This window comes from Paraburkholderia adhaesiva (assembly GCF_021390575.1).
Taxonomy (GTDB): domain Bacteria; phylum Pseudomonadota; class Gammaproteobacteria; order Burkholderiales; family Burkholderiaceae; genus Paraburkholderia; species Paraburkholderia adhaesiva.
In genome coordinates, this window is record NZ_JAJEJQ010000002.1 from 1,087,582 (window position 1) to 1,545,623 (window position 458,042).

Sequence of the window (458,042 nt, forward strand, 5' to 3'; positions counted from 1 at the left end):
GCATGCCATATCGAAGGCTGCATCCCGGATGATACGGAGCGGGCGTTGGACCGTGTGAGCGCAACCTGGGATCGTGGCGACGTGAAGCGTGGCATCGCCACGGAACGCACCGAGTCCGGCCCAAGGGGACAAGGACATAACTCTGCAAAGAGCGGGAATGAATTTATTCAGACCAACGGCTCGCAACGGCTTGAGCAGGAACTGAATCAAATTTTACATAAGATAAATTATCAACCGGAAATTTTGCTTTCTCTGGCAATATTTGCCTCGCATGGTTGATCTGACTATTTGATTGCAAATCTTGCCCAAATTACGCTTTCCTCTATAGTTTGCATCCTGCGCTATTAACTGCCGATTTATTGCCCTGGAGGCAGTCATGCGATATCCGACCCGGCGGTACGGAAATCCGGAAGAATTTCGCTATTACATCTCGGGATTAGAGATAAATGAGATCGCACGTCTTTTCCGGCGTAGTGAGCGCTGTATTCGGGACTGGCTGAATTACCGCACGAAAATGCCATGGTGGCCGTCCGAGTTAATGCGCCTGCAGCGCATCGAGTCTGATCTGCGTCTACGGCAGATGTTCGGGCGCAGGCCGCCGCGGCAGTCCGATAACCTCCAGGTGATCCGCCTCGAGGATCTGCCTGGACACGTCCGTCACCCGCGATTTGTCGAGGATTTCGAGGCGACCGGCGCTGCGAACGACCCGGTTTTCAACGCGTCAGACGACGTACTCGCGCTGGAGACGGCATGCCAGGCGGCGGTTGCCGACGGCGTCGACCTATCTGCCGATTTCATGTCGCAGGTCAACCGAAAAACAAGCACGGCGCCGCAGTTCCCGTCTCACAGCGCCGTCCAGCCCACTGCCACACCTTTCGCGGGCCGGGGCCATCAAGACGCCCGCTCCGGTGTGCTCCTCGCGTTCCGGCGGCGCGTCGGTCCGCAGATGGAGATGCCACCGCCCTAGGCGTCATGGCCGGCTAGAAAAGGCCGGCAGGCTCCCGCGCGCGGTCCCAGCTGTAGACGATCAGCTCAGTGCGTGCGACGCGACGTGCGGGCCCACCAACGACGTATTCAACCGGAGCGACCTCACACTGGAAGTCCCTGAATACCTCGCGCAGCGCCGGATGGTTATTCGCGCTCACGATCGCCTTGCCCTGCAGTTCCATCATAGCCGCGGCGAGCACAGCGTATTCCTCGATCCCGAACACAGCGCCGTATCCCGCCGTCTCAAGGTATGGCGGATCGGCATAGAACAGCGTGTGAGGTCGGTCGTAACGCTGCATACATTCATGCCAGTCGAGGCGCTCGACGTAGGTGGCGGCGAGCCTCAGGTGGGCAGCGGAAAGAGTCTCCTCGATGCGCAGGAGATTGAGACCGGGTGGAGTTGTCGTGCTCGTGCCAAACGTCTGCCCGGTCGGTTTTGCACCGAAGCAGTTTTGCTGGAGGTAGAAAAAGCGTGCAGCGCGCTGGATATCGGTCAGCGTTTCGGGCCGTGTGTCCTGCAGCCACCGGAAGACCTCACGGCTCGACAGCGCCCACTTGAACTGCCGCACGAACTCCTCGAGGTGGTGCTTGACCACCCGGTACAGGTTGACGAGTTCGCCGTTGATGTCGTTGATCACCTCGACGTCCGCCGGCGGCCGCAGGAAAAACAGGGCAGCGCCGCCGGCGAACAGTTCGACGTAGCATTCGTGAGCAGGAAATCGGCTCAGCAGGATCTCGGCGAGACGCCGCTTTCCCCCCATCCATGGAATGATCGGATCAGCCACGGCACGGTCCTCCAGATCTTGGTGCCCTGCCCGCCTTGCGCCTGCGTACCGCATACCCGCTGCGCTTCGCGCGTAGTCAGTTCGCAGGCGGCGCAGCGATCAGCGCGTCGTAGCTCCGCTCACACTGTTGTCCGGCGATCCGGGCACGGTCAGCATAGTCCGCCAACTCTCCCGCTGTTTCGTCAGCCCGGCTGAGCACGTCGGCGAGCAGATCGAGGGCGTCGCCGGTTGTCGCGCCTCCGCTGGAAGTTGCGGGATGGCGGGCTGAAGCGACGAGTTCGGCAACCCGGTTGCGCAGCCCGTTAGCAGCAGAAGCGGCAGCGACAGCATCCGCACGCGCCGTGTCACGTTGTTGTTTTGCATCATTCGCAATCACCGTTTGAGCATCAGTGCGACGTTTTTCCTCAGCGCGCGCTACCTCGACCGCATCGGCCCGCGCTTTCTGTGCGATGGCCTGCTCGGCCGCCCGGCCGTCTGCACGGCCTTTCATGTAGCTGCCACCGCACGCGAGCGCGACGGCTATTACTGCGCCGGTCCAGATGGACGCACTCAGATTCATCCTTCTGTCCCCCAATGTGCCTTGAGCGGGTGCTTGAACAGCACAAGCCCAGCAAACGCCAGACCGACGCCGCCTGTTACTGCGAATTCGCCGAGCCACACATTGGCATAGCCCAGCCAGATCAGTCCGGCTAGGTTGACCAGTACGCCGACCATCACGATGCCGAGCGTGATGCGCCATTCGCGCGCCTGCCCGGGGACAATGATCAGCCACCCAACGGCCGCGCCGAGCAAACAATTCAGTAATCCATAGAAAATAATTGCGGCGATCATTGTTGATCCTCCGTGTCACGTTTTTGGTTTTCAGGGCGGCCGGTAACTCGGTCGACGAGCTGGTCGGCCACGCTGTCACCGCGCCGCTGCACGAGCCGGATAATGAGTTCCGCGAGATTCGGGCCGACTGCGCCGGTCAGCACGGCAATCCCGGCCTGCACAAATACACTCTCCCCGCGAAACCAGTGCTCCACAATCGCGGGCGCGATAAACACCGCCATCAAAGATCCGCACAACAAGTGCGCGAGTTTGAGCATGCGCGTCGGCGGCGGTACGAACATTACCCGGACTAGTGCACCGACGGATCCAGCCGCGAATACGATCAGCGAGTCGTAAACATCAACAGACGTCAAGATTCCTCCTCATTACGCAAGTCCGAGTGCCTTTTTCGCGCAGTCCCAGCAGACGACGCGCGCCGCCTGCCCTTCCATTGCCGGACCGTTGATGATGCGTGTCGTGCCCGCGAAATCGCTGCGGTCTGCAGGTGCGTTGCATCCATTCGTCGACCAGAACCACCCGGCCGATCGGGCCGCGAGCGAGTCATTGGTTGCGAGCAGATCAGGGTTCGCGACGAGATCGATACCGAGTGCCTTGCCCGCCGCCGCATAGTTGTCGCGAAAGGTCACTTGTTTGAGGCCGCGCCCGCGATATCGCCAGCCGTCGCCGCTTGCTGCATCTCCGTTTCCGTAGCGGCCGCCATATGCCAAGTTCGCGATTTGCTGCTGTCGGGCAATCGGCACGACGGTCTCGCCCGTCTGCCGTCCGAGTTTCGCGCGCATGATTACCGGTACGCGCGAGAAAATTGCGAGCGCCTCTGGCCGGTAGTTAAAACTCTCGACGAGCTGCGTGAAACCGCCGCTCTCGTGCCGCATCTGTGCGATAAACGCGGCCTGTCGTGCTGGCGTGTTGATGCCGAACTCCGACATCGCGGCAGACACCGGCGTGAACCAGCGGTTGGTGAGCGACGCGGAAAGGCTCGCGGCGCGCTGGAAGGTCAGTTGGTCCATGGGATGGACTCCATGTGGTGGACTGCCAACCCAGCCCGTGTATTGGCACACCGCGTCCCAACCGACGCGATGTGAATCCCGGCGTTCTCTCAGGAGACGGCCGCCGTTTCGCCAATTCCGGCGCCCGCCGGATCAATCGCAGCATCATCGACGTCTTCCGCACCAGAGAACTGCGGTAACGTGCGCAGGTATGCATAGGCCTGCGTGAACGGGTTCTCACCTGATACCTCATAGCTCGCTTCAAAGCCTTCTTCGTCGAAAAAGGGAGCACCCACCTGAAGGCCGTATTTGCGCAGCGAGAACGTCATCCGCGACTGCGTGACGGTGACGCTCTCCACGCGACACCATGCCGGATCGAATACAGCTCCTGCCGACGTTGTGATTTTCAACTTCAAAGCCATCTGCTTCTCCTATGTACCCGTCGGCACATTGTTTTGAACCCACGTGCCCGGTGTTCCGCTCGATACAAGGGTCCAGCCGAGATTAATGTACTGACTCCCCGACGCGCCTTGAACCGTGGGCGCATAGTTCATGAGTTGCTTGTTCTGTGACCACGTGCCGGCTGTCGGTTTGCCGTTCGCAACGTCAACGCCAGGCTTTGCCCCCCCGTACGCAGTTGCCTCTCGCATGCACGCAATGCCCGTCTCCCACACCTGTCCGCACGTATGCACAAGCGGCTGTGCTCCGTTGCGGATGCGCAGGCCTGGATACGACATGGGCGTTACACCGTCCTGCTGGTAGAGATAGACGCGCACGTCCTGGAACGTGCTGTCACGCAGCAGGGTTGTCGAGAGCGGCAATTGCCACTGGAAGTAATTACCCGCGTCTGTCGGGTTCGCGCCTGTCACGTCGACGATCTTCGTGTTCCAGTTGCGCAGCGTGAATTCCTGCGCACCCGAAAAGTCTGCACAGGCGAGGATGTTCGTCATGACCGACGGGTCATACTCGACGGTCAAATCAACGTTCTCGATCGTGACTTTCTCGACGTTGCCGTGATAGCCGAGCGAGACGATCGATGTCGGCCGGATCGTCCCCTGCACTGCGCCGATACGCACCGGCCCGCTCAGCTCATTGCCGGAGCGCACGACGAGCAGCGTGCCCGGCCCCACAGTGGGCTGCGAGGCATCGCGTTCGGCCTGGATCACGCCGATATCCGTATAACCCGCGTTCTGGAGTGCAATAGTTGCGCCGCCGTTCGGAGCCACCGCTGCGCCAGTCGGCGGCTTATCGCCAGTGTGACCAATGCGTCCGCCGCGAAGGTTTGCTTCGTTCACGACCGCTTGATATTGACCCGCATATTCAATGTCGCCAAACGTAGTCGTACCGTTCAGGTTGTAGAGCGCCTCAAGTCCGCCTTGCGTGAGTTTCACGCGCTTCAAATGGCAGCTAGTAGAAGCGGTCACAACACCAATCCAGCAGTTGTTGCCGTCCGCTTCTCCGACCACGCGATCCGCGTAGCCCTGCACGGTGGCGAGACGCGCTGGCGATCCCGTTTGTCCGGGCAGATTGTTCACGAAGTCCTGCCCGCGGATGTAGAAATCGTGACCCGTACCACCGTTGATCTCGATGCCAGAAGGGTGCGTGCCAGACCATGTCTCGCCAGTCACGTTGCGTACGTCGAACAGCCGTGCGATAGAGAAATCCGCCGTCGCACCACCCTGTGTGCCAAGTGAAACTGCACTGCGCCCTGCGCCGTTACCGTCGATCGTGCCGTACGCTGTGATGTGCGAATGCGGGCAGTTCAACGTGATGCCGACAGCAGCCGTTTGCGTATTCAGGAGCACGATCTTTGCTGTAGCTGCAACCTCGATATCGCACGGCGTAAGTGCGCTAAGGTCTGCGATGCCGATCGCAAAGTTGCCATTTGAAATCACTACTTTCCAGCCAGTGGCCGCAGCAGTAGCCAGTGCTGCCGCGTCATCGGTGACCCCATCGCCCACGGGGCCGGCTTGCCAGAAATCAAGCGCACCAGGCTGCTCAAGATACCAGCGGCAACCATCCGATCCGACGATGATCGTTACGCCATTATCGGGGCTCGCGGTATCTGCCCAGTTCCGCCAGAAATATCCGCCGCCACGGGCTTTGCCCGCGTAGTAACTCGCAACACGCACACGCCCGAACGTACTGTCGATCTGCCGCAGTTCGGCGATACTGCCCGATACGTAGTCGACGCGGCCCGCGAGCAGGTCCCCGACAGTCGAGTCCGCGAGGCCGATCTGGTAAGCACCAGTGGACGCAGCGAGGTCGTTCTCAGGCAGCTTTACCGAACGTCCACGCTGGACTGCAGCGGTCACTTCCAGGCCATCGCGATCGCCAGCGAGTGGCAGATCCGAGATCTTCACGAATCCAGGCATGTCAGCCTCTCTACCTCTTGTGCATTAGTTCGCCCGCATATTCGTAACATCGCGGCAGTTGGGAATGGGCATCACTCAACCCTCACTACAAGGGAAAAATTGTCGCTGCCGCTTGAAAAGTGGCCGCACCCCATCCATGTTCCGCCCAGGGTCGGACCGCCCCGCACCGTCGCGCCGGAGATGGTGGTGCCTGCCGGTACGTTGCCGTCAACGATGATCGTGTTGCCAATGCCTCCCAGAGACATCGGCTGAAACCAGCTCTGGCAATAGACCGGCCCCTCATCCTGTCCGTCAACAAGCAGGTGAGGAATCGGGTCGGCCCACGAAAGCGCGTAGGTGTGCCCGTCTGCGCCCTGTACGTAGTTACCCGTGGGCTGTTTCCCATCGATCTCCTCCTGCAGGCTGTTTTCGGTCTGCGCGAGGCTCTGCTGCATCGCCGTGACGGCTGCATCGAGGGCTTGCTGGAGAGCCGTGATCTGCTGGGTCAGATTCTTGACGTTCGTCTGCAGTTCGGCTTCGAAAACGATGGTGCCGAGGTCAGTCTTGTCCACGGTGGCGGCAAGGCCACTACCATCCGGGCGCCAGCCGATGTAGATCTTGTTTGTGCCTTGCTGGACGCCGCCGCCCTGCTCAACAGCGTTGGTGATCCCGTAACCCTCAAGCGTGTCGGGGGTGTCGACGATCACTTCCCATGGGATGCGGTCGGCGGCAGCGAACAACTTCTTTAACGCCTGAAGCAACTGCGTGTTGTCACTCGCGCTGAGAACCAGCGTGGCCGCTTCAATGACGGCCGCGACCTCTTCCTGTATGCCGTTCATCCAGGTTGCCGGCACGTAGGTACCGTCGAGGCCGAGTTCCTCATCGCCGTCCGAAAAATAACCGGTTACCCCCTCCTGTGAGGGGGCCGGCATGACTGCTACGGCGTTTCGGGCTGTAACTCGCTGCATGTCAATGCGTCCATAGTCCGTCGGCGACGAATGGCGTGCCGTCCTCGGCAGTAATGAATGCCGTTTCGTCTTCGGTGATCAGGTAGTCGATGAAATAAAACACGACGTCGGTATGCGCCGGCTTGTAGCGGCGAAAAATGCACACGAGCGCTGCCCGTGCACAGGCAATGGCTTCTGCCGCCTGTTCACTGAGGTCAGTCGGCAGTGTCGAGTCCGTTTCGCGTACGACCCACATGAAGCTCATCTCGCGCGAATTGAGCGGGTCGCCACACCGGCTGATGCCCGCCCGGAAGGGCCGGAACTCGTTGATGGTGATCTGGAATCCGAGCATCGCCGCGAGCTGAATGAAGTACGGCTTGCTCTGGCCACCCTCGTTCGTTAGTCGCAGGATGACAGCCTGTCGTCGTTCGTCGAGGTCGTCTGAGACGGTTGGTGTACAGCAGCAATCGTCGGGAAGGCCCGCGAGCTTCTCCCAGTCGGTGATCGCTTCAACGGTCTTGGTCGGGTCCGTCTCGCGCGCGAGGTCACCGAGGCGATTGTCTACGCGGAGCAGCGTGCGCGCAAAGCCTGTGAGCAGCCCTGTGAGGCGCGTCCCGAGCGCGCGTACCCAAACCAGTCCGCGTGGGAGCAGTTGCTGCAGGGCGCTGCGGTAGCCCTCTTTCGTCATGCCCATGTGACCTTCCCTCGCATCGGGATCTCGTACTGCGCTACCACGACGTTTCCGTCCGGTGTCGTGAGCGTGTAGTCGTTGAGGCCTGCCGCGTTCGAGATTGCTGCGCGAATGTGCGAGATGAGCAGTTCGGCACCAGGCTCGGCGTCTCGATGGTGCAGATCGTCAAGCTCGTCGATTACAGCCGTCCGAATCTCCGGTGTATCGGGCGTAATGCTCATCGCGTAGTCGACGTCGCGCGGTCTGGGGGCGACGACCCACAGCTCGGCTGTGACGGGCCGTACGCTCTCGATGTATGCATAAACAGCCGCTACGGCGGCGGCGTTCGGTATCGGGTCGGGGTCGTCGTCACGCATGAAATAGACAACGACCGTGCCCATACCGTTGCCCACAGGCACGCACCATGCGCGCGTCACACCAGCCACCTCGAGCGCCCAGTCAACATAGTCGTCAGCATCGCCGCCCTGCGGGCGTTTCTGCACGCGGCGCATGAGGCGTGCGCGCAGATCGTCGTCCGTCTCCGTGTCAGAGCCGTTCGCGATGCCGTCCGCATCGACGGTCGCCTGCGAGTCGACGCCGGTAACCGGCGTCGTGAGCGTGAGCTGGGCACCGGCCGCGACGATGCCGGTTGTGCCGGTCACACCGGCGACGACGGGCACGGCGATCTGCCCCGTAGCCGGAATGCTGGCCGACGCGGTTGTCGTGTACTCCACGCCGCTGTACTGCAGGACGGTGCCGAGCGCAATCGCCGAGTCCGCCTGACCGGTAAAGACGACATAGCCGGTCGCTGCGACCGCGGCCTTGCGCGTAACCCCCCACCATGCGGCCCAGCGCTGGAGCCACCAGCCGGTCGCAGACCACGGGAAAAACTGCTTGAAAATGAACTCGAAATAGCCATACAGGCCATTCACGGCACCGGCAAGCACCATTGCCAGGACGTTGAGGTTTGAGCGGCGCACGCGGGCCGTCGTGCCCGGCAGCTCGGCCTCGATGTCCGATTCGGCCTGGCCGATCAACGTCTTCAGGTTGGGACGGTTGAACGGCATCAGTGACGCTCCCAGAAATCCTGGAACTGCAGCCGCGTCACCGCATCGTCCGGGCCGTACAGCGTGACACGCAGCACGCGCACGCCGTCGCGCGGATTGGTTGCCGTGACGTCGATCTGTGAGACCAGCCCGTCATCGAGCATCCACTGCAGCGCCTCGCGCGCGCGCTCCTGATCCTGCGTGAGCACAATGGGCAGTTGCTTCGCGCTTTCGTTGAGCCACAGCCGGCTGCCGATGGCGTCGTTCGCAGTCGAGGAGTACTCATCCGCCCACCACCCGCGTGGATCGCCCGTCTGCCCGGCGGGCGCATCCGGGATGACGTCGTCATCAAGCGCGCGGCCGTCCGTGAACAGCGAGATGAGCGCAGCGCTCACAAGCCCGTCATCGTTACCGAGCAGCCCGTTCTCGACCACGTAGTCGGCAACCTGCTGCGGGTTGTACCAGACCGTACGGACATCACCCATTCGACGCCTCCACGGGGCCGTTCGATGTCCCAAGTCCGCGCTCGATGCCGTCGTGTCCATGGCCGTAAAAACTCAGACCACGGATGCTGACGTCGTCGGCGAAGTCGCTTTCGCCCTTCACCGACATCCCCTCGTCGACGGTGAGGTTCTTGCCGATCGCGACGCCTCCGCCAAAGCTCGTGCCGTCGTCGGCTGTGATTTCGATCTTGCGTACGTTGATACGCAGGGTGCCGTTGGTTTTCAGGTGCATGTACCAGCCCCCTGCTGCCCACAGCGCAGTCTCGCCGGCGCGCATGGCATTGAGCAGATCGGCCGGGATCAGGTCGCGGTTCGTCATGGCCACGACGACGCCGTGATCACGGTCGCCGCCGACGGCCAGATGCAGACCTTCTGCGCCCGATACTGGCATCGCGTGCAGACCGAACGGCTGGAAATGCTCGACGGCGTCGCGCGTTTCCGTGTCCGACATGCTGACCTGCATGAGCACGGGATCGGACTGCTGCTCGAGCACGCCGCGCGCGATCGAGCGCCGGACCTGATCTGCGAGATGACGATCATTCATTGGCTACTCCGTTTGTGGCGCCCGATATTCGCGACATTGCGACGGCGTACCTCCACGCCATCAGCGCCGCGGATCGCCCGGTTCAGTGACGTGCCGGACACGCCGGACAGGAGCGCAAATGCCCGCGGATCGGCGAGTTCGAGCTCAGAGGTCGTGCCCGTCCGCTCATTGAGCAGGTACCGGATCTTTGCGATCAGCAACTGGTCGCTGATATCAAATTCCGGTGCCTGCACCGACACGAGGGTGTTCGGGCGCCAGAGACCGTCTGCATGACTCCAGCCCTGGACCGTGATCGTCACGCGCGTACCGCGGCCAATACGTACATCGCGTTCCCAGTCGATGCGTTGCTGCAGCGAGAAGTCCTGCCCTGCCTGTTTCTCGGACAGGATGATGAGCGGCCGGTAGCGTGTGAGGGCCGAATCGGTCGCGCTCGCATAGCCGCGCACGGCCTTGCCGTACACGTTCATGTTGCCTTTGCCCTGCCCCTTCACGCGGTACTCGCTGAAGCGCTCCTTCAGGCTCTCCCTGTAAGCGATCTTCTTGATGTTCTCGCCGAACACCAGGCGCGTCGCGATCGGCGCGTTGGCTGCACGGGTGAGCAGCAGCCCGCCGTTGCTGTCGCTGGTGAGCAGCACGGCACGCATGCGCGCCGCGCGGTCCATCGCCTGGAAAACCGTCTCTCCTTCCTGAAGATTGAACGAGGGAAAGGTGGCGCCCACGTCGGCGTTCACGGTGACCGTGATGTCATACGGCGCGACGAGGTCACGCACGATGCGCTCGAGCGTGACGCCGCGCCACTGGCCAGTCTTGTAGATCGCCGAGCAGTCGACGAGATCGCAGGTCCTGTCGCGCCCATCGATCTGCATCGAGTGCGAACGATCGTCGGCGTCGGTGTTGACCTCGTCGACCCAGCCCGTGACAACCGGATCACCGTCGAGCAGCAGTTGCACCGCCGAGTCCGGCCGGATCGGCCGTGCAACCGGCTGATCGGCCCACCGGTCCGTCACGCCGACCTTGAACGCACCGGAGATCTGCTCGATGCCGGCCTCTACCGTCACGTCGGTCCATCCGCCGTAGGACGTGCCGCCGATTTTCAGCTCGGCGATGCCTGTATCAGCCATCGGTAAGCACCTCCAGCGCAATGCCGCCGGGCACCTGCAGCGGGTGCACTACGGCGTTACGCGCGCAGATGTCATCCGCGCTGTCTGGCGATCCGTAAAGCCGGTACGACACCACGAGCGCCGGCGCGCTCTGCGGCAGCGTGACGGACCGCACGCGAGCGAGCGTCGAGCCGCGCGCCGTAATGTCGTCCGTTACGGCGGCGCGCACGGTCTTGAGCGCGAAATACCAGTTGTCATCGTCGATCTCCAGCATGTAGTCGGAGATCGCGTCGAAAAACTGCTGCTGGATCTGCTGGCTCTGGTCGTAGCTGTCGAACTCGATCGCGGCGACCGCGGCTGCGGACTCCAGGAACGCCGTGCCGCGCACCAGATCGATCACCGCCTGCTGCGCCTGCGTCTGTTGTTCACGCGTCGGGGTTACTGCCAGCGACGACGGCCATGGCGTGGATGCCGGCTGTCCGGTATACGTCCACAGCGAGGCCATCGTCTGATATGCCTGCGGGCCGGGCGCGGGTGTTTGCGCCCACGTCGGCGACGTGGAGTCGTCGTCGGTCGCCGTCGACGTGGTGCCGTAGGGCGTTGGAAGCGTCGTAGCGACCGACGGGTAGATCTGTGCCTCGATCGCCTGGATGACATCAACGAGCATGCCGGCCAGATCCAGGGGCGCCGTCAACTGCGACCCGATACTCGCAATGAGCGCATTGGCGTCAGCGACCGAGGCCGCGTAAGAGTCGAAATCCTGCAGCAGCGCCTGCGTCATCTGCTGGGCCGTCGTGACCACATACGCGGCTTCACTGATGACTGCGGTGAGGGCGTAGTCAGGCAGACCGCTCACGGCGAATGCACTGGCGAATGCACTGCGGAGCGATGGGTAGGCGCTGGAAACGGCGTCGGAAATCTGCTGCTGCGTGTCGGTCGAGGCATCCGGCTGGATATCCTCGCCGGATTCAACATACGTGAGCTTGAGCGCGATGCGGCCGCGCTCGTCGATGCGGTTGCTGACAGTGCTTTTCGTGATGCTGGCACGCAGTTCACCGCGGTCAGGCAGCACGAGCGTGCCGGGTCCTTTTGTCTCGAGTGCCGCCTCGAACGTCGCGCGCTGTGTGAGCACGTCGTCGCCGATCAGGTAACCGTCTATGGTGTATTCGCGTTCTTTCCGGCCGAGGTCCTCTGGAAAGGGCTTGTCGCGCAGCGGATACGTGTGGACGACCGTCTTGCGCCCGAGCTCGACGGAAATCTCGCGATAGTAGAACGGGCATCCCCGGAAGGATGCCCGGCGGTAAGACGGGTTGGAGGCCATTCGCACACCTGTGTGATGTGCGCATCGTCGGTCCCGTCAGCCCCTAAAAAAAGGGGGGGATTTCAGGCCAGCACGCTATGAAACCGGCGCGTCGGGCTGCTGCAGGATCAGGTCAGAAACCTCGTTGGCCAGCGTCGACGCGAGCCACAGCACGCCGCGCTGTGTGTCGTCGTCGCACTGCACGAAGACCTCCAGCCCCTGATCGTGAACGAGATCGAGCAGCGCGGTGAGTTGGGTCGCGCGCATGGAAACGTAGTCGGTAACGGCCGAGTATCCAGGGTGCACGATCGTTACCGTACCGGGACTGCAGGCAACTGCGGTGTGGAGGATGCGCTCACGCATGGCGTACCTCCGGGCGGTACGGGACAGCTTGAGGGGAACGGCTGGAGTGCCCGGTACGGGCAGAGGGATAGGACATGGCCAACTCCGTCTAAGAGGAACCAGAGTCCCGCGCCCCGCTGTCAATCGGGGTGGGCGGGCGCATGACAGGGTTGACAGACCGGTTAGACGGACCCGGCGAGCCCGAAGGCTCCCCCGCCATGGCCCACCCGTCGTCAATCATACAGGCGTGCGATGGCCGCGGACGCAAAAAAACCGCCGGGAGGCGGTGCGTCCGCCGTCTAAAACACGGGCTGTCAAACCCGGCCGCTACTGTTTCAGCGGCAAGCTGATCATACCCCCATGAAAAGCGAAACTCAACGTAAAAGCGAAACTCGCGGCAAATCGTGTTAGTATTATTTTCATCCAGCCCCTGGCAGTAAGCGCGTCCACCCTATCCGGGGCGTGCCGAACCCGGGGGCAATTTTTTGCGCGTACAGGGGACAGAATGCCGACGGCTATCCTGATTGATGGTGCCTTCTTCATCAAGCGGTTCCGTTCGATCGAGCCGCACAATGCGCACGATGCCCAGCGAGCCGTCGAATGCGCTTTCCGATGGGCATGCGCTCATCTCACTGAGCCGAACGGCCGAAACCGCCGCGAACTCTACCGGATCTTCTTCTACGACTGTCCGCCGCTCATAAAAAAGATGCATAACCCGGTGAGCGGACAGCTCATCGACTTTTCCCGCTCCGACGAGGCAACGTTTCGGACTGCATTGCATGACGGATTGCGCACGCGGCGCAAGGTGGCCCTTCGCCTCGGACATCTGTCGAACCACGTCCAATGGACCATCAAACCTGCCCGGATTTCAGAGCTGCTGCGCGGTCGCCTCGCGTTCGATGCGCTGACACCGGAGGACGTCACGCTTGATATACGTCAGAAAGGCGTAGATATGCGAATCGGGCTCGACGTCTCTTCGCTTGCGTTCAAGCATCAGGTCGACCAGATCGTGCTGTTCGCGGGCGATGCCGATTTTGTTCCCGCAGCCAAGCAGGCGCGGCGCGAAGGAATCGACTTCATCCTGGACCCCATGTGGGCCCGCATCCCGGACAACCTTCAGGAACACATTGATGGCTTGCGCTCGACCTGCCCTCGGCCTGGCGTAAGACCGGCTGCAGCGGAGCACGAGCAGCCTCCGGAACCGGTGGTCGAAGAATAGCCTGGCTACATCGGCTGCATCGTAATGCCGACGTTCCTAAATCGCGGCCGTCCCGTTTCCATCTCTGGCCTTACTCCAAAGCGCCTGCATTTTCTGCAGCGATTGCAGAGCTATTGCGAAACTAGAAGTGTGGTCATCCCAGAAAAAGTCTTCTTCGGTGGGATTCAGCAGCTCGACGGTTCGTTCAAGTTGCTTATACGCGTCAAGATATGCATCGGCGCCATGTGCATCCATCCCCAATCGTTGCAGCTTTTCGTGAAGTCGCTTATACGTCGCATGCATCCGTTCAGCTTGTTCCCACTCGTAGCGATCGACGTTACGATTTACCGGCGGCTTGCGTGACCACATCGCACTTGCTCCCAAGATGACGCCCAGATTGAGGCGATTATATCGCCCCGGATAGCTGAGCCGATTGCGCCTACTGTGGCTGCATCGTGATGCCGACGTTCGTTTTCAGGTTCCCACCGGGACCGCTGCCGGTCACCCAGATTTGGGGCGGCTTGTCGTACGAGAGGTGCCCAGTAATGCTCAATTGCACCTGTTGTGGGGTCGACTTGATTGCGTCGACCATCCCCTTGTTGACGGCCGTCTCGAGCTGCTGCGGCGGCTGCAGAACTTCAGGTGGAGTGGTGCCCGATGCGTCTTTATGTTCGGGAGGCTTGCCCCAGATTTTCTCCCCGGCATACTCGCCGCCCCACTTCCCAACAGCTTCGCCGAGATAGCTTCCAGCCATGCTGCCCAGCATGCCGCCGACCACGGTCCCGAAGCCTGGGATGATCGATCCGATGGCCGCGCCGGCCGCCATGCCGAGCGCCCCACCGACCGCCTTGCCGGCCGTCTGTGCGTATCCGAGTTTCTTTTCCTGGTCGGAAAGTGTCTTGTCGTGATAGATATTCCATGCGTCGACGCCTGCACCGACCAGCTCGGTCGCAGTGCCAACGATGCCGCCTATTTTTGCACCGCGCAGCATCTTGCCGCCGGCAGTGAGCCGCGCCGCTGCCGCGGGCGTCAACTCGCCGCCAGGCGCTTCAGTACCACCCGGTGCAAAGACTGGCGTCTTGCCAAACAGTTTTGCCGTGAGCAACGCCCCACCAGCGATGGCGCCGCCGCCGAGCGCCTTGTCCGGGCTCAGGCCCTGTGCCGATCGGAGCAAATCCGTCGCGCCCTTGAGCAGGGTTGTCGCGCCTGGCAGAATCTGCTCGCCGAATACGGTTTTGAAATCTGTCCATGCTGCGGTGAAATTGGCTTGCTGACCGGCCAGCGTATTCTTCGACATATTTTCGAGGTCGGAGAGTCCCGCCGCCCCCTCGGTGACCGCGACGTTCTTGTCGATCTTGCCTCGCTGCAGGTACATCTGGGCGAGGACGTTTGCGCCGGTGCGCTGACTCGTGAGCGTATTTAGCTCATTGACCATCATCTGATCAGTAATCGCGTCCCCATAAAAGAGCTTTCCCCCCGGACCGACCACGCCAGCCTTCCGGATCATCGGTATCAGATAATCTTTCAGGTACTCATACTTCGATTCGTTGAACGCCTGCATGTTTTTAAGGCCGCCCGGCTTCATTCGCTTGATTGTGCCGATCTTGGTGAACTCCACCATGTGCGGATCGATCGCGCCGATACGCATCAGTTCTTTCACGCTCTGGACGGAAGCCCGGCCCATACCCAAATTTTGCTGAATACTCATCAGCCCTGTCCCGAACCGGCTTCCCCCCATCTCCTGGAGCATCGGCGCGGACTCTCCGTAGAACGCCTTGTTCGATAGCATTCGCGCTGCGACGCCGCCGGTCTTCATGAACTCGAGCATGTCCGTCGGCGTGACAAGTCCCGCTGACCCGGTGAGAACCTTCTGCGCATAGTCGGCCTGCCGCTCCATTTCCTCCGGGGAACTCGTGCCACCGCGCATTTCAATGACCTTGCCAAGCGCCTGGAACGTTTTCTCATCGAAACGATTCCCCTCTTCGCCGAATACGATCCGGTTTGCCGAAAGCATCCGGGAAAAAAGCGGCGTGATCGCCTTGGCTTCCTCATAGTTGCCCATGATTTCGTGCATGTCACGAAGCATGGTCATGTTTTCGGTCATCGACATGCCGAATACATGGGTTCCCCGCGCGAAATCCTCGGCATCCTTGTTGATCTGGTCTCCGAGCTTCAGTGTTCTGAATCGCGCCGCCGCGAGCTGGTAATTGCTAGCCGCGTCGACCATGGCTTTTGAGCCATATACGGCTGCGGCGCCGACAGCCAGCGGCACGCCAAACCGCCCCATGCCGATGCCGAGCGCCCCGACGCCCACGCCGCCCTCGCCTATGTGAACATTTCCCCCGTGCATGGACATACCGTGTGCGGCGCGAGAGGCCAGCGCCGGCGTGCGGGCAAGCTGGGTGTTGAGCTGCGTGGCCTCCTGTGCGAGTGTGCCAAGTCCGCGCCTCGACGACAGCCGGCCGGTTGCCCTTTCGACCGCTGTCACGCTGCGGCCGATCGCGGAAAACGAGCTCGCGACGTCGCGCCCGTCCTTTGCGAACGATTTCAGTTGCCGGTCCAGCTCGCTCAGGCTTTTGCCAGCCGAGCGCTGCAGCTCGCGGCAACGGCGGTCGATCTGTGCGACGCCGCCGCGGAAGGTGCGCTCGAGCTGGGAGAGGTCGCCGAGGATGCGGATCGTGATGTCGGTCATGTTTCGTCCGCCTTGACGATGGTGCACACGTAGAACAGAAACTCAGCGAGCGGCAGCGCGAGGATTTCCGCGTGCGACCACCCGGTATGTTTCGCGATGAGCAATACCTGGTTTAGCTGGGAGAGGTCGCCGAGGATGCGGATCGTGATGTCGGTCATTGTTCGTCCGCCTTGACGATGGTGCGCACGTAGAACAGAAACTCAGCGGGCGGCAGCGCGAGGATTTCCGCGCGCGACCACCCGGTATGTTTCGCGATGAGCAATACCTGGCTTAACTGGGCCCGGTATCGCTCGACTCGACGTTTCCCTCTTCGTCCGCGTTGTCGAGCAGGTCGCGCAACGTGAAGAAATCCCTGCGGGACAGGCGCTTGATGAGGTTGACCGAGATCGGGCCGTCCTGCGTGCCCACGCGCGTAAGCACGACCGCCGCGAGGTATGCATTGAACGTGATCGGCTTGTACGAGCCGCCGACCGGCATCTCGTTTTCAGCCGCCATCATGTCGCCCGTATTCGGCACGCGCATCTCAAAGTCATGGTGGACGGTGTCGCCGATCTTCATGCCGTCCTGGAATCTGCCTGTGATGTTTTCCATTGTCGTCGCTGTTAAGGGTTGAAATGTCCGGTTACTGCTCTTCGCACTTGCCGTAGAACGTCGCCGAGCACTTGCCCTCGCTGATTTCGCTGGCCTTGCCGCAGAACGCCTGGCGGTACACGTAGGTGTTGCCGTTGTCCGCCTCGGCGACGATAGTCGTGTTTTTGAGTGCCTGAATGTCGGCGACGCGCACACCGGTCGGCACGAGAATATCGACGTCGAGCTGCCCCGGGATACCTTTCTCTGTCGAATAGACCGAGCCGTCATCGGCCACAGTGGCTTCACGTTCCACGCCACCGATGTTGATTTTTGCGCTGCCTTCCTTCGTGGCGATGCGCTGGTTTGCCACTGTCATTATCACGCGCCCATTGAGTTGTGACATGTGCGCTCCTCTTAGTTGATGAACTGGATGGCTGCCGCGAAGATGTCAAACTGGTTGACAAGGTCCGGAACCGCCACGCCGTTGACGCGGTTCGGATCGGCGATCGAACGCACGATGTTCAGGTCTTCCTTGAACTGGTCGACGTTCTCGATCACGCCTGCCGTCTCAAGCTCGCGCGCGAGCGCCAGCGTTGTCGCCTTCAGGATGTTTGGCGTGACAATCGCCTGGCCGGCCGCGAAATTCGTACCATCGCTCGCGAGCTTGTAGTCGGGGTACATCGATTCGATGCGGTTGCGCCACGCGTACCGGAAATATGCTGATGTCCATTTGCTCTGTAGCTTGTAGTAGGCCCGGGTGGGCATCCCGAATGAGTTGGTCTGGTACGTCGTCGTAACCTGTTCCAGCGCGGTTTCGCCCGACGACAGGACGATGAGTGTCGAGATGCCCGACTTCAGCAGGTTGTTACGTTCATCCCAGGTGAACCGGTCGTTCTCGTCGGGCGACTCGATATCCTGCAGGACCATGCCGCGGAACGGCCGTGCGGGATCCGACGAGCCGCGGAACGTCGCGGTTGCGGCCGCCGAAGCAGCAATCACACAGGGGCTGCGCATGCGGAACTCTGCCGGGATGATCGTCGTGTGTGGACTGTTCCGGGCGGTGCCGTATGTCGTGAGATCGCCGTAGGTGCCACGCAGACACACAAACTGGTGCGCATCCTCCTGGCGCATCGCTGAGAAACGGTCGGCGAGCTCGGCTTCGAACTGCGCCATGCTCGCAGCATCTGTCCAGGGATGCACAACGACGTAATACGCGCTTTTGAGCGCGGCGATCACGGTTGCGATGTCCGGATTGGCAGTGCCGCCAGTCATCGGCGTAATCGCCAGCGCGATGCCGGCGGGCAGCGTCTCACCCTGGTAGTAATTCAGCCGCACATCGATGTCGTTACCCGCGAAGCCCTTGTGACGGGCCGTGAGCGTCACGGCGGCATCGGCGGCCTGCGCGGTCACCTCGAGGTCGAGATTGGCCTGCAGCGCCGCGGCGATCGCGGTTGCAATGTCGGGAGCCTCGTCGTCGACGGCGACACCGATCGTGTGCCGCTGGCCGCCCACGTAAAGGTAGATCGTGCCGGCGGCGGTCGCGGGTCCGGTGACCGCGATCTTGCCGGTAGCCGTCTCGCTTGCCGGGTTGTCGGGCACGGCGATGATGTACGCCGGCAACGTCTTGTCGGCCGCGAAGAGCGCGACAGCCATCTGGTGCAGTTGCGAGCCGCGCCCGGCCAACTGCGCGACCTGATCGGAGCTCGAGACGAGGATCAGCTTCGCAGGATCCGCCGTGCCGGTGTCGAGCATCTGCCCGGCGAGCAGCCGCACGTACGGCATGCTGGAGAGGCTCTGGTCGGCCCGCGTCGGGTCGATCTCGATGTAGCTGCCCGGCACGCGCACGTCGTCCGGGATCTCGCGAAATGAAATATTGTCGGCCATGATCTGTCCTGTTGGCGCCCGGCGGGCGAAGGGTTACCCGTTGTCGGGGTCGGGCGGCTGTGGTGTGGCCGACGTGACCGCCTTCTTTGAAGCGGCCCGCGCGGCCTGCGGAGCGGCGGCTTTCGCGGCCGGCTGTGTCTGCGCTGGTGGCTCGCTCACGTCGATATCGCCGTCGCGCTCGCGGCGCGTCCAGTAACCGTTGCGCGTGACGGTCTTGCCGGCTTCAGGCAGCCTGCCGGAGCCGTCCGGCAGCCATACCACGCGCCCGGGTTTGGGCTTCACAAGGATCCGGTTCATTGAGTGCTCCCTGGCATGTTGGCCTGCATCTGCAGGTCGGGTTGACCTTTCGAGTAGTCGGGTTTGTCGCCCGCTTCGCGCAGCCAGTCGTCATGCACGACGGACGCACAGAACGGCGGAATGTCGACGTCCGTAAAAAATTTCTGGAACGGATTGATGCCGACCGGATCTACCACGTCCGGCCGGAGCCACTGCGTGGCATCGAACGGCCCCGCCGTGCCGGCCAGCTTCACCCAGCCGTACGGCGCCTCGATCTGCATGCTCTGGTCGGCTGCACCCAGCGTGATGCCGAGACCTTTTACGCCCTCGAGGTACGCGACGAGCTCGTCGAGCATGCGCAGCTCGACCTCCTCCACATCCGCGCCCGTCCGGCCCTCGGGCAGTAGCACCTCTCCGACGACGAGAAACTCGACCGCCTGCATCGGCCAGTCGGCCTTCGGGCGTCCGGCCGACACGATGGTGTAGACGCCCCGCCTTATGTCGTCGAGCGGGCGCTTCGCATAATCGAGCACTTCGCGCGTGACGATCCGGCGCGGGAATGTCTTCGCCAGTCCGTCAGCCAGCGCCTGCAGGTACTGGCCCTGCGCGCTGCGCACTTCGACAGCCATTACGTTCTCCCTCCGAGGGTGAGCCGGCCGACTGCGAGGCGTACGAGCTCATGCGTGCGCGGAATCGCCTTCTGGGCTGCGCGATCGGCGAACGGATTCGCCTTCGTGCCGTGGGCCTTGATGTGCCACTGCAACGCCTTCGCGGTGGCCAGCACGTCGCCTGCACCGGCGTGGCTTGTCGACCGGAACCGGCCGCCGCTCGCATTCAGCCGCTGGCGACGCGCCCACGCAATCAGCGGCTCAAGCGGGGGCATGTAGCCCGCCCGCGTGCCGGTGTGGACGTACTGCGCATACGGCGCTTCGGGCGCGACGGCGTAGCCGAGTGTCGTTTCCCGGCGCGCGCGGATCGAGCGCTGCAGGACGCCCCCGGCGGCGGGCGCTTCGGCTTTCTCGATGCGCACCGTCTCCTGGGCGGCTGCCCAGAGCGCCGAAGCGACTACGCGCCGCGCCACGTGTGGCAGCGCGCGCAGCTCCTGCAACGTGCGCTGCGCATCGACCACGATCTTCAGCGTGCTGCTCATGCGGCCACCCGGTTGATGCGCATGTCCCACTCCGTGCGGAACTTCTCATAGAGCGCGGACATCGTCTGGTTGCGCGGCGACGCGTTCAGGCCATCGCGCATCCTGCCCGGCTTCCAGGCGTCGCGCAGCGAGATCTCGCGCAGTGCTTCAGTGACCGCGCGCAGGAGCAGGAGGTCGCGGTCCTCAGGACGGATCGTCGTGCCCGTGGCGTCGTCACCGATGACGTGACGGGCATCGTACGAATAAGGGAAGGTCACGCCAAAGACAATGAGGTGTTGTGAGGTAGGTCCCGGCGAAAAGCGAAGTAAGCGTTGCGCTGGAACGCCCGTTTCGAGCAGCTCGACCACCATGGGGTGACGCAGCGCGCGCGGCAGGTTCCAGGGCTCATCCCGCGCTGCCTGACGCCCCCAGTCGCTGCCAATGTACAGATAGAGGTCGTCTGGTGCCGGGTAGAGGTTGACGCCAGCCTGCAGCGCGAGCTGTCCATACATGTGGCGTTGCCGATAGCGAGAGAAGTCGAGCGCGGCGATGTTGAGCATCCGCGACAGATTCTCTTCTTTCGTCGATCCGGTTGGGCCGGCCGCCTTCACGGCCGCTGCGATATCCTCGTCGAACGCCGACGTGCGATCCGCGTTGAAGATTGAGATCGCATCGTGCAGCGCCGCTTCGAAGTCGGCGGTGAGGTCGGCGCGGCTCATGCTTCCCGACATGCTCAGGCCGCGGCGCGCTTCAGTTGCTCGGCGGCGACAGCGTCCAGCACGCCCTTGCGGGGCGTCTGCGCAGCGGCTTCGCGCTTTTCGAGTTCGGTCAGCTCGTCGCCGGACAGGCCAGACAGTGCCTTGCGCACGTCGTCCACCGTGCGCGCAAGCAACGCGCCGAGCTTGTCGGCCGTTCCGGTGCCGCTATCCGCCGGCCGTGCAGCAGGCACCGCTGCCGCCTTTGCGTTGGGCACGAGCGAGGCATCGACTTCCCGGGTTTCGTGTGGGGGCACCATCGTCGCACCGATGTGCACGTACTTCGGCGAATCGTTGTAGTACGCGATCGTTTTCAAGGCTTTCTCCGGAGATGTGCTCGGTCAGGCGCTCAGCGATTGCTGAACGAATAGACGAGCACAGAGGTCATGTACTTCTGCAGCGGCTGCGGAATCTTGATGGCGTTGTACTCTTCGCCGTACGCCTGCAGCTTGCCGACCGCGCGACCCGTTGCGGGATCGACCGCCTGGAAAGGCTCGGTCATCGACCACGGCTTAGTGACCACGTAGCCGAGCAGGTTGCGCTGGCCGATGAGAATCCGCTCGTCTCCGAGATCGATGTTTGGCGCATTCGTGCCGTAGGCCGGCACACCCTTGATGGACTGCAGATCGCCCTGCTTGTCGGTGTCCGTGCCCGTCTTCTGCATGAAGGCGTAGAACTGTTCCGCGTTCGTCGCCGTGTCGTTGAGCGTGGGGCTCATGAGACAGTAGTCGGGGGTGACGAAGCGCTGCGAGTTGAGCATCGCCTTGCGCGCGCCGAAGGTCTGCAGGACCTTGTTCAACTGCTTTTCCTGGGTCGATCCGTTCGGCACGTCGAGGTCAACCTTGGCGATGTTTGTCGCACTGGAGTACGACATTGTTCCAGCGGCGCCGGCCGCAGCTGCACCCGTTTGATCTACGAGCTGGACATAGCCGAGATTCACGTTGACAAGGCGGTAATACAGCCCGGCATCCTGGGTGCCGCTGCCGTCATACGGGGAAACATCCTCGCCGCCGATCTTCAACGTGACCGGATTCTGCGGGTTCGACACGGCGTTGCCGGAGAGATCATAGGCCTGATATGGCCGTACGATCGGGAACTTTGCCGTCTTGATGAGCCCGGATGCGTCGGGCTGGACGGCTTCGTCCGTTACGTCGGCCGCGAGATAGGCATCCGACGCACGCTGAAGCTCGTTGGTGATGCGTCGTGCAATGCGCTCGCGCATGATCCGCGAATTCGACCAGATATTGCGAGCCATTGCATCCCAGTCGAGCGGGCCATTCCGCGTGAAATAGACCACTTCGTTGGTGATCAGCAGGCCAAGCTTCATGGGAAGCACATACGCGAGATCCATCTTCTGGTTGATCGACGCGCGCGGAATCGGTGAACCTTCGAATACGACCCCGTCCCCGTACAGCTCGCTCGTGTCTCGCTCTTCATACGGAATCTGCGTCGTCGCCGTCGCGTTGAAGTCGGTCAGCGTCTGAACCAGCTCGAGGATGTTGAGATCCTGCAGCGCCTGACGGATCACTTCGCGCTGGAAGCCAACCGGCAGATTTGTGCGCTGCATGTCAGTCTGGTACGGCAGCGGACCGCCGCTCGACAGTAAGCGGACTTCTGCATCGACCTCTGACGCATGGTTCGCGTCGAATTGCGCCAGCACCTTCGTGATGAACGATGAGGACTGGTCGGAGAAAACGAGGTCACGGTTACCGGTGCGGCGCAACTGGTCGCGATATATATCGGCGAGACGACGCGAGCTGTCGTCGACAACCTGAACGCGCACATTGCCGGTCGGCGTCACAAACCCCATATTCGCAAGCTGCCGTGCGGCAACGAGGCGATTTCCGCTCGCGATCTGTGCCTCGGCGAGCTTGCGCACCTGCTCAGGCTTCATTTCTGCCGTGACGAGATCCTTGATGTTTTCAAACAGCTCGCGACGTAACGCTTCGTCGATTCCGTTCGCGCCATCGATCGTTTCCTGCAGTTGCCGCACATTCGCAGTACGGCGTTCGACAAGCTGACGCATGCCTTCTTCGCGCTGCTCGTGCGTCTCCGAGAGGATTCGGCGCACGTCTTCTTCGGTGAGCGTCGAACCTCCCACGTTCGCTGCAGGCTGACCATCGCGTGCGCCGCCAGTAGGTGTTGGCTGCGCCTCGGCGAGCGTCTTCACGCTGCCTTCGAACCGCTCGATTAGCACCGTAGCCTGTTTTTCATCGGTGACGGGCTTCAGCGACGCTTCGGCGAGCGCGATGAGCTGGTCGGTCGCGATCTCGGAAAGCTTGCGCTCTTGGGCAAACTTGCGCAGGCGCTCGATCAGTTGTTTCCACATGTTCGTGATCTCGGAGAGAAGAATGGATTGGGCGTCGTTCTGCAGTAGCAGCGGGCCGGCATGCTCACTCGCAACGTCTTCGGCCAGCATGATGGGCTCGAGGTTCTTGATGACTGGGCGCACGGTGAGCCCGGCGCCCAGCATGACGGGCCCGTGAGCGTCACCCTTTTCGTTATCGCGCCAGTTTTCGGAATACTCGAGCGAGAGATAGCGAAAGCCGCGCTCGCGAACAGCCTGACGCCCGAACGGCGTCCAGTCGAGTTGCCCGCGCAGACGATCGCCATCGATGGCGAGCTTCAATACTTTTGCTGCAGCGCCATTGCTCGGACAGTGCGCAACGTCGATAAAGATGTCCTGCCCGACGACGCCCGCCTCAAAGTTGGCGATCATGTCCTGCAGCATCTTCGGCGTGATGGTAAATGTGCCGTAGCGAGGGTCCGTGAAGGTACCCGTACGCGTGAGCGTGACCCACGATCCAGAGGTGGTCGACAGTTCCTCGATGGCGCTGAGCACGCGAATCGTTTGGGCTGTTCCTTCGGACAGCTTGATGACGCGCGGCTCCGCCGCGGCGCGATGTGACATTGCGACTCCTCGAAAAAGTGATCCGGCGACGGCGCCAGGCGGGTGCGAGGCGTGAACCCCGCCGCCGGACCGGGGTCATCGCCGTCGAGTTTCGAAGAGCAGCAACACGAAAAAAAGGGGGGGATTTTGGGTAGATCACCCGCTGGAAATAGCCGTTGCGCTCTCGCCTTTCGATGCTCCGCCTTCCACGATGCGTACCACGGGCTTTCCGGTCGGTGCGGTCGGTTGTACCGCGTTCGGTGCCGGCGGCGCGACGCCTTTCGTCGCGGCGCCGTTGGGGGCGTTAGAATCCGCGCTGCTCGGGGCCTGTCGCGACTTGATGTAGGCCGCGTTGAGCCCGACTTGTTCCCAAATGACGTCCTGCGGTACACCGAGCGCCTGCAGCTTGAGGCCACGATCTGCAGCCTGATTCGGCGACTCGGTGCGACGCTCGGCAAAGACGACCTTGAAGTCGAAATTGTCGGGGTTCACGCCCTGCAGGAGTAATTGCAGCCGGAAGCCTTGTTCGTACGCGAAGCTGATCGTGTCCTGCAGCACGTCGACCTCATCGAAATACTGTGTCGTGAGGTCTTCGAGAATGTCGCGGTTCAGACCTTCCGTATAGCCAGCAAGGCCCTTCGGCAAAGGTGAACCTGAAAAAAACGTGTCGAGCAGATGCACCACGTCGCCGATCTGGTCGAGGTTGGCGTCGCCTTGAAGTGCGGTGACCTGCCCTTTCCTGTTGAGGTAGAAATCGGTGGTGATCTCACCGCCCCGGCTCTCGACGTCGGCGCGGTACCGCTTCATGTCTTCGTCGGACGCGCCCTCAAGCACATGCGAGAAGCGTAGCGGCGCGCGCTGGTCGCGACGTATGACAAGATCCTCTTCAGTCATCGCGAGCTTGCGCCATGTCGTGCGTGCGGCGTCGAGATACGGCCTGCCCATGCATCCCATATCGTCGAAATTGTCGGGATCGAAACGCACGAGCAGCAATTGCCAGAGCGCGAACCGGGCACAGATGGTGCCGGTCACCATGTCGATCTGGTGATACGCGTCGTTCACGTCGATGAAACGGCCACTGACGCCTACGTTTGGCGCAATCGTCTCGCTGGGCATCCGCACGCCACCGACGATGTTCATCGTGTCTTTGTCGAAAACCCACTGATACGGCAGATTGCCCTCCATCAACAGTCCGCGCGCATCGCTTTTCAGCTTGTCCATGCGATTGAGCTGTAGGGCACGCTGAAAACGGTCCCACTGGCGCTGCAGGCGTGGCGACGGCACCGCCATTTGCAGGGTCAGGCCACCCTTCACGATGTCGCGCGCGACGCGTGAATGAATCTGCTTTACCCGTCCGTCGGTACGGTCCATCTGTCTCACATCGAGGATTGCCTGCCGGAGGGACGGGTCCGGGTACATCCAACGGTAGAGATAGCGCAGGCGGTTTTCCGGCGTGACGCGTAGCCCCTGCTCCGTTGTATCTGTCGCGGCGGCGCCCAGCTGAGCGTCTGGAAAAACGCCAGACTCCGGCGCAAACGGATTGGTACCGGCCGGCGCTATCAGGGTGCCGCTCGAGCGTTGTGCCGCAGCGGCAGGCACACCAACGTCGCCAGTGTCGCCAACGCCAGTCATGGCGCTCGAGGCGCTACGGCCACGCAGGCGGTTCCAGATGTCTTGTATCGGATTCATTGTGCAATTCTCCCGTAGGAGCCCATGCCCGCGGGCGTGAGCGCTGAGCGCAGCATGTCAGCGCGCGACACTGCCCGCGCGATGATGATCGGCGGGATAGCCTCCGCGCCTCGCGTGGTCAGCGCCCAGACCCCGGCGCACGCCGCGTCGAAAAAGTCATCACCGATCTTGGGGTTTGCCATCTTGTAGCTCTGGTAACTGGCTGTGCGGTTGGCCATCGCCTTGATGTTGCCGAGCTGCCGGGTGAACAGCCGGAAATCGGCAATCGTTGCGGTATCGACGGCGACCGCGCCTGTGCGCCAGTGCGGATTGGCGTCGGCCGCCGCGCGCATGATCTCGCCGTCATCGTCGAAGAACGGTATTGCAGCCTGCTCGTTGTGGAACGCTGCGCGCAGCGCGCCCGCCATCGAGTGCTTCGTCATGCCCTCGAAGCGCAACGGCGCCAAAGGCCATTGCGACCATGTACTCGCGGTACTCTCGCCGTCTCCGATCGTGCGGCGATCGATCTCGGTAAGGCTTTCGCGGTATAGGTCATCATTCACAGACGTGAGCATGCCGACACCGTACGCATCGCCGATTGCATACTCGGGCCGGAAGTAGCGCCACGCACCGACAAGATCGCGACGGACCACGTTGTCGTCCGTGCCCGCCGCCCAGCTGCGCACGAAAGGAAACGTGACGAAGTTGCCAATTTGCTCGCAGACAACGAGCGCCGAGCGTGAAGCGTGCGGATTTTCGCCATGGCCCGAGTGGTCATAGCCGAACGAAATCAGGCCGCGCTTGCGGTATTGCATGCCCGGCAGCGGCTCGGCAATCTCAAGCGAAGCTTTGAGGCCGACCGAGCGCGCGCTACGGATGTAGGTCTCCCAGATGAGGTTTCGCGCGCTGACGTTCTTGCACAGAAACTGCCGTACATACTCGCCTTCGGGCAGTTGAGCCTGCATATCGAGCATGAACTGCTCGTTGAGGATGCCGAGCTCGATGCCCATGTAAACGTCTACCGCTGGCAGCAGATGGTACTGCTTCGAGTCAATCATGCTCTGAATGACGTCGGCGCCCTTGAAAACTCCCGTGATTCGTACCTGGGGTTTGAACGCGACATCGCGCGATACACCGAGGCGGCGCGCTGAGCCAAGCATCGGCATGAAGCGCGAAAGCAGGCGATCGGCGGGCATATCGTCGACCTCTTCGACGGACGCGAATGACAACGCGTCGCCGTCGATCTGGCTCATGATGCCGTAGGCGAGCGCCTTGCTGCCGTTCACGAACTGATAGCGCGTGTCGCTCAACTGCTCGCGGCCGCTCCGGTAGGCGATGTAGGCCTTCAGGATCGGCGATCGGCGTATGGCGTCGAGGTGGTACTGCAGATTCGTTTGCGACTGCTGCTGCCGTGGTGCAACGATTCCCACTTCCTGATGCGGGTTCAGCGCGTTGAAGCGCAACGCGTACATCTCCTTTACAGCGGTCTTTCCGGTGCGGCGACACGACACGTCGATGGTGTTCGGGTGTAGATCCATCTCCAGGCACTTCAGTACCTGCATCGAATCCAGCTCGACGCCGTGAACGTGCTTATGCCAGAGTCCGTGATCGTCGCGATAGCGCATGATCTCGACCTCAGCATTGTTCGATACCTGGATACGCTGGGCAGCTGAGATGCGGGTCATACGTCTTTGGCCTCAACGTCAATGACATCGCCACCATCTTCCCGCATGACGTCCCGATAGACAGGATCCGATTCAACGCGGGCACGCGCGCGCGACATCTTTTCTCGCAGCGATTCGATCGCGCTGAGCTGTCGTTCGCGATATTGCGCGTCGGTAAGCTGTGGCGCGGCATCGGTTTGCAGTTGACCGAGTAGACGCGGCTCATCTTCGGCCGTACGCATCGTCATGCCCATGTCGCTGAGCGAAAGGTTGTTTTTCGATAGCAGATCCGCAAGCGGTTTCAGGAGCGGGTGGGCGCTGATTTCCATGATCCGCTTCATCTCGCCGTCTTCCATGTATTCGGCGAGGTGAAAACCGCCTTCCTTATCGAAGTCAAAGCACGGTCGCGAGATTTTCACGCCGTCGGCGATCACGGTTTGCACCAGTTGCTGCAGGATCGCCATCAAGCTCGCCTGAAAGTCGGCGTACATCGAGCCAAGCACTTCCGGCCGCTTCTGATCGAATGCGGCGTGGTGGAGCATAAATATTTCGGTCTGCTTGACGCAGGCTGGCTGTGCTGAGCAATACGTGCGACTCACCTCGCAACTCGCGCAGAAAGCGTAGCCGTCGGGCTTCGCCGGAAAATATCGTGCCGTCCTCGCGTAGAGACCATGCTTCATCGCATTGAAGCGCGTGCGCCTGGTCTCTTCCGGCGTTGGGTGACCGGCCAGATTTTCGGTCACAGCCGCCTTTCCCTCCGCAGTGCGCGGCCCGGTGGCTCGCGTCCAGGCCTTCAGCAGGCCCCGTTCCCACGGCGCCTGCTGTGCCTCCTCGTCACAGATGGGGCACGGGCAGAAATAGCTGTATGGGTGGTGTTCGAGATCTGGAGCATCGTCGACGCGGTGCGGCGCCGCCTTGAATTCATGGCGACAACGGGCACAGCGAAAGGTGACCTCGCTTAGTTCGGAGGGCGCCTTCGCGGCGCGTGATTTCGCAGGCATGGGAACGGCCAGAGAGTGAACTGGCCCACATCATGCGGCGACCATGTGCCTCAAAAAAAGGGGGGGAAATTCTGCGGGTGTACTACTTCCCGTCCACGACGGACATGCAATCGCGGCAGTAGAGTCCCCTCGACGGCGGCCCGATTGTCGAGTGGTCACGCCGCATCACGTGGCGAAAAAGTCTGGCGGGCTGTCGCGTGACGCTCGATCAGCTGCCGTAGGTAGGTAACGTCCTCTATCGGCCAATGCATTTGTTCGCGCGCGCGGCGCCGGATCTCCGTGGTGCTGCAACCGTGCTCCGCAAGCTCGGCCAGCCACGCGTTACGCTGGAAACGAAGATAGCTGCGGTACGGACGCATCTCCGGAAGCTGCAGCATGCTGCCTTTCGCCTGCACGTACGGCGAGGCATCGACGAGCCGCCACAATGCGAGAAACACCTCCGCGCCGAGCAAGTCGGCCAGCTCGAGCCAAAACGGCGGCAACCGCATCGCAGCGAGTTCGGCGAGGCGCGGATCGCGGGGCTCTGCCCCGAACTTCAAACCCGTGCAGATATCCTGGTACCCGCCCCCCCCTGGCAGGCGCCGGGGCGCTGTCATCCGACCCCCCACCCTATCTCGTAAGGCTGAAACACCCGTGTTCGCAGCCAGATCCAGCTCGAGCTGTGCGCTTTCGGGTATTGAGTTTCGCTTTTCATCGGTCATGACGGACCTCTACGTGCGGCAGGACATGGATCGAGTTTCGCTTTCTTCGAGAAGGCGAAACTGGGAAGGCAAAGGGAACGTGAGGCCGTTGGGTCTCAGAAAGGGGTCTGAGGAGCCTCGAATACTGACAGGCGGACCGAATCCAGGCCGGATGGTCGCGTTTCATAATGCGGGAAATCAGAGTTTGCCTGATATTGTAACAAGTTTGGGTGATGCACAAACGCCTTACGCCATAAAGGTTTCCGGGGAATGCGAGGGCCCGGCAAGAGGCGTTGTATGGCGCTATTGGATGGCGCAACGCGTGGCGAGAGGCGCGATTGGAGGGCTGCGCGCGCTTGCCTGTGATACTAAAATTTAGTATCATCTTTCGCATGAGAGCCAAACACCAGAAGACGCTGCAGCACATTTTTTCCCGCCCGACGCCAGCGGGAGTCAAGTGGAACGACGCCGTGGCACTCATGCTCGAATTGGGAGCGGAACTGGAGGAGCGTGAGGGTTCACGCGTGGCAATTTTCCTTTTCGAACAGGTGAAGGTAATGCACCGCCCGCACCCCTCGCCGGATCTGGACAAAGGTGCAGTCGCGTCGCTGCGAAAGTGGTTTGAAGACAATGGAGTGAAGCCATGATCAATATCATGCAAATCGGTGGTCAGAAGGCCATCGTCGCCTACGACCCTGAGATTGAAATGTTCCGCGGTGAATTTGTCGGTCTGAACGGTGGGGCCGACTTCTATGCGACGGACGTCGCCGGGCTGCATCGGGAAGGCGAGCAGTCGCTGAATGTTTTTCTCGAAGAATGTAGGCGCCGTGGCGTCGAGCCCTACAAGCAATATTCCGGGAAGTTCGTCATGCGCCTGTCGCCAGGCGCGCACCACGCTGCAGCGACCGCAGCAGCGGCGCGTGGTGTCAGCCTTAATCAATGGGCGGCGGAAGTTCTTGAGCAGGCTGCGGTAGCAGACTGAGACCACGGTCGGAGCTCCCTGCGAGATATTTTGATTTCTACTCGCGCCGAAGGCGTGCAAGCAAGTCGCCAGCTGGCGTCCGGATTTTCGCGAGCGGCCCCGACTGGTCAACCACGCCGGTCTTCTTGCGCAGCGCGAGCGAGGTGTAGATCTGCGTGGTCTTCGGGTCTACGTGCCCCAACAACTCGGAGCGCACCAGCAGGTCGACGTCGTCCTCGGCAAGCTCCGTGCCGAACAGATGGCGCAGCGCGTGCGGATGCAACTGCTCTTCGGGAATACCCGTCTTTTGACCATACGCCTGGATCATGCGCCACACGGCCTTTGCCGACAGGCGTCGGCGCTCTCCGCAGTACTCATGTTCCTGCACGACACGGTTGCACGTGCTGACGAAAAGCACGCGATCGCCGTCCGGCAGCTCTCGGTCGACCTCGGCCAGCCCGTCATGCTCAAGGTACAGCCGGATCACGAGTTCGGCTTCCTTCGGCACAGGCACGAGCCGCTCTTTATTGCCTTTGCCTACCGGCCGCACCACCATCCGCGTCTCGCCGCGATATTCGGTTGTGAGGAGGTGCGACTCATTCATCCTGATAACGTCGGACACCCGCAAACCGCAGCCCACCATTAGCGACAGCATCGCAGCGTCACGGACGCCTATGAATGTGTTGAAGTCTGGTGCCCACATCAGTCGCTCGGCGCTCGAGAGCGTGAACGCGCGCGGCACGCGATAGCCGGTCTGCGGGTAGACGAGATCCGCCGACGGGTCGGCGGCTAAAGCCCCCTCTCGGTGCAGCCAGCGATAGAACTCACGGACGGCCGCAATATACGGCCGGCGCGACCGCGCCGTTACTCCCTGCTTATGCAGCCAGAGGCCGCAAAACAGCTCGAGGTCATCTCGCGTGACGCGACGGAAATCGCGCTCGGCAAGGAACGTCTGCAGCCGCGTGAGCGCGGCGCAGTATGCGTCAACGGTACGTTGCGCCCTCCCCTCGACGTGGCGTTTGTAGTCGGCAAAACGCCGGATCTCACTAAGCATGGATTCCCCCTGCACAAATCATGGCACAGCGGCCGTCGCTCACCGGCGGTCGCCATCCGCGCAGCCCTGCATATCCAATCGACGTCTCCGGACAGGCGCGTGGCAGTTCGACAACGGAAACGCCTTACATCTCTAACGACACCGTCTCATGGGCTCTAAGCATCTGAATTTTCGAATGAAATTCCGTAAGGTATCTAACCTAACATGACCTTACGAAAAATCTTACATGTTGCAACCCATTGATTTTAAAGGGTGTGTATTCGGGTGAGAGTAAGAAGTTTATTTTCTTACATGTTAGGTTGAAGTTAGAAAATTGTTAACGTTGAGACATTATCTCAACCCATTGAATTTCATGGATTAATTGATTGATTCAGTTACCGTGTTAGAGATGTAAGGTCTTTCCGGAGGCCAACTTTTTTAGCCGGTGGCGCTCGGCGGATCGTGACGCGATGTTCATTTGCTGGTCGGCGTCGATGCGGAGCGGCGGTTGACGTTTCCAACGCTCAACGCGATTCGACAGCGTTCAGTGCTATTTCACAACGATCCGCGCGACTGCGAGATCTCATCGTCAGAAATGACGATGGCCGTGGTCATCGTCGGAAGTAGCGATGCTGGCCACCATCGGCGTTTCTGACGATGAAAGATCCGGAGGCTCGGAGGCCTCCATCGTCAGGCCTGGCGATGCTGCAGCATCGCTGCTTTTAGCGATGGGGCACCGCGCCCCTTGACAGCATCGTCATTTTTGACGATGCTGGACATGTCCCCGGATTTACTTCAGGAAGAAGGCCATGCGATACCCCGGCGGCAAGGGCGGTGCCGGCGTCTACCAGACGATCATCAACAACATCCCGCCTCACGACACCTACATTGAAACGCACTTGGGCGGCGGCAACATCTTGGAGCGCAAGCGGCCCGCTGCGCGCAGCATCGGTATCGACGTTGATCCGGAGGTTATCAAGGCTTGGCAGCAGCTCGACGTGCCTGGCCTAGAGCTGCGCCACGGCGACGCCGTGGCCTGGCTGGCGTCCCACTCGTTCACCGGCTCCGAGTTCGTCTACGTCGATCCGCCCTACGTGATGGACGCCCGGCGCGGCGGCAAGATCTATCGTCACGAATACGACGACGACGACCATGTGCGTCTGCTCGATGTACTGGCTGACCTACCTTGCGCGGTGATGGTGTCGGGATACAGCTCAACGATCTATGACAGCTCTCCCTTGGCGTTTTGGAGAACCGTGGATTTCAATGCGATGACGCGCGGCGGCATCGCCATCGAACGGCTTTGGATGAACTACCCCGAGCCGGCTCAACTGCATGATCTGCGCTACCTGGGCAGCAACTTCCGTGAGCGCGAGCGCATTAAGCGGAAGAAAGCCAGGTGGCAAGCGAAGCTAGCCAAGCTCGATCCGCTGGAGCGGGCTGCGATCATGGAATGCCTGCTGGATCTTTCATCGTCAGAAACGCCGATGGTGGCCAGCATCGCTACTTCCGACGATGACCGCGGCCATCGTCATTTCTGACGATGAGATATCGCAGTCGCGCGGATCGTTGTGTTCTAGTCGCATTTATTGATGGAATTCACAGCGGCGCAATAGAAAAGGGGCTGCACACGAGTGCAGCCCCTTCGTGGGCAGAGCGCCGCCGCGCGCTACGGTCGCTGGAAGATCCAGCAGTGCAGCACCTCCGGTATCCGCCTATTGCCTGGATCGCGCGTGCGGAGCCCCGAGCGCACGACCTTGGCGTCGACATACTTGCGGCCCTTGCTGAGCCGCAGGTGCTTCTTCAGTTCGACCAACGGTGGCACCTGTTGTCGACGGTCGCCCGCCTCCTGCACGAAATGCGTGAGGTTCACCGCGATAAGGCTCTGGTCTATCGAGTGGTTCAACCGCGGCTCATCAGGGTCGCCGTTGAGATAGTCAAAGATTTCCCAAAATTCCTGTACGAGCGGATGGTCAGCGCTGATGGCCCGCTGCCGTGCGATCGCGAGCTCAACTATCGTCTGGTGCACGGCCTGCAACCGCTCGGCGGATAGCGGCACGACAAGCGCGAGCGCGTCGACGAGCGCCATCAGCTGGGCGTGATTCTTCGCGATGCGCATACTACGGATCTCGGAGTGCTCCTGCAGGTGCGTCTCGTACTCTGGCGCGCGTGCTTCAAACGTTTCCATGATGGTGGCCTCACGCGCCACTGCGCGTAGCAGGAAACCGCTTACGTCTTCAGGGCGCGTGCGCTCAAGCTCCTCCGCGAGGCGCTTCGTCGCGGGCGTTTGCCCGCTTCTGTCGAAGTCGAGGTGAACAATCCGCTGCAACACCGCTTCGCTGGCCGAGACGGTCGCATTCTGGCTGATGACGATGGCGCCGCGGAATGGTGGTTCACGTGTTTCATTGCCTCCGTTCTTTACGCCGATCGCGCGCACGCTGCGGCCGTTGTATGCGGTCTTCAGTTCGTCCCAATCGAACGATCGGGCCTTCGCTGTGTCTTCGCTGCGGTCTGCCTCGATAAGCACCACGGGCATGCCGGATACCTGCGCAAAATTGCGCGCACGCGCGGCAAGCGACGACTTCGACGGGTCAAATCCTTCGTAGTCACGCCGGCCGAACAGCTTCCACAGGAATTCGATGAGCGTGGACTTGCCTGCGCCCGGTTCGCCTACTACCTCGAGGAATGGGAAGCTCTTGTGCTCCGCGCGGATCTGCTCAGCGAACAGCGATCCGAACCAGAAGGCGAGCGCGACGAAACCCTTTGGGCCGAAGCACTGCCAGATTAGCTCGACCCAGTTGTCGTGAAAGGCCTGCAAATCCCGGTTGATCGACAAGGCTACCGACTGGTTCAGCGTTTTGACGCTCAGCTTCCCGACCTCGAAAAAGTCTTCATCGTTGAGCTCGTGGATCTGGCCATCCTTGATCGCAACATCATTGAAAACGTAGCATCTGTGCTCTCGGCTATAGCCCACAAAATCTACCGTCTGCACGGACTTGATTTCACGCATCTGGCGCTCGAGCAACCGGTCTAGCTGCGCACTGCTGCCGGTATAGAAAGCGCCCGGCGCGATCGCCAGCAAGCGCTTTTTGAACTCGGCCGCTGACGCGATCTGCGCACCTGTGAAGGTGTTTTTTACCGCCGCGCCGCCGTGCGGAAACTCGACGCGGAAGTAGTACCAGCTCTCGTCGGTAAGCGCGTTCGCCTGGAAATAGAGCGCTGTCGGCATGCAGTTGCAGATCGGCACAACAGCGCCCGCCTCGTTGAGCGCGTAGTCACGTTTGCCGTCGGCATCCAGTCCTGGTTGTTCGTCGGCGATATCCCGCGCCTTGTCGTACCGGTCCATGTCGAGCTTGAACCAGTACAGGCGGCGCCCGTGGTCGAACGCAAATTCGCGAGCGTTGTGCCGGCGGTAGATCAGTAGCGCCTTTTCCAGCGGAGTATCGGCGATGAGCAGCGAGCCGTGGTAGCGGTACGTATCGAGATCGTCTGCCTCGAGCCGATCGCGCTGATGTAGGTCGTTCCAATCCAGCTTACCCTTGGGGGGCTGCGGAATCTGCGCCGCAACGCTCTCCCAACCGGCTTCGCGTGACCGCCGCACCCATTTCATTGTGTAGCCGCGCCCCGCACGATCGCCGTCGAGCGCCCAAACGAGGCGTCGGCGCCGCCCTTCGCCGCCTTTCAGCAGGTCGACGAGCGCCTGTTCCGGGTAGTTGTTGCACGAGAGCAGCGCGACGGCGGGAACACCGTGCAGATACAGCGCAATCGCGTCGAAGATACCCTCGACAAACCATATTTCTTCAGCCGTGTAGAGATTCAGAGTTGGGGGCTTCCACCACATCCCGCCATAGCTCCCGCCCGGCTTAAAGCGCGCCTTCTGTTTTCCGAACCGCTCCGGGCGATCAATGAGACGCTCCCAATACGTTCCTGGAAGTCCAAACCGTACAGTCGCTGACCCGATGTTCTTCTTGCTGTCGTGGTAGTACTCCTGTGTGTACCAGCCGCGAACGGCCGCTATGTCGAAGCCGCGGGCATGTTGCATATAGGCGTCGGCCGCGGCATTCGGTTGCGTCTCCGCTTGCGGGTAGCGGTCTGACCAGCTTTCGAACAGATCCGGGTAGAGTTCTTTGACATGTACTTCCCAACCGCATTTGTTGGCCCGGCCGCAGCGGACAACCCAAGGCGTTTCGACACGCGTGAACAGTTCTTTTTTGCCGCATTGCGGACAGACACCCTGCTGCAACCAGGCACCCTCGGCTTTCGATTGAAACTGAAAATCGATGAGCAGGCGTTTGACGATATCGGCGTGTAATGTGGGATTCAACATTCGCCTCTGGGTGTTTCGAGGATGCAACGGCGTGCGGCGGACAGTTCATCGGCCACTGCACGCGCAAGATCGGGCGCGGCATTACCGTACTGGTAGCTGCGCAACGCGTTGATCGCCGCGACGGTGAGCCGATCGCCGACTGGTTGCGCGTCGTGGTCGCCCGCAACTAAAGGTGCGGACTTGGTGCTCGAATCTTCGGGCCGTCCATCTATGAGCGTCGCCCCGGCGTGCGGTACTGCCGCACGGGTGCTCAATTTGCGAATCGTCTTTGCAGCGGCGTGAAGCATCCTGTCTTGTATTTCGGGCCCAAACTCGGGCCGACATGCCAATTGCTCGCACGCGTGCGCCGCTTCCTCCAGTGCCGCATGGCGAATTGCCGCCCGCTCGTCTCTCGAGATTGCTTGCTGGGATGTCGCGCGGGCAGCCTGCCACGCGCATGCGTCACGCCAGATTTGCCAATTTGACCGATGTGCAACAGGATATTCGGCATCGTAATAACGAAACGCCGCACGGCTTTCTTCACTGTCGCCATCCCACGCCGCGCGCTCGTCGGGCTGCGCTGAGGCAACTGGGAAGTACTCGTAGAGGATCGCTTCGACCTCGCGCACATCTTCTATCTTCGCTTGCCCGAGCATTGCGTTCGCGATGATGGATGCGGCGGCCTGAATGTGCTCGTCGGGCTGTGCTGCCGGATCACGCGCCTCCAGTTCCTTATCGATGCAGGCGAGGCAGACGTAACCGCCCATCCAGTCGATACGCAGCGGTGTGTGCTTGTGCTCGCCGCAGCGGGCGCAGTTAGTCGCCTGCGTGCTCACATAGGTGTGCTCGCGCGGCGCTACCGCAGCAGGGGCGACGGGAGCAGCGTAGTTCTCGATCGGCGTAAAGGTGTCAGCCATGTTGCTGTACACCATCACGTCCGATCGGCAGCATGCCGAGCGCCACGCCTTCTGAGTCTTGGTCTCAACCCGCCCGTCCGGGAATTCTTCGCGCGAGTACTCGAAGTCGTATCGCTCGGGCGTCGTGGTGCCACATCCTCTTTCGCATACGAACTCCTCGCCTTCCGCGAGCTTTGGCAATGCCAGTTCTTGCGGCCCTTGCGCTACATCGGAATGGAGAGCGGCATGAGCCTGCCAAGCGTCCACGACATCCGGCGCGTGTCCATGCTCAGCTCTGAACTCATCACGCCATTCGTTGAACTTCTCCATCTCGCCGCGATCAGCGCGGACCTGTTCCAGTTTCTTCGCATCCATTGGTTCATTCCTCATTGCTGTTGCGGTCGCGTGCTTGGCGGTTCACTGAGTGGGTTGAAGTTCAAGCTGCTTGCGGACTGCCGCTGCGCGCGCCTGCGAGCAACCCAAGAACTTGCGGATCTCGGTTACAGTCGCGCGCAGCTCGCCAGTTGTTACGGCCGCCGTGACTCGCGTCACGTCGTCGGCTTGTTCAACGACGGGCAACTTAAGTAACGGCGCGGACTCGGCTGTGACTGGGGCGGATATAGGTATGGCTGCCGTGACCGGTAGTGTGTTACTCCCTTGCTGGGCAGGCGTTACCGGGATTTCAGTCACAGTGCGAGTCACAGTCGCAGGACGCAGGGCGAGTAGCCAACTGAAGCACGCAACGGCTTCGAGCACGCCGGCGAACACCACGCCGGTCACAAGGTCGGCACGGGCGGCCGACATGCCGAAGGCGGTCATGGCGCCGGTTACAGGATCAGCGAGCGCTGCGGTGCGCGCAGCCGCCGCGCGGTCTTGCTCTGCCTCGGCACGGTGCGCTTCTCCCCGCTCGGCATCGATCGCTTCCAGCTTTGCGGTGACGGTCGCGCGCTCGATGCGCAACGCCGAGCACGGCTCGACGCAGCGACGTTCGGTTACGCGAACCAGTCGTGCCAATACATCTGCACGGTCACGCTCAATCGCCCCAAGGTCACGTCCGGTTGTTGTCACGACCGGAACGACGGCGGTACGTAGCTCGCCCGCATGCCTCTGCGCCATGATGAAAAACACGGCGTGCCCGTAGCAGGTGGCGGCGAGGCAACCGCTCCAGATAACCATGCCGACAGCGCGCAAGCCCCTGCCCTGCGGCTTGCAGAGTGCGGGCAACAGATGAGCCGCGGTCACCAGCACGATGCCCACAGCGACCCACAGCGCGCGTTCGACGATCCAGCCACCGCGTTGCCAGCCAGCCACCGCCGATAAGAAAACGGCGGTCGTGGAGGCGCTGGCAGCGAGCAGCAATACCGGGGGCGTCGTGATAACTCGATCGCGGCTCATGACCAGTCCGCCGGGAAGTTGTTGTGCTCGCGACCGTCGAGCAGCCGGCCAGCGGCCTTCTTTCCGACGCGCTCGAGCACCGCGCGTGCACCGAACATCGTAAACTGGCGCGGATAGCCGTAAACCTCATGGAGCGCGACAGGGTCAAAGTCGTAGTCGCCATACGCGAAGCGGCCGGGATCGCCAGAACTGTGCATCCTCGCGGGCGCCCATTCTCCCCATTGCTTGAACAGGAATGGCACGTGGGTGCGTGCGCACTGGTCGCGCAACTCTCGCACCCAACGCGCGCCCATTGGCCGGGCGCCGGGCCCACTCTCTCCGCCGACAATGACCCAATCGATACCTGCGTCGCGCTCATCGCAATAGAACGGCGCCGGTGAAAGCCAGTCGGCATTGAGGGAGACTGGGCCGAGCAGCGGCTCCATCGACAGGAAGCGCACGCGCGCAGGCACGGCCAGTAGTTTGGGTATGTCGCGGTCCGCTTCACCCTGGTTGACGACGGTAATGCCAAGCCAGACGTTAGCTGGCCATCCTCTGCGCCGGCACGTCCAGTCATACGGCAGCATCGCTGCAACGTTGCCGATTCGCTTTGTGAGTATCAGCCAGTCGAGATTGGGCGTGGCCGCGACCAGGTCGAACAGATCAGCACGCCAATCGTCCGGGACGTGGTTGTCGAACACATCGGCAAGCGACGCGCAAAACACCCGACGCCGGTGGCCATGCTGCGCATGAAACGCTTCGTGCTGTGCGTTCCAGCGTATTGGCTGACGCCAGTTCACAGATGACGTCCGATGTCGCTCGGCCTTTGCCCCCCACTGAACACGGAGTGTGCGAGCCGGCGTACTGCATTCGGCGTAGCAATGATCGCAGGCCGGCGAGATCTTAGTACAGCCGATCCACGGATTAAACGTGGCATCGCACCATTCGATGCTCGATTGTTCGCTCATGTCCGCACCCCGAAGCCAATCTCGCGCGCGGCTACACGCAAACCGGCGAGAGTCTCGGCGCCCCCGAAACAAGGCGCCGGTTCCGTATCTTCGGGACCAGTTGTGCGCCAGCAGTCGTCGTCGCGGCCGCGCGCTACGCATGACTGGTACCGCGCCACACGCCCATCTCGCTCGAGCGATTCCAGTGTCTCTCCGACGATACAAGGGCCGGCCGACAGTGCCTTCGCCAAGCGACCACGCGGCAGCCCTGGCGTTCTCTCCAACACTGCAACCAGCTCTTCGGCGAGCACCGCACGATCACGCGTGCGCACCGTCACGCCATCACGCAGTTCAATTTTGTAGCGAGGATTTTTTTTCATTGCTTTCACGATTGCCCCTCCGCGCAATTGGCCTCATGCGCCTCGAAGGCTTTGTTCTCTCTTTGACGCGCCTGACACCATGCAACGATGGGCACTGACAAATTCAGCCCGGTGACTGCACCAACGAGAAACGATAGACAGACGTACAGGACTACCATCAACACTCTCCATTCACGGCAATGGTCAGAACGGTGGATCGTCATCCCCAGCGTCGCCGTCGGGCAATTCATGCTGGTGGGAAGAGCAACCGATTGCGGGAAGATCCTGAATGGCGCGGCGCAACTCGTACGTCCCGATGGGCTGCACACGGATCCCACGCGCTACCGTCAGCGCAGCGGCCTTATCGACAAAACTGATCGCGTAGATCGCTCCATTGCCGAAGAGCTTCGTAAAAGCCTGTGTGGCAGGCTGGCTGCCGATCGCATCGAACGCGGGCACATCGACGCGCACGAATGAGGATCCGCCGAGCGTCTGTTCGCTCACACGGCCCGCAATTCGTTGATGTCCGAAGATTTCTACGATCGCCCATTGCTCAGCCCGGCTATTGTTCTGAGCGGTTTCCGCAGCTTCGCCGACCGCAGCGAAATCGGCGTGGTTCATAGACTCGATCTGGCTTCCCGAGAAGCCGCAAACGCTGTTCATGCTGGTACCTCGTTGTCGGTAATAAAGTCGTGTGTGAACGCCATGCGCGTGCCCTGCGCGCCCAAGAACACCCTGCAGCGACCGCCCCATCCATCGAGCCGCATGCGGCGATGGCTCCAGACAGGATCGGTCGGGAAAATCTCCGTTACGAAGATGCGCAGCAAACGCTCATCGTGAGAAAGGTTGGATCTCGCGATGCGATCGCCCAGCGAACGCACTGCCCGATCAGTCAACGTTCGCGCGTGCAACTGGTCGGCATTGACGAGAGACCACGCCTCTTCCCAGGGCACCGGCAAACGGTCGAGAACCCCGTCGAACGGTCCCCAAACAAGCCGCATGGGTACGGCGAGGGTCGCGCCGTTGCGCGCTGCGAAGAGGTACTGATATGCGCGTGCGACGTGGCCGCCGTCGGCGAGCTCATGGAGCACTGCGATCGGGATCTGGGTCATGGCGTTGATGTTCGATAGCGGTGAAGTCTCAGGCGGCGCAGGCGGCGGGGAACATGCCAAACGTACGATTGAGGTATTCCCGCGCGTAGTGCCGCTCGTCGCTTCCATTTGAGCTGTAGCCGTCGGCGCGCGGATTCAAGAACAGGCTTTCGATTTCGCTTGAGTCCGCGATGAACGCGCGCAGGACGTCCTCTGCGGACTGGCCGTATTGGGCGCATAGCGCTACAAATTCGGGGGGCACGTCAAGCTCGATGCGTTCCGTCTTATCCGCGATGAAGGCACCGAGGTCGCCTGGAATCAGCCCTGCAGGCGCCAGGAAGCCGTCCGGATAGGTGTCGTTGCGCCAGCCCACCCGCTCAAGGTTGCCAGCAGTGCTGACGAGCGCACGGTCATGCTCGAAGATGTCGAACTCAAAGGCCCGGCGCAGGGACTGGTCGAAATACGGCTCGAACCGGTACAGCTTCGCGCCCGGCGCCGAGGGCGTCCGGACACGCATCACGGCGCCAACCTTGCCCGGTTGCAGCCAGAGGCTCGGCCGCGAGCCGATCACCGGGAACGTTTCGCGGCGCAGAGTTTCACCGAGGTAGTCGAAGACGAGGTCTGAGTGACCGTCACTGTTGGAGACTTCGATGAGACGTGTGTTATAGAACGTTTCTTTACACATGGTTATCCCTTTCTTGTTCAACGGAGACTGGGGAAAAGTGGTCGTGTTGCGATGAATCCGTGGTAAACACCGCGACCGTACGCAATCACGAGAAACACACCGATGAGAGATTCAGCTGGCGTTGCCGTCCCGATCGACGAGAGCTGATAAGCGACGATTCCACAAAGCCCCAGAAGCGCCCCCCAGCGCCGTCCACCCTGGGGACTGTTAAGAAGCCAGGGTGCGGCGAGAACGCACAAGGCAGAAACAAACTGCATCAATGCAACCACTTCGGCATCTCATCGGTGAATGGCGTCTGCCGAACGCGCGCAGGAGTATCGACAAAGAAGAGCTGGAAGCGCTCGAGCGCGGTGAATGTGGCTTCTAGCGCGTCATCAGCTTTGACGTGAAACTCCAGGACCCGACCGTCCGGGCGGCGAATGTAGATCGTGAACATTTCCATTGCGAGAAACCTCAGGCGTTCGCTGCGTCGTAGACCCGACGCTTGGCAGAAAGGGACAGACGGCGCCGCGGCGCCGCGTCGACCGTGTTCAGCGCAGACTCGACTTCTTCCCGCGTCACGCCGGTGTACACGCCAGTTGATTCGATCGACCGATGGCCGAGTACGCTTTTCACGACACCGCGCGGATCGCGTGCGCTCGAGCTGCGCATGATGTTCATGGCGCGCGTGTGGCGCAGCCAATGAGGGGTTGCGTGTCGCGGCAGGCCTGCTGTGACAAGCCATTCCTTGAAGCGCAGTTGCATGGCGCGCATCGTGAGCGCGCCGCCCTCGCGCGAAATGACGAGCGGCGCATCGGGGTCGAGGGAGTCAGATTCGAGTCCGGCCGCGCGCAACGTGTCCGCATGCGCGCGTAACAGATCCTCGAGCGCTTCGCGCAGTGGGACGGTGACGTAGACGCTGTGATCGTCCGCTATGACGCGGCGCATGCTGCCCTCGCCCACCGTTTTCTTTTTGCGGTGCTCGCGCGGGATGAAGAGGTAGTTGTCGACCAGCGCGCGCATGGTCGCGCCTACGGTCACCGCAAGAAACTCACCACCGCGGCAACCGCTGTGCAGCAGAGCACGGAAGAGAGCGTGATCGCGCCGTGCGATGGGCGTGTTGATACCACCGACAACTTCGAGCAGTTTGTGCTGCTCTTCGAGAAGGAAATAACGCTGCATATCGGGTTCCTCGATATGTTTAGGGTTACTCATTGCGCGCAGTGTTGCGCGCTCTTCTCTCCGAAGAACCGCCGGCATCATGGCCGGTCGCTTTGTGTGAGACGCGTGCTCACAGTCGAGAAAGACAGGTGTCGGAGCCTTTGAAGCCGCCCAGGTAGCGGGCCCCGCGCACCCTACCCCTTCACGAAAGGAGCACGCGAAACTGATTCTTTGCCTTGGCCGCGAGGCGTTACCGCGCTCTCCGGCTCTCTAGCGAAATCCTGACTGCGCTCGCGTTCCTGTTCGGCGCGAACACGGGCGAACGTTTCACCGACGTTCGTGTCGGCGGCGCGACGGTAGCGCCAGGCCGGATCCAGAAATCGGGCTTCAGTGACCACCGCTCCCTCCTTTACGCGCAGCAGCTTCTGCGGCCATGCGCAGCACGGGGCCAAGAGCTGGATGCTCGAGCGCAGCAGGAAATGAAATCGGGTGTCGCGGGTCGATGCACCGCTCGTAGGCCTGCCGCAATGCGTCGCGTTCGGGCACGAGCTCGTCGCGCGGCAGGTTGAGGGAGAGTTGCGCACCGCGGCTCATCACCAAGCAGCTGCGAGGCCGCCCATGTGGTGAAGCCAGTCGCCAATCTGGTGCTTCAGCAAGTAGTAAGCGTTGAAAAGTTCAAGCTCGCCGCACTGCCGAAATTCGCTGATGCACCGGAGAAGGAAAAATCGGTCACCAACGACCCACTGGCGCCGATAAATGCGCAGGCGAAGACGTTCAGTCTCTGCAGCGAGCGATGACCACTGTTCGAGGGAGATCCGGCAATGTTTCGAGCTACCCATCGGGATGAGCTTTACCGGGGCGGCATCGCGCCGCGCGCAACAGATGCCAGCGTTTTGTATTACGAAACCATTACGCGGCTGCTGAATTTGTAACGAGCTGTAGTGCATGACAAACCCCTTCAAACCCTGTTTTGAACGCCAAGGTCGTCCGGCTCTCAGGCTGTACGGGCCTGAGCCGATGGGGTTTGGTCATCGGTGCCGGAACGACAGTCGAAGGATAGTTCGGACCTACCATACGCGTCAAGTTACACCATACGTTCGGTTGCATTATCCGTTGAGAGTGCTCGTCCGTTCGGATACTCTTAACGTCGGGTTTGTTATTAAGGGGTTTGAGATGAAAACCACTGTTCAGTGGCTAGACGAGGTAAAGGATTGCCTCGGAATAGCGTCGGACTATGCCGCGGCGAAGGCACTCCACGTTACCCGCGCGTCGGTAAGTGGATGGCGAACGGGAAGGTGCACATTTGATAATGAAGTTTGTCTGCGAGTTGCAGAGATACTTAATGCCAATCCGTTTGAAGTTTTAGCGACAGTTAATATCGAACGGATTAAGGACGAAGAGAGACGCGATCTCTGGGCAAATGCACTGGAAAGAATTTCCGTGGGTTTTCGGCAGCTGGCGCTTCTCGCTAACGCCCGTCAGGACTGGTTTCTGAGGGTGTAGCGTCAGCTAGAGTTAGCAATTTTTCCGGTTTAACTAGAGATAAATTATCGAAGTTTCAGGTTGTAGCGGCTAAGTTGTAATGTCCGCTTTTAGCCAAGTTCAAATGTCCGCTTTCGGGCCAATCGTAAGCTGACCGGCCGCTGGGAATCCAGCGCTGGAGGCTTTCGATGGCAGCAACGGAACGGATCACGATGACGATGCGGGAGCTGGACAGGTTCAAGGTCATTCAGGACGTGGCTGACGGCAAGTTGAAGCCATGGCGCGCGGCCGAACGACTCGGACTGACGACACGGCAGATTCGGCGGCTGGTTGGGCGATTGAGGGAGCACGGACCCCAAGGTCTCGTGTCGCGCCGGCGCTCGAAGCCCAGCAACAACCGGCTGAACGCCGTAACGGCTGACCGGGCGCTCTCGATCATCCGTGATCGCTATGCCGATTTCGGGCCGACGCTGGCCTGCGAGAAGCTGTGGGAATGCCACTGCATCCGGCTGGCGAAGGAAACGGTGCGCCGACTCATGACGGACGCCGGGCTGTGGGTGCCAAGACGGCAGCGTGCGCCGAAGGTCTACCAGCCACGGGCACGACGGGCATGTCTGGGCGAACTGATCCAGATCGACGGCAGCGAGCACCGATGGTTCGAAGAGCGGGCGCCGCAATGCACGCTGCTGGTCTACGTGGACGATGCGACGAGCCGTTTGATGCAACTGCACTTCACGCAGACGGAATCGACCTTCAGCTATTTCGAGGCGACGCGCGCGTACATCGAACGGCATGGCAAGCCCGGAGCGTTCTACAGCGATAAAGCCAGCGTGTTCCGCGTTACGGTGCCGGGCAAGACTGGTAATCGCGTGACGCCGTTCGGTCGAGCGATGTACGAACTGAACATCGACGCATTCTGCGCGAACAGCAGTTCGGCCAAGGGACGCGTCGAGCGCGCGCACCTGACCTTGCAGGATCGGCTGGTGAAGGAACTGAGGCTGCGCGGCATCAGCACGGTAGCCGAAGCGAATGCGTACGCCCCCTCCTTCATGGCGGCCTACAACGCTCGTTTCGCGAAGCCGCCGAAGAGCGGGTTCGACGCTCACCGGCCGCTGCGCGCCGACGAGAGCCTTGATCTGGTGCTCACGTGGCGTGAGCCGCGCAAAGTGACGAAGTCGCTCACGGTGCAGTACGACCGGGTGATGTACCTGCTGGAGGATACGCCGGGGAACCGGAAGCTGATTGGTCAGGTTATCGAGATATGGGAGTACCCGGATGGTCGCATCGAACTCCGCGCGGACGAACGTGTGTTGCCCTACCGGGAATATGATCGGCTCGCTGAGATCGATCAGGGCGCGGTCGTTGAACACAAGCGGTTGAGTCATGTACTTCAGGTCGCACAGGCGATCCAGTCGCAACGTGACAACAGCCGGATCGGTAAAGCTCCGTCACGAACACATCGCGGCGACACGACCCGGACCAGTCGGAACGATCCTCAATCGGGCAAGAAGAAGCAACGCGAGTTCACGCAGGCCGACGTAGAGAACGTCATCGTGGATCTTGCCCAACGCAGACAGGCGCAACCGCCACCCCGCAAACCTGGCCGCCGGTCTGCCAGGGACAGTGGAACAGGCGTGAGCGCCCTGCCCGTTCAGGATCAGCTCTTCGACACTGCGTGATCTGTAACCCATGAGAAACAAACCCTCAAGCCCGTAAACCCGGACATTTCAACGTGGCCAGGAGGCGGACATTTGAGAATGGCTTTGACACAGGTGTTACGGCTTTTTTGAAATGTCCGGTTCTGGCTCATTAGAGATGTCCGATTCCTGCCCTGGTTGAAGCGCACGCTCGCGTGAGGCGTCGACCAGGGGCGAACCATGAACGGACGTGAGCTGATCACGGCAAGCATGCGCGAACTCGAGCGGGTCAAGGTCATCGAGGCGGTCATTGAAGGCCGCCTGCGGTGTTTTCAGGCGGCTGAGCGGCTGCAGCTCGGCGTACGGCAGATCAGCCGGCTGTGCCGGCGCTATGAGGCCGCGGGTCCGGCCGGGCTGGTTTCGTCCAAACGCGGGCGGCCGAGCAACCGGGAACTGTCCATCGACCTGCGGGCCCGGGCCATGGCGCTGGTGCGCGAGCGCTACGCCGATTTCGGGCCGACGCTGGCCTGCGAGAAGCTGCGCGAGTGCCACGGGATGACGCTGGCCAGGGAGACCGTGCGCCGATGGATGCGCGATGCGGGCCTGTGGATTCCGCGCGCCCAGCGCCCGCCGAAGGTCTACCAGCCGCGTGCGCGGCGTGCGTGCCTGGGCGAGCTCATCCAGATCGACGGCAGCGACCACCGCTGGTTCGAGGACCGGGCGCCGGCCTGCACGCTGCTGGTGTACGTCGATGATGCGACGAGCCGGCTGATGCACCTGCACTTCACGCAGACCGAATCGACGTTCAGCTACTTTGAGGCCACGCGCGCGTACCTGGAGCGTCACGGCAAGCCGGTGGCACTGTACAGCGACCGCGCCAGCGTGTTCCGCAGCGTGAGCGCCGGCAAGACTGGCCACAGCGTGACGCACTTCGGGCGCGCAATGTACGAGCTGAACATCGACACGTTCTGCGCCAACAGCAGTTCGGCCAAGGGGCGGGTCGAGCGCGCACACCTGACGCTGCAGGACCGGCTCGTCAAGGAGCTGCGGCTGCGTGGCATCAGCACGGTGAGCAAGGCCAACGCGTATGCCCCCGCCTTCATGGCGGCCTACAACATGCGCTTCGCGAAGGCGCCGCGCAGCACGTTCGACGCGCACCGGCCGCTGCGCGGGGACGAGGATCTGGACGCCCTGCTCACCTGGCGCGAAACGCGGCGGGTGACGAAGTCGCTCACGGTGCAGTACGACCGCGTGATGTACCTGCTCGACGATACGCCCCAGAACCGCAGGCTCGTGCATCGCTACATCGAGGTCTGGGAGTACCCGGATGGGCGCATCGAACTGCGGGCGCAGGCTCGCGTGCTGCCGTACCGCGAGTACGACCGGCTCACCGGGGTGGACCAGGGCGCGGTGATCGAGCACAAGCGGCTGGCACACGCACTGCAGGTGGCGCAGGCGCTGCAGGCGCAGCGCGACAATCGGCGTGCCTCGGGCTCGCCATCACGCACGAATCAGGGTGAGCCGGTGCGTGCAAAGGCACGCGTGCCTGGCACGAAGAAGCAACGCGAGTTCACGCAGGCGGACATGGACGCGGTGATCGTGAAGCTGGCGCAGGCCCCAAAGTCAGATTCAAAACCGGGCCCGCGGTCTGCAAGGAGCCGCTGAATAGACGTCAGCGCCCTGCTGCTTCATCCTCTACCCTTCAACACGATGGAAGTTCAACCCCGGAAAGACAGAATCAACTCCCTTCAAAACCGGACATTTCTATTGAGCCGGAGATCGGACATCTGTATCTGGCCATGACATCAGGTGCGGATCCCAAATAGATTGAATGGCCGCCTCCCGCCTTAAGTGGCCGTCCGAAGGCGCAGACTCGCGTCCAGAGCGTGCCACATTGCTGGCTCGGCAGGTCCTGCCGCCAAGGATAACCAGATGGAACCCACGACCATCGCCATCGACCTGGTCACGCGCGTTTCCCAGATTCACTATGTCGAGCCTGAGACCGGCACGATTCACAGCAAGGTACTCAAGCGCGCCCAACTCGTGCCGTTCTTAGCCAACCGACCTGCGAGCCGTGTCGTCATGGAAGCCTGTGGCGGCGCCCATCACTGAGCCCGCGTCCTGGCACGGCTTGGCCACGACGTGCGGCTCATTGCAGCCCAGTTCGTGCGGCCATTTGTGCAGTCGAAGAAGAATGACGCAGTCGACGCCGCAACAATCTGGGAAGCCGCCTGGCGTCCGGGCATGCGCTTCGTAGCCGTCAAGACCGAAGACCAGCAGGCCATGCTGGCGATGCACCGCACACGCCGGCAACTGGTCCGGATTCGCGTCATGTAGGTCAACCAGTTTCGTAGACTGCTCTATGAACTCGGCGTCGTGTTACCGCACGGCCGCCGGGCGTCGATGGACGCCGCCAAAGCCGCGCTGGCGTCACTGGCCGACCCGTTGCGAGCCATGCTGGCTCACAGCCTGCAGGACCAGTTCTCGCGACTTCGCGGACTCGACGAGCAGATCGCGCAGATCGAACGGCATATCTACAATCGGCAACGCCTGCGCGCCTCTATCGACTTTCCTACCCCATCGACTACCAGACAAGGCTAATTGCCGTGTAACTCACTGTACGTGAGAACAAGCCAGCATCAATTCCGCACAAAAGAAATGAGCACTCCCGCGCATCAACAAATGCGAGGTAACACTTCGCCGTTTAACCAGTCAACCAACCGTTCACCACCAAACGACGTCTGCATCCGCACGAAACCGTGCGGATCATCCGTGACTTCGCCGACCAGCGCAGCATCGCGGCCGAGCGGATGGTCGCGCATCGCGTCGACGAGTGCCGGTGCGTCCGCCATCGCACACACGGCGATCAGCTTGCCCTCGTTCGCGATATAGAGCGGGTCGAGGCCATAGAACTCGCAGACGGCTCGCACGGCGGGCCGGATCGGCAGCGCCTCTTCCCGCATGCGGATGCCGACGCCCGACTGATGGCAAATTTCGTTGAGCGTATTGCCGAGGCCGCCGCGGGTCGGATCGCGCATCAGCCGCAACGATGGACACGCCTCGAGCAGTCGCGCGGTCAGGCCATTGAGCGCGGCGCAATCCGAGACGATGCAGCTATCGAAGCCGAGATCATCCCGTTGGGACAACACGGCGAGACCGTGCTCGGCGAGATATCCGGATACCAGCACCGCGTCGCCTGGCTGCGCGTTGGCACCATCCAGCTCGATGCCCGGCGGCACGACGCCGACGCCCGCCGTGGTGATGAACAATCCGTCGGCTTTGCCGCGTTCAACCACTTTCGTGTCGCCGGCGACGATCTGCACGCCGGCGTTGCGCGCGGCCTCTGCCATCGACCCGACGACGCGCACGAGCGTCTCGAAAGGCAAGCCCTCTTCCAGAATGAAACCGGCACTCAGATAAAGCGGCTGCGCGCCGCCGACGGAAAGGTCGTTGACCGTGCCGTTGACGGCAAGCGCGCCAATGTCGCCGCCAGGGAAGAACAGCGGCGCGACGACGTGGCAGTCGGTACTCATCGCGAGACGTCCGGCAACGGCTGGCATGATGGCCTGGTCGTTACCCTGCGCAAGCCACGCGTTGTCGAATGCCGGGGCGAATACTTCAGCGATAAGCTGTGCACTGGCGCGGCCGCCGGCGCCGTGCGTCATGTCAATGCGGCCGTGCTTTAGGTCGAGACGGTGACCGTGGGAGAAGTGGCGTGTCATCAGTGGGCAGATCCGGTCGCGACGGCGACGTCGACATCGTTGAAGCGGGCATACTGGTAATGCGCTGCGCAGGCGCCCTCACTCGACACCATGCAGGCGCCAAGCGGGGTTGCGGGCGTGCATGCGGTGCCGAACACCTTGCAGTCGGTCGGCTTGCAGCGGCCACGCAGGATCTGGCCGCACTGACATGCCTTCACGTCGGCGGCGGGATGCGCAGACAGCTGAAAACGCTTTTCCGCGTCCCATTGGGCGAACGGAGCGCGAATAGCGAGCGCACTGTCTGGGACGAGCCCAAGCCCGCGCCATTCGAATTCGTCACGCAACTCGAACGTCTGCGCGACGATGGCCTGCGCCTTCAGGTTGCCCGCGTCTGTGACGGCACGAGTGAACTGGTTTTCGGTATCCGCGCGCCCTTCGTTGATCTGCATGACGAGCATCAGCACGGCCTGCAGTACGTCGAGTGGTTCGAAACCGGTGACGACCACCGGCTTGCGATAGTCGTGCGCGACTGCGCGATACGGTGCCATGCCAATGATCGTGCTCACGTGCGATGGGCCGATGAAGCCGTCGAGGTTCGCGTCGCCGTCGGCAAGCAGGTGACGCATGGCGGCGGGCGTCAGCACGTGATTGCTGAACACGCTGAAGTTTTCGAGCCGCTCGGCCTGAGCCGTGAGCAGCGCAATGGCGGTGGGCGGGGTCGTCGTCTCGAAGCCAATGCCGACGAACACAACCTGCCGCTCCGGCATCGTGCGGGCGAGCGCGAGCGCATCGGCGCAGGAATAAACGAGGCGCACGTCGGCGCCTGCCGCGCGGGCCTTGTACAGGCTCATCCGGTGCGACGCGGGCACGCGCAGCAGATCGCCGTAGGTGCAGAGCGTGACGCGATGCTCGAGCGCAAGTTCTATCGCACTGTCGATACGCGCGACCGGCAGCACGCACACCGGACAGCCGGGGCCGTGAATCAGTTCGATGCCAGGCGGCAACAGTGCGGTCAAGCCATATCGTGCGATGGCGTGCGTGTGGCCGCCGCAGAACTCCATCAGGCGATAGCTGCGTCCCGGCTCGACAACTGCATGAATGCGCGAGGCAATCTTGCGCGCGAGCTCGCCGTTGCGAAAATCGTCGACGTATTTCATGCCGGTGCTCCGCCCGATGTTACGGCGGGTGTCCTGTCCATTTCGTTCCCGTCGCACGAAGCCGCGAGTGCGGCGAGCTGGGCGAGCGTCGCGTCCGCCTGTGCGCGATCGAGCTTCCCGATCGCATAGCCCACATGCAGCAGCACGAAGTCACCAGGGGCAACGTCTTCGACGAGCGCGAGCGAGATTTCGCGCGTGACGCCATCGACGCTGACGCGGGCGCACTCCCCCGCCAACAATTCGACGACTTCGACAGGCATGGCTAGACACATGGTCGGATTCCTTTCACTTCGAACGGTTGTGCAGCGCCGGGACAGCGGGAGACTGCAGTTGCTGGATGGCGGCCCACGCCTGGCCGTAGCTGATTGCTTCGTCGCCGGGTGGCAAGCTGCGGGCTTGCAGCAGCGTGCAGCGGACGTAACGCAACACGTCTCGCAAGCCCGATATCAACACCGGATTCGCGCAGCAGCCGCCGGCGAGCGCGATCGTTCTGATGCCGGTTGCGCGCATTGCATGGCACAGCCAGTCGCCCAGCGCCGCTGCAAGCGTTGCATGCCAGTTGCTGGCGATTTCGGCGGGATCGCGCACATCAACAAGCCGGCGTGCGAGCGGCAACAGGTCGAGGTCGAAGCCGTCGATGCGCCAGCCTTGAGCATACGAAGGCGCCGGGCGCGAGAGTGCTTCGAGCTTCATTGCGGCCTCACCTTCATATTGCTGGGCAGGACAGATGCCGGCGAGTCCGGCGATGGCGTCGAACCAGCGGCCGAGGCTGGTCGTGGTCGGGCAGTTAAAGCCGCGTTCGATCTGCCGGTAGAGCCGCGAGGCAGTCGTTGCGTCGATCGTGGGCAGCGGCCGGTGCGCGCCCGGTTCGAGCGTATGCAGCAACGCAGCCGCCATGCGCCACGGCGCGCGGGCGGCCGCATCCGCGCCCGGCAGCGGCAGTGGACTCAGATGACCGAGACGCCGCGCATGGCCGTTCTCGACGAGCAGCAGCTCTCCGCCCCAGGCGCCGCCGTCGTCGCCCCAACCGAAACCGTCGAGCGCAAGACCTAGCGCGGGACCGGTATGGCCATTCTCGGCGAGCACGGCGGCGACGTGCGCATGATGATGCTGAACGCGCAGCAACGGGACGTTCCAGTGCAGGGCCAGCCTTTCGGCCACGCGGGTCGAATAGAGGTCGGGCTGGCGGTCGCAGGCGACGGCGTCGGGCACGGAATGCTGGCGGCGCAGATACCGTTCGACGGTTTCTTCGAGCAGTTCGCACACGTTCGGATTGCCAAGATCGCCAAGGTACGGCGATACGTCCGCGAACCGGCCCGCCGTGAGCGTGACGGTGCATTTTTTCTGCGCGCCGAGCGCGAGCACGGACGGTCCATCCGCAGGCAACGGCACCGGCTCCGGCACATAGCCGCGCGCACGGCGCAGCATGACCGCCGGTGACGAACGCGCAGCGAGCACGACGCTGTCGTCGCAGCGCACTGCGATTCGGCGGTCGTGGTCGAGTATCGCGTCGGCGATGCCGGCAAGGATGTCCCCCGCTTCGCCGGGATCCGCGACGAGTGGTTCGCCAGACCGGTTCGCGCTGGTCGCGACGAGGATCGCCGGCTGGGCTTTGCCGAGCCATTGCGTACCGCCTGGCTGGCCCAACGCCTGATGAAACAGCAGATATTGAACCGGTGTGCTGGGCAGCATCACGCCGAGCCGGTTCAGGCCTGGCGCCACACCCGTCAGCGTCTGGCCGTCGAGACGCGGCAGCACCACGATCGGCCGCGCCGCCAAAGCGAGCAGGTTCGCGTGCGTCTCATCGGCGAGGTCTACCCATTGCGCAGCCGACGCCAGGTTGGGTACCAGCAGCGCCAGCGGTTTCGTCGGCCGGCGCTTGCGCTGGCGCAGCCGTGCCACGGCGGCGGGATTCGTTGCGTCGCAGATCAACTGGAAGCCACCAAGCCCCTCGACGGCAACGATCTCGCCACGGGAGATTGCGGCCCACGCTAGCGCGACCGGATCGACGTCCGGTTGACCGTCAAGCTCTGCATGACTTGCGCCCATGCCGGGGTATCGGAAACGCAACCTGGGTCCGCAATCGGGACAGGCAATCGTTTCCGAATGAAAGCGCCGGTCGGCGGGATCGCCGTATTCGGCCGCGCAACGCGCACACGGCAAGAAAGCCGCCATGCTCGTGTGCGCGCGGTCGTAAGGCGTGCGATGCGTCAGCGTAAAGCGCGGACCGCAGTCGGTACAGCAAATGAACGGGTGACGCCAGCGCCGTCCGCCTTCGTCAAACAGTTCGTCGAGACAGGCGTCGCAGAGAGTCGAATCGGCGGGGATGCGGCTTTGGCCTTTCGCGTCGTCGGTACTGTTCGCGATCTGAAAATGGCGCCGAAGCGGATCAGGGGTGTCCGACGTCCGCTGCACCGCCGCGATGCGCGCGAGCGGCGGCAGCGTTGTCGTCAGGGCGGTACCGAATGCATCCAGATCGCGCCGTTCACCCTGTATGTCGATATGCACACCGTGCGTGCCGTTGCGAATTTCGCCGCTCAGGTTCAGGCGCTGCGCGAGCCGCCAGACGAAGGGACGAAATCCGACGCCCTGCACGACGCCGCTGACCTTGAGACGCTCACGCTCGATCACGATACGACATGCTCCCCGTTACGTTTCTGATCGGCAACCGCCTGCGCGAGCGCGCGCCCGGCGCGCAGCCAGTCGAGCCACTGGTCGAAACCTTCGCCGGTTCGCGCCGACACACAAAGGATCTCAATGGAAGGATTGACGCGTCGTGCGTACTCGAGCGCGGTGTTCACGTCGAAGTCGAGATGCGGCAGCAGATCGGTCTTGTTCAGCAGCATCAGTTGCGCGGCGGCGAACATATCCGGATATTTAAGCGGCTTGTCTTCGCCTTCGGTCACCGACAGCACGACGACCTTGTGTGCCTCGCCGAGGTCGAACGAGGCCGGACACACGAGATTGCCGACGTTTTCGATCAGCAGAAGGCCGAGCGCGTCTTGCGGCAGTCGATCGAGCGCGTGCCCGACCATGTGCGCATCGAGATGGCATCCCTTGCCCGTGTTGATCTGCACGGCCGGTACGCCGGTTGCGCGGACGCGCTCGGCGTCGTTGGCGGTCTGCTGGTCGCCCTCGATCACGGCGACCGGCATCTCGGCGCTGAGTGCGGACACCGTACGCACCAGCAGCGAGGTCTTGCCGGACCCGGGGCTCGATACGAGGTTCAGTGCGAACACGCCACGTTCGCGTAGCCGCTCGCGATTCGCGGCGGCATAGTGGTTGTTTTCGTGCAGGATTTCACGTTCGAGCTGGACATGACGCCCACCGGTATCGTGTGGATGTGCATGGTCGTGGTGGTGATCGTGCGTGTGCCCGTGAGCTGGAGTGTGCGCGTGAGCGTGATCGTGTCCGTGCCCGTGGGCATGGAGTGTCGTCCATGAACCGTCGCTCTCGATCCGGGGTTCGGATGTAGCGCACCCGCAAGTCGTACACATGATGTTGTCCTCCAGTTTTTGCGCGCCGTCGCGCGATGGTTGGATGAGTCCGTTTCGCCAGACGCCCCGGTTATTGTTTTGCGTTACGTGTCAGTCGACGACCATGCCGACGACGCGCATCTGGTCACCGTCCGTCACCGCAAGCTGATAGCTCCCGCAGGCAGGGCAACCTTCGCCGCGCTGCCGCACCTCGACCGTGCCCGCACATCGCATGCACCACGCGTGACCGGGCGGCTCGTGAATCGTTACGGTGCTGCCGCTGGCAACCGAGCCGCGCAGCGCCACGTCGAGGGAAAAGCGTAACGCGCTGGTATCGACGTTCGCGAGTTGTCCGACTTCCAGCTCGATTTCGCGGATGCGCCGGTAACTGTGGCGGCGCGCTTCGCCCTCGATCAGGTCGCGGATGCTTTGTGCAAGGGACATTTCATGCATGACGGTCGACCTCGATACGGTACGGCGCGCAGGGATCGAGCAACAGCGCGAGACGTTGCGCAAGGGGTTGCGCGGCGCTCCATCGCAGACCGCGAAGCGCGTCCGGCAGCAGGCTGGTCCGGCCAAAGTTCCACCAGGTCGGCGGTACGATCCGGTACGCTGCGACCCTGCCATTTTCGACGCGTGCAAGATGCACGAGCAGACCCCGCGCGCAATACGCCCACCCGATGCCGATGTCGCCCTGCCGCAGGCTGCCTGCCGCGCGGGACGCACGATTCGCGCAAAGACGGGCGAGGTGTTGCAGCCGCAAAATCATCAATGCGCTCGCGAGGTCAGGCGCCGCGCCGGGGGCGTCCCAGAGATCCGCATGGGCGGGCCAGCCGGAACCGGATGTATCGGTTGCGTTCGCATCGCGGGCGAGTAGAACCGCTGCGGCATTTTCATGCACGTTGCGCAGGACATTCGCCGGCATGACCGTTACTGGACGTTCAGCGCGCTCGAGCAACTCGTGCAGCCAGCGCGCCGGCAGCGTTCCAGTGCTTTCAGCCCAGTTCGCGAGGTCGGACTTCGGCAATGTCAGCCACGCGGCCGCGGACATCCCGAACACGTGGTGCTCGCAGAAATCGGCGATGCGCGCTCGCGAGTCGAGTCGCGCCCACTGTGCGATCACGTCTTTCGTCCAGGCCGCGCCGAACATGGCGGGGAAATCGATCAGCCAGCGCCGCAGCGTTTCGCGCGCCGCTTCCAGCTCGACCGGCTCGGAGTCCGCGGCATCTGGCGAAGGCGTTTCCACCGCTGCGGCGAGTGCGTACGCGGAAGCCGCGCACTGCGCGTGGCGGCACAGGACGAGTGTCGTGTTCAGCAGTGCCCGGACCTCCGCCGCGCCGCGCCCGATCAGGAGACGCTCGACGGGCAGCGGCGACCACTGGCTCGCAACTGTGTGCACACGTTCGGCGTCGCCGCGCAACGTCAGCGTCAGAACCGGAACCTGCAAAGAGATCATGGCCGCAATCCCAGCAGACGTCGCCGCGACGAGGTGGGCTGATCCTGCGGCGAACGCGTTGTCAGGCTGGCGGAACCTGCGTCGGCAGGCGCGGTGCCGTCCGGTTCGAACAAGAGTCGCAGCGTCTCGTGCGCAGTCGCGAGTGCAGTCTCCTGGTCGGCAAACTGCTGCGCCGGCGAAAACAGCGAGCACATCCGGAATTCGCCGAGCGTATCCAGGCGCGCCGGCATGAACGGCATGGTCGCGCCTGGCAGCGCGACTTCGATCATGGCATCGGCGCGCGCCGGTGCAAAGGGGGCGTCGGGTGTGGGGAACTGCAGCAGATTGATACTCCATGGCGTCACGAGCACGCCGATCCAGCTGGACTGCCACGGCCGAAAGCCGACAGTGGCGACGCTCAGGCGCGGATTCAGCAGCGGCAGGTCACGCATACGCGTCTGCGCAATATGCCCGAATGCGCTTTCGATCCGGTGTGTCAGCTCGGCGCCGAACGACAATGCGGCGGGTGTCATGATGTCAGTCCGGTAGCACCATGAACTGGTCGCGTGCACCGTCGCACACCGGGCATTTCCAGTGTTCGGGCAGATCGGCGAACGGCGTACCGGGCGGAACATTCCAGACGGAATCGCCCCGTGCGGGGTCATACACGTACCAGCAGATTTTGCACTCGAGCCGGCTATGGGCATGCAGCGCATTGTTGTCGCCGAGGTAGCTACCTTCAAACATCACGACTGCTCCAGCCATTCCACGATTTCGCGCAGATGGCGCAACGAATCGGCGAGATCCTCGGCCGATGCCACAGCGACCTCGGGAATGCCCGTGATGTCGAGTGTGTCGAGCAGAATCTTGTTCGAGCCGTCGAAGTAACGCACGCGCCACACGTAACGCCAGCCGGTCGCGATGACCGTGCATTTGCCGTAGCCCGTAGAGAAAATACCGACCGTCCCCGTGCCCAGCATGTTTTCGAGCCACGCGATGTCCGCGGGCGTGACAGGCAACAGGCTGAAGTTGATGACATGGCTGCCCGCACCGTGCCGGGCGACTGCCCTCTCCTGCGCCGCGACGATTTCCGTGGCGATAGACGGAGCGTTCATCAGCTCATGCGCTGCCGTGTCCGCAATCGTGCCCTGCTCCGTACCACTGTGCTGCGCTTCGTCGAGGACGACAGCCGGAATGGCGCCGATCTCGATCCGGTCATCGATTCGCTCACCGGTCGCACTGTCGACGATGACGCGCCAGATGCCCGGATAGCGCGATTCCTGGATGCGAACGAGTGTGCCCGCTGCGGCGTGGGCGTTGCGGGACGGCATGACCTGCGCCGAAACCTCGCCCTCGCCCATGACCTGCGCGAGCAGCCGATGCGCGTCGGCACCGAGCGCGGCGGCGGAGAAGACGAGCGGCTGCGTCGGCTGCGGATCGCTGTCGAGCGCGCTCACCATGTTGCGCAACAGCGCGAGCACTTCGCCAGTACCGGGCACGCCGGGATCGGGTGTGTCAGGCGAGCGCCAGGTTTCGACCGTGGATGGCAGCGGCAGACAGGACCAGTCGTCGGGTTCGGGCTGCGAACCCGGACCGGTGGTCACGACCGGAACGGGAAAGGGACGGCTCATGATCGGGCTCCGGATACCGAAAGCGGAATCGGAATCGGAATCGGTTGAGGCGCTTCAGCACGCATGCGCACGAAGGATTGCAGGTAGTCCGCCCAGTCGCGCAGCCCTTCGATCGCGCCGACGTAGCGGCCTTCCCGCAGGAAGATCAGCGCCGGGTGGCGCAGTACGCCGAATCGCTTTGCAATCGCCATGCTGTCCGGCGGACAGGCAAACGCGACACGGAACGTGTCGGGCCCGAACTGGCGCACGATTTCCGGCAGAACGACCGTCAGGTCGAAAAATTCAGGACGCTGTGCCGGATTGTCGAGCGGAAGCACGACGAGCATTTCGGCGGCGCTGGCGGCAGCGGCGCTGGCGGCAGCGGCGATGTCGTCGCCGAGCGTATCGAGCGCCAGCTCCGTGAAACCATGCCCGAGCAGTTGTCCGCGCAACCGTTCGAGCGTCGGCGCGGTCGAGGTGGCCGGGGTTGTCATCGCATGACCTTTTCGCGTAAATGTTCCGGCAGTTCCGGCTCGCGATCGGCCAGATCCGCAAAGTAGCTGTCGACGCTGGTTTCTCCACGTGCGATGGCTTCGAGCGCCGTGAGCGCTGCTTCGATGTCGCGTGCGCGTGTCTCGTCGATCACCTCGCGCGCCGCGCCGAGAAACGTCAAAACCCACGTGCCAGGCGCCACCGGTCCGGTGAGCGACAAATCGACCGTACACGGACCGCCGCGACTCTCGCATTCGGCGCGCAGACCATTGGCGTGCAACACGCGTGCAGGGATGCCGATGCACATCAGGTTTGCTCCGGTGGATGCCAGAAACGCGTGTCGCCTTGCCGGTTCGCACGTTGTTCCGAAGGCCGCTCGTCCTCGTAGCGCGACAGCGAAAGGCCGCTCGCGTTCAACGGTGCAGCGGGCGTATCGGTATCGGCGCGGGCAATGGGTAACGCACCCCAGCGCCGTAGCCATTCGCACGCGACTTCCGTGGCCGGCTCGATCTGCGCCCGAACAGCGGGACGCAGACTGCCGCCGAAATCGTCCAGTTCGACCGGCTGCACGCCGATCAACACCAGTTCCGCGGGGTAATGCCCCTTGAGTTGCGCACAGGCGAGCACATCGGAAAATCCGGCCTGATGCAGGCTCATCTTGCGGGCGTTCAGGCAAGCGGGAACCGCGTCGCCTTCGCGCACGTCGAGCGTGCCCGGTTCCAGCCCGAAATCGACTGCATCAAGCACGATGAGCCGGTCCGCCGACTCGACGAACGGCAGCAGCGCGAGTCCCTGCGTGCCGCCGTCCACGAGTTCGACGTTATCCGGCCATTGCCATAACGCATTGAGCCGCTCGACCGCACGCACGCCGAAGCCCTCGTCCGCCCATAGCACGTTGCCGATGCCGAGCACGACAATATGCGACCTGTCAGCCATGGTTGTTTCCATGCGTCAACTCTTGAACATCCGGAAGCCGCTGATCATCGTGGAGATCATGCTCTGCTTCGACATGATGTCTTCACGGATCGCCGCGTAGACGTGAATCATCACGAACAGCACGATGCTCCACATGCCGAGCCGGTGCCAGCTATGCAGCGAAAGGCTGTTGCCGCCGAACATGGCGATCACCCAGCCGAACAGGTGGGAAGCCCAGCTATCGGCGCCCAGCCCCTCTCCGTACAGCGCGAAACCGCTGAAGCTCATCAGTATGGCGACGATGAAAAAGCCGAACATCGCGATCTGTCCGAGCGGATTGTGACCGACATACTTGCGCGGATAGCGGGCCAGGAACAGATACCAGCGCAATTCGTAGAACATCTCGCGCCACCACTGGGAATCCCAGACCGGAACGAGAAAAATTTCGCGCGAGAATGTGTTGCCGAAGAACGCATAGCACGCGCGAAAGATCAGGCCGATCGCGAGCACATAACCCGCGCAGAAATGTGCGAATCGGATATAGCCCATCAGGAAGTGCGCGCTGGCTTCGCCGGACAAGGTCGGCAGCGGCTTGCCGATGAAGTAGCCGCTCGCGCACAGCACCATCACGGACAGAACCGTCAGCCAGTGCCACAGACGCACCGGCGCCTGGTACACATAGACGGACACGACACGCTTGCCGCCGAGTTCCGCGGGGGCGTTGCCGTCGAACCCGTAGGTTTTCAGATGCTGGTTTTTCGACATGGTCGTCTCCCGGTCCTAGCGCACTGTGACGTTGACCAGTTCCTCGCCGGCCGGCCCGATGACATGGGTGGAGCACGCAAGACACGGGTCGAAACTGTGCAATGTGCGAAGAATTTCGAGCGGCTCGTCCGGACGTGCCATCTTCGTCTGCATCAGGCTTGCCTCGAATGCGCCGATCTGCCCTTTTTCGTCACGCGGACTGCCGTTCCAGGTGGTCGGCACGATGCACTGATAGCTGTCGATCTTCGTGTCGCGAATCTTGAGCCAGTGGCCGAGCGCGCCGCGCGGCGCCTCGGTGAAACCGACACCCCGCACCGAGGACGGCCATGTCGAGGGCTGCCACTTGTCGACGTTCGCGGTAGACGTATCGCCTGCCTTGATGTTGGCCATCAGCCGGTCGAAGAAGTACTTCATCTTGTGCGCGGACCACTGCGCTTCGAGCGCACGGGCTGCGGTGCGGCCCAGCGTGGAGTTCAGCGCGGCGATCGGAACGTCGAGTTGCCGGAGCAGCGCGTCGACCGGCTCGCGAATGTCCGCGCGGTTCTGGTGATAGCCGATCAGGTAGCGCGCAAGCGGTCCGACCTCCATTGCATGACCGCGCCAGCGCGGCGCCTTGATCCATGAATATTTGCCCGACTCGTCGATCTGCTCGATTTTCGTTTTCGTTCCGCGGGTTGCCCCGCCGAGCTCGAAGTGCGGCTCGGTCTGACCGTCGTACGGATGCAGGCCGTGCGTTCCCTCGGGATAGCGGTACCACGAGTGGGCGACGAACTCCTGGATCTCGTCGGGATTGACCAGATCCACCTCGTGGATCTCGTTGAAGTTGCCGTTGATCACGGCCCCGCGCGGCACTAGCAAGCTCTTCGCGCTGTAGTCATTCGCGTGGTCGGGAAAATCGCCGTACGACAAAACGGCCTGCGAGGACAGTCCGCCGCCGATCGCGCCCCAGTCCTTGTAGAACCCGGCGATCGCCATCACGTCGGGCAGATACACCTGATCGCAGAACTGGATCGTCCGGTCGATGATCTGCGACACCAGATTCAGCCGCTCCATGTTGATCGCGCCGACCGCCCCTACATCGTCGATGTTGATCGCGCATGGCATCCCGCCGACGAGCCAGTTCGGGTGCGGGTTCTTGCCGCCGAATACCGTGTGGATCTTGACGATGTCCTTCTGGAAGTCGAGCGCTTCGAGATAGTGCGCGACCGCCATCAGATTCGCTTCCGGCGGCAGCTTGTAGGCCGGGTGTCCCCAGTAACCATTGCGGAACGGGCCCAGCTGCCCGGACTCGACAAAGCGCTTCAGGCGGGACTGCAGGTCGCGGAAATAGCCGGGCGACGACATCGGCCAGTCGGAGATGCTTTGCGCCAGTTCAGACGTGCGTTTGGGATCGGCCTGAAGTGCGGACACCACGTCGACCCAGTCGAGTGCGTGAAGATGGTAGAAGTGGACCAGGTGATCGTGCGCCCAGAGCGTCGCCTGCATCAGGTTACGGATCAGGTTCGCATTGTCGGGAATCGAAATGTTCAGCGCGTTTTCGACCGCGCGCACCGAGGTCAGCGCGTGCGTACCGGTACACACGCCGCAGATGCGCTCGACGAACGCCCACGCGTCGCGCGGATCGCGGCCCTTGAGAATGACTTCCAGACCGCGCCACATCGTGCCGGTGGAAACCGCATTCGTAATGACGTTGTTGCTGTCGAGATTGACCTCGCAGCGCATGTGGCCTTCGATGCGTGTGACGGGATCGACGACGACGCGGCGTCCGCTGTTATCGAGCGTAAAGCCCTGGGTTTCGTAGCTCATTGGCCGTGTTCCTCGCGTGCCGCGTCGTCATGTGTTTCGTGGAGCGATTTCAGGTCTTGCCGCTTGAGCACCGTGCTCTTGATTGCGCTAACGGCGGCGTGGGCTGCGATCGCAGCGCCGGCGGCGCCCGCAACACCCAGACCGATACGATCGGCATTCGATTCGATGCCGAACTGGTTGATATCGACGACCCGGTCATAGAACGAGCCCCTGTCCCAGAAACCGTTCTCCGAGCAGCCGATACAGCCGTGGCCCGACTGGATCGGGAACGAAACGCCGTCGTTCCAGCGCACCGTCGAGCACGCGTTATACGTGGTGGGTCCCTTGCAACCCATCTTGTAGAGGCAATAGCCCTTGCGCGCACCTTCGTCGTCCCAGCTTTCGACGAACTGCCCCGCGTCGAAGTGAGGCCGGCGATAGCATTTGTCGTGAATGCGCTGGCCATAGAACATCTTCGGCCGACCCTGACGATCGAGCGGTGGAATCCGGTCGAACGTGACGAGATACGTGATGACCGCCGCCATGACCTCCGGAATGGGCGGGCAACCCGGCACCTTGATGATCGGCTTGTCGAGAATCACGTCGGCGATCGGGGTCGCGCGGGTCGGGTTCGGCTTGGCTGCCTGCACGCAGCCCCACGAAGCGCAAGCACCCCACGCGATCACGGCTTTTGCATCGGCCGATACGCGCTTCAGTTTTTCGACGAACGGCTCTCCGCCAGGAAAGCAGAACATGCCGTCCTCGTTCAGCGGCGGATTGCCTTCGACCGCGACGATATAGTTGCCCTTGTAGCGGGTCATGATGTCGTTCAGGATGGCTTCGGCCTGCGTGCCGGCCGCTGCCATGATCGTGTCGTCGTAATCGAGCGAGATCATCGACAGGATCGCGTCCTTCGCGAGCGGGTGAGATGAGCGGATGAACGATTCGGTGCAGCACGTGCATTCGAGGCCATGCAGCCAGATCACCGGCGTGCGCGGCTTCGTTTCGAGCGCGTGGGCGATGCGGGGGATGAACGACGAGCCAAGTCCCAGCGCCGTGGCGGTAAGGCTGCAGAATTTGAGGAAACTGCGCCTCGTCACGCCCTGACTGCGCATGGCATCGTAAAAGGTTTCCAAGTTTCCCCCTTTGCTTGTGAGATTTCTCAAGGACAAGAAATGAATATTCGGCTCGCACCGATTGATTCGGTTTGCGCTAAATCAAATCGATGTTCGGATTGGACAGCCATTTGTTACCGGGAATAACCCCTATTTCACCCAATTCGCATAACAATCTGTAGTCCATACGAATATTGAGATGGCGTGGGATACCTTGGGGCTGCGCAACACACGGTACGTTGCTTCCAGACTCTATTCAGCCTGACATCGGCCCGGCGCCGCTGGCAGCCGCGCCCGGCTCATCGTCGAGGCGTTTCCAGCGATACACCGCGGCGGACAGCACCCAGCTCATCACCAGAACGCCCACGATCGAGTAACCCACCAGCGCGAAGTTCTCGTTCAACTCGCCGACGAACGTCCAGAAGCCGCCCCCCAGATGCATTCGTTCGGCAATCAGCCCCAGCCCCTCGATCGCTCCGACCAGCACCGCCACAAGCACCGAGACGGTCGTGATCGTGATGTTGTAGTAGAGCTTGCGGACCGGTTTGATGAACGCCCATCCGTAAGCGCCCGTCATCAGAACGCTATCGATCGTATCGATCAGCGTCATGCCCGCCGTGAAAAGTACGGGAAACACGAGAATCGACCAGATCGGCAAGCTCTGTGTCGCGCCCGCCGCCGCGATGCCGAGCAAAGCGACTTCGGACGCGGTATCGAAGCCCAACCCAAACAGAAATCCGAGAAAGTACATGTGACCGGGGCGGGTGATGATCCGGAACAAAGGCCGGAACAACCGCGAAAGGAGGCCCCGATTCGCGAGCAGCTGATTGAGGTCTTCGTCCTCGTACCGCTCTCCGCGGCGTACGCGCCGGAATGCGCCGACCAGCGCCTTCAGGGTCACGAGATTGACCACCGCGATCGCGAATAGAAAGAACGTCGACACAAGCGTGCCAATCATCGAGCCGATTTCGCGGAAATCGCCGAACCGGCGCCGTAATTCGACCGTCGTAGCCACGATCCCAAGCGATGCTAGCACGACGACCGTCGAGTGCCCGAGCGAGAACATCAGCCCGACGCTTATCGGACGCTGGCCCGTCTGCATCAGTTTGCGCGTGACGTTGTCGATGGCGGCGATGTGATCCGCGTCGACCGCATGCCGCAATCCCAGCGAGTACGCGAGCAGGCTCGACCCCATCAGGAGCGGATAGTCGCGAAACGCCATGAATGCCCATGCCCAGGCACCCACGTTGAATGCGATCAGCAACCCGAACAGTACGACGATGGGCCGGTGCGTCGGGAAAGCCTGGCCGGCCAGACTCCTTGGAGGACAGGACATGGATCGTTTCAGGAATCGTGCGGTGAGCACCGAAGTGCCGCACGTAATATGCCTGCTGAATCTAATAGTGGTGCGGCATTTTATCTTTTCCGAATTTTGCGATAAGGCGGAGGGAGGGATATCTGCGCAAACGCAAATATTCCATTCAAATGGCGCCGCGAATTCTTGACATTAATCGCCCCGGTTTCCATGGGATTCAGAAGTAGAAACCAGGTGGCCGTGGCCGGCCGCTGCTCTGGCGTAAATCCACCCAGGGCCATGTTGGTGTGGTCGTGATTGGTCGTGATTCTCAGTCCACATTCAGTCGGCCGCGAAACACTGAACGTGATCGAGGTCTTCCCGGTGCTACTGCGACAGTCACTCGTACCGAACGGTCTGGTTGAAGCGCTCGATATACGCGTTCTGCTGGGGCTTGCCCGGCTGGATGTAGTCGCGTTTGATACCGTACCTCCGGCCCAGTCGGTGATCGCCACACTCAAATATTCTGGGCCGTTGTCACAGCGGATCATCGCCGGCTTGCCGCGCCAGCTAATGATCTGCCGTAACGCACAGCACAAAATCTGGCCGTATCGGCTGCGTGGCCAAGACTGGATTCTGGAGCGCAACAACTGTACGACTTCCAGTTGTCTAATGATGGGTTACAGAAAGAGAATAAATACGTTTTGGGATGAGCTTGAGTGGCACGATCCCGTCGGTACATCAAAGCAGTGCCGGGCAAGGGGCTGACTGGGGGCACTTGATCTCGATGACTGATTATCTGGGGGGACGCACGACGGCCAATAAAAACTAGTCATCGTTTCATCGCCCCCCCACTTTCGACTACCTCAATCACCACTCGGCAAAGCTTCCATCCGCATGCCGCCAGACAGGATTGCGCCAGCGATGCCCCTCCACGGCGCGACTCTGCACGTAGGCCTCGTTGACCTCGATCCCCAACCCCGGCCCAACGGGAATCGTGACCATGCCATCACGGTAGGCGAACACTTCCGGGTTGGACACATAGTCCAGCAGATCGTTGGCCTCGTTATAGTGGATGCCGAGACTCTGCTCCTGGATGAACGCGTTGTAGCAGCCCGCGTCGATCTGGAGATTGGCGGCCAGTGCAATCGGGCCTAACGGGCAATGCAGTGCGAGCGCGACGTCGTAAGCCTCGGCCATGGCTGCGATCTTGCGCGTTTCAGTGATCCCGCCCGCATGAGACGGATCCGGCTGAATGATGTCGACGTAGCCTTCGGACAGGATGCGCTTGAAGTCCCATCGCGTGTAAAGGCGTTCGCCCAGAGCGATCGGTGTGCTGGACAGATGCGCCAGGTCCCGCAGCGCCTCATAGTGTTCACTGAGCACCGGTTCTTCGATGAACATGAGCTTATAGGGCTCCAGTTCCTTGAAGAGCACCTTGGCCATCGGTTTATGCGCGCGCCCGTGGAAATCCACGCCGATGCCTACGTTGGGTCCCACCGCATCGCGCACGGCGGCCACGTTCTCGATGCATCGTTCGACCTTGTCATGAGAATCGATGTACTGCAGTTCCTCGGTGCCATTCATCTTCACCGCGGTAAAGCCGCGAGCCACCGTCTGACGTGCGGCCTCGGCCGTTTCGCTCGGGCGGTCGCCGCCGATCCAGCTATACACGCGGATGCGGTCCCGCACCGACCCGCCCAGCAGTTCCGACACCGGCACACCCAACGCCTTGCCCTTGATGTCCCAAAGCGCCTGATCAATGCCCGCTAGCGCGCTCATGTGTACGCCGCCACCGCGATAAAAGCCGCCACGATAAAGGACGGTCCAATGATCCTCGATGTGGCGCGGATCCTTGCCGACAAGGTAGTCCGACAACTCGTCCACCATGGCGGCCACGGTGTGGGCGCGCCCTTCCAGTACCGGTTCACCCCAGCCCGTGATACCGGCGTCCGTTTCGATCTTGAGAAAGCACCAGCGCGGCGGCACCAGATAGGTAGTCAATCGAGTGATTTTCATGATCGTGGAGTCCAGCGCTTAATAGATAAGGAAAGGGATTCAGGCTCGCCGTGGCCGGCCCGAACGAGCGAACCAGCGCGAACCAGCGCGCCGCCCGCCGTGCATCTCCGCTGACGCGGCAACCCGCGATCTCAACGCCCCCAACGCAACACCAGCGGATCGAGTCGGCGCGCAATGTCGAGCAATCCGGCACGCACGGCGGGATGCATCGGCGGGAACGGGTGACGACTCGCTTCACAGGCAATCACGCCACCGGCCTTCATCAATGCCTTGGCGGTCAGAATGCCGCCCTGCCGGTTCTCGTGATTGATCAGCGGCAGCCAGCGCTGATAGAGGCTGAAGGCCAGATCAACGTCCCCTGCCCTGTGCGCCTCGATAATCGGGCGAATGCCGTCGGGAAAGCCGCCTCCGGTCATGGCGCCCGTAGCGCCCGCATCGAGGTCTGCCAGCAAGGTGATGCCTTCTTCACCGTCCCACGGCCCTTCGATCGCGTCGCCGCCCAGATGGATCAGTTCTCGCAGCTTGCTGGCGGCACCGGGCACTTCAATCTTGAAGTAAGCAAGATGTTCGATATCCCGCGCCATGCGCGCGAGGAATGCCGCCGACAGCGCGGTTCCGCTGGCCGGTGCGTCCTGCACCATGATCGGAATGCGAATCGCATCGGATATCCGTGCGTAGAACTCCTGAATTTGCGTCTCGGGTACACGGAACGTCGCGCCATGGTACGGCGGCATGATCATGACCATCGCGGCACCCATGTCCTGCGCCCGTCTGCTGCGCTCGGCGCATACCCGCGTGCCGTAATGGCTCGTGGTCACGATCACAGGTACGCGCCCCGCTACGTGTTCCAGCGCGGTGCGGATCAACACTTCGCGCTCATCGTCGGAGAGCGAGAACTGCTCAGAGAAATTGGCCAGGATACACAGGCCGTCCACTCCCGCATCGATCATGAAATCGAGGCAACGTTTCTGGCTCTCCAGATCGAGTGAGCCATCGTCGTTGAAGGCAGTGGGTACAACGGGAAAGATGCCGCGGTAACGTGGCGCGGAGGCAGTCGTAGACATGTGTTTCCCAGGTTCGGGCAGTAAGAGTTTCAGTGTGAGTGGCGCGGTACCGCTGCGCCGCGGCATCCGACCAGGAAGTCGAAATCGCACCCTTCGTCAGCCTGTAATACCCGGTCCCTGTACAGTTGCTGGTAGCCGCCTTGCATGGAGGGCTCCGGCGGCTGGAAATGACTGAGCCGCTCGGCCAGTTCCGTTTCACTGATGTCCAGATGCAAACGGCCCTCTGTGCAATCCAGTTCAATCCAGTCGCCATCGCGCACTGCTGCGAGCGGGCCGCCGGCGGCGGCCTCCGGAGCCACGTGCAGCACCACCGTTCCATAGGCCGTGCCGCTCATGCGCGCATCGGAGATGCGCACCATGTCCTTCACGCCTTGCCGCAACAGCTTGGGCGGCAGACCCATGTTGCCGACCTCGGCCATGCCCGGATAACCGCGCGGCCCGCAGTTCTTCATGACCAGTACCGAGTTCGCGTCCACCTCGAGATTTTCGTCGTTGATGCGTTCCTTGTAGTGCTCGAAATTTTCGAACACGACCGCCCGCCCGCGGTGCCGCAGCAGATGCGGCGACGCCGCGGAGGGTTTGAGCACTGCACCGCGCGGCGCGAGATTGCCGCGCAGCACGCAGATTCCACCATCGTCGATGAGCGGATGGTCCAGCGGACGGATCACTTCGTCGTCATAGGACGGCGCGTCATGCACGTTGTGCCACAGACTCTGGCCGTTCACGGTCAGCGCATCGGGATGCGGCAGCAGCCCTGCTTCGCCCAGACGGCGAAGCACCGCGGGCAAGCCGCCGGCGTAATAGAACTCCTCCATGAGGAAACGCCCCGACGGCTGGAGATCGACAAGCGTCGGCGTCCCCTTGCCGATGCGGGTCCAGTCGTCGAGTTCCAGCTCGACGCCGATACGCCCGGCAATCGCCTTCAGGTGAATCACTGCGTTAGTCGATCCGCCGATGGCGGCATTGGTCCGGATCGCGTTCTCGAACGCCGCGCGCGTCAGGATTTTTGACAGCGTCAGTCCTTCGTGCGCCATCTCGACAATGCGCTGGCCCGACATGTGCGCCAACACATAGCGCCGCGCATCCACGGCGGGAATCGCGGCGTTGTGCGGCAAGGAAACGCCCAGCGCTTCGGCCATGCAGGCCATGGTGCTCGCGGTCCCCATGGTGTTGCACGTGCCGGCTGACCGTGACATGCCGCCTTCCGCCGCCAGAAAATGGTGCAGCGATATCGCGCCGGCCTTGAGATCTTCATGCAGACGCCACACGGCCGTGCCCGAACCGATGTCCTTTCCCTCCAGCTTGCCGTTGAGCATCGGCCCGCCACTGACAACGATGGACGGCACGTCGCAACTGGCCGCGCCCATCAACAACGCGGGCGTGGTCTTGTCGCAACCCACCAGCAGCACCACGGCATCGACCGGATTGCCGCGAATCGCCTCCTCGACATCCATGGAAGCGAGATTGCGCGTCAGCATGGCCGTCGGCCGCAAATTGGATTCGCCGTTGGAAAATACGGGGAATTCGACTGGAAAACCGCCCGCCTCCAGAACGCCCCGCTTCACATGCTCGGCGAGCTTGCGGAAATGCGCGTTGCAGGGCGTCAGTTCAGACCAGGTATTGCAGATCCCGATGATCGGGCGACCATCGAACTCGTGATCGGGAATGCCCTGATTCTTCATCCAGCTGCGGTACATGAAGCCGTTCTTGTCGTTGGTGCCGAACCATTGCGCCGAACGCAGCTTCTTTTTTGTGTCTGTACTCATGAAGGGAATGCCTAAGTTTGCTGAAAATACCGGATCAGGCGCGGTTGCGGTTATAGACATCGATCAGGACGGCGGCCAGCAGGACCAGCCCCTTGATCACCTGCTGATAGTCGATACCGATGCCCATGATCGACATGCCGTTGTTCATCACACCCATGATGAACGCGCCGATCACCGCGCCGACCACTTTGCCCACGCCGCCGGACGCCGACGCGCCGCCAATGAAGCACGCAGCGATCACGTCCAGTTCGAAGCCGAGACCTGCCTTCGGCGTCGCAGTGTTCAGACGCGCCGCGAAAATCAGACCTGCCACGGCTGCGAGCACGCCCATGTTCACGAAGGTCATGAATGACAGACGCGCGGTATTGACGCCCGAAAGGCGCGTTGCCTTCTCGTTGCCACCCAGCGCATAGATACGGCGGCCGATCGTCGTGCGGTTGGTGACGAACTGATACACGAGGATCAGCGCGACCATCAGGATCAGCACGTTAGGGATGCCGCGATACATGGCCATCAGCCAGGACAGATACACCAGCGCGCCCGCAAAAAGCACATTTCTCACGACGAAGAGCACGATGGGTTCGACATCGATTCCATGGGCGCGCGCCTTGATGCGCTGGCGCACCGCTGCTGCGATCAACACGAGCACCAAAGCGAGCCCCACGACCAGCGAAAGCACGCGAAGGTTCTCGCCACCGAACGGGTCCGGCAGGAAACCCGTGCTGATGCGCTGGAATTCGGTGGGAAACGGCCCGACCGACTGGCCCTGCAGCAGTGCCAGCTCCAGGCCCTTGAACACCAGCATCCCCGCCAGGGTAACGATGAAGGCAGGTATGCGCGCATAGGCCACGAACCAGCCCTGCGCGGCGCCGATCAACCCACCGGCCATCAACGATACGATTACCGTGGGTACCACGCCCCAGTTGAACTGCACGATCAGCACGGCAGCCAGTCCACCGATGAAGCCGCAGACCGACCCCACGGACAGATCGATATGGCCGGCCACGATGACCAGCAGCATGCCGAGCGCCATGACGACGATGTAGCTGTTCTGCAAGACCAGATTGGTGATGTTCAGCGGCTGCATCAGCACGCCATCGGTCTTGATCTGGAAGAACCCCATGATCACGATCAGCGACAGCAACAATCCGTAGTCGCGCAAATTGTTCTTGATAAGACCTCGAAACGGTTGACGCAGCGAGTCTGCCGCGAGGTCAGGAGACGCTAGATTTTTCATGAGGCAACCTCAGTTCGATATACAAAAATCACGCCTGACCGGCGTTCACGATGGCACGCATGATGCGCTCCTGGCTGGCTTCATTCCGGCCCAGCTCCGCCACGAGGCGTCCTTCGTTCATCACGTAGATGCGGTCGCACATGCCCAGCAACTCCGGCATCTCGGAAGAGATCAGCAGGATTCCTTCGCCCTTGCTGGCAAGCTCGTCGATGATCGTGTAGATCTCGTACTTGGCGCCGACATCGATCCCGCGAGTCGGCTCGTCGAGGATGAGCAGACGGGGCTCGGTGAACAACCACTTGCTCAGCACCACCTTCTGCTGATTGCCGCCAGAGAGGTTGACCACCGGCTGCTCGATTCCGGAACTGCGGATTCGCAGCGAATCGCGATAGCGCTGCGCAACCCGCGCCTCGGCGTTTTCGTCGATCACGCTGTGCTCGGACACGGCGGCCAGATTCGCGAGCGTCACGTTCTTGCGCATCTGCTGCTCCAGAACGAGCCCGTATCCTTTGCGATCCTCAGTCACGTAAGCGATACCGTGGCGGATCGCACGGCTGACGGTGGATACATCGACTTCGCGTCCATCGACGAACACCTGCCCGCTGATCTTCCGTCCATAGGAGCGCCCGAAGATGCTCATGGCCAGTTCGGTCCGGCCCGAGCCCATCAGCCCCGCGATGCCGACCACCTCGCCCTTGCGCACGTTCAGGTCGATACCCTTGATAACCTCGCGGTCGCTGTACTGCTCGTGGTACACGTGCCAGTCGCGCACCTCGAAGATCACTTCGCCGATCTTCGGTTGACGCTGCGGATACCGGTGCGCCATGTCGCGCCCCACCATGCCGCGGATGATGCGATCCTCGCTGACCTCGCCCGAAGCGCAATCGAGCGTCTCGATCGTGGCGCCGTCGCGGATCACGGTGATCTGGTCGGCCACCTTGGTGATTTCGTTGAGCTTGTGCGAAATCAGGATGCAGGTGATGCCCTGCCCCTGAAGCTCGAGCAGCAGTTGCAGCAGCGCAGCGCTGTCGGTTTCGTTCAGGCTGGCGGTCGGCTCGTCGAGGATCAGCAGCTTGACGCGCTTCGACAAGGCCTTGGCGATTTCCACCAACTGCTGTTTGCCGACCCCGAGCTTGCCGAGGATCGCATCGGGCGACTCCTTGAGGCCGACGCGCTTCAGAAGATCGCGCGTGGCGACATGAGCCGCGTGCCAGTCGATCACGCCGCGCTGCGCAGTTTCGTTGCCAAGGAAGATGTTCTCGGCAATCGAGAGCAACGGCACCAGCGCCAGTTCCTGGTGAATGATGATGATGCCGCGCTCTTCGCTGTCGCGGATGTCGTCGAAGCGCTGCAACTGTCCTTCGAAATGGATTTCCCCCTCATAGGTGCCGTGCGGATACACTCCGCTCAGTACCTTCATGAGAGTGGACTTGCCCGCGCCGTTCTCACCCACGACGGCATGGATCTCTCCGGCCCTCACCGTCAAATTGATGTTGTCCAGCGCCTTCACGCCCGGAAACGTCTTGGTGATGTTGCACATGGACAGGATCGTGTCGTCCGCCATGCTGTCTCCTGGTTCTGTCAATGACCGTAGCGGAGGCCGTCTGCCCGGGGACGATCTGCAATCCCGGGCAGACGGCCGCCCCGCTCCCTGCTTACTGGAGTTGTGCTGCCGTGTAGTAACCGCTATCCACGAGAATGTGCTTCCAGTTGGACGCATCCACCAGCACCGGCTTGAGCAGATACGACGGCACCACCTTGACGCCGTTGTTGTAGGTCTTGGTGTCGTTCACTTCCGGCTTCTTGTCCTGCATCATCGCGTCGATCATGCTGACCGTCACCTTGGCCAGCTCGCGCGTGTCCTTGAAGATGGTCGAGTACTGTTCGCCGTGCAGGATCGACTTCACCGAAGGAATTTCGGCATCCTGTCCGGAGACAATCGGGCACGGCTGCTGCGCCGTGCAATAACCCACGCCCTTCAGCGACGACAAAATGCCGATGCTGAGGCCGTCATACGGGCTCAGCGCGGCGTTCAGCTTGGCGTTGCCGTAGTAAGCGGACAGCAGATTGTCCATGCGCGCCTGGGCGACGGCGCCGTCCCAGCGCAGCGTTCCCACCTTGTCCATGCCCATCTGCTTGCTGCGCACCACGAGCTTGCCGCTCTTGAGGTACGGGTCCAGCACGCTCATCGCGCCGTTGTAGAAGAAGAACGCGTTGTTGTCGTCGGGCGAGCCACCGAACAGTTCGATGTTGAACGGACCCTTGCCGTCCTTGAGGCCCAGCTTGTCGACGATGGACGTCGCCTGCAGCACGCCAACCTGGAAGTTGTCGAAGGTCGCGTAGTAATCGACATTCGGCGTGCCGCGGATCAGACGGTCGTATGCAATGACCTTGATGCCGGCGTCATGGGCCTTTTTGAGCACGTTGGACAGCGTCGTGCCGTCGATGGCGGCGATCACCAGCACCTTCGGCTTCTTGGTGACCATGTTTTCGATCTGCGCCAGCTGGTTCGGAATGTCGTCGTCGGCGTACTGCAGGTCGGTGGTGTAGCCTTCGGCCTTCAGTTGCTTGACGATGTTGTCGCCATCGGCAATCCAGCGTGCCGAAGACTTCGTCGGCATGGACACGGCTACCAGCCCTTTGTCTTGCGCGTGGGCAACGCCGACCAGTGGCAGCGCCATGATCGCAACCAGGGTTTTCAGGAACAAGCGCTTCATTGAGTCGTCTCCTTCCATGCAGGCATGGATGCCGTTCTGGCCGCAGTCCAGGCGGGCGGGTTTATTGAATAACTGCGGTTGTATTGCGAACTGCACGACCTGTTAGTAGCGTGAGCAGGCCTTTCTTTATTCAGACTTTCATGTACCCCGTCTTGACCGTGGTGTAGAACCCGGAGGCATAACGCCCCCGTTCACCCTGACCATGGCTGGATCTCTTGCGCCCCCCAACTGGTACGCGGAAATCCACGTCCACGGTCGGCAGGTTGACGACGGTCATGCCCGCCACGGCATGACGCCTGAAATGCATGGCCCGGGACAGCGATCGGGTGCACAGACCCGCGCACCGGCTGTCGGGCGTATTGTTGGCCAGCGCGAGCGCGTGGTCGTAATCGTCGGCTTCGAGCACCGCGGCCACCGGACCGAAGATCTCTTCGCGGGCAATCCGGTCCTGCGGCCGCGCCAGCCACAATGCAGGACGCATATAGTGGCCGGGCGATGCCGTCTCGATCAGTTCCCCACCGCACACGTGCTCAGCACCTTCGCTGCGCGCCACATCGAGAAAACGCTGGTTCTGCGTCAGCCGGCTTTCATCGACCACCGGGCCGATGTCGATGCCGCGTCCCATTGCATTTCCCACCTTGAGAGCCGCCATGCGTCTCGCCATTTTCTGCACGAACGCGTCATGCACCGCGGATTCGACGATCACGCTGCTCGACGCGGTGCAACGCTGTCCGGCCGAGGCGAACGCACCTCGGATTGCACACTCCACCGCGGCATCCTGGTCTGCGTCGGCCAGCACGATCAGCGGATTCTTGCCGCCCATATCCAGTTGAGCTCTCGCACCACGCGCGGCGGTTGCCCGCTGGATCTGAACACCGATGCCCTGCGATCCTGCGAAGCTAATCGCATCGACGAGGGGACTGTCCACCAGGGCCTGCCCGACCTCGCGTCCACTGCCGACCAGAAAGTTGAATACACCCGAAGGCAACTGGGCCCGGCTGATGATCTCGGCCAGTGCCGCGCCGCAGGCCGGCGCCAGTTCCGCCGACTTGAATATGACCGTGTTCCCGTACGCCAATGCAGGAGCGATTGCCCATGCGGGAACGGCGAACGGGGAACTCCAGGGCGCGATGACCCCGAACACACCGACCGCCTCAGGCGTGACGTCCACTTGCACATCGGGACGCTCCGACGCCATCGTCTCCCCCTGAATGCGTAGCGCCTCGCCTGCAAAAAACTTGAAGATCTGTCCGGCACGGACTAGCTCGGCGACCGCTTCGGGCAGCGTCTTGCCCTCCTCGCGGGCCAGCAGGCGGCCCAGTTCATCCTTGCGAGCCAGCAGCTCGCCGCCGATCTGGTCCAGCGCATCGCACCGGCGCTGCGTCGCGCTGACTTGCCAAAGAACAAAGGCATCGGCTGCGGCGCGCGCGGCTTCATCGGCCTGCGTGCGATCCGCCCGGGCATATTCGGCCACGACTTCGCGCGTATCGGACGGGTTGTTGCGACAGCCAATCGTCACCCCGTTGACCCAACGTCCGTTGATGTAATTCCTGACGTCTATGGCTGCCTCACCCATGCTGATGCGTGCCCTCGAGTAGGTTGCGCAGACAGTCTAGGATCGGTATGAATATGGGTCTAATATAGAATATTCAGGTATCGATACAAATTCTGATATCACACTCCGGACATGCCCGCGTACACTCACTGGTTCATCCGCGCGCGCCTTAAGACGCGCCAGTTGCTGCTGGTCGCACTGGCCGAGGAAGGCAACATCCACCGCGCCGCGCAGGTGCTGAACATGACCCAGCCGGCAGCGTCCAAGCTGCTCAAGGATCTCGAAGACGTGCTGGAAGTGGAACTGTTCGAGCGCCTGCCGCGCGGCATGCGCCCCACCTGGTACGGTGAATCGATGATTCGCCACGCACGCATGGTGCTGGCCAACCTGGGGCAGGCCTATGACGAGATATCGGCCATCAAGGCCGGTCTGTTCGGCCATGTCGGGGTGGGGGCCATCACGTCCCCGGGCATCGCCCTGCTGCCCCAGGCCGTTTCTTACGTCAAACAGGCCCATCCGAATCTGAACGTTTCGCTGGAGATCGACACCAGTCCGGTGCTGATGGAGCGGCTCGCCCAGGGCAAGCTCGATATGGTCGTGGCGCGCCTGAACGCCGACCACGACAAAGCCATGTACCGCTACGAACCGCTCTCCGACGAGCCCGTCTGCGCGCTGGTGCGCTGCAACCATCCGCTGCTGTCGATTCAGGGTCTCACACTGCGCGATGTCGATTCGGCGGGCTGGATCGTCCCGCCCGCTGGCAGCGTACTGCGCCACCGCTTCGATCTGATGTTCCAGGAAAAAGGGCTCGCGCCGCCCATCAACCTGATCGAAACCTCGTCCCAGCTATTCATCACGAAGATGCTGGAAGAGAGCGACATGATTGCCGTGCTCAGTACCGCCGTCGGGCAGTACTATGCCTCGCACGGCGTGGCCGCCCTGTTGCCGCTTGAGATGCAATGCAACATGGACGCATTCGGGATCATCACGCGTCGGGAGCAGTTGCCGTCACCAGGAGCGCGGGCCATGATGCGCGCGCTCCAGTCCGCGAGCCTCGACACCTATGGCCGCAAAATCAATCATGAGTGGGCAGACGCCTGACCCGGCGCGTCCGGGGGATCAGATCCACCCGGCGTCGATCAGAAACTCTTGAGCGGTGCACATTTCGGCATCGTCGGACGCGAGGAACAGCACCATTGCGGCAATGTCATGCGGCATCAGCTTGTCCGGCAGGCACTGGTTCCGCTTGATGTCTTCCTCCCCTGCCGCGTCGAGCCACTTCGTCATCTGACGTTCGGTCATGACCCACCCAGGGGAGACCGTATTGATACGAATCCGGTCCCGGCCCAAGGGCCGTGCCAGTCCGCGCGTGAGACCGTTCACCGATGACTTGGCAATCGCATAACAGGGATACTCGCCAGCCTTGCCCTGCCAGCCCGTCGAGCCGAGATTGACGATGGAGCCGCGCCCCAGCCGGCGCATGCCGGGCACCACGGCCTGAATCGCGAACAACGCGGGACGCTCGTTGATGGCCATGCGCTGCTCGTAGTACTCGGGCGTGACATCTTCGAGCGTGTGACGCTGGTCGCTGGCCACGTTGTTGACCAGCACCTCGAAGTCGCCCAGTTCGGCGATGGCCTCGCCCACCGCCGCCTGCAGTGCCCTTACGTCGCTCACATCGCACACTTTCCACCACGGCCTCTGCAGTCCCGACGCCTGCAGACGCTCGCACAGCGCTGCGCTGGCCTCTTCGGCCACATCGACAAAGGCGACGCGCGAGCCCTGCTGCGCAAAAGCCTCCACCATGGCTGCGCCGATGCCACTGCCACCTCCGGTGATGAAGACCGTTTTGCCACTGAGACTGGGATAAGCGGCGCGCCGCTCGCGAACAGGCGCAACACGTAAGCCAGGGGTGCCGGAAGCGGCGCTGTGATTTGTCATTGCAATTTATATATCAATTGATTAGTTTTTGCGAAATAACAGTTATCAATTTGCCCTGGCAGTGCCTCGCCGTCAAGGGCACTGATCCCGCAGCGACATCCACCACAGCCGCTCCCCGGACGGAATCACGCCCTTTGCAGAAACCGCCTAATCTTTAAGTATTGGGTCGTTGCTTGTCCCACACGCCGCCCGGTTGCTCCGATGCTATTTCATCGCACTTCGCCAGCGGCGCCTGATGCGCCACCGCTTCGTCCGCGCCACCCACTGCCAGCGCGGGTCGCCCGCGCCGCCGTGTTTGCGGCGCTGCTCGTCGTGTGTGCCGTTGCAGCGGCACCGTCTCCGCAGACGGCCGTCGTCGTGATGACCGTCAACAGCGCGATCGGGCCGGCGAGCGCCGATTTCGTCGTCCGGACACTCGCCCGCGCGGCGCAACGGCGCGCGCCGCTCGTAATCCTCCAGCTCGACACACCCGGCGGACTCGATACGTCGATGCGGCAGATCATCAAGGCCATTCTCGCATCGCCGGTGCCGGTCGCTGCGTTCGTCGCTCCGGGCGGCGCGCGCGCCGCGAGTGCTGGCACCTATATCGTGTACGCGAGCCATTTCGCGGCGATGGCGCCGGCTACCAACCTCGGCGCGGCGTCGCCCGTGCAGTTCGGTATTGGCGGCGGTGGGGGAGGAAGCCCCACCGGACCCATCAATCCGGCTGGCCCCGCGAGCGCCGCGTCGGGCGCGCAGTCGGGCCCACTTCCAGGCGGGACGGAAGCGACGGAAGCCCGCAAGGTCATGCACGACTCCTCCGCGTATATCCGCGGACTCGCCCAGCTACGCGGGCGCAACGCCGACTGGGCCGAGCACGCGGTCCGCGACGCCGTGAGCCTGTCCGCAACGGAGGCGCTCGATCAGCATGTCATCGATCTGATCGCTCAGGATCCGGGCGATCTCGCACGCCAGCTCGACGGCCGCACTGCGATGACCACGGCCGGTCCAACACGCGTCGCCACCGCGAACGCGCCGCTCGCCTTCGTGGAGCCGGACTGGCGCAGCCACTTCCTGTCGATCATCACCGATCCGAACGTCGCGTTGATCCTGCTGTCGCTAGGCGTGTACGGCCTTTTCTTCGAGTTTGCCAACCCCGGCTTCGTGCTGCCCGGCGTCGTCGGCGCGATCTGTCTGCTGATCGGCCTGTTCGCGATGCAACTATTGCCCGTCAACTACGCAGGTCTCGCTCTCGTGCTGCTGGGACTTGCCTGTCTCGTCGCCGAGGCGTTCCTGCCCACGTTCGGCGTACTGGGGTTCGGCGGCATCGTGGCCTTTGCCATCGGATCGCTGATGCTGATCGACACGAACACCCCGGGCTACGGCATTCCCGTGCCGCTGATCGCCGGTCTCGCACTCGGCGGCGCGGCGTTCGTCGGGACGGTGTCGAGCGTCGCGCTTCGCGCGCGGCGGCGGCCGGTCGTGACCGGCGCGGAGGCGATCGTCGGCAGTATCGGCGAAGTGATCGACGATGGCTTGCAGCTCAACCAGCGCGCCACCGTCGCCGGTTCGACGCCGTTAGCCACGGGTTGGGCACGCGTGCTCGGCGAGCGCTGGCAGGTCGCATGCGACGCGCCGCTCTCCGCGGGCAGCCGAGTACGCGTGACCGGCCGCAGCGGCCTGAAGCTGACCGTCACGCCATTACATGAAGTGCCGAGCGAAGGAGAACAATCATGATCGGCTACACGTTTGGCTTCTCAAGCGTCCTGCTGGTGCTGGCAATACTGCTGGCCGCGTCCTCGATCCGCATCTTTCGCGAATACGAACGCGGCGTGGTGTTCATGCTCGGCCGGTTCTGGAAGGTCAAGGGGCCGGGGCTCGTGCTTATCATCCCGGTCGTTCAGCAGGTGGTGCGCATCGATCTGCGCACGGTCGTGTTCGACGTGCCGTCGCAGGACGTGATCACGCGCGACAACGTATCGGTGAAAGTCAACGCGGTGGTGTACTTCCGCGTCGTCGATCCGGAGAAGGCCGTGATCCAGGTCGCGCGCTTCCTGGAGGCGACGAGTCAGCTCTCGCAGACCACGCTGCGCGCGGTGCTCGGCAAGCACGAGCTCGACGCCCTCCTCGCCGAGCGCGAGCAGTTGAACGCCGATATCCAGAAGACACTCGACGCCCAGACCGATGCATGGGGGATCAAGGTATCGAACGTCGAGATCAAGCACGTGGATCTGAACGAGACGATGATCCGTGCGATCGCGCGCCAGGCCGAAGCCGAGCGCGAGCGACGCGCAAAAGTGATCCATGCCGAGGGCGAACTGCAGGCGTCCGAAAAGCTGCTGCTCGCCGCGCAGCGACTCGCGCTGCAGCCGCAGGCGATGCAGCTGCGTTATCTGCAGACGCTGACCACGATTGCCGCTGACAAGAACTCGACTATCGTCTTTCCACTGCCTGTCGATCTGCTGACCTCGCTGCTCGAACGCTTTGGACCGCGCGGTGAGCGGTGATCGTTAAGCGGCCAACGCAACATTTTCTGTAGGGGAACGCAACGTGCGGCTGCCAACTGTACGCCGCAGGATGCGGTCATACGATCGCGCCTGAACAGCGCCCAATTACGGAGATGAGACATGGCGAACGACAAGATGCTGGCGCAGATGGGCGAGAAACCCGGGTTCATCGCGGCGCTGGACCAGAGCGGTGGCTCGACGCCAGGTGCGCTGCGCCAGTATGGCGTTCCCGAGAGCGCATACAGCAACGACGCCGACATGTTCCGCCTCATTCACGAAATGCGCGTCCGGATCATCACGGCGCCCGCGTTTACGGGTGCCAAAGTGATCGGAGCGATCCTGTTCGAGGCCACGATGGACGGTACGGCACAAGGCAAACCCGTGCCCGCTTTCCTGTGGGAAGACCGCGGCGTGGTGCCGTTTCTGAAGGTCGATAAAGGGCTGGACGCCGAGGCCGACGGCGTGCGGCTCATGAAGCCGATTCCGACGCTCGATGCCCTGCTCGAACGCGCGGTGAAAGCCGGCATTTTCGGGACAAAGATGCGTTCGGTAATCGAAGGGGCCTCTCCTGCGGGCATAGCCGCGATTGTCGAACAGCAATTCGAGCTTGCCGCGCAGATTGGCGCACACGGTCTCGTGCCGATTCTCGAGCCCGAGGTCTCCATCAAGATCGCCGACAAGGCCGAAGCCGAGGCACTCCTGCGCGCGGCATTGCTCAAGGGCCTCGACGCGTTGCCGGACTCGCGCAACGTCATGATCAAGCTGACGATTCCCGATACGCCGGACTTCTATCTGCCACTGATCGAGCATCCGCGCGTGGTGCGCGTCGTGGCGCTCTCGGGCGGCTATACACGCAGCGACGCTTGCCGGCGCCTCACGGCCAATCACCGCATGATTGCAAGCTTCTCGCGAGCGCTCGTCAACGACCTCACGAAGTCCATGCGCGACGCTGAATTCGACGCCGCGCTCGCGGCGAGCATCGACGAAATCTGGAAGGCGTCGGTCGAAAAAGCCTGATCTTTGCGCCTGCGCCCGCCCTACCGCTCATTTGCGATGGGCGAGGTGTCCCGCTACTGCATGCCGGCCGGGCATGCAGTTATACTTGCCGTTTCGTTATCCTCTCGACACGCAATGACCATGAGGCGGTTTCTTTGCCTGGTCGTCCTGCTGCCGGGCCTCCTTCAGCAAGCGTGGGCCCAGCAGAGCCCAGCGACCGACACCATCTCCGCATACCTCACGCAACGCTTCGGCGTGGCGAAGCAAAAGGCTGTGCAGATCTCGGCGGCGGTCACCGCGGCCGCGCAAAAGTATTCACTGCCGCCTGCGGTCCTTCTCGCCATCATCTCGATCGAATCACGCTTTCGTGAGAAGGCGCGTGGCCCCCGTGGCGCGACGGGCCTGATGCAGGTCGTACCGTCGGCGCACCGCGACCTGGTGCGCCACGTGAAGGACCTCACCAATCCGGACGTCAATATCGATCTCGGCTCTTCGATCCTGTACGGCTATATGCGCGACGCGGGCGGCAATCTCGATGCCGCCATGAAGGTCTACGGCGGGTCGTATGCCTATGCACAAACGATCGAGTCGCGCGCCGTCGAGTTCGCTCCTCTCTTCGACGCCGCCAAGGCGGGCCCGGATGCGGCCAGCGGGTCTTCAGCGCCCGTCGTGTTCGTATCGCCCGATGCCTACGAGGCTGCGTCTGCCGTATCTGACACATCTTCCCCGGCGGCAGCGGCTGCATCGGGCAGCTCTGCCGTCCCGGCAGTCGCTAACCGCGCCAACTGAGTCGCGAACCGCAGCCTGATGACCAGGCACCCACGCCAGGCACCGGCGCGAAAAAATGATTGGCATTCCGTATCGAATCACCGAATCCGGAGCGTGAACCAGTAATCGCGCACATCGGCCGACGTCGTCGCGCGCGATGACTCGTTGGCGCTGCCGCATTCCTGCGGCGCAAGCCGTTCGGCGCCCTGCAATGTTTAAGGTAACCTTAAGCCGCGATGCCCGACAATATCGGGTGGTAAAGCTCCGGAAATGTACCATGCGTCTGCTGCTCGTGGAAGACGACGAAATGATTGCCGAACCCGTGCTCGAGTCGCTGCGCCGGGAAGGCTACGCGGTCGACTGGGCACGCGACGGCCGTGAGGGCGAGCTGTCGCTCGGTCACGGCGTCTACGACCTCGTGCTGCTCGATCTGGGTCTGCCGAAGAAAGACGGCATCGACGTGCTCAACGGATACCGCAACCGCGGCGGCAAAGCGCCCGTCATCATCCTGACTGCGCGCGACGCGGTGACCGATCGCATCGGTGGCCTCGACGCAGGCGCAGACGACTACCTCGTCAAACCCTTCGACCTCGACGAGCTGGCAGCGCGAGCGCGCGCCCTGCTGCGCCGCCGCGTCGGCCAGAAGCAGCCGGTCTACACGCACGGCGATCTGACGCTCGATCCCGCCTCGCACACCGTGACGCTCGCGGGCACGACAGTCCCGCTCGTGCCGCGCGAATTTGCTCTGTTGCATATCCTGATCGAGGAGCCCGCGCGCGTCTTCACGAAAGCCGAACTCGAAGACCGCTTGTACGGCTGGGGCGAGGAAGTCGGCAGCAACACGATCGAAGTGCATGTGCACAGCTTGCGGCGCAAACTGGGCGCCGAGCAGATCGTCACCGTGCGTGGCGTGGGTTATCGGCTCAAGAGGTGCGAATGAGGTCGATCCGTCGCAAGCTGCTTGCGTGGCTGATCTTCGGATTCGCCGCTGCCGCCGTGATCGCCGGCTACGCCATTTTCAAGACGGCCCGCGAAGAAGCGAGCGAACTGTTCGACTATGAGTTGCGTGCGGTTGCGCTTTCGATGCCGGCGAATCTGGCGGCTGCCCACACCGCCGAGGAGGCTGGCCCCGGTTTTCAGGGCATCGCCGACGACCGGATCCTGATCGAAGCCTGGAACGCATCGGGCGAACTCGTCTATCGCTCGCGTGCCGCGCCGCCGCTGCCGCGTTTTCCGGAGGGCCTGCGCACCATCGAACACGACGAAACCCACTGGCGCGTGTTTGGCACGCAGCAGGCAAGCCGGTTTGTCCAGGTCGCGCAACCGGTTTCGGTACGTGACGCACTGGCGCTCAGGCTCGCCCTGCACACGCTGTGGCCGCTCGCATTGCTGATCCCCGTGGCGATCCTCCTCGTGCTGCTCGCCGTGAGGCGCGGACTCGCACCGCTCGGCGCCTTGTCGGAACTGCTCGCCACGCGTTCGCTGCATTCGCTCGAACCGCTGCCGCTGGGTGAGTCGGTGCCTGTCGAACTGCGTCCCCTGGTGACAGCGCTCAACGATCTGCTTGACCGCCTGCATCTCGCCTCGCAGGCGCAGCGCACCTTCATCGCGGACGCAGCGCACGAATTGCGCTCGCCGCTCGCCGCGCTGAAACTGCAATGGCAGGCCGCGCTCCACGACGGCCGCCTGACGGGCGACCCACAGACCGTCGAGAAAATCGCCACGCGTCTGAACCGGACCATCCGTCTCGTGCAGCAACTCCTCACGCTCGCGCGCGAGGATTCCCAGCCAGCGGGCCCGGACGCGGTCGTGAGCCTGCGCCGGATCGGCGAACAGGCGGTCGGCGATTTCTCGCTGCTGGCGGAGGAAAGGGGAATCGACCTCGGTCTCGAATCGAGACCACCGGTCACGGAGGACGACCCCTGCGAGGTTATCGCCGACGCGCATGGCTTGAGCACGCTGCTCAACAACCTGCTCGACAACGCGATTCGCTACACGCCTCACGGTGGCAAGGTGGATCTCGTACTGACGCGCCGCGGCGATAGCGCCGGATTCGAAGTCATCGACAACGGCCCGGGCATTCCCGATGAAGACATGGAGCGTGTACTGGACCGCTTTTATCGCGGCAACCATGTGCAGGGAACGGGGAGCGGACTCGGACTTTCGATCGCCGCGCGCATTGCGCAGCGTCACCAGTTGGCGATCAGGCTGCGCAACAGTCCGGGCGGACGGGGGCTGACTGCGTCGGTCGGCGGCTTGCGGACGCCGGAGCGCGAAACCGTTTGATCAGTCGCGTGCCACGCGAAAGCGCATCGTATGCGATATGCATACGATGCGCACGTTAGAGCGTGGTGACGCCGGGCGCAAAAGCCCGGCGATCCGGGAGATGCCCCTTATGCGCCCGCTGCGGGCGGCTCGACACCTTCTGAGGCCGGCGTCTGTGCGGGAGCCTCGGTGCCTTCAGGGATCGCTGCCTGAGCCGGAGCCCCGGCTTGCGGATGCTGAGGCTGCGCATCGGCGGCAGGCGCCTGCACCGCGTCCTGCGGCTTGGATTCGGGCTTGCCACCGCCCTTTTCCTGCTCCCGTGCTTCGGCCTTTGCCTTCTGGCGGGCCAATGCCGCGTTTGCCCGGCCAACATGCGACGGATCGATGCCCGGACCTGCCGACACGCTGCCGTCCAGTTCGTAGCGCGAACCGCCGGCCGCGACGCGCTCGTGGTAGCGCGGGTGGTTCACGTGCCGCTTGAGCACCGCCACGATCAGCGTGCGGTCAAAGTCGGGGTGACGCGCAACGAGGTCTTCTGCTACGCCAATCTTGAGCGGCAGCCGGTCGCGAAATGCCGGATAGTGCTTCGCAAAAAGGTTCCAGACCGTGTTGAGCTGGCGGTTGCGCTCGATGCGCGCCTTTTCGGCATCGCTAAGGTTCGCTGCGGGCTGCACCGGCGCCCGGGCGGGCCGCTGGCGCTGCTGCGCGGGGCGCTCGCCGGGCTTCTGCGGACGGGCCTGCTTCGGCTGCTGAGGCTTGCCGCCCTGCGGCCGGCCACCGGGCTGCTGCGGCCGCGGACGTGAGCGCGCGTCTTTCGCACGGGCGTCCTTATCCGTGGCGAGCGCGGGTTGCCCCTTGCGCGCGGGCTTGTCCTGTGGCGCCTGGTCCTGTTCTTCGGGTGTTTGCCCCGAGCCCTTCCCCATGCTCTTCTTGATTTCCAGAAGACCTTCCTTGAAGCTCAGGGTACGGCGTTGTTGCGATGCGGCTTTCACGTCCAGCTCTCTTCCTTATGGGTTCGGCCGCTATGATACCGAATCGCGAGCCGTATTTCCGGCACGGCACATCAAGAGCCGTTCGATCACGGAATATCGCCCCTTCTTCGGCTCGTGTTCTCGAGCAATCACACAACCTGCGTGCGACCACCGCTTGACGCGCGCCGCCTTCACTCTTGATCGATTGACATGACTTTAACCACGCCCTCCAGCGCCTCCATTTGTGCCATCGTCACAGGACATACACGCGGTCTCGGCGCGGCGCTCGCGGAAGGACTGCTTGCGCGCGGCATTCGCGTCCTTGGCCTCGGACGCGGTGATCATCCGTCGCTCGCCGGGCTTCACGCAACAGCATTCGAGCAGACCGTGCTCGATCTCGCCGATACCTTGAGCATCGAGCAGTGGCTCGCCACAGGCGCATTGCGCACCTTTATCGGCGACGCAGACTGTGTACTCCTCTTCAACAACGCGGGCACGGTCGAGCCGATCGCTCCGTGTGGCGCGCAGGACGCGGACGTGATCGCTCGCGCCATCGCCCTGAACGTCGCTGCTCCGCTAATGCTTGCGAACGCGATTGCTGCGCCCGACACGGCGAAGGCACAGACCTCCCGCCGCATCGTGCATCTATCGAGCGGCGCCGCGCGAAACGCTTACGCTGGCTGGAGCGTCTACTGCGCGACGAAAGCGGCGCTGGACCATCATGCGCGCGCAGTGGCGCTCGATGCGCCGCGTGGCGTGCGTATCTGCAGCGTGGCGCCTGGCGTCGTCGATACGGGCATGCAGGCCACGATCCGCTCAACGAGCGTTGAACGGTTTCCATTGCGCGAGCGATTCGATCAACTCAAACAGGACGGCGAACTAACCACGCCGGAAGCAGCAGCGCAGCAGTTGATCGAGTACGCGCTGAGCGATGAATTCGGATCGACGTCAACCGCCGATGTTCGCGAACTTGTGAAGCCCTGACTGCGTTCCCGCAAACCCTCACCTTTGTGCGCTTTCTGAACTGCTGACACAGGACTTCAACTCGTTGTTTGAACGGCGTTTTACGCTGACCAGTCCCACACGCTGCAAACTCGCTCCCGCAAACACTCACCTTTTTATTCCGCTTGCGCCGATCGGATCAGGTTAGCGCGATGTTCGGACGGACAGCCTTCAGGCGGCGTGCGCCTCCGGCGAGTGTGAGCAGCGCGCCGATAGCGAGCAGATCTCCGGCGAGCCGTGCCGGGAAGAACGTCGTGACGTGGGTGGCGCGAAGCAGCGTATCGACGACGTTCGACGCGACCGCACCGCCCACAAAGCAGACGAGCGCCTGCTGCCCAATGTTGACCACGCCTGGCAACCACTGCGCCAGCCGGTGTATCCAGCCGAGGCGCACAGCCTGTGCTGCCAGCCACGCTATCGCGCCGAAGCTTACAATGCGCAGGCTCGCAAGATTCTGCTTCATGTAACCGGGCTGCGGATCGAGATCGGCGAAAACACGAAGGTATGCAAAGGTCAGCACCAGCGCGGCCGCGAGTAGCGTGATCGAGCGCCCGAGTGCGGATAACTGGAATCTGTGCGATACCGGGTACAGCCGGCACAGCAAACCGACGATGAACATGGCCTGCCAGGCGAACGGATTAAACGGCCAGATCGCGCCCGGCGCCGCGGGCAGATAGCCGACCAGCCAGCTTGAGGCAAACCAGATGCTGAAGCTGCCCACCAGCACGATATCGGGTCTGCTTGACGCAAGAGGTATGACGAGCGGCAGCGAAAGTACCAGCGCAACGTACATCGGCAGTACGCCGGCAAGATAGGGCTGATCGCGAAACAGTGCGACGTTGGTGAGCATCGTGAACGGATGCGCCGCAAAACGCAGGAACCCCGACAAGCCGACGAGCGGAGAATCCACGCGAAGCATCACCGCTGCAGCACCGGAAAGCAGCATCAGTGCTGCCGTGCAAAGATAAGCCGCATAGATCTCCCAGCCGCGCCGCAGGAATCGCTGGTTCGCCGCGTGGACGCCTTTGCGCCCCGCAGTCGCCAGCCAGCTCGCTGCCGACACATATCCGCTTACGAACACGAATACCTCGGCGGAATCGCAAAACGCGAAGTTATGCAACATCGTGTGCGATAGCACGCTGGCCGGAATGTGATCGACCGCAATCGCGATTAACGCAAACCCGCGGAAAAAGTCAATTTCGATCGAGCGCTTCGCAGTCTGACTCATCAATGACATCTCCCGGGTGGGCTGAAGATTACGATTGAAGAAGCCGCAGGTCGCCGATTTGATCAAGCATGCAGCGAGTGGAAAACAATATTTAAGGATTACTGAAAATATTCCTGATTCCTTCTCCACGTAAACGTCAGACTTTCCAGCCATTAGCCATCGAAAGGCGGCTGTAATTGCCACAGATACGAGTGAAGTCTAAGCGACTTTAATGCCAGGCATGCGCCAACGGGCCCGTCGTAACGAGCGGTAGCACTTATAAAGTACGTTCCGTCCCTTCGATTCACGCAATTCATTACGCGAGCGCAGTCAGTACGGACACACCCGCGCTCACACACGCTGGTGCGTCCGTCCGACGTGCTTCAAAACGGGGGCAAATTCGGTGCGCGATCCGCACAATGAAGACACTTACGCGCGCTCATGGTGCCGTGCCGCTGCCCACAATCGGCTATGTGCGGCAAGGCATCCGTAAGCCGGACGCATACAGATTCGTGTGGACATACCTGGTTGACGTATCGCCGCTGCGTGGGTTCCCCTGGCATCGGCAGCTCGCTGCCCCGATCGGGAAATGAAAGGTGTCAAAAACCACCCTGAGACGGCGCCGGAGAGATGAAGGCAAGCAATGCATGGTCCGCCGCGTGGTTACGCAGCAGCAGACGATAGGCGGGTGTTGAGGACGCTCAGTATGCGCGAGGTTTCCAAATGCGTCCTTTGGAGTAGCGCCAATTGCGCTTTGCGCTCTCCGGCAGAATGCTTATTCATTTCATCCTGCCGGCGCAGACGGCCGCGCAAAATACCTGCGGCGTGATGCTCAGATCGACCGATACTCCGGTAGCCGGGTAAAGCCCAGCCGCAGTTCGCGAATCTGGCACTTCAAGCGTTAATTGAAGGGGAACAACAACTTGCCCGACACGCTCGTGTAGCGATAGCCATCACCACCACCCGAGAAACCGCCAGTGTGGTTGTTCGTCGTTTCCACGGCGACCTGCCACTGCACTTTCTGGCTACGGTGATTTTGCAGGCCGATGCGCGCGCCCCAGATATTGTTTCCACCGCTGTCCGTATTCTGATGTCCAAGATCGCCGCTAACGAAGAACACGACCTTGTTACTGAGTGCGGTTCGCCACGAAAGTCCGCCTGAGTACTCGTTCAACCATTGCGGCGAATAGTAGTTGCCTTGATCCGGATTGCTATCGTAATAGGTGCGCGTTTTGATATAGGCGCTCACACCGCTGTTTGGCAGCAGATCGTAGCTCCACCGGGTGCGCAGCATCGAACGCGTATTGTTGTCCGAGAACCACATTGCACCCGCTACCGCCCCAACCGTAAAGCGCGGTGTGAACTGATGGTCGAGCACGAGCATAAGGCTGTTGTACGTCAGGCCTTTTTCGATGCCGGCGACCGAGTCGACCACATCGCGCTCGGCACTCACTCCGAGCGACGTGTTTTGAGTGACGCGATGCATGTAGTCAAGCGCGCCAATAGCCGTCGTGTGCCCATCGGTGTCGTTGACACCGAGACGCGCGTCCACGGTCTGTGCCACGTCGTGCAAGTGGTACTGGCCGAACAAGCCGCGACCGTAGGCACCGGACCAATTCGGCGCGTCATAGTATGCGAAGGACGCGCCGAGCCCCCATCCGTTCGAGAAAAGGTAGCCGGCGTTCGTGCGGCTCTCTCGAAAGTGGTCGCTGTCATCGCTGAACAAGGTGTCACCGGTAAACGCGCCGTATCTGCCAGGACCGTCGACGGATTGAGCGTGAGCGAGCGAGGCAATCGTCAGTGCGCCGGCCACGCTCAGCGCGTGCCAGAGTACCCGCGCATTGCGGGTGCGACTTACGTACATGAATTATCCTTTTAAGCGTTACTTGGTGCCCCAGCGCTTGCCACGCGTGACAAATTCCTGGAAGTAGCCCACCACGCAGGCAGGCTGCAGGACGAGCCCGTAAAACAGGCTGTAGAAGAGAAAACCGAAGGGGTTGCGGCGTACCCTCAGCCCCTGCTCGGTAAACATACGGGACTGGATCCGGAACATGATGCCGTTGATCAATATCGCCATTGGCAATACCAGCAAGGTCATCGGTCCGGCGATCCAGTAAATGCCAAAGAGCGCCAATACGAGTCCCGGTACGAAAGCGAGCGTATAGACCAGGTCCATATAAGGAAACAGCAAATTCCACCAGATAAACAACGTGATCATGCGTGCCTGGAACAGCAGGTGCCAGTGGGCCTTGAACGCTTCCATCAGCCCGCGTGACCAGCGTTGACGTTGACGGATGAACTGACTCCACGTCTCGGGTGCATTGGTGAACAGGCAGGCGTTTTCGGCATAGCCAACGCGATACCCCGCCCTCAGAATGGCCCACGTGAGCACAATGTCCTCGCCCACAGCGGTCGGCCAGCCGCCAACGTCGCGCAGTACCGACGTGTCGTACGCCGAAAACGCGCCCTGTGCGACCAGCGTGCCTTGATACAGACTCTGCAGACGCTTCACGGCGGCAATGCCGTGGAAGTAATCCCACTCCTGGATGCGCGTGACGAGGTTCTTTCGCGAATTTCGCACGAGCACGGCTCCCGCCACAGCTCTCGTGTTCGCGGGATCACTGAGGTACCGGCTCACGAGATTTCTCAGCGCGTTGCGATACAGATATGAATCGCCGTCAACGGTCACGGTGATGTCGTGACGCACATGCTTCAGACCTTCGTTAAGCGCACGTGCCTTGCCCCCGTTGCGAGGCATGTGGATGACTTCCAGCCAGGGATAATTCAACCGGTCCAACTCGGCCGCCGTGCCATCGGACGAGCCATCATTGATTACGATGACTTGCAGTGGACCTGAATATGCCTGCTTCTCGATGCTCTCGATAGTTTGTGCAATGCTGGCTTCCTCGTTGTACGCGGCCACGAGGATGCTGATTCCGGGGAGTTCGTCCATGTTCTCGCGGAATGACGGTCGGCGGTCCAGCAGCAGACTCGTCATCAGGAAGGCATTCATGCTGCCCGGCAGAATTGCAATGCCGAACAGGATCAGATATGCCCATACAGCCCCCAGCTCAGAGGTCATGTCGGCGAGCCAACGCTGTGCCAGATAAAACGAGAGAACGGACCAGACCACGGCCAGTACGAATGCCACCGTGAACTTGAGTTTGACGGGCAAGTACACGCGCGGTTTGCTGCCACCGGACGATGTGGACTGAGCGTCGTTGACGGCCGGCCCTCCCCCAGATGAACCGTCTAGATTGCTATGAGTTGTCATGTGCAAAGGATCAGAGTTTCCGAATGCCACGTTGATGAGCGATTTTCAAGGTCTTGACGCGATCGCCTGCACCATCATCTTCCGGGCAGACGCGCAATCGCTCTGCTTCTGTGTTGTCCGCGAAGACTCAACCACGAATGGGCCTGTACCAGCCGGCAACTTAATCAATAAGGCCAGCCCGGAACACAGAAGAAAGTGCGCAATCAGTTAATTGACAACCGCAATTGGTCCAGCAGTTGTCGACGATATCGCGGCGAATTTAGGGCTGCGCACGCGATCTCTCACACGTTGACGCCGGCATTCGAGCAAATACTTGCCCGGCCCGCTCATGGCAGGTCACTTTTCCGTGCGTCTTCGCTTTGGGTGCTATTGCAGCGTGGGTGGCAGCATCACTTGATATTCCCCGGATTGATTTTTTGTGTTGGTTTTTTTTGAAAATCGTATTGGTGATTCTGCATCACCAATGCACTGCCTTTATTGATTTTACCGGCGCTGATCGATCAACGAGAAGGCGCAGGTATCCTGCTTATAGGGCTACGGTCGCGAGGATCATAACAAACTTTTTCTTCGCACGCATCAACTACCGGGTAGAAATTAAACATCTTTTCCCGGTGTTACCCCAACATTTCTCTTGATTCACGTCCATGCCGCGCTCTTGCGGCAGGCCCAACGCATGAGGGGCACCAACGTTCCGGTTTATTTAGCAAGTAGCCGAGGGCAGGTTCGCTGTGCGCAAACGTTTTAATGGCAGATTTATTCTCCGACGGATCCGGCAAATGAAATTCGCGATATTTTTCAATTGTTCAATCCCTATATATCTGACAACCCGGAGGCGTATGGAAGCATCGCCTCAAGTTGGCTGAAATTTTCCGTGGCTTGAGTTGGGAAACTCTCTTCTTTCGCGGGATTTCGTATTATGCGAGTATTTAAAATGCATTGCCGCGAGCGTTGACGGCCTCCGATCAAATACGGACGCAACTCGCTCCATTGAACAAGGGGCCCTTTCGGCAATTGGCGCACCGCAAGATAATTGCGTTGCAGCGATTGTGCCTTGCGGTCTGTTGCGGGATCCACGTATGCCTGACCTCGCGGACGCGCGTTGCGACGTTTTGCCTCTCAAGCTTCCGTCGCACCCTGCCGATCAGGAAAGGATCGAATAGCGTGGTTTTAGCTGCTGGTGGCGCATGGAGACGCCTGTAATCGCCCCAGTCTTCCCGCGCACGCATTCGTACCGCTTCGAGTGAAAAATTAATGCCCACGAACCGTCACCCCACTCCCATCGCACATCTATTCGCACGCTCAATGCCGACGTGTACCTCCGGGATTCCTGCACGCGAAGTCGCTCATCGGATCCTTGCCGAACGCACTGGATCGACCGTCGTGACGGCCGCAACCCAACCGGTCGGCCCCGCTATTCACACCCGCTCGCTCAAAGCGGACGCGCGTACCTGATTCGAAGAGGCAGAGACGAATACGTGAGCGAACTGCAATATATTCAGCGTGAGCACGACGAAGCACCCTATGACACGAGTCTGAGTTCGCACCTGGCGGACCGGGTGTTCGAGTCGGTTGTCGAAGGCATCATGGTGACCGACTGCCGCGGGAAGATCGAGCGTGTGAACGAGGCGTTCACACGCCTCACGGGGTATACCAAAGCGGAAGTGCTCGGCCGCGACCCCAGCCTCCTGAATTCCGGCCGTCAGGACCCCGTTTTTTACAAGAACATGTGGCGCGCGCTGATGACCTCGGGCCACTGGCAGGGGGAAATCTGGAATCGACGGAAGAACGGCGAGCTATACCTTGAATATCTGACGATCACGAGCGTGCTGGACAAGAATGGCGTCGTCGCCAATTACGCCGGGATCTTCTCCGATATCACCCACCGTCGTCAGACGGAAGAGCGGCTTCGCTATCTCGCGACCCACGACGTGTTAACGGACCTCGCCAACCGCGTGTTGTTCGAGGAACGTCTGGAGCGTGCCATCATTCATGCCCAGCGGACTAGTGGCAGGTTTGCTGTTGCATACCTTGATCTCGACGGTTTGAAGCTCGTCAACGAAACGTTCGGCTATCAAACGGGCGATGACGTGTTGAAGGAGGTCGCCCAGCGCCTTCGGCAAGCCATCGGTCAGGGAAGTACGATCGCACGCCTCGGTGGTGACGAATTCGGGGTGATTCTGGAAGAATTCAACAGCCCTCGCGATGTCGGACAAGCAACGCGAACGATGCTCGATGCTGTCAATCGCCCGATTCATATCGATGGGCACGAAATATTCATCACATCATGTCTCGGCATCAGCATGTGGCCGGACGACGGCGCGCAGGCCGCCGAATTGATGATATGCGCCGATCAGGCAATGTCCGGTGCCAAAAGCCGCGGACGCGGGGTGTTCCAGTTCTTCGAGCGCAACATGACGTCAGCGGCCATGGCGCAACTGGAAACGTTAGGCGAGTTGCATCGGGCGCTTGAAAAAAACGAATTCTGCCTTTTCTATCAGCCACAATATGCACTTGCAGGCAGACGCATGGTTGGAGTCGAGGCCCTGTTGCGCTGGCGTCATCCGCAGCGCGGGCTCGTGCCTCCCGGCGAATTCATTTCCATCATCGAACAATCTGCGCTCGTCATTCCGCTCGGACGCTGGGTATTGCGCGAGGCGTGCCGGCAGGCGCGCTGCTGGCTTGATGCCGGCCTTGAATTCGGGCGAGTCGCAGTGAATGTATCGGCGCGGCAATTTCTCGACGAAGGCTTCCTGACGGACTTGATCGCGACGCTCGATGAGACCGGGTTACCGCCGGAACGGTTGCAGCTCGAGCTCCTCGAAAGCATGGCGATGAACACGCGCAAGGAAATCGGCGCGCTATTGCACGAGCTTGTTACACGACGCGTGAGCCTCGCCATCGACGATTTCGGTACCGGCTATTCGTCACTGGCCTACCTCAAGGATTTACCTGTCGACACGCTGAAGATAGACCGTTCGTTCCTCGCCGGCAGCGACGCGCAAAATCCGGACCGGGCAATCATTCGCGCGGTCGTGGCGATGGGACGTGCACTCAATCTCGATGTGGTGATGGAAGGTGTGGAGACGGAGGAACAACTCGCATTCCTGCAAGAGGCAGGGTGCAATCAGGTGCAGGGATACCTGCTGGCGAAGCCACAGCCGGCGGAACAAGTCACTGCATGCATGTCGCGCGTGAGCGTCCCGCCAGGCGATATCCCCGAGGCACCCAGCCTCGCTTAGCCAGGTAATATCATGTAAGCGCCTTCGTAATATATCGTACACGAGCGTTGAATTAGCACATTGCAGATATATAAACGAATATTCATATTTGAATTGTTGATGTGTAAACGCCCTATTTTCACTGTTGAAATTTCGCTTACACGTTTTTGATGCGTATCAACGCATATAAAAGCCAAACGTTTGACGTCAGGCCATATCCGCACGCCCCTCGATTTTCATAGTTAAATACAGACACTGCACACACAGAAATGGATATCGCGCGTTGCGGTGGCCGCGAATTCCTGCAATGCCAGTGCTGTCCATATAATTTTCATTACGAAAATTACGTTTTAAAAGAAGTGCCTGAATTCGCGACGTGAACGCCGTGGCCCGACTGCAACCTCAGGGTTGAATCGATTGACGGTGACAGGTGGAATATCTTTGAATGGTCGACCGGAATACGGAACGCCTGAATAAAGTAAATCCCGGCCGCGACATTCTTGATGCAAAGGAATATCGTGACAATGGGCAATTCCAGCGGCGATCTTGTCGTCAGTCTTCTCGAGCTTGATCGAAGCATACTGGAGGCGACGGATTTCCACTCCCTTGGCGGCGCGCTGGTCAAATGGGCGCATTGCGTCGGTCTCGCTGATGCTTGCGTTGTCACCGAGGGTAAGCCTGGCACTCTGCGTCCCGTGATGTACCGCGGTCAGGACGTAAAGGCCCGCGCCGCCGAGGCGCGTCTCGCCGCGCCGGATCCCGTCGCGAGCGACATGGCACCTGCGTACCGCGCATGGAAACTTCGACGGATCCAGACTGCCTCTTCATCGGGTAGTCCGAGCGAAAGTGCCATTTCTCAAGGGCGCGAGATTGCCTATGTCCCGCTGGCACACGAGCAAACGTGCGTAGGGCTGCTTTGTCTTTACAGCGCGGAGACAAATCGTTTCGTAAAGCCGGAATGGGCCGCTGCGCTAGCGCATATTGCCCTGATTGCGGGCGTCGCGCTGGACCGGATGCATCTGAACATCGAGCAGAGCCGCCTGCGCGAATTGTCGTTGCAGGATGCGCTAACCGGGTTGCCAAACATGACCGCGCTTTCGCTCCACCTAGAGCAAGCGACCGCCCGCGCATCGCGCGCCGAAAATCCCCTGGTGATCGGTTTGCTCGATCTCGACAAGTTCAAGCCCATTAACGATCTGTTCGGGCATGAAGTCGGCGACGAGGTGCTGCGAGAAATCGCCAGCCGCTTGCGCGAGGAAATCCGCACGAGCGACTTTGTCGCTCGCCGCAGTGGTGACGAGTTTGTCATCGCGCTGGAGGGTGTTCGCGATCCCGAACACACGCTTCCCCCATTGCTGGAACGGTTGCATGCACGGCTCACAAGCCCTGTCACAATCGGCCATATGTCGCTGCAATGTGGAATAAGCCTGGGTCTTTCAATCTGGCCGGATCCCGACGCCGCGAATTCAAGCGACCCCTTGTCTCAAGCTGACCGGGCCCTGCGTCTGGTCAAGACTCACACAGGCGACCATAAGAATTGGTGGGGTTGGGCTTCGTCGGACGACACGCAGGAACACCGCTCGGCTTTCGACAGGCGTGGCGCCGATCCATATGATCCGTCCTGGGCCCCGGAAATGGCATCGCTCTCGGCTCAGCTTGAGCGCAATGCGGCTGCGATCGTGGAGGAATTTTATCGACGCCTCTCTCGCCTGACTCACTGCAAACGCATTCTCGACGCGCTGGACGAATCTGAATTACAGCATCTGAAAGCGCAGCAAATACGCAATCTGTTCTCTCTGGCCGATCCCGGTTTAACCGAAGAGAATCACCGCATGACAGCGCTGCGTGTGGGGCGCATTCATGCGATGGTGGGCCTGAACCGTGAGGAGCTTGTCCGGTGCCGCGGCATTCTCTCCGCCGCCGTCGATCGTCACCTCGCTCGATCGGTCAGCCGGGAAGCAACCCAGATCTTTGCGCGTAGGCTCAATCGCGATCTCGCCTTTCAGTCGGAAGCCTACCAGCGGCTGGAGGACGAACGACGTGAAGCGCTTTCCAGAATCGCACGCGTGACATGGAGCAGCGAGAGCTACGCCGACCTCATCGCCCAGATTGTCGACATACTCGGTTCGTGCGACGAAGTCGCGGGATGTTCGATCACGAGGCCCGACGGTCGTGGCGTATTTCGAGTCGAGTCCGCAAAGGGGCGCATTCTCGCCGGCCCACAACCCGAATTCGAGGCAGACGGACAGGGCTTGCCGCGAGACCTGCCTCTGCCGACTGCCGCATGGCATACCGGCAAGATAGTGCGGAGCGTAAGCCTCTCGACTGACGCGACCATGGCGGAGTTGCGTCCTGTTGCGCGCCGACTGGGGCTTCGTTCAAGCGTGTCGATTCCTCTGCTCCTGTCCGAAGGGATTCCGTTTGCGATTCTTACGCTGCACAGCGCGTTTCCGGGCGGCTTTTCATCGATCGAACAGGAGGCATTCATCGACCTGCTGCAGACACTGCTTGCGCTCGCCATTGGTCGCTTCGCTAGCGACGAAGGCACGGCCAGCGCGATTCCGGAGTCGACACGCAGACGCTGGAGAGCTTTACTGCGAACCGACGCGCTTCAGATGCACTGCCAACCCATCGTAGATCTGCGAACGGGCCGCGTAATCAAGGTGGAAATGCTTGCGCGTCTTGCCGAAGGATCGCGCCTGTTGACGCCGTACGAATTTTTTCCAGCCCTCAGGCCCGACGACTTCCTCGAGCTCTACAAATACGGACTGAATTTCGCGCTATTGCAGCGCGAAAAGTGGCTTCGGACCGGTTTTGATCTCGCGGTGTCGCTTAACCTGCCCTCGAGTGCGCTACTCGACATCCGCTATTTCGAGGCGACACGGGATGCACTTTCCAGGCACAACAGCCCGCCCCACAGATTGACGCTCGAGCTTCTCGAAAGCGAAGCGCTTCCTCGCGACGCGGGCATTACGTTCGCGCTGGAGCGCTTCATGTCGCTTGGCGTCATTTTCGCGGAGGACGATCTCGGCTCTGGTCACAGCAGTCTTTCACGACTGCGCGAGTTGCCTTTCGACTGGATCAAGATCGACCGGAGCATCGTCAAGTTTTCGGGCCAGGATGTCGCCACGGTCCTCAGTTTTATCTACCAGTTGACGCGTCTCGGTCACTCGCTGGGAAAATCGGTGATTGTGGAGGGCGTCGAGAGCGAGGCGCTACTCGAAGCGTGCCGCCTGCTCAACGTCGACGCCGCCCAGGGCTACGTGATCGCGAAGCCCATGCCGGTGGACGATCTCACCGCGTGGATGGTCAAGCGGTCTGTGCTGGCAGATGGGGCTCATCGAACAACGAGTTCGCTGGGCAAGGTCGCGCAACTCCTGATGTGGGAAGAGCGACTGCACCTCGCCGAAGGTCAGGTCCGCGGGGACAGCCACTTTGCGGACGTGGAGCGGACGCACTACGATTCGCGCCACGAGCCGATGGACGAAACGCTTTCATCAACGTTCTCGCTTGAAGGTCTTTTTGGCAGTCTCTTCCCGCACCTTGATACAGGACTGGTTCACGATGCGGTGATGGTGCGCGAACTCGTCAGCACGGCGCACGAGCATGGGTTGCGTAGTGGCGCTTATCATGCTGCTCGGCAACGCTTCGTATCAGCGTTGAACTGCTGACGCTGAAGGTTGTAAACCAACGACGTTCTAACCGGGAACCCGCTAAATCACTCGCGATTTTGGTTTCCCCTCGCACGCCCGGCTCGCGGGATTCAAGGCGTAGGGCCTGTTACGTCTTCTGCTCCGCAGAACTTGACGTCAATGCGGCATAGCACCTATCGGCCCGATTCACGGTGACATGGGGCGCGCTAACTTGCACCCGCATGTTTCCGATTCGCACATCCGCACTTCGTTCTTCACGGCGAGCAACGCGGAACTGACCGAGCTGGAGTGCCACTCCCTGTCCATCGACATCGCGCCAGTGTCCGGCGCACCGCATTGCGTGTGGGTTTCGCACGTGTTGTTCGCCACGGCCCTATTTCATCCGCGGGACCGAGTCGGCACATCAGGACATTCCCGCACTGCCGCCGATTTACTTGACATCTAAAGTAAATCGCCATACATTGAGGCTACGGAATGAACGAGGGAACGAACATGCGCATTGCCTGTATCGGCGGTGGACCCGCCGGCCTGTACTTCGGCCTGTTGATGAAGCGCCGTCACCCCGATTACGAAATCACGGTGATCGAGCGAAACCGTCCGTACGACACGTTCGGCTGGGGCGTAGTGTTTTCCGATCAGACACTCGGCAACCTGCAGGCCGCCGACCCGGAATCCGCAGACGAAATCCTCGACGCGTTCAACCACTGGGACGACATCGAAATTCACTTCGGCGGCCGCACGATGCGCTCGTCGGGTCACGGCTTCTGCGGAATCGGCCGCAAGCGTCTCCTGAACATTCTGCAAGCGCGCTGCGAGGCGCTTGGCGTGAAGCTTGTGTTCGAAAGCCAGTGCACGGACGACGACATCGGCGACGCCGATCTCATCATTGCGAGTGACGGCCTGAACAGCGCCACCCGCCAGAAATACGCCGCCACGTATCAGCCCGACATCGACCTGCGCGATTGCCGTTTTGTGTGGCTCGGCACGTCGAAGCTCTTCGACGCATTCACTTTCGCATTCGAAAAAACCGAATGGGGCTGGTTCCAGGCGCACGCCTATCGTTTCGACGACAACACGTCCACGTTCATCGTCGAAACGCCTGAACACGTCTGGCGCGCGGCGGGCCTCGACACCATGAGCAAGGAAGACAGCATCGCGTTCTGCGAAAAGCTCTTCGCTCGCTATCTGGACGGACATGCGCTGCGCTCGAACGCGGACCACCTGCGCGGCTCCGCGCAATGGATCCGCTTTCCGCGCGTCGTCAATCGCGAGTGGGTGCACTGGAAGCCGCGCGCGGACGGCGGCCAGACGCCGGTCGTGCTGATGGGCGACGCGGCTCATACGGCGCATTTCTCGATCGGCTCCGGCACGAAGCTCGCGCTTGAAGACGCGATCGAACTCGCCAATAGCATGGACGCGCATCCAGGCGATCTGCGCGGCGCACTGGCTCACTACACGAGCGTGCGCAGCGTGGACGTGCTGCGGATCCAGAACGCAGCGCGCAATTCGACGGAATGGTTCGAGCATGTCGATCGCTATGCAAAGTTCGAACCCGAACAGTTCGCCTATTCGCTGCTCACGCGTTCGCAGCGTATTTCACACGAAAATCTGCGCGATCGCGATGCAGACTACCTCCGTGGCTTCGAGTCATGGCTTGCGGCCCGGGCGGGCATGGGCGAGCGTGCAGTTCCCCCGATGTTCACGCCTTACACCGTACGCGGCGTCACGTTGAAGAATCGCGTGCTGGTGTCGCCGATGGCGCAGTACTCGGCACACGACGGTGTACCCGGCGACTATCACCTCATGCATCTGGGCGCACGAGCGATGGGTGGCGCCGGACTCGTCATGACGGAGATGACCTGTGTTTCGCCGGAGGCGCGCATCACGCCGGGATGCCCGGGCATGTATACGACTGAACAGCGGGACGCGTGGCGCCGCATCGTCGATCTCGTGCACGCGCAGTCCGATGCGAAGATCGGCATGCAGCTTGGCCATTCGGGCGCAAAAGGTTCGACGCGCGTCGCGTGGGAAGGCATCGATCAACCCCTGCAGGACGGAAACTGGCGGCTTGTCTCGGCTTCACCGCAGCAGTACTTGCGGGGCGTGAGCCAGTGGTCGCATGAGGCGAGCGTCGATGAACTCGGCGAAATCGAGGCGCAATTCGTTCGCTCGACGAGGATGGCCGCCGAAGCGGGTTTCGACTGGCTCGAACTGCACTGCGCGCACGGCTATTTCCTGTCGAGTTTTCTTTCGCCGCTCACGAACCAGCGCACGGACGAATATGGCGGGTCGCCCGAAAACCGCCTGCGCTACCCGTTGCAGGTATTCGCTGCCATTCGCGAAGTGTGGCCGAAGGACAAGCCGATTTCCGTGCGGATCTCGGCGCACGACTGGGTCGAAGGCGGCATTACGCCGGACGATGCCGTCGAAATCGCGCGTGCTTTCAAGACAGCGGGCGCGGACATGATCGATGTGTCGTCGGGTCAGGTGAGCAAGGACGAACGCCCGGTCTACGGTCGCATGTTCCAGACGCCGTTCGCCGACCGCATCCGCAACGAGGCCGGTATTCCGACCATCGCGGTCGGTGCGATCTCGGAAGCCGATCACGTCAACGGCATCATCGCGGCAGGCCGTGCAGACCTGTGCGCCGTTGCGCGTCCGCATCTTGCGAATCCGTCCTGGACGCTCACCGAGGCCGCGAAAATCGGTTATTTCGACGTCATGTGGCCACGCCAGTACACGGCGGCCAAAACGCAGCTCGAACGCAACATCGAGCGTGAGCGCGCCACGGCCGTAGCCAGCGCGAAGCTCTCGCCGCTCGAACGCGCGCAGCGCGCAGAAGGAACCGTGTGAACATGAACGGCCAATCCCTCTCCGGTCAGCATGCCGTGGTCACGGGCGGCGGTAGCGGCATCGGCGCTGCAATCGCGGCTGCCCTTCTGCACGCGGGTGCTCGCGTCACGCTGATGGGCCGCGACGCCGTACGCCTCGAAACCCAGCGGGCGACGCTCGGCGGCGGCGAAAACGTGGCGTGCGTGAGCGTCGACATCACCGACGAAGCCGCCGTGAACGCCGCGTTTGCCCATGCAGTCGAGGGCCTCGGTGCAATCGACATCCTCGTCAATAACGCGGGCCAGGCCCAGGCCGCACCGTTCGCTCAAACGGATCTCGCGCTGTGGCGGCGCATGCTCGACGTGAACCTGACTGGCACGTTTCTCTGCACGCGCGCCGTGCTGCCAGCGATGATCGGGCAAAAGCGTGGACGTATCGTCACCGTGGCGAGCACGGCAGGCCAGGTCGGCTACCCGTACGTAGCCGCATATTGCGCGTCGAAGCATGGCGTGATCGGCATGACCCGCGCGCTGGCACTCGAAGTCGCCACACAGGGCGTCACGGTCAATGCGGTATGTCCCGGCTACACGGAAACCGAGCTTTTGCAGGCGTCGATCGAACAGATCACGCGCAAGACGTCGCGCAGCGAAGCCGACGCACGTAGCATCCTCGTGCGTCACAACCCGCAGCAACGCTTCGTCGCGCCCGACGAAGTCGCTAACGCCGTACTGTGGCTGTGCGCGCCCGGTTCGTCCGCGATCACGGGGCAGTCCATATCCGTTTCCGGTGGAGAAATCACATGACCTCGAGTGCGTCCACTCGCAAGAGCGCTGCTGCGAAGACGCCGCGAAAAGGCGTCGCCAATCCGGCTGAGAACGTCGTCGACATGGAGATGAGCACGGGCGCCGACAGCCACATGGGCCTGCGCCTGTGGCTGCGCCTGCTCACGACCACGAACATGGTGCAGACGGAATTGCGCCGCAGACTGCGCGTCGAATTCGACACGACGTTGCCGCGTTTCGACCTCATGGCGCAGCTCGAGCGACATCCCGAAGGCCTGCGCATGACCGAGCTTTCGCGCCGCATGATGGTCACGGGCGGCAATGTCACGGGCATCACCGATCAGCTCGAGAAAGAAGGCCTCGTCGTGCGCGATGCAGATCCGGCCGACCGCCGCTCGATCGCGGTGCGCCTCACGCCCGAAGGACGCGCACTCTTCGACCGCATGGCCGTCGCACATGAGCAATGGGTGGTCGAAATGTTCGGCGGCCTGTCGCTCGACGAAAAGTCGAAGATGCATGACCGCCTCGGCAAGCTCAAGCAACATCTGCGCGACAGCCTGCAAGGTTGAAACAACGCCCCAGGACAGGCATGGGACCGGAGTAAGTGCTCTGCATGGGACCGGAGTAAGTGCTAAAGCACTAACTCCGGGCGACAGCTAAAGCGCAACTCCGGTCGACAGCTTTGCATGGGGCCGTAGTAAGCGCTAAAGCGCTAACTACGGCCGACAAATGGAGACAGCTATCTTGACCACATCGACACGCTCTAACGCCGAAGCGCTCTTCGCCGGCAACCGCGTCACACTCGCCGGTTATCGCGCGCAATACTTCGACTGGTCGGTTGAAGGCCGCGTCGCGACGATCACACTCAATCGTCCCGAGCGCAAGAATCCGCTCACGTTTGAATCCTATGCGGAACTGCGCGATCTGTTTCGCCAGCTCACGTACGCAACCGATATCAAAGCCGTCGTGCTGCACGGCGCAGGCGGCAATTTCTGCTCGGGCGGCGACGTGCACGACATCATCGCGCCGCTAACCAGTCTGACGATGCCCGAACTGCTGCTGTTCACGCGCATGACCGGCGATCTCGTCAAGGCCATGCGGCATTGCCCGCAGCCGATCATCGCCGCCGTCGACGGCGTTTGCGCAGGCGCGGGCGCCATCCTCGCGATGGCGTCCGACATGCGCTACGCCACCGCGCGCAGCAAGCTCGCATTCCTCTTCACGCGCGTCGGTCTCGCGGGTTGCGATATGGGCGCCTGCTCGATCCTGCCGCGCATCATCGGGCAAGGACGCGCAGCCGAACTGCTTTACACGGGCCGCTCGGCCAGCGGCGAGGAAGGCCACGCCTGGGGTTTCTACAACCGTCTGTGCGACCCCGACACGCTGCTCGCCGATGCGCAGAAGCTCGCTGCCGATCTCGCCGCAGGCCCGACGTTTGCACACGGCATCACGAAGACGATGCTGCATCAGGAATGGACCATGAGTATCGACGAGGCCATCGAATCCGAAGCACAGGCCCAGGCCATCTGCATGGCAACACGCGATTTTGACCGCGCCTACGAAGCGTTCGCGGCCAAGACCCGTCCGGTTTTCGAGGGAGACTGATTTGAACGCCGCAACTGATATCAACCTGCACGACGCGCTCGCCTGGCCGTTCTTCGAGGACCGTCACCGCGCGCTCGCCAATGGCATCGAAGCGTGGGCGCGCGAGCATCTCGCCCACGTGTCGCACGACGACGTCGATTCGACCTGCCGCTCGCTCGTGCGCAAGCTCGGCGCGGCGGGCTGGCTGCGCTACGGCGTGGGCGGCACCGCTTACGGCGGACACGGCGATACGATCGACACGCGTGCTGTGTGCATCCTGCGCGAAACGCTCGCGAAGCACTGCGGTCTCGCCGATTTTGCGCTCGCGATGCAAGGCCTTGGTTCGGGTGCCATCTCGCTCGCGGGTAACGACGCGCAGAAATCGCGCTATCTGCCGCGTGTGGCGAACGGCGAAGCGCTCGCCGCATTCGCGCTTTCGGAACCCGAAGCAGGCTCGGACGTCGGCGCCATGGCGCTGGCGGCGCGCGTAGATGGCGACGACTATGTTCTCGACGGCGAAAAGACCTGGATCTCGAACGGCGGCATCGCGGACTTTTACGTGGTGTTCGCGCGTACGGGCGAGGCGCCCGGCTCGCGCGGCATCAGCGCGTTTGTCGTTGACGCCGATACGCCGGGGCTCGAAATCGCAGAACGCATCGACGTTATCGCGCCGCATCCGCTCGCGCGCCTGCGTTTTACCGGTGCGCGCGTGAAGCGCAGCCAGATGCTGGGCGTCCCGGGCGAAGGCTTCAAGATTGCCATGCGCACGCTCGATATCTTCCGCACCTCGGTGGCGGCCGCGTCGCTCGGTTTTGCGCGTCGTGCCCTGGCGGAAGGTCTCGCGCGCGCTGCGTCGCGCAAGATGTTCGGGCAAACGCTCGGCGATTTTCAGTTAACCCAGGCAAAACTCGCCCAGATGGCACTGACGATCGACAGCAGCGCCCTCCTCGTCTATCGCGCAGCATGGTTGCGCGATCAGGGCGAGAGCGTCACGCGCGAAGCGGCGATGGCGAAGTGGCACGCAAGCGAGGGAGCGCAACAAGTGATCGACGCAGCGGTCCAGCTTTGGGGCGGCATGGGCGTACAAAGCGGCAATACCGTCGAGACGCTCTATCGCGAGATTCGCTCGCTACGCATCTACGAAGGCGCAACTGAAGTGCAGCAACTGATCGTCGGGCGTGATCTGCTCAAGGAACACGCCGCCGCGCAGGCGTGATGCGCGCGGTCCCGAACGTCACTCATTGAACTGAACGACACATGAAAAAAGCACTCCTCCCCGAAGGCTGGATCAAGCCGCGTGGCTACGCAAACGGCGTTGCGGCGTCCGGCACGCAGGTCTATATCGCTGGCCAGATCGGCTGGGACGAAAACGCGCGCTTCACGAGCCGTGAGTTCGGCGCGCAAGCCGTGCAGGCACTGCGCAATATCGTCGCCGTGCTCGAAGCTGCAGGCGGCAAGCCCGAACATCTCGTGCGCATGACCTGGTACGTTACCGACAAACGCGAATACCTCGACTCGCTCAAGGAAATCGGCGCGTCGTTTCGCGAGCTGATCGGCGATTACGACATCGCGATGAGCGCGGTCCAGGTGGTCGCGCTCGTCGAGGACGAGGCCAAGGTGGAAATCGAAGCGACGGCGGTCATTCCCGATACCGCACGCGCGGCCTGATCAAGCAAAAAGCAAAGCTGCAGCAGACAGCTCCAGAACCCTGAATGGAGACGCTATGCAACCGTCCGCCCATGTCGATACCTTCGCGCGCGATCATCTGCCGCCCGAAAATCAATGGCCCGTGCTGCTGCTCGACAATCCCGATGTTTCCTATCCGGTGCGCCTGAACTGCGCTGCGGAACTGCTCGATCGTGCGATCGAAGCCGGCCACGGCGACCGTCCTGCGGTGTGGTCCGATATCGACGGCACACCGCACGCCACGAGTTACAGGGAGTTGCGTGCGCTCGTCGATCGTAGCGCGCATGTCCTGGTCGAAGACATGGGGCTGCAACCCGGCAATCGCGTGCTACTGCGCGGCCCGAATACGCTGCAGATGGGCGTGGCGTTGCTCGCGGCGCTGAAGGCGGGACTCGTGGTCGTGCCGACGATGCCGCTTCTGCGCGCGAAGGAACTCAAGCAATTCATCGACAAGGCGCAGATCGTTGCGGCGTTGTGCGACGTGCGGCTCGCCGACGAACTGTCGCGCTGCTCCGATCCCGCCGATGAATTCTTCTGCGCGGACCTGCAGCAGGTGCGCTACTTCCACGACGACGCGCCAGAAAGTCTGGAATCGCTTGCCAAGGGCAAACCAACTGCGTTTACGGCATGCGATACCGCGAGCGACGACGTGTGCCTCATCGCCTTCACAAGCGGCACGACCGGTACGCCGAAGGGGTGCATGCATTTTCATCGCGACGTGCTGGCGATGTGCGACCTGTTCCCGCGCCATGTGCTGAAGCCCGCTGTCGACGATGTATTTTGTGGCACGCCGCCGCTTGCGTTCACGTTCGGCCTCGGTGGCTTGCTGTGCTTCCCGCTGCGCGTTGGGGCGTCAACGGTGCTGGTCGAAAAACTCACACCGGCTTTGCTGCTACAGATCGTCGAACGCTTTCACGCGACGATCATGTTCACTGCGCCCACGTTCTACCGGCAAATGGCGCCACTCGCGAAAGACCACGACATTTCCAGTTTGCGAAAGACGGTCTCCGCAGGCGAGGCGCTGCCGCAGGCGACACGCGATCTCTGGCGAGACGCGACGGGAATCGAAATGATCGACGGAATCGGCGGCACGGAGATGATCCATATTTTCATCTCCTCCGCAGGAACCGATGTGCGCGCCGGATCGATTGGCAAGGCGGTGCCTGGGTATGTCGTGCAGGCGCTGGACGACTCACGCCAGCCGGTGGCACCTGGCGTCACGGGTCATCTGGCAGTACGCGGACCGACGGGTTGTCGCTATCTCGCCGACGAGCGGCAGATGAAATTCGTGCGCGGCGGCTGGAATTTGCCCGGCGACGCCGTGTCGATCGACGCAGACGGCTACGTGTTTTATCAGGCTCGCGCCGACGACATGATCGTTTCTTCCGGCTACAACATTGCCGGACCCGAGGTCGAGACCGTACTGCTACAGCATCCTGCGGTGGCGGAGTGCGGCGTGATCGGCGCACCTGACGATCTGCGTGGCCAGGCGGTGAAAGCATTCGTGGTGTTGCGTCCGGGCTTTGCCGGCGATGAAGCGATGGTGAGCGAGTTGCAGAACTACGTGAAAAACGCCGTCGCGGCGTATAAATATCCACGCATCATTACTTTTATCAGTGCGCTACCCCGTACGGAAACCGGCAAGCTCAAACGCGCGGCACTACGGGCGATGTGATTGGTGAGCGGGGGCTTTATCGCCCCCATTTTTTTGGGCGTGTGCTGGCCCAGTTGCTCGTAGTCGATATGATGATTCATGCGGCGGCCGCACTGAATTCCGGTGTTTTCACTCTCCAGATTTAAGTGTCGAAACAAAATAAACAAGTTAATAATCCAACGTAATACGCTTAATTTAAAACAGGTTGCGACTGGTTACTCAATACGATTCGGGCGCCCGTCACGCACTCTGCTCAACCCATTGAGCTCGCCATCCGGGTGCATCGAAAGGATCTGCGAAATACTGGGTCTCGCGCACGACCTTGCCGTTGTGAAATTCCATGATGCTCACTACGTACGACGCGCGGTTCTTATAGGTAATCGTGTATTCCGTGACCCAGAGATTCCCGTTACCCTGAATACGCCGTATATCGAACCCCGATGGCGCATCCGGATGGTGACTCCGCAGCGCCTGCAAATTGATTCTTCCGACGATTCGTTCGCCTGATTGCGGATATTCGCAGATCGCGCCGTCGTCGTAAATGTCGTGTTCCGCGCCCAGATCGCCGGCCGCCGACGCGTGCCAGTGCGCGTCCAAGGCGTCACGCATTTGTTTCTCCTGCATGGCACACCTCCCGATCGAATTCATTAGCTAGCTGCCCACCGACTGCAACTCCATGCACCTGCGCTGCAAAAACCGACGTACGGCCGGATCGCGCTCGAGGCCAATCGCGAGGTTGTACGCGTTGAGCGCTTCGGCCGTCTCACCTGCTCGCGCGAGCAGGTCAGCACGCGCGGCCCAGTACGGCTGGTAATCGGCCAGCCGCGAATCGCCGGCATACGGCTCCAGCGCGTCGAGTGCCGCCTGCGGCCCATCGCGTTCCGCAAGTGCGACGGCGCGGTTCACCGCGACCACCGGCGACGCTGAAATCGCGAGCAACGCATCATAGAGCTGCACGACCGCGTCCCAGTTCGGTCGACGCGTCCGGCAACGATGCACGTGCGCCGACTGCAGTGCAGCCTCGAGCTGAAAGCGTCCGATTGCGTTGAATGCGTTCGCACGCCGCAGTAATGCGTCGGCTGCGTCGATCATCGGCGCGTTCCATGTGCCTGGATCCTGGGCGGACAGCGGAACGTAATCACCAGCCGCATCGCGACGAGCATCGCGACGCGACTGCGCGTACAGCATCAGTGCGAAGAGACCTTGCGGCTCCGGCTCATCGGGCAGCAATTCGACGAGGAGTTGCGCAAGAAACAGCGCCTCGCCAGCGAGATCGCGCCGTATGGTATCGCTGCCGACCGGGTCGGCCCACCCTTCCGCATACGCCGCATAGACGGCTTCCAGCACCGCAACGAGCCTGCCGGGCAATTCCTCGCGTTCGGGCACGATGAACGGAATGCCCGCTTCGCGAATCTTGTTCTTCGCGCGCACGAGACGCTTGCTCATTGCGGCGGGCGACATCAGGAACGCGGACGCAATCGTCCTCGTTTCAAGCCCCAACACCACCTGCAGCATCAACGGTGTGCGAATCGCAACGTCGAGCGCGGGGTGTGCGCACGCAAACAGCAGCGCAAGCCGCCGGTCAGGCAAACCGCCTCTTTCACGCTCGTCGATCTCATCGGCGAGGATCGCGAGCTGGTTTGCCACTTCGTCGCCGATATGGCGATGACGCGCGCCGTCGATCGCCCGGCGGCGCGCAACCGTCATTAACCACGCTTCGGGATTTGCTGGGCAGCCGCGCACTGGCCAGTCTGCGAGCGCGGCCGCGAACGCGTCGGCCAGCGCGTCCTCGGCCGCGGCGACATCGCGCGTGCGCATGGCGAGCAGCGCAACGAGCTTGCCGTAACTACGCCGGGCGGCCGCCTCGGCAACCGCATTCGCGGTGCCGACGTTACCGCGGCCGCTACCGGATGGACTCATGCGACAGTCCGCGCATCGCCCGGAGCGGTCCAGACGGGGCGCACTTCCATGATTCCGTGCCCCGCCCCCGGACAACGCGAAGCCCACGCAATCGCCGCGTCCAGGTTGGGCACGTCGATCAGGTAGTACCCGGCGAGTTGCTCTTTCGAATCGGAAAACGGTCCGTCGAGCACTTGCGGCTTGCCGTCGACGAGCCGCACCGTGGTGGCCGTGCTCGTGTGCTGCAGCCGGTTGGCGCCCACGAGCGCTTCCGCCTTTTGCAGCGATTCGGTGTACGCGTGGTACGCGGCCACCCCCTGCTGCCGCTCGCTGTCGGTCATCTGATTCCAGCGGTTTTCGTCCGAATAGATCATCAAGAGATATTGCATTTGATCCTCCATCATGGGATTAAGGCGGGTGATGACATCGGGCCGCCCATCACAATGACGCTCGGACCGCATGTTGACGGACAGGTGGCGTTAAAAATATCGCGGATCGCGTATTCGCCTTATTCGAGCGCTTTACTCGACTCCCCTACCTTCGGCGAGCCCGCCATCGCCCGGTGTGTGGCTCTCACTTGCACCGCGCCATTGCCGACTGCATCCAACCCTGGTTCCCGGAGGTAGACCTCGCACAGAATCAAACTTCAGCGCCGCTCGGCCGCAGAGCCATTTGCGCTTCTGTCACAATAGCGTTTTGCCATTTCGCTGACGTGCCACTGGCAACGCAGCACAACTGACCTTTTCGTCGATGCGTTTCTTCGGAATAAGCCTTTACGTCATCATCGCCCTGTTCTTTGCGGTGCATGCCATCCGCACCCGCCAGAACATGTACTGGATGCTGATCCTGTTTCTCTTCCCGGGCCTCGGCAGTCTGGTCTACTTCTTTGCCATTTACTTGCCGTCACTGCGTGACTCGCGTGGGGCAAGGACCGCGACGAGGGCCATCTCGCAGCTCGTCGATCCTAACCGGGCCGTACGCGAGGCTCGCACCGATTTCGATCGCGCGCCGACCGTCGCGCATCGCATGCGGCTTGGTGCAGCGTTGCTCGATGCAGGAAAAGCTGCCGAAGCCCTGGAGCATTACTAGGCGGCAGCCAGTGGGCCTTTCGCATCCGATCCGGCCCTACTCGAAGGGCTCGCGCGTGCACAGTTCGCGACCGGCGACGCTTCCGCTGCAGAGGTCACGCTGGAAAAACTGTTCGCCGTCCATCCCATCGCCCGCCGGCAACCCGTGTCTGCCTTGCTGTACGCTCGGGCGCTGGCCACGATCGGCGCACCGGGCACGCGCGCCGCGTTCGAGACGGCACTTGCCAGCGCAAGCGACGCTGCGCCCCGTTGCCTGTTCGCCGACTGGCTAATGACACAGCCTGACGATGCCGACCGCCGGCGTGCGCGTGAACTTTACGCTGAGATCGTGCACGACGCGAAGCACTGGCCGCGCCATGCGCGCGAACATAACAGCGAATGGCTGCAACGGGCCCAGGCCGGCCTGAGCCGATAACGCAGGAGCGAGAGCGGCAAAGCCGGAGACTTTCGGCGAGACGAAACCGGAGAGCGCCAGCCCGCTGTCATGGCAGCAGTCCGGAATTGACTGGTCGATCGCCGGTACCCGCCGACGCACCCCATTTTCGCAACAGAAACAGGTGACGCTCGCGCTTCGGCGCATCCGCACCGATCACGCCGAACTCGACTGGAATCTTCGTGTAGAACACGTGGACGCCCTCGACCTGCACGAGTGCCAGCAATCGCGCGGCCTCGTCCGTAGTCAAGGCAAGCACAATCTGCACCGGTTGGTCGTAAGCCCGGAAGGCATGAGGCGCATGGTGTGCACCTGCGTGGCCGGTGCCTTCGGCGCAATCGATCACGGTTGCGCCCCTTACGTGCAGCCTGCGCGCTTCCGACAACAGCCAGTCGCAGATTGCCTGATGCCCATGGCGGCGGTTTCGTTCTGTATAGAACGTGAGCTGGTAGCCATTCATAACGCCTCCCGCAACCGAAACCCGGCGCACGTGCCGCAACGCTGCGTGGCGCCGTCCTCACCATTTGCATGCTAGACCACGCGGCGCCTGCGCGTGTTTCCACCTGGAAACCAGGAAAAAACGTCGTCGACCGTGCGAACTAGTGCGCGCCCCCGCCCGAACCGACGAACTCCATGCGCCCCTGCGACGCATCGTAGCGACAGACGATCTTCGCGCCCTCCTTCACATCGCCCTTTAGCATCGCCTTGGCCAGTTCGTTTTCCACCATCTGCTGAATCTGGCGCCGCAATTCGCGTGCGCCGAACTCGGGGCGGTAGCCGATAGCCGCGAGGTGATCGACGACGCTATCGTTGAACTTCAGCTCGATATCCTGGCTATGTGCCATCCGCTCCACCTGGCGGAGCAGCAGGTGCACGATCGAGCGCAGTTCGTCATCGGTGAGCGGCTGAAACACAATGATTTCGTCGATGCGATTCAGAAACTCCGGCCTGAAATGCTGGCGCAATTCGGTCAGCACGGCGTTCTGTGTGGACGCCTCGCCACTCGAGAGAAACCCCGGGCCCGAACGTTTCTGACCGGAAACCACGTCCGAACCCAGATTGCTGGTTGCTATGACGACGGTGTTGCTGAAATCCACGACACGGCCCTTTCCATCCGTGAGCCGTCCGTCATCGAATACCTGGAGCAGCACGTTGTAGACATCGGAATGGGCTTTCTCGATCTCGTCGAGCAGGATCACGCAATACGGTCGGCGGCGCACGCGTTCTGTGAGTTGCCCGCCCTCGTCGTAACCGACGTAGCCCGGCGGCGAACCGATGAGTCGCGACACCGCATGGCGCTCCATGTACTCGCTCATGTCGATGCGGACGATCGCGTCCTCGTCGCCGAACACGGCCTCCGCGAGCGCCTTCGCCAGTTCCGTCTTGCCCACGCCGGTCGGTCCGAGGAACAGGAATACTGCAGTCGGCCGCCTGCCGCGCCGCAACCCGGCGCGTGAGCGGCGCACTGCATCGCTCACAGCGACGATCGCCTTTTCCTGGCCGATCACTCGCTCATGCAGCCGTTTCTCCATTTCGAGCAGGCGCGTGCGTTCTTCGGCGGTGAGCTGCGTGACCGGCACGCCCGTCAGCTTCGCGACGATCTCGGCGACGTGCTCGGTCGTCACGTCGGAGGTCACGGAGCCGAGACGGCTCTTCCACTCCGAGGTGGCTTCGGACAAGGCTTTTTCCTTGTTCGCAATAGGCTCGTCTAACGCATGTGCCCGCTCGAAATTCTTGCGCGTCGCTGCGTAGTCCTGCTCGCGCCGCAACTGCGCCAGTTCCGCTTCGAGTTCGAGGATCGCTGCGGGCCGCGACGTTGCGGCGAGGTGGACGCGTGCCGCAGCCTGATCGATGAGGTCAATGGCCTTGTCGGGCAGGAAGCGTCCCGTCACGTATCGGTCAGACAGTTCGGCGGCCGCGACGAGCGCATCGTCGCGGATCGTGACGCGGTGGTGCACTTCGAGCTTGTCGCGCAGGCCGCGCAGGATGTTGATAGTCTGATCGACGCTCGGCTCCGACACGAACACGGGCTGGAATCGGCGCTCGAGTGCTGCATCCTTTTCGATGTACTTTTGATATTCAGCGAGCGTCGTCGCACCGATCAGGTTAAGTTCGCCGCGCGCCATCGCCGGCTTGAATACATTGGCGATATCGACGCCGCCTTCGCCGCCGCCCTGACCCGCGCCGACAATCATGTGCACTTCGTCGATGAACAGCACCAGCGTATCGCGCTGCGCGGAAATTTCCTCCATCACCTGCTTCACGCGCTCTTCGAATTCGCCGCGATATTTGGCACCCGCGATCAATCCGTTCACGTTCAGTTCGACAAGCCGCCGTCCCCGCAGCGATTCCGGCACATCGCCGTTGAGCATGCGCTGAGCCAGGCCTTCCGCGATGGCGGTTTTGCCCACCCCGGGTTCGCCGATCAGGACCGGATTATTCTTGCGCCGCCGCGCGAGCACCTCGACAACCGTTTCGATCTCGCTGGAGCGCCCGATGACGGGATCAAGCTTGCCCTCGCTCGCGAGTGCCGTCAGGTCGCGGCTGTACTGGTCGAGTTGCGGCGTGGGGCTCGCACTCTTCGCGGCGGGTCGTTCGCGCTTGTCACCTTCGGCCTCGACTAGCCGCTGCAGCACTTTCTGCGGCGTGACGCCGTAACGCCCGAGCAGATGGCTGGCGAAGCTGTCTTGCACCTGCGAAAGCCCGAACACCAGATGTTCGGGCGCGACGTAACTATGTCCAAGTTCGCGCGAGACGAGAAACGCGCGGTCGATCGCGCATTTCAGGCGCGGAGAGACAGCAATACGACCCTCATCGACGGCTTGCGGCGGCTCACGTTTCTGCGCGTTTGCGTCGATATACGCTCGCACGTCATCGGGTTCGATGCCGAGGCGCTTGAGCATCGCGACACCCGCCTCGTTGCCGGCGATCTCGTACAACAGGTGTTCCGTATCGACCTCGCGCCTGCCAAACTGCATTGCGCGTTCGGCGGCGCGCTGCAGCAATTCGCGTGCGACGTCGCTCAAATAGCGTTCGACGACGGCACTGTCGCCAGTTTCCATCGCCTGCTGCACGCCTTGCGGCGCAGCATCTTCTTGCTGCGCGCCGCGAAACAGCGCTTCGAGCGGGCTTAGCGTGCGCTGGTGGCGCGTCAGTTGCGCGTAGTGATAATCGCAAACGTCGACGTAGCGCCGCCTGCCGTCCTGCAACACGGCGACCCGAACCGTCGCCGGACGCACGCCGCAAACGTCGCAGTTGAACTGAGCCATTTCGTCTCCTTGAGAGCATCGCGCCGTGTACACGGTCGCCGGCTCCCCGGTCGACGCAGCGTACCGGTCAGGCGCTTGAAAGCCAGAAGCAATCGCCGTTGCGAAGTTCAGCAGACATCGTAGCGTTTAATCGCAAGCCGTGCCGACTCGCTGCCGAGTTGCTTAAACGAAACGAAAAGCACGCTGGGAACGTGCGACGACGGGCGTCTGGAGGAAGCGCGCTCAGGCCTCGGCCTTCCTTTCCTTGATCCACTCGGAGAGCAGTGTGGACGACACGGCCAGAATCACCGGTCCGATAAAGAGCCCTACGATGCCAAACGCAAACAGGCCCCCGAGCACGCCGGAAAGGATCAGCAACATCGAAAGATTTACACCGCGTCTGATGAGGAGTGGGCGCAACAGCTTGTCGACCAGTTCGACGACCACATACCAGACCAGCAGCAGGACAGCCGCGAGACGAGCGTCATGGACGAATAGCCAGACGACCCCGCCTAGCATCGGCAAAATCGGTCCGATCTGCGCAAGACACATCATGAGCAGCACGGCGGTCAATACGCCGGCACCCGGCACGCCAGCGAACCACAAACCGATCCCGCCGAGCGCCGACTGAATCACCGCCGTGACGACGATGCCGAGCGCGACCGCACGAATCGACGCACCGGCAAGGCGCACCGCTTCGGTACCGTAGCTCGGCGATACGCGGTCCGCAAAGCGCGTGACATACGCGCTCGCCTGCTCGCCCTGCGCGAAGAGCACGCCCGTGATGATCACGGTGACGAACATGTGCATGACGAACACGCCCACCGATGCGGCATGCGTAATCAACCAGTGCGCCGCGATCGATACATACGGTTCGAGTTGCGCGAGCATACCGCCCGTGCCTGCATCCGAGAGTGATTGCCACTTGCTGGCGATGCCCCTGCCGACCACCGGCAAGTCGCGGACCCAGTCTGGCGGCGGCGTGAGCGCGTAGTCGGGAAGCGCTGCGATCAGCTTCATGATGTCGCTGCCGTGCTGCGCAAGCGTGGAAATCGCTTCGTAGAGCGGCAGGACGATCACGACGAGCAGGATCAGCAACATGATCAGCGTGGCCAGCCAGCGACGATTGCCGCAACGGCGCTCGATGGCCAGCATCACCGGCCAGGTCGCGACGACGATCGTCGTCGCCCAGATGAGTCCGGGGATAAACGGTCGCATCACGTAGAGCGAGCCGATCGTCAACGCACAGAGAATCGCGACGACGAACAGGGTGCGGGCAATATCCGGAGATTCTTGTGGCTTCAAGGCGTTTTCCTCGCGGCGAGCAGCCACGCTGGTCGATGAACACGTTAGCCGAAGCTCGCGTCCAAAGACACGACGCTCGCCTGGCCACAGACGAACTAGTCTATCCTGGATGCGCGCTGTCCCGTCGCGACCCGAGCCTGCATCGTTCGTGCCCGTAGTCATGGGCGCGGCGGCACTCTGGGATAATGGCCGTTCCCTGAAACTGTCCCGTCCGAAGAGACCCGCCATGTCTGTTTCCGATCCGAAACTGCCCTGTGTTCTGCTGACCAACGACGATGGCATCGACGCGCCGGGCCTCGGTGTGCTGGAGGCCGTCGCGGCCGAACTGGCCCATGAAGTCTGGGTTGTTGCGCCGGAACACGACCAGAGCGGCACGTCGCACTCGATCAGTCTGCACTCGCCACTGCGTGTGAGCCGCCGCGGTCAGCGGCGTTTCGGCGTGATGGGCACGCCGGGCGACTGCGTCGTGATGGCCGTGCGTCAACTGATGGGCGACGTGACACCCTCGCTCGTCCTCTCGGGCATCAATCGCGGCGGCAATCTCGGTGTCGAAACGATGTTTTCCGGCACGGTCGGCGCGGCCATGACCGGCGTGCTGCTCGGGCTGCCATCGATTGCGCTGAGCCAGACGTTCCGGGACCGCGAGCGTGTGCGTTGGGACACCGCACACGCGCTCGCACCGGATACGATCCGCCGCCTCGCCCGCGTGGCGCATGACGCGCCCATCTGCCTGAACGTAAATTTCCCCGATATCGATGCCAGCGCGGCGGGACCGCTGACGATTACGCGCCAGGGTGTCGGGCTGGTTCAGGGAATCGATGTCGTGCCACAAATCGATCCGCGTGGCATCGACTATCACTGGCTGCGTTTCAACCGGGGACCGCGTGAAAATGGCCCCGATACGGAAACGGCCGTGGTCAATTCGGGCCGGGTGTCGGTGACCCCGCTGCACTTCGAGCGCACAGATGAACGCGCTTTCGCAAGGTTGCAGGCAGCGCTTGAAGCGGGCTGATGAGTCACGCCCGCTGCCAGGACGTCGCGGCAGATTCGGCGCCGCTAATGGCCGGGACAGCGAGACGGTAGGGATGGTGCGCCGCACTCGCGCACGGTGCGGCGACGGCGACGCGCCATGCGTCGCCGCGCGAAGTGCCATCTAAAGCGCAATCAAAATCCAGGCATGGCCGGATACGGCTCGGTGTGATCTTCCACGCCGCGCACGCCGGGAATCCGCTCAGCCGCGACACGCACCGCCTGCACCGCTTCCATCGAACTGAAGATGCCCCAGAGGTGCACGACGCCGTTCTCGACGACGAGATTGCGCCCGGCGAACGACCACGGCCGTCCTTCGAGCTCGGACATCAATTGTTCGCGGATCTCACGGTCGGTAGCCGACACCGTCTCCGCTTCCTGCGCTCTGCTCGCCAGCGCCTGCAGCAGATTCGCCCGGCTCACGATGCCGACGACCTGCCCATCACGCAGCACGGGCACGCGTTTGACACCGCGCGTTTCCATGATCGTCGCGATCTTCGAAAGCGATTCCTCTTCGCCCACGCAGATCACCTCGTGCGTCATGACGTCTTCCACGCGGTTCGCGTGCGATTTCACATAGGCATCGGCGTCCGCGCGCGCCGCAAAGAAGTCGAGCCAGCGCCCACGGCGCGTCGTCTTGTCGGTGCCAATTTCGACGCGTCGCAACAAATCACCCTCGCTGATGATACCGACGAGACGTCCGCCCGCATCGACCACCGGGGCGCCGCTGATGTGGCGTTCGACTAGTAATGAAGCTGCGTCGCGGACAGTCATGTCCGGCTTGACGGTGACGACATTGGTGGTCATGACATCCAGTGCACGCATGATCGTTCTCCCAGTTCGCTTATGTGCCAGAGGTGCTCCCCTTTCAAAGCGTAGTGGTCGTCCGCGTTGCGGCATTGATATGCATCAACGCACTGACAAATGAATCAGATCTGTATGACGAATATATAGGAAACAGAGTGCGCGACGGGCACGATCGCTGCTGCACTCTGGGCGGATTCGAGTTCGTCACGCGAACCGTTCCGGAAATGGCACCCGAGTGCATTGTATGGCAGCCCGGTCGCAATCTGCGTTGCGGCGTCCATCGCCTCGGCATTCGCGCATGGCCGTTCCATTGATACTTAACGAAATCGAATTCGCAATTTGTAATTCGCATTACTGAATAAAAGACAGAAACCATCTTTCATCCAACGCGGGCGGATATGTCCCGAACTACCGGCAGCCCTCCGACACCGCGATGCCGGAGGGCACAACTCCAATTCAGGCTTATGCCTGCACCAGCGCGAGCACGCGCAGCGGACTACCCGAGCCGGCCTGGATCTTCAGCGGCGCGGAAACGATAACCGCGCCCGTCGGGGGCAACTGGTCGAGATTTTTCAGGCACTGCAGGCCATAGCGGTTTGCACCATGCATCAACGTGTGGCACGGGTACGGGATCGGCCAGGCGTATGACTGCCCCGCATCCGTGTTGATCGTCTCGACACCGAAACCGTGAACCTTACGCTCGTGGATCAGCCATTCGACCGCTTCCTGCGTTGGCCCCGGCGTGTGTGCGCCGTCTTCGTGCAGATTCAGGAACGCCGCCGGATCAGTGCGCTTCGACCAGTCCGACCGGAACAGAACCCAGGCGCCGGCCGGAATACGGCCGTGTTTCACTTCCCACGCCTCGAGAAACCCGACCGTCAACAGCCAGTCCGGATTCGCCCCGACTTCGGCGCTCGCATCAATCACGACCGCAGGCGCAATGAAATTCTTCACGTCGATCGTGTCGACGGAATTCTGTGCGTGATCCTTGCCACTAATCCAGTGCACAGGTGCATCGAAATGTGTGCCGGTGTGCTCGCCACAGGAAAAATTGTTCCAGTACCAGCCGGGGCCCTGTTCATCGTACTGACTGATTTTTTCCATTTTGAACGCCCAGACCTGACCGAACTGCGGCGGCAGTTGCAGCGCCGGAAATTCCGGTGAAAGTGTTTGCGTCAGATCCACGATGCGTACGTTGCCGCTCGCCAGATCGAAAGTCAGTTGCTCCAGACTGCTCGTCATCCTGCGCTCCTCACGAATACCATCTGTTCTCTTCTCGCGAATGCGACGCAGCTCGGCTGCATCGCATTCGCACCCCTGCCATTCCGCACCCGCCGGACCACCTCACGCTGCTGCGAGATCCGCATAGCGACAACGCAATTATCTTTAGGTCTAAATTAATTCAAAACCATGGTTAACCCGTTTTTTGTGCCTGACGAAAATGACTGGCCGTGGCGCCGTGGTATCGTCGCGTGTCGTCGGGCAAGGCCCGCATTCGTTACGCTGCAATTTCCCCGTATGAGTCAGTCTTCCACCGGCAGTTTCGTCGACAGTTACACCCCCGCTCTGCTCGCGCAGGTCAGCCAGCTTATTTCCGGCGAATTCCATGTGATCGTTCAGGCCAGCGGTTTTGAAATCTCCGATTGGCGTGTGCTTTCCACGCTATCGGACGGCAAGGCGATCAGCATCGGTCAGCTCGCACAGGTTTCCGTCACGAAACAACCCACCGTCACGCGGTTGCTCGACCGCATGGAGGCTCAGGGTTACGTCAAGCGCATCCCGCACCCGACTGATCGGCGCGTCACACTGGTCCGCATCACCCCGCAGGGGCAGAAGCTCGTGTCGGCGCTGATGAAGCAAGCGAAGATCCATGAGGACCAGGTGCTTGCTCCACTCGGCAAGGAAAAATCGGAAGAGCTCAAAGCCACACTGCGGCTGCTGATTGATCTGCACCGTCCATCCGCCTGAAATCGATGCCCGGAATGGCCGCGCTTTAAACGACTTACGCGCATTGCGTATCGTCATGCGGTCAACCGCGCAAACATGATCGTTCCTGATTCCGCCACGCAGCGCACCCGCGCCGGTTTCAACCGTTATCCGCGGTCTTTGCCGGGCGTACGATCGCTGCCCGCAAGTCGTCCGGAATCGCAATCGACAGATGTGTGTCGAGTGAAGTCGTCACCATGGTCTGCCGGGCGGACATGCGCACCACTCCGTCCACGCCCACGCACGTCCACGCGAGCGTCAGCGATTTTTGCCCGATGCGCTCGACGTCCAGCGCAAGCCACACGTGCTCACCCATCTTGCTGACTGCCTTGAAGTCGACGTCGAGATGCACCGTTGGCACGCCGATCCTGCGCGCGCCAATCAAGCCGTGAAAGCCCTCGGGCAGCATTTCGTCGATCCACGCCTCGACCAGATCATTAAACAGTACGAAATACTGAGGAAAGAACACGATGCCGGCCGGGTCGCATTCTGAAAAGTGAATCTTGTGCTTCCGGCGGAACGTGTGGGTATCCATGCCTGCGTCTCCGTCATGCTTTTTCCGGCGGTCAAACCAGCGCGTGACGAGCCAGCGCCGCACGCAGCTTGTGGCCGTGTTCGTCCGCGAGGGCGGCATCGCGCAACTCGCGCAGCGTCGCAGGCGCCAACCTCGCGCCTGCCTTCACCACAGCGGCCATCACCGTCTGATAGTTCTTCAGTCCACGCGCGTGTGTGTCGCTGTAACCCTTCACCAGGCGCTGGCACTGAGCGACTTCGACGGCGAGTTCGGGATTGTACGTTGCCGTCTCGACGATCTGCGCGAGCCATGCCTCGATGCGCGCGTTCTCCAGTTCGTAACGCAACGTGCGGCGGCGCATGCCGCGCAGACTCGCGACTACATAGAGCATCAGGTAGCCCCGCAACGAACTCGTCTTCACGACACGACCTGACTGCGTGTACCGTCGCACGAGCCGATGGACCCAGTGCGGCCGCGCGAGCCAGCGACCGAATCCAGCAGGCAACGTTTCGCAGATTTCTTCGAGCCGCGGGTGCATGAATTCGTTAATGGCGAGCAACTGGTTGGCGTTCGCGTGCACTTCGCTCCGTACCCGCTCGAAACGCGATCCGCGTGTCTTGAGGTCGGCCACGCGAATCGTGTCCTCATACGACATCCATAGTGCGAGATGGCGTGCGGTTTCGCGCAGTAGCGCCGTATCGGCGCCCGGCCGCGCACGCCGCAGGTCCGCGAGTCGATTCAGATAGAGTGCCGCGTAATCCGGGTCCTGATAGTCGATCAACCGGCGCACACCCTCGAGCGCAATGGGTTGAATCGCTACCGGCAATTCCTCGCGGACGCGTTCGATCAGCGACGCCACAGCACGGTCGCGCGGCGCCAGTTCCGGAACTTCCGCTGCCTTGACGTCCGCTTGCGCGGCGTCTGAGTCCGCGCTCCCGGACGCCGTGTCAAACGCCACGCCGAATGCGCGCAAACTCGGCTTCACGCCCACTCCCCCGCGTTCGATCGTCTCTTCGAACTGGCGGCGACTGAACGGCAGCACGCCCGTCCCCGCCAAAGCGCCGAACAGCACAGCACTGATCACGCTGCCGGACGCTTGCGCAGCCTGCGCCATGTCGAAGTGCACGAAGCGTTTGGCGGACTTTTTCGCGTGCGCGATGAGCGCTTCGCTGTCGACGCGGCCATCGCCCATTGCGGTCTTCTCCGCAATCGAATACACGCGATGCGTAGACGCGACGAGCGTGGTGCGTTCCGCCGAGACGAGCCCGCGCTGCACCGCGCGACCGGCCTCCATCAGTTCGGACGCCAGCACCACGTCAACGTCGCCGGGCAGCGGCATCAGTGCCAAAACCGGTGTGCGGCTTTCGGCCTCGTCGCGCGGAAACAATTCGACGTAATAGATCGTCGCGCCAGTGCGTTGCGCCACACCCGGCACGGAAGTGGTCTGGGCGTAGTAGCCGTTGTGCTCGCCGAGATTGACGACCCAGCCGGCCAGCACACCGCCGCCCTCGCCGCCCATGGCGAGAATCGCGATCTTGATGGGTTGTGATTTCATCGTTGTCTTTCCCGAATCAGAACGTGTAACGCGCAAGACGTTGAGCCGTGCGGCGCTGCAGCCAGCCGATCACTGCGTCGCGAACGCGCTGACGCAATCTGTCGAGACGTGTTGGATTGCTGACGATCTGCGCGCGATAGAACGACGGGCACAACACCGCGGCATGCGAAACCTCGCCGCACAGGCCGCACCCCACGCAACTGTCGATCACGCTCGCCACCGGATCGGTACGCAGCGGGTCGGGATTGGGCTTGATCGACAATGACGGGCAACCCGAGAGACGAATGCACGAATGATCACCGGTACACGTATCGGAATCGACACCAAAGCGCTCGCGCACGACACGCTCGCCCGCAGCAATCGCCTTGCGCTGCTTTGGTTTCTCGCGCCGCTGTTTGTTCAGCATGCACTCGCTCTGGGCGATCAGCACCTTCGGGCCCTTGCTGTCCGTGGTGAGTGCGCTCTTGAGCGTCGCCATCATCGTCTTCAGGTCATACGTCCGTCGAACCGTCTTGACCCATTCCACGCCGACGCCGCGCACCGCCTGCTCGATCTCGTGCCCCGTGCTGCGCGTCGGATTGAGCGCGGCCGACGAGAGAATGTCCTGCCCGCCCGTCGCAGACGTATAGCTGTTGTCGACAACGATCGTGAGGTTATCGCTCTTGTTGAATACCGCGTTGGCGATACCGCTCGTGAGTCCGTTGTGCCAGAAGCCACCGTCGCCCATCACCGAGATCGCACGTTTGCTGGCGTTTGTATTGAACGCAGCGGCGCTCGCGCTGCCGAGGCCATAGCCCATCGTCGTTGCGCCGAGATTGAACGGCGGCAGGATCGAGAAAAGATGGCAGCCGATGTCGGCGCTCACATGATGGGGACCGAGTTCGCGCTCGACCAGTTTCATCGCGGTGAAAATGGGCCGCTCGGGGCAGCCGGTGCAAAAACCGGGCGGACGTGCGTGCACGCTGTCGTCGAGCGCGGGCAACGGCTCTGCTTCGATCGATGGTGCTTGAGTGGTAACTTCAGCGGCAACTTCAGCAGCGGGTGCGTCAGCCGGTACCGCCATCACAGGAATAATCTTGCGCCGAACCGCCTCGCGTTCGAGCACGCCGTAGCGTTCGAGGAATGCACGCAGGCCCTTCATGACCGTCGCTGCGGTGTACTCGCCCGCAAGCGGCAGCATGTCCTTGCCATGCAGTGCGGTACTTACGCCGTGCTGGCGCAAAATCGAGCCCGCATTCTGCTCGACGAAGTTCGGCTGCCCTTCCTCGATCACGAGCACTGCACGCTTGCCCGCGCAAAACCGCTCCCACTCGGAATCGATGAGCGGATACGCCACGTTCATCACATACAGCGGAATCTGCGATTCGCCATAGACATCGGCGAGGCCGAGGCGTTCGAGCGCCCGCAACACGGTGTTGTAGCTGCCGCCCTGGACTGCGATGCCGATATCGCGTGAATCGGCGGCGAAAAATTCGTTGAGCTGGCGCTCTTCGATGAACTTCACCGCGGCAGGCCAACGCTCGTGAATCTTCTCGCGCTCATGCAGGAAGCTCGCGGGCGGCAGAACGATGCGATTGACGTCGCGAGCCGGGTTTTCAAGCGCGTCCTTGATCGTGAACGCCGAACGCCGGTTATCCGCCGCAACGAACTGGCCGTGCACGTGACACGCGCGAATGCGCAGCTGCAGCATCACCGGCGTGCTGCTCGCTTCAGACAGGTCGAACCCGTCCTTCACGGCCTGAACGATAGACGGCAGATTCGGGCGCGGATCGAGCAGCCAGATCTGCGATTTCATGGCGAACGCATGACTGCGTTCCTGCATGATCGACGAGCCTTCGCCATAGTCCTCGCCGACGATGATCAACGCGCCGCCCGTCACGCCGCCCGATGCGAGATTGGCGAGCGCGTCCGAAGCGACGTTCGTGCCCACGGTCGCCTTGAACGTGACCGCGCCGCGCAGCGGGTAGTTGACGGACGCAGCCAGCGTCGCAGCCGCCGTGGCCTCGCTCGCGCTGTTCTCGAAGCGTATGCCGTAGTCGCTGAGAATGTCCTGGGCGTCGGCCAGCACGTCCATCAGGTGCGAGATCGGTGAACCCTGATAACCGGCCACGTAGGCCACGCCGGACTCCAGCAACGCCTTGGTCACCGCAAGGATGCCCTCGCCGCTGAATACCTCACCTGCGCCGAGGCGCAGTTTCTTCACTTCCTCGACAAACGACCGCTCCGCCATGACCGTCCTCTTGCTTGATCTTTTCGTGGCGCACGACGATGCCTCGTCATGCGTGAGGCCAGTATATTTTAGTTTGGAATATTTCCAAAATCATAGTTATCCCTGTGAAGGGACCTTTTTTACCGCACTCTTGAAGCGTGCCGAAACGAACGAAAACAGCACCGTGGCGGCATTTCGCACCGCCACGATACCGTGTTCAAACGATCTGAAACCGCACGTCTGCATGGACTGCGCGTAAACCCCGATCTTCCCGGGGCATCGCAGAGAATCACCCCGCTGCCGCAAGCGCCGTGTATTGCCCCTGCCAGTAGACCAGCGGACGCGGCACGGACTCGTCGCGAGCCACCGCGCGCACGCGGCCGATGATGAGCAGGTGTCCGTGCCGCACGATCAGTTCCTCCACCTCGCAATCCATGGCGACGACACTGTCCACGAGCAGCGGCGCTCCATCGTGCGTCATGTGGGTCCACGCCTCGTCGCCGTAGCGCGCCTCGCCTTGTTCGCCTCGAAAGCCTGTGAAGCGTTCCGCGATCGCACGCTGTTCGGCGCGCAGCAGATTCACACCAAAGCGCCGCGTGCGTTCGAGCAGCCCGGCCGACGAACTCGTCGCCTTCATCGACGCCACCACCATCGGTGGCTGCGCCGAAAACGACGACACCGATGTCGCGGTGAAGCCGCTACGTTCGGCGCCGTCCGCGACGGTTACGACGCAGACCGCGCCAGCGAAGCCGCGCATCGCCTGCACGAAGCGGCTGCTCAGCACGCCGGTGTCATCCACGGCGTCAGGCTGCACGGCGGTTCTCGCGCGGGCTACGCAGCCCGTGCGCCTCGAGGATCGGCAACACGGTATCGCGGAAGTACGGGAACTCCTTCACGTAATCCACGAACGAGAGTGTCGTGCCCCGGAACCCGGCTTCGGCCAGCGAGATCAGGCCCGCCGCCACTTGCTGCGGCGTACCGACGAGCGGGAATCCGCCATGCCCGGCCGCCATCCGGTCGCGGATCAGCGCGAGCAGGTCGTGCGGGAACGAGTGCGCATTCGCAAACTGAAGCGCGACGAGGTTGTCGACGGCACCCCAGTCCGCGTTGTCCTGCGCGAAGTAGTGCAGATACTGGCGCGCTTCTTCCTCGGTCGGACGGCACACCACGTGCGAGAACGTCAGCACGTTCACGTCCTTGCCCGCGGCCGCGCCCTTCTGCTTCAGTTCGGCGACTTCCGTGCGCGAGCGGTCGAGATCGATCGCCGGGGTGAACAGGAAGTTTGCGTTACGGATGGCGAAATCGCGCCCTTCGCCCGAACCGGCGGCGTTCAGGATAGGCGGACGCTCGCCATTCCACGGACGCGGCAGGCCATAGATATTCTTGAGCTGGAAATTCTCGCCATTCCAGTTGAAGGGACCGTCGTGCGTCCAGATCTTCTGCACGATGTCGAACCACTCCTGCGCGTACGCATAGCGCTTTTCGTGGCCCGTCGCGAGCGGCAGACCCAGCGCTTCGTACTCGGGACGATTCCAGCCCGCGACGATATTCAGCCCGGCACGGCCCGCGCCAATCTGGTCGAGCGTCGCAATCTGCTTCGCGACCACGACCGGATGGTTCGCCGCCGTGTGAATCGTTGCGAAGACGGTGAGATTGCGGGTCTTGGCGAGCAGGCCGGCAGCCCAGGTCATCGTCTCCAGAACGGAACCGTGGAAATCGGTCTCGCCGCCGTAGCCGATCCAGCGCGCGATGGGCAGCATGAAATCGATACCCGCCTCGTCCAGCATGATTGCGAGCTTTTCGTTGTTCTCCCACGAATTGCCCCAGCGCTCGCCGATCTTCGTTACCGACATACCGCCCGAGCAGTTCGTCGCAAACGTCCCCAGAATGAAATCCTTCGTGTTCAGAATTCGTCTCATGTCAGTCCTGGCGCAGTAAAATTTGTTTCCACGACGGGCCGCCTCGCAGCGTCCCAGCTTTCCCAACCCACTCGACGACATGGGCCGCATTCGCGCGATTCCGCAATGAACGAACCATCAAGCAGAACCACGAAAAACAACGCTGCTGCCGAACATCGCTGGCATCTCGCGATGAACGAATTCGGCGTCGAGATCACCGACCTCGAATACGCCGTCATGCGTCTTGACCAGTCGTTCTCGCGCTGGCAGTCCGAGTGCATGGCTGCCGTGACCGGCACCACGCTGAGCGGCCAGGAGAACGCGCTGGTGCACGTCATCCACATGCGCGAACGGCCCAAGACCATTCGCGACTTGCTTCACATGACCAACCGGCAGGACGTAGCTAATATGCAGTACGAACTACGTAAGCTGATCAAAACCGGGCTCGTCGAAAAATACGGAACGGCGCGCACCGGCGTGTACTACGTGACGACTGCTGAGGGCTCTCGCGTGTGCGAACAGTACGCACGCCTGCGCGAAACGGTGCTCCTCAAGATGGCCGAGGCGACGGCGGGCATCAAATCGGCCGCTGCCCAGGCCACCGCGTGTCTCGAACAGATGGAACGCGTCTACGAATCCGCTACGCGCGAAGTCGCCACGTTTCATCGGCAGCGCTGACAGAGAATCGCGCCTGACGTAAGTCATGAGGAACAGCGAACCACCCGGCATCCAGGCTGTTTCAGATCAAAAATCACATTGATTTTTTATCTGATCGAATCGTAGTGCAGCGCCTTTTTGACTGCAACCGATTTCACCTCAGGGAAAACACCGGCCCGGGATGGGCATAGTCATGCGTATATGGGGAACGTGACGAAAGCGCGTCGCGCTCGCCCCATGACGCGGGGCGAGGCGGCGAACCGCGCACGAATGCGCGCGGGAAAGGGAATTTGCTGCTGCCCGACGTATCGGGCCGTATCTGGCTGAATGGTGCCAGCGCCTCAGATGACGAGGCGGGAGACCTTGACACCTTCGAGTGACACACCCGCCATCAAACCGGCATTGGTCAGCACGAACGCTTCGACCGGGCTCATGGCGGTCGAGGTATCGATGTTGCCGTTCGCCCCGACCGTCACCACCGCGACGGTCGCGTCGGCGCCCGCTGCCCACCCCTGGCTGCTGAGGAACTCGTCGAGCGCGTGCTGGTTCATGAATGCGAAAACGAGCGTTTTCGATTGCGCACCTATCTGAAGACCGAACGAGCCGGCCACGGTGCTGTAGTAACCCGTCGTGCGGCCATTCACGCGCATTGCACCCGTGCCGTACTGTCCACCGATCCAGAAGCCCGCCGAAAGCACGGACGGAAACACGAGCACGCCGCTTGCCTTCGACAGCAGTTCACGCGACCCGTTGACCTTGCCGTAGAGACGTGCGAGCGCGGCATCGACATCGGCATCGATGGAAGCGCGCTTCGCGGCGTTCTGCGTGGCGGAATCGCCGCCGCCGAGCGGGGTTGTCGTGCAACCGGCGAGCGCGAGGCTACCGGCGGCGAGTGCGGTACTGGAACTGATGAGAAACTGACGTCGGCGCATGAGTGCTCCTGTAGATATGGGCCTTCAAGTGTCCGTGCGCGAATTCTGACGACCGGTAGCAGCGGGCGCCCGCGCATGGAAAATAGAGACAGGATACCGTGTGCGCCCGCGCGGTTGCAGATTCCACGGTTACCAGATGTATCCAAGCGTTTGTGGCGCCCCGGTGGCCACGGCTGCCATTCCCTGCCCGTATACGACAATAGGTTCCAGATCAAGTTCGCCCGCCTGGAACAATCCGGACGCGGCAAATCCACCGTGCTCGCCGAGGGCGATACGACGAAATACCTGCGGCACATCCTCGACCGCGGTCCTCTTCGTCGGAGAACATCCTTTCAGCGCCCGGACACAACGGCAAAGCCCGCTCCGGGCACGGTTGCCGTCTGCTGACGCCGTTACGCGACGACCGAATCCGCACTGGGTGGCACGTCGGCTGGCACTATCACGAGTGAGGCGATTACTGAGTCGTAGTGGCTCGATCCTCGTCCTTATATTTCCCGCGCGATATGAAATAAATGCGCAGTCAAAATCGTTCATAACTCAGAACACGAAGGGCACGACAACCGATACGAAGGCTACGGTGCTCTGTCGCGGACGGTTTCAGAAAGACCGTTTGTACATGGAGCATTATTTCGTCATCCTTAGTCAACTGATCCGTGCGAGGTCTGGTCCAGCCTTTCTTCGAGCACGACACCGCGCTTCGTCATGCGGTGACCGCGCGGGTCCTCGCGTACACCACGCGACGAAGATTTCCGCGTCCTGGCGGCACGCGTCGCTCGCTGCCTGCGACCTGTCGAGCCGGTAACCAGTAGACACAATTGCGTTTGAACCCGACGCCGCACGTCGGTTTCAAAGGAGTATCAGACGGAGAAAATCGTGTTGCGGCTGATTTCGACACTCGGCGCTGGGGCCGTTCTGGCCGGCTGCGCAGTCGCACCCTACCCGGGCTACGATTACTACGACTACAGCGGCTACGGCTATGCGTACGGCTACCCGTACTATCCGTACCCCTACGCCTATGACTATGGCTTTTACCCGGGATACGCGTCCATAGGGTTCTTCGGCGGTGGTAGTGGCGGCTTCTTTTTCCACCACGACGGGCACCACGGCGGCCATGGGCACGGTGGCGGCATGCATGGCGGTGGGCACGGAGGCGGATTCTGGCCCGGCGGCAGCATGGGTCACACCGGCGGCATGGGTGGCGGCATGGGCGGCGGCGGGCACTCGCGTTGAACACGCCCCCGACCACCCTGCCATCGCACCTGGTTTTGTGCGCCAGACGTCGCGCGCGTCAGGCTGTACGCCCCCGGTTCATACGCGTCCGTTCACCGGAATCGACGCGCCCGTAATCGCCTGCGCATCCGCGGAAAGCAGGTATGCGATCAGTGCCGCGATCTCGCGCGGCTGAACCCAGCGCGTGAAGTCCGCATCGGGCATTTCCTTGCGATTTTGCGGCGTGTCGATAATGCTCGGCAGAATCGCGTTGACGGTCACGCCCTGGTCTTTCAGTTCCTCGGCTAGTGCCTCGGTGAGCCGCGCCACACCCGACTTCGATGCCGCATACGCCCCCATGCCGAGGCCCGCCTTGAGGGCCGCGCCAGCGCCAAGATTGACGATGCGCCCCGCACCGGCGCGTAAAAGATGCGGCAAAGCGGCCTTCGAAGCATTGAGCGCTGTCTTCACGTTCACCTCGAACATCAAATCCCAGGTTGCGGAGTCGCCGTCAGCAACGGTCTCCCACCGGAACGCGCCCGCCATGTTGAGCACCGCGTCGAGTCGGCCAAGGCGATCATTGATCGCGTTCATTGCCTGATGCGCTGCCTGCAGGTCGGCAAGATCGACACCGCCCAGGCTCAGCGTATCCGCGACGTCGACCGGCAGTGGGTCGGGCACGGCACCTCGGCCGATCAGCGCCACGCGCGCTCCGCGCTCGGCCAGGAACGCGGCCGTCGCCATGCCGAGGCTGCCGAATCCGCCCGTGATCGCCACCACTTTTCCGTCGATTCCGGTTTCCATACGTGTCGGTTCCATTCTCGTTTTTTGCAGCGGCCCGTCGCCGCCCTTCGCGCGCACATTACGCGAGCGCACGGCCAACTTCAAGCGCCGCGAAGCTGTAGCGGCGAGGCTTGATCAGTGCGTTCACTGAACCGCCGTTAGAAGTTAGAACACGGCCGGTGCGCCCCGGCACTCGCGCCGACGCACCCAACACTTGACACACGATACGCGCAACGGCGATCACAATGCCAACCGTGGCCGACACCTCGTGCCATCGCGCACTCCCGCGTCGGCGTTGACACCACTGCATCACTCAGCCCGTGCCCGTGCGCGTTTCGTCGACGAACGACTCCGTAGCATCGTCGATCTTGCGGCTGCTGCGTCCGGCCGGGCCATGAATGTAGACCGTCTTCATATCGATGCGCTGTTCGCTGCCCGTCGCGGGCGGCGGCGCCATCTCGTAGCGCACTTCGCGCTCGTGATCGGCCAGTTGCAAGCGTGGATCGAATACGGAATTGAACCGCCACAACATGCGTACGAAGTTGGTCTGCCCGTGCATCAGCCGTCGCGTAGCCAATCCGGACGCGCGGCGTAACGCGCGCCAGCCCATATGTTTGCGGTTGAGCACTTGCTGTGTACGCACGAGTTCCGCATAAAACTCGGGTAGCGGGAGCTTCGTCGGAAGCACCGCGTGCTGGATGTCGTAGAGCCGGTAATCGAGGCTGGTGAGGCGGCGCGATTCGCGCTGCCAGCTCTCGGTGCCCGGATACGGCGTATTCACGCTGATATTGACGATCTCGGGAATCTCCATGCACCACTGGCGAATCGTCTCGAAACGATCGCGGTCCCAGTCGGGATCGGCGATCAGATTGACCGCGACCGTGATGCCTAGCGAGCGCGCAAACTCCAGCGCCTCGAAATTGCGATCGAGACTCACGCGCTTGCGGAACATCTTGAGTCCTTCCTCGTCGATCGCCTCGAGGCCGAGGAACATGTATCTGAGGCCAAGTCTCTGCCACAGTGCGAATACCTCCTTGTTGCGCAGAAGCACGTCGCCGCGCGTCTCCAGGTAGTACTCCTTCTTGATACCGCGCCGCTGGATCGCTTCGCCGATCGCCATGCCGTGCTCGGCGTGCACGAAAGCCACATCGTCGACGATGAATATGCCCGGCTCGCGCAACGCAGCGAGTTCCTCGACCACCACTGCCGGGCTGCGCGTGCGATAGCTGCGGCCATAGAAGGTCCACGCGCTGCAGAACGTGCAATCCCACGGACAACCGCGCGCGAATTCGATGGACGCACACGGGTCCAGCGTGCCGATGAAGTACTTGCGACGATGCCGCAACAGGTCGCGCGCAGGCTGCACTGCGTCGAGATGCTCGACGAAACCCGGCGGCGGCCCGGAGCCTTTGCGCGTCACGACGCCCGGTACTGCGAGCAGGTCACCGCTGCCCACTGCCTCCAGCAGCGCGGCGATCGAGGCTTCGCCTTCGCCGCGAAGCACGCAGTCGATGGCGCCTTCCGCATGACGCAGCAGCTCGCCGGCGGTGAAGGAGACGCTATGACCGCCCACGAACACGAAGCAGGACGGCAGCGCCGCTTTCAGCGCCTTCGAGAGGTCGATGATCTCGGGGATATTCGCGAGGTAGTTACCCGAGAAGCAAAGTGCCTCGGGCTGCCAGGCGCGCACGAGGCGCATCAGATCGCGGTGCGTTTGAACCTGCAGGTCCAGCAAACGCACATCGTGGCCAGCAGCGCGCGCAGCCCCGGCAACCGATTCCAGACCGAGCGGCTCCAGCCGCAGGAACACGCGCGTGTACATCAGACCGCTCGGATGGACAGCAAGCAATCTCATGACGCCTCCTTGCGACGCGCCAGCCCGACACCGCATGCCGTGGCCCACTGCCCGACGTTGCCTGGTGTTACCTGACGTTGCCTGAAAGCGGGCCTTCGCGACAGAGCGGCCAGGTGGGCCGAATACGCGCGTGTCATACACGGTTGTAATACACGGTTGTCATATCGTGCCTGCGCGAGCGAGCATCGCGTACGGCACACCGGTCCGTATCGCAAGGTGCGTGCCCTGCTCCATGACACGGCTGCTCCGAGCGAGTCTACGCGCGTTCGCCCGGCGCTGCTCGCACGCAGCGAAACGCACAACGCGCACCGCACACTGCGCGTCAGAAACTGCCGAATAACGTCCCCAGCACGATCACAACGACGAGCGCGATCAACGCGCCGGCGATGCTGACCACCACGAGGTCGCGATAGCTCTCGCGGTGTGTAGAGCCGCAAACAGCGAGCAGCGTGACGACGGCACCGTTGTGGGGCAGGCTGTCGAGCGTACCCGCCGACATCACGGCTACGCGGTGCAGTAACGCGGGGTCGATATTGTGCTGGGCCGCGAGTTGCATGTAGGTATCGCCGAGCGCGTCGAGCGCGATGGTCAGTCCACCGGACGCCGAGCCGGTCAATCCGGATAGCAGGTTCGTCGCGACGGCGAGCGACACGAGCGGTCCGCCGCCGAGGCCGAGCACCCAGTCCCGCACCACCTCGAATGCGGGCAGCGCGGCGATCACTGCGCCATAGCCAACGAGGCTGCCAACACTCAGCACCGGCAGCACGGAGGCATTCGCACCGGCGTCGACGCTTTCGCGCAACGCGACGAGCCGCTGCCGGTTCAGCGCGACGAGCACGACGATGCCAATCGCCAGTGCCACCGAAACGCCCCACACTCCCGCCACGGAAGAAAGCGTCGTCTCGCCCCAACGCGGCTCGGCGAGATAAGCGGCATCGATGCGCGGAAACACCGCGATGTTCATCACAAAGTTCATGGCGACCACCACGACGAGCGGTGCGAGCGCGATGACCGGCGGCGGCAGCCCGGCGCGGGCTGGTGTTTCGGCGCTGCTGCCGATCTCGGCGGGATCGAAGGTTTGCGCGACGCTCGCCCGTTCGCGCACGAGCGCAGACTTTCCACCCTCTTGGTCCGACGCGCCGTCGCCGAGGGGTTCGACGAAGCCCTCGCCATTGCGTCGCGCTGCCGCGGCTGCGCGCCCGAGCCACCAGAGTCCGAAGCCCGCCATCACCGCGCTCGCGATTACACCGAGCCCCGGCGCGGCGAATGGCGTGGTGCCGAAAAACGGCATGGGAATCGCGTTCTGAAGCGCGGGTGTGCCGGGCAACGCGGACATCGTGAACGTCGCGGTGCCGAGCATGATGGCGGCGGGCATCAGGCGTCGCGGCAGATTGGCCGACCGGAAGAGCGATTGCGCCATCGGCGCGAGCACGAAGAACGCGACGAAGAGGCTCACGCCGCCGTACGTGACGAGTGCGCCGCCCAGCACGACCGCCACGAGCGCATGACGCGAGCCGAGCTTGTCGACCATGAACTGCGCGACGGCATCGACTGAGCCGCTGTCCTCCATCAGCTTGCCGAACAGCGAACCGAGCAGAAAGAGCGGAAAGAACTGCGCGAGAAAGCGGCCTGTGCTGACCATGAAAGTCTGCGTCCAGTGCGCAAGCACCGGCTCGCCTGAGATGAGCGCAGCGAGCATGGCGCACAGCGGCGCGAGTAGCAGCACACTCCAGCCGCGATACGCGAGCCAGATGAGCAGACCAAGGCTCGCGAGCATCCCAGCGAGGCCAATCACTACCGCGAGCGCGCTCATTGAAGCATTCCTTCGAGCAGCGCGCCGATATCGAACGACGACGCCACGCCAAGACTTTCGCCGTGCTGCGCGAGAAACGCATCGGCGACGTGCCGGCCCTCGTCGCGCAACATGGTAAGGAACGTCCATTCCGCGTTGAGCTTCGACGACGAACCCAGCGTGATCAGTTTGTCGCTCTGGATGCGATGCATGCGCATTGTCGCCCAGTGGCGGCTTTCGGGGCTGCCTCCATCGGCCATCTGATGCAGCAGCGCGATCATGCGCAGCTCTTTGAGCAGCGGCGCGTTGAACGCGATCTCGTTGACGCGGTTGATGATCTCGCGTGCCGAACGCGGCGTGCCCTGCCGCTCGACGGGATTCACCTGCACGAGGATCGTATCGAGCGCTACGGTCTCGCGCACGAGCGGCGTGATGGTGGGGTTGCCTGCATAGCCGCCGTCCCAGTAGGCGTCGCCGTCGATCTCGACGGCCTGGAACATCGTCGGCAAACAGGCGGATGCGAGCAGCGCGTCGGGCGTGAGATCGGCATTGCGGAACACGCGCGCCTGACCGTTGCGCACGCGCGTCGCCGTAACGAAGATCTTGATGGGCGCATCGCGCACAGCAGCGAAGTCGATCGTGTCCGCGAGGATCGTGCGCAGCGGATTAATGCTGCCGGGATTCATGTCGTAAGGAGAAACGACGCGCGCCATCACGTCGAACGCGAGGTAGACCGGTGAATGATCGAGCGTCCAGCGTCCGAGCATCGCGTCGAATAGACCGCGCCTGAATGGGCTGAAGCGTGCGGCACTGGCCACGCGGTGCCAGAAGCGTTCGAGCGCGACGCGTGCACCCTGGGCGCCTCCCTCGGCGTACCCGCTCACCAGCACCGCCGCATTCATCGCACCCGCCGACGTGCCTGAAATCCCCTCGATCTGCAGCCACGGCTCTTCGAGCAGCCGGTCCAGCACGCCCCACGTATAGGCGCCGTGCGAACCGCCACCTTGTAGCGCGAGATCGACTTGCAGCGGCTCGGTACGGATCGTGCGGGACGTCGTATCTGTTTCGGCGGGCATGGCGGCTCCGTGAAAGCTCGACCATGCACGAGGGTACAGGAAAAGCCGAAACCGCTCCGCCGAGGTGCGACGCCGGCGAATCCTCGCGCGCCACCGCGTTTGGTAGACTCGGCGGCATTCAGTGTTTCGACGATTCCGGCCCGCTCACCGTGCCCTCCACTCAAACGCTAGCCCATTTGCTTGCGGAAATACGCGCCTGCCGCGTATGTGCCAACTCGCTGCCGCTCGGCCCGCGCCCTGTGGTCCAGGCCGGTTCGAATGCGCGTCTTTTGATCGTCGGACAGGCGCCGGGAGCGAAGGTCCACGCATCGGGCGTGCCCTGGGACGATGTGAGCGGCGAACGCCTGCGCACATGGCTCGGCATCGATCGCGAGACGTTCTACGACGCATCGAAAGTCGCCCTCGTGCCGATGGGTTTCTGCTACCCGGGCCGCGGCGCGAGCGGCGACAACCCACCACGACCCGAATGCGCGCCGCTTTGGCACGCGCGTCTGCTCGCACAGTTGCCCGACGTGCGGCTTACGCTGCTGGTCGGACACTATGCGCAGCGCCAGTTTCTCGGCGAGCGACGCCGTACCTCGCTCACTGAGACCGTCGAAGCCTGGCGCGACTACGCACCCGAGTATCTGCCGCTACCCCATCCGTCACCGCGCAACCTGCCGTGGCTCAAGCGTCACGCGTGGTTCGAGCACGACGTGCTGCCGGCGCTTCGCGAACGCGTCGCGTTGGCGCTTGCGGCACCTATGACATTTGCGGCACCGGCTACGACTCGCCAGCGTGCCGCGGGACAACACAAGGGAGACCGTAAGATGAGCAAGCCAACGATCGATATCCAGCGCGTCTACGAACCGCCGCCCACCGGCGATCACGCGTGCTTCCTCGTCGACCGGCTGTGGCCGCGCGGCATCCGCAAGGAAGCGCTCGCCCAGGTCGAATGGCTCAAGGACGCCGCGCCTAGCACGGCATTGCGTCAGTGGTATCACAAGGATCTGTCACAGTGGGATGAGTTCGGGCAGCGTTACGTCGCCGAACTCGACGCGAATCCAGCCACCTGGGCACCGCTCGCGCAAGCGTGCGAAAACGGCCCTGTTGCCCTGCTCTATGGTTCGCGTGACGCCGAGCATAATCACGCAATCGTGCTGCGCGACTATCTGCTGAAAAAGCTGAAGCGCAAATAACGCCGGATCGCACACCACGTGCCCGGCCGAACGGGCCGGACATGCTGGATTCAGAACAGATACATCCCGGCAACGAACACGACGCCCGCCGCGAGGAACACGAGGTTCACCGGGTCGATGTCGAGCGACAAGCCCTTTGTGTGGAAGCACAGGCCACGCAACACAATGTAAAGCACCGCCGCGAGCTGGAAACCCACGCAGGCGGAAGTGTCCAGCAACCGGTAGTCGCTAGTCGGCGTCGAGCACGCGCCGCACGCCACGCACGCGAAATACACGGTTACACGCGCAGCAGCGGCCGAACTGTCTTATCTGCTACCGTACCGTAGTGCCAAATCGCGCGACGATCATTGGTCGATCCCCTTGCAAGAAGGAGGTGCGATGCGCAAGCAATTCATGGGTGTCGTGTTCGCCGTGCTCGTCGGGGGCCTCGCGGTCCCGCCCCCTGCCCAGGCACAGACCCAGGCGTTCACGACCATGACGGTGAACTTCTATGCCGGGCCGTCCGGCGACTACCCTATCGTCGCGCAGGTACCCGGCGGCGTATCTGTTCTGGTGATGGGGTGTCTTTCGGGCTTCAGCTGGTGCGACGTGAGCCTCGGCAACCTGCGGGGCTGGGTCTGGGGCGACTTCCTTACTTCTCCGTGGCAGGGCAGATCGGTACCGGTCGTGACTTATGGCGCCGCGATCGGCCTGCCTATCGTGACATTCTCGCTCGGTGCGTATTGGGGCAATTTCTATCGCGACCGGCCCTGGTTCCGCAACCAGGCGCACTGGACGCGACGTCCGCCGCCGCGTCCCGTTCGACCGCCGATGGCCGGCCGCCCACCTAACAGGCCAGGCCCTGGCGCGCGACCTCCCAATCGCCCCGGCGGTGGTGGTCCGGGCGCCGGCGGAGGTCGGCCACCGGGTGGTGGCCCAGGCGCTGGTGGAGGTCGGCCGCCGGGAGGCGGTGGTTCCGGCGCCGGCGGAGGTCGGCCGGGTGGCGGGAATCGGCCCCCAGGTGCTGGTGGGGGTGGTGGTCGGCCTGGCGGTGGCAATCGCCCACCCGGTGCTGGTGGCGGCCCCAGCGGTGGAGGTGGGGGCGGAGGTGGTGGAGGTGGCGGCGGGACCCAGCCGCCACGCGGTGGTGGTGGCAGTTGATCCAGCCGGCGATGCACGGCGGTGCGCCGCTTGCCGCACGCCGTAGAGGCGCCTCAGAACCGATAGCCGATGCCGCCACGAATCACGTCGGTATCTCAACCGCAGCACATCGCAATGTGATTCGATGCGGCGCGTGCAGCCCATTGCTGCGTGAACCGGTGCAACGCCCAGAACGAGACAAGACCGGACAGCATGCCGTCAAACGTGGCCTGACGGCATGCAATTTCTGACGCGTTTATGCGCTGCGTTGCAGCCTGACGGGACGACCGCGCGCGTTTCCCCTGCGCGCACCATCTGCATATCCAGAACGCTGACCCATTCACCATTAAAAAATGTCATGAAACGCGACAGTGTTCCGATGTCGCGGACTGCGTTCAGCGATGACGAACGCGATGACAAACGTGCACAGAACGATGATGGTGAGCGACGTGACAAACCGTGCGATACGGCGAGGCAAAAGCGAGTAGCGGCGCTGCAGATCAAAGCGGAAATAGGAACACCGGATTTAAATAGGGCTCTCGTGCTTCGGCCCTTGAAACGGCAGCGTAATTGCGTTGAGCGGAGGGACTGAAAAACAGATGGCACCACTCTTCGTTACGCGCCTGTAACGTGCGTGGCGTCCGATGTCTGCGGCTTGATACCCCCTCCTTCGCTGCCCCGACGCAAGCAACCCTTACTCGCCGTCCCCATCACACCCAAGCCGTCTCAGCAATTCATGACCGCGCGTCGTAAGCCGCAATGACGCATCGCTGCCGCGCTTATCCATCTCTACGAGTTCATAGCGCTGCAATGCAAGAAAGTCGGAGTCAAGCGTGTGTATCGGCGTCTGCGCATCGCGGACCAGCATCAGCGCCGCCAGTTCGTGGTGACTGAGCATCGAATCCCTCCTGTCCAAAACGTCTGGTGCTACACAGCATAACGGGCGAATCGTACATTTTCGCTACAGTCCTGTTTCGCGATGTTACGAGCGCACACCTCACTGGCCCCATCGGCGGTATTGCGGTTTTAACTTGCGCAGGTTTCATGCCGTCGTGATGGCACGCATGGCATTCACTTCCCCAGGCGGGACCTAAACGGTGACGGGTTCGATATTCGCGCGATCCGGCGACGGAGAAAAGCACGGCGCGCGGACCATATTGATAACGCCCCGCGCGCCACGCGTTCCTTCGTGAAATTGCGCGTCTCAATCAGACGTTGATATGCATCGTTATCCTGATCAAATCAATTGAATTCGACGCGCTTTCGCGTTCCCAAAGCCTTCTTCAGCAACTCGAGCGTCAGCACGCCGCCCTTGTACTGCGCGCTGATGGCAGCCTCACCGATATCGGCTGCATGCGTGAACGAGCGGCTTACGCTGCCCGAATACTGCTCGCGGCGCAGTACGCGCTCGATCTTCGCCGCAATTGAAACGAGGTTACTGTCGATTTTCGCACCGATATCGTTCTTCGCGACGCCGGGCAAATCTGTCTTCACGGTGTACGCTGCGTCGCCTTCGGTCACATCGATCCGGATGCCGCCTTGCTGCAACTCCGATCCGCCCGTGCCACGCAGATGGCGGAACAGCCCCTGAAACGTGTCAGGGACACCTTCCAGCGCAAACGGGTTGCAACGCGAGATATAGTTCATTATCGCCCCCTTGAACTCATGGTTCCGGTGTACAAACCATTGCCTCATTCATCGTATTCCTAAATTATCCTGCCAGACCAGTCGTACAAACCAGGCGCCGCACCGGCAGCGCTACGGCGCACGGTCACGATTCGAAAATATAGACCCCAGGCGCGTTTTCAAACCCACCGGTCACCGTGCGCGCCTTCACATCCCCGCTCGACTGTTCATGCAGCCAAGCCGCAAAGCATGGCCACCACGATCCTTCGGTGGTCGGCGTGCCATCGAAGAACGCCTGCGGCCCCCGATACGCCGTACCCGGCGCACGAATGGCGCAGCGGTAGTGCCGCCGCGGATGCCCGGGCTCCGACACGATCCCCGCGTTATGGCCGCCCGACGTCAGCAGGAAAGTCACCGGGTTGTGCGTATAGAGCAGCAGCTTATAAACCGATCGCCACGGCGAAACGTGATCGCGCTCCGTGCCGACGACGAACATCGGCTGTTCGATACCCGAGAGCGCGACGGGTTCGCCGTCCACGCAATAGCGCCCCTCGGCGAGATCGTTATGAAGAAACAGGTTGTTCAGGTACTCGATGTGCATGCGATACGGCATGCGCGTCGTGTCTGCATTCCACGACATCAGATCGTTCGCCGTCGAGCGGCGGCCGAGCAGGTACTCGCTCATCATTCTCGACCAGACGAGATCGCGCGCATTGAGCAACTGGAACGTCGCGGCCATCTGCGAGCCATCGAGATAGCCCTGGCGCCACATGAGCGCGTCGAGCGCGGCCAGCTCGCTTGCGTCGATGAAAATGCCGAGTTCGCCGGGTTCGCTGAAATCGGTTTGCGCGGCGATCAGGGAAATCGAGCGCAGCGTGCCAGCGCCGCCGTCGCGCGCGAGCGCCGCAGCCGCGATCGCGAGCAACGTGCCGCCGAGGCAATAACCCACGGCGTGCGCCGCTTCACCGCCGCATCGGGCGCGGGCGACATCGAGCGCATCCTGCATGGCGCGCAGGTAATCGTTCAGGCCGAGATCGCGCGCCGATGCCTGCGGGTTATGCCAGGACAGCGCGAACACCGTGAATCCCTGCTCCACCAGATAGCGGATCAGCGAGTTGTGCGCCTGGAGATCGAGAATGTAGTACTTCATGATCCACGACGGCACGACGAACACGGGTTCGCGCCCGACCGCAGGCGTCGCCGGATCGTACTGGAGCAGTTCGCACAGCGCGTTGCGCCACACGACCTTGCCCGGCGTCACCGCGACGTCCTTGCCAGGCTGGTACGCAAGCCGTGCATGCACGGGTGCCCCGCCCATGGACTTCGTCACGATGGCGTAGTCCTCCATCCAGTGCTTCCAGCCCTGGGCGAAGTTCGCGCCACCGCTTTTCAATGTCGCTTCGAGCACGACCGGATTGGTCGCAATGAAGTTACCCGGCGAGCACGCGTCGATCCACTGACGCGCCATGAAACGCACGATGTCGGCATGATGGCGCTCGACGCCCGCGACGCCGGTCGTAGCGTCCTGCCACCACGCCTGCATGCGCAGGAAAACGTCCCGATAAGCGCTGAACGGCCGCACGGACCACGACGGCGCGGCAAAGCGCGGATCGGCCGCGGGTGCGTCCGCTGCCTCTCCGGCTAACGTCGCCACAGCAGGAATCACGGCGGCCCAGGCACTGACCGCATCCTGCCAGGCACGCATGCCGAGGTCGAGACACTTGCCGGGCGAGATCGCGAGATGCATGCCCCAGTCGAGACACGCCAGCGTGGCCGAGACGGGGGAAAGACCACCCGTCAGCGCTGCGACACCCGCGTGCGCAACGAGATCGAGCGGATCGCCGTGCAGGCCGACGGCGGCGGGCGGCTCAGGCTGCAACGTCATCGCGCGCGACTTCGCAGGCGCCGCCCCTTCTGCGATGTCGATCCTTCCCGACGCCTGCAACGCGGCATCTGCGTGCGGCGCGTCTGGCCTCGCGCGTTTTGTCGTTGTGCGCTTCGTCGCCGGCTTCATTGCATATGCATCCCGCCGTTGATGGCGATATCGGCGCCGGTGATGAACGCGGCTTCGTCGGAGCACAGGAACGCCACGAGCGCCGCAATCTCGTCGGGATGACCGAGCCGGCCCACCGGAATCTGCGGCAGGATGCGTGTGTCCATGACGTCCTTCGGCACGGCCTCGACCATCTGCGTCGCGAGATAACCCGGCGACACCGTGTTCACCGTCACGCCCTTCTTTGCCACTTCGAGCGCAAGCGCCTTGGTAAAGCCATGCAGCCCCGCCTTCGCGGCGGAGTAATTCGTCTGCCCGAACGAGCCGCGCGAACCGTTCACCGAGCCGATGTTCACGACCCGTCCGAACCCGCGCTCGATCATGCCGGGCACGAACGGCTTCGTCACGTTGAAGATCGCGTCGAGGTCGGTGCGCAGCACCGCGTCCCAGTCGGCTTTTGCCATCTTTACGAACGAGCGGTCACAGGTGATGCCCGCGTTGTTCACGAGCACATCGACGTGACCGAGTTCGCCAAGCAGGCGTTCGGCGGTGCTGTGGCACGCGTCGTAGTCGGCGACGTCCATTTCGTACGATTCAAAGTAACGGCCCGCCGCGCGCTCCGCCTCAAGCCAGCCAGTGGCATGCTTGCTGCCGACCGAGCGCGACACCGCCACCGTCATGCCGGCGTCGTAAAGCCGCCGGCTGATCGCCTCACCGAGGCCGCCCATGCCACCCGTCACGAACGCGATTCGCTTAGCGGTCATGTTGGCCTCCTTGCGCGTGCGCTGCATGCTTGCCCGCGCCGTTTCGCGCGCCGGCCGTGCCGTTCGGGGTCGCCCCGCTTACCGCGCGCTCGAAGGCCGCCATCCATTCGCGCATCGGCAGCGCCGATGCCGTCGCCGCTCCCGGCTGCAACCCCGGCAGCGAATCCTGCCAGTTCTGCGCGATGTCGCGTGCCGTGTCGGTCCAGGCGCCCGCGCCCTGCATGGCGGCGGCCACGCCTTCCTGCCAGATCGCAGCACTCTCGCTGAGATAGTCGCGCAGCACCGACTGGCTTGCCGCCGCGAGATCACTCCAGTCTTGCGCGTGGCTTAGCGTCTCGAGCGCGCCTTCGAGTGCCGCCCGGTCGCGTTCGAGACGATGCTGCTCCAGCTTCAGAAGCTGCTCGCGCCACTGCTGACTGTGCTTCATCATCTGGAGCGCATTGTTGGCGTTGACGCGGCATGCGTCGAACGATGGATTGGAAGCGGTGACCATATTCAGTGCCCTCACGTGGTTGCAGTGTCCGGACCGGCGCCCGATGCGGCGCCAGCCCGGCAGTGAAACGTGAACGCAGATGGGCTGCGGGGCCGCATCAGGCACGCCGGAGGGCGGGCCGCTCGCGGCGCGACGTGAAGCGCGATCTGCGCGATGCAAGGTGGATCACAGCGGCTTGCACATCGCGGATGCGATTGCGTATCGACGATGGTTCGGAGTGCAGCAGGTTCGAAGACGCCTGATCACGTCACCATCATAGGCAGGAAGATCGACCGGCGCGCCGCGAATGTGCGAGCGCCGGCTGATCCAGATCATTTATTGAGATATGAGTGCGGCGCGAGCAGATTTTCTGCATTGCTCGCGCGCTAATTTTGCGACCTGTTTACCAAAGGTGGCCGCACGCGCACGAAGCGCTTCACGAAGTACCGTGCGCGCTCACGCGCCGTTTGGCTCCTCGCTGCGCACGAGCATGACCGGACGGTCCGCCGTGCGCAGGAACGACTCCGCCACGCTTCCGAGCAGCAGGCGTTTCATCCCCGAAAGCCCGCGCGTGCCCATCACGACGAGATCCGCTTCGTCTTCGGCCGCGATGCGGTAGATCACCGCGGCGATTTCCTCACCGCTCGACTCGGCGGCTCGTATGCTGCCCGTAATACCCTCACGCTCGAACACCGCTTTCGCTTCCTGCAACGCCGCAGTGGCCAGGTCGCTCGCCGGAGATTCGCGCGTCTGTTCTTCGGCAAAACCGGAGCTGACGTCGACGAGCCGCGCGGGATGTTGCACAACATACAGCGCCTGTACGCGGCCACCCGTTGCTTTCGCGATCTTTACAGCTTCGTCGAGTGCCCGCCGGCCACTTTGGCTGCCGTCGATCGCCACCAGAATCTGCTTGTACATTCTCACCTCCCGGGCGTCGCCCATGATGCGTCGCACTAGCGCCCGGGCGCGAACGCGCCGCCTCGGGTCGCGCGCGACGGCCTGCCGGCCGTTGCGTGATGCGCGGACTGAAGTGGCCGTCCGCGCCGTTAGATGCACTTCATTGTATTGGGGTATGGGTGCGCCAGGGTGTCAGTGCGCTACCTTGCCACGGCGCACCGCGAACGCAGCCATCGCCACACGTTCAACGCATCGTCAGCACTGCCGCTCCCGTGAGCCGCCCTTCGCGCAAATCGGCCAGCGCCTCGTTGGCTCGCGCGAGCGGGTAGGCAGTCGCATCGATTTCCAGCTTGTGACGCGCGGCGATCTCCATGAACGCGGCGCCGTCCTCGCGCGTGAGATTCGCTACTGACATGATGCGCCGCTCCTCCCACAGCCATGCATAGGGAAACGCGGGGATGTCGCTCATGTGGATGCCGCCGCAGACAACCGTCCCGCCCTTCGTCACGGCCCGCAGCGCCGCGGGCACGAGCGCGCCGACCGGAGCGAACAGAAGCGCGGCGTCGAGTGCCTCCGGTGGCGGCTCGTCGCTGCCGCCGGCCCATACGGCGCCGAGGCGCCGTGCGAACTGCTGTGCGGGGGCATCGCCGGGACGGGTGAACGCGTAGACCGTCCGTCCCTGATGCCGCGCGACCTGCGCGACGATATGCGCCGCCGCGCCGAAACCGTAGATGCCGATGCGCTCGGCATCACCCGCCATCGCGAGGGTGCGATATCCGATCAGGCCCGCGCACAGTAGCGGAGCCGCTTCGACATCGCTGTACTGGCGCGGCAGATGCAAGCAGTATCGGGCGTCGGCGAGCGTGCGTTCCGCATAGCCACCGTCGATCGTGTAGCCGGTGAAGCCTGGTGTGTCGCAAAGATTTTCGCGCCCACGCAGACAGAACCGGCAATGACCGCAAGTGTGGCCCAGCCACGGTACGCCCACGCGGTCGCCGGGTTCGAAGCCGGTCACGCCGCTCCCGATCGCGGCGACCGTGCCGACGATCTCGTGGCCCGGAATCACGGGCGTTTTCGGATGCTTCAAGTCGCCGTCGACGACATGCAGGTCCGTGCGGCACACGCCGCAAGCCCGCACGTCGATCAGCACTTCACCCGCGCCCGGCACCGGGTCGGGCAGTTCGACTTCGCGCAGCAGCGGGCTCGCGCCATCGAACAGCATCGCTCGCATTACCTGCCTCCTCGTGATGGTGCGCCTCGCGTGCCGCAGCGCTCGCACGAAGCATGTTACGCGGTCGGCGCCTGCATCGCGACCTCTGCGCCCCATGCGGCATGGTGGCGCACGGGGCGCGAAGCTCATCGCGCGTCGGCAAGCACATGAGCGGGATTTGCGCAGCACCGCACAACCTTCGCGAAAGAACTGCTCCAGCACTGCCGCTGTTGCTGCAAGCGCACACCGTTCGTCAATCGTGGCACCATGGCGTGACACCAAGAATATCCAACCCGCAGACGCCTGGTCACCGTGAGGCACGCGCGCGACTCCCGCCTCGGCCGGTCCAGCGTCTGCTGCGCAACTGGAGCACCGCATGAGCCAAGCCTCTCCCGCCCCTCGCCCGCCCGTCTCCGAGAATCTGCTGCGCCGCATGGATGCCTGGTGGCGCGCGGCCAATTACCTGTCGGTCGGCCAGATCTATCTGCTCGCGAATCCGCTCTTGCGCGAGCCGCTGCAGCTCGCGCACGTGAAGCCGCGCCTGCTTGGACACTGGGGCACTACCCCGGGACTGAACTTCCTCTATACGCACCTGAACCGCATCATCAACGAGCGCGATCTCCAGCTGCTCTTCCTCGCCGGTCCGGGTCACGGCGGCCCGGCGGTCGTTGCGAACACCTGGCTCGAAGGCACCTACAGCGAGACGTGGCCCAACGTTCCGCAGGATGAGGAAGGCATGGCGGCCCTCTTCAAGCAGTTCAGCTTTCCCGGCGGCATACCGAGTCACGTCGCGCCGCAAACGCCGGGCTCGATCCACGAAGGCGGCGAACTGGGTTACGCGCTCTCGCACGCGTATGGCGCGGTGTTCGACAATCCCGACCTGATCGTGGCGTGCGTGATCGGCGACGGCGAAGCCGAAACCGGTCCTCTCGCCACCGCGTGGCATTCGAACAAGTTCCTGAATCCGGTGACGGATGGGGCCGTGCTGCCGATCCTGCATCTGAACGGCTACAAGATCGCCGGGCCGACCGTGCTTGCGCGCATCGGTGACGACGAACTGGCGTCGCTGATGCGCGGCTATGGCTACGAGCCGGTGTTCGTCGAAGGCGACGATCCGGCCGTCATGCACGCGCTGATGGCCTCTGCGTTCGATCAGGTTTTCGACGATATCCGGCACATCCAGCGCGCCGCGCGCGAGGAAGGCAATACAGAGCGCCCGCGCTGGCCGATGATCGTGCTGCGCACGCCGAAAGGCTGGACCGGACCGAAGACCGTCGACGGCCTCAAGACCGAGGGATCGTGGCGTTCGCACCAGGTACCGTTCGGCAACCTGGAGAATCCCGAGCACCTGGGGCTGCTCGAAAGCTGGATGCGCAGCTACCACCCCGAAGAACTGTTCGACGCACACGGCCGGCTCCTGCCCGAGATCGCGGCGCTGTCGCCGCACGGCGAGCGCCGCATGAGCGCGAACCCGCACTCGAATGGCGGCGGCCGTGTGCGCGAATTGCGCGTGCCGCCGTTCGAGCGCCACGCCGTGGACGTACCCGCGCCGGGCCTCGTCAACGCCGAGGCGACGCGTGTGATGGGCGCGTTCCTGCGCGAGGTGATGCGCGTGAATCTGCCGTCGCACAACTTCCGCATCTTCGGCCCCGATGAAACGGCATCGAATCGCTGGTCCGATGTGTTTGAACTGACGTCGCGCACCTGGCTCGCTGAGATGCTGCCCGAAGACGTCCAGCTCGCGCGCGATGGCCGCGTGATGGAAATCCTCAGCGAACACACCTGCCAGGGCTGGCTAGAAGGCTATCTGCTGACGGGCCGCCACGGCTTCATGTCGTGCTACGAGGCGTTCATCCACATCATCGATTCGATGTTCAACCAGCATGCGAAGTGGTTGAAGGTGATCCGCGAGATTCCGTGGCGAAGGCCGCTGCCGTCGCTGAACTATCTGCTCACATCGCACGTGTGGCGGCAGGACCATAACGGGTTCAGCCACCAGGACCCGGGCTTCATCGATTACGCGGTGAACAAGAAGTCCGACACCGTGCGCGTGTACCTCCCGCCCGACGCCAACACGCTGCTCGTCGTGACCGACCACGTTATGCGCACGTGGAACCGCATCAACATCATCGTCGCGGGCAAGCAGCCTCAGGCGCAATGGCTCGACATGGAAGCGGCCATCCGCCATTGCGCGCACGGCATTGGCATCTGGCGCTGGGCGAGCAACGACGAAGGTGGCGAACCGGACGTCGTGATGGCCTGCGCCGGCGACGTGCCGACGCTAGAGACGATCGCCGCCGTCGACCTGCTGCGCACGTGGCTGCCCGACCTGAAGGTACGCGTGGTGAACGTGGTCGATCTGATGACACTCGAACCCGCCGACCGCCACCCGCACGGTCTCTCCGACGCCGACTTCAACTCGCTCTTCACGACGAACCGCCCGGTCATCTTCGCGCACCACAGCTATCCGACGCTGATCCACAAACTCACGTACAAGCGCGCGAACCACGCGAACATCCACGTGCACGGCTTCATCGAGGAAGGCACGACGACCACGCCGTTCGACATGACCGTGCTGAACCGGCTCGACCGCTACCACCTGTGCGAGGCGGTGATCGATCGCGTCGAGGGGCTCTCGCAGCGCGCGGCCCACGTGCGGCAAACGCTGCACGACAAGCTCGCGGAGCACCGCCGCTACGTCGACACCTACGGCGACGACATGCCTGAGATCCGCAACTGGCGCTGGTCCGGGGGGCGCGGTGACGCCCAGCCCGAACACGGCTAACGGATAAGGCTACGCGCGGGGGAAACGCAGTAGAGTGGCGGCGCTTAGCGCCTGCGTCCGAACACGCGCGCGAACGCCGTCACGAAGGTATCGATCCGGTCGTGCGCGAGACAGTTGATGCCCGCCGCGCCCACGCGGCCATTGCCGCCCGGGAATCCGCGGCATAGCTCATCGGCGCCGCGCGGGCTCGCGAGCGGTGCCCGCACGCTCACGGCATAGCTGCCGTCCGGGTTCGTGGTCAGCACGGCGTGCGCGCGCGTGGGATCCTCGTTCGCCAGCACGTTGCCGAACAGGCCGCGCACGCGCCGTGTCCATGGCTCGTCGGGCAGCACGAAAACGCTGCCGTACTGCAGTGCGATCAGCGGGGTAATCGTCTTCGCGAGCCTGAGATCGTCCTCGCGGCATTCAGCCAGACGCTGCACGATGGGCTCCGCCGCGATGAAGTCGAACGGATCGGCGTACGGTTTGAGCCGCTCGTAAAGTGCCTGCGGCGCGATCATGAGATCGGCGACGTCGTCGCCGTAGGCGTTGTAGTTGATCGACTCGCCCAGTTCGCGCAACTGATCTTCCTGCGCCTGGGTGAGTCCGGCCTGCGTCGCGAGCGAGTGCGCCGTCGACCCGAGGTTGTCACCCCACGCTGCCGTGATCGCCCATGTGCGGTAACGGCCGCCCAGATGCCGGTCGACCAGTACGCTCGTGCAAACCTCCGCAGTTGTGTCGATATGCGCGACCAGGTTCGTGGTTTGCGGCAGATCGCCCGCGTAGTGATGGTCGAAATACTCGATCGGGATGTCCTGGTTGAGCAGCTTCGTGAGCGCGTCGCGATTGGAATCGAACGAGATGTCGAGCACTGTCAGAGAATCGCCTCGACGCGCGGGAACACGCGCGATGAGTTCGGTATCCCGCTTGACGCCCGTGATCAGTGTGGCCTCACGCGGCCTTGCGAGCCGCAGTTGATGCAGCGCGCAGAGGCCGTCCGCGTCGCCGTTGAATACGTCGAAATGCGCCATGTTCTGTCAGTTTGAGTTCAACGAAACAACACAGTATCGCGCACCATAGGCCATTCGGACAAAGTGCCAATGTCCGCGCACGGCATTTGGGTCAATCTGCGGCCCGAAGCTGCCCAACTGTACAAGCGTCGGGCGACTGCAAATATCTTTTGCGCGACGCCATACCCAACTCACGCGCTCGCGCCGGTCTCGCATGCTGCCGTGTATGCTCGGACATCACATCCTATCCCGTATCGGTTTATGTCCGACACGCCCCGTTCCACAGTCTCACGTCAACAAGTCAAACGCCTGCGCGCAGGCCGGCGCCATAGCCGCACGATCGATGCAGCGCTGCGGCGGGCCGCCACCTATCCGCATCCGGCGGGCCGCGTGGTGCGCATCGAAACGCATATTTCGGTGGTCTATCTGGCCGGACGCTACGCGTACAAGATCATGAAGCCGGTCAATTTCGGTTTCGTCGACTTCACCTCACTCGATGCGCGCCGCCGTTGCTGCGAAGCCGAGATCCGGCTCAACCGGCCATTCGCAGGCCCGATTTATCTCGATGTGAAACCGATTTCAATCGATACAGGACGATGCCACCTCGGCCGGAGAAAAGGCGGCGCACGCGTTATCGACTATGCAGTACGAATGCGGCGCTTCGATCAGCGCCAGCTATTTTCGAGCCTCGTCGACCATGGCGAACTTGACTTCGCCGACATCGACGCTGCCGCGCAAAAGCTCGCTGCGAACCACATCCATGCGCAGCGGCTAGTTAGTGAAGGCACGAGGCTTGGGACGGCGGCGTTGCTGCACGACCAGGTGCTGGCGGCGCTTGCGCCTCTCGAACACGATCCGCGCACGGCTGCGGCCGTGCAAGCCGCGGGATTGCGGCGTTACTGCGAAAGCGAACTCGAACGCAAGGCCGCCCATCTCGACGCACGCCGTGCGCAAGGCTTCGTGCGTGCGTGTCACGGCGACCTTCATCTCGACAATCTCCTGCGCCACGCAAGCACAACGCTGATGTTCGACTGCATCGAATTCAGCGACGAGCTGCGCTGGATCGATGTCACCGCCGACCTCGCGTTCCTGCTGATGGACTTGCGCGCGCATGGACACGGCCGCCACGCTAACCGGTTGCTGGCGCGCTACCTGGAGGCGACCGGCGACTTCGACGGACTGGCCGCGCTGCCGCTGTATGTGGTGTACCGGGCGCTCGTTCGGGCGATGGTGGCGCTGCTCAAGGCAGGTCCGCCGCGCTCGCAAACCGCGGCGGCGCGGGAAGGCGCCTGGACTCCGTATCTCGATCTGGCCGCGAAAACGTCACGCAACCGCACGCCTTCGCTTCTGCTGTGCCACGGCTTGTCGGGATCGGGAAAGTCGGTGGCCAGTCGCGCACTGGCCGAGCAAACCGGCGCGATACGTATCGCGAGCGATACCGAACGCAAGCGCGCGCAGCCGTTCGCCCCGCCCGACCTTGAGGCGTTACCGGCCAGCGCCTACACGCCCGAAGCAATCGCAGCGCATTACGACCGGCTCGCCGGGCTGACCGCCGGTGTGCTCGGCGCGAGCTATACCGCGCTAGTGGATGCGACGTTCCTGAAGTCCGCGCATCGCGCGCGCTTCATTGCGCTCGGTGAACAGCTGGGCGTACCGGTCCTGATACTCAACTTTCACGCTGACACCGCGCGGCTCGTCGAACGCGTAAATGCACGCGCTCGCGGGCCCCGCGACGCGTCGGACGCGGGCGAAGCAGTACTCGCAGCGCAGATGGCGAGCGCCGACCCGCTCGATCCCTCGGAGCAGCGCATTTCGGTCGATCTGGACACGGACGTACCGGTCGCGGCGTTCGCCACCACGACCTGGTGGACACCGCTCTTCGACCGGATCGAAGGTTTGTACGAAAAAGAGTCAGCAGACGGATGATCTGCTGACGTCAGTTCGTCAATTGTCCGCTTTGTGCTGAGCGACGGACCAGCCAAGTCCGGGGGAGGTGCGAAAACGCGGCTTGAAGCCGGGCGAACGGCGACACGCTTGCATGCGCTCGCCCATCGCCGCGCACAGATCAAGCCCCTCATCGCCGTAGAGGCTCTTCATGGCTTGCTGCACGAGCCCGGCTTCGAACCAGACTTTGAAGCGCCGGTGGCACGTGCGGAAATCGGGATAGCGCTCAGGCAAGGCTGCCCAGACCGACGCGGTCCACAGCACCCAGTGGATGGCCTCGAACACGGCGCGGGCGCTGTGCGCCGGCCGGCCACGGCCACGCCGCGTGGCATCAGGATGGTCCCCGTGAAACAGGGGCCCGATGCTTTGCCACTGTGTTTCAGTCAATTCCGGGCAGGTACGAGAGGATGTCTGGATTTCCATAAATATTTCACCGACAGCAACCGTCCTACGTTACCGCCGTAAGACGTCGGAAAACATCAGACAACACCGAAAACGCTCCGACCTTTGATCATCTGGCCCTTTCCGGCGCGGCGACCTCATGACCGTTCGCACGGCACGCTGCACTAAGTCGCGATCGAACGCAGGCCGCGCGCGCTAACGAGCGGAGGCAACGCATTTGTCCATCTGTGTGATCGGCGGCCAGGAGGTAGGCGCGCCCGCAGGATGTCATTTCGTCGAGCGAGCGGCATTGCACGCCGCGACAACGCGAGCGGCGCGAAGCCCGCTATACGCCGCGCCGCCGATACCCGGTCACGGCGCGCTTGATGCGCACGGTCTGAATCCGGATCGCTATCCGGTCGCCACTGCGCCCCGGCAGGCGTCGAAGACGAATCCCGCCCGCCGGCGAGTCAGAACTGCTTGCGCATCTCGGCGGCAGGCAGCTTCATCATCTGTCGATACTTCGTCACCGTCCGTCGGGCCACTTGCACGCCCTGCTTCTCCAGCTCGTGCGTCAGCACGACATCCGAGAGCGGGTCGCGAGGGTCTTCCGCGTCGATCATCTCCTTGATGAGCACGCGCACCGCCGCTGCCGAGCAGGTGCCGCCCGTGCGCGTCTCCAGTTCGCGCGGGAAGAAGCGCTTGAATTCGTAGATCCCGCGCGGCGTCGCCATGTACTTGTTGCCCGTCGCACGCGAAACCGTCGATTCGTGCAAGCCCAGTTCGTCGGCGACGTCGCGCAGCAGCATCGGCCGCAGCGCGATCTCGCCGTACTGGAAGAACGCCTTCTGCCGCGCGACGATGCATTCGCCCACGCGCAAGATCGTCTCGCAGCGCTTGTGCGCATTGCGGATCAGCCAGCGCGCCTCCTGCAACTGCTGCGCGAGCGGCGAACGGCTCGTCTCTCCCGAGCGCGCGAACATTTCCGCATAGAGCTTGTGGATGCGGGCGCGCGGCTCGATCGCCGGATTGACGCTGACCACCCAGCGGTCGCGCACCTGACGCACGATGACGTCAGGTACGACATAGCCGCCGTCCGCGCGGCCGTACTGATTGCCGGGCTTCGGATCGAGGTGGCGCACGAGCGCGCAGGCGGCCTGAAGGGCGTGCGCGTCGCAGCCGAGCTGACGCTGCAACTCACCGCTCTCGCGACGCGCGAGCCGTTCAAGATGATCCGTGACGATCCGGTGGGCAAGATCGCGCTCGGGGGCGTGGTCGGTCATGGCTTCGAGTTGGAGCGCAAGACATTCGGAGAGCGAGCGGGCGCCGATCCCCGGCCGATCGAGCGTCTGCACCACGCGCAGTGCTACGCGCAGGCGGTCTTCGTCGAGCGTGTAGCCGACGCCGTCGACCTGAGCGAGATCGGCCAGATCCTGGCGCAGGTAGCCGTCGTCATCGAGCGCTTCGATCACGAGCTGCGCCGCCAGGCGGTCGCGGTCGTCGAGCGGAAGAAGGCGCAGCGCGTCGTGCAGTTGCTCGCGCAGCGAAACCGGCACGCGGACCCACTCGGAGGCCTCGGAGTCGCCGTCGTCGGCGTCGCGATGGGCCGACGGGCGCAGCAATCCGGACACCGACGTTTCCGCCGTCCAGGAGGGAGAGTCCGGCTGCATCGAGCCATCTTCCATTGCACTATCCATGCTGCCGCCCGTCGTCTCGACCGGGCCAACCGGCGCCACCGCCGCGGCAGCTTCAGCGCCCGGCACCCCGCCTGGCGAGCCTTCTGTCGCGTCGCCCGTCTCCGAGGCGGGTGGGACGTATTCGAGGAACGGATTGGTGTCGAGTGCTTCGCGAAGCTCCTGCTGGAACTCGAGCGACGATAGCTGCAACAGCCGCACAGCCTGCTGCAGGCGCGGCGTCAGCGCAATTTGCTGGCGCGCGTGTAACGCAATAGAAGGCATGGCGATCCCGGTCGTGAAGGTCGAAACGAACGGACTTAAGCAACACTTATGCCAGTTTTCACAAGCCTCTGTTTTGAAACAGGATCGGGACTTGCGAGGAAATCACTTCGGTGCCGTTGCGCGACACCCGGCCGGACGTTTTTACAATCGACGGGCAAGATTGTCGCGCCGTTCTGGCGCCGCCTTCAGGGGAGTCGCCTCCTGGCCCGATCACCTGCCAATGCTCGTGTCGTCCACCCGCCCCGTTTCCGCTTCTGATGCGTCGGCCATTTTGCGCAAAGCGGCACCGCGCTTGCGGATAGCTGTTCAGACAGAAAATGACCACCGCGTGACGTGCCGCGACACGGCATGACGCGGCACGTCACGCGCAAGGCGCAAAAGCATCGCCCGCCAGACGGCGGGCGGTCACCATCCGCCAAAACGCGTCAACCGCGCTCCGACCGACTGATCTGCTCGCGCCGCTGGCCACCCTGGCGCTCGAGCATCCATCCTGGATACTCGGCAGGCAATTGGCTCACATCGTCGAGGACGGCAAGTTCTTCCGCCGAGAGCGTGACCTTCGTCGCCGCCACGTTGTCATCGAGCTGATCGACGCGTTTCGCTCCGACGATCACCGACGTCACCACGGGCTGATGCAACAGCCACGCAAGTGCGATCTGCGCGACCGAGACACCTTTCTTGTCAGCAATCGAGCGCATTGCATCCACGCAGTCCCACGCGCGCTCGCGATTCACCGGCGGAAAGTCGAACGTCGTGCGGCGGCTACCCGCCTCACCTTCCGTGTCGCGACCGTACTTGCCGCTCAGGAGCCCGCCCGCGAGCGGACTCCACACCATCAGCCCAAGCCCTTCGCTCTTGAGCATCGGCACGAGTTCGCGCTCGAGATCGCGGCCCGCGATCGTGTAGTAAGCCTGCAGAGATTGAAAGCGTGCCAGCCCGTGATGATGAGCGATGCCGAGCGCCTTCACGATCTGCCACGCCGCCCAGTTCGAGACACCCACGTAGCGCACATGGCCCTGCTGAACGAGCGCGTCGAGCCCGCGCACGGTTTCCTCGATCGGTGTCGCCGGGTCGAACGCATGGATCTGGTAGAGATCGATGTGTTCGAGTTGCAGACGTTTGAGACTCGCTTTCACGCCGTTCATGATGTGGTAGCGCGTGGCGCCGGTCTCGTTGGGCGAGTCGCCCATCTGCCCGAAGACCTTCGTCGCGATGACGACCTGCTCGCGCGGAATCTTCAGGTTCTTGAGCGCCTGACCGGTAATCTGCTCGGACACGCCCTGCGAATAGACATCGGCGGTCCCGAAAAACAGTCTATATATATTTGAATCTGCTCTCACGTCTGAAAGGCAGATTCATGAAGAAATCCCTTAATACACGGCCCGTTGCCGCAGCGACCACGCAGCCCCGCCTGTTTGTATATGGCCGCTTCTCCAGCGCCAGGCAGGACAAGGGCGACAGCTTCGCCCGCCAGATGGACTATGCGCGCCGCTGGGCTGGCGAACACGGTTACGTCATTGACGATTCCCTGACCATGTTTGACCACGGCCTGAGCGCCTACAAGGGCGAGCACGTCAGGAAAGGCGCGCTTGGCGCGTTCCTTGCCGCCATCCGCCAGAAAAAACTTGTCTGCGCGGGCGACGTGCTCCTGGTCGAGTCACTCGACCGCCTCAGCCGCGCCGAACCGATCAACGCGCAGCGGCAGTTCTCGGACATCATTGATTCGGGCGTCGCCATCGTTACGGCCGACGACGGCCAGGTGTACAGCAAGGAAGGACTGGAACGCGATCCCTCGCCGCTGTTCGTGGCGCTTGCGTACATGATCCGCGCCCACGATGAAAGCGCGTCCAAGGGCCGCCGCGTGCGCGACGCACTCAGGCGCCAGTGCCAGAACTGGGTCACGGGTGAATGGCGTGGCAGGCTCAACGCGGGCAGTGATCCGGCCTGGGTCAGGTACAACCCCGAACGCCGCGCCTTCGACCTCGACCCGCAACAGGTCGAAAGCGTGCGGACGATGATTGACCTTTACCGCGAAGGCTACGGCCCTTCGCGCGCCTTCGCGGTGATGCGCGAACGGGGCATCCCCATTCCGGCCGGTACGTCCGATGCGTGCCGCGCGCACAAGATCATGGAAAACCGCAGTCTCCTGGGCGAAAAGATTGTGACTGTCGAAGGCGACCCGAGGAACCACGTTGAAACGCAAACGTTCGTGCTCCATGGCTACTATCCGGCTGTCATGACCGAAGCGGAATTTGCGTCCCTCCAGTTCGTGCGGGGCCAGCGTGGACGGCGCGCGGGCCGGGGTAGCGTCACCGGCATCATGACTGGCATCGGCATTACTTTTTGCGCACATTGTGGCTTTGCGATGGCAAACCAGAATTCCGCGCCGTATGTCAGAAAGGACACTGGAACCTTGCGCGACGGACAACGGCGGATTCTGTGCAGCGGATGGCAGAAGGCCGCTAACCGCTGTCGCGTTCATGGCTGCTCGATCATTCCGATCGAACGCGCGCTCATGAAGTTTTGCAGTGACCAGATGAACCTGGCGGCACTGTTCGCTGACCACGATGAACGAAGCCGCAAGATAGCCGATGCGCTCGCGCTCGCGCGCCAGGCCGTCGCCGGTACGGAAAAGCAGATACGGAAATTCATGATGGCCGCCGCCTCGGACGATAGCGTTACGCCTGAAGCGATGAAGGCATTCACGCGGGAACTCCAGGAGCGCCTGGGCGCGGAACAGCGCAAGGTCTCCGACTACGAACACGAACTCGAATCATTGAGCCGCCATGCGCGACCCGCAGTCGCCGATGCCTGGGCAGAACTTCGCGAAGGCGTCGAAGCGCTCGACCCTGACGCGCGCATGAAAGCACGCCAGCTTGTGATGGACACGTTCAGGCGCATCGAGATAAGCCTCGCAGATCGCGAAAGGATTGGCCTGTGTTTCGTTTCAAAACGCGACATCGTGGTTGTCCTGTGGCTCGACCGCAAGACTGGCGAATATGTCCAGGACCCGATTTTCGAACCCGTGTTGCTGGAAAACAGTAACCATGCGGCACTGGCCTGGGTGCCAGCGGCCATGAAGGACGCCGCCTGAGCGTCACGGGTCCCCGCGCTCCTCGAAACGCCCTGAAGGCTCCGACCAGACCTTCAGGGCTTTTTCACGTATGAGATAACACCGGTAGGACAACACAGCGATTTCCCACAGGTGTCTGGCGAGATACGGACCAGACTCGACAACGCGGCCCGCTTCGTCCAGGATAGCAAATACCGCAGGATCGCCGTCCGCCGTTGTTACGGTAAAGCCGTCCCACATACGCGCCGTCACAACGGCGTACTCCAGTTTCCCGCCGTCCAGCTTCTCGCCATCCTTCACGGTTATCACCACCATTCCTCCTGCGCGCCTGGATCAGGTGCAGACCGTTTCGCGCGATACTTCGCACTGCATGACAACAGGGCTGGCACTTCCCGCCAGCGCCGGATCGAACAGCATGTACGCTGATACGGAACCGGCAAGCAGTTCCGTGATGAATTCGCGCCAGCGCGTACAGGCGAACCCGGGGACCTCCGGCTGCGCGTCCACGGTAACGGACTCACGCGCCGCATGTCCGGCCCTCCACCGCTCAACCTCGCGCGCATGCAGCCCGAACAGGCTGGCAATCTCGCGCAGCAGCAACGGCCATGCATCAGCCGGGTGTTCGTCGTGCATATGCTGGAGATAGCCCAGCAGACTCTGGTGCGCCAGCAGGAACCGCGTAAAGCCGGAACTGCACCCGAGCAGGTGCGCGACCCGTATCATGTTGACCACGCCGCCGCCCTCGAACTGCGCCCGGTATTCCTCATCGGGAATGACAAAGCCGACCGCGCAGCGCCGACCGTCCGGCGCGCGGTAGCGGCACCGGGAGCCGGACAGGGCGCGTGCGTTCTGCCGCAGCAGTTCGCACGCGACGAAATCGAAGACGTCCTGGGCCGTCAGCAACGCCAGCATCGCTGTCGTGAGTTTCATGGTGTGACCTCATTTCAGGTGTCGTGGAAAGTCCGTGCCCCGATCACGTCTGCTGCTCCATCAGCGCGAGCGCCCGTTCTGCCGTTTTCACCGTGAAAGCATGCCATTCCGCGCGGCACCCAGCCAGCGTCGCCCGGGCCTGTTCCGGCTCCTGTCCTGCGGCCAGGGTCAGCGCGTCCATCATGGCGCGGGCACCGAGAAAATAGGCAACTTTCGCGATATCGTGACATTCCGGGCCGAACGAACTGAACTTCAGTACCGTGTCGATCATTTCAAACGTGTCATTCAGGTGTCCCATCTTGTGGGCCTCCTTCGTCAAGATCGGCGGCGCGCACGCTGTACAGGTCCGCCAGTTCGTTACGCTGGGCAGCATCCGGCAGATGCCTGATCCGGTCTGCCGCCTCATTGAGCGCGTCCATCGTTGCCGCGCCCTGCAGCGCGGCCTTCACGTCATCGAAAGTTTCGTCCGGCCTCCTGGTGCGGCCTGCGGCGCGCGTGGCCTTGCGCGCCTTCATGCGTGACTTGACCGCGGCGGTGCGCGAGCCTTCGGGCCCGGCCGGGCCGGTCGTACCGGCATCCGTGGCCGGGACCTCGAACCATTCGGACGGCGTACTCATGCCCTCGCGCAGACTCACGTAGACGCGCTTGAGGTTGACCACCTGGGACGCCGTGATGGCATCCAGCCGCCGCTGGATACGTTGCTCAATCATGTCTTTCGTGACACCCAGCGGCGCGAACGCCTCGACCATCTTCGCCATGCCTGCGGCACTGGTGTCCGCCGTCGCTTTCAGGGTGGCGTCAGCCTGCTCCATCGCGCGTTCGACCACGTCGGAAGGAACGATTGCCTTGATGCATTCGCGCAGGCGGCGCTGTGCCATGTTGGCGTACAGCTCGTAGACATCGCGCTCGTCATGCAGCACATAGCCGCCGCCGCGCGTTTCGCTGCGATCCCGCCAGTGAGGCACGATCCACGCGACGCGCTTGCGCGAGCGCGCTTCAAAGTCGATGCACCACGCCTCCATCTCCGAGAACGGAACGCCGGACCCGTCGCGGCCGCGCGAGCGTTCGCGCCAGCCCATGTCGAGGTTGCTCCACAGGGTACCGATCTCCTGCATCGCCTTGATGCTCGGCCCCCGGATATCCTCGCCGCCGCGGGCATACTGGTACTGGCTGTGTTCCGCCAGCGTGTTACGTGTGAACGCCAGCAGTATCCGGTCCATCGCGCGCACCGCGTCGCGCGGAAAACGCTGCGCCATCAGATAGTTGATCTGCAGGTCGGCCAGTTCGCGGCTCTGTTCCAGCCGTGCGCCTGCCGTCTCGGTCACGTTCCTGTCTGCGGACAGGGACTCGATCACGTCATTCATTGCGGCTCTCCTTTCCGGCTGAACCGGAAGTCGATATAGCGCGTCGCCTCGACCTCGTATGCCTTGCGCTCGATCAGTGCGCGGCGATACGAACCGCCGTTCGGCAGCACGCCGATGCTCGCGTTGCCCATCATCTGCAGAAGGCGTGCGCGCGCCGCGTCCGCGCCTGCCTTCATCAGTTTCGCCTGCTCCTCGAAATCGAGCCGTGCGTAGTGCATCGCCTCCGCTTCGGCGGGCAACCGGATCGTGGTACCGTCGGTGCCGCGATAGATTCTTTTCAGCAGCGCTATTGCGGAGGGGTGCTCGTAGTCGAGCGGCGGGGCTTCGCCACGCTCCACGAACGCCCAGAAGTGCCGCTCGCCCTCGACCAGCTCCTCGATCATCTCGGGATCGCGCTCGACGTGATAGACGACCAGACGGCAGCCGCCGACGCAGGCGGCAAGATGCCAGCGTTCATAGCCCGAGACCGCCAGGTAGTGATGAACCTGCAGCAGGTATTCGGTCGGTATCGCGTCCGAATGTTCATCTCCCCATTCGCCCAGCCGATGCGCCAGGCCATCGACATTCTTGATTTCGAGCCCTTCACGGCGACCGACGATGAGGCGGTCATAACTGGCCGTCATCCAGGGATAGCGGCGATGGCGGGCGATCTGGTGAGGCCGTCGCAGCTTCACCCTGTAGCGTTGTGCGTACATGTCCGCAATGACCGGTTCCATCGCGACGCCGAATGCGATCCGCTCGGCGGCGTCGGCCCCGACCTCATCGGCCTCGATCTGTCCGGTCAGTTCCAGGAAAAACTGGTGCATGGTCTTGTAGCGCGACTGTCCGAGCGCGGCGGCGGCATTGCTGCCGCCGATGCTCCGGCTTCGCGGCGCGACCCGCTCTTCACACGCATTCATCGCTACATCTCCCGGTGCGTCAGCAACCACAGCCGGGAAATGGCAACGCGCGGTTCGCGGAACTGGTAGCGCTGCTGCCACCATGGCCGATGCAGCGATTTCGGGATCGTGCGCAGCGTCGCGCGGTAGCTCATCGGCGCGCGCAGATCAAAACGGCAGTCGTTCACGGTACGTCTCCAGGTCCTCTACGATGGACGCTCCATGTGTGAGCGCCAGCGACCCACTCCACACCGATTTGCGCTGTTGCCTGATTTCATTACGCTTTTTTTGATAATTGTGGCCAGCGGCATGAAACGCACTGCAGAAAACGCATTACCGGTCATTTCCCCTGCAACGATGTCAGTTTTATGCGTCGAACGAGAACGGATAATAGGCCGTGAATTACGCGAATCAACCTCTTTTTTTCGGGGCAGACAAATTGGCGCAACGCACCATCCGGCAGGCTGTAATTATCCAATCCGGGTTTTTGCAGGGTATCGACAAGACCTTGTCCAGGCAGCATGGGACGAGACAGATTCACCACCAGATTGCAGGTTTTCCGCCGCGGGACCTGATTCACCCGTAGCTTACAGCCGCAAGCGCTTCTGTTGTGCGACGCAGAACTTCCCACCCTAAACGGTTACAGAAAATTCGGCGCATCCACTTTTCCCCTGGGATTTACCCTGATATCGACGCCTTTGCGCGGGGCACCAGATTCAATCAGTTTTATACGCATAGAAATGCGACATTTACCGCTTCGCCAGTATTCGCGCCACCTGGCACGTACTTCGCGTTGATTTTAGAAATATATATAGAGTGTCATTGGGTCTGCCGAGCGGTACTCAATATATATTTTCCGGCTTTCAATCCATTTGAAAATTAGCCGTATCCGTTCTAACGTTCTAATTCCCCGCCTCACCGACCGATTGAGCGCGTCATGGCCTCGCCATCACGACCGCGCCGCTCGCCATTTCTGCGGTCCTTGCAGGCACACATCAAGGGAGAGCGCCATGGATGGCAGCGAGTACGCACGGCAGTACAAAGACCCACGCTGGCAGCGCGTTCGCCTCGAAATCATGCGGCGCGATAACTTCACGTGCGTCGAGTGCGGCGATGACGCATCGACGCTCAACGTGCATCACGTTCGCTACCTTCGCGACGTTCCTCCATGGGCCTATCCTCCCTGGCTGCTTGTCACGCTGTGCGAGTCGTGCCATGAAGCGATCCATGGCGGAATGCCTACCGGCGATGAACGCCTCTGCTCGCTAGCGCGAGCCGCAGGAATGAACGCAACACACTTCGCATTGTTAAGGGAAGTGTGTTGCGCATGCTTCTATACGCAGACTGCAAAACTCACGTCCGGGCAATGGACCGAAGTGATCCTTGCCTTCTATTCGGCGATTCTCGCGCGATTGCCCGAGATCATCCCGACCCCGGAATCAAGGCGGATTCTCACCCAACATCTCGCCCAGCTATTTCCCAGCCGTGAACCGATGCTTTCTGTGGAGGCTGAAAATGGCTAGGGCACGCAACATCAAGCCGGGCACGATGGAAAACGAAGCGCTTGCCGCGCTGCCGCCGCTGCACCGGCTGCTGTGGATTTATCTGTGGATGCTGGCCGACCGCGAAGGACGGCTCGAAGACCGGCCGGCGCGGATCAAGGCGAGAGCGCTGCCCTACGACGAGGCCGACGTCACTGCCCTGCTGCGCGATCTACACAACACCGGATTCATCGTGCGCTACGCCGTTGATGGACGACGTTTTATCCAGGTCGTGAACTTCTCGAAGCACCAGAAGCCGCACGGCAACGAGCCCGAAAGCAGGATTCCACCGCCGCCCGGGCCGGACGGACAGGAACACGAAGAACTTCGACTATTGGACGAAGGACTTGGTACCAAAGTCATAAGTGCTTCGGATTTTGGTGATAAGGACTTGGCACCAAAAGAGCAAGCACTTGGCCCTTGTATCTCTGATTGTCTGATTGCTGGATTGACTGATTCTCTGATTGCTGGAGAGGGGAGCGCGTCGCGAAGTTCGAAACGCAAACCGCGCGAAAAAGGCGATTCGCGCGGCACCCGCCTGCCTGCGGGCTGGACGTTGCCCGACGAATGGGCGGTATGGGCGATGCACGAATGCGAGTTTTCGCCTTCGATGGTGCGCAGGACTGCAGAGCGTTTCGCCAACCACTGGCACGGTGCGCCTGGCGCAAAGGCGCGCAAATGCGACTGGTTTGCCACCTGGCGCAACTGGTGCCTGGGGGACCTAGAGCGCGAAACGCGCGCCCACGGTCCCCCGTTCGGGCCGTCACCGCGCGAGCTGCGCGAAGACCGCGACCGGGCGATGGTCACGGTGCTGACCGGACGCGATCCATGGGGACCGCCGCCCGATGTGATCGATCTTGCGCCCGAGGACGTATGCCGTGTTCCCGACCGGCGACACTGAAACGCGCGGCGAATGGCTGTTCCGCCACATGCTGACGCTCTACGGCTCGCGATTCCTCGCGATGTGGCGCGACGTGGACAGCGAAGACCTGAAACGCTCGTGGACGTTTCGCCTGAGCGGTCTGTCGCCCGAAGCGCTGCGCGTCGGCATCGAAGCGCTCGCGGGCGTGACGCACCCGCCCATGCTGCCGGAATTCCTTGAGCTGTGCCGTACCGCACGAATCCAGGATGCCGGAATGACGCCGCCGCATCTGCGGCTGCCACTGCCGCGCGCCACCCCCGAAGTGGTCGACGCGAATGTGAAACGGATTCACGAAGTCATTGATTCGATCAGGAACCGCAAGCCCTCGGCGCAATGGGCGTTCGACATGATGCTGCGCGGTTGCGCCAGGAACGGTGTGCCACTGCCCCATGAGACGCGCCGTATCTCCATCGACGCGATGGTGTCGCCAGCCGGTCGCAGCTTCTATGCAAACAGCCCGCCGGAATTGCGCGCAACGTATCGCGCGGTTTTCGATGCCGCCCTGCATACGCGCGGCGAAGCGCTGCCTTCGCGCGAACCGGGCGAGGACGACGAACCGCTCAACGAACCGGAGTCATCTCATGATTGCGTTTGAAAACGACGACTGCACGCGCGGCGAACAGCTTGTCCTGCGCGCCCTGATGGAAGGCTTTCCGCTGGCACGCTCCAGCTTGGCGCACCTGGACGCCGCCGATTTCAGCCACGACCTGCACGGGCGCATCTTCCGTCACGCGCTGCGGCTCGCGGAGCAGCACATCGCACCGGGACCCGGCGCCGTCTACGCCTCGATGCGCGAGGCCCGGCGCGGGCGCGGACTCGACGGCGTCGCTGCCTATCTCCTGTGGCTCACGGGCGACGCCTGCCGCGACCTGCCCGAGCCGTTCGCCGCCATTGAAGCGTTTCGCCGCGCCTCGCTGGAGCGGCACGCGCCGCGCGCACCGGAGAGCGGACGTGAACGCGTCCGTTGCCGTGCTGCTCCAGCCGCGTGCGGAACACGCGGAACGTCCCGCCGTGCGGTTCGTGATTCTCGGCCAGCCGTTCAGTAAAGCCAACCGGCGCGAGCTGGTCGTGCGCCGGTACCGCGACGAGGCGGACCAGCTTCATACCCGGCCCATGTCGATCAGGTCAGCGGCGGCACGCGCGTATGAAGCGGCGGCGCTGCCCCAGATTCCGGTGGCATGCCGCCAGCGGTTCACCGGGCCGGTCTGCGTGCGCATGACGGTGTTCTACGCGAGCGCGCGGCCGGACCTCGATGAATCACTGATTCTCGATGTGCTCCAGGACCGCTGGACGTGGGTGAAAACCACTCGCGGCAGGGTGCGCGAACTGGTGCAGGCGGGCATTTACCGCAACGATCGCCAGATTTCTGAAAAGCATGTCCGCAAGGGCATCGACCGCGCAAGTCCGCGCGCCGAAACCGAGGTCGAGCCGCTGAGCGCGCAACAGCTTGCACTGCCGTTCGGGGAAATCTGACCACATTTCACTTATGAACGCCCGCTTGTACGTTCATCTTTCAGCAAGGAGATGTATTCATGGACAGGCTGGAACTTCACCCGCTCTGTGCGCTCTTCCCGGTTCTCCAGGGCGACCGGTTCGACGAACTGTGCGCGGACATCCGCGCGCACGGCTTGCGCGAGCCTATCGTGACGCTCGACGGGCGGATACTCGACGGCGGCAACCGCTACCGCGCGTGTATCGAGGCAGGCGTCGAACCCCGGACGGTGCCGTTTGGCGACGGCGACGCGCTCGCGTTCGTGCTGTCCGCAAACCTGCACCGCCGCCACCTGTCGGCAGGCCAGCAGGCCGCGATTGTGGCGGCGGCGACGGACTGGCAAAAGGCGCATGCGCGCGGGGGGGACGGCAGTAACCAGCATGGACGAAAAGAGCAAACCGGCAACACATCCGGTTTGCTCACCGTAGGAGCACGAGCCGCACAATCTGGCGCATCCGAACGAACACAGCGCCTGGCTGACAAGGTCGCGAAGGCCAATCCTGCTCTCGCGAAAAAAGTTGCGCACGGTGAAATCACGCTACCCCAGGCGGCTCAGGCGGTCGCGCATGGCGCTTCGGCAAGCCGGTCGAGCGCGAGACACGTTGCCCCGCGCGCAGCGGCGCAGGAGGGCCCGCAGGCGCCTCACCAGAAACGCACGCCAGCCGGACCCGCGCGAACGGCAGCAGTATCGGGCAAGGAAACGGACGAGCGCGGCGTCCCGCTGTTCTGCACCTATGCGCGTCTGCTGCTGGTGGCGATGCGTGCGCGCACGGTGTTCAGCGACGAGGAGCGCGACCTGATTGCGCAGATCGGGGAGGCGATCCGGCAACTCGGCAGCCGTCTGACTGGCAAGACGGCGGCACGCCAATAACCGTCTATAAGGCAACCATGAACGCACGTCACCGCGAGCAGCGTGTACGCCAGGCCGAAGATGCGCGCGACCTGGCGCTGCACAATCTGGCGCTTGCCCGCGAAGCGCTCGACCTGATTGCGATCATTGCCGGATCGCCCCTGCGGCACGACTCTTTGCGCTCCATCGAACGGCTCGCGCATGTCGCGCTGGTCGGCAGCACGCGCACCGATCCGGCGTTCGTCCCGGGCGAACAGCACGAGGGAGAAACACCGTGAGGATCATGCGCGATGCAGTATCCGGTGAACTGGTGCTGTGCCCGACGCTTGGTGACCAGGTCTACGCGGAAGCGCTGCGGCGGGGTGCGCCATGGGCATCGAGTGCGGCGGACTGTGCGCGCCGTGCAGAAGCCTGGTACGGGCGGTGCCTGTGCAGGGGCGAAGAACTCGCGCTGGTGTTCGAGGAAGTCTTTCGCGTCGGCTGATCACGATATCCGTCGCGCTCGCGCCTTATGTCATTCACGGTCCCGCCCAGGTCTGTTAGCCGCCAGTCGGCTGCTTTTGCGGTGACTTACGTTAGAACTGTGCCGTGACCTGGAAACCGAGCATAACGCTCGACGCAGGAAAGCCCGACGGCGCATAAATCGGCGTGCCTGCAAATACGTCGTAGCTATACGCTCCGAGGCGCGGCGGTACCGAACCGTTCACGCCGATAGCCTCGCCCTGATCAGCCGCCGGCCAGCTTGCCCGTCGCCTCGTACCGACCGCGTTTCCAGCCATTCCTGGCCCTGATCCGGTCGAGAATCGCGCACTGCGGGCACCAGGTCCCCTTTATCACGCTGGCAGGAATGGCCTCCCACTCGTGACCCCTTGCGCAGCGCCAGCGCAGTTTTGTCGCGCTGTTGATGTAACGCCCGGACAGGCACTCTCCGCCACGCCTGTGCGCAATGGCCTGCATGTCGTCAATCGTTCGGGACGGCCGCACGCATTCCCGGCACCACGCCCCGCGTTTGACCTTCGACGGTGTCTGCATCCACTCATGACCACTTGCACAGCGCCAGCGCAGCTTGCTGCCGTCGTTATCGTAGTGCGCCGACAGGCACTCCCCGCCACGAGCCTGCGCCATCGAGAGAATCTGCGCCATCGTGATCTTGTGCCAGTCCAGCGAACAGGCCGGGCACCACTTTCCGAGGCGGATATGCATCGGCTTGGCGTCCCATTCGTGGCCCTTTGCACAGCGCCAGCGCAGTTTCGTTTCGTTGTTGACGTAGCGTTCGGACAGGCACTCGCCACCGCGCTCGCGGGCGGTGGCCTGCATGTCCCCGATCTTCAGCCGCAGCCTTTCGAAGGCGCACTGCGGACACCACGAGCCGCTGGTTCGAAGGCTCGCAGGCGCGGCCTCCCATATGTGACCTTCGGCACACTGCCAGCGCAGCTTTGTCGCTGTGTTGCGATATTCGGTAGACAGGCACTGTCCACCGCGCGCCTGCGCCATCGCGTGCATGTCCCCGATGGACAGTCGCACGCCCTGCCTGCCTTTCTGAACCGTCACGCCCAGGCCATCCCCCATCAGGCCGAACAACCCGCGCCGGGACTCGCCTTGACGTGATTCCTGCCACACGGGCACAGCACCCGGTCACCGTCGAGCACGCTCGCGCGACCGTCCTCGTCCATGTTGGTCCCGGTCGCTTCTATCGGGTACTCACCCGGACAGTTGCCACACGTCGCCATCTCGCGGTCCAGCGCGACGCGCCGCTCGCCATCGAACATCGTGGATACCATTGCGATCACGTGCCCGCCCGTCGTCGTTGAATCGCCGTTACATATCAGAGCCTTGCTCACATTATTCCCCCATCAATTCATTCAATTACATTACGCTTACGAGCGAATGAATTGTCGTCGTAGCCTCCATCTTTCAGACGCGAAAATCACGTTTGAACTCTTGTCAACAACATACCCAAACTGAATTAAATCGATCCAGAATAATCCTACATTAATTCGAAATTCTTCAATTAAATAAAATTATTGAGTCGGCTTGATAGTGGAAGATATTCTCTTACCATTCTTAAACTTATCTGTATAGGCGTAGGCTTGCCCAGTGGGATCGCAGTACGTGCCCGCGCGCTCTACAAGAGACAACTTCCCAAGTTTGGTTATTTTATATCGCTCCGTCCAGTTTTCACATGCGCTTTCATGGAAGCACGCACCAACCAGCTCCTTTCGTTTGTGGTCAGCTTGCAGACAAGGGATATCACTTAACTCCTTACTGTAAATATATATGCCATCCACATGATTATATAAGTAGACCTTATAGAATTTCTGCGAAGAGCCTTCGGAGTCCATGACTTTAATGTCAATATATCTTCCAAATGTAAGATTTTCCAGAATAACATCAAAATAAGATATATCGTGATCGAATGAAATTACCTGATCTCTCCCAGCCGGAGTTTTGATTTCCAGATCATGACCTTTGACGGAAATATCCGGCCCCCTCCGCCCGTCATCACACATACCCTTATTTACGTGAGCGAGAAATATGGCGACCAAGACAATTATTAATTTTTTCATGAAATTAAAGCACCTATATTGATTTATTTGTATCCACGCTTTTCAGCATGCAGCCTTTGGCATCAATCAGGTTTCTGCTTATATGCATCCATGTAGTCAATTATCTGATCCGACATGACAGCCATTGCGGAAAGGAAAACATTTGTCCGAGGAACCAGACCGTTCATTACGTGCGTACTATCTGGGTTGCCATTATTAACCGCTCGCGCCGCCCTTTCAAATTGATGGCAACTCCGAAAATCCATCGTGGACAAACCAACTTGGCAGCTATGATGTGGATGATAACTGTAGTCGGTACATATATTAGCAAGATTTATTTGTCGAAATATTGGATATTCATCTCCCTCGGCATTGATATTATGCTCAAGGCCAGTCGGCTTTGAGCAAGATACCCAATAAAATCCGGCGGAGTCACACGCCCTAAACAAATCCGTCTCTAACGAATCCCTATAACTCACGGGCGAGGCATTCCAACCTTTAAAATCGCCATAGCGCCTGTAATTTTCCTCAAAAGTCAACTGTATAACGCCTCGCCCATACCAAGGAGCATAAGTCGTATGCGCACCGTTGCCCTCTGCAGTTCTACTTAGATACGTCGATTCTTGGATTGCATTTCCAAGGAAATAGGACAATCTCAATCCATTGGTTGATATGCAGTATTTTCTCCAAGCCAAGTTCAACGGATTTATGAAACGCTGACTCCTAGACAGCGCCACACTCCACTTCAACTCGGAAGTAGGATAGACCGTTTGATGGGAATGATCTGTCGTTTGCTCGATCACCTGTCGAGGAATCGCCCTTGCAAGCTCCACACTGGTTAGCCATCCACACTTCCTGAAATGCCGGATGAACGCGAGCGGATGGAAGAACCAGAATGTCTGTCCACCCGACAGCGAAGGAATCTGGTCCGTGGAAGGAATCTGGTCCATGAACTGGAGATTCCGCAGAAAAACGACGAACCGTTTATACCCGTCCGGGTCGGTGTCCTTTCTCTTGCCAAAATAGCCGTCCGCGGCGTTCAGGTCCTTGTAGCGCTCCTTGTTGTTGTCCGGGTCCCACTCGCTTACCGTGTGACACACGAATTTGCCCAGGGCAGCACGAACACTGTCGTTGCGCTGGACGTAGTAAGCCATCTGGTCGTTCAGGCTGAAGCTCGGATCGTCAAGCGAGACCGGGTACTCGTTGGCCGCCGTATCACCGACTAGCCGGTGCAGCTTGGTATAGCTGAACAGCCCGTCACTGCCGATGGGCGCATTTTCACTGTCGATCTTCCGCCAGCCCATGACGGCCGGGAAGTCCGCGTCGGAGAGCTTGATCACGGATGTCTGGTTGATATCGACATAGCTCAGCGTGCCACTCGCATCAACCGGCACCGCTACCCAGGTTGCCTTGTCCTGGACGGAGGTGAGCGTGGGATTGTCCGACAGGATGCGCCCAAAACGCAGCAGTTCGTAGCCGTCACTCGGGCACGCCGGATACGCCGCCATCGCGCGTTTGTAAAGTTCGTATTCGTAGTTTTTGTACGGCTGGCCGTTCTGTGCGTTGCGCGACGGATCGATTACAGGTCTTGTCGTCAGCGGGACGCAGTTGCCGTCGCCGTTCTCGTCCAGCCACGCATTCATGTAGCGCTGGCCCTGGTGGAAATACGCCTCCACGTACAGCTTGCTGTTGTCGTTGGGTAATCTCCCTGTGCTCAGCGCAGGAAGCCACGAATTGTCATACGATGTGCCAGGCCGGGCTACCAGATTGACTGTGGCCGGGATCATGTAATACGCGTGCCCCCACCAGTCTTTGGACGTGGGCTGAACCGGGTTCTTCACGCCAAGCTGGACCGGAAAAGTGGACGATTCGAACCACCTGTTGAAATCATCGTTGGTCGTGAAGATTTCAAAGTGCAGATGCCACAGACCCTGCGACTGCCCCCGATAGCCGAGAATGTCCTTGCGATACACCTTCCTGTTGCGGCCCGGCTTGACTTCGTCGCCTGCTTCGAGCAGCCACGCCGCCAGTGCAATGGGTGAACTGTTCTGGGGCGGCGTGGCGGGCTGCGGGACAGCGACGGATTGCTGGGCACTCAGGTCCAGCAGGTGCATGTAGAGCGAGTAGTACGTGAGGGAGCGCCCGTCTCCCGTATCGGTCTGGTGGCGCAGCAGCACGAAGCCGGTATTGGTGTTCAGGACCGGATGCCCGTCGTTGCTGATATGTCCGTCCGAAATCGGGTTCCGGCTAATGCGGTAGGCAACGACTTCCCCGTCGGCAATCGCCCGCACGGGTTCATTATCCGTTGCGGGCACAAGATGGATGCCGCCGTGCCAGCGGCGATCAAACGTCACTGGGAAAACACCGTGATTAGCCGACTCATAGCTCTCAACGGCGGTCATCATGGGATCGGTATCGGTCGCGACACCTGTGAGGCCGGACTGCGGCAGGAAGGGTGGACTGATAATCATGGTCAGCGCGATTGAGGATAGAGGTTCGTTGTTTTCAGATCGCCTTGCGGCATGGCCGGAAGTGGGGGGCGCTGCGTATCGGCTCCCTGCTTGCTCCACGACGGCGTTTTTTCGAGAATCGGCCCCGGTGAGCCGTTGATGATCCCGCTGCCGTTGATCTGGATGTAGGAGCCACCTGCGCCGATCCAGACCTCCTTCGCGGCGGTGATAACGATCTTCCCGTCCGTGCTGCTGATGGTGAGGTCCTTGAGCGCTGCCAGCGCCATTTCATCGCTCTGCGCCTGGATCTGGACCCTGCCCTTCGCGGCATGGAACCTCATGCCGTCCTGGTACGCAAACAGCGAGACCGCACCGCGCGCCGAGAGGTGGTAGTGACGCCCCGCCGAGCCGCTGTAGTCGCGCCCCGCCGTCACCGCGTGATCGTTAATGCTCGCCTGGTGCGTGCTGTCGGTCGCGGTTGTGGCAATGCCCGCCGCGCTCGCCAGCACGAGATCGGGCCGCATCATTTCCGGCGACGGATTGTTTGACGAGGCCGCGCCACCCTTGATGGCCGTGTTCTGCGCCTTGATGGTCTGCGTGGCGTCGTGCTGGCTCGCCACGGCAGTCTGGGCATTGTGCTTCACGGCCAGTTGCGACAGGTCCTCATGCAGTTCGCGCGCCTGCGTCAGGCGCTGCACCGTCTCGCCCATGTCCTTCACCGGCTGCGTGGCGCCTGAGCGCGATTCAGTGGTGATAAGCATGCCCCAGTTGGCGCGTGCCACACCATGCGCTTCGGTGGCCAGTTCAAAGCCTTCACCGCGCGCCTGCGCTCGTCCCTGGTTGCCATCGATGTGCGTGTTACTGCCGAGCACCAGTCTTGATTGCGCCTGGTCGCTCGACACCTGCACCTGGAGCTTGCCCGGTGTATCGTCGGTGACCACCGTGTTCGAACCCTGGCCCTCGAGCGACTGGCTCCTCCAGCCCGAGAGCGCATCGTTATGCGGCAGCACCCACGGTGGCGTGTTGAACTGGTTGACATGGCGCCCTGCGATATAGGGCTTGTCCGGGTCCCCATGGTAGTAGCCCACTACCACTTCCTGCCCAGGCCTCGGGATATAGATCGCGCCGTAGTTCTCCCCCTGCCAGGGCGACACGGCCCGGATCCAGCAGCTCGAATTCTGGTCCATCTGGCCCTGCCGGTCCCAGATGAACTGCAGGCGGGTGCGGCCGAGCCGGTCTGTCCACACGGGGGAATTGTCATAGCCCGTGACGACGGCGATTTCACTGTGCAGGCGCGGCTTCTTCGCCTTCTGTGGCGTCCTGAATGGGGTGTTGGCGGGCTGGACGGTGAAGCGTGTCTCGCAGCTATAGAGTGAGGTCGCGCCCGGCGCCTGGCTCGAGGTGTCGTTGTTGCGGATATCAATGTGTGTGGAGACGACCAGATACCCGGCATTACCCAGCTTCTGCGGGTAGCCCTCGAGCTGGAAGATGTGCCCGGTCATGAGACCGCGCAGGTTGCCTTTACCCTTGCCGCGCAGGCTCTTCGCACGGTGCGCTTCGAGCCGCACACACGCGAGGTGCTCGCCTTCAAACCACGCTTCGTTGGGGTCGCCCTCGATGCCCATCGCCCCCGCGAGCGGCTGCGAGTAGTCGCCCCATGCGTATTCCTCGTAATTGTCGAACGCGCGCTGCTGGAAGTCCTGGTCCTTTGCCGCAAGATCCGCGCGTGAGCGCGTGTAGTCGTAGTCGGTGACACTCACCTTGCCCGTCGTCAGTGTACGGGCGATCTCGAACTGCGAGACATGTTCCTCGTCGATGCGCTGGCCCTCGGGCGCGAGGTAGCGCAGCGTGGCATAGGCGGGGCCATGCTTTTTGTAGCCACCGACCGAATCGACCAGCACCAGCGTGCTGTCCTCGTAAAAAAACGAAATGCCCCACTCCTGCCATAGCCTGCGCAAATAGTCAAAATCCGATTCCCATGCCTGACGCTGGTAGTCGCGCGCCGGATAGCCGCGCCTGAAGCCTGGACCGTTCAGGCGCTTCTCATACGGGTAGGGGTATTTTTCCAGTATCGCATCGGTGATCTGGATCACCGTCTTATCCTGGTCGATGCGTGAATCGATCTTCAGGCTCGCTAGCCAGAGCCAGGGGCGGATACGGAACTGGTAAAACGCGCGCCGGTCGTCTGCCCCGACACAGCGCGCCGAGACAATCAGTCCCGTGATGGTACGCGTACCGGCGCCAACGTTTGCGATACCGATAAAGCCGTCACCGCGCCCTTCGATGGCGATGCTCACGGTGACTTCCTTGCCCACGAGCTGGTCGACGTCGACCAGTGACTGCGCTTCGCGCACGCCGAGCATCATGTCTTCGTGCGTCGCCACTTCGACCGTATAGTCATACAGGTGGCCGAGCTTTTCCTTGCCCGAGACACGCGACACCGTAAAGAGCGGCATCTCACGCCAGGTGGGCAGCGCTGCGCCCGATAATTCCAGAATGCGGGACTGCTCAAACCATGACATCGCAGACTCCATGCAGGGAAATAAAAGCGGTATGGCGGTTCAGTAAATCGCACGTGCGGGTGCGCGGAGCCGCGAATTCCAGCGCACATTCACCGATACCGGCTCTTCCGGCGCGGTGATGGTCCAGTCGTATCGGAGCCGTTGAGGTCCTGAAAGGAGGGCTCCGCCCGACCTGTTACGCAGTGCCCAACCGCATCCGCACCTATTAGCTGCTCAATGTTTCATGAACGGCATCAACACGGCAATCGGGAAAGTTTCAGGAAAAGTCAGAACTCCCAGCGATACGCAGAAACACCTCAAGAATTGACAAACAGCAAAAAATGCCTAATATGGCCGTTAATCAGGACGCTTTAATGGTGTCCCTGACGCCCGGAGCCCGCGTAAAGCGGGCTTCGTCGTTTCTGGACGACTCCCGGATTGCCTCACCATGCGCGACTGTTACGCGGGCACCGCTGCGGCGCTGCGCGATGCGTTGCGTCATGCCGTCGAGCGCGGTGGCGCATCCTCCCTCGGTGTACTGCATCAGGGCGTGCCCTCTGCCGCGACACTGTCCGGCGACGCGGCGACTGCACAGGCTGGACGCATCCGCCGCCAGCTTGACCGCCTGTCGCCTGTTCCCCGCGCGCTGCTCGTCGTTGCCTATGCGCCGCGCGATATCGTGTGCAACTGCCGCGCACCATGCTGCTCGGGGCGCTATCCGAATCCCGAATGGCGCAATGCACTTGATCTCGTTGTGGTCCATACCGGGCCACTGCTGACGGGATGCGTGCCGAACGTGCGGCTGCGCACGGCGCTGGTCGCGAACCTGCTGACGCGCACGCACGAAACGGCGGTCAGTCTCGCGCAGCGCTGCGGCGTCCACCGCAATACGGTCGCGGAACATACCGCGATCCTCGACGCCGTCCTGACCGGAACCCGTCAGCGCGCGGGCGAACTCGACGCCGCCTTCGCACGGATCGACACGCTGTTACGCGAGGCCGGTATCGTCGCCGACGAAACGCGCGTTCAGGTCGCATGAGGTACGCGACATGGCGTGCGCTCCACAAGCAACGCGAAAAACGCCGAATCTTCGGGCGGCGCGTCACGGTTAGCCAGTGGCGAGCGCTTCGCCCATTCGGCGCGCATCAGGGCTAGCACGGCTTCATCGTAGACGTGGGTGCGGCACGCCTGTAGCTTCGTGTCGTAACGCACCACCAGAGCCGCAAAATGGACAGCTTCGCCGGCTTCAAGCCGCCACTCCTGGCCCGTCTGGCCGCGCACGAGACAGCGGTAAAGCATGGCTTCGGCGGCGCGGTACGGCGCAGGATCGGCCTTGCGACGGTGTCCGGCGCGACTCATCAGGAATGGCAGATAGATAGCGCGCATGAGTATGCTGATCTGATCCAGCGAGCCACGGCCGTCGCGGAACGCTGCCAGGGCGCAATGCTGTTGCAGGGAAAGATGCTCAACGACAGACCGGCGCAACGGCATGAGTTGCGCGGCCGTATGGGGCTTGCGGCGCATGGGTCGTTTCATGGCGGTCTAGCGCCTGCAGCCGCGCACGAACAGGACGACAATCAGCGCGACGACGCACCAGATAGCAAGCCCGGAAAGCAAACCCGCGCTCATGACAGTCTCTCTGAACGTGGCGCGATGAACGGCCAGCGCTTTAGCGCGGCTTGCGTTTCTTCGGTTATGAAATCGCCGTCTGAAAGCTGGATGCCCAGCACCGTCAGCTCTGCACTCGCGTGAACGAGAAGCGCGCGCAGGTCACCTGAACCGCTATGCTCGATCGCGCCACGAATTTCGGCCAGGATGCCGAGGATTCCGAGTGAGCCCTGGCGGGCGCGCTCGCGATGGAAGGCAACCAGGTCTTCGAGAATGGCGATGCGGTCTTGCGGGGAAGTGATACCGGGCGTGCTGGTGGAAGTCTCTGGCATGGTCCATCGTCTCGTCAGGAAAACGAAACACCCGACCCACGCGCGAGGGTGAGCGGGCACATGACAGGGGCTCAAATCCGGCGCAACACCAACCCGGCAAACCCGAAGGTTTCCCTACCACGGCCCGCCCATTGACGAAAGCAACAGACGTGCAGAGATAGCCGCATGCTCGCGAGAGCATGCGGGGTGTTGCGTGACCAGGTTTGAGCGCCTGGCTGCCGGTGTCTCCGGCAGATGCCAGTCACAGAACGGACGACTGGCGCGGACGATGCTACCCCCAAATGCCATGCATCTGGTGGCGTCTGACGAATTTTAACCTTTCGCTGTCATCGATGACTCTTTCTGCATCAGCAGGGCGTCCGGCGCGCCCTGCCCGATATCTGCGGCACCGTGCCGCCGACGTGCCTCTGGTAGGGCCTGGTGGCATCTCGCATAGTGGTGACGTAGCGCCTGTCAACCACCATCAAAAGAATGCATGATGCCAGTCAATTCAAAGACGCCCGCGACCCGCAAAACGGCCCCCCGAACCCGCACGATGGCCGCTACGGCGGCGGTGAAATCGGGCACAACGGCGACCGCGCCGAAGTCCGGCAGGACGCCAGCGGCGCCCAGAACAACGCCGAAAGCGACGCCGCCGAAGGCCACCGCGCCGAAGGTGACCGCCCCGAAAGCGGGAACGTCGAAACCAGCCATGAAAGTCACGGCGGCGAAGTCCGCCGCGCCGGCTCCGGCTGACGCCGCGAAGCCGGTTGCAGCGCCCGCGACGGCTCCCGTCGCGACGCCCGCTCCGTCCGGCGTGCGCCCCCGCTGTCCGCATCCGGGCGTGCTGCTCGCCGGGAAGATCACCGCGAGCGGTCAGACCGAACAGGTGTTTTCACGCGGCCTCGGCGTCGCGCCGCGACGCGTCCAGTCGATCATTTCGGGCCAGCGGCGGCTGACGGCGGATACGGCACTGCGTCTCGGACGCTATCTGGGCGACGATCCGCTGGCCTGGATGAGCTACCAGGCGGCTTACGAACTCGAACAGATGGAGGCGGAACTCGGCGGCAAGCTCGCGGCAATCAGACCGCTTTCGGCGGCTGACGCGAAAGCGGGTAGCGCGAAGGTGAGCGACGCGAAAACGGCGGAAGCAGCCAGCCGCACGGCGGGAGTCTGACATGGACGCACCGGTCATTGTGGCGACGCGCGTCCCCGAACGCTCGCGGCTGCGCTTCCTGCCTGGGCTGTTCGGCGCGCGCGGGATGATGCGCGGCGAAGCACAGATCTACGCAACGGCCCGCGCGCTTTCGGAGGACTATACCGGCGGATCGTGGACTTTCTGGCGCCTGTCGAACGGCGGCGGCTATCTCGCACCGCAAACCCCGGAGCGCCTGCGGGTCTGCGTCACTGGCAACCAGTTCGACGGCGTTGTCAGCGGGGACGCCTTCGGCATCATCGTCACGCTGTTCGTCCTCAACGCGATCATCTGGCGCATGGCGGACAGCGGGGGCGACCCCGAACCGCTCTCCGGGCTCTATCACGCGCTGCGCAGGTTCGCCTGCGGGCACGCCGAAGCCTCGCTGATCCTGCGCGCCATCGACTGAACCCGGACTGAACCCGGACTGATACCCGACTGACTGCACTACCCCGTTTCACAGGCCCGCCCCGCGCGGGCCAGTTCTTTTGGACTCCAGAGGAACCCTCCGGCCTGGACAGCCCGCCTCCCGCGCGGGCTGTCCTGTGTCCGCCTGCGTGAGCGCGAACGTGAAAACCGGGCAACCTTCGCCGCCCTGGCCTGCCGACCGGGTCGAGCGCTGGCCGCTCGCGCGTGTCCGCCCGTTCGCGCACAATCCGCGCACGCATACCGATGCGCAGGTTGACGAAATCGCCGCAGCAATGCGCGAATGGGGCTGGACAAATCCCCTGCTGGTAGACGAATCGGGCGAACTGATCGCCGGACACGGGCGGCTGCTGGCCGCACAGCGGCTCGGACTGACTGACGCGCCCGTGATGGTCGCGCGCGGCTGGAGCGCCGCGCAGAAACGCGCCTACCGGATTGCGGACAACAAGCTGCCCCTGAATGCCGGATGGGATACGGCGCTGCTCCACGACGCGCTGGCGACGCTGGCCGGTGAAGGTATCGACGTGGCACTGCTCGGCTTTTCGGCGGACGACATGGCGCGCCTGTCCGACGATACCGACCGGCTGCTGCTCGACGCGCAGGCCCAGACCGCGCTCGATGCCGATCCGTTCTCCGGTCCCGTGGTTCACGTCAGGACCGTCGAGGACGCCGCAGGCGTGACCTGGGTGCCGTTCTCCTGCATGGTCGCGCTTACTGACCGTCCGGCGCTGCTCGACGCGATCCGCGCCGCCAAAGCGCGCGGCGCGGCGGACAGCGGCGCGGCACTCGTCATGATCGCCCGCGAATGGAGTCAGCAATGGAACCCGACATGAGCGCACCGGATCGACCCGGCACCCCCGCCGAAGCGTTCGTTTCGTATCGCTGCCAGCACGGACTGCTTGCGCCCTCGCTGGTCGCGTGGAACCGTAGCCTGACCGTCGACGGCCCGGACGACACCCATTTCGGCTATGTCTATCAAGGTCATGCGCGGCTGAGGCATCGGGGCCGCTGCTGGCGGCTGCGCGCAGGCGATTACTTCTGTGCGCCGGGTCCGCTTGAACTGGAGGTCCGGTACGGACGCGGCATCCTCATGAAGCGCGCAGACTGGCGGGGCCTCTTCCTGCTCGGCGGTCCCGTCGAGCATAAGGGACGCCTGCGCTATATCGACCAGTGCAGCGATACGACGCTGATCCAGCCGGTCCGGCGCGGCGATCCATGCGTGAACCTGCTCTACTTTCCGCCGGGCGTCATGCAGACAGCACACACGCATCCGTCCGACCGGCTCGGTCTGGTCCTGTCGGGGTACGGTCACTGCATCGCGCGCAACCATGGCGCAGACGTGACCATCGCCCTGCTGCCGGGGATGATCTTCCGTATCGCGGCGAACGGACGGCATCATTTCGCAACCGGTCCCGATGACGAGCTGCGCGTGCTCGCGTATCACCCCGATTCGGACTGCGGTCCCACCGACGACGACCACGCCATGATTAACCGGACCCTCGTGGACGGCGTACCGGCGCGCGAACTCGCGGCGATCCGCACGCGCGGCGATACGATGCTGGAGCACGGTGCGGGAGCACCCGCATGAACGCCCTCGTCCGTACAACGCGCGACCGGCGTTACGTCGAGGCAGACGTGTACAGCGCCGCGCTGGAGCGCATCCGTTACCTGTACCGCGCCTTCGATCATGTGGTGGTGTCGTTTTCAGGCGGCAAGGATTCGACGGTCGTACTGCATCTCGCGCTCGACGTGGCGCGAGAACTGGACCGCCTGCCGCTCGACGTGCATTTCTACGATGAAGAGTGCATTTCACCGGATACCGAGGCCTATGTCGAACGCGTGCGCGGCCAGCCCGATATCGCGCTGACCTGGTACTGTGTCCCGGTCAAACACCGTAATGCGTGTTCACGCACGCAGCCCTACTGGTTCTGCTGGAATCCCGACGAGCGCGAGAAGTGGGTGCGTCCGATGCCGGAATGCGCCGTCGCGTCGATACCCGGTTTTGCGCACGGTATGTCGATTCCCGACTGTATCCATCTGCCGTTCGCCGCGACCCCGCAGACTGTCGCGATGCTGCGCGGTATCCGCACGCAGGAATCCATGCGGCGGCTGCGCATGACGACGACGAAGCGCATCGACAACTACATTCACCCGTCATCGAACACGCGCAACGTCTGGTTGTGCGATCCGGTCTATGACTGGACTTTTGAGGACGTGTGGGTGGCGCCGTCGCGTTTCGGCTGGGACTACAACGCCACCTATGACCGCTTCGAGGCCATGGGACTGCCCCACCCACAGCAGCGCGTCTGTCCGCCGTTTGGCGAGGAACCGCTCACGCTGCTCCATACGTGGGCGGTCTGCTACCCCGACCTGTGGCACCGGATGACGGCGCGCGTACCGGGCGCGGCGACGGCGGCGCGTTACGCGCTGACCGATCTTTACGGCCACCATCTGAAAGAGCCGCCTGACGGGCAGACGTGGCGCGAATGGACCTGGCGCGTCGTGGACCTGTACCCCGAGCCATGGCGCTCGCGCGTGGCGCTCTCGCTGCGCACGGCGATTGAACTGCACCAGAAGAAAACGCGCCGGCCGATCCCCGAGGAACCAGCGGACCCGATGACGGGCGTGTGCTGGCGCGCACTCGCGCAGATCGCGCTCAAGGGCGACTTCAAGGCGCGCAAGATCGGCGCGCTGGTGACGGCCGCAGGCGTGCAGCAGAAGCGCCTGGGCCTGACGCTCGAACAGCTCATTGCGATGGACCCCGACCATGACGGCACACGCTACTGACGCGATGGATCGTGAAGCAGATGCGGACGTGCGTGCCGCGATGGCCGAAGCGCCGGTCTCGCGCGTGACGTGGATACACCGTGACCGCATCCGGGCGAACGCGTACAACCCCAACCGGGTCGCACCGCCCGAACTCGAACTGCTGATCCTCTCGATTCTCGAAGATGGCTTCACGCAGCCGCTGGTCGTGCTCGATAACGGCGATGGGTCATGGCTGCTCGTGGATGGCTATCACCGCTGGATCGTTTCGGACGATGCGCGGATCGTCGCGCGATACGGCGGTTTCGTGCCCGTCGTGCAGATCGACGCGGACCCGGTGCACAGGATGATGTCCACGATCCGGCACAACCGCGCACGCGGCACGCATGCCGTGCTGCCGATGGCGGATATCGTGCGGACCATGATCGTATCGGGCGTCGCGCTGGACGCCATCGGGCGCGGGCTGGGCATGGAAGGCGAGGAAATCAACCGGCTCGCAGATCGTTCGGGCATGCCGCGCCGGGTGGGCGAGCGCGGCGCGAAAAACACTTTTGGTCATGCATGGGTACCAGAATAAGCATGATCTACTGCAATGGACATTGCAGGTATCGACTGATAAGGTGCTGCGCAAATTCATCCTCCTGGCGCGCACCCCATGCGAAGTCTTGGTCAAATCTGCTGCCTGAATCTCGGATTGCTGTCCTGTCATTACGCGCTAGCCGGCGCGGAAGACCTTCACTGGAAAGACTGGGAATTCGCCATCCCGCAGACGGTACAGGCCGACCAGCCGGTTGGCCCGCTCTCGCACCGGCCGACGTTTCCGTTCTCATTTCCCGGGCACTACGGATACTACTGGATACCGCCATCAATAGACGTTCCGTGTGACGTGTCCCCCTGGTCGCGTAGAGCGTTGACTTTCCCGCTTTCCTGTGACACCTGGGCCAGGCATCAAGAGAAACCCCAATGGGGACTGCGCTGATCCGTTACGAGCCATTCAGCCGGGTCGGATAAATCAGTCTGGTGTGGTGCCATGCTCGACATTTCGTTTAAATCGAATGTCGATGCCATTTCGCGCAACCTGTCTGCGCTCGCCTACCGGCAGTTACCGTATGCCGAATCGCGCACCGTGACGGAACTTGCGAAGCTTGCGGCGAAGGCGGAAAAAACCGCCATTCCCCAGGTCTTTCCGGATGCGACGCCCTTTACGGTCAATTCAGTAGCCGTGCAGCCCGCCCGCAAGGCGTTGCCTGTCGCACGCGTCTATGTGTGCGACGTGGCCGCGCAGTATCTCGCACCCTATGAATACGGCGGCGTGCAGTTTCTCGGCGCGAAGCCCGCCGACCTCGTCCCGGTGAACGTCGCGGCGAACCGGTACGGCAACCTGCCGCGCAACACGATCCGCCAATACCTGAACCGGCCTGACGTGTTTCTCGGCACCGTGAAAACGAAGCACGGCGAACAGTACGGCCTGTGGCAGCGTCCGGCGAAAGTGGTTGAAGTGAAGTGGAGCCGCAGGAACGGCCCGAAGCCGAAGGACCGCGCCATCAACGCATCGGGAAAACTGAAGCTGCTCGTGGCATTTCATACGCCGGTCGAGACAAGAAAGCGGCTTGGATTTGGCGAACGGGCACACACCGTTGCCACCGCGAATTTCGACCGCGTATTCGGCGCGCAACTGGCGAAAGCCATCGCGACAGCGCGCGAGGCGTAATTGATCCACAGCAAACTTGATCAGATCGGGCGGTCACACCGTAACCGAAGCCCGCACGCGGAGAACTTTCTTGTGGTTCTTTACAAATTTCCGGGGGAAAGGCTCTGTTCGATCTATTGTTTTGAAAAACTCCCCGACAGGAACTTAAGCGAGGCTTTCAGGCGTCCTCTTACCCCTACCCGATACTCACAGGCGGTGCATATAGAGCGATCTGAGAGGCCGATTTTTCGTGCACCGATCCTGCTGCACGGAGAAGGGGGTTTTTCAACACAATAGGCCCATTTGGGCCACTCTGTCGGCGTTGGGGCGGTCCGCTTTCCTGCCGACAGAAGACGCTAGCTGCAGGGCAACAGTCGTTACGCTCTTTGCAACGGATTGCATCGGCCTAGCAGCCCGCCGAGCTCGTAATCCATGCTTCGGGCGCGGGTATGCCGCGCTCGCACATAGGCTTGAATGGGTTGCCTTATCGAAATTCAGCTAGCCTAGTTGCCCCTTGTTGGTAAAACTCGGGAAGATTCAAGATGCATCTTCGAATTGATCGAAAGTCTGTCTTGGGAACCAAGTCAGCTATCTCTGGACTGGTCTCTCCTAAGTCAAGCACACCCTGAGGAGCTTTCGCTGTGTTAATTAGATCGACATAACAACCATAGTCGATACCGTAGACTTGGTAGCGTTTTCCCGGTTCGTCCTTAGCCGAAACGCCTTTCCGCAGGACATGTAGCACCCGCTCGTCATACAAGAAGTCGATGAGGCGGTCTCTAGTCCCAGTTTCGAGCAAAAAAGCCTTGGTTTGACGTTCCTTGATTACCTTATCAACGATCCACTGCAAAAGGGAGCGAGCTTGCTCATGGGCGCTAACCGCAGCATCTTTGGATCCTTGGTACCACTGTCTCGCTGCAGTTCGAACGCCGCTTACCGATATCGTATCTTCATCGGCGCGCTGTGCGGCATGCCCCAGGATGTGAATCGCGTCTCTCGGCACGCCTTCGCACGCACGAACTACCTCGTCAAATGCATTGCCCTGCGTGAACCCTTGCGAAATCAATTCGGCTTCGTTTTTCGGGGCGTCGATACCCTCCGCTTCCAATGCCGCCTTCACATGCTTCAGGACGAGCGTTTTATAGAAAGCGACCGCCTTGTCTTCGTCGTTATCGAAGACCATGTAGTCATCGAGGTTGATAGCCGCAGACACGTCCGCACCAAGTTCGAGCCCGATGTTGCCTACCGTCGCTTCCGGGAGAAGCAAACGACTGCGCTGTTCAATTGCTGCGATCTTGACAACCGCGCCTTTCGTGGGCAGCACTGCACGTCTAATCAGGTCAGCGAGATACGGCTGGAGGTCGAGAGGAACTTCGCTCCACTCGTCAATCAGGATCCAGAGACGGCCTTTCGGCAATGCTTCGACAACCCTCCGTAGCGCGTTGCCCACACTCCCGAAATTGACCCTCGGAATCTCTTGCCCCGAAATGGCTTTTTTCGCCGTAACGGTTTCTTTGTTTGAACCGCCCACTTTGGCCTCGCCGGACAGCGAGGACGCAGTAAACCCCATGCTGAAACCGAGTTTCGCTTCAGCACTGCTCGAGTCCTCGGCAGTGGTCGTTGCCTCCACAGTCGTTGTTCCAACTACCTTGACAGTGCTGTGAGCAGCGAAAAGATCGTCAAGAGGTGTGCCTACTGCCCCGAGGTTCACAATCCCGTCATGAGCAATAGCTTGCTCAAACATGCTCTGGTGGATTGCTGCGAGCACGTCTATCAACAAACGAGTCGCCCGTTGGGTCAGGGGAATCGAAGCGTCAGCGTAAATTCCGCCAGCCGATCCCAAATTGCGCATATCCAGTTGGATCGCCATTTCGCCCGCGGCCCTACGTGCCTGCCTGAGGACTGTGAGTAGATGAGTCTTGCCCGTTCCTCGGCGACCGAAGACTACTTGATGGTCGAGCGATGAAAAAGCAGTCAATACCGAGCCAAAGTCGACAAAGGTTTTCTTGAGTACCTCATCGTCTTGCCGTTCGGCGCGCAATGCAATCCGTAGGAACGCCAGATTGGTAGGTTTCATGCTTGTCGTTGCCTCGATCGTTTTAGTGAGTGAAGACGGTTACAGCGCAGGCCGCTCCTCATGTTGGCCCGAATACCGAAGTATAAAGAAAAGCCCCGGCAGTCCCGAGGCTCGCTTCTTGGCACATAGCACCGCGAATGTTGATATTCGGCGAGCCTGACTTCAGCGAGGCGGCGCTTCGACGGCCGCGGCAGTTCTAGCACGCTGACGGCGTCGGCCGGATGGTCGGTGTAAGGCGCAGATGCCGAGCGGGTCGAGCGGCCTAAACGCGCTGGGTTTCCGCCATTTGTTGCTATCGAGTAGACAACGGTTCTTAATCGACTACGGCCTGTCCGTAAGCGGTCTCTCCGGAATTCCGCGAAGAATCCTTCTTGCTGTCTGGACGGATATCGTTGCGCGCACACCGAAGAATACCGGGGAACGTCCACCGGCCCGAGGAGATGGACCGACCGGGGGTGCGGGTCCTTTCCAGCGTCGAAAACCGGAGGCAATTGCGCGAGGCGCGGTTTCGCCCTAGCGCCGGGGTCTGAAAGGTCTTTGCACTTTGCGCTCGGATACCGCATCAGCACGTCGCCATGGCTGACACCATCTCGATCCGCGAATTCGCGCGACGTGAAGGCGTCTCCGACACGCTCGTCCATCAGGCCCTGAAGCAGGGGCGGCTGGTCCGCGCCGCCGATGGCCGCATGGACGCCGCGCGGGTCGGGACAGCGTGGCGCGGCGACGCCACTGCAAAGCCGGGTGCAAAGTCCGGTGCGCCCGATTTGCAGTCCGGCACCGTCCGGGGCGTGGCCTACGGCGAAGCGTTGCGGCTGAAAGAAAACTGGCTCGCCCTGCTGCGCCGCCTCGAATACGAGCACAAGTCGGGTTCGCTGGTCGAGGTCTCCGTCGCGCAGACGGTCGTGTTCGATCTGTGCCGCGAGCAGCGCGACGCGTGGCTCGCCTGGCCGTCGAAGGTCGCGCCGTTTCTCGCCATCGAGTTCGGTATCGCGGACCTCGAACGGCTGACCGCAACGCTCGCCGCGCATGTCCACGATCAGCTTGCCGACCTCGGAGAACCCGAGGCGCACTTCGCAAGCGGCGAAACATGAACTGATCGCGCTAAGCGGGCGCAAGGGCTGGAAGCCCCCTCCGCGCCTGTCGCTGCCTGAGTGGGCGGACGAATTCCGCAAGCTCGCGCGCTCGGCGGGCAACCTGACCGGCAAGTGGCATACCTCGACCGTCGAGATTGCGCGCGGCCCGATGCTCGCCGTGACCGAACCGGGCGTTCACGTCATCACGGCGATGGTGTGCACGCAACTGCTCAAGACGGCATTGCTGGAAAACATTTTCGGGTATCACGCGCATCTCGATCCGTGCCCGATCCTGCTGCTGCAACCGAAGGACGACGCGGCCGAACAGTTCAGCAAGGAACGTCTGACGCCGCTGATCCGCGCCACGCCCGTCCTGCGCGAACTGCTCGGCCCCGCGCGCACGCGCAGCCCGGACGACACGCTGCTCTACAAGGCCTATCCGGGCGGCTTTATCGCGCTCGCGGGCGCGGGTTCGCCGGATAACCTCGCGCGCCGTCCGATCCGCGTCGTACTGTGCGATGAGATTGACAAGTACCCCGTCACGCGCGAGGGCGACCCGATCACACTCGCGGAGGAACGCACCGCGACCTTTGCCGCGTGGATGAGTGTGCGGGCGTGCTCGCCCACCGTCTCGGAGGAAAGCCGCATCGAGGACAGCTACGAGGCCTCGGATCAACGCCGTGCATCGGTTGCGTGTCCGCACTGCGGGCACCGGCTCTTTCCCGATTTCTTCCGGCACGTCGAATGGCGCAAGACGCGCGACGAGGCCGGAACGACGAAGGCGCACGATACGGAAACCGCGCGCGTGTACTGCGAAGCATGCGGGGCGGGCTGGAACGAAGCTGACCGGCTCACGGCGTTGCAGGGCGCCCGCTGGCACCAGACGAAGCCGTTTGAATGCTGTGGCGCGCGGCACGTCCCGCTCGATGACTACGCGAATGCCTGGAGAGAGCACGACGGCGACGAGGCTGTTACGGCGGTATGGGACTGGTGGGCCGATGACGAGCACCAGCGCTATGCGGTCTACCGCGCTAAGTGTCCGGTCTGCGGCACCTGGCGCGTCGACAACGAACATGCCGGATTCCAGGCCTCGAAGCTCTACAGCCCGTGGACACGCGACCGTCCGCCCGCCATTGCCGCCAAGTGGATCGCCGCGCAGGGCAACGAGGAACGTCTGCAGGCCTGGTGGAATACACAGATGGGATTGCCCTACCGTGCCCATACGGGCCGTCGCGTGCAGGCCGAAGTGCTGGCCGCGCGGGGTGAAGTGTGGGCCGCAGCGGTACCCGATGGCGTCGCGGTGGTCACGGTCGGCATCGACGTGCAGGACTACCGCGTTGAATGTGAAACCGTGGGATGGGGGCGCAATGAGGAAAGCTGGTCCGTCAACTATCACGTCATCGATGGCGAATTCTCCGACGCCACAACACAGGCTGAAGTGGACACGTATCTGAGGCAGCTCTGGAAGCGTACGGACGGCAGGCCGTTCGAGGTCATGGCCGCGTGCATTGACTCGGGCGGACACCATACGCAAAGCGTGTACGAATTCTGCAAGGCGCGTATCGGGCGGCGCATCTGGGCGATCAAGGGCGAATCGGCACGCGGCGGCGAACGCAATCCGGTGTGGCCCGCGAAGCGCCCCACGCCGCGCACGAAGAAAACCTACCGACCCGTGCTGCTCGGCGTGAACGCGGCGAAAGACACGATCCGGCAACGCCTGTTACTCGACACACCAGGACCGGGCTACATGCACTTTCCCGCTGACCGGGATATCGGCTATTACGCGCAACTGACGGCGGAACGTCTGGTGGTCAGGGAACAGGGCGGACGGCGCTATCGTATCTGGGAACTGCCACCGGGCCGCGCCAATGAAGCGCTCGACTGTCGCGTCTATGGCTTTGGCGCACTGTGCGGACTGCTGCATTTCGGGCTGCAACTGAACCGGCGCGCGGACGCGGTGGGTGCGCCCGTCACGCCCGCCGTACCCCGTCATGGCCCGGATCAGGCCACGACGACGGTCACGCGTTCTGTCGCGACGAAATCCCTGGTGAGCCGGCTGGCGTAATCATGGCGGTCTGTCGCTGCACGGGCGTTCTTGACGGTGTACCGCTGGCGACGCTGCGTGCGCAGCTCGCGTCGATGCAGGCGGCGTATCTCGCGCTGATGACCGGATCGAAGGCCGAGAGCGCGTCCTATACGCAGGCCGATGGCAGCCGCTCGATCACGTTCACGCGGGCGAACGTGGGCGATCTCGTGCAGGGAATCATCGGCGTCCAGGTGCAGATCGCGAAACTCACCGGCCAGTGCTGCAACCGCCGTCCGCCCGTGGTGCCGTTTTTCTGAGTCGCTGTCCGGGTCATTACCGTGGGCCTGATTGTCGATCCGGCTGGCAGGCCGCTGGAGACGGCCCCCCTGCCCGTGAAGGCGCAGGCCGACGCGATGCCCAACGCGCGCCCCGGCACGCCACTGGGTCTCGCGCCGTACAGCTTCCCCTATGAGGCATCGGCGTGGCTCACGCAGGAGATGGGGAACTGGCTGCCGTGGATACGCAGCCCTGACTCTGAAATCAACCTGTTCCGCGACCGCATGGTCGCGCGCTCGCGGGACCTCTCGCGTAACGATGGCTGGATCGTCGGTGGCGTTAACCGCATTCTGGACAACACCGTCGGGACGAACCTGCGCCTGTCCGCGAATCCCGATTACCGGGCGCTGGCATTCAGGAGCGGGATGACCACCTTTGATGCGGACTGGGCCGACGAATTCCGGCGCACGGTCGAAGCGCTCTGGCGCGGCTACGCCGACCATCCGTGCCACTTCAACGATGTCACCGAGCAGTTGACGCTCGGCCAGCAGTTCCGTCTCGCGATGCGTCACAAGCTCATCGACGGCGAGGGCCTGGGCCTGCTCTACTGGCTGCCCGAGCGCATCGGTGCGGGCGGCGCGGACTACGCGACCGCCCTGCTGCTGGTCGATCCCGACCGGCTCTGCAACCCGTGGCAGATGATCGACACGGCGCACATGCGCGGCGGCGTCGAGATTGATGATAACGGCGTGCCGCTCGCCTACTGGATTCGCAAGGCCGAGCCGAACGACTGGTATCTGGCGATTGACGCGAATACCTGGGAGCGCATCGCACGCAACGACGAGGACGGCTGGCCGCGCGTCATCCACGACTACGACCGCGACCGCGCAGGCCAGCACCGAGGCCTTGGTGTCTTCACGTCGGTGCTTACGCACGCGCGCATGCTCGCGCGCTATTACGGCGTCGAACTGCAGGCGGCGACCGTTGCCGCGATCTTTGGCGCGTTCGTGACGTCGCCCTACGATCCGGCGCTGGTACAGGATGCGCTCGGCGCGGGGGAAGGCGAGGAACTGCCGCTTTACCAGCAGTTGCGCGCGCAGTGGGCGAACGAGCGGCCCGCGTACCTGAACGGCGTGCGGCTCTCGACGCTCGCACCGGGCGAACAGCTCGATACGGTCGCAGCCACGCACCCGCATGGCGACTTCGAGGCGTTCGCGCACGAGATGCAGCGCGTCATCGCGGCGGCACTCGGCCTGTCCGCCGAACAGATTACCCAGGACTGGAGCCACACGAACTACAGCAGCGCGCGGGCGGCACTGCTGGAAGCCTGGAAAACGTTGCAGCGGCGGCGCGACGAATTCTGCCTGAACTTCGCCAGCCCCTTCTATGGTGCATGGTTATGGGAAGTGATGGAGCGCGGCGAGGTGCCGTTACCGGCTGGCGCACCGCCCTATATCGAGGCGCGGGCGGCGTATTCGCGCTGCTCGTGGACCGGTGTGGCGCGCGGCTGGATCGACCCGACGAAGGAACGCGCGGGCGCGGTCATGGGCATGGATGCGGCACTCTCGACGCTCAAGCGCGAATGCGCCGAACAGGGCCTGGACTATGAGGAAGTCCTGCACCAGCGCGCGGCGGAAATTCGCCTGATGGAAGAACTCGGCCTCGACCTGCCGGACTGGGCGGGCGCGGCGGCGGCGGCAACGCTTTCAGCCCCGCCCGAAGCGCCGACGCCGCAGTAAGCCTGCCCACATCACACTGGCGAGACGCTCGGGTGAATCCAGCCGTAGACCGTTCCAGTAGCCAGCAAGCCCCCAATCACCAACAGGGTCGTAGCGAGAAGAACACTTTCACCACCACCGAAGCGCTCCGTTTTAACTGCCAGCCAGATCCAGATGCCGGTTCCTCCTGCCCGCAAATTGGAGAGCGACACGTAATGTACGCACTGGAGCAGAACAATCAGGGAACATGCAGCAATGCAGATAAACGCTGCGCCAATGAGTTCGATCCAGAGAGCGTATCCGCCGCCAATCGCTTTAAAGAACGCGATTGCAGCATTCAGAACATGCGAAAGGCTCATCGGTTCGTTAGCGATCAGGCTTCCCGCATACGCCACAACGTCTGAGCGGATACCCTCGCGAGCCTCAATTGTCAGCCAGAAGCACGCAAGCGAAGCGATTGCGGGAAACACCCCACGCAACCACCATTGCGGCGTATTAAATCGCCCACCAGCGATCATCAACACAACCGTCGCAAGACAGAAAACGGCCGTTGCGACATTGAACATATGTAGCGCATAGGAGACGGCAGGCAGGTACGCTGTCAGGAGAAACAGGCCAATCGCCGCGACAAGAATCAGGATGACAAAAACCACAAAATTATCGTCTCCCGTACCGGAATTTCCATTTCGGTCGTGATAGTGATGAACCTCCTTCTGCCGGATGTACACCTCAATTTCGTGTTTCACATCCTTCGGAGACTCGCCCTTGTCGTTAGCATCGGGCGGCTTTCCCAACCCGAAAAGGATAGCCGCGAAAATCAGCCCCATCAGGGGACTCGCAATCCAGCCTTCAAAATGTGAATTTCCTAAAAAATCCAGCAACTCGTTCAGCATATTTGTTTCCTTCTTTTTATTGGTGAAATGCCAACGGCCACGTTGGGCATTTTCAGTTTATCAGCGTGCGTGCTAGTTCAGCCGTCCTGAGCCGTGAGACCTGACTATCCGCATCTGGCGCAGCGCCTCTTTAACGTGCCCCTTGCCATCACGCCTGACAAGCTCGAAATCGTCATGGCCGCGCTCGCGGAGCGCTTCGGCCTCACGCGCCTGATGCGCACCGATGGCGAACTCATTCTGCTCGATGGTAGCTACGATCCAGGCGAACCGGCGCAGGAACCGCCCTACGAAGTGATTGAGGGCGTCGCGCTCGTTCCGGTCCACGGCACGCTCGTGGCAAAGCTCGGCACGCTGCACCCGTATTCAGGCATGACAGGCTATGACGGCATCCGCGCGAATCTCGCCATGGCGCTCGCCGATGACGCGGTTCGCGCCATCGTGCTCGACGTGGACTCGCCCGGTGGCGAGGTGGCCGGGTGCTTTGATCTGGCCGATGCGATCCACGCCGCACGCGGCACGAAGCCCCTGCACGCGATCCTGACCGAGAACGCCTACAGCGCGGCGTATGCGCTCGCCTCGGCCTGCGATTCGGTCACGGTGCCGCGCACGGGTGGCACAGGCAGCATCGGCGTGATCGTCGCGCACGTCGATTTTTCGAAAGCGCTCACGGCGGCGGGTATCACCGTCACGCTGATTACCTACGGCGCACGCAAGGCTGACGCCAGCGATGTGCAGCCGCTATCGGATGAAGCCCGCGCACGCATCCAGGCCGATGTGGATACAGTGGGCGAACTGTTCGTCGCGACCGTCGCCCGCAATCGCGCTCTCACGCCCGCAAAGGTGCGCGATACCGAAGGACTGACGTATCTGGGCGCGGCAGGCGTGAAGGCAGGACTCGCGGATGCCGTCATGGCTCCCGACGCCGCGTTTCTCGCGCTGCTGGACACCCTTTCACCGTAACTGGAGAACCGCCATGGGACTGACCACCACCATGTCGAAAGCGCTTTCGTTTGCGCATCTGAATCCGCAGGGCAAGGCTACAGCACATACCGCGCGTGCGCAGGACGGCGATGACGACAAGCCTGAGCGCGACCGAGAGGACCAGAACTCGCGCCGCTCTCAGCGTACGCAAGGCGAGGATGACGACCGCAGCGACGAGGACGACGACACGGAGGCACGCGCCCAGGCGCAGGATGATGATGAGGATAGCGACGAAAAGGACAAGCCCGACGACGACAGCGGCAAGAGCAAGCGCAGCCGCCGTGCGCGGGCGCGCGCCCAGGGCGATGATGAGGACGCGAAGGATGGCAACGGCGACGACGATGAGGACGACGACGAATCCGAAATGCGCGGCCCGTCGCCCGCTGCCGCCGCCCGCCGCCGCGAACAGGCACGGTGCGCCGCGATCTTCGCTGCACGCGCCGCCGCGCGCAATCCCGAACTGGCTGCACAGCTCGCGTTCACGACGCGCCTGCCACGTGCCGAAGCCATTGCGCTGCTCAACGCTTCACCCGCTCCGGTGCTGGCTTCGCGCGAGCGCGCCGCGAACAATCCGCGCGTCGGCCCCGGCTCGTCCCCCGAAGCGCACTCGCACCAGGCCATCGCGGCAGGATGGGACCGTGCCTTTGCCCAGGTGACGCCACCGGCCAGCACGCGCCGCAGCCGTTGAACCCTCTTACCGGAGAACGCCATGAATGCCCCGACTGTTCCCCCGCTTTTTGAAATCTGGCACGACGGCGGGTTCCTCGTTTCCGAAGCCAACGGCCACCAGTCCCGCGATGAAATCACGCTCACGGGCGGCGCGAAAGTGCTTGCCGGAACCGTGCTCGGCCAGGTCACGACTAACGGCGTGGGCCTGTCCGTCTCGCTCTCGGAGGGCGCGGCCAACACGGGCAACGGCAGCGTGTCGATCACGAGTGCGCCACAGGCGGACGTCACGCTCCCCGGCGTCTATACGGTCACGTTCACGTCCGCGACGAAATTTACGGTCACGGGTCCGGGTGGACTCTCGCTGACGGGCCAGTCGCCCGGAGCGGAAGTCAGCGCATCGGGCCTCGGGTTCGTGGTCACGGCGGGCGATACCGCCTTCGCGAAGGGTGACAGTTTCGAAATCCTCGTCGGTCCGGCAGGAACACCCGGCGCGTGGTGCGCGTGGGACCCGGCTGCGTCCGATGGCTCGCAGCACGCCGCGGCAATCCTGTTCGGCACACGCGATGCGACGCTCGCGGACTGCGCGGCCGTCGCCATCACGCGCGCAGCTGAAGTCAACGCGACCGAACTGATCTGGCCTCCCGATGCGACGCCCGAACAGATCGCGGGAGCGGGTACGCAACTGCAGTCCGTGGGTATCCTGCTGCGCTAACTGTTCAATCCGCGCCTGTGCCGTTCGGGGGCTGTCCTGTCATGGGGCAGCCCCTTTTTCTTGGTTCATCGACGATTTCCGGGGAAGGCGGCGCGGATCTTCAGGAAGAAGTATTCCTCGTCGCGGTACCCGTAAGCTCGACGCTTGATGACCTTGATGGTGTTGTTGATGCCCTCGACCACACTGGTGTTCAGCGGGTGGCGACAGCGCGCCAGGATGCCGTGCCAGTAGCCCTGCAGCCGCTGGGCGAACAGCTGCAGGGCAGGGATTCCGCTTTGATTTGCCTGCTCGATCCACTGCTCCCAGGCCTTTTGGGCCCAGGCGGGTTTGCGGTAGAACCAGAGTCGTTTCAGTTCGTCGCGCAGCACGTACACGCATAACAACGGCTGATTGGCGGCCAGCAGTTCCTTCAGGTGCACCGACTGCTCAGGTTTCAGGTTATGGCGGTTGCGCGGCAGCAGCCAGCGGCTGGACTTCAGGACCTTGCGGGCGGGCCGGTCGTGGCGAAGCTGGTTGGCCTGATCGACGCGCACCCGATCGATGACCTCGCGCCCGTACTTGGCGACGACGTGAAACAGGTCGTAGACGATCTCGGCCTGCGGGCAATGCGCGTTGATCTCCAGCTCATAGGCTGTCGTCATGTCGATGGCGACCGCCTCAATGCGCCCGGCCACACCCGCTGGAAGCTGTTCGAAGAACGCCCGGGCTGTTTTGCGCGAGCGCCCCGGCCCGATCCAGAGCACCTGCCGGCCGATCGGATCGACCACCACTGTGGCGTAGCGATGGCCTTTGTGGAGCGCGAACTCGTCCATCGCCAGATAGCGGATCGTCGACCAGTCTGGTTCGGCCACGCGTGCGCGCAGGCGCATCTTGTCGATCGATTTGACCGTATGCCAACCCAGATCGTAGAAGGCGGCCACCGCCTGCACGCTGGCCGCCTGCAGCAGCTTCTCGCAGGCCTTGGCAAATCGCTCGGTCACCCGCTGGTAACGGCCCAGCCAGTCCAGCTTCTCCAGTCGCGGACCACCGCACTGTTCGCACCAGACCCGCCGGCGCGGCACGTGCAGCACGACCCGGTACTCGAACAACGGCAGATCACGTACGCGTCGAACCGACGTCTCATGAATCTGCGTGCAACGCGCCCCGCACTGCTCGCAGTACATGACCTTGCTCGCCGGCTTCAGATACAGCGAGAGCGTATGGCTGTCGCCTTGCGGCCATTCCACACGTTCGAGCCGATAACCCGTCCAGCAACCCAGCGCCTGAAGTGCCTTGCGATCGAGCAACTCCACCTCCTGACCTCCATAAAGTCAGGTCAGGGTACGCAATCGCTCCCTAAAGCTCCACGGTTTTCCTCGATGAACCTTTTTCTTTTCGGGGGAAACCGATCATGGCTGGCGAAATTCTCGACCTCTTCCACCAGGACCCGTTCACGGCGATTTCGCTCTCCGATGCGGTACAGCGCAATCCATACCAGCCGCAGGGCCTGGGCGCGCTCAACATCTTCGAGCCGAACCCGATCCGTACCAAGGCACTCGCCATCGAGGAACGCACCGGCAGGCTGATCCTGATTCCGTTCAGCCAGCGCGGCGCCGAAGGCACGCAACGCACCACCGAAAGGCGCGACATGCGCTATTTCAACGTACCGCGCCTCATGCACGACGATACGGTCTATGCCGAAGAACTGCAGGGCATCCGCGAATTCGGCACGGAATCCGTACTGATGCAGATCGAAACCGAGGTCGCGCGGCGTCTCGCGGGTCCAACCGGCCTGCTCGCGTCGGTCGAGTACACGAAGGAATATCTGCGCCTGGCAGCGCTCCAGGGTCTCGTGCTCGATCCGAAAGACGGCTCTGTCATGTACAACTGGTTCGATGAGTTCGGCATTGCGCAGGCACCCGAAACGCCGTTCGACCTCGTGACCGAAGCACCGAACACGATCCGTCCGCTCTGCAATGCCCTTCGCCGCACGATGGCGCGCAAGTCACAGGGCGCATTCACCGCGACCACGCGCGTATTCGGTATCTGCGGCGATGCGTTCTATGACGCATTCGTCAACCACCCCGACGTGATCCGCGTGTTCCTGAACTGGTCCGATGCGCGGGCGCTGCGCGACGACTCGCAGGGCGCGGCGTTCGACTCGTTCCAGTTCGCCGGGATTACGTGGTTCAACTATCGCGGCAGCGACGACAACGCCACCATCAAGATTCCCGACGACAAGGTGAAGTTCTTTCCGGTCGGTGCGCCGGGGATTTTCCGCGAAGCGATGGCGCCCGGTGAAACGGTGGACTGGGTCAATACGCCGGGACGTCCCGTGTACGTGCTGCCCGTGTTCGACATCATGCGGCGCATGTGGTGGAAGATGGAAACCTACGCCTATCCGCTCTTTGTCTGCACGCGGCCTGAAGTGCTGCTCTCCGGGCGCATGGATTCCTGAACGGATGAGCCGTGATTGCGTGGGATACGCTGCTGCTCGCGCCCGTCGAGGGCATCTTCGGGCAGCCTGCCACCTACCGCGCGCGTGACGGCACGCAATTTCCGCTCAACGGTGTGTTCGATGAAGCGGTCACCGACGTGGACGTGTCCGCATCGCCGCCCGTGACGACCGTGCGCCCCGTCTATGGCTACCGCGTCGCGGCGCTTCCCGTCAAGGCTCACCAGGGCGACACCCTGTTCATTCGTTCCGCGCCTGGCGCGCCCGCAGTCGATACGCGCTACGTCGTGCGCGAGGTCCGCGTCGACGGTCACGGCTGGGGCCTGCTGCTGCTCAACATTGCCCCGCAGGACTAGCGCCCATGCGCCCGAGGCCACCCCGCCCTGTCGCCACGATGACAGGGCGACGCCAGGTGCGTCTTGCCGCCGTCGATGCGCTCGCGCGTGCGTCGCTGGCCGTGCGCGGCGAACCGGTCACGCTCCACTCGCCCGGTGACTGGAATCCGCCCGCCGACCGGCTGCCTGCCGTGTTCGTGCGTACCGGGCGCGAAACCAAGACCTCATTCAACCGCGGCCTGCCGGAATTCACCACCGAATGCGCGCTCGAGGTCAAGGCCATCGTTAAAGCCCCCACCGCCGCGCAGGCCCAGGACGATATTGAAGCGCTCTGGTTCGCCATCGAGAATGCGCTGCTGCTCGACCCGGCGCTGATCGCCATCACGCAGCAGTTCGCGAGCGTCGAAACCGCGCTCGACATCCGCGCCGAGGGCGCGCGGCACCTGGCCGGTATCGCCGCGTCGTTTGCCGCCGAGTTTCCCGAAATGTTCGATCCCGCCGCGCGCTTTCCCGCGCTGGCGGGCGTCGGCCTGCACGCCGACACGATCCGGCCCGCCGATCCTTCAGGGACCTATGTGAACCCGCCGTTCCCGGCGTCCGTGACACCCGCACCGCGCACCCACGGCCCGGACGGACGCGACGAGGCCACGCTCGTCGTCCTCCCGCCCCGACACGACGGCCAGCCCTAACCCCACCGTCAAGGACTCCCGATGAAAACGCTACGCATCCGCCCGGCTGCGGGCCGCGTCGTGCGCGATCCCGACCTGCACGACCTCATCAGCGCGCCGCGCGTCGTCCCCGATACGCCCTTCTGGCGGCGTCGGCTGCGCGACGGCGACGTCAGCCCCGACCCGGACCCGGCATCGGCGCCTGAGCGCGCTACGCCCGCCGCAGGGGTATCCGCGACGGCAGCCAAAAGCGTCACGCGACGGACCACCGGCACCCCTGACGGAGGCACGTCATGATCCCGTTCCGGCAGATTCCGCAGAACCTCCGCGTGCCGCTCTTTTACGCGGAGGTCGACAACAGCCAGGCCAACACCGGGCAGACGACGCAGCGCGCGCTGATTCTCGCGCAGATCACGGCGGCAGGCACGGCAACGCCCAACGTTCCCGTCATCAGCCAGGGCAGCGGCGACGCGATTCCCGCTGGCGGCGACGGCTCCATGCTCGCGCTGATGCTCGCGGCCTACCGCGGCAGTGATGCCTTTGGCGAGGTCTGGTACCTGCCGCTCGCGGACGATCCCGAAGCGACGGTTGCCATCGGCAGCGTCGCGATTTCCGCGCCGCCCACGGCTGCCGGTACGCTCTCGCTCTACATCGCCGGTACCCGCATCGCGCAGACCGTACAGCCGACCCAGTCCGCAGGCGATATCGCCCGCGCGCTCGCGGCGACCATCCAGGCCACGCCCGGTATGCCGGTAACGGTCGCCGCCACCGTTACAGCCACCAGCGGCACGGTGACGGTCACCGCGCGCAACGCGGGACCGTGCGGCAACGAGATCGACCTGCGCCTGAACTATCTCGGCACGCCGGGCGGCGAAGCGCTACCGGCTGGCATGGCCGTGACTCTCACGCCGATGGCGGGCGGCGCGGTGGCACCCGATATCACGGCGGGGCTCGATGCGCTTGGCGACAAGCCCTTCGATATCGTGGTCTGTCCGTACACCGATACCGCGTCACTCGATGCACTCAGGACGTTTCTCGATGACGTGAACGGGCGCTGGTCCTGGCAGCAGCAGCTTTACGGCCATGCGTTCACGGCGGCGCGCGGCGCGTTCGGCGCGCTCGTTGCGACCGGTACCGCGCGCAATGACCAGCACGCCTCGATCATGGGCTTTTACGACAGCCCCACGCCCGCCTGGCTGTGGGCCGCGTCGCTTGCGGGCGCGTGCGCAGTCAGCCTGCGCGCCGATCCGGCCACACCGCTCCAGACCCTGCCGCTGGCGGGCGTGCTGCCCCCGCCCGTGCAGTCGCGCTTTGCCCTCTCCGACCGTAACGCGTTGCTCTATGACGGCATTTCGACGTTCACGGTTGCCGACGACGGGACCGTGGCGATTGAAAACCTCGTCACAACCTACCAGCAGAACGCTTACGGCCAGCCCGACGACAGCTATCTCGAGGTGGAAACGATGTTCACGCTCGCGACCGTCCTGCGGCACCTGAAATCGGTGGTGACCAGCAAGTACGCGCGCATGAAGCTCGCTGACAACGGGACAACCTTTGGACCCGGCGCGAACGTGGTGACGCCCAACCTCATCCGGGCGGACCTGATTGCAGCGTACCAGCAGGACGAATCAAACGGACTCGTGCAGGACAGCCAGGTTTTTGCGGACGCGCTGGTGGTCAAACGCAACACAGCGAACCCGAACCGCGTCGATGTGCTCTGGCCCGGTGTGCTGATCGACCAGTTGCGCATCTTTGCGCTGCTGGCCCAGTTCAGGCTCACGGCCTGATGGGAGTGTGACATGGCCAACGACACCAACCGGCTTGCGGGCATCGCCTATATCAGCGTGGACGGACAGAGCTACATGCTGGCGGGCGAACTCTCGTATTCACCCGGCACGGTCGAGCGCGAATCGCTGATCGGGCAGGACCGCGTGCATGGCTATTCCGAGAAGCCCCGCGCGCCATTTATTTCCGGTTCGTTCCGCGACGCGGGCACGCTCACCGTCGCGGATTTCAACGCCATGACCAATAACACGGTGACGTGTGAACTCGCGAACGGCAAGACGGTGGTGGGCCGCAACATGTGGACCGTCCAGGCGCAGGAGGTCAAGACGCCGGACGCCACATTTGAGGTCAAGTGGGAAGGATTCAGCGGCTCGGTCACTGAGCAATAAGCGAGCAATGACGGAGAGCCCATCATGGAAGAAACCATCAAGCTGCTTGCACCGGTTGACGGCATCAGCGAAATCACCCTGCGCGAGCCGACTGTCGATGAAATCGCCAGAGTCGCGGAAGAAGCCCAGAAGTTCGGCGCGGTGCGTGCCACGAAAAACCTGATTGCCACCATGGCGCATATCGAAGTCGCGACCGTAGGGAAAATGGGCGCGCGGGATTTCAACGCGTGCAATAAATACCTGTCCGCTTTTTTCGAGTAGTCCCGCCGAATCTGCCCGATGTCATTGCGGACGTGACCTGGTTTTACCATTGGGGACCGCGCGACGCGGGCGCGCTGACCTGGACAGAACTGGCCGCGTGGCACGCCCAGGCGCAGCGGATCGCACGCAACCTGCACAACGGGTAAGGCATGGCCGCCCAAGCCATCAGCTTCACGATATCGGCGGTAGACCGGGCCACCGCCACCATCGAGCGCGTGAACCGCAACATGGGGAAGATGACGCGGCCCTATGCGAATCTCGCGAAGAGCGCGAAGCGGTTTTCCGAAGCGTCAGGTTTTGCAGCAGTCGGCCGGAATCTGGGCAACGTCGCGAAGGAGGCCGACAAGGTCCTGCGCAGCGTGACGAAGATCGGTGCGCCGCTGCTGGCCATCGTCGGCGGTGGCACGATTGCCGGTCTCTCGGAGATGGTCACGCAGTGGGAGCGTATCGGCGCGCAGACCGAACGCACCTCACGCATGCTCGGCATCACGGCGAACCAGCTCACGCAGATGCGCGGCGCGGCAACGCTCATGGGTGTCTCGTCGGACTCAATGACGGCGGGTTTCCAGTCGTTGCAGGACACGTTACAGAATGCCCGCTGGGGCCGCGACCAGGGCGCCTTTGCCGCCCTGCAGGCGCTCGGCATCCGGCTCAGGACGACACGCAGCGGCGCGATTGATACGCAGGCCGCGATGGGCGACCTCGCGGACGTGTTCCAGCGCATCCAGACACGCGATCCGGCTGCCGCGCGCAATCTCGCCCGGTCGCTCGGCGTCGAACAGTTATTGCCGGTGCTCGTGCAGGGACGCGCAGCGTTACAGAAGTACGAAGTGGAGGCGCGACGCCTGCGTGGCGACTTCACGCCCGACATGGCCCGACACGCGCTCGATTTCACGCACGCGCTCAGCAGCATGGGACTGTCGCTCGAAGGACTCAGGGCGTCGATTGCCGACCGGCTCGCGCCCGTGCTCGGTCCCATGATTGAGCATTTCGCGAACTGGATTGCAACGAACCGCGAACTCATTTCACAGCGGATTGCCGCGCTGGTCGAGCGGATCGCCCGTGCATTCGAACGGCTTTTCGAAGGGGTGGACTGGGATGCGTTTCTCTCCGACATCGGCGACGCCGCCGAAGCGATTTCAAACCTGATCGTGTGGCTGCTTAAGGTCATCCACCACCTGGGCGGCTTCAAGACCGTCGCAACCGTAGTTGCGCTCTACATGGCAGGCGGCTTCGTCTCTTCCCTGGCGTCGGCCGTCCTCAGTATCGCGGGTCTCGTCACGCGCCTGGGTGGGCTGATGACGACACTGGGCAGCGCGGGCACGGCAGCCACCACCGCAGCCGAAGCCGTCGCAGGGGCGCGAGCGACCGCAGCGGGTGCAGGCGCGGCGGGCGCAGGCACCGCCGCAGCCGGGGCCGCAGGCGCGGCGGAGACAGTCGCCGGGGGCGGTCTGCTCGCGGGGGCGCTCGGCACGGTGGCGCGCTTTGTAAACCCGTGGACAGTGGGCGCCTACCTGGGTTTTCACAGCGAGGAACTCGGCGGCAAGAGTGAGGAAGAGCAGTTAGCGCGCATCCGTGCAGCCGAAGCAGCGGCGGCAGCGGCAGGTCAAGGGCACGGCGCAGGCCTTCAGCCAGCGGACGCGGCAGGCACCGCACCGTACGCAGCCGCGCCCGGTTCGTCCGCAGGTGGTGCGCAGCGGGTTTCGCGCGGCATCCGCAACAACAACCCCGGCAACATCGAATACGGCGCATTCGCACGACGCATGGGCGCGACGGGTTCGGACGGCCGGTTTGCCATCTTTGCGTCCATGCAGCAGGGCACCGCTGCCATGATGGCGCTGATAAAGGGCTACCGGAGCCGCGGCATCAACACGATTGCTGGTATCGTTTCGCGCTACGCTCCCGCCACCGAAAACAGGACGGCAGCCTACGTTGCGTCCATCGCGAAGCGTACCGGTATCAACCCGAACGCGCCTCTTCCGGAAAGTCAGTATGCAAGCGTGCAGGCCGCCATGGCGATTCAGGAATCCGGCTATCGTGGCACGCCGCTGCCGCCGCTGAATGTGCCGCCTGCGCAGGCCGTCACAGTGCCCGCGCCCGTGGTCAACGTCAGTAACCAGGTCAACGTGGCACGCGACGGGCGCACGAGCATCCGCACGCAGACGCCCACGGGCCTGAAAATCTCGACACCGTTGCAGCCCGAATGGGCATAGGCAATGAGTACGCTCCCCGCCGCGTATTTCAGCGCACTCCAAGGCGCGTCATGGCGCGGCGTGCCGTTCGCGACACGGGGCGGCACAACAAAGGTGGGCCGCCGCGTCGCGGTTCACGAATACCCGTTCCGCGATGATGTGTGGGTGGAGGACCTGGGCCGTGCGGGACGGCGTATCTCGCTGACCGGCTTTCTGGTGCAGGATGCTGCGTATCTTGGCAGCAGTGGCGGCGGCGATGTCATCGCGCAGCGCGCGGCCATGATCGCCGCGTGCGAGACACCGGATACGGGCGACGGCGAACTCGTGCATCCGTCGCTCGGGCGGCTCACGGTCTCGCTGCTCGATTTCGAATGTGAGGAGAGCACCGAACACGGGCGCGCGTTCGAACTGCGCTTTACGTTCATCGCGGCGGGCCAGCAGCAGTTCCCTTCGCTTTCGGTTGCCACGCTGGCACAGACCGGGCTATCCGCCGTGGCCGCGTTCGCCGCCGCTGCGCAGGACTTCGCCAGCCAGCTATCCGCCCTGCTGACGACACCGCCGCTAGTCGGCGAACTGGAGCGCACCGCGCAGGCATTCGCCGACGACGCGCAGGCCATCACACAGCGCGCAACGAACCTCGTGTCGATGGTCGCAACGCTCTCGGGCAACTACGGGCGCTATGTGGGCCAGTACACCGCGAGCGTGAGGAACCCTTCAACCACGCTCGCGCAGCTTTCGGGGCAGGCCGCGCAGGCGCGTGAGTCCGCGCAGCAGGACGGCGCGGCGCTTGTCGCTGCGGCCAGTGTTGCCGATCCGGCCGGCATGAGCGTTGCCGCGCGGACGCTCGTTGCAGCGGTGCAGGGTGCGAATCCGGACCCGCATCAGGCCGTGCAGTCGCTGCTCGGACTGCAGCAGGATACCGTGGCGCGGACGCGCGCCAATGCGGCGCTCACCGCCGCGAACACGGTCAGCGTCGCGCTTTACCGGCGTAGCGCGGTGATTGCACTCGCCAGCAGTACGGCCAGTTATGCGCTCGCCTCGTATGACGACGCCCAGACGCTGCGCTCGACCGTGTGCGACGCGCTGGATACCGAAATCGTGTCGGCAGCGGATGCGTGCGACGACGCGACGTTCCGCGCGCTGGTGGCGCTCGAAACCGCCGTCATTCAGGATCTGACCACGCGCGGCGCGACGCTCGCGACGATGCTGGGCATCACGAACGCGCAGTCGATGCCGCTGCTCGTGCTCGCGTACCGGCTCTATCAGGACGTGTCGCGTTATGGTGGGCTGCTTGAACAGATCGACCCGATCAATCCGTGTTTCGCGCCAGCGTCGTTCAGTGTGCCCGTGGCATAGCCACAAAAAAAATGCGCGGCCCTTCCAGACGCCGCGCACTGTTTGCATCACACGATGCGCCTAGCGCCGCGAGGGAATCCCGGTGCCGAAATCGCCAGTCTGCCCACCCTGTAACTGGCCGGATACCGCGCCTGCGCGTTCCCGTGCCGCGTTGCCGCGTTGAATATCTCCCTCGGTGTGAGAACGCATTTCCGCACCGCGTTCGCGGATGGCTTCCGATTTACGTATTCCCGCCTCGCGCCCGCGCACGGCATCCGAATTACGCATTTCCGTCTCGCGCCCGCGCACGGCTTCCGAATTACGCATTTCCGCCCCGCGTCCACGCACGGCATCCGCGCCACGCTGCATTTCAGCCTGGTTTGCCTGATTGACACCAAACTCGGCTGCATGCACGGGAATAGATGTGATCGCACCTAACCCGGCGAAAAGGAAAGCGACTGTCAGACGTTGCATATTTTCACCTCTGTATTGTCAGCGATTGCACGCAAGAAAAATGCGTACACCCGTTTAACGTCTGCATACGACAGACGTTGACCCTTGCTCCCCCCGCATGACAATCCTTGACCCTCGCAGGGTGCGCAACAAACCGTTACGCAGGCCATGACAAATGGACGATGTATCGCTGACCGTTAACGGTTCGACCGTGGCGGGCTGGACGACCGTGCGCGTGACACGCGGCATGGAGCGCATACCGGCCGATTTCGATATCGGCATGGCGGAACGTTACCCGGGTGTTGCCGATGTAACGGTCAGCGCGGGCGACCCCTGCACACTCGCCATCGGCGGCGATACCGTAATCACAGGCTATGTGGATCGCGTCATCGACCAGATAGACGCGCACAGTCACGCCCTGTCCATCGCGGGCCGTGGCAAGTGCGAAGACCTCGTGGACTGCGCGGCGCAGTACGACGGCTTCCAGTTCGTCAATGCCACCGCCGCCGATATCGCGGCCGCGCTGGCGAAGCCGTTTGGCATTGCGGTCAAGGCGCTCGCACCGGGTCTCGTCATCCCGCAGTACATCCTCAATGTGGGCGACACGCCCTATGCGGTGATCGACCGTGTATGCAAGATTTCGCAACTGCTGTGCTACGAGGACGCGGACGGCGACCTCGTAATCGGGCCGCTCTCTACCGACGAGGCAGCGGGAGGCTTCACACTCGGTGTGAACTGCGAGCGCGCGGGCTACACACGCGACCTCTCCCAGCGTTTCAGCGAATACCGCGTCTATCTGGTCGGTACGGCGCTCCTGCTCGACACCGGTATCCAGCCATTATCGGAATACACCGTCACTGATCCGTGCGTGCCGCGCTACCGGCCCAGGGCATTCATTGCAGAAACAAACGATGCGGGCGCAACGGTCTCGAACCAGCACGCGCAATGGGAATGCAACCGCCGCACCGGACGTGGCAATGTCGTGACCGTCACCGCTTCGTCGTGGCGCGACGCGGCGGGTACGCTCTACACGCCGAACACACTCGCTGCGCTCTCGATGCCGCAACTGAAACTCATCGACGGCCAGAAGTTCACGATTGGCGAAGTGACCTGCCGGCGCGACAGCAGCGGGACCGCGTGCGACCTCACGCTGATGCCACCCCAGGCGTTCCAGCCTGAACCCGTCCTCTATCTGCCGCTGCCGCAGGACGCCACCGCCGCGCTCACGACAGGTTAATCCCGGTACGAAATGGAATCGCTGTTCTGGAGTCTCGTGCGCTCGCTCGGGCGCGGACGTATCTGGCGCGTGGATGACAGCGGCGCGGCGCAGCGCGTTCAGGTGCAGCTCTCGCAGAACGAAACACGGGACACCACGCCGCGCGTCGCGGAATACGGCTTCCAGTCGAACCCGCCTGCGGGCAGCGACGCCGTTGCGGTGTTTCTCGGTGGCAACCGCTCAAATGGCGTGGTCATCGCGTGCGGCAGCCAGCAGTACCGCATGCGCAATCTCGCCGGTGGCGAAGTAGCCATCAGCGACGATAAGGGACAGTCGGTGTATCTGAGCGCGTCGGGGATTGTCGTGAACGGCGGCGGGTTGCCCGTGACCATCACGAACACCCCTGAAATTACGGAGGATTCGCCGCTGGTGCATTGCACGGGTGATATCGAGTGCGATGGCTCGATCCGCGCCCGAGGCGATATCACGGACAACGTGCAGACGAATTCGCGCAGCATGGCGGCGAGCCGCCAGGTATACGACACGCACGACCATGATGTACATGAGGTTCAGGGCGGGCAGGCAACGATTACCAGCAACGTACCGAACCAGCCGCAGTAGCCATGCCCGATATCACCACCGTCTGGAACATCGCAGACATGCGCGGTGACTGGCAGATGGACGGCCCGTCGCTACGCTCGGGCGATGACCTTCAAACTGCCGTGCTGATTTCGCTATTCACTGACCGGCTCGCACTGCCCACCGATCCGGTACCGGACGGCGACCGGCGCGGCTGGTGGGGCGATGATCCGCGCTATCCCATCGGCTCGCGCCTGTGGCTGCTCAACCGTGTTAAAGGCCCGCTCGACCTACCGCAGCGCGCGCAGGACTACGCCGCCGAAGCCCTGCAATGGCTCATGGATGACGGCGTGGTCGCCACCTTCGATATCAGCGCCGTGTGGATCAATCCAGACCGCCTGGACCTGACCATCATCGCCAACCGCGTAGACGGCTCGCGCGTCGCGATGGCTTTTCCGCAGGTCTGGACCCGCTGAACGCGTCTACTCGCACGCCGCTGCTGTTTCCCTGCCATGCCGTTCTCGCGTCCGACGCTCACGCAGCTTCGCAACGCAAGCGCGCAGCAGTTGACTGCGGAACTGCCGGGGGCCGATGCGCTGCTGCGCTTTGCGAACCTGCGCGTCATCGCCGATATCGACGCGGGCCTCGCCTGCATGCTCTATGGCTATCTCGACTGGATCGCACTCCAGGCAACGCCCTTTACCGCGACCGGCGAATATCTCGAGGCGTGGGGCGCACTGAAAGGCGTCACGCGCAAGCCGTGTGCGCAGGCATCCGGCTCGATTGTCTTTACCGGCAGCGATGGCACCGTTATTACGGTGGGTACCGCGTTGACGCGCAGCGACGCGCTCGCGTACACCGCAACCAGCACGGCGGAAGTGGCAGGCAGCACCGTGACCGTCACGGCCACCGCGAACGCAGACCCGCAGGGCCTGACCGGTGCAAACGGCGACTGTGCGGCGGGTACGCAGTTCACGCTGTCAAACGCCATCGCCGGACTCGACTCGACGGGTACCGCCGCAACGGCCTTCACGGGCGGCGCGGATATCGAGGATGCTGACGACTACCGCGAACGCGTCATCTACGCGTACCAGAATCCGCCGCAAGGCGGCGATCAGGCAGATTACGTCGAATGGGCGCTTACCGTATCCGGAGTCACGCGCGCCTGGTGCGTGGGCTGTGGTTACGGGCCGGGGACGGTCATCGTCTATATCATGCTCGACGCCGCAAATGCCGCGTATGACGGGTTTCCGCAGGGCGTGGATGGATGCGCGGCCGGTGAGGCGCGCGGGCCGACTGCGAGCGGCGACCAGCTCACGGTGGCAGATGCAATCTGGCCGCTGCGGCCCGTAACAGCGCTGGTGTATGTGGTCTCGCCCGATTCGTCGCCGCTCGATATCAGCATTCGCGGCGTTGATCTGCAATACCAGGACGCCGTCAAGGCGGCGCTCGCAGCGCAACTCGCGGCCGATGGACAACCAGGCGGCGACGTGATCCTCGCGCACCTGTGGTCGGCGATATCCGCCGTGCCGGGCGTCAATGATTTCCTGATCGTGTCGCCGACCGGTGATATCCCGCTGCCGGCCGGTGCATTACCGGTGCTCGGCGCGGTGACGTGGAGTTAGCGCGCATGCCGGCCCCGGTCGTGATTCCCGCACGCAACACGGCGGCAGAATACGCCGGAGTGCTGCGCAAGCTGTTGCCGCGTGGGCGCGTGTGGACACGCGACGATGACGGCACGCAGGCGGCCGTGCTCGACGCGCTCGGCGTGACGGCCGAAGGCATCGACAGTGCCGCGCTGACGCTGATCGCGGCGGGATTCCCCGCGAGCGCCGACCAGCTTTTACCCGAGTGGGATGCGACGCTCGGCCTGCCGGATCCGTGTTTCGGGCCGTTCGCGAGCGACGACGAAAACCGCCAGCAGACCGTCGCCAAGCTCATCAGCACGGGCGGCCAGACGGTTGCGTATTTCATCGCGCTCGCGGCCTCGCTCGGCTACACGATCACCATCACCGAGTATTTCGCCCATACCGTCACCCGCGATGTCACGGTGCCGGTCTATGGGATGGACTGGCCTTACACATGGCTCGTCAACGTGACCGGCGCACCACCGCCGCACTGGCACGAAGTCAGCGACCCCGTTGACGATCCGCTTTCGTCCTACATCTCGACACCGAACGGGAAAGCGCTTGAATGCCTGCTGCGTCGCTACGCACCTGCCCATACGGTCGTGTGCTTCTGCTACAACCCCATAACCGATATCGGACCCTGACCATGGATCACTACTGGGAAGCGAATGGCGCGCAAGACCCGCCAGCCGCGCCAACGTCCTCACAGGGCACGTATCCCACGGACGGGAACCTGCCCGCAGCGGTTGCGCCATCCACTCCGGGCGCATGGTGGTATCACCAGATTACCGAGGAAATCCGCAACGCGATCGTGAAGCTCGGCGGCGTGCCGGATTTAACCCAGGTGGACCAGCTCGCGAACGGGCTGATTACGGCGATTGCATCGGCCATCGGCGACGTGACGGACCCGCTTGCGGCAGTCGCCTACTCGGGTAGCTATGACGATCTTTCGAACACGCCCGCCATTCCGGCAGCGCAGGTCAATCCGGACTGGAACGCTTCGTCGGGCGTCGCAGCGATCCTCAACAAACCCGCCATCCAGGCACCGCTGGGCTTTACCCCGGTGCAGCAGGGCGGCGGCATCGGCCAGGGCACGAACAAGGTCTATATCGGCTGGGACGGGAGCGGTCTTGGCGCCACGGTGGACCAGACCAGCGAAGGTCATTTCGTTTTTGAGGCGGAACTTCAGGCGTATGTTGCGAACCTGCAAAGCGAAATTAACAACGTAACCGGCAACGCGTGGACACCGAACAACCTGCAACCGCTCACGCTCGGCGGCCTCGGCAATTTCATCATTGTGGGATCGAACGTGGGGGCCGGGAATACCGTCAGCAATCCATCAGTCCGTCCAGGCGGACCGACGCTCGCTGGAACATGGATGGGGTGCGGGGAATTTTCCAGCGGCAGTGATACGTTTTCCCTTGTCGTGCGGGTGGCCTGACATGGACCGTTACTGGCAATCGGGCGCCGCGCCCGATGTCCCCGCCGTGCCGTCGGGCAACCCCGGCGGCTATCCCGCAAACGGGAATCCTGCAGCGGGCATCAATGGCACAGTACCGGGCGCATGGTGGTACCACGCCGTTTCGGAAGAACTGCGCAACGCGATTCTTGCGCTCGGCGGTACGCCTGACTACACCCGGATCGACCAGCTCGCGACCGCTCTCGCCAGCCGGTTCACACAGACCACGCGGGACATACTGGCGGAACTCGCCACGGTCGCGCGCAGCGGGCAGTATGACGACCTGGATGGGCGTCCTGCGCTCGCCTCCGTCGCCACCAGCGGCAGCTATGACGACCTGACGGGCAGGCCCGCGATTCCAGCCGCGCAGATCAATGCGGACTGGAACGCCACGTCGGGCCTCGCCCGGATTCTCAACCGTCCGGACTTCGCCGCCGTTGCCACCAGCGGCGCATATGACGACCTCGCCGGCGCGCCCGGGCTTGCCGCTGTCGCCACCAGCGGCAGTTATGCGGACCTCTCCGGGACGCCCGTCATTGCCTCGACCCTGCTGGCGGAAACGGTCTATTCGGTCGTCGCCCAGACGGTAACGTTCGCAGGCAGCGGCAATACCGCAGTCGCATGCTCACTCGGCGTACCGCTCACCGATTCGCCGGTCACGTTCTCCAGCACTGGCACGTTGCCCGCAAACATCACGGCGGGACTGACGTATTACGTCGTCAACGCGCTGCCGGGCAGTGCGACGTTTTCCATTGCGACAACCCCGCGCGGATCGGCAATCGGAATCGGGGACCCCGGCACGGGTACCCACTCGATTGCCAACCCGCAATGGGTCAAGGCGGATCACAACCCCGTGACCGTTGAAGTGCAGATACAGGCCGGTGGTGCATCGGGCGGACTGTCGCGCGCCGCGAACGCAGGTTCTGCAACTGGCGGTGGTGCTGGGGGGTACGTGCGGTTTCGTCGTGCCGCCAGTCTCCTGCCCGCGACTGCTGCGATTACGGTCGGTGGTGGCGGACAGATACCGGCGAGTGGCAATACTGGACAGGTCGGCGGGACAAGCTCGTTCGGCAGCACGGCCAATGCAACGGGCGGAACGGGTGGAAGTGGCGGAAGTACCGCCGCAATACGGCTCGGCTCGCCCGGTGGAAGTGCGGTTGGCGGCGGCACCATCATCAACGGACAGGGTTCGTTGCCGATCGTCGCCATCAACGCGCCCAGCACCACGCCGGGGGGGAATTCGATGTTTGGTTTCGGCGGGATGGCGACCGTTTACGGTGCAAGCGGCACGACAGCCCAATCGAACGCAACGGGGCGTGGTGCGGGTGGTGGTGGCGGCCTGGGGGACAGCTGCGGGCTGGGTGGCGACGGTCTGCTGATTGTCCGTGAATACACCGCTGGCAGCTAGTTTCTGCTGTTCCGGTTTCTATGGGCCGCCCATCTGGGCGGCCTTTTTTATGGACGCTCGACATGGACAGGACCACTTTCCAGAAAGCGTTGTCGCTTTCCGACTCGATAACCGAACGCTGGTACGCGCCTGTATCGGCCGCGATGAACGAATTCAGTATCAACACGCCCGCGCGTCGCGCTGCATTCCTCGCACAGATCCGGCACGAATCCGGCGGGCTCACGCAACTGACCGAATCGTTTAACTACCGGCCCGACGCGCTGGCGATTTTCTCACGCGTGCCCGCCTCGATGCGTGCGACGCTCGGCAGGCATCCGAACGAAACGACGGTTCCCGTCGAACGGCAACGGCAGATTGCGAACCTCGCGTATGCGAACCGTTACGGCAACGGGGACGTTAATAGTGGCGATGGCTGGCGCTATCGCGGGCGCGGTCTGAAACAGATCACGTTTCACGACAACTACGCCGCGTGCGGGCGCGCGCTCGGCGTGGACCTGCTGGCAAATCCCGATCTGCTCGCAACCGATGACGTGCTGGCCGCGCGCTCGGCCGCGTGGTTCTGGTCCGCGCATGGCTGCAACGCGGCGGCTGACAAGGGCGATTTTGCTCAGGTAACGCGCATCATCAATGGCCCGGCAATGGACCAGCAGGCGAAGCGTGAAACATATTGGGCCGCCGCGAAAACCGCTTTCGCGATTGCATGATGGACGTACCCGCGCTTTATCATGAGCCCCTGTGGATCTTTGCGGCGGGTATCTCGGGCGCGCTCGTGCGCGTCGTGGTGGTCGCACCGCGCGGAACGCTTACGAAAGTCGTCCATCTCATCACGGGCGCCTGCATGGCGCTGTTCGTCGCGCCCGCCATTGACCTGCACTGGCTGTCCACTGATACCGTCGAAATGCAGCGGGCCGTCGCGTTCGCGGTGGGCGCAGTCGGCCCCCTCATTGCGGAAGTCATGATCCATCTGGTACAGCGGCGCGGCGACAGCGTGGCCGACCGGATGGCTGACCGGTTCGCGGATCGCTTCGACAGTCGCACGGAGCGCGATGAGCACAGCACACCGGACGAATCGTCCAGCCATCACAGGGAGCCTGAAAAATGAGATCCTCCAGATCGACTTGATTTCGGCACTCTCTGCTGTACCGCAACAGTCGGGTACGCCCCCCTCTCTCACAGCGAACGCATTTCGACCCCGAACGGTCCGAGGGAATTTGGGAAAGCGGACCTTCGACCTGGAGCTTACGGAACCCGTAAGGTCGCGAAGCCGCGGGTAGAGCTCTTAAGCACAGGGGTTGCATCACAAATTTGGAGCGTGTCGTTTTGGTCCACGCCATTTAAATGACGACAAGACTGCTTCCAGAATTTCCCTTAAACGCAGCATTGACTCAGGTGCTACATCGATCTCCCCATAATGACCGTCTGACATTGTAGAACCATACTTTGAGCCGATAAGACAGTTCAGTACAAGAACCCCGCCCCCTGGCGCATTGAAGAACCCGTTTTCAATTGGCTTAAGCTCAAGGGGTTGAGGGTTCCGGCCTGCGCCCAAACCTCGGGCACGATCTTCAAGGTGTTGAGCTGTGTTGCGAACACCGCGAAGATGAGGGAAAGCATCTGCGATCTTCGCATGATGAGTTGCCACTTCCCGGGGGACGTTTTCTTCTTTCGCAAGAACGCCGAGGAATTTATCGAAAGCATCAAGTGCATACAAAAATGCACGGGCATAGATGAAAGGTAAGTTATGTTCGAACGCGCGTGGCACACTTCCGGCTGCCCACTTTTCTCGTTTGAAGCGCACTTCGGTTTCAAAGTAAATTTCGTCAAAATTTTCCCAAGGGTGAATGCCAGCATGCTCTTGCTCAATGGCGCGACGAATTTCAGACCGACGCTGCGAATCGCGCTCCCAGTTTTCACGATCTGCAAACGACGGGCGAATCGACTGTGTGCCGATAAACAGGTTTAACGCCGTATTGGCTACGAAAAATTGCGATTCAAGAGATCGAAGCTGCTCCTCAATTCGCGATGCCCAGTTCCTATCTTCGTAGTCGAGCCAAGTACCTGGGGTAGCTATTTCAAATACGATCATGGTAGTCCTTCAACGCTTAATTTTTGTCTTTAATCCATCTCGCAATGCACTCAACATACCGGACGACGTCGTCCTTACCCAAGACCCGACGCCAAAGCAATAGTTGCGTTGCGAACGTCATACTGGCGACTCGCACGAGAGTCTGCTTCGGGGCGTTGTTGGAAATGTCCGCACCTGGCCGAGGCTGTGTGAAAACGCGCAATCGCTTGGTTTTTGGGTATCGCTTTACCCCTTCCGGGTGGCCGCCAAGCCAACACAGCGCGATTTGAGAGGTCGAGTTTTTCGACTTGGGCGTTCGGCGTGCGTTTTTACACAGCCTCGGCCGTTTGTGGCCGTTCGGTACATCCCAGTGACCACTTGTATCTCGCCACTTTCGTGTCCAAATTAACCGACGAATACGGATACCCCCAAATGATGATCGCCGTCTATGCCGCGCTGCATGTCGCGCTCGCGCTCGCCGCCGCGTGGATGATCGTCCTGCGCGGCCAGCCGCTGTTCTGGCGTATCGTGTTCGGGCTGGTCCTCGCGGGCACGCTCTGGAACCTGACGGGCCTGATCTGGCTCCATTACACCGCCATCTGGCCGGGTGAACCGACCATCACCCTTGCCTTCTGCCTGCTGCTCGGCGGACTGCTGTCCAGCCGCCAGGGCCCCGTGACGCCGCGCGCATTGGTGCGAAAGCTTTGACGCACGTCAATATATATAGAGTGTCTTTCGTCGTATCGATGAAATTAATACCGGCGTCGATCGCGCGTCCGATGAGGCGTTCGGCATCGGCCTGCTGAACGTCACCGATGTGGGTCCAGATACCGGCCCCGCCACCGAACGTCATCGTGCCAAGGCAAAGTTCCGAAACGAACAGGCCGGTGTTGCCCAAGGTGTTGTATCGCATGTCAAAACTCCGTCCTAAGTAGGTGCAGGGGAAAGCCGACGCGTCGAGAATACCGCTCGCGACGCGAGGCTGCAGAAAACGAGCCTGGCATGCAAACGCCCATGCACGCCCCGCGGGCGGGAGCCTGACGAGCCGCGGCGGCCCGCCGGTGCGGCGCGTGGCAACCGTGCCCAAAAGCTGCGAGACTTCAAACGTGCGCGCCCCCGAACAGCGCGCGGCACATGACCGATTTTTCGCGCATGCCTTCGCTCCCTTCCGCCACCGCCGACGATCCGCTCACCCGTTTTCATCCTGCCGTCGCGGGTTGGTTCAGGCGCAGCTTCGACGCACCAACCGCGGCCCAGCGCGCCGCGTGGCCACTGATCGCGAGTCGCCTCGCGACGCTTGTCGCCGCGCCGACCGGTTCCGGCAAAACGCTCACGGCGTTTCTCGCCGCGCTCGACGAACTTGTGCGCGAAGGCCTCGCGAACGGCGGCGTGCTGCCGGACGCGACACTGGTCGTCTACGTGTCGCCGCTCAAGGCACTATCGAACGACATCCGGCTCAACCTTGAGCGCCCGCTCGAAGGCATCGCCGACGAACTCGCGCGACTTGCGCTGCCGGCCATTGAAATCCGCACTGCCGTGCGTACCGGCGACACCCCGCAGCCCGAACGCGCCGCGCTACGCAAGCGCGCGCCGCACATTCTCGTGACGACGCCCGAATCGCTTTACGTGCTGCTCGGCTCGGAGTCAGGGCGCCGCATGCTCGCGAGCGCGCGCAGCGTGATCGTCGACGAAATTCATGCGCTGGCAGGCAACAAACGCGGCTGCCATCTCGCGCTGAGCCTCGAACGGCTCGACGCGCTGTGCGGACGGCGGCTGCTGCGCATCGGCCTGTCGGCGACGCAAAAGCCAATCGATACGGTGGCGCGCTTCCTCGTCGGCACACGCGAGAACGGCGATGCACCGCCCGCCTGCGAGATCGTCGACACCGGCCACGCGCGCACGCGTGATCTGGCGATCGAGGTGCCGCCCGTGCCGCTCGAGGCGATCATGGCCAACGACGTATGGGAGCGCGTCTACGACCGCCTGGCCGATCTCGTGGCACAGCACCGCACGACGCTCGTGTTCGTCAACACGCGCCGCATGGCGGAGCGCGTCGCACGGCATCTCACCGACCGGCTCGGCGGCGACGCAGTCGCAGCGCATCACGGCAGCCTCGCGCGCGAACACCGCTTCGACGCCGAACAGCGCCTCAAACGCGGCGAACTGCGCGTGCTGGTGGCGACGGCTTCGTTGGAACTGGGCATCGATATCGGCGATGTCGATCTCGTTTGCCAGATCGGCTCACCTCGATCGATCGCGGGATTTCTGCAGCGCGTCGGGCGCTCGGGACACCAGGTCGGCGGCGTGCCGAAGGGCCGGCTCTTTCCGACATCGCGTGACGATCTGATCGAATGCGCCGCGCTGCTCGACTGCGTGCGGCGCGGCGAACTCGACCGGCTTACCGTGCCCGAAGCACCGCTCGACGTGCTCGCGCAGCAGATCGTCGCCGAAGTGGCCTGCGAAGGCTGGGACGAGGATGCGCTCTTCGCCCTCGTGCGACGCGCGACCCCTTGGGCGCGGCTCGGGCGCGCGCAATTCGACGCGGTGCTGCGCATGCTCGCCGAGGGTTACACGAGCCGCCACGGACCGCGCGCGGCTTATCTCCATCGCGACGCCGTGAACCGCCTGCTGCGCGGGCGGCGCGGCGCGCGGCTCGTCGCGCTCACGTCCGGCGGCACGATCCCCGACAACGCCGACTACACGGTGTTGCTCGAACCGCAAGGTGTCCAGATCGGCACGGTCAACGAGGACTTCGCCGTCGAAAGCATCGCGGGCGATGTTTTTCAGCTCGGCAATGCGTCGTACCGGATCCTGCGTATCGAGGCGGGACGTATGCGAGTCGAGGACGCACAAGGCCAGCCGCCGAATATTCCGTTCTGGCTCGGCGAAGCGCCGGGGCGCAGCGATGAGTTGTCCTTTGCAATCGCCCGGTTGCGCTCACAGGTAGAAAACAAGCTGCCTGGCAAGGGTCGAAATGACCCGGTTTCGTTGGTAGACGAATCCGCGGTCAGCGCCATGAAGCGGCCGGAAGGTGCGCGCGAAGCGGGCTTGGCTGTTAGTTGCGTTTCCGAGAACGAGCAAAGCGGTGATGCCCAACCGGCCTCCGCCGCTGTCGAACGCGTCAGCCAGTGGCTGATCGACGCGATCGGACTTGAAGATGCCGCTGCGCGTCAGATCGCCGACTATCTGGTTCGCGCACACACCGCCCTCACCGCCTTGCCGACCCACGACACGCTCGTCATGGAGCGCTTCTTCGATGAGTCGGGCGGCACGCAGCTCGTCATCCATTCGCCCTACGGCAGCCGGATCAATCGCGCCTGGGGGCTCGCGCTGCGCAAGCGCTTCTGCCGTCAGTTCAACTTCGAATTGCAGGCCGCCGCCACCGAGGACGCGATCATCCTCTCGCTCACCGGCGCGCACAGCTTCGCGCTCGACGAGGTCTGGCGCTACCTGCACTCGAATTCGGCCGAGCATCTGCTCGTGCAGGCACTCCTCGACGCCCCGCTCTTTGGCGTGCGCTGGCGCTGGAATGCCACCACGGCGCTCGCGCTGCCGCGCATGACGGGCGGCCGCAAGACGCCGCCGCAGATCCAGCGCATGCGTAGCGAGGACCTGCTCGCGGCGGTGTTTCCCGATCAGGTCGCGTGCTTCGAGAACCTCGCGGGCGAACGCGAGATTCCCCGGCATCCGCTAATCGATCAAACGCTCGACGACTGTCTGCACGATGCAATGGACACCGAAGGCTGGCTCGCGCTGTTGCGTCGCATCGAGGCGGGTGATGTGCGGCTCGTGACGCGCGAACTGAACTCGCCGTCGCCGCTCGCCGCCGAAATCCTCACGGCGCGCCCCTACGCGTTCCTCGACGATGCGCCGATCGAAGAGCGCCGCACCCAGGCCGTGCTGAGCCGTCGCTGGAGCGATCCGGAATCGGCGGACGATCTGGGCGCGCTCGACACCGACGCGATCGCGAGCGTGCGCGAAGAGGCATGGCCGCAGGTGCGCGACGCCGACGAGATGCACGACGCACTCACGACGCTCGGCTGCATCGTCGAACGCGAAGCGCAACATGAACCGCAGTGGCTCGCCTGGCTTCACGCGTTGGCGGACGTGGGCCGAGCGACCCGGCTCGCGATTGCGCAGGACGATGCGCTCTGGGTGTGCGCTGAACGTCTGAACTGCGTGCGCGCGATCTATCCTCAGGCGCGCTGCGAACCGGCGATCGATCCCCCACCCGACTACGACGAATCGTGGACAGAAGAGGCTGCACTCGTCGAAGTGGTGCGCGCACGCCTTTCAGGTTTCGGACCGCTGACACTCGCGCACATCGCTCGGCCGCTCGCGCTGGAAGCGAGCGTCGTCGCGCTCGCGCTCACCACGCTCGAGGCGCAGGGCTCGGTCATGCGTGGCCGCTTCACGCCTCACACACGCGACGAAGAGTGGTGCGAGCGCCATCTGCTCGCGCGCATTCATCGCTATACCGTGCGCAAGCTGCGGCGCGAGATCGAACCCGTCGAGCGCCACGATTTCATGCGCTTCCTGTTCGAATGGCAACGCACGGCCGCCGCGTCGCACGGATCGGGACGCGACGCGCTCGATGCGGCGATCGGACAGATGGAGGGGTGGGAAGCGTCAGCGCTCGCGTGGGAGGATGAGATTCTCCCCGCACGTATCCACGATTTCACGCCAATGATGCTCGACGAACTGTGCCGTTCGGGGCGGCTTGCGTGGGGACGACTCCCCGCACGCGAAGCGGCGGGTTCGACGGTACGGAGTTCACCCGTCGTGCTGCTGCCCCGACGCGAACTCGCACGCTGGACTGCGCTGCTCGATGCGCCGAACGCGGCGGACCTTGCACCGCGCGCGCGGCGTGTCTATGACGCGCTGCTGCGGCACGGTGCCATGTTCTTCGACGAATTGGCTGCCGATGCGCATCTGCTCGGCGTGGAACTGGAAAACGCGCTGGGCGAACTGGTCGCCGCGGGACTCGTGAACGCAGACAGCTTCGCGGGACTTCGCGCACTCGTAAAACCGGCGGCGAAGCGCCACGTCCATCATGGACACCGGCGGCCGCGCGGCTTCGCGCCACTCGTTGGCGGTATGGCCGACGCGGGGCGATGGGCTGTGCTCAGACGTATCGAGTTGCCCGCGGCCGATGCGGTTGGCGCACACGGAGCGGGAGACACGACTGCAGCACCGCATGGTCCGCATGTCGAAGAAGCCGGATCCGTCGCAAAACACGGCATGGTACAAAACGCGAGCGCGTCAATGCAAACGCGCGCCGGCGTCGCGTTGCGCCGCCCGAGCGCCGACCCGGAACTGCTGGAGCATGTCGCGAACGTGCTGCTTCGGCGCTATGGCGTGATCTGCTGGCAACTGCTGATCCGCGAGGCGGCCTGGCTGCCGCCGTGGCGTGACCTCCTGCGTGTTCTGCATCGCATGGAGGCGCGCGGACATGTGCGCGGCGGGCGTTTCGTCACCGGGCTCTCGGGCGAGCAGTTCGCGTTGCCCGAAGCCGTCGCGCTACTTCGCGACGTGCGCCGGCGTGGCGCAGGCGACGGCACGCTGGTCTGCGTTTCGGCGGCCGATCCGCTCAATCTCGTCGGCACGCTGCTGCCCGGCGAGAAAGTGCCCGCTGTGGCAGGCAATCGCGTTGTGTTCCGTGACGGCGTACCGGCCGCGACGCTGATCGCGGAACGAACCAGTTTCCTCGACGTATTCAACGAAGCCACGCGCGCAGCGTTACAGGCGCGGCTCAATCAGAGGTGGCCGCGCAAATTCGGACAGTCGGATAAGTGGTTTGGCCGGGGCCTGAGCCAGCGATAATGCTGGCAAAGGAACCGAGGAAATGACGAAGAGAACCCGACGGACGCACTCAGCGGCGTTCAAAGCGAAAGTGGCACTGGCAGCGGTCAAAGGTGAGCGCACGCTGGCCGAACTGGCACAGCAGTTTGATGTACATCCGAACCAGATCACGGAATGGAAGCGGCAGTTGCAGGAGCGTGCGGCAGACGTGTTTGGTGCGACAGGTGCACCGTCGAGCGATCCGCCGGTGGACGTGAAAACGCTGCACGCGAAGATCGGGCAGTTGACGCTGGAGAACGATTTTTTGTCAGGAGCGCTCGGCAAAGCCGGACTGCTGAGCGCAAAGCGATGATTGACTGTACGCATGCGCTGCCGGTTTCGCGACAGACGCGACTGGTTGGCATCGCGAGATCGAGCGCATATTACCGGGCGCAGCCGGTCAGCGAGGTCGATCAGTTGCTGATGCGGCGAATCGACGAACTGCACATGGAGTTCCCATTTGCAGGGGCGCGGATGCTGGCGCGCCTGTTGCGCCGGGAAGGCCATGAGGTGGGTCGCCGTCGCGTACGCACGCTGATGAAGCGCATGGGCGTCGAGGCGCTGTACTGCAAGCCGAACACGAGCCGCCGCAACGCGCAGCACAAGATCTGGCCGTACCTGCTGCGCGGCATGAAGATCGAGCGTGCCAATCAGGTGTTCGCCCTCGACACGACGTACATTCCGATGGCGCGCGGCTTCGTGTACCTGACGGCAGTGGTGGACTGGGCGAGCCGCAAGATTCTCGCGTACCGGGTCGCCATCACGCTGGAAGCCACGCACGCCGTCGAGGCGCTGGAAGAGGCGTTCGCCCGCTACGGACTGCCCGACATCGTGAACACCGATCAGGGTAGCCAGTTCACGGCGGGCGCGTTCACCGAGGCGGTGCTGAGCCGGGGCGTGCGGCTGTCGATGGACGGCAAAGGGGCCTGGCGCGACAACGTGTTCGTCGAACGGGTGTGGCGCAGCATCAAGTACGAAGAGGTCTACCTGAAAGCGTACGAGTCGGTCAGCCATGCCCGGCGCTCCATCGGCGAATACGTCGAGCTGTACAACCGGAAACGGCCCCATTCGAGCCTGGCGGATCAGACCCCGGATGAGGCATACTTCGCGACGCTGCCTGCGATCAAATCGGCAGCATGATTGCCTCGGACGTTCCACTTAAAAATCTCAGATGACTGTCCGAACGAGTGAGGCCACCTCTATCGGCCCTACGTCACCGGCCATCGCGCGGATGCGTCCGTTACAGGGTAACGAGAAAAACGCTGAACGCTTCGCCGCGATACATCGCGTGGTCACTTGCTCAGCCGTTGCACCGATCGCAGACGTGACGCGGCGGACGTGTTGACGTGCTGCACGGTGACGTCACGCGGCCGCCGGTTCAGGATCGGGCGGCACGCGCAGGGGTGTCGGCTAATCCCAGCCCCGACCGCCCGGAACTTCGCCACCGCTGCATCCTCAGGGCGCGGCAGCAATGACCTCTGCCACGACGGCCGTAAGCTTCTTCGCATAGGGCACATGCAGGAACTCGTTAGGTCCGTGCGCGTTCGACTTCGGTCCGAGTACGCCGCACACCATGAACTGCGACTTCGGGAATCCCGCCTGCAGGACGTTCATGAGCGGAATCGTCCCGCCCTGGCCCAGGTATGCGCAATCGGCACCGTAATGCGTGCGCGAGGCTCCGTTGAGCGCGTCTGAAAGCCACGGCGCGAGTTCGGGAGCACTCCAGCCGTTAGCGGCACCGGCATCCGGCCTGAACGTCACTTTCGCGTTATAGGGCGGATCGAATTCGAGCAGCGCCTTGAGATCGGCGACGGCCTTCGACGCCTCGACGAGCGGCGGCAACCGCAGCGACAGCTTGAAAGCCGTGCGCGGACGCAGCACGTTGCCCGCATCTGCGAGCGCAGGCAGGCCCTGCGCGCCCGTCACGGACAGCGAGGGCCGCCACGTCGAATCGAGCAGCGCCTGCTGCGGATCCGTGGTGGTCGGCAACACACGGCGGCCGTCCTGTCCACACGCCCACGGTAGCGTCTTCCACACGCTATCACCGAGAATTTTCGCCGTGGCTTCAGCCTCGTTCAGACGCTTTTGAGGAATGGCGCAATGAAAGCCCTTGGGCAGTAACGTGCCACTGGCGGCGTCTTCGAGCCGCTCGAACAATTGACGCATCACGCGGAAGCTGGACGGCGCGATGCCACCATACGAGCCGGAATGGATGCCCTCTTCGAGCACCTCGACGTCGAGATCGCCCGACACCAGGCCGCGCAGCGACGTGGTGAGCCAGAGCTGGTCGTAATTGCCCGCACCGGAGTCGAGACAGATCACGAGTCCGACGCTGCCAAGACGATCGCGCAGCGCATCGACATAAGGCAGCAGGTCGTAACTACCCGACTCCTCGCAGGTTTCGATCAGGCCGACGCAGCGCGGCCGCTCGATCCCCTGCGCGTCGAGCGCCGCCAGCGCCGTCACGCTCGCGTAGATCGCATAGCCATCGTCAGCACCGCCGCGACCATAGAGCCGCCCGTCTTCGAGCTTGGGCGTCCACGGCCCCAGGTCGTTTCGCCAGCCCGCGAATTCCGGCTGCTTGTCCAGATGGCCGTACAGCACAATCGTCTCGTCACTGCCTGAACGCGTGGCCGGTACCTCGAAGAAGATCACTGGCGTGCGGCCCGGCAGCCTCACGATTTCGAGCTTCAGCCCGCGCACCGGCTGTTGCTCGGCCCAGTGGGCCGCGTCCTGCACAACGCGCTCAAGATAGCCGTGATTCGCCCACTCGGGGTCGAAAGCGGGGCTCTTTGCGGGGATTGCGATGTAGTCAGTCAGCGCGGGGACGATCTCGTCGTTCCATTTGCGCTCAACGAACGTCCGGAGTTCGTCGTGATCCAGTTGCCGGGTGTCCTGGGTCGAGGCGGAATTCATGGTGGGGTTTCCCTGCAAAGAAAACCCCGATGATAGACCCGATGCCGCGCGCGCCGGTACCCCGCCAGCATGCATTTGGCCATCCGGCCAGGCCACGCTCTGCGCGCGCCGCGATTTGGCGCGACAATGATTCACTAGCCGCATGCGGCGCGCTCAGGTTCCGGAGGATCCACGTGGTGAGTCACTCTGTCTTCGAGATCGTCGTCCTCCTCGTGGCGGTCGCGCTCTATTTCCTGCCTGCGCTGATGGCGGAGCGGCGCAAACGCGATGACCTGCTGGTCATCGCACTCTTCAACGCCGTGCTCGGCTGGACCGGTATCGGCTGGACGCTCGCGCTCTTCTGGGCACTCCAGCCGAATCCGCCGAAGGATCTCGGCGCGCAAACGAAGGAACGTCAGCGCCGCCTGGGTATGGGCGTGTTTGCAAGTCTACTCACCAGGCGCATCGAGGCGCGTGCGGCGCGTGCGGCCGATCGCGAGCGTTAGTCGCGCTACGGCGCTCCACCACTTCGTCTTGTCCGAACGGCCAACGTGGCCCGCGTCTGCGCCCGTGCAGCGCGCTCACATGAAATAATCACCCGACATCGCACCGTTCACCGAACCCGGCCTTACTCACCCGCGCGTCACCGGAGACCCTCATGCATCACGCTGCCCCGCTCTACGCCTTTGCCGCTGTCGCGCTTGGCATGGCGCTCACGCCCGGCCCCAACATGATCTATCTGATCTCACGTTCAATCTGCCAGGGGCGCAAAGCCGGCCTGATCTCGCTCGGCGGCGTTGCACTCGGCTTCGTGTTCTACATGCTGTGCGCGGCTTTCGGCATCACCGCACTGCTCATGGCGGTGCCCTTCGCATACGACGCGTTGCGTTTCGGCGGCGCGATCTATCTGCTATGGCTCGCGTGGCAGGCACTCAAGCCAGGCGGCCGCTCACCGTTTCAGGTACGTGAACTCGCACCCGACCGCCCGCGCAAGCTGTTTCTGATGGGCTTCGTGACAAACCTGCTGAATCCCAAAATCGCGATTCTCTATTTGTCGCTGTTGCCCCAGTTCATCGATCCGCAACACGGCAGCGTGCTCGCACAGTCAGTTGTGCTCGGCGGGATCCAGATTGCGCTTTCAATTAGCGTGAACGCGACGGTCGCCCTGATGGCGGGCACGATCGCCGCATTCCTGAATGGGCGTCCCACCTGGCTCGTGATCCAGCGCTGGCTGATGGGAACGGTGCTGGCCGGCCTTGCTGTGCGTATCGCGGCCGAGGGGCAACGCTGAGGGAAACGGTCCGGACCTGCCTGGTCAGGACCTCAAACACGTGTCCGGCGCAAAGCCGGTTTCAGGGACGGCCGGCAGTCGCGCGAGTGGCGGGCAGGCGCAATTTCACCGACGCCGCGGAAATGGAACGCGGTTCGATCTGGACCATATCGTCCGAGAACATGTCCTGTCGCAGCTCGCCGTGCTCGTCGAACCACTGGCAGATCAGCCAATGTCCCGCAGCAAAACCGACCGGCCCGGCATACATGACGGTCATGCGCGGTCCGCCGGACTTGAGAGTAACAACGTCTCCAATGCCCGCCATGGCGTCGCGCTGGTTTTCGGCAATATCGATGGTCGTATCAAGCATGTGGTTCCCCGAAAAAAGGATAAAGGCAACCCCACTGGGTCTCGCGATCCCCGCTCGCTCGTTGCTTTGAAAATAATGTCGATCTGTTTTTATGAGTTTGGCAAGACTAACAACCCGAATTAAACCGCGCAAGCAGTTTTTTATAAAAACCGCATGAATCAGGATTTTCCATGAGATGAGGGACTGCGGATGCAATGACATCCGGAAGAATTACCTGGGCCCGAAATCGAACGGTAGAAGCTTCTTGCAGCACCGCTGCCACGACAAATTGCCGGTATTCGCCAGTATTACCCGATGGTGCCGCATCGCAATAACCCGGATTAAGTCACTACGTAATCGACTGCCCGATCGGCATAATCTCGCTACCGGATTACCCGCGTATCGAGGCTGGAAACGTTTCCTGTCCTGCTGTCCGGTCGTTCGTTTTATTTTCCGTAATTCAGCGACTACTTCATTAACGCCACCCATTTCCTGCGTATAGCATTACTATTTACCGGAAAGTGGATTTGAAATAATCCCGTCATACAGGATGGCAAGAGACCGATTATTTTCGGGCAATTTCCGATTACCCCCAAAATGCATAACGCCCCACCGATGAAACCGGATGGGGCGTCTTAACAACGGCAAACGCGGACCCGGAACCGGGTCTGAAACAAGCCGCAGTCGGGGTCGGACGGAATTATTCCTCGAACGGCAACGTACCCTGCCCTTCGGCGCGCATGTTGAACACGTTCAACGTCATCGCCACTAGCGCGTAATAACCCAGCAGACCAACCAGGTTGACCGTCACCTCACGGCCAAATCGCTCCATTGTGCGCGCGTACGTTTCGTCGGACACGCGCTTCGCCTCATACAGCTCGGTGGCGAAGGCGTAGATCAGCGCATCGTCGCAATCTTCGAACTGCGGCTGGGCACCCGTGCGAATCTGCTCCGCGAGCGCCTCGGGCACCCCCGCTTGCAACGCAATCGGATAGTGGATGTACCACTCGGCCTGCGCCTGCCACCGCGCAGCGGTCACGAGGATCGCGAGCTCTGAAAGCCGCAGGGGCAAACCCGTGCGGTAGCGGCAAAAGGCGCCGAGGCGCTGCGCATGCTGAGCCAGTTCCGGGCTGTGAATCCAGCCGAGGAACGGTCCATTCAGATTGCCTCGCGGACCAGAGAGAATGTCGTCGAGCACGACTTTCTGCTCAGGCGAGGCTTGCGCGGCGTCGAATGCAGGCATCCGCGGGGAAGTCGATTGCTTCATCGGTCGGGCTCCGTGAGAAAGGCGCCGCGCTCACGCCGCGCGCGATACGCCGGTCGTGACGAGCGCGCCGTCAATGGCGTCGGCCAGGCGTTCCACAATCGTATCGATATCCTGCTCAGTGCAGATGAATGGCGGAGCCAGCAGTACGTGGTCGCCGCGCTTGCCATCGACGGTGCCGCCCATCGGATACACCATCACCCCGCGCGCGAACGCTTCGCGCTTGATCGCCGCGTGCAGTCTCAGCGCCGGATCGAAGGTCTCGCGCGTGTCGCGGTTCTTCACCAACTCGACGCCAACGAAGAGCCCGCGTCCACGAACGTCCCCGATGTAAGGATGCGCCGCGTAGTGCTCGCGCAGACGCGAACGCAGTTGTTCGCCGCGCGCGAGCACGTTGGCGAGAAGTTTCTCATCGGCAATCACGCGCTGCACCTCGAGCGCGGCCGCGCACGCCGTTGCGTGCCCGATGTACGTATGTCCGTGTTGAAAATAGCCGCTGCCGTCGACGATCGTGTCGTAGATTCGCTTGCTGACGAGCGTCGCTCCGATCGGCTGATAGCCCGCGCCAAGGCCCTTCGCGATAGTCAGCAGATCGGGCGTGACACCGTCTTCGTCGCAGGCGTACAGGTAGCCGGTGCGTCCCATTCCCGACATGATTTCGTCGAGAATCAGCAGCACGCCGTAGCGGTCGCACACCGCGCGAATCTTGCGGAAGTACTCCCGCACGGGCGGCACAGCACCGGCCGTTGCCCCGACCACCGTCTCCGCAATGAAGGCCGCGACGCTCTGAGGCCCGAGTTCGAGGATTTTCTGTTCAAGCTCGTCGGCGAGGCGCTGCGCGTAGGCTTCGTCGGTCTCACCTTCGCGACGTTCGCGATATGCGTAGCACGGGCTCACGTGATGCGATTCGATCAGAATCGGCAGGAACGGCTCGCGACGCCACGCGTTGCCGCCGATTGCGAGCGCGCCAAGTGTGTTGCCGTGATAGCTCTGGCGCCGCGCGATGAAATGGCGACGCTCACGCTCCCCCCTCTCGACGAAGTACTGGCGCGCGAGCTTGAGCGCGGCCTCGATCGCCTCGGAACCGCCCGACACGAAGTAGACGTGGTCGAGCCCTTCGGGGGCGGCGGCGATAAGGTGGTCGGCGAGTTGCTCGGAGGCTTCAGTGGTGAAGAACGACGTGTGCGCATAGGGCAGTTGCTGTGCCTGGCGCTTGATCGCCTCGATCACTCTCGCATTGCTATGGCCGAGGCACGAGACAGCCGCACCGCCACTGGCGTCGATGTAGCGCTTGCCGGTCGAATCGATGATTTCGATGCCGTCGCCCGCCACCGCGACAGGTAGCGCCTGCTTCGGCATCCGGTGAAATACTTTGGACATGCGATTCTCTCTATGCGAAAGATGGAACTGGACGCTCACTTGTGCTCAGCGGCATGACCCGGCGGCGATAAAGCGGTAAGAACACGCGTTCGCCGCCCTGCTATACGCAGAGGCTAACGCCGTCTACGCCGGCCTCACGCCCATTCGATTCAGGCGTACCCACGCCCCGGAGAGCGTTCAAGCCCTGCATTGATACTCCCGGTTGACTCTGTGGGCCGCAGCCGGGCATTTCCGATCGGAAAGAAAACGTGCGGTGACGTCTCTGCCAGCGATTTTCGCTTTATACGCTCCATCAACATATGTTGTCAACAATTTACATTGGACAACATGTGCGCCATTAGAGCATGCACGAAGGCCGACGGCTCCGTTCGTCGAAGCAGCCTGCGTGGTGAAGCGAGAAGTGCGGATCGGAAAACGAGAAAAAGCAGGAATACCGTCGCAAGCTCAGGGCACGTACGCGCCCCTGGCGTTGAACGAGCGCTCGACCTGCTCTAGCTGCGCGATAGCGCCCGCCCCCTCCAGCGCGAGCAAGTGCGCGACGAGCGACTCCGCCAGCGCAGTGGCCGCCACGAGCGACGGGAAGAACGAGGGGCTCTTATGCGTAAAGATGAGGACCTTCTCGGCATTGAGCGCGATCGGTGAAACCGCGCTGTCGGTGATGGCGATCAGTCGACTGCCCTTCTCCAGCGCGGCTTCGGCTACGCGCACCGCCTCGACGGAATACGGTGCGAAGCTGATCACGATCGTCGCACTGTCGCGCTCGATGCCGAGCAACTGCATTTCCAGCGTCCCAGCCTCGCCGCCGAGCAGCGACACCGACGTGCGAAATAGCCGGTAGCCATAGACAAGCCCGAACGCGACGGCGTAGCACGAACGGAAACCCGCCACATAAACATGCTTCACCTTGCGCAGCAGCCGCGCTGCCTCGACGATCGTGCGTGCGTTGTGCGCCGCTGCGACGTCAAGGTTGTGCCGCTGCGCATCGAGCAGATCGCGGGCCAGGCCATCCTTGGCACTGCCGGCCACGAGCGAGCGGGCCCGGCTAGCGAGCGGTTCAGGCCGCGTGCGCACACGCGCGACGAAGAGGCCGCGCAACTCGTTCCAGCCCGGGAAGCCAAGCTGTTGAGACAGCCGGACGAGCGACGCGGGCTGCACGCGGGCGCGCTCTGCGACCTTGCGCATCGACGAGACAGCCACCTCGTCGGGATGATCGAGCAGGAACGCCGCGCCCGTCTGGAACTGCGGACTCAGTTCCGCGAAGCGCGCGCGGATCAGCGCGGCAAGCTGGTCAAAGCTTTCTGGCATGCGAAGATCGTGATGAATTCGACAACAAATGTTACCACTGGTGTTGTGGACTGTTGCAGGTGATGGAAGCCCTGGTGGCTGACAAACGAGTTCTGTCCTGTCGCGAACGATATCTGGCCCGCGGTACTAGCGATCGCGGGCGCACCCAGTCGGCTAGCAGAGACCCCTGATGGCATTCCGTTGCAGGCTGGGAACGAAGTCGTTGAGTACATGCCGAAGGAGCGCTCCGTAGCAGATATAGGCGCAAGGTTTGCGTCTCGGCGTTTACGCTTACTGGCATGAAATACAAAAAAATTGGCGCAAAAAAACAAAAGCAGGTTACGTGGTTTTTTTATATTCGCAACGCTGCACTTCAGAGGTGGCCTCACTCGTTCGGACAGTCATCTGAGATTTTTAAGTGGAACGTCCGAGGCAATCATGCTGCCGATTTGATCGCAGGCAGCGTCGCGAAGTATGCCTCATCCGGGGTCTGATCCGCCAGGCTCGAATGGGGCCGTTTCCGGTTGTACAGCTCGACGTATTCGCCGATGGAGCGCCGGGCATGGCTGACCGACTCGTACGCTTTCAGGTAGACCTCTTCGTACTTGATGCTGCGCCACACCCGTTCGACGAACACGTTGTCGCGCCAGGCCCCTTTGCCGTCCATCGACAGCCGCACGCCCCGGCTCAGCACCGCCTCGGTGAACGCGCCCGCCGTGAACTGGCTACCCTGATCGGTGTTCACGATGTCGGGCAGTCCGTAGCGGGCGAACGCCTCTTCCAGCGCCTCGACGGCGTGCGTGGCTTCCAGCGTGATGGCGACCCGGTACGCGAGAATCTTGCGGCTCGCCCAGTCCACCACTGCCGTCAGGTACACGAAGCCGCGCGCCATCGGAATGTACGTCGTGTCGAGGGCGAACACCTGATTGGCACGCTCGATCTTCATGCCGCGCAGCAGGTACGGCCAGATCTTGTGCTGCGCGTTGCGGCGGCTCGTGTTCGGCTTGCAGTACAGCGCCTCGACGCCCATGCGCTTCATCAGCGTGCGTACGCGACGGCGACCCACCTCATGGCCTTCCCGGCGCAACAGGCGCGCCAGCATCCGCGCCCCTGCAAATGGGAACTCCATGTGCAGTTCGTCGATTCGCCGCATCAGCAACTGATCGACCTCGCTGACCGGCTGCGCCCGGTAATATGCGCTCGATCTCGCGATGCCAACCAGTCGCGTCTGTCGCGAAACCGGCAGCGCATGCGTACAGTCAATCATCGCTTTGCGCTCAGCAGTCCGGCTTTGCCGAGCGCTCCTGACAAAAAATCGTTCTCCAGCGTCAACTGCCCGATCTTCGCGTGCAGCGTTTTCACGTCCACCGGCGGATCGCTCGACGGTGCACCTGTCGCACCAAACACGTCTGCCGCACGCTCCTGCAACTGCCGCTTCCATTCCGTGATCTGGTTCGGATGTACATCAAACTGCTGTGCCAGTTCGGCCAGCGTGCGCTCACCTTTGACCGCTGCCAGTGCCACTTTCGCTTTGAACGCCGCTGAGTGCGTCCGTCGGGTTCTCTTCGTCATTTCCTCGGTTCCTTTGCCAGCATTATCGCTGGCTCAGGCCCCGGCCAAACCACTTATCCGACTGTCCGAATTTGCGCGGCCACCTCTCTTCCGTATTTCACTCTGAAAAAGGACAGGCGTGGGGCCGACTTCCGGGAAAAACAATACTAAACAACCGTTGCAATAAACAGTGCTTGTTCGCGGCCGTCCGCCGTTACCGGAGACGCCATATTCAGCCTTCGAGAAGGGAGTGTTCACGCCGAACGATCGCTTCTTTGTCCGTTGGCATCTTGCTGACAACCCGAGCCGGATCACGGGCCGGCCCCTCCGGCTGAGGGCTCACGGGTCTGTCAACGATAACAACTGGGGAGCCGTATGAACGGGAGCGACAGCAGCACGCTCGGAAAGACTCACGAACTGGCCGACGAGGACTTGATGGTGATCCGGGTCGACGCGGAGGGTCGTGTGGTCTATGTGAATCCGACGTATCAGGGTGTCACCGGATTCTCGACGCAGGAGATCAAGGCGATGAGCATCCGTGACTGCGTCACCGGTTTGCCGCCACAAGTCCTGATCGACGCCGCTTCCTGCGTTCGCGGTGGCAAGCCGTGGAACGGCGTGGTGCAAGCAATTTGCAGAACCGGCGATACCTACTGGTGTCGTGTGAACGCCTCACCACTCGTATCCAACGGTAAAACAATCGGATCGTTGATGGTCTTTGGCAAGGCATCCTCCGAAGAAGCCAATATGGCCGCGCGGTTCTATACCATTTTGGCCGCTAGTCAGCAGAAAAAGATCGGTTGGAAACAGGGGCGCCTTGTTCGCTTCCACTTATGGGGCAATGCTGCCGAAAGGCTTCGCACACTCGGACTCGCACGTCACATATGGGGTCCTCTGGCGGTGTTGCTTGCTGTCGGGCTGACGGGACTTGTCGCGCTCGCGGCGTCTATCTCGCCGCTCGCATTCTGGGCCGCATCGGTTTGCCTGGGTGTCGTCGCCGCGGCCACGGGGTTGTACATCTCGCGCGCCGTAGTGAGGCCACTGCAAGACGCGGTGCTGTTTGCAAACCAGATTGCGGCGGGAAATCTGTGCGGGGAGACCCACAGTACGCGTATCGACGAAATTGGTGACCTCGTGCACGTCCTGAACCGGGTGACCGTGAATATGCGGGCTACCGTTATGGATGTGCGAGACGGGATGCACTTGATCCAGCATGCGGCAACCGAGATCGCCACCGGCGTTCATGGTTTGTCGTCGCGGACGGAACTACAGGCCAGCAATCTGGAGGAGACCGCTGCATCGATGGAGCAGGTCAACTCAGTAGTCCAGAACAATGCAGACGCAGCTCATCAGGCCAGTGAGCTTGCAAAATCGACTTGCGCAACGGCGGAGGCCGGAGCCGAGGTCGTCTCCCGAGTGATTGCCACAATGGATCAGATCTCGCAATCGAGCAACAAGATCGGGGACATCACCGCTTTGATTGATGGAATAGCGTTTCAGACGAACATTCTTGCGTTGAACGCGGCGGTGGAAGCGGCACGCGCCGGCGATTCCGGCCGGGGCTTCGCAGTAGTGGCCAGTGAAGTACGAAACCTGTCGCAGCGAACCGCCCAGGCCGCCAAGGAGATCAAGCATCTGATCGCGACGAATGTGGGCACTATTTCCGAAGGCTCGCGCCTGGTCGATACAGCGGGTCAGGCAATCGAGGAGATTGTGTCTCAGGTGCGTAATGTCACTGGTTTAGTCGGTCAAATCGCCAATGCATCCCAAGAACAAGCGGCCGCCGTGGATCAGATGAGTCGCGCGGTCGATCAACTCGAAGAAATGACGCAGGAAAACTCAGCGATGGTTGAGGAGCATACTGCGGCAACAAGCAGCCTCAAATCGCAGAATGACCGCCTGGTGGAGACGCTCTGCGTTTTCACGCTCTAAAACCGCAGCGGAGGGCCGACAATCCGCGACGTGTCGCGCACCCCGGTCCGAAACTGAATCTCGCTTGCCTGTACAAGCGGGAAGTGCGCGGGCTAGCCGAACGAACGGCCCCGCACATTCGCTCTACGCGTCGACGAAATAGCGCGTTCAGACCCGCCGAAATGCGTCTCTCCTATCGCACCACTCCACGCATTGACCCAGCGTTTCGCCAGAACGCTCTCGCATGGGCCATCGGCATCCACCAGTCTGGCCATTGCCCGCTGCAAGCGCGACATCGCATAAGTCCTTCGTTGCTGCGCCTGGTTACCTCGCTGGTTCATTTCAGTTTCACCCTCCGCTTTGTCGTCGAAGTTTCAGGAATCGCGTCAACTTACGACGATCACGTCTTTTAGTGTAAACCCGCCCTGCCCCGGGCCGCCGCGTCACTTGAGCGCAGAAGCGGTTCGGCGTGTGGCAATTTCGCGCACGCAGGCAACAAGCGCGGTCTGCGCAGGCGTCACAGTCGGGGCCGGAAAACGTGCTCGCGGCTGCCACTTGACCTTACCGTCGCTGGAAGGTTCAGACTTGGGCCATCCACTCGCCATTGGAGGCAAGAATGAAATTTGAAGTCAAAGATATGTCATGTGGCGGCTGCGCCAATGCAATTACGCGCGCCGTCACGGCTATCGACCCTCATGCGACTCTGGAAATCGATGTCGCAACAAAAGTAGTGAAGATCGAATCGGTAACCGAATCGGGCAAGATAATTACCGCAATCGAGGATGCGGGGTTTCATCCGACGCTTCTCTCTTCATAGCTGGCAAACAGGCGGCATCGCCTACATGCGTCGCTTCGACGGACCGACATCGGCCTGCCGCGTGCAAGACCGCACGAGCGCGGGCCTGATGAGCTAAAGCGCGAACACTCGAAGCCTTCAGCAGGTGCACCATCCGCGTTGTACCATCTCCCCCATCGCGCAAACCCGACAAGGCAGATCCACCATGGCAACGCACGCTTCGGTACCAGCCGCCACCGTCTATCGCGGCGGCCTCGTCGAGACGACGCATGCAGCCCACGTCGCCGTCGTCGATGCCGATGGCCGGTTGCACTACACATTCGGCGACCCGCACCGCGTGACGCTCGTACGCTCGGCGGCCAAGCCGGCGCAAGCGTTGGCCGTCGCGGAAACGGGCGCGCTGGAGCGCTTCGGCTTCGACGACGCCGACCTCGCCCTCATGTGTGGTTCGAACAGCAGCGAGGATCGCCACATCGAGCGCATCCTCCAGATGCTCGCCAAGGTGTCGGCGCAGGAGTCCGACATGCGCTGTGGCCCGCATGTGCCGTTGTCGGATGCCGTGTACCGCTCGTGGATCAAACGCGACTTCACGCCGGGCCCGATATGCAGCAACTGTTCGGGGAAGCACGTGGGCATGATCGCGGGCGCGCGCGCCATCGACGCGCCTGTCGTCGACTACCACCTGCCGGAGCATCCATTGCAGGTACGCGTGAAGCACACGGTCGCCGACATCTGCGACCTGCCCGACGACGGCGTGCAATGGGCGATCGACGGCTGCAATCTGCCGACACCCGCGTTCCCGCTTGACCGGCTCGCACGCCTTTACGCAAAACTTGCAGATGCCGCCGATGCGCTCACCGGGCCCGCGCGCGCAGCGACTTCCCCGCGCACACAGGCGCTCGCACGCATCTACCGCGCGATGACGTCGTACCCTGAAATGGTCGCGGGCGAAGGCCGCTTCTGCACGGCGCTCATGGAAGCATTCGAGGGTGCGCTCGTCGGCAAGGTCGGCGCCGACGGCAGTTATGCGATCGGCGTGCGTGCATCCGGCCATGCCGTGCCGCACTGCGCGGGGCGCGCGATCGGCCTCGCGGTGAAGATGGAAGACGGCAACGCTACCGCGCTCTATGCCGTAGTCATGGAAGTGCTGACGCAACTGGGCATCGGCACGCCGGCGCAACGCGCCGCGCTCGAACAATTCCACGCACCGCAAATCCGCAATACGAAGGGAGTGGAAACAGGCGGCGTCAAGGCGAGCGTCACGTTGCTGCCTTGCACTCACGGCTAGTCGCCCTCACGCGCGGCTCTGGCCCGCCAGAACACACCGCGCGCGTAATAGTTATTTTCAGGGCCGCTAAAGCATTGCGACGACCTTCACGTCGCTGCGATCCGCCGACGCAATCACCTTGCCGTCCACACGGCGGAACGTAAGCGTCACCGCGGACTTGCCCACGCGCAGATCGCCGATCTCGAGCCAGTCGATGCCTTCGGGCAGCATCGGCTGCTCGACTCGCACTTCGTGGCGCGTCGCGTCGATCGAGATGCCGAGGCACGCTTCGAGCATCATGAACGGCGAGCCCGCCGCCCAGGCCTGCGGCAGGCAGGCGACCGGATACGCCGTCGGCGGCTCGCCGCGCCGGCGCGGAAAGCCGCAGAAAAGTTCGGGCAGCCGCATGTCAAACGTAACCGCCGCTTCGAAGAGGGCCTGCAGCAGCCGCACCGCCGCTTCCCTGCGGCCGTAGCGCGCGAGCCCGCGCGCGCAAAGGGCGTTATCGTGCGGCCAGACCGAGCCATTGTGGTAAGCCATCGGATTGAAGCGCGCCTGGCCGGCCGCCAGCGTGCGAACGCCCCAGCCCGTATGGAACAGCGCCGATTCGAGGATGCCCGCCACGCTACAGCCGCGCTCGTATTCCGGCAGGCCGAACGCGAGCAGATGCCCCGCGTTCGACGCGAGCACGCGACACAGTTCGCCTTCACCGTCGAGCGCAATGCCGTAGAACTGCGCCTCATCCATCCAGAATTTTTCTTCCACGTACTCGCGTATCTTCGTCGCGCGCTGTGCGTAGCGCACGGCTTCGCCGCCCAGTCCACGTTGCGTCGCAAAGCGCGCCATCGTGTCGAACGCCGAACTCGCGTAAGCCTGTACTTCGACGAGTGAAATCGGACCCTCGGGGATGCGCCCGTCCGCATGGAATACCGAATCGTGGCTGTCTTTCCAGCCCTGGTTCGCGAGCCCGCCCTCGGACTCGCGCTGATAGTCGAGCAGGCCGTGCGGATTGCGGTCGCACGCTCGGGCGACCCAGGCCGCCGCGCGTTCCAGCGCGGGCCACAGTTCGTCGATCAGCGCGGTGTCCCCGGTGCGCTCGGCGTAGGCGCCCGCCAGCACGACGAAGAGCGGCGTCGTGTCGACGCCGCCGTAGTAGAGCGCAAACGGCACTTCGCCCGTGGCCGCCATTTCGCTCTTGCGCATTTCGTGCATGATCTTGCCCGGCGCGGCGTCGCGGAACGCGGAGTCCTCGCGTGCCTGGTGCGCCGCGAGAAAACGCAGCACGCCGCGTGCGAGCGCGGGCGTAAGCCATAGCGTCTGCAGCGAGGTGATGACCGCATCGCGCCCGAAGGGCGTGGAAAACCACGGAATGCCCGCGTAGGGGTACGGGCCGGTCGGCAGGTCGGTGGTCAGCAAGCCAAGATCGGCGATCGAGCGGTTGATCCACGCGTTGAAGAGCGGATTGCTCGAACGCACGCGCGCCGTCGCGCGGCGGCGCTCGCGCATCACGATGTGCGAGTCCACGAGCGCTGCGCGCACAGCCGCGCGCCCCACACGCTGCTCTTTCGTGTCGGCGAGGCAATGATCGGGTTGCATGATCGCCGCGCTCGGCGTATCGATTGCCGCGCCCGGCATCGGCGCGACCTCGATTGAGACCGTCAAGTAGAGCGACACGCAGGCCTGCGCGGCAAGCGCCACCGAGAAGTCCGCGCGATCGGCGAAAAGCTTGTTCGGTTGCGGCGAAAACTCGATACGCACGTGCCGCGCCACTTTGTCGAGGCCGATGTATTCGAGCCGCACCTCGCCGCCCTCCACGCGTGGCGGCGTGACTGTGCCGCGCACTTCGCGCTTGAGGCCGCGGACTTCGAACATGTCGCGGAAGTCGCTTGCGAATGAAATCGAAACGGGGATCGTGGCTTCTGTCGTGCCGTAATTCGTGAGTTCGATGGCCTCGGTCATCATCGTGCCCGAGAGCACGCGCGAGCGCTGCACGTGGATCACGCCTTCGGGCGTGGTCTTCCCGCCGAGTGGCGGTAGTGGACGGTTGGTGAGGTGCGCCGTGAACGCCGTGTTATCGCTGCTGACGCTGCCCGATAGCAGCGACGGCACGCGTCCGCCGAAGGTCAGGCGCAGCGAGGACAGCACGCGCGTGTCGTTGACGAAGAGGCCGTCGTCGACGCCGGTGATGTCGCCAAGCGGGTCGTTGACGATGAACGTATCGCCCGACTTCAGCACGTGCTGGTCCGCGCTCGCGAGCTCGGGCATTTCGGGCGGGATGAACGCGCCATCCGTGTCGTGATCCGGATGATCCACGCCGCCTGTGTGGGTGACGCCGCCGAGTACTTCAGGATCCTGCATCGCGTAGCTCCTTTTGTCGACCGGGGTTCGCGCCTTTGCGCTGACTCCGGTCCCTTCAATGGGGTGACTGTCCGGTTAGCTTTCGCTCGATTGTAGAGGCTTCTGCAGCAGCGTACGAAGTGATTGCAGCACGCGCAAAAAACATGCGCAAAAAAAGGCGCCGGCACGCTAGTGCGTGCGGGCGCCTTTTATCGGCGAGAACGGCTTTACAGCCGATGCGGGCAATACGACTGCAATCCCCGCCCGGCTTGCCGCGAAGGCCGCAATATTTACGACATCGCCGCCGTGCGCTGTGCAATCGGCTTCGCCTCACGCGGCGTGTTACCGATGAACAGCTGACGCGGACGACCAATCTTCTGCTCCGGGTCTGCGATCATCTCGTTCCACTGCGCGATCCAGCCCACCGTACGCGCCATCGCGAAGATACACGTGAACATCGACGTCGGGATGCCCAGCGCGCGCTGCACGATGCCCGAGTAGAAGTCCACGTTCGGGTACAGCTTGCGCGACACGAAGTATTCGTCTTCCAGCGCGATCTTTTCGAGCGCCATCGCGAGCTTGAACAGCGGATCGTCGTGCAGGCCCAGTTCGTTGAGCACTTCGTAGCACGTTTCGCGCATCAGCTTCGCACGCGGATCGTAGTTCTTGTACACGCGGTGACCGAAGCCCATCAGCTTCACGCCCGAGTTCTTGTCCTTCACCTGCTTGATGAATTCGGGGATCTTGTCGACCGAGCCGATCTCTTCGAGCATGTTCAGCGCGGCTTCGTTCGCACCACCGTGCGCCGGGCCCCACAGACACGCGATACCGGCCGCGATACACGCGAACGGGTTCGCACCCGACGAACCCGCCAGACGCACCGTCGAGGTCGACGCGTTCTGCTCGTGGTCAGCGTGCAGGATCAGGATGCGGTCGAGCGCGCGCGTGAGCACGTCGTTGACCTTGTACTCTTCGCACGGGTTCGAGAACATCATGCGCATGAAGTTCGCGCTGTACGAGAGGTCATTGCGCGGATACACGAACGGCTGGCCGATGCTGTACTTGTACGCCATGGCGACCAGCGTCGGCAGCTTCGCGATCATGCGGATCGCCGCCACTTCGCGATGCTTCGGGTTAGTGATGTCGAGCGAGTCGTGATAGAACGCGGACAGCGCGCCCACGGCGGCGACGAGAATCGACATCGGGTGAGCATCGCGGCGGAAGCCGCGGAAGAAGAACTGCATCTGCTCATTGACCATCGTGTGGCTCATGACGGTCTTCACGAACTCGTCCTTCTGCGCCTGGCTCGGCAGCTCGCCATTCAGGAGCAGATAGCACGACTCGAGGAAGTCGGCGTTCTGCGCGAGGTTGTCGATCGGGTAGCCGCGATACAGCAACTCGCCCTTATCGCCGTCGATGTAAGTGATCGCCGAGTTGCACGACGCCGTCGACATAAATCCCGGGTCGTAGGTGAACATGCCGGTCTGACCGTACAGCTTGCGGATGTCGATCACATCCGGGCCCATCGAGCCCTTGTAAACCGGCAGTTCAATGCTCTCCGCGCGGCCGGAAATCGTGAGAGTCGCGTGTGTTTTCGAATCAATCATGTCTTGTCCTTGAGTGGCTTTGACGTCGCACATGCCACAGCGCGGGCCCTCGAATTGCGGACGAGTTCGCTGCGACTACGCGCCGCATTCTACGGCGCGGCGCGGCAATAATTGACACCGCCTACAGCAACAATGCCTCTTCAGTTATGCAACATTCGCGCCCTACAGCTTCCTTAACGGCGATTTTCGCAACAATATGTTGTCTGTGCGGTGCAGCAAAACGGCTCCGGTCTCTGCGATACTTCGTCGCATGCATCGATATCTCCCCCATCTTTGCATAACGCTTCGCGGCCCGCCGTCACGGTGGGCCGTTTTTTTCCGGCCACATGCGCCCGAAGCAAAACGTAAGGAAAAGCAGATGAATATTTCGATCGATTCCCTATTCGCCGAAGACGAACTCGAAAATAACGCCGTCGTCACGGCGCTCAATCATCAGGACATCGTCGTGGCGCTCTCCGCCGCGCTCGCGTCGGAACGCGTCGCCGTGCTGCACATGCTTTACCCACGCACCGACTCGCGCACGCACCGCAGCCTGGACTCCCTCGTGGACGTGCTGCACGGCCACGGCCTTCATCAGGTCGCACGCCTGGTTTCGCAGGAAGCGCACTACCTCCTGTTCAAGGATCCGGTGAAGGCGTTGAAGGCATTCCATGAGATCCGCAACGACTCGCTTGCGATTGGGGTGCATCTCTACTATGCGGGCCTCGTCGGCGAGGCCGCGGAGCGTAAGCTCGACGCGCACGCGCACGGCCGCGACTAAGTTGCGCGGTTCGGCAGCGCGTGGGGCGGACCTGTCGGGCCGTCTCGCAGTTTTTTTATCGCGCTATATGCGATGGCGCTGAAGAAACGACGTTGCCGCGCGCAAAAAGCATGCTAAGGATCACCAATTTATGCTGGTGAAAAACCGGCGACTGCGGGAAGCCGCAACAGCGCACGCGTAAAACAGGCGATCAGCTACGCTCGCGCACGAACTGATCTATGAGTGCGTTGAACGCGGCCGGCCGCGCGAGATTCATCCCGTGGGATGCGCCGTTCACGGTTGCGCGCCGCGCATCGCCGAGCCACTCATCGAGCGCGGCCACCGTGCGATGAAAAACCTCCGGGCTCTCTTCGCCGTCGATCAGTAATACAGGGCACGCGATTTCGCCGGCCTGTTCGCGCGTATACGCTGGCAACGGATCGCGCAATTGCGGCCCGAGCGTATGCGCGTTGTCGGTCGCCATCGTATGGAACGCACGCGTGCTGCGCGCCCAGGACCCAGGCCGGCTCACCGAGTCGACGAACAGTTCGAGCCCCGCGTTCACGTCGCCGGACTCGATCAACTGAACGGCACGTGCACGCAGCACATTGGCGGTCTCGGGTAGTTGCGCGAGCGTCTGCCCCGGCAACTGAAGCGGACCGCCCGGGTCCGCCAGCGCGAGCGAGCGCACGAGTTCGGGATGGCGCCGGGCAAACTGAAACGACACGCTGCCGCCGCGCGAATGCCCGATCACATGAGCGGGGCCCGCGCCGAACGCTTCGATAAATTCAGCGATTTCGTCCGCATGGCGGCTCCAGCTGAATGGCTGGTCACGCGCCGCATCGGGTGCCGGCCAATAATGCGTGAGACTCACGGAGACGCAGCGGTATTGCTTCGAGAGCCCCGCAAGTTGCGGCTGCCAGTAGCGGTAGTCGCAAAGCGAACCATGGACGAACAACAGCAACGCACCCTCGCCGCGTTCGACGAAGGGCATGGGCAGGCCACCAGGCAGTTCGACGAACGACGCGGGCGCGGGAAAAACGGCTCGATTCACAGTGAAAATGAAGAAGGCGGCGGCAGCAAAGCCGCAATGTGGCTTCGCACGCGTGGCACAGGAAAAAACGGTGATTGTCCCACGGCAGCGCGTGCCGCGTGCAACGCGCTATTCGCCTGAATAATGCCGCTTAGCCGAATGCGTTCCCGTCCAGATACGCCGCTGCCATACCCGCGCCGCGCACGGCGCAAGTCAGCGGATCGTCGGCCACGCGCACGGTCACGCCGAGTTCGGCCGCCAGACATTCATCGAGCCGCGCAAGGAGTGCCCCGCCGCCAGTCAGCACGATGCCGGCATCGGCGATGTCGGTGACGAGTTCGGCCGGCGTGGTCTCGAACACATCCCGCACCACGCCGATCACCCGGCGCAGCGGTACGGCAAGCGCGTCGACGATATCGTGACTCGTCAGTTCGACGGTACGCGGCAAGCCGTCCTCGATGCTGCGTCCGGTGGCGCGCAGCGTTTCGACCGGCTCGCCACGCATCGCAGTGCCGATCGTCTTCTTTACATGCTCTGCCGTCTGGTCGCCGAGCACGACGCCATAGAGGCTACGCACATAGTTGATGATGGAGCGGTCGAACTCTTCGCCGCCCACGCGCACCGAACCGCTGCAGGCCACGCCGCCTAGTGCGATCACGGCGACCTCGGTCGTGCCGCCGCCGATATCGACGACCATCGAGCCAGTCGCCGACGACACCGGCAACCCCGCCCCAAGCGCCGAAGCGAACGATTCGCTGATCAGGTTCACATGCATCGCGCCTGCCGCGAGCGCCGTCTCGCGGACCGCGCGCCGCTCCACCTCGTTCGCCGCCCCTGGCACGCAGACCGTGAACGACGCACGCCGGCCGAGCAGGCGGCTCGAACGCGCTATCTCCACGAAGCGGCGCATCATCTGCCCGGCGGCTGGAAAATCGGCGATGACACCGTGACTCAACGGCCGCACGGCCTCCAGATGCAGCGGTTCGCGCCCGAGCATCTCTTTCGCCTCGTTACCGACTGCGGCCACCGTTCCCTCACTGGCCCCCGCGCGGCGCTCGAAACAGACCACCGACGGCTGATTCAGGACGACGCCCCTGTCCGCCGTATAGATCAGCGTGTTCGCGGTACCGAGATCGACCGCCACGTCGTGGCGAGACAGCCTTTTCAGAAAGGTGGAATGCGACGTCGCTGAGGCCATTTTGGTCTTTCTTCTATTTATGCGGCGACGGGCGGCCAGCCGTCGGGATACCGCCAGACATCGAACCCGGGGGCGCGTCGCGCTGGCCGAACACCGGGTGAATCGGGCCTTTTCGGCCTATTGACAGTGTTTACGGCAGCGGCCGCCGAAGACTTTAGCTGCGCAAGGAAATGGCCTGCGGGCCGGAGCGGGCCGCAGGCCGAAATGAACCCGGCCGCGGCGGCCGGGAGATCCGGAGCGCCGCCCCCTTATCCGTGCGACTCGAGCGCGCGCACGAGGGCTTCACGGCCGAGCATCGCACCCTGCGACGTGAGCGTATGGCCCACGCCAGGCAGGGTGTAAGCGGCCACGGCATAACCCGCATCGCTGAACGCGATGGCGGCGCGCTCCAGTTCCTGCACCGGAATCACTTCGTCGTCCTCGCCGTGCACGAGCGTGAGCACCGTATGGCTCTTCGCGACAACCGGCGCCACGAGCCGCCCCGCGTAGGCGACCACGGCGGCGACGCCCTCGGACTGGGTCGCGACGTGGAAGAGCGCCATGATCGATCCTTGCGAAAAGCCGACGAGCGCAAGCGCGTCGTAGCCGAGCGACCAGTGGGCCAGTTCGGCGTCGAGCCGGCGGCGCAACACCTCTGCCGCCGCGATGACACGCTCTTCGCGATTGCTCTCGTTGATGTCACGCAGGCTGAACCACTGACGCCCGCCGAACCCGCCGTCGAACGGCTCGCTACCGTCGAGCGAAACGAATGCGGCGTGGGGCAAGGCATCGCACCACGTATCGCCGAGCGGCATCAGATCTTTCGCATTGCTGCCGACACCGTGCATCAACACGACTACGGCGCGAGCCGCGCCCTGCGCCGGCGCGAGACGCCAGCCTCCGTCAAACGGTTCCCAGCTCATCGAAAAACCTTCCCTGTTGGTTTCGTGATCATGTATGCGGCGCAAACGGCCGTTGCAGCCGCGCATTGGGCCATACGATGACCGTGCGGCAGGCGCAAGCATACGCCGTACGCGCCCGTGGCGTTCGCCGCTGCGCCGTTTCAGTTTCAACGTCGTACGGGTTCGGGCTGAACGCGTTATTCTGTCGCCTGCCGTGTGCGACCGGCTTTAGCCGGGCATGGAGAACAAAGTGCACACGAATCGTCCCTGGCCGCACCGGGACCCGCGACGCCCAGATTGCGCCTACCGCGACCCAAACCGTGCAAAACCAAGCCACGCAACCACCGCCGCCGCTCGAAGGTGCTCGCCTGATCCTCGCGACCATCGCCGTCGCGCTCGCCACATTCATGAACGTGCTGGACACGTCGATCGCCAATGTCGCAATCCCGACGATCTCAGGCGACCTCGGCGTTTCCGTCGATGAAGGCACGTGGGTCATCACCGTATTCGCGGCCGCCAACGCCGTGTCGATTCCACTCACTGGCTGGCTCACACAGCGCTTCGGCCAGGTCCGCGTTTTTGTCGCGTCGATCCTCTCGTTCGTGCTGGCATCGTGGCTATGCGGCATTGCGCCGAGTCTGCCCTTCCTGCTCGTTGCGCGCGTCCTGCAAGGTGCAGTCGCGGGTCCGCTGATTCCGCTGTCGCAGGCCATCCTGCTCGGTTCCTGGCCGAGGGAAAAATCGGCCACGGCGCTTGCGTTCTGGGCCATGACGACGACCGTCGGGCCGATCGCGGGCCCGGCGCTCGGCGGCTGGATCACCGACAGCTACAACTGGTCGTGGATCTTCTACATCAATATTCCGGTAGGTCTGTTCGCGGGCTTCGTGACGTGGATAATCTACCGCCACCGAGAATCGCCGACACGCAAGCCGCCTATCGACGTCGTGGGCCTCGGGCTGCTCGTCGCGTGGGTTGCGTCGCTGCAGATCCTGCTCGATAAGGGCAAGGACCTCGACTGGTTTAATTCGCCCTTGATCGTCGCGCTTGGCGTCACCGCCCTCATCTGCTTTTCTTTTTTCCTCATCTGGGAGCTCACCGAGGAACATCCGATCGTCGATCTGCGTCTCTTCGGACAACGCAACTTTCTCGGCGGCACGATCGCCATTTCAGTCGCTTACGGCGTGTTTTTCGGCAACCTCGTGTTGTTGCCGCAGTGGATGCAGGAGTATCTGAACTACCGCTCGGTGGACGCGGGCCTCGTCACCGCGCCGCTCGGCGTGTTCGCGGTGATCCTCGCGCCGGTGGTCGGTCGCATCCTGCCGCGCTCGGACGCGCGCGTCATGGCGACGATCGCATTCGTGCTCTTTTCGATGATTTTCTTCATGCGCGCGCAATATGTGATCGAAATCGACACATTCCACCTCGTGCTGCCGACCTTGCTGCAAGGCATCCCGATGGCGCTCTTCTTCGTGCCGCTCACCGCAATCATCCTCGCGGGTCAACCGCAACATCGCATACCGGCCGCTGCGGGCCTCTCAAACTTCGTGCGCGTTTTCTGCGGCGCGATCGGCACCTCGGTCGCGACGAACGCATGGAACAACCGCACGATCCTGCATCACGCGCGGCTCACGGAGCAGGCTTCCGTGGATAACCCCGTGTTCAACCAGTCGATCGAGAACGCGCAGAAGCTTCTGCATATGAGCGAGTCGTCCGCGCACGCGCTGTTCGATTTCAACGTGACGACACAGGCCGCGATGATGGGCCTGAACGACATCTTCTACATCTCGGCGATCATCTTCCTCGCCATCATCCCGCTAATCTGGGTCACGAAGTCGACGAAGGGTGCGGGCGGCGGCGGCGCGGCGGGCGCGCATTGACGTGCGCTGGCGCCGCTGACTACCCGCACGGCGCACCCAATCTTCCGGTTCTTCCGATGCAGTCGCGCGCCGGGGCTCACCGAATCAGATCGCGCCGATCAGCACTTCCGCGGGGATATGCAAACCCGCGTGTAATCGACGGATCATCGAGAGGCTCAGCGCGCGCTTGCCGTTCAGCACTTCGTAGACGCGATTCGTATTGCCGATATACGGCTTCATGTCGGAGGCTTTCAGCCCCTGCTGCTCCATCCTGAACTTGATCGCTTCGACAGGATCGGGGCTCGCGAGCGGGAAGTGCGAGTCTTCGTACCGCTCGACCAGCAGCGACAGAATTTCAAGCCGATCGCCCTCCGGCGTGCCGGGGGCCGGGTCGGCATCGACAAGCGCGGATACGGCGGCGAGTGCAGCCTTGTAATCTTCTTCAGTGCGCAGCGGACGAATATCCATTCCCATTACTCCATTTCCACGGTTGCCGCATCTACCTTGTCATACTCGGCGTGGGTGCCAACGAACTTGATGTACACCACGCCAATCCGGTAAGCGACAGCGACGATCAGTCGAAAATCGTTGCCCTTGATGTTGAACACCACCCGGTTCTTGCCGACGAAACTCGCCGAAGCGTAGTCATTCCGGATGTCCTGGGGCGTTTGCCAGGCAGCTTTGACTGCTTCGGCGTGCCACGACAACAGCGCCTGTTCGGCTCGTGCGTGATTTCTGATGAAGTCCAGCAAGGCTTTCTTGGCAACGATACGCATGGGTTATGGTAGTCCCAAATTAGGACTTTCGCAATGGTTTCTGGCTCCGGCGAAAACAAAAACTAAACGCCGCCTGTCCTGACTGCGGAGGACACATCCGCTCTGGGTGCCAGAACGAATCGCTCCATCGTCGAAGTCTATCGCCCCAGGCGCGAGACCAATAGCTGCCGAATGGCTAACCGTGCGGGTGACCCGTCGGCTTTCAAGCCCGGCCCGCTACGGCTGCCCCTTGGTCATCACCCATTCGCCCCCCAAAAATCACTTTGACAAACACTCTTACGATATATATCTTAAGACATGTTTTACGATATCCAACAGGAGGCGACATGCGCCACCCTCATTATTTCGGCCGCAACGGCTGCGGCGCTTCGAGCCGTATTTCCGCCCTGCACGCGTTTTGGCACGCCATGGGCCGGCATCGTTCACATGGCGAAGGACCCGGCGGCTGGGGCGAACGCAACAGCCGAGGGTTCGGTGACGGCGATGGCTATGGCGACGGTTTCGGCCGAAGCCGCAAGTTCACGTCGGACGACCTGCAACTCATGCTGCTCGCGCTGCTCGCCGAACGCCCAAGCCACGGCTACGAGCTCATCAAGGCCCTCGACGCCCGCTCGAACGGCTTCTACAGCCCGAGCCCCGGCATGGTCTATCCGGCCCTCACGTGGCTGGAAGAAGTCGGCTATGTGAGCGTCACGGTGGAAGGCAACCGCAAGCGCTATGAGCTGTCGCCCGAGGGGCGCGCACATCTCGATGCCCACCGCGAACGCGCCGACATGATCCTCGCGAGGCTCACCCACTTCGGACGCAAGATGGATTTGATGCGCCGCGCGTTCGCGGGACAGGAACTTGCCGACGAAACAGAAGGTGGCTGGGTGCGCGAGCTGATTGAAGCGCGCCGTGCGCTCAAGCATGCACTGCTGCGCCGCACAGACGCATCGCCCGATGAGCAGCGCCGACTCGCGGCAATCCTGATGCGCGCCACGCAAGAAATTGAACAGGGCGGCGCCTGATCCTGCGCGGACAGGCCGTCTCAACCGGAGAGTCATTTATGCAAAACCCGTCAGCGCTCGAAGTCGTCCGTGTGCGTCATCCGCTGAAGTTCCGGCTGCTGTGCGTCGCGCGCGTCGTGCCGCTCTCGCCCTCGCTCGTTCGCGTCACCCTTACGGGCGACTTGAACGACTTCGCTTCCGCGTCGTTCGACGATCACGTCAAGGTGTTTTTCCCGGCCTCAGGCGCCGCCAAACCTGCTTTACCTACGGCCGGCCCGCATGGTCCGATCTTCCCTGAGGGTGCCGAGCGCCCCGTCATGCGCGATTTCACTCCGCAGCGCTTCGACCTCGAGGCGGGCGAGCTCGACCTGGTGTTTGCGTTGCACGAAGCCGGGCCGGCAACCACGTGGGCAACGCAGGCACAGCCGGGACAGTTTCTGGGCATCGGTGGTCCGCGCGGGTCGATGGTGATTCCGTCCGGCTACGACTGGCATCTGTTGATCGGCGACGAAACCGCCCTCCCCGCAATCCAGCGGCGCCTCGCGGAATTGCCCGCGGATGCGCGCGTGGCGGTAGTCATTGAAGTCGCGAACCGTGCCGCCCGCATCGAGCTGCCGACCGAAACCGATTGCTACGCGGTCTGGTGCTATCGCGACGAAGCTGAGTCGGAAAATCCGCTACTCGACGCAGTCCGCGAAATCTGGCTGCCGCCCGGCGTCGGCCACGTGTGGGCGGCGGGCGAGGCGTCGGTGATCCGCGCCGTGCGGGCGCACCTCGTGAACGAACGCGGCGTCGACAAAAAGGGCATTCGCGCATCGGCCTATTGGCGGCGCGGCGCGCAGGCGGCGCACGAAGCAATCGAGGACTGAGCCGCAAAAAGCGTGAAGCGAGCGGGAGCAGCGTTTCATCGTGCGCGCGTCGTGCCGAATGTATCGACCATCGGCGCGACGGTTTGCAGGGGATGCCATGGCGTCTTCAGCGGATCCGGCACGCATGCGACGCCGCGTATAGCATCGCATCTGAGTTATCGCCCAATTCCGCTCACGGACGCCACGCCCATGCCTTCCTCAGTACGCAACTCGCTCGACTGGATACTCGAAGCCCTCGAACGCGACGCCGGCTACTTGCGCAAACGGATGTTCGGCTGCGACGCCGCCTACATCGACGGCCTGCTGTATCTCGTCGTCGCCGATCGCGACGAGCCGTTCAACGGTTTGCTCGTCTGCACGTCGCGCGATCGCCACGCTGCGCTCATCGAGGAAATGCCTGCTTTGAAGCCACATCCGGTGCTCGGAAAATGGCTGTATGTTCGGCAAGGCGATGCGGCATTCGAAGACATCGTGCAAAAAATGACGGCGCTTGTACTCGCGCGCGACGAGCGCGTCGGCGTCGAACCGCCCGCACGTAAGCGGCGCGGCAAGAGCGTACTACCGAAACCGTGAGACATCGGGCAGCGAGCTAAAACGTCGCCGCCCGCCTGCGTCTCAGGCCTTTCTGCGCGCGCGCACGGCCTGCGCCAGCGTATCCAGCACCGGCGCGGTCTGCGCCCAGCTGATGCACGCATCGGTGATCGACACTCCGCGCTTAAGCGGCACGCCCGGCTTGAGGTCCTGGCGCCCTTCCTCAAGGTGACTTTCGATCATGACGCCGACGATCCGCCGGTCGCCGCCAGCGAGCTGACCGGCGATGTCGCTCGCAACCTCGATCTGCCGCTGATGCGCCTTGTTCGAATTCGCGTGCGAGCAGTCGATCATGACCTGCTCGCGCAAGCCGGCCTTCGCGAGCGCCTCGCAACACGCGCTCACCGACGCCCGATCGTAATTCGGACCCGTCTTTCCGCCGCGCAGGATCACGTGGCAGTCGTCGTTGCCGCGCGTTTCGAAGATCGCAGCCATGCCCATCTTCGTCATGCCCATGAACGCGTGGCTCGCGCGAGCGGCCACGATGGCGTCGGTGGCCACCTGCACGCCGCCGTCGGTGCCGTTCTTGAAGCCGATCGGGCAGGACAGCCCCGACGCCAGTTGCCGGTGGCTCTGGCTTTCGGTCGTGCGCGCGCCGATCGCGCCCCAGGCGACGAGGTCGGCGATGTATTGCGGGCTCAGCAGGTCGAGGAATTCGGTGGCGGTCGGCAGTCCGAGCGCATTGATGTCGAGCAGCAGTTGTCGCGCGGCGCGCAGGCCTTCGTTGATGCGGAAGCTGCCGTCGAGACGCGGATCGTTGATATAGCCCTTCCAGCCCACGGTCGTGCGCGGCTTCTCGAAGTAGACGCGCATCACGACGAGCAGATCGTCCTTGAGCGAATCGGCCTTCTCCTTCAGCAGCTTTGCGTATTCGATGGCCTGGTCGTGGTCGTGGATCGAGCACGGCCCCACAACGACGATGAGGCGGTCATCGCGTTGTTTGAGCACGTCGGCGATCTGCGCGCGGCTCGTTTCCACGAGCGTCTGCTTGTCTTGCGGCACCGGCAGTTCGTCGAGCAGCAGTGCGGGAGAAATCAGCGGACGCACGGCGCCGATGCGCACGTCGTCGATGCGGGTGGAGTCAACGGTGGCGTCGGCAAAGCCGACTTCCTGGTCGTGCTGCGGATTGTCGATGCGGCTCAAGATGCTCTCCTGCCTCGCGCATGGCGCGGGTCTTGCGGTTCGATGCTGGGCGATGCCAGGAACAGGCAGGATTATCGCATCCGGCGGCCCGCTGCGGCGTGGCGCGCCCGGAAGCCGGTCAAGGCGGCGTCGCGCCGCCCCGCGAACGGGCGTTCAAAGGCGTTGAAGAGCGTTGAAATGCATTGAACTGCGCAACCCGGACGATCGACGGCAACGCCTGCCGCACAAGCCACGCGTCAGGACGCTGCGCCCATCGGATCACGCTTGCCGCGCAAGCGCCGCGCGATACGCACGAGCGCGTGCCACTGCTGCGCGATCACGCCATCGCCGTAGTCGAGCCCCTGGCCTCGCGGCGTGGGAAGCTGGTCGCGGATGCCGGTGGGCTCCAGCGCCTTGTTCCAGGAAGCGCTACCGAACAGCATGTCCCACCACGGAAACAGCACACCGAAATTGCAGCCGTAACGCGTGCCTTCGTGGCCGTAGCCGATTGCGTGATGGCGGCGATGGAACGCCGGGCTCACGACGATGCGCTCCAGCACGGGGCCGAACGGCAGCCGCACGTTGGCGTGCTGCACGCTCTGCATGAAATTGGTGACGGCCACGAGCACGACGTACTGCGCGGGCTGCACGCCGATGAAGAGCGCGAGAGCCGCGAAGAACGCTGCGTTGATGATGTCGTCGAGGAAATGATTGCGATCGTCACACCAGAGCGACATTTGCTGCTGGCTGTGATGGACGGCGTGCAGTTCCCACCAGATGCCAATGCGATGCTGCCAGCGGTGATACCAGTACCCCGCGAAGTCGAGCACGACGAGGTAGATCAGGAACGACACAATGGAGTTGTCGGTCACGCCGGGCCAGAGGCTGTCCACGTCGATGTTCGGCACGTTGTGGATCGCCATCAGACTCTGCAAGTGGCTGAACACCGGCTGCAGCACGAAGAAGAACGCGAGATTCAGAATGCCGAGCTTCGCGATCCACGTGTACCAGATGTCGGCGCGCACCGCCTTGCGGTCGCCCCACGCTTCGACGGGCCGCAGCGCTTCGAGCGGGCGCAGCACAGCGTAACTGAGCCCGGCCTGTAGCAGACCGACGATCACCCAGTAGAGCGCGTCGTAGGTATCGTCGTCGTAGCCCATCAGGCCGACCTTGTAGAAGACCGGCTGGATCACGTCCACGTAGACCAGCGTCTGCAGCCAGGATACGGCGTTGTCGAGTTGCGAGATCAGGGTGTCAATCATCGAGTCCCTCGAACGATTCCTTTGCAGTTGTTGGACGTTGGTTGGGCTTTATCAGGGCCAGTGCGCTCAGTCGGGGTTCGGCGCAGAGACCGGCGCCCGGTTGGCGAAATAGATGCCGTGCGGCGAGCGGCCCACGGCGATCGTGTCGATCAGCTTGCGCGTCGTGAGATCAATGATCCCGATGTGCCGCGCGAAGCGGAACGTCACCCACAGATAGCGTTTGTCTGCGGAAAGTTCCATATCGTCGGGGCCGGGGCGCAGGCCCGTGATATCGGCCGCTTTCGTAAGCGTCGTGTAGTCGAGGATGCTGATCGTGCTTTCAACCCGATTCGACACGGCAACGTGCTTGCCGTCGTCGAGATTGCGGAAGTTGTGCGCGCCGCGCCCCGTCTGGATTCGCTTAACGATCGTGCGGTTGTGCCAGTCCACCACGGCCACGTCGTCCTCGCCCGTCATGCCAACGAGCAGATACTTGTCGCCGGGCGTCATCCACAGGCCGGCGGGGGTGGTGCCGACCGGCAGTTTCCAGAGCACGGTCTGCGTCGGCAGATCGATCGCGGCCACTTCACCCGTTTCCTGCAACGTCACGAATGCGGTCTTGTTGTCCGAGGCAAACGTGATGTGGCTCGGCGTCTTCGCCAGTGCAATGCGCTTCACGAGCGTGACGTCGTGGCCGTTATAGCTGTAGATGTCCACGCGATCGAGGCGCAGGCCCGTCGTCACGAACCACTTGTGATCGGGGGAGAAGCCGAGCTGATACGGGTCCTCGATGCCCTCCACGCGACGCTGCACCTTGCCCGTGCGCGGATCGAGGAACATCAGGTCGTTCGAGACCGAGTCGGCGACGATCAGCGACTGGCCGTCGGGCGTGATCATCAGGTGATGCGGCTCCTTGCCGGTGGGCTGGGTGCCAACCACGGTGCGGCTCGCCTGATCGATGAGCGAAAGCTGCGCCTCGCCGGAATCGAGCACGATGACCCTGTCGTCGGCGTGGGCGAGCGTGCCCCACGCGAGCGCGCCCATCAGCAGCGCCGAAGCGACGCGGGATTTCGTCATACGGATAATCGGGAATTCAGGCATTTCGTAAGGGAGAAAAGCGAGTTGCAGCGCGAGCGGCCGGTTTGTGCTGAGATAGGCAGATGCGCCGGCGGCTCGTGCACGGACTGTCTCATTAACGCGTGAGGTCCCCGATCCGATGACGCGTTTTGTCGCATCGTGATGCCTCGCCGCGCAATACCCCGCGTCGTTCTGCCCCCAACTTCGAGGAGCCGTGCATGCATCAGCGCATCCGCGAAGACCAGTTGCCCGAGGGCCTCACGAAAAGCACGACGGCGGCGGTGCGAGAAGCGCTCGAAGGACGCCGCCGGGGAGCCGCGCTGCTGCTGCCGCTTGCGGGGCCGGCTGTGGTGGTGTCGGTGGCGTACATGGACCCCGGCAATTTCGCCACCAACATCCAGGCCGGCGCGCGCTACGGCTATGCGCTGCTCTGGGTGGTAGTGCTCGCCAACATCATCGCGATGCTGTTTCAGGGGCTCTCAGCCAAACTCGGCATCGTCACGGGATCCAATCTCGCCGAACTGTGTCGTGAACGCTTCCCCGCGCCCGTTGTCTGGGCGATGTGGGGCGTGAGCGAAATCGCGGCGATGGCGACCGATCTCGCCGAATTCCTCGGCGGCGCGATCGGGCTGGCCCTGCTCTTTCACATGCCGCTCCTCGCCGGCATGGCGATCACCGCTTTAGTGACCTACGGTCTGCTGCTGCTCGAAGGCGCGGGGTTCAGGCCGCTCGAACTCGTTATCGGCGCGCTCGTCGGGATCATCGGGCTTTGCTATCTGGTCGAACTCTTCGTCGCGCCAATCGCGTGGCCGAGCGTCCTCCGCCATCTCGTCAGGCCGCGACTTCCCGATGCACCGGCCGCGATGATCGCCGTGGGCATCGTCGGCGCGACGGTCATGCCGCACGCCCTCTTCCTGCATTCCGGCCTCACCCAGGCGCGCGTCGTGCCGCGCAACGATACCGAACGCACCCGCCTGTTGCGCTTCTCGAACATCGAGGTCGTGATCGCGTTGACGGTCGCGGGACTCGTCAACATCGCCATGGTCATCATGGCTTCCGGTGCATTTCACCAAGGCTTTCCCGATGTCGCCGAAATCGGAAAAGCCTATCGAACGCTCGTGCCACTGCTGGGCATTGGCGCGGCGGGTGTGTTCCTGCTCGCGCTGATTGCCTCGGGAATCTCCAGTTCGGTCGTCGGCACGATGGCCGGGCAGATGATCATGCAGGGCTTCATCGGCTTCCGGATCCCCGTGTGGCTGCGCCGCCTCGTGACCATGGTGCCGAGCTTCGCCGTTGTGGGCTTCGGCGTGAACGCTACCCAGGCGCTGGTCGCAAGCCAGGTCGTGCTGAGCCTCGCGCTGCCGGTGCCAATGGCTGCGCTCGTCTGGTTCACGAGCCGCGCCGACGTGATGGGACCGTACCGCAACCGTCCCGTCACGGTCTGGCTCGCGGTGACCGGCGCGGCTATCGTTCTCGCGTTGAACACGGTTTTGCTGCTCGATACCTTCGGCGTCGCGGTGCCCGGCCTCGGATGAACACACCGCACGCGTGCAAAATCACGGGAAACCATGCACCATTAGCTTTTTTCGCCGTGTCGCGCCGCCTCACCGCTGCGACGCTTTTTGCAACCGGCACGCCACTTGCGAGCCACCAAGCGCTTCCGGGTACTACCTGGCATCACCAGGTACCACCAGGCGCAAAATTCGACCTGCCATGACGAATCAGCCTGTCCAAGCTACGCCCGACGAAAGCGTCGACATGATCATCTTCGGCGGCGGAGGCGATCTGGCCGCGCGCAAACTGTTGCCCGCGCTCTATATGGCGCATCTGCACGGCAACCTGCCCCCGGAGACGCACATCATCGCCGTGGGCCGCAAGGACTGGACGATCGAGCAATACCGCGCGTTCATGGAGGAACAGTCGCGCCCCTTCGTCGAAGCCAAGGCTTTCGACAAGGAGGCATGGGAGCGCTTTCTGGCCTTGTTCCAGTATGTGGTCATCGACGTGAACAATGGCCGCGACTACGCCCGCCTGCTGGAAGCTTCCCGAAAGGACGCGCTGCGCGTGTTCTATCTCTCGACGTCGCCCGAGCTCTTCACGACGATCTGCGACAACCTCGAGTCTGCGAATCTGCTGGATAAACGTTCGCGCGTCGTACTCGAAAAACCGCTCGGCCATGACCTCGCGTCGGCGAAGGAGATCAACGAGTCGGTCGGCCGCCATTTCGCGGAGTCGCAGATCTACCGTATCGACCACTATCTCGGCAAGGAGACGGTGCAGAACCTCATGGTGCTGCGCTTCGGCAATCCGATCTTCGGGCCGTTGTGGCAGGCGCCGTACATTCGCAGCGTGCAGATCACGGTCGCTGAGACCGTGGGCGTGGGCAGCCGCGCGGGCTTCTACGATCACACCGGCGCGCTTCGCGACATGGTGCAGAACCACCTGCTGCAATTGCTGTGCATCGTCGCGATGGAGCCGCCCGTCTCGCTCGACCCGGATGCCGTGCGCGACGAAAAGCTCAAGGTACTGCGCTCGCTGCGCCCGATGTCGCTCGCCGACATCGCACGCGACACCGTGCGCGGCCAGTACGGAGCAGGCGCCGTGGACGGCGGGCCGGTGAAGGGCTACCTCGAAGAGGACAACGTGCCGCCCGGCAGCCGTGCCGAGACCTTCGTCGCGCTGCGCGCACACATCAACAACTGGCGCTGGGCCAACGTGCCGTTCTTCCTGCGCACGGGCAAGCGCATGCAAACGCGTCAGTCGGAGATCGTGATCGAATTCGCCGATCTGCCGTTCTCGATCTTCCCGAGCGGTCCGCGCAACTACGGCAACCGCCTCGTGATCCAGCTTCAGCCCGAGGAATCGATCCAGTTGCAGATGCTGGCCAAGGAGCCCGGCAGCGGTATGAACATGGTGCCGGTGAACCTGAACCTCGATCTGCAGCAGGCTATCCCCGAGCGCCGCGCGGAAGCCTACGAGCGTCTTCTGATCGACGTGATCCGCGGCCGTCTCACGCACTTCATGCGCCGCGACGAACTCGAAGCGGCGTGGACATGGGTCGAGCCGATTCTCAACGGCTGGGAACAGCTCGGCGACCGGCCGCGCACCTACACGGCAGGCACGTTTGGACCGGCCGCTTCGTCCGCGCTGCTGGCGCGCGAAGGGATGTCGTGGGCCGAGGAAGCCTGATCGGGCTGCATCGACCTCAACCGCATCGCGCGCGTCACGCCCCGCTCGGGGCACTCACGCGCGCGTGCATCATCGCTTCGAATGCGTCGGCGATGCGCTGCACGTAATCGTTCTTGTGCGCGAGTTCGCCGCCGGCGCGCTCGCGATGCACGAGCATCGTCGCGTTCGCTTCGAACACGAACACGCTGCCGTCCGGCAACAGCGTGAAATCCACACCTGCATAATCGAGATCGAGCCGCTGCCCAATGGCGGCGATCGCCTTCGCGGCACGCTCGCCGAGTGCCGCAGCGGGATCGGCGAGAAAGCGCGCTTCTTCGTCGAGCTTCCAGTGCACGCCTTCCATGCCCGCGGAGAAGTAGTGGACCATCCAGTTCGGTGAAATCGCTAGATGGTAGGGATACGGCTCGCGATCGACGAAGACCACGCGGTACTTGCGGTATGAGCCGTCGGCGTCGCGCGTGTCGCGAAAAGCGCTTACGTAGAACGGGCCGGATTGCCCGGCGAGCGCTGCTTCGAGTTCGACGGGCGTGTCGCAACGAACCAGCCCTTCTCCCCCATGCGTCGCGACAGGGCGCACGAGCAGTGGCAGTTTCAGACCGGCGGAGTCGATGCGCGCTTGCGCGTGTGCGTCTGCGGCTTCGATACGGATGCAGGGCGCAGTCTGCACGTCAGTTAAACCGCAAAGCAACGCAGGCAGCCGATCACGACGCGTGGCCGCCACACGTTCGGGCACGTTAAGCACCGGGCGCGATTCAGCAAGCGTGAATCGCTCGACGCGCGCCTGCAGTGGCGAAGCGATATCGGCGTCTCCGATGACGTTGAATGCGAGATCGAAGGGCGGCAGCAGCGCGTCTTCGTGCGGTTGGGCGTAGTCGATGGCGTATTTGATACGCGCGTTGTGCGGTGTCGGCACGAGCAGATCGAACGGCACGTTACCGGCAGAGCGCCCCGCGCACAACAGCAACACCCGGCGCACCGGCTCGCCCGACGATTCCACGTAGACGCGCTGCAACGCGTACGCGCGGTCGCGGCAACGATCGGCGATGTCGTAGCGGCCCGCCGTCGCGTGAATCGCCGCGAGATTCTGCCAGGCAGCGGCCTGCGCTGCGTCCAGATTGAGCGCGAGTTCGTACCAGCGCTGGGCGCTCGCGTGATCGCCCTTCATGAAGTAGCCCGTCGCCACCATGGCGATGCGGGACGCCCCGTCCGATGCGGTGCCTGTCGAGTGCGCGTCGAGTGCTTCGGCGGCGATCAGATGCGCGAGCGCGTCAAGTTCGTCGCCGATGGCACGCGCGCGTTGCGCCTCGTCGCGATGCTGGGAAGGTGTATCGGTTAAGGCGGAAAGCAGAGCGTCGGTCATCGGCATGCCCGCGTCGTGCGGGCCGGCAGTGGGCGAAGCGTGAAGTCTAACGGCCCGCGCAGGACCTACGCAAAGTCCGCCAGCTCGCCATCGCGCTGCGCTTGAACGTGCCGGAATGGTCCGCCGAAATCAGGGACGAAAAATGTCCAGACCCGCAAACGCCACCACGCCGCTCACCGCGATCATGGGCACCGAATGCCGGCCAAGGAACAGGATGGCTGCCGCAAGCCAGGTGGAAAGGCAAAAAGCGCCGATGCGCCGCATGATGAAACCCCGTATCTGTAACGCGTCATTATCTCCCCGGTTCACCATCACGCGCAGCCGCGAGCGCAGCGAGTCGGCGTTTAACCGGGTGGTGTGGGGGGTACGAAAAATGGTACCAAATGGCCCACCTGGAAAAAACGCGGCAAATCCGCCCTGTCACGGGACGGTACCTGATCGCCGCTCACCGCCTTGCTGGAGAAACCAATAACGTGAATATGCCCAACGACGCCCATTCACAGCCCGCGTGGACGCCCTCGCCCGAGACCGTCGCACGCGCGCGCGTCATCGAATTCACGCAGTGGCTCGCGAACGAGCGCGATCTTTCGTTCAACGACTACGACGCGCTCTGGCGCTGGTCGGTCGACGATATCGACGCTTTCTGGTCGGCGATCTGGGACTGGGCCGGCATCGCATCGGACACGCCTCGCGGCAAGGCGCTCGCCGATGCCGCCATGCCCGGCGCACGCTGGTTTCCCGGCGTGCAGTTGAACTACGTCGCACAGGTGTTCCGCCACGCCACGCCCGCGTGGCCAGCCATCGTTCATCGCAACGAGGCCGGCCGGGACGGCGAGATGAGCTGGGCCGAACTGGAGCGCCAGGTGGCCGCCCTCGCCGCCACGCTGCGTGGCATGGGCGTGCAGCGCGGCGACCGCGTCGTGGCGTTCATGCCCAACATCCCGCAAACCGTGGTCGCGTTCCTCGCGACCGCGAGCGTCGGTGCGATCTGGTCGGTCTGTGCGCCCGACATGGGCCGACTCGCAGTGCTCGACCGCTTCCGCCAGATCGAGCCCATGGTGATGATCGCCGTCGATGGCTACGAATACGCGGGCAAGTCATACGACCGCCGCACACTGCTGCGCGAGCTACTCGACGAACTGCCGAGCGTGCGCCACGTCGTGCTCGTGCCGAATCTCGATACGAACGCGAATGCCAGCGAATACACCACCGATTCGAGGCACACCGTCGCCTGGGCCGACGCCATCGCGGGCAATGCGCGGCTCGAACCCGTCTCGCTCCCCTTCGATCACCCTTTGTGGATCGTGTATTCGTCGGGCACGACCGGGCTGCCCAAGCCCATCGTTCACTCGCATGGCGGCATCGTGCTGGAGCACGTGAAGATCGCGGCGTTGCATCTCGATCTGCGCCCCGGTGATCGCTACAACTGGTATTCGAGCACCGGCTGGATCATGTGGAACCTCCAGGTGGGCGGCCTGCTCGTCGGCGCGACGCTCTGCCTCTACGACGGCAGTCCGGGCTACCCCGACCTCGGCGCGCTCTGGCGTTTCATCGGCGATGCGCGCGTCGATTTCTTCGGCGCGGGCGCTGCGTTCTTTCAATCGTGCCTGAAGGCGGGTGTCGAACCGCGCCACGTATCCGGACTGTCGCATTTGCGCGCGGTCGGCTCGACCGGCTCGCCGCTGCCGCCCGAAGCCTACCGATGGATCCTCGATCATGTCGGCGACGTGTGGATCGACACGATAGCGGGCGGTACCGATTTCGCCGGATGCTTCCTGGCGGGCGTGCCGACGCTGCCGGTCTGGCTCGGCGAAATGCAGTGCCGCTGCCTCGGCGCGCGCGTCGAAGCGTTCGACGACGCGGGCAAGCCGGTGATCGACGAAGTCGGCGAACTGGTCTGCACGGCGCCGATGCCGTCGATGCCACTGCGCTTCTGGAACGACACCAACGACACGCGCTATCGCAACAGCTATTTCGACGTCTGGCCCGGCGTGTGGCGCCACGGCGACTGGCTGCGCATCACGGCGCACGGCGGCGCGATCATCTACGGCCGATCCGACGCGACCATCAATCGCCACGGCATCCGCATGGGGACGAGCGAGTTGTATCGCGCGGTGGAGGACCTGCCGGAGGTGCTGGACAGTCTCGTGGTCGACCTCGAATACCTGGGCCGCGAATCGTACATGCCGCTCTTCATCGTGCTGCGGCCTGATCATGTGCTGACACCCGAATTGGCGACAACGATCCGCGAGCGAATCAAGGTCGCACTTTCCGCGCGCCACGTACCCGACGAGATATTTCAGGTGGAGGGCGTGCCGCGCACTCTTTCGGGCAAGAAGATGGAACTGCCGGTCAAGAAGCTGCTGTTCGGCCAGCCACTCGATAAAGTCGCCAATCCGGGAACGATGGCCAACCCGGAAACACTGGCCTGGTTCGACGCGTTCGCGCGAACGATGGACGAGCGTCGGGCAAAATGCTGAAGCGCTCAAGCCCGCCCGCCTCTGTCGCGCGGCGGGCGGCGGGCGGCGGGCGGCGGCGGTACACGTGCCCCGCATCGCCCTTCCCGACGACGGACATCCCGCTCTACAACGCGTGTGCGAGGCGCATCGGCCGGGTCAACTGAGTCGACGTCCGCCCGCCGCAATCGACGCTCTTTAGGTCGAAAACGCGCCAGCGTGTAAACTGCTGCCTTTTTTCCTTTCGTAGCATGGTGCAAGCCCCCCAGCGTACCGCGCTGAACGCACCGGCGCTCGCGCGCCTGCTCGCGCAACTGGCCGACACCAGTGTTGCCGAATCGTCGCAATCGCTCCCGGACCGCCTGAGCCAGTGGCTCGGCTGGACCGATGCCATCGCGCTGTCCGCGGCGCTGAACGGCGAGCCGCCGGGTGTCGCGGCTGGCGCACGCGCGTTCGGACGCGATGACGCGACCCTCTGCGCGAGCGTACGCAGCGCCTTGACGCGGACGATCACCCGCGAGCTTGCGCCCGCCCCGACCCGGCGCGACGCCCGTGGAGCGCCCCCGGCCGCCCCGGCGGACGAGCGCGCCGACTACGCGGAATATCGCCAGCGCTATCTGTCCCTCCAGCAGGCGATGGAAACAGATATCGGCCAGTTGCGCGCCCGTCTGCGCGTGATGCTGGCCGCCAAAACGCCAACGCTCGCCCGCCTCGCCGCAGTGGACGCGATCATGGAGCGTTCGCTCGGCGCGCGTGAGCGGAGTCTGCTGGCTTCGGTGCCCGCGTTGCTCGGTGCGCGCTTCGAGCGCCTGCGCGCAGCGGATGAGGCACTGGCCGCCGCGCAGGCCGACGGGGAATCCGCAGCGTCCACGCCCGGCGCGTGGCTCGACGGGTTCCGCAAGGAAATGCAGAGCGTGTTGCTCGCCGAACTCGAAGTTCGGTTTCAACCGGTGGAAGGACTGCTCGCAGCCCTTCGCGCCCGCTAACCAAGACGTTATGTCCCGATTCCGTTTCGACCTCGTAGTTTTTCTGGCCGGCCTGGCCGCCGTTTGCTGGATCGCCTTCGGCTATCTCGGCTCGAATCCGCTGGCGCTTGCCGTCACGTTACTGATCGGCGCCTGCTATGTCGCGGGCGCGCTCGAACTGCGGCGCTATTCGCAAGCGACCGCTACGCTCCAGCAAGCCGTGGCGTCGCTCTCCGAACCGCCCGCGACGCTCGACGCCTGGCTCGACCGGCTTCATCCCGGACTGCGCGGGGCGGTGCGCCTGCGCGTGATGGGTGAACGCGTCGCCTTGCCCGGCCCCGCGCTAACGCCGTATCTGGTCGGCCTGCTCGTCCTGCTCGGGATGCTCGGCACGCTACTCGGCATGGTCGCCACGCTCAAGGGCACGGGCGCGGCGCTTCAGAGCGCGACGGACCCGCTTGCGATCCGCGCGTCGCTCGCCGCGCCGGTCAAGGGCCTTGGCTTCGCCTTCGGCACATCCATCGCGGGCGTGGCGACGTCGGCCATGCTCGGCCTGATGTCGGCGCTTGCCCGCCGCCAACGCAGCGAGGCTGCGGAGCCGCTCGACACAAAGATCGCGACGACCCTGCGTGTGTTCTCGCATGCGCATCAGCGCGACGCGAGCTTCAAGCTGATGCAGCGGCAGGCCGAGGCGATGCCCGTTCTCGTCGATCGCCTTCAGGCGATGATGCAAGCCATCGAGCAACAGAGCCTCGCCCTGAACGAACGTCAGATCGCCATGCAGCAGCAGTTCCTCGGCAAGACCGAGGCGACTTATGCGGAACTCGCCGGCTTTGTCGCGCGCTCGCTCAAGGAAAGCGCCGCCGACGGCGCTAGAGCCGCGAGCGCCGCAATCCAGCCCGTCGTGGAGACCACGATGGCAAGCCTCAAAGCCGAAACGGCCGCGCTGCACAGCGTCGTGACGCAAGCGGTCGAGCGCCAGCTTGCCGGACTCTCTGGCGGCCTCGAAACGACGACCGCCGCCGTATCGACGCTCTGGCACGACGCGCTCGCGGATCACCGCCGGTCGAACGATGCGCTCGCCGCCGATCTGCGCACATCGCTGGATCGCTACGCCGAAACCTTCGAGCAACGTTCGGCGGGTCTGCTCGACGGTGTGGCCGCGCGTCTCGACAACGCGGCGGGTACGGTGTCGGAAAAATGGAGCGAGGCGTTGGCGTTGCAGTCGAGCACCAGCGAAAAACTCGCTGCAAACCATGAGCAGGCGCTCTCCGCGGTTGCTGCGACGTTCGAGCAACGCGCGGCGGCGTTGCTGCACACCGTGGACGAATCGCACACGAAGCTGCAATCGAGCCTCGCGTCCGGCGACGAGGCGCGGCTCGCCGCATGGCGCGAGAGCGTTGCCTCGATGAGCGCGACGCTGCGCGAGCACTGGGACGGCGCAGCCGCGCAAACCGTCGACCGGCAACAGGCAATCTGCGACACGCTGGAACGCACCGCGAGCACCGTCACGGCGCAGACGCAGGCTCAGGCGCGCGACACGATCGAGAGTGTCGCCTCGATGAGCGCGACGCTGCGCGAACACTGGGACGGTGCAGCCGCGCAAACTGCCGACCGGCAGCAGGCGATCTGCGACACGCTGGAACGCACCGCGAGCGCCATCACGGCGCAGACGCAGGCCCAGGCGCGCGACACGATCGAGAGCGTCGCCTCGATGAGCGCGACGCTGCGCGAGCACTGGGACGGCGCAGCCGCGCAAACCGCCGAACGGCAGCAGGCAATTTGCGACACGCTGGAACGCACCGCGAGCGCCATCACGGCGCAGACGCAAGCCCAAGCACGCGATACGATCGAGAGCGTCGCTTCGATGAGCGCGACGCTTCGCGAGCACCTGGACGGCGCAGCCGCGCAAACGGCCGACCGGCAACAGGCGATCTGCGACACGCTGGAGCGCACCGCAAACGCAATCACGGCGCAGACGCAGGCCCAGGCGCGCGACACGATCGACGAGATCGGGCGGCTCGTACAGGCGGCATCGGAAGCGCCGCGCGCCGCCGCTGAGGTTGTCGCCGAACTACGACAGAAGCTCTCAGACAGCATGGCGCGCGACAACGCGATGCTCGAAGAACGCAGCCGCCTGCTCACCACACTCGAAACCCTGCTCGACGCCGTGAATCACGCGTCCACGCAACAGCGCGGCGCGATCGATGCGCTCGTCGGCACGTCGGCGGACCTGCTCGAACGCGTCGGCAAACGATTCACCGATCGTGTGGAATCCGAAGTAAGCCAACTCGACGGTATTGCCGCGCAGGTCACGAGCGGCGCCATTGAAGTCGCGAGCCTCGGCGACGCGTTCGGCGCCGCCGTACAGGCATTCGGCGAATCGAACGACAAGCTCGTCGCGCATCTGGAGCGTATCGAAGGCGCACTCGACAAGTCGCTCACACGCAGCGACGAGCAACTTGCCTACTACGTCGCGCAGGCGCGCGAAGTGATCGACCTGAGCATGCTGTCGCAACGGCAGATCATGGAAGACCTGCAACAGCTTGCGGATCGGCGCGCCGACGTGCGCGCCGCAGCGGGAGCCGACGCCGAATGAGCGAGGATATCGACGGCGGCGTAGAGCCGACGACGCCAATCTGGGCCGCCTTCAGCGACCTGATGTCGGTGCTTCTGGGCGCGTTCGTGCTGATACTCGTGGCTGTGATCGGCGTGCAACTCGAACTCTCGACGAAGCTGGACGATGCGGTCAAGCAGCGTCAACTGGAATCGCAGCGGCGCAAGACGCTCGAAGACGCGCTGGCGGGACCGCTCGCATCGGGACGCGTCACGCTGGTCAATGGACGCATCGGCATCAGCGGAAGCGTGCTGTTCGCGCAAAACTCCGATCAGCTGCAACCCGAAGGCCGCGACCTGCTCAAGAGCCTCGCCGAACCGCTCGCGGCCTACCTGAAAGCCCACGACGAGATCCTGATGGTGAGCGGCTTCGCGGACGACAAGCAGGTGCGCTCAGGCAACCATCAATTCGCGGATAACTGGGAGCTGTCGGCACAGCGCGCGTTGACGGTGACGCGCGCATTCATCGACCAGGGCGTGCCGTCGTCGTCGGTGTTCGCGGCCGCATTCGGCTCCCAGCAGCCGGTGAGTTCGAACGCCGACGCTAACGGACGCGCGAAGAACCGGCGCGTGGAGATCGCGCCGGTCCCGCGATCGACGGCTTCTGGCGGAGAGCGCAGTGAGTGACGAAGCGACGGCGGATGAGGCTCAAGCCAGCGCGTCGCGAGCGTGCGAAATGAAACAGACCAACCCCATGCGTTTGCGCTTCGTCGAGGCGCTGGAGCGCCGCAGCGCGGATCACGGCGGAAAAGCGCGAGCGTTGCTGGATGCCAGGTTATCCGAACTAAATGCGCAGCACGCGGTTCGACCTGTCCTCCGTGCGCCCACCGAGGACATGGCGGAGCGCAAACCCGCTCCCGGTCCGCTGGGCGAACTGGCTGATTCGGTGGCCGGCCACGCACGGCCGTCGGCGCCTGAGATGCTCGACTACTTCCGCAAGATCTGGGCAAGTCTGCGCACCGAGAACCATTTGCGCCAGTCACTCGGACAGGTTCCGCAAAACGCCGGTCCGCTCAATTCGAACAGCCTCGTGCACCGATCACTTTCGCTGATGCGCGAACTTTCGCCCGGCTACCTGCAGCACTTTCTTTCCTACGTGGATACGCTGTCCTGGCTGGAACAACTCGGCGGCAGCGAGGCGCCCGCGAGCAAGGAAACACCGCGCACCGCCAGCGGCAGGAAAAGCACGCGCAGCAAGTCACGCTAACGCCGCGGGCACTTCGATCGGCAAAAGCAGCGGTCACCCAAGCGCCTTCGCATCGCTCTGCGGAGCGCGCCACAGCGCATGTTGCCGGCACCGCCATTCGTCCATGACCAGGATTGCCAGCGCGAGCGCTGCTGCCCACTCCTTGAGCAGCCGTGCCGTCAGCGTGCCGCACGGCGCGCCCTCTCACGACTCACCGCCTGAAACGGCCGCGTACTGCGGCAGCGCAGCATCGCGCGGAAACACGACGAGTTTCATCGACGAACTCGAACTGACGTGAGGACACCAACACGCCACATGGCGCACATGCGGGATTTCCCCTGGCTCAAGACTGAACGCGCGAATTCAGGGCCGGGTATCCGTTATGATGCGAGCGGATCCTCATCGCTTACCCGTCGTCCCCTCAATCACGGAGACATCGATGCAGATGCGTTGTTTTTGCGTGACCCATCACGGCCAGCCGCTCGAACTGATGCACCAGGACATCCCTCAACCGCAGGGCACGGAAGTGTTGCTGCGCGTGAAGGCGGCGGGCCTGTGCCATTCGGATCTGCATATCTGGGAAGGCTTTTACGATATGGGCGGCGGCAAGAAACTCTCGCTCGCCGATCGTGGGATCAAGCTGCCGCTCACGCCCAGCCATGAAATATGCGGTGAAGTCGTCAGCGCCGGCCCCGATGCGGGTCCCGTGCAAACCGGCATGGTCGCCGTCGCGTATCCGTGGATCGGTTGCGGCGCGTGTGCGGCCTGTCTGCGTGGCGAAGAAAACATCTGCTTGAAACCGCAATCGCTCGGCATCATGCGCGCGGGCGGTTTTGCCGACTATGTGATCGTGCCGCACCCGCGCTACCTCGTGGATCTGGGCGGTCTCGATCCCGTGAAAGCCGCCCCGCTCGCCTGTGCGGGCATCACCACGTATTCGGCCATCAAGAAGTTTGGCGAGCGCATTCATGAAACGCCGGTGGTCGTGATCGGCGCGGGCGGCCTCGGGCTCATGGCCATCGAAGTGCTCAAGGCCCTTGGTGGCCGTGGCGCGATCGTCGTCGATATCGACGCGGGAAAACGCGAGGCCGCCTTGAAGGAAGGCGCGCTCGCCGCGATCGACGCCCGCGCGAGCGACGCCGCAAAACAGATTGCCGATGCCGTGGGCGGCGGCGCGCGCGCCGTGCTCGATCTCGTGGGTGCGACGCCCACCGTGACGCTCGCGCTCGACGCGTGCGCGCGTGGCGGGCACATCGTGATCGTGGGGCTGATGGGCGGCGACATCACGCTGCCATTGCCGACCATCCCGATGCGGCCGCTGCGGATCGAAGGGAACTACGTGGGGACGCTGGCAGAGTTGCGCGAGCTCGTCTCGCTGATGCGCGACGGCAAGATCCGTCCTGTGCCGGTGTCGAGCCGACCGCTCGACGAGGTCAATGATGCGCTAACGGCGTTGCACGAAGGCCGCGTCGTCGGACGGCAAGTGCTCGTGCCGTGAGTGGGTGCTGAACCACGAAAGCGCGAAAGTTGAACGGAACCCTAGTCCCAGAAGTTGCGAAACGCCACCGCGACGATCACGGGCACGCAGAGCACTAACGGAATCGCGAAGTACGGGATCTCCAGATCGACGATCCAGCTGTAGACCAGCCAGCCGACGCCCGCGCCGAGCGTAGCCACTCCCACCAGCGCGGTGAGGGTATTCAGCAACCACTTGGGCGGCTGCTTGCGCTTGGGTCCTTGCTTGGGCCCTTGCGTAGGTTCGTTCTTCGGTGCGGGGTTCATCTTCTGGGTGTTGGCAAAAGCGTCTTGATCCGGGCCTTCAATCGCGCACATTTTACTCCCCCGCGCAATGCGCCCTCACGGGTTTCGCATGCCCACGGAGACAGCAACCGGACGACCCACGCCATCGCGACTGCGTCTGCGCGAGGTCGGACAGACGTAGCCGCTACGCCGGTTGACGTGGCTCGTCCGCCGCCAGCAGCACGCCCTTCTTGAAAACGAAGCAGCCATAGCCGCGCTGCTCGCCGGTGGCAATCACGCAGTACGCGCGCCGCGCACGCTCGTAGAAAGCGAAGCGCTCGAGCGACGCGAACGGCACCTCGCGCCCCTCGCCCGCATTGACTTCGCGTTGCGCCTCCTGCTGCACTGCGGGCAACGCATGCGGATCGCCCACCACTTCCATGCGCAGCGCCGGATGATCGACGAAACTGTCCAGCGGCAACACCGAGAGCACCGCGCGCACGGCGCGCGGCGAGTCCACGCCGTCAAGCCGCAGCAACCGGCCGAGCACGCTTTCGCGTGCGAGCGCATCGGCGGGAAAATTCGCGTCGCAGATCACGACTTCGTCGCCGTGCCCCATCGAAGCCAGCGCGTGCAACACATCGGCGTTGAGCAGCGGATCCAGATTCTTCAGCACGGCGTCGCCTCCATCGAGTTTGATCGCGGGTTTTGACCGCGGATTTGATCAGCAACGCAGCGTGTGCGTCTCGCACGCATCGTACCGCGCACCGCGTTCGCGTCACAAGCTGGCGCGCCGGCTTGCCTCCCGGGAGCGGCATGACTTCGCCGCGCCGCGAACGAACATGCAGCGGCGCACACCGTCCACGCGCGACGCCCCCGCCGACAGCGACGCCAGCAGCACACGCCAACCGATGGCAAAATGACCGGTCTGCCGTTTCCGGCGAAGCTTGCACGCGCAGCTATCCGCGTGCGCCCGCCTCACTCCACCGTTGAAGAGGACCGCCCCATCATGACGTCCAGCGTGAAACCCTATCCGGATACCCAGATCTATGTCGACGGCGCGTGGCGCGCTGGCGCGCGCACGATTGCCGTGGTCGACCCCGCCACCGAAGCGGAAATCGGCCGGCTGAGCCTCGCCGGCGAGGCGGATCTCTCCGATGCCGCTGAATCCGCCGCGCGCGCGTTCCGCGAATGGCGCAAGGTTTCGCCGCTCGAGCGAAGCAAGCTCATGCGCCAAGCAGCGCAATTGCTGCGCGAACGTGCCGACGACGTCGCCGCAGTCATGACGCGCGAACAAGGCAAGCCGCTCGCCGAAGCGAAAGTCGAAACGCTCGCGGGCGCCGACATCATCGACTGGTTCGCCGAAGAAGGCCGCCGTACCTATGGCCGCGTGATTCCGTCGCGCGCCGACGCGGTCCGCCAGATCGTCACGCGCGAGCCCGTCGGTCCGGTCGCGGCATTCACGCCGTGGAATTTCCCGCTGAATCAGGCGGTGCGCAAGGTGTCGGCGGCGCTGGCGTCGGGCTGTACCGTCGTGCTGAAAGGACCGGAAGAAACGCCTGCGAGCTGCGCGGCGCTCGTGCAGGTGTTCATCGACGCAGGCGTGCCCGCCGGCGTCCTGAATCTTGTGTTCGGCGTGCCTGCTGAAGTGTCGTCGTATCTAATCGCGCATCCGGCGATCCGCAAGATCTCGTTCACGGGCTCAACGCCGGTGGGCAAGCTGCTCGCCGCGAAGGCCGGCGAACATATGAAGCGCGTCACGATGGAGCTGGGCGGACACGGGCCCGCGATGGTATTCGCGGACGCCGACGTGCCGCGCGCAGCGAAGCTCCTCGCGCTGGCGAAGATCCGCAACGCGGGACAGGTCTGCATCTCGCCCACCCGCTTCATGGTGCAGGACGCCGTGTACGACGAGTTCGTCGAGCATTTCGTCGCCACCCTGCGCACCGTCAAGGTCGGCAACGGATTCGACGAAGGCGTGCAAATGGGCCCGCTCGCCAACGACCGCCGGCTCGCGGCGATGGAGCGCCTCGTCGCCGATGCGCGCGAGCACGGGGCGAAAATCCTGACTGGCGGCGAACGCATCGGCCGCGAAGGCTATTTCTTCGCGCCGACCGTTTTGACCGACGTGCCGCTTTCGGCCCGCATCATGAACGAAGAGCCGTTCGGCCCGCTCGCGCCGGTCTCGCGTTTCTCGACCTACGATGACGCAGTGACGGAAGCCAACCGGCTGCCGTGGGGTCTCGCCGCGTATGCGTATACGCGTTCGGGCGCGACTTCCGCAGCGCTGTCCGGGGACATTGAATCGGGGATGCTGTCGATCAACCACCACGGCCTCGCACTGCCTGAAACGCCATTCGGTGGTGTGAAGGACTCGGGTTACGGCTCCGAAGGCGGCAGCGAAGCGATGGATGCGTACCTGGTCACGAAGTTCGTCACCGAACATCGTTGATCTCGATGTGCCACTGCGTGCATATGCACGCAGTGGCACGACCCGTCATAACTCTGGCCACGCGCGCGGATGTTGAGGTAGCCCGTCCGCGATCTGCACCCACGCGAGCTTCTGGGACGTCCACGTATGATGCGCAGGCGGCGCGTCACCGGGGCGATCGAGACTGCCCGTCGCGACATCGATTTCATCCGCAAACATAGCGTGCCGATAAGTCAGCGGCGTGCCGCAATCCGTGCAAAAGGCACGCTCGACTCGCGGACTCGATTCGTAGATGCGCGGTGTTCCCGTGACGACGCGAAAAGCGGCTAAGCGCACGCTCAGCCACGCCGTAAACGGCGCCCCCGACGCGCGCCGGCAATCGTTGCAGTGACACGCCGTGCAGTCCACAGGCTCGCCAGCGATCTCGTAGCGAATCCTTCCGCATTGACAGCCGCCAGTCATCATTACTTCCTCCGTTTGCAGACGTATTGCAAATCAGCGCGCGCTGACAACGAGCCACTGGCCGTCATCGAGCGCCTTCGAACCGGCAGAATACGCGCCGGACAGCAGCGAAAAAACATGGAATAGAACGCGTCGAGAGACTGTTCGCATCAGTACCGGCCACCGCGGCCTTTGACTGGACCGATCATGTCTTCCCGTTTCGCACAACTCCCGTCCGTACTTTCGATTCAGCCTTGCCTCGCGCCCAACCCTGCACGACACCGGGCCCGATCATGAATCGTCCAACCATCTGCATCCCCTGCCGGCTCGCAGCCATAGCAGCCGTGACAGGCTGTGCCGCGCTCGCGTTCGCCTGGACCGCCGGATGGCTCACGCCCCGACGCGTCAATGCGCCCCATATCGTCGATACGTTCGAAGCAAACTATGGCACGCATCCGGGCTACCGTCGCAATCACGCGAAGGGAATCTGCGTGGAGGGCCAGTTCGAAAGCAATGGCAATGGTGCAAAGGTGTCGAGCGCCGAAGTATTCGCGCCGGGCCGCACGCCCATTGTCGGGCGTTTCGCGATTCCCGGCAGCAACCCGTCGGCACCCGATAGTAGCGTCCCCGTGCGCAGCATGGCGCTGCTATTCCAATTGCAAGATGGCGAACAATGGCGCACGGGGATGAATTCGACGCCGGTGTTTCCCGTGCATACGCCGCAGCAGTTCTACGGGCAACTCGTTGCATCGAAGCCAGATCCGGCCACCGGCAAGCCCGACGCGGCGAAGCTCGATGCGTTCAATCGCGCGAACCCTGAGACACTGCCATTCCGGCAATGGGTCAAGACGCACGCGCCTTCGTCGAGCTTCGCGAATACCGCGTTTTACAGCATCAACGCGTTCATCGCGACCGATGCAGGCGGACAGCACCATGCGATCCGCTGGCAGACGGTTCCTGAAACGCCTTACGCCCCTCTATCCGCCGAAGCAGCGGAACGGCCCGACTTCCTCTCCGACGATCTCGACGCACGCCTCGCGCAAGGCCCGCTGCGCTGGCACCTCGTGCTCACGGTCGCGCAGCCCGGCGACCCCACGAACGACGCGACGCAAGCATGGCCCGCCAGCCGCGAGCAGATCGACGCAGGCACGCTCGTACTTCAGCGCGCCTCGGCGCAGAGCGAAGGCGTATGCCGCGACGTGAACTTCGACCCGACCATTCTCCCGGCCGGCCTGACGCCCTCGGACGACCCGTTGCTGGCCGCCCGCTCCGCCGCCTATGCCGTTTCGTTCAACCGCCGCACGCGAGAAGAAGCGAAGTCCGCGGCATCGCACGGAGACGCGCAGCCATGAAGCAGCCGCAACATCACTTCAGCGCGTTTGCGCGCCTGCTTCATTGGTCGATGGCAGTACTGATCATTGCAATGCTGTTCGTCGGCGTGGGAATGGTGTCGACCGTTTCGCGGCTGCACACGACGCTGCTCGCAGTGCACCGGCCGCTCGGCATTGCGCTGCTGGGGCTCGTGATCGTACGCGCGGTCGTGCGTCTCGTGCGCGGTGCGCCGCCGTTGCCTCGCGATCTTTCTGCCTGGCAGCGTGCCGCCGCGCATGCATCGCATCTCGCGCTCTACGTCCTGATGATGGCGATGCCGTTAATCGGGTGGTCGATGCTCTCGGCAGGAGGTTATCCGGTCGTGATGTTCGGCGGCGTTCACCTGCCGCCCATCGCGCCACACAACGTCGCGCTGTATGCGTGGCTACGCGCAGCCCATACCTGGTTCGCGCTGGCGCTCTTCTCGATCGTGCTGTTGCATCTGGGCGCCGCGCTCTTCCATGGACTGATCCGCCGCGACGGTGTGCTCGCGAGCATGCTGCGGGGCGAGGCTCGCACTCAAACGACGCGCGCCTGAAGCGCACGCCGGGCCGCGCATTTGATAGTGGGCAGGAGACGCATGCCGTGCCCGGACGGACGCTTTTCCTCGTGCTATTCTGGCGCGCAAATCCCCAAAGAGGCCCCGCCATGTCCCCACTTGCCGCCGTCGTCAGCATCCTCGCCGCCGTCCTGCTCGGCGCCATGAGCCCGGGACCGAGCTTCGTGCTCGTCGCCCGCAACTCGATCGGACTGTCGCGCCGCGACGGCGTCGCCACCGCGCTCGGCATGGGCACTGGCGCGATCTGCTTCGCAGGCATCGCGCTCGCCGGCCTCTACACCGTGCTCGCCACCGTCGCATGGCTCTATGCCGGGCTCAAGATCGCGGGCGGCGCGTACCTGCTCTACATCGCCTCGCGCATCTGGCGTGGCGCGGCGCAGCCGATCTCGATGGACGGTACCGCTTCGACGGTCAGTCGTCCGGGCAAGTCGTTCTGGGTCGGCCTGACCACGCAACTGAGCAACCCGAAGACGGCCATCGCCTACGGCAGCATCTTCGTCGCGCTCCTGCCGCACAATCCTCCGCTGTGGTGCTATTTCGCGCTGCCGCCATTCGTGTTCGCGATCGAAACCGGGTGGTACACCGTGGTCGCGCTCTGCTTTTCGAGCCAGCGTCCGCGCGAGCTTTATCTGCGTGCCAAGCGCTGGATCGACCGCGCTGCAGCTGGCGCCATCGCCGCGCTCGGTCTGCGGCTCATTTTCACTGCGGGACACCGCGGACTGTGACTGCCGCTCACTCATTGCGGCAACGCTCGTTGGCGTAGGTGAGCTTTCGGGCGACTCACCTACTCATGAACCAAAAATTGCGATATGCATTGGGCGTCAGCGCGCTGACTGGCTTTGTAATTTCGCTCGTTGTCCATGTAAGTGCGCTGATGGGCTTCAATCTCGCAGCGACCATTCCGTCCATCTGGGCACTCCATGCTGGTGTTTTTGTCGTCTTTGCTCCGTTTGTTTTTCTATGTCGGAAGGAACTGGGAGGCAAAGGCAATTTGTGGCTCTTGTGGAAAGGCGTACCAAACTGGGTTGCTGTACTGGGCGGTATGATTTTCGTCTACGTGGTCATGAACTTTCTCCTGTTCATGCTTCACACTGAAGGCGGAATGCCTGCGGTTCAGGATGGTAAATACGTCCTCTTGAATCACGGTAAATTTATCCGGCAGTTAACTCCCTCCGAGTTCACCGCGTTCAAGGCCAACGAATTGAGAGGATTCTCCGGTCACTGGTTGCTCTTTTATTTTGTCCCAGCAGCCTACTTTCTGTTCTGGAAGTCGGCCAGAGCGGAACCAGTTCGCGGGCGCACTGGCACAGTATTGTGACCGACTTCGGGCCGCAGTCCGGGAGCGCAAGTCCGCCTGTCTGATGGCTGCAGCAAAGGCCAGCCGGCCGAGCTTACTTGAACTTATATGCTCTCGCCTGAGCTTCGATCGCCGCCGGATCGAAGCGATTGATCTCGCCAATGATTTCGTTTGTGACGATGTCCTTCACGTCGACCCTTTCGGGTATCACCTTCCATTTCAAAAGGAAATCAGCCAAGGCGGCGTAGTTCGCCTCGGAGCTTTCACCCCATTTCCGGACCCCCGCCTTGTCAAGCTTCCAGTTGACGACGCGCGCCTGCAATACCTTGACGTCATCGGCAAGTGCCGTTGCCTCATCCTTGCCGGTCGGTTTCGTCTGCGGGTAGACGTCCCACACAATCCGCACCGCCGCCTCCGGATTGGCGATAGCAAATATTGTCCCCTTCGCATAGCCTTCGGCGAGGGCCACCGCCTCCTGACGACGGTTCCGCAGCGTCTCATCGAGAGCCATCAAGCCATTCGCCGGGAAATGTTCGATCTCGCCGGTGGGAAGCATCCGGAGTTTGACGCCCGCGTTCTCGACCAGTGCGTACTGCGTATCGTATTGGCTGAGGGCGTCGACCTGTTTCGAGCGCACCAACGCCGCAGTCTGTGCCCCTTCTCCCACAACCACGATGGTAATGTCGGTGTCCGGGTTCATCCCGTTCGTCGCCGCTATCGCTCGAGCTTCGATCACGCCGTTCGCCGACATCGAACTGACGCCGATCTTCTTGCCCTTGAGGTCGGCAACACTTCTGATGGAACTTTCTTTTGGTACGGCAATACCGTCGATGTTGCTTTGGTAGGCGGTATAGAAGATTTTTCCTTTGACGCCCTGCGGGTGAATAATTGCAAGCGGATCGACCGTGGCCAGCGCAAAGACCACCTCGCCTCTGGCCAATTGCTTTACGCACTCGGTCGAGCCAGGCAGCGGCACGAGTTCAACCTTGATCCCCGATTGCCTGTACCAGCCGAGCTTGGTGGCTATCGCGAAGGGTGCCACTGCGGAGGACACCGTCCGGGCGCACCAACCGACCTTGATCGTATCGTCCGCCGCGGCGTCGCGTAGCGACAGGGAAGCCATAACCGTCATTGCCACTGCAACCAGGAGGACGCGATTCATGGCTTGCCTCCTGAGATCGGATGCATTGTTTTTTCGGACGTATCCCAGAACAGTACCCGACGTCGGATAAAGTGAATGCACGCGTTAAGAGCGAGGCCCATTACCGAAAGGATGAGCAGCACGGAAAACTGGCCGGCAACGTCGAGCGTGAAGTTCATGCTCTGTATCAACATTCCCAGCCCTGCGTTCGCGCCGACGAATTCTGCGACGATCGCACCGATGAGGGCGAAGATCATGGCGATCTCGACTCCCGCGATAATGAACGGCAACGCAGTCGGTAAGCGCAGCATCCAGAAAATCTGGAACTCGCTTGCCGCGAGCGAGCGCATCAGGTTGACCCGATCCTCGTCGGCCGAGCGCAGTCCGACAATGGTGTTGACCATCAGCGGAAAGAACGCGGTCAACGCCGCCTGCACCACTTTCGACATGATGCCGAGGCCGAACCAGATGATGATCAATGGCGCCAGTGCGACTTTCGGCGTGGCCTGAAACATCACGATGAACGGATAGAGGAAATACTCGACGCGCCGGCTCATCGCGACCGCGGCGCCCACGACGAGCGCCAGGACCGAGCCAGCAACAAAGCCGAGCAGCGTCTCGGCGAAAGTGATTCCCAGATGTGAGATATAGAGGCCGCTCGACAGACCGTGCCACAGCGCAATCAGTACGCTCGACGGTGTTGGCAGGATGAACTTCGGGATCGCGAGAATACGTACCGTCGCCTCAAGGATCACCAGCACTCCGACGACTAGCAGCAGACGGAGAATAGACAAGCGCAAAGGCATCATGCGATCACTCCTTTCGCCTCCACACCGGCGCGGATGCGACGTATGTGCGCGCCGAATTCAGACGACGTCATGACGTCGAGGGTGCGCGGACGAGGAAGGTTGATCGCAACATCGTCTTTGATGCGGCCCGGCCTGGGTGTCATGACCACTACGCGATCGGCCAGAAATGCGGCCTCAGTGATCGAATGTGTGATGAAGAGCACCGTTTTCCTGCGCTCCAGCCACACGCGCTGCAACTCGAGGTTCATCTGCTCGCGCGTCATCGCGTCGAGCGCGGCAAATGGCTCGTCCATCAAAAGGATGGCGGGATCGTGCACGAGGGCGCGGATGAGGGCAACGCGCTGCTGCATACCACCGGACAGTTCCCACGGATAGCGGTGCTCGAAACCCTGCAATCCGACGAGGGCAAGAAGCTGGAGGGCGTGGCTCCGCATTCGGTCGCGCGCGAGCCCCTGTACGTCAGCCGGAAGCAGCACGTTATTGAGTACGCTACGCCACGGGAAGAGCACCGGTGACTGGAAGACAACTCCAATGTCGCGGCGCGGGCCTTCGATCGGCCTGCCGCGAAGGCGCGCCTCGCCGCGGGAGGCTGGCATCAACCCAGCCAGGATCTTGAGCAGCGTTGACTTACCACAGCCGGAGGGCCCAACAACAGCGACAAACTGGCCGTCGGCGATAGTGAGATTGATATCGTCAAGCGCTAGAACGGACTCGCCCCCCCTCTCATAGGACTTTGAGAGCCGCGCGACGGCGATAAACTCACTCAAGAGTTGCGCGTCGTTTGCAGACGAGGATATCGCATCAGGTTCCGCGGCGAGTCCCTTCGATTGGGCTGGCGCGTGGCGTGGACGACCGATCCTGAATAGCCGGGCAGAAGTCACAGTCCTCCTCCCCGCCGATTGCTGTGGTCTGAGTATGGCATTTATTGACTGCAATACAAGGCAAGCGCGTCCTCGCGGAACGGTTAGCCAATTGCATCTCACAGCTTGAACAGCCGCATCGCACCAGACGTAATGGATGGCCTGGCCGTTCGCCAGGCGGCCACAGCTTTCAATTATCAAACGGCGGTTTGCTCCGCCACCTCCAGGGCGCCGGCTGCTGGTTACGGGCTACGATCGCAGACGCCGCGATCTCTTTGCGTCCCAACCATGCGGCCGCCATAATCCGCAGCGAAATCGCGGGGAAATCACGAGATACATCTCACCTGCTTTCAGTTACGACGTTTTTTCGCGTGACGTGAAATGCTGGTGTCGAGTGTGTTTCTGCGTCGCGGCCGAGATGGCGTGTTGTATCGACGCTGGTCGTTAACTAACTGCCGAATCGCGATCTGCATCCGCGTATCAATGAAACCGTTCGGCGTGAGCCAGTATGCCGCGACCGAGTCCCCCGGCTATCAGCACGCTACCGTCACCTAGCAACGTAGCCGTATGCTGCTCGCGCGCCCAGCTCAGGCTTGCGGCCTGCGTCCAGGTACCCGTGGTGGGATCGTAGAGCTCGTCCGAGTAGAGATCGCTCCCGGACAGACCGGCGGCTGCAAGCACCCTGCCGTTGGGCAGCAACGTGGCAGTCAGGAAGTCGCGCGCATGGATGAGGCTGCCGGTCGATGTCCACGTGCCTGTGGCAGGGCTGTACCGCTCGACTGACGAGAGTTCTGTGTTTCCGTCCGTTCCGGCTATGGCAAGCACCGTACCGTCACTCAGTAACGCGGTGGCGAAGTTAGTGCGCACCTGACTCATGCTGCCCGTGGGTGACCAGGTGCCCGTTGCCGGATTGTAGAGTTCCGCAGAAGAAAGGACGCCTGAATCACTCGTCCCGCCCACGACCAGGACAAGGCCGTTGGCCAGCAGCGTGGCAGTATGGAAAAAGCGCGCTTGCGTCATGGCGCCCGTTAGTGACCAACTTCCCGTCGCCGGGTTGTACAGTTCGGCCGACGACAGCGCTCCCGCCTTGCCCTCGCCGCCCGCTACGAGCACGAGGCCGTTGGGTAACAGCGTGGCCGTGTGGCTATCACGCGCATTAATCATGCTGCCGGTCGACGACCAGCTACCCGAGGCCGGGTCGTACAACTCCGCCGACGACTGTTCACTGCCGGCGCCCGCTTTAAATCCACCGGCCACGAGCACGCGGCCGTTCGGGAGCAGCGTCGCCGAGTGGGCTTGCCGCGCCTGGGTCAGGTTGCCGGTCGATGTCCAGGTGTTGGCAACCGGATCGTACAGTTCGGCAGAGGCAGTGGTTTGCTTTCTTCGTCCCCCGGCGACGAGGACCTGGCCATTGAGCAAGAGCGTGGCCGTGTGCTGGAACCGTGCCTGATTCATCGAGCCTGCAGGTGTCCACTGTCCGGTCACCGGGTTGTCGACGCTAATGACGATCTGCACCGAGACGCTGCCCGCGCTGTTGCTGCCGGTAATCGTGTAGGTTGTCGGCGGCTGCACCGTGGTCGGTGTACCACTGATCGCGCCTGTCTGCGGATTGATGCTCAATCCGTCAGGTAGCGCTGGCGACACCGAGAAGAAGGTTATTTCATCGCCGGTGGACAGCGGCTCGTCGTATGAGATCGGATGGCCCACTAGATAGACGGGAGCCAGATCCCAATAGCTGAGGCTCGTCGGTGGCTGAGTTACAGCGTGGACCTCGATCGTGAGCTGGGTCTCGACAGAGTCGACGCTGTTGCTGCCGATCACCGTGTAGACGGTCGGTGGGCTTACTGCCTCGGGGGTGCCCGAGATGATGCCTGTTTGCGGATCGAACTGAAGCCCCGCCGGCAGGGCCGGCGAGATGCTGTACAGCGTGATCTCTCCGCCTGTGGCGATCGGTGTGTTGGGAATGATCGGCGCGCCGGTCGTATAAATCACAACGGCGTTCAGGTAATTCAGGGTTTCCGGGGCGATCGCCTGGGCCTTGACCTCGATTTCGACCTTGATCGACTCGCTGCCCGCAGCATTGCTGGCGCTGATCGTATAAGTGGTGTCGGGAGAGACGCTGTTTGGCTTGCCGCTGATCGCGCAGGTACGAGGGTCGAGAGATAGTCCAGCGGGCAGAGGCGGCGACACGCTGCACTGCGTGATGGGGCTGTTGCTGCTGAGCGTATTGGGAATAATTGCAGTGCCCTGCGTGTAGACAACCTCGACGTCGCGTTCGGTCAATCCGGCCGGTGCGGTCAGTGGCGTGCTCTTGACGCCTCCATCACCATTGCTGCAACTCGCAGCAAGCATCGCAGCAAGTAGCAGCACGCAGGTTTCGACTTGCCTTGAACGCATGGATTCGACCCTCGCTCACTTTTATCAGCTTAGGTCGCATGGCGAAAAAATCAGCCAGAAATAGCGGCGAGCGCGTGATGGCTTGCGTGTCTTCTCTTCGCGTTGCCACAGCGGGTGATCGACTTATTTCCGCGGCTGAACCAACCTTCCCGCTTACGTCTCGGATCGGCTGACTGTCTCGGCCATTCCGCTCTGGCTGCGCAGATACGCTGGTTAGGAAACGTGCCCGGCGACGCGTGGCGTGGACATGGCATCTGCATAGCGTCTGATCGGGCAGCAGACCTCGCTTATGCTTCCCGGTGCTTAATTGTCCGAAAGACCACTTCTAGCTTTATCAATTGCGCAAACTCGCCCATAAACTACCGCGGCTGCCGCAATAGGTATCAGCGGGAAAAGCAAAGTCATTAGCAACACCTCCCAGTCCAGATCAGACATCTTCCGCCGGTCCAATACAGAATGCTGCGGGGCAGTCGGATCATAAAAAACCGTGACATCAGCACCGGTCGGTCTGTTGGCAGCGGCAGCAATAGCACTGTCTTCTGAATTGAAGCCTGCAACCTCGAATCGCCCCGTCAGGTCTCTATTTCCTGCGCTATACGGTTTGCCTTCGACGACGTACGAATAGGACCAGACCGGATACCAGTCGGTACGGCCTTTCGAAGTAGTCGAGCCGACCCGGACTGCTTGAATTTGCCCTTTTACTGAGGGCCAAGCCTGCTCGTCATGCAAATTCAAGGCCATACGGAGCGTCTGGTATGGAGGTATGGTTGCGAAGCAAGCAATCACGAACAAATAGACTGCGATTTTTTTCATCGTCGCCGGACTAGCCTTTTGAGTTTGCGCTGTAGCTGCTCCGTCAACTGGCGCGTTCGATCCAATTCCTGATGCCAGTGCTTGCTCGCCGTCCCCTGGTTTCCTCTGCATCAACTGCATCAGAACAAACACCACTGGCACCGCTACGATCAGGGCTACCGTAGTTGACGCCCAGTTCAGGTGTGCAATAAGGGCTATTTGAAGCACAAAAATAATAGCGGCCGTTACCCGTAATACAAGGCGACCAATACCGGAAATCACCATGCTGTCCCCCGCAATAGGCAAATGACTCTGAGAAACCGTATTCAATGGTCGCGGCGCTGTCGCAACAGTTCTTACGTGCCATTGGCGGCGACGATTTGTCGGCCAGGATAACAGAACACACATGGCCAAAATGTTCGCAATCGTACTGACGTTCAGCACTTCCCTCGTAACCAGTACTTTGAACGACTGCTGTCGATTTGCTTGATAGTCCGCTCCAGATCGAACAGAGCCCTTCCCCGGAAATCTGCGAAGAACCATTTTCTTTCGCATCGTCCTTGACAATCTACCTTCCAGTAGATAAATTAGCCTCCATGGAAACGAAATCGACTGTTCGCGAACAACTCCTGGATCACGCCATTGCGCTGATGATGAGGCGCGGCTACAACGGGTTCAGCTACCGCGATCTTTCAGACCTGGTCGGTGTCAAGACGTCGAGCATCCACTACTACTTCCCTTCGAAAGACGATCTGGCGCTCGAAGCAGTGCGCCAATACAGCGACGAAGTGATGGCTGGCCTGCAAGCGGTCGATGCTGCACTGCCGGCGAACGTAAAACTCACTGCGTACACGAAGGCGTTCGGCAAGACGCTCGGCGACGGCAATCAGATCTGCCTGTGCGGCATGCTGGCCGCGGACATCGATTCGCTGCCCGACGGCGTGCGCAAAGCGGTGCAGGCATTCTTTCGCGCCAACGAAAACTGGCTGGCGAAGGTGTTAGCCGCCGGCGTGTCGGAAGGGACACTCGTGATCAACGGCAGCGCCGAAAGTTCGGCGCGGGCGCTGTTCGCTGCCCTGCAGGGCAGCGCGCTGGCGAGCCGCCTGTTTCATGCGAAGTCGCGACTGGAAGACGTGGACGCGATGTGGAGAAAACGCGCGGCCTGATCTTCCCGTCTGGAACACGATGCAAGGCGGTGCTCCGTCTTCTTTTTGGGGCAAGTTATCTATCTTCTGATAGATAAACAGCGAAATTCAGAAACAGAGCGCCGGCCGTCACTTTGTATCAGTATTTGATTGCGGCCAGATTTTCTTTCGAGGACGAGGATCATGTACCCGAAACGGATTAAGGCATTTGTCGTGACGAGTGGATTGGCGAAAGCCTCGCGTCACGCGCCCGCTCCGGCGCCGATCTACTACTGCGCGAAACAAACGCACCCCACAAGCGATCGATATCGATCTGCATAGCCAATCATTTTCCCGCTGAAGTCCCTTTCTACAGCAACACCCACCAGGAGTCCGTCATGTCGATCGAAAAAGTGCTCTACACCGCTCACGCCCACGTCACCGGAGGCCGCGATGGCCGTGCCGTCGTGCCCGAAAGCAACCTCGACCTCAAACTCACCACCCCACGCGAACTCGGCGGCGCGGGCGGCGCGGGCACGAACCCGGAGCAACTGTTCGCATCGGGGTACAGCGCCTGCTTCATCGGCGCGATGAAGTTCGTCGGCGCGCGCGACAAGATTGCGATTCCCACCGACGTTGCCATCGACGCCAGCGTCGGTATCGGACCGATTCCGAACGGCTTCGGCATCGAGGTCGAACTGAAGATCTCGCTGCCCGGCATGGACCGTGCTGCCGCGCAGGCGCTCGTCGACAAGGCGCATATCGTGTGCCCTTACTCCAACGCGACGCGTGGCAACATCGACGTGACGCTTACCCTCGTCTAAGCTGCGCCTGGCCGTTACGCGACAACGGGCGGGGTGCTCACGCAGCCCGCCCGTTCGTCTCGTGCTTCGGCCAACCCTGCGTCACGCCGCACCGGCATCCTGCGCGAGTCCCGCCATCAGACCGCTTGCGCGCTGCACTTTCGCCTTCACGGCGCGTTCGAGCACCGGCCGCCCTTCGGGCAGCACGAGCGTGAAATACGCCCGGGCGCGCGTAATGCCCGTGTAGACGAGTTCGCGCGTGAGGACGGGGCTGTACGTGTTGGGCAGCACTAACGCGGCATGCGTGAATTCGGAACCCTGCGATTTGTGTACCGTAAGGGCGAACACGGTTTCCACGCCTTGCAGGCGGCTCGGCGACACCCACTTCACGCCGCCCGTTCCATCGGCGGCCGGGAACGCAACGCGCAGCACCGGCGGCTCGCCGTCGCGCACCGGCAATTCGAGTGCGATGCCGATATCGCCATTCATCAGTCCCAGTTCGTAGTCGTTGTGCGTGACGAGCACCGGCCGCCCGGCATACCAGTCGCCTCGCGGATCGATCAGGTTTTCTTCGTGCAACAGCCGCGCGACGCGCCGGTTCAAACCTTCGACGCCCCACGGACCACGTCTTAGCGCGCAGAGCAACTGGAACTCGCCGTGCGCCTTCAACACGTCGGCCGCCCATTGCGCGAGCGCTTCTGGCAACGCGCCAGCCGCGGGCCGCAACGTGCGCATCGTCTCCAGATAGTGTCGATAACCGTGACGCTGCGAAACAACGTCGTGGTCCGCCGCAGCGTCTGCCGCCCTGCCGTCGACGACCAGCGCACGCAGCGGCGCGTCGTCCGTGCTGGAGCACGTGAGGCGCGCGAGATCGGCGTGACCGCGTGCCCAGATCTTCCCGACGCCCTCGGCATCGCCCGCGTTGACCAGATCCGCGAGCGCGCCGATGCCACTGTCCGTTGCGAAGCGATGACTCTCGCGCAACATCGCGACCGCCTGATCGAGCGGCGTGCCGCGCGCGTCGAGCATCGCGGGGTCGATGCGCTCACCGGTCGCCGCTTCGAGCCACGCACGCGTGGCCTCCGTATAGTGCCCTTCGCGCGCGCGGTCACACAGTTCGCCCAGCACCGCACCCGCCTCCACCGAAGCGAGCTGGTCCTTGTCGCCGAGCAGAAAAAGCCGCGCGCCGGGCGGCAACGCATCGAGCACCGCCGCCATCATCTCCAGATCGACCATCGATGCCTCGTCGATCACGAGCACATCGACGGGCAGCGGATTGGCCGCGTCGTGGCGAAAGCGCCGGCTGCCAGGCCGTGTGCCGAGCACGCGATGCAGCGTCGTCACGACAGTGGGAATGGCGGCGCGCAGCGCATCGCCATTCAAAAGATCATCGAACGGCAAACGCGCAACGGCGCCCGCGATCGATTCGTTGAGCCGCGCCGCGGCCTTGCCCGTGGGCGCAGCAAGCCGGATACGCAACGCACGCGCACTGCCGCTTGCACCTCCCTGTGCGAGTGCGAGCGTCTGCAAGAGCGCCAGCAGCTTCACAACGGTCGTCGTCTTGCCCGTCCCGGGCCCGCCCGTGACGATGCCGAACGCACTTCGCGCCGCGAGCGCGCACGCGAGCTTCTGCCAGTCCGCACGCAGCGGCTCCCCCGCCTGCGCGCCACGCGCGGGGAACAGAGCATCGAGCGCGGGCCGCGCCGCGCCGGGCGGCAACGCAGCCTCGAATTCGGCACTGCGCGCGAGCCGCCGCACGATGGCGGCCCGCACGTCCTGTTCGTATTGCCAGTAACGCCGCAGATAAAGCCGCGTGCCCGCCAGTACGAGCGGCGTGTTGCCGGCCCCGGTGCTGACGAGTCCGGGCGCGTCGAGCGCCGCGCGCCATTGCGCGAGCGTCACACCCGCGAGGATTTCGGCAGGCGGTTGAGCGGGTTCCGCGTCAGGTGAGGGTGGGCCGTCGGGCGGCAACGACAGCGCGAACGCAGGATCGTCGAGCGTCGCCGCGAGGTCGAGACACACATGACCGCGCCCGAGCTGGTGACTCGCAAGCGCGGCCGCGAGCAACAAGAGCGGCGTGGCCTCTCGCGCCTCGGTCCAGAGAAACCGCGCGAATGCGGCATCGAGTGCGCGTAGCCAGCCGCGCTCGACCCAGCGGTCGAGCAAAGCCAGCATCCGTGTCGTCGATTCGCGCGTCTCGGAGACTTCACTCACCGCTCGCCGCGGCGTGTCCTCAGCGGCTGCGTCGATCTCAAGTTGCGCGAACAGGTCGCCGGTCACGCCGATCGTGTCCTTCGTGCGTCGCCTCGTCATGCCATGCCCTCTACGGCGTCGTGACGCGCGAACAGCGCATCGAGTCGTTCAATCAGATCGCGCGGTGGACACTCGATATGCAGCCCCTGCCCCGGCGCGCGCGTGCCGCGCAGGAAAATATAGACGGCCCCGCCCACGTGACGGTCGTAGTCGTAGTCGGGCAAGCGCGCCTTTAGCAGGCGATGAAGCGCGAACAGATACAGCACGTACTGCAGTTCGTAACGCGAATGCAGAATCTGCGAGCGCATCTTCGCGGCGGTGTACGAGGCGTCGTCGGGACCGAGCCAGTTCGACTTGTAGTCGGCCACGTAGTAGCGCCCCTCGTGTTCGAACACGAGGTCCATGAAACCCTTGAGCATCCCGTTCAGACGCGTGGCGTCGAGCGCGGGGCGCGCCTGACCGTCAAGCGTCATCGACGTAACGAGCGCATCGAGTTCAAGCGTGTCGACGGTGTGCGCCGCCAGCCAGAATTCCATTTCGGCCATATACGACGAGAGCTTCGCGAACGCGACCGGCGGCACCGCCTCGCCCGCCACGGAGGGTAGTCGCAGCGGGGTCTTCACGAGATGCACCATCCATTCGGTGATCGGATCGACCCAGCGTGACCAGCCGCGCACACTGCAGCGTCGCGCGACCATGTCGCGCACCCGCATCCGTTCGGAATCCTGTGCAATCTTTTCGAACCCTTCGTCGGCCGCCCACTCCATCAGGTCGTGCAGAAAGCTGCCCGCGTCGGCGCCGCGTTCGAATCCGTGCATCGTTTCGCCCGCAGGAGCCAGGGTCTGCGCGAGATCTGCGTCTTCTTCTGGCGGCGTCGTAGCGTCGAGCAGTTCGAGGAACACGTCCTCGCTGCGCGTGTCGGGCGCCGCGCGCGTGCCGTCAGGGTAAAGCGCAGCGAAAGCGCCCGGCGCTGCCTCGACCGTCTTAAGGCTCGAATAGCTCGCAATCCACCAGCGTTCGCGCACGCGATGGGGGAACGTGCGCGCGCCGCCGCGCGTCGTCGCGCTCTCGCGCATCGCGAAGCGTTCGTGTCCGGGCTCTGGCGCCGGCGCGATATCGATGTCTATAGAGCCATCGCGTAATGCATCGAGGCGCGCTTCGGTTTGCCCCGCTGGCACCGGCTCGCCGCCACTCACGAGATAGCCGAACGCGCTCGACTCCACGCCCTGCAGCGGCGCATAGCCGACCCAGGTCGCGTAACGCGCCCGCGTGAGCGCGACATAGAGCTTGCGCAGGTCCTCACCGAGCCGCTCGCGATCCGCCTGCTGCAGCACGCGGCCGTCCGCTTCGAGCGTAACGTGCGGCTCGCCGTCTGCGTCGTGCCATTTGAGCGGCACATCGTCGGATTTGACCGCGCGAAACGCGCACGCGAACGGCAGGAATACGAGCGGATATTCGAGTCCCTTCGATTTGTGGATCGTGACCACCTGCACGAGCGCCGCGTCGCTTTCGAGCCGCAGTTGCCGCGCGTCACCACCGCCGCCCGCGCTCTCGTCCTCGCGTTGCTCGTCGAGATAGCGGATCAGCGCGTGCTCGCCGTCGAGCTGCGTGCTGGCCTGTTGCAGCAGCTCGGCCAGATGCAGCAGGTTCGTGAGCGCGCGTTCGCCGTTGGCGAGCGCGCCCGCCGTCTCGCCGAGCAGCTGCTGTGGCACGTGAAAGTCGTTGAAGAGGCGTCGCAACATCGGCAGCACGCCCTTCTTGCGCCAGCAATCGCGATAGCCACGGAACTGCAGCACGCGCGCGTCCCACGCGATCTCGTCGCGGCCCAACGCATCGAGTTCATCCCAGCCGAGCCCGAGCAACGACGTCGCCAGCGCCGTGCGCACGCGCCGGCCATCGTCAGGCTCCGCACAGGCGGCGAGCCAGTAGCGCAGTTCCTGGGCTTCCGGCGCGAGGTACACGGAATCGCGATCGGAGAGATAAACGCTGCGCACGTCGCGTGCTTCCAGGGCTTTGCGAATCGCGCGCGCTTCCTCGCGATTGTTCACGAGCACGGCCATGTCGGACGGCTTCAACGCGCGCAGACCGTCCGCGCCCTCGAAGCCCGCCGCTTGCGCATCGCCGAGGTTCAAGAGACGCGCCATTTCCGTCGCGCAACTTTCGGCCATGCTCGCGAGGTAGGCGCCCTTGCTGGCGAGCGGCTTGCCGTCGGCGCCTGGCGGCAGCCACCAGACGGTGAGCGCCGGCACCTCGACGTCGCCCGCCACCAGCCTTTCGGGGCGGCCATTCGCATCGGCGGGAACGAACGGAAGCGGATTGGCCTCCCCCCCGGCGCTGCGGAACAAGAAGGCACCGCTTCCTTCCGCTCGCGACTCCGCGGCGCCGAAACATCGGTTGACCGCGGCCACCATCGCGCGCGTGGAGCGATAGTTCGTCTTGAGCGTATAAAGCCGCCCTTCGCACGCGCGCCGCGCGCGCAGATACGTATAGATATCGGCGCCGCGAAACGCGTAGATGGCCTGCTTCGGATCACCGATCAGGACGATTGCCGTATCGGCGTCGTTTTCCTCGATCCGATAGACCTTGTCGAAGATCTGGTACTGAACCGGGTCCGTGTCCTGAAACTCATCGATCAGCGCTACCGGATATTGCTTGCGGATGATTTCGGCAAGACGCGCGCCGTTTTCCTTCTTGAGGGCAGCCTCGAGACGCGTGAGGAGGTCATCGAAACCCATCTGCGAGCGACGCGCTTCCTCTTCTTCGAAGCGCTGCGCGACCCATCGCGCTGAGTGGCACAGCAACGCCTGCCGCGCTTGCGGCCGTGCGTCGAGCGCTTCGCGCAGCGTTTCCATCGCAACGAACGCCGAATGCGCGGGCGGCTCACTGCCAAGCTGCCAGATTTCCTTGAGGCCGGCGGGCGTGAGACGCGTCCAGACGGCGGCCTTCTCATCGAAGCCGGGGTGCTCCATTTCTGGATCGTGCGCCCACGTGCGCAACTTTTCGATCCACGTATCGCAGTTGCGCGTGTTCAGCTTCCTCGCGTCGAACTGCTTCTTTGCGCGGGCGTCGTCGAGCAGCGCCTTGACTTGGTCGATCCACACGCGCCACGGCGCCTTGAGGTCTTCGAGTTGCGCACGAGCCTTCACGCGCGCATCGAGCAGCGACGCGGCGGGCTCGGACGCATCGGGCAGCAGGTCCACATGCGCGAGCAGCCCACGAATCGCGTTGTGCAATTCATCTGGATTCCTGAACCACTCGCGCACTTCCTGCGCCGATTGCACGTCCAGCGACGCCATGTACGTGCGCCAGTAATCGCGCACGACCTCCGCGCGCAATTCGGTCTGATCGGTGACGAGCGTCTGCGAGAAAAGACTGTCGCTGTCGAATGCGTGCTCGCTGAGCATGCGGTTGCACCAGCCGTGGATCGTCGACACCGCGGCCTCGTCCATCCATTCCGCCGCGAGCTGCAGGCGCCGCGCGCACGCGGGCCAATGCTCGGGCGGATAGTCCTCTCGCAGTTCGTGCAGAAGGTCGCCGCCCGCGTCGCCAAACAGAACCTCGTCCGGATCGGCGCGAAAGGCATCGGCCGCTTCGATCAGACGCGCGCGGATACGTTCGCGCAGTTCCTTCGTCGCGGCATCCGTGAACGTGACGACGAGAATTTCAGGCGGCGTGAGCGGCCGCATACACGTACCCTGCGCGCCTGACTCGTTCGACGCACCATGACCGAGCACGAGCCGCACGTAGAGCATCGCGATGGTGAAGGTCTTGCCGGTGCCCGCGCTCGCCTCGATCAGGCGGCTGCCGTAGAGCGGAAAGCGCAGCGGCTCCAGTTCTTCGGCCGTAACGTCCTGCACCTGGCTCATGCGGTTTCTCCAGCAGGGGCCGCGTCGCGCTTCGCGCGCGAGGCCGCCAGCGGCGCGCGCTGCACGGGCAGGAGCAGCGTCGTCGCCAACGTAATGAATTCGTCGTTTTCGACGAGCGTCTCGAAGTCGGGAAATGCGCGGCGCAACCACGGGTTCGTCTCGCACTCGCCGGGCGAACGCAAAGCACCGTTGAATGCGGTGCGCGCATCGCCCCATGCTTCATCCGGAACGGCCGACCGGCTGCCATCGAACGTATCGGGCAAGCGGCGCAGCCACGCGAACGCCGTCTTGATCGCGAGCGGCAGCGGCCTGCGCGCGCCTTCGTCCCACGCGCCGAGCAGCGCAATCAGCCAGGCGCGCGCAGTGTCGTGCGCAACGGGCGAAAATTCCGCCACGCCCGCCTTGCTGACGATCACCGTCGTCACTTCACCCACTGCCAGTTGCGCCGCGACGTGCGCCACCCAGTAAGCGACGAGCCGTTCCCCTCGATATTTGTTGGCCTTGATGAGCGTGCCCGCATCGAGAATCACGCGACCGCGCGCGCCGTCGGGCCCCGCACGCAGATCGTCGATCCAGTCGTCGACGGTCAGCGTGCGCCCTTCTACCTGCGCATCGAGACGGATTTCATATTGATGCTCGAGCGGTTCCGGCCAGCGCGCGAGCGCCTTGCGATATTCGATGAAAAGCTCGCCCATCGGCGCGAGCAATTCCTGACCCATCACCTCGCCGAAGCCGCCCGTCGCCAGATCGCCGCTACGGTGCATCCGTTCAAGTCGTTCGAGTGCGGCCGGTTCGAGATCGTCCTCGCCGCGCTCCATCGCCGCGACCTGAGCGCGAATCAGTTCGCCCTGGAGTTGCCATGCCTGCAACGCATCGACTTCGAACGGCTCCTGATTCTCGCTTGCCGCGTCCTCAGCTTCGAACCCAACGCGCAGGCGCTGCCGGAAGAAGCTACGCACCGGATCGCGCAAGAACTCGGCGAGTTCGGCAATCGAGACGGGTTCATCGCGTTCGGTCGGCGGCAGCAACGCGGTCCGCGCCGCGGCGCTCCGCAAAGGCGCGGGCCGGTTCCATTCCGACGCGTACGTAAAGAGCGGTGATGCAGCGGGCCGCACGGGGAAATAGTCGGCGCTGAACGGTTGTAGACGATGCTCGATCGTCAACGCATCGACGAGCGCGTTCGGGCGATCCTCATCGCCTTCGAGGCGCCAGCCCGACTTCAGATGGTCGCGCAATTGCCCCACCAGCACCGATGGCGGACGCGGCGTGTTGTCGGTCACGCTGCGCCCGATCCACGAAATGTGCAGATGGTCGCGCGCGGAAAGCAGCGCTTCGAGAAACAGATAGCGGTCGTCCTCGCGACGCGAACGGTCGCCGGGCCGGTAGTCGCGGCACATCAGGTCGAAGTCGAGCGGCGTGCGGCTGCGCGGATAGTCGCCATCGTTCATGCCGAGCAGGCACACGCGGCGAAACGGAATCGCGCGCATCGGCATCAGCGTTGCGAAGGTCACCGCACCCGCGAAGAAACGCTGCTGCAGACCGCCGCCATCCAGCACGCCGAGCCAGTTTTCCGCGACGATCGCAAGCGGCAGCTTGTCCGTGAGCGCTGCCTCCGCACACGCCTCACGCCAGGTTTCGAGCGCGGCGTCGAGACGTTCGAGCGTGTAGGCATCTTCGGGGTCATCGGTGGCGAAGAACGTCGTTTTCAGCGCGCGCAGGCGTTCGCACCAGTCGTCGACCGTCGCGTTCTCGCGCAGCGTTTGCCACGCCGAATCGAGCGCATCCACGAGACGCGTGAGCGGACCCAGCAGCGCCGCATCGAGACCGCCGATATCCGCGTAGGGCTCGATGCCCTGCCACGCGCTCGCGCTCTCGCCCGCCGCATAGCCGAGCAACATGCGTCGCAAACCAAAGCTCCAGCTATTCGGCGCGCTCAGCTCATCAGTCTGCGGCAGCCCGAGACTCGCACGCTGCTGCGCGTGCAGGCCCCAGCGAATGTTCGCGCCGTCGATCCAGTTGCGCAGTGTCGGCACATCATCGGCGTCGATTCCGAAGCGCGCGCGCACAGCAGGCACTTCCAGCAGGTCGAGCACGTCGCTCACCGTGACGCGCGACTGAGGCAGCGCGATCAGCATCTCCAGCGCACCGGTCAGCGGATCGAAAGCGCGTTGCGCGCGGTCCGCCACGCTGAACGGGATGTAGCGCGGATCGTCCGCATCGACGAGCCCGAACACCGCCTGGATGTGGGGCGTGTAGACCTCGATGTCGGGCACCATGACGATCACGTCACGCGGACGCAATGCCGGATCGGCCTCGAACGCCGCCAGCAGCCGGTCGTGCAGAATCTCCACTTCGCGCTGCGCGCTATGGGCGATGTGAAAGCGGATCGATTCGTCCGCGTCCGGATCGACCGAGGGCCACTGCTCGCGCGTTTCGTTCAACGGGCGCAGATCGCGGATATCGTCCTGCAACTGTTGCAGCAGCGTGAGCGGGTCATCGCCGTCGAACAGGTCAATGCGCTGGCCGATGCGCGTGAAATGCGGCGCGTAGTTCGCGCGCGCTTCATCGCTGTCATATTCGTCGAGCAGACCGATGAAATCACGCCCCTGCTTGCCCCATGCTGCGAGCAGCGGCTGCGCGTGCAGATGCAGCTGCGAATCGTCGAGCACGGCGGGCGCGCCCGCGCGGCGGTGCTGACGCGCGTGACGCGCGCGCAGCAGGTCCTGGTCGGCGACGATATCGGCCCAGTAGTGCATACACGGGTTGTGGACACACAGCAGCACCTGGGTCCAGCGCGCGAGTGCCGCCAACACTTCCACCGATTGGCGCGGCAGACTCGAAATGCCGAACACGACGATGCGGCGCGGCAGGGCCTTCGGCCGCTCGTCGCCTTCATGCCAGCCTTCGGCGAATCGCATGAACGCCTCGTGGACGGCCGCACGGCCCGTCTCCCGCAGATCGATTCCGTTTTGCGCGTGCGCGCCCACATCGTCGAGCAGCGCGCGCCACAAAGCCGCCTGCCAGCGCGCATCGTCGGGCAGCGGGATGCGCTGGTTGCGCGCGTCGATCACGACGTCTTCGTTCGCGGCCCATGCGGCGAGCCAGTCCGCGCGATAGACCTGGTACTGGTCGAACAGATCGGCCACACGTTGCGCGAGCTGGAAGCGCTTGCGCTGATCGTCGTCCTGCGCCATGAAGCGCTTGAGCGGTGCGTAGCCGGGTGCGTCCAGCAGCGCCGGCAGCATGCGCATCAGACGCCACGTGAGCCGCGATTTGTCGAACGGCGAGACGGCCGGCACTGCCTCGGTACCCAGCACCGCGCGGTACACCTGCCACAGAAAACGCGAAGGCAGCGACATTTCGAGCGCCGCCGCGATGCCGCAACCGCCCTCCTCGGGATCGGCGGCGAAGGCCAGCTTGAGCCACTGCGCGATGCCGTTGCTTTGCACGAGCATCACTTCTTTTTCGAGCGGAGCCACCGGGTTCTGGCCGATCCATTGCACAATCAGATCGCGCATCCGCTCGGGCTGATTACCGTGGACGAGCATCAGCCCCGTGGGCAGTTCGCGTGCGCTCAAGCGAGGCTCCTTCGCGGCGCAGGCACGCGCGAAGCTGGGGTGGATTGGATGTGATGTGCGGCCATGTCGCGAGGGTTTGTACGGTGACGATGCAACGCGGGCCGGTAAGCCGGCCCGGTGTCACAGTTTACGACATCGGCGTCGGGAATGAACTGGTCTGACGTACGGAGTGATCCCTGAGGGAAAATCACCCCGGTGGCCAGTTGCGCGCGTAGTGCCAAGGCGTCGGCCGTAGTGACGGTCCATGGAACGATGGATCACACGGTTCACTGAAATGCCAGTCCAGACGCTCTTCGCGCAGGCTTGCCTCTCACGCGCGCGGAATGGCCTCACAAGCCGACCACCGAAGATCCGCAGCATGAACCGAAGTTGGCCGCGTGAAGGTTTTTGCAGAAATTCGCTGGACTTTCGTTTTACAGCTGTACGAGCTTCATTGCACCGGGATGAATGCGTGCGGTGCAATGGTAGGATTTCCAAAAATGAACCGAATTAATTTCACGGCATGTTTGGAGACCTCAAAACCACACCATTACCCGTCACCCACGGCGCAAGTCTGGCCGGTTATGCGGAGCTCGCACGCAGCGTTGGCCTCGACGCCAACGTCATGCTGCGGTCTGCCGGGCTGAACAGGCATGTCCTCAACGATCCGGAGGCTTCGGTCGGTCTGGAGGCGGCCTGCAAGTTGCTCGAAGCAAGCGCCGAGGCGTGCGGCGTCGAGGACTTCGGGCTGCGGCTCGCGGCACTGCGCGATCTGTCCAACCTCGGTCCCATTGGTCTCGTGGCACGAGAGGCAACGACGGCCATGCAGGCGCTCGACACGGTCTGCCGGTATCTGTGTTTGATCAGCGCTTCATTGATGGTGCGCATCGAACATCAAAACGACCTCGTCGCGATTCGGGCGTACGTCCTGTTGCCGCCTTCCACCCGCCGCAAGCAGGCGATGGAACTGACCGTGGGGATGCTCTACCGGATAGAGGTGGCCTCACTCGTTCGGACAGTCATCTGAGATTTTTAAGTGGAACGTCCGAGGCAATCATGCTGCCGATTTGATCGCAGGCAGCGTCGCGAAGTATGCCTCATCCGGGGTCTGATCCGCCAGGCTCGAATGGGGCCGTTTCCGGTTGTACAGCTCGACGTATTCGCCGATGGAGCGCCGGGCATGGCTGACCGACTCGTACGCTTTCAGGTAGACCTCTTCGTACTTGATGCTGCGCCACACCCGTTCGACGAACACGTTGTCGCGCCAGGCCCCTTTGCCGTCCATCGACAGCCGCACGCCCCGGCTCAGCACCGCCTCGGTGAACGCGCCCGCCGTGAACTGGCTACCCTGATCGGTGTTCACGATGTCGGGCAGTCCGTAGCGGGCGAACGCCTCTTCCAGCGCCTCGACGGCGTGCGTGGCTTCCAGCGTGATGGCGACCCGGTACGCGAGAATCTTGCGGCTCGCCCAGTCCACCACTGCCGTCAGGTACACGAAGCCGCGCGCCATCGGAATGTACGTCGTGTCGAGGGCGAACACCTGATTGGCACGCTCGATCTTCATGCCGCGCAGCAGGTACGGCCAGATCTTGTGCTGCGCGTTGCGGCGGCTCGTGTTCGGCTTGCAGTACAGCGCCTCGACGCCCATGCGCTTCATCAGCGTGCGTACGCGACGGCGACCCACCTCATGGCCTTCCCGGCGCAACAGGCGCGCCAGCATCCGCGCCCCTGCAAATGGGAACTCCATGTGCAGTTCGTCGATTCGCCGCATCAGCAACTGATCGACCTCGCTGACCGGCTGCGCCCGGTAATATGCGCTCGATCTCGCGATGCCAACCAGTCGCGTCTGTCGCGAAACCGGCAGCGCATGCGTACAGTCAATCATCGCTTTGCGCTCAGCAGTCCGGCTTTGCCGAGCGCTCCTGACAAAAAATCGTTCTCCAGCGTCAACTGCCCGATCTTCGCGTGCAGCGTTTTCACGTCCACCGGCGGATCGCTCGACGGTGCACCTGTCGCACCAAACACGTCTGCCGCACGCTCCTGCAACTGCCGCTTCCATTCCGTGATCTGGTTCGGATGTACATCAAACTGCTGTGCCAGTTCGGCCAGCGTGCGCTCACCTTTGACCGCTGCCAGTGCCACTTTCGCTTTGAACGCCGCTGAGTGCGTCCGTCGGGTTCTCTTCGTCATTTCCTCGGTTCCTTTGCCAGCATTATCGCTGGCTCAGGCCCCGGCCAAACCACTTATCCGACTGTCCGAATTTGCGCGGCCACCTCTGATCATCGCCGAACTGCTTGATTCGGCCTGGAAGCCCGCACAGGTGTGCTTCACTCACAGGGCTCCGCGAGACAGCAGGCCTCATCGCAAGTTCTTTGGCATCCCCGTCACGTTTAACGCCGAATTCGACGGCATGGTGTGTCGCGCGGCTGACCTCGGCCGGCCACTGCCGCGTGGCAAGCGTGACGCGACCCGCTTCGCGGTTAGGTACCTCGATCAAGTCCTGGCGCAGCAACGCCCAAGCTCCAGCGCGACGGCCCGACAATTTATTGCCGCCATGCTGGCAAGCGGCCGCTGCACCGCCGCGCAACTCGCCGAGCATCTGGGCGTCGATCGCCGGACGGTCCACCGACATCTGATGACCGAAGGCGAATCGTTCCGGGGGCTCCTTCAATCGACCCGGATGGAACTGGCGGAGCGGCTCGTGGCAGAAAGCGACCTCGCGCTATCGGAGGTCGGCACACTCCTCGGGTTTGCAGTACCTAGCGCTTTTTCCAGCTGGTTCGCGAGGACATTTGGCAGCAGCCCCTCGCAGTGGCGGAGGAACCGCTAGCGAACGCCGACACGTCCCGACGCGTTGCCCTGCGTCGGGATGGTCGGCGATGTCGTCAGGCGTGGAGCGTGAAGCCGCGCTGGCCGGGCTTGCGATTCGGCGCAAAACCGACTTTGGCCAGCGTCTCGTCGACGCCGTCGTAGAACTCATCGACCTTGTAGATCTGGCGCGCTTCCTTGCCCGTCGCGATCTCCCGTCCGAATTCGCGGGAGATGCGTACGAGTTGCTCGATCTGCTTGACCGTGCTCATCTTGCTCTTGTGGTCCTGCGTCCAGATGTTGTCCTCGATGCCACAGCGCACATGCAGGCCCATCGCGATGGCCATCATGTTGATCGGCAGGACGTGGCGCATCGACGACTCCAGCGTCAGGATTGCGCCGTCCGGCACGTGGCGGATGAAGTTCATCAGCGTGTACGGATTGGCGCCGTCGAAGCCGCCGCCGATCATCACATAGGTCAGTTTCAGCGGCCCGCGGTAGATACCGCGGCGCATCATGCGCTCGACCGTCTCGAGCTGGGAGACGTCGCCAAGCTGAAATTCGGTCTGGATGCGCTTTGCCTGCAGACGTCGCAGATGCTCCTCCATCCACGCAGGCCCGGCTGGAATGGTCATCTCGCGATACGCCTCGTACATCTTCGGCTCGCTCAGCGACGTGCCGGCGACGTCAGCCGCGGTCATCTTCTCGCAGACATTCATCTGGTTTGAGTTGATCGCAATGGTCACCTGATCGGGCTTCGGCAGCAGTTCGGCCAGCATGTGACGGGTATCGTCACTCAGCCACTTCGCCGCGTCACCTTCGTTCTCAGGCGCAAACGAGATCGAGCCGCCAACCTGCAGAATCATGTCGGGCACGGCCTCGCGCAGCCCGGCAAGCAATTCGTTGAACTTGGACAGGCGCTTGGAGCCCTTCCCGTCGTCCTCGCGAACATGCACGTGCAGCGCGGTTGCGCCGGCGTTGTAGCAATCGACGGCCTTCTGAACCTGATCCTTGATGCTGACCGGAATGTCTTCCGGGAAATCCGAGGGGAGCCACTCGGGCCCGTAGGGCGCGGCGCAGATGCACAGCTTTTGTTGATTCTCGGGGAACCACGAATCGTCCATGAAGTTCACGGCTGTCTCCTTGTATCGGCCCGACGCGTGCGCGGGCCGGAGTTAGGTTTTTTGGGGGTTTTCGATCAGCCCGCGTCAATCACGCTGGGCGCTCGCCGGGAGCGAAGGGGCGGTCGCCGATGATCCCGGCGCGTTCCATCTTTCGATGGCAAGGCGGATAGTCCATGACCGCGTAATGCTGGGTCGAGCGGTTGTCCCAGATCGCCATGCTGCTGGGCTTCCAGCGCCAGCGCACCTGATATTCGGGAATGAACGCCTGGCTCACCAGATAACGCAGCAGATCGCCCGCACCGGGGTTGGCGTCCTGCCCATAGCGCACGTTCGCCGCCGTGTGGAAGTTTGTGAAGTGCGTGGTGAACGCATTCACGAACAGGATGTTCTCGCCGGTTTCGGGATGCTCGCGCACCACCGGGTGTTCAGCGTCCGGATACCGTGACTTGAGCGCGAGTCGTTTCTCGATCGGCATCGCAGCACCAAAGCTGGCCTCGAGGCTGTGGCGGGCACGCAGCCCGGCAATCTTGCGTTTGATCTCTTCCGGCAGCTTCTCGTAGGCGAGCACCATGTTGGCCCACGTCGTATCAGCGCCGACGCTCGGTCCTTCTACGCAGCGCAGCACGCAACCCATCGGCGGCGCCTCGCGCCACGTGGCGTCGGTGTGCCACGCGTTCTCATAGCGGTCAATCGGTTGGTCAGGCGATTTGTAGATCTGCACGAGGCCGGGCGCGTCCGGATGAGACGGCGCCACCGGATGATCCTCGAGTTCGCCAAACCGGCGGGCGAAGGCGACGTGATCGGCGCGGCTGATGTTTTGATCGCGCAGAAACAGCACCTTGTGTTGCAGCAGCGCAGCTTTGATTTCGGCGAACAGGCCGTTGTCGTGTACTGCATCGGCCAGATTGACACCGGTCAGTTCGGCGCCGATCGCACAGGTCAATTGTTCGATTCGCATCGTGTTCCTCCTAGGGTCTCGGGATCAGGTTGCGAATCGGTGAATGCAGCTCCTCAGTGAAGGCCATATGTGGGCTCCTTGTCTCCGTTCGTTTTGGGCGCGTGTTTGATTCGCGTGGAAGAAAGTTAAGATTTTCTGCTCGGATAGACTTTCTCGATTGGGACAATTACTTTCTCATTTGGGACAGGTCGTTGCGCATGCCCCTGGCGTCTTGATGCAGGTCAAAAATGAACGTTGGGTAGCTTGTGTGGCTGCACAGAAAAACCGCGAGGTTGCTGACGCTAATCACGTGTTGCAACGGGCGCTGCAGGTTCGGCGAATAACGCTGCGGTCCGTGCAATTTGAAATGACTGAGGCAACGCGGTCGGACATCGGCGCATGGTTCAAGGATGCAGCGTTGAGGCGGAGAAGTGCCTTTCGCCCGGTCGCCTGGCGGCGTTTTCAATCAATTCAACCGGCAATACATCGCGTGGGCAGAGCGCCTGGCCGGCAACGTTCGCGTCTTTGGGCGACGCACACAGGCAATCGCGCTCCGCCAACGGCTTCGGCGTCGCGGCGCGGCCCGCGCGCTTCAGACAGGACGGCGCCCCGTATACGAGGGTGTGGCGGCGCAAGGGTGTGCAATCAGTTCCCCACGCAGGTCACGTACGATCCAGATTGCGAGATCGATACGTTCGACTCCGGGGGCCGCTAAGGGATCGCTATTTATTAATTTCGTAGCGCGTAATCGCGCATCAGTCCCCCGCAGCGGGGCTGATGCGGATACGCAACCGACGATCCAATCAAGCGTTATGGCGCGCGTTGTAAACGTGAAGATTGGACTCGCGTTCTCACAGCGCGCGAAGATACCGTGCAATAAGGCGAGTGCGGACGGACTTCTGTCCGACGCAAACCGGTCTGCGGCTGCGAGAGTGCTGCAATGCAGGGCGGAAGATGACGATATTCCGCCTGCTTGATCAAACTACCGTGGTGCAGATTCGCACGAGCAGTGATCAATTCACCTGCAAATTCCCGCCGGCGCCGAGGCCACCCTTCACGCTTTGTGCTTTGTATTGCTTCACGGATGTAACGAGGTTATTTAGCGAATCCGTGAAAGCGGCCACGATTACCTTGCCCTGCGCCGTATTCGCGTATGCCCCCCCAGCGCCGCCACCTGCGCCGCCAGCACCTCCGGCAACGAGGCCGGCGAGCACACCATAGTCGACGTTCTTGGCCGATCCCTCGGCGGCGGCCAGTTGGACGCTCGAACGGTTATCGACCAGCGTGAGTAATGTCGACGCTTCCTGAGTCTTCATCGTGCCGGCGACACCGGCAAGCGCCCCGCCGACGACTGGCACGAACGCGAGCAGTCCCGCTGCACCGCCACCTGCGTTGGCGTTGCTAAAGGTGATGCTGGGGCTGATGGTGTAGTCGGCGGCGACCATCTGGCCTTTGTGCATTTTCGAAGTTTTGCGAAGCTCGCCAGTTGCATTGAGTGCGCGCTCATCCATCGCTGCAGCCAGTGCACGGCCACGATCGACAATCACGAAGCAGTTGGATTGCTGCACAAGCAGCTTTAGAACAGGGACCGTGCTGCCGAGCTGATATTGCCCGGTCACCAGACCGTACCAGGGGGCAGTGGTGTCTTCTACGATCGAAACCGTCCCGAGGGGTGCGGCGCAATGCGACAGGCCGGCATTGGCGTTCTGCGATGTCGAGCCGGCTGCCGAGCCAGTCGCGGTCGTTTTCGCCGACGTTGCACCCATCTGCATGTCGGAGCATGCGGCCAGAAAAAGCAGCGACAAGGCTGCAGCCCCCATCAATTTGACTTCCATGGTTCCTCGCTTATTGTTCTTTGGTTTTTCAGTCGTTGAGTTTTCTGCCTAACGGGATTTAGGCAAGTAGCGTCGGGTGTTCTACATTGGCGCCATCCGAATATCGGCAATTCGGCATGAATCTTCAAAGTGGGTGTTTAATCTTTGTTATGCCGCAAGAAAAATCTCGGGTTGGCATGTTGGGTCTGCATTATTGACGCGAGCGTTGCTTGAGTTATGCGTTTTGGCTGCAGCATGCAACGGGCTGAATGCGGAAGCGCCGCGGTTCCAAAGGCACGTATTCCGCTGCAATACGGGATTGGGTGAAACGATTGGCGTATCCCCGGAAGTCGCCATTCAGTTCGTGCGAGGCAATAGCCGAGATGGAGTGTCACCAGACTTTTTAGTTGAGGCCCTCCCAACGGCAGTGATGATTTGACTTTTGCCAGCCAGTGCGTGCGAGCGCTCCACTCCTTCGACGCCGAGCCTGCTGCCGTGATCCTGCCAGCCGATTGCCCCCGATCCCGATTTCCACCCGGCAACTGGAAGAAGCCACTACCGACCTGCAGTCGTGTGCACGGATCATCGCCAGACTGTCGCGGGCGGCATGAGGCGTTTTGTGTCATATTGACCGTTTTTGTGGCAACGCGTAAAGTGTGCCTTCGTCGAACCCCACGCGCTAATTGAGCGTCCCGGAGAAATCGGAGATGACCCCGCCGATGCATTTCAAAGAGATCACATTTGCAGCGGACGGCCCGTGGCATGCGCCCGTCTCAGCGACCGCGCCAGCCACACCGACCGTCAAACCCTGCATCGCCGTCCATGAGACGGTACGCTCATGAGCGCCTGTTCCCTGCCCGCCAGCAATGTCGCTCAATCGGAGAGCGACACGAATCTCACTGGCCGTCGTAGCGCATGGCAAGACCGCGCGCTCGACGCAAACACTCGCGCGCTCCTCGCACGCGATTCCACGGCGTTCGTTCACCAGTCCGTGTCCACGCCGTGCCTGAATGCGATTGCAAAGGCCGAAGGCATCTGGATCGAAGACGTCCAGGGACGCCGATACATGGATTTCCACGGCAACAATGTGCACCACATTGGTTACGGACATCCGCGCCTCAAGCAGGCAATCGCGACGCAGATGGACGCACTGCCGTTCGCACCGCGCCGATACGCCTGCGAGACCGCAGTGGAACTGGCGGAAAAACTCGCGTCGATCGCACCTGCCGATTTATCGAAAGTACTCCTGACGACTGGAGGCTCCGATGCGATCGAAGTCGCGATCAAACTCGCTCGCGCAGCGACCGGACGCTTCAAGACGCTGTCATTCTGGGATGCTTTTCACGGTGCGGGGACCGGCGCATCGGCATTGTCGGGAGAAGCCCTGTTTCGCGCGGGGCCGGCCGCGCCGCTCGTCGCGGGCGCGCAGCACGTCGCGCCATTTGCGTGTTATCGGTGCCCGTACGGGCACGCCTGCCACGAGCACGGCGCGCCCAAGCTCGAAGCATGCAACATGGCGTGCGCGAATATGGTGGACTACGTGCTAGCGCGCGAGGGCGATGTCGCCGCCGTGATCGCCGAACCCGCGCGCTGCGTGCCCTACCTGCCGCCGCCGGGATATTGGCGGCGCGTGCAGGAGGCATGCCGTCGCCACGGCGCACTGCTCGTCTTCGACGAGATCCCGACCGGACTTGGGAAGACAGGGAAAATGTTCGCGTGCGACCACGACGGCGTCGTGCCGGACATACTGGTGATGGGCAAAGCGCTGGGTGGCGGAATTCTCCCGATTGCCGCGTGCATCGCACGCCCGGATCTGGACGTGGCCGGTGACTGGGCGTTTGGTCATTACACGCACGAAAAGAATCCGGTTACGACGCGCGCTGCGCTCACGACAATCCAGATCATCGAGGACGAAGGTCTCGTGGAGAATGCGGCGCGCGTGGGCGCGCTCGCGCTCGAACGGCTGGATGAGATGAAGCACCGGCTCGGCGCGATTGGCGACGTGCGCGGGCGCGGCTTGCTGCTTGGTATCGAACTCGTGAAGAGTCGAGCGGACAAAACACCCGATAACGAACTGGCCGAGGCCGTGTTGTATCGCGCGCTCGACCGCGGCCTGTCCTTCAAGACGACGATGGGCAATGTGCTGACGCTTACACCGCCGCTTACCGTCACGCCCGCGCAGATGCTGGATGCCCTGGCGATTATCGAAGAGGCGATCACGGCGGGGACTTCGGCCGATCGACGATAACCGAACGCCCACCTGCTATTCCAACGGCGGACGCTCGCTAGTGACGCGCTAGAGATATTTGACTGCCGGCTAGCAGATCCTCAAAAAAAGATCTCATAGAAACCCACGCAAACAAGGAGAACGCCGGCGAGCACGCCAGCAGATTTCCCCGCACGATGCACGCCCAATTTACCGAGGTAAGTGCCGAACGAGATGGTGATAATGCTGACGACAAAAACTACCGCGGTCATCGCGTAAATATTCAAGCCCAACATCCCGGCCCCGGCGCCGTTGGGAACATTATTGATCGTTAGACCAAGAGCTAACGCCAGAGCCTCTTTCAAGTCGATATGGCCCGAGCGGTCCCTGTCGGCGACAACAGGATTGTTGAGAATCTCGGCGATCTGGTGAAAGCCGTATGTGGAACGCCCGTTGTTCGTGACGAGGTCTGCTTCCCGCGGCTCCCCGACGCAGCGCATGAACTTTTCCTGGTAGATGACCCAGAGCCCCGCCAGCACAATAACGCCGCCACCGAGCAAGGTGTCCATTCGTTGACTTATGAAACGGTAGACGCTTTGCCCGAGAAGGATAGACAGAAAGGTACCGGTGGCGGTAACCGCCGCGATCAGGACATTAGAGGAGATGGGGATGTTGATCTTCCGGAAGCCGTACGAGGTACCTACCCCGATATTGTCGAGATTGCTCGATGCGGCAATCAACAGGATGGGAAAAATCGAGGTGTACAGGACGGCTTGAATCATGTTCTGAAACTTCTTGTGAAGACCGGAAAATGCACCTTGATTTCCGGTTCAATCGCCGTGGCCAATTACGTGGTCACGATAAGGAAGGTAGCAATGACCTTGCCTTCCTTTGGCACATTGGGCACATTCCCTGGCCGAGTGCGTCAAGCGGCGGCCAGATCGGCGAGCCAGCGCTTTTCAAACCTCATGGATCTGGCATGCCTGAGGTCGGAGTGCAACCGATGGTTATTTCGGAAACGCAGCCACATTCAGGCACCGCATATATTGCCTGATGCCGGCGCCGCCAGAAATCCGCAAAGCCCCTGGAATACCCGCCACTGCGCACCGCTCAGCCGCGTTGGCACTCAAGCCGGAACCGCGGCTGACCGTCGCCACCCTACTGCCCACCCGACGCAATAAGCGGCCCGATCACGCCCATTACCTGCTCAGGCGTAATCGCCGAGGTGCACTCGAATCGCCGGTCATCGCCCCCATGGCGCGGGCACCAGTTAAAGTCGCTGCTGTCGAATTCGACTGTCGTGTCGTTGTAGCAGCTATTGCACACGCGAAAGTTAATCACCCGCCACGGCGTATGAAACTCCGCCTTCGGATGCGAATGGCCGCTGATCAGCACGACCGGCGTCCTGACTGCCCACGCAAGCCACGACAGACCGCCAGCGACCCCAATAAAGAAGTCAGCGTTCGCAAGCAAACTGGCCCGTTCCGTTAGCGGCAGATCGCCGGTGAAATCCTCGGCGCCTTCCGGTATCGTGTTCAGCGCGCCCGCCACGCCGTGTTCGCGGTCACGGTCGATACACAGCACGCGGTATCCACACGCCCTCAAAAGCGCAATCAGCGCCGACCAGCCACCCGGCCTGTTCCAGTATTTACATTGCGCCGACGCCTGCGTGCCGATACACACATAACGCTCGCGGATCGTGCGCTCCCGGTTGGCCACGACGATATTCGGGCGCCGCTCGATCGCGGGAACGCCCAGCATGTACGAGGCAAAGTCCTGCACACTGCTCACGCGCGCATCGGTTGGCTGATGATCGCGATCCGTGTACGGCAGGAAGCGGTCGAGCCGGTACGACGCGTAGAACGGCTCGCCTTCAGCCTCGATCTCGCCGGGCAGACCGTCCACGAACTGCAGCGCCGGATAGGCGTCCTCGAAAAGCGGACGCAAACCCGGCCTCAGTTGCACGGTCACCTGGCATTCGTGCTGCTGCCGGAACGCCTCGATCGCCGGCATCCACGCAATTGCATCACCGAGCGCGCCCGAGCCGACCTCGATCAGCACGCGCCGCCACGTCGCATCGAACGCGTGCGAAAACACGACGCGCGCGCCATCGAACACGTCGAACTGGAAGCGCACGAAATATTTGCGGCGGCTCGAAGCGAGTTCACCCGCTTCGAGCGTGTCGTGCAAGATGACGTTGTTCGTGTCGAGGTCGCGCATCCGGACGCGCCAGCCCGCCACCGGCACCTGCACGCGGCAGCCGTAGTTGAAGTCGTAACGCACGCCCTCCCGGCCGAGCAGCGCAGGCACGTCGGGGCAGGCGGACGAGGCCGCCTCCCGGCTGAGCAGTGCGCGCTCGAGTAATGCGTTGGGCGACGGGGCAGGCGTAGCGGTCAGACGCCGGTCGGTCGTGTTCATCGTGCGGGACTCGTTTCATCTATGGTCGTACCGACGCAGCCTTGCCGCATCGGGCTTGCGCCGCGACCCCAAATACAGGGCGGCGCCGCCAAGGATGATAGTCCGCCGTGCGAGCGCGCACGGCTACGCAAATCAAGAGATTGTGAGATATGCCGCGCGTCAGGTCAGCGCGGCCGCCGCAAACTTGCCGAGGTCGGTCGCGGGATCGTGCAGCGCATCAACATCGAGTTTCGCTCCAGACCCCACGAGCTTTTTGCCGCAAAGGAAATCGGGCATCGAATTGACGGCGTCGACGGCGAGCAGCGTCCGGTCCTTGAGATACCAGACCGCGAAGCGCCGCGCCGCGGGATCGCCACGCACGATGGCCTGGTCGTAGCCCTCCAGCAGGCCGACGGTCTGCAGTTTCAGGTCATATTGATCGGACCAGAACCACGGTACGTCGCAGACGGGACGCGGTTTGCCCGTGATGGCCGCCGCCGCGAGCTTCGCCTGCTCCACCGCGTTGTGCACGCTTTCGAGGCGCGCCGAGCGGCCATAGTGCGCGAGCGGCCGGTTCGAGCAGTCGCCGATCGCGAATACATCGGGGTCGGACGCCCGGGCGTCGTCGTCGACCTGCACGCCGTTTGCGCAGGCGATGCCCGCCTCCAGCGCCAGCGTCACGTTCGGGACGACGCCGACGCCGACGAGCGCGAGCCCGGCCGGCACGACCTCGCCCGACGCCAGTTTCACGCCGCTCAACTTGCCGCCCTCGCCCACGAACGACTCGATTTTCGCGTCGAGGCGCAGATCGACGCCCTTCGCGCGATGCTCGTGTGCGTAAAACGCCGAGACGGTTTCGCTCGTCACACGTCCGAGCACGCGCGGCGCGGCTTCGAGCACCGTGACCTCACGGCCGAGCTTGCGCGCGGAAGCCGCCGCTTCGAGGCCGATATAGCCCGCGCCGACCACGACCAGCCTTTCGCCGGGCTGCAGGCGCGCGCGCAGCACGTCGGCATCGGCGAGCGTGCGCAGTGCCACCACCCCTTCCAGGTCGTGCCCGGGGATGGAAAGCACGCGCGGCGTAGAACCGGTCGCGAGAATCAGCTTGTCGTACTGCAGGTGGCTGCCATCGGCGAGCGCGAGCGTGTGGGACGCGCGGTCGATCGAGTGGACCGCCGCGCCGAGCTTCAGTTCGATGCGGTTGTCGTCGTAGAACGCGCGCGGCTTCAGCCATAGGCGGTCGGTATCGGCCTCGCCCAACAGGTAACCCTTGCTGAGCGGCGGACGATGATACGGCGGCACCGGCTCAGCGCCGACCAGCACTATCCGTCCGTCGAAACCGTATTGCCGCAACAGCGCGGCGGCGTTGCCGCCCGCATGCCCTGTCCCGACGATCACCACCGTGCTGCTCGATCCTTCCATGTCCCCTCCCGTTCGCTTGTGCATCTGGCTCATCTATTGTGGCGTTTCATACATCTATCGCAACGATCGTCGCTCCGGCCCCACTGTGGCCCGCTATGCCCCTGCGGCGCTGGCCAGGAACGCGATCATCGCATGCTTTGGCCCCGGCGCTGTCCATTGTCCTTATCGAACGCTTGCGTTCTTGGTGGCGCAGCGCAGCCTCCCATTTCATAGAGTTGCGCGCCGTGTGAGTGACGCGGCTAGAATCGCGCAATCGCTCCGCGTCACATAACAAAAACCCAGGATACCGCCATGTCCCACGCTTCAGTTCCCCGCCCGCCGCGCGTCTATCTCGCGGGCTTCGACGTGTTCCGCCTCGACGCTCGCGCGTTCGGCGATCGCCTGCGCGCCGCCTGCGCCGAATACGGTTTCGAAGGCGTCTATCCGCTCGACGCCGAAGTACCCGACGACCTCGACGGCCCGCACAAGGCCGCCTGGATCTATCGAGCCAACATCGAAGCGATCCGCTCCGCCGATATCGTGATGGCCAACGTCGACGACTTTCGCGGCCCGGGCGAGCCCGATTCCGGGACGGCGTTCGAAATCGGTTTTGCAGCCGCGCTAGGAAAGAAAATCTGGGCGTATACGACCGATGCGGGAACCTTGATCGATCGCGTGCCGTCGCAGCCGGTCCCTCAAGGACGCACATGCGCACGCGGTTTTCTGGTCGAAGACTTCGGACTCCAGAAGAATCTCATGATCGCGTGTTCCGCACGGATCATCGACGGCGATGCGCGTGCGTGCCTCGCGGCCATGGCACAGGACCGCGACAACCCGGACGCAATGCCGGAACATCAGTGATGCATGGCGCTCATCGTGCTCATTCGCTGCAGGGCACGAATGCGCGCGACGGCTGGCCGGTCCGTCACCGCGCCCTGATACAGCTTCGCGAGATCGGCTTTGAGCGCGGTGCGTGAGCCATTGTCGAGATAGACCATGTGCCCCGAAGGGTAGAAGCGTGCACTGAGGTTGTTGCGCACCTTCTGATCGACGAGCGGCATTTTCTGCAGATCGATCACGGTCTGATAGAACGGCGTGACGAAGTCGTAGTAGCCGTTTGCCGATAGCACGCGCAGATCCGGGTTCAGTGCCATCACGGCAGCCAGATCGCCCGCTGTGTAAAGCACGATATTGCCCTGCACGTCGATACCCTTCTGGGCGCCCGTCGGGTCGATGTGGCTGAAATTCCAGTTATGAAATACCTGGTCGTTGAGATCCGTGAACGAAGAATTCGAACGGAATTTCAACTGCTCGTTCAAGTAGCTGTTCCACATCGCCGTATAGACACCCGTCACGGCGGTCATGGTCGGATCGTTACCGCCCGAGTTTGGGTCGATCTTTCCCGCGATACCCGTGTCGATTGCCGTCACACGGCCATCGTACGCACCAAGCGCTACGCCTTTATCCTTGAGCAGCGTCGTGAGAAAGAGCGAATTGCCCCGGCTGTCGTAGGCGGCGATGTCGAGGTTCCAGGAAGTAAGTGTCTGCGTGTCGATGCCCATATATTTCGAAAGTGTGCTGAGCGCGGCCGCGATCGCCGGGTTTTTCGCATTGGAAATATTTTCCAGCGCCTCGCGATAGTCCGTGCGCGAGAATTGCGCCACCTGCTCCGCGAACGCCTGCAGGTCCTTTGGCTTCGGCTTCACGCCGACGCGATCGTGATACCACGCATCGGCGGCAGCGGTGGGAAGCGCGCCCACCGGATTGCCGCTTTGCGCATAGTCGAGAATCGACGACTGCAGCGTGATACCGTTCAGGTCGACGCCATCCTCGTGCAGCCTGTACGCGAGCACGCAACTGCGCGCCGTGCCATACGATTCTCCGTAAAGAAACTTCGGCGAATTCCAGCGATCGTTCGCCGTGAGATAGCGCTTGATGAACTGCTTGAGCGAGTCCGCGTCCTGATCGACGCCCCAGAATTCGCGGTTGTGATGCGGTGCGATCGCCGCCGAATAGCCCGTGCCCACCGGATTGACGAACACCAGGTCGCTCTTGTCGAGCAGGCTGTCCGGGTTATCTTCGAGCGTATAGGGAGCGGGCGGCGTGAAGCCCGGCATCGACGTCTTGATGCGCTTCGGCGCAAACGAGCCGAGCAGCACGAACACCGACGACGAACCAGGCCCGCCGTTATAGAAGAACGTGACAGGGCGATCCTGCGCCTGCACGCCGTCCTTCGTGAACGCCACGTAGAAAATCTTGGCATTGGGCTGCGAGTTGCCCGGATCGACGGTCACGAGATGCCCCGCCGTCGCCGTATACGCGATCACCTCGCGGCCGATCTGCATCGCATGGTGCGTAATGGCGGCGTTCTCGGTCATGTCGGTGACGAAGTCGTCCGGACCGTTGCCGTATGCGGTCGGATCGAAGCATGGGCGATCCGCGGGGCTGCGGTGCTTGCCGTTGCCACTGGGTGCATGGCCATTGCCACGCGTGGATCGAGCCTGACCGGTCATATCGTCTCCCTGCTCGTGCAGTGTGTGACGTTTTCGAATCCTTCCGCGTGTCGCCGTTGTCCGCGCGCGCGACGCCGCCTCATGCTACGCCGACGCGAACACCCCGGCCACTTTAGTGCCCACTGGTGTACCGAGGCCCGTGCAGGCGTCCCAGCCGGGCGCGGCAGAATAATCGCCGTTGTTGCCGGTCGTAATGTCGTTGAATGCGCGAGGCTGTGCGTACAGCAACGCATTCGCGAAGCCCACGGGTTTGCCGCGCGTGGCGTTGATGCGCGCGATCAGCGCAGCCCAAAGCGGCGCGACCGCGCTCGTGCCGCCCACCACCGTATCGCTTCCGCCGATGCGCACCACATAGCCCGTGGCGGGATCGGCATCCGCGGATACATCGGGGACGCCGCGACGTGCGAGCGCGCTTGTACTGCCGTCGCTGCCCGCGACCGACAGGCCCTTCTGCCAGGCTGGCAGCGCGAAGGTCGAACTTACGCCGCCGCCCGTTGCCCCATCGTTGGCGCTGCTCCACACCGTCTCGCGCTCGATCTTGCCATTGGCCGCCGTCACGCGCGTACCGCCACAGCCAAGTGCATACGGGCTCGACGCAGGGAAGTCCACGTGATCGGCTCCGTCGCCCACGCCATCCGATGAGCCACTGTCGCCCGACGCAGCGCACACCGTCACGCCGAGCGCCACAGCCGTCTGCAGCGCGTCGTTGAGCGCAGTGAGCGTCTGCTGCGTCCAGGCCGATTCGGGCGCGCCCCAACTGATCGAAATGACCGAAGGATTGCGCGTGCTGTCGTGCAACGCTGCGCTCACGGCATCGACAAAACCCGCCTCGCTATTCGGCGCGAAATACACGGCGATTCGCGCCGCGGGCGCAAGCGCACCAGCAATCTCGACATCCAGCGTGACTTCGCCATCGGGACCATTCGGATCGCCGGTGGGGGCGTTCTTCGCCTGATCGACGGACACCGATTCCACTATCGGAAACGGCACGCCGAGCGCGCTGAAATAGGCCCGCAGGTCCGTCTCGCTGTAACCGCCGCCTAGTTCAACGAGCGCGATGCACTGACCGCGGCCATCGCCGGACGGGAAGTCATAGAGCTGTGCGATCTGCAGCGGCGTGAACGAATTGGTCACGGCTCGCGCGGCGCGAATGGGCGGACGGATCGTCGGGTTGGTGCGAAAGTGCGGACGCGCTTTCGCACGATTATCGAAGCCAAGCACGGCCGTGACGACCTCGTGAACGTCTTCGGGCAGATGCACGGGGTGGCCCGGCTGGTGGAAGTGATGCGTGGCATTGCCCACCTGATGCTCGAAGTGCTGCAGATCGACGCCGAACGCGGCGTTGTACTGCTCGACCGTGCCGGAGAGCACGATGCGCCGCGCGGCCGGGTCCGTGCTCACGACCGTGAGCCCGTGCGACGCGGCGAATCGCTCGACGCACTGGACGTCGGCGACGGAAGCGCCGAAGTGGCGTTCGAATTCTTCGCGCGACACCGGCTGCGCCGACGCGTCGCCAGACTCGAGCCGCTCGACCAGATCGCGGAAGCCGTCGCCGTTCTGGCGGCGCAGCATCACCACGATTTCAAAACGCTCTGCGGGATCGCACGCGCCCACGCACTTTGCATTGGCCGGTGCCGGGTGGTTGCTGCCTGCCAGGGGCCGCCTCGTCATGGCTTTTCTCCTCGCTCCAGCGCTTGCGTTGGGCTTCACACACGCTACAGTTTGCCGGAGTTCCGGATTGCTCACACTTTTGCTGGCACACGCCGTCGCATTTCCGGTGTCGGTTCATGCCTTATCGTGCAAGGTCCACCGTGCGTTGCGAGGCCGCATATGCCGGGTCGTTGGCGCCGAGCAAGCGACGTTCCTGGAAATAAACGCAACGCAGCGCGCATCGCGTATATTCATTTCACTATTAGCGCTACACGTCATTCACAAAATTCTGGGGATCTCATCAATGAAGCCTCGCATTCCGCCACCCATCCTGATGCTGGCAGCGGCCGTCATCATGTGGGTTCTGCACCGCCGATTTCCGCTCGCTGTGTGGGTCGCCCCTCCATGGCACCAGTTCGGCAGTGTTGTGGCTGCCATCGGGATCGCGATTGGGGTGGCCGCTGTCGTGCGTATGCATCAGGCGCATACCACGACCTCTCCGATGGATCCGGGCAAGGCCTCATCGCTCGTGACGGACGGCGTTTTTCGTATCAGCCGCAACCCGATTTATCTGGGTATGGCGTTGCTCCTGATCGGCTGGGCAATCTGGCTCGGCAGTGCGAGTCCATGGGTCATTCCGCCGATATTCGTGGTTCTCATCACCGCCGTGCAGATCATTCCCGAGGAACAGGCGCTTGGCCAACGCTTCGGGGAACAGTACCGCGCTTATCAGAAACGCGTCGCGCGATGGATCGGCCGCCCCGTGTGACGCACTCGCAGATTGTGGCTGGCGAGCCGTGGTGACCCTGCCGCCAGATCTGCGCTACCAGACGCGCGAGACGCGTCGGTTATGCCCTTTCACGCCCTGTCCCAGGGCGGCACGCCCGCAAACGCATTGACCAGAAAATCGATTGCCGCGCGCACCTTCGCACTCACGTGACGACGGCTCGGATATAGTGCGAGCACATCGATATCCGGCAAGCGGTATTCAGGCAACACCCGAACGAGTCTGCCGGCGCGCAGGTCGTCTCCGATCAGAAACGTCGGTTGCCAGATCACGCCGTGCCCGGCGAGCGCCGCCGCTCGCGCTGTATCTCCGTTATTGGTATGCATGTGACAGTTGACTTCGACAGCGCGAACCTTGCCGTGGCTGTCCGTCAATTGCCATTTGTCTGCTGTCGCAGCGTACGTGTATCCGATGCATCGATGTCTGATCAGGTCGGCCGGTGATTCCGGATGCCCCCACGCGTTCAGATAGTCGGGAGACGCGCACAAGAAGTTTTTCGACGTCGCCAGTTTGCGGGCTGCATGGTCAGCCGTCCCCGCGCGCGAGATGCGAATGGCCAGATCAAAGCCCTCCTCCACGATGTCGACGACGCGGTCGATCAGCGCAATATCGAGTTCGACATCGGGATATCGCTGCATGAACTGCGGCCACAACGGCGCCAGATGCCGGATGCCGAAACTGACTGGTGCATTGATGCGCAGCCGTCCGCGTGGTTCGATCGACGTTGTCGACACCAGCCCCTCCGTTTCAGCGACGTCTTCGAGAATCGTCTTGCAGCGCGAATAAAGAGTCTCGCCGCCTTCGGTGAGAGACAGCTTGCGTGAGGTGCGATTGAGCAGCCGTGTGCCTAGATGCGCCTCGAGTTCATTGACATAGCGCGTGATGTTGGCGGGCGACGTTTCCAGCGCATCGGCAGCACGCGCAAAACTGCCCCGGTTGACCACGGTGACGAAGACTTCGAAGGCACGCAGGCGGTCCATTTCGAGCCCCGATCGTTCATAAAAGCTGAATGATACCGCCATTCATATCGTCTTTTTCAAGCAGTATGGAAACCCTATAGTCAGGTTCACGGAGCCGGCGCATTGGGCATCGGTCCACAACTGAAGCTGGAGATAGACATGCAACGCTTGACAGGAAAAGTCGCCATAGTGACGGGTGCCAGTGCAGGTATTGGCCGTGCCGCTGCAAAGTTGTTCGCTGCCGAGGGCGCCAAGGTCGTCGTGGCGGCGCGCCGCGAATCCGAACTCGATTCGCTCGTGACCGAAATTACCCGTGAAGGCGGCACGGCCGTATCGCTTGCCGGGGACGTGCAATCCGAAGACTTCGCGAAAGCGCTGGTTGCACGCGCGGTCGAGCGCTTCGGCCGTCTCGACATCGCCTATAACAATGCGGGGACGCTCGGCGAAATGGGCCCGTCAACGGAGATCTCGGAAGCGGGCTGGTCAGCTACGCTAGCCACCAACCTGACGAGCGCATTTCTCGGCGCCAAGCATCAGATTCCTGAAATGATCAAGCAAGGCGGCGGATCGATCATCTTTACGTCGACCTTCGTCGGCTATTCGTTCGCCTTTCCGCAAACAGCTGCTTATGCCGCCAGCAAGTCCGGTCTGATTGGACTGACACAGGCGCTCGCGTCCGAATTCGGGCCGCAAGGTGTGCGAGTGAATGCCATCCTTCCGGGTGCCGTGGACACTGACATGTATCGCGGTATGAATAACACCGCCGAATCGCAAGCATTCGTGACCGGCCTCCACGCGCTCAAGCGAGTCGCGAAGCCGGAAGAGCTCGCACGCGCGGCGCTCTATCTCGCGTCCGACGATTCGTCGTTCGTGACGGGCACGGCTTCGCTGGTCGACGGCGGGGCTTCGATTACGCGCACGTGAACCGATTGAAGCTTGATGGCCACACCCGGCTCTGAGTCGGGATAAGTGCAACAATTGACCCGTCGCGCGCTTTGAAACGCATCCTGGCAGGCGGAGGCGGACATGCTGAAGATCGCGAGGGAACGAATCGTGGCGGCAATGATGAGCACCATGCTCATCATTGGCTCCGCGCAGGCGCAATCACCATCGTTCGATTCGTTCACCCTTCCCGCCGGCAGCGCACCTCACGACGTCGCCCCGGCACCCGACGGCAACGTATGGTTCACGGCACAGGCACGCGGCGCAGTCGGGCGACTGGACCCGCGCAGCGGCAAGATCGACGTGATTTCCCTCGGCGATGGCGCGGCGCCGCACGGCGTGATCATCGGTCCTGACCACGCGGCATGGATCACAGAAGGCGGCTCGAACGCAATCGTGCGCGTCGACGGGAAGACGCTCGCCGTCACGCGTTTCGCGTTGCCGAAAAACCGTCCGGGCGCCAATCTGAATACAGCGGTCTTCGACAAGCACGGACATCTCTGGTTTACCGGGCAAAGCGGTATCTTCGGCGAACTCGATCCGGCGACCGCGCGAATGCGTGTTTTCGATGCACCTCGCGGGCCCGGCCCTTACGGCATCTGTGTCACGCCGGACGGCAGCCTGTACTTCGCCTCCCTGGCTGGCAGCTATCTCGGCCGCATCGATTCCGCGAGCGGCGCGGTTCAGGTCATAGAGCCACCGACGCCGGATCAAGGCGCACGCCGCGTATGGTCCGATTCGAAGGGGCGCGTCTGGGTCAGCGAGTGGAACGCGGGGAAAGTCGGCATGTTCGACACGGCGAGCCGTCAATGGCGCGAATGGCGACTGCCTGGCCAGGACCCACATCCGTACGCGATTTTCGTCGACGACCGTGACATCGTTTGGCTCAGTGACTGGGGCGCCAACGCGCTTGTGCGCTTCGATCCGCGAGCGGAGCGGTTCGACGTGTTCACCTTGCCGCGCCCGCACGCGAACGTTCGCCAGATGATGGGCCGGCCGAGCGAAGTCTGGCTGTCTGAATCCGGAACCGATCATCTGCTGCGCTATAGATCTCACGCAGCGGACGTCAGCAACCCGTGACATAGAGATTGCAGTGGCGCTGCCAAATCCGCGGAATGGGCAGTGATTGCTCAGGAAAACCGGAATTTCACGCTAGCGACGATGCTCATCACTAGTCGACTCGCTGGCGACGCTCGCGGATCGAGACGCCATTTCACTGCGTCCAGCATGCAAGAAAAAACCGCACCTGCAGTCCACGAATGGAACTGCAGGTGCGGTCTTCAGGATAGTGCCGGCGGCACGTCTCCCGGCGTCAACGCCCCGGTGGGCGCGACGCCGGCGCGGCCGACGATGCTCAGGACTGGTTCGGACGGATCGTCAGCGAGTTCTTGACCGACGTTACGCCTTGCACGCCCTTGGCGACTTCAGCGGCGTGATCGATCTGCGCCTGCTCGGGCACCGAGCCCTGCAGTTCCACGGCGCCGTCACGCGCACGCACGGTGATCTTCGCCACGTCGATCTTCTTGTCCTTGGCGAGGACACCGCGGACCTTGCGGCTGAGCGCGCGGTTAGCCGCCCTGGCCTGCTTCAGTTGCGCCTGAGACTGGTTGACCTGATGCTGCGCGGCCGCGGTCGGACCGCTAGCTGCGGGCGCAGCATCGCCCTGGGCATAGACCTGAAACGAAGCAGCCACAAGAGCCGTGGCTGCGGCCAGCTTGAATACCTGAATAGCCTTCATGCAGTTTCTCCTGTTGTTACTGTTTTATTGCTAACCCACCAACGAGCCGGTGCGCTACACCCGGTGAACTACACCATTTACTACGAAAAATCCGCACGACAAAAACGGCGCTCGGCGAGCGCCGCAATCTTTCGCGTTAACGTGTCCATTTGCGCAAGCGAGCGGCAGTCCCGCTCGATTTCCTCGCACAGTTCATACGAAGCCACGCTAATTATTGACCGGATCCAATTATAAGAATGTAAACCGCGCGATGCGGGGCAGGGAAAATGCGGCTGAATCACTAGCTTGCAATCGATCTCATCATAGAGTAGGAGCACGTTTGGTAGCCATAGGAATGTGGTCAAATCCCCGTCGTTGCCTTGTGGACCAGTCAATGAGCCGTCAACCACCGAACGTATTCGGCTCGCGTCGATGCGCATTTTCCCCATTGCGCTTGAAATGATGCGCATAGGGAGCGGATATCCAGCGGCACGAGCGCAAAAAAATGTGCCGGGTGTAGCGTAATCGCGACGCAGATTATGCCATCCGGTTTGTGCTCTGAAATAAAGCGACTACAGAATACCGATGGCCGTGGAAATCCATGTACGTTTTCCGGTTTCCAGTAAATCCGCGTATCAGCCAGAATCAGCACATCACCCCGATAGCCAACGAGAATACGCAAATCGGTATGCTTCTCGTCGAGCGGCGGCGCCGGTCACTGCAGGTCCAGCCGCCGCGTTCCCACGCTGCGGCTGGACACATCGCAAATACGGTCCACCGGTCCATCAGTCTCCGGCCAGTCATCAGCGGCCGTAGTGCGCCGTAAAGGACGCTTTACCCAGCAACTTGTCGCCCAGCCCCTTGTTCAAGGCGAAACCGTGGAGCGCAGCGGTACCGGTCTTCGGGATGCCGGCTGCCGCATACAGATCGCTCACAGCCAGGGCAAACAACGTGAAGACATAACGATGTGGCTTGTCGCCCACTGGCGGGCAGGGGCCGCCGTAGTTGCCATTGCCACCAGTCGTACCCGTATCCTGGTAGTCGTTCATACCGCCATTGGCACCAGCCGGCAGTCCGGACGCGGAATTACCGGCCCCCTGCGGCAGATGCGTCACGCTCGCGGGAATGTTATAGACCGTCCAGTGCCAGAAGCCGCTGCCAGTAGGCGCATCCGGATCGTAAACCTGTAGCGCGAATGATTTTGTGCCGGCCGGCGCACCCGTCCACACGAGAGCCGGCGATACATTTTCGCCCTTGCAGTCGAAACCTTTCAGCACGAACTTATCCGCAATTTTGCCGCCCGCGGCGATGTCGGGGCTAGACAGGATGAACTTGTCACCGGCCTGCGCGAAGGCAGGAGACAGCATTAGCGCAGACAAGCCAGCGAGAAACAGAGCCTTTGACGAAAGACGGCATTGGAGGTTCATGAGGTTCCTCTTGTGTCAGTGGCAAAGAGACTGCAGTGTGGGCTGAAGGTAGTACAAAAGCGCCATCGTCACCTCGATCCGCCTCAAGAGTAACGAAGTTAAAGACTCCTGCCAAATTTATCATGCGCTCGTCGCAAGATAAGTGAATACCCGGGATGCCACGATTGGTGCGCTAACCGCGTTTTGTTTTCCGGTTTTTCGTTTCTGGTTACGTTGGCGGCCCCTGCCAGCTATGCACCCAGGCTCAAACTTGTTCGTGCTCTGAGTAATCGTCTCGACATGCGCCGGCTCCCCCATATTGATGTGAACGGGAACATATCAACCCTGAGCTGCCAGATCAACGGTTCCGACTGCGCGACGCGTTTCATCCTGCGCGGCACTCCGAGTACCCCACGTTGTTTTGGGGGACCTGCCGGCCGATTTCGAGGAAAAACCGTGGAATCAAAACCGGCGGACCGCGAGGCTCGGCCATGAAAATGATCTCGCGCCTTTTGACGTGAAACGACGAGCCGTACGTGCCGAGCGAAAGCGGGACCGTGCAGGTGCCGGGCACGATGCGATCGACGCGCTGCACGAAAAGTATGCAGCAAGGCACCTTCTCATCTAGCGACGGGTTTCGTTTCGGGTATTTGTTGCGAGTGCAACGTGATGAGCGACTGACAAGCTGGGATATTGTCACTTAACTACTTAAAACAAACTATTGAAGACGTCGGTCGCAAGACGAAAAAAAGAGCCGGTGTGACAGGGTGGAGGAGTGACACACCGGCCTCTTCAATTGAAGAGTCAAACGGGAACAACTTAAATCCGCTGGAGAATTACACCTGAGACCACTACGAGACGATCAGAACTGGGTGAAGATACCGGCGATCGCACCGAATTGGCCTTGGCCGAAGTTCGGGTTGCCGTTGCCTTCGCCGACGTTCGGGTTGCCGCCGACCGAGAAGTTAGCCGTCGAGCTGTTCTTGGCGTAACCGGTTTCCACGTAGAGGAACGTACGCTTCGACAGGTTGTACGTGCTGCCCAGCGTGAACAGCGTACCGTTGCCGTTGCCGTTGTTCACGTTCGAGTGGTAGATACCAGCCGTCACAGCCGTAGCAGCGTTGACTTGCCAGTTCGCGCCAATCCAGCCGTAGTTGACGGCGGTCGGTGCGGACGCGCCCGGCGCCAGAGTCGTCGCGTTGAACGTCGCCGTGTTTTGTGCTGCTTGCGGTGCGCTCAGGTGTTCATAACCGTAGTACGCACGCACCGGTCCGAACGTCAGCGTGCCGCCAACCATCGCCATACGCGACGTCGAGAAGACGTTGCTGAACTGGCCGTTCACGTCACGCACTTCGTCATAAATCACGCGGACGTCGCCCATGCCGAACGTGTAGTACGCGCCGATACCGTTGGTGCGGCCGCCAGCCGAGACGCCAGCCGTGTTGACGCCCGTACCGACGTTCCAGCCACCCGTGCTGCCGAGCAGCGAGTATTGAGCCTTGAAGCTGAAGCCATTCCACGTCGGCGACGAGTATTCAGCTGCGCTCGTCGACTTCGCCCAGTTACGGCCACGAACCATCGAGAAGATCGAGAAATCCTGCATTTCCTGCGGGTCAGCACCCCAGGTATCCTGCGTGATTTCGCCGTCGCCGATGTTACCCATCTTGAACGTACCGTACTTGTCGTTGCTCAGGCCGACAGTCGCGTGACGATTGAACAGAGAGCTCGTGTTCGCGAGCGAGCCGTTGGTCGTGATAATTGCGCTTTCCAACTGGAAAATCGTCTTGGTGCCGCCGCCGAGGTCTTCAGCGCCCTGAAGGCCCCACCACGACTGACCCCAGAGGCCGCTGCCCATGCCGAACGAGTGGCTGTTGCCGTTGACGTTGTTCGTGTAGCTCAGACCGTTGTCGATACGGCCATACAGCGTCACGCTGCTTTGCGCTTGTGCGCCTGCCGCGATTGCGAACAGCGAAAGCGCCAGAACTCTCTTCTTCATTCGTCCTCCTAACCTTTGTCAAATGATCTCACCGCTTTTTTGAGTGCCAATTCTTGTTGGTATCTCAACCGCAGCTCTTTAGTTAAACAACGAAATGTTCTCGTCACATTTCGAGACAATTATAAAAATGCCAACGCGCATAACGGAGGCAGGGAAAACGCTGCCAACAAATACACTTGCAAGCGCTTTCATCATGCAGTAGCACCTGTCTTGTAGCCATGACCCAGTGGTCATATCGCCATCGACTCCCAAAGGATTCGTCCGGCGCCGCGCAGGTATTTCGTGGTTGTGCGAGAATGACCCGCATGCTCCCGTGCACGAGCACAAGAAAAAAATATTTCTCGCGTTGCCGAAAAACCACACCCCTCTATAAAGACAGCAAGCGGCTCGATGCGCGGTCCCGTTGTCCGCCGCAGACGCCGTTTCTCCGTCCCTGTCCGGGCGGTCAAAACACAAACCTGTGCGCGCATCGACTTCCGCGGAACCCGCCTTTCCGGTTACGCGGAAAGAATGGGTGCCGGAATGCTCCGGTACCCCGGTTTGTCGATAAGGAGGTAAATATGAAAACTGCTTTTGCATCGTCTCTCGCACTGGCCATTTCATGCTCGATCGTCCCCACAGCACACGCCGACTCCAGTCTCGCCAATCAGATCTACCGTGCCATGGGGAATAACGGCGTCACCACTTCCCACATGTTTGTGTTGACACAGGGAGGCGATGTGACGCTCGTGGGCCGGCTGCCGGAACTCCGGCAGGTGCAACTGGCCGACGAAGCGGCACACAGTGTTCCGGGCGTCACGTCGGTCAATAACCAGCTCACGGGCCTCGGCGGTGGGCGCACCGGTAGCAGCGCCGGCTCTCACTAGCCCTACCACGCGTGACGGCCGTGCAGCGGCCACAACGGCAAAAGGCCGGATCAGCCCCCAAAGGCGTCCGGCCTTTTTCTCATACGCAACAGCGCCAACAACCGGGTACCGCAAGCCCATTACCAGACCGTCTCCACGTGCGCTAGCTCGCGCAATCTGGCGTCCGGCGTAACCAGCCTCGTACCAAACGTGCGGGCAGTGGCAACGATCAGCCGCTGCTCACAAGACAGTTCCGGGGAAAGGGAGGCGGCCCTGAAAGCGATCTCAAGATCCGGCGGCACCATCGTCACGTAATCGACCGAAACGACGGTCGACAACCACGTCCGCGTGTCCATGGAAAGCTCAAGACGACCCTCATCGACGAACCGGATGACTTCGAGGACGCTAATCGTCGAAACGAGCATCTCGCCGCCGTCTTGTTCTTCGTCGATGGCAGATCGGGCAGCGGGCGTCAGAGCCTTGTCGTCACTCAGCCAGTAGATCAGCGCGAGTGTATCGACGGCGATCATAGGACTTCCTGCGGCTCCCGCAGTCCCTCAGGAACGCCCTTTGCGTTGAAATTCACGATCGATGCACGCACGACCTGCAGCGGGTCCCGGCGTTTGCTTCGATACGGGCGGATTTCGACGGTGGGATGTCCGCGGTCAGTGACCACGACGCTCTCCCCCAGCATTTCCACCTGTCTGAACAGCTCACACGCATGCGCTTTGAACGCGGCCTTCGATACCCTCTTTTCCATTGCTCATCTCCACCCACAAGAATTGATTTATTCGTTATATGAACCGGACGGCATGCGAGGTTGCCGATTTATTATGTAGTGCGAACTCCCAACATCTTTCAGCCCGCTGCCACTGCCTGCTGCTCTTCGTGCACAAATGCGATGGCCCTACCCTCCGAATCGAACAGCGTGACAGCCGGGATCGCGAACGAAAGTCCAATCTGCGATCCAACATCCAGATTCGGCGCACGACCGTCGACTCGCACCGCAACCGTTCTGGTCGAATCGGGCAAGCGGGCGTGCAGAATCGACACATCGCCGAGATGCTCGATCAGGTCCACGGTCGCGCCGATGCCCTGCCCCGGCGGCGTGATCGTGATGTGCTCGGGGCGCACACCGAGGGTCAATTCGGTTCCGATGCTGCCCCCGGCCCGTCCCCACAGCGAGACGAACTTGCGGCATTCAGCCAGTTCGATGACGGTCTGCGTATCGCTTTGAGAAACCAGACGCGCCGGCAGCAGATTCATCTTCGGCGAGCCCAGAAAGCCGCCAACGAAGAGGTTCGCGGGCTTGGCGTAAAGATCGAGTGGCGCACCGATCTGCTCGATGCTGCCCTTGTTGAAGACGACGATCTTCTGTCCAAGCGTCATCGCTTCGACCTGGTCGTGCGTCACGTAGATCATCGTCGTGCCGAGTTCGCGATGCAGCTTCGCCAGTTCGATCCGCGTCTGCACACGCAGCGAGGCGTCAAGGTTCGACAGCGGTTCGTCGAACAGGAAGATGCGCGGCTTGCGCACGATGGCACGGCCGATCGCCACGCGTTGCCGCTGTCCGCCCGAGAGAGCCTTCGGCTTGCGATCGAGCAGATGCGTGATCTGCAGAATTTCGGCCGCGCGTCCAACCGCCTGCTTGATCTCGGCTTTTCCCGTTCCGGACAGCTTCAGCGAAAAACCCATGTTTTCCGCAACGGTCATGTGTGGATACAGCGCGTAGTTCTGGAACACCATGGAGATGCCCCGATCTCGCGGCTGGAGATCGTTGACCCGCACACCATCGATGAGGATGTCGCCCGCACTTGCCGATTCGAGCCCCGCGATCATCCGCAGCATGGTCGATTTCCCGCATCCCGATGGGCCCACGAACGCCGTGAACTGACCATCCGGCACATGCAGATCGATGCCGTGGATCACCCGCGGTCCCTCTCCATATGTCTTTTCGACATTGCGCAATACAAGCTCGCCCATCTCTGTCTTCTCCTCATGTTCCTCTGCTGCAGCCCGCTAGACTTTCTTTGCCGTTCCCGGTACGGGCTGCCGCCACGGCCATCTTCAGTGGCACCGGCCAGACGCCTGCGCGTCGGGCCGGCGCTCAGGTCACGCCTGTACTGCGTTTGCTTGAGCCACGTGCTTCGCGATAACGTCCCTGTACCACAGAGCGCTGTCTTTCGGCGTACGTTGCTGGGTCGCGTAGTCCACGTACACCATGCCGAAACGCTTGTCGTATCCCGACGCCCATTCGAAGTTGTCCATCAGACTCCAGGCGAAATATCCGGCGACGTCGACGCCCTGACTAGCGGCATCCGCGAGCGCGGCGAGATGGCGGTCATAGAAGTCGATGCGATCGTTGTCGCGCACGCGTCCGTTCTCCAGGACATCCTTCGCGGCACAGCCGTTTTCCGTAATGAAAACCGGCGGCAGCTTGTAGTCCGCATTCAGTCGGGTCAGCAATTCAGTCAGACCCTGCGGATAGATTTCCCAGTCCATGTCCGTGAAGCCGAGTTCGCCCGGCGGCCGCTTTTCGCCCGAAGCGCTGGCGAAAATACGGGTGTAGTAGTTGATCCCGAGGAAATCCATCGGCGTGCCGATGATGTCGAAGTCACCGTCGCGAATCACGCCTTGCGGACCATTCTCCCCATACCACTTCAAGGCTTCTGCCGGATATTCGCCCTTGAAGATCGGATCCATGTACCAGCTCACGAACTTCGAGTACTCGAGCGACGCGGCGGCCTGATCTTCCGGCGAATCCGTCGCACCGTGCGCGGGCGACTGGTTGAGGACGATACCAAGCGGTGCCTTCAGGCCATCGGCGCGCAACGCCTGCAACGCGAGACCGTGAGAAAGCAGCAGGTGGTGCGCGACATTCGCCGCTTTCTTCAGGTTTGCATTGCCGGGGGCGAAATAGCCCGTGGCATTACCAAGCCACGCGGTACACCACGGTTCATTGTGCGTGGCAATCGAAGCGACCCGATCGCCCAGCACGCTGCCGATCTTGCGTGCGTAATCCGCGAAACGGTACGCCGTGTCGCGATTTTCCCAACCTTGCTGGGTCTCCTGCAACGCAAGCGGGAGATCCCAGTGATACAACGTCGCGAACGGCTGCATGCCGCGCTCGAGCAATCCGTCGACGAGGCGCTCGTAGAACGCGAGCCCCTTCTCGTTGAACGCGCCCTTGCCGTCCGGTTGAACACGCGGCCAGGCGATCGAGAAGCGGTAGGCCTTGATGCCCAGCTCCGCCATCATGTCGAGATCCTGTTCGAGCCGATGATAGTGGTCACAGGCCACGTCACCGTTTTCGCCGTTCACCACCTTGCCGGGAACCTTGCAGAAAGCATCCCAGATCGAGGGGCCACGACCGTCGTCGCTGGCTGCGCCTTCGATCTGATAAGAGCTCGTGGCAACGCCCCAAACGAAGTCATCACTGAATTTGTAGCTTTTCATTAAATTCGTAGTCCAAAGTTGTCTAACTATATGGGCAATCTGAATGAATTCAGGCACGCGGTGTCAGGCCTTCACGGCACCCGCCGTCATCCCGTCGATCAAGCGGCGCGAGGTGAAAGCGAACAGGATCAGCAGCGGCAAAACTGCGATCGCTGAACCGGCCATCACCGCACCCCAGTCGGAGTTGGTTGGACTCTGGAGAATCCGCAAAGCGAGCGGCAAGGTGTACATCGACGGCGAACGCAGCACCACGAGCGCGGAGAGGAAGTTATTCCACGCCTGAATGAAGCTGATCAGCCCCAGCGTTCCCAGCGCCGGCCCAAGCAGCGGCAGCACGACGGTCCAGTAGATACGCAACTCGCTGCAACCATCGATACGCGCTGCCTCGACAAGCTCGGACGGAATCGCACTGGAGATGTACTGACGCATCAGGAAGACACCGAGCGCGGCCGCAGCGCCTGGCACATACAGTGCGCGTGGCTGGTTGATCCAGCCGAGCAGGTCCATGGTCATGAACGTCGGAATCATGCTGAGAAACGGTGGCACGAGCATGCCCGTGAGTGCCACGGCAAACAGCGTCTTCTTGAAGCGGAATTCGTACATGGCAAACGCATAGCCAGCCATGGACGTCACCAGCAAGGTCAGCAGCGTCTGCAGCACCGACGTATACAAGCTCCAGCCCAGATTGCGCCAGAAGGGAATATGACGCATCAGCGACGCCATATTGTCCAGGAACGCGTTGCCAAACCAGAGCGGCGGCGGCATCGAGAAAATCTCGGAGCTGCTGTGCGTGGCGAACACGAACATGAAGTAGAACGGCGAGAACATCAGTACGGCGCCTGCCAACACAACGGCATAGCCGACAAAACGCGCCCGGTTGCGTGGTTGTTTCATTATTTCCCGGCCTCCTTCATGCCGCCGCGATTGAAGATACGCGTGTTGATCCACATGAGCCCGGTGATAGCGATAAACAACAGCCATGCGATCGAACTCGCGGTGCCGAAGTCGCCATCGTGGAAGGCCGTGCGATACATGTAGACCGCCGTGGTCAACCCGGATTGACCGGTGCCCATGCCATCGTTTGGCAGCAGGATGAACGGCTCTTCGAACAATTGCAGCCCGCCGATGATCGACAGCGTGACTGCAAGGAAAATCATCGGTTTGAGCAGCGGCAGGATCACGAGCCTGAATTGCTGCCAGCCGTTCGCACCATCGATCTTCGCGGCTTCGTAGAGCTCGCCCGGAATCGTCTGGAGCGCGGACAGATAGAGCACCGTGTTCCAGCCGACATAGCGCCAGAAGATCACGATCGAAACTGCGGGCTTCACATTCGCCGCGTTATAAAGCCATTCGATGTGATGCTCGGGCACGATCCAGTGCATGCCCGGCAGCTTCCCGATTTCGGCAATCGCAAGGTTGATCATGCCGAAGTCGGTCGAGTACAGCGACGAGAAAATCAGCGCAATCGCCACGCTCGACGTGATGAACGGCAGAAAATACAGGCCAACGACCAGATTGCGCCAGCGGCGAAAACAGGTTTGCAGAAAGAACGCCAGCGGCAGTGCGATCAGATGCTGCGGCAAGCCCGACGTGATCGCCATGAACGCCGTGTTGTACAGCGACTTCCAGAACCAGTGGTCGGTCAGCGTGAAAGCGAAATTCGACAGGCCCACCCACTTCATGCCGGCGAGTCCCGACGTCGCGTCCCAACTCTGGAACGACAGGAACAGTGAAAACAGCAGCGGAAATGCGATAAACGTCGCAAACAGCAGAAAGAACGGCGCGAGAAAGAAATATGGCGCGACTTTCTGCGGGTCAGCAAACAGGCGGCGGCGGCCGGCGACCGGCAATTGAAGCGCCTCGCGGGGCTGCAGCACGTTTGCTTCGGGTTCGGACATTAAGTCACTCATTTACGACTCCAACCTGACTGGCGCGGCCGGCTCGATACGCCGGCCGCGCGAGTTTCCCATCGGAAAATGCACTTAGTGCGCGGCTATTTTCAACGGCGGACGCGGTGCGCGATCTCGTCCTGGGCTTCCTGCAACGCGGTGTGGATGTCCTCGTTGTTGTCGACCACCTTGTCGAGCGCCGAGTGGACTGCTTCTTCCGCCACCTGGTCATACTTGCTGCGCTGGATCGACGGGATGTGCGAAGCGGCATCGCGCCAGATCACGCGAGCCTTTTCGCCACCGAGGAACGCCACGGGCTGCGCGAAGAAGTCGGACTTCTGCGCGGACAGGAGCGCCGGGAAGGCATCGATCGACTGGAACGAGTCGAGCTGGATGTCTTGACGGGTCGTCAGGAACTTGATGAATTCCCACGACAGCGCCTTCTGCGAAGCCTTCGCCGGGATCGAGTAGAACGTGCCGCCGAACGAAGCGTAAGCGCCGTTAGGCAGATTGGTCGCGCGCCACAGTCCCTTCGTGTCCGGTGCGAGCCAGCTCGACAGGTGGCCGCCGAGCCATGCGCCCATCATCTGGGTCGAAATGCTGCCGCGCTTGAAGCCCTCTGCCCATTCGTTCGACCACGGCGTGATCTTCGCGTCGAGGCCGAGTTCGCGCGTCTTCTTCGCAAGCTCAAAGGCTTTGATGAAGCGCGGCGACGTGACCACCGGATTGCCCTTCTTGTCGAAGTACACGCCATCGCCTTCCTTGAGGTCGGCACGGATGTAGATGTCTTCGATGTCGCGCGCCGAAGCCAGCAGATACGCGCCCGTGGCCTTCTTGATCTTCTGGCCAGCTGCCAGATATGAATCCCAGGAACGCGTCAGATCGGCCTCGGTCACGCCGGCCTTGTCGAGAATGTCCTTGCGATAGAACAGCGTGCCCGGACCAATGTCAGCCGGCATACCGACGATCGTGCCGTCTTCCGTCGTCGCCTGCGCGAACGTGTAGTGGATGAACTGATCCTTGTACTGGCCCGCGTTATAGGGCGCCTTCGCAAGATTCTCAAGACCACCGCCAGCGGCAAAGCGGCCAATGAAACCCACTTCGACGGCCATCACGTCCGGCAAATCGGAACCGGTCGCGAGCGCGGTCGTCATGGCGTTGTGGTGGTCGCCGATCGCGAGCGCCGACACCTGGACGTCGACGTCCGGATGAAGCTTCTTCCACGCAGGCAGCGCATCCTTGATTTCCTGGTCGAGCTTCGGGAAGACCGCAACCTTCAAGGTCGTGTTGGCGTAGGCGTTCGCCGCAGCAAATCCAAGCAATGCAGCGGTAGCAAGCACCGAAAAGCGATATTTCATTGACTGTCTCCTGTCGTTGACGAGTTGCTTCTTCTTGGTACAGCTTTTATGAAAGCGCTTTCATAACAATCACATGAAAGATTTGAAAGCGCTTTCACGACTGGGCGGCTATCGCCCGCGGCGGACTGAACCACCGCAAAATTAACCTGATGATGCTGCTCTGGATTCAGCTGAACGCGGTGCGCAAGTGGTTTCGCGCACGATCAAACTCAACGGCGCCGGAGTCGAGATAACGGGCTCCTTGCGGATCAGCGCCACGATCGCATCGGCAGCCTGGCGGCCGAGTTCATAGATCGGCTGACGCACCGTGGTGAGCGGCGGCGTGGTGTACAGCGAAGTCGGCACATCGTCGAACCCGACTAGCGAAACGTCTTCCGGCACGCGCAGGCCGCGTCGATAGAGCACGAGACGTGCGCCGTAAGCGGTCTGGTCGTTCGCGCAGAATACGGCGGTAAAGCCGACTCCACGCTCGATCAGGCGCTCCATGGCCGCTACGCCGCCGGTTTCGACAAAGTCGCCCTGCTCGACACGAATTGCGTCGAAGGGAATACCGGCCTCCTCGAGTGCCATGCGATAACCGACCAGGCGTTCAAGCGCGTCAGTGTGGTTTGCGGGGCCTGCAATAAAAGCAATTTTGCGGTGACCTTGCGCGATCAGATGCCTGGTTGCATCGAACGCGCCCTGCACGTTGTCGATAGGAAAACCCGCCAGCGACGGCCCTGCCTCGAGCGAGCGCCCCAGCACAACAATGGGCGTTTGCCGCGAGAATTCCTCTAGGCGGCTCTCATCAAGCTGACCATGCAGGATGATGATGCCGTCGACACGGCGCGCGATGAACTGCTCGACGCGCGTGCGCTCCTCCTCCACATTCCAGCGGCTGCTGACGAAAACGGGCGTGAGCCCTGGTTCGTACAGCGCCTCTTCAATGCCGCGCAGCCACTCTGCGTAAAACGGGCTCGCGACGGTTTGCGTCAGCACGCCAATGGTGTCGGTCCGGCCGCTGGCGAGACTGCGCGCCAGCACGTTCGGGCGATACCGGAACTGGGCAATCGCCTGCTCGACAGCCTGCCGTTTCTCAGACGAAACACGCACCGTGCCATTGAGGATCCGCGACACCGTGCTCGGAGAAACGCCGGCAGCGCGCGCGATCTCTTCGAGCGTGACGTTGGGCGGAGTGGGGTCGTCGGATAACATGGAACGGAGAATACTCGGCGTGAAAGCGCTTTCAAACGAGGGAAAACCCTTGAATTCGAAAAATTTTGTGACCGGTAACACGACGCCCCGTTCCGAGCCGGCGCGTCGGTTCGGGCCCTTTCTGTGCCGTGAAAAGACATCGTGCGCGCGGGAAGCGCCCGGGCGCTGCGGCCAGACTGCGGCTTTGCGCCGCGTGCAGCCCCATGCAACCCGGTGCGCGCACCGAAGGCTGCATCTCGCGTGCCGTTATCAGGCCGCTGCGGGCAATGCCACAGGCAACTGGCTCTGCAGATACGCTTCGAACTCGTCCCTCACCTCGGGGTGACGCAGCGCGAATTCCACCGTCGCCTTCAGGTAACCGAGCTTGCTGCCACAGTCAAAGCGCGTGCCAGTGTAGCGATAGGCCAGCACCTGCTCATCGGTGAGCAGCGACTGCAGTGCATCGGTCAGCTGCAATTCGCCGCCCGAACCCGGCTTGAGCGCGCGCAGATGATCGAAGATCGTGGGCATCAGCACGTAACGCCCCACCACGCCGAGATTCGACGGCGCCGCCTCGGGCGCGGGCTTCTCCACGATGCCCGAGAGCTTGAATACGTCCTCCTCCCATTCGCGGCCATCGACCACGCCATACGAGGCACTGTCCGCGCGCTCGATCGTTTCCACGCCCACCACGGAGCTGTGATAGTGGTTGAACGTATTCACGAGCTGCTTCATGACCGGCGTCGGACTGTACAGCAGATCGTCTGCGAGGATCACGGCGAACGGACTTTCGCCCACCAGTTTTTCCGCACACAGCACCGCGTGTCCAAGGCCCAGCGCCTCTGCCTGGCGAACGTAAAAGCAGTCCACGTTGGATGGTTTGATGCTGCGAACGAGATCGAGCAACTTGTCCTTGCGGCGCGCTTCGAGTTCGGCCTCGATCTCGTACGATTTGTCGAAATGGTCTTCAATTGCCCGCTTGCTTCGGCCGGTCACGAAAATCATTTCCGTGATCCCCGCCGCGATCGCCTCCTCCACCGCGTACTGAATCAGCGGCTTGTCGACGATCGGCAGCATTTCCTTGGGGCTGGCCTTCGTCGCGGGCAAAAAGCGCGTTCCGAGGCCTGCAACAGGAAATACCGCTTTGGTTACTTTCAGCATGATGTTCATTCCCAGATCGATCGTTTGAGTAACGGCCTCGCAGCAAGGCAAGCCCGGCGTCCCCGAAAACTGTAATGATGATGGCGCAACGTTTTTTGTATTGAAAAGGGTCGATTCCCGGCCTCGATCGGTGATAGCCAATAGCTAACCGATCACGAGACGCACAGGTAATTCAATTAAACGTGGACAACGCGGTCAGCGGCAATTATTTCCTTTCACCCCGTATGGACGGAATGAATTTCCTGCTTAATTGCCACATTCATTGCCGCGGTCAGATGGCGATCAGATGGAAATCGCGCGTGAATGAAGTCAAAGGTCAAGATGTTGAGTCTACTCGACATCATCGACGGTCGGCAACTTGCCAGAGCGCGCACGAACACGCCGAATCGGCTCATTTCTCAGGGCCTCGCGGTACGCAGACACCGCAGCCAGTATCAACAGCACGGCAACGCCGGCAAGCAAATGCAGATTCATCGAAATCTCCAGCGACCATAGAAGCCGCATCCAAAATAGCATCACAAATTATTCAAATAAACCTGTTTTACAGAACAACCATTTATTTCCATATTTTAATTTTCCAGATCGATATTCAACATGACGACGTAGAATACATTTTGAAAATCTTTCGCATAATTTCGGCGTGCGGCATCCCTATGATCGCGAGGTATCTTGAGGAAACTGCACACCGATGAGCGATCCCGTACTCGAATCCGCCCTGCTGCCAGCATCCGCCGTGCCCGCCGCGCCTACACGCCACGTCGCCGGGACCGCCGGAGTAATAGCCAGCGAGCACCTGATCGATGCACTGCGCGGCTTCGCGGCCTTGCTGGTCGCGTATTTCCATTGCCGCCAGGTCACGTGGATCGGCATGGAGGCCTTCCACCACTCGCACGCGAGCCTTGCCGAACCCAGCTCGATCGCTGCCTGGCTCACGCTGCCAGTAGCATGGGGATCGGCGGGTGTGCCGATTTTCTTCGTCATCAGCGGCTATTGCATCCATCGCAGCGGCGCGGCTCGCCTCGTTGCGAATCCGGATTTCCGTCTCGATGCGCGGCAATTCTGGCTGCGCCGCCTCGTGCGCATCTATCCCGTGCTGCTGGCAGCGCTACTGCTGACGTTCGCCGCCGACTCGATCAGCCTCACGCTGTCGCCGGTTAGCCACAAAATTCTCGATATCGGGCCGCGTGCATTTCTCATCAATCTGTTCTCGTTGCAAGGCGTGGCTGGCAAGACGTACGGCTCGAACGGCGCGCTTTGGACGCTATCGCTCGAAGTGCAGTTTTATCTGCTCTACCCGCTCGTCTTCGCACTGCGCCGCCGCTTTGGCCTCGCTGCCATCGTCGCGGGCATCGCGGCGATCAACGTCGTATCGGCATTGACGCTGCAGCGGCACGACCTCACGTTCTTCACGTCGTACTGGTTTTCGTGGATTCTTGGCGCATGGATTGCTGAAGCGCGCCTGCGCAACTCCCCTGGCATTCCATTCGCCTACGCCACCGCCACGCTGCTCGCGGCAGCCGGGTGCGTAGCGTTCCACTTCGGCCAATATGGCGCGTTCCAGCTCTGGTCGCTTGCCTTTGCGTGCTATCTCGTCAAGGCGCTGTCGCGTCCGTTCGTGCCGGGCCGAATCGTGACGCCGATATTCTCGAAGATCGGCGACTTCAGTTACTCGCTCTATTTGATCCACCTGCCGCTCTTCGTGCTGCTCGCCTCGCTGCTCTATCGCTCTGCACTGCAGCCTTCCATCTGGCCGTCGTTTGGCTTCACGCTGAGTGTTTTGCCCGTCGCGTGGATCTTTTATCGCCTGTTCGAACGGCCAGCTCAGAACGCTGCTGCGCGGCTGCGGCGGCGCACTGCTTGACGCGCCGCCCCAAGGCGGTACGCACTTAACGTTGACGACGGCGGCGCTTCGCGACCGCGTCCAGCACGCGCTCCACGGCCCCGACGTACTGCACCTTGCCGAAACGCGCACGCGCCGTAGCCAGCCCGCCAGCCGCGAGCCGCGCGCGCAATGCGGGATCGTCGTGCAGCGAAGAGAGCGTGGCGGCCAGTTCGGCGGCGTCACCGGGCGTGCACAGCAGACCGCTCTCGCCATGCTCCAGGATTTCGGTCACGCCGCCTTCACGTGAAGCCACCACCGGGCGCTGCGCCAACATACCTTCAACCACGACGCGGCCAAAAGGCTCCGGCGTGATTGACGTGTGGGCAATCACATCGACGGCACGCATGCAGGCCGCAATGTCGCGACGAAAGCCAAGGAAGTGCACGCGCGCCGAAAGCCCATGCGTTTCGACGAACGCGCGCAGCTCCGCCTCATAGGCGTCTTCGCCGAAGAGCGGCGCCCCAACCAGCACCGCATGCATGCGCGTGTCGATGAGGAGCGCTTCAAGCAGGATGTGTTGCCCCTTCCAACGCGCAAGGCGACTAAATGCACCGACCAGAAAGGCGTCCTCTGGCAGACCGATTTCCTGGCGCAACTGCCGCTGCGCAACCTGTTCGATAGCGATGAATGGGGCTTCGTCTACGCCGTTGTGCACGACGTCGATACGTCGAGTATCGAAGCCGGTCAGTTGCTGAAACACGCGTGCGGAGGCGTGCGAGTTCGCAATTACATGCGCGAGGCCGAGCTTCGCGCAGGCCTTGATGACCGAGCGTTGGACACGACCGAAGTGCTCCGCGCTCACGATGTCACGCAGGTGCCAGACCACCGGCTTGCGCGCGAACCGTCCGGCGAGCACACCGATCACCATTGCACGCTGCGTGTTGGCATAGAGCACGTCCGCGTCGCGTGCGCGGCTCCGCGTCTCACGCACAAGCGACGCGATGCCAGCCAGCACGCCAAGCCGTGGCGCCGGTCCGCCATCGCGCCTCAGGTGGCGCAACGCGCCGGAATCCAGCACGTCGACGCGCGCGCCAGCGGCGGCGAGCGCTTCGCGGAAAGGCCCATCGTTGAACAGCAAAACGTCGATGCGTGTACGCAGCCCCTTCACCACTTCGAGCAGCGAAAGCTCCGCACCGCCGAGCACGCCACTCTGGTCGATGGCGAGTACACGTGGTGCGTCGTCGGCCGTATCGTCGGAGCGCGTCGGCGGCGCCGGAATGGCACGCGCAACATCACGGGCCGAAATCTCCGGCACCGCCTCTCTCACACGCGCCAGCAATTGCTCGCGGAAATGCGCGGCGGAAAAGCGCTCCGCATTCACGCGGCAATCCTCCGCGCGGATACGGCCGGGATCGCGCTCGAATGTATTGACGGCTGCGATGATCGCCTCCGCACTTTGCTCCGCGAAAAAGAGACCGGTGGGCCGTGAAGTGTCGCGCACCGTTTCCAATGCGCCGCCCTTGCCGTAAGCGATGACGGGCGTGCCGCACGCCTGCGCCTCGACCACGGAGATGCCGAAGTCCTCCTCGGCCGCAAACACGAAAGCCCTCGCGCGCCGCATTCGATCGTGCAGCACCGCAAACGGCTGATACCCCATGATTTCGACGTTCGGCGTCGCTTTCGCGCGAATCTTGTCCATGTCGGGGCCATCGCCAATCACGACAAGCTTGCGCTCCGGCATTCGCGCGAACGCTTCGACGATCAGATCGATCTTCTTGTACGGTACGAGTCGCGACGCGGTTAGATAGAAATCCTCCTTCTGCATCGCGAGTTCGAATGCATCGATGGCGACGGGTGGATACACGACAGCCGCCTCACGCTGATACACCTTGTGAATACGGCGCGCGATGAATTGCGAATTGGCGACGAATTGATCAACCGAATTCGCAGTACGCACGTCCCAGTTGCGGATGTAGTGAAGGATGAGCCGCGCCATCGCAGACTTGGGTCCATGTGTGAGCTGCGATTCCTGCAGATATTGATGCTGGAGATCCCACGCGTAGCGGATCGGCGAGTGGACGTAGCTCAGATGAAACTGGTCCGGTCCCGTCAACACACCCTTGGCCACGGCGTGGCTACTCGATATCACCACGTCGTAGGCTGAGACGTCGAGTTGCTCGATGGCCAACGGCATTAGCGGCAGCCACGCACGATACTTCTTGCGCGCAAACGGCAGTTTCTGGATGAACGACGTCGTGACCTTTTTGCCGCGCAGGAACGCGCGGTCTTTATCGTCGACAAAATCGACGACAGCAAAGAGATCGGCCTCGGGAAAACAGTCGATGATCTGTTCAAGCACGCGTTCCGCGCCGGCATACGTGACCAGCCAGTCATGCACGATCGCCACGCGTGGCGTTTGCTTCAAGCGCGCAGGCCTTAGCGCCGTCACAACTGCGGCTTCACCGCGTTTCGATGCGGATGTTACGCGCCGCATTGAAGGTGCGGCGTTACGTTCGGACGTCGCCGCTTCGTCAATCAGTTCGTGACTCATGCGCTTTTCCGTGAATTCAAACGAAACAAAAAAGAACGGGCGTAGCCACGCAACATCGGCGTGCTAGCCACCGACCACACAATATTCGCCGCCGACAACACCACGCCCGCGCCGATGGCGTAGATCGCGGCTGGCAACCACCACGCCATCGCAAGCGCAGCCGCGAGGAAACTCAGATGCGCGAACATATCGACGAGAATCGTGCGGGTGCGAATGCGTGCCAGACGTAGCAACACGAGGTAGTCGAAGAGCGCACGCGCGAGCACCGCTGCAGCCGCACCGGGCAGACCGTAGTGATCGATACCGAACCACAGCAGCCCGGCGAACAACGGCAACTCGACGAGCCCGACACGCGCTGTTGCCGCCGGATTGTTCTGCGCCTGGATCAGCACGCGGGTGACGCTGGCCTGCCCGACCAGCCAGACAGCCACGATCAGCACGCGGCCTACGGGTGCGCCGTGTTCCGCGAGCACCGGCCCGACCCACGCGCGCAGGAACGGTTCAAGCACGACGATCGCGCCGATTGCTACCGGCGTGAATACCGCGTTGAGAAACTGCAGCGATTGCGCGGCGATCTCGTCGGCATGGTCGCGGCGCAGCGCGGAAAGACGCGGAAACAACGTGCGCACGAGCGCGTTCGGCACGAGGTTAAGGCGCGTGACGAGGTTTTGCGGCACCGTGTAGTAGGTAACGAAACGCGCGCCGAGACCCGCACCCAGCATCAGGCGGTCGAGCGAATCGGCCACCATGCCCATGACGCTCGCGACCAGCATCCAGCCACCAAAGTTGAAGAGTGCCTTCGACGTATCGAAGCGCGGACCGCGCAACGTATGGATGCTAAGCACCCGCAGCGCCGAGCGCCCCAGCAACACGCCCGCGATGACTCGCGCGAACACGGCGGCAGCAAGCACGGTTTGCAGGTTCGGCGCAATGGCCCACGCGGCGGCGAGCGGCAGCAGCTGAAACAGAAATGTCCCGAGCGTCTGATTCGTGTTGTAGATGCCGAAGCGCTCGGCGCCATTGATGGCGCCCGCGAACACCCACGAAACATTCGCCACAGGAATCGCGACGGCGAGCCACGGCAGCGCGAGAAACACCTCGTGACGCAACGCGGACGAAACATGCGAGAAATACGCCGTGTAGAGCGCGCCGCCCGAATAGATCAGCAATCCACCGATCACGCCGGTCGTGAAGTTGAGCCAGAAAGCACTCCAGAAAACGCGCTCGCAAGCCTCGGCGTCGCCGGACGCATGCGCCTTCGAAATGTGATTCTGCGCTGCCATGCTCATGCCGAGATCGAGCACGCTGAAATAGCCGATCAGCGTCCACACGAGCGCGACCACGCCATAGCGCTCGACGCCGAGCAGGCGAATATACGAGGGCACCGTGACCAGCGACACGAAGGTCGGCAGCACGAGGCCGAATAGATTGATCGCGACGTTACGCAGTATTGCCTTGTCCATGCAGTTTCCAGTGGCGGCGGTTGCGACGGGGCGTTAAGCCGGTTTCCAGCGATACATGAGTACCTTGCCGCGCGCATCCTCCTCGACGAAGACGAGGTATTCGCCATCGGGCTGCCGGTGCGCACTGATGCCGAACGGCACGTCGACCCAGCCCGACGCATTACCGACTTCAGGGCCAGGCCCGAAGGTGCCGATCTCCTTCGCGCTGGATTTGTCGTACACGCAGACGGTCCCCGCGGGTTCGACAACGAAGATGTATTGCCCCTCCACGGTGAGGCCGGCGGGAGTAGCAGGTGGCTTCGCTTTCGGATCCCACGGCAGACGCAGCAAATAGCGCTGTTCCGGCTGCCCGCTCGACCAGTGGTCGTATCGCACGAGCACGCGGCCAGCCTCTTTCGGGAAGCCCGGATCGTGTGGCGCGTCAGCCGTGTAGCCCGTGACGTACATCGAATCGGAATCCGGTTCATAAATCGCGCGGTGTACTTCGATAAACGGCGCGGGTACCGCGTATTTATCGAGCTTGTCGTAGGCGTAGATCGGGTTGCCCTTCGCGTCGAGGCCACCAAAGCGGAAACGCCAGATGCCCCGGTTATCGCGCGCGCGCCAGATATCGCCGCGCGTGTCGATCCACCAGCCCCAGCCGCCGGGCAGCTTGTCCGGGCCTGGATTGCGCGTGAACTCGTCGGCATCGAACGCGCCGTTGCCGTTCGCGTCGCGCCAGATCCAGTCGCCGCCGGTCGGCGCGTTCGGTACGTGCAATACGCCCCGTTCGCGGCCAGCGATGACACCCGAGGGAATCGCCGTTTCGCTGTCACGCTGCCCATCGAAGCGATAGATCTTCAGATGATCGGCGTACATGTCGGTCAGGTAGAGAAACGTGCGGCCGTTCAATTGGCGCGCGGTCGGCAAACCGGGCCACTGGTCCGTGTGGAAGACCGGATCGTCTGGATAGCGGAATCGATTGGTCAGGAAGCCAGCGTATTTCCATTCCTGACCCGGCGGCTTCGACAGATCGAGTTCGAAGCGCTTATTGCCGGTATAGACGCTGTTCGGGCGCGACGGATCCATCCACGCGCCATCCACGAATAGCAGTCCCTCCACGATCCAGTTACGCTTGCCCGCCGATGTATAGCTTTCGAGCGACGCGCCAAGGCCTGCGCCGATGCTCTCGTAGCGCGGCCCGATGCCGTTCGTCGAGACGTAGATATTGCCGCGCGCGTCGACGGCCACGCCGGTCAGGCCGTTGAAACGCCCCGGACCGGGACGGCCCGCCGCGCCGGAGAAAATGCCGCCGCGTTCGCCAAGCATGCCGCTGAGCGTGTAGTCTTTGCTGCTGCGCGAATAGACGAGGATCTGCTGACGCGGTCCGTTGTCGGCGATCAGGATGCGTTGCGCAGGATCGACGGCGATATCGACGGCCTGCGTATCGGTCGGCAGTGTGAGCGCATCGTCGCTCAGCAGGTTTCCTTGTGCGGAATAATGCGCGACGCGTGGTGCGTGGTCGGTGAGTGTGCCCGAGAGTACCCACACCGAACCGTCGCCTGCGAGTGCGATGCGGCCAGGCTCGTGAGCATCCCACTGCGACTGGCGCTGCATTGTGTTCGCGTCGTAGACCTCGACACGGTTCGCCGTCGTGTTGCTCACGTAAAGCGTCGAATCCGATGCAGCGAGGCCGCCGATATCCGCGTGCGCACCGCTGGCGACATCGTTGATCATGAGAAATGCGCCCGAGAGCTGCGCGTGCGGATTGAGCGGATCGGCAGGCGGCTGGAAGGCTGCCGCGCGCTTCGGTTCGTCGAGCGGCCGCCGCGTGACACCGATCCACTGATGGCCCTTCGGCGGCCAGATGCCGTTGCCGACCAGGTGCCCTTTTTCGTTTCCGACACCCACAGCGGCATACAGATACTGGCGATTCACGGCGACCGCATTGCCGCCGCTACCGCCCCAACCGTGCGTACCGCCCGCGAAGCCGAGCATTCTCCCGTCTTGATACGCGCTGATTTCGCCGCCGCTTTCGTCCCACGGCGCATTCGTGAACACCTTGCCTTCAGGCGTAACCGCGATCGCGGTGATATTGATCTGCGTCCACGTGCCCTGCCCATAACCATACGTATTGCCGATCCACGACGTGGTCACGTTCAATTGCGGCGCGGCCACAGTCTGGACCGACGACGTGCATACGAACGCGCACAGCGCGGAAAGTACAAGCGGTCTGCACAGGCGGTGACCGCGACTCGATGACGGCAAGGCAATTCCTCCGTTGGCTATTCGGCAATCTGTCCGGATCATGCCGTACAACAGCGGAGAAAAATCACCCCCCAAAAACCGAAAATAATTCAAAAATATTCAATGCTTTATCGTCGACATGACATCTTTACTGGTATTCAGTAAATCGAGAAAATGCGGTCATAAGTACCACCGGCCCGGCGAATCAGGGCGTTTTTTCCGGCACTCGCCTGCACCCGCGTCCATTGCGCTCGTATTCCATTGAATACGCCAGCGCATTTTCGTCTTTTTGTCGCTCTTAAAGCCAGATTAAATGACGGATATATTTCGCGGTTTTGTCTCAATTAATTCTTTCTAGAATGATCTGGACTTTCCGCGCATGCACCCACCAGATACCTGATGACCGTAAAGAGCCCCGCAAGTCAAACCGCACCTTCACACCGTATCGTTCAGCTCGACGGCCTGCGCGCATTCGCCGTGATGGCCGTCTTCGCACAACACGCGCTGCACGCGCCGCTGTGGATGGGCGTCGATCTGTTCTTCGTGCTCAGCGGCTTTCTGATCACCGGCATCCTGCTCGAACGCAAGGCGCGCGGCCAATCGTATTTCAGCTATTTCTACGCGCGCCGCGTACGCCGTATCCTGCCGCCTTATTTGCTATTGCTGGCTGTCTCGTCGATGCTGTTCGGCCTCGGTTGGGTGCACTTCTGGCGCTGGTATGCATTCTTCGCCACGAATATCGGCGACGCGATCGGCCAGAGTGGCCACGACAGCCTCAATATCCTGTGGTCGCTCGCCGTGGAAGAGCAGTTCTACATCGTCTGGCCATTCATCGTCCTGCTGCTCCCCGAAGCGCTGCTGGCCATCGTAGCGGTTGCACTGATCGCGATCGTGCCCGTACTGCGCGCGATCGCGACGCCATGGTTCGACTCGTTCTGGCCAATCTACTACCTCACGCCATTCCGCATGGACCTGCTCGCCGCAGGCGCCCTGCTCGCCGTACTTGTGCGACGCGACCGCGAAGCACTCGAACCGTTCAAGGTCCCCGCCGCGTTCCTCTTCTTCGCAGCGCTTGCCGTGCTCGCCTGGCTGCATCTGCATTACCCGCGGTTTCGCGCCGAAAACACGCCGCTTTCAAACGCACTGCTCTATAGCATCTCGCTCGTGCTCTGCACGTCGCTTGTCGTGATGGCATTGCAGTCCAGCGGTCTCCTGCGGCGCGTCCTCTGCAATCCAGTACTCGTTTATCTGGGCACGATCAGTTACACGATCTACCTCATTCACCTGACGATCCTCTACGCCGTGTGGCCGCTCGTTCATAGCCGCACACAGAGCGCCGCCATTGCGCTCGCATTAACGCTCGCCTATGCGAGCGCAAGCTGGTTCCTTTTCGAAAAGCGCCTGACTCGCGGTCCGCACGCGCGGCGAATGACGCAAACACCCAGCGTCCCCGTGGCAAGTGCATCCGGCACGCAGCCCTGAACGTCCGACCACTCGGTCTCCCGATCCCCGTTAATTTCACAGAGGGCTATTCCATGAATGCACGACGCAAAGCCATCATCACCGGCGTATCCGGCCAGGACGGCGCATACCTGACCCGCCTGCTGCTGGACAAGGGCTATCACGTCACCGGCACGTACCGCCGCACCAGTTCGGTCAATTTCTGGCGTATGAACGAACTTGGCGTACTCGAACATCCTGCCCTCGAACTCGTCGAACACGATCTCACCGACGCCGGTTCCGCGCTTCGCCTGATCGAGCGTTCAAAAGCCGACGAAATCTACAACCTTGCGGCACAAAGCTTCGTCGGCGTATCGTTCGACCAGCCCGTCACGACTGCCGAAGTCACGGGTATCGGCGCGCTGAACCTGCTAGAAGCGATCCGCGTCATAAATCCACGCATCCGCTTCTACCAGGCGTCCACCTCCGAGATGTTCGGCAAGGTGCGCGCCGTCCCGCAAAACGAAGAAACGGCGTTCTATCCGCGCAGCCCCTACGGCATCGCCAAGCTCTTCGCGCACTGGTCTACGGTGAACTATCGCGAGTCATACGATCTCTTCGCGACAAGCGGCATTCTCTTCAATCACGAATCGCCACTACGTGGCCGCGAATTCGTGACGCGCAAGATCACGGATGCGGTCGCGAAGATCAAGCTCGGCAAGCAGCAGATGCTCGAACTGGGCAACCTCGATGCAAAACGTGACTGGGGCTTTGCGTCCGAGTATGTCGAAGGCATGTGGCGCATGCTCCAGGCCAGTCGCCCCGACACCTACGTCCTCGCCACCGGCCGCACGGAAACCGTGCGCGATTTCGTGACGATGGCGTTCGCCGCGGCGGGCACGCAGCTCGAATGGTCGGGCCGGGACGAGCGCGAGACCGGCATCGACATTTCGACGGGACGGACGCTCGTGCGCGTGAATCCGCGTTTCTTCCGTCCTGCCGAAGTCGACCTGCTGATCGGCGACGCGAGCCGGGCGCGCGCCGACCTCGGCTGGGAAGCGCGCACGACACTCGAGCAGCTTTGCCAGATGATGGTCGCCGCCGACCTCGCACGCAACGAACGCAATGACACGTTCTGATGCGACGCGCGCGCCACGCGCTTTCATCACCGGCGTGGGCGGATTCACTGGCCGCTACATGGCGGCGCGTCTTGCCGCCAGCGGTTATCGCGTGTGGGGTACGGTTCGCGGCGAGGACCGCGTGCCGTCCGACACCACGCCCATCGCTGCGGACCTGCTTGATGAACGCGCGCTCGCCGATGCCGTGGAAACCATCCAGCCCGATGTCGTCGTGCATCTGGCCGCCGTTGCAAACGTCGCGCACGTCGACGTTGCCAGCATCTATACCGTCAACGTAGTCGGCACGCGCAACCTGCTCGAGGCAGTGGCGCGCATGGGAAAACCACCGCGCGCGGTTCTGCTCACGAGCAGCGCGAACGTCTATGGCAACGCGACCGAAGGTATCCTCGACGAAACCGTGGCACCGCAGCCCGCGAACGACTACGCGGTCAGCAAACTCGCGATGGAGTACGTCGCAAAGCGCTGGGATGACAAGTTGCCGATCGTGATCGCACGGCCCTTCAACTACACCGGCGTCGGTCAGTGCGACGACTTCCTGCTGCCGAAAATCGTCGCCCACTATGCACGCGGCGCACGTACGATCTCGCTTGGCAATATCGACGTGATCCGCGATTTCTCTGATGTGCGCGACGTCGTCGATGCTTATGCGCGACTCATCGAGGCGAACTCACACGGCAAAACCTTCAACGTTTGTTCCGGCACAGGCTGCACGCTGCACTTGGTGCTCGACTCGCTCGCTGGCATCGCCGGTTACAACATCGACGTGAAAGTCGATCCGCAATTTGTTCGCAAAAGTGAAGTCCGGAAACTCGTCGGATCGAATGCGAAACTGCGCGCAACGATCGGCGAAACGTCGCGCATTGCGCTGGAAGACACGCTGCGCTGGATGTTCGAAGACGCACGGAGGCGCCTCGCGTAACGAGGCACCTCCGCCGTGTCAATGCACGCCGCTGTTCGCAGCGGCGATCGCTTCACCATAGATCTGTGCGACCCGCTTCGCGACCACCGCGTTATCGAAATGATTGCGTGCGTATGCCCGGCACGCCTCTTCATCAGGCAGTTTCAACCGACCCGAAAGCGCTGCGTCGATGCCATCCGCAATAGCGCCCGAACCCGTCGAAGGCAGCACTAGATCCTGCGAAAGCCCCGCGACTGCTTCAGGTAGGCCACCTACCGGCGTCACGAGCACGGGCGTTCCCGCCGAAAGCGACTCCACCGTAATCAGGCCGAATCCTTCAAGCGCTACAGTGGGCACCACGCTCAGATTCGCGGCGCGATAAAGCGCGGGCAAATGGGCATCCGGCACGAAACCGAGCAATTTAACGTTATCGACGAGACCAGCGTCGTCGATACGCTGCTGCAGCTCCGCCTCCAGTCGGCCGCGACCTGCGATTAACAGCAACACGTCGGGATGGCGTGACTTCAATTGCTTGACGGCATCGATCAGGTCTTCGAGGCCCATGCGGCGCACAAGCCGTCGCACCGCTAGCACGATTGGCCGCCCTTGTGGCAGTTGCAGCCGCAGCCGCGCTTCTGCCGGCGTGCATGGCGGATCGAATTGCGATGTATCCACGCAGCCGGGCACGACACGCACGCGCTCCGGCGAAATTGCATAGCGTTTGGTCAGAATGTCGCCGAACGCACGCGACAGCACGATCAGCCGCGACGAGCGCTCATACACCGACTGCTCCAGATAGTGCTTGATCCGCTGGCTCAGCGACGCAGCGCCCTCAACGAAACTTTCGTCGGCCCACGGCCCCTGAAAGTGCGAAACCTGCGGTATACCGCGCGTCACGTCGAGGCCCGGGAACGTATAGAGCGCAAAGTGCGATGAAATGACATCGGGCCGATGCCGGCCGATTTCGCGTCGCAGCGCCTGGCGCGCGGCCAGGAGGCGAAGCGGCAACGCACGCGAAGCGAGACCGAAGCCGTGGATCGCGCCGCCGCTGTCGTGTGCCACGTTAGGCGAGCCAGCAACAACACCGCGAACCTGCACACCCGCGCCCGGCAGTGCACCCACGAGCGAATAATACATACGGTCGAGGCCGCCCGCGCGCTCCGGAAACCAGTGCATGCCGATCTGAAGCGATTGGATGGATTGAGTCGTCATTGCGTGTTTCCTTTTAATGCTCGAATACTTGAGTCCATGTTTCAGGGGTTCAGGGGGTGTCTGCATGCTGCAGCGAATGACCACCTGACACGGCGGCGTGCGCTAAATCCTGCGCACTGCCAGTGCCTTCGTTCGCGTCTCCCGCAAGCCGCCGATACAGCGCGATGTATTGCGCGGCCATCCGCGCCCAACCAAACTGCCCGGCGAGCCGTGCCGCCGCTTCACCCATTGCTTGCCGCCGTGCAGTGTCGTCGGCGAGCTGCTGCACCGCCCGCGCAAGGGCGCTCACATCATCGGGATCGTCGAGCACAATGCCGCATTCGGGTGTGATGATCTCCGCACCGCCTGCCGTACGCGCAGTCACAACAGGCAGGCCCGCTGCCATCGCCTCCAGCAAGGAAAGGCTCATCGCTTCGTAGCGTGAAGGAAAAACATAGGCATCGACGGAGCGCATCAACGTCGGCATCTCACGCACGAGGCCGAGAAAATGCACACGCGAAGCGATGCCCAGTTCACTCGCCATAGCCGGATAAGGACTGCCGGGCAAATAGCCCGCCACCGCGAGATGCACACGTTGCGGCAAGATTTTCAACGCGTGCAACACCGTGCCGAGGTTTTTGCGCGGCGTACGCAAATCGCCGACGAAGAGCAGCAGACACGCGTCGGCGGGCAGATCGAACTTCGCCCGGTCAGCCGTTGCCGATGCGAAACTGCGCGTATCGACGCCGTTGTAAATCACGTCAAGCCGCTCGATCGGCTCGCCGCCCGACGCACGAATCTCGTCGGCCACCTTGCGCGACACTGCCGCGATCACGCGCGAGCGGCGATACGCCCAGCGTTCGAGCACTGCGTTCGCGCGCGTATAGACGAACTGATAGGCGGACCACAAGCCACGCGTGAGGCCAAAAGGGTAGTACTTGCTGCGCGCCCAGCCGCCATGCACAAAATGCGCGGTGTTCACATCGGCCTGCGCCCAGGTAATGAAGCCGTTCACATGGAGCACATCGAGTTCCGCGCGATGGCGGCGCAGCCAAAGTGCGCTTTTCAGCGCGAATACCTGCTGACGCAACAGATTAGTCGGCCACGCGCGCGAGGCCTGTACGCGCACCCACTTCACGCGCGGATGGGCCAGCAGTTCGGGCGCGACATGGGAGGCGACGAGCGTGACGTCGAATCCCTCATCCAGCGCCGCGCGCGCGATCTCGTGATTGACGCGGCCCTGACCATCGTTATGGCGCACGACATGCGTGACGATTGCAAGTCTCAATCGGTAACCTCCGTGATACGGGTCTAGCGCCGCGTCAGCTTGCGCCAGTGTCCCGCGCTGAGTATGGAAAACACGCTGGAAAACAGCAGCAGCCCACCCGTGCCGACCAGCGAGTTGGTGAACACGAGCATCGCGAATATCGAAAGTGCGAGACTCAGGCACGCGCACACATAGCGATCGTCGGGCATGCGAAGCGCGACGCGCACCGCGCGCGCAAGCAGCCACAGCACGCCCGACATGTACAGCAGCGTGCCTGGCCAGCCGAGCACGAATGGAATGTTCATCACGCCGCTGTCGAAGCTGCCGTACTTGCCGAGTTCGCCGTTGTTGCTCGACAATTTCGTTGAAGCGCCCGTTGCGCCGAGGCCTTCGCCGGTGACGTCGGTGAACGCCGTTTTGGCGAAGTCCGCGTAGAACTGGTTACGCGCAGCGTAGCTCTGGTCGTTGCTGAGGTTCACGAGCGTGTTCAGGCGCTGCTGCATGCGCTCCGCCACCGGGCCTATTGTGAGGAGCGGGACGCAGACACCCGCCAGAACGATGGCGCTGACGATGATGCGCACGCGCACACGGTTGCTCGATTTCATCAACTGGATCAGCATCGCGATCGCCCAGCCGCCCCACGTCGAGCGCACGAGCGAGAGCGCAAACGCGAAGAAGCCGAGGGCGGCCGCGATCCAGCGCACCCGGTGTTTCGCCGCCATCACCAGCACCATCGCGCCCATCATCGCGAATGCGAACGGACCCGACGAGTTCATCGTGCTGAACACGCGCACGCCATAGGGCACGGGGTCGCCTTGAGAGTTCATGTTCGAACCGATCATCCACATTGCGTCCCACGGCGGCATCACGAAGAACTGCACGAGGCCATAGGCGCCCATGACGAGCATGCCGTAGATGAAGGTGTTGACGATGGTGTCGCGTGACTCGGGATACTGTCGCGTGAACACCATGATGTGAAAGCCGATCAGGAGCGGATAAACCCAGTTCGCCAGATCGTAGACAGCAGCGGCCGGCCCGCTTGCCACCACGCCCACCACGAACGCATACGCGATACCGGCGAGCGCAAGCAGGATCGGCAAACCACGACGCTGCGCAAGCAACGGGTAGTAGCGAAGAAGCGAAATGCCGCTGATCATCGTGACCGCCAACGGCGCCACCTGAATCATGCTCGTCGGCGTGAAGCCACCTTTGCCGTAATCGGCGAGGCGCCGCACTTCAGGACTCAGGAACCACAGCCACCACATGAAGCCGATGTAACGCACCGGATTCACGAAATAGAGCCACAGGCCCGTCATCACTGCGAGCACCGGAAACGCCAGGGTGAGCACCGTTCCCTGGTGCGCGGCCACGAGCAACGCCGTGAAAAGCCAGAGTGCCAAAGGAGGAAGCGTGTCGCGACCCAACGCGCGGCGCAAACCCGAGCGCCCACTAGCTGCAGGGGAAACGCGCGCGACTGGCGCTGGAACTGGACTGGGCATAGCGGACGGCAAACGCATCGTCACATCCCTCGCGGCAACTCGCGGCCCGTTGCCGCCCCGCCAGCCGCCGCCGCACGCGCACACTGCGCCTCGCGCTCCAGCAGCATTTCGCGCGTAAGTTCCACATGCTGCTCGGCGAAGTGCTGCGTCGTCAGATCGCGCGTGCGCAACTGCTCGCATGCCGCGCGCGCCTGATCGAGCGCCTGCGCCGGGTTCGCAGCCAGCCTGCGCACAGCGTCGCGCAATTGCTGCGGATCGAACGGCTCGATCCAGGAGACGGCCGCTTCGTCGAAGTAATCGTCGAGGGCACCGACTTTCGTCACGACCATCGGCTTGCCAAGCGCTGCCGCCTCCAGCATCACCGTGATGCCCGAGGCGTGCGTGTTAGGCCGCAACGGCACGACGACGAGATCGGCCCATTCATAAAGCGCGTGCTGCTGCTTGATACCGGACACGCGTACGACTTCCACATTCGATGCGCGCGCCGAAGCCGGCATGCGCCGGCGCGTGGCGATACGCACCTGATAGCGCGCGTCGTCGCCTAATGCCGCGACGAGGGTATTCCAGTCACGGTCCCGATCGTTGCCGATGGCGGCAACGCGCAACGGTTCATGCGGCTGCCAGCGAGCCGGTGGACACAGCGGAAAATCTCCCGTGTTCAATCCATAAAGCACCCGGTGGGCGTCGCGGCCGAAATAGCGTTCACATAGCGCGGCATTCTCGCTAGCGAGCGTCGTGAGCAGATCGGCGCGCGCGATCAGCCTGCGATAGAGTGCGCGACGCAGTGCGCCGTAACCCGCCCAGCGATCGAGCAGCCACACACTCTGTGCGAGCAGGAGCGGCCGCTCGCCACCCTTGCGTGCGTTCATCAGCAAGAGAAGCGCCACGGCCAGATGCTCCTGTTCCGTGTGCGTCCAGATCACATCCGACCTCAGGATTGCGCGGCGATTGCGCCACGTATGGATGAAATCGAAGCCGAGCATTGTCTTCAGCGCACGTCGCGCGAATCGCATCGGAGCGATTTCGTGCTGGTCGCGCGAGTAGTCGAGCGCGAATTCGGACGATTCAGCGTGATGGTAACCATACAGGCAGCCGATGTTTTCGCCCTTGCGATAGCGTCGCGGATCGGCACCGTAAAAAAGATGAACGTGGACTTGCGTGCTGCTCATTCAGGGTCCTCCGTGTAAAACCTGGGCATCATCTATGCCAGCGCCCGGCGCGCCTCGCGTGCGCCAATGCGCACCGCGCGCCAGCGCTCGATGGCAGCCTTGGGCGGCCCCGCTCGCAGAGCGCTCAGCACCGCGTGCACGAGCCCCGGATAGACGCGCGTGCCGATCAGCGCATACCACCACCACGCTATCTCGCGACGCAGCGGCGAAAGATGTCCGCGCAGAATCAGATGCAGATTGAACGCCGCATTACGCGTCGATGTGAGCGTCTGCGCATTGCGGGGGTCTTCACCTCTGCGCGGTGCAGGATAGTGATCGACGGCGACGAGCGGGTCATAGACGAGCTTCCAGCCCGAGCGCTTCACGCTCATGCTGAAGGCCATATCGTTGTGCGTTTGGGCACCTGTGCCGCGCAAACGCCGGTCGAAGCGCAGATCGCCGATGGCCGCGCAGCGATAGCTCATATTCGCGCCCTTGAGCAGATCGACTTCGCGCGCGTCACCCACCCCGAGATGATGATTCCCGACGATGCGGCCCGAACGCTGAACCTTGCCGACCATTTCGCACTCACCGTCGAGCACGCGACCCGCTTCGTGGACCCAGTCTCGCCCACCCAGCGCGCCGAGTTCGGCGTCGCCTTCGAACGCAGCGGCAATCCGCGCGACCCAGTCGCTGCGTGGAGCGGCGTCGTCGTCGGTGATCGCAATCACGTCGCCCGTCGCGGCTTCGAGTCCGCGATTGAGGGCGGCGACCTGTCCCGGCTCGTCGACCAGTGCGACATCCACGTTCAGCACACGTGGCGTGACGTGGTCGGCAAGGCACGCGTGCGTTGCCATGTCGTCGGCCCGCGCCACTACGACGATCTGCTCCGGCGTGCGCTCCTGGCACAACAGCGCGGACAGGCATCGAGCAAGATCATCAGGACGACGATACGTCGGCACGATCACGCTCACTCTCATTGTTCATTCTCCGCTTGAATAATGTCGATGCATAAATCAGGCACTCAGATATTCCTGCGCCGCCGTGTAGCCATAGGCGTAGCTTCCGCGCGCGCGCTGCGGCACCGCATTGAAAATACCGCCCTGCACGCGCACACCTGCATTGCGAAGCCGCTTGAGCGTATCGGCAATTTCACCTTCCGAATGCATGCCCGAACGCAGCACGAGGAACGTCGATCCCGCATGCCCGCCGATGATGGCGGCGTCCGTTACCGCGAGCACCGGCGGCGTATCGATGAGCAACACGTCGTAGCGTTTTGAAAGCCCTTCCAGGTATTGACCGAGACGCGGCGACATCAGCAGCTCGGATGGATTGGGCGGACGCCGACCGCATGAGATGAAGTGCAGGTTGTCCACTTCCGTCGCGCGAATCGCCTCGTCGAGTGAGATCTGGCCCGACAGCAGTTCGGAAAAACCGTTTTCCTGCGCACTACCCACGTGTCGCTCCAGCGCGCCGCGCCGCATGTCGCCGTCGATCATCAGCACACGCTTGCCCGAGTGCGCGAGCAGCATGGCCAGATTCGCGGTGAGGAAGCTCTTGCCTACGCCCGGCACCGAGCCGGTCAGCATCACCACACGATTACGCGCATCCATTACGCTGAACTGCAGCGACGTGCGCAGGCTGCGCAGACTCTCGACGGTAAGGTCTTTCGGGTACGCGTTCGCGAGCACTTCGCGCATCCGGGTACCACCACGCACTGGAGCGCGTTTTTCCAGTGCCATTTGCTCCGTCGACAACGGCACCAAGCCATAAACCGGCAGATGAAACGCGCGCTCGATCTGGTCTGCGTCGACGATGCCTTTGAAGAGGTTCCGACGCATCAACACAAAACCGGTGCCGAGAATCAGACCGAGCAGCGACGCCGCCGAAATAATCAGCAGCTTCTTCGGCTTCGACGGGTTGCCAGGACGCATTGCGGCGTCGACGATATGCACGTTGCCGCCCGTTCCCACGCGCTGAACGGAAAGCTCCTGAATACGATTGAGCAGCAGGACGTAAATGTCTTCGGCCACCTTGGCATCGCGCTGCAACTGCACCGCTTTCACTTCGGTTGCGGGCAGGTCCCTGAATTTCGTGTCGTACTTGGCGCGTTCCCCTTGAAGCTCAGCAAGCTGCCTGCGCGCAGCCACGAGCAGCGGATGCGCGTCGCCGAAACGCTGTTCCAGTGAAGCGATCTGCAACTGCATCGCGGAAATCTGCTGCTCGTACTGCACGCTGCCTTCGAGATAAATCTTCGCCTCGTCGCTCGCGTTGATCGATCCCGACTTGCTCTGATAAGCGGTCAGCGCGGCCTCGGCGTTTTCGAGGTCGGACTTCAGGCGCGGTTGCTCACTGCGCAGGAAATCGAGCATCTTGTTCGCATCGGCCTGCTTGGTGACCATGTGAACGCGCAGATACGACTGTGCGATTGCGTTCGCGATCTCGGCCGCGCGTGAGGCATCCGAGTCGGAAAGCGAAATATCGATCACGCCCGTCTGCTTGCCCTGCTCCTGCACCTGGATCGCGTTCTGGAACGCGCTGATCGCGTCGAGGTCGTTCATGCGGACAACGGTGAAGCGTGTGCCCGGACGTGCGACCAGTTCGTTCACAAGGATGGTCACGCCGTTACCCTGCGCGGTCTGCCCGGCTACCCCTTCGAGCAGCCGCTCTCCGTTCGGGCCATCGAGCACATAGCGTCCGTTCGACAGCGCGGTCAGTGTGAGCTTTTTACCTTCGAGTGAAGCGTCCACGTTAACCGAATCGACCTCTGCGACTTCACCTCCCCACGCGAACGTATCGAGCCCGAACCATGGCCTCGCGGGCGTGCCAGGTGTAGCCAGCCGGTTTGCCAGATTGCCGAGTACCGGGATCGAAACCGGCGCGACCGAAAAATTCAGCTTGTATTGCTTGACGACCGGCTCGACCACGCTGCGGCTCTTGATCATCTCGATCTCGGCGTCAGTGGGCAGCGAAGCCGACGACCCACTGTTGATCGACGCGCCCGTCTGTGTCTGCGTGAGCGCCTGTGACGTGTAGTCGGCGGGCTCGACGCGAACCTGCGTATCGGCCGTATAGACCGGCTTCGCCACGTAGCAATAGAACACGGCAATGGCAATAACGGCCGCTGCGATGGCGATCAGCCAACCGATGTCGTCGAGAATGACGCGCAGCAACTGGCCGAGGACGACGTCCTCTTCTTCGGTGCGGGCCGCCGGGGCCGCCTGCGGGGTGATTTGCATGCTCACGTTTCTTTCCCCTTGAGTGAGTGTTGCACCTGACTGTCTTCCTCTTTGAAAGTCGATCGACACGCGCGTCAGCGTGTGATCTGCTTCAGATAGAAAACGGTCTGGATGGTCGGCAGCACCTGCTGCAACAAGCGGTTGAAGGTAGCGGAAGCTGCCGTGCCGACGTACACGACATCGAGCGGCTTAAGCTGGAATTGCGACGACAGTACGATCGAGTTCGGCTGCGTCATATCGAGCCGGTAAATCTCCGGCTGCGTGGGGTTGTCTTTCATGCCGCGCATCACGAAGATCTGGCGCGGGTTCGCATCGGTGTTGAGAATGCCGCCGGCCTGCGTGAGCGCGTCGGCAATCGTGTACTTTCCGCGGACCATATTCGTCTGCGTCGGCGTCTTGACTTCGCCCAGCACGAATATCCTGCTATCCAGATGATCCGGTACGTTGATGATGTCGCCGTCCTGAAGCATGACGTTCTGGCTCGCATCGCCCGCATCGAGCAGGCGATTCGCGTCGAGCACATAGAGCTTGCCTTCACGCGTGAGACGCACGCGATCGATGTCGGCGTTATCGGTCGTGCCGCCCGAACGCGTGATCGCATCGACGAGCGTGAGCGGCACGTCGCTCATGGCGAGCGGGCCTGGCGTCTTGACATCGCCGGTGACCTGCACTTTCTGGCTGCGATACGCGAGCACGCGCACATCCACCTGCGGGTTTTTCACGTAAGGCACGAGACCCGACGCGAGCTGGTCGCGCAACTGGGCCGGCGTCTTGCCCGCCGCGTGAATGCGCCCGACGAACGGAAAGTAGATCGTCCCGTCGGAGGCAACGGTCTGACCGTATGGATCGGCCTCGCCCGGCAACGCGGTCGTATAGGGCTGCGTCAGCGCTTGACCGACCGTCTGCGTGGTGGTGCCGCCAGCCGAGAACGTCGAGCCCTGCGGCGTCGAAAGTTCGGGATGGTCGAAAACGGTCACGCCCAGAATGTCCTGCGGCGCGATGTGATAAATGTAGCTGGAAGCATTGGCGTAACGCGACGGCGGCAACGCGCCGTGTGCCGCCGCCTCCTGCGCCGCAGCCTGCTGCATCACGAGTTGCGCGTCGATCAGATGCACCGTGTACTGCTGCTGCGGCTGCTTCGACGGCTCTTCATGCAGGCTCGACGTGTCGAGGTAATTGCCGGGCGCGGTCGAGCACGCGGATATGAAGGCGCTCAGCGCCAGTACGGCAGTCAGTTTCGTTCTCAGCATATTCGGCTCAACCATCCCTTCACCAGACGATCCATCAACTCGATACTGTCGCGATACGCGCCCTCATCGAGGCCATACGGATCGACGACATCCGAGTTCTCCCATTCGCCGAGCGCGTACACCTTGCCGCGCGCGCTCGGTTCCATGCGCTCGACGGCCTGCACCTGCTGGCGCTCCGTAACGAGCACGAGGTCAGCGTTGCGCACGAGCTTGCCTGTGAGGCGCCGCGCGCGGTGCTCTCCCACTGCAACGCCGCGTTCTGCGAGCAGCCGCTGCATGACCGGGTCCATGTCCGCGCCCTCGCGTGCGCGCAGGCCCGCCGAATGAAATGCGCTCTTGCGCGCCGGAGCGCATTCGCGCAGGCGTGCGCGAAACAGTTGCTCCGCCGTCGGCGAACGGCAGACATTTGCGTGACAGACAATCAGCACGTCCTTGAACATGGCTGCACCCTTTCTTCGCTAATGGCCGCGTTTATGCAACGGCCTGCGTGCGCACGGCGGCTGCGGCACGCATGTGGCTCGCCTGCGTTGCACTCGCGCGGCCCACGGCGTGGTATTCGATGCCGATCTCCTGTAACGCGGACGGTTCGTAGAGATTGCGCCCGTCGAACACGATCGGCGATTTCAGCCGCTCCATCAGCGCTTCAAAATCTGGCGCCTTGAAAACCTTCCAGTCCGTCGCGACAACGAGCGCATCAGCGCTGTCGGCGGCATCCACGGCCTCGTCGACGAACGTGAGACGCGACTGCCAATCCGGCGCATTCGCCAGATCGAGCGCGAGCACGCGCTGTGCCTCAACGGTTGCTACCGGATCGTAGGCGCGCACGTTCGCGCCGCGCGCGAGCAGTTCGGCGATCAGCGTGCGACTCGGTGCTTCGCGCATGTCGTCCGTGTTCGGTTTGAACGCGAGACCCCAGACACCGAACGTGCGCCCGCTTAGATCCGAACCGAAACGCGTAACGATCTTCTGTGCGAGCACGAGCTTCTGCGCGCCGTTGACCGATTCGACGGCGCGCAGAATCTGCAACGACTCGCCAAAATCCTCTGCAGTTCGCATCAGCGCCTTCACGTCCTTCGGGAAACACGAGCCGCCATAACCACAACCCGCGTACAGAAAGTCGTAACCGATGCGCGGGTCAGATCCGATGCCACGGCGCACCGACTCGATGTCGGCACCCACCCGGTCGGCGAGATTCGCCAGTTCGTTCATAAACGAGATGCGCGTCGCCAGCATTGCGTTCGCGGCGTACTTCGTAAATTCGGCAGACGGCACGTCCATATACAGCGTGCGCTCGTGATTGCGGTTGAACGGCGCATACAGGCGCTTCATCAGATCCTTCGCACGCTCGCCGGGCACATCATCGGTGCAACCCAGCACGATGCGGTCGGGCCGCGCGAAGTCCTCCACTGCGGCGCCCTCTTTCAGAAACTCGGGATTCGACACGACCGAAAACATGTGCGATTGCCCGCGCTTGCGCAACTCGCCCGCAATAGCCTCGTGCACGAGCGCTGCGGTGCCCACGGGCACGGTCGATTTATCGACGATCACCTTGAAGCCGTTCATGTGCCGGCCAATATTGCGCGCGGCTGCGAGCACGTATTGCAGATCGGCCGAACCGTCCTCGTCGGGTGGCGTCCCCACGGCGATGAACTGGACGTCGCCGTGCGCGACCGCGGCAGCCACGTCGGTCGAGAACGTGAGGCGCCGCGCGCGGCGATTGCGCTCGATGATCTCCTTCAGGCCCGGCTCGTGAATCGGCACGACGCCCTGATTGAGCAGTTCGATCTTGCGCTCGTCGACATCGAGGCAAAACACGTCGTTGCCGATGTCCGCAAGACACGCGCCCGTTACGAGACCCACATAACCGCTGCCAATGATCGTCAGATTCATGCCCACCTCAATAGTGATTACCTGTTGCCACGCGCGAGCCGCGCTGCATAATGCAGCACACCGCGGCAGCACACCGCGCGCCCGAGCGACTCAATATGCGTTTTGTCCTGCGAAGCCTTTCCACATCGTCATCGCGACGATCTTCAGATCGAGCATGAAGCTCCAGTTCTGCATGTAGTGCAGATCGAAGCGGACGCGGTCGCGCATTTTCTCCACGCGATCCGTCTCGCCGCGAAAACCGTTGACCTGCGCCCAGCCCGTAATGCCGGGTTTGATCCGATAGCGCTGCATGTAGCCGCGCACGAGGTTCTTGTAGATGTCGTCGTGTTCGAGCGCATGCGGACGCGGGCCCACCACCGACATTTCGCCCTTGAGCACGTTGATGAACTGCGGCAGCTCATCGAGGCTCGTGCGGCGCAGAAATGCGCCAACACGCGTGATCCGCGGGTCATTGCGGCGCGCCTGCGTGACCTGGCCCGCCGTTTCGGCGTGGACCTTCATCGAGCGAAACTTGTAGATTTCGAATTCGTTGCCGTCGAGGCCCTTGCGCCGCTGGCGAAACATCACCGGCCCCGGCGACGAGCACTTCACTGCGATGGCGATTGCAGCCAGAAGCGGGGCAAGCGAAGCAAGCACGCACGCGGCGAAGAGCCAGTCGAATACGCGTTTTGGCAACACACGCAGATCGGTGATCGGCGACGCCGCGAGGTTCATGGCCGGTACGCCGAGGAGATCCACCACCGGCTGGCTGAAAAGGGAAAGGCTGCGCACATCCGGAATGAAACGGATATTCACGAAGTCGTTGCGCAATTCCGTCACGATGCGATGAATCGTGCGTTCCTTGGAGATCGGCAATGCAAGCCACAACTCGCGTATGCCGTGTTCGCGCACGCGCGCAAGCAAGGCCTCCAGATTGCGCTCCACCGGCACGCCGTCTACGGTCGTTTCGCCATGCGCGTCGTTGTCCTCGTCGAACAGCAACGTTGGGCGGAATCCCGCTTCCGGATGGTGGCGCATCTGTTCGATCAGAAAGCGTCCGTAGCGATGTCCGCCCGCCACGGCCACGTCGCGCTGGTTATAGCCTTCGCGGCGCAGGCCCTTGAGCACCATATAAACGAGCGCCTTCGAGACGATCAGCAGGGCAACCGTAGCAACGGCCCACCAGCCGAGCCACACCCGCGACAGCGAATCCGCGCGGTGCACACTGAAACTGAGCAGAACGCCCGTGGCTTCCACGGCGATCCACGCAATGCACACGCGTGCGAACAGATCGTGGAGCGACTTGCCCCGCCACGACTGATAGATTCCCAACGCAGGGAACATCCAGATCGCAAGAAGACAGTTAAAGGCCAGCGCGACACTTTCTTCGTCGCCGAGCGCAACGAACTTTCCGTGATGCAGAGCAGCCGCGATCAGCGCGCCCGCAGCGATCGCGACGATGTCGATGATTCTGGCTAGAACGCTAAGCATGTCCGGCACCTCGGGTTAAAAATGGATCACAGCCACGCACCGTTGTCGTGGCTACGACGTCGTCGATCAGGGGAATTCGGTGCCATTCACACGTCAGCACCGTGAAGTCGCATCAGAATTAACCCTAATAAGGCGCGATAAAAATTCATTCCGCAAGGCACAAAAATATCTCCAAATGTATCGAGCGGAGAGAGGCGTTTTTTATCGAATTTTTTCGGCAAATTTTTCCCACCTTGGACGTCGATAGAGTCAATCCACGAAGCCTTTTCCGGCACATTCTTCCTGATTCGCACCAGCGCGGCGTTCGTGCCACGCATCGTCTTGCGCTCCAGTCACTAATTATTCTTTCGTTTTTTAAAGGCTGATCCGGTTAATCAATAAATCGTAGCGAATTCTAAAAATATTATTTTCGCGTTTCTTAATTGCCTTCGTTTTATTGTCGAATTTAAGCATGCTACAAATCGCTGAACCGAAACCCCTTCACAGGAGAGCGATATGACGGATACGGGCTCCATCACAGCATCGGCGCGCACGGAGGCAACCGGCAACGGGTTGCAAAGCGCCCTGCAGGTCTGCCCCGTCGTGCTGGCAGGCGGCGCGGGTTCGCGGCTGTGGCCCCTGTCGCGCGAGCAGTACCCAAAGCAGATGATCAACCTCGTCGGCGAGCGGTCGTTGCTCGCGGATACGGCCGGACGCCTCGACGCACTTGCAGAGAGCATTACGCTCGCCGATCAGTTGCTAATCGTGTGCAACGAAGAGCATCGATTCACGACCGCCGAGCAGGTCCGGCGCGAAGGCAAACGCGCCCGCCTGATCCTCGAACCAGCAGGCCGCGACACCGCGCCCGCGCTCACTATCGCCGCGCTTTCGGTCGTAGCGGAAAAGCAGGACGGCATACTCGTGGTCATGCCGGCCGATCACGCGCTCACAGACCTCGACGCGTTCCAGTCCGCCGTGGCCGAAGGCGTTCGCCACGCGGCAGCGGGGCAGATCGTGACGATGGGCATCGTGCCTACGCGCCCTGAAGTGGGCTACGGCTACATCCATATCGGCGACGTCGTTGCCGCTGACGAGCCCAACGGCGCGCGGCACCTCAGCGGCTTCGTCGAAAAGCCCTATTTCGAACTCGCAAAGCAATACGTGGCGTCACAACGCTATTGGTGGAACAGCGGCATTTTCATCGTGCGTGCGTCCACATGGCTCAAGGCGATCCGCCACTTCCAGCCCGCGATTTACGAGGCATGCCTGAGCGCAACGGAAACCGGCAGCCAGGACGGCGACTTCTTCCGCGTCGAGCGTGAAGCCTTCATGCGCTCGCCGTCGAACTCGATCGACTATGCGGTCATGGAATCGCTCACGAGCGATCGATCCGTGGCCGCAGGTGTGGTCGTGCCGCTCGCTGCAGGCTGGACGGACCTCGGTTCGTGGGACACGGTATGGCAGGTCTCGCCGAAAGACGACAAAGGCAACGTCGCACAGGGACACGTGGTGCTCGAAGGCGCGAGCGACACGTTCGTGCACTCGGATGGCCGTCTGATTGCCTGCGTCGGCACGCAGGATCTGGTCGTCGTGGAAACGGCGGACGCCGTGCTCGTCGCCGATCGTTCGCGCGCGCAGGACGTGAAGAAAGTCGTGCAACGCATACGTGAACAGCGCGGCAGCGAGGTCCTCACACACCGGCTCGTGCATCGTCCGTGGGGGCACTACGACTGTATCGACGGCGGCGAACGCTTCCAGGTGAAGCGAATCGTCGTCGAGCCGGGCGCGCGTCTTTCGCTACAGATGCATCACCATCGCGCCGAACACTGGGTCGTTGTGCGCGGCACCGCGCTCGTTACGCGCGGAGAAGAACGGTTCATCGTGTCCGAAAACGAATCGGCCTACATTCCGCTCGGCGTTGCTCACCGGCTCGAAAATCCCGGCAAGATGCCGCTCGAAATCATTGAAGTGCAGTCGGGTTCGTATCTCGGCGAGGACGACATCGTTCGCCTCGACGATCAATACGGGCGGCAATGAACGCGGGCGGCAGATCTGCCGCCTGTGCGGTGCGTGTGGGACGCGCCCCATCGGGGCGCACGTCAACCGGCGTGCGTTCTCGAATGAGGTCTGTATTGCGGTTCGGCGGTACCGGTCGCGGTATCGCTATCATTGCCCGGCCGCAGCGAGCTTGCCCCCGTGTAGCGCTGCAACGGGGCAAGGCGCACGTTGCCGGGCGCACTCGTAGCAGATGCAAGCGCAGGACGCGCGATGACCGCGTTGTGCGCGCGCGTGACAGTGGTGCTCGCCGGACACTGGCTGCCCTGCGTCGACGGCGCGGCAGGCACGCCGCGGCACTCGTGCTCGATCCATTTACGCGCCCAGTCGTAAGCGAACTGTTTAGCCGAGTCGCGGTCCTGGAATCGCGGACCAATCAAACCGGAGCGCTCCACGCGCTGGCCGTCTTTGAGGATCTCCACCGACGCGCGATACATGCGATTGCGAACCGGCTGCACGGTTAGGTTGATCGCATAGCCACGCCATTCGGCAATCTGCACCGACTGCAGACCATCGCTCGTCCACAGCGCGCTACGCGACGCCAAAGGACTCTCATCGCGCGGCGTTTGCGAACTGGCAGACACTGAAACAACCGTGGATGAGATCGCGCGCGCACGCAACGCAGACACCGTTTTCTGGGCGACAGCAGGCACGCTCGGGCTCGCGAGTTGACGCGTCATGCTCTCGATAGGATCGGCGGCAGGCGGTGCATCGGCGACGCTTGCGGACATCTGCCACGTTTCCGGGCTCTTCCAGTAAACGTTAGGCAGGCCGTCGTCCTCCGCCTTTTCCTCGACCGCTGTGGCCTGGCCGACCGACGATGCAGACGTATTGGACGATGTGGCCAATGCGGCATCAACCGGCTCGGGCACATAGACGAAACTACGCCCGACCTGCGTGAGCCGGCTAACGATCTCGATGAGCGTGCCGCTCACGTGCCAGTCGTCAAAACGGCGGCGGCATGTAGGCCCGGAAGGATAACGCGCGGGCAGACGCGACCACGATTCGCCTGTGGTGAGAATCCATAGCACTGCATTGGCAACGATTCTCGGCTCCGCGCGAGGGCGACCGCGGCGGTTGAGTCGAATGGGCGGATCATCGGATACGAGCGACGACACCAACATCCATTCGTCATCGTTCAGTTCTTCGAAATTCATGTTGTTCTCCACACAGCCGGACCGTGGCTGCTGTGACTGAGGATTCACGCGCGGATCGTGTCTGCCCGCGTTGGAATACCCGTTTCACCATATGCTTTTCTACCTGGTTCATTTGCGTCGGACGTCGCACTCAGGCGGTGCGCGCGTCACGAAATTGACGCAAGGACCGTGGTCTCACTCGTGCAGGGGAGAATTTGTTGAGGAAGCATACCACCTGAAACCAGTCACTGAGGCGGACCGAAATAAGTGTTACGGTTGGAAACAAAATTGCGCATCGAACGGTGCGAATTTTGCGCAAATGCGCCTGAATCTGCGATCTTTATTCCAGACGCGCAATAGATCGCCAGCGCTTGCGGTATGCAAGTGGCCTTGTTTCGCGGCGCGCAATACGCCTCTTTCAGAGCATCAAATCTCGCGGTTCCGTTGTTGCCGCAACAAATGACGTGGCGATGACACGTCCGTTACATCACCGTCTGCCAGGGTTGCACCTCGCATTCCGCATTGCGTGCCGCCTTGTGCAGCGGTCATCCTCGCGAGCCGCAAAAGCGAATACATCTATAGTAGAAACGCCCCTGCCCACCTCGGAGGTCCGTGTATGCAAACGTCTCTCTCGCGCGCCGCCGTCGTCGCCATTAGCCTGCTCCTGCCCTTTGGCGCCGCGCAAGCCCAGCTCGGTAATCTGCTGAATCAGGGCGGTACCGGCGGCACCGCCGGAAATGCACTCGGCAGCCTCGGCAGTTCGCTCTCCGGGGCGTCGGTCACGTCGAACAGTCTCGGCAATGTCACCGGCGTGCTCACCTACTGCATCAAGAACAATTATCTGAACACCGATTCCGCGAGCGGCATCAAGAACTCACTGCTCAGCAAGTTACCCGGCGGCGCAAACACCACGGACACCGGCTACCAGCAGGGGAGCAGCGGCATTCTCACCGCAGGCAACGGCTCGCATATCGATCTTTCGGGCGGCGGGCTCAAGGAAGCCGCCACGCGCGAAGTCTGCGACAAGATCCTCACCCAGGCGAAGTCCATGCTCTGACGCCATCTCCGGCCGCGCCAGCTTTCGTCGCGCGGCCCGGCGACCGCATGCCGCATACCCCGCAAGTACGGAAACACACAGGCTGCGCAAGGAACGTGCCGTGTCCGGTTGAACGGGAACGCCATTCGGGTGTCGAACGGTTTTCCGGGTGATTCGGTTGTCACGGACATGAGCAAGCACAAAACTCCTGTCGTCACGCTTTTTGCAGGCATCGCTGCAATGCTGGTCCCGGCACTCGCGCATGCCGAGTCTCATGACGAGCAGTTCGATTGCACGTCGAATCCCCATGCGTTCGTTTCATCGTTTATCAACGAACGATCGATCGATCCGAAGCCCAGCCGGGTGGAGTCCAATTCGGTCAACGCATTCCGGCCCGTTCAGAAGGGCCAGCTAAGCGCGTTCGGCTTCCCGATCTATATGGTGCTTGGCTACGAGCGCGACGACACGCTCTTTCACCGCGGCTCGGGAAAGGAAATCGATTCGCCGCTTTACGGCGTGATTGTGTCCGCCCCGGAGGATTCGGTGCGGCTGCGGCTGCGCCAGGCCAACAGCGACGCGACGGTCGAAACCGTCGTACCGTTGCTGTTGACAGCAATTGTCTGCGGCGGCTGAGTCGCTTGCCGCGATCACGTGAGGCGGCGCGGCCTGTCCGTGCGGATAACAGGCGCTGCGACAGGTACGGCCCGATTCAGATTGAAAAGAACGCCAGAGCGCCGAGCACCACGCCCGCCGACGCCATTCCCATCGACACATAAAGCAGCCAGCGACGGCGCGTCAGCAGTGTGATCGCTGTAAGCGCAATCGAAATCTGGATAGCCGTCGTGGCCTGCGCCCAGCGATGATGACCGTGCATGAGCGTTTCGCTGCGTTCATCGTCTAGCGCCACGGCCTTTTCGATCGATTCGGCTTTCTCGCGGATCGGCTCCTTCTGCTGGCGATAGCGCTCGGCATCGGCGGTGAAGCGGCGTTGCGTTTCACTCGAATTCGCCGAGAGCGCCGCACCCAGTTCGGCAAGATTCTGTTTCTCGCCTTTGGCCTGGTAGTACGCCCACTGGTTCGCAGCCTCGGTCTTGCGGATCGCCGCCTCGTTTTTGTAATAGAGCGCCAGATTTTCGCTCGTCCCGCTCTGGTACGCGAAGATCGCACCGATCGACGCGAGGATCGCAGTGATCACCGCCATGCGGCCAGCAAACGGATCGCCCTCCCCGTGGCCGCCGTGGCCAGCAGCCGCGTGCTCCACCGCGTGATCGTGCGGCCCGTGCACTTCGTACTCTTCAGACATGCAAAAACTCTCCGGTAAGGCTTATTCATGTGCGCCGCGATTCTTGCATGGCCTGGCAGGCTGACTGCGTCGCGTGTCGCGTGTTGTGCATGGCGTGCCGTTTTTGGCACGCGACCCGATTTCAGGACGCTCCATTATCGTGAGTACGGCCCGCTTGTCCAGTAGTCGATTTCCATCGTTTCAAAACGAAAAGCGATTTGCAACTTTAGAAAGCAAAACGTTGGATTTATCGGCTGTTTATTAAATTATGAAAAACAAGAATGTTGCGTTGCATTGCGCGGTTCAACCGCCTGCAGATTTGGCTCAGGCGCTAGTTAAATGGCGCAAGACCCCGCATCGCAGCATTTGCTGCAACCGTCGGTCCTGCTCATTCTGCGTTCGCCTTTACCCCGGTCCTCGGACCATTCCGGTATGGAGGCCTGAATCCGATTGTTCTGCACGTGAGCGTGGTGAGGCGCGCGGCAGCCAGCGCACTCGTCACCGATGCGATGATTCAGCCGCAGGCGAGCACATCCACTTCTTTCACCACGCGGTGCCAGTCGAGCGCAAACGAAACCGCCCGCGAAACCGCCGTTCATAGAACGACGATTGCGCGGGCGGAGGCATGCCGCTTTTGAGCGGCTTGCGGGTCTTCGGTAAGCCGGACTAGCCGCCGAGATAGGCGCGCTTGATGTCGTCGTTGGCGAGCAGATTGTCCGCGGAGTCGGCGAGCACGACGCGTCCCGTCTCCAGCACATAGCCGCGATCGGCCACGTGCAGCGCCTTGTTCGCATTCTGCTCGACGAGGAATACGGTCACCCCCTCATCGCGGATCGTGCGGATGATGTCGAAGATCTGCGCGATCACGAGCGGCGCGAGGCCGAGCGTGGGCTCATCGAGCAGCAAGAGACGCGGACGGCTCATGAGCGCGCGGCCGATCGCCAGCATTTGCTGCTCGCCGCCAGACATCGTGCCGGCCCGCTGTTTCGCACGCTGATTGAGGCGCGGAAACAGCTTGAACACATGCTCGACGCCCGCTTCGATCTCGTGCTGCGACGCGAAGAAGCCGCCCATCTGCAGGTTTTCGAGCACCGTGAGGCTCGGGAACACGCGACGCCCTTCGGGCGAAATCGCCATCCCGAGCCGCATGATCTCGTGCGTCGCCATACGCGTGATGTCTTCGCCCTCGAACGTCACGCGTCCCGACGACGCGCGCGGCGTGCCGCACACGGTCATCATGAGCGTGGTCTTGCCGGCGCCGTTGCTGCCGATCAGCGTGACGATCTCGCCCTTGTTCACTTCGATCGATACGCCAGACAGCGCTTCTACCGCGCCATAGTGCGTATGGACCTTTTCCAGCTTCAGCATCAGTCCTCTCCGAGATACGCCTTGATCACGCGCGGGTCGTTGCGCACTTCGTCAGGCTTGCCGATCATGATCGGCTTACCGTGCTCCATCACGAGAATGCGGTCGGACACGCCCATCACGAGGCTCATGTCGTGTTCGATCAGGAGTACGGAAATACCAAACTCGTTTCGCAATCCGTCCACCATCTGCTGCAGCTCGATCTTCTCCTGCGGGTTCAGACCCGCCGCGGGTTCGTCGAGCATCAGAAGACGCGGCTCGGTGATCATGCAGCGCGCGATTTCGAGCCGGCGCTGATGGCCATACGAAAGCGTGCCAGCCTCACGGTTCGCGACGCTCGTGAGGCCAACGCGGTCGAGCCACAGGGCCGCGCGTTCCAGCGCTGCGCGCTCGGCACGGCGATACGCGGGCGTCGTGAACAGGCCGCTCAGCAGGTTGCGGTTGACCTTGAGGTGCTGGGCGACCATCAGGTTTTCCAGCACCGTCAACTGCCTGAAAAGACGAATGTTCTGGAACGTGCGCACGAGCCCGCGCCGCGCCACCTGATGACTCGGCAGCCCCGTGATCGCGTGACCCTGCAGACGGATATCGCCCGAGGTCGGCTTGTAGAAACCGCCGACGCAGTTGAACACAGTCGTCTTGCCCGCGCCGTTCGGGCCGATGATCGCGAAGACTTCGTTCGCGCGCACATCGAACTCGATGCCATCCACGGCGAGCAGGCCGCCGAAGCGCATCTGCAAACCCGATACTTTCAACAACTGTTCTGCGCTCATCGCGGCAACTCCACATGCGGACGGCTCGCGGGCAGCAGGCCCTGCGGACGCCACATCATCATCAGCACCATCACGAGACCGAAGATCAGCATCCGGTACTCGGCAAAGCCGCGTGCGATTTCCGGCAGCACGGTCAGCAGGATCGCGGCGAGCACGACGCCCAGTTGCGAGCCCATGCCGCCCAGCACCACCACGGCGAGAATCAGCGCCGATTCGATGAACGTGAACGACTCGGGCGTAACGAGCCCCTGACGCGCCGCGAAGAACGCACCCGCGAGACCCGCGAACGACGCACCAAGCGTGAACGCGGAAAGCTTCACGCGCGTCGGGTTCAGACCGAGCGAGCGGCAGGCGATTTCGTCCTCGCGCAGCGCTTCCCACGCGCGGCCCATGGGCATGCGCAACAGGCGACTCGTGACGAAGAGCGTGAATGCAACCAGCACGAGCGCGAGCAGGTAGAGGAAGATCACCACGTGATCGCCGCTGTATTCCCAGCCCATCAGTTCATGGAACGTCTTTGCGCCCTCCACGCTCGCGTGGCGCGCCATCTCGAAGCCGAACACGGTCGGCTTCGGAATGCTTGAAATGCCGTCGGGACCGCCCGTGATACTCGTGAGGTTATTCAGCAGGAGACGAATGATCTCGCCGAAACCGAGTGTGACGATCGCGAGATAGTCGCCGCGCAGACGCAATACCGGAAAGCCGAGCAGGAAACCAAACGTGGCCGAGGCGAGCGCCGCAAGCGGCAGACATTCCCAGAACGTCAGGCCGAAGTACTGATTGAGCAGCGCATACGTATAGCCGCCGACCGCGTAAAAACCGACATAGCCGAGATCGAGCAGACCCGCGAAGCCGACGACGATATTCAGGCCGAGGCCGAGAATCACGTAGATCAGCGCGAGCGTGGCGACGTCCACGGCGCCGCGCGAACCGACGAAGCCGAAGCCGAGGCCGAATGCGAGCAGCACCCAGATCGCCACGCGCTGGCCACGCGCGCCTGGCACAGGCAGCGCAGGCAAACGCACGCCGCTCGTTGCACGCTGGAACAGCGGCTTGACGAGCTGGAACACGAACACGACCGCAGCCGCGATCCAGACGGGTCGCCAGTGCTGCTGCAGCACGACCTGATAGCCGTCGAGCGTCAGTTGCAGACCGAGAACCGGCGCGGTGAGGATGATCGTCGCCAGTGCGGCGGCGAATGCCCCCTTCACTGTCTGCGTCGAGGAAGCGCCATGGGCGCGATTGCTGCCGATGGAAACCGGAATGGGTTGACTCATGACGTCCTCACACCTTTTCGACGTCCGGCTTGCCGAGCAGGCCGGTGGGACGGAACAGCAGCACGAGCACGAGCAGGCCGAACGCCACGACGTCCTTGTACTCCGCCGGCATGTAGCCCGAGGCGAACGTTTCGGCAAGGCCGAGCAGCACGCCGCCGAGCATCGCGCCCGGAATGCTGCCGATGCCGCCGAGCACCGCCGCCGTGAACGCCTTGATGCCCGCGATGAAGCCGATATACGGATTGAGCTTGCCGATCGTGAGACCGATCAGCACGCCGCCCACGGCGGCGAGCATCGCGCCGAGCACGAACGTGAACGAGATCACACGGTTCGTGTCGATGCCGAGGAGATTGGCCATCTTCATGTCCTCGGCGCAGGCGCGGCAGGCGCGGCCCATACGCGAGCGGCTGATGAAGAGCGTGAGCGCGATCATCAGCACGAGCGTCACGCCGACGATCAGCATGCGTGCATACGGAATCGTCACGTCGAAGTTGCCGCCCATGTTGAATTCGATCGCGCCGGAGATGAGCTGCGGCACCGACACGTCGCGTGCGCCCTGCCCGATCTGCACATAGTTCTGCAGGAAGATCGACATGCCGATCGCGGAGATGAGCGGCACGAGGCGCGGCCCGCCGCGCAGCGGCCGATACGCTACGCGCTCGACCGCAAAACCGTAGAGTCCGGTGACGAGCACCGAGACGATGAGCGCCGCGCCCAGCACGAGCGGCAGCGGATAACCCGCGGAGACGCCGATGGCCGTGAGCGTAACGAGGCCCACATAGGCGCCGATCATGTAGATCTCGCCGTGAGCGAAGTTGATCATGCCGATGATGCCGTAGACCATCGTGTAGCCGATGGCGATCAGCGCATAGATCGCACCCAGCGTGAGCCCGTTGACGAGCTGCTGGGTAAACTGGGGAAGAAAATCATTCATGCAAACACCTCGCGGCAATAAGACCGATCAAGACCGCTCACAGCGGTCAGGCCCGGATTTGAAACCGCCGGATTTGAAAACGCCCCGCCCGTCGCAACGAGGAGCGGGGCGTCCGGTTGACGCGCCGTGATTAGTTAGCGGCGGTCTTCGTGGCGTCCTTGTGCCACGTGAAAACGACGAAGCGGAACGCCTTCAGGTCGCCCTGTGCGTCGTATTCCACCTTGCCGATCGGCGTGCTGAACGCGTTCTTGTGGATGTAAGCAGCGACCTTGGTCGGGTCGGTGCTCTTCGCACCCGCGATACCGTTGGCGATCACTTCGACCGCGGCGTACGACGGCATCTGGAACGGACCGTTAGCGTCGCGCTTCGCGTCGGCGAATGCCTTCACGAGCTTCGCGTTCGCGGGATCAGCGGAGAAGTCGGCCGGCAGCGTGACGAGCATGCCTTCCGAAGCCGCGCCGGCGATGGCCGTCACGTCCTTGTTGCCCACGCCTTCAGGTCCCATGAACGTGGCCTTCACGCCCTGTTCGCGCGACTGGCGCAGCAGGAGGCCCATTTCCGGGTGGTAGCCGCCGAAGTACACAAAGTCCACGCCCTGCGACTTGAGCTTCGTGACGATTGCCGAGTAATCCGAATCACCTGCGTTGATGCCTTCGAACACGACGACCGGGATGTGCGCCTTGTCGAGCGCGCCCTTCACCGACGTCGCAATGCCCTGGCCATACGACTGCTTGTCGTGCAGGATCGCAACCTTCTTCGGCTTGACCTTGTTGATGATGTAGGCAGCGGCTGCGGGACCTTGCTGGTCGTCACGGCCGATCGTGCGGAAGATGAACTGGCGCTTCTTGCCTTCGGTGAGCTGCGGTGCGGTGGCCGACGGCGTGACCATCACGACGCCTTCGTTCTCGTAGATGTCCGACGCGGGGATCGTCGAGCCCGAGCAGACGTGGCCGACCACGAACTGGATGTGCTGCGAAACGATCTTGTTGGCAACGGCGACGGCCTGCTTCGGCTCGCACGAATCATCCATCAGGACGGCTTCGAGCTTGTTGCCGTTCACGCCGCCAGCGGCGTTGATCTGCTCGATAGCGGTCAGTGCGCCCGCCTTGACCATGTCGCCGTACTGGGCGACCGCGCCGCTGAACGGACCGGCGATGGCGATTTTCACAGTGTCGGCGTGCGCAGCAGCTGCACCCATGGAGAGCAGCGCGGCAGCGACAGAAAGGGAAGTAAGGCGAGACAACATCATCAGGAGCTCCTCGTTTGTTTTCGGGTCAACCGGACAGTCGGGTTGACGTGCGCAAACGAACAGCACTCCAGGGAACCTGCCATGGAGAACAACCATGACGGGCCAAAGAAAAGACGTGACGGGGCCCGGCATGTACCGGCCGCCTTGTCGCGACCGAGTTCGGAGAGATTGCACGGAATACAACCTCTAATGCGCAAGCGATCCGCCTGCCCCGTCCGCTGCATTTCGTACTGGAAAGGTGGTCCAGCCTGAATCAGCGACGGGCGGATACTAACAACAAAGAGTTGTGAACGCAACCATGAGGTTTTCAAACTTTGATGAGAATATGGGGTCGCATTGAACGGGCGCGAAATGGGCGCGAAATGGGGCGCGACAGGATGAAAGTTGTTGAAAATGCACGAAAAATCGCGCCCGGATGCGGCCGGAGCGGATCTGCAGGCCGAAGACGACCGGCTGGTGCGGCTCTCCAGAGAATGTTTTCAAAACCTTTCTGGCTGAATATCGCGAATTAATTGAAGATAATTGGATTCTCTTAATGGCTACATTATATTCGGCCTCCCAGCATATTTTCGATAGCTGACAGATCATCCGTCATATCGCAAAATAAACCTATGGAAAACCCTAAATGCAAACCACGCCATCATGTTGATTCACAAAGAAAATCACCCCATGAAGCCTGCTACCATGATGCCATTGAACGTCAAACCAACTCGATAATCCCCCCATTGAACATCGCCATAACCTTCCGAAACGAAACCCGGAAAAATTCCACTCCCATGCCGGATTTTCTGAAAAACAAGCCGGAATACACGCTCGCGAGGCGCAAACAAAGCGGCGCACCGCCGCGGCAAAATGACCTTCCAGCGCCCCGATAGCCCATCCGAAAGTGGTATCCTCGCACCCTCGCCGTCGGACCACTGCACCATAACGTCGCGCGCCGCAGAACAATCGGGGCCGCGCGCGGGATGACGGCGACGCCGCGCCACGCGGCAATATCATCCAGACCTGAAGTTTCGGGGGAGATCCCACGCATGAAGTCGTTCAAGCTGGCCGGCAAGGCCGCCACCCAAACCCTCATCGGCAGCGCCATCGCACTGTCGCTGTTCTCCGGCGCCGCTCACGCGCAAACCGCCACCGTTGAAGTGCTGTCGATCGTCGAGCACCCCGCGCTCGACGCGATCCGCGACGGTGTGCGCGACGAACTGAAGGCCGCCGGCTACGACGCAGGCAAGAACCTGAAGTGGGAATACCAGAGCGCGCAGGGCAATACCGGCACCGCCGCGCAGATCGCCCGCAAGTTCGTTGGCGACAATCCGAGCGCAATCGTCGCGATCGCAACGCCTTCGGCGCAGGCCGTCGTCGCCGCGACGAAGACCGTGCCGGTCGTCTACGCGGGCGTGACTGACCCGGTCGCCGCACAACTCGTGAAGGGCTGGACGGCGAGCGGCACCAACGTCACCGGCGTCTCGGACAAGCTCCCGCTCGACAAGCAGGTCGCACTGATCAAGCGCGTCGTGCCGAATGCGAAGACCGTGGGCATGGTCTACAACCCGGGCGAGGCAAACTCGGTCGTGGTCGTGAAGGCGCTCAAGGAACTGCTCGCGAAAGACGGCATGACGCTCAAGGAAGCCGCCGCACCGCGCACCGTCGATATCGCACCGGCCGCCAAGAGCCTGATCGGCAAGGTCGACGTGATCTACACGAACACGGACAACAACGTGGTCTCGGCCTATGAGGCGCTCGTGAAGGTTGCCAACGACGCGAAGATCCCGCTCATCGCCTCCGATACGGACAGCGTGAAGCGCGGCGCAATTGCTGCGCTCGGTATCGACTACGGCAACCTCGGCCATCAGACCGGCAAGGTCGTCGTGCGTATCCTGAAGGGCGAGAAGCCCGGCGCGATCGCATCGGAAACGAGCAACGACCTGCAACTGTTCGTGAACCCGGCTGCGGCGCAGAAGCAAGGTGTGACGCTGTCCGCCGATCTGCTCAAGGAAGCGACCACGGTCGTCAAGTAAAGCCGCTTCGTCGCGACATGTGCCCGCCTCATGCGGGCGCGTGTTGCGAACGGCTGGCAGGCCAGTAGAAAAACCGGCGTGCTCCTTTCGGGCACGCACGGACGCGAAGTCTCCCCGCCCGGGCGCGTCCTCCGTCGGCAAGTCCGATACACCCCGGCGGGAGACCGCAACAGGATTTTTGTTCCCATGTCTCTTTACTCGCTTCTGGGCGCCCTGGAGATCGGCCTGATCTTCAGTCTCGTCGCCCTGGGGGTGCTGATTTCGTTTCGCATCCTGAATTTTCCCGACCTCACCGTCGACGGCAGCTTTCCCCTTGGCGGCGCCGTCGCGGCGACGCTGATCGCCTCCGGTCACGATCCGTTTCTCGCGACCGCCTGCGCGATGATCGCGGGCGCGATGGCCGGCTTCGTCACGGGCTGGCTTAATGTGCGCCTGAAAATCATGGATCTGCTCGCCAGCATCCTGATGATGATCGCGCTCTACTCGGTCAACCTGCGCGTGATGGGTGCGCCGAACGTGCCGCTCATTTCCGAAGCCACTGTCTTCACGATGATTCAGCCCACCTGGATGCCCGACTACGTGCTGCGCCCGGTCGCACTGCTCGTGATCGTCATCGTTGCGAAGTGCGGCGTGGACTGGTTCTTCTCGTCGCAATACGGCCTCGCGCTGCGCGCCACGGGCGCGAATCCGCGCATGGCGCGCGCCCAGGGCATCGCTACGGGCCGCGCGACGCTGGCCGGCATGGCGCTGTCGAACGCGCTCGTCGCAACGGCCGGCGCGCTCTTCGCGCAGACCCAGGGCGGCTCGGACATCTCGATGGGCATCGGCACGATCGTGATCGGTCTTGCGGCCGTGATCATCGGCGAAAGCATTCTGCCCGCGCGCCGTCTCGTGCTCACGACGCTCGCCGCTGTGCTCGGCGCGATTCTTTATCGTTTCTTCATCGCGCTCGCGCTCAACAGCGACTTTATCGGACTCAAGGCGCAGGACCTTAATCTCGTGACTGCCGCCCTCGTGACGATCGCACTCGTGCTGCCTGCGACGCGCAAGAAACTCTTCGGCCGCAAGAACGGGAGGGCATAAGCGATGCTCAGCGCAAAGGACCTCAGGCTCACATTCAATCCCGGCACGCCGATCGAAATGCGTGCGCTGCGCGGGCTCACGCTCGAAATCCCGACTAGTCAGTTCGTCTCCGTGATCGGCTCGAACGGCGCGGGCAAGTCGACCTTCCTCAACGCGGTCAGCGGCGACCAGATGGTCGACGAAGGCTCGATCACGATCGACGGCCAGGACGTCACGAAGAAGCACGCATGGGATCGCGCGCACCTCGTCGCACGCGTGTTCCAGGACCCGATGGCGGGCACCTGCGAAGCCCTCACTATCGAGGAAAACATGGCGCTCGCCATGGCGCGCGGCAAGCGTCGCGGCTTCGGCCCGGCGCTGCGCAAGCAGGACCGCGAGCTCTTCCGCGACAAGCTGCGTCTTTTGAACCTCGGCCTCGAAAACCGGCTGACCGACCGCATTGGCCTGCTCTCCGGCGGCCAGCGCCAGGCCGTGAGCCTGTTGATGGCTTCGCTGCAGCCCTCGCGCATCCTGCTGCTCGACGAGCATACGGCCGCACTCGATCCGAAAACGGCTGCGTTCGTGCTGGAACTGACTGCGCGCATCGTGGAGGAAGCCAAGCTCACGACGATGATGGTCACGCACAGCATGCGCCAGGCGCTCGACTACGGTCAGCGCACGATCATGCTGCACCAGGGCCAGGTCGTGCTGGATGTTTCAGGCGACGAGCGGCGCGGCCTCGACGTGCCGGACCTGCTGCGCATGTTCGAACAGACGCGACACGAAAAGCTCGACGACGACGGCCTGCTGCTCAGTTGAGCGTCGCGCGTTGACATGGACAAGCCCGCCGGCATCGCTGCCGGCGGGCTTTTTCTTTTCAGCAATTTGATTTGCATTACGAACTATATTCACCCGTAACGAACAGCCTCGACGGCTTGGCTGAATCGCCGTGTCAAGCCGCCATCGGCGGCTTTAAGTGCGGCGCCCAGCCGGTCGCAAGCCCACGTTTTCGCGCGCAGCGGACCGCCCCACCACCCCTGCCCCGAACACGACGCGGCGCAAAGTCGCACTACTGTTCGGCCAAACTTGCCGCAACTGTATATGGCCATACGTATACATCCGGGTTGACACTGCATTTTCGCCATCGCGCCCGCACCTTTCGCGAGAACCGCCGCAAACAGGTACCCACATGAACGACACCCCGCTCCACCTCGACTCCATCGCGACGCCTTCCATGCAAGTGGCACCGGTCCCCTGCCCGGTCGTCGAAACGCTCGACGGCATCCTGCCCGACGAGCCGCTCCTGATGATGGGCGCCGGCCCCGTGCCCATTCCCGCCGCGGTCGCCCAGGCGAACTCGGTGGTGATCAATCACCTCGGCGACACGATGGCACGCGTGATTCACCAGGTGAAGGCGATGGCGCGCTACGTGTTCCAGACGCGTTCGAACTGGGTGCTCGGCGTGGCGGGACCGGGATCCGCCGCCATGGAGATGGCTGTATCGAATCTCGCGTGGCCCGGAACGCGTGTGCTGTCGATCGTGAACGGCTTCTTCAGCAATCGCATGGCCGAAATGGCGCGGCGCGTCGGGGCCGACGTCACGACGTTCGACGTGCCCGACCGCGAAATTGCCTCGCTGGAAGCGCTGGCGCAGGTCATCGAGCGCACGCGGCCCGCGGTCGTCACGGTCGTCCACGGCGAGACCTCGAACACGGTATGGAACCGGCAGCTCAAGGAAATCGTGCAGGTCGCGAAATCAGTCGGCGCGCTGGTCGTCGTGGATGCAGTCTGCACGCTGAGCACGATGCCGCTCGAAATGGACGCCTTGGGCATCGACGTGGTGATCACGGGTGGCCAGAAAGGGCTCTCGTCGATTCCTGGCGTTTCGCTGATTGCGTTCTCGGACGCCGCGTGGGAACGCGTGCGCACGCGCACGGTGCCGAACACGCACTGGTGCCTCGACGCTACGCTCGCCGAGAATTTCTGGCACAAGGCGGGCTATCACTACACGGCGCCGGTTTCAGGTGTGCTCGCGCTGCACGAAGCATTGCGGCTCGTGTGCGTGGAAACGCTGGAGAAACGCTTCGCGCGCCATCAACGCTGCTCACTCGCGCTGCAAAGCGCCGTAAGCGCACTCGGCCTCGCGCTCTACACGCCTGAGGACTGCCGACTGAACTCCGTCGTAGGCATCGCCCTCCCGCATGGCCTCACGCCACACGACGTGTGCGATCGCATTTCGCAGCAATATCAGGTTGAAATTTCCGGATCGTTCGGCCTGCCGATCGTTCGTATCGGCCAGATGGGTGAGCAGTGCCGCGAACATAACCTGTTCCGCACCGTGCATGCGCTGGGACGCACGATCCGCGATCTCGGCGCGAAGGTCGATCTGCCTGCCGGCGTTGCGGCGCTCGAAGAATCGCTTCTGGCCGGCGCGCGCGCGACGCGGCGTTAAAAACCGCTGCGAATGCGGCGCGCAGGTCTCACGCGCGCCGCGCACTCACGCACATAAACGCGGGCGACTGCTCCAGTTCGGCATAGAGCGCTGGCGCGACTGTCTTCATCTCCGGCAACGGCCTCGGCTCGACCAGCCGATCGAGTATCCAGCCGCTTTCCGTCAATCCATTGACGATTTCCGCCAGCGGCCGCCGGAACGCTTCAACGTACGGTTTCGGCTCACCAAAACCACCCCACCGCAAACCAAACCGCGTCGTCTCGAAGTAGCTGCGCGAGCCGCGCGTGCGCGTGTCGATCCAGTCGCGCATCGGGTGCGCCATCGAGAAAACCAGCAGCGCGCCCGGCTTCGCCACGCGGTGAAACTCCGCGAAAACCGGCGCGAGCGTCTCCACATAGTCCAGCGCGAGCGAACAGACGATACGGTCGAACGTTTCTTTCTCGAGCCAGTGCAGCGACTGGCCCAGGTCGCCAAGCGCGATTTCGACGGGCAATCCTTCGCAATGCGTCTGCGCAAGCTCGACCATTGCGGGCGTCACGTCGAATGCATGGACGCGCGCCCCTTGCGCCGCCAGTTTCGCGCTGAGGATGCCCGGGCCGCATCCGGCATCGAGCACCGTCTGGCCCGCCACATCGCCGAGGAGCGCGGCCGTGGCCGGCCGCTCGTAAAGGGCGTTATGCGGCTTCTCCGGCACGCGTTGCGCGTAGCGGTCCGCGAACTGCGTGTAGTTCGCGCGGCCTGGAAGCTCTTTAGAGTCGGCGCTGGGAATTGGCTTTTCGTCGGGCATCGGGGGTTGGAGCGTGGCGGTAATTCGCGGGAACGCTATTGTCCGCCGTTTTCCGGGCGTTGTTCCAGGCTTTGCTAAAACTGTGCGACGCGGGCATGAGACCGCACGTATCTGAATCCGAAAGATTGGCACGGTTGAAATAAGTGCCAGGCGACGCCGTGGCCGCTTACGCGAGTGAGCCCGGTGCGGCACACGCCAGACCATCCCACAGCGGCAAACGAACGAGGCCGACGATTTCCTGGCGCGCGGACTTATTGCCAGAACGAAATAAAAACTTTCAATTTCCTTCCACCGCCATCACCACTGCCAACGGCCCCATTTGCAGCCGAGCGCCACGCGTCGCACGCACTCAGGCTATCATCGCGCTCTTGCGCAAAGCGGGCGCTTCTGGCCTCGCACCACACCCCGACACTCCAGACTGACGATGTCCCACATTCCCTTCGATGCCGTGCTCTTCGACTGCGACGGCGTACTGGTCGACTCCGAACGCATCACGCACGTCGTGCTCGTGCAGATGCTGGGCGAGCTGGGCTGGACGGTCTCCGTCGAGGACGCGATGGAGATCTTCGTCGGGAAAATGGTCAAGGACGAGGCCGAGCGTATCAAGGCCCACACGGGCGTAATGATCGACGACGCCTGGCTCGAGCACTTTCGCGCGCGACGCAACGAAGCCCTCGCGCGCGATCTCGTCGAAATTCCCGGTGCCCCCGCCGCCGTGCGCGCCGTCCATGCGGCACTGGGCGGGCGCATTGCGGTCGCCTCGGGCGCGGACCGTCGCAAAGTGGAACTGCAACTGCGCAAGGTGGACCTCCTCGACTGCTTCGAGGCCCACATCTACAGCGGCCATGAAATGCCGCGCAGTAAGCCGCACCCGGACGTCTATCTAGCGGCGGCGGCCGGTCTGCGTGTCGCGCCCGCACGCTGCGCAGTGATCGAGGACACCGTAACCGGCGCGCGTGCGGGTCTCGCCGCGGGCGCGACGGTGTTCGGCTACAGCCCGTCCGGACCGGGTCACAGCAGCGCCGCGGCGCTGCGCGAAGCGGGCGTCGCGCACGTGTTCTCGGACATGTCCGACCTACCCGGTCTACTTGCACGCTGGGGCACGCATGGAGGCGCTGCATGACCGGCGCGCAAGGCTCGTAAAAAGCGCGCTGCTCACCTGCGAAGCGCGCGAAGGCTGACTCGAATACCATCCGATGATCGCGTCGTCAGCCAGAAAAGATAGTTTGCTACCGAATCGCTCTGGGCTATCATCCCGCCGATGTCTAATCTTCATACTTTACGCCGTGCCGTCAGCAGTACGCTCGTCGTCGCCGCGCGCAAGTGGCGTCGGACCACGCACGGCGCACTCTCTGCCTATAACGTTTCGGAAGCCTGCGCAGCGCCGTTGCTGACCGCGGGCCGGCTCGGCGAAGCGGTGCACCAGGTCACGCTCGCCGAGCACGTCGGCATCGAAGGGCCATCGCTCGTGCGCCTGCTCGACCAGCTCTGCGCCGCGGGCCTCGTGCGCCGCGACGAAGATCCCGAGGACCGCCGCGCGAAAACCATTTCGCTGACCAACGAAGGTCGCGCCGTCACCGCGAAAATGGAGGACGAACTGCGCGCGCTGCGCGAGCGCGTGCTCAAGGGCGTGACGCGCGCCGACCTCGAAGCGACGCTGCGCGTGCTGAACGCATTCAACACGTCCGATGCGTCCGACCCGTTCAACACGGCATCCCGCGAGTGAACGGCGCCATGACCTACCCCTCCATGCGCGACTGGCTGTTCTCGGTGAAGACATTCGCCGCGGCAATGCTTGCCCTCTATCTCGCGCTCTATTTCGAGCTGCCGCGTCCGTACTGGGCGATGGCGAGCGTCTATATCGTGTCGAATCCATTCGTCGGCGCGACGCGCTCTAAGGCGCTTTATCGCGCGCTCGGCACCGCGCTCGGCGCATTCGCCGCGGTCCTGCTCGTACCGCCATTCGTCGAAATGCCCTTCACGTTCAGCGTGATTGTCGCGGTGTGGACCGGCACGCTGCTCTTCTTCGCGATGTCCGACCGGACCGCGCGCAGCTACGTGTTCATGCTCGCGGGCTACACGATGCCGCTCATCGCGCTGCCTACGGTCACTGATCCCTCCACCATCTTCGACGTGGCCATCACGCGAACCCAGGAAATCACGCTTGGCATCGTCTGCGCGAGCGTGGTGGGCAGCGTAGTGCTGCCGAGCCGTCTCGCGCCCACGATCGTCGAACGCGCCGACATGTGGTTCCGCGACGCGGCCCTCTACGGTCGCGAAACGTTATCGGGCCACCTCGCGGGCACGGGGCTTTCCGCCATTCGCCAGCGGCTCGCGAGCACGGTCTACGGCCTCGAATTCCTGTTGAGCCAACTGGCGTACGACCACACGCATCCGGAAATACTCAAGCGCGCCGAAGCGCTTCGCGGCCGCATGCTGCTCTTCCTGCCGATGATCTCAGCGCTCGCCGATCCGTTGATCGCGTTGATGCGCGACCTGCAGGTGCGCCCCGCGGGCCTCGACGCGCTGCTCGCCGATACCGCGAAGTGGATCGACTCGCCGTTGCCGACGCGCGCGGCCGACATGCACGACGACGCGGGCGACCCCGTAGCCGACCGCCTGCGCGAGCGCATCGCCGCCTTGCAGCCCCCGCGCGAAGCGATCACGGGCTGGGAAGGCGCGCTGTTCTCGAATGCGTTGTGGCGGCTTCATCAGGTGATCGACGTCTGGCAGGACTGCCGGGCACTGCGCGCGCTAATTGCGCACGAGGCGGGCACGTGGCGTCCCCGCTACCGCCACTGGCGCCTCGGCGGCACCGAACGATTCTTCGACCGCGGGATGATGCTCATTTCGTGCCTCGTGCCGGTGAGCGCGATTATCGTCGCGTGCATGCTGTGGATCAGCTCGGGCTGGCATGACGGCGCGGGGGCGGTCTCGCTCGCGGCGGTGGCGTGCTGCTTCTTCGCGGCGCTCGACGAACCGGCGCCCATGGTGTTCCGCTTCTTCCTCGCCACCTGCGCGAGCGTGGTGTTCGCGGGCCTCTATGTGTTCGTGGTGCTGCCGCACGTCCACGACTTCGAGATGCTTCTCGTCATTTTCGCGGTGCCGTTCATTCTGGTCGGCACGTTGATTCCGCGTCCCCAGTTCAACATGGTGACGATGCTCGTCGCCGTGAACACGGCCACCTTCATCAGCATCCAGGGCGCTTACGAGGCGGACTTCCTCGTATTCCTGAACAGCAATCTCGCGGGCGTCGCGGGCCTCCTGTTCGCGTTCGTCTGGACGCGCGTGGCGCGCCCCTTCGGCGCCGAACTCGCTGCGAAACGGCTCTTGCGTTCGAGCTGGCAGGACGTCGCGCTCGCGGCATCCTCGACGCCGATCGCCGACCAGCGCAACTTCGCCTCGCGCATGCTCGACCGCCTCATGCAGTTGATCCCGCGTCTTGCCGCCTCGGACGAGCATCGTCAGCCTTCGATCGAGAGCTTCCGCGATCTGCGCATTGCACTCAACGCGCTCGATCTGCGCCGCTCGCGTCACAAGCTCAGCGGCGACATGTCCGCGGCCGTCGACCGCGTGCTGGCAGGTGTCAGCGCCCACTACGCGCAGTGCGCCGAGGCCAGCGAGCGCCAGAATGCACCCCAGGCGCTGCGCGACACCATCGACGACGCGCTCGGCCGCATCGCCGGTGCTTCGCGCACCTTCATCGCGACGCACCCTGCGCCCGAGGCACCCACGCCCCCCGGGGAAGCGCAACACGTCAGCGCCTCGCAGCGCTGGCTGCGCGACACGCGGCACGCGCTGGTGGGCCTGCGGCTCTCGCTCTTTCCGCACGCCGGCGCACAGCCGCCCGAACTCTCTGGGGAGGCCAAGGCATGAGCCCCTGCATTTCCGTTCTTCTTTCAAGGCTCGCACCATGATCGGCGAAATCGATATCTTCGGCGTGTTCGTGCCGACCGTGCTCGTGCTCATGCTGATCGCGTACCTCATCAACATCGTGGTCCGCAAGGTGCTCACACTGATCGGCTTCTACCGGTTCGTCTGGCACCGCTCTGTTTTTGATCTTGGCATCTACGTCTTCGTGCTGGCTGCCGTCATTGTCGTCTCGCATCGCTACATGCCAAATTAACGTGAAAAAGACCCTGTTCTCCGCAGGCAAGATCCTGCTGACGCTCATCGTCGTCGTCGTCGCCGGCCTCGTGCTGTGGCGCATCATCAACTACTACATGTTTTCGCCGTGGACACGCGACGGGCGCGTGCGCGCCGACGTAATCCAGGTTGCGCCCGACGTGGGCGGGCTCATCACCACCGTGAAAGTGGCCGACAACGAGCAGGTCAAGCAAGGCCAGGTGCTGTTCGTGATCGACCAGGCGCGCTACGCGCTGACACTGCGGCTCGCGCAGGCCGCACTCGAACAGCGTCAGTCGACGCTCGCCCAGGCGAAGCGCGAGTACGCCCGCAATCGCGCGCTCGGCAATCTCGTCGCGAGCGAGACGCTCGAAGAGAGTCGCACGCGCGTCGAACAAGGCGAGGCCACCGTCGCGGACGCGCAGGTCCAGGTCGACACCGCGCGCCTGAATCTGCAGCGCACGACGATCGTGAGTCCTGTCGACGGCTACCTGAACGACCGCGCACCGCGTGTGGGCGAATACGTGTCGGCGGGCCGTCCGGTGCTGTCTGTCGTGGACATGCACTCGTTCCGCGTGGAAGGCTACTTTGAGGAAACGAAGCTGCGTGGCATCCATATCGGCGAGCCGGTGGACATCACGGTGATGGGCGAGCCGCATGCGCTGCGCGGCCACGTGCTGAGCATCGTCGCCGCGATCGAAGACCGCGACCGCACGCAAAGCCAGAATCTGCTGCCGAACGTGAACCCCGCGTTCAGCTGGGTGCGCCTCGCGCAGCGCATTCCGGTGCGCGTGGCGCTCGACGAAGTGCCCGAGGACTTCCGTATGATCGCCGGCCGCACGGCGACCGTTGCGGTGCGCGTGTCCGGAAATGAGAACAACCGGGCCGCAGCCGGTGCGGCAGCGAACGGTGCAAGTGGCGCGGGTGCCACGGCGGCCGCCAGCAAGGCAGGCGCCAGCGCCGCAGGAGCCTCGCAATGACACGCCGCCGTAACTGGCGCGCGTTCGCGCTCGCGCCGATGGTGCTCGCGCTCGGCGCGTGCATGACCCTCGGCCCGAATTACAAAGTGCCGGACGACGCGCTCGTCAACGCCTCGTTGGCGCAAGGGCCGATCGCGGGTGCGCAGAACGCCCCCGTCGCGTCGGGTGACATGCCCGCCGACTGGTGGCGTCTCTACGACGATCCGGTGCTCGACACGCTCGTGCATGACGCTCTGCAGTCGAACACGTCTTTACGCGTGGCGGCGGCGAATCTCGCGCGCTCGCGCGCGGCGGTTCAGGTCGCGACCGAGCAGGGTGGATTCTCCGGCGGCGCAAGTGTTGGCTTCCAGCGCGCGCAGGAATCGGCGGAACAGTTCCTGCTCTTCAGCAAGGTGCCGGTCGTCAACGAAGGCGCGCTCGGCGTGAACATCTCGTATGAAATCGACCTGTTCGGCAAGCTGCGGCGCGGCGTGGAAGCGGCACGCGCCGATGACGACGCCGTGCAGGCCGCAGCCGATCTCGCGCGCATCACGATCGTCGCGGACGTCGTGCAGGCTTACGTCGAATCGTGCTCGGCCGGCGAAGAACTCGCCATTGCGCGGGATTCGCTGAAGCTGACGCAAGAACGCGTCGCGCTCACGAAAAGGCTGCGCGACGCGGGCCGTGGCAACCAACCCGACGTGACGCGCGGTCTGACTCAGGTCCAGACGATCGCTGCCGACATCCCCCGCTTCGAGGGCCGCCGCCGCATCGCGCAATACCAGCTTGCGATGCTGCTCGCGCGCTCGCCCGCCGACCTGCCGCAAGGCGCGCTCACGTGCGCGCACCTGCCGAAGCTCACGCAGCCGATCCCGGTCGGCGACGGCACGGCATTGCTCAAGCGCCGCCCTGACGTGCGTGCTGCCGAGCGCCAGCTCGCGGCCTCGACTGCGCGCATCGGCGTGGCGACGGCGGCGCTTTATCCGTCGATCAGCATCGGCGCGGGTGCAGGGACGCTCGGCGTCGCGGAGGACCTGTTCACGCCGGCGACCAATCACTGGTCATTCGGACCCCTGATCAGTTGGTCATTCCCGATCAACGGTCAGCGCGCACGCGTGCGCGAAGCCGAAGCGGCGACGAACGGCGCGCTCGCTCACTTCGACGGCGTTGTGCTCAACGCGCTGCGCGAAACGCAGACGAACCTTGCGGCCTATGCCGCCGACGACCAGCGCGCCGAGGCGCTGCGCGCGGCCTACGCATCGGCGAAGGAGTCCGCCGATGAGACGCACAAGCTCTATGCGGCGGGACGCGACTCGTTCCTCTCGGACCTCGACGCCACCCGCACGCTGACGTCCTCGCGTGCACAAGTTGCAGCGGTGGAGGGCCAGGTGGCGATCGATCAGGTGAAGCTGTTCCTTTCGCTTGGCGGCGGATGGGAGCAGACGCAAGCGCAGTGACGCACGCGGGCGGTCGGCTTCGGTTCGACGATCGAATCACGCCGCCCTGCTTTGCTGATGAAGGTGGATGCATGCCCGCGCAACGCGGGCGTCACATGAGTTGTGAAGCGTCGGGACGCCATCTTCCGAAAAACGCAGTGCCGCACGAACTGCGATCCGCGCGGCACTCAAGAAGTCACGGGTCGACGTACCGACCCGTGACGTCAATACATCAATCCATCGACGCATCAGGCCCGTTAGTGGCCGCCCTTATACACCGACACCGGGGCTGAATAGCTCGTGGCCGGGCCACCGGCTTGCGACGCACCACTCGTCGCCGGGCCATAGCCGCTCGCCTGTCCGCCGTCCTGCGCGTGAACGCGAGCCTCTGCGGCCTGGATGTTGTCCGGATAGTTCTGCTCGTTCATGTTCGGCCGGTAACCGGCCTTTTCGAGCTGAACAAGTTCTTCACGCACCTGGGCACGCGTGACAGGTCCGTTGGCCGGTTGCGCTTGCGCGAAAGAAATGGCCGGCGCGGCAAGCACGACCGCGAGTGCAACAGCTTTGACGAGCGACTTCATAAATAAACCTCCAAAAATCTGAATGCCGGTGCAGTGTATTTCTGCATCCGTTGAATACAGTTTAAGAAGGTGAGGCGCACAGATAAATGCCGACTATCTGAAATGACTGTTCTTGCAGAGCACGACAATCGCGCCGCCGCGTGGTGTATCACTTGCGGTTATTTGTTTCATCCACAACGTAATAAGGGATACTCGCCAAGCAGTACGCGGCCAGGTGGAGCATCATAAAAGCCTTCACCGATGAAGGGGAGCGCCATGGCCACCTGGAAACCGGATCCGACCTTTTATCCGTCCGCGCGCATGGCGGCAGACGCGCCCAAAGAAACGCTCGCGTACGTTGCGTGTTTCGACCCCACCCGTAACGTGCCCGATACGCTCGACGTCGTCGATCTGAATCCCGCCTCCGCGGATTTCGGGCGCGTCGTTCATCGGCTGTCCATGCCGAACGCCGGCGACGAACTCCATCACTTCGGCTGGAACGCCTGCAGTTCGTGCCTGTGCCCCGACGCCCCACACCCGCATTCGGAGCGGCGTTATCTCGTCGTGCCGGGACTGCGCTCGTCGCGCATTCACATCGTCGATACGAAGCCCGACCCGAGGCGTCCGCACATCGTGCGTGTGCACGAGCCCGAGACCGTCGCCCACCGCGCGGGCTATTCGCGGCTCCACACCGTGCACTGCGGCCCGGAAGGCATCTACGTCACCGCCCTCGCGAACGCGGCGGGCGATGCGCCCGGCGGCCTCTTCCTGATGGACCACGAGACCTTCGACATTCGCGGTCAGTGGGAAATCGACCGCGGTCCGCAGGAACTCGCTTACGACGCCTGGTGGCATCTCGGCTTCGATACCGCCATCACGAGCGAATGGGGCCTGCCCGCCGCGTTCGAGAACGGCCTCGTCCCCGAAGTGCTTCTCGGCGGGCAATACGGGCACAGACTGCACTTCTGGGATCTGCATACACGTCAGCACAAGCAGGTGCTCGATTTCGGCGCCGAAAACCAGCTCGTCTTCGAACTGCGCCCCGCACACAATCCCACGCGGCCTTACGGCTTCGTGAATTCGGTGATCAGCCTGAGGGACCTCTCCGCGTCGATCTGGCAGTGGTATCTCGACGGCGACGAGTGGGCCGCGCGAAAGATCATCGAGATTCCCGCCGAGCCAGCCGATCCCGCGCAGTTGCCGCCGATGCTCCAGGGCTTCGCGGCGGTGCCGCCGCTCGTCACCGATATCGCGCTCTCGCTCGACGACCGCTTTCTCTACGTCTCGTGCTGGGGTACGGGAGACATGCGCCAGTACGACGTCTCCAATCCGGAGCACCCTCGCCTCACGGGCTGCGTGCGTATCGGCGGCATCGCCGCGCATGCAGCGCATCCACGCGCGCCGGGCAGCGCGCTCAACGGCGGTCCGCAGATGGTGGAAGTGAGCCGCGACGGACAACGCGTCTACTTCACGAACTCGCTCTACGGCGCAATCGACCCGCAGTTCTATCCCGAAGGTGTCGACGGGTGGATGGTGAAGCTCGACGCAGCACCTGACGGTGGCGTCACGTTCGACGAGCGCTTTTTTGTCGAATGGCCGAAGTCGCACCGGCCGCATCAGATCCGGCTCGAAGGCGGCGACGCGTCGTCGGATTCGTACTGCTACCCCTGAACGCGGAGTGCAGCGTGAACAGTCTCTTCGCTACACACTGGAGCGCCTGGGCGACGGTCGTGGGCAGCGGTGTCTTTCACGGCCTGAATCCCGCGATGGGCTGGCTCTTCGCGACTGCGCTCGGTTTGCAGCGCGGCAGCCGCACGGCGCTCCTCACCGCATTGCCGCCGATCGCTCTCGGGCACGCGGTAGCGATCCTGCTGTTCACGAGTTCGGCGGCCGCGCTCGGCGCGTGGTTGCCGGCTCCCGGTCTGCACTGGTTGCTCGGTGCGCTGCTGATCGGCTGGGCCGCGTGCCTGCAGGCGTTTGGGCACCGGCATCGGGTGCGCGTAGGCATGACGGCAGGGTTCGCCGGACTCGCGGCATGGTCGGCGCTCATGGCGATGCTGCACGGCGCGGGCCTGATGCTGATGCCCGCCATGCTGCCGTTGTGCGGCGGCAGTTCAGCGTCTGCAGCGTCGGCGAACGCGCTGAGCGTCTCGCTGCAGTTCACCGCGCTTCACACAGTCACGACACTCGCCACGACTGCCGCCATCGCGCTCGCCGTTTACGAGTACTTCGGACTCGAGCTGCTACGGCGCGGCTGGATCAACTTCGACTGGCTCTGGCGCGGCGCACTCGTGGCGACCGGGACGCTGGTGATCGCGACAGGCTGACCCCGAATTGCATCGGGCGCGCAATCTGCATAACCAGCGTTTGCGCGTACGCACTGGCGAGCGCTAACATCGCCGCCTTATGCGGCGGCATGAAAGACGCGAGATGCTCGTAGCAGGTTCGTTTCATCCACGCGACGACAACCACTCCGGCGTTTCCACCTCCCGGCGCATGGACTGCAGCGGCAAAGCACGAGCCCATGTACCATACGTCGCCTCGCTCGCTGGTACGGCCGCGAAGTGGCGCCTTGCCGCGAGCTTCTGTGCGAAGCGCCCGATACACCCAACGCGCCCGGCCGCATAGTGTCGTGAACGGCGCCCGCGTGCCGGCATGCCGCGCCGCATGAGTGAACGCGCGCGCACCGATATAAACAACACCCTGATTCCACATGGGAGAAACGCATATGAAAGTCGCCGTCATGGGCGCAGGCGCCGTGGGCTGCTATTACGGCGGCATGCTCGCGCGCGCGGGACACGACGTCGTGCTGATCGGCCGACCGCAGCACGTCGAGGCCATCGAGCGCGAAGGCCTTCGCCTCGAAACGCAGACGTTCGACGAGCGAATCGGTCGCCCGCATCTCACCGCCAGCGTCGATCCGGCCGCCGTGACCGGGGCAAACCTTGTGCTGTTCTGCGTGAAGTCGACCGATACCGAAAGCGCAGGCGCTTCCATCAAGCCGCATCTCGCCGCCGATGCGCTCGTGCTCACGCTGCAGAACGGCGTCGACAACGCCGAGCGCCTGCGCTCAGTCATCGATCAGGACGTGGCTGCGACGGTCGTCTACGTCGCCACCGAAATGGCCGGTCCCGGCCACGTGCGCCACCACGGGCGCGGCGAACTCGTGATCGAACCGTCGCCGCAGAGCGCGGCCGTCGCACAGACGCTCGCCGCAGCGCAGGTGCCTGTAGAGATTTCCGGGAATGTGCGCGGCGCGCTGTGGGCCAAGCTGATCCTCAATTGCGCGTACAACGCGCTTTCGGCGATTACGCAGCTGCCCTATGGACGACTCGTCACGGGAGAAGGCGTACGCGATTCGATGCGCGACATCGTCGACGAATGCGTCGCGGTCGCGCAGGCCGACGGCGTGACGCTGCCGCCCGACGTGGATGTCGCCGTGCGCCGCATCGCCGAGACCATGCCGGGGCAATACTCGTCCACCGCACAGGACCTCGCGCGCGGCAAGCGCAGTGAGATCGACCACCTCAACGGGTACGTTGCGAGCCGCGGCGCGGCGCTCGGCGTGCCTGTGCCCGCGAACCGGCTGCTGCACACACTCGTGCGTCTCATCGAGGACAAGGCGCGCGAGACCGTGTAGCGATAGCAGCGCCCGACCCCGGCCAGATTGCCCCGAGGGCATCGGCTTCGTGTTCTCCGATACAAAGGACGTCTGGAAACGTCCCGGGCGTCAGCGTTCGAATACGAGCAGCGTGGACGTGGCCGACGCGTAGACCTTGCCCGCCGCATCGGTGATCGTGGCTTCGGTGAAGGCCGCGCGGCGGCCGAACGAAATCACGCGGCCTTCGGCGCGCACCGGGCCAGTATCGACCGTCATCGCGCGGTGATACGACACTTTGAGTTCCAGCGTCGTGTATCCCTGTGTCGGGCTGAGCCGTGTATGTCCGGCGCAGCCGCATGCGGAATCGAGCAGCGTTGCAGCGTAGCCGCCGTGGATCGTGCCGATGGGGTTATAGGCATGCAATCCCGGCGTGCCGGTGAACACCGCGCGTCCCTCCCCGGCTTCGACGAGCTGGAAATCGAGCGTCTGGCCGATCGGCGCGACGCCACCGATTTTGATCATGTGCTGCAGCTGTTCGAGGCCAGTCAGGCCCGGCGGCAATTCTGCCAAGAGGTTCATGGCGTTCTGGCTCCATTGGGTCGCGCCGGTCAACACACGCAGTTCGCGCGATTGGACGATGCATGTTCCGGCAATTCGCGCATCCTACCGCGTTTCGAACGATCGTGCTAAAAATTGTCTCGGGCCGGCGAAGTAGCCTACTTCGGAGTGTCCTCCGCGCTCCAGGCGCGCCTCGCGTTCGTCCGTGTCACGACCGTGGATATTGGCAATCTCCTGCAGCGCGCCGTTCTCCATACCCCTTGGTTCGCAAGTGGAGACGCACGTGTTGGCGCCCTTGAGCAACTGCCCGACGTCCACAGCGCGCTCACACACGGCATCCTGCACGTGGCACCTCGGCTCACCCGCCATGCGTGAAAATGCGAGATTCGTCTCGATGTAATTCTTTGGTGAATTCATCAGTTATACGAATTAATGAAACGCCCTACGCGTGCCGAAATAGACCATTGGCGTGGGTGCCGCACCTCACAAGTCCCCACAAGACATCTCGTTCATCGAAGACCTCTCGAAGACCGCAACGGGTAAAATCCATCGATTCCGTCTGCGCGAGCCGTTCCAGCCGAGCCGTTGAAACCATGACACCGAGCGATTTTGCCCACCTCCCCGCTACCGCGACGCGCGGAGCCCTCTCGATCGAATACCGCTGGATCGGTGCCGAACGCGCCGACGCGCCGATTGCGGTCTTCCTGCACGAGGGCCTCGGTTCGATCGCCATGTGGAAGGACTGGCCGCAAGCGCTCTGCGAGCGGCTCGGCATGCGCGGACTCGTCTGGTCGCGCCCCGGCTACGGCCGTTCGACGCCGCGTCCGCACGATGTGAAGTGGCCTGTCGACTACCTGGCGCAGCAAGCGCGCGACGTGCTGCCCGCGCTGCTCGACACGCTCGGCGTAAGCGCGCGGCAATGCGAACGCATGTGGCTCGTCGGCCATAGCGATGGCGGCACGATCGCGCTGCACTATGCTGCATTTTTCCCGCATGCGCTGGCTGGCGCGGTCGTGATCGCGCCGCACGTGTTCGTCGAGGACATCTCCGTCGAAGGCATCGCTGAAACAAAGCTCGCCTACGAAACGACGAATGTTCGCAGCAAGCTCGCGCGCTATCACGACGACGTCGATTCGGCGTTCTACGGCTGGTGCGACATCTGGCTGAGTCCGGCGTTCCGGACCTGGAACATCGTCGATCAGATCGGCACGATCCGCGCGCCGCTCCTCGCGGTGCAGGCGCTCGACGATCACTACGGAACGATGGCGCAGATCGAAACCATCGGCGAAGCGGTGCCGCATGCGCGCGTGCATGCGCTCGCAGAAGGGGGCCACTCGCCGCATCGGGACGCCCCGCAGCCGCTCAACGACGTCATCGCTCAATTCGTGCTCGAACAGCGGCAACATGCTGTTTCGGCATGAAATCGCCGCTATAAGTCCCCCAACCGCGCGGCGCGGGGCCCGCTCGCCCTGATGCCGCACACGGCGCCTCCTTGTCTCCCGCGGCCCGATCGTCGATCGCAAAACTGAACTGCAAAGCCGGTGGCACCACGGTCGCCGTCACTGGCAAGAGCAGCGAATAAGCGTTCGTGGCGTCGAAATCCGCCCGAGCGAGGAGGAACGAAACCAACACCGCGGCGCCCCGCCCGGACTGGCTAAGTACCCTCGCAGACCCGTCGTACCGGAGGGTAAACACGCACGACACAGGTTCATTGCGACCGAAACAATGCATGTCGCATAAAACATGCACTGTCAGATAGAGGCACTGGCTTCCACGTGCCATTAGCCCCGTTCCATCGCGACGCATTAATGATATTGTCTGAACTGGCTGCCGCGTGTTTATGTCACGGCGGCCTGCACCGGCCAGCGCGCGGCCGGAAAGCACCATGCCAGCAACGAGCGGGGTATCGCGGCATGGGGCGAAGCAGTCCAGCAACGACGCAGCGACGATGACCTGACGGCACACGACCGCTGGCTTCACAAATGAACGATTTCACGCAGATGAATGGACCGAGAGTTTCGCTGCGGCTGCGGATGCGGCTGCGGCACGCATGGACGTCGATACGTCCGCGCATCCTGCGCGCCTTCGCGCCCGCGTTGCGCAACCTGCTGTATGTGAAGCGGCGGATGCGGGCAATCGCGTTGGTGGCTATCGTCGGTTTTCCGCTTTACTACTACGTCTGGAAGGACCTCTTTCCGCAACCGTACGAAAATCTCACGCTGCGGCTGATCGGCTCGGTGCTGTTCGTGCCGGCGCTCGCGTTCGAACGATGGCCCGCCTGGGCCAAGAAGCTGCTGCCATGGTACTGGTACGGCATCACGCTCTACGCGCTGCCATTCTTCTTCACGTTCATGCTGCTAAAGAACAACGGCAATGACGTGTGGGTAGAAAGCGCACTGATCGCCGCGTTCGTGATGGTCCTGCTGCACGACTGGAGCATGCTCGTCCTGCATTTCGTGACCGGCATCGGCCTCGGCATCATCGCGTACTGCCTGACCGCCGACCCCATCGTGCTGGGCGCCAATTACCTCACGCACCTCACGATCTTCTCGTTCGCGGTGGCGCTTGGTGCAGTGTCGAACTACGACCAGGAGCGCATCCAGATCGAACAGGAGCGCGCGATGCTCGCCACGGCGGGCAGCGTGGCGCACGAACTGCGCACGCCGCTCGTGGCGATCCGCGTGGGCGCTGCCGGCCTCCTGCGCTTTTTGCCGGGCCTGCTCGATACCTACCTGCTCGCGCAACGCCACCGTCTGCCGGTGCCGCGCATCCGCACGGCACATCTGCGTTCGCTTCAGGGAGTCGCCGGCCGCATCGAACAGGAAGCGAACTACTCGAACGCAATCATCGACATGCTGCTCGCCACCGCGCGCTTCACGGGCGGCAACATGCAAAACGCAACTTCATGTTCGATCGTGCATTGCGTTGAAACGGCACTCTCACGCTATCCGTTTCGCGAGGGCGACCGTCGCCGCGTGCACTGCAATCTGCGGCCCGATTTTTCGTTCAATGGCTCGGAAATGCTGACCGTGCACGTTCTTTTCAATTTGCTCAAAAACGCGTTCCGGCATATGGGCAATAGTGAAACGGCATATATTTCGATTCGCCTTGAATCGGAATCGACGGAAAATCGCCTTATTTTCAGCGATACGGGCAGCGGAATCCCGCCGGACATCTTGCCGCATATCTTCACCCGCTTTTATACTTCGTCGGGCACCACCGAGGATGTCACGCTCGGTACAGGAATCGGACTCGCATTCTGCCGCGACGTCATGCAGGCAATCGGCGGCGCGATTACGTGTTCTTCGGTGCAAGGTGAGTACACTGAATTCGTTTTGACATTCCCAGCGCCATGACGAAAGCCATCAAACCATTCGCGTACCCCACCACTGTCGCCTTCGTTGACGACAGCACGGCGTTTCTGGCGAACCTGAGTCTCCAGCTCGATCCGCTGCTGGCATTCCGCATGTTCGGTTCGCCGGTGGAGGCGCTGAAATTCCTGAATGAACGCCCCGCACAGCATCACGCGACCGAACACATCTTCAGCCCGTATCTCGATCGGACCGAGGAAAACGATGCGCACCAGGTCGTCGCGATGCGCGTGGATGCGATCCGCAGCCTCGTGCATCAGCCTGGGCGCTTCGAATCCGTATCGGTCGTGGTGGTCGATTACGACATGCCGGAGCTGAACGGACTGGAATTCTGCCGCCGCATCACCGATCCAACGGTGAAGAAGATCATGCTCACCGGCAAGGCAGACGAGCGCGTGGCAGTGCGCAGCTTCAACGAGGGACTCATCGACCGCTTTATCCGCAAGCATGAAGTCGATGCCGACGAGGCGCTCAACCAGGCGATCCGCGACATGCAGGACGCGTATTTCGAACACGCGGGCGCATCGGTTCGCGATGCGCTCTGCGTTGCCGAATACCGCTTTCTCAAGGACAGCGCGCTGGCCGCGCATGTGAACGACATATTCAAGTCGCTTGGTATTGTCGAGCACTACCTCACGTATCAGCCGCACGGCCTGCTGATGTTCGATGAAGCGGGCACGGCGTACCTGCTCGTGATCCACACCGACGAAACACTGCGCGGCGTGCGCGAGATCGCCGTAGAACAGGGCGCGCCGGAAAGCTTCCTCGCCGAACTCGACAGCCATCGCAGCCTGCCCTACTTCTGGCGCACTGAAGGCTACTACCCGGCGCAGTGCACCGAGTGGCAGCCGTACATGCATCCGGCCTCGGTATTCAACGGCGAGCGCCGTTATACCTACGCGATCGTGAAGCAGCCAGCGGGGCTGGCGCTCGATACGGTCGTCCCCTACGACACGTACCTGCACCAGCTGGACGGCGAAGTTCCGGCGGCGTGAGACTCGCGCAGTGCGGTCCCACGCCGCGCTGCCGTCAGGCCAGCACGGCCTCCATCGCCATGCCCACCGCAGGCTGCGCCTGACGTACCCTCACGCGCGACGCACCGCGCGTAGCCAGACGCCGCGTGGACGGCCAGTTCCACATATCGACCTCATCGCGGATCTCGTCGCACACATCGACGATTCGATCCAGTTCCTGATCCGAAAGCGCGGCATTCACCGAAAACCGCACAATCGACCGGTTCTGCGCCGTCGCGGGCGCACAGAATATCGAACCGAAGATACCGCGCGCTTCGAGCGCATCGCGCAACACAATGGTCTGCTGCTCGGGGCCCGCTTCGAGGGCGATGATCTGGGCCTCGCTGCCGTTGAGGTTGTAGCCGAGTTCAGCGAGCCGCGTGCGCAGATAGTGCGAGTTCGAGGCAAGCCGCATGCGCCGCCAGTCGTCGCGTTCGATCACGTCGAGCGTTGCCGCGAACCCCGCTACTTCATGCGGCAGCAGCGTCGAGCTGAAGATCGCGGGCAGCGCCTCGAACTTGAAGTACTCGTGAAAACGCTCTGAACAGGCGACGAAACCGGCGCGGCCCGCAAACGCCTTGGCGAGGCTCGCGGTGCGGAAGTGGACGCGGTCAGTGAGCCCGAGTTCGACGACGAGCCCCGCCCCATGCAGCCCGTGCGTGCCGAGTGAATGCGATTCGTCGACCACGAACACGCAGTCGTGTTGCTCGCAGAGGTCTGCGATAGCCGCAAGCGGCGCGATGCTGCCGCTCGTGCTGTATACCGAATCGACGATCACGACGCCGGGGCCGTTGCGCTGGATGCGTTGCTCGAGATGATTGACGTCGTTGTGAAGGAAGCTGATCGCGCGCGCGCCTGCACTGCGAATGCCTTCCCACAGCGACGCGTGCGCCATCATGTCGATGTAGACCGGCGTCTTGTCGTTCGCAATCGACTGGATGAGCCCCGTATTGGCTGCATAACCCGACTGGCACAGCACACCGGCCGGCGCTTGCATGTACGCGGCAAATCGCTTTTCCAGCTGCAGTTGCGGGCACTCGTCGCCGTGGAGGAACACACCCGACATCAGAATACCGTTGCCTTCGGCGCGCATGCTTGCGCACACCGCATCGATAATCTCGGGATGGCGCGCGATCGACAGGTAGTCGTTGCTCGAAAGTTGCAGCGCATCGGCCCCCGGTAAGCGTCCCCGCATGATGTTCCCGCCGGCCCAGGTCTGCTGCACGCGTTCCCTGTAATAACGCTCGACGCGGGTGGTGACAAACGCCGGCAGTGCTGCGTCGTTGTTACGTGCGTGACTCCAATTGTTGCCAACTTTCATTTCACTCTCCTTGTGGTTAAAGACCGCCATCCCTCAGGTGAAGCGTTTCGTTGGTTGTTTTTGGGAATGGCTGGTCGAGAAATTGCCCATGCGGCAGCGCCACGCACGATGAAACATCGTGCGTGGCGCCCCGGTCACAGGCTGAAAAAAAACGGATAAAACGAAGACTTACGACAGCGTCCATCGCGACGCGCGACAGACAGGACTCATGCCTGCAGCACCAGTGTGCGTTTGCAATGACGGCCCGGACGTGCGCGAGGCCGCGAACCGGCGTCATGAAGCCAGCCCGGCCGCGCGAAAACGGCGATATCGCTTGCGGCCGTTGGCCACCATGAACGGACGCCCCAACATCCGCACGAATCCCGCCTCTCGTGGTCGCCAGTGTTGACGTAGGAAGATGCGCACTGACGATGCAACGGGTACACCGGCATAGCTGCGCCAGCTAAGCGCGAAGCACTACGTACCGAGCGGAACGCCGGGCAACGCGCAAGATGCAAGTTTGATAATTATCCGTGAAAAATGAGATACGACCATGGACTTCTTGCCCGGAACTATGCGTGACGCATCGAGGAAATTCTCGGATCACGTGTTCGAGTCGCAGTTAGCGACATCGAGTGATTCATTACGCATAACATGCGGTTCGGCACGCGCCAGTCTTTGATGAACTAGCGACGCGCACAGTGACGCGCGAAACGCGTCTCGCCACAATCGAGAACCTTGAATTCACGCGAATGACATATATTTCAGCGCACTCTTCAATTATTTCGCACTGCAATATATCTGCGGTTCAATGCGACCTGTTATAGGGTGAATCCCCACCTATTTGATACCGAGCGCCTGATCCAGCGACAGCCAGCCGCCGCCGCGAGCGATCATGTAGAGCAGCAGACCGGCCCACGAAAGATGCGTCGGCCATGCGTCGGGATAGACGAACACTTCGATCACCATTGTCATACCAAGCAAGGCGAACGCCGCACCGCGCGTGAACAGGCCCAGCACGAGCAGCAACGAGAAAAGGTGCTCCGAGTACGCGGCGATATGTGCTGCAATCTCCGGCGGAATCACAGGGATTTTGTATTCGTCGCGAAAGAGCGCGTAGGTGCCCTGTGTGATCGTCAGAAAGCCGGAGACCTTCGTGCGGCCCGACATGAAAAAGATCGCCGCAATGGAAACACGGCAGATCAGTGCAAGCAGCGAGTGCCCAATGCAACGGTTTGCCAGGTCGGCGGCGGCATTCCAGCCCGCGCGCAAACGCATGAGCGGTGAAGCAGCGGTGATGCGGGTCGTGTCCATTTCAGTCTCCGTTCGTTTCGAAACGCTCGTTATCCGGGTCAGTGATGGCGGCGCCAAACGCGCCATCGGCAAACAATGCGGCCATGAGGCTCGCCAGATCGAGATCCGTTTCGATGCCGAGCGCGCGCTCAAGAACCTCACCCATTGGAGCCCCCGCTGCGCACGCGTCGAGCAGCGCGCAGCCGCCCTTTCCTAGCGCTCGCCACGTCACGTTTCCTTCCGTGCGAAGGAGCAATGCCCCCTCGGCGCGCCAGTCGAGTTCATCGGGTAACGTCACAGCTTCGCGGTGCGCGCGCCAAAGCGTATAGACGGGTTGCGCGTCGAACCATGCCCAGCGCGCACTCGCGTGCGGGCGCAGGACCGTGCGCATGAAAGCCGTGGGCGGAAGGCACGCGACGTCGGCAGCCGCAAGCACGGTCTCATCGCGCGCGACATGCGCCTCTATCCACAGACGGTCAAGGCGCGCGACACCGGCAAGATAAGTCAGTTCGCGCGCCGGTTCGAAGGCTTCCAGAAACGCTGGGAACGTCGCGCCGTAAAACAGCAGACGCGCATCTTCGGGTGGCGTGGCACGCGCATAGATGGCCGCCGCCGCGCGGAAAAAATCCGCGCCGACGAGTTGCTGAACGGTCGGAAAATTTGCCTGCAAGGCATCGACGCAACCTTTGATCACCGTGTTGCGATAGACGGCAAAACCGGGTTGCGAGGCGACCGCGGCCACACGCGGATCGTTGGCCGGGACGCCATACAGCGCGCGAACGAAGCCCTCCTGGAAAGCCGCAAGCGAGGTGTTCATGCCGCCACCTCCGCGCCCGCCAGGGTCGCCTGCGCACGTGCGCGCTCGGCTAGCAGCGCCGCGAATGCGGGGATGTGATCGTCGCGCTCGATCAGCGTGGGTCGCGGCCCAATGCGGTCGATTACGTGCCGATAAAGCGCCCATACAGGCTCGGCTATGGGCGCATCGTGCGAGTCGATCAAGAGTGGCGGCTGCGAATGCTCATCGACGCTGTGACCCGCGAGGTGAATCTCCGTTACGGCGTCGCCTGGGAAGGCGTCGAGCCATTCAATGGCATCGAAGCCCATGTTCCTTGCGCTCACGTAGACGTTGTTCACGTCGAGCAACAATCCGCACCCCGTACGCCGCACCAGTTCGGCGAGAAAAGCCTGCTCACTCCACTCGTGACCCTCGACGCGCAGATAGTGCGAAGGATTTTCAATGGCGATGCGCCGCCCCAGTGCGTCCTGCGCGCATGCGATGTTCGCCGCGATACGCGAGAGCGCTGCGCCGTTTCGCGGAAACGGCAGCAGGTCCGGATGATAGTGGCCGCCCCACGCGGACCACGCCAGATGCTCCGAAACGAGCGCGGGCTGCACGCGATCCACCAGCGCGCGCAGGCGCCGCAGATGCGCCGGGTCCGGCGCGCGATCGGCGGCGAGCGACATCGACACGCCGTGCAACGACAGTGCATGCCGCTCGCGCACCGCGTCGAGCCACGCGATTCGGGGGCCGCCCGCGACCATGTAGTTTTCGGGGTGAATCTCGAACCACAAGCCGGGCGCATCGCACTCGCGCGCTTCGTCGAAGTGCTGCGGCTTGAGACCGAGTCCGGCACCGCATTCGGCTGACGTTTCCATGATCGTCGGGCGGCGGTGCGTCAGGATTCCATCGGCGAGAGGGAGCCGTGGCCCTTCGGCGTCGTGATCGTCGTGCAGGTGCCGGCCGGGACGTTCTTCCAGTGCATGCCGTCGAAGTCCATCTTCTGCGAACCGGCACAGGTCGTCCCCGCGCCCGCCTTGCAGTCGTTGTGGCCAGCCATAGCGACGCCGTAGCACTTTTCGACGCCGCCACCCTGAGCCTGTGCAACGGTGGCGCCCGAGGCGAGCGTTGCGAGAATCATGGCGGCTGCAGACACTTTAAGAGTGCTCATGATGTGAACTCCATCGATTGAAAATCGCGTTGAAAATCGGACAGTTTCCAGATCGTCCTCGGCTTCGTGATCGTTGCACGAGCGATCTGCCTGTAAATACGGTGCCGCGCGCGCGGCGGTTACATCGCAATGCGCCTTTTGGTCACGATTTATTTTTGCGGCGCGCTGTAACCGAAAGAAATTGCCGAACGAATTGCGTGCCCAAGCGACTCACAAACGACATGCAAGCACCTTGACGCCGCGACCGAAAGCCATCGGAAAGAAAAAGCTGAGCAGCGCGCGCTTGACGAACGACTCGAATGGCCGCGACTATTGATGATGATGTTTCCCCACCCCGTCACCGGAGCATCGCCATGACCCGCTGCGCGCTATACGTCGAGCTGAAAGCCCGTCCCGGCAAGGAAAACGAACTGGCCGCCTTTCTGGCTGGTGCAAAACCGCTCGTCGATGCCGAACCCGCGACGCGCGCGTGGTTCGGGGTACGCTTCGACGAACAGACGTTTGCAATCTTCGACGCCTTCGATGACGAAGCCGGCCGCGACGCGCATCTGAGCGGCAAGGTAGCCGCCGCGCTGATGGCGAACGCGGCGGAGTTGCTCGCGCAAGCGCCGCAGATCCGTCGCGCCGATGTCCTCGCGGACAAGCTGCCAGCCTGACGCGCGTTGCGCTGCGCCGGGTTGCGCTGCGTTGCGTTCGCACCCGCACTTTGTTTCGACCGCGCTGTAACCGGAGTTCGCAATGAACCGAACTACGGATAGCGAGGTTGCGCGCCGGACAGAGGAACGGCTGAAGGCCCTGTTCGTGCGCGGACTCAACGGCGACGCGGGCGCTTATCACGCATTTCTCGCCGATCTGAGCGCGCACCTGCGCGGCTTCCTGCGCAAACGCCTTTACGGTCTGCAGGACGACGTCGAGGATCTGGTGCAGGAAATCCTGCTGGCCGTGCACAACGGGCGGGCGACGTGGCGGCCGGACGAGCCGCTTACGGCGTGGGTCCATGCCATTGCTCGCTACAAGCTGGCCGACTTTTTCCGCGCACGCTCGCGACGTGAGGCGCTGCAGACACCGCTCGATGAAGAGCTGGAGATCTTCGCGACTTGCGACACCGAGGCCGCCGACGCGAGCCGCGATCTCGGCAAGCTGCTCGAACAGTTGCCCGACCGCCAGCGTCTGCCGATCGTGCATGTGAAACTGCAAGGCCTGTCGGTAACGGAAACGGCGAAACTGACCGGGCTTTCCGAGTCGGCCGTGAAAGTGGGCGTGCACCGCGGACTCAAGGCGCTCGCCATGAAGTTTCAGAACGCGTCATGAAAACAGAGGACTTGATCACATTGCTTGCCACGGGCGCGGCGCCCGTGGATCGTCACGTGGTTGCGCGCCGCTTCGGCTGGGCGCTGATCGCGGGCGGCACGGGTTCTACCCTGCTGATGTCGCTCGTCTTCGGCGTGCGCAGCGACATCGCGACGGTAGCCGCTACGCCGATATTCTGGTTCAAGGTTGCGCTGCCGTTTTTCATCGCACTGGGCGCGCTTCTGGCCACTGCTCGCCTCGCACGTCCCGCCGGCACGGCAGGTGTCGCGTGGGCCGCCATGGCGTGGCCGGTGGCCGCCGTGTGGATCGGCGCGCTCGTGCTCCTCTGGCTCGCGCCGCCCGATGCGCGCCTGCCGCTCGTCATGGGACAGACATGGCGCGGGTGCCCGCTCAACATCACGTTGCTTTCGGTGCCATCGTTCATCGCCGTTATCTGGGCGCTGCGCGGACTCGCGCCGACACGCCTTCGCGCCGCCGGATTCGCAGGCGGGCTGCTCGCGAGCGCCACGGCCACGCTCGCCTACTGCCTGCACTGTCCCGAGATGGCCGTGCCATTCTGGGCCGTCTGGTATCTGCTCGGGATGGCAATTCCGGCAGCCATTGGTGCGTGGCTCGGGCCAAAGCTGCTGCGCTGGTGACGCGCGCGATCGCGCCCGTTCGCGGCAGATTGGCATCGCTGGACGCATCGGCCGCATGCTCGCGATCTGCGGCGATCGACGTGTTCCCCCCCCGATTTCTCTCGTTAGCAAACGGCGCAAATACATCGAGATTTGTGCCTCCTCCACAGCGACGTTCAATAGCAGGAACGGCGCTTGCAATTCCACTGACGAACCCCGGACCCGGCACGAATTTACGCCTCCAACCGCCGGCGTCGGATATTCGACGAACAGGGACGCAGTCGAAATGCTCGTCCTCGCCACCTCAGGTAAAGACGAATGGTTACCGTATTGCTCGTCGACGATGACGCGAACACGCTCAGTGCACTAAGGGAACTGGTCGGTCAGGAAGGCTACAAGGTCACGACCGCAGCCGACGGCAGGGATGCGTTGCGCTGCGCGCTCGCCAATCCGCCGGACATCGTGATATCCGACTGCACGATGCCGCGCATGGACGGCCTTGCATTGATGCGTGAAATGCGCCGCAATCGGGTACTGGCGAACGTGCCGCTCGTGCTGGTGTCCGCGCTGGTGACGCCGCCGCCGGATGCCCAGCTAGCGGGCTTTCTGCGCAAACCGTTCGCCCGTTCGCAGTTGCTCGCCATCCTGCGCCGGGTGCAAACACAGTGAGCGACGCGCACTCATTTCTGGCTTGTTCGTTTCGTATCAGCCGTTCCAAACGCGCGTCTGGCGCGCGCAAAGCGCGCGCATCGGTCAATTCGCGTTACCAGTCAATTCGAACGATACAACCGGCAAGCCGAGCGCGAAAAATCACAATCACGCCTGCGTGGACGGCTGATACCCGCCATTACGCCGGAACACGTGAGCGAAGAACAACACCTGATAGCGAATCGCGTTGGACCAGTAAGCCCACGTGTGTCCGCCGGTACGCTCGGCGTAGTCATGCGGAACGCCGAGTTCGACAAGCCGCTCGTGCAGCGTGCGGTTCGATTTGACGAAATCATCGCTCACGCCGCAGTCGATGGTCAGGTCGATATGGTCGCGTTCGAAGTCGCGCGCGCGCACGATGATCGCATTGCGGTTCCAGAACGACGCGTGCCGCGCAGGATCGCCGAACACGTGGGCGATGCCCGGCTCGTCTTCACACGTGCGCGGATCGACCGCGCCGCTGATGCTACCCGCGGCGCCGAATGTGTCCGGCCGGTCGAGTGCAATACGCAGCGCACCGAAACCGCCCATGCTCAGGCCCGTGATGGCCCGCGCCTGTTTCGCGGCGATCGTGCGCAAATGCGTGTCGGCCCAGGTGACCACTTCGGTGCCCACGTAGGTCTCGTACTGGCTGTCCCGTTCGAACGGGCTGTCGATGTACCAGCTTTCATGACCGCCGTCCGGCATCACGAGAATCACGTGATAACGATCCGCGAGTCGGCCGATGCGCGAGTTCGAGGTCCAGTCCGTGTAATCGCCGCCCGAGCCGTGCAGCACATAAATCACCGGATAGCGCCGCTTGTGGTCACCGCGCGCGTAGTCGTCGGGCAGCACGACAGTCGCGGCGAACGATTGCCGCATCGCGGCGCTCGGAATAGCCACGACCCGGGACTGGAACGCCCACACGGGAGTGGAAAAGAGCAGCGCCAAAACGAGCCAGAATGCGCGGGCTTTATTCATGAAAGGTCGCTCTCGTCATTTTCTGCCTCTGCGCCCCGGTACAGCCGGGGCGGCAGTCGGTAAAACGCCTGGACCGACTCTAGCAACGGCGACTTACAACCAAATTTCATAAAAGCCTACGAATTGTCAGGAAAACATGCCAGTTCATTTCATACGATTACATTGCGTTTTCAGCTCGCGCTCCAGACGCCCCCTCAAATTCGCAGCGATTGCTCGGATTTTTGACCTCGTGTCAGCGAATCGGCCGCCCATTTCACTGCTATTTCTGAGTACACCCTCTCACAGCGCTGTTCGCCATTTGCACCCCGGGCACGGCGCGACCAGCTCCGATCGCGTGCAAAATATCGCCTACGGCGCACATTGCGCCCCGCCACCCGGCCCCTTTGGCACGGAGAAACGCCATGAGCATTCTGGTAGGCACCGCATCCTGGACCGACCCCACGCTCATCAAGAGCAAGCGGTTCTACCCGAGCGGCTGCAACAGCGCGGAGGCGCGCCTGCGCTTCTACGCGAGCCAGTTCCCCATCGTCGAGGTGGACTCCAGCTACTACTCGATGCCGAACGGCTCGAATTCCGTGCTCTGGGTTGAACGTACGCCGCCGCACTTCGTCTTCAACATCAAGGCGTTCCGCCTTTTCACCGGTCATCAGACGCCGCGCGACATGTTCCCGAAAGACATGCAGGCCGCGCTGCCACAGAACGGCAAGGCAAATCTCTACTACAAGGACATACCCGACGAGGTCCGAGACGAACTCTGGCGGCGCTACCTCGAAGCCATCGCTCCGCTTCACAATGCGGGCAAACTGGGCGCCGTGCATTTCCAGTTCGCGCCGTGGGTCACGTCTGCACCGGACGGGCACGCACACGTCGCGCACTGCGCGGACCGGCTGCCGGCCGGCTACCGGATGGCGGTCGAATTTCGCAACCGTTCATGGTTCGATGATGCCCACACCGGGTCAACGCTTGCATTCGAGCGCGAGCGCGGCCTCGTGCACGTCGTAGTCGACGAGCCGCAGGGGGGCGCCAATACCATTCCCGCGGTATGGGAAGTCACGGGCGACAGCCTCGCGCTGGTTCGTCTGCACGGGCGCAATCACGAAACGTGGAATATCAAGGGCGCGGCAGCATCGAGTGAGCGTTTCAACTATGACTACAGCGATGACGAGCTGGCCGGGCTCGCGGAGGAAATTCGAAAGATCGCCGCTTACGTCGCGCAAACGCATGTGCTCTTCAACAACAATTACGAAGATCAAGGACAACGTAACGCGAGGACGCTGATGGGCCTTCTCGGCGGAGCGGTGGTGTCAAACGCCGGATGACTGGCCTTCCGTGGACGGTCAGAAGCAACCGTTTTCTCTTTGGGTGAACAAAGCGGGCAATCCGTACGCTTCGCAATCCTGATTAACTTTCCCGTACAGCGCGGCTAAGAAGCGACGGGCCTCACTGCCACCAGGAGGCAGTGAGGATCCCGCGACAAGGCAAATCACATAAATCGCGAGGCATGCTGGAGCCGGTTAAAACCTGCCCCGGTTCCAGCATCGGCCTTTGCCACGCCCACGCCGCTCTCAATGCTTGAGGCAAGTGTCGACGTTCTGCCACGTGCAGACGTCCAGTCCGGTATGAATGACCGGAGGCACCGTCTTCCCCTGTGCGATTTCATGCATGACCATCGCGGCCTTATAGCCAATTTCCTCCGGCCGTTGACCCACGAGGACATTCACCTTGTGATCCCTGAGCGCCTGCAGTTCCGGTCCGAGCGTGTCAGCCGAAACGATGACGAACTTGCCGCTCTTGATCCTGTCCATGATCGGCGCGACGACCTGCGCATAGGCCTGCGGGGCAAAAAGCGGCCAACCGCCCGCGAGCAGGAAGGCATCGAGACCAGTGGGGTTGGCGGTCAGCGTGTCCTGCATCATCTGGTTTGCCTTCGCCGCGTCGTCGTTCGAGTAGAGCGGACACGCACTGAGTTCATGCCAGCCGTTCTCGCCTGCGAGCTTTGCAACCCCCTTCTTGCCTGAAAGCGCATCGCGCGCGCCCTGGGCCCGCTGGTTAATGTTATTGGCCGCGGGGTTGCCCATCACGAGGCAGACATTCCCCCCCTTCGGCATCAGCGCCTTCAACTGCTCGCCGAGCTTGACGCCCATTTCGTAGTTGTCGGTGCCGACGTAGGTCTTGCGCAGCGACGCATCCTTGGGCAGCAAGTCGGCGTCCGCAGTAATGATCGGGATCGGCGAGTTGCGGCGGCGCAGCACTTCCGCCACCGCCGGCGCATTCGCGGGCGAGATTGCGATAGACGCCACGCCCTTGGTCAGCAGGTCGTCGATAATCTGCACCTGCGCGCTCTCGTCCGCCGCCGTCGCCGGACCCGTGTAGTAACAGTTGAAGCCTTGCTTGCTGAGTTCCTTGTTCGCCCGCTCGCATCCCTGATGCATGAGGTCGAAGAACGGGTTATCAAGGCCCTTCACCACCAGCGCCAGGGTCTTATCGGCTGCGAAGGCCGCAGAAGCCAGCATCGCGAGGCTTCCGATCGCAGCAAGACACATCCACCTTTTCTTCATTGTTGCCTCCTGTTCGGCACCGCTTCGACGGCGCCAATGTCTGCCCGCTCAATTTTCACGACGATCCCTGGGGATTGCCCGCCATCGGGCTTCGCCCCTTTTGCGGAATCTCGCGGGCTCGTGAAGCCTTGCATCCGGCAGTTCCGCGTCTCGCCCGACCGCGCCCGCTCCGTGCGGCACTGTCCGCGTCGCGGCCGATGCGCCCGAAGCCATTTCACTCTCCCTGCCGCTCGCCGCCGAGCCGGTTGAAAAGCACGGCGACGACAATGAACGTACCCAAAACCGTCCCCTGCCAGAACGCATCGACGCCGAGCAGGATCAGGCTGTTGCGGATGACTTCGATGAGCGCCGCGCCGACAACCGTCCCGAACGCACTGCCAACGCCGCCAGCGAGATTCGTTCCGCCGACCACAGTCGCCGCGATCACGCGCAGTTCGTCGCCGGTGCCGAGGCCCGTCGTCACCGCGCCGAGCCAGCCGACTTCGAGGATCGCCGCGACGCCCGCCATGAGGCCGCAGAGCACATAGACGGAGCAGATGATGCGGCGCACCGGAACGCCGGTGAGATTCGCCGCGTAACGGTTGCCACCGATGGCGTAGACATAGCGGCCCCAGCGCGTCCAGCCGAACGCGAACCAGAACAGCACGACAAAGAGAATGAGAAACCACACGGGATTGGCGACGCCCAGTGTCGAGCCACCGCCGAGCGCAAGAAGTTTGCTTCCGTCCGGGCCGAATTCGAAAATGGTGCGGCTGCGGGAAATCACGAGCGCGAGGCTGCGGCCAACGCTTAACATTGCGAGCGTCACGACAAAAGGCTGCATGCCGAGATAGGCAATCAGCACACCGTTCACGAGACCGACGAGCCCTGCGGTCAGGAGCCCCATGCCGATGCCGGCCCAGATCGGATAGCCGGCATTCATGACCACCGAGAGCACGATGCCGCTGATGCCGATCGTCGAGCCGACCGAAATGTCGATGCCGCCCGTGACGATGACCGCCATCATGCCGAGCGCGACGATGGCGACGAAGGCAAAGTTGCGCGTGACGTTGAAAAGATTCTCCGAGGTCGCGAAGGTCGAGGTCGCAATCGAAAGTGCGATGCACGCGATGAACGTCGCCAGCACCACCCAGAACACCTGGCTTGCGACAAGGCCCGTCCAGCGCGTATGCGTCTTCTCGGCTTGCGGATCATCGCGCGATGTCGGCATGGAAGTGGGCCTTTGGGGCGCGTCGTTCAATTTCGTGGCTCCCGGACGAAGCAGATTCAGGCGGCGGCGATGGCCCCGGTGATGAGGCCGGTCACCTCTTCCGGAGAGGACGATTCAGTCTTCTTGTCCGCGACCTTGCGCCCGCGCCGCATGACGACCACACGGTGAGCGACGGCAAAAACGTCAGGCATGCGGTGGCTGATGAGAATGACCGCGATGCCGTGTTCGGACAGGCGTTTGATGAGTTCGAGCACCTCCGCTACCTGCCGGACGCTGATTGCAGCGGTCGGCTCATCCATGAGAACGAGCCGCGCGTCGGACAGGCGCGTGCGGGCAATCGCCACGGCCTGCCGCTGGCCGCCCGACATTTGTCGGACGAGATCGCGCGGCCGTGTTTCGGATTTCAGTTGTTTGAATAGCTCGCCGGCGCGCCGATACATCGTCGCGTGATCGAGAATGCGGAACGGTCCGAAACCGAACCTCAGTTCACGACCGAGGAATACATTGGCAGCCGCCGTCAGGTTGTCGCAAAGCGCGAGGTCCTGATAGACCACCTCGATCCCGCGGGCGCGCGCATCGATCGGCCTCGTGAAATGCACTGGCTTGCCGTCGATGAATATCTCGCCGTGCGTCGGAGGAAAGTTACCCGCAATGACTTTCACCAGCGTCGATTTCCCGGCGCCGTTGTCCCCCATTAGCCCGAGCACCTCGCCTGGCTCGAGACTCAGCGTCACGTCAGTCAGGGCGTGAATAGCGCCGAAGTGTCTGGAAACACCTTTGAGTTCAAGAAGACTCATGGACTGTCCGCTCGCCCCAGTGGGAGCGCCGTTTTTGTGGCCGGACGACTGGACGACATAGAGACCTGGTAGCTAATTTTTTAGTGCACGATGGGGCTTTTAGCAAGGCGCTTTACGCGCGCATTCCGGTGGTAGCGGAAATCAAACGAAGAACAACGATACTTGTTTTAAAAGTCACCGACGATACGGCATAGACTGGCTGATTCGAATAAAACTCAATGCAGTGTCTGCCGACGTTCTCGGGAGAATCGATAACCGCTACACGAATATCCGGCAGACCCTATTCGACCACCTGGAGCAGGCCTGCCGGGGCAGCGTCGATCATCATGCGGTCCGTTTCGATTGTCCTAACAGGCGCGACGTCGAGCGTTCGCTTCTTTGTCTGCGCACCAACGCGGGCGGTCCGACCCCTTCAGCACTTCCATCACTTTTTGGCTATTGTTAGTAGGCGACACCGTTGTATGCCTTCCGTTAGCCGGTCCGTTGACTACATCTGGAGCGCCAGGGAGCCGCTCCGTCATGTGCCCGGACGCCGAACATTTGCAGGAGTTAAAGCCTGGCACTGCCGGTAGTGGTCAGCCAGCCTCTGACTTCCCTTGCGACCTGCCGATTCCGAACCAGGCCCAAGTCACCACGACTCTGGCGCCTGTCCGTATTGAATTGTTTGCCGACGTCTTCGGCTGTGGTGAGATTGTGATTAGCTTTTCTTGATTGTTAGGTATCCCGATTTTCGTATTGGTCATTTTCGTTGTTCCGTTGCAGTGGGAGTGCCGTGACTATGAACAGGATCTTCAGGACAATCTGGTGCGAAGCCACTCGCAGTTGGGTCGCGGTATCAGAACTTGCTTCGGTAAAAACACGTGGTGCATCGACTCACGAAGGCATCGTGGCGCTGGAATCGATGTGGTCCGCGCCGCGCAGTAGCGTGGTGGCGATTGCGGCTGTATTTGGATTGATGGCGTTTCCCGAATCGCCGGCATTTGCGCAGGCGAACTCCGTCTTTTGCGCGAATTTTTTCTCGACTGGGTTGTTTGGCGGCGTAAGTAACACCGGCTATGGGGCCAGTGGAAGTGGATCATCAACCTGCAGCGGCGGCGTTAATTCCTGGGTTGGAGGTGTCACCGTCGGCAGCAGCTTTGACTGGGTTGGCATGTCCGCTGACGATACCCAGATTGTCGTGAACGGCTCAACGGGGAACATCTTCTTTCGCGTCAGTGGAGATAGCGGAAACGTGCTGACCATGTCGAACACGAGCGGCGGTGTATTGCTCTCGGGCGTAGCGCCAGGCGTTGCCGGCACCGACGCAGTCGATGTCAATCAGCTCAACTCGTTATCGACGTCCGTGTCGTCGACTTTGAGCACGACGAATAGTACTGTCACGTCGCTCTCTACGTCGACCTCGACTGGCATCGGATCGCTGTCCACTGGACTGAGCACGACTAACAGCAACGTCACATCACTGTCGACCTCCGCGTCGACCGGGATCTCGTCGGCCAATAGCTCGATTACATCCCTGTCGACATCGACTTCGACTGGCATCGGTTCACTGTCCACAGGACTGAGCAGCACGAACAGCAACGTTACCTCGTTGTCGACTGGTCTGTCGTCGACTAACAGCACGGTTGCCTCGCTCTCTACGTCGACTTCGACCGGCATCGGTTCGTTGTCGACCGGGCTGAGCACCACCAACAGCAATGTCACGTCGCTGTCTACCGCTCAGTCGTCAACCGACAGCACAGTAGCCTCGCTTTCCACATCGACATCGACTGGCATCGGCTCACTATCTACCGGACTGAGTACCACCAACAGCAATGTCACATCACTGTCGACCTCCGCGTCAACTGGGATCTCGTCGACCAATAGCTCGATTACATCCCTGTCGACAGCGACTTCGACTGGCATCGGTTCACTTTCCACGGGGTTGAGCAGCACCAACAGTAATGTCACGTCGCTGTCTACCGCTCAGTCGTCAACGGACAGCACGGTGGCATCGCTCTCTACGTCGACTTCGACCGGCATCGGTTCATTGTCGACCGGCTTGAGCACGACCAACAGCAATGTCACGTCGCTGTCCACCGCTCAGTCGTCAACGGACAGCACGGTGGCATCGCTCTCCACGTCGACGTCCACCGGTATCGGCTCGCTATCTACGGGGCTGAGCTCCACCAACAGCAACGTCACATCACTGTCGACCGGGCTGTCGTCAACGGATAGCACGGTTGCCTCGCTGTCGACGTCGACTTCGACTGGCATCGGCTCGTTGTCGACGGGGTTAAGCTCGACCAACAGCACTGTCACTTCACTTTCAACATCGACTTCGACGAGCGTCGGTTCGCTGTCGACCGGCTTGAGCACGACCAACAGCAACGTCGCTTCACTTTCAACATCGACCTCGACCAGCGTCGGATCGCTGTCGACCGGCTTGAGCACGACCAACAGCAACGTCACGTCCCTTTCAACATCGACCTCGACCAGCGTCGGCTCGCTGTCGACCGGCTTGAGCACGACCAACAGCAACGTCGCTTCACTCTCGACATCGACCTCGACCAGCGTCGGCTCGCTGTCGACCGGCTTGAGCACGGCCAACAGTAACGTCGCTTCACTTTCAACATCGACCTCGACCAGCGTCGGATCACTATCAACCGGCTTGAGCACGGCCAACAGCAACGTCGCTTCACTCTCGACATCGACCTCGACCAGCGTCGGATCACTGTCGACAGGATTAAGTACAACCGCCAGCACGGTCACATCACTCTCGAGCTCAACCTCCACCGGCATCAACTCGCTGTCCACCGGCCTGAGCACAACCAACAGCAACGTCACCTCGCTATCGACCGGCCTATCGTCGACTAACAGCACGATTACTTCGCTATCCACATCAACGTCCGCCAGCATCGGCTCGCTGTCAACCGGTCTGAGCACCACCAACACCAACGTCACTTCGCTCTCGACCGGCCTGAGCACCACCAACAGCAACGTCGCCTCACTCTCCACGTCAACGTCGACCGCAATCGCCGCCGCCAGACCGGCCTACTTCGGCATCAACTTCACGGGCACGCAGCAGAACAACTTCAACGGCGACGGCGCAACCGGCGCGAACGCGATGGCCATCGGCGTCAACGCATCGGCATCCGGCAGCAGCAGCGTGGCGCTCGGCACCAGCGCCAGCGCAGGCGCCGGCGGCGCCGTCGCAATCGGTCAGCAAGCGACGGCAACGGGCGGCCAGGCCGTCTCCGTTGGCGTCGGCAATACCGCAAGCGGCAACGGCGCAGTGGCGATCGGCGATCCGGACGTCGCCACCGGCACAGGGGCAGTCGCGCTCGGCGGCACCAACACGGCAACGGGTCAAGGCGCAGTGGCGATCGGCAACGCCAACAGCGCAACAGGCACGGGTTCGGTCGCACTGGGCAACGCGTCGAATGCAGCGGGCGCTGGCTCGCTCGCGCTCGGCTCGAACGCCGTCGCGAACAACGCCAACGACGTCGCGCTCGGCTCGGGCTCCGTAACCGCGGCGCCGAATCCGACGACGAGTGCGACGATCGGCGGGATCGTCTACCCGTTCGCGGGGACCTCGCCGACGAGCGTCGTGAGCGTCGGCGCGCCCGGCGCGGAACGCCAGGTCACGAACGTCGCCGCCGGTCGGCTCTCATCGACCAGCACCGATGCAGTCAACGGCAGCCAGTTGAACGCGACGAACCAGGCCGTGAACAGCCTGTCCGCAGCGACGTCGACCGGCATCGGCTCGCTGTCGACCGGGCTCAGTTCGCTGTCCACCGGCCTTGCCAGCACCAACAACAATGTGGCGTCGCTGTCCACCGGACTCAGCACGACCAACAGCACGATTGCCGCCCTATCGACCGGCGAAACCAGCATTGCGGCCACGGTGAACCAGCTGTCGACGACCATCAACAGCAATCCGGCTATTTCCGGCAACAAGAGCGGTATCGCCGCCGACATGAGCGGAACCAGTGCCGCGCCTCCAACGGTCTCACCCAGTTCGAACTCCGTTGCAGTCGGCGCAAACTCGAATGACGGCGGGCGTTCCAACGTCGTTTCGGTCGGCAGCGACACGCAGCAGCGCCAGATCGTCAACGTGGCGGCCGGCACGCAAGGCACCGATGCGGTCAACGTCAACCAGCTCAACATCCTGGCGTCATCGGTTTCGCAATCGATGCAGAATCAGCAACTGCAGATCAACTCGCTGGATAGTGCGCTGCAACAAACCGACCAGATGGCCCGCCAGGGGATCGCCGCCGCCACTGCCTTGACGATGGTTCCGCAGGTCGAACCGGGCAAGATAATCAATGTTGGTGTCGGCGTGGCCCGGTTCGCCGGTGAGTCCGGAATGGCATTGGCCGCGAGCGCGCATGTGACGACCAACGGCATTATCAAACTCGGTATCGGCGTCGCCGGAAGCAACAAGACCTACGGCGCGGGATATGGATATAGCTGGTGACCGACGACAACCACACCGTACCTCTCTCTTCTCGAAGCGCCCGCCGGCACCGTCCGGCGGTCGGCATCTCGCTGTTCGCGAGAGATGGCCAGGCGATCTGGGAAAACGGCATTCACCAGAACATCGCGTTCCTCGCGATGATGCTCAAGCGCTCCGATCAGATCGGTCCGGTCTGGTTCCTGAACGGCGGCGACGCGCGCACTTTGCCCGCTGGTCTCGATCTCGACGGCCTCGACGTGCCGCTCGTTCAACCGAACGACGTCACGCACGAAATCGACATCGCGATCGAAATGGGTGCGCAGTTGCCGCTCGAATGGCTCAGGCACGTCAAGGCATTAGATACGAAGCTCATCGCGTGCTTCGTCGGCCACATCTATAGCAGCCTGGCCGAGACGCCGATATTCGGCAAGCCGTCCGGGCACATCTTCAATGGCGCGCCGTTCGACGAGGTCTGGGTGCTGCCGAAGGCAGCGAAGACCGACGTGCCTCTGCTGCGCACGCTGATACGCGCGCCGGTCTACACGATGCCGCACATCTGGTCGCCGTATTTTCTCGAGCGGCGCATCGCCGCGCTCGCACGCGAGGGCGGGGCGTTCGGCTACCGGCCGGGCCGCAAAGCATGGCGGCTCGCGACGCTCGAGCCGAATATTTCGGTGGTTAAGACGTGCCATTATCCGATGCTCGCGTGCGACGAGTTTTACCGCGCGCAACCGGAAGCGGTTGAGCATCTGTTCGTTGTGAACGCGATGCACCTGAAGGAACATCCAACCTTCCTGCATTTCGCAAACAGTCTCGATCTCGTGCGCGAGCATAAGGCGACGTTCGACCCACGCATCGACCTGCCAGGTTTGATGGCACGCCATGCCGACGCCATCGTGTCTCACCACTGGGAAAATCCGCAGAACTATCTCTACTACGATGTTTTATACGGCGGCTATCCGCTAATCCACAATTCCACGCTGCTCGCCGACGCCGGCTACTACTACCCCGACTTCGATTCAGCCGCAGGTGGCCGTGCGCTTGCGCACGCATGGCGCCATCACGACGCGCAACTCGACGATTACCGCGCAAAGGCCAACGCCCTGCTGAAATCGGTTTCCATCGAACATCAGGCGAATCTCGACGCCTATGTGGTTCGCCTCATCGCCTGAACCCGGAGGACATGCATGCCCGACGCCAGTTCCCTCCGCGTGCCCAATGCAGACAAGCGTCTCGTCGTCGGCGTTTCGCTGTTCGTGCGCGGCGCCGGGCAATCGCTGTGGGAAAACGGGATCTTCCAGAACTGCCTGCTGCTGATTCTGCTGCTGCGCCAATCGCCGCTCGTGGCGCAAGCCGTCATGGTGAATGGCGGGGATCAGATCATCGATCCGCAGATGATGCTCGGCGACTGGAATGTGCCGCTGTGGTCGATGGATGAAGCGATGCAACGCTGCGACTTGCTGATCGAGATGAGCGCACAGCTCAACGCGGACTGGATCGCCGCATTTCGACAGCGCGGCGGCAAAGTGGCGACCCTTCGCGTGGGCAATGATTACGTCATCGACATCGAGCGCGCCATGTTCGACAAACCCTCGGGGTTCTTGTTCTCCGGCGCGCACTACGACGGTGTGTGGACGATTCCGGAATTCAGGCGCTCGTGTCTGCACTATTTCCAGACCGGGCTGCGCGCGCCGGTGACAATCGTTCCGCACATCTGGCATCCCATGCTGTTCGACAAGGCGCGCGCGGCGCGCGGCCCGGACCTCGAATACGGGTACAAACCCGGCAAACCACGCTGGCGCGTAGCGATGTTCGAGCCGAACATCTGCATGGTGAAGACGAGCATTATCCCGATGCTGGTCGTCGAGGAAGCGTATCGGGCGAAACCCGATTTCCTTGAAATCGTGCGCGTATGCAACACACTGCACGTCAAGGATCACACGACCTTCCTGCATTTCGCAAAACGTCTCGACATCGTCGAGCATGGCATCGCGACATTCGAGGGCCGCCACGCGGTGTACGAGTTAATGGCTGCCTACGGTGACGCCGTCGTATCGCACACGTGGGAAAACGCGCAGAACTATCTATATTATGAATTGCTGCACGGCGACTATCCGCTGATCCACAACTCGCCGTTCATGGGTGACGCAGGATATTACTATCCGGACTTCGATTGTCAGGCGGGCGGACGTGCACTGCTAAAAGCCTTTGCCGAACACGATGCGAATCTCGACGCGTACCGCGAACGGTCGCGGCGTGTGCTCGATTCGGTCAGCATCGACAACCCGGACAACGTCACGGCGTACTCGGACGCCATCGCAGCGCTCTACGTTGACGCGTAATCTGCAGTTAACACGAGGCGACACTCGAAATTCTCACGACCCTGCCCCCGATGACGTCCCCTGTCGAATTGAACGGCCTTCGCATCGGCATCACAATCGGCCTTCGCACTCCCGACGAAAGCCTCTGGATCAACGGCATCAAGCAGAACGCGCTGTTTCTTGCGAAGCTGCTGATGGCGTCGTCGCACGGCTATCGCGTGACGCTTGTGAACACGACGGACGTGCCGCTGACCGATGCGCTGCCGTGGAATCGCGTCGTGTACGCCACCCGCTCGTTTAGCGAGGTAAAAGACGCACTGGACGTGTTGATCGAACTGGGCGGGCAAATCGACGCCGAACAGACCGCGTATTTAAAGGCGCGTGGCGCGAAAATCGTCAGCTATTGCTGCGGTGTCGAGTACATCAACGCGATTGAATCCATTCTGTTTGGCCGGCGCTTGTGGGATTCGCTGTTCATCAATCGCGGTTATGACGAGATCTGGGCTATTCCGCAGATCGCGCCGTCGTCGCTGCCTTTCCTGCAATCTTTGCGACGCTGCCCAGGACGTGTCGTGCCGTTCGTCTGGGATCCGATGTGCCTGACCGAACGCACACAAGCGCTGCGCAATCACGGCGAATACCGGCCGAGCGGCGTGCGCGCGAAACGCCTGACCGTGATGGAACCCAATCACGACGTCGTGAAATCCTGCATCTACCCCATGCTGATCATCGACGAAGCGTTTCGAAGCGAGCCAGACGCGATCGGGTTCACGCACGTGACGAACGCGGAAACGCTCGCTAACACAAGCCCCGAGTTCGTCATGTTGATGAACTACCTGGATGTCGTGCGCGCTGGTAAGGCGAGCTTCGTCGGACGCTTCGAAACGCCGGTTTTCCTCGCCGAGCTGACTGACGTCGTCATATCGCATCAGTGGGAAAATCCGCTGAGCTACTTTTATTTCGAGGTGTGCTGGCAGGGCTATCCGCTCGTACACAACGCACGACTGGCGCCGGAACTGGGGTATTACTACCAGGACAACGACGTGCAGCAAGGCGCCGACTTGCTGTTGTACGTGTTGCGCGAACATGACGGGAACTGGCAGGAATATGCGCGGCGTCAGCGCGAAATCCTGCGACGCTACACGCCCGGCAACCCGGCGCTGATTGCCGGGTACGACACATTGCTTGCGCGGCTGATCGGCGTAACGACCTGAATGAATGGCGGCACTAATCGCGCGGCAAGCCAGGTGCACGACGTGCAGCGCGTTGCGGAATCAGCAGGAGGCAACCCGCAATGAACGCAACCAGAATGCCCGACGCGTAAAACCGGCTGAACTCCAGGCCGCCTTGTGCAATGGGTTTGTCGAAAAAGTCGCCGAGGGTCGCACCAAGCGGGCGCGTCAGGACGAACGCAGCCCAGAAGAGCGCCGTGCGCGAAACCCGAGGCCAAAGCCACAGCAGACCGATAATGACCAGCCCGGCGCCAAAAATCGCCGCGCTCGCTTCATAGCCGAGACCGAGACCGCCCCGATCTTCGCCGGCTACCCAGTCGCCGAGTGCCGTGCCGAGTGTCTGCGAAAACAGGATCGTGACCCAGTAAAACCACTCGACGCGCGGACTCACGACACTTTCGACCGAAACGGTACCTTCCACGCGATACCAGATCGCGAGACTGGCGGCCAGCAGCGCGAAAATGATAGTGACACCACCCGGATAGCCGAGGCCAAGCGAGCGGTCGCAGAAGTCAGCAAGCGTCGTGCCGAGCGTCGTCGTGGCGACGATGGTGGCCCAGTAAAGCGTCGAATGGAACTTGCGCGCACGGATTTGCGCCGAAACCAGCACGAGAAACGCCGCAAGAAAAATAAGGGAACCAATCAAATAGCCGAGATTCAGCGACATGCTCACCCAGTCGCCGCCCGTTTCACCGAGCGTGGTGCTGGCGATTTTGATGATCCAGAAGCCGAGCGTCACCGCGGGTACTTTCGTGACAGCGTGCTCGACCAGATCTCGGGATCTGGAATGCATTGGGAAACTCCTTGTGTCGTAGACCGACGAGACAAATGAGTTTCCGAATATAAACGCTCGAGTGTTAACAGACGCTTAACTCCCCCTTCGGATTCCGTAGCGCATTGCGTACAGTATTAGCGGGTCTGGCACGCAAAAAACGGGCGCGATTGCCAGACCTGACATCATCAAATGGGTGGGCGCCCATCCTGCCGAAGAAGCCCGATTCTTCGAGTCGTCGCATCAGTTGCGCGTAACAGTGACTCGCAGGAATGTAGCCGGTATCGACGTGAAATCGCGGTTATCACTCCGGTTCCCAGCCTCGAACACTTCGCCCAACTCACGCTGAAGATCGTCGGCCCGTCCGTTCGCTTGCGCCGCCGCGAAGGCGTTCATGGTTGGCCCATAAAAATCACGGAAGACGTCGAGCAGCTGTGTCGGAGGAGCGGGGAAATTGAAAAGCCACGTCTCCCGGGTGCAATTGACGTTGTCCGGCACGATCCCCGCAGCACCGAACCGTTCCCTGACAATCGCCTCATTGCCCCACGTCATCGGGCTGATGAATCCTTCCGGTGGCGGCGGTGAATAGGCACTGCTGATCTTGAGAACCTGTGCGACAAACGTCGGATCGTTCGGAATCCAGTTCCCCATGACGATCCGCCCGCCGGGCCGGGTCACGCGCACCATCTCCCGCGCGACATCGGCGGGATTCGGCGCAAACATGGCGCCGAAGATACTTACGACGAGGTCGAACGATTCGTCCTGCAGGTCGTGCAGATTGGATGCGTCGCCTTCCTGAAAGCGGCAATTGGTGAGGTTCGCCTCCTGCGCGCGGCGGTTACCCGCGGCGACAAGATTGCTCGCGATATCGACGCCCAGCACGTCGGCGCCAAGTCTCGCCATGGGCAGAGCCGTCGTGCCGTCGCCGCATCCGAGATCGAGAATCTTGTTCCCACTTCCAATTCCGAGGCTATTCGCGAGCGCTTCGCCACTCTCGCGCATGCTCGCAGCAACACGTGTGAAATCGCCCTTTTCCCACAGCGCTTTGTTCTGGTTCATGTCTCCTCCTTGCCGGGTTGAAACGACAAGTGGCATCGTAGGCGCGGCGATTCCCCTCAAATGTGGGCGAACGCACAGAGCCAGGTGAATGCGTTGCCCCCGCGTTTAAAGCGCCGTCCGACGCGCCCGGGCGAGGCACGAACGCGGTTTCCCGCGCTCGCGACTGCGTCTGGCGCGCGCGGGTTGAAACCATTCCCGCATCCCTTCACGCCATCAAAGTCGTCATTCGCGACGAAAACCAGCCGCTTCGTCGCAAGCACCTCGAAAACAGCCCGGACACCACACAGACTGCAGTCGTCGAGTTCGCTCGCCCTCTTCTGGAGCGCCACCATGCCTGCTGCCGTCGCTATCCATCTCGCCACTGCAACGCTTTCTGTCATACTCGGAACCGCCGTGTCCCTCGCCGGAAAAGGAAGCCCGAACCACCGGTGGCTCGGGCGCCTGTGGGTCCTGGCCATGATCGTCACCGTGCTAAGTTCGTTCGATATTCGCGAACTGAATCAGGGGCATTTTTCCTGGATACACGGGCTCTCGTTGCTGACGCTGGCAAGCCTTGCACGCGCCATCTGGGCAATCCGGCACGGCAACGTACGCGGCCACCGGTTCGCCATGCGCGGGACGTTCGCCGGGCTCGTGATCGCCGGCATCGCCGCCGTCGCGACGCCGGACCGGCTACTCAACTTCATCGTGACCCGCTGGATCGCATGATGCCTGGCACAAGCATGAAATTCACCGACGTTGTCGCCTGTTCCGCAGTCTCGGCGAGACAACTGCTGGCCCGATACGCGCGCGAGGCGGTCATCGTCGTCATCGGCAACGCGTTGATTGCGGTCGGACTGACTGCGGTCGGTATCGGTAAGAGCCTCGGCGAAAACCTCGTTTTCAGCCAGGCCATCGGCCTGTCGATCACGCTGCTGTTCGACGTCGGACGCTTTCTCCTGGAGCGGAGAAACGCGCTCACTGCCCCCCGGCTCGGGGTGGTGATGGTGATCGCGCTGGTGGTCGGCGCCTTGATCGGGCGCGCTATCGCGAGCCTGCTGCTCGGCCTCGACGTCAGCAAGACGTTCGCCCCGCGTGATCTGGCCACGACGGGCTGGGTGGCGCTCATCGCCACGCTGCTGGCGACCTGGTACGGCTGGTCGCGTGCGCGGATCGCAGTCCTGAGCGAGCAGGTCGCGCGCGCCGCGTGGCAGAGAGAAGCCACCGAACGAACGGCAATCAGTGCCCGTTTGCAGGCGTTGCAGGCGCAGATCGAGCCGCACTTTCTGTTCAATACACTAGCGACGCTCGACAGCCTGATCGTGTCCGATCCGCCACGCGCACGCGAACTGCTTGGGCGCCTCAACCGCTTCCTTCGCGCCACGCTCGAAGCATCGCGAACCGGGAGCGAAACGCTCGCAGTCCAGTTTGCGGTGCTCGACGCGATGCTTGCCGTGCACCGGATGCGCCTCGGTGAACGGCTCGCCTATTCACTGGATCTCCCGGGCGATTGCGCGGACCTCGCGGTGCCGCCGATGCTGCTGCAACCGCTCGTCGAAAATGCGCTCAAGCATGGCATCCAGGGCACGGTCGTGGGCGGCCGCATCGACGTGAGCGCGAAACGTGACGGCCCGGACGTCGAACTGACGGTCACCGACAACGGCCCCGGCTTCGGCGCAACGCCGGACACGCAGGGCACCGGCATCGGGCTCGCGAATGTGCGTGAGCGGCTCGCGGTGCTCTACGGCGATCGCGGCACGCTAACGCTCGTCGAGCATGCGCCGCATGGCGTCGTCGCGAGAGTCCGTCTGCCGTTGGCCGAGGCGGACAGCATCAACACAGAGACAGCCGCCCGATGAAACTCCACCCGCCTGCCGACACGGCACCGAACCAGGACGACCGGCACAACCGGCACGCTAGCGCCGGAGGCACGCGCGTCCGCACCGCCGTGATCGCTGAAGACGAGCCGCTGATCGCCGCCGCGCTCAAGCGGGAACTGGCGGCCGCCTGGCCCGCGCTGAACATCGCGGCGACGGTCGGAAACGGTCACGACGCCATCGAACGCATCGCGGCACTGCATCCGGACGTCGCGTTCCTCGATATCTCGATGCCGGGTGCGACAGGACTCGACGTTGCGCGCGCATGCGCTGCGCTCGCCGCGCCGCCGCAGATCGTGTTCGTGACCGCTTACAACGAATATGCGCTGGACGCGTTCGACGCGGCCGCCATCGACTATCTCCTGAAGCCCGTCGATTCCGCCCGGCTCGCGCGCACGATCGAGCGATTGCGTGCGCGTCTCGACGAGCCTCGCGCGGCAGGCACGCCTGACACGCAGTTGCACGCGGATCTGCAACGCGTACTCGGCCAACTCGATACGATCACGCGCACCGTCGCGCGGGAAAACCGCACACTAAGCGATGAGCGCAACGCGCCGCTGCGTTATCTGCGCGCGTCGAGCGGCAGCGAAGTCCGCATGGTGCCGGTCGACGAAGTGCTGTTCTTCGAGGCCGCCGATAAATACGTCGTCGTTACAACGCGTACCGGCGAACTGCTGATCCGCACGAGCCTGAAGGAATTGTGCGCGCAACTGGATCCCGCGCGATTCTGGCAGGTTCATCGAAGTACGGTCGTGAATGTCGACCAGGTGGACAGCGCTTCGACCAATGCGCTCGGCAAAATGACGCTGAAACTGCGCGGCCACGCGGTTCTGCTTGCGGTCAGCAAGCAATACGCGCACCTGTTCCGCCAAATGTGAATCCGCCAGGGCCCGCGCGTGCGGGACGCGCGCACCCGGACCGTTGCACCGCCGTCAAAGTTACAACAGCGTTCGCCAGAAAAAGTTGACGGCGGCAAACCGGATTCGGTACCCTCCGCGCTGATGGTTCCCGTCACAGGGATCAAATGGGAACGCAGTAGAGGCGTACGCGCTTCGAGTCTGCGGCTGTGCCCGCAACTGTAAGCGGCGAGTCCGTGCCAATCATGACCACTGGGTGACCGGGAAGGTCGGCATCGGACGGCGACCCGCAAGCCAGGAGACCTGCCATCGACCGAGGTCCAAGCAGCCGCACCGGGCGGGGTTTCCCGATGCGCAAGCACCGCCTTTGCGCGGTTGCGAGTTGCAAGGACAGCCCGACCTCAGGATCTGTCACATGTCCACCCATCTGGAAACCGCTTCCCGGAAGGAAGCGTTACGCCGCCGCGTCAGCGGCCGGCATTCACACAACGCGCGAAGCTCAGGAATCGCGCGCATCGTTCGAATCGCTCGCCGATCCGTTCTGTCTGCCTCATCTGCCGCGCCCGGCTGCGCCCCGCACTAGCCGCCCAGCCGCACAGGGCCGCGCTCCGCATGGCCGCCACGCCCCGATTCCGACTCGGGATGGTGCCGCCAGCGCGTGTGCTTCGTGGCCCTGCCAGCCGCCGCAATCGAGCCAGATCAATAACGCATTCGAAGAGCCACACATGAAGTTTCGCCGTTTCATCGTCACGTCCGCCATGACCGCCTGCGCTTGGCAAAGCGCCCAGGCCGCGGACACCGCTTCACTCGCCCAGCAGGACCCGCCCGGCGCCGACGCCCCGCCGCAGGACATCCTCGTCGTCGGCGACGCGCAGCATTTGCCGCAATCGTTCGACCAGCGCTACGCGACCACGCAGGTCCTCACGCGCACGGATCTCGACCGTCTTACTCCCGCAGACCCGAGCATCGCGCAGGCGCTGACGACGCTGCCCGGCGTCACCGTTTCGCAAAGCGGCGGGCCGGGTTCGCTCACATCGGTCAGCATTCGCGGCTCGGCGGGCAACCAGGTCGCCGTTTTCATCGACGGCATCCGCATCGGCTCGGTCACCACCGGCGAGGCCGAATGGGCGGATCTGCCGACGTCCGCGTTCGATCGCGTCGAGGTGATCTCCGGCCCGGCGGCGGCCTCGTTCGGCGCGGACGCTATCGGCGGAGTCGTGCAGCTCTTTACGCGCCACGCGTCGAACCTGCCGAACCAGACCACGGTGTCGTTCGGAGGGGGTTCCAACAAGACGTTCGACACGCAGTTCCGAACCTCCGGCACGATCCCGTCGACCGGATCGCTCGCCGCGCTGGGCGGGCTCACGTACTCGCTCGGCCTGCACGACTACAACACGGCAGGCATCGACGCGACGAAGCCCTGGAACTCCCTTCACGAGGACGGACGCAACCCGTATCACGCACAGAACGTCGATGCGCGGCTCGGTTATGCGCGCGAAAACTGGTCGATTTCCACCTTCGCGCTCTACCACCGCTCCGACCTGTCTTACGACGATGCGCCCTCCTTCGGTATGAGCTACCCCGACCGGCAACTGGATACCCAGCTGACGACCGGCGTTGCGTTCCATCTGGACATCACGCCGTTCACGCAGTTCGACCAGTCAGTCGGCTACGCGAACGACCGCCAGTTTCTGTATGCGAACGATCCGACGATTGCCACGGATCAGATCAATTCGACGCGCTTTTCCACATCGACGTCGATCACGCATCAGGAAACCGGCCACACGCTCTTCGGCGAGCGGCTGACCGGGGAAACGAAGCTCGCTTACGACTTCACACGCGAGCGGGCATACCTGCCAGTGGATATCCCCAACGGCGTCCCGGCGCGCAACGATTCCGCTGTATCGCTTCATCAGTCGACCACGCTGGGTTCGTGGACGCTTTTCCTCGCGGGCCGCCACGAGATCGTGCAGGGGCAATCGGTCAACACGGGCAATGTCGCGCTCGCGTGGGCGATTACGCCGGTCTACACGGCACGCGTCTCGTATGGCAACGCGTTCCGTCTGCCGACGTTCAACGATCTGTACTATCCGGGATTTTCGAATCCGGATCTTCAGCCCGAGCGCAGCGATTCCGTCGAAATGGCGCTCGATGCCACGACGTCGTTCGGCACGTTCACGGCGGCCGTCTACGATACGCGCGTTCACGATCTCATCGCGTTCGACGCGCTGGCTCTTCAGCCTGTGAATGTGGGGCAGGCTCACATCCAGGGCATCGATCTCTCGTACAAGGGCTCGCTTGGCAAATCGACGCCCGTGAGTCTCGCGATCGGCATTCTGAATCCGCAGGACGTCACCAACCAGACCTGGCTCCCACGGCGCCCGCGGCAGACGGTCAGCCTGAACGTCGATCACACGTGGGACGCGTTGCATCTGCACGCGCTCAGCACGGGCTTCTCGGTGCTGTATGGCGGATCGACCTGGGACAACCAGTTCAATACGCTCTATCTGCCGGCATATACGACGGTCAGTCTGCGTGCTGCGTACGCGGTCAATCCGCATCTCACGATATCCGCGTCGCTGTCGAACCTGTTCAACCGGGATTACATGACCGCCTACGGTTACAACACGCTGGGTCGGACCGCGTTCGGAAAGATCACGTACACCTTCTGATGAACTGCCCGACATTCCAGTCTATCTAGCGTCAATCAGGACCTGGACATCGCGTCATAGACGAGTTTCGCCGCCGCGATGTCCTCGACCCCAAGTCCAACCGACTTGAACACCGTGATCCCCTCGGCGGGTTTTTGCTTCACGCCGGCGAAAATCTCCCCGGCTTCTGCGTAAACGGACGCCCCTGAGTGGATCACGTCACCCGATTCCAGCAGCACCGCCTCACGCGAGTCGACGATCAGCGTGCCGGCTTTCATCGCCTCGTCGTCGAGTTCACGCCAGTTCGGGCGCGTAGCGCCCACCGCGTTCACATGCGCCCCGCGCTTGAGCCAGGCCCCTTTCAACACGGGCTGCTGCGCCGCCGTGGCAGTCACCACGACATCCGCTTCGCGGACCGCCGACTCGGCGTCCGGTGTCGCCCGCGCTCCGTGTTCCGCCGCAAAGCGCTGTGCATGCTCGGGCGTCGGGCTCCAGACTCGGATCTCTTCGAACTGGCGCACGTGTGAAAGCGCCTCCAGATGGGCCTTCGCCTGAACACCGCTGCCCAGTAGCGCAAGCACGCCGCCATCCGCAGGCGCAACGCATCGCGTCACCGCCGCACAGACCGCTGCCGTGCGCATTTCGGTAATGAGGCGGGCGTCCATGACGGCGAGTGGCTCGCCGGTGTCGGACCGCAACAGCACGATCACGCCCTGATGCGTGGGCACCGCGCTACCCGCGTTCGCGGGATAAAAGCTGACGAGCTTTGCCCCCATCGCATCGTCGTCGGCGACTGGCATCACGCCCAGATAGCGCCTGCCCTCCTCGATGGTCAACACATTACGCACGGGCTGCACCACGCGACCTGTGGAGAACCTCGCCAGCGCGGCTTCCATCGCGGGTATCAGTTCATCCCAATGAAGCACCGCCTGCACGCGCGACTCATCAAGGTAAGCGACCATCGGATCCTCCCAACACGCTACGGTATCGCGCGAGTCTCGCACCGGGCAGCGGTTTGCGCTAGCTGGGGAACGCCCGACGCGATCGGTGTTGTTAGCGGAGATCGCTTCGGGCCGCGATGGGTAGTTGAAGGATGCGGCCAGCAAGGCGATGCCAACGCTTCAGGCCCACTACGCTCAGGAACGCGCGTTTGCAGGCACTTCGTGGGTTCGACTGCCCTGTAAACGCAACGAGGCGCCCCCGTACGGTAGCGCCTCATTGTCAGGAAACGCGCGCCTCGCGAATGAAGGCGTGCGTAACGCTGCATCAGAACTGATCTTCGCTCATCGCAAGCGCGCTTTCGCCATTGCGTGCGGAGAGGATCGACGCTTCGATACCACCCGCCTGCGGGAGAATATGCTCCGCGTAGAACTGCGCAATCGCGATCTTCGCATCATGGAACGCCGGATCGTCTGCGCGCTGGGCGTGGGCCGCCAGCAACGCGCGCGCCATCTGCCAGCCGCACAGCACGACGCCTGCGAGCTTCAGGTAAGGCACGCTGCCCATGAACACCGCGTTCGGATCGCGCTTCGTGTTCGCCACGACATACTCGACGACATTCGCGAGCGACTCTGCGCCCTTCTTCAGTTGCACGGCCATCGACTCCGCTGCGGCCCGGTCCACCTTGCCGAGCGCCTTGATCGTGCCGGCGATTTCCGCGAGCAGCGCACGCGCAACCGCGCCGCCGTCACGCACGGTCTTGCGGCCGACGAGATCATTGGCCTGAATGGCCGTGGTGCCTTCGTAGATCGCGAGAATCCGCGCATCGCGATAGAGCTGCGCGGCGCCCGTCTCTTCGATGAAGCCCATGCCGCCGTGCACCTGCACGCCGAGGCTCGTCACCTCGTTGACCATCTCCGTGCTCCAGCCCTTCACGATCGGCACGAGATATTCGTAGATCGCTTGATGGCGCGCGCGCTCGGCTGCGTCGGGATTGCAGTGTGCGTGGTCGCTGTGCGCGGCCGCCACATACGACAGCGCGCGTGCGCCTTCGGTCAGCGCGCGCATCGTCGCGAGCATGCGGCGCACGTCGGGATGATGGATGATCGAGACAGATTTCGACGCCGAACCATCGACAGGACGGCTCTGCACGCGTTCCTTCGCATACGCGACGGCCTTCTGATATGCACGATCGGCCACGCCGATGCCCTGCATGCCGACGCCGAAACGCGCTGCGTTCATCATGATGAACATGTATTCGAGGCCGCGATTCGCCTCGCCGACCAGATAGCCCACCGCACCGCCGTGATCGCCGTATTGCAGAACCGCCGTGGGGCTCGCCTTGATGCCGAGCTTGTGCTCGATGGAAACGCAGTGCACGTCGTTGCGCGCACCGAGGCTGCCGTCTTCGTTAACGAGGAACTTCGGCACGATGAAAAGCGAAATACCCTTCACGCCTTCCGGGGCGTCGGGCGTGCGGGCCAGCACGAGGTGGACGATGTTATCGGCCATGTCGTGTTCGCCCCACGTGATGAAAATCTTGGTGCCGAAGATCCGGTACGAACCGTCCGCCTGCGGCTCGGCGCGCGAGCGCACGAGCGCGAGATCGGAACCCGCTTGTGGTTCCGTGAGGTTCATCGTGCCGGTCCATTCGCCCGAAATCAGCTTCGGCACGTAGCGCGATTTTTGCTCGTCGGTACCGGCCGTGAGCAGCGCCTCGATGGCGCCATCGGTCAGGAGCGGGCAGAGTGCGAACGAGAGGTTCGCCGCGTTCAGCATTTCGATGCACGGCGTGGCAATCAGCTTGGGCAGCGCCTGGCCGCCGTACTCCAGCGGATGCTGCAGACCTTGCCAGCCACCCTCGACGAACTGGCGGAATGCACCCTTGAAACCTGCGGTCGCGGTGACCTCGCCGTCACGCCATGTGCTCGGCGCGCGGTCGCCTTCCACGTTCAGCGGCGCCAGCACCTCGCCGCACAGCTTTGCAGATTCGTCGATCACGGCCTGCGCCGTTTCGAGGTTCGCATCCTCGAAACCCGGCAACGCAGCAACGGCGTCCATGCCAGCCAGTTCCTTCAGCACGAACAGCATGTCCTTGACGGGGGCGGTATAGCTCATGACGGTCCTTCCAGTGGTGCGGTAATAGAGGAAACGCCGCGGCAGTCAATGGCCGGCAAGGCACGAGCGCGCGGGCGGATTGCAGCAGATCGTATCGCCAAAGGCGCTTCTACGGACTGTCCAAACCGGACCACCTGGTGACAAATATGGCCACGCCGGGCCGCGCGATTGCGCACGCTTTCGGGCGCTTTCGCCTGCCGCAGCCGTGCGGCGCCCCGATGAAAGGGACCACGGCGATCAACCGCGCGCGCGATACGTGCCCGGCGTGCTGCCCGTCCAGTGACGGAACGCGCGATGGAAGGCGCTCGGATCGTCGAAACCAATGTCGCCCGCGATGGCCGCAATCGTGTCCTGCGTATCGATGAGCCGCTGGATGGCGATATCACGGCGCAGTTCGTCCTTGAGCGACTGAAACGACGTGTCTTCAGCAGCGAGGTGCCGGCACAACGTCCGAACCGAGCAATGCAGGTTCCCGGCGGCATCCTCGATCGTCGGTATATCGGGCAGCGTCCCCGCGAGATATTGCCGGACGCGATGTCCGACGCGCTGCTCGCTGAACGATTCGAAGATCCAGTCGCCCGGCGAACGCGCGAGAAAGGTCCGCAGATTGCGCTTGCTCTGGCGAATCGGCATGTCGAGATACGCCGCGCCAAAGCGCATCAGCGTGGTCTCGCAGCCGAAGCGCACGGGCCCGGAGAAAAAATAGCGGTGATCGCGGGCGTGCGGCGGCTGCGGGCAGGCGAATTCAACCTGCAAGAGCGGGATCTTCTGCCCGATCAGCCACGAACAGACGCCGTGGACGAGCTTGAGCATCAACTCCTGCCCGAGCGGGCCGATGGGCCCGTAGTCGGGATTCGGGCACAGTTCGACCTGCGCAAGCGGACCGCTGCGTCGCGACGCGACCCGAAAATCGTCCAGCACGATATGGAAAAACTGGCCAAACCTGTGCAGTGCCGTGTCGAGGTTGCGAGCATCGAGCAGGCTCAGACAGAGAAACTTGAGCGTGCCGCTACGGAACGGCCGGCTGAAGATGCCGGGCATTTCGTCGTCGAGTTCAATCGCGAGCGCTTGATAGAAAGCCGAAAATTGCTCTTCTGTGACGCGCGCGCCGGGTTCGCCCAGCAGTTCGGGCGCCACGCCCGCCTGCTTCAGATAGCGGTGAATGACGTCGTCCTTCGCGCCCGCGGCCGCGAGAAAGCCATTGACCAGAGAGATGGGAACGGTTGCGCTCGGCGCTTGCATGCGGGTTTCAGGTGAAGGGGTGAGCCGTTGGCTTATGAAGTCGACATTTTAGAACGGCGGCGCATCCGGTCGGCGGTTTCCGCTTCGCGACATACATAAATCGTGACTGAATCGGTACGAGAACGGGAACAGCCTCCCGACTCGTGACATCTATTTCCTCGAACGCACGGAAAGCGCTAAACGCTCACCCGGAAGCGCGCCCCTACCACCGACCGAGGATACTCACATGAAGACCATCCATGGGCTGTTGCTTGCCGCGCTCGCGTTCTCGAGCGCTACAGGGTTGGCACAAGGCTCTGGCCCGACCGATCCCCAGATTGCCGCCATCGTCGTCGTGGCGAACCAGGCCGATATCGATGCCGGCAAGCTCGCCGAATCGAAAACGCAGTCAAAGGATGTCAAGGCGTTCGCGCAGCGCATGGTCGCCGACCATACCAGCGTCAACCAGGCGGCCGTCAATCTCGTCCACAAGCTTGGCGTGACGCCCGAGGCCAATCCGACCAGCGACAGCCTCAAGCAGGGCGGCGAGGCCAACATCGCGAATCTCACGCCACTGCAAGGTGCGCAGTTCGATCGCGCGTATATCGACCACGAAGTGGCCTATCACGAGCAGGTGATCGATGCGCTCGACAAGACCCTGATCCCGAGCGCGCAAAACGCCGAACTGAAAGCGCTGCTCGTGAAAGTCCGGCCTGCGTTCGTCGCGCACCTGGACCACGCCAAACACGTGCAGGCATCGCTGGGAAAGATGCAATGAGCGGCTTGCGGATTGTTTCGGCGGGCATCTGGGCAATCCTCTGCGCAATCCTGTGCGTGACCGGCGCCGGGCCGGCGGCCGCGCGTACCTGGGTCGTGACGATCGAGCAGATGCGTTTCGCACCCTCAACCCTGACTGTGCATAGAGGGGACAGTGTTGTCTGGGTCAACAAGGATCCCGTGGCGCATACGGTGAGTACCGATGCAAAGGGTTTCGACTCCGGCAGCATTGCGCCCGAAGCGTCCTGGCATTACGTCGTGGACGGGGCCGGTCGTCATCCCTACGCGTGCCGGTTTCATCCAGTGATGCATGGCACACTGATCGTCGGGCCGGCACCATGACAGAGCGAGGCGCTGCAATGAGGGACGTGTACGCCAGCGGGTTGACGGATCCCGATGGGGATATTGTGCACCGCATCCTGGCGGGCGATCTGGCGGCTTTCGAGCTTTTGATGCGCCGCCACAACCGGCGCCTCTACCGGCTGGCCCGCGCGACGCTCCGCAACGACGCCGAAGCGCAAGACGCGTTGCAGGACGCGTATCTGAAGGCCTTCAGGGCGCTCGCGCAGTTTCGCGGCGATGCTGCGCTTTTTACGTGGCTCTCGCGCCTCGTACTCAACGAATGTCTCGGCAGAATGCGCCGGGAGAGTCGCCGCCAGAACGTCGTGCCGATGCTGCCAGATTGTCCCGACGACGACGAGATGTCTTTCGATATGGACCCGACGAATAGCAGCAATGATTGCGCGCCCGACCAGTCGGCTTCCCGCGCGGAGATCCGGGCGCTGCTGGAGCGCAAGGTCGATGCACTACCCGTGGGCTTTCGCACGGTGTTCGTGCTCAGATCGGTTGAAGAGCTGACGATCGAAGAAACGGCGCAGAGCCTTGGCATTCCCGAAGCAACGGTCCGCAGCCGACATTTCAGGGCAAGACAGATGCTGCGCGAGTCACTGGCGGAAGAAGTCGAGCGGCTGGGTCCGGAACTGTTCGAGTTTGGCGGCAGGTATTGCGATCGTATCGTCGCAGCCGTGCTCGCACGGCTGCGACAGTCATAGATCGGGTACGGTCGAAGGCGCTGCGGTCATGATCGTAACGATCCGTTGAAACCTGGACAGACAAACGCCGCAAGCTGCGTCATCAGATTTTCAGGCGCGTAATCTTGGTGCCCGCGAGCGACACGTCACCCATCAGGCCGGCATTGGTCAGCACGATCACTTCGACGGGCGCGGTGGCCGTTGTCGTATCGATCTCTCCATTCGCCCCGACCTTCAGCAACGCGACTGATCCTTCGCCGCCCACTGACCAGCCTTTGGAATTGCGAAAGTCGTTGAGTGCTTCATGCGTCATGAAGAGAAAGATAACAGCCTTCGATTGCGCGCCTGCCTGCAAACCGAATGAGCCCGCCGCTGTGCTGTAGTAGCCGACCGGCTTTCCACCCACGAGCAGTGCGCCTTCACCGTACTCGCCGCCGGCAATGAAGCCGGCCTTGATCACCGACGGGAACACGAGCACGCCGTTCGCCTTCGAAACGAGTTCCTTCGAACCTTTGACTGTCTCGAACAGCCGCGATAGCGTTGCGTGGACCTTGGCATCGATTTCATGCCGCTTCGCTGCGTTGGACTCGGCGGCAAGCGCGTTAGTCACTGTCAACGGGGAACCCGCCAACGTCAGGCCTGCGACGGTGAGTGCGGCGGTGCCCGTCTGTATAAAGCTTCTTCTTCTCATGGTTGTCTCCATCGTGGTTCACGGTCGGACCGTGTTGCTGCAATGGTTGAAAGGAGTTATTCCACCGACAATTGCCTTCTCGCAAGGCCCGGTTGCAATGCCGGACGCCACGACACCACAGATGATGCGTTACGGCTTTCAGACTAACCCAACTCGATGACCACGCGCTTGCCAAAAGGCTGGACCGATGCGTGCGCATGAAGTTAGCGGGTCGGCTCTGCCAGATCCTCCTCCAGGAAGCGCAGGATGGCTTCCACCAGAGCCTCACGTGGGTAAGCGTTCTGCGTCACGAAGAGCGCCCCGATCGTCGGATGCGTCCGGGCAACCGGTATCGCCAGCGCCCAGTGATCCGCATTGACGTAGGCGAGCAGCGTGCTGCCGGGCACAATCTGATCGTAGAAGATGACCTGACTGTCGTTTCGCGAGTCGACGCACGAGAGCTTCTCGTAACTCGACTTCAGGATAGACGAAATGCGTTCCGGCTGCGGGAACGTCACGATCGAGCAGGAGCGCGGTTCGTCCGGATTGCATCGAAGCCGATCTGGCGCAGGTGTGTCACGCCGGTATTGGGCGAATTCAGCCACGGCCTGAAGTCCAGGGCTGGCGTTACTCACCGCCACGGATCATGGTTGGCGTTAGCCGCGGCCACCAGCGGGTTTGCCAGCCGGCTTGCGTGAACCCGCAGCTGACTTGCTTGCGGGCTTGCTGCGCGGCTTTTGCACGCTGAATGGGCTACCGCTGGACAAACTCGCGCCTTTACCCGCGCCCACTGCGCGCTGCGCCGCAGGCTTGCGTTTGTTTTCGCCACTATGCGGGCGCGGTTTTTTGCTGGGCGCCTGTACTGCGCCCGGCGCAGCTTGCGCCGCTTTGGGCTTCTTGGGCTTTTTGGGTTTCTTGATGATCTCGCCCGTCGCGCTGGTTTGCGGCACGCGGTGTTCGGCTTCAAAACCCGGCTCTTCTTCACGGGGCAGCGTTCGCCGGATCAGCGCTTCAATCGCGGCCAGTTGCGGCGCTTCATCGGCACACACAAGGGACACCGCCACGCCGCTGGCGCCCGCACGACCGGTACGGCCAATACGGTGCACATAGTCTTGCGCCACGATCGGCAGATCAACGTTGATCACCAACGGCAGATCGTCGATATCCAGCCCGCGCGCAGCCACATCGGTGGCTACCAGCATCTGTACTTCGCGCGCCTTGAAGCGCTCCAGCGCACGCAGGCGCGCGGGTTGCGGTTTGTCGCCGTGGATGGTGTCGACCGCATAGCCCGCATCATCGAGCATGGCCGCCAGGTAATCCACGCCAATGCGGGTTTTGACGAACACCAGCGCGTGCTCCCAGTTGTTCTCGGCCACCAGGTGCATGAAGAGGTCAGGCTTGTTCTTCTTGTCCACCGTAACCACCCACTGCTTGATCTTGCTGGCTGTGGCATTGGGCGGGCTGACGCTGATATTGACCGGGCCGCGCAGAATGTTCGCCGCCATGGCGCGAATTTCATCGGAAAACGTGGCGGAGAACAGCAGGGTCTGGCGCTGGGTGGGCAAGGCAGCAAAGACGGCGTTGAGTTCGCGCGCAAAGCCCAGATCCAGCATGCGGTCGGCTTCGTCCAGCACCAGCGTCTGAACTTGATCGAACTGCACTGCGTTCTGGCGATTGAGATCCAGCAAACGGCCCGGCGTGGCAACCAGCACATCCACGCCTTTGCGCAACTTCATCATCTGCGGGTTGATGCTCACACCGCCGTACGCGGCCAGGAATCGCAAGTCGAGGCCTTTGCCGTAAGCGATAAAGCTTTGCAGCACTTGCTCGGCCAACTCACGCGTGGGCACCAGCACCAGAACACGCGCTCGGTTGCTGGACACCGCCGGGCCGTGTTGCACCAGCCTCTGCAACAGCGGCAGCGCAAAACCCGCCGTCTTGCCAGTGCCGGTCTGCGCCCCAGCCATGACGTCCTTGCCACTGAGCACAGCAGGAATCGCCTTGGCCTGCACCGGCGTAGGTGTCTGGTAATTGAGGTCCTGCACATTGCGCAGCAACGGATCGATCAGGCCAAGCGAGGCAAAAGACATGGACGTATTCCGGGCTAAAACCATAATTCTAGCGGTTACCGCGCTGATTGCGCCGCGCCGGCAAGCTGCACTACGAGACACCGATGAGCAGCACTGCCGGCAGCACCAACCCCAATTAGACTTGAACGTGCTGCGTGTGGCTTGCTGCTTGTCTCACCCCAGAAGCTCCTCTAACAGTGACCCTGTCGAGAGAATTTCGTGTCGCTCATCGCCCCTTTTTCGCGCGACATTTGACGCTCTTAGCGCCTTCTACCCGGACGGAGCCGCCACTCGAATGACGGCGCGCCCCCGATGGCGAACGACCGGTTGAATCCGCAGCCGATCAAGGCCCGTCCTGGCATGTTGTTCGGCGACGTCTGAGAAGAATCAAAAAAGCCCGTGCAAACAGCACGGGCTTTCTCCTTCGTCACATGCACGGTGCCATCTATCCAGCACCACCCGCTCAGAAATTAAAGTTATCGATATTCTTCGCGTCGAACGTAGTCGGCGGCCCGAGGATCACTTCACCCTGCTTGCCAATAGTCCGCTTGCCGAGCTTGCCCGCCTCGAACGAATCGCCCTCCTTGCCCGTGATGGTTCCCGAAGCGAGATTCGCCGCTGCATACGACGCCAGATAGCCGAGCGCACCCGGGTCCCAGAGCTGGAACGCCTGCACGGTACCGTCCTTCACGAACGCGCGCATCTGGTTCGGCGTGCCGAGGCCGGTGACCACCACCTTGCCCTTGCTCGACGATGACGAGATATAACGCGCCGCCGCCGCAATGCCCACCGAAGTCGGCGCGACAATCGCCTTGAGGTTCGGATATGCCTGCAGCAAACCTTGCGTCTCGACGAACGACTTCTGGTCGTCGTCATTGCCATACGCGATTTTCACGAGCTTCATCTTCGCGTACTCGGGCTTCTTCAGTTCGTCCTGCATCCACTTGATCCAGGTGTTCTGATTCGTCGCGTTCGGCGTCGCCGAAAGAATCGCGAATTCGCCTTCGCCGCCCATCAACTTCGACACGAGCTGAATCTGGCCACGTCCAATACTTTCTGCGTCCGCCTGATTCACGAATATCTGCCGTCCTTCGGGCGCGGTATCGGAGTCGAACGTGACGACCTTGATGCCTTGCGACATCGCTTTCTTCAGATACGGCACGAGCGCGTTCGCGTCGTTGGCGGCAATGACGATCACGTCCTGGTGCTGCGTAATCAGCGTATTGATGTACGGAACCTGCGACGACGCGCCCGCGTCCGATGGCCCGACCACCTTGCCCACACCCTTGATTTCGGTGATCGCCGCCATGCCGCCGTTATCGGCGATGACCTCGTAAGGGTTGTTGATCTGCTTCGGGATGAAGGTAATCTTCAGCCCCTCCTTGATGCCGGCAGCGTGCGCGGCCACGCCGGCACCCAGCAGCATCGCGCACAGCAAAGCTGTGCACCCGTGACGTACTGGCTTGAACATAGCAATGTCTCCTCGATGGATACCGGACGTCCGCCCGGATGTTTAACTGCATGCTTGTGTCCGACTGATGCCCGACTACCTCCTGCGTTCTGCGAGACTACCCATGACATTCAAGCGGAGCGCGCGAGCGCGCGCCTCTCGCGCGCCATGCGCCAACGCGCGGCGAGATTGGGGATCAACACCGAGGCGAGCAGCAGCGCACCGGTGACGATGGTGAGTGTTTCGCTGGACACGTCAGCCAGCGTGAGTGCGTTCTTCAATACGCCGACGATCAGCAGCGAAAGCAGCACGCCGTACATCGATCCGCGCCCGCCGAAAATGCTCACGCCGCCGAACAGCACCGCTGCGATCACCGATAGCTCGAACCCTTCGCCGTTGTCGCCGCGCGCGCTGGTGAAGCGCAGCGTGTAGACGATGCCCGCGAGCGCGCTCATCGCGCCCGACATGACGAAGAGACGCATCTTGAGCTTCGCGACAGGGATACCGGAAAACAGCGCCGCCGTCGTGTTCGCGCCGATGGCATAGAGGCTGCGGCCAAAAGCGGTGGCCTGCAGCAGTAACGTGAACACCACGGCACACGCGACCACGATCAGGAACGGCAGCGGAAAGAACGTGCCGCCGAGCGTGTTCATGCCGAACGCGGTATACGCGGCGGGAAAGTCGGCGATCGCGCGGTCGCCGAGCAGCACGTAAGCGAGCCCGCGAAAGAGCGCCAGCGTGCCGATCGTCACCGCCAGCGATGGGAGATTCAGCCGTACGATGACGAGTCCGTTGAAGAGCCCCGCGAGAGCGCCCGCCGCCAGCACGAGCACGATAACGAGGGGCATGGGCAGGCCCATGTGCCAGAGCAGGCCCATCAGCGCGCTCGACGCGCCCAGCACCGACGCCACCGAAAGATCGATTTCGGCCGCGACGATGATTAGCGTCATGGGCATTGCCATCAGGGCAACTTCCGTGAGGTCGGCGAGGATGTTGCTGAGATTGTCACCGGTGAGAAACACGGGCGACAGCACGCGGCCCAACGCCAGCGAGGCGATCAGGATCACGACGAGCAGCGATTCCCAGCTGAGCGGCAAGCTGGCCTTGCGTGTGAGCAGCGCCGAATCGGGTTTAGCCATGATCGCGTTTCCTCATCATGCGTTTGGCAACGGAGCGGGCGAGCAGCGTGTCCACGGCGATGGCCGTGACGATCAGCACACCCTGTATGGCCTGTTCCCAGAACGGCGAGACGTGCAGCACGACGAGCGCGATGCTGATAACGCCCAGCACGAGCGCGCCGAGTGTTGCGCCGAGTATCGTGCCGACGCCGCCCGTAATCGCGACGCTGCCCACCACGGCCGCCGCGACCACCTGCAACTCGATCCCCTTCGCGGTGCTCGATTCGACGGTGCCGAAGCGCGCGAGCCATAGCGCGCCCGCGAGCCCGGCGATACCACCGCAGATCAGAAAGCCGGTGGCGACGCGCCGGTTCACGTTGATGCCCGCGAGCCTCGCGGCCTCGGGATTCGAGCCGATGGCGTAATACTCGCGACCGGGCCTGAACTGTTTCAGGTACACGGAGAGCCCGGTCAGCAGTACGATCGCGATCAGCGCGAGCAGCGGAATGCCAATCACGGTGGTGGTGGCGAGCCGTGAGAATGCGTCGGGGAGGCTCGTCGCATTGATCTGTCCGCCGCGAACCCACGCGTAATCTGCACCGCGAAATATATAGAGCGTCGAGAGCGTGGCGACCAGCGATGGCACGCGGCCAACGGCGACGAGCAACGCGTTGATCGAACCCGCGACCAACCCGATGGCGAGCCCCGCACCCAGCGCGACAATCACCGGCATGTGTGGAAACGCTACGTATAGGCTGCCAACCGAATAGGCGCTGATACCGACCGTCGAGCCCACTGAAAGATCGATGTGCCGCATCAGGATCACGATCGTCATGCCTGCAGTGAGCAGGCTGACGATCGAGACATTGAGCAGCACGTCACGCAGATTCTGCAGGTTCAGGAACTGCGGCCGTGCGAGCGCGGTGCCGCCCACGATCAGCAGCAGCACGACGAAGAGCGTCGTCTCGCGGCTCTTCGCGAGCGTTTGAACGAACGCACCTGCGTTGCGGCGCGCGGCAGGCGCATCGTCACGTGGCAGCGACGGGTGATGAGTAGTCGAATGGCGCATCATGCCGCGTGCCCCAGATGGATGTTGGCCTGCCCGAGCGCGGCGCTCATGATGCGTTCCTCGTTCGCGTCAGCGCGGGCGATATCGGCGGTAATGCGGCCTTCATGCATGACCAGCACGCGGTCTGCCATGCCCAGCACCTCGGGCAGTTCGCTCGATATCATCAACACGGCCAAGCCGCCGCGCACGAGTTCGGCGAGCGCGCCGTAGACCTCGGCTTTCGCGCCCACGTCGATGCCGCGCGTCGGTTCATCGATGATGAGCACCTTCGGTCCTGTCGCCAGCCACTTGCCGAGCACGACCTTTTGCTGATTGCCGCCCGAGAGCGTGCCAACGGGCGCGTTGAGGTCGCCGGCCTTGAGACGCAGACGCGCGCCCCACTGCCCGGCCAGCTGCGATTCGCGGCCCGCCGAAATGAGCCCGAAGCGCACGAGCCGGCCTAGCACGGTCATCGAAGCATTGCGGGCAATCGAAAGTTCGAGCGCGAGCCCCTGCTGACGCCGGTCCTCGGGCACGAGCGCAAGCCCGGCCCGCACGGCGGCCGCGGGTTCGCCCATACGCAGCGGCTTGCCGGCGATCTGCACCTCGCCGGAATCGCTGGCGTCGATGCCGAAGATCGCGCGCGCCACTTCACTGCGCCCTGCGCCGACGAGACCCGCGAGCGCAACGATCTCGCCCGCGCGCACATCGAACGTAATGTCCTTGAACACACCGCGCCGCGTGAGGCCGCGCACGCGCAAGAGCACCTCGCCGGGCTGCACCTCGGCTTTCGGATAGAACGTCGCGAGGTCGCGGCCCACCATCTTCGCGACGATCTCCCGCGTCGTAAGCGCAGAGGTGGGCGCGTCGAAGACCTTCGAGCCGTCACGCATGATCGTCACGTGCTGCGCGAGCGCGAACACCTCTTCCAGCCGGTGCGTGATGAAGAGGACCGCCGCGCCGCGATCGCGCAGCTTGCGCGCAATCGTGAAGAGCCGTTCCACCTCGGGCAACGAAAGCGCGGCGGTGGGCTCGTCCATGACCAGCACGTTCGCGTTCAGCGACAGCGCCTTCGCAATCTCGATCACCTGCTGGTCCGCGATCGACAGGCCGCGCACGACCCGCTCCGGCTTGAGGTCAACGCCAAGCGACGTCAGCAGCGCGGCGACATCGCGATGCATCACGTCGTAGTCAATGCGCCCGAAGCGATCGAGCGGCTGACGTCCCATATAGATATTCTCGGCAATCGAGAGATCGAAGAAGAGCATCGGCTCCTGATAGATCACGGCGATGCCCGCATCGCGCGCCTGTGCGGGCGTTGCGAACTGGCACGCGGCGCCGTCGATGCGCAACTCGCCGCCATCCGGGAGATACACGCCCGCGAGTATCTTTACCAGCGTCGACTTGCCCGCGCCGTTTTCGCCGAGCAACGCATGCACCTCACCGGGCCACAGCGTCAGGCTGCCGTCGATGAGCGCGCGCACGCGTCCGAACGACTTGCTTGCGTGCCGCAGTTCGAGCCTGGGTTCCAGCCTGGACGTGCCGCCTGCCCTTGCATTCAGTTCCACGCGCGTCTCCATGTTCGTGGTGCGCGACTGCCCGCGCTAGATGCGGTAAATACGTTCGGCATTGCCGCGAAATAGCGCGGTCTTCTCGTCCTCACTCGCACCGCTGACGATCCGCGCAAACGCATGCCAGAGGTCCGTATAGCTTCCGAACTGCCGGTCGATCGGAAAATTCGATGCAAACATCGCGCGCTCCGCGCCGAACGCGTCGATCGACTCCAGCACATAGGGACGCAGGCTCTCGACGGTCCAGTCGTGATCGAACATCGCCAGTCCGCTGATCTTCACGGCAACGTTCGGGCACGCCCCTAACGCACGCAACCCGTCGCGCCAGGCGCGATACCCCTCCACGGAATTGCGGTCGACGAACATGCCCGTGTGATTGAGGATCAGGGGGACATCCGGATGCTCGCGCGCCAGCGCGGCAGCCTCCTCCATCTGCGACGGATACAGTTGCAGGTCGAACGACAGGCCATAACGCGCGAGCAGCGCAAAATGCCCACGCCATGCGGGGTCGCGCATGTAGTGACGGTTCACGTAGTTGTAGAGCGGATCTGTGTGCACGTTGAGGATCTGCCGGATGCCGCGTGTATTCGGAAAGGCTGCGTGCGCTTCAAGCACGGCCTGCGCGTTTGGCGCACTCAAATCGGCGGCGGCGACGATCGCATCGGGAAACGCGTGCGCACCGCCTGCATCCGCGAGCCCTTGCAGCCAGCGCGTTTCTTCCACCGGATCGGCCGGATCATGATTCGCCTCAACGTGCACGACTTTCAGCAAGTCGACGTCGCGGGCGTCATCCAGCAGATCGGCCGGCAGATAGTTGAAGCGCACTGCGCGCGCGTCGCCCACGAACGAAATGCCTGGGTGCGCGAGCCACGGATAGTGATGCGTATCGAGGTTCCAGAAGTGGACGTGCGGATCGACAATCTGCATGGCGGCTCCCTGTGCTCAAGGCAGATGGAACAGCGGCACGAGCGGCTGCTGCACGGGCACATTCCCCTCGCCGGTCTCCATGATGTCCGCCATGTAATCCCACCATTTGCGCATGACGGGGAGATGCGCCAGCCCATCCATCGAATGATCGTCGCGGCGCTTGAGCACGGCGAAGAGATGATGAGTCGTTTCGTCGAGGAAGATCCAGTAGTCGCTCACGCCGGCATCGCGCAGCGCCGCCGCCAGCTCGGGCCAGATTTCGCGGTGCCGGCGCGCGTATTCATCGCGCTGTCCCGGGTTGAGCTTCATTCGAAACGCCATCGTCTCCATGAGCAAATCTCCGTTCTGCCCTCTGGTTTTCGTGGATTCCCCTGCGGATTCAACTGACTATAATTTCGGCATCGACAGCCAATCGAGCGATACCTAAACCGGATCGCAGAAGGTCATGCACTCATGAACCATCAGACGAATCGTCAGACCTCGGCCGTCGCACTCGTCAACCGGCTCCGAATCAAGCACCTTGCCCTGCTCGTCGCGCTCGACGACACACGCAACGTCCATCACGCCGCCGACACCATCAACGTCGCCCAGCCGAGCGCGAGCCGCATGCTCAGCGACATCGAAGAGGCCTTCGGTTTCCGGCTTTTCGATCGCAACGCGCGCGGCATCGAGCCCACTGCGCTCGGCGTCGTGACGCTCGCTTACGCGCGGCGCGCGCTCGCCGACCTCACGCGCTTCGCCGACGACCTCGACGTCAAGCGCCGCGGCGGCCACGGCCAGCTCACCGTGGGCGCGATCATGGGCGCCGCGCCCGACCTGCTGGCTCAGGCCGTCGCCATGCTCAAGACCGAACGCCCGCTGCTCAACGTACGCATCCTCGGCGAAACCAGCGACCAGGTCGTGCAATTGCTGCATCGCCGCGAAGTCGAACTCGCACTGGGGCGCCTCACCACGCCGCTGCAGCACAACGATTTCAGCTTCGAGCCGCTTGCGCGCGAAACGCTCGTCCTCGTAGTTCGCGCGCAGCACCCGCTCGCGCGCCGCGACCACATCACGCTCGCCGAACTGATGGACTGGCCGTGGGTGGCGCAACCCATCACGAGCCCCGCGCGCGAGCTGTTCGAAGGCGAACTCGCGCGCGCTGGCCTCGGCACGCCCGTCAACCTCACGGAGTCCGCGTCGATCTTCGCGACGCTGCAATTGCTCGAAAACTTCGATGCCGTCGCCATGCTGCCCGAGTCGGTCGTGCGCGATCACGTCCGCGGGCGACTGCTCGTCGTGCTGCCGCTCGAGATCGGCAAAAGCCTGCCCGGCTTCGGCGTGCTCACGCGCAGCAACGAGCCGCTCGCGGAACCCGCCGAGCATTTCGTCAGCTTGCTGCGCCGGTTCTCGCAACCGTTCAAAGTGGACGAAGCCGTTCATGACCGTGCCAGCGCCAGGGCGCTTCCTCCTCACTGAGGGTCACTGAAGGTTTACGAAGAGACCGCCATCCACGAGCAGCGCAGCGCCCGTGACATAGCGCGCGCGGTCGGAGGCGAGGAACACCACGCACTCCGCGACGTCGTCCGGCGCACCGAGTCGTCCTAGCGGAATGCGCTTTTCGAAGTACGCGCGCTTTGCGTCGTCGGCGAGGTCTTCGGCGTTCAGATCGGTCGCGATCGTGCCAGGCATCACCGAATTGCAGCGGATCCCATACGGCCCGAGCGCGATCGCACAAGACTGCATGAGCGAATGCACGCCGGCCTTGGTCGGCGTGTAATGCGTCTGCATGCCGCCGCCGACCAGCGCGCTGATCGAACTCGTTGCGACGATCGCACCGCCCGTGCCCTGCTCCTTCATCTGCCGCGCGACGGCCTGCGTCACATAGAACGCACCGTTCAGATTTACGCCGATCGTGCGTTCGAGCACGGCGGGCGGCATGTCGAGGAACGAATGGAACGGACAGATGCCCGCATTGCTCGCGAGCACGTCCACGCGGCCGAATTTGTCGACGGCCTGGCGCACGAGATCGATGCCGGTCTGCGGCGCCGCTACGTTGCCTTCCACTGCGATCGCGCGCCGCCCTAGCCGCGCAATTTCGTCGAGCACCTCGGAGATGGCTGCACGCCGGCCATACGACGCGTCATTGTCGCCCCAGTAATTGATCACGACATCAGCACCCTCGCGGGCGCTCGCGATGGCAATGGCACGCCCGATGCCGCGCGATCCGCCGGTAACGATCACCACTTTGTCCTTGAGCAGCACGTCGTTCTCCTCGTGGCGGTGAGGTCAATGCGTATAAGGCCGCGCCAGCGCGCAATCCGGATTGAGCCGCACGCCGAAGCCGGGTGTGTCCGGCACCTTCATGCGGCCATTCACCGGCACCGGCTCGTCGAGCAGCAGCGGCGTGAACATCGGCACGACACGATCGGCCTTCGGCGCCATCATCAGGAACTCGGCGAACGGCGAGTTATGACGCGTGACCACGAAGTGATAGCTGTACACCGACGAACCATGCGGCGCGACCAGCACGCCATGCGCATCGGCGAGCGCGGAGATCTTGATGAGTTCGGTCATGCCGCCGCACCAGTTGACGTCGGGCTGAATCAGGTCGCAGCAACCCATTTCGAGCAGCATGCGAAAGCCCCAGCGCGTCGCTTCGTGCTCGCCTGTCGATACCATCATGCCGCGAGGCACATTGCGGCGCAGTTCGGCATAGCCCCAATAATCGTCGGGCGGCAGGCATTCTTCGAGCCATTTAAGGCCGTATTCGTGAGCGGCCTGCGCGAGCCGCGTGGCGTAGCGCACATCGAGGCTCATCCAGCAGTCGTACATGAGCCAGAAGTCGTCGCCGACGCGCTCGCGCATCGTCGCGAGCAGTTCGATGTTCTGGCGCAATCCTTCTTCGCCTTCGGCCGGTCCGTGCTGCAATGCGAGCTTGCCGCCGACGAAGCCCATCTCTTTTGCAAGATCCGGGCGTGCGCCGGTTGCGTAAAAGACAAGCTCGTCGCGCACAGGACCGCCTAGCAGCTGGTACACAGGCTCCTCACGAAGCTTGCCGAGCAGATCCCACAACGCGAGATCGACACCCGAGATCGTATTGAGCACCACACCCTTGCGCCCGTAATAGAGCGTCGAGAAATACATCTGATCCCAGATCTTCTCGAGATCGGTCACGCGCTGGCCTTCGAGGAAGCGTGCGAGATGCTTCTCGACGATGAACGCGCCGATCTCGCCGCCCGTCGTCACCGCAAAGCCCACGGTGCCGTCGCTCGCCTCCACTTCCACCACGAGGGTGCCGAGCACGTCGATACCGAACGAACGCCGGCTCTGGCGGTACTCCGGATAGCGCGCCATCGGTGTTGCGATGTGATCGTCGATCCAGTGGCCTTCGGCCTGATCGTGATAGTCAGCGCCGCCACCGCGCACGGTGAACGCGCGCACGTGTTTGATGGTTGGCATTGCCATGAGGCGTTGCTCCTTGAAGTGGCTTGCTGCTCGTGCCCTGGGCGTGATTCGAACGACGCGGCCGTCCGCATGCCGAAGCCGCGTGCAGCGTTCAACCGATCAATAAGTCGAGCGCCCGCCCGAAAGATCAAAAACGGCCCCGGTGCTGAATGCGCAGTCCTCGGACAAGAGCCAGACAATCATCGAAGCCGCTTCATCGGGCAACAGAAAGCGATTCATCGGAATTTTCGAGAGCATGTATTCGATGTGCTGCGGCTGCATCGAATCGAATATCTCAGTCTTTGCCGCCGTGGGCGTCACCGCGTTGACGAGCACGTTCTTCGTCGCGAGTTCCTTGGCGAGCGACTTGGTGAGCCCGATCAATCCGGCCTTGGATGCACTGTAGTGCGAAGCATTCGGATTGCCTTCCTTGCCCGCAACCGAAGCGATGTTGACGATGCGCCCGTAGCCTTGTTCGATCATGCGCGGCACGACGGCGCGGCAGGTGAGGTAGCAGCCGATCAGGTTTACTTCGATCACGCGTCGCCACACGTCGACCGGCAGTTCCCACGTGAGTCCATTTCCGCCCGTGATACCCGCGCTGTTCACGAGAGCGTGAATCGCCCCGTGCGCCTCGATGGTCTTGCGTGTGGCGGCTTCGACGCTGGCTTCGTCGGTCAGTTCGACCGTCACGACCGAAACCTGTCCGAGGCCGAGCGCCGAGAGTTCACCGCGTGTGCGTTCGAGCCTTTCGGCGTCGATGTCCCAGAGCGCGACATGCGCACCCGAGCGCAGCGCGCGAAGCGCCACCGCATAGCCGATGCCGCGGGCGCCGCCCGTGACGACCATCACACGGTCCTTGAGATCGAGCTGGTTCATTGGGCCTCCGTTTGCGCCGTACCGGTCACGCTTTGGGTGTGCCCGGAAAATCTCGCTGCGCCGCACCACAGGACTGCCCTTTCCACTTTCTTGCTGCACCAGCGTGTCAGCTTCATGCGGCGTCTCCTGATATTGGAATCGGGCGTTGCCCAATCAATATAGGTGGACCGCGATAGCGGAACAATTCGAAAGGCGCATGAGGCGATAGCAAAAGCGGATCGCATGCCGCGTTGTGGGTGGAGCTTCACGCGCACGCAGAAGCGCCGCTATCGCTTGCGCGAAGGCGGCAGATCCACGATGTCCCGCGCCGCCACAGCACCGAGCGAACGTGCAGAGAGCAAAGATGATTTCGGACGCAGTCAACCGGAGCGCCATGTTGCATGGCGCCAGCTCAATGGCTACTGCCCTGCGCCGCTGACTGCGCAGCGGCGGACCGAGCATCAGCGTCCGACAAGGTCGACGGCCACGATTTCGTATCCAGGGTCGGCGTGCGCGTTCGCGGCTTTTTGCGCCTCCTCATACGAGACAAAAGACGTGGCCTCCTTAATCACCGGCGCCATGCCGATGTCGCCGTCCTCGGCGGTGCAGAGGAACTGCTGACCGGTCTTCACGACATAGACGGTCGTCATGTCTCCCTCCATGATTTGCATGGGGAATATTCAGTCTAGCAGGCCAGAAGGATTGCAGCCGGTCCGGCCCGCTGGAGTCGCCGGGAGCGTGCCATTTTGCTGGAATAGGCCCGTGCGCTGTGTCGTTTACTCGTTGGGGCAACGCATCCCGAACGGCAAGCCCCTCCGCACGCCCCATGGCGTGGTAGTGCGCAAGCACACCGATATGCCGGGGCGACGTCGACGATACGGGTCGACAACCTCGGGGATTCAAGTAGCCGCGCATCATGAACAAACTGCTTCACTTAGAGACATTGCTCGTCTGTCTCGGCCTCGCCGCGCCCGCACCCGCACTCGCGCAAACCTACGATGAGCAGCAGGGGTACGCCGATAGCGCGAATTGCAGGGAAGTTGTCGGGCAGGCCGAAATCGACGGCGTGACGCAGGACGTCGCCGAGCGCGCGTGCCTGCAAAGTGACGGAACGTGGCAGATCGTGCAAGGCTCGGATGGCAGCCCAATGTGGTTCCCCGTCGCGTCCTATCCTTATCCTGACCCGTGGTGGTGGGGGCCGCCAGTATTCATTGGCGTGGGTGTGAGCTTCATCTTTGTCGATCGCTTCCATCGCTTTCACCACTTCACCCACTTTCGCCCGGTCTTTCGCGGCCGCTTCAAACCAGTCGGAGGGGGCTTTCATCGCGCACCGTTCCCCGGTGGTGGCATGCATGGGTTCAGTGGTCCGCGCGGAGCCGGTGGTATGGGCGGATTCCGCGAACCGGGTGGGTCCGGTGGTATGACTGGATTCCGCGGTATGGGCGGGTTCGGCGGTATGGGTCGGCGCTAGTATCGCGTGTCGCCTCACATCATGCCGCCCGTGCTTCCCGTACCGCCCGTCCCTGTTCCACCGGTCCCGGTTGTGCCGGTTGTGCCGGTCGTTGGCGAAATCGCAATCGGATTTGCGGCCCCCGTCGTCGCCATGAGTGTGACGGCGGATGCGTCCGGCTCGCCGTTGCTGTCGATGGCGCCGCGCGCGAGAAGCGCTTCAAGATCGCTGTCCACACCTGGCTGACCGACCGTGAATGCGGTGGTCAGAAAACTGGGGGTGGAAAGCGTAACACCGAACTTTTGCTGCAGATTCTGGACAACCGCCGTCTGCGCAGTCGACACTTCAGCCTGATTCTGCAGCGTCTGCTGAAATTGCGTGTTCGTCGCGAAGCCCGCGATTAGCCCGCTTTCATTCGTACCGAGTTGCGCCGCCAGAAACGACAACAACAGATCAGTCTCCGGCGTGACGTTGAATGTACCGCCAGCGAACGCCTCGGAGTGCAGTGTCGTCCCGCCCGAAGTCGCAGTGATCAAGCACGGCGTCACTGCGCCAAATGACGCGTGGAAGTTTCCGTTCGCATCCGCTGCGACAGACATTGAACCCTGCACGCAGTTGATCGTAATCGCCGCGTTCGCGAGTGCCTTGCCCGTCGCCGCTGTACCCGCGATGGACATCGTCGACATGCTGCTTGCGCTGGTGCCGCCGCTTCCGCCACCACCGCCGCCGCAACTGACAAGCAACGCGACAGAGCCAATTTGCAGCCCTGCGCTGACAAAACGGAAGATGCGCTGATTTCGAATGCTCATCACAGACCACCGTTGGTTCGCATGTGGTCTAAACGATTCCGCGCGGCGTCTATTCCTTCTTTCGCGCGCTCATTGATCCTGCAAAGGCAGTGCGAAGTGTCAGCTCCGAGTGCGGTGACGGGTGTGCGCCGGAAGGTTAACCGAGCGGTTACGGTCAAGAGCGATTTTGACCGGATCGATCTGGACTGCCGCCATGCGAGCATCTTTCGCTCCTGGCGCGCCAGTGCCTCCAGTTCGCCACGCAGTGCACCCCTGGACGTGCGTGTAAACATTGCGCGCAGCAGCACGCTAACAGTCGCGAGCAGGAAGGTCGCGATTCCGTGTGTGATGATTTCTGGTATTTGCCCCGCGTAACGGAGCGCGCAGGCAGTCGCCCCGGTAAGCGGAATTCAAGAGGCGCGCGTGGGTGGTCTCAAGTAGATCAGACCTCAGCATTTCGCGCGCCGATTTGAACGTGGGGTTGCGACTTAGAGCAAATGCCACCCTCTGAAAGATGAGGGTGGCCACAAAGAAACAATTTAGAGGATACGCTTCAACGCCGCGGCGAATCTGGTGACGGCACCATCGACGTCACGCAGTTTGTCGAGGCCAAATAACCCGATGCGGAAGGTCTTGAAGTCTTCAGGCTCGTCGCATTGAAGCGGTACACCAGGCGCGATCTGCAATCCGGCATCGGCGAATTTCTTGCCGGACCGTATGCCGTCGTCGTCCGTGTAGCAGACCACGACGCCCGGTGCCTCAAATCCTTTGGCCGCCACGCTTCTGAAACCGTTGTCAGCCAGAAGCGAGCGAATGCGCGTGCCGAGTTCAAGCTGCTCGGCCTTCACCTTGTCGAAGCCGTACGCCTCGGTTTCCTTGATCACGTCGCGCAGCGTCGCAAGACTGTCCGTGGGCATCGTGGCGTGGTACGCAAACCCGCCGTTCTCGTAGGCTTCCATGATCTGCAGCCATTTGCGAAGATCGCAGGCGAAGCTGGTGCTCGTTGTCGCATCGATTCTTTCGCGGGCGAGCGGGCTCAACATGACCATCGCGCAGCAGGGCGACGCGCTCCATCCCTTTTGCGGCGCGCTGATCAGGACATCGACGCCGGTGGCCTGCATGTCGACCCAGATCGTGCCGGAGGCGATGCAATCCAGTACGAACATGCCGCCGACCCCGTGCACGGCGTCGGACACCGCGCGCAAATAGTCGTCGGGCAGCATCATCCCGGACGCAGTTTCGACATGCGGCGCAAAGACCAGATCCGGCTTGTGTTCCCTGATCGCGGCGACCACTTCTTCGATCGGGGCCGGGGCATAGGCGGCCTGCCTTCCTTGTTCGACCGGGCGCGCCTTCAACACCGTCGATTCAGACGGAATGCCGCCCATGTCGAAAATCTGCGACCAGCGGAAACTGAACCAGCCGTTGCGGATGACCAGACACTTCTTGTTCGTCGCGAACTGCCGCGCAACGGCTTCCATGCCGAACGTCCCGCTGCCCGGGACGATAACGGCCGACTTCGCGTTGTAGACTTTTTTCAGGGCGCCCGAAATATCGCGCATGACGCCTTGAAAGAGCTGCGACATATGATTGATCGATCGGTCGGTGTAGACCACCGAATATTCGAGGAGCCCCTCGCGATCGACATTGGGAAGTAAACCTGGCACGCTCGCCTCCGTTAAAAGATGAATACCAGTATCGTGGCGAGCAGCATTCGTGGTTTGATACCGCCGCAACAATGCAAATATGCTTTCTGCCTCGACGAAAGCAGATTCTAACGAATGCCGCCTGCTACCTGGGGCAAATTTTATTTGCTAATTGACGCATGCACTACGTTGCGTGGCCGCCGTGACGGACCTTTCCGGCTGCTGGCTGCTTTGGCCGCGGACCGCTTTGGATCGTGAACCGCCGCCCGCACGGGCGCACAAACGGCAGTCGCACAACCACTTCCCCCCCCAACCGTTCAATCCGCCCCGGCCTCACGCTCCTTTCGCCGACAGTCGCACCCCGCGCTCGACTCGTTCGACAACATCCAGGTAATCGGCTGGCGTATCCATGTCGACGCAAAATCGATCGTGTGCCGCCTCGTGGAAAAACACCTCATCGCCGTGCTCGGCGATCAGCTTTCGACAACCCGGATTCATGCGGCCGCCCACGACCTCCGGGCAATGACTCGACGAAAACACGACCGGATTACCGCGTGTGCCGTCGAACATCGGCACCAGGATCGACCCGTGCGACATCCTCGTGTAGACGTCGATCAGTTCGCGATAGTCAGCAGCTTCGAGCAACACCTGGTCGGCGAGGCAGATCATCACGGCGTCGCACGGTGCCTGCAGCGCGGCAACTCCAACTGCAACCGAAGTCGGCTGCCCTTCCCGATAGCGTGCGTTGTGCTGAAAGCGGACGTCGAAACCGTCGAGCGCTTCCACGACGGCCTTGTCATTGAATCCGGTAACGACGACGATCTCCTGCGGCCGCGCCGCGCCGATCTCGCGCACAACGCGTCGCACGACAGGCTCGCCGCATATCGGCAGGAGCAACTTGTGGCGGCCCTCCATACGTGTAGAGAGACCGGCCGCCAGCACAACCGCCGAAAAGCGCGCTCTGGTCATCGCTTATCCGTGGGTCGGTTGTCCGGGTAATCGGGTCGATTCGACGCGGTGGTCATGTAGCGCTCGGGAGCACGTTCGAATTCGGTCTTGCAGCAATCGCAGCAGAAGTACACCTTTTGACCGCCATGTTCGACAACATGCTTCGCAGTCGCGATTTCGATACGCATGCCGCACACGGGATTCACGTAATAACCCGCCTCGGGCACCGGCGCATTGAGCGCCTCACACGGCGGCAACGGCGGCACGGTTTCCGTAGCAACGGTGGTCTGCGGCACCCCACCCTGAGCGAGCGCCACCGCTTCTTCCATTTGATGCCGCACGGCGACAAGTCCCGCTACAGCGCCTAACGCGATCTCTTGTGGCGTGTGAGCGTGGATCGCCGGCCCGGCCGGTGCGTGCAACGCCGCGAGCCGGGTTTCTTCGATGCCGCGCAAGAGCATCGCCGCGCGCAACCGATCGGCCTTGCGATGGCTCGCGATCAACAGCACAGCCACAGCGGCGCTGCGCAACGCTGCTTCGAGCGCGTCTTCGTCGCCGTCGCCTTGTGTCGCGATCAGCACGAACGATGCACCGGCGCGGTCCAATGCGGCAGCGTCGAAGCGCGGCTCCCCTGCTCTCGCAGCGCTCGGCGCGAGAATCGCGCGAAAGCCGACGCGCCGTGCAAGCACACAGGCTTCATGCGCCGCAGGCGTTGCGCCGAACACGACCGCGAGCGGCGCGGGCAAGGTGGGCTGAATAAACAGCTCCAGCGCGCCATTGCTTGCACATGGCATGGCGTGCGCCTCGACTTCGGCGTCGGCCGCAGTCGGCTCGTTGCTGATCCGCACGCGCCGTGGCTGCCCCGTGCGAATCGACTGGCGTGCAGCCTCGATCACGATCGCCTGCGAACAGCCACCGCCTACCCAACCGTGCAGCGCGCCGTCGGCTTCCACCAGCGCCTGCGCGCCGACGTGCGTCGAAGTGGGCGGTGCAGCACGGATAACGGTGACGACGGCAAACGGTGCGCCTGCCTCGATCAACCGCTGCTCGATCAGCAGCAGACTCGCGGCGTCCGAACCGGTCTCGGCGGTTTCGTCGTGGACATTCATTGCAGCGCCTCGATAATTTGAGGGAAGACCCGTTCGAGGCCCGCGAGGTCGCGTGCGCCCGCAAACAGGTCGAGATGCGGCAGCGCGGCCTGCATGCCCGCGCTGACCGGCTCGAATCCGGGACGATCGGCGAGCGGATTGAGCCAGACGATCGAATGGCAGCGCCGCCGCATCGCGGCCAGCGACTCGCCGAGCTGGGACACATCGCCGGCGTCATAGCCGTCGCTGACGATCACGACGGTGGTGCGTGCATGCAGCAGACGCGGCGCGTAGTGCTGGTTGAAGTCGGCGAGGCTCTCGCCAATGCGCGTGCCACCGGCCCAGCCTTCCGAGATCAGGTGCAAACGTTCCTGGGCGCACCACGGATCGGGATCGCGCAGCGCCTCATCGACGCAAACGAGCCGCGTATGGAACACGAAGCTGTGAACGTCGCGCAAGCGAGAACCCAGCACGCGCGCAAGCCGCAGGAAGAAAAAACTGTAGAGGCTCATCGAACGGCTCACGTCGAGCATCAGTACGATACGCGGGCGCTGCCGCCGCTTGCGCCGCCAGCCAAGCTCGACCGGCAGCCCGCCACGCGAGACGCTGCGTCGCAGCGTCCACCGCAGATCAATCGTACGTCCATGGCTCGCGCGCTGCTCGCGGCGCGTTTCGATCCCGCGAAGGCGCTGAGCGAAGCGGCGAATTGCGGCGTCGATTGCGAATATCTCCGTGCGATCGTTCAAGTGCCGGAAATCCGCGTGCTCGCGCGACTCGGCGCGCGTGGCGCCTTCGTTGGCGACCGCGCCCTCACCCGGCGCGCCGTCGCCGGATCCTGCGATTGAAACCGGCGTGCCTTCGCTCGCATCGGGCGGCATGGACCCCGCATCGTCGCGAGCGAGCGGGCCGGCGCCGCCCGCGCGAGTTTCGACGAGCTTGCGCCGGTTCGGCGCGAGGAAATAGGCATCGAACAACTCATCGAAACGACGCCACTCCTCCGCGCGCGAGCACAGCAGTGTCCGCAGGCTCCAGCGCAACAAATCGCTGTCTGTCTGGCCCATACGCTGCGCCACGTCCATCGAAGCGGCAATATCCGCGTTAGTTACGCTGAACGCGTTCGCACGCAGCCAGTGCGCGAAGCCCGCATAGCGCGCGAGGAGCGTATCGGCGAGATCCTGCTGCGGTGCGGCAGATCGCGTGCTGTCGATGCCGGTCAGCATGAGGCCACCAGTTTTTCGACAATCGGCCGCGTGAGCGCGGCCTGATCCTCACGCGTTTTCACGAGCGCGGCGAGCGAATCCATCACACGTTCGACTCCACTCTCGTCCAGCGCGCTCACGCCAAGGCGCAGCAATGCGGCCACCCAGTCGAGCGTTTCGGCAAGACCGGGTTTGCGCCGCAGCGCCATCGCACGTACCGCGTGCACGAATTCCACGATCTGGCGTGCCAGTTCCTCCGGCACCTCGGGAACCTGGGTCCGCACGATCACGAGTTCGCGCTGGAACGTCGGGTAGTCGACGTACTGATAAAGGCAGCGGCGGCGCAGCGCATCGGAAATTTCGCGCGTACCGTTCGAGGTCAGGATCACATAGGGCCGCTCGATCGCGCGAATCACGCCAAGCTCCGGAATCGAGAGCTGGAAATCCGAAAGCAGTTCGAGCAGGTAGGCCTCGAACGCCTCGTCGGTACGGTCGATTTCGTCGATCAGCAGCACGGGCGCGGGCGTGGTCGTGATCGCTTCGAGCAGCGGGCGCTTCAGCAAATAGCGCTCGGAGAAGATGTCATGCTCCTTGTCGCGCAGGGACCGCGTGTCCTGTTCGAAGAGCTTGATTGCCAGCAGTTGATGCGTGTAATTCCACTCGTAGAGCGCCGTGTGCGCGTCGAGTCCTTCGTAGCATTGCAGCCGGATCAGCGGCACGTCGAGGAGGCGCGAAAGCGCCTTCGCAACTTCGGTCTTGCCGACACCCGCCTCGCCCTCCAGCAGCAACGGGCGGCGCATTTCCATCGTCAACAGCAGCGCGGCAGCGAAACTGCGCTCGACGATGAACCGATGGCCCGCGAGCTTCGCCTGTAGCGCAAGGACGTCCGGCATGCGATCGGTCGGCATCACGGCTTGCCTTTAGCGGCCTTGCGCCTTGTGCGGGAAGTGTCCGCGCAGCCAGTCGCGGATCATGGCCCAGAGGAACGCAATGCCATTTAGCTCGGCGGCTTGCGAGGGCTGCGCCGCAGCGGCCTTTGAAACCGTCGCGTCGGGCGATGCACCTTCTTGCGCGATGCCCGACGATTCGGATGCGGCTTGCGGCGTCTCCATGGCATCGAGTCGCGCCGCGAAGTTCGCGACGAACTGCTTGAGCAACTGCTCCGACACCGGCACCATGAGCCTCCCGCCGATCGCAGCGGCCTTGCCGCTCATCGTCACCTCGCTCTTGCCAGCCAGGGTGCAGGTCTCGCCGGTTGGCTGCACGCTGGCCGTGAGATCCATCGTTGCCGCCGAGCTGCCAGTCGTATCGGTGCCCTTGCCCAATAGATGCAGGCTGCGCGACGCGGCATCGAGCGCAAGCACTTCAATATCCCCCTTGAACGACATGGTCGCCGGACCGAGCCGCACCGTGATCGTCCCTTTGTAGTGGGTATCGTCCACGCGCTCCGTGATCTTCGCGCCCGGCATGCAGCCCGCCACCGCCTCGATGTCCTGCATGAGTTGCCACGCGCTCTCAGCGCTGGCTGAAAGCGGGAAGGCCTTATCGAGTACGACTTTCATTGTGGATTCCTATGTTTTAATCATCTCGCCTCATGCGGGTCGCGTCAGCCCCAGTTCCCGGCATTGCTGCCAGACTCGATACGCGTTGTGCGGCATGTTCATGTGCGTGACGCCGAGGTGCGCAAACGCATCGACCACCGCCGACGTGAAGCACGGAATCGATCCGACGTGCGGCGATTCGGCCACGCCCTTGGCGCCAATCGGATGATGAGGCGAAGGCGTGACCGTGAAATCGGTCTCCCAATGCGGCGTTTCAACCGATGTCGGCACGAAGTAATCGAGCAGCGTCGCGCCAAGCAGGTTGCCCGTTTCGTCGTAGGGCATTTCCTGGCCGAGCGCAACGGCAAAACCTTCCGTCAAGCCGCCATGGATCTGCCCTTCGATGATCATGGGGTTGATCCGCGTTCCGCAGTCGTCGAGTGCATAGAAGCGTCGCACGCGGATCTCGCCGGTGTAACGGTTGACGTCGAGCACGCACACGTACGCGCCGAACGGGAAGGTGAAATTCGGCGGATCGTAGTAGTCGACCGCCTCCAGGCCCATTTCCGTCCCTTCGGGAACGTTGTTGTACGCGGCCCACGCTACATCCTTGACGGTCTTGAACTGATCAGGCGAGCCCTTCAGCACGAAGCGGTCGAGGTCGAACTCGACGTCGTCGGGACTCGCTTCAAGCAGATGCGCGGCGATCCGGCGCGCCTTTTCCCGGATCTTGCGAGCGGCACGCGCCACCGCAGCGCCCGCCACGGGCGTCGAGCGCGAGCCGTACGTACCGAGACCGTACGGCGCCGTTGCCGTATCGCCCTCTTCCACAGTGATCTTCGAAGCCGGTATGCCGGCCTCCGACGCGATAATTTGCGCGTAGGTGGTCTGGTGCCCCTGGCCCTGCGTGATCGTGCCCATGCGCGCAATGGCCGAACCGTCCGGATGCACGCGAATTTCGCACGAATCGAACATGCCGACGCCGAGGATGTCGCACATCTTCGACGGTCCTGCCCCGACGATTTCGGTGAAATTCACGACGCCGATGCCCATGAGCCACTCCGCATCCGGATCGGCGCGCCGTTGTGCCTGCTCCGCGCGTAGCGCGTCGTAGTCGACAGCGGCCAGCACTTTTTTCAGCGCGGTTTCATAGTCGCCCGAATCGTATTCGAGGCCGAGCGGCGTCGAATACGGAAACTGGTCTTTGGCAATGAAGTTACGCAACCGGATCTCGGCCTTATCGATACCGAGCTTCTGGGCGAGCACGTCCACCATCCGCTCGATCAGATACACCGCCTCGGTCACGCGGAACGAGCAGCGGTAAGCGACACCACCGGGAAATTTGTTCGTGTACACGCCGTCTACGGACACGAACGCATTCGGAATCGCGTATGACCCGGTGCAGACATGGAACATGCCGGCGGGCCACTTCGTCGGGTCTGCGCACGCGTCGAATGCACCGTGATCGGCGACGACATTCACGCGCAGCGCCTTGATGTGGCCGTCCTGATCCGCCGCGAGTTCGCCGGTCATGTGATAGTCGCGCGCAAACGCGGTGCTGGAAAGATTTTCGCTGCGCGACTCGATCCACTTCACCGGGCGGCCAAGCACGATCGACGCCACGATCGACGTGACGTAGCCCGGATACACGCCGACTTTGTTGCCGAAACCGCCGCCGATATCGGGCGAAATAATACGGATATTCGATTCCGAAATCGACGAAAGTAGCCCAACCACGGTGCGCACGACGTGAGGCGCCTGCGACGTGATGTAGACCGTGAGATCGCCGCGCACTTTGTCGAATGACGCAACGCAACCGCAGGTTTCGAGCGGACACGGATGCACGCGCGGATACACGATGTCCTGCTTGACCGTAACGGGTGCGCTCTCGAACACGCGGTCCGTCTTGTCGCGATCGCCCATCGTCCACGTGAAAATATGATTTGGATGCTTGCGTGCTCCGTGCGCGCCGCTTGCCTTGTCGCGGATATCCTCGCGAATAACCGGTGCATCGGGTTCGAGCGCCTTCATCGGATCGACGAGCGCCGGCAGTTCCTCATATTCGACTTCGACGAGTTCAGCCGCATCGGCAGCGATATAACGGTCGTCGGCCACGACGAACGCGACTTCCTGATTCTGGAAGCAGACTTTTTCGTCGGCGAGCACCGCTTGCACGTCGCCCGCGAGCGTCGGCATCCAGTGCAGCTTGAGCGGCTTGAGATCGTCTGCCGTGAGCACGGCGTGCACGCCGGGAAGCGCGAGCGCGCGCGACTTGTCGATTCGCTTCACGCGCGCATGCGCGTAGGGACTGCGCACCATCACGCCGAACAGCATGCCCGGCATCTTGATGTCGTCGACGTAAGTGCCCTTGCCCTGGATGAAGCGCGGGTCCTCGCGGCGCTTGCGCGAGCAGCCCATGCCTTCGAGCGCGGCAACACGGTCGAGATTGGCGTCGAGATTGCCCATGACCTGTCTCCCGTCGCTCAGTTCGTTTGAGCCGCATCCGCCGCGATGAGCGGGTGCGAGCTTTCGGCCGTTTCGCCACGCAGCTTGCGCGCGGCATATTGCACGGCCTTCACGATGTTTTGATAGCCTGTGCACCGGCACAGGTTCCCCGCCATCCAGTAGCGAATTTCAGCCTCCGTCGGGTCCGGGTTCTCTTGCAGCAGGCGGTACGCGCGCATCAACATGCCCGGCGTGCAAAAGCCGCATTGCAGGCCGTGTTCCTGCATGAAACCTTCCTGCAGCGCGTGCAATACACCGCCCTCGGCGAGACCTTCAACCGTCCGGATTTCCGCGCCCTGCGCCTGCACGGTCAGCAGCGTGCAGGATTTCACGGACGTGCCGTTGAAATCGACCGTGCATGCGCCGCAATGCGACGTCTCGCAGCCGATATGCGGCCCCGTGTGCTGGCACTTTTCGCGCAGCGTGTGGATCAATAATTCGCGTGGCTCGACGACGACATCGACCTCGCTGCCGTTGAGGCTGAACGTCACCATGGTTTTGCTGGCCATTTCGCGTTCTCCGGGGGATCAGGGGCGAGCCGGGTTAGCGGCCCTTTCGCGGGCCGTATTGAGCGCCCGGCGGGTCATTTCGCCCGCCATCGCGCGCTTGTAGTCCTCGTCGCCGCGCAGATCCGGCACCGGATTGCACGCCGCCATCGCGAGCCGCACTGCTTCGTCGAGCGCGTGCGCGTCGAACGGCTTGCCGATCAGAGCCTGCTCGGCGTCCATCGCGCGAATCACGGTGTCGCCGACATTCGTCAGAGCAATGCGCACGTGTTCTACATTGGCGCCCGCTAAACGCAGTGTTACGGCCGCCGCGGCGGTCGCGAAGTCGCCGGTTTTGCGCTTGAGCTTGGCGTAGCAATAACCGGTTCCGGGCGGCGGCATGGGAATGCGGATGCCGGTCATGATTTCGCCCGGTTCGAGCAGCGTCGCATAGGTGCCGATGAAAAAGCCGTCGGCCGGCACCACGCGCTCGCCCGCCGCGCTTTGCAGCACGAACGAAGCATCGAGCGCGACCATCAACGCAGGATGGTCGTTGCCGGGGTCACCATGCGAAAGATCGCCGCCGAGCGTGCCGCGATAGCGGACCTGCGGATCGGCAATCTGCCGTGCGCCTTCGCAGATCAGCGGGCAGCGCGTTTGTAGCAGCGTGGACCAGATCAGCTCGTTCTCGGTCGTCATCGCGCCGATCCACAGCGCGCCGTTTTCCTCGCGAATGCCCTTGAGTTCTGTGAGCTTGCCGAGGTCAATCAAATGATCGGGCTGCGCAAAGCGCAGTTTCATCATGGGCAACAGGCTGTGGCCGCCTGCGAGCAGCTTCGCCGAGTCACCGTGCGCACCGAGCAGCGCGAACGCCTCGGGCAACGTTTGTGGCGCGTGATATTCGAATGGGCGCGGAATCACGTTGGTCTCCTGTTAACCCGAATTGGCTTGTCGACCAGAGTGAGTGCTTCAGAGCACTTATTCTGGTCCCATAACGCCTTCCTCTGGATCCAAAAAGACACTGCGGTTGTCATCGTCCTGAACTTCAGGATTTCACAATGCAACGCAGCAATTCAACGGTATTTCGCCAACGGCGGACTGACTGCGCCGGGAGCCGGAAAACTTGCGCGAAAGGGGGAAAGGACCTAAAACGGAGGCAGCGTCCTGGCGCGTTAGATGCTACGCACAAAGCCTCGGACACATCGGGGAGAACCCTGAATGAAACCGCTCGAGCACACCATGCCGACCACCGAAGCGCGCCGCGCAGAGACCTTCCAGCACCGGTTGGAACAATTCAATCCGGGTGTGGTGTGGCTGGACGCACAGGGGCGTGTCAGCGCATTCAACGACGTCGCGCTGCAGATTCTCGGCCCCGCTGGAGAACAATCGCTTGGTGTTGCTCAGGACAAGCTGTTCGGTATCGACGTTGTGCAGTTGCACCCAGAGAAAAGCCGCGAAAAGCTGCGCTTCCTGATTGAGTCGCGCGATGCCAGCGGCTGCCCGGTGAAATCGCCGCCGCCTGTTGCGATGATGATCAATATTCCCGACCGGATTCTCATGCTCAAGGTGTCGCGCATGTCGGACATGAACGGCACGTGCGGCACCTGCATGATTTTTTACGACCTCACCGATATCACGACTGAGCCTTCGTCCGAGTCGCGCGAGTCGCTTGCCGGCACGCCCTCGCCGCCGCGTCGGCTCTTCAAGATTCCGGTCTATCGCAAGAACCGCGTAATCCTGATCGACCTGAAAGATATCGTGCGATTTCAGGGCGATGGCCACTACACGACGATCGCAACGAAGGACGATCGCTACCTCTCCAACCTCTCGCTCGCCGATCTGGAGCAACGCCTCGACAGCAGCATTTTCCTGCGCGTGCATCGCAGCCACATCGTGAGCCTGCAGTACGCCGTAGAACTCGTCAAAGCCGATGACAGCGTGAACCTCGTAATGGACGACGGCGAGCGCACTGTCGTGCCCGTGAGCCGTTCGCGAGCGGCACAGTTGAAGGAGTGGCTCGGCGTGGTTTGAGGGCCGCCGGTCAGCCGCGTTCGAAGCGCCATTCGAAGGGGGCGGCTGTAGCCGATCCGAAAGGGACAATTGCGAGTTCCGAAAGGGGCCGTTCATTCCAGATACCGCATGGGATGCGGAACGTAATTCCGCCGCGGTATACGGCATGCAGATGCAGCGCTAGCATGACGATTCGTCTCATCGATTCCGCTCTGGAGACACGAAATGAGCAGCAAGAACACCATCTGCTTGTGGTACGACGGCGAAGCTCTTGATGCAGCAAATTTCTATGCCGCGACATTTCCCGACAGTGCTGTGGGAACAGTGTTCAAAGCCCCGGGCGACTACCCCGGCGGCAAACACGAGAACGTCCTGACTGTCCAGTTCACTGTCATCGGCATTCCTTGCCTCGGGCTGAACGGTGGCCCACATTTCAAACACAACGAGGCATTCTCCTTTCAGATCGCAACGGACGATCAGGCAGAAACCGACCGCCTGTGGGACGCGATCGTGCGCAATGGCGGCCAGGAAGGCGCGTGCGGCTGGTGCAAGGACAAATGGGGCGTGTCCTGGCAGATCACACCGCGCGCGCTTATGACGGCGATATCCGATCCCGATCGCGCAGCATCGAAGCGTGCATTCAATGCAATGATGAGCATGAAGAAAATCGACATCGCCGCAATTGAAGCGGCGCGGCTCGGACGCGATTCCGGGTGATTTCAGCTATCGGCGATCTTCAGACACAAACAGCACTTCGCGCTTCAATACGAGCACGCGCGACGGCGTGCATGACCTGTTCCAGGTCGATCGCATTGTCCGGTCGAGACGCATCGCGAAACCCCTGAGGCGGTCGGCATATCGCGGCGTTCCGCAACACACAAACGTCAAGCTCTGCAGGGAATAATCGAAGCACCTCCTCGTTTACGCAGGATGCGAGTCGCTGTGAAGCAGCGCCGGCGGTGAGGCTATGCGATGCATCCTGGCGACTCGCGCTGTCCGCGCGAGAAGGAGGTGTCAAGTGGAAGCTTCGCGTTCGTTATCTGCATTCATTTCATACACCCGCTCGAACAGGCGGGCAAAAGCTGCACGCACATATCGCTTCGTGCGCCGCGCCGTGTGTGGAACCGGTCTACTGGTTTTATCGGCAGGAACTTCCTGGGTCGATGCGCAGGAGACGATCCTGCCGCCGCAGTCGGTCACCTCATCGACCGTTCCGGCCAACGGAGATGTCAACCCATACGGCATGGCGTTCGTACCCGCTGGTGTGCCATCTTTTAGCACGCTCAAACCCGGCGACGTAGTGGTATCGAATTTCAATGCGAAGTCGAATCTGCAGGGCACCGGTACAACCATCGTCAAACTCGTACCCAACGGCAACCCGGTGACTTTCTTCGAAGGAAGCCATCTCGGCCTCACGACGGCGCTCGGCGTGCTAAGAAGCGGATTCGTGCTGGTGGGTAATGTCCCGACCACGGACGGCAAGAACGTCATCGCGCCGGGTTCGCTACTCGTGATCAATCCGCAGGGCCGGTTGATCAAGGAACTGAAGGATCCCAACCTGCTGGATGGCCCCTGGGATCTCACCGTGATCGACATGGGGCAAACCGCTAAAGTCTTCGTCTCCGATGTGCTGAGCGGAAAAGTCGCGCGCCTCGATCTGACTATCGGCGCTCACGGTGTGCAAGTGCTACCCACCTCGACCATCATCGCATCAGGCTACATGCACCGCACCGATCCTGCGGCGCTCGTCGTGGGGCCGACCGGGCTCGCTTATGACCCACTGCATGATGTGCTTTACGTCGCGTCGACCGGAGACAACGCAGTGTTCGCCGTTTTCGGCGCGGCGGGCGCGACGCATGACGGCGGAATCGGCAGGATGATCTATCAGGACAACATCCACCTCCATGGTCCGCTCGCGCTGGCGCTCGCACCCAACGGGCACCTTGTTACCGCAAACGGCGACGCGGTCAATCCCGATCCGGCACAACCCAGTGAAATCGTCGAGTTCACGCCGGAGGGGCAATTCATCGCGCAATTGCAGGTCGATGCCGCGGCAGGATCCGCGTTTGGTCTGGCATTCGGTCTCGATAGCCAGCACCATCAACAGTTCACGGCGGTAGACGACAACACGAACACGGCGACGGTCTGGACGTTACGCACGGGCAATTAATAGTCCAGCCCAGGACATGCTCCGGATCGGTCGCTGGATGTCTCAGGGACGTCGGGGCATGTCCGACAACTGCGGTTTTTGAGCCGTGAGGTACGCAAAGCGCGAAGCACCAAACTGTTGTCCACTTTCGAATACAGGACGGAGCCGCGATTCCAGGTAATGCCGCTCTTCAGGGGTGAATTGTGTTTCGAGTATCGACTCGAGCGGGAGCGCGAGCGGATGAGGCGACGTACGCAGGAACGTTTCCCACGAAGGCGAATCACTGCTGCACACGTCGATATGCAGTTCGAGGTGAATATCGGTAAACCCGGTATCGATTGCAAATCGTACGAGATCGCGTTCGCCGTAATTCGTGATCGGAAGAGACCGGATTTTTTCGGCGGTATCGGGAAACTGTGCGGCACGGCTGCGAAGCAGCAGCGAGAAAAATGGATCCTGCGGATTTTCGCCTTGCGCATCGACGACATTCTTTAACGCGCAAACCTCCAGCGCTTCGTCACGAAGGATCGGCTCTGCCATCGCCAGGCGTCCACCGGGCTTGAGTATCCGGAATAGCTCCCGCATGGCCGCAGGCTTGTCCTCCACGTAGGCGAGCACGGCGCGCATCACGATAGCGTCGACCGACGCGCTCTCGATCCCTTCGAGTTTCTCGGCGGAACATTGAAGGAATTCGCACTGGCCACCGATGCCGAGGGCACCGGCGCGCTCACTGGCATGCCGAAGCATGGGCGCGGAGATATCCGTCATGAGCACCCGCAAAGCGTCACCCGCGCGCTCGATGGCTCGAAACGCTACCAGGCCGTCGCCGGTTCCAATGTCAGCGAGCACCATGTGGGGCTGGAGCCCCACGAAATCCAGCAGCCGATCCGCGTATCCCGTCATTTCCGCGCGCAACCGCGGTTCGTACCTGGCGTCACCGCCGTGTCGATGATTGAGAAGCCAGTTTGACCAGATATCGGATGCGGTATCGTGCACAGGAACCTTGAGGCGTTAATCAAACTTATTTGATGAGCCGAGGATCGTACTGTGTGAACCTGAAGAAAACCTTAACTGCTCTCGCCGCTGAATTTCCCGTTAATCCTTGATAAAAAAAGCCGCTTGCGCGCACCGCCGGACATCAAACCCGAATCATTCTTACGATTTGGCTTCAGAAGCTTCCATTTACCAAAATACTCGAAAACTCGACTCGACCACGGACGCCATATTTACGATAGATGCGCGTGGCGTATTCATGAAATGGTTGGGAAAACACCGCCATGCCCATGAGTTGGCGAACAAGCACGCGGTCAAAACTCGCGTGGCGAGCGGTGTTGCATTGCGGTTTGGGGAGGATGTCCGTCGAAACGGCTAAGCGGCGATCGAGAGATACCCGCGAACGTTGCGGCGCTGGAATCGGGCAACGCTCCGCGTTGCCCCGACTTCCGGGAACGATATTTACTTTGCCGTCACGCGGCCGGTCTACGTTCGCCAACCAGCCAAAGCCACGCGCAGGCTCGCAGCCTGATCGCGCAGCGAGTGCGCGGCCGCAGCGGCCTCCTCGACGAGCGCCGCGTTCTGCTGCGTAACCTGGTCCATCTCGCCGATCGCGCGGCTTACCTGCTCGATACCCGCGCTCTGCTCCTGCGACGCGCTGCTGATTTCCTCGAGGATGGCGTGCACACGTGTGACCGACTGAACGATGTCGCCCATCCTCGCGCCCGCATTCGACACCTGCTCGGCGCCGACTTCCACCGCATGTGTGGATGCACCGATCAGATCCCGGATATCGCGCGCCGCCGCCGCCGAGCGCTGCGCGAGACTGCGCACCTCCGCCGCGACCACCGCAAAGCCGCGCCCGGACTCGCCCGCGCGCGCCGCCTCGACCGCGGCATTCAACGCGAGGATGTTGGTCTGAAACGCAATGCCGTCGATCACGCCGACGATATTGGCGATCTCGCGTGAGCGGCTCGTGATGTCACCCATGGTCAGCACGACGCCATCCACGGCCTCGCTGCCGCGCTTCGCCACGTCGGCGGCGTCACTCGCGAGGCGTGCCGCGTGTCCGGCGCTGTCCGCATTACGCTTCACGTTGGCCGTCATTTCATCCATGCTTGATGCAGTCTGCACCAGTGCCGCGGCCTGCTTTTCGGTGCGGCTGGAGAGATCGGTATTGCCAGCGGCGATTTCCTCGGCGCCTACGTTGATGTTCTCCGCGCTCGCCTGCACGCGCGCAACCGTCTCGACGATCCCGTCGCGCATGGTGGAAAGCGCCAGCATCAGGCTGGGCCGCCCGGCGCTGCGCACGGGAACGCTCTCCACGAGATCGCCTTGTGACATGCGCGCGGCCGCCGCTACAGCCACTTCCATTTCACCGCCCAGTGCCCGCAAAACGCTGCGCACCACCAACGCCATCACCAGCGTGCAACTGCCGGCGAGCAACGCGGTGACGACGAACCAGATCAGCAGGCTTTGATAGAACTGACGGTCGATGTCGTCCATGTACATGCCGGTCGCGATGTACCAGTCCCACGGCTCGAAATGCACGACGAAGTTGGTCTTGAGCGGGTGAATGTCGGTGTTCGGCTTGCGGCCCACGTAGTCGGCAAAGCCACCGCCGGGCTCGTTGCCTGCCGCAACGAGTTTCGGAAACAGCGGCTGCCCGGCGCCGTCCATCATGTGGCTCACGTCCTTGCCGACCATTTGCGGCAAAAACGGATTCATCACGATCACGAGATGCGAGTCGATGATCCCGATATAGCCATCCTCGCCATAGCGCAATTCGGAAAGCGCCGCGAGCGCCGCTTTGCGCGCCTCCGATTCGCTCAGAGCGCCCTGCTGCGCGAGATTGTAGTAGTGCGTGGTGAGTGTCTGTGCCTGCTGAACGAGCGTCTTCAACTGTTCATGGCGGTCGGCGAGCATGGTCGAGCGCGTTTTCCACGCGCCGAAGCTGCCGATTACCCCGAGGCCAATCCACAGCACGACGATCATCGAAATGAGTTTGCGGTTTAACGTCATATTTTATTTTTTAAGGATGACGAAACTACTTCGTAAAATGACCCCGGCGCTTTGCACTGCGCGCGCCGACCTCAGCGTGTGACGATCATGCACACCGCCGTTGCCGTTGCGAGAAGGCGGCCGTCCTGCCACAGCTCGCCGTTGACGTTGCAGACGCCACGCCCCCGGCGCACCAGCGTCGCGCGGCCAGTCAGCGCGCCAGACTTCGCGGGCCGCAGGAACGATGTGCTCAGGTTCAGCGTCGCACAATGCTCGCCAACGGCCAGCGTCGAAGTGACGAGCGTTGCCGTCACGTCGTCGAGCATCGCGCAGAGCATGCCCCCCTGTACCTGACCCGCGGGATTCAGAAACGCAGGCGTGCCGACGTACTCAGCTTCGAGCGTGTCATCGCTCAGCGACACAAACGTGGCGCCAAGCGTCGTCGTGATGGGCGGTGCGCCGTTTTCACCGTACAGGCGCGCAAGTGTCGGCTTTTCGCTGGTCTCCACCTATGCTTTCCCTTTCTTTTTGCAGGCGGCTTATTCGCCGCGAAACACGGGCTTGCGCTTTTCTTTCCAGGCCAGCGCGCCTTCACGCAGATCGTCCGATGCGTCCGCCTCGGCGATGTCGCGTTCAAACTCGGCCGCGTCGAACGTGCCCACCGCCATCCGGTTCAGGTGCTTCTTCATGCCGAGCAGCGCGAGCGGCGCCATCCCGGTCAGGTCACCGGTCAGCCGGTCTGTCTCCTCGCGCAACGCCGATGGCGCCACGACCGTGTCGAGAAAGCCGCATGCGAGCATTTGTGCAGCATCGAAGGTCGCCGCCTGAAGCAGCACCTTCTTGGCAACGTTCAAGCCAAGCCGTGACACATAGCGCTGCAATCCGCCGCGATAAAACAGCAGACCGAGCCGCGCGGCTGGCACGAACATCTGGGTCGTTTCGACGCCGACGCGGAAGTCACAAGCCAGCGCGAGATCGGTCGCGCCGCCGTACACACCACCGTTGATCGCGGCGATCGTCACTGGGCGCGCCTGCTCCAGGTCGTTCGTGAGCGCTTCGAAGCTCGCCCCCACGTTGCCGTCCGCCATGCGGCCAATGTTGAAGCCGGCGCAAAACTGCGGGCCCTCGGCGCAGATCCGCAGCACGAGCACTTCGCGCCGCGCGTTCACGTCATGAATGAAGGCCCGGAGACGATGGAGGTCCTCAGGTTCGAGCCGGTTCGCCATGTCGGGACGGCGCAACGTGATCGTCGCGACCGGCCCGGCGACGATCAATTCCGGCGCAAGACCTGCCGAATGTGCGGAGGGTTTCGAGGTCATCGTAGCTCAGTGGAAGCTGTAAATCTGCATTGTGGTCTCGCCGGCCTCGATACGCTTGCAGATCGCAGCCTCGTCCGCCTCGCGCTTCGCGGCCTTCTCGACTACGTCGGCAGCGCGCGCACGCGGAACCGCGACGATGCCGTCACGATCGCCGACGATCAGGTCGCCCGGCGACACCACCACGTTGCCGATCATCACCGGCGCGTTGAGCCAGCCGATCGCGCCGTAGTCCTTGCCGGTGCCGCGAATCGACAAACCACGGGAGAACACCGGAAAACCGATCTGCTCCAGCAGATCCGCGTCACGCACGCAGCCGTCGATCACGAGACCGTTAAGCCCCTTCACCTTCGCGGCCGTCGTCATGATTTCGCCCCAGTAGCCATGCTCATACACGCCGCTCGCATAGACCACGAGCACGTCACCCGGCTGCGCGAGGTCGATCGCGCGGTGCAGCCACAGGTTGTCACCACCCGGCGAGTGAACCGTGAAGGCCGAGCCGCAGATCCTGAAATTCTGCGCGACCGGCTTGAGCGCCATCGGCAGTGCGCCGATCTTGCCGCCCGCTTCATGCAGCGACGCAGCCGGCAGACCGCGCGCGGCGTCAATCACGCGCGCGTCGAGGCGCTCGATGTCCGCGCGGATCGTGGTCGACGAATCGTGTTCTTTGACGTAGTTGGCAGCGCCCATTATTTCCCCCTGGTTTGCAGCTGGTGGTACTTGAACTGCTTGCGCGCTTCGTCGAGCCGCATTCCGCCGCGGCACGCTTCACGAATCGCTTCTTCGGTGTTGTGAATCGTCTCGGCCACTTCGAGCACCGCGTCCTCGTGCTCGCGAGGGATCACAACGATGCCGTCGGCATCGCCGCGCAGCAGGTCGCCCGGCGCCACGCGCGCGTCGCCGAGGTTGACCGGAATGTTGGTCGCTTCGATCTGCACGCGGTCCTTGCCCGTGCGCATCCAGTGGTCGCGGCTGAACACCGGATAGCCAAGCTTCAGGCAGAGCGCGACATCGCGGCAGATGCCGTTGATCGCCGTGCCTGCGATACCGCGGCGATGTGCGATCTCGGTCATGATGTCGCCCCACACGGTGCAGTCTTCGCGGCCGCCGTTGTCGAGCACGACAAAGCTGCCGACCGGCACGTCGTCGATAAAGTCACCGACGGTGCCCACCGGGGTCGACGGCGGGCCGTACTTGATCGTGAACGCGCGGCCCGTGGCGCGGAAATCGGTGCTGCGTGGCTTGATCTTGTAGCACTGGCCGACGACGCCAAGCTTGTCCAGCGCGTCGGAGAGCGTCGCGGTATCGAGCTTCGATGCGCGCTCGACGTTATTGTCCTGAGTGGTCATGGTGTCAGTTCCTGCTTGAATTCGTGTAGTGATCCGAACTATTCTCAGAGCGATTACTTGAGCATGTGCTCGTAGTTGCCGCCCATCACCTTGCCGACTGGCGTGCCCGACTGGATCGCCTTGGCCATCGCGGCTTCCTTCGCAACGATCATTTCGGCGGCTTCCAGCACGACTTCGATATCGGAAGCACCGATGAAGATCACCGCGCTGTTGTCGGCCACCATGTAATCGCCCGCTTGTACGGTCACGTCGCCGATCTCGACCGGCACATTGGTGCCCTTCTCGACCACGCGGCCACGCGCGGTGCGCGCGGTGGTCGAGCGGCTGAACACCGGCAGTTCGTAGGCGATGGCCTCGTCGATGTCGCGCACCGGACCGTCGGCGACCACGCCTGCCACGCCGCGCATTTTCGCCGCCAGCGAGAGCAGGCCGCCCCAGCAGCCGGCCTCTACGCCGCTGCGCTGCTCGACCACGATCACGTTGTCGCCATCGGCCTGTTCGATCGCCGTACAGCCGAGGTGGACCGGCGGTCCCGGCGGCGCTTCGCCCGTGCCGAGCTTGACGGTGATGACACGGCCCGCGACGCGGCCGGCACCGGCGCGTTGCGGCAGGCCGCTCACAACGCCGGTCTTCTTCAGTTTATCCAGCGCGTCCGACACGGCGCAGCAATCGAGGCGGCGCAGACGGTGTACGTTTTGGTCAGCCATGATGGGATTTTTCTTTCCGTTGAATGCGATGTGATGTTCGGTCCAGCGCTCAGTCCAGCGTCTTCCACGACGCGAACGCGAGACCGGTGCCAGTGAGCGCCGCAGTGCGGTAGCCCGGCACGTAAGTGACCCATTCGAGGTCGAGCGATTTGAGTGTCTCGACACCGATGATCCAGTTGCGGATTTCCGAACTGCCGGCCTGCAGTTTTTTCGGATCGAGCGCGGCGAGCCAGTCGCTATCCTTGCGGCGGATCGCGTCGATGATGTTGTTGTCGAGTTCCTCGTCGACGACAAAGTGCGACAGGCCACCCGAAGCCAGCACGCCGACACGCAGATCTTCCGGATACGCCTCGATCAGCTCGCGCAGCGCGCGGCCAAGCTGGATGCAGCGGCGCGGCGTCGGCTGGTTCGGATCATCGAAGGTGTTGATGATGACGGGAATCACCGGCAAGTCGGTCGCGCCGCCCATCAGGCGACGGTGCACGAACGAGAACGCGTGGCCTTCGTACTGATCGCGTTCGAGACCGTCCATCGCGGCGATGTCGAAATCCCGGTCGCACAGCTCGCGGATCAACCACTTCGCCATGTCGGCCTTGACCGGGTAATGAACGTCGGCGTCCGGCTCCTGGCGCATCGTGCGGGCGCGCGCGTACCAGCTTTCGTTCGGACTGTTCACGCGCTTCGCGTTTCGGATCGTCTCGCCGTAATAGATCGCGAAGGCTGGATTATTCGTCGTGCGAAACAGTTCGGTCTGATCGTCACCGACGACCAGAAGCACATCGAGCTTCGCCGCGCGAATGCGCTCGCCCAGCTCGTCCATCGCGGCCTCGGCCTCGTCGTAGCGCTCGCCCATCTTTTCGGCGGTCACCATCGCTTCGGAGTCGGCCGGTGCGATCTTGAGCAGTTCTTCGTAGGTCGTGGGATTGCCGAGGCGATCGAAGTAATACGGGTTCTTCGGATCGACCTGCTTGAAACCGTGCTGCCAATCCTCACGCTGGCAAACCAGCATGATGCTGTGCGACGAACCGAAACCGGCGACCAGTCGTGCCATCTCGTCTATCTCCTGTTGATCTTCTTTCGTGAATGCGCGTCAGACCACACAGGTCGAGCGCCACTCGCCAATCTGCTGATCCGAATAGCCAAGCTCGTTCAGGATCGCCTGCGTGTGCTCGCCCTGCTCCGGCGCGAGACGCGGCTGTTCTGCACGCGGATAGCGCGACAGACGGAACGGCGTGCCGACGAACGCCACGTCGCCCTTGCCCGGCAGCGAGGCCGGCCACGCGACGCCGAGGTGCTGGACCTGCGGATCGTCGAACACTTCGTTGATCGTGTAGATCGGCCCGCACGGCACGCCGACCTTGATCAGCACATCGGTCCATTCGCGCGTGGTGCGCGTGAGGAACTGGTCGCTCACGGCCTTGTTGACCGCATCGCGGTTCTCCACGCGCGCCGGATCCGATTCGTAACCGGGCTGGCCGACCAGATGCTGCAGTCCCAGCGCTTCGCACAAACGCGCGAACATCGAGTTGCCGATCGCGGCCAGGTTCAGATAACCGTCCTTCGTCGGGAACACGCCGGTCGGCACCGTGAGCGGGTGCTCGTTGCCGACCTGCTGCGGCACCTTGGCGTCCACGAGCCATTGCGCGGCCTGGAAGTCGAGCATCGCGATCTGCGCTTCGAGCAGCGACGTCTGCACCCACTGCCCTTCGCCCGACGCCTCGCGCTCGAGCAACGCCGTCATGATCGCTTGCGCGCAGAAGTGGCCCGAGCACAGGTCGGCGATCGGAATGCCCACGCGCATAGGACCTTCGCCCGGCTGGCCCGTCACGCTCATCAGACCACCCATACCCTGTGCGATCGAATCGAAGCCGGGCCAGCGCGCATACGGACCGTCCTGGCCGAAGCCGGAGATGCTTGCGTACACGAGACGCGGATTGATCGCCCGCAGCGCCTCGTAGCCAATGCCCAACCGATCCTTCACGTCGGGGCGGAAGTTCTCGATGAACACGTCCGCGCGCTTGACAAGCTCACGCAGGATTTCCAGACCCGCCGGGTCCTTCATGTTCAGCGTCAGGCTCTCCTTGTTGCGGTGCAGATTCTCGTAGTCGGCGCGATTGTGGTCGCGGCCGCCGATCATGTCGTCACCGCCGGGCGCCCCGGGCGGGATTTCGAGCTTGATCACGCGGGCGCCCATGTCGGCGAACACGCGCATGGCCGTGGGGCCCGCGCGCACGCGCGACGCATCGATGATCGTGAAGCGCGACAACGGACCTTTCTTCGGATCGTGCCGGCTATGTTGTTCCGTGAAATCGGCAGGCATGCCTTGTCTCCTCCCTGACTCTCAGACCGGTGTGAACATCGGCACGGGATACTCGCCCTCGCTCGGCTTGAACACGAGCTTCACGCGCTGGCCGATCGCCAGTGCGGCGGGATCGCAGTCAACGAGATCGGTCAGCATCGTCACGCCTTCGTCGAGCGTGACGTATGCGAGCGTGTAGCGCGCCTCGTCCTTGCCCATCGTGCTGAACGAATAGACCGTGCCCTCGCCCTTCGTGTCGATCCACGCGGTGTTCGAACTCATGCAGTGCGGGCAGATGTCGCGCGGGTAGTAGTGCGTCTCGCCGCAGTCCTTGCAGCGCTTGATCAGCAGGCGGCCTTCCTTTGCGGCTTCCCAGAACGGCATCGCCTCAGGCAGCACGCGCGGCGCTGGAATGCGGCGCGGGCCAGCCGGCTTCGCGGCGGGTTTCGCACTGGCCGCGGGCGTGGCGCCCTGAGCCGGCGCACCTGCGGTCGATTGAGTCGTCGTGCTCATGATTACTCCCGCTCCATAATCAGCGTGCCCGCGGTATGGCGCGACGCGAGCGCGCCGCCGATACCGTTCGCGAGCGCGATATCGCAGTTCCTGACCTGCACGGCCGGATGGGCCTCGCCACGCAATTGGCGCACCGCCTCGATCACCTTCGTGACGCCGCCACGGTTCGCAGGGTGGTTGTTGCACAGACCGCCGCCATCGGTGTTGAACGGCAGCTTGCCGACGCCCGAGATCAGGTTGCCGTCCATCACGAACCTGCCGCCTTCACCCTTCTTGCAGAAGCCGAGGTCTTCGAGCTGCATCAGCACCGTGATCGTGAAGCTGTCGTACAGCGACGCGTATTTGATGTCCTGCGGAGTCAGGCCGGCCTCGGCGAACGCCGCAGCGCCCGACCACTTCGCCGCCGACCAGGTCAGGTCGATACGGCCGCCAGCGGCGTGCTTCGGCGCCTCACCGGTACCACGCACCTTGACAAGCGGACGCTTGAGTTTCTTCGCGATCTCCGGGCGCGCGACGATCAGCGCACCGCCGCCGTCGCTCATCACGCAGCAGTCGAGACGATGCAGCGGGTCGGCCACCATCGGCGAATTGACGACGTCCTCGACCGTCACGACGTTGCGCAGCATCGCGTTAGGGTTGTGCTGTGCGTGGTGCGAAGCGGCCACCTTGATCCAGGCGAGCTGTTCGCTCGTGGTGCCGAACTCGTACATGTGGCGCTTCGCCACCATGCCGTACAGGTTCTGCGTGGACGGGCCGAACGGCAGTTCGAACTGCACTTCGGGGGCGTCCGGATCCGGCGCCTTGAGCGAGAGTGCGGCACCGGCCGCGCGCGGACGGCCCGCCAGCGTGATCAGCGCAACATTGCAACGGCCAGCCTTGATGGCTTCCGCCGCGTGCGCGACGTGCAGTATCGGCGCGGAGCCGCCGCATTCCGTCGAATCGACATGACGCAGTTTGAGGCCCAGGTACTCGGCCACCGTGGTGGTGCCAAGGCCCGGGGCATCGCCGGCGCAGAAGTAACCGTCGATATCGTCCTTGGTCAGGCCCGCGTCTTCGAGTGCGCCCTTTGCCACGTCGGCGTGCAGGCGCAGCACGGAAAGGTCATCGGCCTTGCGCGTCGGGTGCTCGTAGGCGCCGACGATGTAGGCTGCTCCGTTCAGGCTCATGATGCCTCCCGCTGAGCAAGACGCTGCTCGGTGAAGCGGTGCAGATGCCAGTTCGCGTCGCCGTAGCTCATGTTGATCGCAAACATGCGCTTGACGTAATGGCCCGCCCGGCATTCCTCGGTCATGCCCATGCCTCCATGCAACTGGATGCCCCACTCGCCCGCGGTGCGGCAAGCATCGCCGACATAGGCCTTCGCAGCGGAGACAAAGCGGCGGCGACGCTGCGCATCGTTCTCGTCGATGGCCATCGCAGCGGCGCAGGCCATCGACTTGCTCTGCTCGAGCGAAATCAGCATGTCGGCGACGCGGTGCTGGAGGCCCTGGAACTTCGCGAGCGGCGCACCGAACTGCGTGCGCGTCTTCAGGTGTTCGGCGGTGTGATCGAGCAACGCTTCGAGCGCGCCAACCGACTCCGCGACCAGCGCGGCGTTCGCACGGTCGAGTGCGGCTTCAATCAGTTCGTAGGACTGACCAGCTTCTCCGATCAGGTCGGCGTTGCTCACAGCCACGTCGTTGAACGTGACGTGCGCGGCCTCGCGTGCGTCGATTGTTTCGAAGTGGCGCAGACTGATGCCCGGCGTCTTCGCGTCCACGAGGAACAGCGACAGGCCCTCTTCGTCGCTGCTCTGCCCCGAAGTGCGCACAGCGACCACGAATGCATCGGCGATTGCGGCGTCGAACACGATGGTCTTCGTGCCGCTGATCTTCCAGCCGTCGCCAGTTTCGGTCGCGGGGACAGCAATACGCGCCGTGTCATAACGCGCATCGGCCTCGCCGACCGCGAACGCCAGTACCTTCTCGCCCGCTGCGGCAGCCGCCAGCCACGCGTCCTTTTGCGCATCGCTGCCAGCCGCGCCAATCAGCGCCGCAGCCGGCAGGCCGCTCGCGAGCCAGCCCGCGCCGCCGAGCGCGCGGCCAAGCTCCTGCGCCACCAGCATGGTTTCCACCGCGCCATAGCCGCTGCCGCCATACTCGCCATCGATCGTCAGGCCCGTCACGCCGAGTTCGGCCAGACCCTTGCGGCGCTGGGACGCAAGCGCCGGGTCTTCGGCATTGCCACGCAGATGCGCGGGATATTCGCCATCGCAGAAGCGGCGCACCGCGTCCTGCAGGGCGACGTGATCTTCAGTCAGAGAAAAATCCATGTTCGTATTCCGTGTTCCGAATCAGGCATTGAAGAACGCGCGGCTGATGAGATTGCGCTGCACTTCGTTGGTCCCGCCGTAGATCGACACCTTGCGTGCGTCGAAATAGTTCGCCGCGACGGCAATCAGTTCATCGGGACTCGGGCCTTCGTAGCCGGCCTCGTCCTGCATCGCCTGCTCGTCGAACGGCAGCGCATACGGACCGGCGATTTCGGTTAGCAGCGCATAGATGCCCTGACGCAGTTCAGTGCCGCGCACCTTGAGCATCGGCGCCTCGACAGCCGGCACGCCGCTCGCCTGATTCGCGCTGAGCATGCGCAGGCCCGTGCATTCGAGCGCCATCAGTTCGACCTCGAAACGGCTAATGCGCGACTGAAGCAGCGGATCGTTTTCCAGACCCTGCTGCTTCGCGAGGTGCCTGGCGCGCGCGAGCTGCTGCTTGCAGGAGCCGATGCCCGCGATACCGGTGCGCTCGTGGCCGAGCAGATACTTGCCGTACGTCCAGCCCTTGTTGAGCTCGCCGACGAGGTTCTCCTTCGGCACGCGCACGTTGTCGAGATAGACCTCGTTGAGGTCGGTGCCGCCCTCGAGCATCTTGATCGGACGGATTTCGACGCCCGGTGCATGCATATCGATCAGCAGGAACGAGATGCCTTCCTGGGGCTTGGCGGCCGGATCGGTGCGCACCAGCGCGAACATCATGTCGCACCAGTGAGCGTACGAAGTCCAGACCTTGTGGCCATTGACGACGAAGTGATCGCCATCGAGCACAGCCGTGGTCCGCACCGAAGCGAGGTCCGAACCCGCGCCCGGCTCCGAGAAGCCCTGCGCCCACCAGGTTTCGCTGCGGCGGATCGCCGGAATGTATTTGGCCTTTTGTTCAGGTGTGCCAAACGCGTTAAGCACCGGTCCGAGCATGTTGATGCCGCTCGCGACGATACGCGGGGCGCCGCCCAGCAGCGTCTCCTCGTCGAAGATATAGCGCTGCACGTGCGTCCAGCCCGGGCCGCCGTGCTCCTTCGGCCACGACGGCGTGATCCACCCTTTCTCGTACAGCCTGGTGTACCACTCGACATAGTCCTCGCGCTCGATGCGCAGGCCGAGTTCGACCTTGCGCTTGAGGCGCGGCGACAGGTTGTGCTTCACGAACTCGCGCACTTCGGCGCGGAAAGCCTGATCCTCTGCGGAGTATTCGAGCTTCATATTCTTGTGTCCCCTCTCTCTGCAGTGTTCAGTGATGCACCGGACCTTGTGCGCCGCACACGACCAGTGCGTCGAGCGCCAGCACACGATCCGGATAGGCGACCAGCGGATTCACGTCGATTTCGGTGATCTCCGGGTTGGCGCGCATCTGGTCGCCGATAGCGGCCACGGCCTTCGCCACGGCGTGCACGTCGACACCGGCCGCACCGCGCACGCCTTGCAGCATCGCAGCGGCCTTTAGACGGCCCAGTTCGACGACGATGTCCGCCTCGGCCATGTCGGCCGGAATCAGGCGCACGTCCTTCAGCACTTCGATGAAGATGCCGCCGAGGCCGACCAGCACCACCGGGCCCCAGTCCGCGTCGCGCTTCGCGCCGACCACGAGTTCCAGACCGCGCGGGCCCATCGCTTCGACGAGCGCCCCGTCGAGTTTCAGTTCGGGACGATGCGACGACACGCTCGCGTGCAGCTTGTCCCAGCCGGCGCGCAGCGCGGCCGCATCGGCGAGTCCCACCACCACGCCGCCCACGTCGCTCTTGTGCGGCAATTCGCTTGCCTGCGCCTTGAGCACGACCGGATAGCCGATGTCGCCGGCAATCTTGAGCGCCTCGTCGATCGAGGTGGCAAGGCCACCCTTCGGCACCGGCAGACCGGCAGCCGCGAGCCAGCCCTTGCCCTGGTATTCGGCGAAGATGCCGTTGGCCGGCACCGCGCCGGGCAGCGGGATCGCCTTCGGCTCATCCTTGCGGGCACGCGCCGTGCGGGCCAGCGATTCACCGTAGGAGGCCACGCGAGCGCAGGCACGCAGCGCACGATCAGGAGAACGGAAGAACGGCACGCCGCTCGCCGCAATCGCTTCGGTGAAGAAATCTTCGAGCTGATTGTTGTCGCCCATCACCGCCAGCACAGCCGGCTTCGTGGCGCGAGCGAGCGCCGGCACCAGGTGGTCGGCCTTGTCGCGCTGCGCAATCGACGGACCACCCATGATCGACAGCACGAGGCTGCCGATATTCGGATCGGCGAGCACCGTATCGATCAGTTCGCCAATGAGACCCGGATTGCGCACGCCGATCGTGGTGTAGTCGAGCGGGTTGTCGGCCACCGCGTAGTCGGGCAGCAGTTCGGTCAGCTTCTTGATAGTCGGCTCGGTCAGGGTCGGCAGCGTGAGGCCGATATCCTCTGCAAAATCGAGCGTGATGTTCTTGACTGCGCCTGAGGCCGTCATCACGGCCGTACCGGCTGCGGGCGGCACGGGAAAACGCGCCAGGATGGTCGTGGTATCGAACAGTTCGTCGAGCGAATCGACCACCACTACGCCTTCGCGCGAGAGCAGCACGCTTGCGGTGGCGTGGTCGCCGGCCAGCGCGCCCGTATGCGACTGTGCGGCTTCGCGGGCGCGGGCGCTCTTGCCCGGCATCAGCATCACAATGGGTTTGCCGGCCGCGCGCGCTTCGCGCGCCAGTTGCAGGAACAACTGCGGACGGCGGATCTGCTCGGCGTAGACCGCGATCGCGCTCGTCTGCGGGTCGGCGATGAACCAGGCCAGATAGTCCTCTATACCGAGGTTGGCCTCGTTGCCGGTCGACACCGTGGCCGTGAGCAACTGGCCGCGGCCCATGAAGGCGTCCCGCAGGTTGGCGGCCATCGCGCCACTCTGCGCCACCACGCCCACGCCGCGGCGTCCGCCGGCCGGGTATGGGTTGATCGCTTCAAACGTCACCGGCACGCCGGCTTCAAAGTTGGTGAAGCCCATGCAGTTCGGGCCGATCAGCGCAACACCACCCTCGGCGGCCACACGCGCCAGTTCTTCCTGTTTGGCACGGCCTTCATCGCCGGCTTCTGCATAGCCCGACGCGAAGATCACCGCGGCGCCTGCGCCCAGCGTACCGAGCGTGCGCACCGTATCGAGCACCCCCGCTTCCGGAATGCAGAGCACCGCCAGATCGATGCCCTTGGGTAATGCCTCGACGCTGTTGACACACGGACGGCCGTTGATGTCCTGGCTGCTGCGTGAAACGAGATGGATCTCACCAGCGTAAGCAAACCGTTCGAGGTTTTGCAGCACGAAATTGCCGAACGCGCGCGGATCGGCGGAAGCGCCGACGATCGCGATCGATTTCGGCTTGAGGACTCGCTCCACGGATTGCACGCCTGCGGTATCGGGTAATGACTGGCTCATCGGAACATGCCTCTTCTTGACTTGATTGGGACCCCGGCGTTGGCATACCAGGATCACGTCGAATGAGGAGCATTCTGGCATACCAGAAGCGTGTTCTCAATACACCAGAGGCATATTTTGGTGGTTAGCGTTTTCCCCTATCCCCAACTCTTCGATCGCGAATATCGTCGCTATCCGATTGATTTACAACGATTTCATCGCAAACGCCGAGGTCTCTTTACGCAGAATCCCGGTGCATAAGAAAAACCCGCTATTGAATACCAGTAAGTCACATTGGTATATTTAAGCCATCAGAACACCAAACCCGCCTTCCATGAAACCTGTAGACGATCTGTCCGTCGAGCGCGACAGCGAAACGACCGATCTGCCGGCAGCGGCGCCGCGCATCCGCGCGAACCTTGCGAACGACATCCGCGAGACGCTGCAGACGGAGATCGAAACGGGCCTCCTCGCGCCTGGCACACCGATCGACGAACGCGCGCTCGCGGCACGTTTCAACGTGTCGCGCACGCCGGTGCGCGAGGCGCTGCAGCATCTCGCCGCGCGCGATCTCGTCGTGATTTCGCCGCGTCAGGGCGTTACCGTGGCACGCCTTTCCATCGCGAAGGTTCGCTCGATGCTCGAATACATCGGCGAACTGGAAGCGCTCTGCGCGCGCTTTTGCGCCCGCCGCGCGAGCGATGACCTGCGCGAAGCGCTCGACCGCGCGCTGATGGCCTGCCAGCAGGCTGCAGTAGAGGGCGACGCCACCGAGTATGCGCGCGCCAACGCGCTCTTCCACAACACGATCTACGACGGCAGCCGCAACGAGTGTCTCGCCGACCAGATCCGCGCAGCGCGCCGCCTGTCGGAGCGCTACCGCGTGGCCGACTTCCGCAACCGCAGCCAGATCAGCCGCTCGCTGCAGGAGCACTTCGAGATCGCCCGCGCGATCCAGGCCGGCGACGAAAAGAAAGCCGCCGAGGTGATGCTGCGTCACGTACCCGCCGGCACTAGCGGCTTTTCCGAATTCCTCGCGGCCGTGCCGCGCCACTTTTTCGATTTCGGCGTGGATCGCGATTCCAGGCTGTCCTGAACAAACATAGATACGGAGGAGACACCATGCCCCGCTCCATCGACGTCCCGGGCCTCGCCCATAACGCCCCGATCCCGGTTGGTGCGCGCGTCGCCAATGTGCTTTGCTCGTCGGCGATCGCCGGCAAGGACCCGGCAACCGGCAAGCTCGGCGCCGCCCCCGCCGACCAGGCCCGCCTCGCGTTCGACAACCTCAAGCGCTTTCTTAAAGCAGGAGGCGCGACGCTCGCCGACGTGGTGAAACTCACCGTCTACGTCAAGGACGATTCGGTGCGCGAACACATCAACGCGCACTGGCTCGCCTTCTGGCCCGACCCGGCGCAACGGCCGGCGCGCCACATCGTCGTGCACGACCTTCAGCACGGCATGGCCCTGCAACTGGAAACCCTCGCGGTCATCGCCTGAACGGCGCGATCGATCTCTCCACTGAACATCCCCTTCACGATACCCAAGGCTCAACCATGATCATCGATTCCCACGCCCACGTCGTCATGCCCCCGCAAAGCTTCCGCTACATGGCGGAACTGGTCGGCGGCCGCGCCAACCCGTCGACGAACCCGAATATCCCCGACGAGGCCGTGCGCAAGCAGGCCGAGGAACTCGTGCGCAGCATGGACGCGGTCGGCACCGACATCCAGTTCATCTCGCCGCGCCCGTACCTGCAGATGCATTCGGTGAAGCCGGCGCGCGTGACCGAACTGTGGACGCGTCACTGCAACGACCTGATCAAGCGCTTCGTCGACATGTTCCCGGACCGTTTCCGTGGCGTGGCGGGCCTGCCGCAACACATGCACGAATCGCCGGCCGAAAAGTGCGTCGCCGAACTGAAACGCTGCGTGAACGAACTGGGCTTCGTCGGCACGCTGCTGAACCCGGACCCGACCGAAGGCGATGGCCCGGCGCCGGCGGGTCTCGGCGACCCGTTCTGGTATCCGCTCTACGAAGCGATGACCGAACTCGACGTGCCCGCGCTGATCCACTCGGCGGGCAGCTGCAACCCGCGCGAGTCGTACACGCTGAAGTTCATCAACGAAGAAAACATCGCGGTCATCTCGCTGCTCGAATCGACGGTGTTCGAGAAGTTCCCGAACCTGAAGATCGTCGTCGCGCACGGCGGCGGCGCGATCCCCTACCAGATGGGCCGTTTCCGTTCGTGGTCCGTGCGCCGCAACAGCCCGGTGACGTTCGACGAGCAGCTGAAGAAGCTCTACTTCGACACCTGCAACTACTCGAAGGATTCGATCGAACTGCTGTTGAAGGTAGCGGGCACCGACAACGTGCTGTTCGGCACCGAAAAGCCGGGCACGGGCAGCGCGCGCGACCCGATCTCGGGCCGCGACTACGACGACATGAAGCCGGTGATCGACAGCATCGAATGGCTGACCGACGAGCAGCGCAAGAACATCTTCGAATGCAACTGCACACGCGTCTACACACGCGCGTTCCGCAACTACAAAGGAGCGTGATCATGGCGATGACCGCTGAAGACAACGTACTGCTGACCCGCGTCGACAACGGCGCGCCGATGGGCGAGATGCTCCGCCAGCACTACTGGATTCCGGCTGTGCCCTCGGTGAAGCTCGTCGCGGACGGTGCGCCCGTGCTCGTGCGCCTGCTCGGCACCGACTATGTGGCGTTTCGCAACACCGACGGCCGCGTCGGTGTGATCGACGAGCGCTGCCCGCATCGCGGAACGTCGATGATGGTCGCGCGCAACGAGAACAACGGTCTGCGCTGCATCTATCACGGCTGGAAGCTCGACGTCGCAGGCAAGGTCGTCGAAGCGCCGAACCAGGTCGGCGACCAGGAACAGTTCTGCAAGCGCGTGCGCACGGGCCAGTACCGCGTCGAGGAACGCGGCGGCATCGTCTGGGTGTGGCTCGGCAAGGGCGACACGCCGCCGCGCTTCCCTGACCTGCCGTTCACGAACCTCCCCGCCGAACAGCGCTCGGTGACGAGCGTCGAAGTGCCGACGAACTGGGTGCAGGGTGTGGAAGCGTCGATGGATTCGTCGCACGTTGGCGTGCTGCACGAATCGACCACGCAGATCACCGCGGGCGGCGGCAACGAGCGCATGCACATGACGAAGGCGCTTGCGCCGCGCCTCGAATTCGAGGAACGTCCGTACGGCTATCGCTATGCCGCGCTGCGTGACCTGCCCGAAGGCAAGACCTATGCACGCGTGAACAACTTCGTGATGCCGTGGTACGGCATCATCTGCGCGCCCGACGCGACCAGCCCGAGCACGGTGTTCTTCTCGACGCCGGTCGACGACGTCACGCACCGAGCGTGGTTCGTGCACTTCAACCCGACGCGCAAGCTCGGCATGACCGTCATGTCGGCGACGCCGGATGTGTGGAACTTCCCGCCGCTGCCGCCGGGCTCGCGTGCCGAGAACTTCGGCCAGAACCGCGATCTGATGAAGCGCGGCCACGCGACGGGCTTCTACCAGCACCTCGGGACGGAAGACTTCGCGATGTTCCTCGGCCAGGGCCCGATTGCGGACCGCACCACCGAACAGCTCTGCTCCGCCGACGGCGCGGTGCTGCGCGTGCGCGCGCTCCTGCTCAAGTCGGCGCGCGAGTTCATGGCGGGCAAAACGCCCACGCTCGCCGACAACCCCGAGCTCGACTACTCGCGCGCGGTTTCGATCGGCGGCGTACTGCCAACCGGCACCGACTGGCGCGTCCTGACCGAAAACGTGTAATCGGGAATGACTTCGATGCTTGCCCCCTTGTTGCTCACGCTACGCGTCGCCGCGGTCGACACGACGACTTCGCTGATCAAGTCGTTCACGCTCGAAGCGGCGGACGGCGCACCGTTGCCCGGCTACGAGCCGGGCGCACACCTCCAGGTCGAGATTCCCGCGAGCGCGGGCGGCGTGCCGCAATGGCGCTCGTACTCGCTCATCAATCTGGACGCGTCCGTCGATCCGCGCGCCGGCGTGCCAGCGTACCGGCTCGGCATCCGGCTGGAGGACGACGGGCGCGGCGGCTCGCGCCACATGCACGCCCTCGAAGTCGGCGCCACGCTCAACGCGCGCGCGCCCGTCAACCACTTCCCGCTCGCCGCGCCACCGCGCGTGCTGCTCATCGCGGGCGGCATCGGGATCACGCCGATGGCGTCGATGGCCGCCGAACTCGCTGCACAGCAACGCGACTACGAACTGCATTTGAGCGGCCGCACGCGCGACGCGCTGCCGTACGTCGAGGAACTGCGCAAGCTCGCGGGCGAACGTCTCGTGCTGCACGCCGACGACGACGCGGCGACGCGCCTGTCCATCGACGCGCTGCTCGAGGGCGCGCAGGTGAACCAGCCGATCTACGTATGCGGCCCGGCGGGGATGATCGAAGCCGTGCTCGCTAGTGCACGCAAGCGCGGCTGGCACGAGTGCGATCTGCACTACGAACTGTTCACCGAGGCCGCACCGCAGGAAGGGGACACCGCGTTCGAAGTCGAACTGAAGTCGTCGGGCAAGCTGCTCACGGTGCCCGCCGACAAATCGCTGCTCGACACGCTCATCGAAAACGGCACCGACGTTATGTACGACTGCCGCTCCGGCTATTGCGGCCTGTGCTCGGTCCAGGTCTCGAGCGGCGAGATCGATCACCGCGACACGTACCTGTCCGACGCGGACAAGGCGGGCGGCAAGGTCATGCAGGTCTGCGTGTCGCGTTGCAAGAGCGGTCGCGTCGTGCTCGACCTGTAACGCCCGGCTACTACCCCACGCATTCAGCAAACGGAATTCAGAATGAGCGACACCCTGGTTACCTATGAACTCGACGGCGCCGTCGCGATGATCGGGCTGAACCGCCCTGACAAGCGCAACGCCATCAACGAGGATGTGATCTCGCAACTGCGCGACGCCGTCAACCGCGCCGGCGACGAAGCCATGTGCGGCGTGATCTTCGGCCACGGCGGCAATTTCTCAGCAGGCCTCGACCTGCGTGAAGCGCTATCGCGCGCCACCGGCCAGACCGCGCCCCCGAAAAAGCGCCGCCGCCACTCGTGGCACGAAGTGTTCGACGTCATCGCGCGCGGACCGATCCCGTTCGTCGCGGCGCTGCACGGCGCCGTGGTCGGCGGCGGCCTGGAACTGGCGACTGCGGCGCATGTGCGCGTCGGCGACACCACCAGCTTCTTCGGCCTGCCCGAAGGCCAGCGCGGCATCTTCGTGGGCGGCGGCGGCTCCGTGCGCATCCAGCGCGTGGTCGGCTACACCGTGATGGCCGACATGATGCTGACGGGCCGTCTGCTCAACGCCGAAGAAGGTCAGCGCGAGCACATCATCACCTATGTGACGCCGGAAGGCGGTGCACTCGCGAAGGCGAAGGAAATCGCCGCGAAGATCGCCCAGAACGTGCCCGACACGAACTGGCGCATCACCAACCTGCTGCCGCGCGTCAACGATCTTTCGCACGAGGACGGCCTGTTCCTCGAGTACATGAGCTCGAACATGATGCGCTCCCCCGAAACCGCCGCGCGTCTGCAGAATTTCGTGGACGGCAACGCCAAACTCGTCAAGCCGGAGTGACGCACGCATGAACGCACCCGCAGAACTCACTCCGCAAGAAACCGCCGCGCTCGCGCATGTGAAGGCCGCTGAAAAAGCCGCCGCGAAGATTCCGGTAGGCGTTGATGTCAAGCCGCTTGAAATCAGGCAAGCCGCCGTGATCGGCGCCGGCACCATGGGTGGCGGCATCGCCATGGCACTCGTGGCGGCCGGCATTCCGGTTGTGCTCGTCGATGCCAACGATGAAGGCCTGCAACGCGGCCTCAAGCGAATCCGCGACAACTACGACGGCAGCATCAAGCGCGGCAAGCTGGACGAGGCCACGCGCGACCAGCGCATGGCGCTGATCACCGGCACGACCGCGGTTGCCGACGTAAGGGACGCCGACATCGTCATCGAAGCCGTATTCGAAGACCTGGGCCTCAAGCAAGGCATCTTTCGCGAGCTGGACCAGCACGCAAAGGCCGGCGCGATCCTCGCGACCAACACCTCGGGTCTCGACATCGATGAGATCGCAGGTGTCACGAAGCGTCCTCAGGACGTGGTCGGCGCGCACTTCTTCAGCCCGGCTCACGTGATGCGTCTCCTGGAAGTGGTGCAGGCCGACAAGACCTCGGACGAAGCCGTGGTCACGCTGATGGAACTCGGCCGCCGCATGGGCAAGGTGTCGGTCTATGCGAAGGTATATCCGGGCTTTATCGGCAACGCGCTGTTCCGCAACTACAACCGCGAAGCCCACTTCCTCGTTGAAGACGGCGCCCTGCCGCACGAAGTCGATGCCGCGCTCAAGGATTTCGGCTACGCGATGGGTATTTTCGCGGTGCACGACATGGCGGGTAACGACGTCGGTTATCAGACGCGCAAGGCCCAGGTGGCCACGCGCCCGACCGACCGCCGCTGGAACGACCTGATCATGAAGCTGACCGAAATGGGTCGCCTCGGGCAGAAAGCTGGCCGTGGCTGGTACCGTTACGAAGCCGGCGACCGCACGCCGCATCGCGATCCGGAAGTCGAGCAGTACATCGTCGAGGAATCGGCGCGCATGGGCATCACGCGCCGTCCGATCTCGCAGGAAGAGATCATCAAGCGCTGCATGTACGGCATGATCAACGAAGGCGCGAAGCTGCTCGAACAGGGCATCGCGCTGCGCGCCAGCGACATCGATATCGTCTATGTGACCGGCTATGGTTTCCCGGCCCAAAAAGGCGGCCCGATGTACTACGCGGACCAGATCGGCCTCGCGAATGTCTATGCGGACATCGAGCGCCTGTACGAAGAGTACGGCTACTGGTGGAAGCCGGCGCCGCTACTCGCGAAGCTCGCCGCGGAAAACGGCCGTTTCGCCGATCTCTAGGCACCTCGCGCACCTCCGGCATCGAAACGCGGCCGGGGGTGCGCGACAGTCTGCGCCGCCCTCTCTCCGCGGCGAAGACCTGACTCACATCTGGCGACTCCAAATGAAAAAACCCGGCAATGCCGGGTTTTTTGTTGGGTTCGCGCAATCATCCGCGTAGTCAATTCACGTGCGACCCGTTATTTTCGTGGTCGCCGTCTACCGTCGACATCTCGCGCGGCATCGTGACCGGCGCATCGTTGAAGAACTCGGCAGGCAAGGTGGCGAGAAACTCGGAAAACCCGGCATCGCCGCCCGGCGAATGTTCGGCCATGATGGCCTCGGCGGTAGCTTCGTCGCCCGAAACCAGCGCCTGGGCGAGCTTCTGATGGTCCGCGATCACCTTCTCACGCCGGCTGGGCGCAAGAAACGGCTTGGGCCGGTAACGCGAGATCAGGCGACGGATCGAACGGATCTGATCGGCCAGATATTCGTTATGGCAAGCCTGGCAAATGACCTCATGGAATTCCGCGTTGCTGCGGGCAAAGCGACGCGCGTCGCTTTGTTTAAGGGCGTCGACGCCTTCTTCGATGGTCCGTTGCAGTTCGACGCGCTGCGAATCGCTCATGCGCCGCGCGGCGAAACGCGCCGAGACGGCCTCCAGCTCGTTGAGCAGCTCAAGCATGTTGCGCAACTGCGGCACGGTCATCTTGCTGACGAACACACCCTGGCGAGGCACGATCTGGACGTACTGCTGCGCGGCAAGCTGTTGCAGCGCCTCACGGATGGGCGTGCGCGACACGTTGAAACGCGCCGCGAGCGCGCGCTCGTCGAGTGCCGCGCCGGGAACAAGGTCACCTCGCTCGATTTCCGATTCCAGGAGCACCTTGATTTCGGCCGAACGGCTCATTTTTGGGGGCTGACTCATCGAATGGCGGACATTGGGTTTAAGTAGGCTGCAGGCCAGCCAGTAGCCCGCAGGGATATTGAAAGTCCATATGATACCGCGTTGGTATACCCAACCCAAACGCGACCCAATCCTGTCCATATCACGCGACACCGAGCATGCTGCGTCGCGGGTACCAGTGGATGCCAGTACCGGGCAACCCGGCACCGGCACCCGAAGCGCAGGCGCGCTTAGAAGGTGTGGCGGATACCCACCTGGACGGCCAGCTGGTTAGCCGTTGTCGAAGCGTTGTTGCCGAACAGCGAACCGCCCGGGCCCGGCACCGAGTACGGCGTCGAGACGAGGAAGTTGTCAGCGAACTTCTGGCCCGCGAAGGCGTGCTGGAAGGTGCCAAACGTGTACACATCGGTCCGCTTCGAAAGGCGGTAGTCGATCCCGGCGCTGTAGAGGTTGTATTTGCCGAGCTTGCGCTGGTCCACATACGTGAGACCGCCGCCCAACGTGAGGAACGGTGAGAGCTTGTAGCTCAGGCCGGCCTCGTATGCGTTGACCACGACGACGCCAAGCGGGCTCTTCGAAGCGTTCGTGTACGTGTACACGCCGTTCAGCGCGAGCTTGTCGGTCAGGCTCACCATGCCGCCGACCGCGACCGTATAGATCGATTGAGCATCGAGCGCGACCTGGGCCATCGTTCCGACGCCGCGTGCGGCGTTGCCGCCATCGGTCTTCGTGATGACCGCCGCCATCGAGTACGGCGCGTTGAACGAGCCGGTCGGGCTGTACTTGACGCCGGCGCTGATCACACGCGGGGTGCCGGACGGCGTACCGGCGAAGGCGCCCGGGATGTTGCTGAAGCCATACATCACGCCCGCGCCAAAGCCGTGCCAGTTCGGCGTTTCATATCGCACCATGTTGCTGACCGGTTCGCCCGCGAGACGGTCGATGTCGTATGCACCATGGAACGAGTAAGACGGCGCGAACTGCGCAACGTTCGTGTAGTACGACACGTAGTCGTAAATGAAGTCGTAGTCGTAACCGGCGATCAGCGTACCGAACGTCTCGCTTTGCAGTCCTACGTATGCACGACGACCAAAAAGCGCGCCGCCGTGGCCGGCCTGCCCCGTGTTGAGCGAGAAGCCGTTTTCAAGGGTAAAGATTGTCTTCAGGCCGCCGCCGAGATCCTCGACCCCGTGCAAGCCCCACCTCGAGGCCTGATTGATGCCGTCATCCATGCGGAACAGCGAGTGTCCGCCGGCGTTGTTCACATAGGTGAGGCCGTTGTCGATGATCCCGTACAGCGTCACGCTGCTTTGTGCATGTGCGGTGCCTGCCAATGCGGCCGCCATCGCACCCAGAACAAACTTCTTCTTCACTTTACGATCTCCATGTGCCGCGGGCTATCGAGCCCGCTTTATTGATATTGATCTACGTCTGCCTCTTAGGATTGCTTATTGATATAAAAATGACGCGATGCCCGGAAGTAGTGCACTGACGACCAGACGAGCGCAATGCTCACTGCCAGCATCGCGTAGCGGATGCCATTGGCGGACGCGTCGTGGCAGGCTGCAGCGAGCGGCCCCTGCATCTGCACCGCCGGACCATGCGCACCGTGCGGGCCAGCGACTGAGCACGCCAGGTGGAACTGCCCCTCCGTGAAGAAGCGCGAGGCGAAGCGGTCACTCAACATGCCAACCGTTGCCGGGCCGAGGCCCTGGCCGACCAGATTCATGAGGAGGAACACGAACGCCGATGCCGTGGCACGCATGCGCGGTTCGACGATGCTATGCACGATCGCGAACGTGGGACCGTTCCACATGCTGAGCGCGATCGTGGCGACGAAGAGCAGCGCAACGGCAACCGGCCACTGGTTCAGCATGAACGCGGTCGCGACGAGCGGAAACCCAATCCCGGTGCCGATCGCGGGGACCCAGGCATACCAGCGGCGGTCCTTTGCACTCGCCCAGTCGGCCAGCGGGCCGCCGAGCAGGTTGCCGATGAGACCACCCACGCCGATCACGAGACCGAAGATCAGACCGGCCTCTGCATAGCTCAAACCGTAGACGCGATTCAGATAGACGGGGATGAACAGATTGATGCCGTACTGGCCGAACGCGCCGATGATCGTCCCAAACAGCATCTGTACGAACACCCGGCTCTTCAGCAATACCTTGAGCACGTCGCGAAGCGGCGGCACCGTCTCCAGATTGCGCGCGGCGCCTTCTTCGGAACCGCCCCGCTTCGGCTCACGCAGCGTGATCCAGGCCAGCAGACCAAATACGAGACCCGGCAATCCGACCACGAAAAACACCGGACGCCAGCCGAGGTGCTGCACCACCCAGCCGCCGCCGAGCGCGCCGAACAGCACGCCGATGGGCGGCCCAAGCGCATAGATCGACAGCGCGCTTGCTCGGCGGCGTGGACCGAACTGGTCCGCGATCAGCGAGTGGGAGGTCGGCGTGCTGCCCGCTTCGCCAATGCCAACGCCAAGGCGGTAAAGCAGCAACTGCCAGTACGCGCCGGCCGTACCGCACAGCGCCGTCATGACCGACCACGCGGTGATCGAGATGGCAATCAGCGCAACGCGATTGAAGCGTTCCGCGAGGCGAGCGATGGGCAGTCCGAGCAGGGAATAGAAAATTGAGAACGCGAGGCCGTTCAGCAGTCCGAGCTGCAGGTCGCTCAGGTTCATCTCCACCTTCATCGCCTGACCGACGACGGCGATGATGATCCGGTCGACAAAGCTCGACGCGTAGATCAGAACCAGCAGCAACAGGAACCAGCTGCGGTACAAGCCGCTACTCGACCTGGCTACCCCGCTCTGGGCTGTCAATTCGTTCATTGTGGTGTCTCCAGTTTGACGAACACGCAGCGGTCTCGCCGCCTTGTGTATGCCACGATGCTGCTTGTGGAATTTTTTATAGATTCTCTAGCATAACTTTTCGTCACGCAAGAATAACCGTCGCGAAACGCATCATCGTTTTCACTAGGGTGATACCTCAGACAAAACGTCGCAGAGCACGGCCGGATTGTGCTGTGCGACGTTGCAAGCGGCCTGGGCCCCTTGCCTTCCCTGATGCGCCGTGTGGCTTCGGCTCAATGTCGACAGACCAGCGTGTCCGCGCAGAGCATGAGCAGAATGGGGACGGTCCGCCGTGCCTTGAACTGTCACGGACGTCTGAACGCGTGAGAGGTGCTTGAGGCCCCGGCCAGCCAAGATGGCTACCAGGAGATGAACAGCGGAGAAGTTTTCAAGACAGACGGTACGACAAGAAGTTCCGCGCCCTCCGTAATGAAAATCTCGTTTGCTGTAAGAGGAGAGGAAAACGTTGTGTTGGCAACCAAAACGGGCCCGATCGCCAATGCGATCGAGCCCGTTACATAGGTACGTCGACTAGAACTGGAGCAGGCCGCTTACTTACCGGATTGGGATCCGCCCTGTTCATCCGGACCGTAAGCCGTAACCCCGTTCTTCTGCTCAGCCAGGATGGCTTCTGCGCGTTGCAGGTTGGCCGGATAGTGCACATCGTCCCTCGGGTTGTAGCCACTCTTTTCCAGTTGCACGAGTTCTTCCCGTACTTCGGCGCGCGTGAGCGGCTGGTTGGGCTGAGCGAACGTGATGGCGGGAGCAGCGAGGACAGCGACAACAATGACAGCGTTGATGAGCGACTTCATGATGACAACCTCCGGTATTTTTTCTTCAGTGGGGTATGTATCTGCTTGTGTGCAGCCGATGCGGGCAGCATTGGTACCCAGAAACCCCTAAGGGTTAATACCAGAAGTCTAATCTGTCGTTACCCAAATCGAAACAATGCGACCACAACTGCGTCAAAACGAGCCAGTTTCAGCTTTAATCTGCCGTTGGTATACGTAAATAGCAGCCGCCGCATAACAGCGAGCCATGCCATTACCGCCTTAACGACTTTCAGGCTCGCGCCGAGGCCGGCTTGCTTACGTTGAGGATGCGTCGGCCGGCTGTCCGGGCGCAGCCGGTCAACGTGACGTCGACAACCAGGAAACGCCCGTTCCGGTGGTGATCCGCATCCGCGCCACGAAAACGCCAACGATCAACTGACCGTTCAATCACGCAACGGCTTTCACAAGTCAGCGAGAAAACTGGCCGTGGTGGTCCTCGCCTGCCTGCACGGTAAGTTAGAGCGGTCCAGAATCGTCTGCGAAGTCATTCTCCAAGAGCACGTTCTTGACGCGGTAACTCGCCGACACCTCCGCCATGAGCCAATAAAAAACGGCGGCGCGCTAACGCGCACCGCCGTCCCTCAAGCCCGATTCAGGCCAACATCAAGCCAACAACGCTCAATCGCGATTAGCCTGCAACACGGTCAGCGCAGTCATATTAACGATCCGGCGCACCGACGAACTGGACGTGAGGATATTCACCGGCGCATTCACGCCGAGCAGGAACGGCCCCACCGCCACGTTATTACCCGCACCCGTCTTGAGCAGGTTGTAGGCAATGTTCCCCGAATCGACGTTCGGGCACACGAGCAGGTTCGCAGCACCCTTCAAACGCGAATGCGGCAGGATGCGCTCGCGCAGCGATTCGTCGAGCGCGCAGTCGCCATGCATTTCGCCGTCGATTTCCAGATCCGGCGCCTGCTCGCTCACGAGCTTGAGCACCGAACGCATCTTCGTTCCCGAAGCCGAACTTCCCGAACCGAAATTCGAGCGCGAAAGCAGTGCAACCTTCGGCGAGAGATTCAGCCACGCCATCTGCTTCGCAGCCGCGATCGTGAACTCGGCGATCTGCTCCGCGTCCGGATTGTCGTTGACGTGCGTATCGACGAGCGCCACCGTGCGCTTGTCGAGCAGCAGGATGTTCATCGCCGCATAGGTGTTCGCGCCGCGCGCCTTGCCGATCACTTCCTCGACGAAGCGCAGGTGGTCGTGATAGCCGCCGACCGTGCCGCACACCATGCCGTCCGCGTCGCCGAGGCGCACCATCATTGCGCCGATCAGCGTCAGGCGGCGGCGCATTTCCACGCGCGCCATTTCCTTCGAAATACCGTCGCGGCAACGAATTTCCCAATACGTCGTCCAGTACTGATGGAAACGCTCGTCGTACTCGGGGTTCGTGACTTCGACGTCTTCGCCCAGACGCAGCCGCAGGCCG

The 458,042-nt window shown here is 62.7% G+C and carries 416 protein-coding genes, 9 pseudogenes and 1 riboswitch (1 of these 426 running past the window's edge); of the genes and pseudogenes, 169 read left to right on the forward strand and 256 right to left on the reverse strand.

Annotated features, from left to right (window positions below):
• The first annotated feature begins 45 nt into the window (after positions 1 to 45).
• Both L0U80_RS20475 and L0U80_RS20480 read left to right on the forward strand, forming a co-directional pair.
• Positions 46 to 279 carry a hypothetical protein gene (locus tag L0U80_RS20475; protein ID WP_233869171.1) on the forward strand — a complete coding sequence of 78 codons (234 nt, stop codon included), beginning with the start codon at positions 46 to 48 and terminating at the stop codon, positions 277 to 279.
• A gap of 259 nt (positions 280 to 538) precedes the next feature.
• Positions 539 to 967, forward strand: coding sequence for a hypothetical protein (locus tag L0U80_RS20480; RefSeq protein WP_233869174.1), 429 nt, complete (start codon positions 539 to 541; stop codon positions 965 to 967).
• A 13-nt stretch (positions 968 to 980) separates the two neighbouring features.
• Here L0U80_RS20480 and L0U80_RS20485 read toward each other — a convergent pair whose 3' ends face one another.
• The 15 genes from L0U80_RS20485 to L0U80_RS20555 all read right to left on the reverse strand — a co-directional run bounded on the left by L0U80_RS20485 (position 981) and on the right by L0U80_RS20555 (position 12,416).
• A complete protein-coding gene (locus tag L0U80_RS20485; protein WP_233869177.1) occupies positions 981 to 1,772 on the reverse strand; it encodes a DNA adenine methylase in 792 nt (263 codons plus the stop codon).
• 76 nt (positions 1,773 to 1,848) lie between these two features.
• On the reverse strand, positions 1,849 to 2,331 hold the full coding sequence (locus tag L0U80_RS20490; protein WP_373322237.1) for a DUF2514 family protein: 483 nt from the start codon (positions 2,329 to 2,331) through the stop codon (positions 1,849 to 1,851).
• A complete protein-coding gene (locus L0U80_RS20495; RefSeq protein WP_233869182.1) occupies positions 2,328 to 2,603 on the reverse strand; it encodes a hypothetical protein in 276 nt (91 codons plus the stop codon). The genes L0U80_RS20490 and L0U80_RS20495 overlap by 4 nt, the downstream gene beginning before the upstream one ends.
• The gene (locus L0U80_RS20500) at positions 2,600 to 2,956 is read right to left on the reverse strand and encodes a hypothetical protein (protein WP_233869187.1); all 357 of its coding nucleotides are present in this window, start codon (positions 2,954 to 2,956) and stop codon (positions 2,600 to 2,602) included. The genes L0U80_RS20495 and L0U80_RS20500 overlap by 4 nt, the downstream gene beginning before the upstream one ends.
• Positions 2,957 to 2,968: 12 nt before the next feature.
• Complete coding sequence (locus tag L0U80_RS20505; RefSeq protein WP_233869190.1) at positions 2,969 to 3,610, reverse strand: glycoside hydrolase family 19 protein; 642 nt, start codon at positions 3,608 to 3,610, stop codon at positions 2,969 to 2,971.
• 89 nt (positions 3,611 to 3,699) lie between these two features.
• Positions 3,700 to 4,011: a hypothetical protein gene (locus tag L0U80_RS20510; RefSeq protein ID WP_233869193.1), complete on the reverse strand. Its 312-nt coding sequence runs from the start codon at positions 4,009 to 4,011 to the stop codon at positions 3,700 to 3,702.
• A 9-nt stretch (positions 4,012 to 4,020) separates the two neighbouring features.
• Entirely contained in the window at positions 4,021 to 5,964 is a 1,944-nt protein-coding gene (locus tag L0U80_RS20515) for a putative phage tail protein (protein ID WP_233869196.1), read from the reverse strand.
• A 71-nt stretch (positions 5,965 to 6,035) separates the two neighbouring features.
• Positions 6,036 to 6,875 (reverse strand): tektin family protein, encoded by an 840-nt coding sequence (locus L0U80_RS20520; protein ID WP_233869199.1) that lies wholly within the window; start codon positions 6,873 to 6,875, stop codon positions 6,036 to 6,038.
• Between the two features lie 37 nt (positions 6,876 to 6,912).
• Positions 6,913 to 7,584, reverse strand: a complete 672-nt coding sequence (locus tag L0U80_RS20525; RefSeq protein ID WP_233869202.1) for a YmfQ family protein — start codon at positions 7,582 to 7,584, stop codon at positions 6,913 to 6,915.
• The gene (locus tag L0U80_RS20530; protein WP_233869206.1) at positions 7,575 to 8,627 is read right to left on the reverse strand and encodes a baseplate J/gp47 family protein; all 1,053 of its coding nucleotides are present in this window, start codon (positions 8,625 to 8,627) and stop codon (positions 7,575 to 7,577) included. The genes L0U80_RS20525 and L0U80_RS20530 overlap by 10 nt, the downstream gene beginning before the upstream one ends.
• The gene (locus L0U80_RS20535) at positions 8,627 to 9,091 is read right to left on the reverse strand and encodes a phage GP46 family protein (protein ID WP_233869209.1); all 465 of its coding nucleotides are present in this window, start codon (positions 9,089 to 9,091) and stop codon (positions 8,627 to 8,629) included. The genes L0U80_RS20530 and L0U80_RS20535 overlap by 1 nt, the downstream gene beginning before the upstream one ends.
• Complete coding sequence (locus L0U80_RS20540; RefSeq protein ID WP_233869212.1) at positions 9,084 to 9,653, reverse strand: phage baseplate assembly protein V; 570 nt, start codon at positions 9,651 to 9,653, stop codon at positions 9,084 to 9,086. Before L0U80_RS20540 ends, L0U80_RS20535 begins: the two co-directional genes overlap by 8 nt.
• Positions 9,650 to 10,774, reverse strand: a complete 1,125-nt coding sequence (locus L0U80_RS20545) for a phage baseplate assembly protein (protein WP_233869215.1) — start codon at positions 10,772 to 10,774, stop codon at positions 9,650 to 9,652. Before L0U80_RS20545 ends, L0U80_RS20540 begins: the two co-directional genes overlap by 4 nt.
• Positions 10,767 to 12,074 carry a DNA circularization protein gene (locus L0U80_RS20550; RefSeq protein WP_233869218.1) on the reverse strand — a complete coding sequence of 436 codons (1,308 nt, stop codon included), beginning with the start codon at positions 12,072 to 12,074 and terminating at the stop codon, positions 10,767 to 10,769. The genes L0U80_RS20545 and L0U80_RS20550 overlap by 8 nt, the downstream gene beginning before the upstream one ends.
• A gap of 75 nt (positions 12,075 to 12,149) precedes the next feature.
• Positions 12,150 to 12,416: a hypothetical protein gene (locus tag L0U80_RS20555; RefSeq protein WP_233869221.1), complete on the reverse strand. Its 267-nt coding sequence runs from the start codon at positions 12,414 to 12,416 to the stop codon at positions 12,150 to 12,152.
• A gap of 484 nt (positions 12,417 to 12,900) precedes the next feature.
• On the opposite strand from L0U80_RS20555, the gene L0U80_RS20560 reads away from it, so the two are divergent.
• Positions 12,901 to 13,614, forward strand: coding sequence for an NYN domain-containing protein (locus L0U80_RS20560; RefSeq protein WP_233869224.1), 714 nt, complete (start codon positions 12,901 to 12,903; stop codon positions 13,612 to 13,614).
• A gap of 36 nt (positions 13,615 to 13,650) precedes the next feature.
• On the opposite strand, the gene L0U80_RS20565 is transcribed toward L0U80_RS20560, so the two are convergent.
• The 16 genes from L0U80_RS20565 to L0U80_RS20640 form a co-directional block, all read right to left on the reverse strand.
• Complete coding sequence (locus L0U80_RS20565) at positions 13,651 to 13,962, reverse strand: hypothetical protein (RefSeq protein ID WP_233869227.1); 312 nt, start codon at positions 13,960 to 13,962, stop codon at positions 13,651 to 13,653.
• Positions 13,963 to 14,032: 70 nt separating this feature from the next.
• Positions 14,033 to 16,285 (reverse strand): phage tail tape measure protein, encoded by a 2,253-nt coding sequence (locus L0U80_RS20570; protein WP_233869229.1) that lies wholly within the window; start codon positions 16,283 to 16,285, stop codon positions 14,033 to 14,035.
• On the reverse strand, positions 16,282 to 16,443 hold the full coding sequence (locus tag L0U80_RS20575) for a hypothetical protein (RefSeq protein ID WP_233869232.1): 162 nt from the start codon (positions 16,441 to 16,443) through the stop codon (positions 16,282 to 16,284). Before L0U80_RS20575 ends, L0U80_RS20570 begins: the two co-directional genes overlap by 4 nt.
• 112 nt (positions 16,444 to 16,555) lie before the next feature.
• On the reverse strand, positions 16,556 to 16,876 hold the full coding sequence (locus L0U80_RS20580) for a hypothetical protein (RefSeq protein ID WP_233869235.1): 321 nt from the start codon (positions 16,874 to 16,876) through the stop codon (positions 16,556 to 16,558).
• 31 nt (positions 16,877 to 16,907) lie between these two features.
• Positions 16,908 to 17,258, reverse strand: coding sequence for a phage tail tube protein (locus L0U80_RS20585; protein WP_233869237.1), 351 nt, complete (start codon positions 17,256 to 17,258; stop codon positions 16,908 to 16,910).
• An 11-nt stretch (positions 17,259 to 17,269) separates the two neighbouring features.
• Entirely contained in the window at positions 17,270 to 18,739 is a 1,470-nt protein-coding gene (locus L0U80_RS20590) for a phage tail sheath C-terminal domain-containing protein (protein ID WP_233869240.1), read from the reverse strand.
• A 33-nt stretch (positions 18,740 to 18,772) separates the two neighbouring features.
• Positions 18,773 to 19,036, reverse strand: a complete 264-nt coding sequence (locus L0U80_RS20595; RefSeq protein ID WP_233869243.1) for a DUF2635 domain-containing protein — start codon at positions 19,034 to 19,036, stop codon at positions 18,773 to 18,775.
• Positions 19,033 to 19,644 carry a hypothetical protein gene (locus L0U80_RS20600; protein WP_233869246.1) on the reverse strand — a complete coding sequence of 204 codons (612 nt, stop codon included), beginning with the start codon at positions 19,642 to 19,644 and terminating at the stop codon, positions 19,033 to 19,035. The genes L0U80_RS20595 and L0U80_RS20600 overlap by 4 nt, the downstream gene beginning before the upstream one ends.
• Positions 19,644 to 20,165, reverse strand: a complete 522-nt coding sequence (locus tag L0U80_RS20605; RefSeq protein WP_233869249.1) for an HK97 gp10 family phage protein — start codon at positions 20,163 to 20,165, stop codon at positions 19,644 to 19,646. Before L0U80_RS20605 ends, L0U80_RS20600 begins: the two co-directional genes overlap by 1 nt.
• Positions 20,162 to 20,863 carry a hypothetical protein gene (locus L0U80_RS20610; protein WP_233869252.1) on the reverse strand — a complete coding sequence of 234 codons (702 nt, stop codon included), beginning with the start codon at positions 20,861 to 20,863 and terminating at the stop codon, positions 20,162 to 20,164. Before L0U80_RS20610 ends, L0U80_RS20605 begins: the two co-directional genes overlap by 4 nt.
• Positions 20,864 to 20,877: 14 nt before the next feature.
• Positions 20,878 to 21,216: a hypothetical protein gene (locus tag L0U80_RS20615; RefSeq protein ID WP_233869254.1), complete on the reverse strand. Its 339-nt coding sequence runs from the start codon at positions 21,214 to 21,216 to the stop codon at positions 20,878 to 20,880.
• 32 nt (positions 21,217 to 21,248) lie between these two features.
• The gene (locus L0U80_RS20620; protein WP_233869257.1) at positions 21,249 to 23,810 is read right to left on the reverse strand and encodes a phage protease; all 2,562 of its coding nucleotides are present in this window, start codon (positions 23,808 to 23,810) and stop codon (positions 21,249 to 21,251) included.
• 135 nt (positions 23,811 to 23,945) lie between these two features.
• Positions 23,946 to 25,478, reverse strand: coding sequence for a hypothetical protein (locus tag L0U80_RS20625; RefSeq protein ID WP_233869259.1), 1,533 nt, complete (start codon positions 25,476 to 25,478; stop codon positions 23,946 to 23,948).
• Complete coding sequence (locus tag L0U80_RS20630) at positions 25,475 to 27,142, reverse strand: hypothetical protein (protein WP_233869261.1); 1,668 nt, start codon at positions 27,140 to 27,142, stop codon at positions 25,475 to 25,477. Before L0U80_RS20630 ends, L0U80_RS20625 begins: the two co-directional genes overlap by 4 nt.
• Positions 27,139 to 27,663: a hypothetical protein gene (locus tag L0U80_RS20635; RefSeq protein WP_233869264.1), complete on the reverse strand. Its 525-nt coding sequence runs from the start codon at positions 27,661 to 27,663 to the stop codon at positions 27,139 to 27,141. Before L0U80_RS20635 ends, L0U80_RS20630 begins: the two co-directional genes overlap by 4 nt.
• A 614-nt stretch (positions 27,664 to 28,277) precedes the next feature.
• Positions 28,278 to 28,823 (reverse strand): hypothetical protein, encoded by a 546-nt coding sequence (locus L0U80_RS20640; protein WP_233869267.1) that lies wholly within the window; start codon positions 28,821 to 28,823, stop codon positions 28,278 to 28,280.
• A 449-nt stretch (positions 28,824 to 29,272) separates the two neighbouring features.
• Between L0U80_RS20640 and L0U80_RS20645 the strand changes: the two genes are divergently transcribed.
• Both L0U80_RS20645 and L0U80_RS20650 read left to right on the forward strand, forming a co-directional pair.
• Positions 29,273 to 29,449, forward strand: coding sequence for a type II toxin-antitoxin system HicA family toxin (locus tag L0U80_RS20645; protein ID WP_308444875.1), 177 nt, complete (start codon positions 29,273 to 29,275; stop codon positions 29,447 to 29,449).
• Entirely contained in the window at positions 29,446 to 29,784 is a 339-nt protein-coding gene (locus L0U80_RS20650; protein ID WP_233869271.1) for a type II toxin-antitoxin system HicB family antitoxin, read from the forward strand. Before L0U80_RS20645 ends, L0U80_RS20650 begins: the two co-directional genes overlap by 4 nt.
• A gap of 37 nt (positions 29,785 to 29,821) precedes the next feature.
• Here the strand turns inward: L0U80_RS20650 and L0U80_RS20655 are convergent, their stop codons facing one another.
• A complete protein-coding gene (locus tag L0U80_RS20655) occupies positions 29,822 to 30,832 on the reverse strand; it encodes a tyrosine-type recombinase/integrase (RefSeq protein WP_233869274.1) in 1,011 nt (336 codons plus the stop codon).
• A gap of 773 nt (positions 30,833 to 31,605) precedes the next feature.
• Between L0U80_RS20655 and L0U80_RS20660 the strand changes: the two genes are divergently transcribed.
• Positions 31,606 to 32,337, forward strand: coding sequence for a DNA adenine methylase (locus L0U80_RS20660; RefSeq protein WP_233869277.1), 732 nt, complete (start codon positions 31,606 to 31,608; stop codon positions 32,335 to 32,337).
• Positions 32,338 to 32,465: 128 nt separating this feature from the next.
• On the opposite strand, the gene L0U80_RS20665 is transcribed toward L0U80_RS20660, so the two are convergent.
• The 11 genes from L0U80_RS20665 to L0U80_RS20715 form a co-directional block, all read right to left on the reverse strand.
• Positions 32,466 to 35,123, reverse strand: coding sequence for a toprim domain-containing protein (locus tag L0U80_RS20665; protein WP_233869280.1), 2,658 nt, complete (start codon positions 35,121 to 35,123; stop codon positions 32,466 to 32,468).
• Entirely contained in the window at positions 35,117 to 36,373 is a 1,257-nt protein-coding gene (locus tag L0U80_RS20670) for a hypothetical protein (protein WP_233869283.1), read from the reverse strand. The genes L0U80_RS20665 and L0U80_RS20670 overlap by 7 nt, the downstream gene beginning before the upstream one ends.
• Before the next feature lie 42 nt (positions 36,374 to 36,415).
• Positions 36,416 to 37,357 (reverse strand): hypothetical protein, encoded by a 942-nt coding sequence (locus L0U80_RS20675; protein WP_233869286.1) that lies wholly within the window; start codon positions 37,355 to 37,357, stop codon positions 36,416 to 36,418.
• A gap of 32 nt (positions 37,358 to 37,389) precedes the next feature.
• A complete protein-coding gene (locus L0U80_RS20680) occupies positions 37,390 to 38,340 on the reverse strand; it encodes a phage Gp37/Gp68 family protein (RefSeq protein WP_233869289.1) in 951 nt (316 codons plus the stop codon).
• On the reverse strand, positions 38,337 to 38,708 hold the full coding sequence (locus L0U80_RS20685) for a hypothetical protein (protein WP_233869292.1): 372 nt from the start codon (positions 38,706 to 38,708) through the stop codon (positions 38,337 to 38,339). Before L0U80_RS20685 ends, L0U80_RS20680 begins: the two co-directional genes overlap by 4 nt.
• A gap of 174 nt (positions 38,709 to 38,882) precedes the next feature.
• Positions 38,883 to 39,341: a hypothetical protein gene (locus L0U80_RS20690; protein ID WP_233869295.1), complete on the reverse strand. Its 459-nt coding sequence runs from the start codon at positions 39,339 to 39,341 to the stop codon at positions 38,883 to 38,885.
• A complete protein-coding gene (locus tag L0U80_RS20695; protein WP_233869298.1) occupies positions 39,338 to 39,790 on the reverse strand; it encodes a hypothetical protein in 453 nt (150 codons plus the stop codon). The genes L0U80_RS20690 and L0U80_RS20695 overlap by 4 nt, the downstream gene beginning before the upstream one ends.
• A 28-nt stretch (positions 39,791 to 39,818) precedes the next feature.
• Positions 39,819 to 40,475 carry a hypothetical protein gene (locus L0U80_RS20700; RefSeq protein WP_233869301.1) on the reverse strand — a complete coding sequence of 219 codons (657 nt, stop codon included), beginning with the start codon at positions 40,473 to 40,475 and terminating at the stop codon, positions 39,819 to 39,821.
• 235 nt (positions 40,476 to 40,710) lie between these two features.
• A complete protein-coding gene (locus L0U80_RS20705) occupies positions 40,711 to 40,896 on the reverse strand; it encodes a hypothetical protein (RefSeq protein WP_233869304.1) in 186 nt (61 codons plus the stop codon).
• Positions 40,897 to 40,907: 11 nt separating this feature from the next.
• Positions 40,908 to 41,615 (reverse strand): tyrosine-type recombinase/integrase, encoded by a 708-nt coding sequence (locus tag L0U80_RS20710; protein ID WP_233869307.1) that lies wholly within the window; start codon positions 41,613 to 41,615, stop codon positions 40,908 to 40,910.
• Positions 41,616 to 42,187: 572 nt separating this feature from the next.
• Positions 42,188 to 42,541: a hypothetical protein gene (locus L0U80_RS20715; protein WP_233869310.1), complete on the reverse strand. Its 354-nt coding sequence runs from the start codon at positions 42,539 to 42,541 to the stop codon at positions 42,188 to 42,190.
• 226 nt (positions 42,542 to 42,767) lie between these two features.
• On the opposite strand from L0U80_RS20715, the gene L0U80_RS20720 reads away from it, so the two are divergent.
• From L0U80_RS20720 to L0U80_RS31930, 4 genes and pseudogenes are all read left to right on the forward strand, one after another.
• On the forward strand, positions 42,768 to 43,097 hold the full coding sequence (locus tag L0U80_RS20720) for a hypothetical protein (RefSeq protein ID WP_233869313.1): 330 nt from the start codon (positions 42,768 to 42,770) through the stop codon (positions 43,095 to 43,097).
• A 167-nt stretch (positions 43,098 to 43,264) separates the two neighbouring features.
• The gene (locus tag L0U80_RS20725) at positions 43,265 to 44,755 is read left to right on the forward strand and encodes an ISNCY family transposase (RefSeq protein ID WP_233869316.1); all 1,491 of its coding nucleotides are present in this window, start codon (positions 43,265 to 43,267) and stop codon (positions 44,753 to 44,755) included.
• 198 nt (positions 44,756 to 44,953) lie between these two features.
• Entirely contained in the window at positions 44,954 to 46,378 is a 1,425-nt protein-coding gene (locus L0U80_RS20730) for an ISNCY family transposase (RefSeq protein ID WP_233863292.1), read from the forward strand.
• Between the two features lie 267 nt (positions 46,379 to 46,645).
• Positions 46,646 to 47,263 (forward strand): annotated as a pseudogene (locus tag L0U80_RS31930) (IS110 family RNA-guided transposase); the annotation flags it as partial.
• A gap of 125 nt (positions 47,264 to 47,388) precedes the next feature.
• On the opposite strand, the gene hypE reads toward L0U80_RS31930, so the two are convergent.
• From hypE to L0U80_RS20860, 25 genes and pseudogenes are all read right to left on the reverse strand, one after another.
• Positions 47,389 to 48,435, reverse strand: coding sequence for a hydrogenase expression/formation protein HypE (gene hypE / locus L0U80_RS20740; protein ID WP_233869319.1), 1,047 nt, complete (start codon positions 48,433 to 48,435; stop codon positions 47,389 to 47,391).
• Positions 48,435 to 49,571: a hydrogenase formation protein HypD gene (gene hypD, locus L0U80_RS20745; RefSeq protein WP_233869322.1), complete on the reverse strand. Its 1,137-nt coding sequence runs from the start codon at positions 49,569 to 49,571 to the stop codon at positions 48,435 to 48,437. Before hypD ends, hypE begins: the two co-directional genes overlap by 1 nt.
• A complete protein-coding gene (locus L0U80_RS20750; RefSeq protein ID WP_233869325.1) occupies positions 49,568 to 49,843 on the reverse strand; it encodes a HypC/HybG/HupF family hydrogenase formation chaperone in 276 nt (91 codons plus the stop codon). Before L0U80_RS20750 ends, hypD begins: the two co-directional genes overlap by 4 nt.
• 13 nt (positions 49,844 to 49,856) lie before the next feature.
• Positions 49,857 to 52,202 (reverse strand): carbamoyltransferase HypF, encoded by a 2,346-nt coding sequence (hypF, locus tag L0U80_RS20755; protein ID WP_233869328.1) that lies wholly within the window; start codon positions 52,200 to 52,202, stop codon positions 49,857 to 49,859.
• Positions 52,199 to 53,068 (reverse strand): hydrogenase nickel incorporation protein HypB, encoded by an 870-nt coding sequence (gene hypB / locus L0U80_RS20760; protein ID WP_233869331.1) that lies wholly within the window; start codon positions 53,066 to 53,068, stop codon positions 52,199 to 52,201. The genes hypF and hypB overlap by 4 nt, the downstream gene beginning before the upstream one ends.
• Positions 53,069 to 53,158: 90 nt before the next feature.
• On the reverse strand, positions 53,159 to 53,500 hold the full coding sequence (hypA, locus tag L0U80_RS20765) for a hydrogenase maturation nickel metallochaperone HypA (RefSeq protein WP_233869334.1): 342 nt from the start codon (positions 53,498 to 53,500) through the stop codon (positions 53,159 to 53,161).
• Complete coding sequence (locus L0U80_RS20770) at positions 53,493 to 54,503, reverse strand: HupK protein (protein WP_233869336.1); 1,011 nt, start codon at positions 54,501 to 54,503, stop codon at positions 53,493 to 53,495. The genes hypA and L0U80_RS20770 overlap by 8 nt, the downstream gene beginning before the upstream one ends.
• Entirely contained in the window at positions 54,500 to 55,015 is a 516-nt protein-coding gene (hybE, locus tag L0U80_RS20775) for a [NiFe]-hydrogenase assembly chaperone HybE (protein ID WP_233869339.1), read from the reverse strand. Before hybE ends, L0U80_RS20770 begins: the two co-directional genes overlap by 4 nt.
• Before the next feature lie 4 nt (positions 55,016 to 55,019).
• The gene (locus L0U80_RS20780) at positions 55,020 to 55,229 is read right to left on the reverse strand and encodes a rubredoxin (protein WP_233869342.1); all 210 of its coding nucleotides are present in this window, start codon (positions 55,227 to 55,229) and stop codon (positions 55,020 to 55,022) included.
• On the reverse strand, positions 55,229 to 56,113 hold the full coding sequence (locus tag L0U80_RS20785) for a hydrogenase expression/formation protein (RefSeq protein WP_233869345.1): 885 nt from the start codon (positions 56,111 to 56,113) through the stop codon (positions 55,229 to 55,231). Before L0U80_RS20785 ends, L0U80_RS20780 begins: the two co-directional genes overlap by 1 nt.
• Complete coding sequence (locus tag L0U80_RS20790; RefSeq protein WP_233869348.1) at positions 56,110 to 56,586, reverse strand: thioredoxin domain-containing protein; 477 nt, start codon at positions 56,584 to 56,586, stop codon at positions 56,110 to 56,112. The genes L0U80_RS20785 and L0U80_RS20790 overlap by 4 nt, the downstream gene beginning before the upstream one ends.
• Entirely contained in the window at positions 56,583 to 56,891 is a 309-nt protein-coding gene (locus L0U80_RS20795; protein WP_233869351.1) for a HypC/HybG/HupF family hydrogenase formation chaperone, read from the reverse strand. The genes L0U80_RS20790 and L0U80_RS20795 overlap by 4 nt, the downstream gene beginning before the upstream one ends.
• Positions 56,891 to 57,520, reverse strand: coding sequence for a HyaD/HybD family hydrogenase maturation endopeptidase (hybD, locus tag L0U80_RS20800; RefSeq protein ID WP_233869354.1), 630 nt, complete (start codon positions 57,518 to 57,520; stop codon positions 56,891 to 56,893). The genes L0U80_RS20795 and hybD overlap by 1 nt, the downstream gene beginning before the upstream one ends.
• Positions 57,521 to 57,535: 15 nt before the next feature.
• Positions 57,536 to 58,264: a Ni/Fe-hydrogenase, b-type cytochrome subunit gene (cybH, locus tag L0U80_RS20805; protein WP_233869357.1), complete on the reverse strand. Its 729-nt coding sequence runs from the start codon at positions 58,262 to 58,264 to the stop codon at positions 57,536 to 57,538.
• Between the two features lie 15 nt (positions 58,265 to 58,279).
• Positions 58,280 to 60,070 carry a nickel-dependent hydrogenase large subunit gene (locus L0U80_RS20810; protein WP_233869360.1) on the reverse strand — a complete coding sequence of 597 codons (1,791 nt, stop codon included), beginning with the start codon at positions 60,068 to 60,070 and terminating at the stop codon, positions 58,280 to 58,282.
• Positions 60,067 to 61,185: a hydrogenase small subunit gene (locus L0U80_RS20815; RefSeq protein WP_267954853.1), complete on the reverse strand. Its 1,119-nt coding sequence runs from the start codon at positions 61,183 to 61,185 to the stop codon at positions 60,067 to 60,069. The genes L0U80_RS20810 and L0U80_RS20815 overlap by 4 nt, the downstream gene beginning before the upstream one ends.
• Before the next feature lie 235 nt (positions 61,186 to 61,420).
• The gene (locus L0U80_RS20820; protein ID WP_233869363.1) at positions 61,421 to 62,500 is read right to left on the reverse strand and encodes a HoxN/HupN/NixA family nickel/cobalt transporter; all 1,080 of its coding nucleotides are present in this window, start codon (positions 62,498 to 62,500) and stop codon (positions 61,421 to 61,423) included.
• Positions 62,501 to 62,860: 360 nt separating this feature from the next.
• Positions 62,861 to 63,045, reverse strand: a pseudogene (locus L0U80_RS20825) (integrase core domain-containing protein); the annotation flags it as partial.
• Positions 63,046 to 63,328: 283 nt separating this feature from the next.
• Entirely contained in the window at positions 63,329 to 64,477 is a 1,149-nt protein-coding gene (dgoD, locus tag L0U80_RS20830) for a galactonate dehydratase (protein WP_233869367.1), read from the reverse strand.
• A gap of 131 nt (positions 64,478 to 64,608) precedes the next feature.
• Positions 64,609 to 65,541 carry a dihydrodipicolinate synthase family protein gene (locus L0U80_RS20835; RefSeq protein WP_233871491.1) on the reverse strand — a complete coding sequence of 311 codons (933 nt, stop codon included), beginning with the start codon at positions 65,539 to 65,541 and terminating at the stop codon, positions 64,609 to 64,611.
• 29 nt (positions 65,542 to 65,570) lie between these two features.
• On the reverse strand, positions 65,571 to 67,307 hold the full coding sequence (locus L0U80_RS20840) for an IlvD/Edd family dehydratase (RefSeq protein ID WP_233869370.1): 1,737 nt from the start codon (positions 67,305 to 67,307) through the stop codon (positions 65,571 to 65,573).
• Between the two features lie 34 nt (positions 67,308 to 67,341).
• The gene (gene mmsB / locus L0U80_RS20845; RefSeq protein WP_233869373.1) at positions 67,342 to 68,544 is read right to left on the reverse strand and encodes a multiple monosaccharide ABC transporter permease; all 1,203 of its coding nucleotides are present in this window, start codon (positions 68,542 to 68,544) and stop codon (positions 67,342 to 67,344) included.
• 28 nt (positions 68,545 to 68,572) lie between these two features.
• Positions 68,573 to 70,108 carry a multiple monosaccharide ABC transporter ATP-binding protein gene (gene mmsA, locus L0U80_RS20850; RefSeq protein WP_233869376.1) on the reverse strand — a complete coding sequence of 512 codons (1,536 nt, stop codon included), beginning with the start codon at positions 70,106 to 70,108 and terminating at the stop codon, positions 68,573 to 68,575.
• A gap of 91 nt (positions 70,109 to 70,199) precedes the next feature.
• Positions 70,200 to 71,261 (reverse strand): multiple monosaccharide ABC transporter substrate-binding protein, encoded by a 1,062-nt coding sequence (gene chvE, locus L0U80_RS20855; protein ID WP_308444876.1) that lies wholly within the window; start codon positions 71,259 to 71,261, stop codon positions 70,200 to 70,202.
• 130 nt (positions 71,262 to 71,391) lie between these two features.
• Positions 71,392 to 72,837 (reverse strand): aldehyde dehydrogenase family protein, encoded by a 1,446-nt coding sequence (locus L0U80_RS20860; protein ID WP_233869379.1) that lies wholly within the window; start codon positions 72,835 to 72,837, stop codon positions 71,392 to 71,394.
• 111 nt (positions 72,838 to 72,948) lie between these two features.
• Between L0U80_RS20860 and L0U80_RS20865 the strand changes: the two genes are divergently transcribed.
• Positions 72,949 to 73,917, forward strand: a complete 969-nt coding sequence (locus tag L0U80_RS20865; RefSeq protein WP_233869382.1) for a LysR family transcriptional regulator — start codon at positions 72,949 to 72,951, stop codon at positions 73,915 to 73,917.
• An 18-nt stretch (positions 73,918 to 73,935) separates the two neighbouring features.
• On the opposite strand, the gene L0U80_RS20870 is transcribed toward L0U80_RS20865, so the two are convergent.
• Complete coding sequence (locus L0U80_RS20870; RefSeq protein WP_233869386.1) at positions 73,936 to 74,757, reverse strand: SDR family NAD(P)-dependent oxidoreductase; 822 nt, start codon at positions 74,755 to 74,757, stop codon at positions 73,936 to 73,938.
• Between the two features lie 201 nt (positions 74,758 to 74,958).
• Between L0U80_RS20870 and L0U80_RS20875 the strand changes: the two genes are divergently transcribed.
• From L0U80_RS20875 to L0U80_RS20900, 6 genes are all read left to right on the forward strand, one after another.
• Positions 74,959 to 76,473, forward strand: coding sequence for an NfeD family protein (locus L0U80_RS20875; RefSeq protein WP_233869389.1), 1,515 nt, complete (start codon positions 74,959 to 74,961; stop codon positions 76,471 to 76,473).
• Positions 76,470 to 77,243 carry a slipin family protein gene (locus tag L0U80_RS20880; RefSeq protein ID WP_233869392.1) on the forward strand — a complete coding sequence of 258 codons (774 nt, stop codon included), beginning with the start codon at positions 76,470 to 76,472 and terminating at the stop codon, positions 77,241 to 77,243. The genes L0U80_RS20875 and L0U80_RS20880 overlap by 4 nt, the downstream gene beginning before the upstream one ends.
• 120 nt (positions 77,244 to 77,363) lie before the next feature.
• Positions 77,364 to 78,260 (forward strand): fructose bisphosphate aldolase, encoded by an 897-nt coding sequence (locus tag L0U80_RS20885; RefSeq protein WP_267954854.1) that lies wholly within the window; start codon positions 77,364 to 77,366, stop codon positions 78,258 to 78,260.
• A 120-nt stretch (positions 78,261 to 78,380) separates the two neighbouring features.
• Positions 78,381 to 79,028 (forward strand): lytic transglycosylase domain-containing protein, encoded by a 648-nt coding sequence (locus tag L0U80_RS20890; protein WP_233869395.1) that lies wholly within the window; start codon positions 78,381 to 78,383, stop codon positions 79,026 to 79,028.
• Between the two features lie 256 nt (positions 79,029 to 79,284).
• Positions 79,285 to 79,947: a response regulator gene (locus L0U80_RS20895; RefSeq protein ID WP_233869398.1), complete on the forward strand. Its 663-nt coding sequence runs from the start codon at positions 79,285 to 79,287 to the stop codon at positions 79,945 to 79,947.
• Positions 79,944 to 81,293, forward strand: a complete 1,350-nt coding sequence (locus tag L0U80_RS20900; protein ID WP_233869401.1) for an ATP-binding protein — start codon at positions 79,944 to 79,946, stop codon at positions 81,291 to 81,293. Before L0U80_RS20895 ends, L0U80_RS20900 begins: the two co-directional genes overlap by 4 nt.
• Positions 81,294 to 81,400: 107 nt before the next feature.
• Here the strand turns inward: L0U80_RS20900 and L0U80_RS20905 are convergent, their stop codons facing one another.
• Positions 81,401 to 82,264, reverse strand: a complete 864-nt coding sequence (locus L0U80_RS20905) for a ProQ/FINO family protein (RefSeq protein WP_233869404.1) — start codon at positions 82,262 to 82,264, stop codon at positions 81,401 to 81,403.
• Between the two features lie 189 nt (positions 82,265 to 82,453).
• On the opposite strand from L0U80_RS20905, the gene L0U80_RS20910 reads away from it, so the two are divergent.
• A complete protein-coding gene (locus tag L0U80_RS20910; protein WP_233869407.1) occupies positions 82,454 to 83,227 on the forward strand; it encodes an SDR family oxidoreductase in 774 nt (257 codons plus the stop codon).
• Between the two features lie 157 nt (positions 83,228 to 83,384).
• Here L0U80_RS20910 and L0U80_RS20915 read toward each other — a convergent pair whose 3' ends face one another.
• From L0U80_RS20915 to L0U80_RS20925, 3 genes are all read right to left on the reverse strand, one after another.
• Positions 83,385 to 84,473 carry an OpgC domain-containing protein gene (locus tag L0U80_RS20915; RefSeq protein WP_233869410.1) on the reverse strand — a complete coding sequence of 363 codons (1,089 nt, stop codon included), beginning with the start codon at positions 84,471 to 84,473 and terminating at the stop codon, positions 83,385 to 83,387.
• Positions 84,474 to 85,353: 880 nt separating this feature from the next.
• Entirely contained in the window at positions 85,354 to 86,316 is a 963-nt protein-coding gene (locus L0U80_RS20920) for a hypothetical protein (RefSeq protein ID WP_233869413.1), read from the reverse strand.
• Positions 86,317 to 86,334: 18 nt separating this feature from the next.
• Positions 86,335 to 87,756, reverse strand: coding sequence for a glycosyltransferase family 2 protein (locus L0U80_RS20925; RefSeq protein ID WP_233869415.1), 1,422 nt, complete (start codon positions 87,754 to 87,756; stop codon positions 86,335 to 86,337).
• Positions 87,757 to 89,282: 1,526 nt separating this feature from the next.
• Here L0U80_RS20925 and L0U80_RS20930 point away from each other — a divergent pair.
• The 9 genes from L0U80_RS20930 to L0U80_RS20970 all read left to right on the forward strand — a co-directional run bounded on the left by L0U80_RS20930 (position 89,283) and on the right by L0U80_RS20970 (position 103,156).
• Complete coding sequence (locus tag L0U80_RS20930) at positions 89,283 to 90,965, forward strand: putative bifunctional diguanylate cyclase/phosphodiesterase (RefSeq protein WP_373322274.1); 1,683 nt, start codon at positions 89,283 to 89,285, stop codon at positions 90,963 to 90,965.
• Between the two features lie 503 nt (positions 90,966 to 91,468).
• Positions 91,469 to 94,615 (forward strand): EAL domain-containing protein, encoded by a 3,147-nt coding sequence (locus tag L0U80_RS20935; RefSeq protein ID WP_233869418.1) that lies wholly within the window; start codon positions 91,469 to 91,471, stop codon positions 94,613 to 94,615.
• 474 nt (positions 94,616 to 95,089) lie between these two features.
• Complete coding sequence (locus L0U80_RS20940; protein ID WP_233871501.1) at positions 95,090 to 97,450, forward strand: bifunctional salicylyl-CoA 5-hydroxylase/oxidoreductase; 2,361 nt, start codon at positions 95,090 to 95,092, stop codon at positions 97,448 to 97,450.
• Complete coding sequence (locus L0U80_RS20945) at positions 97,447 to 98,232, forward strand: SDR family NAD(P)-dependent oxidoreductase (RefSeq protein ID WP_373322241.1); 786 nt, start codon at positions 97,447 to 97,449, stop codon at positions 98,230 to 98,232. Before L0U80_RS20940 ends, L0U80_RS20945 begins: the two co-directional genes overlap by 4 nt.
• Complete coding sequence (locus L0U80_RS20950) at positions 98,229 to 98,780, forward strand: MarR family winged helix-turn-helix transcriptional regulator (RefSeq protein ID WP_233869423.1); 552 nt, start codon at positions 98,229 to 98,231, stop codon at positions 98,778 to 98,780. The genes L0U80_RS20945 and L0U80_RS20950 overlap by 4 nt, the downstream gene beginning before the upstream one ends.
• A gap of 175 nt (positions 98,781 to 98,955) precedes the next feature.
• Positions 98,956 to 99,816: an enoyl-CoA hydratase family protein gene (locus tag L0U80_RS20955; protein ID WP_233869426.1), complete on the forward strand. Its 861-nt coding sequence runs from the start codon at positions 98,956 to 98,958 to the stop codon at positions 99,814 to 99,816.
• 1 nt (position 99,817) lies between these two features.
• Entirely contained in the window at positions 99,818 to 101,011 is a 1,194-nt protein-coding gene (locus L0U80_RS20960; protein WP_233869429.1) for an acyl-CoA dehydrogenase family protein, read from the forward strand.
• Positions 101,012 to 101,052: 41 nt separating this feature from the next.
• Complete coding sequence (locus tag L0U80_RS20965) at positions 101,053 to 101,463, forward strand: RidA family protein (RefSeq protein ID WP_233869432.1); 411 nt, start codon at positions 101,053 to 101,055, stop codon at positions 101,461 to 101,463.
• Between the two features lie 55 nt (positions 101,464 to 101,518).
• Positions 101,519 to 103,156, forward strand: a complete 1,638-nt coding sequence (locus L0U80_RS20970; RefSeq protein ID WP_233869435.1) for an AMP-binding protein — start codon at positions 101,519 to 101,521, stop codon at positions 103,154 to 103,156.
• Between the two features lie 219 nt (positions 103,157 to 103,375).
• On the opposite strand, the gene L0U80_RS20975 is transcribed toward L0U80_RS20970, so the two are convergent.
• The 3 genes from L0U80_RS20975 to L0U80_RS20985 are packed head-to-tail and all read right to left on the reverse strand — an operon-like array spanning position 103,376 to position 105,423.
• Complete coding sequence (locus L0U80_RS20975; RefSeq protein ID WP_233869438.1) at positions 103,376 to 103,759, reverse strand: nuclear transport factor 2 family protein; 384 nt, start codon at positions 103,757 to 103,759, stop codon at positions 103,376 to 103,378.
• 27 nt (positions 103,760 to 103,786) lie between these two features.
• On the reverse strand, positions 103,787 to 105,055 hold the full coding sequence (locus tag L0U80_RS20980) for an RNA polymerase sigma factor (protein WP_233869441.1): 1,269 nt from the start codon (positions 105,053 to 105,055) through the stop codon (positions 103,787 to 103,789).
• On the reverse strand, positions 105,052 to 105,423 hold the full coding sequence (locus L0U80_RS20985; RefSeq protein WP_233869444.1) for a YciI family protein: 372 nt from the start codon (positions 105,421 to 105,423) through the stop codon (positions 105,052 to 105,054). Before L0U80_RS20985 ends, L0U80_RS20980 begins: the two co-directional genes overlap by 4 nt.
• Positions 105,424 to 105,784: 361 nt before the next feature.
• Between L0U80_RS20985 and L0U80_RS20990 the strand changes: the two are divergent.
• Positions 105,785 to 106,537, forward strand: a pseudogene (locus L0U80_RS20990) (hypothetical protein).
• A 67-nt stretch (positions 106,538 to 106,604) separates the two neighbouring features.
• Here L0U80_RS20990 and L0U80_RS20995 read toward each other — a convergent pair.
• The 3 genes from L0U80_RS20995 to ydiK form a co-directional block, all read right to left on the reverse strand.
• A complete protein-coding gene (locus tag L0U80_RS20995; protein ID WP_233869447.1) occupies positions 106,605 to 107,015 on the reverse strand; it encodes a DUF190 domain-containing protein in 411 nt (136 codons plus the stop codon).
• A 139-nt stretch (positions 107,016 to 107,154) separates the two neighbouring features.
• Positions 107,155 to 109,824 carry an ATP-dependent Clp protease ATP-binding subunit gene (locus tag L0U80_RS21000; RefSeq protein WP_233869452.1) on the reverse strand — a complete coding sequence of 890 codons (2,670 nt, stop codon included), beginning with the start codon at positions 109,822 to 109,824 and terminating at the stop codon, positions 107,155 to 107,157.
• Positions 109,825 to 110,046: 222 nt separating this feature from the next.
• The gene (gene ydiK, locus L0U80_RS21005) at positions 110,047 to 111,108 is read right to left on the reverse strand and encodes an AI-2E family transporter YdiK (RefSeq protein WP_233869454.1); all 1,062 of its coding nucleotides are present in this window, start codon (positions 111,106 to 111,108) and stop codon (positions 110,047 to 110,049) included.
• Between the two features lie 226 nt (positions 111,109 to 111,334).
• Between ydiK and surE the strand changes: the two genes are divergently transcribed.
• The gene (surE, locus tag L0U80_RS21010) at positions 111,335 to 112,120 is read left to right on the forward strand and encodes a 5'/3'-nucleotidase SurE (protein WP_233869457.1); all 786 of its coding nucleotides are present in this window, start codon (positions 111,335 to 111,337) and stop codon (positions 112,118 to 112,120) included.
• Between the two features lie 152 nt (positions 112,121 to 112,272).
• On the opposite strand, the gene L0U80_RS21015 is transcribed toward surE, so the two are convergent.
• Entirely contained in the window at positions 112,273 to 112,962 is a 690-nt protein-coding gene (locus L0U80_RS21015) for a CBS domain-containing protein (RefSeq protein ID WP_233869460.1), read from the reverse strand.
• A 444-nt stretch (positions 112,963 to 113,406) separates the two neighbouring features.
• Positions 113,407 to 114,186, reverse strand: coding sequence for a cyclase family protein (locus tag L0U80_RS21020; protein WP_233869463.1), 780 nt, complete (start codon positions 114,184 to 114,186; stop codon positions 113,407 to 113,409).
• A gap of 276 nt (positions 114,187 to 114,462) precedes the next feature.
• Here L0U80_RS21020 and L0U80_RS21025 point away from each other — a divergent pair, with 276 nt between their 5' ends.
• Positions 114,463 to 114,912: a MarR family winged helix-turn-helix transcriptional regulator gene (locus L0U80_RS21025; protein WP_233871503.1), complete on the forward strand. Its 450-nt coding sequence runs from the start codon at positions 114,463 to 114,465 to the stop codon at positions 114,910 to 114,912.
• A gap of 118 nt (positions 114,913 to 115,030) precedes the next feature.
• Here the strand turns inward: L0U80_RS21025 and L0U80_RS21030 are convergent, their stop codons facing one another.
• The 5 genes from L0U80_RS21030 to L0U80_RS21050 form a co-directional block, all read right to left on the reverse strand.
• On the reverse strand, positions 115,031 to 115,465 hold the full coding sequence (locus L0U80_RS21030) for an acyl-CoA thioesterase (RefSeq protein ID WP_233869467.1): 435 nt from the start codon (positions 115,463 to 115,465) through the stop codon (positions 115,031 to 115,033).
• Between the two features lie 31 nt (positions 115,466 to 115,496).
• Positions 115,497 to 116,999: an indolepyruvate oxidoreductase subunit beta family protein gene (locus tag L0U80_RS21035; protein WP_233869470.1), complete on the reverse strand. Its 1,503-nt coding sequence runs from the start codon at positions 116,997 to 116,999 to the stop codon at positions 115,497 to 115,499.
• A gap of 16 nt (positions 117,000 to 117,015) precedes the next feature.
• Positions 117,016 to 119,229, reverse strand: coding sequence for a thiamine pyrophosphate-dependent enzyme (locus tag L0U80_RS21040; protein WP_233869473.1), 2,214 nt, complete (start codon positions 119,227 to 119,229; stop codon positions 117,016 to 117,018).
• A 268-nt stretch (positions 119,230 to 119,497) separates the two neighbouring features.
• Complete coding sequence (locus L0U80_RS21045) at positions 119,498 to 120,022, reverse strand: flavin reductase family protein (protein ID WP_233869476.1); 525 nt, start codon at positions 120,020 to 120,022, stop codon at positions 119,498 to 119,500.
• Positions 120,012 to 121,127 carry an LLM class flavin-dependent oxidoreductase gene (locus L0U80_RS21050; RefSeq protein ID WP_233869479.1) on the reverse strand — a complete coding sequence of 372 codons (1,116 nt, stop codon included), beginning with the start codon at positions 121,125 to 121,127 and terminating at the stop codon, positions 120,012 to 120,014. Before L0U80_RS21050 ends, L0U80_RS21045 begins: the two co-directional genes overlap by 11 nt.
• A 105-nt stretch (positions 121,128 to 121,232) precedes the next feature.
• Here L0U80_RS21050 and L0U80_RS21055 point away from each other — a divergent pair, with 105 nt between their 5' ends.
• A complete protein-coding gene (locus L0U80_RS21055) occupies positions 121,233 to 121,784 on the forward strand; it encodes a winged helix DNA-binding protein (protein ID WP_233869482.1) in 552 nt (183 codons plus the stop codon).
• A gap of 320 nt (positions 121,785 to 122,104) precedes the next feature.
• Here the strand turns inward: L0U80_RS21055 and L0U80_RS21060 are convergent, their stop codons facing one another.
• The gene (locus L0U80_RS21060; RefSeq protein WP_233869485.1) at positions 122,105 to 122,695 is read right to left on the reverse strand and encodes a BPSL1445 family SYLF domain-containing lipoprotein; all 591 of its coding nucleotides are present in this window, start codon (positions 122,693 to 122,695) and stop codon (positions 122,105 to 122,107) included.
• A gap of 873 nt (positions 122,696 to 123,568) precedes the next feature.
• On the opposite strand from L0U80_RS21060, the gene L0U80_RS21065 reads away from it, so the two are divergent.
• Positions 123,569 to 123,925, forward strand: coding sequence for a hypothetical protein (locus L0U80_RS21065; protein WP_233869488.1), 357 nt, complete (start codon positions 123,569 to 123,571; stop codon positions 123,923 to 123,925).
• Positions 123,926 to 124,003: 78 nt separating this feature from the next.
• Here the strand turns inward: L0U80_RS21065 and L0U80_RS21070 are convergent, their stop codons facing one another.
• The 4 genes from L0U80_RS21070 to L0U80_RS21085 form a co-directional block, all read right to left on the reverse strand.
• Positions 124,004 to 124,708: an SDR family NAD(P)-dependent oxidoreductase gene (locus L0U80_RS21070; protein WP_233869491.1), complete on the reverse strand. Its 705-nt coding sequence runs from the start codon at positions 124,706 to 124,708 to the stop codon at positions 124,004 to 124,006.
• Between the two features lie 292 nt (positions 124,709 to 125,000).
• Entirely contained in the window at positions 125,001 to 126,542 is a 1,542-nt protein-coding gene (gene hpnR, locus L0U80_RS21075) for a hopanoid C-3 methylase HpnR (RefSeq protein WP_233869494.1), read from the reverse strand.
• Positions 126,543 to 126,864: 322 nt separating this feature from the next.
• Entirely contained in the window at positions 126,865 to 128,355 is a 1,491-nt protein-coding gene (locus tag L0U80_RS21080; RefSeq protein WP_233869497.1) for a GntP family permease, read from the reverse strand.
• On the reverse strand, positions 128,352 to 129,410 hold the full coding sequence (locus tag L0U80_RS21085; protein WP_233869500.1) for a patatin-like phospholipase family protein: 1,059 nt from the start codon (positions 129,408 to 129,410) through the stop codon (positions 128,352 to 128,354). The genes L0U80_RS21080 and L0U80_RS21085 overlap by 4 nt, the downstream gene beginning before the upstream one ends.
• Positions 129,411 to 129,526: 116 nt before the next feature.
• Here L0U80_RS21085 and L0U80_RS21090 point away from each other — a divergent pair.
• A pseudogene (locus tag L0U80_RS21090) lies at positions 129,527 to 130,153 on the forward strand (uracil-DNA glycosylase family protein); the annotation flags it as partial.
• Between the two features lie 66 nt (positions 130,154 to 130,219).
• Complete coding sequence (locus tag L0U80_RS21095) at positions 130,220 to 130,588, forward strand: DUF488 domain-containing protein (RefSeq protein WP_233871505.1); 369 nt, start codon at positions 130,220 to 130,222, stop codon at positions 130,586 to 130,588.
• 50 nt (positions 130,589 to 130,638) lie between these two features.
• Here L0U80_RS21095 and L0U80_RS21100 read toward each other — a convergent pair whose 3' ends face one another.
• The gene (locus L0U80_RS21100; RefSeq protein ID WP_233869504.1) at positions 130,639 to 130,863 is read right to left on the reverse strand and encodes a hypothetical protein; all 225 of its coding nucleotides are present in this window, start codon (positions 130,861 to 130,863) and stop codon (positions 130,639 to 130,641) included.
• 199 nt (positions 130,864 to 131,062) lie between these two features.
• Between L0U80_RS21100 and L0U80_RS31825 the strand changes: the two are divergent.
• Both L0U80_RS31825 and L0U80_RS21105 read left to right on the forward strand, forming a co-directional pair.
• Positions 131,063 to 131,209 (forward strand): annotated as a pseudogene (locus L0U80_RS31825) (SH3 domain-containing protein); the annotation flags it as partial.
• Between the two features lie 289 nt (positions 131,210 to 131,498).
• On the forward strand, positions 131,499 to 131,774 hold the full coding sequence (locus L0U80_RS21105) for a hypothetical protein (protein ID WP_233869507.1): 276 nt from the start codon (positions 131,499 to 131,501) through the stop codon (positions 131,772 to 131,774).
• Positions 131,775 to 132,401: 627 nt separating this feature from the next.
• Here the strand turns inward: L0U80_RS21105 and L0U80_RS21110 are convergent.
• From L0U80_RS21110 to L0U80_RS21140, 7 genes are all read right to left on the reverse strand, one after another.
• Positions 132,402 to 132,605 carry a hypothetical protein gene (locus L0U80_RS21110; RefSeq protein ID WP_233869510.1) on the reverse strand — a complete coding sequence of 68 codons (204 nt, stop codon included), beginning with the start codon at positions 132,603 to 132,605 and terminating at the stop codon, positions 132,402 to 132,404.
• Positions 132,606 to 132,949: 344 nt separating this feature from the next.
• The gene (locus tag L0U80_RS21115) at positions 132,950 to 133,354 is read right to left on the reverse strand and encodes an Hsp20/alpha crystallin family protein (RefSeq protein ID WP_233869513.1); all 405 of its coding nucleotides are present in this window, start codon (positions 133,352 to 133,354) and stop codon (positions 132,950 to 132,952) included.
• Between the two features lie 124 nt (positions 133,355 to 133,478).
• The gene (locus tag L0U80_RS21120) at positions 133,479 to 135,347 is read right to left on the reverse strand and encodes a PHA/PHB synthase family protein (RefSeq protein ID WP_233869516.1); all 1,869 of its coding nucleotides are present in this window, start codon (positions 135,345 to 135,347) and stop codon (positions 133,479 to 133,481) included.
• Positions 135,344 to 136,090 carry an acetoacetyl-CoA reductase gene (gene phbB / locus L0U80_RS21125; RefSeq protein WP_233869519.1) on the reverse strand — a complete coding sequence of 249 codons (747 nt, stop codon included), beginning with the start codon at positions 136,088 to 136,090 and terminating at the stop codon, positions 135,344 to 135,346. Before phbB ends, L0U80_RS21120 begins: the two co-directional genes overlap by 4 nt.
• Positions 136,080 to 136,583 (reverse strand): hypothetical protein, encoded by a 504-nt coding sequence (locus L0U80_RS21130; RefSeq protein ID WP_233869521.1) that lies wholly within the window; start codon positions 136,581 to 136,583, stop codon positions 136,080 to 136,082. Before L0U80_RS21130 ends, phbB begins: the two co-directional genes overlap by 11 nt.
• 435 nt (positions 136,584 to 137,018) lie before the next feature.
• The gene (locus tag L0U80_RS21135) at positions 137,019 to 137,480 is read right to left on the reverse strand and encodes a universal stress protein (RefSeq protein WP_233869524.1); all 462 of its coding nucleotides are present in this window, start codon (positions 137,478 to 137,480) and stop codon (positions 137,019 to 137,021) included.
• A 223-nt stretch (positions 137,481 to 137,703) separates the two neighbouring features.
• The gene (locus tag L0U80_RS21140) at positions 137,704 to 138,690 is read right to left on the reverse strand and encodes a zinc-dependent alcohol dehydrogenase family protein (RefSeq protein ID WP_233869527.1); all 987 of its coding nucleotides are present in this window, start codon (positions 138,688 to 138,690) and stop codon (positions 137,704 to 137,706) included.
• A gap of 355 nt (positions 138,691 to 139,045) precedes the next feature.
• Between L0U80_RS21140 and L0U80_RS21145 the strand changes: the two genes are divergently transcribed.
• Complete coding sequence (locus L0U80_RS21145) at positions 139,046 to 141,454, forward strand: phosphoketolase family protein (protein WP_233869529.1); 2,409 nt, start codon at positions 139,046 to 139,048, stop codon at positions 141,452 to 141,454.
• A 44-nt stretch (positions 141,455 to 141,498) separates the two neighbouring features.
• Here L0U80_RS21145 and L0U80_RS21150 read toward each other — a convergent pair whose 3' ends face one another.
• The gene (locus L0U80_RS21150; protein WP_233869532.1) at positions 141,499 to 142,464 is read right to left on the reverse strand and encodes an acetyltransferase; all 966 of its coding nucleotides are present in this window, start codon (positions 142,462 to 142,464) and stop codon (positions 141,499 to 141,501) included.
• A gap of 240 nt (positions 142,465 to 142,704) precedes the next feature.
• On the opposite strand from L0U80_RS21150, the gene L0U80_RS21155 reads away from it, so the two are divergent.
• Positions 142,705 to 144,369, forward strand: coding sequence for a bifunctional aminoglycoside phosphotransferase/ATP-binding protein (locus tag L0U80_RS21155; protein ID WP_233869535.1), 1,665 nt, complete (start codon positions 142,705 to 142,707; stop codon positions 144,367 to 144,369).
• Between the two features lie 18 nt (positions 144,370 to 144,387).
• Here the strand turns inward: L0U80_RS21155 and L0U80_RS21160 are convergent, their stop codons facing one another.
• The 3 genes and pseudogenes from L0U80_RS21160 to L0U80_RS21170 form a co-directional block, all read right to left on the reverse strand.
• Positions 144,388 to 144,810 carry a transposase gene (locus L0U80_RS21160; protein WP_233869538.1) on the reverse strand — a complete coding sequence of 141 codons (423 nt, stop codon included), beginning with the start codon at positions 144,808 to 144,810 and terminating at the stop codon, positions 144,388 to 144,390.
• A gap of 428 nt (positions 144,811 to 145,238) precedes the next feature.
• Entirely contained in the window at positions 145,239 to 146,726 is a 1,488-nt protein-coding gene (locus L0U80_RS21165) for an RNA polymerase factor sigma-54 (protein ID WP_233869541.1), read from the reverse strand.
• Positions 146,727 to 147,151: 425 nt separating this feature from the next.
• Positions 147,152 to 148,036 (reverse strand): annotated as a pseudogene (locus L0U80_RS21170) (aldo/keto reductase); the annotation flags it as partial.
• A gap of 47 nt (positions 148,037 to 148,083) precedes the next feature.
• Here L0U80_RS21170 and L0U80_RS21175 point away from each other — a divergent pair.
• On the forward strand, positions 148,084 to 149,820 hold the full coding sequence (locus L0U80_RS21175) for a recombinase family protein (protein ID WP_233869543.1): 1,737 nt from the start codon (positions 148,084 to 148,086) through the stop codon (positions 149,818 to 149,820).
• 3 nt (positions 149,821 to 149,823) lie between these two features.
• Here L0U80_RS21175 and L0U80_RS21180 read toward each other — a convergent pair whose 3' ends face one another.
• Genes L0U80_RS21180 through L0U80_RS21205 form a run of 6 tightly spaced genes read right to left on the reverse strand, consistent with a single transcriptional unit; the run spans position 149,824 to position 153,159 of the window.
• Entirely contained in the window at positions 149,824 to 150,114 is a 291-nt protein-coding gene (locus L0U80_RS21180) for a hypothetical protein (RefSeq protein WP_233869546.1), read from the reverse strand.
• Positions 150,115 to 150,132: 18 nt separating this feature from the next.
• A complete protein-coding gene (locus L0U80_RS21185; RefSeq protein WP_233869549.1) occupies positions 150,133 to 150,729 on the reverse strand; it encodes a hypothetical protein in 597 nt (198 codons plus the stop codon).
• A gap of 43 nt (positions 150,730 to 150,772) precedes the next feature.
• The gene (locus L0U80_RS21190; protein ID WP_233869551.1) at positions 150,773 to 151,000 is read right to left on the reverse strand and encodes a hypothetical protein; all 228 of its coding nucleotides are present in this window, start codon (positions 150,998 to 151,000) and stop codon (positions 150,773 to 150,775) included.
• A gap of 10 nt (positions 151,001 to 151,010) precedes the next feature.
• On the reverse strand, positions 151,011 to 152,093 hold the full coding sequence (locus tag L0U80_RS21195) for a hypothetical protein (RefSeq protein WP_233869554.1): 1,083 nt from the start codon (positions 152,091 to 152,093) through the stop codon (positions 151,011 to 151,013).
• Entirely contained in the window at positions 152,090 to 152,992 is a 903-nt protein-coding gene (locus tag L0U80_RS21200; protein WP_233869557.1) for a YqaJ viral recombinase family nuclease, read from the reverse strand. Before L0U80_RS21200 ends, L0U80_RS21195 begins: the two co-directional genes overlap by 4 nt.
• 2 nt (positions 152,993 to 152,994) lie before the next feature.
• Complete coding sequence (locus L0U80_RS21205) at positions 152,995 to 153,159, reverse strand: hypothetical protein (RefSeq protein ID WP_233869560.1); 165 nt, start codon at positions 153,157 to 153,159, stop codon at positions 152,995 to 152,997.
• A gap of 822 nt (positions 153,160 to 153,981) precedes the next feature.
• Here L0U80_RS21205 and L0U80_RS21210 point away from each other — a divergent pair.
• The 8 genes from L0U80_RS21210 to L0U80_RS21245 are packed head-to-tail and all read left to right on the forward strand — an operon-like array spanning position 153,982 to position 158,260.
• Positions 153,982 to 154,494: an HNH endonuclease gene (locus L0U80_RS21210; protein ID WP_233869563.1), complete on the forward strand. Its 513-nt coding sequence runs from the start codon at positions 153,982 to 153,984 to the stop codon at positions 154,492 to 154,494.
• The gene (locus L0U80_RS21215; RefSeq protein WP_233869566.1) at positions 154,487 to 155,413 is read left to right on the forward strand and encodes a hypothetical protein; all 927 of its coding nucleotides are present in this window, start codon (positions 154,487 to 154,489) and stop codon (positions 155,411 to 155,413) included. Before L0U80_RS21210 ends, L0U80_RS21215 begins: the two co-directional genes overlap by 8 nt.
• Positions 155,391 to 156,029, forward strand: a complete 639-nt coding sequence (locus L0U80_RS21220) for a hypothetical protein (RefSeq protein WP_233869569.1) — start codon at positions 155,391 to 155,393, stop codon at positions 156,027 to 156,029. The genes L0U80_RS21215 and L0U80_RS21220 overlap by 23 nt, the downstream gene beginning before the upstream one ends.
• Positions 156,016 to 156,480 carry a hypothetical protein gene (locus L0U80_RS21225; protein WP_233869572.1) on the forward strand — a complete coding sequence of 155 codons (465 nt, stop codon included), beginning with the start codon at positions 156,016 to 156,018 and terminating at the stop codon, positions 156,478 to 156,480. Before L0U80_RS21220 ends, L0U80_RS21225 begins: the two co-directional genes overlap by 14 nt.
• Positions 156,455 to 156,907: a hypothetical protein gene (locus tag L0U80_RS21230; protein WP_233869575.1), complete on the forward strand. Its 453-nt coding sequence runs from the start codon at positions 156,455 to 156,457 to the stop codon at positions 156,905 to 156,907. The genes L0U80_RS21225 and L0U80_RS21230 overlap by 26 nt, the downstream gene beginning before the upstream one ends.
• A gap of 59 nt (positions 156,908 to 156,966) precedes the next feature.
• On the forward strand, positions 156,967 to 157,797 hold the full coding sequence (locus tag L0U80_RS21235; RefSeq protein WP_233869578.1) for a ParB/RepB/Spo0J family partition protein: 831 nt from the start codon (positions 156,967 to 156,969) through the stop codon (positions 157,795 to 157,797).
• Between the two features lie 17 nt (positions 157,798 to 157,814).
• Positions 157,815 to 158,054, forward strand: coding sequence for a hypothetical protein (locus L0U80_RS21240; protein WP_233869581.1), 240 nt, complete (start codon positions 157,815 to 157,817; stop codon positions 158,052 to 158,054).
• Positions 158,055 to 158,059: 5 nt separating this feature from the next.
• Positions 158,060 to 158,260: a hypothetical protein gene (locus L0U80_RS21245; protein WP_233869584.1), complete on the forward strand. Its 201-nt coding sequence runs from the start codon at positions 158,060 to 158,062 to the stop codon at positions 158,258 to 158,260.
• Between the two features lie 91 nt (positions 158,261 to 158,351).
• Here L0U80_RS21245 and L0U80_RS31830 read toward each other — a convergent pair.
• The 6 genes and pseudogenes from L0U80_RS31830 to L0U80_RS21270 all read right to left on the reverse strand — a co-directional run.
• Positions 158,352 to 158,498: pseudogene (locus L0U80_RS31830) on the reverse strand (peptide transporter); the annotation flags it as partial.
• A gap of 4 nt (positions 158,499 to 158,502) precedes the next feature.
• Complete coding sequence (locus L0U80_RS21250; protein WP_233869601.1) at positions 158,503 to 159,093, reverse strand: zinc-ribbon domain-containing protein; 591 nt, start codon at positions 159,091 to 159,093, stop codon at positions 158,503 to 158,505.
• A 251-nt stretch (positions 159,094 to 159,344) separates the two neighbouring features.
• Positions 159,345 to 159,617, reverse strand: coding sequence for a PAAR domain-containing protein (locus tag L0U80_RS21255; RefSeq protein WP_308444877.1), 273 nt, complete (start codon positions 159,615 to 159,617; stop codon positions 159,345 to 159,347).
• A 180-nt stretch (positions 159,618 to 159,797) separates the two neighbouring features.
• Positions 159,798 to 160,343 carry an XAC2610-related protein gene (locus L0U80_RS21260; protein WP_233869607.1) on the reverse strand — a complete coding sequence of 182 codons (546 nt, stop codon included), beginning with the start codon at positions 160,341 to 160,343 and terminating at the stop codon, positions 159,798 to 159,800.
• 62 nt (positions 160,344 to 160,405) lie between these two features.
• On the reverse strand, positions 160,406 to 162,793 hold the full coding sequence (locus L0U80_RS21265) for a M23 family metallopeptidase (RefSeq protein WP_233869610.1): 2,388 nt from the start codon (positions 162,791 to 162,793) through the stop codon (positions 160,406 to 160,408).
• 2 nt (positions 162,794 to 162,795) lie between these two features.
• Positions 162,796 to 165,294, reverse strand: a complete 2,499-nt coding sequence (locus L0U80_RS21270; protein WP_233869613.1) for a type VI secretion system Vgr family protein — start codon at positions 165,292 to 165,294, stop codon at positions 162,796 to 162,798.
• Positions 165,295 to 165,721: 427 nt separating this feature from the next.
• On the opposite strand from L0U80_RS21270, the gene L0U80_RS21275 reads away from it, so the two are divergent.
• The gene (locus L0U80_RS21275; protein ID WP_233869616.1) at positions 165,722 to 166,312 is read left to right on the forward strand and encodes a hypothetical protein; all 591 of its coding nucleotides are present in this window, start codon (positions 165,722 to 165,724) and stop codon (positions 166,310 to 166,312) included.
• Here the strand turns inward: L0U80_RS21275 and L0U80_RS21280 are convergent.
• From L0U80_RS21280 to L0U80_RS21290, 3 genes are all read right to left on the reverse strand, one after another.
• Positions 166,300 to 166,809, reverse strand: coding sequence for a hypothetical protein (locus L0U80_RS21280; protein WP_233869619.1), 510 nt, complete (start codon positions 166,807 to 166,809; stop codon positions 166,300 to 166,302). The two genes, L0U80_RS21275 and L0U80_RS21280, sit on opposite strands and share 13 nt — an antisense overlap.
• Before the next feature lie 89 nt (positions 166,810 to 166,898).
• Positions 166,899 to 167,213, reverse strand: a complete 315-nt coding sequence (locus L0U80_RS21285) for a hypothetical protein (RefSeq protein ID WP_233869622.1) — start codon at positions 167,211 to 167,213, stop codon at positions 166,899 to 166,901.
• 453 nt (positions 167,214 to 167,666) lie between these two features.
• Positions 167,667 to 167,906 (reverse strand): hypothetical protein, encoded by a 240-nt coding sequence (locus L0U80_RS21290; RefSeq protein ID WP_233869625.1) that lies wholly within the window; start codon positions 167,904 to 167,906, stop codon positions 167,667 to 167,669.
• Here L0U80_RS21290 and L0U80_RS21295 point away from each other — a divergent pair.
• From L0U80_RS21295 to L0U80_RS21325, 7 genes are all read left to right on the forward strand, one after another.
• Positions 167,905 to 168,369, forward strand: a complete 465-nt coding sequence (locus L0U80_RS21295; RefSeq protein WP_233869628.1) for a HigA family addiction module antitoxin — start codon at positions 167,905 to 167,907, stop codon at positions 168,367 to 168,369. The two genes, L0U80_RS21290 and L0U80_RS21295, sit on opposite strands and share 2 nt — an antisense overlap.
• Position 168,370: 1 nt before the next feature.
• On the forward strand, positions 168,371 to 168,796 hold the full coding sequence (locus L0U80_RS21300; RefSeq protein WP_233869632.1) for an antirestriction protein: 426 nt from the start codon (positions 168,371 to 168,373) through the stop codon (positions 168,794 to 168,796).
• Positions 168,797 to 168,956: 160 nt separating this feature from the next.
• A complete protein-coding gene (locus L0U80_RS21305; RefSeq protein WP_233869635.1) occupies positions 168,957 to 169,646 on the forward strand; it encodes a ParB/Srx family N-terminal domain-containing protein in 690 nt (229 codons plus the stop codon).
• Positions 169,631 to 170,401 (forward strand): cupin domain-containing protein, encoded by a 771-nt coding sequence (locus L0U80_RS21310; RefSeq protein ID WP_233869638.1) that lies wholly within the window; start codon positions 169,631 to 169,633, stop codon positions 170,399 to 170,401. Before L0U80_RS21305 ends, L0U80_RS21310 begins: the two co-directional genes overlap by 16 nt.
• Positions 170,398 to 171,600: a phosphoadenosine phosphosulfate reductase domain-containing protein gene (locus tag L0U80_RS21315; RefSeq protein WP_233869642.1), complete on the forward strand. Its 1,203-nt coding sequence runs from the start codon at positions 170,398 to 170,400 to the stop codon at positions 171,598 to 171,600. Before L0U80_RS21310 ends, L0U80_RS21315 begins: the two co-directional genes overlap by 4 nt.
• The gene (locus L0U80_RS21320; protein ID WP_233869645.1) at positions 171,581 to 172,156 is read left to right on the forward strand and encodes a ParB N-terminal domain-containing protein; all 576 of its coding nucleotides are present in this window, start codon (positions 171,581 to 171,583) and stop codon (positions 172,154 to 172,156) included. Before L0U80_RS21315 ends, L0U80_RS21320 begins: the two co-directional genes overlap by 20 nt.
• Positions 172,157 to 172,609: 453 nt before the next feature.
• On the forward strand, positions 172,610 to 173,290 hold the full coding sequence (locus L0U80_RS21325) for a hypothetical protein (RefSeq protein WP_233869647.1): 681 nt from the start codon (positions 172,610 to 172,612) through the stop codon (positions 173,288 to 173,290).
• A gap of 463 nt (positions 173,291 to 173,753) precedes the next feature.
• Here L0U80_RS21325 and L0U80_RS21330 read toward each other — a convergent pair whose 3' ends face one another.
• Positions 173,754 to 175,346, reverse strand: coding sequence for a hypothetical protein (locus L0U80_RS21330; RefSeq protein WP_233869650.1), 1,593 nt, complete (start codon positions 175,344 to 175,346; stop codon positions 173,754 to 173,756).
• Positions 175,347 to 175,921: 575 nt separating this feature from the next.
• Between L0U80_RS21330 and L0U80_RS21335 the strand changes: the two genes are divergently transcribed.
• The 4 genes from L0U80_RS21335 to L0U80_RS21350 are packed head-to-tail and all read left to right on the forward strand — an operon-like array spanning position 175,922 to position 180,460.
• Positions 175,922 to 176,437 carry a hypothetical protein gene (locus L0U80_RS21335; protein ID WP_233869653.1) on the forward strand — a complete coding sequence of 172 codons (516 nt, stop codon included), beginning with the start codon at positions 175,922 to 175,924 and terminating at the stop codon, positions 176,435 to 176,437.
• Complete coding sequence (locus L0U80_RS21340; RefSeq protein ID WP_233869657.1) at positions 176,373 to 178,484, forward strand: phage terminase large subunit family protein; 2,112 nt, start codon at positions 176,373 to 176,375, stop codon at positions 178,482 to 178,484. Before L0U80_RS21335 ends, L0U80_RS21340 begins: the two co-directional genes overlap by 65 nt.
• Before the next feature lie 2 nt (positions 178,485 to 178,486).
• Positions 178,487 to 178,762 (forward strand): gpW family head-tail joining protein, encoded by a 276-nt coding sequence (gene gpW / locus L0U80_RS21345; protein ID WP_233869660.1) that lies wholly within the window; start codon positions 178,487 to 178,489, stop codon positions 178,760 to 178,762.
• Positions 178,763 to 178,783: 21 nt separating this feature from the next.
• Positions 178,784 to 180,460, forward strand: coding sequence for a phage portal protein (locus tag L0U80_RS21350; protein ID WP_233869663.1), 1,677 nt, complete (start codon positions 178,784 to 178,786; stop codon positions 180,458 to 180,460).
• 11 nt (positions 180,461 to 180,471) lie between these two features.
• On the opposite strand, the gene L0U80_RS21355 is transcribed toward L0U80_RS21350, so the two are convergent.
• Complete coding sequence (locus L0U80_RS21355) at positions 180,472 to 181,332, reverse strand: hypothetical protein (protein WP_233869666.1); 861 nt, start codon at positions 181,330 to 181,332, stop codon at positions 180,472 to 180,474.
• A gap of 93 nt (positions 181,333 to 181,425) precedes the next feature.
• On the opposite strand from L0U80_RS21355, the gene L0U80_RS21360 reads away from it, so the two are divergent.
• The 3 genes from L0U80_RS21360 to L0U80_RS21370 are packed head-to-tail and all read left to right on the forward strand — an operon-like array spanning position 181,426 to position 183,694.
• Positions 181,426 to 182,292 carry a S49 family peptidase gene (locus tag L0U80_RS21360; RefSeq protein WP_233869669.1) on the forward strand — a complete coding sequence of 289 codons (867 nt, stop codon included), beginning with the start codon at positions 181,426 to 181,428 and terminating at the stop codon, positions 182,290 to 182,292.
• Positions 182,293 to 182,305: 13 nt separating this feature from the next.
• On the forward strand, positions 182,306 to 183,001 hold the full coding sequence (locus L0U80_RS21365) for a hypothetical protein (RefSeq protein WP_233869672.1): 696 nt from the start codon (positions 182,306 to 182,308) through the stop codon (positions 182,999 to 183,001).
• A gap of 21 nt (positions 183,002 to 183,022) precedes the next feature.
• Positions 183,023 to 183,694: a head decoration protein gene (locus L0U80_RS21370; RefSeq protein WP_233869675.1), complete on the forward strand. Its 672-nt coding sequence runs from the start codon at positions 183,023 to 183,025 to the stop codon at positions 183,692 to 183,694.
• Between the two features lie 65 nt (positions 183,695 to 183,759).
• On the opposite strand, the gene L0U80_RS21375 is transcribed toward L0U80_RS21370, so the two are convergent.
• Positions 183,760 to 184,980: an ISL3 family transposase gene (locus L0U80_RS21375; protein WP_233865920.1), complete on the reverse strand. Its 1,221-nt coding sequence runs from the start codon at positions 184,978 to 184,980 to the stop codon at positions 183,760 to 183,762.
• Positions 184,981 to 185,084: 104 nt separating this feature from the next.
• Between L0U80_RS21375 and L0U80_RS21380 the strand changes: the two genes are divergently transcribed.
• Genes L0U80_RS21380 through L0U80_RS21420 form a run of 10 tightly spaced genes read left to right on the forward strand, consistent with a single transcriptional unit; the run spans position 185,085 to position 193,114 of the window.
• A complete protein-coding gene (locus tag L0U80_RS21380; protein WP_233869678.1) occupies positions 185,085 to 186,131 on the forward strand; it encodes a major capsid protein in 1,047 nt (348 codons plus the stop codon).
• Positions 186,132 to 186,142: 11 nt separating this feature from the next.
• Positions 186,143 to 186,484, forward strand: coding sequence for a head-tail joining protein (locus L0U80_RS21385; RefSeq protein WP_233869681.1), 342 nt, complete (start codon positions 186,143 to 186,145; stop codon positions 186,482 to 186,484).
• A gap of 56 nt (positions 186,485 to 186,540) precedes the next feature.
• The gene (locus L0U80_RS21390; RefSeq protein ID WP_233869684.1) at positions 186,541 to 187,152 is read left to right on the forward strand and encodes a hypothetical protein; all 612 of its coding nucleotides are present in this window, start codon (positions 186,541 to 186,543) and stop codon (positions 187,150 to 187,152) included.
• A gap of 21 nt (positions 187,153 to 187,173) precedes the next feature.
• On the forward strand, positions 187,174 to 187,428 hold the full coding sequence (locus tag L0U80_RS21395) for a DUF2635 domain-containing protein (RefSeq protein WP_233869687.1): 255 nt from the start codon (positions 187,174 to 187,176) through the stop codon (positions 187,426 to 187,428).
• Complete coding sequence (locus tag L0U80_RS21400) at positions 187,425 to 188,918, forward strand: phage tail sheath subtilisin-like domain-containing protein (RefSeq protein ID WP_233869690.1); 1,494 nt, start codon at positions 187,425 to 187,427, stop codon at positions 188,916 to 188,918. The genes L0U80_RS21395 and L0U80_RS21400 overlap by 4 nt, the downstream gene beginning before the upstream one ends.
• 12 nt (positions 188,919 to 188,930) lie before the next feature.
• Positions 188,931 to 189,305: a phage tail tube protein gene (locus tag L0U80_RS21405; RefSeq protein WP_233869693.1), complete on the forward strand. Its 375-nt coding sequence runs from the start codon at positions 188,931 to 188,933 to the stop codon at positions 189,303 to 189,305.
• Positions 189,306 to 189,329: 24 nt separating this feature from the next.
• The gene (locus L0U80_RS21410; RefSeq protein ID WP_233869696.1) at positions 189,330 to 189,566 is read left to right on the forward strand and encodes a phage tail assembly protein; all 237 of its coding nucleotides are present in this window, start codon (positions 189,330 to 189,332) and stop codon (positions 189,564 to 189,566) included.
• A gap of 32 nt (positions 189,567 to 189,598) precedes the next feature.
• On the forward strand, positions 189,599 to 189,712 hold the full coding sequence (locus L0U80_RS31835; protein WP_373322243.1) for a hypothetical protein: 114 nt from the start codon (positions 189,599 to 189,601) through the stop codon (positions 189,710 to 189,712).
• 3 nt (positions 189,713 to 189,715) lie between these two features.
• Positions 189,716 to 191,779: a hypothetical protein gene (locus L0U80_RS21415; RefSeq protein WP_233869699.1), complete on the forward strand. Its 2,064-nt coding sequence runs from the start codon at positions 189,716 to 189,718 to the stop codon at positions 191,777 to 191,779.
• A gap of 3 nt (positions 191,780 to 191,782) precedes the next feature.
• Positions 191,783 to 193,114: a DNA circularization protein gene (locus L0U80_RS21420; RefSeq protein ID WP_233869702.1), complete on the forward strand. Its 1,332-nt coding sequence runs from the start codon at positions 191,783 to 191,785 to the stop codon at positions 193,112 to 193,114.
• 60 nt (positions 193,115 to 193,174) lie between these two features.
• Here the strand turns inward: L0U80_RS21420 and L0U80_RS21425 are convergent, their stop codons facing one another.
• On the reverse strand, positions 193,175 to 193,507 hold the full coding sequence (locus L0U80_RS21425; protein WP_233869705.1) for a hypothetical protein: 333 nt from the start codon (positions 193,505 to 193,507) through the stop codon (positions 193,175 to 193,177).
• A 214-nt stretch (positions 193,508 to 193,721) separates the two neighbouring features.
• Between L0U80_RS21425 and L0U80_RS21430 the strand changes: the two genes are divergently transcribed.
• From L0U80_RS21430 to L0U80_RS21470, 9 genes are all read left to right on the forward strand, one after another.
• The gene (locus L0U80_RS21430; RefSeq protein ID WP_233869708.1) at positions 193,722 to 194,783 is read left to right on the forward strand and encodes a phage baseplate assembly protein; all 1,062 of its coding nucleotides are present in this window, start codon (positions 193,722 to 193,724) and stop codon (positions 194,781 to 194,783) included.
• A gap of 12 nt (positions 194,784 to 194,795) precedes the next feature.
• Positions 194,796 to 195,383, forward strand: coding sequence for a phage baseplate assembly protein V (locus L0U80_RS21435; protein ID WP_233869711.1), 588 nt, complete (start codon positions 194,796 to 194,798; stop codon positions 195,381 to 195,383).
• A gap of 2 nt (positions 195,384 to 195,385) precedes the next feature.
• On the forward strand, positions 195,386 to 195,817 hold the full coding sequence (locus tag L0U80_RS21440) for a phage GP46 family protein (RefSeq protein ID WP_233869713.1): 432 nt from the start codon (positions 195,386 to 195,388) through the stop codon (positions 195,815 to 195,817).
• 36 nt (positions 195,818 to 195,853) lie between these two features.
• Positions 195,854 to 196,966 (forward strand): baseplate J/gp47 family protein, encoded by a 1,113-nt coding sequence (locus tag L0U80_RS21445; protein WP_233869716.1) that lies wholly within the window; start codon positions 195,854 to 195,856, stop codon positions 196,964 to 196,966.
• A gap of 5 nt (positions 196,967 to 196,971) precedes the next feature.
• Positions 196,972 to 197,613, forward strand: a complete 642-nt coding sequence (locus tag L0U80_RS21450) for a YmfQ family protein (RefSeq protein WP_233869718.1) — start codon at positions 196,972 to 196,974, stop codon at positions 197,611 to 197,613.
• A 2-nt stretch (positions 197,614 to 197,615) separates the two neighbouring features.
• A complete protein-coding gene (locus L0U80_RS21455) occupies positions 197,616 to 198,410 on the forward strand; it encodes a hypothetical protein (protein WP_233869721.1) in 795 nt (264 codons plus the stop codon).
• Between the two features lies 1 nt (position 198,411).
• The gene (locus L0U80_RS21460; RefSeq protein ID WP_233869724.1) at positions 198,412 to 199,836 is read left to right on the forward strand and encodes a glycine-rich domain-containing protein; all 1,425 of its coding nucleotides are present in this window, start codon (positions 198,412 to 198,414) and stop codon (positions 199,834 to 199,836) included.
• Positions 199,837 to 199,898: 62 nt separating this feature from the next.
• On the forward strand, positions 199,899 to 200,540 hold the full coding sequence (locus L0U80_RS21465) for a glycoside hydrolase family 19 protein (RefSeq protein ID WP_233869727.1): 642 nt from the start codon (positions 199,899 to 199,901) through the stop codon (positions 200,538 to 200,540).
• On the forward strand, positions 200,504 to 200,938 hold the full coding sequence (locus L0U80_RS21470; RefSeq protein WP_233869730.1) for a hypothetical protein: 435 nt from the start codon (positions 200,504 to 200,506) through the stop codon (positions 200,936 to 200,938). Before L0U80_RS21465 ends, L0U80_RS21470 begins: the two co-directional genes overlap by 37 nt.
• A 195-nt stretch (positions 200,939 to 201,133) precedes the next feature.
• On the opposite strand, the gene L0U80_RS21475 is transcribed toward L0U80_RS21470, so the two are convergent.
• Positions 201,134 to 201,922 carry a hypothetical protein gene (locus L0U80_RS21475; protein WP_233869733.1) on the reverse strand — a complete coding sequence of 263 codons (789 nt, stop codon included), beginning with the start codon at positions 201,920 to 201,922 and terminating at the stop codon, positions 201,134 to 201,136.
• Between the two features lie 411 nt (positions 201,923 to 202,333).
• Between L0U80_RS21475 and L0U80_RS21480 the strand changes: the two genes are divergently transcribed.
• Positions 202,334 to 202,609, forward strand: a complete 276-nt coding sequence (locus tag L0U80_RS21480; RefSeq protein WP_233869736.1) for a hypothetical protein — start codon at positions 202,334 to 202,336, stop codon at positions 202,607 to 202,609.
• Between the two features lie 31 nt (positions 202,610 to 202,640).
• Here the strand turns inward: L0U80_RS21480 and L0U80_RS21485 are convergent.
• Positions 202,641 to 202,814, reverse strand: a pseudogene (locus L0U80_RS21485) (aldo/keto reductase); the annotation flags it as partial.
• Positions 202,815 to 203,035: 221 nt separating this feature from the next.
• On the opposite strand from L0U80_RS21485, the gene L0U80_RS21490 reads away from it, so the two are divergent.
• Both L0U80_RS21490 and L0U80_RS21495 read left to right on the forward strand, forming a co-directional pair.
• Positions 203,036 to 207,724: a DEAD/DEAH box helicase gene (locus L0U80_RS21490; RefSeq protein ID WP_373322244.1), complete on the forward strand. Its 4,689-nt coding sequence runs from the start codon at positions 203,036 to 203,038 to the stop codon at positions 207,722 to 207,724.
• Between the two features lie 22 nt (positions 207,725 to 207,746).
• Positions 207,747 to 208,882 (forward strand): IS3 family transposase gene (locus L0U80_RS21495; RefSeq protein WP_373322092.1). Its coding sequence is split into 2 segments (ribosomal slippage): positions 207,747 to 208,002 and positions 208,002 to 208,882, totalling 1,137 coding nucleotides; the frame shifts between segments, so codons are not numbered across the junction.
• Positions 208,883 to 209,197: 315 nt separating this feature from the next.
• Here the strand turns inward: L0U80_RS21495 and L0U80_RS21500 are convergent.
• Positions 209,198 to 210,658, reverse strand: a complete 1,461-nt coding sequence (locus L0U80_RS21500) for a M20 family metallopeptidase (RefSeq protein ID WP_233869742.1) — start codon at positions 210,656 to 210,658, stop codon at positions 209,198 to 209,200.
• Between the two features lie 176 nt (positions 210,659 to 210,834).
• Here L0U80_RS21500 and L0U80_RS21505 point away from each other — a divergent pair, with 176 nt between their 5' ends.
• Positions 210,835 to 211,143 carry a superinfection immunity protein gene (locus L0U80_RS21505; protein ID WP_233869745.1) on the forward strand — a complete coding sequence of 103 codons (309 nt, stop codon included), beginning with the start codon at positions 210,835 to 210,837 and terminating at the stop codon, positions 211,141 to 211,143.
• Positions 211,144 to 211,295: 152 nt separating this feature from the next.
• On the forward strand, positions 211,296 to 211,928 hold the full coding sequence (locus L0U80_RS21510; RefSeq protein ID WP_233869748.1) for a LysE family translocator: 633 nt from the start codon (positions 211,296 to 211,298) through the stop codon (positions 211,926 to 211,928).
• 61 nt (positions 211,929 to 211,989) lie between these two features.
• Here the strand turns inward: L0U80_RS21510 and L0U80_RS21515 are convergent, their stop codons facing one another.
• From L0U80_RS21515 to L0U80_RS21535, 5 genes are all read right to left on the reverse strand, one after another.
• Entirely contained in the window at positions 211,990 to 212,277 is a 288-nt protein-coding gene (locus L0U80_RS21515; protein WP_233869751.1) for a YodC family protein, read from the reverse strand.
• Positions 212,278 to 212,956: 679 nt separating this feature from the next.
• Complete coding sequence (locus L0U80_RS21520) at positions 212,957 to 213,523, reverse strand: carboxymuconolactone decarboxylase family protein (RefSeq protein WP_233869753.1); 567 nt, start codon at positions 213,521 to 213,523, stop codon at positions 212,957 to 212,959.
• A gap of 30 nt (positions 213,524 to 213,553) precedes the next feature.
• The gene (locus tag L0U80_RS21525; protein ID WP_233869756.1) at positions 213,554 to 214,900 is read right to left on the reverse strand and encodes an aspartate aminotransferase family protein; all 1,347 of its coding nucleotides are present in this window, start codon (positions 214,898 to 214,900) and stop codon (positions 213,554 to 213,556) included.
• Positions 214,901 to 215,344: 444 nt separating this feature from the next.
• Positions 215,345 to 216,205, reverse strand: a complete 861-nt coding sequence (locus L0U80_RS21530) for a MurR/RpiR family transcriptional regulator (protein ID WP_233869759.1) — start codon at positions 216,203 to 216,205, stop codon at positions 215,345 to 215,347.
• 415 nt (positions 216,206 to 216,620) lie between these two features.
• Positions 216,621 to 217,756, reverse strand: a protein-coding gene (locus tag L0U80_RS21535; protein ID WP_373322092.1) for an IS3 family transposase whose coding sequence is annotated in 2 segments (ribosomal slippage) — positions 216,621 to 217,501 and positions 217,501 to 217,756 — 1,137 coding nt in all. Because the reading frame shifts where the segments join, the coding sequence is not laid out codon by codon here.
• Positions 217,757 to 218,110: 354 nt separating this feature from the next.
• On the opposite strand from L0U80_RS21535, the gene L0U80_RS21545 reads away from it, so the two are divergent.
• The 3 genes from L0U80_RS21545 to L0U80_RS21555 all read left to right on the forward strand — a co-directional run bounded on the left by L0U80_RS21545 (position 218,111) and on the right by L0U80_RS21555 (position 221,730).
• Positions 218,111 to 219,667, forward strand: coding sequence for a methyl-accepting chemotaxis protein (locus tag L0U80_RS21545; protein WP_233869762.1), 1,557 nt, complete (start codon positions 218,111 to 218,113; stop codon positions 219,665 to 219,667).
• 595 nt (positions 219,668 to 220,262) lie between these two features.
• Positions 220,263 to 220,463: a heavy-metal-associated domain-containing protein gene (locus L0U80_RS21550; protein WP_233869765.1), complete on the forward strand. Its 201-nt coding sequence runs from the start codon at positions 220,263 to 220,265 to the stop codon at positions 220,461 to 220,463.
• A 184-nt stretch (positions 220,464 to 220,647) separates the two neighbouring features.
• Entirely contained in the window at positions 220,648 to 221,730 is a 1,083-nt protein-coding gene (locus L0U80_RS21555) for an asparaginase (RefSeq protein WP_233869768.1), read from the forward strand.
• Between the two features lie 66 nt (positions 221,731 to 221,796).
• Here L0U80_RS21555 and L0U80_RS21560 read toward each other — a convergent pair whose 3' ends face one another.
• Together L0U80_RS21560 and gltA are read right to left on the reverse strand one after the other, a co-directional pair.
• A complete protein-coding gene (locus L0U80_RS21560) occupies positions 221,797 to 224,067 on the reverse strand; it encodes an amylo-alpha-1,6-glucosidase (RefSeq protein ID WP_233869771.1) in 2,271 nt (756 codons plus the stop codon).
• Positions 224,068 to 224,336: 269 nt separating this feature from the next.
• Positions 224,337 to 225,653, reverse strand: coding sequence for a citrate synthase (gene gltA / locus L0U80_RS21565; RefSeq protein ID WP_233869774.1), 1,317 nt, complete (start codon positions 225,651 to 225,653; stop codon positions 224,337 to 224,339).
• Between the two features lie 358 nt (positions 225,654 to 226,011).
• On the opposite strand from gltA, the gene L0U80_RS21570 reads away from it, so the two are divergent.
• Positions 226,012 to 226,413 (forward strand): hypothetical protein, encoded by a 402-nt coding sequence (locus L0U80_RS21570; RefSeq protein WP_233869777.1) that lies wholly within the window; start codon positions 226,012 to 226,014, stop codon positions 226,411 to 226,413.
• A gap of 190 nt (positions 226,414 to 226,603) precedes the next feature.
• Here L0U80_RS21570 and L0U80_RS21575 read toward each other — a convergent pair whose 3' ends face one another.
• The 3 genes from L0U80_RS21575 to L0U80_RS21585 all read right to left on the reverse strand — a co-directional run bounded on the left by L0U80_RS21575 (position 226,604) and on the right by L0U80_RS21585 (position 229,525).
• Positions 226,604 to 227,386 (reverse strand): alpha/beta fold hydrolase, encoded by a 783-nt coding sequence (locus L0U80_RS21575; RefSeq protein WP_233869780.1) that lies wholly within the window; start codon positions 227,384 to 227,386, stop codon positions 226,604 to 226,606.
• Positions 227,387 to 227,576: 190 nt separating this feature from the next.
• On the reverse strand, positions 227,577 to 228,623 hold the full coding sequence (locus tag L0U80_RS21580) for a rod shape-determining protein (RefSeq protein ID WP_233869783.1): 1,047 nt from the start codon (positions 228,621 to 228,623) through the stop codon (positions 227,577 to 227,579).
• A 248-nt stretch (positions 228,624 to 228,871) separates the two neighbouring features.
• A complete protein-coding gene (locus L0U80_RS21585; RefSeq protein ID WP_233869786.1) occupies positions 228,872 to 229,525 on the reverse strand; it encodes an alpha/beta hydrolase in 654 nt (217 codons plus the stop codon).
• A 299-nt stretch (positions 229,526 to 229,824) separates the two neighbouring features.
• On the opposite strand from L0U80_RS21585, the gene L0U80_RS21590 reads away from it, so the two are divergent.
• Complete coding sequence (locus L0U80_RS21590; protein WP_308444878.1) at positions 229,825 to 231,381, forward strand: DHA2 family efflux MFS transporter permease subunit; 1,557 nt, start codon at positions 229,825 to 229,827, stop codon at positions 231,379 to 231,381.
• 84 nt (positions 231,382 to 231,465) lie between these two features.
• Here L0U80_RS21590 and L0U80_RS21595 read toward each other — a convergent pair whose 3' ends face one another.
• Both L0U80_RS21595 and L0U80_RS21600 read right to left on the reverse strand, forming a co-directional pair.
• On the reverse strand, positions 231,466 to 231,828 hold the full coding sequence (locus L0U80_RS21595) for a helix-turn-helix domain-containing protein (protein WP_124151273.1): 363 nt from the start codon (positions 231,826 to 231,828) through the stop codon (positions 231,466 to 231,468).
• Positions 231,829 to 231,833: 5 nt separating this feature from the next.
• Complete coding sequence (locus L0U80_RS21600; protein ID WP_233869789.1) at positions 231,834 to 232,136, reverse strand: type II toxin-antitoxin system HigB family toxin; 303 nt, start codon at positions 232,134 to 232,136, stop codon at positions 231,834 to 231,836.
• A gap of 326 nt (positions 232,137 to 232,462) precedes the next feature.
• Between L0U80_RS21600 and L0U80_RS21605 the strand changes: the two genes are divergently transcribed.
• The 3 genes from L0U80_RS21605 to L0U80_RS21615 all read left to right on the forward strand — a co-directional run bounded on the left by L0U80_RS21605 (position 232,463) and on the right by L0U80_RS21615 (position 234,567).
• On the forward strand, positions 232,463 to 233,146 hold the full coding sequence (locus L0U80_RS21605) for a PadR family transcriptional regulator (protein ID WP_233869792.1): 684 nt from the start codon (positions 232,463 to 232,465) through the stop codon (positions 233,144 to 233,146).
• Positions 233,147 to 233,184: 38 nt separating this feature from the next.
• On the forward strand, positions 233,185 to 233,994 hold the full coding sequence (locus tag L0U80_RS21610) for a siderophore-interacting protein (protein ID WP_233869795.1): 810 nt from the start codon (positions 233,185 to 233,187) through the stop codon (positions 233,992 to 233,994).
• A 189-nt stretch (positions 233,995 to 234,183) separates the two neighbouring features.
• Entirely contained in the window at positions 234,184 to 234,567 is a 384-nt protein-coding gene (locus L0U80_RS21615) for a hypothetical protein (RefSeq protein WP_233869798.1), read from the forward strand.
• 42 nt (positions 234,568 to 234,609) lie between these two features.
• On the opposite strand, the gene L0U80_RS21620 is transcribed toward L0U80_RS21615, so the two are convergent.
• From L0U80_RS21620 to L0U80_RS21630, 3 genes are all read right to left on the reverse strand, one after another.
• The gene (locus L0U80_RS21620) at positions 234,610 to 235,728 is read right to left on the reverse strand and encodes a 3-deoxy-7-phosphoheptulonate synthase (protein WP_267954857.1); all 1,119 of its coding nucleotides are present in this window, start codon (positions 235,726 to 235,728) and stop codon (positions 234,610 to 234,612) included.
• Positions 235,729 to 235,964: 236 nt separating this feature from the next.
• A complete protein-coding gene (locus tag L0U80_RS21625) occupies positions 235,965 to 236,969 on the reverse strand; it encodes a sterol desaturase family protein (protein ID WP_233869801.1) in 1,005 nt (334 codons plus the stop codon).
• 66 nt (positions 236,970 to 237,035) lie between these two features.
• Positions 237,036 to 238,025, reverse strand: a complete 990-nt coding sequence (locus L0U80_RS21630; protein ID WP_373322245.1) for a YncE family protein — start codon at positions 238,023 to 238,025, stop codon at positions 237,036 to 237,038.
• Positions 238,026 to 238,243: 218 nt separating this feature from the next.
• Between L0U80_RS21630 and L0U80_RS21635 the strand changes: the two genes are divergently transcribed.
• Together L0U80_RS21635 and zwf are read left to right on the forward strand one after the other, a co-directional pair.
• Entirely contained in the window at positions 238,244 to 239,560 is a 1,317-nt protein-coding gene (locus tag L0U80_RS21635; RefSeq protein ID WP_233869807.1) for an Nramp family divalent metal transporter, read from the forward strand.
• Between the two features lie 178 nt (positions 239,561 to 239,738).
• Positions 239,739 to 241,214 (forward strand): glucose-6-phosphate dehydrogenase, encoded by a 1,476-nt coding sequence (gene zwf, locus L0U80_RS21640; RefSeq protein WP_233869810.1) that lies wholly within the window; start codon positions 239,739 to 239,741, stop codon positions 241,212 to 241,214.
• Positions 241,215 to 241,248: 34 nt separating this feature from the next.
• Here the strand turns inward: zwf and L0U80_RS21645 are convergent, their stop codons facing one another.
• Both L0U80_RS21645 and L0U80_RS21650 read right to left on the reverse strand, forming a co-directional pair.
• Positions 241,249 to 242,574: an ATP-grasp domain-containing protein gene (locus tag L0U80_RS21645; protein ID WP_233869813.1), complete on the reverse strand. Its 1,326-nt coding sequence runs from the start codon at positions 242,572 to 242,574 to the stop codon at positions 241,249 to 241,251.
• Between the two features lie 129 nt (positions 242,575 to 242,703).
• Complete coding sequence (locus L0U80_RS21650; protein ID WP_233871584.1) at positions 242,704 to 242,886, reverse strand: hypothetical protein; 183 nt, start codon at positions 242,884 to 242,886, stop codon at positions 242,704 to 242,706.
• A 167-nt stretch (positions 242,887 to 243,053) separates the two neighbouring features.
• Here L0U80_RS21650 and L0U80_RS21655 point away from each other — a divergent pair, with 167 nt between their 5' ends.
• From L0U80_RS21655 to L0U80_RS21680, 6 genes are all read left to right on the forward strand, one after another.
• Positions 243,054 to 245,054 carry an acetoacetate--CoA ligase gene (locus L0U80_RS21655; protein ID WP_233871508.1) on the forward strand — a complete coding sequence of 667 codons (2,001 nt, stop codon included), beginning with the start codon at positions 243,054 to 243,056 and terminating at the stop codon, positions 245,052 to 245,054.
• 227 nt (positions 245,055 to 245,281) lie between these two features.
• A complete protein-coding gene (locus L0U80_RS21660) occupies positions 245,282 to 246,016 on the forward strand; it encodes a DUF3348 domain-containing protein (RefSeq protein WP_233869817.1) in 735 nt (244 codons plus the stop codon).
• A gap of 10 nt (positions 246,017 to 246,026) precedes the next feature.
• Positions 246,027 to 248,594, forward strand: a complete 2,568-nt coding sequence (locus tag L0U80_RS21665; RefSeq protein ID WP_233869820.1) for a DUF802 domain-containing protein — start codon at positions 246,027 to 246,029, stop codon at positions 248,592 to 248,594.
• Complete coding sequence (locus L0U80_RS21670; RefSeq protein ID WP_233869823.1) at positions 248,591 to 249,238, forward strand: OmpA family protein; 648 nt, start codon at positions 248,591 to 248,593, stop codon at positions 249,236 to 249,238. Before L0U80_RS21665 ends, L0U80_RS21670 begins: the two co-directional genes overlap by 4 nt.
• Before the next feature lie 49 nt (positions 249,239 to 249,287).
• Positions 249,288 to 249,818 carry a DUF2894 domain-containing protein gene (locus L0U80_RS21675; RefSeq protein ID WP_267954858.1) on the forward strand — a complete coding sequence of 177 codons (531 nt, stop codon included), beginning with the start codon at positions 249,288 to 249,290 and terminating at the stop codon, positions 249,816 to 249,818.
• A 424-nt stretch (positions 249,819 to 250,242) separates the two neighbouring features.
• A complete protein-coding gene (locus L0U80_RS21680; RefSeq protein ID WP_233871509.1) occupies positions 250,243 to 251,295 on the forward strand; it encodes an alcohol dehydrogenase in 1,053 nt (350 codons plus the stop codon).
• A gap of 41 nt (positions 251,296 to 251,336) precedes the next feature.
• Here the strand turns inward: L0U80_RS21680 and L0U80_RS21685 are convergent, their stop codons facing one another.
• Together L0U80_RS21685 and L0U80_RS21690 are read right to left on the reverse strand one after the other, a co-directional pair.
• Entirely contained in the window at positions 251,337 to 251,579 is a 243-nt protein-coding gene (locus L0U80_RS21685) for a hypothetical protein (RefSeq protein WP_233871511.1), read from the reverse strand.
• 163 nt (positions 251,580 to 251,742) lie between these two features.
• Entirely contained in the window at positions 251,743 to 252,213 is a 471-nt protein-coding gene (locus L0U80_RS21690) for an RbsD/FucU family protein (protein ID WP_233869829.1), read from the reverse strand.
• 333 nt (positions 252,214 to 252,546) lie between these two features.
• Here L0U80_RS21690 and L0U80_RS21695 point away from each other — a divergent pair, with 333 nt between their 5' ends.
• A complete protein-coding gene (locus L0U80_RS21695; protein WP_233871513.1) occupies positions 252,547 to 253,989 on the forward strand; it encodes an NAD-dependent succinate-semialdehyde dehydrogenase in 1,443 nt (480 codons plus the stop codon).
• 45 nt (positions 253,990 to 254,034) lie between these two features.
• Here L0U80_RS21695 and L0U80_RS21700 read toward each other — a convergent pair whose 3' ends face one another.
• Positions 254,035 to 254,433, reverse strand: a complete 399-nt coding sequence (locus L0U80_RS21700; RefSeq protein ID WP_308444879.1) for a GFA family protein — start codon at positions 254,431 to 254,433, stop codon at positions 254,035 to 254,037.
• 269 nt (positions 254,434 to 254,702) lie between these two features.
• Between L0U80_RS21700 and L0U80_RS21705 the strand changes: the two genes are divergently transcribed.
• From L0U80_RS21705 to L0U80_RS21720, 4 genes are all read left to right on the forward strand, one after another.
• Positions 254,703 to 255,761, forward strand: coding sequence for a catalase family peroxidase (locus L0U80_RS21705; protein WP_233869832.1), 1,059 nt, complete (start codon positions 254,703 to 254,705; stop codon positions 255,759 to 255,761).
• The gene (locus L0U80_RS21710; protein ID WP_233869835.1) at positions 255,758 to 256,318 is read left to right on the forward strand and encodes a cytochrome b; all 561 of its coding nucleotides are present in this window, start codon (positions 255,758 to 255,760) and stop codon (positions 256,316 to 256,318) included. The genes L0U80_RS21705 and L0U80_RS21710 overlap by 4 nt, the downstream gene beginning before the upstream one ends.
• Before the next feature lie 110 nt (positions 256,319 to 256,428).
• Complete coding sequence (locus tag L0U80_RS21715; protein ID WP_233869837.1) at positions 256,429 to 257,064, forward strand: LysE family translocator; 636 nt, start codon at positions 256,429 to 256,431, stop codon at positions 257,062 to 257,064.
• A 65-nt stretch (positions 257,065 to 257,129) separates the two neighbouring features.
• The gene (locus tag L0U80_RS21720; protein WP_233869839.1) at positions 257,130 to 257,657 is read left to right on the forward strand and encodes a hypothetical protein; all 528 of its coding nucleotides are present in this window, start codon (positions 257,130 to 257,132) and stop codon (positions 257,655 to 257,657) included.
• Positions 257,658 to 257,730: 73 nt separating this feature from the next.
• Here the strand turns inward: L0U80_RS21720 and L0U80_RS21725 are convergent, their stop codons facing one another.
• The 5 genes from L0U80_RS21725 to L0U80_RS21745 all read right to left on the reverse strand — a co-directional run bounded on the left by L0U80_RS21725 (position 257,731) and on the right by L0U80_RS21745 (position 263,920).
• Entirely contained in the window at positions 257,731 to 258,798 is a 1,068-nt protein-coding gene (locus L0U80_RS21725) for an ABC transporter substrate-binding protein (protein ID WP_233869841.1), read from the reverse strand.
• Positions 258,795 to 259,586: an ABC transporter permease gene (locus tag L0U80_RS21730; RefSeq protein ID WP_233869844.1), complete on the reverse strand. Its 792-nt coding sequence runs from the start codon at positions 259,584 to 259,586 to the stop codon at positions 258,795 to 258,797. The genes L0U80_RS21725 and L0U80_RS21730 overlap by 4 nt, the downstream gene beginning before the upstream one ends.
• Positions 259,583 to 260,353: an ABC transporter ATP-binding protein gene (locus tag L0U80_RS21735; RefSeq protein ID WP_233869847.1), complete on the reverse strand. Its 771-nt coding sequence runs from the start codon at positions 260,351 to 260,353 to the stop codon at positions 259,583 to 259,585. The genes L0U80_RS21730 and L0U80_RS21735 overlap by 4 nt, the downstream gene beginning before the upstream one ends.
• A gap of 573 nt (positions 260,354 to 260,926) precedes the next feature.
• Positions 260,927 to 262,843, reverse strand: a complete 1,917-nt coding sequence (locus L0U80_RS21740) for a putative Ig domain-containing protein (RefSeq protein WP_233869850.1) — start codon at positions 262,841 to 262,843, stop codon at positions 260,927 to 260,929.
• Positions 262,844 to 263,146: 303 nt separating this feature from the next.
• The gene (locus L0U80_RS21745) at positions 263,147 to 263,920 is read right to left on the reverse strand and encodes a DUF3592 domain-containing protein (RefSeq protein WP_233869853.1); all 774 of its coding nucleotides are present in this window, start codon (positions 263,918 to 263,920) and stop codon (positions 263,147 to 263,149) included.
• A gap of 311 nt (positions 263,921 to 264,231) precedes the next feature.
• Here L0U80_RS21745 and L0U80_RS21750 point away from each other — a divergent pair, with 311 nt between their 5' ends.
• Positions 264,232 to 264,801, forward strand: coding sequence for a TetR/AcrR family transcriptional regulator (locus L0U80_RS21750; protein ID WP_233869856.1), 570 nt, complete (start codon positions 264,232 to 264,234; stop codon positions 264,799 to 264,801).
• A 356-nt stretch (positions 264,802 to 265,157) separates the two neighbouring features.
• Positions 265,158 to 265,583 (forward strand): organic hydroperoxide resistance protein, encoded by a 426-nt coding sequence (locus tag L0U80_RS21755; RefSeq protein ID WP_233869873.1) that lies wholly within the window; start codon positions 265,158 to 265,160, stop codon positions 265,581 to 265,583.
• Between the two features lie 81 nt (positions 265,584 to 265,664).
• Here the strand turns inward: L0U80_RS21755 and recD are convergent, their stop codons facing one another.
• From recD to recC, 3 genes are read right to left on the reverse strand one after another with little or no spacing between them, the layout of a single operon-like run.
• Positions 265,665 to 267,875 carry an exodeoxyribonuclease V subunit alpha gene (recD, locus tag L0U80_RS21760; protein WP_233869876.1) on the reverse strand — a complete coding sequence of 737 codons (2,211 nt, stop codon included), beginning with the start codon at positions 267,873 to 267,875 and terminating at the stop codon, positions 265,665 to 265,667.
• Complete coding sequence (gene recB, locus L0U80_RS21765) at positions 267,872 to 271,681, reverse strand: exodeoxyribonuclease V subunit beta (protein ID WP_233869879.1); 3,810 nt, start codon at positions 271,679 to 271,681, stop codon at positions 267,872 to 267,874. Before recB ends, recD begins: the two co-directional genes overlap by 4 nt.
• The gene (gene recC, locus L0U80_RS21770) at positions 271,678 to 275,259 is read right to left on the reverse strand and encodes an exodeoxyribonuclease V subunit gamma (protein WP_233869882.1); all 3,582 of its coding nucleotides are present in this window, start codon (positions 275,257 to 275,259) and stop codon (positions 271,678 to 271,680) included. The genes recB and recC overlap by 4 nt, the downstream gene beginning before the upstream one ends.
• 502 nt (positions 275,260 to 275,761) lie before the next feature.
• Here recC and L0U80_RS21775 point away from each other — a divergent pair.
• Positions 275,762 to 276,265 carry an AraC family transcriptional regulator ligand-binding domain-containing protein gene (locus L0U80_RS21775; protein ID WP_233869885.1) on the forward strand — a complete coding sequence of 168 codons (504 nt, stop codon included), beginning with the start codon at positions 275,762 to 275,764 and terminating at the stop codon, positions 276,263 to 276,265.
• A 27-nt stretch (positions 276,266 to 276,292) separates the two neighbouring features.
• On the opposite strand, the gene L0U80_RS21780 is transcribed toward L0U80_RS21775, so the two are convergent.
• A protein-coding gene (locus L0U80_RS21780; protein ID WP_373322092.1) for an IS3 family transposase occupies positions 276,293 to 277,428 on the reverse strand; the annotation gives its coding sequence in 2 pieces (ribosomal slippage) (positions 276,293 to 277,173 and positions 277,173 to 277,428; 1,137 coding nt in all).
• A gap of 13 nt (positions 277,429 to 277,441) precedes the next feature.
• Here L0U80_RS21780 and L0U80_RS21785 point away from each other — a divergent pair.
• Positions 277,442 to 278,068 (forward strand): helix-turn-helix transcriptional regulator, encoded by a 627-nt coding sequence (locus L0U80_RS21785; RefSeq protein WP_233869888.1) that lies wholly within the window; start codon positions 277,442 to 277,444, stop codon positions 278,066 to 278,068.
• A 55-nt stretch (positions 278,069 to 278,123) separates the two neighbouring features.
• Here L0U80_RS21785 and L0U80_RS21790 read toward each other — a convergent pair whose 3' ends face one another.
• The 3 genes from L0U80_RS21790 to L0U80_RS21800 form a co-directional block, all read right to left on the reverse strand.
• Positions 278,124 to 279,179: a beta-keto acid cleavage family enzyme gene (locus L0U80_RS21790; protein WP_233869891.1), complete on the reverse strand. Its 1,056-nt coding sequence runs from the start codon at positions 279,177 to 279,179 to the stop codon at positions 278,124 to 278,126.
• A 79-nt stretch (positions 279,180 to 279,258) separates the two neighbouring features.
• Positions 279,259 to 280,128, reverse strand: coding sequence for a TauD/TfdA dioxygenase family protein (locus tag L0U80_RS21795; RefSeq protein WP_233869894.1), 870 nt, complete (start codon positions 280,126 to 280,128; stop codon positions 279,259 to 279,261).
• Between the two features lie 992 nt (positions 280,129 to 281,120).
• Entirely contained in the window at positions 281,121 to 281,942 is an 822-nt protein-coding gene (locus L0U80_RS21800; RefSeq protein WP_233869897.1) for a CsgG/HfaB family protein, read from the reverse strand.
• A gap of 817 nt (positions 281,943 to 282,759) precedes the next feature.
• Here L0U80_RS21800 and pbfA point away from each other — a divergent pair.
• Positions 282,760 to 284,169: a (R)-1-hydroxy-2-aminoethylphosphonate ammonia-lyase gene (gene pbfA, locus L0U80_RS21805; protein WP_233869900.1), complete on the forward strand. Its 1,410-nt coding sequence runs from the start codon at positions 282,760 to 282,762 to the stop codon at positions 284,167 to 284,169.
• 80 nt (positions 284,170 to 284,249) lie between these two features.
• Here pbfA and ytaF read toward each other — a convergent pair whose 3' ends face one another.
• The 3 genes from ytaF to L0U80_RS21820 all read right to left on the reverse strand — a co-directional run bounded on the left by ytaF (position 284,250) and on the right by L0U80_RS21820 (position 287,946).
• Entirely contained in the window at positions 284,250 to 284,909 is a 660-nt protein-coding gene (gene ytaF, locus L0U80_RS21810) for a sporulation membrane protein YtaF (protein WP_233869903.1), read from the reverse strand.
• A 376-nt stretch (positions 284,910 to 285,285) separates the two neighbouring features.
• Positions 285,286 to 286,545 carry an autotransporter strand-loop-strand O-heptosyltransferase gene (locus L0U80_RS21815; RefSeq protein WP_233869907.1) on the reverse strand — a complete coding sequence of 420 codons (1,260 nt, stop codon included), beginning with the start codon at positions 286,543 to 286,545 and terminating at the stop codon, positions 285,286 to 285,288.
• Between the two features lie 159 nt (positions 286,546 to 286,704).
• Positions 286,705 to 287,946, reverse strand: a complete 1,242-nt coding sequence (locus L0U80_RS21820) for an NAD(P)/FAD-dependent oxidoreductase (protein WP_233869910.1) — start codon at positions 287,944 to 287,946, stop codon at positions 286,705 to 286,707.
• Between the two features lie 291 nt (positions 287,947 to 288,237).
• Here L0U80_RS21820 and L0U80_RS21825 point away from each other — a divergent pair, with 291 nt between their 5' ends.
• Positions 288,238 to 288,786, forward strand: coding sequence for a nucleoside 2-deoxyribosyltransferase (locus L0U80_RS21825; RefSeq protein ID WP_233869913.1), 549 nt, complete (start codon positions 288,238 to 288,240; stop codon positions 288,784 to 288,786).
• On the opposite strand, the gene L0U80_RS21830 is transcribed toward L0U80_RS21825, so the two are convergent.
• Together L0U80_RS21830 and L0U80_RS21835 are read right to left on the reverse strand one after the other, a co-directional pair.
• Positions 288,780 to 290,438, reverse strand: a complete 1,659-nt coding sequence (locus L0U80_RS21830) for a S10 family peptidase (protein WP_233869916.1) — start codon at positions 290,436 to 290,438, stop codon at positions 288,780 to 288,782. The two genes, L0U80_RS21825 and L0U80_RS21830, sit on opposite strands and share 7 nt — an antisense overlap.
• An 84-nt stretch (positions 290,439 to 290,522) precedes the next feature.
• Positions 290,523 to 292,109 carry a S53 family peptidase gene (locus L0U80_RS21835; protein ID WP_233869919.1) on the reverse strand — a complete coding sequence of 529 codons (1,587 nt, stop codon included), beginning with the start codon at positions 292,107 to 292,109 and terminating at the stop codon, positions 290,523 to 290,525.
• A gap of 67 nt (positions 292,110 to 292,176) precedes the next feature.
• Here L0U80_RS21835 and L0U80_RS21840 point away from each other — a divergent pair, with 67 nt between their 5' ends.
• The gene (locus L0U80_RS21840) at positions 292,177 to 292,857 is read left to right on the forward strand and encodes a methyltransferase family protein (RefSeq protein ID WP_233869921.1); all 681 of its coding nucleotides are present in this window, start codon (positions 292,177 to 292,179) and stop codon (positions 292,855 to 292,857) included.
• An 89-nt stretch (positions 292,858 to 292,946) separates the two neighbouring features.
• Here L0U80_RS21840 and L0U80_RS21845 read toward each other — a convergent pair whose 3' ends face one another.
• A complete protein-coding gene (locus L0U80_RS21845) occupies positions 292,947 to 293,855 on the reverse strand; it encodes a LysR family transcriptional regulator (RefSeq protein ID WP_233871517.1) in 909 nt (302 codons plus the stop codon).
• Between the two features lie 138 nt (positions 293,856 to 293,993).
• Here L0U80_RS21845 and L0U80_RS21850 point away from each other — a divergent pair, with 138 nt between their 5' ends.
• Together L0U80_RS21850 and L0U80_RS21855 are read left to right on the forward strand one after the other, a co-directional pair.
• Positions 293,994 to 294,758, forward strand: a complete 765-nt coding sequence (locus tag L0U80_RS21850; protein ID WP_233869924.1) for an SDR family oxidoreductase — start codon at positions 293,994 to 293,996, stop codon at positions 294,756 to 294,758.
• A 102-nt stretch (positions 294,759 to 294,860) separates the two neighbouring features.
• Positions 294,861 to 295,856 (forward strand): Vgb family protein, encoded by a 996-nt coding sequence (locus L0U80_RS21855; protein WP_233869927.1) that lies wholly within the window; start codon positions 294,861 to 294,863, stop codon positions 295,854 to 295,856.
• 274 nt (positions 295,857 to 296,130) lie between these two features.
• Here the strand turns inward: L0U80_RS21855 and L0U80_RS21860 are convergent, their stop codons facing one another.
• From L0U80_RS21860 to L0U80_RS21870, 3 genes are all read right to left on the reverse strand, one after another.
• A complete protein-coding gene (locus L0U80_RS21860; RefSeq protein ID WP_233869930.1) occupies positions 296,131 to 296,514 on the reverse strand; it encodes a BON domain-containing protein in 384 nt (127 codons plus the stop codon).
• Positions 296,515 to 297,296: 782 nt separating this feature from the next.
• Positions 297,297 to 297,920, reverse strand: a complete 624-nt coding sequence (locus tag L0U80_RS21865) for a YbhB/YbcL family Raf kinase inhibitor-like protein (RefSeq protein ID WP_373322246.1) — start codon at positions 297,918 to 297,920, stop codon at positions 297,297 to 297,299.
• A gap of 841 nt (positions 297,921 to 298,761) precedes the next feature.
• Positions 298,762 to 299,895 (reverse strand): porin, encoded by a 1,134-nt coding sequence (locus tag L0U80_RS21870; protein WP_233869933.1) that lies wholly within the window; start codon positions 299,893 to 299,895, stop codon positions 298,762 to 298,764.
• A gap of 560 nt (positions 299,896 to 300,455) precedes the next feature.
• On the opposite strand from L0U80_RS21870, the gene L0U80_RS21875 reads away from it, so the two are divergent.
• Complete coding sequence (locus L0U80_RS21875) at positions 300,456 to 300,761, forward strand: BON domain-containing protein (RefSeq protein WP_233869936.1); 306 nt, start codon at positions 300,456 to 300,458, stop codon at positions 300,759 to 300,761.
• 119 nt (positions 300,762 to 300,880) lie between these two features.
• Here the strand turns inward: L0U80_RS21875 and L0U80_RS21880 are convergent, their stop codons facing one another.
• The 9 genes from L0U80_RS21880 to galU form a co-directional block, all read right to left on the reverse strand.
• Positions 300,881 to 301,270, reverse strand: a complete 390-nt coding sequence (locus tag L0U80_RS21880) for a type II toxin-antitoxin system VapC family toxin (protein ID WP_233869940.1) — start codon at positions 301,268 to 301,270, stop codon at positions 300,881 to 300,883.
• Positions 301,267 to 301,500 (reverse strand): type II toxin-antitoxin system Phd/YefM family antitoxin, encoded by a 234-nt coding sequence (locus L0U80_RS21885; RefSeq protein ID WP_233869944.1) that lies wholly within the window; start codon positions 301,498 to 301,500, stop codon positions 301,267 to 301,269. Before L0U80_RS21885 ends, L0U80_RS21880 begins: the two co-directional genes overlap by 4 nt.
• Positions 301,501 to 301,598: 98 nt before the next feature.
• Complete coding sequence (locus L0U80_RS21890; RefSeq protein ID WP_233869947.1) at positions 301,599 to 302,723, reverse strand: ABC transporter ATP-binding protein; 1,125 nt, start codon at positions 302,721 to 302,723, stop codon at positions 301,599 to 301,601.
• Positions 302,724 to 302,852: 129 nt separating this feature from the next.
• Positions 302,853 to 304,196 carry a GH1 family beta-glucosidase gene (locus L0U80_RS21895; protein ID WP_233869950.1) on the reverse strand — a complete coding sequence of 448 codons (1,344 nt, stop codon included), beginning with the start codon at positions 304,194 to 304,196 and terminating at the stop codon, positions 302,853 to 302,855.
• A gap of 63 nt (positions 304,197 to 304,259) precedes the next feature.
• Positions 304,260 to 305,090 carry a carbohydrate ABC transporter permease gene (locus tag L0U80_RS21900; RefSeq protein WP_233869953.1) on the reverse strand — a complete coding sequence of 277 codons (831 nt, stop codon included), beginning with the start codon at positions 305,088 to 305,090 and terminating at the stop codon, positions 304,260 to 304,262.
• Positions 305,090 to 306,106, reverse strand: a complete 1,017-nt coding sequence (locus L0U80_RS21905) for a carbohydrate ABC transporter permease (protein WP_233869957.1) — start codon at positions 306,104 to 306,106, stop codon at positions 305,090 to 305,092. The genes L0U80_RS21900 and L0U80_RS21905 overlap by 1 nt, the downstream gene beginning before the upstream one ends.
• A gap of 89 nt (positions 306,107 to 306,195) precedes the next feature.
• On the reverse strand, positions 306,196 to 307,443 hold the full coding sequence (locus tag L0U80_RS21910; RefSeq protein WP_233869960.1) for an ABC transporter substrate-binding protein: 1,248 nt from the start codon (positions 307,441 to 307,443) through the stop codon (positions 306,196 to 306,198).
• 141 nt (positions 307,444 to 307,584) lie between these two features.
• On the reverse strand, positions 307,585 to 308,637 hold the full coding sequence (locus tag L0U80_RS21915; protein ID WP_233869964.1) for a LacI family DNA-binding transcriptional regulator: 1,053 nt from the start codon (positions 308,635 to 308,637) through the stop codon (positions 307,585 to 307,587).
• 249 nt (positions 308,638 to 308,886) lie between these two features.
• The gene (gene galU / locus L0U80_RS21920) at positions 308,887 to 309,777 is read right to left on the reverse strand and encodes a UTP--glucose-1-phosphate uridylyltransferase GalU (protein WP_233869968.1); all 891 of its coding nucleotides are present in this window, start codon (positions 309,775 to 309,777) and stop codon (positions 308,887 to 308,889) included.
• A gap of 299 nt (positions 309,778 to 310,076) precedes the next feature.
• Here galU and L0U80_RS21925 point away from each other — a divergent pair, with 299 nt between their 5' ends.
• Together L0U80_RS21925 and L0U80_RS21930 are read left to right on the forward strand one after the other, a co-directional pair.
• The gene (locus tag L0U80_RS21925; protein ID WP_233871587.1) at positions 310,077 to 310,469 is read left to right on the forward strand and encodes a hypothetical protein; all 393 of its coding nucleotides are present in this window, start codon (positions 310,077 to 310,079) and stop codon (positions 310,467 to 310,469) included.
• Positions 310,466 to 311,638, forward strand: a complete 1,173-nt coding sequence (locus L0U80_RS21930) for an acyltransferase family protein (protein WP_233869972.1) — start codon at positions 310,466 to 310,468, stop codon at positions 311,636 to 311,638. Before L0U80_RS21925 ends, L0U80_RS21930 begins: the two co-directional genes overlap by 4 nt.
• Positions 311,639 to 311,663: 25 nt before the next feature.
• Here L0U80_RS21930 and L0U80_RS21935 read toward each other — a convergent pair whose 3' ends face one another.
• From L0U80_RS21935 to L0U80_RS21945, 3 genes are read right to left on the reverse strand one after another with little or no spacing between them, the layout of a single operon-like run.
• Complete coding sequence (locus L0U80_RS21935) at positions 311,664 to 314,150, reverse strand: glycosyltransferase family 4 protein (protein WP_233869975.1); 2,487 nt, start codon at positions 314,148 to 314,150, stop codon at positions 311,664 to 311,666.
• Positions 314,147 to 315,613, reverse strand: a complete 1,467-nt coding sequence (locus tag L0U80_RS21940; protein ID WP_233869978.1) for a flippase — start codon at positions 315,611 to 315,613, stop codon at positions 314,147 to 314,149. The genes L0U80_RS21935 and L0U80_RS21940 overlap by 4 nt, the downstream gene beginning before the upstream one ends.
• A gap of 33 nt (positions 315,614 to 315,646) precedes the next feature.
• Positions 315,647 to 317,902, reverse strand: a complete 2,256-nt coding sequence (locus L0U80_RS21945) for an NHL repeat-containing protein (protein WP_373322247.1) — start codon at positions 317,900 to 317,902, stop codon at positions 315,647 to 315,649.
• 336 nt (positions 317,903 to 318,238) lie between these two features.
• Here L0U80_RS21945 and L0U80_RS21950 point away from each other — a divergent pair, with 336 nt between their 5' ends.
• From L0U80_RS21950 to L0U80_RS21960, 3 genes are read left to right on the forward strand one after another with little or no spacing between them, the layout of a single operon-like run.
• The gene (locus L0U80_RS21950; RefSeq protein WP_233869981.1) at positions 318,239 to 319,321 is read left to right on the forward strand and encodes an acyltransferase family protein; all 1,083 of its coding nucleotides are present in this window, start codon (positions 318,239 to 318,241) and stop codon (positions 319,319 to 319,321) included.
• A gap of 53 nt (positions 319,322 to 319,374) precedes the next feature.
• A complete protein-coding gene (gene gmd, locus L0U80_RS21955) occupies positions 319,375 to 320,418 on the forward strand; it encodes a GDP-mannose 4,6-dehydratase (protein ID WP_233869984.1) in 1,044 nt (347 codons plus the stop codon).
• A complete protein-coding gene (locus L0U80_RS21960) occupies positions 320,405 to 321,337 on the forward strand; it encodes a GDP-mannose 4,6-dehydratase (RefSeq protein ID WP_233869988.1) in 933 nt (310 codons plus the stop codon). Before gmd ends, L0U80_RS21960 begins: the two co-directional genes overlap by 14 nt.
• 18 nt (positions 321,338 to 321,355) lie before the next feature.
• On the opposite strand, the gene L0U80_RS21965 is transcribed toward L0U80_RS21960, so the two are convergent.
• The 11 genes from L0U80_RS21965 to L0U80_RS22015 all read right to left on the reverse strand — a co-directional run bounded on the left by L0U80_RS21965 (position 321,356) and on the right by L0U80_RS22015 (position 334,587).
• Positions 321,356 to 322,528 (reverse strand): glycosyltransferase family 4 protein, encoded by a 1,173-nt coding sequence (locus tag L0U80_RS21965; RefSeq protein WP_233869991.1) that lies wholly within the window; start codon positions 322,526 to 322,528, stop codon positions 321,356 to 321,358.
• Positions 322,529 to 322,577: 49 nt separating this feature from the next.
• A complete protein-coding gene (locus tag L0U80_RS21970) occupies positions 322,578 to 323,795 on the reverse strand; it encodes a glycosyltransferase family 4 protein (protein WP_233869994.1) in 1,218 nt (405 codons plus the stop codon).
• A gap of 23 nt (positions 323,796 to 323,818) precedes the next feature.
• Positions 323,819 to 325,291, reverse strand: a complete 1,473-nt coding sequence (locus L0U80_RS21975; RefSeq protein WP_233869997.1) for an O-antigen ligase family protein — start codon at positions 325,289 to 325,291, stop codon at positions 323,819 to 323,821.
• Between the two features lie 2 nt (positions 325,292 to 325,293).
• On the reverse strand, positions 325,294 to 326,442 hold the full coding sequence (locus tag L0U80_RS21980; RefSeq protein WP_233870000.1) for a glycosyltransferase: 1,149 nt from the start codon (positions 326,440 to 326,442) through the stop codon (positions 325,294 to 325,296).
• A gap of 32 nt (positions 326,443 to 326,474) precedes the next feature.
• Positions 326,475 to 327,401, reverse strand: a complete 927-nt coding sequence (locus tag L0U80_RS21985) for a glycosyltransferase family 2 protein (RefSeq protein ID WP_233870003.1) — start codon at positions 327,399 to 327,401, stop codon at positions 326,475 to 326,477.
• Between the two features lie 36 nt (positions 327,402 to 327,437).
• Positions 327,438 to 329,660, reverse strand: coding sequence for a polysaccharide biosynthesis tyrosine autokinase (locus L0U80_RS21990; RefSeq protein WP_233870005.1), 2,223 nt, complete (start codon positions 329,658 to 329,660; stop codon positions 327,438 to 327,440).
• A gap of 74 nt (positions 329,661 to 329,734) precedes the next feature.
• On the reverse strand, positions 329,735 to 330,910 hold the full coding sequence (locus L0U80_RS21995; RefSeq protein ID WP_233870008.1) for a polysaccharide biosynthesis/export family protein: 1,176 nt from the start codon (positions 330,908 to 330,910) through the stop codon (positions 329,735 to 329,737).
• Entirely contained in the window at positions 330,904 to 331,350 is a 447-nt protein-coding gene (locus L0U80_RS22000) for a low molecular weight protein-tyrosine-phosphatase (protein WP_233870011.1), read from the reverse strand. The genes L0U80_RS21995 and L0U80_RS22000 overlap by 7 nt, the downstream gene beginning before the upstream one ends.
• 31 nt (positions 331,351 to 331,381) lie before the next feature.
• Entirely contained in the window at positions 331,382 to 332,800 is a 1,419-nt protein-coding gene (locus L0U80_RS22005; protein ID WP_233870014.1) for a UDP-glucose dehydrogenase family protein, read from the reverse strand.
• A 90-nt stretch (positions 332,801 to 332,890) separates the two neighbouring features.
• Positions 332,891 to 334,270, reverse strand: coding sequence for an undecaprenyl-phosphate glucose phosphotransferase (locus L0U80_RS22010; RefSeq protein WP_233870017.1), 1,380 nt, complete (start codon positions 334,268 to 334,270; stop codon positions 332,891 to 332,893).
• An 86-nt stretch (positions 334,271 to 334,356) separates the two neighbouring features.
• Positions 334,357 to 334,587, reverse strand: a complete 231-nt coding sequence (locus L0U80_RS22015) for a hypothetical protein (RefSeq protein ID WP_233870020.1) — start codon at positions 334,585 to 334,587, stop codon at positions 334,357 to 334,359.
• 178 nt (positions 334,588 to 334,765) lie between these two features.
• On the opposite strand from L0U80_RS22015, the gene L0U80_RS22020 reads away from it, so the two are divergent.
• A complete protein-coding gene (locus L0U80_RS22020) occupies positions 334,766 to 336,286 on the forward strand; it encodes a mannose-1-phosphate guanylyltransferase/mannose-6-phosphate isomerase (RefSeq protein ID WP_233870022.1) in 1,521 nt (506 codons plus the stop codon).
• 62 nt (positions 336,287 to 336,348) lie between these two features.
• Here L0U80_RS22020 and L0U80_RS22025 read toward each other — a convergent pair whose 3' ends face one another.
• The gene (locus L0U80_RS22025) at positions 336,349 to 337,461 is read right to left on the reverse strand and encodes a DUF6566 family protein (RefSeq protein WP_233870025.1); all 1,113 of its coding nucleotides are present in this window, start codon (positions 337,459 to 337,461) and stop codon (positions 336,349 to 336,351) included.
• A gap of 595 nt (positions 337,462 to 338,056) precedes the next feature.
• On the opposite strand from L0U80_RS22025, the gene L0U80_RS22030 reads away from it, so the two are divergent.
• Positions 338,057 to 338,497: a DUF2501 domain-containing protein gene (locus L0U80_RS22030; protein ID WP_233870028.1), complete on the forward strand. Its 441-nt coding sequence runs from the start codon at positions 338,057 to 338,059 to the stop codon at positions 338,495 to 338,497.
• 168 nt (positions 338,498 to 338,665) lie between these two features.
• On the forward strand, positions 338,666 to 339,109 hold the full coding sequence (locus L0U80_RS22035) for a hypothetical protein (protein WP_233870031.1): 444 nt from the start codon (positions 338,666 to 338,668) through the stop codon (positions 339,107 to 339,109).
• A 76-nt stretch (positions 339,110 to 339,185) separates the two neighbouring features.
• Here L0U80_RS22035 and L0U80_RS22040 read toward each other — a convergent pair whose 3' ends face one another.
• From L0U80_RS22040 to L0U80_RS22065, 6 genes are all read right to left on the reverse strand, one after another.
• A complete protein-coding gene (locus L0U80_RS22040) occupies positions 339,186 to 339,779 on the reverse strand; it encodes a DUF4337 domain-containing protein (protein ID WP_233870034.1) in 594 nt (197 codons plus the stop codon).
• A 645-nt stretch (positions 339,780 to 340,424) separates the two neighbouring features.
• The gene (locus tag L0U80_RS22045; protein ID WP_233870036.1) at positions 340,425 to 341,126 is read right to left on the reverse strand and encodes an ABC transporter ATP-binding protein; all 702 of its coding nucleotides are present in this window, start codon (positions 341,124 to 341,126) and stop codon (positions 340,425 to 340,427) included.
• Positions 341,126 to 341,896, reverse strand: a complete 771-nt coding sequence (livG, locus tag L0U80_RS22050) for a high-affinity branched-chain amino acid ABC transporter ATP-binding protein LivG (protein ID WP_233870039.1) — start codon at positions 341,894 to 341,896, stop codon at positions 341,126 to 341,128. Before livG ends, L0U80_RS22045 begins: the two co-directional genes overlap by 1 nt.
• The gene (locus L0U80_RS22055) at positions 341,893 to 343,173 is read right to left on the reverse strand and encodes a high-affinity branched-chain amino acid ABC transporter permease LivM (protein ID WP_233870042.1); all 1,281 of its coding nucleotides are present in this window, start codon (positions 343,171 to 343,173) and stop codon (positions 341,893 to 341,895) included. Before L0U80_RS22055 ends, livG begins: the two co-directional genes overlap by 4 nt.
• A gap of 7 nt (positions 343,174 to 343,180) precedes the next feature.
• The gene (gene livH / locus L0U80_RS22060; protein WP_233870045.1) at positions 343,181 to 344,107 is read right to left on the reverse strand and encodes a high-affinity branched-chain amino acid ABC transporter permease LivH; all 927 of its coding nucleotides are present in this window, start codon (positions 344,105 to 344,107) and stop codon (positions 343,181 to 343,183) included.
• A 130-nt stretch (positions 344,108 to 344,237) separates the two neighbouring features.
• Entirely contained in the window at positions 344,238 to 345,356 is a 1,119-nt protein-coding gene (locus L0U80_RS22065) for a branched-chain amino acid ABC transporter substrate-binding protein (protein WP_233870048.1), read from the reverse strand.
• Between the two features lie 1,031 nt (positions 345,357 to 346,387).
• On the opposite strand from L0U80_RS22065, the gene L0U80_RS22070 reads away from it, so the two are divergent.
• The 4 genes from L0U80_RS22070 (at position 346,388) to L0U80_RS22085 (ending at position 350,888) form a co-directional block, all read left to right on the forward strand.
• A complete protein-coding gene (locus L0U80_RS22070) occupies positions 346,388 to 347,374 on the forward strand; it encodes an ABC transporter substrate-binding protein (RefSeq protein WP_233870051.1) in 987 nt (328 codons plus the stop codon).
• A gap of 186 nt (positions 347,375 to 347,560) precedes the next feature.
• The gene (locus tag L0U80_RS22075; RefSeq protein ID WP_233870054.1) at positions 347,561 to 348,457 is read left to right on the forward strand and encodes an ABC transporter permease; all 897 of its coding nucleotides are present in this window, start codon (positions 347,561 to 347,563) and stop codon (positions 348,455 to 348,457) included.
• Positions 348,458 to 348,460: 3 nt separating this feature from the next.
• Positions 348,461 to 349,255 (forward strand): ABC transporter ATP-binding protein, encoded by a 795-nt coding sequence (locus tag L0U80_RS22080; protein ID WP_233870057.1) that lies wholly within the window; start codon positions 348,461 to 348,463, stop codon positions 349,253 to 349,255.
• A gap of 415 nt (positions 349,256 to 349,670) precedes the next feature.
• Positions 349,671 to 350,888, forward strand: a complete 1,218-nt coding sequence (locus L0U80_RS22085; protein ID WP_233871523.1) for a pyridoxal-phosphate-dependent aminotransferase family protein — start codon at positions 349,671 to 349,673, stop codon at positions 350,886 to 350,888.
• A gap of 28 nt (positions 350,889 to 350,916) precedes the next feature.
• Here the strand turns inward: L0U80_RS22085 and L0U80_RS22090 are convergent, their stop codons facing one another.
• A complete protein-coding gene (locus L0U80_RS22090; protein WP_233870060.1) occupies positions 350,917 to 351,675 on the reverse strand; it encodes a class I SAM-dependent DNA methyltransferase in 759 nt (252 codons plus the stop codon).
• A 424-nt stretch (positions 351,676 to 352,099) separates the two neighbouring features.
• Between L0U80_RS22090 and L0U80_RS22095 the strand changes: the two genes are divergently transcribed.
• From L0U80_RS22095 to L0U80_RS22120, 6 genes are all read left to right on the forward strand, one after another.
• Entirely contained in the window at positions 352,100 to 352,798 is a 699-nt protein-coding gene (locus L0U80_RS22095) for an HAD family hydrolase (RefSeq protein WP_233870063.1), read from the forward strand.
• A 138-nt stretch (positions 352,799 to 352,936) separates the two neighbouring features.
• Positions 352,937 to 353,401: a MarR family winged helix-turn-helix transcriptional regulator gene (locus L0U80_RS22100; RefSeq protein ID WP_233870066.1), complete on the forward strand. Its 465-nt coding sequence runs from the start codon at positions 352,937 to 352,939 to the stop codon at positions 353,399 to 353,401.
• An 8-nt stretch (positions 353,402 to 353,409) separates the two neighbouring features.
• Complete coding sequence (locus L0U80_RS22105) at positions 353,410 to 355,551, forward strand: FUSC family protein (RefSeq protein WP_233870070.1); 2,142 nt, start codon at positions 353,410 to 353,412, stop codon at positions 355,549 to 355,551.
• Positions 355,552 to 355,588: 37 nt separating this feature from the next.
• Positions 355,589 to 355,801, forward strand: coding sequence for a DUF1656 domain-containing protein (locus tag L0U80_RS22110; RefSeq protein ID WP_124151170.1), 213 nt, complete (start codon positions 355,589 to 355,591; stop codon positions 355,799 to 355,801).
• A 1-nt stretch (position 355,802) separates the two neighbouring features.
• Positions 355,803 to 356,780 (forward strand): efflux RND transporter periplasmic adaptor subunit, encoded by a 978-nt coding sequence (locus L0U80_RS22115; RefSeq protein WP_233870073.1) that lies wholly within the window; start codon positions 355,803 to 355,805, stop codon positions 356,778 to 356,780.
• Entirely contained in the window at positions 356,777 to 358,216 is a 1,440-nt protein-coding gene (locus L0U80_RS22120) for an efflux transporter outer membrane subunit (protein ID WP_233870076.1), read from the forward strand. Before L0U80_RS22115 ends, L0U80_RS22120 begins: the two co-directional genes overlap by 4 nt.
• 236 nt (positions 358,217 to 358,452) lie before the next feature.
• Here L0U80_RS22120 and L0U80_RS22125 read toward each other — a convergent pair whose 3' ends face one another.
• Complete coding sequence (locus L0U80_RS22125; protein ID WP_233870079.1) at positions 358,453 to 358,776, reverse strand: DUF4148 domain-containing protein; 324 nt, start codon at positions 358,774 to 358,776, stop codon at positions 358,453 to 358,455.
• A 255-nt stretch (positions 358,777 to 359,031) separates the two neighbouring features.
• Between L0U80_RS22125 and L0U80_RS22130 the strand changes: the two genes are divergently transcribed.
• From L0U80_RS22130 to L0U80_RS22140, 3 genes are all read left to right on the forward strand, one after another.
• Positions 359,032 to 360,426: a selenium-binding protein SBP56-related protein gene (locus L0U80_RS22130; RefSeq protein ID WP_233870082.1), complete on the forward strand. Its 1,395-nt coding sequence runs from the start codon at positions 359,032 to 359,034 to the stop codon at positions 360,424 to 360,426.
• Positions 360,427 to 360,521: 95 nt separating this feature from the next.
• Positions 360,522 to 361,082, forward strand: a complete 561-nt coding sequence (locus L0U80_RS22135; protein ID WP_267954929.1) for a hypothetical protein — start codon at positions 360,522 to 360,524, stop codon at positions 361,080 to 361,082.
• A 401-nt stretch (positions 361,083 to 361,483) separates the two neighbouring features.
• Positions 361,484 to 362,395 (forward strand): ketopantoate reductase family protein, encoded by a 912-nt coding sequence (locus L0U80_RS22140; RefSeq protein ID WP_233870088.1) that lies wholly within the window; start codon positions 361,484 to 361,486, stop codon positions 362,393 to 362,395.
• 90 nt (positions 362,396 to 362,485) lie between these two features.
• Here the strand turns inward: L0U80_RS22140 and L0U80_RS22145 are convergent, their stop codons facing one another.
• A complete protein-coding gene (locus L0U80_RS22145) occupies positions 362,486 to 362,935 on the reverse strand; it encodes a PaaI family thioesterase (protein WP_233870106.1) in 450 nt (149 codons plus the stop codon).
• Between the two features lie 572 nt (positions 362,936 to 363,507).
• On the opposite strand from L0U80_RS22145, the gene L0U80_RS22150 reads away from it, so the two are divergent.
• From L0U80_RS22150 to L0U80_RS22160, 3 genes are all read left to right on the forward strand, one after another.
• Entirely contained in the window at positions 363,508 to 364,335 is an 828-nt protein-coding gene (locus L0U80_RS22150; protein WP_233870109.1) for an alpha/beta fold hydrolase, read from the forward strand.
• 579 nt (positions 364,336 to 364,914) lie between these two features.
• Positions 364,915 to 366,270 carry a sensor histidine kinase gene (locus L0U80_RS22155; protein WP_233870112.1) on the forward strand — a complete coding sequence of 452 codons (1,356 nt, stop codon included), beginning with the start codon at positions 364,915 to 364,917 and terminating at the stop codon, positions 366,268 to 366,270.
• Entirely contained in the window at positions 366,267 to 367,280 is a 1,014-nt protein-coding gene (locus L0U80_RS22160; RefSeq protein ID WP_233870115.1) for a response regulator, read from the forward strand. Before L0U80_RS22155 ends, L0U80_RS22160 begins: the two co-directional genes overlap by 4 nt.
• Positions 367,281 to 367,314: 34 nt before the next feature.
• On the opposite strand, the gene cqsA is transcribed toward L0U80_RS22160, so the two are convergent.
• The 5 genes from cqsA to L0U80_RS22185 form a co-directional block, all read right to left on the reverse strand.
• Positions 367,315 to 368,619, reverse strand: coding sequence for an alpha-hydroxyketone-type quorum-sensing autoinducer synthase (gene cqsA / locus L0U80_RS22165; RefSeq protein ID WP_233870118.1), 1,305 nt, complete (start codon positions 368,617 to 368,619; stop codon positions 367,315 to 367,317).
• Between the two features lie 819 nt (positions 368,620 to 369,438).
• Positions 369,439 to 369,912 carry a DoxX family protein gene (locus L0U80_RS22170; RefSeq protein ID WP_373322250.1) on the reverse strand — a complete coding sequence of 158 codons (474 nt, stop codon included), beginning with the start codon at positions 369,910 to 369,912 and terminating at the stop codon, positions 369,439 to 369,441.
• Position 369,913: 1 nt separating this feature from the next.
• Positions 369,914 to 370,708 (reverse strand): HvfC/BufC N-terminal domain-containing protein, encoded by a 795-nt coding sequence (locus L0U80_RS22175; protein ID WP_233870121.1) that lies wholly within the window; start codon positions 370,706 to 370,708, stop codon positions 369,914 to 369,916.
• A complete protein-coding gene (bufB, locus tag L0U80_RS22180; RefSeq protein ID WP_233870124.1) occupies positions 370,705 to 371,547 on the reverse strand; it encodes an MNIO family bufferin maturase in 843 nt (280 codons plus the stop codon). The genes L0U80_RS22175 and bufB overlap by 4 nt, the downstream gene beginning before the upstream one ends.
• A 20-nt stretch (positions 371,548 to 371,567) precedes the next feature.
• Positions 371,568 to 371,840, reverse strand: coding sequence for a BufA1 family periplasmic bufferin-type metallophore (locus L0U80_RS22185; RefSeq protein WP_233870127.1), 273 nt, complete (start codon positions 371,838 to 371,840; stop codon positions 371,568 to 371,570).
• Positions 371,841 to 372,193: 353 nt separating this feature from the next.
• Between L0U80_RS22185 and L0U80_RS22190 the strand changes: the two genes are divergently transcribed.
• From L0U80_RS22190 to L0U80_RS22205, 4 genes are all read left to right on the forward strand, one after another.
• Complete coding sequence (locus tag L0U80_RS22190; protein ID WP_233870130.1) at positions 372,194 to 372,496, forward strand: putative quinol monooxygenase; 303 nt, start codon at positions 372,194 to 372,196, stop codon at positions 372,494 to 372,496.
• Between the two features lie 82 nt (positions 372,497 to 372,578).
• Positions 372,579 to 373,151: a sigma-70 family RNA polymerase sigma factor gene (locus L0U80_RS22195; protein ID WP_233870133.1), complete on the forward strand. Its 573-nt coding sequence runs from the start codon at positions 372,579 to 372,581 to the stop codon at positions 373,149 to 373,151.
• Positions 373,148 to 373,789 carry a DUF1109 domain-containing protein gene (locus L0U80_RS22200; RefSeq protein ID WP_233870136.1) on the forward strand — a complete coding sequence of 214 codons (642 nt, stop codon included), beginning with the start codon at positions 373,148 to 373,150 and terminating at the stop codon, positions 373,787 to 373,789. Before L0U80_RS22195 ends, L0U80_RS22200 begins: the two co-directional genes overlap by 4 nt.
• A 297-nt stretch (positions 373,790 to 374,086) precedes the next feature.
• Positions 374,087 to 374,437 carry a response regulator gene (locus L0U80_RS22205; protein WP_233870139.1) on the forward strand — a complete coding sequence of 117 codons (351 nt, stop codon included), beginning with the start codon at positions 374,087 to 374,089 and terminating at the stop codon, positions 374,435 to 374,437.
• A 147-nt stretch (positions 374,438 to 374,584) separates the two neighbouring features.
• Here L0U80_RS22205 and L0U80_RS22210 read toward each other — a convergent pair whose 3' ends face one another.
• Positions 374,585 to 375,436, reverse strand: a complete 852-nt coding sequence (locus tag L0U80_RS22210) for an alpha/beta hydrolase (protein ID WP_233870142.1) — start codon at positions 375,434 to 375,436, stop codon at positions 374,585 to 374,587.
• Positions 375,437 to 375,837: 401 nt separating this feature from the next.
• On the opposite strand from L0U80_RS22210, the gene L0U80_RS22215 reads away from it, so the two are divergent.
• Positions 375,838 to 376,755 carry a DUF72 domain-containing protein gene (locus L0U80_RS22215; RefSeq protein ID WP_233870145.1) on the forward strand — a complete coding sequence of 306 codons (918 nt, stop codon included), beginning with the start codon at positions 375,838 to 375,840 and terminating at the stop codon, positions 376,753 to 376,755.
• Between the two features lie 246 nt (positions 376,756 to 377,001).
• On the opposite strand, the gene L0U80_RS22220 is transcribed toward L0U80_RS22215, so the two are convergent.
• The 3 genes from L0U80_RS22220 to L0U80_RS22230 form a co-directional block, all read right to left on the reverse strand.
• Entirely contained in the window at positions 377,002 to 377,994 is a 993-nt protein-coding gene (locus tag L0U80_RS22220) for a sugar-binding protein (protein WP_233870148.1), read from the reverse strand.
• 214 nt (positions 377,995 to 378,208) lie between these two features.
• A complete protein-coding gene (locus L0U80_RS22225; RefSeq protein WP_233870151.1) occupies positions 378,209 to 379,204 on the reverse strand; it encodes an ABC transporter permease in 996 nt (331 codons plus the stop codon).
• A gap of 56 nt (positions 379,205 to 379,260) precedes the next feature.
• Positions 379,261 to 380,001, reverse strand: a complete 741-nt coding sequence (locus L0U80_RS22230; protein ID WP_233870154.1) for an ATP-binding cassette domain-containing protein — start codon at positions 379,999 to 380,001, stop codon at positions 379,261 to 379,263.
• Positions 380,002 to 380,779: 778 nt separating this feature from the next.
• Here L0U80_RS22230 and L0U80_RS22240 point away from each other — a divergent pair.
• The 4 genes from L0U80_RS22240 to L0U80_RS22255 are packed head-to-tail and all read left to right on the forward strand — an operon-like array spanning position 380,780 to position 387,971.
• Positions 380,780 to 384,457, forward strand: coding sequence for a YadA-like family protein (locus L0U80_RS22240; protein ID WP_267954860.1), 3,678 nt, complete (start codon positions 380,780 to 380,782; stop codon positions 384,455 to 384,457).
• A complete protein-coding gene (locus L0U80_RS22245) occupies positions 384,454 to 385,608 on the forward strand; it encodes a DUF2827 domain-containing protein (RefSeq protein ID WP_233870157.1) in 1,155 nt (384 codons plus the stop codon). Before L0U80_RS22240 ends, L0U80_RS22245 begins: the two co-directional genes overlap by 4 nt.
• Before the next feature lie 15 nt (positions 385,609 to 385,623).
• Positions 385,624 to 386,778, forward strand: coding sequence for a DUF2827 domain-containing protein (locus L0U80_RS22250; protein WP_233870160.1), 1,155 nt, complete (start codon positions 385,624 to 385,626; stop codon positions 386,776 to 386,778).
• Positions 386,779 to 386,828: 50 nt separating this feature from the next.
• Positions 386,829 to 387,971, forward strand: a complete 1,143-nt coding sequence (locus tag L0U80_RS22255) for a DUF2827 domain-containing protein (protein ID WP_233870163.1) — start codon at positions 386,829 to 386,831, stop codon at positions 387,969 to 387,971.
• A 13-nt stretch (positions 387,972 to 387,984) separates the two neighbouring features.
• Here L0U80_RS22255 and L0U80_RS22260 read toward each other — a convergent pair whose 3' ends face one another.
• Both L0U80_RS22260 and L0U80_RS22265 read right to left on the reverse strand, forming a co-directional pair.
• Positions 387,985 to 388,782, reverse strand: a complete 798-nt coding sequence (locus L0U80_RS22260) for a COG4705 family protein (RefSeq protein ID WP_233870167.1) — start codon at positions 388,780 to 388,782, stop codon at positions 387,985 to 387,987.
• A 222-nt stretch (positions 388,783 to 389,004) separates the two neighbouring features.
• Complete coding sequence (locus L0U80_RS22265; protein WP_233870170.1) at positions 389,005 to 389,820, reverse strand: class I SAM-dependent methyltransferase; 816 nt, start codon at positions 389,818 to 389,820, stop codon at positions 389,005 to 389,007.
• A 330-nt stretch (positions 389,821 to 390,150) separates the two neighbouring features.
• On the opposite strand from L0U80_RS22265, the gene L0U80_RS22270 reads away from it, so the two are divergent.
• The 4 genes from L0U80_RS22270 to L0U80_RS22285 all read left to right on the forward strand — a co-directional run bounded on the left by L0U80_RS22270 (position 390,151) and on the right by L0U80_RS22285 (position 395,205).
• Entirely contained in the window at positions 390,151 to 390,528 is a 378-nt protein-coding gene (locus tag L0U80_RS22270) for a DUF2306 domain-containing protein (protein WP_233870173.1), read from the forward strand.
• A gap of 14 nt (positions 390,529 to 390,542) precedes the next feature.
• Entirely contained in the window at positions 390,543 to 391,658 is a 1,116-nt protein-coding gene (locus L0U80_RS22275) for a sensor histidine kinase (RefSeq protein ID WP_233870176.1), read from the forward strand.
• Positions 391,655 to 392,554, forward strand: coding sequence for a LytR/AlgR family response regulator transcription factor (locus tag L0U80_RS22280; RefSeq protein ID WP_233870179.1), 900 nt, complete (start codon positions 391,655 to 391,657; stop codon positions 392,552 to 392,554). Before L0U80_RS22275 ends, L0U80_RS22280 begins: the two co-directional genes overlap by 4 nt.
• A gap of 107 nt (positions 392,555 to 392,661) precedes the next feature.
• Positions 392,662 to 392,858: riboswitch (cobalamin riboswitch) on the forward strand.
• Between the two features lie 400 nt (positions 392,859 to 393,258).
• A complete protein-coding gene (locus L0U80_RS22285; RefSeq protein ID WP_233870183.1) occupies positions 393,259 to 395,205 on the forward strand; it encodes a TonB-dependent receptor domain-containing protein in 1,947 nt (648 codons plus the stop codon).
• Between the two features lie 35 nt (positions 395,206 to 395,240).
• Here the strand turns inward: L0U80_RS22285 and L0U80_RS22290 are convergent, their stop codons facing one another.
• From L0U80_RS22290 to L0U80_RS22300, 3 genes are all read right to left on the reverse strand, one after another.
• The gene (locus L0U80_RS22290; RefSeq protein ID WP_233870186.1) at positions 395,241 to 396,146 is read right to left on the reverse strand and encodes an ornithine cyclodeaminase family protein; all 906 of its coding nucleotides are present in this window, start codon (positions 396,144 to 396,146) and stop codon (positions 395,241 to 395,243) included.
• Positions 396,147 to 396,450: 304 nt separating this feature from the next.
• Positions 396,451 to 398,241 (reverse strand): acyl-CoA dehydrogenase, encoded by a 1,791-nt coding sequence (locus L0U80_RS22295; RefSeq protein ID WP_233870189.1) that lies wholly within the window; start codon positions 398,239 to 398,241, stop codon positions 396,451 to 396,453.
• A 237-nt stretch (positions 398,242 to 398,478) separates the two neighbouring features.
• Positions 398,479 to 399,483, reverse strand: coding sequence for an AraC family transcriptional regulator (locus L0U80_RS22300; protein WP_233870192.1), 1,005 nt, complete (start codon positions 399,481 to 399,483; stop codon positions 398,479 to 398,481).
• 226 nt (positions 399,484 to 399,709) lie between these two features.
• Between L0U80_RS22300 and L0U80_RS22305 the strand changes: the two genes are divergently transcribed.
• From L0U80_RS22305 to L0U80_RS22315, 3 genes are read left to right on the forward strand one after another with little or no spacing between them, the layout of a single operon-like run.
• Positions 399,710 to 400,240: a DUF4142 domain-containing protein gene (locus L0U80_RS22305; RefSeq protein ID WP_233870195.1), complete on the forward strand. Its 531-nt coding sequence runs from the start codon at positions 399,710 to 399,712 to the stop codon at positions 400,238 to 400,240.
• Positions 400,237 to 400,581, forward strand: a complete 345-nt coding sequence (locus L0U80_RS22310; protein WP_233870198.1) for a cupredoxin domain-containing protein — start codon at positions 400,237 to 400,239, stop codon at positions 400,579 to 400,581. The genes L0U80_RS22305 and L0U80_RS22310 overlap by 4 nt, the downstream gene beginning before the upstream one ends.
• Positions 400,582 to 400,598: 17 nt before the next feature.
• Positions 400,599 to 401,291 (forward strand): RNA polymerase sigma factor, encoded by a 693-nt coding sequence (locus tag L0U80_RS22315; RefSeq protein ID WP_233870201.1) that lies wholly within the window; start codon positions 400,599 to 400,601, stop codon positions 401,289 to 401,291.
• Positions 401,292 to 401,373: 82 nt separating this feature from the next.
• Here L0U80_RS22315 and L0U80_RS22320 read toward each other — a convergent pair whose 3' ends face one another.
• From L0U80_RS22320 to rhaM, 9 genes and pseudogenes are all read right to left on the reverse strand, one after another.
• Entirely contained in the window at positions 401,374 to 401,961 is a 588-nt protein-coding gene (locus tag L0U80_RS22320) for a BPSL1445 family SYLF domain-containing lipoprotein (RefSeq protein WP_233870205.1), read from the reverse strand.
• A 203-nt stretch (positions 401,962 to 402,164) separates the two neighbouring features.
• Positions 402,165 to 402,467 (reverse strand): annotated as a pseudogene (locus tag L0U80_RS22325) (hypothetical protein); the annotation flags it as partial.
• A gap of 129 nt (positions 402,468 to 402,596) precedes the next feature.
• Positions 402,597 to 404,030, reverse strand: coding sequence for a DEAD/DEAH box helicase (locus L0U80_RS22330; RefSeq protein WP_233870211.1), 1,434 nt, complete (start codon positions 404,028 to 404,030; stop codon positions 402,597 to 402,599).
• Positions 404,031 to 404,472: 442 nt separating this feature from the next.
• Positions 404,473 to 405,480, reverse strand: coding sequence for a rhamnose ABC transporter substrate-binding protein (gene rhaS / locus L0U80_RS22335; protein ID WP_233870214.1), 1,008 nt, complete (start codon positions 405,478 to 405,480; stop codon positions 404,473 to 404,475).
• A gap of 110 nt (positions 405,481 to 405,590) precedes the next feature.
• The gene (locus L0U80_RS22340) at positions 405,591 to 406,598 is read right to left on the reverse strand and encodes an ABC transporter permease (RefSeq protein WP_233870217.1); all 1,008 of its coding nucleotides are present in this window, start codon (positions 406,596 to 406,598) and stop codon (positions 405,591 to 405,593) included.
• Positions 406,591 to 407,649: an ABC transporter permease gene (locus tag L0U80_RS22345; RefSeq protein ID WP_233870220.1), complete on the reverse strand. Its 1,059-nt coding sequence runs from the start codon at positions 407,647 to 407,649 to the stop codon at positions 406,591 to 406,593. Before L0U80_RS22345 ends, L0U80_RS22340 begins: the two co-directional genes overlap by 8 nt.
• Positions 407,646 to 409,193 (reverse strand): sugar ABC transporter ATP-binding protein, encoded by a 1,548-nt coding sequence (locus L0U80_RS22350; protein WP_373322253.1) that lies wholly within the window; start codon positions 409,191 to 409,193, stop codon positions 407,646 to 407,648. Before L0U80_RS22350 ends, L0U80_RS22345 begins: the two co-directional genes overlap by 4 nt.
• A 36-nt stretch (positions 409,194 to 409,229) precedes the next feature.
• Positions 409,230 to 410,123, reverse strand: coding sequence for an amidohydrolase family protein (locus L0U80_RS22355; protein ID WP_233870227.1), 894 nt, complete (start codon positions 410,121 to 410,123; stop codon positions 409,230 to 409,232).
• Positions 410,124 to 410,138: 15 nt separating this feature from the next.
• A complete protein-coding gene (gene rhaM / locus L0U80_RS22360) occupies positions 410,139 to 410,453 on the reverse strand; it encodes an L-rhamnose mutarotase (protein WP_233870230.1) in 315 nt (104 codons plus the stop codon).
• A gap of 123 nt (positions 410,454 to 410,576) precedes the next feature.
• On the opposite strand from rhaM, the gene L0U80_RS22365 reads away from it, so the two are divergent.
• Positions 410,577 to 411,581: a LysR family transcriptional regulator gene (locus tag L0U80_RS22365; RefSeq protein WP_233870233.1), complete on the forward strand. Its 1,005-nt coding sequence runs from the start codon at positions 410,577 to 410,579 to the stop codon at positions 411,579 to 411,581.
• 3 nt (positions 411,582 to 411,584) lie between these two features.
• On the opposite strand, the gene lra1 is transcribed toward L0U80_RS22365, so the two are convergent.
• From lra1 to L0U80_RS22385, 4 genes are all read right to left on the reverse strand, one after another.
• Positions 411,585 to 412,367, reverse strand: coding sequence for an L-rhamnose 1-dehydrogenase Lra1 (gene lra1 / locus L0U80_RS22370; protein ID WP_233870236.1), 783 nt, complete (start codon positions 412,365 to 412,367; stop codon positions 411,585 to 411,587).
• 24 nt (positions 412,368 to 412,391) lie between these two features.
• Positions 412,392 to 413,570, reverse strand: coding sequence for an L-rhamnonate dehydratase (rhmD, locus tag L0U80_RS22375; RefSeq protein WP_124151123.1), 1,179 nt, complete (start codon positions 413,568 to 413,570; stop codon positions 412,392 to 412,394).
• Between the two features lie 99 nt (positions 413,571 to 413,669).
• Complete coding sequence (locus tag L0U80_RS22380; RefSeq protein ID WP_233870239.1) at positions 413,670 to 414,428, reverse strand: SDR family NAD(P)-dependent oxidoreductase; 759 nt, start codon at positions 414,426 to 414,428, stop codon at positions 413,670 to 413,672.
• A gap of 440 nt (positions 414,429 to 414,868) precedes the next feature.
• On the reverse strand, positions 414,869 to 415,057 hold the full coding sequence (locus L0U80_RS22385; RefSeq protein ID WP_233870241.1) for a hypothetical protein: 189 nt from the start codon (positions 415,055 to 415,057) through the stop codon (positions 414,869 to 414,871).
• Positions 415,058 to 415,323: 266 nt separating this feature from the next.
• On the opposite strand from L0U80_RS22385, the gene L0U80_RS22390 reads away from it, so the two are divergent.
• Positions 415,324 to 415,878: a hypothetical protein gene (locus tag L0U80_RS22390; RefSeq protein WP_233870244.1), complete on the forward strand. Its 555-nt coding sequence runs from the start codon at positions 415,324 to 415,326 to the stop codon at positions 415,876 to 415,878.
• A gap of 14 nt (positions 415,879 to 415,892) precedes the next feature.
• Here the strand turns inward: L0U80_RS22390 and L0U80_RS22395 are convergent, their stop codons facing one another.
• The 10 genes from L0U80_RS22395 to L0U80_RS22440 all read right to left on the reverse strand — a co-directional run bounded on the left by L0U80_RS22395 (position 415,893) and on the right by L0U80_RS22440 (position 426,978).
• Positions 415,893 to 416,666 (reverse strand): hypothetical protein, encoded by a 774-nt coding sequence (locus L0U80_RS22395; protein WP_233870246.1) that lies wholly within the window; start codon positions 416,664 to 416,666, stop codon positions 415,893 to 415,895.
• A 518-nt stretch (positions 416,667 to 417,184) separates the two neighbouring features.
• The gene (locus L0U80_RS22400) at positions 417,185 to 418,312 is read right to left on the reverse strand and encodes an aminotransferase class V-fold PLP-dependent enzyme (RefSeq protein WP_233870248.1); all 1,128 of its coding nucleotides are present in this window, start codon (positions 418,310 to 418,312) and stop codon (positions 417,185 to 417,187) included.
• A gap of 312 nt (positions 418,313 to 418,624) precedes the next feature.
• Positions 418,625 to 419,260 (reverse strand): nucleotidyltransferase family protein, encoded by a 636-nt coding sequence (locus L0U80_RS22405; protein ID WP_233870251.1) that lies wholly within the window; start codon positions 419,258 to 419,260, stop codon positions 418,625 to 418,627.
• Positions 419,257 to 420,348, reverse strand: a complete 1,092-nt coding sequence (locus tag L0U80_RS22410) for an XdhC family protein (protein WP_233870253.1) — start codon at positions 420,346 to 420,348, stop codon at positions 419,257 to 419,259. The genes L0U80_RS22405 and L0U80_RS22410 overlap by 4 nt, the downstream gene beginning before the upstream one ends.
• Positions 420,345 to 421,547, reverse strand: coding sequence for a vWA domain-containing protein (locus L0U80_RS22415; RefSeq protein WP_233870256.1), 1,203 nt, complete (start codon positions 421,545 to 421,547; stop codon positions 420,345 to 420,347). The genes L0U80_RS22410 and L0U80_RS22415 overlap by 4 nt, the downstream gene beginning before the upstream one ends.
• Positions 421,541 to 422,434, reverse strand: a complete 894-nt coding sequence (locus L0U80_RS22420) for an AAA family ATPase (RefSeq protein ID WP_233870259.1) — start codon at positions 422,432 to 422,434, stop codon at positions 421,541 to 421,543. The genes L0U80_RS22415 and L0U80_RS22420 overlap by 7 nt, the downstream gene beginning before the upstream one ends.
• Before the next feature lie 12 nt (positions 422,435 to 422,446).
• Positions 422,447 to 423,088, reverse strand: coding sequence for an SRPBCC family protein (locus L0U80_RS22425; protein WP_233870261.1), 642 nt, complete (start codon positions 423,086 to 423,088; stop codon positions 422,447 to 422,449).
• Between the two features lie 30 nt (positions 423,089 to 423,118).
• Positions 423,119 to 425,533 (reverse strand): aerobic carbon-monoxide dehydrogenase large subunit, encoded by a 2,415-nt coding sequence (locus L0U80_RS22430; RefSeq protein ID WP_233870263.1) that lies wholly within the window; start codon positions 425,531 to 425,533, stop codon positions 423,119 to 423,121.
• Positions 425,534 to 425,550: 17 nt separating this feature from the next.
• Positions 425,551 to 426,081: a (2Fe-2S)-binding protein gene (locus L0U80_RS22435; protein ID WP_233870266.1), complete on the reverse strand. Its 531-nt coding sequence runs from the start codon at positions 426,079 to 426,081 to the stop codon at positions 425,551 to 425,553.
• Positions 426,082 to 426,099: 18 nt separating this feature from the next.
• Complete coding sequence (locus L0U80_RS22440) at positions 426,100 to 426,978, reverse strand: FAD binding domain-containing protein (protein WP_233870268.1); 879 nt, start codon at positions 426,976 to 426,978, stop codon at positions 426,100 to 426,102.
• A gap of 297 nt (positions 426,979 to 427,275) precedes the next feature.
• Here L0U80_RS22440 and L0U80_RS22445 point away from each other — a divergent pair, with 297 nt between their 5' ends.
• Both L0U80_RS22445 and L0U80_RS22450 read left to right on the forward strand, forming a co-directional pair.
• Positions 427,276 to 428,088: a LytTR family DNA-binding domain-containing protein gene (locus L0U80_RS22445; RefSeq protein ID WP_233870270.1), complete on the forward strand. Its 813-nt coding sequence runs from the start codon at positions 427,276 to 427,278 to the stop codon at positions 428,086 to 428,088.
• Between the two features lie 204 nt (positions 428,089 to 428,292).
• Positions 428,293 to 428,784: a VOC family protein gene (locus tag L0U80_RS22450; protein ID WP_233870273.1), complete on the forward strand. Its 492-nt coding sequence runs from the start codon at positions 428,293 to 428,295 to the stop codon at positions 428,782 to 428,784.
• Between the two features lie 297 nt (positions 428,785 to 429,081).
• Here L0U80_RS22450 and L0U80_RS31840 read toward each other — a convergent pair whose 3' ends face one another.
• Positions 429,082 to 429,384, reverse strand: coding sequence for a hypothetical protein (locus tag L0U80_RS31840; protein ID WP_373322279.1), 303 nt, complete (start codon positions 429,382 to 429,384; stop codon positions 429,082 to 429,084).
• On the opposite strand from L0U80_RS31840, the gene L0U80_RS22455 reads away from it, so the two are divergent.
• Positions 429,311 to 430,237: an NHL repeat-containing protein gene (locus L0U80_RS22455; RefSeq protein WP_373322254.1), complete on the forward strand. Its 927-nt coding sequence runs from the start codon at positions 429,311 to 429,313 to the stop codon at positions 430,235 to 430,237. The genes L0U80_RS31840 and L0U80_RS22455 overlap by 74 nt on opposite strands.
• 42 nt (positions 430,238 to 430,279) lie before the next feature.
• On the opposite strand, the gene L0U80_RS22460 is transcribed toward L0U80_RS22455, so the two are convergent.
• The 14 genes from L0U80_RS22460 to L0U80_RS22525 all read right to left on the reverse strand — a co-directional run bounded on the left by L0U80_RS22460 (position 430,280) and on the right by L0U80_RS22525 (position 445,087).
• Positions 430,280 to 431,119 carry a class I SAM-dependent methyltransferase gene (locus L0U80_RS22460; protein WP_308444880.1) on the reverse strand — a complete coding sequence of 280 codons (840 nt, stop codon included), beginning with the start codon at positions 431,117 to 431,119 and terminating at the stop codon, positions 430,280 to 430,282.
• 576 nt (positions 431,120 to 431,695) lie between these two features.
• Entirely contained in the window at positions 431,696 to 433,231 is a 1,536-nt protein-coding gene (locus L0U80_RS22465) for a methyl-accepting chemotaxis protein (RefSeq protein WP_233870280.1), read from the reverse strand.
• Between the two features lie 71 nt (positions 433,232 to 433,302).
• Entirely contained in the window at positions 433,303 to 433,719 is a 417-nt protein-coding gene (locus L0U80_RS22470) for a PaaI family thioesterase (RefSeq protein WP_233870295.1), read from the reverse strand.
• 30 nt (positions 433,720 to 433,749) lie between these two features.
• Entirely contained in the window at positions 433,750 to 434,529 is a 780-nt protein-coding gene (locus L0U80_RS22475; RefSeq protein WP_233870299.1) for an enoyl-CoA hydratase/isomerase family protein, read from the reverse strand.
• 6 nt (positions 434,530 to 434,535) lie between these two features.
• The gene (locus tag L0U80_RS22480) at positions 434,536 to 435,216 is read right to left on the reverse strand and encodes a 4-carboxy-4-hydroxy-2-oxoadipate aldolase/oxaloacetate decarboxylase (protein ID WP_233870302.1); all 681 of its coding nucleotides are present in this window, start codon (positions 435,214 to 435,216) and stop codon (positions 434,536 to 434,538) included.
• The gene (locus L0U80_RS22485) at positions 435,216 to 435,875 is read right to left on the reverse strand and encodes an RraA family protein (RefSeq protein WP_233870305.1); all 660 of its coding nucleotides are present in this window, start codon (positions 435,873 to 435,875) and stop codon (positions 435,216 to 435,218) included. The genes L0U80_RS22480 and L0U80_RS22485 overlap by 1 nt, the downstream gene beginning before the upstream one ends.
• A 53-nt stretch (positions 435,876 to 435,928) precedes the next feature.
• Entirely contained in the window at positions 435,929 to 436,582 is a 654-nt protein-coding gene (locus L0U80_RS22490; protein ID WP_233870307.1) for an RraA family protein, read from the reverse strand.
• A gap of 49 nt (positions 436,583 to 436,631) precedes the next feature.
• On the reverse strand, positions 436,632 to 437,633 hold the full coding sequence (locus L0U80_RS22495; RefSeq protein WP_233870308.1) for a DODA-type extradiol aromatic ring-opening family dioxygenase: 1,002 nt from the start codon (positions 437,631 to 437,633) through the stop codon (positions 436,632 to 436,634).
• A 39-nt stretch (positions 437,634 to 437,672) separates the two neighbouring features.
• Complete coding sequence (locus tag L0U80_RS22500; RefSeq protein ID WP_233870310.1) at positions 437,673 to 438,902, reverse strand: CaiB/BaiF CoA transferase family protein; 1,230 nt, start codon at positions 438,900 to 438,902, stop codon at positions 437,673 to 437,675.
• 21 nt (positions 438,903 to 438,923) lie between these two features.
• The gene (locus tag L0U80_RS22505; RefSeq protein ID WP_233870313.1) at positions 438,924 to 439,394 is read right to left on the reverse strand and encodes a Zn-ribbon domain-containing OB-fold protein; all 471 of its coding nucleotides are present in this window, start codon (positions 439,392 to 439,394) and stop codon (positions 438,924 to 438,926) included.
• A 2-nt stretch (positions 439,395 to 439,396) separates the two neighbouring features.
• Entirely contained in the window at positions 439,397 to 440,560 is a 1,164-nt protein-coding gene (locus tag L0U80_RS22510) for a thiolase family protein (protein WP_233870316.1), read from the reverse strand.
• Positions 440,557 to 441,705: an acyl-CoA dehydrogenase family protein gene (locus L0U80_RS22515; RefSeq protein WP_233870319.1), complete on the reverse strand. Its 1,149-nt coding sequence runs from the start codon at positions 441,703 to 441,705 to the stop codon at positions 440,557 to 440,559. Before L0U80_RS22515 ends, L0U80_RS22510 begins: the two co-directional genes overlap by 4 nt.
• A 21-nt stretch (positions 441,706 to 441,726) precedes the next feature.
• Complete coding sequence (locus tag L0U80_RS22520; protein WP_233870322.1) at positions 441,727 to 442,908, reverse strand: acyl-CoA dehydrogenase family protein; 1,182 nt, start codon at positions 442,906 to 442,908, stop codon at positions 441,727 to 441,729.
• A 28-nt stretch (positions 442,909 to 442,936) separates the two neighbouring features.
• Positions 442,937 to 445,087 (reverse strand): acetate--CoA ligase family protein, encoded by a 2,151-nt coding sequence (locus L0U80_RS22525; protein WP_233870325.1) that lies wholly within the window; start codon positions 445,085 to 445,087, stop codon positions 442,937 to 442,939.
• A 313-nt stretch (positions 445,088 to 445,400) separates the two neighbouring features.
• Between L0U80_RS22525 and L0U80_RS22530 the strand changes: the two genes are divergently transcribed.
• From L0U80_RS22530 to L0U80_RS22560, 7 genes are read left to right on the forward strand one after another with little or no spacing between them, the layout of a single operon-like run.
• The gene (locus tag L0U80_RS22530) at positions 445,401 to 446,162 is read left to right on the forward strand and encodes a GntR family transcriptional regulator (protein ID WP_233870328.1); all 762 of its coding nucleotides are present in this window, start codon (positions 445,401 to 445,403) and stop codon (positions 446,160 to 446,162) included.
• 26 nt (positions 446,163 to 446,188) lie between these two features.
• On the forward strand, positions 446,189 to 446,566 hold the full coding sequence (locus tag L0U80_RS22535; protein WP_233870331.1) for a RidA family protein: 378 nt from the start codon (positions 446,189 to 446,191) through the stop codon (positions 446,564 to 446,566).
• Between the two features lie 56 nt (positions 446,567 to 446,622).
• Positions 446,623 to 447,627 (forward strand): amidohydrolase family protein, encoded by a 1,005-nt coding sequence (locus L0U80_RS22540; RefSeq protein ID WP_233870334.1) that lies wholly within the window; start codon positions 446,623 to 446,625, stop codon positions 447,625 to 447,627.
• Positions 447,628 to 447,629: 2 nt separating this feature from the next.
• Positions 447,630 to 448,868 carry a Rieske 2Fe-2S domain-containing protein gene (locus tag L0U80_RS22545; RefSeq protein ID WP_233870337.1) on the forward strand — a complete coding sequence of 413 codons (1,239 nt, stop codon included), beginning with the start codon at positions 447,630 to 447,632 and terminating at the stop codon, positions 448,866 to 448,868.
• 15 nt (positions 448,869 to 448,883) lie between these two features.
• Positions 448,884 to 449,870, forward strand: a complete 987-nt coding sequence (locus tag L0U80_RS22550; protein WP_233870340.1) for a PDR/VanB family oxidoreductase — start codon at positions 448,884 to 448,886, stop codon at positions 449,868 to 449,870.
• 42 nt (positions 449,871 to 449,912) lie between these two features.
• Positions 449,913 to 450,695, forward strand: a complete 783-nt coding sequence (locus L0U80_RS22555) for a crotonase/enoyl-CoA hydratase family protein (protein WP_233870343.1) — start codon at positions 449,913 to 449,915, stop codon at positions 450,693 to 450,695.
• Between the two features lie 7 nt (positions 450,696 to 450,702).
• The gene (locus tag L0U80_RS22560) at positions 450,703 to 452,028 is read left to right on the forward strand and encodes a 3-hydroxyacyl-CoA dehydrogenase (protein ID WP_233870346.1); all 1,326 of its coding nucleotides are present in this window, start codon (positions 450,703 to 450,705) and stop codon (positions 452,026 to 452,028) included.
• A 160-nt stretch (positions 452,029 to 452,188) separates the two neighbouring features.
• On the opposite strand, the gene L0U80_RS22565 is transcribed toward L0U80_RS22560, so the two are convergent.
• From L0U80_RS22565 to L0U80_RS22585, 5 genes are all read right to left on the reverse strand, one after another.
• Entirely contained in the window at positions 452,189 to 453,127 is a 939-nt protein-coding gene (locus tag L0U80_RS22565) for a GntR family transcriptional regulator (RefSeq protein ID WP_233870349.1), read from the reverse strand.
• Between the two features lie 17 nt (positions 453,128 to 453,144).
• Positions 453,145 to 454,287: a porin gene (locus tag L0U80_RS22570; RefSeq protein WP_233870352.1), complete on the reverse strand. Its 1,143-nt coding sequence runs from the start codon at positions 454,285 to 454,287 to the stop codon at positions 453,145 to 453,147.
• Between the two features lie 65 nt (positions 454,288 to 454,352).
• Positions 454,353 to 455,753, reverse strand: a complete 1,401-nt coding sequence (locus L0U80_RS22575; RefSeq protein ID WP_233870354.1) for a spinster family MFS transporter — start codon at positions 455,751 to 455,753, stop codon at positions 454,353 to 454,355.
• A gap of 572 nt (positions 455,754 to 456,325) precedes the next feature.
• A complete protein-coding gene (locus L0U80_RS22580) occupies positions 456,326 to 456,586 on the reverse strand; it encodes a DUF4148 domain-containing protein (protein WP_233870357.1) in 261 nt (86 codons plus the stop codon).
• Between the two features lie 639 nt (positions 456,587 to 457,225).
• On the reverse strand, positions 457,226 to 458,042 hold the 3' portion of the coding sequence (locus L0U80_RS22585; protein ID WP_233870360.1) for an NADP-dependent malic enzyme. The gene runs 1,469 nt beyond the window's last position; only the last 817 of its 2,286 coding nucleotides appear in the window; the start codon falls outside the window, past its right edge; it ends in the stop codon at positions 457,226 to 457,228.

What these genes read in the sequence shown, in the direction of transcription:
- L0U80_RS22315 (WP_233870201.1), top strand. Translation starts at nt 400,599, where the DNA reads ATGAGGGACGTGTACGCCAGCGGGTTGACGGATCCCGATGGGGATATT.
- L0U80_RS21130 (WP_233869521.1), bottom strand. Translation starts at nt 136,583, where the DNA reads ATGGTCACCGCTTCCAATCCATCGTTCGACGCATGCCGCGTCAACGCC.
- L0U80_RS20710 (WP_233869307.1), bottom strand. Translation starts at nt 41,615, where the DNA reads ATGCAGCGTTATTTCCTTCTCGAAGAGCAGCACAAACTGCTCGAAGTT.
- L0U80_RS20915 (WP_233869410.1), bottom strand. Translation starts at nt 84,473, where the DNA reads ATGAGTCAGACTGCGAAGCGCTCGATCGAAATTGACTTTTTCCGCGGG.
- L0U80_RS20540 (WP_233869212.1), bottom strand. Translation starts at nt 9,653, where the DNA reads ATGAATGATCGTCATCTCGCAGATCAGGTCCGGCGCTCGATCGCGCGC.
- L0U80_RS21030 (WP_233869467.1), bottom strand. Translation starts at nt 115,465, where the DNA reads ATGGATACCCACACGTTCCGCCGGAAGCACAAGATTCACTTTTCAGAA.
- L0U80_RS20590 (WP_233869240.1), bottom strand. Translation starts at nt 18,739, where the DNA reads ATGGCCGACAATATTTCATTTCGCGAGATCCCGGACGACGTGCGCGTG.
- L0U80_RS20650 (WP_233869271.1), top strand. Translation starts at nt 29,446, where the DNA reads ATGATCAATATCATGCAAATCGGTGGTCAGAAGGCCATCGTCGCCTAC.
- L0U80_RS21725 (WP_233869841.1), bottom strand. Translation starts at nt 258,798, where the DNA reads ATGAATCGCGTCCTCCTGGTTGCAGTGGCAATGACGGTTATGGCTTCC.
- L0U80_RS21850 (WP_233869924.1), top strand. Translation starts at nt 293,994, where the DNA reads ATGCAACGCTTGACAGGAAAAGTCGCCATAGTGACGGGTGCCAGTGCA.
- L0U80_RS20625 (WP_233869259.1), bottom strand. Translation starts at nt 25,478, where the DNA reads ATGAATCCGATACAAGACATCTGGAACCGCCTGCGTGGCCGTAGCGCC.
- L0U80_RS22495 (WP_233870308.1), bottom strand. Translation starts at nt 437,633, where the DNA reads ATGGCACGACTGGTCGCCGGTTTCGGTTCGTCGCACAGCATCATGCTG.
- L0U80_RS21400 (WP_233869690.1), top strand. Translation starts at nt 187,425, where the DNA reads ATGATCCCGTTCCGGCAGATTCCGCAGAACCTCCGCGTGCCGCTCTTT.
- L0U80_RS20565 (WP_233869227.1), bottom strand. Translation starts at nt 13,962, where the DNA reads ATGTGGTCACGCAAGCCGCCGGTAAATCGTAACGTCGATCGCTACGAG.
- L0U80_RS22125 (WP_233870079.1), bottom strand. Translation starts at nt 358,776, where the DNA reads ATGAAGTCGCTCGTCAAAGCTGTTGCACTCGCGGTCGTGCTTGCCGCG.
- L0U80_RS22225 (WP_233870151.1), bottom strand. Translation starts at nt 379,204, where the DNA reads ATGCCGACATCGCGCGATGATCCGCAAGCCGAGAAGACGCATACGCGC.
- L0U80_RS22260 (WP_233870167.1), bottom strand. Translation starts at nt 388,782, where the DNA reads ATGCATTCCAGATCCCGAGATCTGGTCGAGCACGCTGTCACGAAAGTA.
- L0U80_RS22320 (WP_233870205.1), bottom strand. Translation starts at nt 401,961, where the DNA reads ATGAGAAGAAGAAGCTTTATACAGACGGGCACCGCCGCACTCACCGTC.
- L0U80_RS22530 (WP_233870328.1), top strand. Translation starts at nt 445,401, where the DNA reads ATGAAACCTGTAGACGATCTGTCCGTCGAGCGCGACAGCGAAACGACC.
- L0U80_RS22575 (WP_233870354.1), bottom strand. Translation starts at nt 455,753, where the DNA reads ATGAACGAATTGACAGCCCAGAGCGGGGTAGCCAGGTCGAGTAGCGGC.
- L0U80_RS21645 (WP_233869813.1), bottom strand. Translation starts at nt 242,574, where the DNA reads ATGACCGACGCTCTGCTTTCCGCCTTAACCGATACACCTTCCCAGCAT.
- L0U80_RS22380 (WP_233870239.1), bottom strand. Translation starts at nt 414,428, where the DNA reads ATGAACCAGCTCGATCTCAAGGACCGTGTGATGGTCGTCACGGGCGGC.
- L0U80_RS21740 (WP_233869850.1), bottom strand. Translation starts at nt 262,843, where the DNA reads ATGCGTTCAAGGCAAGTCGAAACCTGCGTGCTGCTACTTGCTGCGATG.
- L0U80_RS21630 (WP_373322245.1), bottom strand. Translation starts at nt 238,025, where the DNA reads ATGACGAAATCCCGCGTCGCTTCGGCGCTGCTGATGGGCGCGCTCGCG.
- L0U80_RS20705 (WP_233869304.1), bottom strand. Translation starts at nt 40,896, where the DNA reads ATGGAAATGTTCACGATCTACATTCGCCGCCCGGACGGTCGGGTCCTG.
- L0U80_RS21675 (WP_267954858.1), top strand. Translation starts at nt 249,288, where the DNA reads ATGAAACAGACCAACCCCATGCGTTTGCGCTTCGTCGAGGCGCTGGAG.
- L0U80_RS21885 (WP_233869944.1), bottom strand. Translation starts at nt 301,500, where the DNA reads ATGGAAAAGAGGGTATCGAAGGCCGCGTTCAAAGCGCATGCGTGTGAG.
- L0U80_RS21185 (WP_233869549.1), bottom strand. Translation starts at nt 150,729, where the DNA reads ATGAAACTCACGACAGCGATGCTGGCGTTGCTGACGGCCCAGGACGTC.
- L0U80_RS20880 (WP_233869392.1), top strand. Translation starts at nt 76,470, where the DNA reads ATGATCGGCTACACGTTTGGCTTCTCAAGCGTCCTGCTGGTGCTGGCA.
- L0U80_RS20730 (WP_233863292.1), top strand. Translation starts at nt 44,954, where the DNA reads ATGAACGGACGTGAGCTGATCACGGCAAGCATGCGCGAACTCGAGCGG.
- L0U80_RS21465 (WP_233869727.1), top strand. Translation starts at nt 199,899, where the DNA reads ATGGACAGGACCACTTTCCAGAAAGCGTTGTCGCTTTCCGACTCGATA.
- L0U80_RS20770 (WP_233869336.1), bottom strand. Translation starts at nt 54,503, where the DNA reads ATGATCTCTTTGCAGGTTCCGGTTCTGACGCTGACGTTGCGCGGCGAC.
- L0U80_RS22030 (WP_233870028.1), top strand. Translation starts at nt 338,057, where the DNA reads ATGCAAACGTCTCTCTCGCGCGCCGCCGTCGTCGCCATTAGCCTGCTC.
- L0U80_RS21860 (WP_233869930.1), bottom strand. Translation starts at nt 296,514, where the DNA reads ATGAAGGCTATTCAGGTATTCAAGCTGGCCGCAGCCACGGCTCTTGTG.
- L0U80_RS21405 (WP_233869693.1), top strand. Translation starts at nt 188,931, where the DNA reads ATGGCCAACGACACCAACCGGCTTGCGGGCATCGCCTATATCAGCGTG.
- L0U80_RS21615 (WP_233869798.1), top strand. Translation starts at nt 234,184, where the DNA reads ATGCCTTCCTCAGTACGCAACTCGCTCGACTGGATACTCGAAGCCCTC.
- L0U80_RS21915 (WP_233869964.1), bottom strand. Translation starts at nt 308,637, where the DNA reads ATGTTATCCGACGACCCCACTCCGCCCAACGTCACGCTCGAAGAGATC.
- ytaF (WP_233869903.1), bottom strand. Translation starts at nt 284,909, where the DNA reads ATGATTCAAGCCGTCCTGTACACCTCGATTTTTCCCATCCTGTTGATT.
- L0U80_RS21985 (WP_233870003.1), bottom strand. Translation starts at nt 327,401, where the DNA reads ATGAGAGTGAGCGTGATCGTGCCGACGTATCGTCGTCCTGATGATCTT.
- L0U80_RS21165 (WP_233869541.1), bottom strand. Translation starts at nt 146,726, where the DNA reads ATGCCTTCTATTGCGTTACACGCGCGCCAGCAAATTGCGCTGACGCCG.
- L0U80_RS21475 (WP_233869733.1), bottom strand. Translation starts at nt 201,922, where the DNA reads ATGATCGTATTTGAAATAGCTACCCCAGGTACTTGGCTCGACTACGAA.
- L0U80_RS22410 (WP_233870253.1), bottom strand. Translation starts at nt 420,348, where the DNA reads ATGAATGTCCACGACGAAACCGCCGAGACCGGTTCGGACGCCGCGAGT.
- L0U80_RS20890 (WP_233869395.1), top strand. Translation starts at nt 78,381, where the DNA reads ATGAGGCGGTTTCTTTGCCTGGTCGTCCTGCTGCCGGGCCTCCTTCAG.
- L0U80_RS22305 (WP_233870195.1), top strand. Translation starts at nt 399,710, where the DNA reads ATGAAGACCATCCATGGGCTGTTGCTTGCCGCGCTCGCGTTCTCGAGC.
- L0U80_RS20630 (WP_233869261.1), bottom strand. Translation starts at nt 27,142, where the DNA reads ATGACCCGCATCTCAGCTGCCCAGCGTATCCAGGTATCGAACAATGCT.
- L0U80_RS21650 (WP_233871584.1), bottom strand. Translation starts at nt 242,886, where the DNA reads ATGGTGAACCGGGGAGATAATGACGCGTTACAGATACGGGGTTTCATC.
- L0U80_RS21995 (WP_233870008.1), bottom strand. Translation starts at nt 330,910, where the DNA reads ATGCTGAGAACGAAACTGACTGCCGTACTGGCGCTGAGCGCCTTCATA.
- L0U80_RS21880 (WP_233869940.1), bottom strand. Translation starts at nt 301,270, where the DNA reads ATGATCGCCGTCGATACACTCGCGCTGATCTACTGGCTGAGTGACGAC.
- L0U80_RS21890 (WP_233869947.1), bottom strand. Translation starts at nt 302,723, where the DNA reads ATGGGCGAGCTTGTATTGCGCAATGTCGAAAAGACATATGGAGAGGGA.
- L0U80_RS20995 (WP_233869447.1), bottom strand. Translation starts at nt 107,015, where the DNA reads ATGAATGGCTACCAGCTCACGTTCTATACAGAACGAAACCGCCGCCAT.
- L0U80_RS22295 (WP_233870189.1), bottom strand. Translation starts at nt 398,241, where the DNA reads ATGAGCTATACCGCCCCCGTCAAGGACATGCTGTTCGTGCTGAAGGAA.
- L0U80_RS21325 (WP_233869647.1), top strand. Translation starts at nt 172,610, where the DNA reads ATGCTCGACATTTCGTTTAAATCGAATGTCGATGCCATTTCGCGCAAC.
- L0U80_RS20505 (WP_233869190.1), bottom strand. Translation starts at nt 3,610, where the DNA reads ATGGACCAACTGACCTTCCAGCGCGCCGCGAGCCTTTCCGCGTCGCTC.
- L0U80_RS22465 (WP_233870280.1), bottom strand. Translation starts at nt 433,231, where the DNA reads ATGACGTTAAACCGCAAACTCATTTCGATGATCGTCGTGCTGTGGATT.
- L0U80_RS21500 (WP_233869742.1), bottom strand. Translation starts at nt 210,658, where the DNA reads ATGAATTCCGCCTCGACCCAGGACACCCGGCAACTGGATCACGACGAA.
- L0U80_RS22150 (WP_233870109.1), top strand. Translation starts at nt 363,508, where the DNA reads ATGACACCGAGCGATTTTGCCCACCTCCCCGCTACCGCGACGCGCGGA.
- L0U80_RS21450 (WP_233869718.1), top strand. Translation starts at nt 196,972, where the DNA reads ATGCCGGCCCCGGTCGTGATTCCCGCACGCAACACGGCGGCAGAATAC.
- L0U80_RS20610 (WP_233869252.1), bottom strand. Translation starts at nt 20,863, where the DNA reads ATGAGCCGCGCCGACCTCACCGCCGACTTCGAAGCGGCGCTGCACGAT.
- L0U80_RS22090 (WP_233870060.1), bottom strand. Translation starts at nt 351,675, where the DNA reads ATGCCCGACGAAAAGCCAATTCCCAGCGCCGACTCTAAAGAGCTTCCA.
- chvE (WP_308444876.1), bottom strand. Translation starts at nt 71,261, where the DNA reads ATGAAGCGCTTGTTCCTGAAAACCCTGGTTGCGATCATGGCGCTGCCA.
- L0U80_RS21680 (WP_233871509.1), top strand. Translation starts at nt 250,243, where the DNA reads ATGCGTTGTTTTTGCGTGACCCATCACGGCCAGCCGCTCGAACTGATG.
- L0U80_RS22155 (WP_233870112.1), top strand. Translation starts at nt 364,915, where the DNA reads ATGAATGGACCGAGAGTTTCGCTGCGGCTGCGGATGCGGCTGCGGCAC.
- L0U80_RS22520 (WP_233870322.1), bottom strand. Translation starts at nt 442,908, where the DNA reads ATGAAGCTCGAATACTCCGCAGAGGATCAGGCTTTCCGCGCCGAAGTG.
- L0U80_RS22230 (WP_233870154.1), bottom strand. Translation starts at nt 380,001, where the DNA reads ATGAGTCTTCTTGAACTCAAAGGTGTTTCCAGACACTTCGGCGCTATT.
- L0U80_RS20665 (WP_233869280.1), bottom strand. Translation starts at nt 35,123, where the DNA reads ATGTTGAATCCCACATTACACGCCGATATCGTCAAACGCCTGCTCATC.
- L0U80_RS20680 (WP_233869289.1), bottom strand. Translation starts at nt 38,340, where the DNA reads ATGAGCGAACAATCGAGCATCGAATGGTGCGATGCCACGTTTAATCCG.
- L0U80_RS21420 (WP_233869702.1), top strand. Translation starts at nt 191,783, where the DNA reads ATGAGTACGCTCCCCGCCGCGTATTTCAGCGCACTCCAAGGCGCGTCA.
- rhaS (WP_233870214.1), bottom strand. Translation starts at nt 405,480, where the DNA reads ATGTTCAAGCCAGTACGTCACGGGTGCACAGCTTTGCTGTGCGCGATG.
- galU (WP_233869968.1), bottom strand. Translation starts at nt 309,777, where the DNA reads ATGCTGAAAGTAACCAAAGCGGTATTTCCTGTTGCAGGCCTCGGAACG.
- L0U80_RS20920 (WP_233869413.1), bottom strand. Translation starts at nt 86,316, where the DNA reads ATGTACGTAAGTCGCACCCGCAATGCGCGGGTACTCTGGCACGCGCTG.
- L0U80_RS21490 (WP_373322244.1), top strand. Translation starts at nt 203,036, where the DNA reads ATGACCGATTTTTCGCGCATGCCTTCGCTCCCTTCCGCCACCGCCGAC.
- L0U80_RS22550 (WP_233870340.1), top strand. Translation starts at nt 448,884, where the DNA reads ATGCTTGCCCCCTTGTTGCTCACGCTACGCGTCGCCGCGGTCGACACG.
- L0U80_RS21190 (WP_233869551.1), bottom strand. Translation starts at nt 151,000, where the DNA reads ATGATCGACACGGTACTGAAGTTCAGTTCGTTCGGCCCGGAATGTCAC.
- L0U80_RS21655 (WP_233871508.1), top strand. Translation starts at nt 243,054, where the DNA reads ATGCCCAACGACGCCCATTCACAGCCCGCGTGGACGCCCTCGCCCGAG.
- L0U80_RS21975 (WP_233869997.1), bottom strand. Translation starts at nt 325,291, where the DNA reads ATGCGTTTGCCGTCCGCTATGCCCAGTCCAGTTCCAGCGCCAGTCGCG.
- L0U80_RS21720 (WP_233869839.1), top strand. Translation starts at nt 257,130, where the DNA reads ATGAACCAAAAATTGCGATATGCATTGGGCGTCAGCGCGCTGACTGGC.
- L0U80_RS22555 (WP_233870343.1), top strand. Translation starts at nt 449,913, where the DNA reads ATGAGCGACACCCTGGTTACCTATGAACTCGACGGCGCCGTCGCGATG.
- L0U80_RS21380 (WP_233869678.1), top strand. Translation starts at nt 185,085, where the DNA reads ATGGCTGGCGAAATTCTCGACCTCTTCCACCAGGACCCGTTCACGGCG.
- L0U80_RS21160 (WP_233869538.1), bottom strand. Translation starts at nt 144,810, where the DNA reads ATGGAAATCCAGACATCCTCTCGTACCTGCCCGGAATTGACTGAAACA.
- hybE (WP_233869339.1), bottom strand. Translation starts at nt 55,015, where the DNA reads ATGACACCCGCCGCATTGTCGTTCGGCGCCGAGCTGACACACCGGATC.
- L0U80_RS21355 (WP_233869666.1), bottom strand. Translation starts at nt 181,332, where the DNA reads ATGCTGAACGAGTTGCTGGATTTTTTAGGAAATTCACATTTTGAAGGC.
- L0U80_RS21865 (WP_373322246.1), bottom strand. Translation starts at nt 297,920, where the DNA reads ATGAACCTCCAATGCCGTCTTTCGTCAAAGGCTCTGTTTCTCGCTGGC.
- L0U80_RS21945 (WP_373322247.1), bottom strand. Translation starts at nt 317,902, where the DNA reads ATGATCCGGACAGATTGCCGAATAGCCAACGGAGGAATTGCCTTGCCG.
- L0U80_RS20560 (WP_233869224.1), top strand. Translation starts at nt 12,901, where the DNA reads ATGCCGACGGCTATCCTGATTGATGGTGCCTTCTTCATCAAGCGGTTC.
- L0U80_RS22580 (WP_233870357.1), bottom strand. Translation starts at nt 456,586, where the DNA reads ATGAAGTCGCTCATCAACGCTGTCATTGTTGTCGCTGTCCTCGCTGCT.
- L0U80_RS20570 (WP_233869229.1), bottom strand. Translation starts at nt 16,285, where the DNA reads ATGACCGACATCACGATCCGCATCCTCGGCGACCTCTCCCAGCTCGAG.
- hypA (WP_233869334.1), bottom strand. Translation starts at nt 53,500, where the DNA reads ATGCATGAAATGTCCCTTGCACAAAGCATCCGCGACCTGATCGAGGGC.
- L0U80_RS21430 (WP_233869708.1), top strand. Translation starts at nt 193,722, where the DNA reads ATGGACGATGTATCGCTGACCGTTAACGGTTCGACCGTGGCGGGCTGG.
- L0U80_RS20895 (WP_233869398.1), top strand. Translation starts at nt 79,285, where the DNA reads ATGCGTCTGCTGCTCGTGGAAGACGACGAAATGATTGCCGAACCCGTG.
- L0U80_RS21275 (WP_233869616.1), top strand. Translation starts at nt 165,722, where the DNA reads ATGCGCGACTGTTACGCGGGCACCGCTGCGGCGCTGCGCGATGCGTTG.
- L0U80_RS21910 (WP_233869960.1), bottom strand. Translation starts at nt 307,443, where the DNA reads ATGAAATATCGCTTTTCGGTGCTTGCTACCGCTGCATTGCTTGGATTT.
- L0U80_RS21775 (WP_233869885.1), top strand. Translation starts at nt 275,762, where the DNA reads ATGTTTGGAGACCTCAAAACCACACCATTACCCGTCACCCACGGCGCA.
- L0U80_RS22300 (WP_233870192.1), bottom strand. Translation starts at nt 399,483, where the DNA reads ATGCAAGCGCCGAGCGCAACCGTTCCCATCTCTCTGGTCAATGGCTTT.
- L0U80_RS20715 (WP_233869310.1), bottom strand. Translation starts at nt 42,541, where the DNA reads ATGCACTACAGCTCGTTACAAATTCAGCAGCCGCGTAATGGTTTCGTA.
- L0U80_RS21290 (WP_233869625.1), bottom strand. Translation starts at nt 167,906, where the DNA reads ATGGCTGGTTTCGACGTTCCCGCTTTCGGGGCGGTCACCTTCGGCGCG.
- L0U80_RS20870 (WP_233869386.1), bottom strand. Translation starts at nt 74,757, where the DNA reads ATGACAAATCACAGCGCCGCTTCCGGCACCCCTGGCTTACGTGTTGCG.
- L0U80_RS21020 (WP_233869463.1), bottom strand. Translation starts at nt 114,186, where the DNA reads ATGACGAGCAGTCTGGAGCAACTGACTTTCGATCTGGCGAGCGGCAAC.
- L0U80_RS21335 (WP_233869653.1), top strand. Translation starts at nt 175,922, where the DNA reads ATGGCTGACACCATCTCGATCCGCGAATTCGCGCGACGTGAAGGCGTC.
- L0U80_RS22345 (WP_233870220.1), bottom strand. Translation starts at nt 407,649, where the DNA reads ATGATGCGCCATTCGACTACTCATCACCCGTCGCTGCCACGTGACGAT.
- L0U80_RS21410 (WP_233869696.1), top strand. Translation starts at nt 189,330, where the DNA reads ATGGAAGAAACCATCAAGCTGCTTGCACCGGTTGACGGCATCAGCGAA.
- L0U80_RS21440 (WP_233869713.1), top strand. Translation starts at nt 195,386, where the DNA reads ATGCCCGATATCACCACCGTCTGGAACATCGCAGACATGCGCGGTGAC.
- L0U80_RS22195 (WP_233870133.1), top strand. Translation starts at nt 372,579, where the DNA reads ATGAACCGAACTACGGATAGCGAGGTTGCGCGCCGGACAGAGGAACGG.
- L0U80_RS21140 (WP_233869527.1), bottom strand. Translation starts at nt 138,690, where the DNA reads ATGCGAGCGATGCTGTTCGATGGCGCGAGCCCGCTGCTGCGCGAAGTC.
- cqsA (WP_233870118.1), bottom strand. Translation starts at nt 368,619, where the DNA reads ATGAAAGTTGGCAACAATTGGAGTCACGCACGTAACAACGACGCAGCA.
- L0U80_RS22015 (WP_233870020.1), bottom strand. Translation starts at nt 334,587, where the DNA reads ATGCGTGGCACGAACGCCGCGCTGGTGCGAATCAGGAAGAATGTGCCG.
- L0U80_RS21705 (WP_233869832.1), top strand. Translation starts at nt 254,703, where the DNA reads ATGAATCGTCCAACCATCTGCATCCCCTGCCGGCTCGCAGCCATAGCA.
- L0U80_RS20535 (WP_233869209.1), bottom strand. Translation starts at nt 9,091, where the DNA reads ATGGGTGATGTCCGTACGGTCTGGTACAACCCGCAGCAGGTTGCCGAC.
- L0U80_RS22560 (WP_233870346.1), top strand. Translation starts at nt 450,703, where the DNA reads ATGAACGCACCCGCAGAACTCACTCCGCAAGAAACCGCCGCGCTCGCG.
- L0U80_RS22505 (WP_233870313.1), bottom strand. Translation starts at nt 439,394, where the DNA reads ATGAGCACGACGACTCAATCGACCGCAGGTGCGCCGGCTCAGGGCGCC.
- L0U80_RS21455 (WP_233869721.1), top strand. Translation starts at nt 197,616, where the DNA reads ATGGATCACTACTGGGAAGCGAATGGCGCGCAAGACCCGCCAGCCGCG.
- L0U80_RS22110 (WP_124151170.1), top strand. Translation starts at nt 355,589, where the DNA reads ATGATCGGCGAAATCGATATCTTCGGCGTGTTCGTGCCGACCGTGCTC.
- rhmD (WP_124151123.1), bottom strand. Translation starts at nt 413,570, where the DNA reads ATGGCAATGCCAACCATCAAACACGTGCGCGCGTTCACCGTGCGCGGT.
- L0U80_RS21245 (WP_233869584.1), top strand. Translation starts at nt 158,060, where the DNA reads ATGCGCGATGCAGTATCCGGTGAACTGGTGCTGTGCCCGACGCTTGGT.
- L0U80_RS21570 (WP_233869777.1), top strand. Translation starts at nt 226,012, where the DNA reads ATGAATATTTCGATCGATTCCCTATTCGCCGAAGACGAACTCGAAAAT.
- L0U80_RS22500 (WP_233870310.1), bottom strand. Translation starts at nt 438,902, where the DNA reads ATGCCTGCCGATTTCACGGAACAACATAGCCGGCACGATCCGAAGAAA.
- zwf (WP_233869810.1), top strand. Translation starts at nt 239,739, where the DNA reads ATGACGAATCAGCCTGTCCAAGCTACGCCCGACGAAAGCGTCGACATG.
- L0U80_RS20725 (WP_233869316.1), top strand. Translation starts at nt 43,265, where the DNA reads ATGGCAGCAACGGAACGGATCACGATGACGATGCGGGAGCTGGACAGG.
- L0U80_RS20900 (WP_233869401.1), top strand. Translation starts at nt 79,944, where the DNA reads ATGAGGTCGATCCGTCGCAAGCTGCTTGCGTGGCTGATCTTCGGATTC.
- L0U80_RS20785 (WP_233869345.1), bottom strand. Translation starts at nt 56,113, where the DNA reads ATGAGCCGTCCCTTTCCCGTTCCGGTCGTGACCACCGGTCCGGGTTCG.
- L0U80_RS21000 (WP_233869452.1), bottom strand. Translation starts at nt 109,824, where the DNA reads ATGGCTCAGTTCAACTGCGACGTTTGCGGCGTGCGTCCGGCGACGGTT.
- L0U80_RS22035 (WP_233870031.1), top strand. Translation starts at nt 338,666, where the DNA reads ATGAGCAAGCACAAAACTCCTGTCGTCACGCTTTTTGCAGGCATCGCT.
- L0U80_RS21180 (WP_233869546.1), bottom strand. Translation starts at nt 150,114, where the DNA reads ATGGTGGTGATAACCGTGAAGGATGGCGAGAAGCTGGACGGCGGGAAA.
- L0U80_RS20670 (WP_233869283.1), bottom strand. Translation starts at nt 36,373, where the DNA reads ATGGATGCGAAGAAACTGGAACAGGTCCGCGCTGATCGCGGCGAGATG.
- L0U80_RS20490 (WP_373322237.1), bottom strand. Translation starts at nt 2,331, where the DNA reads ATGAATCTGAGTGCGTCCATCTGGACCGGCGCAGTAATAGCCGTCGCG.
- L0U80_RS21080 (WP_233869497.1), bottom strand. Translation starts at nt 128,355, where the DNA reads ATGAGCGCGCTCGCGGTAGTGATTGGCCTCGCTGGGATGCTCGCGAGC.
- L0U80_RS21035 (WP_233869470.1), bottom strand. Translation starts at nt 116,999, where the DNA reads ATGAAATCACAACCCATCAAGATCGCGATTCTCGCCATGGGCGGCGAG.
- L0U80_RS21660 (WP_233869817.1), top strand. Translation starts at nt 245,282, where the DNA reads ATGGTGCAAGCCCCCCAGCGTACCGCGCTGAACGCACCGGCGCTCGCG.
- L0U80_RS21070 (WP_233869491.1), bottom strand. Translation starts at nt 124,708, where the DNA reads ATGGAAACCGGAATCGACGGAAAAGTGGTGGCGATCACGGGCGGATTC.
- L0U80_RS21155 (WP_233869535.1), top strand. Translation starts at nt 142,705, where the DNA reads ATGTCCGACACGCCCCGTTCCACAGTCTCACGTCAACAAGTCAAACGC.
- L0U80_RS22250 (WP_233870160.1), top strand. Translation starts at nt 385,624, where the DNA reads ATGCCCGACGCCAGTTCCCTCCGCGTGCCCAATGCAGACAAGCGTCTC.
- L0U80_RS20525 (WP_233869202.1), bottom strand. Translation starts at nt 7,584, where the DNA reads ATGGGCATGACGAAAGAGGGCTACCGCAGCGCCCTGCAGCAACTGCTC.
- L0U80_RS22185 (WP_233870127.1), bottom strand. Translation starts at nt 371,840, where the DNA reads ATGAGCACTCTTAAAGTGTCTGCAGCCGCCATGATTCTCGCAACGCTC.
- L0U80_RS22310 (WP_233870198.1), top strand. Translation starts at nt 400,237, where the DNA reads ATGAGCGGCTTGCGGATTGTTTCGGCGGGCATCTGGGCAATCCTCTGC.
- L0U80_RS21710 (WP_233869835.1), top strand. Translation starts at nt 255,758, where the DNA reads ATGAAGCAGCCGCAACATCACTTCAGCGCGTTTGCGCGCCTGCTTCAT.
- L0U80_RS21060 (WP_233869485.1), bottom strand. Translation starts at nt 122,695, where the DNA reads ATGCGCCGACGTCAGTTTCTCATCAGTTCCAGTACCGCACTCGCCGCC.
- L0U80_RS22275 (WP_233870176.1), top strand. Translation starts at nt 390,543, where the DNA reads ATGAAATTCACCGACGTTGTCGCCTGTTCCGCAGTCTCGGCGAGACAA.
- L0U80_RS20795 (WP_233869351.1), bottom strand. Translation starts at nt 56,891, where the DNA reads ATGTGCATCGGCATCCCTGCACGCGTGTTGCACGCCAATGGTCTGCGC.
- L0U80_RS21820 (WP_233869910.1), bottom strand. Translation starts at nt 287,946, where the DNA reads ATGGAAGGATCGAGCAGCACGGTGGTGATCGTCGGGACAGGGCATGCG.
- L0U80_RS20840 (WP_233869370.1), bottom strand. Translation starts at nt 67,307, where the DNA reads ATGAGTACAGACACAAAAAAGAAGCTGCGTTCGGCGCAATGGTTCGGC.
- bufB (WP_233870124.1), bottom strand. Translation starts at nt 371,547, where the DNA reads ATGGAAACGTCAGCCGAATGCGGTGCCGGACTCGGTCTCAAGCCGCAG.
- L0U80_RS21510 (WP_233869748.1), top strand. Translation starts at nt 211,296, where the DNA reads ATGCATCACGCTGCCCCGCTCTACGCCTTTGCCGCTGTCGCGCTTGGC.
- L0U80_RS21395 (WP_233869687.1), top strand. Translation starts at nt 187,174, where the DNA reads ATGAAAACGCTACGCATCCGCCCGGCTGCGGGCCGCGTCGTGCGCGAT.
- L0U80_RS21315 (WP_233869642.1), top strand. Translation starts at nt 170,398, where the DNA reads ATGAACGCCCTCGTCCGTACAACGCGCGACCGGCGTTACGTCGAGGCA.
- L0U80_RS21300 (WP_233869632.1), top strand. Translation starts at nt 168,371, where the DNA reads ATGGACGCACCGGTCATTGTGGCGACGCGCGTCCCCGAACGCTCGCGG.
- L0U80_RS21285 (WP_233869622.1), bottom strand. Translation starts at nt 167,213, where the DNA reads ATGCCAGAGACTTCCACCAGCACGCCCGGTATCACTTCCCCGCAAGAC.
- L0U80_RS20790 (WP_233869348.1), bottom strand. Translation starts at nt 56,586, where the DNA reads ATGACAACCCCGGCCACCTCGACCGCGCCGACGCTCGAACGGTTGCGC.
- L0U80_RS21755 (WP_233869873.1), top strand. Translation starts at nt 265,158, where the DNA reads ATGTCGATCGAAAAAGTGCTCTACACCGCTCACGCCCACGTCACCGGA.
- L0U80_RS22430 (WP_233870263.1), bottom strand. Translation starts at nt 425,533, where the DNA reads ATGGGCAATCTCGACGCCAATCTCGACCGTGTTGCCGCGCTCGAAGGC.
- L0U80_RS20875 (WP_233869389.1), top strand. Translation starts at nt 74,959, where the DNA reads ATGCTATTTCATCGCACTTCGCCAGCGGCGCCTGATGCGCCACCGCTT.
- L0U80_RS20910 (WP_233869407.1), top strand. Translation starts at nt 82,454, where the DNA reads ATGACTTTAACCACGCCCTCCAGCGCCTCCATTTGTGCCATCGTCACA.
- L0U80_RS21905 (WP_233869957.1), bottom strand. Translation starts at nt 306,106, where the DNA reads ATGAGTGACTTAATGTCCGAACCCGAAGCAAACGTGCTGCAGCCCCGC.
- L0U80_RS21855 (WP_233869927.1), top strand. Translation starts at nt 294,861, where the DNA reads ATGCTGAAGATCGCGAGGGAACGAATCGTGGCGGCAATGATGAGCACC.
- L0U80_RS21900 (WP_233869953.1), bottom strand. Translation starts at nt 305,090, where the DNA reads ATGAAACAACCACGCAACCGGGCGCGTTTTGTCGGCTATGCCGTTGTG.
- L0U80_RS21525 (WP_233869756.1), bottom strand. Translation starts at nt 214,900, where the DNA reads ATGTCCAAAGTATTTCACCGGATGCCGAAGCAGGCGCTACCTGTCGCG.
- L0U80_RS22395 (WP_233870246.1), bottom strand. Translation starts at nt 416,666, where the DNA reads ATGAGCATTCGAAATCAGCGCATCTTCCGTTTTGTCAGCGCAGGGCTG.
- L0U80_RS20980 (WP_233869441.1), bottom strand. Translation starts at nt 105,055, where the DNA reads ATGAGTCCATCCGGTAGCGGCCGCGGTAACGTCGGCACCGCGAATGCG.
- L0U80_RS21830 (WP_233869916.1), bottom strand. Translation starts at nt 290,438, where the DNA reads ATGACCGGTCAGGCTCGATCCACGCGTGGCAATGGCCATGCACCCAGT.
- L0U80_RS20695 (WP_233869298.1), bottom strand. Translation starts at nt 39,790, where the DNA reads ATGACCCAGATCCCGATCGCAGTGCTCCATGAGCTCGCCGACGGCGGC.
- L0U80_RS21585 (WP_233869786.1), bottom strand. Translation starts at nt 229,525, where the DNA reads ATGAGCTGGGAACCGTTTGACGGAGGCTGGCGTCTCGCGCCGGCGCAG.
- L0U80_RS21635 (WP_233869807.1), top strand. Translation starts at nt 238,244, where the DNA reads ATGCATCAGCGCATCCGCGAAGACCAGTTGCCCGAGGGCCTCACGAAA.
- L0U80_RS22475 (WP_233870299.1), bottom strand. Translation starts at nt 434,529, where the DNA reads ATGACCTCGAAACCCTCCGCACATTCGGCAGGTCTTGCGCCGGAATTG.
- L0U80_RS22130 (WP_233870082.1), top strand. Translation starts at nt 359,032, where the DNA reads ATGGCCACCTGGAAACCGGATCCGACCTTTTATCCGTCCGCGCGCATG.
- L0U80_RS21320 (WP_233869645.1), top strand. Translation starts at nt 171,581, where the DNA reads ATGACGGCACACGCTACTGACGCGATGGATCGTGAAGCAGATGCGGAC.
- L0U80_RS21200 (WP_233869557.1), bottom strand. Translation starts at nt 152,992, where the DNA reads ATGAATGCGTGTGAAGAGCGGGTCGCGCCGCGAAGCCGGAGCATCGGC.
- L0U80_RS21265 (WP_233869610.1), bottom strand. Translation starts at nt 162,793, where the DNA reads ATGATTATCAGTCCACCCTTCCTGCCGCAGTCCGGCCTCACAGGTGTC.
- L0U80_RS21965 (WP_233869991.1), bottom strand. Translation starts at nt 322,528, where the DNA reads ATGACGACTCAATCCATCCAATCGCTTCAGATCGGCATGCACTGGTTT.
- L0U80_RS21150 (WP_233869532.1), bottom strand. Translation starts at nt 142,464, where the DNA reads ATGGCGCATTTCGACGTATTCAACGGCGACGCGGACGGCCTCTGCGCG.
- L0U80_RS21115 (WP_233869513.1), bottom strand. Translation starts at nt 133,354, where the DNA reads ATGAACTATATCTCGCGTTGCAACCCGTTTGCGCTGGAAGGTGTCCCT.
- gmd (WP_233869984.1), top strand. Translation starts at nt 319,375, where the DNA reads ATGAATGCACGACGCAAAGCCATCATCACCGGCGTATCCGGCCAGGAC.
- recB (WP_233869879.1), bottom strand. Translation starts at nt 271,681, where the DNA reads ATGAGCCAGGTGCAGGACGTTACGGCCGAAGAACTGGAGCCGCTGCGC.
- L0U80_RS21795 (WP_233869894.1), bottom strand. Translation starts at nt 280,128, where the DNA reads ATGCGAATCGAACAATTGACCTGTGCGATCGGCGCCGAACTGACCGGT.
- L0U80_RS22485 (WP_233870305.1), bottom strand. Translation starts at nt 435,875, where the DNA reads ATGACCACTCAGGACAATAACGTCGAGCGCGCATCGAAGCTCGATACC.
- hypD (WP_233869322.1), bottom strand. Translation starts at nt 49,571, where the DNA reads ATGAAATACGTCGACGATTTTCGCAACGGCGAGCTCGCGCGCAAGATT.
- L0U80_RS20885 (WP_267954854.1), top strand. Translation starts at nt 77,364, where the DNA reads ATGGCGAACGACAAGATGCTGGCGCAGATGGGCGAGAAACCCGGGTTC.
- L0U80_RS21530 (WP_233869759.1), bottom strand. Translation starts at nt 216,205, where the DNA reads ATGCCAGAAAGCTTTGACCAGCTTGCCGCGCTGATCCGCGCGCGCTTC.
- L0U80_RS22270 (WP_233870173.1), top strand. Translation starts at nt 390,151, where the DNA reads ATGCCTGCTGCCGTCGCTATCCATCTCGCCACTGCAACGCTTTCTGTC.
- L0U80_RS21085 (WP_233869500.1), bottom strand. Translation starts at nt 129,410, where the DNA reads ATGCCCGCCGAAACAGATACGACGTCCCGCACGATCCGTACCGAGCCG.
- L0U80_RS21520 (WP_233869753.1), bottom strand. Translation starts at nt 213,523, where the DNA reads ATGAAGCAATCGACTTCCCCGCGGATGCCTGCATTCGACGCCGCGCAA.
- L0U80_RS21610 (WP_233869795.1), top strand. Translation starts at nt 233,185, where the DNA reads ATGCAAAACCCGTCAGCGCTCGAAGTCGTCCGTGTGCGTCATCCGCTG.
- L0U80_RS20985 (WP_233869444.1), bottom strand. Translation starts at nt 105,423, where the DNA reads ATGCAATATCTCTTGATGATCTATTCGGACGAAAACCGCTGGAATCAG.
- L0U80_RS21415 (WP_233869699.1), top strand. Translation starts at nt 189,716, where the DNA reads ATGGCCGCCCAAGCCATCAGCTTCACGATATCGGCGGTAGACCGGGCC.
- L0U80_RS21445 (WP_233869716.1), top strand. Translation starts at nt 195,854, where the DNA reads ATGCCGTTCTCGCGTCCGACGCTCACGCAGCTTCGCAACGCAAGCGCG.
- L0U80_RS21670 (WP_233869823.1), top strand. Translation starts at nt 248,591, where the DNA reads ATGAGCGAGGATATCGACGGCGGCGTAGAGCCGACGACGCCAATCTGG.
- L0U80_RS21600 (WP_233869789.1), bottom strand. Translation starts at nt 232,136, where the DNA reads ATGCGTATCGTTGCCAAGAAAGCCTTGCTGGACTTCATCAGAAATCAC.
- surE (WP_233869457.1), top strand. Translation starts at nt 111,335, where the DNA reads ATGTCTGTTTCCGATCCGAAACTGCCCTGTGTTCTGCTGACCAACGAC.
- L0U80_RS21210 (WP_233869563.1), top strand. Translation starts at nt 153,982, where the DNA reads ATGGATGGCAGCGAGTACGCACGGCAGTACAAAGACCCACGCTGGCAG.
- L0U80_RS20495 (WP_233869182.1), bottom strand. Translation starts at nt 2,603, where the DNA reads ATGATCGCCGCAATTATTTTCTATGGATTACTGAATTGTTTGCTCGGC.
- livH (WP_233870045.1), bottom strand. Translation starts at nt 344,107, where the DNA reads ATGAATGATTTTCTTCCCCAGTTTACCCAGCAGCTCGTCAACGGGCTC.
- L0U80_RS20600 (WP_233869246.1), bottom strand. Translation starts at nt 19,644, where the DNA reads ATGGCTGTCGAAGTGCGCAGCGCGCAGGGCCAGTACCTGCAGGCGCTG.
- L0U80_RS21250 (WP_233869601.1), bottom strand. Translation starts at nt 159,093, where the DNA reads ATGCAGGCCACCGCCCGCGAGCGCGGTGGCGAGTGCCTGTCCGAACGC.
- L0U80_RS21260 (WP_233869607.1), bottom strand. Translation starts at nt 160,343, where the DNA reads ATGAAAAAATTAATAATTGTCTTGGTCGCCATATTTCTCGCTCACGTA.
- L0U80_RS22020 (WP_233870022.1), top strand. Translation starts at nt 334,766, where the DNA reads ATGACGGATACGGGCTCCATCACAGCATCGGCGCGCACGGAGGCAACC.
- pbfA (WP_233869900.1), top strand. Translation starts at nt 282,760, where the DNA reads ATGAGCGCCTGTTCCCTGCCCGCCAGCAATGTCGCTCAATCGGAGAGC.
- L0U80_RS21095 (WP_233871505.1), top strand. Translation starts at nt 130,220, where the DNA reads ATGAGCAAGCCAACGATCGATATCCAGCGCGTCTACGAACCGCCGCCC.
- L0U80_RS20750 (WP_233869325.1), bottom strand. Translation starts at nt 49,843, where the DNA reads ATGTGTCTAGCCATGCCTGTCGAAGTCGTCGAATTGTTGGCGGGGGAG.
- L0U80_RS22100 (WP_233870066.1), top strand. Translation starts at nt 352,937, where the DNA reads ATGTCTAATCTTCATACTTTACGCCGTGCCGTCAGCAGTACGCTCGTC.
- L0U80_RS20720 (WP_233869313.1), top strand. Translation starts at nt 42,768, where the DNA reads ATGAAAACCACTGTTCAGTGGCTAGACGAGGTAAAGGATTGCCTCGGA.
- L0U80_RS21310 (WP_233869638.1), top strand. Translation starts at nt 169,631, where the DNA reads ATGGAACCCGACATGAGCGCACCGGATCGACCCGGCACCCCCGCCGAA.
- L0U80_RS22445 (WP_233870270.1), top strand. Translation starts at nt 427,276, where the DNA reads ATGAAACCGCTCGAGCACACCATGCCGACCACCGAAGCGCGCCGCGCA.
- L0U80_RS22065 (WP_233870048.1), bottom strand. Translation starts at nt 345,356, where the DNA reads ATGATGTTGTCTCGCCTTACTTCCCTTTCTGTCGCTGCCGCGCTGCTC.
- L0U80_RS22385 (WP_233870241.1), bottom strand. Translation starts at nt 415,057, where the DNA reads ATGACGACCGTCTATGTCGTGAAGACCGGTCAGCAGTTCCTCTGCACC.
- L0U80_RS22365 (WP_233870233.1), top strand. Translation starts at nt 410,577, where the DNA reads ATGAACCATCAGACGAATCGTCAGACCTCGGCCGTCGCACTCGTCAAC.
- L0U80_RS22160 (WP_233870115.1), top strand. Translation starts at nt 366,267, where the DNA reads ATGACGAAAGCCATCAAACCATTCGCGTACCCCACCACTGTCGCCTTC.
- L0U80_RS20780 (WP_233869342.1), bottom strand. Translation starts at nt 55,229, where the DNA reads ATGTTTGAAGGTAGCTACCTCGGCGACAACAATGCGCTGCATGCCCAT.
- L0U80_RS21235 (WP_233869578.1), top strand. Translation starts at nt 156,967, where the DNA reads ATGGACAGGCTGGAACTTCACCCGCTCTGTGCGCTCTTCCCGGTTCTC.
- dgoD (WP_233869367.1), bottom strand. Translation starts at nt 64,477, where the DNA reads ATGAAAATCACTCGATTGACTACCTATCTGGTGCCGCCGCGCTGGTGC.
- L0U80_RS22510 (WP_233870316.1), bottom strand. Translation starts at nt 440,560, where the DNA reads ATGAGCCTGAACGGAGCAGCCTACATCGTCGGCGCCTACGAGCACCCG.
- L0U80_RS22105 (WP_233870070.1), top strand. Translation starts at nt 353,410, where the DNA reads ATGACCTACCCCTCCATGCGCGACTGGCTGTTCTCGGTGAAGACATTC.
- L0U80_RS22205 (WP_233870139.1), top strand. Translation starts at nt 374,087, where the DNA reads ATGGTTACCGTATTGCTCGTCGACGATGACGCGAACACGCTCAGTGCA.
- L0U80_RS22190 (WP_233870130.1), top strand. Translation starts at nt 372,194, where the DNA reads ATGACCCGCTGCGCGCTATACGTCGAGCTGAAAGCCCGTCCCGGCAAG.
- L0U80_RS22215 (WP_233870145.1), top strand. Translation starts at nt 375,838, where the DNA reads ATGAGCATTCTGGTAGGCACCGCATCCTGGACCGACCCCACGCTCATC.
- L0U80_RS21280 (WP_233869619.1), bottom strand. Translation starts at nt 166,809, where the DNA reads ATGAAACGACCCATGCGCCGCAAGCCCCATACGGCCGCGCAACTCATG.
- mmsA (WP_233869376.1), bottom strand. Translation starts at nt 70,108, where the DNA reads ATGGCGGACGACACGATCCTGTCCATGTGCAACATCACCAAGACGTTT.
- L0U80_RS21240 (WP_233869581.1), top strand. Translation starts at nt 157,815, where the DNA reads ATGAACGCACGTCACCGCGAGCAGCGTGTACGCCAGGCCGAAGATGCG.
- livG (WP_233870039.1), bottom strand. Translation starts at nt 341,896, where the DNA reads ATGAGCGCAGAACAGTTGTTGAAAGTATCGGGTTTGCAGATGCGCTTC.
- L0U80_RS22045 (WP_233870036.1), bottom strand. Translation starts at nt 341,126, where the DNA reads ATGCTGAAGCTGGAAAAGGTCCATACGCACTATGGCGCGGTAGAAGCG.
- L0U80_RS21330 (WP_233869650.1), bottom strand. Translation starts at nt 175,346, where the DNA reads ATGAAACCTACCAATCTGGCGTTCCTACGGATTGCATTGCGCGCCGAA.
- L0U80_RS21435 (WP_233869711.1), top strand. Translation starts at nt 194,796, where the DNA reads ATGGAATCGCTGTTCTGGAGTCTCGTGCGCTCGCTCGGGCGCGGACGT.
- L0U80_RS21560 (WP_233869771.1), bottom strand. Translation starts at nt 224,067, where the DNA reads ATGCAGGATCCTGAAGTACTCGGCGGCGTCACCCACACAGGCGGCGTG.
- L0U80_RS22010 (WP_233870017.1), bottom strand. Translation starts at nt 334,270, where the DNA reads ATGCTTAGCGTTCTAGCCAGAATCATCGACATCGTCGCGATCGCTGCG.
- L0U80_RS22545 (WP_233870337.1), top strand. Translation starts at nt 447,630, where the DNA reads ATGGCGATGACCGCTGAAGACAACGTACTGCTGACCCGCGTCGACAAC.
- L0U80_RS21950 (WP_233869981.1), top strand. Translation starts at nt 318,239, where the DNA reads ATGACCGTAAAGAGCCCCGCAAGTCAAACCGCACCTTCACACCGTATC.
- L0U80_RS22135 (WP_267954929.1), top strand. Translation starts at nt 360,522, where the DNA reads ATGGGCTGGCTCTTCGCGACTGCGCTCGGTTTGCAGCGCGGCAGCCGC.
- L0U80_RS21605 (WP_233869792.1), top strand. Translation starts at nt 232,463, where the DNA reads ATGCGCCACCCTCATTATTTCGGCCGCAACGGCTGCGGCGCTTCGAGC.
- L0U80_RS22075 (WP_233870054.1), top strand. Translation starts at nt 347,561, where the DNA reads ATGTCTCTTTACTCGCTTCTGGGCGCCCTGGAGATCGGCCTGATCTTC.
- L0U80_RS22120 (WP_233870076.1), top strand. Translation starts at nt 356,777, where the DNA reads ATGACACGCCGCCGTAACTGGCGCGCGTTCGCGCTCGCGCCGATGGTG.
- L0U80_RS21575 (WP_233869780.1), bottom strand. Translation starts at nt 227,386, where the DNA reads ATGCCCTTCGTCGAACGCGGCGAGGGTGCGTTGCTGTTGTTCGTCCAT.
- L0U80_RS20515 (WP_233869196.1), bottom strand. Translation starts at nt 5,964, where the DNA reads ATGCCTGGATTCGTGAAGATCTCGGATCTGCCACTCGCTGGCGATCGC.
- L0U80_RS20580 (WP_233869235.1), bottom strand. Translation starts at nt 16,876, where the DNA reads ATGGAAAACATCACAGGCAGATTCCAGGACGGCATGAAGATCGGCGAC.
- L0U80_RS22515 (WP_233870319.1), bottom strand. Translation starts at nt 441,705, where the DNA reads ATGGATTTTTCTCTGACTGAAGATCACGTCGCCCTGCAGGACGCGGTG.
- L0U80_RS22265 (WP_233870170.1), bottom strand. Translation starts at nt 389,820, where the DNA reads ATGAACCAGAACAAAGCGCTGTGGGAAAAGGGCGATTTCACACGTGTT.
- L0U80_RS20595 (WP_233869243.1), bottom strand. Translation starts at nt 19,036, where the DNA reads ATGAACCGGATCCTTGTGAAGCCCAAACCCGGGCGCGTGGTATGGCTG.
- L0U80_RS22005 (WP_233870014.1), bottom strand. Translation starts at nt 332,800, where the DNA reads ATGAATCTGACGATCATTGGCAGCGGTTATGTGGGTCTCGTAACGGGC.
- L0U80_RS22070 (WP_233870051.1), top strand. Translation starts at nt 346,388, where the DNA reads ATGAAGTCGTTCAAGCTGGCCGGCAAGGCCGCCACCCAAACCCTCATC.
- L0U80_RS20575 (WP_233869232.1), bottom strand. Translation starts at nt 16,443, where the DNA reads ATGACCGACATCACGATCCGCATCCTCGGCGACCTCTCCCAGCTAAAC.
- L0U80_RS22330 (WP_233870211.1), bottom strand. Translation starts at nt 404,030, where the DNA reads ATGTCTTTTGCCTCGCTTGGCCTGATCGATCCGTTGCTGCGCAATGTG.
- L0U80_RS21515 (WP_233869751.1), bottom strand. Translation starts at nt 212,277, where the DNA reads ATGCTTGATACGACCATCGATATTGCCGAAAACCAGCGCGACGCCATG.
- L0U80_RS21195 (WP_233869554.1), bottom strand. Translation starts at nt 152,093, where the DNA reads ATGAATGACGTGATCGAGTCCCTGTCCGCAGACAGGAACGTGACCGAG.
- L0U80_RS20940 (WP_233871501.1), top strand. Translation starts at nt 95,090, where the DNA reads ATGCGCATTGCCTGTATCGGCGGTGGACCCGCCGGCCTGTACTTCGGC.
- L0U80_RS21665 (WP_233869820.1), top strand. Translation starts at nt 246,027, where the DNA reads ATGTCCCGATTCCGTTTCGACCTCGTAGTTTTTCTGGCCGGCCTGGCC.
- cybH (WP_233869357.1), bottom strand. Translation starts at nt 58,264, where the DNA reads ATGTCGAAAAACCAGCATCTGAAAACCTACGGGTTCGACGGCAACGCC.
- L0U80_RS21825 (WP_233869913.1), top strand. Translation starts at nt 288,238, where the DNA reads ATGTCCCACGCTTCAGTTCCCCGCCCGCCGCGCGTCTATCTCGCGGGC.
- L0U80_RS21270 (WP_233869613.1), bottom strand. Translation starts at nt 165,294, where the DNA reads ATGTCATGGTTTGAGCAGTCCCGCATTCTGGAATTATCGGGCGCAGCG.
- L0U80_RS22210 (WP_233870142.1), bottom strand. Translation starts at nt 375,436, where the DNA reads ATGAATAAAGCCCGCGCATTCTGGCTCGTTTTGGCGCTGCTCTTTTCC.
- L0U80_RS22255 (WP_233870163.1), top strand. Translation starts at nt 386,829, where the DNA reads ATGACGTCCCCTGTCGAATTGAACGGCCTTCGCATCGGCATCACAATC.
- L0U80_RS21370 (WP_233869675.1), top strand. Translation starts at nt 183,023, where the DNA reads ATGAATGCCCCGACTGTTCCCCCGCTTTTTGAAATCTGGCACGACGGC.
- L0U80_RS21055 (WP_233869482.1), top strand. Translation starts at nt 121,233, where the DNA reads ATGAACGAACCATCAAGCAGAACCACGAAAAACAACGCTGCTGCCGAA.
- L0U80_RS21875 (WP_233869936.1), top strand. Translation starts at nt 300,456, where the DNA reads ATGAAAACTGCTTTTGCATCGTCTCTCGCACTGGCCATTTCATGCTCG.
- L0U80_RS20860 (WP_233869379.1), bottom strand. Translation starts at nt 72,837, where the DNA reads ATGGGTGAGGCAGCCATAGACGTCAGGAATTACATCAACGGACGTTGG.
- L0U80_RS22355 (WP_233870227.1), bottom strand. Translation starts at nt 410,123, where the DNA reads ATGCAGATTGTCGATCCGCACGTCCACTTCTGGAACCTCGATACGCAT.
- L0U80_RS21135 (WP_233869524.1), bottom strand. Translation starts at nt 137,480, where the DNA reads ATGTACAAGCAGATTCTGGTGGCGATCGACGGCAGCCAAAGTGGCCGG.
- L0U80_RS22175 (WP_233870121.1), bottom strand. Translation starts at nt 370,708, where the DNA reads ATGAACACCTCGCTTGCGGCTTTCCAGGAGGGCTTCGTTCGCGCGCTG.
- L0U80_RS21145 (WP_233869529.1), top strand. Translation starts at nt 139,046, where the DNA reads ATGAGCCAAGCCTCTCCCGCCCCTCGCCCGCCCGTCTCCGAGAATCTG.
- L0U80_RS22455 (WP_373322254.1), top strand. Translation starts at nt 429,311, where the DNA reads ATGGCGTTCGTACCCGCTGGTGTGCCATCTTTTAGCACGCTCAAACCC.
- L0U80_RS21460 (WP_233869724.1), top strand. Translation starts at nt 198,412, where the DNA reads ATGGACCGTTACTGGCAATCGGGCGCCGCGCCCGATGTCCCCGCCGTG.
- L0U80_RS20965 (WP_233869432.1), top strand. Translation starts at nt 101,053, where the DNA reads ATGAAAAAAGCACTCCTCCCCGAAGGCTGGATCAAGCCGCGTGGCTAC.
- L0U80_RS20605 (WP_233869249.1), bottom strand. Translation starts at nt 20,165, where the DNA reads ATGAGCAGCACGCTGAAGATCGTGGTCGATGCGCAGCGCACGTTGCAG.
- L0U80_RS21545 (WP_233869762.1), top strand. Translation starts at nt 218,111, where the DNA reads ATGAACGGGAGCGACAGCAGCACGCTCGGAAAGACTCACGAACTGGCC.
- L0U80_RS22200 (WP_233870136.1), top strand. Translation starts at nt 373,148, where the DNA reads ATGAAAACAGAGGACTTGATCACATTGCTTGCCACGGGCGCGGCGCCC.
- L0U80_RS20820 (WP_233869363.1), bottom strand. Translation starts at nt 62,500, where the DNA reads ATGTCCTGTCCTCCAAGGAGTCTGGCCGGCCAGGCTTTCCCGACGCAC.
- L0U80_RS21835 (WP_233869919.1), bottom strand. Translation starts at nt 292,109, where the DNA reads ATGACGAGGCGGCCCCTGGCAGGCAGCAACCACCCGGCACCGGCCAAT.
- L0U80_RS20550 (WP_233869218.1), bottom strand. Translation starts at nt 12,074, where the DNA reads ATGGCCTCCAACCCGTCTTACCGCCGGGCATCCTTCCGGGGATGCCCG.
- L0U80_RS20660 (WP_233869277.1), top strand. Translation starts at nt 31,606, where the DNA reads ATGCGATACCCCGGCGGCAAGGGCGGTGCCGGCGTCTACCAGACGATC.
- L0U80_RS20865 (WP_233869382.1), top strand. Translation starts at nt 72,949, where the DNA reads ATGCCCGCGTACACTCACTGGTTCATCCGCGCGCGCCTTAAGACGCGC.
- L0U80_RS22540 (WP_233870334.1), top strand. Translation starts at nt 446,623, where the DNA reads ATGATCATCGATTCCCACGCCCACGTCGTCATGCCCCCGCAAAGCTTC.
- L0U80_RS21595 (WP_124151273.1), bottom strand. Translation starts at nt 231,828, where the DNA reads ATGGATATTCGTCCGCTGCGCACTGAAGAAGATTACAAGGCTGCACTC.
- L0U80_RS22095 (WP_233870063.1), top strand. Translation starts at nt 352,100, where the DNA reads ATGTCCCACATTCCCTTCGATGCCGTGCTCTTCGACTGCGACGGCGTA.
- L0U80_RS22220 (WP_233870148.1), bottom strand. Translation starts at nt 377,994, where the DNA reads ATGAAGAAAAGGTGGATGTGTCTTGCTGCGATCGGAAGCCTCGCGATG.
- hypB (WP_233869331.1), bottom strand. Translation starts at nt 53,068, where the DNA reads ATGTGTACGACTTGCGGGTGCGCTACATCCGAACCCCGGATCGAGAGC.
- L0U80_RS22290 (WP_233870186.1), bottom strand. Translation starts at nt 396,146, where the DNA reads ATGGTCGCTTACCTTGATGAGTCGCGCGTGCAGGCGGTGCTTCATTGG.
- L0U80_RS21980 (WP_233870000.1), bottom strand. Translation starts at nt 326,442, where the DNA reads ATGAGCAGCACGCAAGTCCACGTTCATCTTTTTTACGGTGCCGATCCG.
- L0U80_RS20810 (WP_233869360.1), bottom strand. Translation starts at nt 60,070, where the DNA reads ATGAGCTACGAAACCCAGGGCTTTACGCTCGATAACAGCGGACGCCGC.
- gltA (WP_233869774.1), bottom strand. Translation starts at nt 225,653, where the DNA reads ATGATTGATTCGAAAACACACGCGACTCTCACGATTTCCGGCCGCGCG.
- L0U80_RS22170 (WP_373322250.1), bottom strand. Translation starts at nt 369,912, where the DNA reads ATGGACACGACCCGCATCACCGCTGCTTCACCGCTCATGCGTTTGCGC.
- L0U80_RS21750 (WP_233869856.1), top strand. Translation starts at nt 264,232, where the DNA reads ATGGAAACGAAATCGACTGTTCGCGAACAACTCCTGGATCACGCCATT.
- L0U80_RS21800 (WP_233869897.1), bottom strand. Translation starts at nt 281,942, where the DNA reads ATGGAAGTCAAATTGATGGGGGCTGCAGCCTTGTCGCTGCTTTTTCTG.
- L0U80_RS21015 (WP_233869460.1), bottom strand. Translation starts at nt 112,962, where the DNA reads ATGCGTGCACTGGATGTCATGACCACCAATGTCGTCACCGTCAAGCCG.
- L0U80_RS21215 (WP_233869566.1), top strand. Translation starts at nt 154,487, where the DNA reads ATGGCTAGGGCACGCAACATCAAGCCGGGCACGATGGAAAACGAAGCG.
- L0U80_RS21050 (WP_233869479.1), bottom strand. Translation starts at nt 121,127, where the DNA reads ATGAGACGAATTCTGAACACGAAGGATTTCATTCTGGGGACGTTTGCG.
- L0U80_RS21685 (WP_233871511.1), bottom strand. Translation starts at nt 251,579, where the DNA reads ATGAACCCCGCACCGAAGAACGAACCTACGCAAGGGCCCAAGCAAGGA.
- L0U80_RS21895 (WP_233869950.1), bottom strand. Translation starts at nt 304,196, where the DNA reads ATGAAAAGCTACAAATTCAGTGATGACTTCGTTTGGGGCGTTGCCACG.
- L0U80_RS22415 (WP_233870256.1), bottom strand. Translation starts at nt 421,547, where the DNA reads ATGCTGACCGGCATCGACAGCACGCGATCTGCCGCACCGCAGCAGGAT.
- L0U80_RS21120 (WP_233869516.1), bottom strand. Translation starts at nt 135,347, where the DNA reads ATGAAGCCGGCGACGAAGCGCACAACGACAAAACGCGCGAGGCCAGAC.
- L0U80_RS22055 (WP_233870042.1), bottom strand. Translation starts at nt 343,173, where the DNA reads ATGAGTCAACCCATTCCGGTTTCCATCGGCAGCAATCGCGCCCATGGC.
- L0U80_RS21940 (WP_233869978.1), bottom strand. Translation starts at nt 315,613, where the DNA reads ATGGACAAGGCAATACTGCGTAACGTCGCGATCAATCTATTCGGCCTC.
- L0U80_RS21175 (WP_233869543.1), top strand. Translation starts at nt 148,084, where the DNA reads ATGAAGAAATCCCTTAATACACGGCCCGTTGCCGCAGCGACCACGCAG.
- L0U80_RS22535 (WP_233870331.1), top strand. Translation starts at nt 446,189, where the DNA reads ATGCCCCGCTCCATCGACGTCCCGGGCCTCGCCCATAACGCCCCGATC.
- L0U80_RS21700 (WP_308444879.1), bottom strand. Translation starts at nt 254,433, where the DNA reads ATGATGACTGGCGGCTGTCAATGCGGAAGGATTCGCTACGAGATCGCT.
- L0U80_RS21340 (WP_233869657.1), top strand. Translation starts at nt 176,373, where the DNA reads ATGTCCACGATCAGCTTGCCGACCTCGGAGAACCCGAGGCGCACTTCG.
- L0U80_RS20520 (WP_233869199.1), bottom strand. Translation starts at nt 6,875, where the DNA reads ATGCCGGCCCCCTCACAGGAGGGGGTAACCGGTTATTTTTCGGACGGC.
- L0U80_RS21580 (WP_233869783.1), bottom strand. Translation starts at nt 228,623, where the DNA reads ATGGCCTCAGCGACGTCGCATTCCACCTTTCTGAAAAGGCTGTCTCGC.
- L0U80_RS22480 (WP_233870302.1), bottom strand. Translation starts at nt 435,216, where the DNA reads ATGGGCGCTGCCAACTACGTCAAAGAACACGATTCGTCGACCACGATC.
- L0U80_RS20620 (WP_233869257.1), bottom strand. Translation starts at nt 23,810, where the DNA reads ATGTCACATCGCGCCGCGGCGGAGCCGCGCGTCATCAAGCTGTCCGAA.
- hpnR (WP_233869494.1), bottom strand. Translation starts at nt 126,542, where the DNA reads ATGAGATTGCTTGCTGTCCATCCGAGCGGTCTGATGTACACGCGCGTG.
- L0U80_RS22145 (WP_233870106.1), bottom strand. Translation starts at nt 362,935, where the DNA reads ATGAACCTCTTGGCAGAATTGCCGCCGGGCCTGACTGGCCTCGAACAG.
- L0U80_RS20480 (WP_233869174.1), top strand. Translation starts at nt 539, where the DNA reads ATGCGCCTGCAGCGCATCGAGTCTGATCTGCGTCTACGGCAGATGTTC.
- L0U80_RS21990 (WP_233870005.1), bottom strand. Translation starts at nt 329,660, where the DNA reads ATGCAAATCACCCCGCAGGCGGCCCCGGCGGCCCGCACCGAAGAAGAG.
- L0U80_RS22140 (WP_233870088.1), top strand. Translation starts at nt 361,484, where the DNA reads ATGAAAGTCGCCGTCATGGGCGCAGGCGCCGTGGGCTGCTATTACGGC.
- L0U80_RS22390 (WP_233870244.1), top strand. Translation starts at nt 415,324, where the DNA reads ATGAACAAACTGCTTCACTTAGAGACATTGCTCGTCTGTCTCGGCCTC.
- L0U80_RS21040 (WP_233869473.1), bottom strand. Translation starts at nt 119,229, where the DNA reads ATGGCGGAGCGGTCGTTTGTCGAGGAAGTGAAGAAACTGCGCCTCGGC.
- L0U80_RS22490 (WP_233870307.1), bottom strand. Translation starts at nt 436,582, where the DNA reads ATGGCTGACCAAAACGTACACCGTCTGCGCCGCCTCGATTGCTGCGCC.
- L0U80_RS21935 (WP_233869975.1), bottom strand. Translation starts at nt 314,150, where the DNA reads ATGAGTCACGAACTGATTGACGAAGCGGCGACGTCCGAACGTAACGCC.
- L0U80_RS21625 (WP_233869801.1), bottom strand. Translation starts at nt 236,969, where the DNA reads ATGATTGACACCCTGATCTCGCAACTCGACAACGCCGTATCCTGGCTG.
- L0U80_RS22080 (WP_233870057.1), top strand. Translation starts at nt 348,461, where the DNA reads ATGCTCAGCGCAAAGGACCTCAGGCTCACATTCAATCCCGGCACGCCG.
- L0U80_RS20635 (WP_233869264.1), bottom strand. Translation starts at nt 27,663, where the DNA reads ATGCTCCACCACGCCGCATTCGATCAGAAGCGGCCGGAAGTGCTTGGC.
- L0U80_RS22460 (WP_308444880.1), bottom strand. Translation starts at nt 431,119, where the DNA reads ATGACGGGATACGCGGATCGGCTGCTGGATTTCGTGGGGCTCCAGCCC.
- L0U80_RS22450 (WP_233870273.1), top strand. Translation starts at nt 428,293, where the DNA reads ATGAGCAGCAAGAACACCATCTGCTTGTGGTACGACGGCGAAGCTCTT.
- L0U80_RS21730 (WP_233869844.1), bottom strand. Translation starts at nt 259,586, where the DNA reads ATGATGCCTTTGCGCTTGTCTATTCTCCGTCTGCTGCTAGTCGTCGGA.
- rhaM (WP_233870230.1), bottom strand. Translation starts at nt 410,453, where the DNA reads ATGGAGACGATGGCGTTTCGAATGAAGCTCAACCCGGGACAGCGCGAT.
- L0U80_RS21110 (WP_233869510.1), bottom strand. Translation starts at nt 132,605, where the DNA reads ATGCTCAGTCACCACGAACTGGCGGCGCTGATGCTGGTCCGCGATGCG.
- L0U80_RS21715 (WP_233869837.1), top strand. Translation starts at nt 256,429, where the DNA reads ATGTCCCCACTTGCCGCCGTCGTCAGCATCCTCGCCGCCGTCCTGCTC.
- L0U80_RS21845 (WP_233871517.1), bottom strand. Translation starts at nt 293,855, where the DNA reads ATGGACCGCCTGCGTGCCTTCGAAGTCTTCGTCACCGTGGTCAACCGG.
- L0U80_RS20950 (WP_233869423.1), top strand. Translation starts at nt 98,229, where the DNA reads ATGACCTCGAGTGCGTCCACTCGCAAGAGCGCTGCTGCGAAGACGCCG.
- L0U80_RS22085 (WP_233871523.1), top strand. Translation starts at nt 349,671, where the DNA reads ATGCAAGTGGCACCGGTCCCCTGCCCGGTCGTCGAAACGCTCGACGGC.
- L0U80_RS22240 (WP_267954860.1), top strand. Translation starts at nt 380,780, where the DNA reads ATGAACAGGATCTTCAGGACAATCTGGTGCGAAGCCACTCGCAGTTGG.
- L0U80_RS20690 (WP_233869295.1), bottom strand. Translation starts at nt 39,341, where the DNA reads ATGAACAGCGTTTGCGGCTTCTCGGGAAGCCAGATCGAGTCTATGAAC.
- L0U80_RS22040 (WP_233870034.1), bottom strand. Translation starts at nt 339,779, where the DNA reads ATGTCTGAAGAGTACGAAGTGCACGGGCCGCACGATCACGCGGTGGAG.
- L0U80_RS21480 (WP_233869736.1), top strand. Translation starts at nt 202,334, where the DNA reads ATGATGATCGCCGTCTATGCCGCGCTGCATGTCGCGCTCGCGCTCGCC.
- L0U80_RS20935 (WP_233869418.1), top strand. Translation starts at nt 91,469, where the DNA reads ATGGGCAATTCCAGCGGCGATCTTGTCGTCAGTCTTCTCGAGCTTGAT.
- L0U80_RS22420 (WP_233870259.1), bottom strand. Translation starts at nt 422,434, where the DNA reads ATGCCGACCGATCGCATGCCGGACGTCCTTGCGCTACAGGCGAAGCTC.
- L0U80_RS21695 (WP_233871513.1), top strand. Translation starts at nt 252,547, where the DNA reads ATGACGTCCAGCGTGAAACCCTATCCGGATACCCAGATCTATGTCGAC.
- L0U80_RS21025 (WP_233871503.1), top strand. Translation starts at nt 114,463, where the DNA reads ATGAGTCAGTCTTCCACCGGCAGTTTCGTCGACAGTTACACCCCCGCT.
- L0U80_RS22525 (WP_233870325.1), bottom strand. Translation starts at nt 445,087, where the DNA reads ATGAGCCAGTCATTACCCGATACCGCAGGCGTGCAATCCGTGGAGCGA.
- L0U80_RS20640 (WP_233869267.1), bottom strand. Translation starts at nt 28,823, where the DNA reads ATGACCGATGAAAAGCGAAACTCAATACCCGAAAGCGCACAGCTCGAG.
- L0U80_RS22280 (WP_233870179.1), top strand. Translation starts at nt 391,655, where the DNA reads ATGAAACTCCACCCGCCTGCCGACACGGCACCGAACCAGGACGACCGG.
- L0U80_RS20530 (WP_233869206.1), bottom strand. Translation starts at nt 8,627, where the DNA reads ATGCCGTTCAACCGTCCCAACCTGAAGACGTTGATCGGCCAGGCCGAA.
- L0U80_RS21550 (WP_233869765.1), top strand. Translation starts at nt 220,263, where the DNA reads ATGAAATTTGAAGTCAAAGATATGTCATGTGGCGGCTGCGCCAATGCA.
- gpW (WP_233869660.1), top strand. Translation starts at nt 178,487, where the DNA reads ATGGCGGTCTGTCGCTGCACGGGCGTTCTTGACGGTGTACCGCTGGCG.
- L0U80_RS20545 (WP_233869215.1), bottom strand. Translation starts at nt 10,774, where the DNA reads ATGGCTGATACAGGCATCGCCGAGCTGAAAATCGGCGGCACGTCCTAC.
- L0U80_RS20835 (WP_233871491.1), bottom strand. Translation starts at nt 65,541, where the DNA reads ATGTCTACGACTGCCTCCGCGCCACGTTACCGCGGCATCTTTCCCGTT.
- hybD (WP_233869354.1), bottom strand. Translation starts at nt 57,520, where the DNA reads ATGGCTGACAGGTCGCATATTGTCGTGCTCGGCATCGGCAACGTGCTA.
- L0U80_RS21930 (WP_233869972.1), top strand. Translation starts at nt 310,466, where the DNA reads ATGAGCGATCCCGTACTCGAATCCGCCCTGCTGCCAGCATCCGCCGTG.
- L0U80_RS21960 (WP_233869988.1), top strand. Translation starts at nt 320,405, where the DNA reads ATGACACGTTCTGATGCGACGCGCGCGCCACGCGCTTTCATCACCGGC.
- L0U80_RS20555 (WP_233869221.1), bottom strand. Translation starts at nt 12,416, where the DNA reads ATGCGTGAGCGCATCCTCCACACCGCAGTTGCCTGCAGTCCCGGTACG.
- L0U80_RS20510 (WP_233869193.1), bottom strand. Translation starts at nt 4,011, where the DNA reads ATGGCTTTGAAGTTGAAAATCACAACGTCGGCAGGAGCTGTATTCGAT.
- phbB (WP_233869519.1), bottom strand. Translation starts at nt 136,090, where the DNA reads ATGACCGCTAAGCGAATCGCGTTCGTGACGGGTGGCATGGGCGGCCTC.
- hypE (WP_233869319.1), bottom strand. Translation starts at nt 48,435, where the DNA reads ATGACACGCCACTTCTCCCACGGTCACCGTCTCGACCTAAAGCACGGC.
- L0U80_RS22425 (WP_233870261.1), bottom strand. Translation starts at nt 423,088, where the DNA reads ATGAAAGTCGTACTCGATAAGGCCTTCCCGCTTTCAGCCAGCGCTGAG.
- L0U80_RS22000 (WP_233870011.1), bottom strand. Translation starts at nt 331,350, where the DNA reads ATGTTCAAGGACGTGCTGATTGTCTGTCACGCAAATGTCTGCCGTTCG.
- L0U80_RS22025 (WP_233870025.1), bottom strand. Translation starts at nt 337,461, where the DNA reads ATGAATTTCGAAGAACTGAACGATGACGAATGGATGTTGGTGTCGTCG.
- L0U80_RS22285 (WP_233870183.1), top strand. Translation starts at nt 393,259, where the DNA reads ATGAAGTTTCGCCGTTTCATCGTCACGTCCGCCATGACCGCCTGCGCT.
- L0U80_RS21295 (WP_233869628.1), top strand. Translation starts at nt 167,905, where the DNA reads ATGAAAGTCACGGCGGCGAAGTCCGCCGCGCCGGCTCCGGCTGACGCC.
- L0U80_RS22405 (WP_233870251.1), bottom strand. Translation starts at nt 419,260, where the DNA reads ATGACCAGAGCGCGCTTTTCGGCGGTTGTGCTGGCGGCCGGTCTCTCT.
- L0U80_RS22435 (WP_233870266.1), bottom strand. Translation starts at nt 426,081, where the DNA reads ATGGCCAGCAAAACCATGGTGACGTTCAGCCTCAACGGCAGCGAGGTC.
- L0U80_RS21815 (WP_233869907.1), bottom strand. Translation starts at nt 286,545, where the DNA reads ATGAACACGACCGACCGGCGTCTGACCGCTACGCCTGCCCCGTCGCCC.
- L0U80_RS22340 (WP_233870217.1), bottom strand. Translation starts at nt 406,598, where the DNA reads ATGGCTAAACCCGATTCGGCGCTGCTCACACGCAAGGCCAGCTTGCCG.
- L0U80_RS21745 (WP_233869853.1), bottom strand. Translation starts at nt 263,920, where the DNA reads ATGGTGATTTCCGGTATTGGTCGCCTTGTATTACGGGTAACGGCCGCT.
- L0U80_RS20975 (WP_233869438.1), bottom strand. Translation starts at nt 103,759, where the DNA reads ATGCAGGAGAAACAAATGCGTGACGCCTTGGACGCGCACTGGCACGCG.
- recD (WP_233869876.1), bottom strand. Translation starts at nt 267,875, where the DNA reads ATGACGAGGCGACGCACGAAGGACACGATCGGCGTGACCGGCGACCTG.
- L0U80_RS21555 (WP_233869768.1), top strand. Translation starts at nt 220,648, where the DNA reads ATGGCAACGCACGCTTCGGTACCAGCCGCCACCGTCTATCGCGGCGGC.
- L0U80_RS21225 (WP_233869572.1), top strand. Translation starts at nt 156,016, where the DNA reads ATGATTGCGTTTGAAAACGACGACTGCACGCGCGGCGAACAGCTTGTC.
- L0U80_RS20585 (WP_233869237.1), bottom strand. Translation starts at nt 17,258, where the DNA reads ATGTCACAACTCAATGGGCGCGTGATAATGACAGTGGCAAACCAGCGC.
- L0U80_RS21870 (WP_233869933.1), bottom strand. Translation starts at nt 299,895, where the DNA reads ATGAAGAAGAGAGTTCTGGCGCTTTCGCTGTTCGCAATCGCGGCAGGC.
- mmsB (WP_233869373.1), bottom strand. Translation starts at nt 68,544, where the DNA reads ATGAAAAATCTAGCGTCTCCTGACCTCGCGGCAGACTCGCTGCGTCAA.
- L0U80_RS21365 (WP_233869672.1), top strand. Translation starts at nt 182,306, where the DNA reads ATGGGACTGACCACCACCATGTCGAAAGCGCTTTCGTTTGCGCATCTG.
- L0U80_RS20970 (WP_233869435.1), top strand. Translation starts at nt 101,519, where the DNA reads ATGCAACCGTCCGCCCATGTCGATACCTTCGCGCGCGATCATCTGCCG.